Genomic DNA, 461373 nt, shown 5'->3' with positions numbered 1-461373 from the left:
TCCTTCCCCTGAGTTGAGCGAGACAGAGGCCATTCCGGTTGACCTTTGCTGCGGCAAGCCGCTGTCCTGTCGCCAACGGCGACAGGACATACTCATAGCTTAGAAGGGCTTGGCCGATACGTCTTGCTGCGTATTACTGCAGCATGCTGGTGGCGGCTTCCATGGCCGCGGAGAGGTCTTCATCGGCCTGCATGTCGACGCTCGGGTCGAGGCCGAGCTTGGCGAAGGCGGGGATCTTGCTCCAGTCCAGCTGGGTGTAGGGGTGCTCGCTGCCCAGGTAGCTCTGCAGGGTGGCGACCTGGACGATATCGACGTAATCGACCTTCGGCGAGTTGCGGGTGAAGTCCAGGTGCTGGCCCGGCACCATGGCGATCGGCTCGGGGAATTCCCAGGCACGCAGGATCCTGTCGCCGATGATCGGGTGGATCTTCTCGATCACATGGTTGAGGCTGATGGAGTCGGCCAGCAGCTCGTTGTGCTCTTCGGCGTAGGTCAGGATCGGCAGGATGCCGATCTGGTGGACCAAGCCGGCGAGGGTTGCCTGGTCAGGCATCAGGCGGGTGTAGTGTTTGCACAGAACGTGGCAGATGCCGGCGATTTCCGTGCTTTTGTTCCACACTTCGCGCATCTTGCGGTCGACCACGTCGGAGGTGGCCTGGAACATCTGCTCCATGGCCAGGCCGGTGGCCAGGTTGCAGGTGTAGTTGATGCCGAGGCGGCTGACGGCCATCTGCAGGTCGGTAATTTCCTTGCTGGTACGCAGCAGCGGGCTGTTCACCACCTTGACGATGCGCGCGGTGAGGGCCGCATCGTTGCCGATTACCTTGCTCAGGGCCGGGATGCTGATGTTCGGGTCTTCCGCTGCCTCGCGAACGCGCAGGGCCACTTCGGGCAAGGTCGGCAATACCAGCTCATCGTTTTCGATGGCCTGGATCAGTTCCTGTTGGACTTTCTCGGCAAGCTTGCTCATCTCGGCTCTCGGGTCACTCGACCGCCTCAGTGTAGTGCGGTGTCGCTTGTTGGTCAGGGTTATGCCGGTTGTAACCTGTTTGTCCCGGCGTCTGCATCAGTTTTTTGCTTAGCGCTGGATTTCTCGGTCGCTGTCCAGTTCGTAGGGCAGTTCCAGCAGGTGCAGCAAGGGGCCATCGAGGCTGTCGAGGTGGATGCGACCATCGCTGGCGGCATCCTCCTGCAGCACGGCCAGCACTTCGCTACCGCTCTCGCTCTGCGCGGCCAGCACGATTTCGCCGACGCTGGAGCCATGTACCGGCGAAAACAGCGTGGCGCCTACGGCGGGTGGGGCTGGGTCCAGGCTCAGGCGATAGAGACGGCGCTTGAGTTTGCCGAGGTACTGCATGCGCGCGACGATTTCCTGGCCGGTGTAGCAGCCTTTCTTGAAACTCACGCCGCCCAGGGCCTGCAGGTTGATCATCTGCGGGATCAGTTGTTCGCGGGTGGCAGCGAAAACCTGGCCGATGCCAGCGCGGATCTGGCCCAGTAGCCAGTCGTTCAGTGGCGCTTCGCGCAGCTGTGCGGCCAGGCGCTTGTGCAGGGTCTCGGCTTCGGCGGCCGGGGCCCAGAGTTCGGCGCGGTCATCGCTCAGGCGCACGGCCAGCAGGCCATTGTGGCGCGCTACCGTGTTCGCCGTCTGCGGCAGATCCAGGCCGAGGCTGACCAGTGCGCCGTCACCGCCGCTGAGGCCGTAGCGTACCCAGGCGGCGGATTCGTCGCTGAGGGTGGATTTGGAGAAGGCCGCATACTTCTTCAGTTCGGCGAGCTGGGCGTCGAGCAGTTCGCTGGCCATCGCCAGCAGATAGCCGTCGCCTTCGGCAAGAATGCGGAAACTCGACAGCATGCGACCCTTGGGTGTGCAGCGGGCGCCAAGGCTGCTGGTGTGCGGCTCGAGGTAGTTGAGGTTGCAGGTGACCTGGCCCTGGAGAAATTTGCTGGCGTCTATGCCGCGCACGGCGAGCAGGGCTTCATGGGTCAGGGTGCAGAAGAAAGCTGAGTCGGCCATTGGCTGTCGCAGTAAGGAAAGTCCGGGGCGTCATCATAGAGCCCGCCCGGCAGCTTGTCAGCGGGTGCCGAGTGGGTTGCCGCTCGCTATACTGCGCACCTTCTCACAGGAGCCGCTGTATGGCCGATTCTACTGAACTGAACCGACTCTTCTGGCACAGCCGTCGCGGCATGCTGGAACTGGATGTACTGCTGGTGCCCTTCGTCAGGGAGGTGTATGCGACTCTGGATGCAGAGGATCAGGCGCGCTACCGCAAGCTGCTGGAGTGCGAGGATCAGGATATGTTCGGCTGGTTCATGCAGCGCGACGAGCCGGAAGACGCCGACCTGCGGCGCATGGTTCGCATGATTCTGGATCGTGTCCAGCCCAAGTAACGGCTTCGAATGCCACTGGCAGGCCTCGCGCCTGCTGCTGGCGGCCTATGTGCTGGCGCAATGCCTGGCATGGGTGACGCTGTTACTGCTCGATGTACCGTTCTGGCTGCTTTGTCTCGGTGTTCTGGTTTGCCTGGCGCATGCGGCCTGGGTGCTGCCGCGGCAGGTGCTGCTGCGTCACCCGCAGGCGTTTACCGGTTTGCGCCGGGATGAGGATGGCTGGCAGTTGTGGAGCAAGGCGCAGGGCTGGCAGGCGGTGCAGTTGCGTCCGGATAGCCTGGCTCTGCCGCTGATGGTGGTCCTGCGCTTTCGCCTGGCGGGTGAGTGGCGGGTGCGCGGCTTGTGCATCCCGCGCGACGGGCTGGCACGCGAAGCGCATCGGCGCCTGCGGGTGCGGCTGAAGTTCAGTCGACGAAGGTGGGCGGCGCCAGAATAGTGTCGTGCGCTTCGGGCAGCTGCTGCGGGTAATCGAGGGTGTAATGCAGGCCGCGGCTCTCGTGGCGCAGCATGGCCGAGTGGATCATCAGTTCGGCGACCTGGGCCAGGTTGCGCAGTTCGATCAGGTCACGACTGACCTTGTAGTTGCTGTAGAACTCGTCGATCTCGCTGAGCAGCAGGCGCACGCGGTGCTGGGCGCGCTGCAGGCGCTTGTTGGTGCGCACGATGCCCACGTAGTCCCACATGAATCGCCGCAGCTCGTCCCAGTTGTGCGCAATGATCACGTCTTCATCCGAGTCGGTCACCTGGCTGGCGTCCCAGGTTGGCAGCTCGCCTGGCATGTTCACGCTATCCAGCTGCGCAACGATATCGGCCGCGGCCGAGCGGGCGTAGACGAAACATTCCAGCAGCGAGTTGCTGGCCAGACGGTTGGCGCCATGCAGGCCGGTGAAGCTGGTTTCACCAATCGCGTACAGGCCTGGCACATCGGTATGGCCACTGCTGTCGATCACTACGCCGCCGCAGGTGTAGTGCGCCGCCGGTACTACCGGTATCGGTTGGCGAGTGATGTCGATACCGAATTGCAGGCAGCGCTCGTAGACGGTGGGGAAGTGCGTCTTGATGAAGTCTGCCGGCTTGTGGCTGATATCCAGATAAACGCAGTCAATGCCCAGGCGCTTCATTTCATGGTCGATGGCGCGGGCGACGATATCGCGCGGCGCCAGCTCTTCGCGCGGGTCGAAGCGCGACATGAAGCGCTCGCCATTGGCCAGTTTGAGCTGGGCGCCTTCGCCGCGCAGGGCTTCGGTGATGAGGAAGTTCTTGGCCTGCGGGTGGTACAGGCAGGTCGGATGAAACTGGTTGAATTCCAGGTTGCCGACCCGGCAGCCGGCACGCCAGGCCATGGCGATGCCGTCGCCACAGGCGCCGTCGGCGTTGCTGGTGTACAGATAGACCTTGGCGGCACCGCCGGTGGCAAGGATGACAAAGCGCGCGTGGAAGGTGTCGACCTCGCCAGTGTGGCGGTTCAGGACATAGGCGCCGAGGCAGCGCTGGCCGCTGCGGCCGAGTTTGCGCTCGGTAATCAGGTCGACTGCTACGCGTTGCTCCAATAGTTCGATATTGGGGCGTTGGCGGGCCTGTTGCAGCAGGGTGTTGAAGATGGCTGCACCCGTGGCGTCGGCGGCATGGATGATGCGCCGATGGCTATGGCCACCTTCACGTGTCAGGTGGAACTCGAATCCGCCATCCTCGCGTTCGTGTTCATCGCCACGGGTGAACGGCACACCTTGTTCGATCAGCCACTGGATGGCTTCGCGGCTGTGCTCGACGGTGAAGCGCACAGCGTCTTCGCGGCACAGGCCGCCGCCGGCATTGAGGGTGTCGGCGACGTGGGATTCGATCGTGTCGGTGTCGTCCAGTACGGCGGCGACACCGCCCTGGGCCCAGTAGGTCGAACCGTTGGCCAGGTCGCCCTTGCTCAACACGGCGACGCGCAAATGCTGCGGTAGCGTCAAGGCCAGGGTCAGGCCGGCTGCGCCGCTGCCGATGATGAGGACGTCGTGCTGGTGGTGTTGGCTCATCTACTGCTGATTCCGCAAGAGGGCGTCGCCTAGTATATAGAGGGGGTGGCCGGCACAATAGCGCGCTTATGACAGACTAAGGCGCTTGGGAACTTTCTTAGACGTTCGGGTTCCATAGTCTGCCACCCGTGGGTCAAGGGACCGAGCGCTCAGCCTGGTTCTGTCGATCAGGTAGAAAATTTTCAGCAGCAGGGTCGGTGACCCTGCTGCGTTGTTTCGTGCAAGTACTTTGCGTGCTGCAGGAAGCCAGTTCGGAGGGAGAACTTTTGCGTAGCGTCCGAGTCTATCTTGGCAGAGCGACTTGCTGGCAGACGCAGAACTCCTCCGAACTCCCAGAGGAGTATTCATGCTAACCCAGGAAGACGATCAGCAACTGGTCGAGCGGGTCCAGCGCGGCGACAAGCGGGCTTTCGATCTGTTGGTGCTCAAGTACCAGCACAAGATTCTTGGTCTGGTTGTGCGTTTCGTGCACGACAGCCATGAGGCTCAGGATGTCGCCCAGGAGGCCTTTATCAAGGCGTATCGCGCGCTCGCCAATTTTCGCGGCGATAGTGCGTTCTATACCTGGCTGTACCGCATCGCCATCAACACGGCGAAGAACTATCTGGTCTCGCGCGGCCGTCGGCCGCCGGACAGTGATGTAAGTGCCGAGGATGCCGAGTTCTATGAGGGCGACCACGCACTGAAGGACAATGAGTCACCAGAGCGGTTACTGCTTCGGGATGAGATTGAAGCCACTGTGCATCGAACCATCCAGCTGCTGCCCGAGGATTTGCGTACGGCCCTGACCCTGCGCGAGTTTGACGGCTTGAGTTACGAGGACATTGCCAGCGTCATGCAGTGTCCGGTCGGCACCGTACGTTCGCGGATTTTCCGGGCGCGCGAGGCCATTGATAAAGCCCTGCAACCTTTGTTGCAGGACGCCTAAGACAGCGGCGACAGCCAAGAGAGGAACTGCCATGAATCGTGAAGCCCTGCAGGAATCGCTGTCCGCGGTAATGGATAACGAAGCGGACGAACTGGAGTTGCGTCGGGTGCTGGCAGCCAGCGAGGAGCCAGAGCTGCGTGCCACCTGGTCGCGCTACCAGATTGCGCGTGCAGTGATGCACAAAGAGTTGCTGGAGCCGCGTCTGGATATCGCTGCCGCCGTTTCCGCCGCTTTGGCTGATGAAGCGCTGCCGGAAAAAGTGGCCAATAGTCGTTGGCGTGGCCTGGGTCGCCTGGCGGTTGCCGCCTCGGTGACCGTCGCCGTGCTGGCTGGCGTGCGCTTCTATAATCAGGATGAGCTGAGCGGTGCTCAACTCGCTCAGCAAAGCTCCCAGCCAAGCTTGGTGATGCCCCAGGTGCAAGGGCCGGCAGTGTTGGCCGGTTACACCGCGAGCAGTGAGTCTATGCCGCAGGGGCCGCAACTGAGTGTGCAGCAGCCGACGTCGGGTTGGCATGAGCAGCGTCTACCCGCCTATCTGCGCCAGCATGCCCAGCAAGCTGCCGCCAGCGGAACCGATTCGGCACTGCCTTATGCGCGTGCTGCCAGTCTGGAAAACCGCTGAGGGGGATCATGCGCGCCTTTCCTCTGATTGTTTTGCTTGGCAGCTGTCTGGCCTCGTCGGTTCATGCTGCCAATGCTCAGGATTGGCTGAGTCGCTTGGCCAAGGCCGAGGGGCAAAGCTTTCACGGTTCTTTTGTTTATGAGCGCAACGGTAGTTTCTCTACCCACGGCATCTGGCATCGGGTCGATGCGGCGGGTGAGATGCGTGAGCGTCTGCTGCAGCTGGATGGTCCGGTACAGGAAGTGCTGCGGGTCGGGGGGCATCCGGCCTGTGTGAGTGAAGGCTTGGCTGATCAGTTGCATGATCTGCGCGTGTCACCCCCTGTTGTGGCGCCAGCGCGGCTCGCTGAGCGCTATGAGCTGCGTGTTGCGGGGCGCTCTCGTGTGGCGGGGCGTGAGGCAATCGTGTTGACGTTGATACCGCGGGATCAGTATCGCTATGCCGTCGAACTGCATCTGGACGAAGCCAGCGCGCTGCCGCTCAAGTCGCTACTGGTCAACGAAAAGGGCCAACTGCTGGAGCGTTTTCAGTTCATTGATCTGGATACTGAAACAGCCGTCTCGGATGAGCAGTTGCAGCCGGGCGATAGTTGTAAGCCAGTCGACGCAGTGTCGCCTGGCAGTGCATCCGTCCCTGCTTGGCGTGCTGCCTGGGTGCCGCCGGGCTTTCAGCTGCAGCAGGCCTTGCAGCGCCGCAGTCCGGCTTCGGCGGAGCAGGTCGCTTATCTGACCTATGACGATGGCCTGGCACGCTTTTCGATATTTCTCGAGCCCCTGCGGGGAGCCAAGGTGGAAGATGCGCGTAGTCAGCTTGGCCCGACTGCTGTGGTCTCCCGGCGTATGAGCACTGTTGATGGTGATGTCATGGTAACGGTAGTTGGCGAGATTCCCCTGGGCACTGCCGAGCGTGTCGCCTTGTCCATGCAGGCGCAAGCCGCCGAAAAGGTCGTGCAATGATCGAAGAGCCAGGGCGGGTCATAGCGCTGGAGGACGGAGCCGTGTGGGTCGAGACGCTGCGTAAAAGTACGTGCTCCAGCTGCTCTGCCAATGCCGGTTGTGGGCAGGGCTTGATGGACAAGCTGGGGGTCGGTCGCAATCGTGGTCTGGTGCGTGCGCTCTCGGATCTGCAACTGCAGGTTGGTGATTCTGTTGTGGTCGGGGTGCACGAGGATCTGCTGCTGCGGGGGGCGTTCCTGGTCTATCTGTGGCCGCTGCTGTGTCTGTTTGCTGCTGCTGTCTTGGCTCAATGGCTCGGGTTGTCCGAACCGTTGGTGATCTTGTTTGGCTTGGCTGGTTTGGCATTGGCCTGGTTGGTGGTGCGTTGGCGTAGTCGGCGTACTGCTGATGATCCAGCGCTACAGCCTGTGGTTGTGCGGGCTTTGCTGGTTGGAACTGTTTGAATACTCGTTGTCTTTATGGATAGGAGCTGTAGTCGATGCTTGGTCTGAAGTCCTCTTTATCCGGAGTGGTTGCCCTCCTGCTGTGTGGGCAGGTTGCTTTCGCACGTGCGGAATTACCCGAGTTTACGGCGCTGGTCGAAGAGGCTTCGCCGGCGGTGGTGAACATCAGTACCCGGCAAAATGCGCCGCAGCGTAATGTCGCCATCCAGGGGCAGATCCCAGATCTGGAAGGTTTGCCGCCTCAGTTTCGCGAGTTCTTCGAGCGTAATATTCCGCAGATGCCGCGCAACCCCGGTGGTCGTCAGCGCGAAGCACAATCGCTGGGCTCGGGCTTCATTATTTCTGCCGATGGCTATGTCCTGACCAACAATCATGTGGTGGCAGATGCCGATGAGATCATCGTGCGCCTGTCTGATCGTAGCGAGCTCGAAGCCAAACTGGTTGGAGCGGATCCGCGCACGGATGTGGCCTTGCTCAAGGTTGAGGGCAAGAACCTGCCGACAGTGCGTTTGGGGAAGTCGGATGACCTCAAAGTCGGGGCCTGGGTGCTGGCTATCGGCTCGCCTTTTGGCTTCGATCACTCGGTAACTGCCGGCATTGTCAGCGCCAAGGGGCGCAGCCTGCCGAACGAGAACTACGTGCCGTTCATTCAGACCGATGTGGCGATCAATCCGGGTAATTCGGGTGGTCCGCTGTTCAATCTGGATGGCGAGGTGGTGGGGATCAACTCGCAGATATTCACTCGCTCCGGTGGCTTCATGGGCCTGTCCTTTGCCATTCCGATCGATGTGGCCATGTCCGTGGCTGATCAGTTGAAGGCGGACGGCAAGGTCAGCCGCGGTTGGCTGGGCGTGGTGATTCAGGAGGTCAACAAGGACCTGGCCGAATCTTTCGGTCTGGAGAAGCCGGCGGGCGCGCTGGTGGCCCAGGTGCTGGAAAATGGTCCGGCGGCCAAAGGTGGCCTGCAGGTGGGGGATGTGATTCTCAGCATGAACGATCAGCCAATCATCATGTCCGCAGACCTGCCGCATCTGGTTGGTGGTCTCAAACCGGGTAGCAAGGCCGAGTTGGAAGTGGTGCGCGAAGGCGAGCGCAAGACCTTGCAGATGAGCGTAGGGGTTCTGCCTGAGGAAGGTGATGAGGTTGCCATTGATGCTGATGCGGGTGTGGAGCGCAGCAGTAATCGCCTGGGCGTTTCGGTGGTCGAGCTGACTGCCGAGCAGAAAAAGGCACTGGATGTACGCGGAGGCGTGGTGATCAAGGAGGTGCTGGGCGGTCCAGCGGCTTTGATCGGTCTGCGTCCTGGGGATGTGATTACTCATTTGAACAATCAAGCTATCGACTCTGCCAAAACCTTCACCCGGGTGGCCAAGGAGTTGCCAAGCAATCGCTCTGTTTCCATGCGTGTCTTGCGTCAGGGGCGGGCTAGTTTCATTACCTTCAAGCTTGCGGAATAGGGCGGCTTGATGAGCAGAAAGGGCAGTTTTTACTGCCCTTTTTTGTGTCTGCCTCTCAGTGCGCACGCGTGACGCCATGGTCATCGGTCAGGTAGAATGCTCGGCTATTTTCGGCGGGCAGCCTGCCTGCGGCTTTTTCGAGTGTTGATCCGTGAGTGACCTGAGTCATATCCGCAATTTCTCCATCATCGCCCACATCGACCACGGCAAGTCGACCCTGGCTGACCGCTTCATCCAGATGTGCGGTGGCCTCTCCGAGCGTGAAATGGAGGCCCAGGTGCTCGACTCCATGGACTTGGAGCGCGAGCGCGGAATTACCATCAAGGCCCACAGTGTCACGCTGCACTACAAGGCTCTCGACGGTAAAACCTATCAGCTGAACTTCATCGATACCCCAGGGCACGTCGACTTCACCTATGAAGTCAGTCGTTCGCTGGCCGCTTGCGAGGGTGCGTTGCTAGTGGTGGATGCCGGTCAGGGTGTGGAAGCCCAGTCGGTTGCCAACTGCTACACCGCCATCGAGCAGGGCCTTGAGGTCATGCCGGTACTGAACAAGATGGACCTGCCGCAGGCCGATCCGGACAAGGTCAAGGAAGAAATCGAGAAAATCATCGGTATCGACGCGACCGACGCCGTGGCCTGCAGTGCCAAGAGCGGTATGGGCGTTGACGAGGTACTTGAGCGTCTGGTGAAGACCATTCCGGCGCCTACCGGCAACATCGAAGACCCGTTGCAAGCACTGATCATCGACTCCTGGTTCGACAACTACCTGGGCGTTGTATCCCTGGTGCGTGTACGCCATGGTTGCGTGAAGAAGGGTGACAAGATTCTGGTCAAGTCCACCGGCAAAATCCACCTGGTGGATAGTGTCGGTGTGTTTACCCCCAAGCACACGCAAACCGCTGACCTGAAAGCGGGTGAAGTGGGCTTTATCATCGCCGGTATCAAGGACATCCACGGTGCTCCGGTGGGTGACACCCTGACCCTCAGCTCTACCCCTGATGTAGATGTGTTGCCAGGCTTCAAGCGCATTCAGCCGCAGGTGTATGCCGGACTGTTCCCGGTAAGCTCGGACGATTTTGAAAATTTCCGTGAAGCCCTGCAAAAGCTCACGCTGAATGACTCGTCGCTGCAATACTTGCCGGAAAGCTCGGACGCACTGGGTTTTGGTTTCCGTTGCGGGTTCCTCGGCATGCTGCACATGGAGATCATCCAGGAGCGCCTGGAGCGCGAGTACGATCTTGATCTGATTACCACTGCGCCAACGGTAATCTTCGAGTTGTTGTTGAAGACCGGTGAGACCATCTACGTCGATAACCCGTCCAAACTGCCCGATCTGTCGTCTGTTGAAGATATGCGCGAGCCGATTGTGCGCGCCAATATCCTCGTGCCTCAGGAGCACCTGGGTAACGTCATCACCCTGTGTATCGAGAAGCGCGGCGTGCAGCACGACATGCTGTTCCTCGGCACCCAGGTTCAGGTCAGCTACGATCTGCCGATGAACGAAGTGGTGCTGGACTTCTTCGATCGCCTGAAATCCACCAGCCGTGGCTACGCTTCGCTGGACTATCATTTCGACCGCTATCAGTCGGCCAATCTGGTCAAACTCGATGTTTTGATCAACGGCGACAAGGTCGATGCCTTGGCACTGATCGTGCACCGTGACAATGCGCACTACAAAGGCCGCGCATTGACCGAGAAAATGAAAGAACTGATTCCACGGCAGATGTTCGATGTGGCCATTCAGGCTGCCATCGGTGGGCAGATCGTGGCACGAACCACGGTCAAGGCGCTGCGCAAGAACGTATTGGCCAAGTGCTACGGCGGTGATGTCAGCCGTAAGAAAAAGCTGCTGGAAAAGCAGAAGGCCGGTAAAAAACGGATGAAGCAAGTGGGCAACGTGGAGATTCCACAAGAAGCCTTCCTTGCAGTGCTCAGGTTGGATAGCTAATCACTATGTCGTTCAATTTCCCTCTGATTCTGGTGATAGCCGTAGCAGTTTGCGGTGCGTTGGCGTTGCTCGATCTGCTGCTGCTGGCACCACGCCGGCGCGCGGCGATTGCCACCTACGAGGGACAGGTCAGCGAGCCTGACGAAGGCGTACTGCAGAGCCTGAACCGCGAGCCGTTGCTGGTCGAATATGGCAAGTCGTTCTTTCCGGTACTGGCCATCGTGCTGGTACTGCGCTCCTTCTTGCTGGAGCCCTTCCAGATTCCGTCCGGCTCGATGAAGCCGACCCTGGAAATTGGTGACTTTATTCTGGTCAACAAGTTTGCCTACGGCATTCGCCTGCCGGTTATTGACAGCAAGGTGGTCGAGGTCGGTAATCCGCAGCGCGGCGATGTAATGGTGTTCCGCTACCCGAGCGATCCGAACATCAATTACATCAAGCGCGTCGTTGGGTTGCCGGGCGATCGTATTAGCTACAGCATGGACAAGCGCCTGACGGTCAATGGTCAGCCCATTGTCGAGCAGTTCATCGGCGAAGAGCCCGGTAGCCTGGGCAGTGCTGCGCTATACAAGGAAAAGCTGGGTGAGGTCGAGCACCAGATTCGCAAGGAGCTGCGTCGTAACTTGCGCGTTCCTGGTGATGAGTGGGTGGTGCCGCAGGGGCACTACTTCATGATGGGTGACAACCGCGACAACTCCAACGACAGCCGCTACTGGAACGACAAGCATATTGCCAAGGAGTTTCTGGGCATGGTGCCGGACCGCAATATCGTCGGTAAGGCCTTCGCCGTATGGTTGAGCTGGCCAGATCCCAAGCTGCGTAGCTTGCCGAATTTTTCTCGAGTTGGTCTGATTCGCTAAACGTTTCAAGCGATGGTGGCTGTGCAAGCTGGCCACCTCGGCTTATATATAGTGGTGTCTGCGGCCGTGGGCATTACAACAAAACTGACAATTGGGGGTAATCATGACGTTTGCGCGCTCGCAGAAAGGCATGTCGTTTCTAAGCTGGATGGTCGTGCTGGCTGTCGTGGCATTTTTCGCCAGCATGGTATTTAAGATGCTGCCGCATTACCTTGATTACATGTCACTGGAAAAGATCATCACCTCCGTGGAAACCGATCCGAGTTTTGAAATTCGTACAGTGAGCGATTTCTACGGCCATGTGATGAAAGGGATGGAAACCAACAGTATTCGTGGTGTGAGTCCCAAAGACATCATGCAGGTCAAGATCGAGAACAATGATTTTGTCGTACATCTGAATTATGAGAAGCGCGAGCCGCTGATCCAGAATCTCGATTTGGTCGCCAAGTTCGACAAAGAATTTCGTGTGCGAGCGCCGTGAGTGTTCCCCTAGCCCGTCTTGAGCGTCAGCTCGGTCACGCCTTTCAGGACCAGGATCTTATGCTCCTGGCCCTTACCCATCGTAGTTTTGCCGGGCGCAACAACGAGCGTTTGGAGTTTCTCGGGGATGCCATTCTCAACTTCGTAGCGGGCGAGGCGCTGTTCGAGCGTTTTCCCCAGGCTCGCGAAGGCCAGTTGTCGCGTTTGCGTGCGCGCTTGGTAAAAGGCGAGACACTGGCGGTGCTGGCGCGTGGTTTCGACCTGGGTGAGTACTTGCGCCTGGGCTCCGGCGAGTTGAAGAGTGGTGGTTTCCGCCGTGAGTCGATTCTTGCCGATGCCTTGGAGGCGCTGATTGGTGCCATCTACCTGGACGCCGGTATGGATGTGGCTCGTCAGTGCGTGCTGGGCTGGCTGAGCAACGAGTTGGACAGCCTGACCCTGGTAGACACCAACAAGGATCCTAAAACTCGCCTGCAGGAGTTTCTGCAGTCACGGGCGACCGATCTGCCACGCTATGACGTGGTGGATATCCAGGGCGAACCGCATTGCCGGACGTTCTTCGTCCAGTGCGAAATAGCCTTATTGAATGACAAGACCCAGGGGCAGGGCGCCAGTCGGCGCATTGCCGAGCAGGTCGCCGCCGCTGCTGCCCTGGTGGCGCTGGGCGTGGAGAATGGCAATGACTGATGTACCTGTAACCCGCTGCGGCTATGTCGCCATTGTCGGTCGCCCGAACGTGGGCAAGTCGACCCTGCTCAACCATATCCTCGGGCAGAAGCTGGCGATTACTTCACGCAAGCCGCAGACCACTCGCCACAACATGCTCGGGATCAAGACCGAGGGCGAGGTACAGGCGATCTATGTCGATACTCCCGGCCTGCATAAAAATAGTGAGAAGGCTCTCAATCGCTACATGAACAAGACCGCCTCGGCGGCGTTGAAAGACGTCGATGTGGTGATCTTCGTGGTCGATCGTACCCGCTGGACCGACGAAGATCAGATGGTCCTCGAGCGTATCCAGTACGTGCAGGGTCCGGTGATCCTGGCGATCAACAAGACCGATCGCATCGAAGACAAGGTTGAGCTGATGCCGCATCTGGAGTGGCTGCAACAGCAACTGCCAAAGGCCGAAATCGTGCCGATTTCCGCGCAGCAGGGGCACAATCTTGATGCCCTGGAAAAGCTGGTGGCGGACTTCCTGCCGGAAAGCGAGCACTTCTTCCCGGAAGATCAGATTACCGACCGCTCCAGTCGCTTTCTGGCGGCCGAGCTGGTGCGCGAGAAGATCATGCGTCAGCTGGGTGCCGAGCTGCCTTACCAGATCACCGTGGAAATCGAAGAGTTCAAGCAGGAAGGTCGCATCCTGCATATCCATGCATTGATCCTGGTCGAGCGCGACGGCCAGAAGAAAATCATCATTGGCGACAAGGGCGAGCGCATCAAGCGCATTGGCCAGGAGGCGCGCAAGGACATGGAGGTGCTGTTCGACTCCAAGGTCATGCTCAACCTCTGGGTCAAGGTCAAAGGTGGCTGGTCCGACGATGAGCGGGCGCTGCGCTCGCTGGGCTACAACGACATCTAAGCCATGCAGGCCAGCGCGCAACCGGCCTATGTCCTGCACAGTCGTGCCTACCGCGAGAGCAGCGCGCTGGTCGATCTGCTCACCCCGCAAGGACGTTTGCGTGCCGTGCTGCGTGGCGCGCGCGGCAAGGCCGGCACCCTGGCGCGGCCGTTCGTGCCGCTGGAAGTCGAACTCCGTGGGCGCGGCGAGCTGAAGAATGTGGCCCGTCTGGAGGCCGCCGGTATCCCCAATCTGCTCAGTGGTGCCGCTTTGTTCAGTGGTATCTATTTGAATGAGCTGCTGATCCGCCTGCTGCCCGCAGAAGACCCGCACCCCGCCTTGTTCGAGCACTATGCCCTGACGCTTACGGCCCTGGCCGTAAATCCCCCGCTGGAGCCTTTGCTGCGGGCTTTCGAGTGGCGCCTGCTGGACGAGTTGGGCTATGGTTTTGCCCTCGATCACGACCTTGCCGGCTTGCCGATTACGGCTGCCGGCCTGTACCGCCTGCAACCGGATGCTGGGCTTGAGCCTGTCTCGCAACTGCAGCCTGGCCTGTTCCAGGGGGCCGATCTGCTGGCCATGGCCCAGGCCGACTGGAGCTCGCCGGGGGCGCTGGCAGCCGCCAAGCGTCTGATGCGCCAGGCTTTGGCGCCGCATCTGGGTGGCCGGCCGCTGGTCAGCCGTGAACTCTTTATGAACCTCAAGGAACCTGCTCGTGACTGAAGCCAACCGCATCCTTCTCGGCGTGAATATCGACCATGTCGCCACCCTGCGCCAGGCGCGGGGAACCCGCTACCCGGACCCGGTGAAAGCCGCCCTGGATGCGGAAGAGGCTGGGGCCGATGGCATTACCGTGCATCTACGTGAAGACCGTCGGCATATCCAGGAGCGCGATGTGCGCCTGCTCAAGGAGGTGTTGCAGACGCGCATGAACTTCGAGATGGGCGTGACTGATTTCATGCTCGACTTCGCCGAAAGCATCCGCCCCGAGCATGTCTGCCTGGTCCCGGAAACTCGCCAGGAACTGACCACCGAAGGCGGCCTGGAAGTGGCTGGGCAGGAGGCGCGCATTCGTGCAGCCGTCGAACGTCTGAGCAAGCTCGGTTGCGAGGTGTCGCTGTTCATCGATGCCGACGAGAAGCAGATCGAGGCGGCGCGGCGCGTCGGGGCGCCGGCGATCGAATTGCATACTGGCCGTTACGCCGATGCTCATACGCCCGCCGAAGCGGCGCGTGAGCTGGCCCGCATCCGTGATGGCGTGGCCTGCGGCTTGGCCCATGGTTTGATCGTCAATGCCGGCCATGGCTTGCATTACCACAACGTCGAGCCGGTGGCGGCGATTGCCGGGGTGCACGAGTTGAATATCGGTCACGCGATCGTTGCCCATGCCCTGTTTGTCGGTTTCAAGGGGGCGGTCGCGGAGATGAAGCAGTTGATTCTGGCTGCTGCCGGGCGCGGCTAAGCGTTACTTGTCTGTCGGGCTGCGGTGGTGATTCGCTGGTACTCGCCGTTCGCCATCAGCTGCTACAGGCCGCGGTTGAAATCGTCGATGAGCTGAGTGGCGTGCGGATGATTGCGCGGGACGATGAAGTGCAGGCTGTGCTTGCTGACCACAGTCTGTGAGCTTTCGAATTCGCCTGGGTCGAGTCCCGATAAGTGAATGGCCTGCTGTCCCAGCAGGCTGTCGGCGATGAAGAAGTCATCGCGCTCCAGGGCAATCAGCTTGGCGCAGGTCAGCAAATCCGGCGGCTCATGGCGCTGTAGCTGGTTTTGCTCCAGCAGTGGCGTGAGTGCGGCAGGTGGCAGCCAGCCGAGCGGGTAGCACAGACGCTTGCCGATAAAGCGCTGCAGGTTATCCGGATCGAGCATCATCCCGCGGCGCGTGAAGACTCGCTGAGTAACCTCGTAAAGCGGCTCCGAGTAGATAAACTCCGCCTCGCGCTCGGCCAATTTCAGGTAGGGGTAGGTGGCGTCTAGCTGCCTTTCAGCGTGGCGTGATAGCCGCGCTTCCAGGGTTGCCAGGCGAGACTCGGCTGGTAACCGGAGCGGCCCAGGGCTGCGAACACCACTTCGCTGAGCATTCCGCCATTGGGCAGGGCGCTGCCTGCATAAGGGGCATAGTCCTCGCCGCTGACCAGGCGCAGGGGAGAGGCCAGAACAAGGTTGCTGAACAGTACACCGGCAAGTAACAGTGCCCGCTTTAAGCTCGTGCGGCGATAGCATCCTGTTTGGTCTGTTGAGTGCTTTGGCTGTCGTGGTGCTTGGGTCGAGGGGCGAGCATCGACCCGCCCCTTCATGGCGTGTTTGTCAGATCAGTTTGCGGAACTGGTTCCAGTGATACTGCAGGGCAATCGCCCAGCCTGGTGATGCGCTGCCAGTCCCCGCCAACTCCAGGCGCGGATGGTGGGCGACTATCTGGTTGAGAAGTGGCTCCTGCGCGGGGTTCACATCGACGAAGAACAGGTGCTTGCCTTCGTGCAGCGTGTCGGCAAAACGCTGGAACGCGCTGTTGGGCTTCTGCAGGCCGAACAGACTCCCTTCCCATACGCTGAAACCAAGCAATACCACCGCCAGGAAAACAAAGGGTATCCAGCCTGCCGGGGTATCAGCCCAGCCATTGAGCCAGGCCAGCAGTACTACCAGTGCTGCCAGGGCAAGGCCTATCAGGCTGCCGATCTTTCCTGCATGAACGATGTCCTGCTTCATGACCGAGGAAACATCGTGTAGGTGGTGCTGTTCGACGTCGGCATCCTTGTCGCTGAGGACGTGGATCTGTTCGGTGCTGATGCCGCTGGCCTCCAGCTCGTTTTCGAGCGTCTCCAGTTCATCGAGATTGTCACTGATGTAGTAATGCCGATTCATGGCACACCTCCCATCTTGCGGTTAGCGAACCCCCGTCAGTTTGGCGCTAATGCGGCCTTTCCTGAGTGTAGTCTGTGCTCAGGGTGTGGGAGTGGGGCTGCCGAGCGGCGCTTCTACTGGTTCGTCGATGAAAAAACGATCACGCCCGGCGCTTTTCGCCTGGTACAGGCACTGGTCGGCACGTTGCAACCAGCTTTCCTGGCCTTCATCCGCACGCAGGATGGCGCCGCCGATGGACACTGTCACCGTTCCGCCCGGGCCCTGCAGGGCGTTGCGCACCTGCAGCAGCAGATTATTGGCCGCGGCTTGCAGGCCTTCCAGCTGGGTGTCGGGCAGCAGTAGCAGGAACTCTTCACCGCCGAAGCGGAACAGGCGATCCTCCTTGCGCGAAGAGTGCTGGATCAGCTCGACGAAATCAATCAATACCAGGTCGCCGGCCTGGTGGCCAAAGCGGTCGTTGATCTGTTTGAAATGATCCAGATCCATGGCCAGTACGCCATAGCTGGTGCCATGGCGGCGCTTGCTGGAAACGGCGATTTTCATCTCTTCATCCATGGCCCGGCGATTGCGTGCACCGGTTAGCGGGTCACGGATGGCCAGTACCTGCAACTGGTCACGCTGGCTGCGGGTGCGGTAGGCGAAGATGAAGGTCATGATTCCGGCGGTGACATTGGTGACCAGGAAAGAGACCATCTGATAGTCGCTTTCGAAGACGCTGCCGGGCACCCATAACGCATACCCGACCAGGCTGCCGAGAATGAGCAGAGTGGCGGCAATGGCTTTGCCGGGAGAAACCATGAAGAAGTTGAAGAGGATCAGCGGGTAGATCCAGAACAGTCCGTTGACACCTAGATCGATGGCGATCAGGGTCGCTCCGGTGGAGAAAATGCTGGCCAGATAGATACCAGGTTTTACCGTGTCTCCGCTACGCCAGGCGTAGACCACTGCCAGGATGGTAGACAGCACAATGATCGAGTCGGCGATGCCAACCAGATAGTTGCCATGGGTCAGGCGATAAAATGCATAGGGGGTAATGCCCAATACGCCGATCAGCCCCATCAAGGTGATGATGGATAGCTGAAAATCCTTCCTGAGTCGCTTGAACATCAGCGAGAGTCCCTGGCCTTTGGCGCTTCTTATCGTTCTTGTGATGACAAGAATGCAGAGCTTTGCCGAGGCGGGCAAGAGTGATCTTGGGCAAGATGCCAGTATTTCCGCCAAAGTGCCGAATGGCTCGGCATCAGCAGTGGCGGCTGGCGATGTGGCAGCGGGTGTTACTTCTTGCTGATGGTGATATGCCGGCTGGGGGTAAGCGATTGACCGCTGACACCTTTGGCAATCTGCTGGATTTCACCACCGGACTTGAGGAAGGCGGCGACCTGGGCTTCGATGGATTCGTGGGTTTCCACGGCCGGTTGCGGTTTGGGTTTCTGGCTGGATCCTTTGACGCGCATGGTGGCTCCCTCTTCAGGAAATCTATGGTGCACGGTGAGTGCGGGTAAAAATGGCAGGGATAAAAAAACCGGCCCGTGGGCCGGTTTTCGTGACGCGTCGAGTAATTAGATTACTTGAACGTCGTCAGCTTGCATGCCTTTCTGGCCTTTTACAGCCACGAAGGAGACCTTTTGGCCTTCCTGCAGGCTTTTGAAGCCAGCGCTCTGGATCGAGCGGTAGTGCACAAACAGATCAGCGCCGCTTTCCGGGGTGATGAAGCCGAAGCCTTTTTCATCGTTGAACCACTTGACGGTGCCAGTTTGACGTTCGGACATGGGATGTCTCCTTGAACAAAGTGAACATGACACTGGAACAGCCCAGGCCATGACTGAGTGCAAAGAGTAAAGAAACCGATGGAAGGTTGGATCGAGATCTAAACAAGTCGATTTGCGGTGACACATGCAACACAGTCCGATCACCCTACAGGGGAAAGTGCCAATCGCCAAATGATTTCTCATTTAATTCGCTAAGTGGCGCGTTTGCTTACAGGCTTTGCGCGCTTGTTTTAGCTGCCTTTTTTCGGACACAGGCGCATATCCACGGGGCCGGCATGGGGGTTGCTCCAGCCCATCACGCAGGCAAGTTGCTGGTTGCGCTGGCGCTCCCAAGTCTGCACCGGGTAATGCTTGTGCCAGGCGTTGAAGACTTGCCGCTCCTGTTTCGACAGGCGCAGGCCATAGCGTTCACTCATGTAGAAGTAGGTGCGGGCAATCATGCCGCGCACCTGGGTTCTGGGCATGGCCTTGCGCGCCTTGAAATCTACTACCATCGGGCAGCTGCCGTACTGGCTCGGTTGCTGCGGTAGCCAGGCATAGCTGTAGTTGCTGCGATCGGCATTGATCTCGCCGATGCTGGGCACCAGATTGAACAAATCCGCTTCGGCGCTCCGGTAGGCCTTGTCCTGACTGGCGCAGTGCTTTCTGCCGCCCTGCTGCCAGCAGCGGCGCTGATGCCCGATGACCCAAGCCGGGACTATGTGCTCCCACTCGATGCGCGCTGCGCGCCGGGCATTGGTGCGCGGTACATAGCCGCAGCTGTTCAAGTCGACCGACTTGCCGTTATAGCGGCAGCCGCAATAGAACTCCACGGGCTGCTGGGCATAGAGTTTCCAGGCGATTTTCTTGGCTTCGGCAAAGGTTCGGGGCGGGGCAGCGAGGCTGGCGGCCGAGCAGGCCAGTGCGAGCAGAGCAATGATGTAGCGCGAGGGCATGAATACGGCATCCCTGAAAAGCGCCGCATCATACGGGCCTGATGAACTTTGCCAAGGCTGGCAAAGGGCTGGCCACTCTGGTCAACGGCGCTGATCGGCGTAGCATCCTAGCCAGGGTCTTTGAGAGGAAGGGTGGGCCAATGCGCATCATGCAAATAGGGCTACTGGGCATTGCCATGGCGGCTTTACCGGCGCTGGCCGCCGAGACGGTTAGCCGTCAGGTACAGAGTGTACCCATCGAGTACGTCAGTCCTGGTGCCTCCGGCAGTATCAGCTCGTCCAGCAGCAGTCAGAGTCATGACGTCTATGGCGGCTATGCCGTACCCAGCGATAGTGGCAGCACGCAGAGCCATGCCTATGGCAGTTCTGGCGTGCAGCAGAACGGCGGCATTCGGCAGAGCATCAAGTACCCAGGCGGTCTTGAGGTGCAGCGTTATCCGGGGCAGAACAGTTACGAAGAACAGCGCCAGCAGTGAAACGTGGGTGTTGCCACGCTGCCGATATCGACTGCTTAACACTTCCCGGGGAAACTTCCACGCAGGGCTGACAGCCGCGGGTGGTGGCCGCATCATGCCGCTTACGTGCAGTAACGAGATGATCCACTAGCCATGTCCATTACGCTCACCGAGCAGTCCCTTGTGTTCGCGGCGCAGAGCGTTGCGGGCCAGGTGCGTGCGCATAACGAAGATGCTGTGCTGTGTTGCCCCGAGTTGGGTTTGTGGGCGGTTGCCGATGGCATGGGTGGCCATCAATCCGGTGAAGTGGCCAGCGCTTTGGCCTTGCAGACCCTGCGTGAAGTGGTCGGCGCCGGTGGCGACCTGCTGACGGCCGCGCAAACCGCCAATGCCGCCATCATCCAGGCCGGGCAGGCTGCCGGTGGGCGGCGCATGGGCACCACCCTGGTCGCGTTGCAGGTTGCTGGTGGCGAATTCGAGCTGGCCTGGGTCGGTGACAGCCGCGCCTATCGGGTCAGCGCCGCAGGCATCGAGCAGTTGAGCCGCGATCACAGCTGGGTGCAGCTGATGATCGATGCCGGCGAGATGAGTGTGGAAGAAGCCCGCCAGCATCCGCGACGCAATATCGTCATCCAGTGCCTGGGGCAGGCAGAACAGGAACTGGAAGTCGGCCTGCTGCGCGGCACCCTGGCCGCTGGTGAGTTGCTGTTGCTGTGCAGTGACGGCCTGACCGGCGAGCTCAGTGATGAACAGATCCAGCACTTATGCGTCGAGGCGGAAACCCTCGATGCGCTGGTCGAGCAGTTGATAGGGCTGGCCAACCAGCTTGGCGGCAAGGACAATATCAGCTGCATCGTACTTGGCCTCAGCGCCCCGGAATCGCCGGTGATCGCCGCCAGACCGCGTAACTTTATCAGCAGATGGCTGAACTCACGTAAGTCCTGACCACTTCGATACGACACCTCATGAGCGACAATTTGCTTGAGATACCCGGCTACCGTGTGCACGGCCAGTTGGGCAAGGGCGGTATGGCCGAGGTCTACCTGGCCACCCAGGAATCATTGCACCGCAAGGTGGCGATCAAGGTATTGCTGAGTGCCGATGACGAGGCGTTCAGTCTGCGCTTCGTCAAGGAGGCGCACATAGTCGCCTCGCTCAACCATCCCTCGATCATCACCATCTATGACATCGACCGCCTGGCCGATGGCCGCTATTACCTGGCGATGGAGTACGTCGCCGGTGGTGATCTGGCCCAGCACAAAGGTGAGGTGTTCGCCGCCGAGCGCGCCCTGGCCATCGTCCGCCAGATCGCCAGTGGCCTGGCAGTGGTCCACGACAAGGGCCTGGTGCACCGCGATGTGAAGCCGGCCAACATCCTCTTTCGCAGCGACGGCACAGCCGTGCTCACCGATTTCGGGGTGGCCAAGGATCTCGACATCGACAGCGAGCTAACCCATTTCGGCATCGCCGTCGGCAGCCCCGCCTACAGCAGCCCGGAGCAGGCCCAGTGCCAGCCGCTGGATGCACGCAGCGATATCTACAGCCTGGGGGTGATCCTGCTGGAGATGCTTACCGGCACCAACCCCTACCGTGGCGGCAACTACACCCAGACCGTGGTCAACCATGTGCAGATGGAGTTGCCAGCGCTGCCCGATGCACTGGGAGCCTTCCGCGAGTTGCTGACGCGCATGCTGGCGAAGAATCCGGCCGAGCGTTTCGCCGACTGCCGCGCCTTGCTGGCCGCGCTGGACGAGGTGGAACTGAGCGACCTGGAGCAGACCCAGTTGCGTCCGGCGCTGCCGTTGGCCGCTGAGCCTGCACTGCCGAAGAAGCGCCGTTCGGCCATGCCGCTGCTGATGGGGCTCAGCGTGCTGGTACTGATCGCTACCCTGACGTTCGCCGGCATCTACATCAAGCAACGCCAGCAGCTCGCAGCCCTGCTGGTGCAGGCCGAGCAGCGCTTCGCCAGTGGCCAGTTGGTCGAGCCGGAGCAGGACAGCGCCACCCATTATTTTCAGCAGATGTTGCTGCTCGATGCTGACAACGAAGCAGCGCTGGCTGGCCTGCAACGGATCAAGGAAAGCCGTATCAATGCATTCCTTACTCAAGGCGAGCAACGTCTGCGCGAAGGCCTGCTGATGGAGCCGGCGCAGGACAGTGCCGACTTCTACTTTCCGTCAGGCCCTGGCCCTGGATGAGCAGCACGCCGCCACGCTGGAGGCGTTGCAGCGGCTGCTCGATGCGCGGATTGCCGGGTTCCTCGAGCGGGCCGAGCAGAGCATTGCCGACAAGCGCCTGCTGCTCCCGGAAGAGGACAGCGCGGTCTACTACTACCAGCAGATTCTCGGCTGGGCGCCCGGCAACGAGCAGGCACTGGCGGGGTTGAATCGGGTCGCCATGCTCTACCGCGACCTGGCCAATGCGTCTTACCGGCGCAGCGATTTTCCCGCCGCCCTGGCCATGATCGAGCGGGGTCTGCAGGTCGAGCCGGAGAACCCCGAGCTGCTGAAAATGCGTGACGAACACCAGCAGCTGCTCAGCTCGGCCCGTGCGGCACAGAGCCGCGCCCGCGCCAACGAGGCCGCGCGCGAGGAGCGCAGCAACCCGATCAAGCGAGCCTGGAACAACCTTTTTGGTGAGTGATCGCCACTTCGACAGGATTTAGACGATGCTCAAGCTGCATTTCAAGGACAGTCGCCAGGCCCCGGTCTGGCTGGTCGAAGAGCGCTTCACCCTGGGCCAGGATCGGCGCAACAATCTGGTGCTGGGCGATGCCGGAATTGCGGCGTTCCACGCCGAAATCCGCCAGGAGAACGGCCTCTATTTCATCAGTGATTGCGACAGCGAGAGCGGCACCTTCGTCAACGAGGAGCGCATCGCCAGCCGCTACCAGTTGCGTGCCGACGATTGCCTGCGTCTTGGCGAAGTCGAGCTGCAGCTCACCGACCCGGCCAAGGCCAAGCCGCGTAACGAGGCCAGCCAGCGCTGGTTCCTGCAGGTGCTCAAGGGCGAGCACGAAGGCAAGAAGTACCACGTCAACGGCTCAATGACCTTCGGCCGCTCGGTGAAGTGCGAGCTGTGTTTCAGCGATGCCGAGCTGTCGCGCCGGCACTGCGAATTCTTCCTCAAGGACGACGTGCTCGAGGTCAAGGACCTGGCCTCGGCCAATGGCCTGTTCGTCAATGGTGCGAAGGCCAATACGGCGGTGCTGCAGCCCGGTGATCAGGTGCGCATGGGCTCGGTGCTGTTGCTGGTGATCGGGCCCAAGGTCGAGGTGCAGCAGGCCGAAGACGAAGATGCCACGCTGTTCATGCGCGCCGTCGATCTACCCAAACCGAGCGCCTCGAAGCCGGCCGCTACGGCGCCGGCAGCAAGCGCCAACCCGTTGCGCGCGGCGGCCCAGGCCGCGCCGGCTCCGGCAGCTGCCGAATCGGCTGGCCCCGCACCGCTGCGTCTTGCCCTGTTGGGTGCAGGCGTGCTGCTGGTGCTCGGTGTAGCGGCTGCGCTGCTGCTATAGCAGCAGGCGCGGGCAGAGCGTGGTGTGGCCGAATCGGTGTGCGCGGCTGTCGCTCTGTGTCCGTGTCGGCGCCAGGTGCCGGGGGTAGTCTTGCTGGCTTTCGGCCCTGCGCGTATTGGGAGTGAGAGTGAAACCGTCCGTTCTGTTGCCCTGTGTCTGGTTGCTGGTGTGTCTGCCATTGACTGCCCAGGCCTGGTCCAATCATGCCCTGGGCAGCCTGCTGGCGTTGCGCGATATGCCCGAGCTGGCCGGCGAGGTGCAAGTGGAGCCGCTGGAGGCTTTTCTCACCGAGCAGGCGCCGGCCATCGAGCGCTTGCTCGACGAGCAGGAGGCTTTTGCCCGTGCGCATTTCCCCGCCTATCCGCCGCGCCCGGAGGCCCTGCGCTGGCATGCTGCAGGGCTGCAGGAACCGCGCGCGGCCTTTCTGCAGGCTTTGCGCATCAACCCCGAGGTACGCCTGGCCAGCTTTGTCCAGCAGCTACCGGGGCAGGACGCGGGTAATCGCCGCAGCCTGAACAGCGCCGAGGTGCTGGTGTTCCACAAGGTCGGCCCGTGGAGCAACTGGCGCTACCTGGCCCTGCAGCCCGGCGAAGCGGTCAGCGCCCTGCAAGTGCTGGCCAGCTCGGCCGACGAGCCGGACTACGGCCACGACATCAACCTGTTCAGCGATAACCCGGGCGAGGCGGGCCAGCGCTACAACTTCGGCACACAGCCATTCGGCGATGCGCGCTTCGAGTATTCCTCGCAGGCGCCGTTCCATATCGGCTACTACCACGAGTCCAGCCTGATCTTCGCCGCCGCGCCTTACCTGCAGCGCACCCTGCCGCACTGGCGCATCTACCAGTACAGCGGCCTGGCGCGCCTGGCTTTCGCCAGCGGGCATCCCTACTGGGGCTACCGTTTTCTCGGCTGGGCTCTGCACTATTTGCAGGACCTGACCCAGCCCTACCATGCCAGCGTGCTGCCGGGCGTGGATGCCAGCGGCATGCTGCTGATCGCGGCCAAGGCCGAGGCGGGCTACCCGGAGGATCGCGAGGCGGCGATCAAGCGCGTGGCGGATCGGCATACGGCCATCGAGCAATACCAGTTCGATCGTATGCAGTTGCTGATGCAGGACGGCCCGGAGGACCATCCCTTGCTCACGGCTTACAGCGATACCCGTGAGGATGCCAGTTACCCGGCTTTCGGCCCGGACTATGCCGCCCAGGTGGTTGCGGCCGAATCCCAGGCGCGGGCTGGCGAGCTGGATCAGTTGATTGGCCTGTGGTTGGCCAAGCGCACGGCGGCGCAAGGATTCAGCGCCAGCAACCAGCTGGCCCGAACCGAGGCTGATCCAGCCATGGAGCAGCTGTTGGTGGAGCTGTTCCGTCACTTTGGCGCCCATAGCCGGCAGGCGCTGCGCGCCCATCTGCCTGCGCAGCCGACGGCGCAGCCCTGAGCACGGCGGGGCTCATTGCTGCGCCGTCTGGCCTGCTGGTCGGCGCACCAGGTCGCCGGGGCTGAACCACGGCTCGGGCTGCAGCAGCAGTGTGGCACCGGGTTCGCGGACATGGCGTGTCATTCAGCGCCGGCTGATTGGCTGGCAGCGACATCGGCAGGCGCTAGGCTGAGCGCATTCTCCTGTTACGAGGTCGCCCATGGCTCCGCTCAAACCGTTGTTCACCCTGAGTTCCGTCATCGCCCTGCTGGGCTGGTTGGCGCTGGTGCTACTGCCCGGTTGGGCACACACCGACGCGCTGCTGCTGTGGGGCATCGTCGTGCTGCTGGTGCTGATCTATGCCTGGTTGCTGGCGGTGGCCCTGCACCAGCGGCCTGAGCCCGGCACGGGGCGGCCGGGGTTCTTCAGTCTCGCCGGGGTGCTGTCCCTGTTGCGCCAGCCGACGGCGGCTCTGGCGGCTTGGGTGCATATCCTCGCCTTCGACCTGATGGTAGGCCTGTATATCCGCCACGAAGGCGCCCTGGCCGGCATCAGCCACTGGGCGCTGCTGCCGTGTTATGTGCTGACCCTGATGTTCGGCCCGCTGGGTCTGTTGGCCTTTCTGCTGTTACGGCTTATCTACTGAGAACCTGTTTACGATCTCCTGACTCGCGGCCATACGGCGTTAAAAGCGGCCTCGGCAAGCCGCTTGCGGCTAACGCGCTTCAGCGCGACCCGAAGGGTGAGTGAAACGAGTCATGCTCATTTACAGCTCGTAAACTGCGCTTCCTCGGCGTTTTGACCAGCCGGAGGCTGTTACTGGCGTAGCGCCTTGTCTGGCTCTAATTCAGAAGACCGTAAACAGGTTCTACGCGTTGGCGCGCAGAAACTGGCCGTAGCCACGGGCCTGGCCGAGGTCGCTGGCGAACTCGCCGTCGCGGTAGGCGATGCGCCCGTTGATCAGCACGCAGCGCACCGCATCGCCACGGTTGACCATGCGCTGCAGGCCGTTGAAGCCTTCCATCGGCGCCTCTTGGTACGTCGCCAGGCTGTCGTCCAGGCGCCGCGGGTCGAGTAGCAGCAGGTCGGCGCGGCCGCCTTCGCGCAGGGTGCCGGCGTCGATGCCGAACCACTCGCCCAGCTCGCCGGTCAGGCGCCAGATGGCTTTCTCGATCGGCATCACCGCCGCGCCGCGCTGCTCGGCGTCCTGCACCAGCTTGAGCAGGCGCGGGGCGAAATTGTAGAAGGCCATGTTGCGGATATGCGCGCCGGAGTCGGCGAAGCCGATCAGCGTGCTCGGCTCGCACACCAGTTTTTCCACCACCTCGCGGCGATGGTTGGCGATCACCGTGCGCCAGCGCAGGCGCGGGCCATGCAGCACCAGCAGGTCGAGGAACAGGTCGCCGGGGTGCAGGTCGCGCTGCCGCGCCAGCTCGCCGATGCTATGGCTGACCAGGCTGGCGTCCGGGCAGTCGACGATCCAGGCATCGTCGAAGTCGCGGTGCCAGACCCGCGCGCCGAAGCGTTTGTCGACATCCTGGCGGAACTGGCGGCGGTAGGTTGGGTCGCGGAACAGCTCGCTGCGCAGGTCCTGGCTGGCCAGATGCAGGGCGGCCTGGCCGGCGGGGAATTCCTCGAAAACGACGAATTCCATGCCATCGGCATAGGTCTCGAACGGCACCGGCAGGGTCTGCCAGCGGAAGTCGGCGTTGCTCAGGCGGTTCAGCCAGCGCGTCAGCGGGCCGAGGATCGGCGCCAGCCAGGGGTCGGCCTTCACATCCATCAGGGTGATCAGCGTGGTCTTTAGCGGCCGGCGCAGCAGGCCCATGCTTTCCCACAGGTAGGCGAACACGTTGAGCTTGCTCACCAGGTTCGGTGCGCCCTGGTGGATGCGCCCGCGGCGGCGCAGTACGCGGTTGAGCCAGGCGTACTCGCGCCAGGTGGAATACACCGAGGGCAGCGACTTGGAGCGCTCGCGCTCGCCGTCCAGCTTGTCCCAGGGGTTGGTCATGCTGGATAGGCCGAGCAGGCCGGCGTCCAGTGCTTCCTCCAATAGATCGGCCATGCGCTGCAGCTCCGCCTGGCTGGGACGTACCTTGCCATCCACCGCGCGCTGCAGGCCGAGCACGGCCACGCGCAGGTCGGAGTGGCCGAGGAAGGAGCAGATGTTCGGGCCCAGCGGATGCTGGTCGAGGAAGGCCACGTAGTCGGCCGCGCTGTTCCAGCTCTTGCGCGCCTGCAGCAGCGGCAGCACATGTTCGCGCGGCACTGACTCGACGCGGGTGAACAGGTCTGAGCAGTCCTCGGCAGCGGACAGCACCATGCTGATCGAGCAGCTGCCGATCATCACCGTGGTCACCCCGTGGCGCACCGACTCCTTGAGCGCGGGCGCGGCGACCAGTTCGGCGTCGTAGTGGGTGTGCATGTCGATGAAGCCGGGCATCAGCCACTGGCCGCTGGCGTCGATCACCTCGGCGCAGCCGGTCTCGTCTAGCGGCGTAGCGCTGATCGCTGCCACCTTGCCGGCGCGGATGCCCAGGTGGCGCAGCACGCCCGGCGCGCCGGTGCCATCGAAAAACAGGCCGTTCTTGATCAGCACATCGAACATGCTTGCCGCTCCTTATTGTTGTGTGCTCAAGCATAGGAGCCTGTGGGGGCACGAACAGGTGGCGAAAGCGATGAATGTGCCGTCGATTCGGTCAGGCCGAAGCCCTGGGCAGTACGCGCCGTTCCGCGCTGATTTCGGGCAGGTCGCTACGCCGCAGGTAGACATGCAGCGCCTCGGCGAGGTGCAGGCGGTCGTCGATATTCTGCGCCGCCAGCAGTTGCAGGCGCTCGCGGCTCAGGCGCATGACGCCGCCGGGCAGCGCCACCCAGACGAATTCGCTGATGGGGGTGATGCTCTCGCCCGGCACATCGAGGCCGAAGGAGTCCTCGCTGAAACGCACGAGGTGCTGGCCGGTCTTCGCGTTGAAGCCGACAAAGCCCTGCAGGGCGTCGGCCGCGGCGCAGATGCTGGCGGATGTGATGCTCATGGGTAAACCTCTGGCGGGCGCCGGATGGCGACGGTGGTCGGGTCTACACGCAAGGAAGGAGGGTGGGGCTCGTTGGCCGCACACGCGTTATGCCGCGCATTGTGGCGGCGGGGCCGGCGGCGCGTGTTGTCGGAGATCAATATTGCAGCACGCCTGAGAATCAGTCGCGATTATTGGCTGCGCAGGCGGATGGCCGTAGGGGCGGTTCAGCCGGCGCTTTGTCGTTCCAGCTCGCGGCGTACCATGTTGGCGAACTCGGGCGGGCTGAGCTGATACAGCTCGCTGGCGACCCAGGCCAGCCAGCGCGGGCCGAGGGCCGCACGCTGGTCGAGCAGGCGCCGCGCTTCGCTGCTGGCGCGCGCGGCGTTATCGGCATGGTATTGCTGTCGACTCAATGAATCAGCCAGCCAGGCCGACGTAGACGTTCTGCACGTCGTCGTGGTTGTCGAGGGCTTCGAGGAAGGCTTCGACTTCTTCCATCTGTGCGTCGCTCAGGCCACTGACCGGGTTCTTCGGCATGTAGCCGATCTTCGCCGAGTTGACGGTGAAACCCTGCTCCGGCAGGGCTTTGCACACGGCGTCGAGGTCTGTCAGTTCGGTGACGAACAGGGTGTTGCCTTCATCGGACGGCTCGAAGTCCTGGGCGCCGGCTTCGATGGCGGCCAGCTCCGGATCGGCGCCGCTGTCGGAGGAGGCTTCGATCATGCCGACGTGGTTGAAGTCCCAGGTTACCGAACCGGAGGCGCCCATCTGGCCCTTGCGGAACAGCACGCGGATTTCCGCCACGGTGCGGTTCACGTTGTCGGTCAGGCATTCGATGATCACCGGCACCTGGTGCGGGGCGAAGCCTTCGTAGGTGAGGCGCTCGAAGTTGACGGTCTCGCCGAGCAGGCCGGCGCCTTTCTTGATCGCGCGCTCCAGGGTGTCCTTGGGCATCGAGGCTTTCTTGGCCTGGTGCACGGCCACGCGCAGCTTGGGGTTCAGGTCCGGATCGGCGCCGTTGCGTGCGGCGACCATGATTTCCTTGACCAGGCGGCCGAAGATCTTGCCTCTGGCGTTGGCTGCGGCTTCTTTAGGTTTGGCTTTCCACTGTGCGCCCATGTTGGCTCTCTCGCTGGCTGCGGATGGGGTAAGTCGCTGTCCGGCCTGTGCCGGATAAGGCGGCAGATTCTAGCCGGTCACGCGCGCGGAGGCACCTGTGAGCTGTCGGGCTGTGGCTTGAAAGGGCGGGGAGGAGGCCGGCGCCCAAGTGGCGCCGGGTTTGTCGGGGAGCTCAAGGGGTTTCGGCGTGGCTGCCCAGCAGGGTGGTGCCATGCTTTTTCTCGCGTTTGGCCAGGCGCTTGTCGTGAAGGCTCTTGAGCGGTTTCTTCTTGCTCTCTTTGTGTGAGTCCTGACTCTTGCTCATGACGTTTACCTCGGTGATGTAGGGATGGACGCTGTGTGCTCGTTGGCCATTACCACCTCCCAGGCTGCATGAACCTGCATGGATGCAAGATTTTATCTGCAACAAGCATAGTCTGCTCCAGAGGCCAGGCAGGTTGCTGTCCCGGCCGTACGTCTGGTGTAAGACTGATTGCGAACAGCAGGTTGGCGCCGCCTCACACCACCGTACTGAGACTGAAAATCGGCAGATAAACCGCAACGATCTGCAGGGCAACCAAGAGCCAGGCCACCAGGCTCGCCAGCAGCAGACCGATATGAGCCCAGCGCTCGCGTACTGCGATCCAGAGCAGCAACCAGGCCAGTTGATGGGCCAGGCCGCTGCGCAGGATGTTCCATACCGCTTGCGGATAGTCCACGACCAGCTGGGTCAACAGGGGGAGCTCGGCACCGAAGCTGCTGAAAACGTCGGCGAAAGCCGGCAGGCTGGACCAGAAACCGTTGGCCACCAAGGCAGCCGCGAGTAGTGACAGGCTATGCAGCACCAGCTTGAGTTTGGGCAGGGCAGGACGAGTGGCAGGCGTGGTGGCGGGTGATTGCGTGTGCATGGCGGGAACTTCCTTGTGGCTTGCAGTGGTCGGGCGGCAGTTTCCATGCCGTGGCAGGTTTTGAATAGTGAATTTCTGCCAGTGTCGGGCCGCTGGAAGCGCTGCACGCAAGGATTCCGTCTGATGGCGTCGGCTTTGGCCGCCGCTCGGATGACTGGCAGGCTAAGGCTTGGCCGATTCAGTCGGTATAGCGGGCGTAGCGCGCCTGGATGCGCGCTATTTCGCCGGACGCCTGCATCAGCTGCAGGCGCCGGCGCAGGCGCTCGACCAGGTCCGGGTCGCACTCTAGCGAGCAGGCCAGGTAGAGGTCGTTGCTGACCAGGGGCGGGCTGCTGTGCAGTTCGTGCTTGCCGACCTTTTCCCAGAAGTAACGGGCTTCGGGAATCCCATTGAACCAGGCGTCCAGGCGGCCCATTTCCAGCATCAGCGCCGGGTTCTCATCGATCTTCAACACCAGCAGCTGGTCTTCGCGAAAGCCTGCGTCGAGCAGTTGCTGGTGCTGCGCGCTGCCCAGGCCGACGCCGATCTTGCGCAGCTGCAGGCGTGCTTCGGCCATCGAACGCACCGGCGTGCCGAGGCTGAAGAAGGCCCGTTGTATGTGGAAAATAGGGGTAATCCAGGTGTACAGCTTTTCCCGCGAGGGAATGCGTGACAGCGGCATGATCAGCAGGTCGCGGCCTTCCTGCACCTGTTTTTGTGCCCGTGGCCAGGGCGGCATGTGCAGCCTGTAGTCGAGCTTTTCCGCAGCCAGAGCGGCCAGCACCACTTCACCGACCAGGCCGTGCTGGCCTGGCTCGTTCGAGGTCAGGGGTGGCGCTTGCACGCTGAACAGCTGCAAGGCTTCGGCCCAGGCGGGCAACGGCAGCAGCAGGATGAGGAGGCAGAGTAGACGAGCGGAGGTTGTAGGCATGCGTGGCAATCAGGGTTGCGGTGCAGCCAGTGTAGGCGGGTGGGGCAGAGCGGCCGGATTGGGTGTGCCGCGGGATCTAGCGGAGGGAGAACCCGCCCCGGGCGCGGCCAGGGCGGGTGGAACTATCAGTCCTGGCGGCTGGTGACTTCCAGCAGGTGGTAGCCGAACTGGGTTTTCACCGGGCCCTGCACCACATTGATCGGTGCGCTGAACACCACGGTGTCGAATTCCTTGACCATCTGGCCGGGGCCGAAGGAGCCGAGGTCGCCGCCCTGGCGGCTGGACGGGCAGGTGGAGTTGTCTTTGGCGACCTGAGCGAAGTCGGCACCACCTTCGATGGCGGCTTTCAGTTCGTTGCACTTGGCTTCGCTGGCAACCAGGATGTGACGGGCAGTGGCTCGGGCCATGGGGTGTACTCCTCTGAAGAAAGTTGCTGAGCCTACCGGATTCGATGGGCGATTCAAGGCAGTTCATCGGCTGGCGGCGGTGCTACGCCGCACCGCCGCGTTTGCCGCTAATCGCTGCGGGATTCGATCAGCTGGCTGGGGTCCAGGTAGAACATCTTCTTCCAGCCCTGCGAGCTGCCATCGGCGCGCCAGAAATAGGGCAGCAGGCTGACGATGGAGTAGTGCAGGTGCGGCGGCTTGCCCCGCGCATTGCCGCTATCGCCGACCGTACCCAGCAGGCTGCCGGGCAGCACGGGTTGGCCGGGCCAGGCGCTGTGGCTATCGAGGTGGGCGAAATAGTGCAGGCGCCATTTCGGCCCGAGCACCACCAGCACCTTGCCACCCATGGCGATTTCCCCGCGCAGCAGCACCAGGCCATAGCTCGACGCCACTACAGGCGTACCGGTACGAGCGAAGATGTCGATGCCCTTGTGCACGCCGGAGCGTCCCCAGGGCTCGAACCAGAAACTCTTGGGGTGCCAGTCCTTGCTGCTGGCGCCCTGCACCGGCACCTGTGGCCACTCAGGGGCGAGCAGCCAGGCGAGGCACAGGGCGAGCAGGAGATAGCGTTTGCGGGGGCGTTTGAGCATACGGCGTCCATGCGGCGGGGGAAGGGTCAGCTTTCCTGATGCGCGCGATAGGCCCCCGGGGTCAGCCCGGTCCATTTCTTGAAAGCGCGGTGGAAGGCCGAGGGTTCGGAGAAACCGAGCTGTTCGGCCAACGCCTGGATCGACAGTTCGTCGCGGCCCAGGTGGTAGATGGCCAGGTCGCGGCGCAGGTGGTCCTTGAGTTCCTGGAAGCTGCTGCCTTCCTCGCGCAGGTGGCGGCGCAGGGTCTGCGGGCTGATATGCAGTTGCTGGGCGACCTGTTCCAGGTCGGGCCAGTTGGCACAGTCGCGGCCGAGCAGGCGGCGGATGCGGCTGGTCAGGCTGTCGCCGCCATCGGGGCGGGCCAGCAGGTCGGCCGGTGAGTGTTCGAGGAACTGCTTGAGCGTGCGCTCGTCCTGCAGCAGCGGCATGTTCAGGTAGCGGCTGTGAAACAGCAGGCTGGTGCTGGCGGCGTCGAAGCGCCGTGGGCAGGGGAACAGCAGGTCGTACTCGTCGCTGTGCGCCGGTTCCGGGTAGGCGAAGCTGGCTTCTTCCAGGCGGATGCGCTGGCCGATCAGCCAGCTGCCGAGGCGGTGCCAGATCACCAGCAGGCTCTCGGTGAGGAAGTGGTCCGGGTCCCACAGCACCGAGCTGTCGATACTCAGGCGGACCCACTCGTCTTCGCGCTGCAGCTGCACGCGGGGAGCGTCGGGGAACAGGCCATAGAACAGCATGCCGCGCACCAGGGCTTTTTCCAGGGTACGGCAATGGATGATGGCGTGGCCCATCATGGCGAAAGTGCCGCGCTTGCTCGGGCGCTGGCCGAAGCCCATGTACTCGTCGTCGAGCAGCGCCCACAGGCCTTGCAGCAGGCGGGTGAACTGCTCGGGGGCGAGGCGCGCGCGCGGTTCCTCCAGCAACGCAGGCTGGATGCCCAGCTCGCGCAGCAGGGCGCTGTAGTCCAGGCCCTGGCGCTCGGCGCCGCGCAGGGCGGCGCGGACGAAATGGCTGGCGATGGTGCGTTCGCGCATGGCAGGGCTCGGCGAAAGTGTGGGCCGGATGGTAGGGCGCTCGGCGGCGGCGGACAAGCGCGGCGCGGTGGCCGATCTTGGTTGCAGCGCCATAACGGCGTGGGGCGCAGGCATGGACTACGCCCTCTGCCGTTTACGGGAGACGACGGAGCGACGCAGAAAGCTAAAGCCGAGGGTTGGGGAGAGGGGGAGTGGGCCAACGCCCTCTCCCCCAGCCCCTCTCCCACAAGTGGGAGAGGGGAGTATTCGAGGTCCGAGTCAGCCTTCAAGCCAGCAGCGCCACCGACTTGATCTGCGCCCACAGCTGCTGGCCATCGTGCAGGCCGAGCTGGTCGCGCGAGTAGCGGGTGATGCGCGCCAGCAGCGGCGTGCCGTGCATGTCCAGGCGCACCAGCACATGGGCCGGGTTGTCCGCTGGCGCCTGGCTGTGCACGGTCACCGGCAGCAGGTTGAGGATGCTGCTGTGCTGCGGTTTATCCAGGCTCAGGCTGACATCGCGGGCCTGCACCTTGACCCGCAGCAGCTTGCCGCTGGCGACCGGGGCATGGGCGATGCGCAGGCCAATCGGGCTGTCGGGAAAGTCCAGGCTGAGCAGTTGATAGTGCGCATCGTGGCCGCTGACCCGCGCCTGCACCACCACGCCGGCATCCTCGCTGTGGGCCATGGGCAGGTCGAGGCGTGCCAGCAACTCGTCGACCGGGCCGCTGGCCTGCACCTGGCCGTGGTCCAGCAGCACCAGATGATCGGCCAGGCGTGCCACCTCATCCGGCGCGTGGCTGACGTAGAGCACCGGTATCTCCAGTTCGTCGTGCAGGCGCTCCAGATAGGGCAGGATTTCGGCCTTGCGCTGCGGGTCGAGGGCGGCCAGCGGCTCGTCCAGCAGCAGCAGGCGTGGGCTGGTCAGCAGTGCGCGGGCGATGGCGACCCGTTGCCGTTCACCACCGGACAGCTTGGCCGGCAGGCGTTCGAGCAGGTGCTCGATGCCGAGCAGTGCCAGTGCCTGCTCCAGGCTGACCCGGCGCTGCTCGGCCGGAATGCGTTTGCGCCCATATTCCAGATTGCCGCGCACCGAAAGGTGCTCGAATAGGCTGGCTTCCTGGAACACGTAACCCAGGGCGCGCTGGTGCGGGGCGAGGAAGTGGCCGTGGGCGCTGTCCTGCCAGCACTCACCGTTGACCCGCAGCTGGCCGAGCTCGGCGCGCTCCAGGCCTGCCACGCAGCGCAGCAGGCTGGTCTTGCCCGAGCCGGACGGGCCGAACAGCGCGGTGACCCCACGCCCTGGCAGGTCCAGATCGACATCCAGGCGGAACTCGCCTCGGGCCAGGCGCAAGCGGGCCTGCAGGCGCTTATCGGGCGAGGTGATGACATTGCTCATGGCTCAGACCCGTACCGGCTGCATGCGGCCCTTGAGGTGCAGGGCCAGCAGGATGAGGAAGGAGAACAGCAGCATGCCGCCGGCCAGCCAGTGGGCCTGGGCGTACTCCATGGCCTCGACGTGGTTGAAGATCTGCACCGAGACCACGCTGGTCTTGCCGGGAATATTGCCGCCAATCATCAGCACCACGCCGAACTCGCCAATGGTGTGGGCAAAGCCCAGCACCGCGGCGGTAATGAAGCCGGGTTTGGCCAGCGGCAGAACGACGGTGAAAAAGCTATCCCAGGGGCTGGCACGCAGGGTGGCGGCGACTTCCAGGGGGCGCTCGCCGATGGCGGCGAAGGCGTTCTGCAGCGGCTGCACGACGAAGGGCATGGAGTAGATGATCGAGCCCACCACCAGACCGGCGAAACTGAAGGGCAGGGTGCCCAGCCCCAGGCTCTGGGTGAGCTGGCCGATTGGCCCGTGCGGGCCCATGGTCACCAGCAGGTAGAAGCCGATCACCGTCGGCGGCAGCACCAGGGGCAGGGTGACCACGGCGCTGACCGGGCCCTTCCACCAGGAACGGGTGCGCGCTAGCCACCAGGCGATGGGCGTGCCAATCAGCAGCAAGAGCACGGTGGTCAGCGTGGCCAGCTGCAGGGTCAAACCGATGGCGGCGAAGTCGGCGCTGGTGAGGGGCATTGCTGGGTGTTCCTTCGGCTGCACAGGAGGCGCTGGTGTAGGGCGGGTGAAACCCGCGGCGTTGAGCACGCGGGTTGCACCCGCCCTACGGAGAACTCGCGGCGCACCCTACAAGAAGCTGTGCGCCGCTGGCTACAGCTGGTAACCGTAGGCGCGTATCACCGTTGCCGCGGGTTCGCTGCGCAGATAGTCGAGCAGCGCCTTGGCCGCCGGGTTGTTCTGGCCCTTTTTGAGGATCAGCGCGTCCTGGCGGATCGGTTCATGCAACTCGGCCGGCACCCGCCAGGCCGAGCCGTTGGTCAGGCGGCCGTCCTTGTACACCTGCGACAGGGCGACGAAGCCCAGTTCGGCATTGCCACTGGCGACGAACTGAATGGTCTGGGCGATGTTCTGGCCCTCGACCAGCTTGGGCGCCACGGCCTGGCTCAGGCCCAGCTTGGCCAGCACCTGGGTGGCGGCCAGGCCGTAGGGGGCGGTTTTCGGGTTGGCGATGGCCAGGTGCTGGAACTGGTTGGCCTTGAGCACCGCGCCTTGCGCGTCGACATAACCGGCCTGCGGCGACCACAGGGCGAGGGCGCCGATGGCATAGGTGAAGCGCGAGCCGATTACGCTCTCGCCTTCGCTTTCCAGCCTGGCCGGGGTGCTGTCGTCGGCGGCGAGAAAGACTTCGAAAGGCGCGCCGTTCTTGATCTGTGCGTAGAACTGCCCGGTGGCGCCGTAGGCCGCGACCAGGGTGTGCCCGGTGGCTTGCTCGAAACCCTCGGCGATGGCCGGTATGGGCGCGCTGAAGTTGGCAGCCACGGCCACCTGGACTTGTTCTGCCTGGACACTGGCAATGAGGCTCAGACTGAGGCCGAGCGTGAACAGGATGTGGCGCAGAGGGTGGAGCATGAAGGGGGTTCCTTGGCGTTGGGGCAAGGTTGGACTGTTTGAATAGTGGCGCAGGCTTGCCGCAGGGGTGATAAGCACAGCGTTATCCCCCCTGCATGGCGGCGTTGAGAGCTGTGTGGTCATCCTAATACGCTTTGCCCAGCACGGCCATTTAACGACAAAGCCCGCGACCCGCACCTTGCAAAGGGTGCTGGCCGCGGGCTCGCGGTGTGTTGCGCAGCAGTGCAATCAGGCCAGGCCGATTTCCACTGTGTCATCCTGCAGGCGTACCGGCCAGGTGCGCAGCTGCTGCTCCGGGTATTCCAGGCAGGTGCCGTCCTCCAGGCGGTAGTGCTGCTTGTACAGCGGCGCGGCGATCACCAGGTCGCCACCCAGGCTGCCGACAATACCGCGGCCGATGACGTTGGCGCCGGACTTGGGGTCGCGGTTGTCCACGGCATATAGCTGCTTGCCGCTGGCCTCGCCTGGCAGATAGAACAGCGCCACCTGGGCGCCGTCGACCCAGGCGACCACGCCGGAGTTGGCCACCAGATCGGCACGGCTGCACAGGGCGCGCCATTGCACGCGGGTTTGCTCGACTGTTGCGGTTGCGCTCGACTGGCCCATCAGACCACCTCCTCGGCTGGAATAAGTTGCAGTTCGGCGGCGCTGATCGGGCGACGCTGGCCACGCTCCTCGACGAACTGGATATCCGGGTCGCCGCCTTGCTGGTTGACGAAGGTGCGGAAGCGCTTGAGCTTCTCCGGGTCTTTCAGGGCATTGGCCCATTCGCACTCGTAGCGGTCGATCACCAGCTGCATCTGTGCTTCCAGTTCGGCGGCGAGATTCAGGCTGTCGTCGATGATCACTTCCTTCAGGTAATCCAGGCCGCCTTCCAGCGACTCGCGCCACACCGAGGTGCGTTGCAGACGGTCGGCGGTGCGCACGTAGAACATCAGGAAACGGTCGATGTAGCGGATCAGGGTGGCGTCATCCAGATCGGTGGCGAACAGCTCGGCATGGCGAGGACGCATGCCGCCGTTGCCGGCCACATAGAGGTTCCAGCCATTCTCGGTGGCGATCACGCCAACGTCCTTGCTCTGCGCCTCGGCGCATTCGCGGGTGCAGCCGGAGACGGCGAATTTGATCTTGTGCGGCGAGCGCAGGCCCTTGTAGCGGTCCTCCAGCAGCAGCGCCATGGCCACGCTGTCCTGCACGCCGTAGCGGCACCAGGTGCTGCCCACGCAGGACTTCACCGTGCGCAGCGACTTGCCGTAGGCGTGGCCGGTTTCGAAGCCGGCGGCGATCAGTTCGGCCCAGATGTCCGGCAGTTCGTGCAGCTGCGCGCCGAACAGGTCGATGCGCTGGCCGCCGGTGATCTTGGTGTAGAGGTCGTATTTCTTCGCCACCGCGCCGATGGCCAGCAGGCCGTCCGGGGTGATTTCGCCACCGGGAATACGCGGCACCACCGAGTAGGTGCCGTTCTTCTGCATGTTGGCCATAAAGGTGTCGTTGGTGTCCTGCAGCGGCACCAGCGCCGGATCGGTGATCGAGCGGTTCCAGCAGGAGGCGAGGATCGAGCCCACCGCCGGCTTGCAGATATCGCAACCGACATGGCCGCGGCCGTGCTTGGCCAGCAGCGCCTCGAAGCTCTCGATGCCTTCGACGCGGACGATGCCGTACAGCTCCTGGCGGGTGTAGGCGAAGTGCTCACAGAGGCTCTTGTCCACCACCACGCCGCGGGCGGTCAGCTCATGCTCGAACACCTGCTTGAGCAGTGCCGAGCAGCCGCCGCAGCCAGTGGCGGCCTTGGTGCAGGCCTTGAGCCCGGCCAGGTCTCCGCAGCCGGCGTCGATCGCCGAGCAGATCGCGCCCTTGCTGACGTTGTGGCAGGAACAGATGGTGGCGGTGTCCGGCAGGGCGTCGGCGCCCAGCGCCGGGGCGCCTTCGCCTTGCGGCAGGATCAGGCAGGACGGGTCGGCCGGCAGCTTGATGCCGTTCTGCACGTACTGCAGCAGGGTGTCGTAGTAGCTGTTGTCGCCGACCAGCACGGCGCCGATGGCCTGCTTGCCGTCAGCCGATACCACCAGGCGGCGGTAGCTGGCGTTGGCTTCGTCGATGAAGCGGTAGCTGCGCGAACCGGCGGTGGCGCCGTGGGCATCGCCGATGGAGCCGACGTCGACGCCGAGCAGTTTGAGCTTGGTCGACATGTCCGCGCCCATGAACGGCTCGCTGTCCTCGCCACACAGCTGGGTGGCGACGCTGCGGGCCATCTGGTAGCCCGGCGCGACCAGGCCGAAGATACCGCCGTTCCACGCCGCGCACTCGCCGATGGCGTAGATCGCCGGGTCACTGGTGCGGCACTGGCTGTCGATGGCCACACCGCCGCGCGGGCCGAGTTCCAGGCCGCACTGCTTGGCGATGGCGTCCTGCGGGCGAATGCCGGCGGAGAACACGATCAGGTCGGTTTCCAGGAATTCGTCACCGGCGAAGTTCATCCGGTAGCGGTACTCGCTGCCGGGCGTGATCGACTGGGTGCCGCGCGACAGGTGCACGCTGACGCCCAGGGCTTCGATCTGCGCCTTCAGCGCCAGGCCGCCGTGGTCGTCCAGCTGCACCGGCATCAGGCGCGGGGCGAATTCCACCACATGGGCTTCCAGGCCCAGGGACTTCAGCGCGTTGGCCGCTTCCAGGCCGAGCAGGCCACCACCGACCACTACGCCACGGCGCGCGCTCTTGGCGGCGGCCTGGATGGTGTCGAGGTCGGCCAGGGTGCGGTAGACCAGGCGCGAATCGCCCTCGGCGCCTTCAATAGGCGGCACGAAGGGGTAGGAGCCGCTGGCCAGTACCAGCTGGTCGTAGGGGAAGCTGCCTTCGGCGGTGATCACTTCGCGGCGCTCGCGATCGATCTCCAGCACCGGCACGCCCAGGTGCAGGGTCACGCCCGGCGTCTGGTACAGCTCGGCACCGCTGAGGGCCAGGGATTCGGCATCACGGCCGGTGAAATACTCGGAGAGGTGCACGCGGTCATAGGCGCGCAGCGGCTCTTCGCTGAACACATGCACGCGGTACTGCGCCAGCGCGCCGCGATCGATCAGCTGCTCGACGCAATGATGGCCGACCATGCCGTTGCCGATGATGATCAGCCGCTGCTGGTCAGTGGAGGTATCTGTGCTGTTCATGGCATTTCCCGGCCGAAGCTCATCAGGTTTTTCTGCGGCAATAAAAAAAGCGCCTGAAACCTTGCGGTTTCAGGCGCCTTTGCCTGTTCATTCGCGATGGATAACCAGGCTGCTGTGCCTCGCTCACCGCCACACCCAAGGCCGTTAGGCCGTCGATCACCGTTGATCGCTGGGTGGCCCGGCCGCTTGTGTGCGCCGGGTTTGCCTGAGCTATGCAGCGCTTGTGCCAGGTTTGCCAAAGGCCCTGTTCATGAGGCCTCAGCCCTCTGCGCACGGGCTTTGCCAGTGGCTGGGCGGAGTTCTCAGACGCGGCGTGAGCCCTGGTTATCGGTTCGCGGCGTGTGCAGAAATGGGGCGTATGCCTTGAGTTGGTGCGCGCAGGGACGCGAAGCTGTCTGTGTCCGCTGACGCAACAAGCTTGCTGCAGATCAGCTGTTGCCCTGCGTCGATTGACTATGCTCGGGCCCATCTCAACCAGCAAGGCATGGCGACGCAATGACGGAGAGCCAGGTGGATGTGGTGATAGTCGGCGGTGGCCAGGCGGCGCTGGGCGTCCGGCATGGAGTGCAGTGAGCATGGAACTCTTCGCCTGGCTCAACGCCCAGCTGCTGCGCATGGACTGGCTGGCCGCTCTGGTGCGCCTGTTGCTGGAGGAGGGCCTGGGCCTGGATACCGCCAGCCGCGTCGGCGCCAGCGTGCATTTCTTCATCTATGACGTGATCAAGATCTTCATCCTGCTCGGGGTGCTGATCTTCAGTATTTCCTGGGTGCAGAGCTACTTTCCGCCAGAGCGCACGCGGCGCATCCTCGGCGGCCTGCGCGGGGTGCGCGCCAACCTGATGGGGGCGCTGCTCGGCACTGTCACGCCGTTCTGTTCCTGTTCGTCGATCCCGCTGTTCATCGGCTTCACCAGTTCCGGGCTGCCGCTGGGAGTGACCTTCGCTTTTCTGATTTCTTCGCCGCTGGTGGACCTGGCCTCGGTGATCCTGCTGGCGAGCATCTTCAATTGGTCGATCGCCCTGGCCTATGTGCTGCTGGGCATCGTCCTGGCGGTGCTCGGTGGCAGCCTGATTGGCCGCGCACGCATGGAGCGCCATGTCGAGGCCTTCGTCATGCACAACAAGGTGCTCGATCTGCCGGCCAGCCAGCTGAGCCGCCGCGACCGCCTGCAGTTCAGCTGGGAGCAGGTGCGCGAGGTGTTCGGCCGGGTCTGGCTGTATGTGCTGATCGGCGTGGGCATCGGCGCGGCGATCCACAACTGGATTCCCCAGGACATGGTGCTGGCACTGCTCGGCGAGGACCGCTGGTGGGCGGTGCCGCTGGCCACCCTGGTGGGTGTGCCCATGTATGCCGACATCTTCGGCACCCTGCCGATTGCCGAAGCGCTGGTGGCCAAGGGCGTCGGCCTGGGCACCGCGCTGGCCTTCATGATGGCGGTTACGGCCCTGTCGTTGCCGTCGCTGATCATGCTCAAGAAGGTGGTGAAGGGCCCGCTGCTGGCGCTGTTCTTCAGCATCGTGCTGGTCGGCATCATGCTGATCGGCGTGCTGTTCAACCGCTTTGCCTACCTGCTTATCTGACCCGCAAGGAGTGTGTGCATGATCATCAAGATTCTCGGTTCCGGCTGCAAAAAGTGCATCAGCCTGACCGAAAACACCCAGCAGGCCCTGCACAACCTGGGGCTGACGGCGCAGGTGGTGAAGATCACCGACTTCGCCGAGATCGCCGCCCATGGGGTGATGTCGACCCCGGCGCTGGCCATCGACGACCAGGTGGTATCGGTGGGCAAGGTGCTCACGGCGGCCGAGGTCGCCGAGTTGCTGCGTGCCGACTGAGCCTCGGGTCGGCTCGCACGGCAGCGCTGCCGTGGCCAGCCATACTCGTTAGCAGAAGCGCAGGCTCAACGGCCTGCATTCACGCCATCGCAAGGGAGTCCGGCTCGTGGAGTTCAAGGATTACTACCAGATTCTCGGCGTCGACAAGGCCGCGGATGCCGACGCGATCAAGAAGGCCTATCGCAAGCTGGCGCGCAAGTATCACCCCGACGTGAGCAAGGAGGCCGACGCCGAAGTGCGCATGAAGGAGGTCAACGAGGCCTATGCGGTGCTCGGCGACGTGGAAAAGCGCGCCGCCTACGACCAGCTCGGCGGGCGTTACCAGGACGGCCAGGAGTTCCAGCCGCCACCGGGGTGGGACAACGGCTTCGAGTTTTCCGGAGGCGATTTCTCTGCTGCGGATCTGGGCGAATACAGCGACTTCTTCGCCAACCTGTTCGGTCAGGCCGGCCGTGGTCGCCACCACCAGGGCTGGGCGCAGTCGATGCGCGGCGAGGACCACCACGCCAAGATTGTCATCGAACTGCGCGATGCCTATGCGGGGGCGACGCGCACCATCAGCCTGCGCCAAGCGCGCGCCGATGCCCAGGGCCGGGTGAGCATGCAGGAGCACAGCCTCAACGTGCAGATTCCCAAGGGCATTCGTGAAGGCCAGCAGATTCGCCTGACCGGCCAGGGTAGCCCGGGGTTCGGCGGTGGGCCGGCCGGGGATCTGTACTTGGAGGTGCATTTCCAGACGGATCCGCATTACCGGGTGGACGGCCGCGATGTCTACGAGACCCTGCCGGTCACGCCCTGGGAAGCGGCGTTGGGCGCGAGCATCGAGGCGCCGACGCCGTCCGGCAAGGTGCAGGTGAAGATTCCCGCCCATTCGCAGACGGGGCGCAAGCTGCGCCTCAAGGGCCGTGGCATTCCTGGCGAGCCGGCGGGTGATTTGTACCTGCTGCTGGAAGTCGTCCTGCCACCTGCGGATACGGAAAAGGCCCGCCAGCTCTACGCCATGATGGCCCAGGAGCTGCCCTTTAACCCGCGCCAGACCATGGGGGTGTGAGCCATGCCATCGATCGAGATCATCACCAGCATTGTCGTGGATGAAGTCACTCTGGACCTCGACGAACTGGCCCGCGCCTGCGCCGTCGAATCGGTATGGATAGTCGAACGGGTTGAGGCCGGCCTGCTCGGCGCATTGAATCGGCAACAGCCGGCCGACTGGCGCTTCAGCAGTGCCGAGTTGGCTCGCGCCCGGCGCCTGGTAGCGCTGGAGCGCGACTTCGACGCCAACCCCGAACTGGCCGCCCTGGTCACCGACCTGATCGAGGAAGTGGCACGGCTCAAGGGGCGCCTCAAGGCTGCCGGTCTGGACTGAGCCTGTTCCACGTCTCGCTCGGGTTCGCGCCGTGCCGCCTAATGGCGGATAAGCAAAGCGTTAGTTGCCATAAGGAGTGTTGCCATGATGGTAAGCGAACTGAAGGCGTTCCTGATCTGGAGCTCCATCATCAACTACGGGGTGCTCTTCCTGTGGTTTGGTGTATTCGTGTTTGCCCATGATTGGGTGTATCGCATGCATACCCGGTGGTTCAAATTGTCCGTAGAGAGTTTTGATGCCCTGAACTATGGGGGCGTTACCGTGTACAAAATCGGGGTTGTTCTCTTCAACCTGGTGCCGTTAATCGCGCTTTCCATCATTTTTTGAAAGCGGGAATGGCACCACGTGGCGGGTGCTACGTGGCCTTAACTCGCTTGGGGTCACCCTGCGCCAGGACTCAAGTCCTCACAGAGGGGAAAACTGCGCAGCAGTTTCCGCCGATGAGCCTGGCACCGGAGACTGTGCGAGCGTCCTAGCGTGCCAGCCCCTTGGCATGCCTGGGCAGACCCAGAGAGATCAGCGCCGCCGCCAGCACGAAGGCCGAGGAAATCCATAGGCACGCTGCCAATCCATAAACCTGGTAGACCCAGCCGGAGAGCAGGGTGCCTAGCAGCCGGCCGAGGGCGTTGGACATGTAGTAGAAGCCCACGTCCAGCGACACGCCGTCTTCCTTGGCATAGCTGACGATCAGGTAGCTGTGCAGCGAGGAGTTCACCGCGAACAGCACGCCGAACAGCAGCAAGCCGCCGAGCAGCACCCAGTGCTCCGATCCGTCGGCTTGCAAGCCCAGGGCGATGGCTGCCGGCAGACCGGCCAGCAGTGCGGCCCAGATGAAGGCGGCGCGGCCGTCCGGGACCTGGCCGCTGCGCTTGCCGGTAATCGCCGGGGCGAACGACTGGATGATGCCGTAGCCGATCACCCAGCAGGCGAGGAAACCGCCGACCAGCCAGAAGTCCCAGCCGAACACGCTGGACAGGTACACCGGCAAGGCCACCACGAACCACACATCGCGGGCGCCGAACAAGAACAAGCGGGCGGCCGAGAGGATGTTGATTGCCCGGCTTTTGGACAGTAGCTCGCGGAACTTGGGTTTGGCTTTGGCCTTGCCCAGATCTTTCTGCAGCAGCCACAGGCTGGCCAGCCAGATCAGCGCCAGCGCGGCGGCCATGCCCAGCACTGCGCCAGTGAAGCCGAGCAGGGCGAGCAGGGCGCCACCGAGGAAGAAGCCGACGCCCTTGAGCGCGTTCTTCGAGCCGGTGAGAATCGCCACCCACTTGTACAGGGTGCCTTGCTGGCTATCGGGTACCAGCAGCTTGATCGAGCTCTTGGCGCTCATCTTGTTGAGGTCCTTGGCGATGCCCGACAGCGCCTGCGCGCCCATCACCCAGGGCACTGTCAGCCAGGCGGCCGGTACGGTGAGCATCAACAGCGCCGCGACCTGCAGGCCGAGACCGAGGTTCATGGTGCGATTCAGACCCAGGCGTGCGCCCAGGTAGCCACCGAGCAGATTGGTGACCACGCCGAAGATTTCGTAAAACAGGAACAGCGCGGCGATCTGCAGTGGCGAGTAGCCGAGGCTGTGGAAGTGCAGCACCACCAGCATGCGCAGGGCGCCGTCGGTGAGGGTGAAGGCCCAGTAGTTGCCGGTTACCAGCAGGTACTGGCGGATTTCTGGCGATAGCTGTGAGAGCGGGCGCATGGGTGTTTCCTGAGTGTTATACGGGGCCTGGGCCCCTCTCCCCAACCCTCGGCTTTGGCATCCTGCGCCGCCCTACCTCCTGCATCCTTGCAGTCGTCTCCCCCAAAGGGGCGAGGGGGTTGCTCGTGTGGGCTGGATGCCGCGTGGGCTTGTCTCCCCTCTCCCGTTCACGGGAGAGGGGCCGGGGGAGAGGGGTAGCCCGGATGTAATCCGGGGTGGACATTTCCCCCAACGTCCCGGATTGCATCCGGGCTACGTTTAGCCGGCTATCCCGACCATCCGCGCCAGCTCCACGGTGCGGTTGGCGTAGCCCCACTCGTTGTCGTACCAGGCATAGATCTTCACCTGGGTGCCGTTGACTACCAAGGTCGACAGCGCATCGATGATCGAGGAGCGCGGGTCGGTGCGGTAGTCGATGGACACCAGTGGGCGTTCCTCAAAACCGAGGATGCCAGCCAGCGGGCCGTCAGCCGCAGCCTTGAGCAGGGCGTTGACCTCATCGGCCGTGGTGGCGCGCTCGACCTCGAATACGCAGTCGGTCAGCGAGGCGTTGGCCAGTGGCACGCGTACGGCGTGGCCGTTCAGCTTGCCGCGCAGTTCGGGGAAGATCTCGGCAATCGCCGTGGCCGAACCGGTGGTGGTGGGGATCAGGCTCATGCCCGAGGCGCGGGCGCGACGCAGGTCCTTGTGCGGCTGGTCGAGGATGCTCTGGGTGTTGGTCAGGTCGTGGATGGTGGTGATCGAGCCGTGGCGGATGCCGAGTTTTTCGTGGATCACCTTGACCACCGGCGCCAGGCAGTTGGTGGTGCAGGAGGCGGCGGTGACGATGCGGTGCACGGCCGGGTCGAACAGCTGCTGGTTGACCCCCATCACCACGTTGAGTGCGCCGGCCTCCTTCACCGGGGCGCTGACCACCACGCGTTTCACGCCCTGATCCAGGTAGCCCTGCAGCACTGCGACGGTCTTCATCTTGCCGCTGGCCTCGATCACCAGGTCGCAGCCGCTCCAGTCGGTGTCGGCGATGGCCTTGTTGGCCGTGACCTTGATCGACTTGCCGTCGATCACCACGCAGTCGCCGGCGCTGCTCGCTTCATGCTGCCAGCGTCCATGCACCGAATCGAAATTCAGCAGGTGGGCGTGGGTGGCGGCGTCGCCGGCCGGGTCGTTGATCTGCACGAACTCCAGCTCCGGCCAGCCCCAGGCGGCGCGCAGGGCCAGGCGTCCGATGCGGCCGAAGCCGTTGATACCAACTTTGATGGTCATATGGGATTTTCCTGAGGGGATTGATGTGGGCGTTATCTAGCAGCAGGCCGTGGCACGTGCGGGGCGGCCATCCATGCAGTGCAGACGCTGGGTGACAGGGTTGAGCCAGTCGCGGTTGGCCTCCAGAGTGGTGCGCAGGATGCTCAGCACCCATTCCGGCAACTCGGGGTGCAGGCGGTAGTACACCCACTGGCCCTGGCGGCGATCGGCCAGCAGGCCGCAGGTACGCAGTTGCGCCAGGTGGCGGGAGATCTTCGGCTGGCTTTCGTCCAGGGCGCAGGTCAGTTCGCACACGCACAGCTCGCCTTCGCCGGTGACCAGCAGCAGCAGGCGCACGCGGGTGTCATCGGCCAGGCATTTGAAGACGTGGGTGGGAGTCATGGCAGGAATTCTTCATATCTGTTTTGCCAAATATATGGATATTCGAATATTTGGTAAACCCACTTGTAGAGCGTGTGGCTCATGAAACGCGCAATTGGCCCAGGTTTCTCGCTGCAAAGTGATCAGGCATTTTTTCGAAATGCCTCACAGCCCGGCCATCTCCCTCGGCACGGCAGTGGGTAATGGGCTTAGAATCGCCACCCTCAAGAACGACTCTGGAAAGGATGCCATGTCGACTTCGCTGCACTCGCCTGCGCCTTGCGCGGCCCCTCTCCTGATTTTTCAGCCATCCATTCCCTGTGGATGCGCTGCGCGCCCTCGCCTGATCGAGGTCCACGTCCTGATCTAACAGTCTTATCTGACCGACCTGGCAGCTTGCCGGGCGGCTCGGCGGTCTATCTGCTGCTGATCTGAGCCCAGGGTTCAATTCTTCAGTGCTTTAAGGCGGTGCCCCTTCCCCGGACACCGCCTTCTTTTTGCCCGATGACTTTGTCTCGGCTGGCGAATCCAGGCGCTAGGGTCTGTTCCCGTTTCGTTCGCGAACCGCGTTGCTGCGCAAAATCGCGCCAGGCTAGGAGCGGGACGCAGGCAATGGCATTCCCTTGGTAAGTCCCGCAACGACGCATGGCGCGATTTTGCGCGCAACCCGAAGGGACGGGCCTGTTTTCGCGCGTGACGTCGTTACTCGACGGCTCATTTGGACGACCAAACCTCGCGTCTCGCGCCTAGCCCCGCGCAAAAACAGGCTCCGTCGCGGCCGTGAACGAAACGGGAACAGACCCTAGGGAGTGGTTTGTGGCTTTCCCTGGCGCGCGGCTCTGGCTAAGCTCGCGTTTCCGCAAACGCAGCAGAGGCTTTCCCATGGCGCAGCAACGGCCAGCCGCAGATATCGCCCGCCTGATCCTCGACGGCTTCGACGACTATCGCGAGCATTTCCGTGAGATCACCAATGGCGCCCGCGCGCGCTTCGAGCAGGCGCTGTGGCAGGAGGCGCAGGCCGCTTCGGCTGCGCGGATCAACCTCTACGAAGAGAAAGTCAGCGAAGTGGGTGAGCGTCTGCGGGCCAGCTTCAGCGACGAATTCCTGCTGGATGTTGAACTGTGGCCCCTGGTGAAAAGCGCCTACATCACGCTGATTGACCAGCGTTTCGACGATGAGTTGGCGGAAACCTGGTTCAACTCGATCTTCTGCGGCCTGTTCAGCCATGACCAGATCAGCGATGGCTGCATGTTCATTCACACCACGCGGCCGTCCCTGCGTCCGCAGACCAGCGCCCCGCAAACGCGCAGCTACAAGCCGCAGGGCAATCTGCAGCAGGCCTTGCATGCGGTGTTCAGTGACTACCGCTTCAGCGTCGGCTTCGAGAACCTCGAACGCGATATCAACCGCCTGGAAGGGCAGCTGCGCAATAACCTGCCGGACTGGGTGTGCAAGGACCCGGAGCTGTGCATCGAGCTGTTTTCCTTCACCCTGTACCGCAACAAGGGCGCCTACCTGGTCGGGCGCATCTTCACCCGCGACGAGCAGTGGCCGCTGGTCATCCCCTTGCTGCACCGCGAGGGGCAGGGCATCCAGATCGACACCTTGATCACCGACGAGGCGGAAGTCTCGATCATCTTCTCCTTCACCCGTTCCTACTTCATGGTGCGGGTGGAGATTCCGGCGGAGTTCATCGGCTTCCTCAAACGCATCCTGCCGGGCAAGCACATCGCCGAGCTGTACACCTCAATCGGTTTCTACAAACACGGCAAGTCGGAGTTCTATCGCTCGTTGATCAATCACCTGGCCAGCACCGATGACAAGTTCATCATGGCGCCGGGCGTGCGCGGCATGGTCATGAGCGTGTTCACCCTGCCGGGCTTCAATACGGTGTTCAAGATCATCAAGGACCGCTTCTCGCCGTCGAAGAACGTCGACCGCGCCACGGTGATCGAGAAGTACCGCCTGGTGAAGAGCGTCGACCGGGTCGGGCGCATGGCCGATACCCAGGAGTTCGCCGACTTCCGTTTCCCCAAGGCCAAGTTCGATCCCGAGTGCCTGGCCGAACTGCTGGACGTGGCACCGTCCACGGTGGAGATCGAAAACGGCGATACCGTGCTGATCCGCCACTGCTGGACCGAGCGGCGCATGACCCCGCTGAACATCTACCTGGAACATGCCAACGAGGCCCAGGTGCGCGAGGCGCTGGAAGACTACGGCCTGGCCATCAAGCAGCTGGCAGCGGCGAATATTTTCCCCGGCGACATGCTGCTGAAGAACTTCGGCGTGACTCGTCATGGCCGGGTGGTGTTCTACGACTACGACGAGATCTGCTACCTGACCGAGGCCAACTTTCGGCGTATTCCGCCGCCGCGTTATCCGGAAGACGAGATGGCCTCCGAGCCCTGGTATTCGGTGGCGCCGCTGGATGTATTCCCCGAGGAATTCCCGCCGTTCCTGTTCGCCGATATCGGCCAGCGTCGGCTGTTCAGCCAGTTGCATGGCGACCTGTACGACGCGGACTACTGGAAGGGCCTGCAGGAAGCGATTCGCGCTGGCAAGGTGATCGATGTGTTCCCCTATCGGCGCAAGGAGTTCGCCGACAGCATTCAGTGAGGCGGCGCTGATCTGCGACAAGTTACCTCGTCCTGGCGCGAGCTAGCCTATGCTCAAAGGTAGTGGCTGCAGTTGCAGCCCTACCGCTTTGTTCACGGCAGGAGGACGTCGCATGAAAGCCCGATTGCACAATGCTGTTCGCCAGTTTCTCACCGTGCTGGGCCTGATCGAGCCGCCACGCATGCAGCCGATCCCGGTGCGTAGAGAGCCGCCGCGCGACCCGCGCAAATCCACGCATTGACGCTAGAACGCGAGTAGACCGGTAGGCGCAAGACCTACCTGTTCGAGGCCCGTTGCCCTCTGCCTGGCAGAGAGTAATGGCTTGCCTGTGGTGTGGGGCATGGCTCGGGTGATGTTGGGCTAATGGCACACTTTAAATGGTGTTTTTGCACGGCTGTGCTAGACCCTATTTGTGTGAGCTGGAAGTCCACCGTCAACCTTGTCCAAGGATGATCCCCATGCGTCAAAATCTCCCTGTATCCCAGCGGGAAAGAACCTTTCCTGCGGCCGAACGCCTTATTTCAACGACCGACCTGAACAGCAATATCACTTATTGCAACGACGCCTTTGTCGAGATCAGTGGGTTTTCCCGCGAAGAGCTGATCGGCCAGCCGCATAACATGGTGCGCCATCCGGACATGCCGCCCCCGGTATTTGCCCACATGTGGGAAACCATCAAGCAAGGCAAGCCCTGGATGGGCGTGGTCAAGAATCGCTCGAAGAATGGCGATTACTACTGGGTCAGCGCCTATGTCACGCCGGTCTACGAGAACGGCAAAATGTCCGGTTATGAGTCGGTTCGCTCGGTGCCCACTGAAGAGCAAAAGAGGCGCGCCGAGAATCTCTATGCGCGTTTGCGTGCCGGCAAGCCGCCTGTGCCCAACCTGGAATACCTGACCTATGACCTGTTGCGCTCCTGGCCGCTGATTCTGGCCGGCCTGGTCATTCTGGCGGGCCATTCGGTGCTGAGCGGTTTCTGGCTGCTTCTATTCATCTTCGTGGTGATGTTCGGTCTCGGCTCTTACCAGCTGTACAGCAAGCGCCAGCTGATTCGCAACACCCTGGCCGAGCACCCCAAGGCCTTCACCAGTGCCCTGGTCGCCCTGACCTATAGCGACAATCGCGGCGCCCAAGCACTGCTCGACATGGCCATGATCAGCGAGGAGGCGCGTCTGCAGACCGCCCTGACCCGCCTGGAAGATGCTGGCGAGAGCGTGCGCAAGCGCGCTGCACAATCCGCCGAGCTGTCGCGCTCCGGCGCCGAACTGCTGGATCAGCAGCGCAGCGAGACGGACCAGTCGGCGACGGCGATCAACCAGATGGCGGCCACCATTCAGGAAGTGACGCACAACGTGCAGAACACCTCGCATGCCGCCGAAGAGGCAGACCGTCTGGCGCAGCAGGGCCGTCATCTTGCCGATAGCAGCCTGCAGGCCATGCAGCATATGGCGGGTGCCGTGCAGGAAATCGGCCAGGCAGTGAATGACCTAGCCAGCTCCACCCAATCGATTGGCAGTGTGGCTGACGTCATCACCTCAATCGCGGAACAGACCAATCTGTTGGCCCTCAACGCGGCGATCGAGGCGGCGCGAGCAGGTGAGCAGGGCCGAGGCTTTGCCGTGGTGGCCGATGAGGTGCGGGCCTTGGCTGGGCGTACTCGTGAATCCACGGAACAGATCCACCAGATCATTGCTTCCCTGCGCAGTGGGGCGGAGCGGGCGGTGCAAACCGCCGGCAGGGGCGAGGCGATTTCGCGCGAGAGCGTGCAAAGCGTCGAAGAAGTGCGTGAGGCGCTGGTGGGTATCAGCACGGCGGTGACCCGCATCACCGGCATGAGCCAGCAGATGGCCGCTGCTTCGGAACAGCAGAGCCATGTTGCCGAGGACATCAGCCGGCAGATTACCCGCATTGCCCAGCTCTCCGATCACAGCGCCGGCCAGGCGCAGCAGGGGGCAACGATTGGACGGGAGCTGGAGCAGATGGCCGAGTACCTGCACAGCCTGGCGGAACGCTTTAACCGCTGAACCAGATAGGTGTCAGACGACAAGACCCGGCACCGGCCGGGTTTTGTTTTTTCAGCTGCGCAATTGTGTTGTTTGCCAATAACCCGTGGCTGAGGCGCAGGCTGAGCGTTATGGGTTCAGGCTCGCCGCTTTTGCCACGCTGAATAGATTTCGCCGCGCGGCTGGCCAACGGCCGCCGTGCTACGACTGCGTTGGCTGAAGCGGCTATGGCACACTGCGCGGCCCAAGGAGTGTCCGTATGTCCCGACCCCGCTGCGAGCGTTGTGTTCGACCGCAGAACCATTGCCTGTGTCACCTGATTCCGAGCCTGCCAAGCCGTACACGGGTGTTGATCTTGCAGCATCCGGACGAGGTGGCGCATGCCCTCAACACCGCTAGGTTGGCGGCATTGGGGCTGATGAATGCCGAACTCAAGGTGGGCGAGGTGTTTGCCGATCTGCAGCAGTGGCTGAGCAGTGAGTATCGCGCCTGCCTGTTGTTCCCCGGGGAAGAGGCGCAGGAGCTGCCGTTGGCCAGCGTGCCGAAGGATGATCGCCCGCTATTGCTGGTGGTGCCCGATGGCACCTGGCGCAAGGCACGCAAACTATTGCATCTGAATCCGCTGCTGGCTGAGCTGCCACGGGTCTGTTTGCCGGCGGGCCTGCAGTCACGCTATCGCCTGCGCAAGGCGCCGGGGGAGGGGGCGCTGGCCACGATCGAGGCAATCACTGTGGCCCTGAACCTGCAGGAAGAACCGGCCTGTTTCGATGAGCTGCTGCGACCGTTCGAGGCACTGATTGAGGGGCAGATTGCAGCGATGGGAGAGGAAACTTTTCTGCGCAATCACCAGAAGTCGTAGCCCGGATGTAGTCCGGGCGTTTTCGTGTTCAGTTCGGCAGGGTCCCGGATTGCATCCGGGCTACAGCATTGCTCACCGTTCGCGCAGCGCTTCCGAGCGGGCTTTGAGCACGGGCTTGAGCAGGTAATCCAGCACGCTCTTCTCGCCGGTGATGATGTCGACGGTGGCCACCATGCCTGGAATGATCAGCAGGGGGTGTTCCTTGGTGCCCAGGTGACTCTGGTCGGTGCGTACCTGGATCAGGTAGAAGCTGTTGCCTTCCTCGTCGGTGATGGTGTCGGCGCTGATCAGTTCCAGTTTGGCCTTCAGTCCACCATAGATGGTGTAGTCGTAGGCGGTGAACTTGACCATGGCCTTCTGGCCGGGGTGGAGGAAGGCCACATCCTGCGGGCGTACCTTGGCCTCGATCAGCAGGTTGTCTTCCAGCGGTACCACTTCGACCATGGCATCACCCGGCTGGACCACGCCGCCAATGGTGTTGACCTTGAGCAGCTTGATGATGCCGTACACGGGGGATACCACGGTGGTGCGGGTTACCCGGTCATCGATGGCCACGCTGGTAGAGGTGATCTTCTTCAGCTCGGTGCGCATCTCGTTGAGTTCCTTGAAGGCATCCGAGCGAAAGGCCAGCTCGGATTCCTCAATGCGGCTCTTGATCTCCTCGATGGCCGACTCGGCGCGCGGGATGGCCAGGTTGGTTGCATCCAGGGAGCCGCGCACCTCGACGGCGCTACGGCGCAGGCGGAGGATTTCCACCTGGGAGATCGCCCCGGTTTCCACCAGTGGCTGCGACATGTTCAGCTCCTGCTGGAGCAGCCCCAGGCTGGAACGGTATTGCTGGGACTTGGCGCGAAATTCGGCGAGTTCCTGGGTCTTTTGCTGCAGCTGTTCGCGCAGGGTGTTCTGCTCGCTGTGCAGGCGTTGCTGGCGCGCGCCATACAGCGCCATTTCGTCTTCGACCAGTTGCGGGGCTTGTTTCACCAGCTCCTCGGGCAATGCCAGTGGGCGTCCTTCGGCTTCGGCGCTGAGGCGCTCCACGCGAGCGACCAGGGCCATGCGATCGGCTTCGCTCTCGCCACGGTTGGAAAGAAAGCGGGTGTCGTCGAGACGCAGCAGGGTATCGCCCTTGTTCACCACCTGGCCTTCGCGCACGAAAATCTCGGTGACGATGCCGCCTTCCAGGTTCTGGATGACCTGTATCTTGCTGGACGGAATGGCTTTGCCTTCGCCGGTGGTGACTTCCTCCAGTACGGCGAACTTGGCCCAGATCAGCGCCACCAGCAGGCAGGCACTGACCGACCACACCGTGGCCCGGGCCAGCCAGGGCGAGTCTTCCAGAATGGCACCGTCTACTTCGGGCATGAACTCGGTGTCCTGCTTGTGTTTCTGCAGGCTGCCGAAGTAATCGCGGATCGATTGAGTCAGTTCCATGCACGACCTCCACAGGGTGGCGCGCTTTATACCGCCGCCGGGCCGACGCGACCCTTGCGCAGGGCCTCGATCACCGCTTCTTTAGGGCCATCGGCGACGACATGGCCATTGTCGAGCACCACCAGGCGATCGACCATGCTGAGCATCGAGGCGCGGTGGGTGATCAGCAGTACGGTCTTGCCCTGCGCCAGGCTGTGCAGGCGGTTGCGCAGGATGTCTTCGCTGGTGTTGTCCATGGCGCTGGTCGGCTCGTCGAACAGCAGAATGGGTGGGTCGAGCAGCAGGGCCCTGGCCAGCAATACGGCCTGGCGCTGGCCGCTGGAAAGCAGCTGGCCGCGCTCCCCCACCGGGCGATCGAAACCTTGCGGGTGTTGCCGGGCCAGTTCGGAAACCCCGGTCATTTCTGCCACTTCGAGCATGCGCGTATCACTGACATAGCGGGCGCCCAACGTCAGATTGTCGCGCAAGCTGCCCGATAACAGGGGCAGGTCGTGGGCGACATAGCCGATCTGGTGGCGCAGGTCGGCGACATCCAGCTGGCGCAGATCGAGGCCGTCGAGAAGAATCTGGCCTTCGTCCGGGCTGTAGAAGTTCATCACCAGCCGTGCCAGCGTGCTTTTGCCCGAGCCGCTACGGCCGATGATGCCGATTCGCTCGCCGGCATTCATGCGCAGGCTGACTTTGATCAGGGCCGGGGTGCTCTGGCCCGGATAGCTGAAGCTGACCTGGCGTATATCGAGTGCGCCTTTCAGATGGGTACGTTCCAGTGGGCGCTGCTTGGCCTCGCGTTCCTGCGGCAAAGCCATCAGCGCATCCGTGCTGGTCATGGTCAGGCGTGCTTGCTGGTAGCGGGTGATCAGCCCGGCGATTTGCCCTAAGGGGGCGAGTACGCGGCTGCCGAGCATGTAGCAGGCCACCAGAGCCCCCACGCTGAGGTGCCCGGCGATGATGATGTAGACCCCGGAGACTATGGTGGCCATGCCGGCGAACTGCTGGAAGAACATGGTGCCGTTGGTGGCCAGTGACGCGAGGAAGCGACTGTGGTTATCCAGGCGGGTGAGGGCGCCATGGGTTTTTTCCCAGTGATGCTGACGCTCGCTTTCGGCGCTGCAGGCCTTGAGGGTTTCCAGGCCGCTGAGGGTCTCGATCAGTAGCGCCTGGCGCTCGGCGCCCAAGGCGAGACTTTTCTGTACGGTGTCACGCAGGCGCGACTGGATCACCAGGGCGAAAATGGCAGTAATCGGGAAGGCCAGCAGGGGAATGACCACCAGCCACCCCCCCAGCAGGCCAATGACCACGATCATGAGGATGGAGAAGGGCAGGTCGATCAGGCTGGTCAGGGTGACGGCGGTAAGGAATTCGCGCAGGCCCTGGAAGTCGTGGATGCTCTGGGCAAACCCGCCGATGGTGGCTGGTCGTGCCTTCATCGACATGCCGGTGATGCGCTCGAACAGGGTGGCGGATAGCACCACGTCGGTCTTCTTGCCGGCAATATCGAGTAGATGCGCCCGCAGTACGCGCAGCAGCAGTTCGAAACCGCTGCCGATGAACAGGCCGATGACCAGCACCCACAGAGTCGACGTGGCCTGGTTGGGCACCACGCGGTCATAGGTTTGCATGACGAACAGCGGCACCATCAAGCCCAGCAGGTTGATCAGCAGGCTGGCGAGCACCGCGTCGGTATACAGCCAGCGTGACAGTTTGAGGGTGTCGCGAAACCAGGCGTCTATGCGCGGTACCAGCGGTGTGCGGACATCTTCCAGTTCATGCCGCGGCCGGGCGAAGAAAGCCTGACCGGAATACTCCAGCAGCAGGTGTTCCCGGCTGACCCATTGCTCGCCGCCTTCTGCTTCGCACGGCAGGATCAGTAGCTGGTTCTTGGGGCCGAACTTGCGTAGCACGGCACTGCGGCCGTCTTTCAGCAATAGCAGTACGGGAAGGTTGAGCGGTGAGATGGCGGTGAGGTCACGGCGCAATATGCGCCCTTGCAGGCCGGCCCGTGCTGCTGCACGTGGCAGGAGTTCAGCGCTCAGGCGTTGTTCCGGCATGGGCAGGCCGGCGGTAAGGCTGGCCCGGCTGGCGGAGCAATCATGCAGGTTGCAGAGAATCAGTAATCCATCCAGCAGCGGGTCATCGTGACTTTGCCGCTGGTCGTCGGAAGGCTTCCGTTCCATGGTGGTCAAGGTCACTACTCCTGAGAGGTTGCCTGGAAACAGCGGGTGAATCGTTTCCAGGCAATCTCTTCGCCGGGTTTACTTCATTTCCGGCAGGCGTGCCTCACTTTTGATCTCGGTGAGTGCTACAGCTTCAGCCGGGAGTACGACGTTCTGCTTCTTCAACAGATCGCCCGTGGCGGAGATCACGCGGTACATGGAGAACTCTTCGGTGTAGCGCACCTCGGTATAACGGCGGTTGGCGGTGAAGAGTTCGTTTTCACTGTCCAGCAGGTCGAGCAGGGTGCGTTGGCCGAGGCTGAACTGCTGTTGATACGCCTCGCGTACGCGTGAGGTGTAATCAGCATAGTCACGCGCCTTGGGAGTTTGCAGGCGGGCGTTTTCCATGGCGTTCCAGGCCAGGGCCAGGTTCTCGTTGAGAACGCGCAGGGCATTGTTGCGAATGTCCATCGACTGGTTGATCTGGTGCGCCGCCGATTGCAGGCGGGCCTTGTCGCGCAGGCCGTTGAACAGGTTGTAGTTCATCACCACAGCTGCGCGCCAGGTGCTGTAGTGGCCTTCATCACCCTGGGTGTTGTCATCGGCGGTGGTGGCCAATTCCAGATCGAAGCGCGGATAGAAGGGCGACTTGGCGACTTCATACTGCTTCTCTGCGGCATACACATCGGCTTGTGCTGATTTCAGGTAAGGGTTGTTGTCCATTACCGTTTGCCGGGCAACGCCGAGATCCTCGGGGACTTCACCCTTGATCGTGCCTGGTTGTTCCAGTTCGTCGGGCATGCGCCCGGTAGCGCTGAAGAAGTTGGCCTGGGCGTCGGCGAGGTTGACTTGCTCGGTGTAGAGGTTGTTCTCCGCCAGTGCCAAACGCGCTTCGGACTGATCGAGGTCGGCAGTGCTGCCCACGCCCCGTTCGCTGCGCAAGCGGATCTGGTCATGGATGCGTTGGTGGGCCTGCAGGTTGTTCTCGGCCAGGGTCACCATTTCGCGGCGCTTGAGTATGTCCAGATAGACCTCGACGGTACGCAGGGCCAGGCTTTCGGATGTACCCAGCACATAGTAGGCGCGGGAGTTCACCACGGCTTCAGTGCGCGCCACCTCGTTTGGGGTGTTGAAACCATCGAACAGCATCTGCCGCAGGCGCAGTTCGGCGTCGCGGTAGTTCAGGGTTTCCTTGTTGTGATCGCCAAGAGCACGAGTGCTTGGGCTGTCGGTTTGTTCGCGACCATAGCCGGCCAGCAGGTCGACGGTTGGCAGGTAGCCGCCCTTGGCAACCTTGACCTCTTCATCGGAGACAAGGCGGTCATTCATGCTGGCGTGCAGTTCGGGGTGGTTGTCTACCGTGCTTTGAATCGCCTCTGAGAGGGTCATTGCCTGTGCCTGGGTACAGGCAATCGCTAGCAATATGCCTTGGCAGAGCGGTGTAAGAACGCGCATGGGGTAGTTCTCCTTATTTATATGCTTAGTTCCGATCGCCAGAATAATGACGCTTTTTCCTGAAAGCGTGTTTCAGGCCTGTAACATCACAGCTAAGAACATCTTTAAGAGTAGCTAAGAAAAAATTGGCGCAAGATTTATGAGAAAAAAGTCTTATGCACTCTGTGAAAAGCAGCACATTGTTTCTCCTGTAAGCCGCGAGAAATGAGGCTTCCAGCTCATTTTGCGGTAAAGGTTGGTGGTCAAGCGCAGTTTGGAGCATAAGGGCGAAGAGGTATCTGAGGGAATAGGTCGGTGCAGTTGGGGCGACACTTTTTTGTCGCGTTGGCGAGGCAGGTTGATAGCACCGTAGCTTTCTCTGGCAATGTTCTTCGCACAATCCTCTGATTCGAAAGGCGATTGACCCTTTTGAAACGTGTCGGCAGTGGCCGACGGTGTTGTGTGGAGGAAGGAATCATGGCTACTTTGATTGGTGTCGTCAGCCAGGTTGTCGGCGAGGTCTATGCGGTAGCTGGCGATGGAACGCGTCGGCCGCTAGTTGAGGGTGATCGTGTCTATGCCGGTGAGCAGCTCGTAACTGGCGCCAGCGGTGCGATTGCCATCACCATGACCAACGGCCAGGAGCTGACCGTCGGGCGCGATAGCAGCATGGCCCTCAACGAGCAGATGCTCGCTGGTGCAGAGGGTGCGCCTCCTGCTTCACCTGAAGATGCGGCTCCTGCCGCTCCCTCCGATTCCGAACTGACTGATGTCGAGCAATTGCAGGCTGCGATCGAGGCGGGTGTCGACCCGACCCTTGAGGGCGAAGCGACTGCTGCAGGTCCCGGTGCAGGTGGCGGTGGCGCCGGCGGTGCTGGCGGCGTCGGTGGCGGCCACAGCTTTGTGCTGCTGGGCGAGACCGGCGGAGCACTCGACCCGGTCATTGGTTTCCCGACTGCTGGTCTGAATAACGGGCCGGAGTTTCCGGATGCCGAACCCATTGTCACCCCCGATCCAGAAGCACCGGATTTCACTCCGGACATCGACATCGAGTATCAGGATGAGAGCGGGACGCTGATTGCCGGGCCGGCCATCGTTGATGAAGAAGGGCTGGCCGATGGTACCAACCCCGGCAGTAATGCCGAGCAGGCCAGCGGAACCATTGTCATCAATTCTCCGGACGGCCTGTCGTCTCTGCAGGTGCTGGATGTAAACGGTAACTGGATCGACGTCACCAACGGGGGTGTGGTTCAGGGCCAGTACGGCATTCTCACGGTCAGTGCTGGCGGTGGCTGGATTTACACCCTCACCGACAACACTCTCGACCATGGCAACCCCAATGCCACGGGTGCTGCCGATCAGGTCGGCGAAAGCTTTTCGGTGCGGATGTTCGACCTCGATGGCGACGTGTCGCCGACCGTACAACTGGATGTACTGGTCAATGATGACGGCCCCATCCTCACCGAAGGCGAGGGCGCCCAGGTGGCTGCCATCGTCGACGAGGACGAGACTTCTGACGGTATCAATGATGGCGATGCGGTCACCAACGAGGCCTCTGGTGGGCCCGGAACCCTGAATGCACTGGTCAATTTCGGCGCCGACGGCATCGGCAGCTTCGGTCTGTCCGGCAGCCCGAGCGCCATTGGCAGCATGGAGGCTCAAGGCCTGAGCTCTGGCGGCACTGCCCTGACCTACAGCGTGGTTGGCAATGTGTTGACCGCTTCGGCCGGCGCCGAAACCATTTTCACCCTGGAAGTTGGCGCCGATGGCAGCTTCAACTTCATCCTGATCGGCCAGTTGGATCACCCGAACCCGGACGGCAACGATGATGAGCTCCTGGAGCTGCCGATCGACTTCTCCGGTGTGCTGGCGGCCACCGATGGCGACGGCGACTCGGTGGGCACCTTCAACGGCGGTAGCTTCGTCATCGACGTGGAAGACGATGTGCCGCAATTGGCCAGCCGCAGCGATGGCGAAGAGCAGTTCATTCCCTCGGTGTGGGATATCGTCCACGAAGACGCCCTCACCACCGGTGCCGGTGCGCCGCACGACGGCAATCCGGAAGGCGGCCAGACCACCACCGCGAGCGGCCCGGCTGGTTCTCTGTCGGCGCTGGTCAACTTCGGTGCTGATGGCCCGGGCGCATTCGGTCTGTCCAGTGATATTGGCTCGATGGATTCGCAGAATCTGATGTCGGGTGGTGTGCTGTTGACCTATGTGGTGGTCGGTAATGTGCTGACCGCCAGTGCTGGCGGTGAAACCATCTTCACCCTGACGGTGAACGGCGATGGCAGCTGGGAGTTCGTGCTGGAAGGCCCCATTGATCACCCGATCGACGATGTCACCTACGACACCGAAGATTTGCCCGGCCTGGGCGTGGACTTCTCCGGCATCCTCACCGCCACCGATGGCGACGGCGACCCGCTGGTGGGTGGATTCCCGCCAAACAGCTTTGCCATCGACATCGAGGATGATGTCCCGGTTGCCGTTCCTCTCGAATACGACGAGCGTCAGCAGCCGACCCCGCTGGTATCGGCTCAGGTAGATGAAGATGAACTGCCCGGTGGTATTAGCGATGGTGACGGAGAAGGTACCAGCGCCAACGGTGTCAGTGGCACCCTGGATGCGGTGGTCAGCTTCGGTGCCGATGGCCCTGGCAGCTTCGGCCTGAGTGACAGCTCGGCGGCCATCGATTCGCTGGAAGCTCAGGGGCTGAGTTCAGGTGGTACGCCGCTGACCTATACCGTGGTCGGTAACGTGCTCACTGCCATGGCCGGCCTGGATCCGGTCTTCACCCTCACCATCAATCCTGATGGTGGCTATACCTTCGAGCTGCAGGGGCCGCTGGATCATCCGCTGCCCGGCAGCACCGATGATGACCAGATGCTCAATCTGCCCATTGACTTCTCCGGCGTACTGACCGCCAGCGATGGCGATGGCGACACCCTGAATGGCTTCGCCCCTGGCACCTTCGTGATCGCGGTCGAAGACGATGTGCCGCAGGCGCTGGACGACAACGCCACCGCGCTGGCTGGCGAGGCGCTGAACTTCAATGTGGCCTTCGTACTGGACTTCAGCGGCAGTATCAACAACACCGAACTGAACACCATGCTGGAGGCCGTGCGCGCTGCCGGGCAGGCGCTGTTCAGCGGCGCCACGGGTGATGTGAGTATCCAGATCATCGCCTTCTCCGGTGACTCCGCCTCCTACCCGGTGGTGACCGACTTCGCGACCTTCTCGGCCCTGATCGACAGCCTCAACCCGGCCGACGGCGGTACTCGTCCGTTCAACGGACAGACCGACTTTACCGATGGCATCCAGGAAACCATGGCCGCATACAGCCCGATTCCGGGTTGGAGCAACCAGGTGTTCTTCATCAGTGACGGCAACCCCAACGAGCAGACCGGCACCGGTGGCAATTCGCTGAGCGATGCCACGGCTGCGGCATGGAATACCTTCGTCGATAGCAACGGCATCAATGTCACCACCATCGGTGTCGGCGACGGCATCAACGGCCCCCGTCTGCAGGATGTGGATCTGGATGGCAACGGTGCACCGATCCTGGTGGACAACTTCGACGAGCTGGTGGATACCCTGCTCGATGCGGTCTCTGGCGAGCTGGTAGGCGGTAACGTGCTGCTGGGCGACGACAATGCCGTCGGCGGTGTCGGCGGCGATGCCGACGACTCCTTTGGTGCCGATGGCCCCGGTCAGATCCTCTCCATCGACATCAACGGCACCCTCTACACCTGGGATGGTGTGGTCGACGGCGGCGAGCAGCTGACCGATATCGATACGGCAGAGGGCGGCAAGCTGAGCTTCAACTTCGCCACCGGCGCCTGGAGCTATCAGGCCCCGGGCAGTGTAAGCGGCGATCAGACCGAAACCTTCACCTACACCATCGTCGATAACGATGGCGACCCCTCGACTGCCAACCTCACCGTCTATGTGGAAGACACCCGCCCGGTGATCGACCAGGTCGACGAGGACGAACTGCCCGACGGCAACACCGATGGCGATGCGGTCAACACCGTGGCCACCGGCAGCCTGGCCGACCTGATCGTCGGCCCGCCGATCGCGGCGCAGTTCAGCCTGTCCAACGACACCAGTGGCCTGGCTCCGGCTACCTCGAATGGCGTGGGGCTGGTCTACAGCGTCAGCAGCAATGTGCTGACTGCCACTGCGGGTCCTGCTGGCCCGACCGTGTTCACCCTGCAGGTGGACAGCAACGGCGACTACACCTTCACCCTGCTCGGCCCGCTGGATCATCCTGCCGGCGGTAACGACGACGATGATCTGCTGGTGATGGACTTCGCCAGCATCCTGCAGGCATCCGACGGCGTGGATCCGGTCGCCCTGGCCGGCGGCTTCCTCATTCAGATCGAGGACGACCTGCCGATCATCGACACCAGCCCGGCGCCGGAGGACTCGCTGCAGGTCGATGAAACCAATTTGGCCGCCGATGCCACTACCGACTTCGGTGCCCAGTTCACCGAGCTGTTCGGCGGAGACGGCCCCGGCACCACCACCTACGCCCTGCAGATCAGCAGCAGCGGCACCAATACTGGCCTGGACGATGTAGCTACCGGCTTCAGTATCCGCCTGTATATGGATGGCAACGATGTGGTCGGCAAGGTGGGCAGCTTCTTCGGCCCGATTGCCTTCCGTGTCTCGCTCAACAGTGCCACCGGCGAGGTGACCCTGAACCAAATTCGCGCCATTGAGCACAGCCCGGACAGTGGACCGGATCAGGAGGCCAGCCTGGCAGCGGCCAACCAGATCCAGCTGGTCGGCACCATTGTTGATGATGATGGCGACAGCAACAGCGCCGCTCTCGACCTCGGCCATGCCATCAGCTTCAAAGACGACGCCCCCTCCATCAGCGGCGGCGCCGCGACGGTGGGCACCCTGCGGGTGGATGAAAGCAACCTGGGCAGCAACGATACCGATGACTTCAGCGGCTTCTTCAGCAGCAGCTTCGGTGCTGACGGCCCAGGCGATATCGACTACGACCTGAGCATCAGCGCAGTCGGTGCCGACAGCGGCCTCAAGGACACAGCCAGCGGGCAGGACATCCTGTTGTTCATGCTGGGCGGCGATGTGGTCGGCCGTGTGGGTGGTCCGGGTGGTGCCATTGCCTTCCGCGTATCGGTCGACGGCAGCGGCGACGTCACTCTGGATCAGCAACGGGCCATCGTGCATAGCCCGGAGGCAGGTCCGGATCAGACGGCCTTCCTGGCCGCAGCCAATCTGATCAAGCTGACCGCCACCATCACCGATGAAGACGGTGATAGTGACAGCTCGACTATCGATATCGGCCAGAGCCTGGCCTTCGAGGACGACGCGCCCGAGATCGACGGTCGTACCCCCAGCAACGACAGCCTGCAGGTGGACGAGACCAACCTGCTGGTCAATGACAGCACCGACTTCTCCGGCAACTTCTCTGACGACTATGGCGCGGATGGCCCCGGCACCACGGTGTACAGCCTGGATGTCAGCGCCGCCGGCGCCAATAGCGGGCTGGACGATACCGCCACCGGGCAGGACATCCTGCTGTACAACGAGGGCGGCATGATCGTCGGTCGGGTTGGCGGGCCGGGGGGCGAGGTCTCCTTCACCGTCTCGGTCAACCCGGGCAGCGGCGTGGTCACCCTGGACCAGCAGCGGGCGATCTTCCATACCCCCAATAGCGGCTCCAACCAGGAGTCCAGCCTGGCCAGCGCCAACCTGATCCAGCTGAGTGCCACCATCACTGACAAGGACGGCGACACCGACTCGGACACCATCAACCTGGGCAGTGCGATCAGTTTCCGCGACGATGGCCCGAACCTGAATGCCAGCGCCGCCACCAACGACAGCCTGCAGGTGGATGAAACCTTCCTGTTGGTCGACGACACGCATGACTTCAGCGGCAACTTCACCGGCAGCTACGGCGCCGATGGCCCTGGCACCCTGACTTACAGCCTGGGCGTCAGCTCCAGCGGGGTAAACAGCGGATTGGACGACACCGCCACTGGTTCGGACATCCGCCTGTACATGGATGGCAACGATGTGGTCGGCCGGGTCGGCAACTCCGGCGGGCCGATCGCCTTCCGCGTATCGGTCGACGCCAACGGTGTCGTGAAACTGGATCAGCTGCGCGCCATCGAGCATGGCAGTACCAATCCGGATGAGGAAGTCAGCCTGGGCGCCGCCAGCATGGTGCAGCTGACCGCCACCATCACCGACAAGGACGGTGACAGTGACTCGGAAACCATCAACCTGGGCAGTGCTATCAGCTTCAAGGACGATGGCCCCAGCGTCACCAGCAATGCGCCAATGCAACTGGACGACGATGCGCTGGCCAATGGCATCCCCGGCGGTCCCGGCGGTACCGACGATGTCGAGTCGGTTCTTGGCGGTGGCATCCTAGGCCACAACTTCGGCGCTGACGGTGCCGGTACGGTGAAATGGCTGGATTCGGGAGCGCCCGGCGGCTTCTCCTATCAGGCAAGCCCAGATGGCTCGCAGCTACTGGTCAAGCAGGGCGCTACCACGGTGCTGACGCTGACGCTGAACACTGCCTCAGGTGCTTACACCGTCACCCAGAACGCGCCGATCCAGCATGCCAATGCCGATCTGGAGAACAACCAGCCCTTCACCCTGAACTATCAGGTGACCGACAAGGATGGCGATAAGGTCGATGGCACGCTGAGCGTCAACGTCGATGACGATACGCCGGTAGCACAGGACGACGTGGCCTATGTCGCCACTGGCCAGGCCGAAGACATCAACATGGTGTTCGTCCTCGACTTCAGCGGCAGCATTAGTGACAGCGAGCTGAACCTGATGCTGGATGCTGTACGCACTGCAGGCCAGGAGTTGTTCAACAGCGCCGGTGGCGCGGTACAGGTCCAGATCGTGGCCTTCTCGGACGACTCGATCGGCTACCCGGCAGTCACCGACATCACCGCCTTCACCAACCTGGTGAACTCCCTCAATCCGGACGAGGGCGGCGTGCGGCCGCTGAACAGCACCACCGACTTCACCGATGCCATCCAGCAGACCATGGTCTCCTATGTGCCGCTGCCAGGCTGGAACAATCAGGTGGTGTTCATCAGCGACGGCAACCCGAACGAGCAGACCGGCCCCGGCGGCGCTCCTTCGTTGACCGAGCCGACGGCGACCAACTGGAATAACTTCGTCGACGGCAATGTCATCACCGTCACCACCATCGGCATAGGCGACGGTATCAACGCCCCGCGTCTGGTGGATGTGGACGTGGATGGCGGGACAAACATCCCGCTGCAGGTGGGTGACTTCGACGACTTGGTCGACACCCTCCTCGATAATGTGGTGGGCGGCCTGGTCAACGGCAACGTGCTGCATGGCAGCGATGGCGTCAACAACGGCGGTAGCGGTGACGACGACGGCTACGGTGCCGACGGCCCCGGCCGGATCATGTCCATCGAGATCGATGGCAACACCTACACCTGGGACGGTGTGCTCGATGGCGACCAGATCCTCACCGGCATTTCCACGACCCACGATGGCGAACTGGACTTCAACTTCGCCACCGGTGCCTGGACTTACCACGCGCCGGCCAGCGGTAACGGTGACCAGGTAGAGACCTTCGACTACGTCATCATCGACAAGGACGGCGACCCGTCCGAAGCGACCCTGACGGTCTATGTGGAAGACATCAGCCCGGTTATCGCCAAGGTTGACGAGGACGAACTGTCTGGCGGCATCACCGATGGCGACACGGAAACCACGATCGCTACCGGCAGTGTCAGCAACCTGGTGGTCGGCCCCTCCGTCGGCGTGCAGTTCAGCCTGTCCGGTAGCACCGGTGGACTGGATGGCGCCTCGTCTGGTGGTACCCCGCTGGTGTACAGCGTGCTGGGTGACACCCTGACTGCCAAGGCGGGTGTAGCCGGGCCGACCGTGTTCACCCTGCAGGTGGAAAGCGACGGTGACTACACCTTCACCCTGCTCAAGCCGCTGGATCATGCCGTCGGTGGTAACGATGACAATGCTCTGCTGGTGCTGGACTTTGCCAGCATCCTGCAGGCCAGCGACGGGGTCGACCCGGTGCCGTTGGCCGGGCAATTCCTGGTGCAGATCGAGGACGATATACCGACTGTCAGTGCCAATGCGCCAATGCAACTGGACGACGATGCGCTGGCCAATGGCATCCCCGGCGGGCCCGGCGGTACTGATGATGTCGAGTCGGTTCTTGGCGGTGGCATCCTAGGCCACAACTTCGGCGCTGACGGTGCCGGTACGGTGAAATGGCTGGATTCGGGAGCGCCCGGCGGCTTCTCCTACCAGGCAAGCCCAGATGGCTCGCAGTTGCTGGTCAAACAGGGCGCTACCACGGTGCTGACGCTGACGCTGAACACTGCCTCAGGTGCTTACACCGTCACCCAGAACGCGCCGATCCAGCATGCCGATGCCGATCTGGAGAACAACCAGCCCTTCACCCTGAACTATCAGGTGACCGACAAGGATGGCGACACGGCGAATGGCTCGCTGTCGGTCAACGTCGATGATGACACTCCGGTAGCCCAAGACGACGTGGCCTATGTCGCCACTGGCCAGGCCGAAGACATCAACATGGTGTTCGTCCTCGACTTCAGCGGCAGCATCAGTAACAGCGAGCTGAACCTGATGCTGGATGCTGTACGCACGGCCGGCCAGGAGTTGTTCAACAACGCCGGTGGCGCAGTGCAGATCCAGATCGTGGCCTTCTCGGACGACTCGATCGGCTACCCGACAGCAACCGACATCACCACCTTCACCAACCTGGTGAACTCCCTCAATCCGGACGAGGGCGGCGTGCGGCCGCTGAATAGCACCACGGACTTCACCGATGCCATCCAGCAGACCATGGTCTCCTATGTGCCGCTGTCAGGCTGGAACAATCAGGTGGTGTTCATCAGCGATGGCAACCCGAACGAGCAGACCGGCCCCGGCGGCGCTCCTTCGTTGACCGAGCCGACGGCGACCAACTGGAATAACTTCGTCGACGGCAATGTCATCACCGTCACCACCATCGGCATAGGCGACGGTATCAACGCCCCGCGTCTGGTGGATGTGGACGTGGATGGCGGGACAAACATCCCGCTGCAGGTGGGTGACTTCGACGACCTGGTCGACACCCTCCTCGATAATGTGGTGGGCGGCCTGGTCAACGGCAACGTGCTGCATGGCAGCGATGGCGTCAACAACGGTGGTGCCGGTGACGACGACGGCTATGGAGCCGATGGCCCCGGCCGAATCCTGTCCATCGAGATCAACGGCATTACCTATGTGTGGAATGGTGCGGGGGTGATCGATCCGAGTGGAGTCGGGCCGAATATCGCCGGCAACCAGCTGACCGATATCCCCACTGCTGAAGGTGGCAAGCTGGACTTCAACTTCGCCACCGGTGCCTGGACTTACCACGCGCCGGCCAGCGGTAACGGTGACCAGGTAGAGACCTTCGACTACGTCATCGTCGACAAGGACGGCGACCCGTCCGAAGCGACCCTGACGGTCTATGTGGAAGACATCAGCCCGGTTATCGCCAAGGTTGACGAGGACGAACTGTCTGGCGGCATCACCGATGGCGACACGGAAACCACGATCGCTACCGGCAGTGTCAGCAACCTGGTGGTCGGCCCCTCCGTCGGCGTGCAGTTCAGCCTGTCCGGTAGCACCGGTGGACTGGATGGCGCCTCGTCTGGTGGCACCCCGCTGGTGTACAGCGTGCTGGGCGATACCCTGACTGCCAAGGCGGGTGTAGCCGGGCCGACCGTGTTCACCCTGCAGGTGGAAAGCGACGGTGACTACACCTTCACCCTGCTCAAGCCGCTGGATCATGCCGTCGGTGGTAACGATGACAATGCTCTGCTGGTGCTGGACTTTGCCAGCATCCTGCAGGCCAGCGACGGGGTCGACCCGGTGCCGTTGGCCGGGCAATTCCTGGTGCAGATCGAGGACGATATACCGACTGTCAGTGCCAATGCGCCAATGCAACTGGACGACGATGCACTGGCCAATGGCATCCCCGGCGGGCCCGGCGGTACTGACGATGTCGAGTCGGTTCTTGGCGGTGGCATCCTAGGCCACAACTTCGGTGCCGATGGTGCCGGTACGGTGAAATGGCTGGATTCGGGAGCGCCCGGCGGCTTCTCCTACCAGGCAAGCCCGGATGGCTCGCAGTTACTGGTCAAGCAGGGTGCTACCACGGTGCTGACGCTGACGCTGAACACTGCCTCAGGTGCTTACACCGTCACCCAGAACGCGCCGATCCAACATGCCAATGCCGATCTGGAGAACAACCAGCCCTTCACCCTGAACTATCAGGTGACCGACAAGGATGGCGACACGGCCAACGGCACGCTGAGCGTTAACGTCGATGACGATAGTCCGATGGCGCTGGACGATAGCGCGAGTGTGATTGAGTCCACCGGCAAGGACTTCAATGTCGCCTTCGTGCTGGACTCCAGTGGCAGCATTAGCGACGGTGAATTCACCACCATGATGAATGCCGTGAAGGCGGCCGGGCAGGCGCTGTTCGCCGGCACTAATGGCGATGTGAAAGTCACCATCGTGGCCTTCTCCTCGGATTCGCAGGCCTATACGCCGGTGACCACGCTGGCGACATTCAATGCGCAGGTTGACAGTATCATCGCCAACCGGCCGTTCAGTGGGCAGACCGACTTCACCGATGCCATCCAACAGACCATGGTGTCTTACAGCCCGACTCCCGGTTGGGAAAATCAGGTGTTTTTCATCAGTGACGGTAATCCCAACCAGCAGACCGGAACCGGTGGCAACTCGCTGGATGATGATGTTGCCGATGATTGGGCCGACTTCCTGGCCAGCGGCGGCGGCATCAATGTAACCACCATCGGGATCGGTGATGGCATCGACGAGGAGCGCCTCGAAGACGTGGATCTGGATGCCAATCCCGTCAAGGATCCGCTCGTGGTCAGTGAGTTCGACGATCTGATCGATGCCCTGCTCGGGCAGATCAGTGGCGGGGATGTCAGCGGCAATGTCTTGCTGGGTAACGACAATGCCGCAGGTGGCGTCGGCGTCAATGCCGACGATGCCTTCGGTGCCGACGGCCCGGGCCGCATCCTGTCCATCGAGATCAATGGCATCACCTATGTCTGGAATGGCGCGGGCGTGATCGACCCGAGTAGCGGGCCGAATATCAACAGCAATCAACTGAGCAACATCAGCACGGCCGAAGGTGGCAAGCTGTCGTTCAACTTCCAGACCGGTGCCTGGACCTACACCGCACCAGCCTCGGTCAACGCGGATGTCAGCGAGACCTTCAACTACACCATCATCGACAAGGATGGCGACCCGTCCGACGCCGACCTGACGGTGACAGTGCTGGACGTCAACCAGGCGCCCAGCGGTACCAATGCAACGCTGAACATTCTCGAAGACGGCAGCAAGGTGTTCTCCGCCGCTGACTTCGGTTTCAGCGACGCGGATGGCGACAGCCTGATGGCGGTCAAGATCACCTCGGTTAGTGGGAGTGGCACGCTCAGCTATAACGGCGGGGCCGTGCCGGCCGAGATTGCCGTGGGCAACCTCGGGCTGCTGGTGTTCACCCCAGTGGCGAACGGCAGTGGTAACGGCTATGCCAGCATCAACTTCCAGGTGCGTGATAACGGCGGTACGACCAACGGTGGAGTGGATCTCGACCCGACGGCGAATACCCTCACCATCAATGTCACCCCGGTCAATGATGCGCCGGTACTAAATGGTGCCATTAGCCCGACTATGGCAGCGGTCGCCGAGGACGCTCCGGCCCCTTCAGGAGCCGTAGGGACTGCGGTGTCGAGTCTGGTGGACTTCAACCCGCCTGCTGGTGGTTTGAATAACGTCACCGATGTTGATAGCGGTGCGGTTACCGGTATCGCGCTGACTGGAGTCGATAGCAGCCAGGGCACCTGGTACTACTCGACCAACAGCGGCAGCTCTTGGACGGCGGTGGGTGCGGTATCCGACTCGTCGGCACTGCTCCTGTCGGCAGATGGTACGGATAGGCTGTATTTCCGGCCGAATGCCAACTTCAATGGATCGCTGCCTACCGCTATCACCTATCGCGCCTGGGATACGACTTCCGGCTCGGCGGGCATCAAAGTGAGTACCGCTACCAATGGAGGCAGCACGGCGTTCTCCAGTGTGCTCGCCATCGCCAGCCTGATGGTCTCGGCGGTCAACGATGCGCCGACCATCTCCAGCCTCAACATCACTGAAACCAGTATCGGCTTCAGCATTGCCGATGTGGACAGCAGTTCGTTCTCCTTGGTCGCACCGTTCGCGGCTGCGTTCGGTAGCCCGAGTTTGGGGCTGGGCAGCAATTCGCTGACTCCTACGGAGCAGGCAAGCCCTGTAGCCATTACCACCATGCAAGTGTGGGACGGAGCCGCAACCGCCAATGTGGTCAACCTGTATCTTGGGTCGTCTAGCGGCACTTCTTCTGGCACGGGCGGCTCCAGTACCGATGCCATGTACGGGTTTGGTGGGGGCGATACGCTCTCCGGCGGATCAGGGAACGACTTCCTGTACGGTGGGGCGGGCAATGACACCCTCAATGGCGGAGACAATAACGACCAGTTGACTGGCGGCACCGGCAACGACGAGCTCAATGGCGGCTCCGGCAACGACACCTACCTGTTCGGGCTGGTAGATGGTGTGGACACCATCAGCGATAGCGCTGATACGGACGCTATCATCATTAATTCCAGCGGTAGCTCCCTGACTGGGCTGAGTTTCCTGGACTCCGACACGGGAAGTAACGGTGATCTGGTCATCGGCATCAATGGCCAGCAAATCACGGTGGTTGATCATTTCGATGGCGATGGCGAGGCTGTGGAAAGCATTACCTTCTCTGGTGGCGCGCAATTTGGCTCCTATGCTCTGTCGGGCCTCTATAACCTCGTTGCCGATGGCAGTGGGGATCGTTCGGGAGGTGCTGGTAATGACATCCTGGCAGGCGAGTCGGATAACGAGAGCCTGTCTGGCGGTGGCGGCCACGACTTGCTGTTTGGGAATGGTGACAATGACTCACTGGTCGGTGGTGATGGCGACGATCTGCTGATAGGCGGCACAGGCAGCGACACGATGCGTGGTGGCAACACCAGCGGCGGTGGCGACAGTAACGGTCGCGATACTTTCATGTGGCAGTCGGGTAATACCGGCACCGACACAATCAATGGCTTCACCATCAACTTTGATGGCAATGCCAATGGCGACAGGTTGGATCTGTCTCAGTTGCTGACCGGCGAGGATGACAGTGCTGCCAGCCTGTCTTCCTATCTGAGCTTCACCTTTGGGGTCAACACCACCATTACGGTGGATGCCAATGCTGGCGGAGCGGGCGGAACAGGGCAGACCATCGTACTGGCGGGCATCAACCTGCAAACCGCCTATAGCGCAGCTAATGCGTCGGGAGTGATCACTGCGATGCTCGGTGACGGTACGCTGGAGGTCGACACCGTTTAACCGTCACTACTATGATCAGCCCGCTACCCTTACCGGGTAGCGGGCTTTTTCATGCCTGGAGGATGTCGCATGGTGTATGTGCTGAGGGACGAGGACGGGCGGCTGCTGCGGGTCGAGCACGAGCCTTTCGAGGGGATGACGGAGACCCTGGCGGTTGAAAGCCCGGAACTGGAAAACTGGCTGACGGCCAGAGAAGAAGTGAAGTCGCGCCTGACCAGCCTGAAAGAGTCAGACCTCGAACTGGTACGGGTACTGGAAGACGTGGTCAGTTTGCTGGTGCAGAAGGGCGTGATTCGCTACACCGACCTGCCCGAGCCGGCGCGGCGCAAACTCGATCAGCGGGCGGTGACCCGTGCCGAGATCGAAGGCCTGAGTGGCCTGCTGGGCGATGACGAGCATCAGTTGATTTGATCGACCACCTTGAGTGTTGCGGTTGGCCCGCTTTGGCCGAGCCGGTAGGGGCGGCGGGCTAATTGACTTCTTTTTACTCTCAAGGGCAACGTACTTTTGAAGCCTGTTCACGATCTCATCGGTACCGGTTGAGTCGAGTTCGTCGGTGGAGAGTGATCCGCAGTTATCCCCCTGTGCGGGCTTGTGGAACTTTATGGTTTAGGGGGTGAATGACCCGAGCCTGTTATTAGGTCGCTGCGCGAGTGCAGGTGAGTTGGATGTCTTTCGCAGACAAGTGGGCAGATGCAGCCGGAGATGCTTGGCTTGCGGGTAGGTTTGGTGCGGGGATGAGCAAATTACACTCATAGGTATCGTTAACTGGTTTCGCGTAGTCGCTTGCTGCGAATGCGCCGAGGGATGCAGCCAGGCCGGCCCAGATGGCAGCAGCCAACTGCTGTCCGTGTTTGAAAAACTCAAATGAGTCTTGCTGACCGCCACCGACGGCCCGATAGATGTAGAAGTATTCATACCAAAACCAGAGTGGCGCACCGATCAACCAAATAACTGCTAAGGCGCCAGCCACTCCCTGACAGCGCAACGATGGTATTGCAGCCATTGCGACGCATACGACGACGAACGTGAGGGCAATGCTCCCAGCCACTGTGCCGGCGATCCGAACATAACGCTGCGCAGTGGAACCTGGTGCATAGATGGGAGTTTGAGGTGAGCTTGTTGCCACTTTGAGTCCTCCTTTGACTTAACGCTTTGCTTATCTGCCAGCCTGTCCACCATCAGCGTGGTTGCGCAAAAATTGTGAAAGCTGACCGCTCCCGGATTGCATCCGGGCTACGTGTCAGCCCTGCCAGGGGGCGGGTGGGCCGATCAGGCGACCCATGGCGCCGTGGATACCCAGTTCGTTGAGCACCGCGAGTTCACCTTCGGTCTCCACCATCTCGCCAATCAGCGGCAGGTCAATGCTGTTGGTGGCGCGGAAGATGGCCTCGATGAACATGCGCTTGTCGCCTTCCTGGTCGATGGCGCGGATGTAGGTGCCATCGATCTTCAGGTAGGCCAGGCCCAGGTGGGTCAGGTTGCCGATCAGGCTGAAACGCCCGCCGAAGTGCTGCAGGCCCAGGTGGAAACCGGCTTCACGCACGGCCTGGCTGAGTTTTTCCAGTTCTGCCGGTGGCGGCAGGTAGCGCTCGTCCAGTTCCAGGGTCATGAGTGGGCCCTGTTCCGGATGCTCCCGGAGAATGGCGAGCATCTTCGCCAGGCTGGCTGGCTCACGCAGGGTTGCCGCAGACAGGCTGAGTGCCAGGGGCTGGGGGTTCTGCGTGAGGTGCGCCAGGCTGTGTTCGAGCATGGCCAGGTCGAAGCGCGCGGCCCAGCCCAGGCGCTCGATCCAGGGTAGGAAGCGGCCCGCAGCGACGGCTTCGCCCTGTGGGTCGATCAGGCGGGCGAGTACCTTCTGGTGCAGCGGCTGGTTACGATCGGCGCACTGGGTGACCGGCTGGAAGTAGAGTTGCAGCTTGCTTTGTTTGAGCGCGTCGTCGATCCAGGCACGCCAGTCGTGCAGGCCTTGACCGGGCATCGCGTTGAAGTCGTCCAGGCGTTCCCAGGGTTTGCCTGCGTTGCTTTGTGCCTGGGCCAGGGCCTGGTCCGCGCGGCTGATCACGCTGCCCGGCTCCTCGCCGGGCTTGAAGGCGGCAATGCCCAGGTGGGCGACCGGGGTGCAGTCGCTGGCCCCGGTCTGGCGCAGGCTTTCCAGACCTTCGACCAATTCCTGGGCCAGGCGGTCGGCATCGTCGCCGGCCAGGCCAGGGGCGAGCAGGGTAAATTCGCCGCCCCGGCTACGTGAGGCCAGCCAGTCCGGGGTGCCGTGCTCATCCAGCAGGCGCTTGAGCAGGTCGCCAATGGCGCTGATCAGGGCGTCGGTCTTCTGGCCGCCTATGCGTTGGTTGAGCCCGCCAAGGTCGTTGACGCGCAGGAATATCAGATAGCCTTCGGCGTTCTGTTCGGTAACGGCCAGTTGGTCGGCCAGACGGATATCGAACAGGCGGCGATTGGCCAGGCCGGTAAGGCTGTCCTGATAGGCTTCTTCGCGCAGTTTCTCGCTGCGCGCCGCTTCCTCGGCAAACAGGTTCTTCAGCTTGTCGACCATCTGGTTCATGGCCATGACCACGCGCTTCAGCTCGGGGGTGCGGGGCACCTTGGGCAGCGAGAGGAACTCGCGCCGGCTGATGGCCTGGGCTTGCTGCACCATGTTGTCGAGAGGGCGCAACTGGGTACGCAGCAGCCAGCCACCGAGGATGGCGCTGACGATGCCGCACAACAGCAGCCAGAGCAGGCTGCCAATGGCACTGTCCCATAGTTTGGCCAGGGCGAATTGCGGATGGCTGAGCACTTCGACCCGCGCGGCCTGTTCCCAGCCCCGCATGATCAGGGCGTCGCCACCCTGGGGCTCCAGATCGACGATGTCGACGAACCAGGCCGGTACATTCTCCGTGGTAGTGGTGGTACGGCGTTCGACTATGACTTTTTCATCGGGAATGCTCACTACACGGATGGTGGCGAAGTAGCCGCTGTCGAAGATCGAGCTGACCATCAGCTCGATCATCGCAGGATCATCGATATGCGGCGTCATCGACAGGCCGAGGGCGGTGGCGGCGTCCTGGGCGTGGGAGCGCAGCTGGCTGAGTAGTTGCTCGCGCGAGCTCTCCACCCCGGCAATGAAACTGCCGGTGAAGGCCACTACCAGGAATAGGCAGATGGCGAGAAACAGCTGTTTTAACAAGGACATAGAGTTCTCCTAACCCTCACCAACGGCGAAACCTTCGGCGCGCATTTTCTTCAATAGATCCTGCCAGCGCGAGAGCTTCTTGCTATCGCTTTTCTTGCTGTTGGAGCCCGGTAGATACAGCCCTTCGGCGTTGAAGGCATAGACCGGCAAGAGGTCTTTGCGCTGCGAGGCCGGACGGATTTCGCCGATCAGGTTGTCCAGCACCAGGGGCACTGCCGAGGGGCTTGAGTAATACGTGAGGACCATGTGTGCCTGGTTGTACTTCAGGGCCTTGACGTAGGTGATGCGCATCTTTTCGCTGGGGATGCCGAGGCGGCGCAGGGTGAAGTACTTGGCGATGGAGTAGTCCTCGCAGTCCCCCGCACCTTTCACCAGCGCTTCCACCGGGGTGGCCCAGTAGTCTTCCTGGCGCCAGTTGCGGATGTCGTCGGAGAAGCGGAACTGGCGGTTGAAGAAGCGATTGACCGTGGCGAGCTTTTCGCTCTCGGAGAGGTTGGCGCTGGCCTGGATCAGCTCGTCCCAGGCCTCGATACGGCCCTTGGCGACACCCAGCTTGCCGTAGCGTTTTTCGGCGTTCTGGATGACCACGCCGAAGTCCCAGTTGGCCTTGGCGGCTACACCCAGCAGCAGGCCCAGCGACAGGCCGAGCGCCAGCCAGGCAACCGGGCGGCGCTGCGCTCGTCCTTGACTGCTCGACCGAGAATGCATGGCGTGTCTCTGCGCTGAAAGTGCCAAAAGTTTAGGTGCTACATCACATTTTTGCCGCTTTTCTTTGCCGTCCCACAGGGCTCAGCGAACCGGCAGGGTCTTCTGTTTGAGGATGTAGAAGCTGACCAGCACGGCGCTGGTGAGCATGAAGGCGCGGGCCCAGGGTAGCGGCACCAGGTAGCAGGACAGGCCAATGCTCAGCCACATCAGGCCGATGGCGTAGACCTTGCCCTTGAGTGGAATGCCATTGCCTTCCAGATAGTCACGAATCCACGGCCCGAGGTGCCGGTGGTTGACCAGCCACTGGTAGAAACGCCGGGAACTGCGCACGAAGCAGGCGGCAGCCAGGAGCAGGAACGGAGTGGTGGGCAGCACCGGGACGAAGATGCCGATGACCCCCAGCACCACGCTCAGCCAGCCGACCGCCAACAATACATAACGTACGCTGCGGTGGCGGCTTTGCGGGATGTCGCGGTGCGGCATTAACGGACGGCCTTGCTTTTTAACGACGCATGATCGAGTGCAGGCACTTATCGTTTAGAAGTTAGTGGTGGCGGGGCTTGAGCAGGGCTGGCTTCTCTTCCGGCGCGTGGCAGAGCAGGAACAGGGCGGTGAGCAACTCGGGGATCTGGTCGACCATGCTGTCCACCAGGTCGCGGTCACGGGCGATTTCGGCGAACTCGGGCTGTTCGTCGAACAGACCGGAGGCGACCATGATCGGCAGCAGCAGTTCGCTGACTTCGTCTTCGGCGTCTTCGAACCACACCGCTTCACGCAGGAACACGCCTTCCATGAAGCCGATGCACCAGCCGCGCAGGTCGGAGTCGTCCGGGTCTTCACCGAGGTCGACGTCGCAGGGGAATTCCGGGTCATCATCACTGGCCAGCTGACGGCCGATATGGGCCTTGAGCTGTTGCAGGGTGGCTTCGATGTCCACGCGTTCGGCGTCGCTGCGGTAGTGCGGCGGTTCGGCGAACAGGGCGTCGATCCATTCACGCTCCGGCACCTGATCGGGGCAGATCGACAGGGCAGTCAGGTAGCCGTGGGCGGCCACGTAGTCCAGGGCCTCCTCGTGCAGTTCATCGGCATCGAGGAAGGCTTGCAGGCGGGAGAGTTGCTCGGCGAAGGACATCGTGGCACTACCTTGAGTGAGTAAACATGGGGATTCTAGCCGCCTGTGCCTGCAAAAGCACGGCCGACGGGCGATGGTCTGCCGGGCGTGGCGCTCGCGTATACTGCGCGGCTTGAAAAATGGAGACCGGCATGCTCGATCAGGCACCACATCCCACCGCGCTGGGCATCCTCAAAGACGTTTTCGGCTACGACGCCTTCCGCGGCAAGCAGGCGGCGATCATCGAGCGCGTGGCGGCGGGCGGCGACGCACTGGTGCTGATGCCTACCGGTGGCGGCAAGTCGCTGTGCTTCCAGGTGCCGGGATTGCTGCGCGAAGGCCTGGCGGTGGTGGTATCGCCGCTGATTGCGCTGATGGAAGATCAGGTCTCCACCCTCGACGAGCTAGGCGTGGCCGCCGTGGCGCTGAATTCCACCCTGAGCAACGATGAGCAGCGCGATATTGCCGAGCGCATCCGTCGCGGTGAGATCAAGTTCCTTTATGTGGCCCCCGAGCGCCTGGTTCAGCCGCGTATGCTGGCTTTTCTGCAGGGCCTGCAGATTGGCCTGTTCGCCATCGACGAGGCGCATTGCGTGTCGCAGTGGGGCCACGACTTCCGCCCGGAATACCTGCAGCTGGGCCAGCTCGCCGAGCTGTTCCCCCATGTGCCGCGCATCGCCCTGACCGCCACGGCGGACATGCGTACCCGCGAGGAGATCGTTCAGCGCCTGCATCTGGAGAACGCCGAGCGGTTCCTCTCCAGCTTCGATCGCCCGAACATCTTCTACCGCATCCTGCCCAAGGATCAGCCGCGCAAGCAGTTGCTGGCCTTTCTCACGGCGCGCAAGGGCGATGCCGGCATCGTCTATTGCCTGTCGCGCAAGAAGGTCGAGGAAGTCGCCGAGTTTCTCAGTGGCCAGGGCTACCCGGCGCTGCCGTATCACGCCGGCCTGCCCAACGAATTGCGTGCCTACAACCAGAAACGCTTCCTCAACGAGGAAGGGCTGATCATGGTGGCGACCATCGCCTTTGGCATGGGTATCGACAAACCCAACGTGCGTTTCGTGGCCCACCTCGACCTGCCCAAGTCGCTGGAGGCCTATTACCAGGAAACTGGTCGCGCCGGCCGTGACGGCCTGCCGGCCGATGCCTGGATGGCCTACGGCCTGCAGGACGTGATCTTCCTCAAGCAGATGCTCAGCAACTCCGAGGGTGACGAGCGGCACAAGCGCGTCGAGCAGCACAAGCTGGATGCCATGCTCGCCCTCTGCGAGGAAACCCGCTGCCGCCGTCAGGCGCTGCTGGCCTACTTCGACGAAGAGCTGCCGCAGCCCTGCGGGCACTGTGACAACTGCATCGACGGCGTACAGACCTGGGATGCCACCGAGCCGGCACGCCAGGCGCTGTCGGCCATCTACCGCAGCGGTCAGCGTTATGGCGTCGGTCACCTGGTCGACATCCTCCTCGGCCGCGAAAACGACAAGATTCGCGCCCCTGGTCATCAGCACCTGACGGTGTTCGGCATGGGCAAGGCGCTCAACGAAGGCGAGTGGCGCACCCTGTTCCGCCAGCTGGTGGCCCGTGGCCTGGCCGATGTCGACCTGGACGGCTACGGCGGTCTGCGCCTGTCCGATACCTGCCGTCCGTTGCTGCGCGGTGAAGTCAGCCTGCAATTGCGCCGCGATCTCAAGCCGCAACAGGCGGCCAAGGCTTCCGGCAGCAGCGCCAGCCAGCTGGTGCGTGCCGAGGAACGCGAGCAGTGGGAAGCCCTGCGCAGCCTGCGTCGCAAGCTGGCCGAAGAGCACAGCGTGCCGCCTTACGTGATTTTCCCCGATTCCACCCTGCTGGAGATGCTGCGCAGCAAACCGGCCTCGCTGAGCGACATGGCGCAGGTCAGCGGCGTCGGCGCGCGCAAGCTGGAGCGCTACGGCGAGGCTTTCCTCGAAGTACTCAATGGCGCCGCAGAAGCGCCGCAGGTGGTGGTCGACCTGCGCCACGAGCTGGTCAGCCTGGCGCGTGCCGGGATGACCCCGCTGCAGATCGCCGCCCAGCTCAAATGCACCGAGAAGAACGTCTACAGCCTGTTGGCCGAAGCCATCGGCCGCCAGCAACTGAGCCTGGAGCAGGCGCTGGATCTACCGGACGATCTGCTCGGCGCAATTCAGGATGCTTTTCTCGATGGCGAAGGCGAGCTGCCGCCGGTTGCGGCCATCGCCGAACAGTTTGCCGGACAGGTGCCGGAAGGCGTGCTGTACTGTGTGCGGGCGGCCCTGCAGGCGGAGTTCGAGGTCTAGAACGACGGGCGGTGTGGCTTTGTGCGCCAAACTGTCGGCGCTGACGGGTGACAAACTTGTGACGCATGTCGCAAGTCGCTATGGTGGCGGATTGCTATCCATTTACGAGGTTCTGGTGTCGTCCCATCTTGCTTGGCTTGACGATGTACGTCCCAATCCCTACGCCGACCAGCTTGCCAAAGGCTATCGTCGGCTGCGCTTCAGCGCGCCCCTGGAACAGGAATACCGCGCCTATGCGTTGCGTGACAGCGTCGAGCTGAAGCGTGTTTCCATAGTGTTCGCCCTGTTCGTCTGGATGGCCTTCCTGATGGTGGACGTGTGGATGATCAGTGCGCCGTTGCTCTACCTGCTGTTGGTCATCCGCCTGGGCGTGGCGGTGCTGCTGGTTTTCTGTGGCCGTCTGATCCTGCTGAACCGCCATCCGCGCCTGATGGTGCCGCTGAGCCTCGCCTCTATCGGGGCAATGGGCCTCGGTGCCGCAGCAATCATCGCCATCGGCCATGGACAGAATCCGTTTTTCCCCTACGAAGGTGTACTCCTGGTCTGCATTGCCGCTTATTTCCTGGTGGGGCTGCGGCTGGTCGAGGCGCTGGCTATTTCCTTTCTGGTGCTGCTTGCCTATGGCCTGTTCGAATGGCTGGGCGGTTTGCCGGCGGAGCGCCTGTTCAACAATCTGGTGTTCCTGCTGTTCGGCAACCTGATCGGTGCGGTGGGCTGTTACCTGCTGGAGTTCAAGTCGCGCCAGCATTTCCTGATCAGCCGTCTGATGCGCGTGCTGGCCGACCAGGACAGCCTGACCGGCCTGCACAACCGGCGCAGCTTCAATCGCCAGCTGGCCCGTTTGTGGCGTCAGGCGCAGCGCGAAGAGGTCGAGCTGGCTTTGCTGCTGTGCGACGTCGACCATTTCAAGGCGTACAACGACCACTACGGCCATCAGGCGGGTGACCGCGCATTGCAGCGGGTCGGTGCGGTGCTGTCCGAGTCGGCACGGCGACCGCTGGACATGGCGGTGCGCCTGGGCGGCGAGGAGTTTGCCGTTCTGCTGTATGGCATCGGCGCCACCGAGGCGCACCAGCGCGGCGAAGCGCTGCGTCAGGCCGTGCAGGATCAACAGCTGGCCCACGCCGGTTCGTCGACCGCGGCGGTGCTGACCATTTCCGTCGGGGTGGCCTGTCTGCGCCCGCAAGACGGGATGGCGTTCGATCTGCTGTTCGAACATGCCGACCGTGCCTTGTACGAGGCCAAGGCGTTTGGCCGCAATCAAGTAGTGACCTGAGAATCTGTCCCGGATCTCTTGATCGTCGGCCATGCTGCGTTGAGATTGGGCTCGGCAAGCCGCTTGCGGCTAACGCGCTTCAGCGCGGCCCGAAGGGCGAGTGAAACGAGTACTGCTCATTTACATTTTGTAAACTCCGCGCCCTCGCCCAATCTCGCCTTGCCTGGCTCTAGCTCAAAAGACCCGAAACAGATTCTGAGGCGTCAGTTGTCTGCTGCACTGGCGCGAATCGTCGCTTTCGTCCTGAGGTCGGGCTGTTAGGATCAGCCCTTTCCCGCCGAGCAGTGACGATGGAACGACTGATCCAGGCCAACGGCCAGCCCCATTACGGCATCTTCCCCGCCGCACCGGGCGAGGTGAATTACCGCGATTTCGATTTCCGCTCACCGATGGGCCGCCGACTCGGTGCGCTGGCCAAGTGGCGGCGCTTTCACCAGTTCCAGTACTTCGGCCTGGTCAGTCACGAGCTGATCGGCGGCTGCGCACTGGGCAACCTGAGCCTGCTCGGTATCGGCTTCGTCTATCTGTTCCATCCACCCAGCGGGCGCATGATCGAGCGCCAATTTCGCCTGCCCCTGGGCTTTGGCAGCACCTTCTCGCAGCAGCCGGATAGCGGCATTTGTGAGCTGCGCAGCGGCGGCAACCTGCTGCGTCTGGAGAACAGCGCGCAGCCCAGGGAGAAGCGTCTGCTGGTGGAGCTGGACGATGGCACGCGCATCGAGGCGCACTTCTCCGAACAGCAGCCGGCCTTCCAGCCGATGTGCATCTGTACGCCCACGGCGGTGAATGGCTGGGTCTATGCGCAGAAGGTCGCCGGCGTGCGCTGCCAGGGCACGGTGCAGAGTGCCCTGGGCGACTTCGATCTGGCGCGGATCGATGCCTTCGCCCATCACGACTGGTCGGCCGGCTACATGCGCCCGGAAACCTTCTGGAACTGGGCCTGCCTGTCTGGCGAAGTGGCGGGCACGCGGGTCGGCCTGAATCTGTCCTGTGGAGTCAACGAGACCAGTTTCAGCGAGAACTGCTACTGGCTGGATGGCGAGCTGCTGCCGGTCAGCGGGGTGCATTTTCAGTTCAACCGCGACGAGCCGCTGCAACCTTGGCGGATAGTCTCTGCCGATGGCCAGGTCGAGCTGGATTTTCGTGGTCATGGCCTGCACCGCGAGCAGCTCAATCTGGGTTTTCTGGCGAGCAACTTCAAACAGGTATTTGGCTGTTTCCAGGGCACCTTGCGCCCACCGGGCCGGGCTCCCGTGGTGATCGACAACCTCTGGGGCTTCGTCGAAGACCAGTACGTCAAATGGTGAAAACGGACTTGGCGACGGGCGCGCCTCGGGGTTATGGTTAGGCGACTAATAATTAGGTTTTTCTGCTGTCTGCGCAGTGTGGGGGCGTGCAGGCAGGGGCAAAAACCGCCATGACACGGTCCACGAATCGCTATGCACACCTTTGCGCAACACAGTTTCGGCATGCAGTTGGCTCAGCTATCCCGCGCCTGGCGCGCCGAATTGGATCGACGTCTCTCTGGCCTCGGCTTGTCCCAGGCACGCTGGCTGGTGTTGTTGCACTTGGCCCTGCTGGAGGAGCCGCCGACCCAGCGCGAACTGGCCAAGACCGTCGGCGTCGAGGGGCCGACCCTGGCCCGTCTGCTCGATGGCCTGGAGTCCCAGGGCCTGGTGCAACGCCATGCCGTGCCGGAAGACCGACGGGCGAAGAAGATCGTCCTGAGCCCGCAGGCCCGGCCCCTCATCGCACAGATCGAAAGCATCGCCTTGGGGCTGCGCAAGGAGCTGTTCGCCGGCGTCAGTGATGAAGACATGCAACTCTGCCAGCGCGTGCATGCCCAGGTACTGGCCAATTTGGAGAAGGACTGAGCCGGTTCTGCTGCGTGCAGTGGGCGCCCAGGATGCTCCTGTTTCACCCGATCACTGCCCGGTAACCCGCAGGGTTGCTGGGGCAGCCTGCTTCCCCGGCTAATTTCCCCAGACCCTAGTCAATTTGGCTGTTAGCTGCAGCCGACTTATCTCAATACAGAATGAGAGATAGTTGGCATTTTTAGGCTCCTATTTCCTATGCTGGCTCTATGCCTTGATCGTGGTGATTAACCGGTACGTTTGCTACCCGTTGGTCTGCCGAGGCATTGCGAAGCCGGGCGACAGGGACGCCCTCCCGACATAAAACAGCGTTGCGTTGCTCGCTAGCCAGGGATACTCGCTCTACCTGGGAGGCTACTGAGGGCAGCGTGCGAGCTGGAAATCCGTGGAGGGTGTATGGCTCGGGTACGTCAACTTCTATTGACCCTGGCATCGGGCTCAGCGCTCTACTCCGGCATGGTGCCGGCTCTAGGGCTCGGTGAGATCAGTCTGCACTCGGCGCTCAATCAGCCCCTGGAAGCCGAGATCGAGCTGCTGCAGATCGGTGATCTCAATGCCGATGAGATCAAGGTGCGCCTGGCCTCGGCCGAAGACTTCAGTCGCTCGGGCGTCGACCGCTTCGTGTTTCTCAATGACTTGCGCTTCACCCCCGTTCTGCGCGGCGGACAAAGCATGATTCGCGTGGTGTCGAACAAACCGGTGCGCGAGCCTTACCTCAACTTCATCGTCGAAGTGGTGCGCCCCGGGGGCAGCCTGCTGCGTGAGTACACCTTGCTGATCGACCCGCCGGGGTCTTCTGCCTACCGCCCCGTGGCCAGTACGCTGGATGAGCCGCGTTACGCCGCAGCGCCGCCGCCAGCCCGGGTAGCCTCCCCGCAGCCGGCACAAGCGCAGGCACCGCTTCCGCTGGCAGCCCAGGGGCAGCGTTATCGCGTACAGCGCGGTGACAGTCTGTGGAGTATTGCCGACCGCCTGCGTGAGGCCGGCAGCGAAGCAACGCATTCGGTATTAATGAGCGATATCCACAGATTGAACCCCGGCGCGTTCATCGCCGGTGACCGCAATCGGCTGCGCCTTGCAGCTGACCTGTTGCTGCCGGATAGCGCCGTGCCCCAGTGGATCGCACCCAGCCAGCCGCAGGCCCCGGTTGCGGTCGATCCGCCCGTTGCCGCGTCGCTGGCCCTGGCGCCCGTGGCAGAGCCGACGCCTGCGGCAGAGCCTGCTCCGGTTGCCGAGGCTGCCGCTGAGCTGCAACAGATCGAGGCGGCGCAACTGCAGGTGGATGGCGAGCTGGCCAGCCAGACGGCGGAGAATCAGCAACTGCAGACGGCTATCGGTGATCTGCAAGCCCAGTTGGTGCAGTTGCAGGCGCAGATGGCGGAGAAGGATCGGCAACTGCAGACCATTCGCGCCGAGTTGGCGCAGCAGCGCCAGCCCGCGCCGGCAGAGGCCCAGGCGCCTGTGCTGCAGAGCGCCCCGGCTGTGCCTGCCGCAACCGTACCAGCCGCTCAGGCGCAATCGGCGTCCTGGCCTCTCTGGCTGAGTGCGGGTGGCCTCTGCCTGGTGCTCATCGGCGGTATATGGCTGTTGCGGCGCAAGGTCGAACACCCCGATCCAGAGCCTTATCGCCAACCGCAGGTACAGGTACGCCCCGTCATCAAGGTGCCGATCCAACAGGTACGCCCCGCTGAACCAGTGCAGGCCAAACCAGCGGCGCCGGTACGGATGCCGAGTGTGCCGGCCGACCCGATCGAAGGCGCCAATATCTACATCGCCTATGGCCACTTTGGTGAAGCCCTGACCGTATTGCGCAAGGCTGTGGAACAGGAGCCGCAGCGTATCGACCTGCGCCTGCGCCTGTTCGAGGTACTGGGCGAGCTGGGAGACACCAGCGGTTTCTTTGCCCAGGAGCAGCAATTGCTGGATATGGGCGCCAGCCATGTGCAGGTTGATCAGATTCGCGTGCGTTATGCCCGCCTGCAACGCCCGACACAGGCAGATGAACTGGTTGCCGTGCTGCCTCTCGACGAGGTGTTGGAGCCGCTACCCGCCGCTCAGCCGGCGGCGGATGACTTCCAGCTCAACCTCGATGACCTTTCGCTGGATGCCGACTGGGATCTGGTCAGCCCGTTCCACAATGAAGCACCGCGGCGGGCCAAGGCGGCCAGCGCGGATGCCCTCGATCCCTCCTTCCGCTCGGACCTGCGCGAGCTCCCCGAAGTGTTCGAAATGACTGTCGACAAGGATGGTCTCAGTCCTTTCGGCGACATGCCGCTGCCTGAGAGCACGGGTGATGAGGTCTTGCAGGAGGAATTCGTCGATGCGTTTTCCCGTGAACCGCAAGGGCGCGCCGACAAGCCCCTCGAGTCCAATCTCGAGCATCTGGCGGGTAACCGTGAACACCTAGCCCAGCTGAACATGGCCCTGGCCTATATCGAGCAGGGCAACCTGGGTGCGGCCTGCAACATTCTCAATGCACTGATCGACGAGGGTGATGATCAGGAGAAGGCGAGGGCGCGGGAGCTGCTGGCCCGGATCGCCTGAGTTGTTTAGGGTCTGTTGCCGTTTCGTTCGCGAACCGCGTTGCTGCGCAAAATCGCGCCAGGCTAGGCGCGGGACGCAGGCAATGGTCATTCCCTTGGCAAGTCCCGCAACGACGCATGGCGCGATTTTGCGCGCAACCCATAGGGACGGGCCCGTTTTTGCGCGGGACGTCGTTACTCGACGGCTCATTTGGACGACCAAACCTCGCGTCTCGTGCCTAGCCCCGCGCAAAAACAGGCTCCGTCGCGGCCGTGAACGAAACGGCAACAGACCCTAGCCACAACGCCGCGCAGGAGACTTCGCGGCGCTGTCGTTTGGGCGGCGCTATCATGGCGCTTTCTGCGTCACGGAGCCCTCGGCATGTCCGGCAAACCCGAAGTCACCATCACCTACTGCACCCAGTGCCAGTGGCTGCTGCGCGCCGCCTGGCTGGCGCAGGAACTGCTCAGCACCTTCAGCGACGAGCTCGGCAGAGTCAGCCTTGAACCCGGCACGGGGGGCGTGTTCCGGATTGCCTGCGACGGCGTTCAGTTGTGGGAGCGCAAGGCCGATGGCGGCTTCCCCGAAGCCAAGGTGCTTAAGCAGCGCCTGCGCGATCTGATCGATCCCGCGCGCGACCTGGGCCACAACGATCGCTGATGCACGTCAGCTGAGGTCTTCCACGCTGGGGCTGTGCCGGCTAAGGCGGGCTGAAATGACCGTGGCCAGCACAATCAGGCTGCCGCCGAACAGCATGCGCAGTCCCGGTTGCTCGTGGAACAGCCACCAGGCGAAGACGATGCCGTAGACCGGCTCCAGGGCAAACACCACCGAGGCACTGCGTGCGTTGAGCGTGCGCAGGCTGGCGACGAACAAACTGTGCGCGAGGGCCGTGCAGAGCACGCCGAGCAGGCCGATCCACAGCCAGTCCAGCGCCCGCACCTCGGGCAGCAGGCTCCAGGCAAACGGCAGGCTGCACAGCAGGATGCCGATGTTCTGCCACAGCGCCGCCTGGGCCGGATTGAGGCCGCGGGTGGTGGCCCGGTTGCTTACCGACACCAGGGCAAACAACAGCCCGGACAGCACGGCCCAGCCCAGGCCCAGGGTGGCTTCGCTGGCGAAGTCGAAGTGCGGGGTCACCAGGATCAGGCCGATGCACACCAGGCCGACCACGGCCCATTCGCTGCGCCGTACCTGCTCTTTGAACAGCAGTCCTTCGAGCAGCACGGTGAAGGCCGGAAAGCTGGCGAAGCCCAGGGTCGCCACCGCCACGCCAGCCACCTTGATCGCAATGAAGAAGCTCCACCAGTGCCCGCCCAGCAGCAGGCCTGCGCCGGCCAGGGCCAGTAGGCGTTGATGGCTGGGGCGCTCATGGGTGGCGCCAGGGCGGGCGAAAGGGGCGAGGGCGAGCACCGCGAACAGCGCGCGGCCAAACACGATGACCAGCGGAGCGGCCAGGGCCAGCTTGCCGAAAATACCGGACAGGCCGAAGAGCAGTGCGCCCAGGTGCAGGGCGATGAGTGCCTTGCGCCGGTTCATGCCAGACGTGCGCCATTGGGCAGAGGATGGTCGAAGCTGGCCAGCAGCACCTTGCCGTCCGCATCGTAGACGCCGGTAACCAGCACCTCCGAGCGAATGCCGGCGATGCGCTTGGGCGCAAAGTTGCACACGCAGAGCACCTGGCGGCCAATCAGCTGTTCGGTTGAGTAATGGGCGGTGAGCTGGGCGCTGGAGGTCTTGATCCCCGATTCGCCGAGGTCGACTTCTAGAACGTAGGCGGGTTTCAGCGCTTTTTCGTTGCGCCGGGCGCTGAGCAGGGTGCCGACGCGCAGTTCCACGCGCTCAAAATCCTGCCATTCGATGCTGTGCATAAAGACTCCCTGACTATGCGCAGAGTCTAGGCAGGCGGAACGCCGTCTGTCTGTCGCGTTAGTCGCGGCTTTTGTCGCGCCACTCGCGGCGCAACTGGCGCGGCGTACTGCCCAGTTGGCGCGCCAGGGCAGCGGTGAAGGCGCTCTGCGAGGCGTAGCCGACCCGCGCGGCGATCTCACCGACGGCCAGGTTGCTGCCGAGCAGCAGTTCGCGACCCAGCTGCAGGCGGCGATTGCGCACATGCTCCATTGGCGTGTGCCCGGTTTCAGCGAGAAAGCGCGCATGGAAGCGCGCCGCCGACAGGCCGCACAGCCGCGCCAGATCCGCCACCTGCAGCGGGTGGGCGCAGTGGCGTGTGATATGCGCGTCGATGACTGCCAGCGGCAGACTGGAACTGGGTAGGGGGGCGCTGCTGCTCAGGCTGGCGAGCAGCAGGGCCGCGCCTTGCTGGGCGATGACGTCGTCGTTGATCGGACTGGCCGCCAGCCAATTGACCAGTTGGCTCTGCGCCGGGTTGAGCAGCAGGCGGCCGGGCCGATCAAGCAGGCGCCGACCAGCGTCGGCATGCCGGCCCAGGCGTTGCTGCAGCCAGCCATCGGACGGCACATCGAGCACCAGGCACTGGCTGCCTGCCGGGCTGGCGCACGCATGGTGGGCCGTTGGCGGCACCACGGCCAGGCTGTGGCTGAGCACCTGGCAACCCTGGCCGGCCACTTCAAAATCCAGGCAGCCGCTCAGGCCGAACACCAGCTGGGCGTGCTCGTGGCTGTGGGCGATCTGTTCGTGGCGGTAGTGACGCAGGGATAAGACCGGGTGCATGGCTGGCTCCTCAAACGAGCGCGCAGTCTACACCGCTGTCGCGCCCCGGCGGCTTGTCACTGCATTGCAATCACCTTGTCACAGTGCCTTCACCCATGGCGTGCACGCTCGCGCTAAACCCAGCGGAGAACGCCGATGAGCATCGCCGAGCGCAGCAAACCCAGCCGCAAGCAACGAGTCCGCACCTTGTGGATTTCCGATGTGCACCTGGGCACCCGCGACTGCCAGGCCGAACGCCTCGCAGAGTTCCTCAAGTGCTACCAGGCGGACAAGGTCTACCTGGTCGGCGACATCATCGATGGCTGGAAGCTACGCAGCGGCATCTACTGGCCGCAGGCCCATACCAATGTGATTCGCCGCCTGCTCACCATGAGCAAGCGCGGCACCGAGGTGATCTACGTCACCGGTAACCACGATGAATTCCTGCGCCGTTACTCGACGCTGATCCTCGGCAATATCCAGCTGGTCGACGAGGCCGAGCACGTCACCGCCGACGGGCGCAAATTGCTGGTGATCCACGGCGACCAGTTCGACGTGATCACCCGTTACCACCGCTGGCTGGCCTTTCTCGGCGACAGCGCCTACGAGTTCACCCTGACCCTCAACCGCTGGCTCAACCACTGGCGCGAGCGTTATGGCTACGGCTACTGGTCGCTGTCGGCCTACCTCAAGCACAAGGTCAAGACCGCGGTGAGCTTCATCAGCGACTTCGAGGAGGCCATCGCCCACGAGTGCGTCAAACGCGGCTTCGACGGCGTGGTCTGCGGACACATCCACCATGCCGAGATCCGCAAGGTGGGGGAGGTCGAGTACCTCAACTGTGGCGACTGGGTGGAGTCCTGCACGGCGCTGATCGAACACCTGGACGGCAGCATCGAGCTGTACCGCCTGGCCGAGGCGCAGGCACGCGAGGCCGAGCTGGCCATCGGGCAGGTGGCATGAGGATTCTGATCGTCAGCGATGCCTGGCTGCCGCAGGTCAATGGCGTGGTCACCAGCTTGCAGGCGCTGGTCAGTGAACTGCGCGGGCTAGGCCATCTGGTCAAGCTGCTGTCACCTGCCGATTTTCGCGCCTTGCCTTGTCCCAGTTACCCGGAGATTCCGCTGGCCTGGAATCTATGGAAGGTCGGCCCGGCGATCCGCGAGTTCCGCCCGGACTGCGTGCACCTGGCTACCGAAGGCCCGCTCGGCTGGGCTGCCCGGCGCTGGCTAGTCCAGCGTGGGCTGGCCTTCTCCAGCGCCATTCACACCCGTTTCCCCGAGTATGTGCACAGCCGCTGGCCGCAGATTCCATTGAGTTGGGGCTACGCCTACCTGCGCCGCTTCCACCGCCCGAGCCAGGCGGTGCTGGTGAGCACCGAGCGCATGCGCGAGGAGTTTATGGCCCAGGGCCTGCGCCGCTTGCAATTGTGGCGCAAGGGGGTGGACTGCAGCCTGTTCCGGCCGCAGGGCGAGGCATCGGGCGAACCGGTGTTCCTCTATGTCGGGCGCCTGGCGGCGGAGAAGAACCTGCGCGCTTTTCTCGATCTGGATCTGCCGGGGGAAAAATACGTGGTGGGTGATGGACCGCAGCGTGCCGAGTTGCAGACGGCTTATCCGCAGGCGCGCTTTCTCGGCTACCAGCAGGGCGCCGAGCTGGCGCAATCCTTCGCCACGGCCAGCGTGCTGGTGTTCCCCTCGCGCACCGATACCTATGGCCTGGTGATGCTCGAGGCCCTGGCCTGCGGTACACCGGTGGCGGCCTTTCCCGTAGCAGGGCCGCTGGATGTGCTGGAACCGGGGCTGACCGGGGTGATGAGTGAGGACCTGCGCCAGGCCTGCCTGGACGCTTTGCAACTGGATCGTGGGCTATGTGCCGAACGGGCGGCGCGCCAGTCCTGGCGCACCTCGGCTCTGGAGTTCCTGACCCACCAGCCATTGCTGGATGGCGAGCTGGTAGCGGTCGAGCAGTTTGCCGGAGCCTAGGTTGCGCTGCGGCATCACCTGATCGGGCTCGTGTGCACGGCGCACCCTACAGGTCAGCCGGCGCCTCTACATACAACCTGATTGCCAGGTACCTTTGCATCGGAGTCCGCTGCCACAAAGGCTTGTGTGCAGTGCAACAGTGAGCGGCTAAATGGCCATGAAAAAGCCGGCCTGCCTTTCGGCAGACTGGCTTTCTTTTAGCGCGGACTTTTTGCCCGGATGGGCGGATCAGTGATCCAGTTTCACAGTTGGGTCGGAGCCGGCGATCAGCGAGTTGATGATCGCGGCCGGGGTGGCACCCAGGTTCAGGCCTGGATCACTGAGGTTTACCCCCTCCAGCTGGATGCTGACGTCGGCATTGCTGCCGGTGGCATCGAGGCTGCCGGTGCTGCTCACCAGCAGGGTATCGCCGCTGGCGCTGAGCTTGATGTAGTCGCCGATATCGCTGGCATTTTCTTCGCCCTGCAGCAGGTCGCTGAGGTCGATCTTGTCCTGCCCCAGATCGAAGTCCTTGATCACATCGGCGCCGGTATCGCCGGCATGCCAGACGAAGGTATCGCTGCCACCTTCGCCCCACAGGTTGTCGTTGCCGGTGCCGCCGATAAGGATGTCGTCACCCTCACCGCCGAGCAGGTTGTCGACGCCACCTTTGCCTTCCAGATGGTCGTTGCCATCCAGGCCGCTGAGGGTGTCGGCCGTCGCGCCACCCAGCAGGACATCGGTGCTCGAACCGCCAGCCAGGGCACCATCGCCGCTGATGGGCGTGGTGGTACTGGTGCTGGCAACGATGTCGATTACCAGCTGTGCGGTGGAGCTGTCGAGATCCGGTTGGGTCAGGGTGTAGCTGAAGGTCTCGCTCTGGCCCAGGTTCGCCATATTGGCGAAGGGGGTGTAGGTGTATTGGCCGGTGTCGCTGATGGTCAGCGAACCATAGAGGCCGGTGACAGTGGTCGAGCCGCTGAAGCCGAGGCCATTGATGGCGCTGACAATCGCCCCCTCGCTGCCAAGGTCGTCCACGGCGCCCCAGGCATCGCTGCTGCCAGGGTGGTTGTTGGGGTTGCTGATGACATTGCCGCTGGCTTCGCTGGCCACTACGTTGGGCACGCTCAGGGTTGTCAGCAGCACCAGATTGCTAAGGGTGACGCTGGCGGTCTGGAAGTCTAGGTTGTTGTCGCGTACCGAAACCTGCAGGCGGTAACTGCCGGGGGCCAGGTTGTCCAGGCTCAGCGAGCCATTGCTTAGGCTACCGGTCACTCCGGGCACCACGGCCCAACCGCCACCGACGGCGACCTGCAACTGGTAACTGAAGCTTTCATTGCTGCGTCCGCTGGTGGCTACGTCGAAGCTCAGGCTGGCGGTGCCGCCGCTGACCGTGAAGCTGCCACCATTGCCGTTGCTGCTGTTACCGCTGATATCCCAGTTGTCGGACACCGTGAAGCTACTGAGGTTGGTGCTGCTGGTGGTCTGGGCGGTCAGTGTGGCTTGGGCGCTATTGTCATAGGCGCTGACCTCGCTGCGGTCTTGCAGTGTCAGATGCAGAGTGGCGCTGCTCTGGCTGCCATCACCGTCCTCAATGGTGTAACGCACCTGGTAGGTGGTGTCGTTCTGTATGTCGGAGCCGGCGGCCGGGCTGAAGGTGTAGTTGCCGGTCTGTGCATTGATCTGCAGGGTGCCGATATTGGCGCCCAGGCTCAGCGAGTAGTTGGTGCCGTCGAAGCTGGCGTTGACATCGCCGACCCCGTTGCCATCGGTGTCCAGGCTGACGGCGACGATCTTCTGCGCCGCCGTGCCGTCGGCACCGAAATCATCGGCGATGCTGCCGGAGATGCTGCCGTTGAGCAGCTCACCTTCGAACACCGGTACGGTGCCCTGTAGCACGCCGTCGAGATCCAGTGGGTCGGCCACCACGATGGTGTTGCTGTTGTGGGTGCTATTGGCCTGCACGAGATCGCCCGGGTCGTAGAGCAGGCCGTCGTTGCTGTTCCAGGTCAGGGTTGGGTTTCCGGTCGGGGACCAGGCCACCGTGTCCAGGTTGCTCTGTGCGTAGTCGCTGGTCAGATCGGCACCTACGCCCACCGCATAGGCGGCGTCGATAGCGTTGCTCTCGAGAAAGTCGACCCAATCAGCGCGTTCACTGGCGGAGACCGAGGTGGTAGCCGACACGGCGCCCAGCGGGGTCGCAGGGAAACCGTCGGAGACAAAATACACATAGGTATGGTCGACGTCAGCCGGGGTGCCGTAGTTCTGCTGCACCTGCTGCAGGGCACCGTCGAAGTCCGTGCCGTTGGCAGTGCCGAGGCCCTGGATGGTGCTGATGGCGCTGCTCGGGTCGAACCAGCCCTGGAAGGTGGCGCTGCCGTTGAAGGTCACCAGCATCACGTTCTGCAGCGAGCTGCCGTAGCTGTTGATCAGGTTTTCCAGGGCATCCTTGGCCAGCTCGAAGCGCGTGGTGGTGCCGCCGCCCGGCAGGCTGATAACCGCGCCATAGGTGGCATCGACCATGCTGGTCGAGGTGTCGAGCATGATCACCAGGTTGACCGTGCTGGCTTGGGTGCCTTCGGTCAGGCTGGCAAAGTCGTCGATGGCGGTGGGCGTGGCATCGGCGACGTTGAGGGTGACGGTGGCCGCGGCGCTGTAGCTTTCGCCATCGTAGGCCTGGAACGTGAAAGTCGGTGCCGGGCCGTCGTTCTGCGAGTCGAAGCTGTTGTTCGGTTGGTAGGTGAGCAGGCCGTCGGCAATCTGGGTGCTGGTGACGATGGCGGTTCCAGCCGCGATCGCCGCTGCGCTGATGGCCACGCCGTTGAGCAGCAGGCTGCCTTCCTCGGGCAAGGAAGTGATGCGGAACGACTCGACACTGTCGCCCGCGTCCTGGTCGCTGCCACTTAGCGCAATCACTACAGGGCTGCCGCCTTGTGTGGCGTTGAACGAGGCACTGTCCGCCGCTGGCGCGTCGTTGACCGGGGTAACGCCGACAGTGACGGTGACCGGGTTGGAGGTCTCGCCGCTGGCATCTTGGATGGTGTAGGTGAAGCTGTCGCCAGTGGTCTCGGAGCCGTTGTGCTGGTAGCTGACGGTGCCGTCGGTGTTGACGGTGACGGTGCCGTTGAGCGGGTTGGCGGTGATGACGATGCTGCCAAGATCGAGGCCGTCATCGCTGTCTGTGTCGTTGTCAGCCAGGTCGATCAGCACGTTGCCGCCCTCGGCAACCGTGGCGGTATCGGCGACGGCGACCGGGGCGTCGTTCACGGGCAGGACGATCACGGTCAGGCTCTGGGTGGTTTCGGCGGAGTCCAGATTGCTGGTTTCGGTCGAGGTGGCTTTGATCTCGAGGTTGAAGCTGCCGTTGTAGTTGCTCGGGGGGAGAATCGACAGGGTCGACAGATCCCAGTCGCTCACATCCGCCTGAGTGCTGCCAGGCGCAGCGGTAAAGGTGTGGCCTTGGTTGTCCTTCAGCGTTGCGCCAACCGGGATATTGGCGATGCTGACCGCAAGCGCTTCCGAGCTGTCGCCGTCAACCAGCTGGGCATCGATACTGGACAGGCGAATCCAGCTGTCCTCATCGCCGGTATTGCGCACATCCAGCAGCTGAATGTTATCCAGCACGCCACCCAGGCTATTGCTGTCGGTAGCCCTGAACTCGAGACGGTAGGTGCCATCTGCGTCTGCCGGCAGGTCGAAGTGGAAGTGCTGGAAGCCCACGCTCGCGGCGTTGAGGGTGGCAATCAGGTTTCCGCCCCAGAACACCTGGATTTCGGAGTTGCTAGTCTGACCTGCGCGTGGCGAGTAGTCGAAGTCGAGTGAGTAAGAGCTGCCGGCCTTGGCGGTAATGTCGGTGAACAGGTTGGCAGTGTCCCCGGTGATGCGTTCAAGCTCGATCACCTGGTTGGGGCTGCCGTCGCCGAGGTAGGTCCCCTGGGTGCCGATTTCCAGCAGGCCGCCCGGGTTGCTGGTATTCCAGGTGCTGCCCAGTCCGGTGTTCAGGCTGGAAGCGTTGATGCTGGCCGACCAGCTGGCGCCATTCAGCGGCGCACTCTGGAAATCGGTGGCGGCCGCTACGGCCGTGCCGTTCAGGATCAGGCTGGGGGCGTCGGCATCCGGGGTGATATCGAGGGTCAGGGTGCTGGCGGTGCCTTCATCCATGCCGTCGAAGGGCTTGAAGCCGATCTGTGCATAGTCGGCCTGCAGGTTGCCCAGGCCGGTGCCGGCAAAGCCGTCGTGCCCCGACTCATGCGCCGCCGGTTCAAAGTGCAGCTTGCCCGCTTCGATATCGGCTTTGCTGATGAGCTGATCCGGGGTAACGGCGACCCAGTTGCCCGGGCTTTGCTCGAAACTCAGGCTGCCGGCGGCTGGGAGCTGACTGATGATCACGCCCAGGTCGCTGTCCAGCGAATCGACATCGCTGATGCCGAAGTCAGTCCAGTTCAGGACGATGGCGGTGTCTTCTGTACCGCTAATCGTGGCCAGGCCGACGTCAACGCTAGGCGCATCGTTGCTGCCGGTAATGGTCAGAGTGACGTCCTGGGTGGCGGTTGCACCGCTGTCGTCGGTGACGGTGACGGTGAACACGGCAGTGACCACATCACCGTCGGCGAGGTAGTCCGGCGAGGCCAGGTTGAAGCTCCAGTTGCCATTGGCATCGATGCTGAAGGCATCGGTGATGGCGTCCTGCTGGGCGGCGCTGAGGGCGATGCCGGTGGCGCTGATGGTGCTGGCGGTGTGAGTGGTGGCCGGCGTGTCGCCACTGTCGATATCGCTGAACAGCACAGTGCCACTGGCGCTGAGCGGTGCATCGGTTTCGTTCAGGGCGGCGCTGGTGTCGGAGCCGGCGACGTCGATCACGGGCGCATCGTTGCTGCCGGTGACGGTCAGGGTGACGTCCTGGGTGGTGGTTGCGCCGCTGTCATCGGTGACGGTGACGGTGAACACGGCAGTGACCACATCACCGTCGGCGAGGTAGTCCGGCGAGGCCAGGTTGAAGCTCCAGTTGCCATTGGCATCGATGCTGAAGGCATCGGTGATGGCGTCCTGCTGAGCGGCGCTGAGGGCAATGCCGGTGGCGCTGATAGTGCTGGCGGTGTGGGTGGTGGCGGGCGTGTCGCCGCTGTCGAGATCGCTGAACAGCACAGTGCCACTGGCGCTGAGCGGTGCATTGGTTTCGTTCAGGTCGGCGCTGGTGTCGGAACCGGCGACGTCGATCACGGGCGCATCGTTGCTGCCGGTGACGGTCAGGGTGACGTCCTGGGTGGCGGTTGCACCGCTGTCATCGGTGACGGTGACGGTAAATACGGCGGTGACCACATCACCGTCGGCGAGGTAGTCCGGCGAGGCCAGGTTGAAGCTCCAGTTGCCATCGGCATCGACGCTGAAGGCATCGGCGATGGCGTCCTGCTGGGCGGCGCTGAGGGCAATGCCAGTGGCGCTGATGGTGCTGGCGGTGTGGGTGGTGGCGGGCGTGTCGCCGCTGTCGAGATCGCTGAACAGCACAGTGCCACTGGCGCTGAGCGGTGCATTGGTTTCGTTCAGGTCGGCGCTGGTGTCGGAACCGGCGACGTCAACCACCGGGCCGTCGTTGGTGCCCGTCACGGTAATGGTCAGGCTGTTGGCCGTGCTGGCGTTCTGGTCGTCGGTGACGGTGAACGGAACACTGATTTCCAGTTCCTGGCCGTTGGCCAGGTATTCATAGGCAGGATGGCTAGGGTCGAAACTCCAGCTGCCATCGGGGTTGAAGGTCAGACCGGCGATACTGGCTGAGGTGCTGAACTGCAGGGCTACGCCAGGCGCCTGGTCGATATCGCTCGCGACAATCTGGCCGCTGACGCTGGCACCGCCTTCGAAGACGTCCGCGCTGTCCGGGCTGGCAACTGGAGCATCATTGACTGGCGTTACGGTGATGGTTACCGAGTCGTTAGTCGTTGTCTGGCCATCGCTGGCGCTGATTTGCAGGTTGTCCAGGCCGAAATAATTGGCGTCTGGCACGTAGTTAAGCTGGGCCATGGCGTTGTTGATGGCGGCCGCACTACCGGTAATGGTCAGGGTGTCTGTGCCACTGCCTGTGTGGCTGGCGCCGAGCAGGTTGAGGCCGATATTGAGAACGCCATGCTCGACGCTGAGGGTGACGCTCAGGTTGGCCTGTTCGGTGTCGAAGACACCCAGGGCATTTTGCGTCAGCAGGGAGAAGGTCTTGCTGGTGTCTTCTGCGGTGGTCTGCGCATCCGGTACACGGATCAACGGTGCGTCGTTGGCCGGGGTAACGCCGAGGGTCACGGTGACCGGGTTGGAAACCTGGCCGCTGGCGTCCTTGATGGTGTAGGTGAAGCTGTCGCCAGTGGTTTCGGAGCCGTCGTGCTGGTAGCTGACGGTGCCATCGGCGTTGACGGTGACGGTGCCATTGGCCGGGTTGCCGGTGATGACGATGCTAGCCAGGTCGAGGCCGTCGTCGCTGTCGGTGTCGTTGCCGGCCAGATTGATCAGCACGCTGCCGCCTTCGGCAACGGTGGCGGCATCGGCGACGGCTACCGGGGCGTCATTGCTCGGGGTGACGCCGACGGTCACGGTGATCGGATTGGAAACCTGGCCGCTGGCATCCTTGATGGTGTAGGTGAAGCTGTCGCCGGCGGTCTCGGAACCGTCGTGCTGATAACTGACGGTGCCGTCGGCGTTGACGGTGACGGTGCCATTGGCCGGGTTGCCGGTGATGACGATGCTGGCGAGGTCGAGGCCGTCATCGCTGTCGCTGTCGTTGCCGGCCAGGTCGATCAGCACGCTGCCGCCTTCGGCGACGGTGGCGGCATCGGCGACGGCGATGGGGGCGTCATTGACCGGGGTGACACCGATGTTGACCACCACGGTGTTGAACCCACCACGGCCATCGCTGACCTGAACCTGGAAACTGTCGGGGCCGTTGTAGTCGGGGTTGGGGGTGTACAGCCAGCTGCCATCCGGGCTCAGGGTCAGCTGGCCGTTGTCCGGTGCGTCGAGCAGGCTGAAGGTCAGGCTGTCGCCATCCGCGTCCACGAGTTGGAAGCGGCCTTCGAACGGTGTGTCTTCGGCAGTCTCGAAGTTGAACGAATCACCTGGCGGTGGGGTGTTCTCAGCGGCTGGTGGCGTGGCATCTGTGGCGGTTGCAGCGGCAGGCGTGGGTGCTGGCGTCTCGTCTTCAATGGCAACGAAAGCGTTATCCAGACCTTCAGTGGCAAAGCCTACCGTTGGATCAAGCTGTTGCGCGGTTTCGCTGAGCAGCACGAAGCTGTGGCCGCCACCGGCTCCTCCAGCACCGCCAGCACCACCGGCACCCGGACCAGCCGCAGTAGCAGCGAGATCAGTGGTCGGGTCGACACCCGCGGCGATGGCTTGTTGCAGTCCTTCTACCTCGAGCTCGTCCTCGGAAGGTGCCTTGGTCGCCTGCGTGGGCTGTGCATCGGTTTCGGTGCTGGCGAGCCACTGGCTGTTCTGACCGATTTCGAGATCCTGACCACCCTGCAGTTGCAGACTGAGCATGCCTTGCTGTCCGGTCATGACCTGATCGCCACGGAACAGGCGATCACCCTCGACGAGAAGGCGTTGAATGCCTTCAGGTGAAAGTGCAATAACCTGACCGACAACGCCTTTGACGACCGCAACGACATTGCTCATAAGGACTCTCCTTTGTCTGACTACTACAGGCTTCCGGGCCGGCTACCACGAGGCGCCTACACCGACAGATTTGTGAGGTGCGACATAAAACAAGCGTCAAACTATTGTTTTATAGTTGTTGGCTATTGACTTTATGCCGTTTAATTGACCGAGCAAGGAACATGCTAAACAATCAATCCTGTTATGTCACTTTGCTATCTCAGCTGATTGTGGCTGTCTCCGATCAACGGTCATGGCCAGTTGCCATGTGGCGCCAGGCCGCGCCTGCCCTGGATGACTGATAGGTCATGATCCTGTCGGCAAGTGCCTGATTTTTGGAGTTTTCGTCGGGTGCAAAGGCTGTTCGGCCGAAGCCTGCGTGGCGTTGTCGGTGGAATAGCGAAAGGCGAAAAGTTGGCGCTGAGGTGTTTGTCAGGATTTTGATGTTGGTTTACCGGCACTGTTCTGACGGCTCTCATAGGTGCCTTCTAGAGGGTTAGCAGAGGGCGCGTAGCCGGATTTTTCAGATTATCTGCATCATGGAAGGTGCATGGCCCCCTACAAGGAGTCTCCGGGCTGAGTCGGCAGTGTGTTGCCTGTGCAATGCTTGCCGGATTTAAGCGATAAGAACCGAGAGTGTTCCCGCGTGACCGCAGAAACCAGCCAGACCAAGCCAGTGGGTGATCCACGGGCGCGTTACGACGATCCCTTGCTGGACAGCCTGCTGTCGCTCTGTGCCCTGCACCAGCGCCCGGCTACCCGCGCCATGCTGACGGCCGGGTTGCCCTTGCCGGCCCAGCGCCTGAGTGCCGAGTTGCTGCCACGTGCGGCCGCCCGTGCCGGTTTGCAGGGGCGCTGGTTGCGCCGTGAGTTGCAGCAGATTCCCGCCATGGCCTTGCCGGCCCTGCTGTTGTTGAAGGATGGCCGCAGCGCCGTCCTGCTGGCGTGCGAAGCCGAGCATGCCCGTCTGCTGCTCAGCGAAAGCGATGGTGGCGAGGTACGGGTCAAGCTGGACCGGCTGCTTGCCGATTACTCCGGTGAGGTGTTCTTCGCCCAGCCGCGGCACAAGCACGACCTGGATCGGGAAAGCCTGATCCCGCGCACCCGTTCCTGGTTCCGCGACACCCTCAAGCGCTCGCGCTGGCTGTATATCGATGCGGTGGCGGCCAGCGTGCTGATCAACCTGATCGGCCTGTTCGCCCCGTTGTTCGTGATGAATGTCTACGACCGAGTGGTGCCCAACCAGGCGGCGGCGACCCTGTGGGTGCTGGCCATCGGCATCTCCGGCGCCTACCTGTTCGATCTGCTGCTCAAGACCATGCGCGGCCTGTGCCTGGACCTGGCCGGCAAGAAGACCGACCTGATCATTTCCGCCACGCTGTTCGAACGCATCGTCGGCATGACCATGAAGATGCGCCCGGCGCGGATCGGCAGCTTCGCGCAGAACATCCACGAGTTTCAGGTGCTGCGCGACTTCCTCGCCTCGCTGACCCTGACCAGCCTGATCGACCTGCCGTTCACCCTCCTGGTGTTGCTGGTGATCGCCGTGCTCGGCGGCCATCTGGTGTGGATTCCCGTGCTGGCCTTCCCCCTGGCGCTGGGCATCGGCTGGCTGCTGCAGAAGCCCCTGGCCGAGACCATGGAACGCACCATGGCGCTGTCCGCCGAGCGCCAGTCGAGCCTGATCGAGACCCTCGCCGGGCTCGACGCGGTCAAGGTCAACAACGCCGAGAGCGAGCGCCAGTACCAGTGGGAGCAGACCATCGGCACCCTCAGCCGCCTGGAGCTGCGCGCGCGCATGCTGTCCAGCCTGGCGCTGAACATCACCGGGCTGATCCAGCAGCTGGCCGGCGTGGTGATGATCGTCTTGGGCGTCTACCTGATCATCGCCGGCGACCTCAGCATGGGCGGCCTGATCGCCTGCTACATGCTCAACAGTCGCGCGCTCAGTCCGCTCGGCCAGCTCTCCGGCTTGCTCACCCGCTACCAGCAGGCGCGGGTGACCATGCTCAACATCGACCAGATGATGGAGCTGCCGCAGGAGCACGAGGAGCATGAGCGGCCCCTGGCGCGTCCGCATCTGCATGGCGCCATCGAGTGCCGCGACCTGGAGTTCCACTACCCGCAGCAGCAGGGCGCGGCGCTCAAGGACATCAACCTGCAGATTCGCCCCGGCGAGAAGGTCGGCATCATCGGCCGCAGCGGCTCGGGCAAGAGCTCGCTGGCCAAGCTGCTGGTCGGCCTCTACCAGGCCGATTCCGGCAGCCTGCTGGTGGACGGCGTGGACATCCGCCAGCTGGACGTCAGCGACCTGCGCCACAACATCGGCTATGTGCCGCAGGACATCCAGCTGTTCAGTGGCAGCCTGCGCGACAACCTGGTCAGCGGCGCGCGCTACGTCGAGGACAGCCTGGTCCTGCATGCCGCCGAACTGGCCGGTGTGCACGAGTTCGCCCGGATCCATCCACAGGGTTATGAGCTGCCGGTTGGCGAGCGCGGTCAGCAGCTGTCCGGCGGCCAGCGGCAGAACGTGGCCCTGGCCCGTGCCTTGCTGCTCGATCCGCCGATCCTGCTGCTCGACGAGCCAACCAGCGCCATGGACAACTCCGGCGAGGAGCGCCTCAAGCAGCGCCTGCTGCCGGTGATCGCCGACAAGACCCTGCTGCTGGTCACCCACCGCACCTCGCTGCTCAGCCTGGTGGAGCGGCTGATCATCATCGACCGTGGGCGCATCGTCGCCGACGGGCCGAAAGCCGAGGTGATGGACGCCTTGCGTGGAGGGCGGATCAATGTCGCTTGAGTCCTTCAAGGCGCAATTGCGCAGCTATTTCAAGGGCCGCGCCTCGCTGGACGGGCAGCCCATGCCGGAAGTCCGCAAGGCCCTGGTGGAAGACGCGCCGCGCCTGGTGCGCCTGACCATCTGGAGCCTGATCGCCTTCTTCGCCTTCGGCCTGCTGTGGGCGCACTTTGCCGTGGTCGACGAAGTCACCCGCGGCGATGGCAAGGCCATTCCCTCGTCCAAGTTGCAGAAGATCCAGAACCTGGAAGGCGGCATCGTCGCCGAACTGTTCGTCCGCGAAGGCCAGGTGGTGGAGGCGGGCGCGCCGCTGCTGCGCCTGGACGACACGCGCTTCGCCTCCAACGTCGGCGAGACCGAGGCCGATCGTTTCGCCCTGCTGCTGCGCGTCGAGCGCCTCAGTGCCGAGATCGAAGGGCGGCCGTTGAGCATGCCGGCCAAAGCGGTCGAAGCCGTGCCGCATCTGGCGTCCAGCGAACAGGCGCTGTTCGAGAGTCGCCAGCAGCAGCTGCGCGACGAAGTGGCGGGGCTGGAAGAGCAACTGATCCAGCGCCAGCAGGAGCTGCGCGAGTTCGCCTCCAAGCGCGAGCAGTACAGCCGCAGTCTGGGTTTCCTGCGCCAGGAGATCGAGATGTCCGAGCCGCTGGTGGCCCAGGGCGCCATGTCCCAGGTCGAGCTGCTGCGCCTGCGCCGCACCGAGGCGGAGAACCGCGGTCAACTGGATGCTACCAGCCTGGCGATTCCGCGTGCCGAGTCGGCGATCAAGGAAGTGCAGCGCAAGATCGACGAGACTCGCGGACGGTTCCGCAGCGATGCGCTAACCGAGCTGAACGAGGCGCGTACCGAGCTGAGCAAGATCCAGGCAACCGGCAAGGCCCTGGAAGACCGGGTCAACCGCACCCTGGTCACCTCGCCGGTGCGCGGCATCGTCAAGCAGTTGCTGGTCAACACCATCGGCGGGGTGATCCAGCCAGGCAGCGACCTGGTGGAAATCGTGCCGCTGGACGACAGCCTGCTGGTCGAGGCGCGCATCCGCCCGCAGGACATCGCCTTCCTCCATCCCGGGCAGAAGGCCGTGGTCAAGTTCACCGCCTACGACTACACCATCTACGGCGGCCTGCAGGGCAAGCTGGAGCAGATCGGCGCCGACACCATCACCGATGAAGAAGGCAACAGCTTCTACCTGATCCAGCTGCGCACCGACAAAAGTCACCTGGGTACCGAGGAACGCCCGCTGCTGATCATCCCTGGCATGGTCGCCTCGGTGGACATCATCACCGGCAAGAAGAGCGTGCTCAGCTACCTGCTAAAACCGATCATCCGCGCCCAGTCCGAGGCGCTGCGCGAGCGCTGAGTGGCTCGCTTGCCCTCTCCCCCGGCGCCTCTCCCATTCTTTGTTTGTGAAGAGTGGGAGAGGGGTGACTATTGATCCACGCCGTGAAGTTTCACCTGCGGCCGTCGCAGGGCCCGCCTGCGTTTCAACCAAGACTTCAAAGGGCCCGATCAACATTGCTTCACCGTTCTCGCCGGCATGTTCGGGCAGCGAAGGCTTCAGGCATTGCAGGGACTGCCCCCTCTCCCATTAATGGGAGAGGGCTGGGGAGAGGGGCGGTGTCGAGAGCCGTAGCCCGGATGCAATCCGGGGAAATACCGCATAACCCTTCCCGGATTCCATCCGGGCTACGGTCGATGAAGGCGCTTGGCTACTCGACAAACAACTTCTGCACCGCCGAGAAATCCAGCTTGCCGTTACCCTGCTTGAGCAAAAGGCGGTACAGCTGCAGGGCCAGGGCGCCCATAGGCGTGCTGCTGGCCGTGGCCTGCGCGGCTTCCTGGGCCAGGCCCAGGTCCTTGGCCATCAGCTCGGCCATAAAACCGCCGCTGTAACCCTTGCTGGCCGGCGCGTTCTCCATCACCCCCGGCCAGGGGTTGTACTTCTCCAGGGTCCAGTTGCCACCCGAACTCTGCCGCATGATCTCGGCCAGCACGGCCGGGTCCAGGCCGCTGGCCACACCCAGGGCCATGGCTTCGGCGGTGCCGATCATCTGCACGGCGAGCAGTTGGTTGTTGCACACCTTGGCCACCTGGCCGGCACCGTCGGGGCCGGCGTGGAAGATGTTCTTGCCCATGGCGGCGAGAATCGGCCGGGCCTTTTCCAGGGCTTCGGCCTTGCCGCCGACCATAAAGGTCAGGGTGCCGGCTGCCGCACCGGCGGTGCCACCGGATACCGGCGCATCGAGCAGGCCGATACCGCGTGCCGCCGCTGCCGCGTGCACCTTGCGCGCCGAGTCCGGAGCGATGGTCGAGCACTCCAGCACCAGGCTGCCGGGGGTGATCTGGGCCAGCAGCCCCTGGTCGCCCAGGTACAGGCTTTCCACATGGCGACTGGCCGGCAGCATGCTGACCACCACCGTGGCATCGCGTACCGCATCGGCGGCGCTGCCGGCAGCCTTGGCGCCTTCGGCGGCGAGGCTGGCCACGCTGTCCTGGACCAGGTCGAAGACGCTGATGGCAAAACCGGCCTTGAGCAGGTTGCGGGCCATGGGTAGGCCCATGTGGCCGAGGCCGATAAAGGCGATCTGAGTCATTGTTATTGTTCTCCTCGTAGCGAATGCCAGGTGTCGCGTTCGTAGGAGCCAGCTTGCTGGCGATCAGGGGCGGGGCGATCGCCAGCAAGCTGGCTCCTACAGGAAATTTACAGTGCGTAGCCCGGATGCAATCCGGGGCGTTTTCGCAGAGCTCTCCCGGATTGCATCCGGGCTACAGGGCGCGTCATTACAAATCCGCCAGCGGGTGCTCGCCTTCCCACACCGCTTCGAAGTGCGCTTCGATCACTGCCGCCGGGATGGTCGCGACATCTGCCCAGTGCCAGCGCGGCGCCTGGTCTTTGTCGATCAGCCGGGCACGCACGCCTTCGGGGAATTCCGGGTGGCGGCAGCAGTTCAGGCTGATGGCGTATTCCATGCGGAACACTTCGGCCAGCGACAGGTGACGGGCGCGCTGGATCTGTTGCCAGACCAGGTGCGCGGTGAGCGGGCAGCCCTCGCTGAGGGTCTTGGCGGCGCGCGCCAGGAGCAGGTCGCTGTCGCCCTGCAGGGCAGTGAGGGCATGCCAGGCGCCGGGCAGGTCGGCCACGTCGAGCAGGGCATCGAGGCGCTCGCGGCGCGGCAGCCACTGCGCCTGCGGCAGGTCGCTGCGGGCTTCCTGCTCCAGGGCGCGGAGCAGGCTGGTGAGCTGTGCCGGGGCCTGTTCCTGCCAGTTCATCTGCGCCAGGCCCTCGATCAGCACGTCCTGCTGGTCGTCACGCAGGAAGCGGTCGGCCAGGTTCAGATCCAGGGCATCGCGGGCATTGATCTGCGCGGCGCTGAGGCCGAGGAACAGGCCCAGCTTGCCCGGCAGGCGGGCGAGGAACCAGCTGCCGCCGACATCCGGGTACAGGCCGATATTGATCTCCGGCATGGCCAGGCGGCTGCTTGGCGTGACGATGCGTATGCCGGCGCCCTGCATCAGGCCCATGCCGCCGCCCAGCACATGGCCGTGGGCCCAGCAGATCAGCGGTTTCGGGTAGGTGTGGATGCGGTGGTCGAGGCGGTATTCGTCGGCGAAGAAGCGCCGCGCCAGGGCCGGAATCTCGCCCGGATGTTCGCGGCACTGTTGCACCAGCTGCACCACATCACCGCCGGCGCAGAAAGCCTTGGGCCCGTTGCCGCGCAGCAGCACGCAGGCGATGCTCGGGTCAGCCGCCCAGGCGCTCAACTTGGCATCCAGCGCTTCAATCATCGGCAGGGTCAGGGCGTTGAGGCTCTTCTGCGCATCCAGGCTGGCGATGCCGATGCGGTAGCCGTGCTGGGCGTGGCGTTCTTCGAAAGTCACGTTCATTGGTGCGTCCATCGTAGGGTGGATGACGTTTTATCCATCCACCGTGCGGGGTTTGTGGTGGATGTAAAAGGCGACATCCACCCTACGATCACTTGTTGCGCCACTGCGGGTCGCGTTTCTCGAGGAAGGCGTTGACCCCTTCGCGGGTGTCGTCGGCATCGAACAGGTCGACGAAGCGCTCGCGCTCTTCCGGCAGCCAGGTATTCGCGCCGCGCTCACGGGCGCCCTGGATCAGCGGCTTGATGGTGCGCACCGCCACCGGGCTCTGCCGTGCGACCTTGGCCGCCAGCAGCAGGGCATGGCCACGGGCTTCGCCGCTGTCCACCACCTGTTCGACCAGACCGATACGCAGGGCGGTCTCCGCGTCGATGCGTTCGCCGCAGAGGATCATTCGCTTGGCCCAGCCTTCACCGATCAGCCAGGGCAGCGCCTGGGTGCCGCCGGCGCAGGGCAGCAGGCCGACCGTGGCTTCCGGCAGGGCCAGCTGCGCCTGGCGCTCGGCGATGCGGATGTCGCAGGCCAGGGCGCATTCCAGGCCGCCGCCCATGGCGTAGCCGTTGATCGCGGCAATCGATACGCCACGGAAGTCGCGCAGCGCCTCGAAGGCCTCGCCGAAGCGCCGGGCCATCTCGCGGGCACGGGCCTTGTCGCCATCGGCGAACAGGTTGAGGTCGGCGCCGGCGCTGAAGAACTTGCCGCCCTGGCCGGTCACCACCAGGGCGTAGATGTCGTCGTCATGGTTGAGGTGCTCGACCAGCTGCTTGAGACCGATCAGCGAGTCGCGGTCCCAGGTATTGGCCGGCGGGTGGTTGATAGTGATCAGCGCGGTGTGGCCGTGCTTTTCCACGGTCAGCTTGTGGGTCAGGTCGAAGACCCCGGGCTTGTAGGCTTCGATGGCGTTGCTCATAAAACGTCCTCGTTTCTGCAATAGGCTTAGAACCTGTTTAGGATTTTGCGAGCTAGAGCCATGCAAGGCAAAAATAGGCGAGGAAGCGGAATGTACTTTTGTACATGAGCATTCCGAGCCTGTTTTTAACGCAGCAGGGCCGACGCGCAGCAAATCCTATGCAGGTTCTTACAACAGGCGATCGAGCATGCCGCCCTGATCCAGCAGGCGGCGAGCGATGATCACCCGCATGATCTCGTTGGTGCCTTCCAGAATCTGGTGCACGCGGCTGTCGCGCACCCAGCGCTCCAGCGGGTAGTCGTTGAGGTAACCGTAGCCGCCATGCAGCTGCAGGGCCTCGTTGCACAGGGTGAAACAGTGGTCGGTGGCGAAACGCTTGGCCATCGCGCAGTACAGGCTGGCCTCGCCGTCGGCATGGTCCAGTTTGTGTGCGGCCAGGCGCACCATCTGCCGGCTGGCGGTCAGGTCGGTGAGCATGTCGGCCAGCTTGAATTGCAGGGCCTGGAATTCGCTCAGCGCCTTGCCGAACTGCTTGCGCTCCTCGACATAGCGCAGGCTCTGCTCCAGCGCCGCCTGGGCCGCGCCCAGCGAGCAGCTGGCGATATTGATGCGGCCGCCGTCCAGGCCCTTCATCGCGTAGACGAAGCCCTGGCCTTCCGGGCCGATACGGTTGCCCGCCGGGATGCGCACGCCTTCGAAGGTGATGGTGCGGGTCGGCTGGGCGCGCCAGCCCATCTTCAGTTCGTTGCGGCCGTACTTCACCCCCGGCGCATCGCCCGGCACCAGGAAGCACGACACGCCCTTGGCGCCGTCCTCGCCGGTGCGCGCCATGACGATCAGCACATCGGTGCTGCCGGCGCCGGAGATAAAGCACTTGCTGCCGTCGATCACGTAGTCGTCGCCGTCACGCTTGGCGCGGGTGCGCAGGCGGGCGGCGTCGGAGCCGGCGTCCGGTTCGGTCAGGCAGTAGGAGGCCAGCAGCTCGCCGGAGGTCAGGCGCGGCAGCCAGGCCTCCTTGAGCGCCGCATCACCGAACGAGGCGAGCATCCAGGAAGCCATGTTGTGGATGGTCAGGAAGGCCGTGGTGGCCACGCAACCAGCGGACAGCTGCTCGAAGATCAGCGAGCTGGAAAGGCGCGACAGGCCCAGGCCGCCGTCCTCTTCCTTGATATACAGGGCCAGATAGCCCTGTTCGGCAGCGCGCTTGATCACGTCGACCGGGAAGTGGTGGTCGCGATCCCAGTCGGCAGCATGCGGCGCCAGTTCGCGCGCGGCAAAGGCGCTGGCGCTGTGCACCAGCAGGCGTTGTTCGTCGCTCAGTTCAAAATCCATAGCCAATCCTCAGCGGGGAAGGGGTGTTCCCTGGCAAAGCAGCCAGGCCGGCGGGTAGCCAGCCTGGCGCGGGTTCATTTCAACTGGATGGTCATATTCGGCCCGCTCACGGGCGTGTCATCGAACCAGCGGCTGGTCACCGTCTTGGTCTCGGTATAGAAGCGTACCGCCTGTTTGCCATAGGCGTGCAGGTCGCCATAGAACGAGCCTTTCCAGCCGGTGAAGGAGAAGAACGGCAGCGGCACCGGAATGGGCACGTTGATGCCCACCTGGCCGACTTCCACCGCGTGCTGGTAGTGCCGCGCGGCGCCGCCGGAGCGGGTGAAGATCGAGGTGCCGTTGCCGTAGGGGCTGGCGTTGACCAGCTCGATAGCTTCTTCCAGGGTGTCGACCTCCATGCACACCAGCACCGGGCCGAAGATCTCCTCGCGGTACAGGCCCATCTTGGTGGTCACCCCGCGGAACAGGGTCGGGCCCAGCCAGTTGCCATTCGGGTAGCCCGGCACCGTGCACTGCGAGCCATCGACCAGGCACTCGGCTCCCTCGGCCTTGCCCTCGGCGATCAGGCGCAGCACGCGCTGTTTGGCCTGCTGGCTGATCAGCGGGCCGTAGGCGGCGCTCGGGTCGTTCCAGTAACCGGGTTTCAGTTCGGCGATCTGCGCCGCCAGCTCGTCGATCCAGGCCTTCGATTCGCCGACGAATACTGCCACGCTGATCGCCATGCAGCGCTGCCCGGCTGCACCGCAGCTGGCGCCGAGCAGGTTGCTGATGACCTGGTCCTTGGGTGCGTCGGGCATGATCACCATATGGTTCTTCGCCCCGGCAAAGGCCTGCACGCGCTTCAGATGCTGGGTACCGGTGCGGTAGATATGCTGGCCGACCGGCACCGAGCCGACGAAGGAAATGGCGCGGATATCCTCGTGCACCAGCAGGGCGTCGACCACCTCGCGGCCGCCGTGCAGCACCTGTAGCACACCCTTGGGCGCGCCGGCTTCGATAAACAGTTCGGCCAGGCGGTTGGGCGTCAGTGGGTCCTGCTCGGATGGCTTGAGGATGAAGCTGTTGCCGCAGGCGATGGCCAGCGGAAACATCCACAGCGGGATCATCGCCGGGAAGTTGAACGGGGTGATGCCGACGCACACGCCGAGCGGCTGGATATAGCTGGCGGTGTCGATCTCACGGGCGACGTTCTCCACCGTCTCGCCCATCATCAGGCTGCAGATGTTGGCCGCATGCTCGGCCACCTCGATACCGCGCCAGACATCGCCCTTGGCGTCGGCGAAGGTCTTGCCGGTCTCGCCGGCGAGGATCTCGGCCAGCTCGTCGTGGTGTTCCTTGAGCAGGTGCTGGTAACGCAGCATCAGCCGCGCGCGCTCCGGCACCGGTACTTCGCGCCAGGCTAGGAAGGCACGTTTGGCACTGGCGATGGCCGCTTCGATTTCATCCGCAGTGGCCTTCGGCGCCAGGGCCAGGACTTCCTGGGTGGCCGGGTCGGTCACTTCGATCAGTTCGCGCGAATGGCTGGTTTGCCACTCGCCATCAATCAGCTGGGGGATTACGCGGGCCATCAGGTGTCTCCTGAGCTTGTTCTTGTGTGCCCTTGTTATAGCTACTGCAGGAATACTTGTGGATTGACGATCTTGCCGATTGGATGGACGATCTTGTGATTGAGTGTTGACCCATTCACCTATCGTCCAGCGCCTCTCCACCGAGATTGTAGGACGACCAGCCCGTAGCCCGGATGCAATCCGCGACGGCTGCCCCCGGATTGCATCCGGGCTACCAAGGCACGCTATGACTGTTCATGTAGAAACCTCCAACTGGCCGCTGCCCGCCAACGGCCTGCGCTTCATCACCCCTCCGCGCCTGCGCCGGGTCCTGGCGCGCCATGCGTTGTCGGGCGGTTGCTACCCGCTGGCCCTGGGCTTCTACCCGGAAGCAGCCGGGCACCGCATGCAGCGCCCGCAGCCGGACGACCACCTGCTGATCTACTGCCGCGCCGGGCGCGGCTGGCTGGACAGCGAGGATGGACGATTAGAAGTTGGTGGTGGCGATTTGCTGTTGCTGCCCAAAGGCCAGGCGCATGCCTATGGCGCCGATGCCGAACGGCCCTGGACCCTGTATTGGGTGCACTTCGACGGCAGCGCCTGCGAGGACTTCCTGCGCCTGCTCGGCCCGACGCGCTTGCGCCGCATCGGCGTGCAGCCGCGCCTGCTGGCGGACTTCGACGCGCTGCTCGGCCTGCATCGCCAGGGTCTCAATCTGCCGCACTTCATCCATGCGGCCCATCAGCTGCAGGCGCTGCTCAGCTCACTGGCCGTGCTGCCGGCGCGGGCCAACCTCAAGTCCGGCCGGGTGCTCGACGTGGACGCGGTACAGGCGGTGATGCGCGCCCATCTGCACGGCAGCCTCAACCTCGAGGAGCTGGCGGCGCAGTTCAAGCTGTCGCGCTTCCACTTCGCCAAGACCTACCGCGCCCTGACTGGCCATGCGCCGATCCAGGACTTCATCAACCTGAAAATGGCCCACGCCTGCCGCCTGCTCGACCAAGGCACTCTGGAAGTACGCCAGGTCGGCGAGCAGCTGGGGTATGACGACCCCTACTACTTTTCGCGGCTGTTCAGGAAGGTGGTGGGCATGGCGCCGAGTCATTACCGGGCGTTGCATCAGGGCTGAGGCAGGCAACATGCAGTAGCGCACGGTTTTTGGCGCAGTGGCGTCGAGGTGGTAATTTCTACCGCCATTCAACCGCAGCCAGGACCAACTGCATGTACCCACTCACAAAGCTGTGTGCCGCGCTGCTCCTGCTGACTGGTAGCCAATGTGCGCTGGCCGATAAGTCGGCGGCGGCCCTCGATGCCCTGGTGCAGAGCGCTGCGGCAGAGGCGATGCAGCAGCACGATATCCCTGGCCTGGCCATCGCGCTCAGCGTCAATGGCCAGCCGCGTTACTACAACTACGGCGTGGCGTCCCGACAGACAGGGCAGCTGGTCAGCAGCGATACGCTGTTCGAGATCGGCTCGATCAGCAAGACCTTCACCGTTACGTTGGCCGCTTATGCCCAGGCTACTGGCCAGCTGTCGCTCAGCGACAAGGTCGGTAAGTATCTGCCAGAGCTGCAGGGCAGCCCGTTCGCCGAGGTAACGCTGATCAATCTGGCGACCCATACCGCCGGCGGCTTCCCCCTGCAGGTGCCGGACGCGGTACAGACCACGCCGCAGCTGATGGACTACCTCAAGGCCTGGCAGCCACAGTACCCCGCAGGCAGCCACCGCACCTATGCCAACCCGAGCATCGGCATGCTCGGCGTGATCGCGGCCAGAAGCCTGCACATGCCGTATGTCGAGGCGCTGGAGCAGCAGCTATTTCCCGCCCTGGCCATGCCCAACAGCTACCTGCAGGTGCCGGCGAGCAAGCAGGCGCTGTATGCCCAGGGCTACAGTAAGGAGAATGCGCCGGTCAGGCTGAATCCTGGGGTGCTGGCGGCCGAAGCCTATGGGGTGAAGACCAGTGCCAGGGACCTGCTGCATTTCGTCGAGGCCCATCTGCAACAAACTGAGCTGGAGCCGCCGCTCAAGCGCACACTCAGGGAGACCCGGGCCGGCTACTTCACAGTGGGGGCGATGACCCAGGACCTGATCTGGGAGCAGTACCGTTACCCGGTAGCGCTGGAGGCATTGCTACAGGGCAACTCCAGCCAGATGATCTATCAGAGCCATGCGGTCAGCCAGTTGCAGCCGCCGTTGCCGGCGCAGGACGAGGTGTGGGTCAACAAGACGGGCTCGACCAATGGCTTCGGCGCCTATGTGGCGTTCGTCCCGGCCAAGCAACTCGGCATCGTGTTGCTGGCCAACCGCAACTACCCCAACGAGGCCCGGGTGCGCCTGGCCTATCGGATACTTAGCGCGCTGGAGTGAGAGGGCTTGCGCTGCTGCCGTGTTGCTGATCGTCAACGACATCGATCCGCTGACCTGCCACGCCGTGCTGCTCGACTGGCCGGCGGCGCCCCGACAGCAGAAAACCACGGCTAGACCGTGGTTTTCCGTTACGGATCAATGGGGGGCGCGAAATTTTCTGTGCGCTAGACGGTTAGCCTTCCCCCTGAGAGTCAATGGCACTGCATCCATTGATTTTCGCCGCCCCCTCTTACTTCTCGCGGCTGTTCAGAAAGGTGGTGGGCGCGGCGCTCAGTTATTCACGGGCCTAGCGCTTCAAACGCTCAGCCAATCCTGTGGTTGAACTCAGCGCCTCTTTTGCATGAGCCTGCGCTGGGTTGGACGCGACTGGAAAGCCTCCCTACTCTCTAGCCGGAACGGCGAGCCTATGAGACTGTCTGTCGGCATTCCTAGGTCGATCAACCTGAGCAGGAGCAGATGAGCGTATGAAGGACTCTATGCGGTATGCCGACTACCTGCGCATACGTGGCGCGGGTCGCCGCGAGATACCCCTGCGTGAATTGGTGCCGGCGCCGGTCCGCGATGCCGATGGCCGCTGGCACGCCGCTCCCCAGCGCGCCACAAAATTATACGGGGATGAGATCGCCGCTCTTCTCAAACCCTATATCAATATCCGTCTGATGGAGCAGTTGCGTGCCGTGGTGCCGCTGGCGCTGTACTTGGTGCTGTTCCAGATCATCATCCTGCGCCAACTGGTGGAAGACTCGCTGCTTGTCGCGGGCGGCCTGTTCGCGGTGATTGTCGGGCTGATGTTGTTTATGGAAGGGCTGAAACTCGGCCTGATGCCCTTTGGCGAAATTATCGGGAGCAACTTGCCACGCAAGTCGTCCTTGCCTGTCGTGCTGTTGGTCACCCTGTTGCTCGGGATCGGCGTGACCTTTGCGGAGCCCGCGATCGGTGCGTTGCGCACCGCCGGGCAGAACGTTTCCGTGGAGCGTGCGCCTTACCTCTGGGCGATCCTCAACCAGTGGGCCAGCGAATTGGTCCTGGTGGTCGGTGCCAGCGTCGGTTTGGCTGCGGTCACGGGCACGCTGCGCTTTCTCTATGGCTGGAGCCTGAAGCCGCTGATCTACTTGTCGCTGGTGCCCGTTCTGCTGCTGACGGTGTACATGGCCAGTGACCCGGAGCTGGCCAAGGTTATCGGGCTGGCCTGGGATGCGGGTGCAGTCACCACCGGGCCGGTCACGGTGCCGCTGGTGCTGGCGCTGGGCATCGGTATTGCGGCTGCCGCCGGAAAAGGTAACTCCGGGCTGTCCGGCTTCGGCATTGTCACCCTGGCGTCGCTGTTTCCTGTCGTCGGGGTCATGCTGCTGGCCCTGTACGTGGCCGCCACTTCTTCGCCGGCGGAAATCATCGTCGCGGCGCAGGTGGCTGCCAACGCCGGGCAAGAGGCGGCGGCCTGGTACAGCGTCAGCCCCGGACTGGAGATCGTCTCCGGGGTAAGGGCCATCGTGCCGTTGGTGATCTTCCTGCTGATCGTGCTGAAACTGCTGCTGCGCCAGAGCCTGCCGCGGCGCGGCGAGATACTCCTCGGCATTGCCCTGACCGTGGTGGGGATGTGCGTGTTCAACCTCGGGTTGACCTACGGCCTATCGAAGCTGGGTGGCAGTGCCGGCTCGCTGATTCCGGCGGCTTTCATGCAGATTCCCGGCGCAGACAAGTCACCGCTCTACCTCTACCAGGTGGGGATCGTGCTGGCCCTGGCCTTCGCCTGGCTGCTCGGCTATGGGGCCACCGTCGCGGAACCTGCGCTGAATGCGCTCGGTGTTACTGCGCAGACCCTCACCAACGGTTTTATCCGCAAGCGCAGCCTGATCCGTGCGGTTTCGATCGGTGTCGCCTGCGGCATCGCAGTGGGCGTGGCCAAGCTGGTGTTCGACCTGCCACTGGTCTGGCTGGTCGTACCGCCCTACCTGCTGGCCGCAGTGCTGACGGTCTTTTCGACCGAAGAGTTTGTCAATGTGGCCTGGGACAGTGCGGGGGTCACCACCGGGCCGATAACCGTACCGCTGGTTCTGGCCATGGGTCTGGGGCTGGGCAACGCCACTCACGCCGTCGAGGGCTTCGGAATTCTATGCATGGCGTCCGTCGGCCCGATTATCAGCGTCATGCTGCTGGGGCAGTGGGCGCGTATTCAGGTGTGGAGGCAGACAAGGGCAGCTGCGGAGCAGCCTGCAAGTCAATTACTGGGAAGCGGAGAGTCGGCATGAAAGCTGAAGGCATTACCTACCTTACCGACGTAGCACTGATCACCTGCATTGTCGCCGCCGGGCGTGCCGATCAGGTAATCCAGGCGGCTCAGGGCATGGGCGCGCCAGGCGCCATCGTCTACCACGCCAATGGCCTGGGGCCTCGTGAACGCCTCGGCCTGCTTAGCATCGCCATTGATGCGGAGAAAGAGGTGGTCAGCCTGCTGGTGGCCGCCGACTACCAGGACGCAGTACTGGAAGCCATCTACCGCGCGGCCGGCCTGGACGTGCCGGGTGCCGGCATGATCTATGCGACACCGGTGGAAAAAGTGGCCACCTACATTCCCCGCGCACTCCTGGAAAAAGGAGAGGCTTCGTGAACATGGCGTCTACCGGTATCCCGGGAGGGGCGGCCAAACTCATCACCTGTGTGTTGCCCGACGACGGTACGGATCGCCGGCTGCTGCACATGCTGCGCGAGGAGTGGCAAATCACCCGCGCGGACAGCGTTTACTGCCGCGGCGTGGCGGTGCTACGGGCCGCCAAGGCGCAGCGCGACAAGGTGCCCGAGGCGACGCTTGCGCGGGTGGTCAGCGTGGTGGTGGACGAGCAGCAGGCCGACGCGGTTTTCGACTTCATCTGTGTGCAGGTGGGGTTAACCAAGCCGGGGAGTGGCTCGGTGTATATGACCGCGTTGAGTTTTGCGACGCCGCTGGTGATGCCGGCGGGCGTGCCGGAAGAGTCCGGCGTGAAGGCGGCGAGTCTTTAGCCGGCGGCGCTGAGGATCGGCTCGGAGTTCCCAGAGTGCCGTGGCGTGGGGAACGGCCTCGGGTAATCCGGCCGGGTCGTGAGTAGCCTGGATACCTGCACGGTGGAAAACGCTTCGCGGTTTTCCACGGGGTGGCCATCCACCCTACGCCCACGCCGGCTTTTGTAGGGTGGACAACGTTTTACTTGTCCACCGGCTTTTCGTCAGCCCGCTAAGTTGCGAGTAGCCAGTCAGCAACATTCGCACCTGGGCAGACGCGCGAATTCACACACGCGCAATAGTCGCCAGCCCCGTCGCCACCAGCTTTTCCTGACCCTCCTTGACTGCGAACACATCGGCGCGGCACACCGCCTGGCGCTGGCCGGCCTTGAGCACTTCGCTGCGGCAGATCAGGCGTTCGCCCAGGGCCGGGGCGAGCAGGTTGAGTTTGTATTCGCTGGTGACCACGTCGCCAACCATCGAGGCGGCGGCCCAGGCGCAGCCGCTGTCGACCATGAAGCCGACCACTGCGCCGTGTATGTAGCCATGGTGCTGGCACAGGTCGGGGCGGCTGCGGACTTGCAGGCTGACTTTGCCGGGCTCGAAGTCGAGCAGTTCGGCGCCGAGCAACTGGGCGAAGGTGGAGTGTTGCAGGGCCTGCTCCAGGCGTTCGCGGCTGATACCGGTGGCTGTGCTCATGCGGGTGGCTCCGTGGGGTGATGCCTGCAGTCTTGACCCGTCTGCAGGCACCGGCAATCTGCATACAGGGGCGTGATGGCGGCGCATCAGGTTGTCGGGTAGGGCGGGTGCAACCCGCGTTGTCCCCGCGCGCGGGTTTCACCCGCCCTACGGTCTGGCCGCCTTGACTTGCTTCGGCGCCTTCCTTAGCGTGCCGTTTCCGTTTTTTGCCGTGCAGGACTACCCATGAGCGTCGACGATCGCATCAAACTCGAACCGGGCTGGAAAGAGGCCCTTCGTGAGGAGTTCGACAAGCCCTACATGGCGCAGCTCAGCGAGTTTCTGCGGGCGGAGAAGGCGGCGGGCAAGGTGGTGTTTCCGCCGGGGCCGCTGATCTTCAATGCGCTGAATTCCACGCCGCTGGATCAGGTCAAGGTAGTGATCCTCGGCCAGGACCCGTACCACGGTCCCGGCCAGGCCCACGGTCTGTGCTTCTCGGTGCAGCCTGGGGTGCCGGCGCCGCCGTCGCTGGTGAATATCTTCAAGGAATTGCAGCGCGACCTGAATATCGACATCCCCAAGCATGGCTGCCTGCAGAGCTGGGCCGAGCAGGGCGTGCTGCTGCTCAACACTTCGCTGACGGTGGAGCAGGCCAATGCCGGCTCGCATGCCGACAAGGGTTGGCAGCCGTTCACCGACAAGGTGATCGAGGTGGTCAATGCGCGGCCGGGCAACCTGGTGTTCCTGCTCTGGGGCGCGCATGCCCAGGGCAAGCAGAAGCTGATCGATGCCACCCGCCACCTGGTGCTGAAGTCGGCCCATCCGTCACCGCTGTCGGCTTACCGCGGCTTCCTCGGCAATGGCCACTTCAGCCGCACCAACAAGTACCTGGAGCAGTGCGGCCTCACTCCGATCGATTGGCGACTGCCGGCGCTGTAGTCGGCGCCTGGCAAGCCAGGCTGTCGAGATCCTGACGCAGGGCCGCCAGGCGTTGTTGCAGGTGCTGGCGCTGGGGGTTGTCGGCGGCATTCAGCAGGTTGCTGAACAGCTCGGCGAGTAGCTGTTGCGAACGTTCGAATTGCTCGCGATAGGCTGGCGTCCAGTGCTGCGCCCGTTGCTGCAACAGGCTTTGCAGGCGCACGTCGAAATCGGCGCCGCGGCGGCTTTCCAGCGCGGCGCGTAGTTTGGCCTGCCAGTGCGCGCGGTTGTCCAGCCATAGCCGGTTCTGTTCGCCGAGCTGGCTGGCCCAGATCGCCACGTGCCCGCGCTGTGCATCGTTCAGTTGGCCAAACCAGGGCTGCAGGCGCTCCTCCATACGTTCGCGGCGACGGGTGATCTGCTCCTCCATCGCGGGTTCCAGGTACTCGGCGCGCAGCTCGGCATCCTCTTGGGCCATGGCCGCTTCCAGTTCCTGTACCTGCAACGGGTTGAGCCCGCGCAGCAGTTCGGTACCGGTCGGGGTGATCTCCACGGCAATGGCGTCCAGCGCCTGGCGGAACTCGCTGAACTGCGCCTGCAGTTGCTCGGGTTGCAGCTGTGGCTGCTCGACCAGGGCTGCGCTGCGTTGCAGCCAGGCCGAGTAGGCCGGCAGCTGGGTGCTGCAGTGCCAGTCCAGATGCTCGCGCAGGCGCGGCTTGAGCCAGTCCTTCTGGGTGCTGTTGAGTTGCAGGTAGTCGTCCAGCGACCAGCTGATCAGCCAGTCGAGGTTGCGATAGGCCAGGTCGATCCGGCTGCAGGCGCCCAGCAGCAGGGTGACGCAGAGTAGGGCAATGGCACGGCGGCGCAGGTGCATGGCGAGACCCGTCCTAGGATTCTGACCCAAGAATAGAGCAGTCGGGGGCCGTTGCGGTTCCCTGAGTTGCGCCCTGCTAATCCAGGCGCTTGCTTATCCGGGTTACCGCCAGCGCCAGCAGCAGCGCCGAGAACAGCAGCAGTACCAGCACCGGCGGCCACAGCTCTAATAAGGTCGCTTCGCGCAGCATGATGCCGCGGGCCAGGCGCAGGTAGTGGGTCAGGGGCATCAGTTCGGCGATCCACTGGGCGGCCTTGGGCATGCCGGCGAAGGGGAACATGAAGCCGGACAGCAGGATCTGCGGCAGGAAGGTGAAGAAGGCCATCTGCATGGCCTGGAACTGGGTTTGCGACAGGGTCGAGAGGTACACGCCGAGGGCCAGGCTGGCGACGATGAACAGCAGCGAGGCGGCGTACAGCTCCAGCAGCGAGCCGCGCACCGGTACGCCGAACAGCCAGTAGCCGACCACCAGGATCACCGTGATCTGCACCAGGCCGATGCCGACGAAGGGCAGCAGCTTGCCGATGGTCAGTTCCCAGGGCGATACCGGCGTGGCGATGAGCATTTCCAGGTTGCCGTGCTCGCGCTCGCGGACCAGGGCCACGGCGGTGAACAGCACCATGGTCATGGTCAGGATCACCCCGAGCAGCCCTGGCACCGTGTTCAGCGGCGCCAGGCGCTCGGGGTTGTAGAAGTTGACCACTTCGACGCCCTGGCGGCTTTCCCAGCCGGGCAGCGGGTAGGCCGCCAGCTGGCGCGCCGAGGCCTGCACGCTCTGGTCCGAGCCATCCACTATCAGCTGCAGCGGCGGGCGGTCCTGGCGTTGCAGGCGGGCGTCGAAGTCCGCCGGCACCACCAGTGCGGCGCTGATCTTGCCCTGGCGCAGCAACTGGTCGATCTGCTGTGGCGAACTCAGGCGGTAGCGCAGGTCGAGCACCTGGCTGGAGGCGATTTCCGCCACCGCTTCGCGCGAGCTGGCAGTGTTGGCCTGATCCAGCACGGCGGCCTCGATGCCGCGCACGTCCATGTTGATGGCGTAGCCGAACAGCACCAGTTGCAGCAGCGGAATGCCGGCGATCATGGCGAAGGTCAGCTTGTCGCGACGCAGCTGGCGCAGCTCCTTGACCACGATGGCACTCAGGCGGCGCAGGTTCATGGCTGGGCCTGCACGGGCTTGCGGGTGACGCTGACGAAGACGTCTTCCAGGTTGGCTTCGCCGTCCTCGATCTGCGCGCTGATACCGGCGCTGCGCAGGCGCTGCTCGATGTGCTGGCGGGCATCGGTGTTGGCCACCAGCACGCGCAGGACGTTGCCGATCTGCGCCATGGCCAGCACGTCCGGGCTACCCTGCAGGGTGCGCTGGACCTGGCGCGGCTGGGGGTGCTCGATCAGCAGCGGGTGGCCGGGCAGGGCGTCCATCAGCTCGCGCGGGCTGCCGTCGGCCACCAGGCGACCGGCGTCGAGGATGCCCAGGCGCGTGCAGCGCTCGGCCTCGTCCATGTAGTGGGTGGACACCAGCAGGGTGGTGCCGGCGTCGGCCAGTTCGAACAGCGAGTCCCAGAACTCGCGGCGCGACTGTGGGTCGACCGCGCTGGTCGGTTCGTCGAGCAACAGCAGGTCGGGTTTGTGCAAGACCGCGCCGGCCAGGGCCAGACGCTGCTTCTGCCCGCCGCTGAGGGTGCCGGCCAGCTGCTTGCGGCGGTCGGCCAGCCAGTAGCGCTCCAGCACTTCGTCGATGCGCTGGCGGCTGCTGCGACGTGGCAGGCCGTGCACGGCGGCGAGGAACTCGAGGTTCTCGCCCACCGTAAGGTCTTCGTAGAGGGAGAAACGCTGGGTCATGTAGCCGATGCGCCGCTTCAGTTCTTCGGCGTCGCGGGGGATCTGGCAGCCAAGCACCTCGATCTCGCCGGCGCTGGGCAGCAGCAGGCCGCAGAGCATGCGGATGGTGGTGGACTTGCCGCTGCCGTTGGGGCCGAGGAAGCCGAACACTTCGGCGCGGCGCACGCTGAGGTCGAGCTGGTCGACCGCGGTGAGCTCGCCGAAGCGCTTGCTCAGGCCGCGCGCCTGGATCACCAGATCACTGTTGTTCATGGTCCGCTCGCTCGGCGCGCAGCGGCAGGCCGGCTGGCAGCTGCTGCGCGCTAGCGTCCTGCAGGCGCAGCTCGGCGCGGTACACCAGGCGGCTGGCGTCGTCGCCAGTGAGGGCGTAGTAGGGGGTGAAGCTGGCTTCGCTGCGGATCACGCTGATGGTGGCGGCGAAAGGCTGCTCGATGCCCTCGACGAACACGCGCATGCCGTCGCCGACCTTGAAACCTGCACGCTGTTTGGCCGGCACGAAGACCCGCGCGTAGGGCTGCTCACCGACCAGCAGGCTGACCACCTCGGCACCTGCGGGCGGTTGGTCGCCGGGCTTGAAGGGCAGGGCGTCGACGCGTCCGGCCCGCGGCGCGCGCACGCTCAGGTGTTCACGACCGACCTGCAGCTGGGCCAGGTTGCCGCGGGCGGCGTCCAGGGCGGCGCTGGCTTGGTCGAGCTGCTCGGGGCGGGTGCCATTGGTCAGCTCGCGCAGCTGGGCATCGGCATTGCGCGTGGCGGCACTGGCCTGGTCGCGGGCGGCGCGGGCGCGGTCCAGCTCGGCGATGGCCACCTGCTTGCGCTGGTAGAGGGCGGCGATGCGCTGGAAGTTGCGCTCGCTATCGAGCTGTTCGGCGCGGCTGCGGGCCAGGCTGGCCTGCGCCGCCTCGATGCTTTCCACACGCGCGCCGTTGCGCAGTTCGCTCAAGCGGGCCTCGGCCTGGGCCACTTCGCCCTGGGCCTGGGCGATGCGAGCGTCCTGGCGGCGCGCATCGAGCTCCAGCAGCAGCTGCCCGGCGACGACGGGGTCACCTTCGGCGACATTCCAGTGCAGGATGCGTTCCGAGGCTTCGGCGGGCAGGCCGATGCGGTCCCATTCCAGGGTGCCGAGCAGCACCTCGTCGGCGGTCGGGTCGCAGCCGGCGAGCAGGGCCAGGGGCAGCAGGCAGAGCAGCAGTCTGCTCATCTCAGGTCTCCATCCCGTTGTGCAACAGGGCCAGGGTATGCGCGATCAGCGCTTCGTCGCCGATCTGCGGGTTGGCGAAGATGCCGCGCCAGAGCGGTGCGGCGGCGTAGGGCAGCATGGTCACGCCGATCAGCGAGACCACCAACAGACGCGGGTCCAGTGCCGGGTTGAGGGCGCCGCGGGCCTGGGCGGCAGCGAAGCGCTGGGCCAGCAGCAAAGGAATCAGCGGGGCGATGCGCCCGGTCAACTGCTCGCGCAACTGGCCGCCTTCACAGAGGATCTCGCGCACCCACAGCGGCGGAATCCATGGGTGGCTCGCGACCATTGCGCTCATGCCGCGGACGAAGCGCTCGACCAGCTCGTGCGGATCGTCGCCGGCGGCCTGCAGGCCCTCGGCCACACTGCGGATCAGCGGCAGGAAACGTTCCTCGACCAGGGCATCGACCAGGCGCTGCTTGCTGCCGAAGTAATAGTTGACCAGGGCCGGGGTGGCCCCGGCCTGCTGGGCGATGCTGCGCAGGCTGGAGGCCTGGATGCCGGTATGGGCGAAGGCCTGGGCGGCAGCATCGAGCAGGCGTTCGCGCTGCAGCTGGGCATCGCCGGCGGGGCGGCCCGGGGCGCGCGGTGGTTGTTTGGGCTGAGTATTCTTGGTCATGAGTTAATAATTAAACGTTCAATTAATTAATGGCAAGCGCCGTTGATCAGGTGGAGTGCATGGAGGAGGCATCCAGGCTCGCACCTGAGGGGGCCAGCCCCTCATTTCTCGCAGTTGGAGATGGTCGTAAACAGCCGGCGGGTAAGGATGCTTAGTGCCGCCAGAAGGACGGCATCAACAACACCAGCACGGTGAGGATTTCCAGGCGGCCGATCAGCATGCCCAGGGTCAGCGCCCACTTGGCCACGTCGGGCATGGCGGCATAGTTGCCGGCCGGTCCGATCATTTCGCCCATGCCCGGGCCGACCCCGGAAACCATGGCGGCGGCACCCGACAGCGAGGTGATCCAGTCCATGCCGGTCATTGCCACGATCAGCGCCAGGCTGGCGATGGTGATGGTGTAGAAGAAGGCGAAGGCGAGAATCGAACGGGCGATTTCTTCATCCAGGCGATGCCGGTTGTATTGCTGCTTGATCACCGCGCGTGGGTGCACCAGTTGCAGTAGGTTGGCCTTGAGCAGGATGTAGGCGACCTGGAAACGGAACACCTTGAGACCACCGGCCGTCGAACCCGAGCAGCCGCCGACAAAGCCCAGGTAGAAGAACATCATGCTGGCGAAGGGGCCCCACAGGTGGTAATCGCCGAGGGCGAAGCCGGTGGTGGTCATCACCGAGGTGATGTTGACCGCGACATGGCGCAAGGTATCCAGCCAGTGCATGTCGGTGCTGAACCACTTCCAACAGGCCAGGACCAGCCAGCTACCCAGCAGCAGGATGAAAAAGCCGTGTACCTGCTGGTCGCGCAGCAGCGCCCGGAGGTTGCCGCGCAGGGTGGAGACGTAGAGCACGAAGGGCAGGCTGCCGAGGATCATCACCACCACGGCGACCCAGTGCACGGCCGGTTCCTGCCATTTCGCCAGGGACGCGTCGGAAGTGGAGAAGCCGCCGGTGGCGATGGCCGACATGGCATGGTTGATCGCGTCGAACAGGTTCATCCCGGCCAGCCAGAAGGCCAGCACCGACAAGCTGCTGAGGCCGACATAGGCCAGCACCATGTACTTGGCGACCATGTGCGAACGCGGCATGACCTTGTCCGAGCGATCCGATGATTCGGTCTGGAACAGGCGCATGCCGCCGATCCGCAGCATCGGCAGGATGGCCACGGCCATGGCGATAAAGCCGATACCGCCGAGCCAGTGCAGCAGCGAGCGCCAGATCAGCACGCCCGGCGACATGCTGTCCAGGCCGGTAAAGATGGTGGCGCCGGTGGCGGTGATGCCCGACATGCTCTCGAAGTAGGCATCGGTGAAGCTGGTTCGTAGGCTGAAGACGAAGGGCAGGGCGGCGAAGATCGACACCAGCACCCAGCTCGAGACCGTCAGCATGTACATGTCGCGGGGGCGCAGTTGCGTGTTCTGTGGACGCCCCTGGGCGACCATGGTGATGCCGGCGATGAAAGTCAGCAGGCTCGACCAGAGGAAGGCGTTGATCCCCTGCGGCTGCTGGTAAACCAGCAAGGTGGCGATCGGCACGAGCATGGCGATGGCCAGGGTGACCAGGAAGATGCCGTTGATGAACGCCAGGGTGCGCAGGGTCGGCAGGGTCATGGCTGGCCTTTAGCGCAAAGGGGCAGGGTGGAAATGGGCTGGCGCATCAGTGTTTCCAGAAGGCGCGGGTGAACAGTACCAGCACGGTGAGAATTTCCAGGCGGCCGAGCAGCATGCCGATGGTCAGCAGCCACTTGGCCGCATCCGGCAGGGTGGCGAAGTTTCCGGCCGGGCCGATGGTCGGACCGAGGCCCGGGCCGACGTTGCACACCGCCGTGGCCGCGCCGGTCAGGGCGGTGACCCAGTCGAGGCCAACCAGGGTCAGGCCGAGGGCGATCACGCCGATGGTGATGGTGAAGAAGAAGGAGAAAGTGATCAGCGAGCGGACGATGTCTTCGTCCAGGTTGTGGTTGTTGTACTGCTGCTTGATCACCGCGCGTGGGTGCACCAGTTGCTGCAGGTTGGCCTTGAGCAGGACGAAGGCAACCTGGAAACGGAAGATCTTCAGGCCGCCCGAGGTCGAGCCGGAGCAGCCGCCGATAAAGGTCAGGTAGAAGAACAGCAACACCGCGAAACTGCCCCAGGTGGTGTAGTCCCCCAGGGCGAAACCGGTGGTGGTGACCACTGAGGTGACGTTGACCGCGACGATGCGGAAGGCGTCCAGCCAGGCGTGTTCGGAGTTGGCCCATAGCCAGGTACCGAACACCAGCCAGGTCAGCAGCAGAAAGCCGAGGAAGCCGCGTACCTGATGATCGCGCAGCAGCGCCCGGCGATGACCGCGCAGGCTGGCCACATAGAGGGTGAAGGGCAGGCCGCCGAGGATCATGAACAGTACGGCGACCCAGTGCACCGCCGGTTGCTGCCAGTTGGCCAGGGAGGAATCTGAAGTGGAGAAACCGCCGGTGGAGATCGACGCCATCGAGTGGTTGATCGCCTCGAAGGGCGTCATGCCGGCGGCCCAGAAGGCCAGGAAGCCGAGCAAGGTAAGCGCGAGATAGACCAGCAGAATGTACTTGGCGGCCATGTGCGAACGGGGCATGACCTTTTCGCCCCAGTCCGAGGACTCGGTCTGGAACAGGCGCATACCACCGACGCGCAGCAGCGGCAGAATCGCCACCGCCATGCCGATGAAGCCGATACCGCCGAGCCAGTGCAGCATCGAGCGCCAGATCAGGATGCCTGGTGACATGCTGTCCAGGCCGACGAAAATGGTGGAGCCGGTGGTGGTGATGCCCGACATGGTCTCGAAGACGGCGTCGGTGTAGCTGATATGGGCGATCAGCACCATTGGCAGGGCGGCGAAACCACACACCACCACCCAGCTGGCGGTGGTCAGCAGGTACATGTCCCGTGGGCGCAGGTGCATGTGCTGCGGCCGGCCGCGAATCACCAGGGCCAGGCCGGCGATAAAGGTGATCAGGCTTGACCAGAGAAATTCGGTCAGGTCATCGGTGCGGTCGAATGCCAGCAGGGTGAGCATGGGAAAAGCCATGCTCACGGCCAGGGTGATGAGGAAAATGCCGATGATGAAGCCGATGATGCGCAGCGTCGAGAAAGCCATGAAGCAGCTCGGTAGGCGAGGAAGGCGGCATTCTACCTGTAGGCGCCTTGCGCTAGAAGCACGGGTATGCGGCGCCGGCAGGCTGTCCGGTTTGGGGTTGCTTTGACCATAGCAGGGCTAGGCGCAAGGTGCCCCAAGCGGCGTCGCGGTCGCACCGAACCCTCAATAGCCCCTAAAATGCCAGCCTGACCTGCCTGGAGATGACCGATGCAAGCTCTCGATCTATTGCTCAACCGCGTTTCCGTCGGCCGTCTGTTGGAGCCGGCGCCGGATGCGGCGCAGCGTGAACTGCTGTTTCGTGCCGCGCTGCGTGCGCCGGATCATGGTCAGCTGCGGCCCTGGCGCTTCCTCACCGTCGAAGGTGCGGCCCGCGCCAAACTCGGCGAACTGTTCGCCAGCGCGCTGCTGGCGGGCAACCCGGAGGTCAAGAGCGAGGCGCTGGACAAGGCCCGCGCCATGCCCCTGCGTGCGCCCCTGCTGGTGGCGGTGATCGCCCGTCTGACGGCCCCGCACAAGGTGCCGGAGCAGGAGCAACTGCTGTCTGCCGGGTGTGCCGCCCACGGCATGTTGCTGGCCGCCCATGCGCAAGGCCTGGGCGCCATGTGGCGCACCGGTGAGCTGTGTTACAACGCCCAGGTCATGGCCGGCCTGGGCCTGGCGGCCAATGAGCGCATCGTCGGCTTCCTCTACCTCGGCAGCGTCGAAGGCGAGCGACGCACGCCGCCGGCGCTGGCACCGGCCGATTTCGTCGGCAGCTGGCAGGGCTGATGCAAACCGTAGCCCGGATGTAATCCGGAACGGAGTGGTCTGCTTCCCGGATTGCATCCGGGCTACGGTATCTACTACTCAGCGATGCGTTGTCACCCAGGCCTATCCCGGTTGTGCCATCAACGGCAACTCCAGGGTGGCGATGAAACCGCCCTGTGGATGATTGGCCAGCGTCAACTGGCCGCCATGCCGCTCCGCTGCCCGTCGTGCGATGGCCAGGCCCAGGCCGTGGCCGGCGGCGTTCTGGCCGGGCGCGCGGAAGAAGGGTTCGCCGAGCTTGTCCAGTAAATCCGCAGGAACTCCGGGGCCGTGATCGCGCACGCTGATCTGCAACTGCTGCGGCTGGCGCTGCACGCTGATTTCAATTGGCTGCCCGGCCGGATTGAAGCGCAGGGCATTGCGCAGCAGGTTGTCGAGTGCCCGTCCGAGCATGTCCGGCCAGCCCTGCAACGGTAGCGGACGGCTGTCCATGTGAATCTGCAGCTGTTGCTCGGGAGCGCTCAGGCGCGCGTCGTCCTTGAGGGCGTCGAGCAGCTTGCCCAGGTCGATCGCTTGCGCCGTACCCGGCTCGGCATCCAGACGGGCGAGGGCGAGGATTTCGCTGATCAGGTCTTCCAGGCGGTCGCACTCTTTGGCCAGGCGCGGCCAGAGTGTGTCCCGCTCGGCCGGTTCGGCCCGTTCGGCCAGGGCCAGGGCGATGCGCAGGCGCGCCAGCGGCGAGCGCAATTCGTGGGAGACGTCACGCAGCAGTTGGCGCTGGCTACCGATCAGCCCTTGCAGGCGGGCACCCATGCGGTTGAAGTCGCGCGCCAGCACGCCGAACTCGTCACGCCGGCCGGCCAGACGCGCCAGGCTGTGCTGCTGGTAGACGGTCTGGCCGAGGTCGTGCACGGCGCCGCGCAGGCGCCCGAGCGGACGGGTGATGGACAGGGTCAGCAGCAGGCTGAGCGCGGTCAGCACCACCAGGGCGATACCCAGCGCGCTGAGGGGCAAGAGCAGGCTGCCGCGGTGCCAGGCTTCCAGCTCGGGATGCGGGATGCGGTAGATGAACAGGTAGGTATTGCCGCTGCTCGGGCTGGTGTATTCGGCCGTCAGGCGCCGCCAGGGCAGGCGCCGTTCATTGTGCTGGCGGGCCTCGAACGCGGCGGCGCGGGGCGAGAAGGTGCCACGGACCAGGGGCTCGCCATTGTCGTCGAGCACCTGGACGTTGATGTGGAAGCGCTGTTTGCGTTGTTCGAGAAAGTCCTGCGCGGCTTGCCGGCCCTGCTCTTCGAAGCGCTGGCTCCAGCGCTCGGGCAGGTTGTCCAGGGCCGGGTGCTGACTGATGATCCAGCTGTCCTGATTGAGGGCCCGGCCGAGCAGGATGGAGAGCCCGGCAACCAGGGCGATGGCCAGCCAGAAGCTGGCAAAGATGCGCCAGAACATTGAAGACACAGGCTTTCCTCAAGCAAAAGGCCCGGCCTGCCGTGGGGCAGGTCGGGCGGTAGGGTTTGGCCGGTCGCTGCAGCGTGCTGCCGACCTGTCACTCGGCCTTGCTGTCTTTCTCGGCTTTCCAGGCGGCGAATTCTTCGCGCTCGGCGCGGCGCTTGTCCATTTCCGCCTTGTGCGCGTCGAAGGTCTTCTGCTGCTCCGGGGTGAGGATGGCGCGGATCGCCTTGTCGTGTTCCAGGCGCGCACTTTCCAGTTCTTTGTGCATGGCCTGCTTGTCGGCATCCGACAGCTTGTCCAGGTACTTCTGGGTGATCTCCTGCGGGCCACCCTTGCGTTCGCGCATCAGTTTGCCCATCTGCTCGCGCTGTTCGGCGCTGAGGTCGAGGTCCTTGAACATTCGCATGCCCGGGCCACGGTGTTCGCCGCGCATGTCGCTTTGGCCGCAGTGCTTGTGTTCACGGGGTTCAGCGTCGGGCATGGCCAGCGCCAGGGTCGGCAGGGCGCCTGCAAGCAGTAGGGCGATCAGGGTCTTGCGCATGGGGTGTCTCCTTGTCTCGATGCCGGTGGATTACCGGATGAGCCCAGTCTAGGGACGGCAAGGTCAAGCGCAGTCAGGCAAGGGTAAAGGCTGGGTAAAGACGGGCCGCGACAGCTGCCATTAGAACCTGTTTACGATCTTTTGGATTAGAGTCAGACAAGGCAAAAATGGCCGAGGAAGCGGAATTTACAAGCTGTAAATGAGCATTCCGAGGCCATTTTTAACGCAGGATGGCCGACAGCCAAGAGATCGTGGACAGGTTCTCAGGCGTTGTAGTAATAGCCGCGACTGCGCAGGGCAACGATGCGCGGGCGACCATCGGCATGCGGGCCGAGCTTCTTGCGCAGGTTGCTGACATGCATGTCCAGACTGCGGTCATACAGGGTCAGCTTGCGGCCCAGGGCCAGCTGCGCCAGGGTCTGCTTGTCCACCGGTTCGCCTGGCTGTTGCAGCAGGGCTTCGAGTACGCGGCTTTCCGAAAGGGTCAGGCTGATTTCCTGTTCGCCGATGCTGGCTGCACCGCGGATCGGGCTGTAGCTGAGATCGCCCAGCTCCAGGCGTGAACTGCTCGCCACCGGGGCGCTGCGGCGCAGCACGGCGCGCAGGCGGGCGGTAAGTTCGCGCGGGTCGCAGGGCTTGGCCAGGTAGTCGTCGGCACCCAGCTCCAGGCCGAGGATACGGTCCAGCGGCTCGCCGCGCGCCGAGAGCATCAGTACCGGCAGCTCCGGGTGCTCGCTGCGCAGTTGCTTGAGCAATTCCAGGCCACTGCCGTCTGGCAGCATCACATCGAGGATCACTGCGGCCGGCGTGGTCTGCGCCAGGGCCGCCCGGGCACTGTTGCCGTCATGGCTGGCGCGCACCCGGAATCCCTCCTGCTGCAGCCAGCTGGCCAGCAGTTCGCAGAGTTCCTGGTCGTCGTCGATCAGCAGCAGTTCGTTCATGGGTTGTGCTTCAGACCCACTGGCTCTGGCGTTTGTTGCGCCGTCCGCCACTCAGGCGACCGACGATGAAGGCCAGCAGGGCAGTACCGGCGCCGACCGCGAACCACATCTGCTGTTCGCTGAGCAACTGATCCGGCCGCTGAGCCTGGGCTTCCTTGAGTTTCAGCTTGAGGCGCTGGTTTTCCTGGCGCAGGCGGCTGAGCAGGGCGCTATCGCGCTCGCCATCCGTTGCTGCGGTGCTATCGCTTGCCGGGCTTTCTGCCGGGGTCGCTTGCGGCGCAGTTGCCGGGTTGTCGACGCTGCTGGTCGTGGGTGCCAGGCTGCTGGTGGCACTGGCGGGGGCTGCGGGTACTTCTTCGGCGGCCAGCAAGGGCGCGAACAGCAATGTAGTGAGAAGCAATGACAGCGGACCTGTGCGCATGAGGAACTCCAGTTTCCCGTTTGTTGTTATGGGTTATGCGTGGCGATGACTTGCGGGTGGATCAGAGCGTGTTCTCAGGGCAAGACCAGCTTGAAGGGCTTTACCAGCACGCTGGCATACACGCCGGCAGCGCGGTAGGGGTCGGCATCCGCCCAGTTCTGTGCGGCGACCAGGGATTCGAACTCGGCGACGATCAAGCTGCCGGAGAAACCAGCGGGTCCTGGGTCAACGCTGTCCACCGCCGGGTGCGGGCCGGCCAGCACCAGGCGGCCTTCGCTTTTCAGCTGCTCCAGGCGGGCCAGATGGGCAGGGCGAGCGGTCAGGCGCTGTTCCAGGGAGTTGGGTACGTCGCTGGCGATGATGGCGTAGAGCATGTCAGTCCTTGCTTTGCTGGGGGGCGTCGTCGTGCATGTGGCGCGCCAGGTAGACACCCTGGGCGACCAGGAACAGCACGGTCATGCCCAAGCTGCCGAACACTTTGAAGTCGACCCAGATGTCGTGGAAGGTGAAGGCGACGAACAGGTTGGCGCAGCCACTGAAGATGAAGAAGGCGATCCAGGCGATGTTCAGGCGGGTCCAGATCGGCTGTGGCAGGCTCACGGCGTGGCCCATCATGCGCTGAATCAGCACCTTGTTGCCGATGAAGTGGCTGGCGGCGAAACCGGCGGCGAACAGCCAGTTGACCACCGGGGCTTTCCACTTGAGGAAGGTTTCGCTGTGGAAGGCCAGGGTCATGCCGCCGAACAGCAGGCAGGCGACCAGAGTCAGCCACTGGCCCTTCTCCAGCCTGCGCTGCACCGCCAGCAGTGTGCCGTAGACCAGCACCGAACTGGCGATCAGCACCGCCGTGGCACTGAAGATACCGCCCAGCTCGAAGCTGTGACCAGCCAGGTCGATGGTGCGTGGGTCGAGTTTGTAGACGATGAAAAACAGGATAAGCGGGATGAAATCGATGAATTGTTTCACGGCGGCAGCCAGAAGCGGGATGTGGCGGCATAATAACAAACATCATTGACCCTGAAAGCGGCCCCATGAAAGTAGATCTGCACTGCCACAGCACGGCCTCGGACGGCGTTCTTGCCCCGTCCGTGGTGGTTGCGCGCGCCCATGAGCGGGGTGTGCAACTGCTGGCGCTGACCGATCACGACACCCTCGAAGGCCTCGACGAAGCGCGCCAGGCCGCGAATGAGCTGGGGTTGCAGCTGGTCAACGGCATCGAACTGTCCTGCACCTGGGGCGGCGCTACTATTCATGTATTGGGCTATGCCTTTGCCGCCGATGCCCCTGCGTTGCAGCAGGCCATCGGTGAGCTGCACCAGGGTCGCTGGCTGCGCGCTGAGGAAATCTCCCGGCGCCTGGAAGCCAAGGGCATGCCTGGTGCGCTGGAGGGCGCGCGTGCTGTGCAGCAGGCCCTGGGCGACAGCGGCAACGCACCGGCGCGGCCGCACTTTGCCGAGTTCCTGGTGCGTGCCGGACATGTGCGTGATCACGCTGAGGCGTTCCGCAAGTGGCTCGGCTCCGGCAAACTGGGCGATGTGAAGCAGCACTGGCCGACCCTGGAGCAGGCAGTCGGCACATTGCGCGAGGCGCGCGCCTGGATCAGCCTGGCGCACCCCTGGCAGTATGATTTCACCCGTAGCAAGCGGCGCCGTCTGGTCGCCGACTTCATTGCCGCCGGCGGCCATGCGCTGGAAGTGGTCAATGGCCTGCAACCGGCCGAACAGGTGGGTGGCCTGGCCATTCTGGCCCGCGAATTCGGCATGCTGGCCAGCGTCGGCAGCGATTTCCATGCACCGGGCGACTGGTCGGAGTTGGGCATGTACCGTCCGTTACCCGAGGATCTGCCACCTTTGTGGGAGCGCTTCAGAGATGTCCACAGCCCGAATATTGCTGCCCTCTGAACAGGGAGAGGTTATGAGTCAGTTTTTCCAGGTGCACCCGGAAAACCCCCAGGCGCGCCTGATCAAGCAGGCCGTGGAAATCATCCGCGGTGGTGGCGTGGTGGTCTATCCGACCGATTCGTCCTACGCGATCGGTTGTCTGATTGGCGACAAGGGCCCGGTCGAGCGTATCCGCCGCCTGCGCCAGCTGGACGACAAGCACAACTTCACCCTGGTGTGCAGCGACCTGTCGCAGATAGGTCTGTTCGCCAAGGTCGATACCGCCGCCTTCCGCGTACTCAAGGCGCATACTCCCGGGCCTTACACCTTTATCCTCAATGCCACCCGTGAAGTGCCGCGCATGCTTCTGCATCCCAAGCGCCGCACCATCGGCCTGCGCGTGCCGGGCCATCCGATCGCCCAGGCACTGGCCGAGCAGCTTGGCGAGCCGCTGATGAGTGTGAGCCTGATTCTGCCGGGCGAAGCGCTACCGATGAGCGACCCCTACGAGATGCGCCAGGTGCTCGAACACCACGTCGACCTGATCATCGACGGTGGCTACGGCGGCCTGGAGGCCTCCACTGTGGTCAATCTGGCCGATGGCGAGCCCGAAGTGTTCCGTGTCGGTTGTGGCGACCCCACGCCGTTCCAGGGGGAGGAGGCGTGAGCGAGACCGCGGACGTGCAGGCCGGCGCCCAGCAGGAGCTGCCGTTTGCACTGGTTTACGGCCAGGCGGTCACCGAGCTGCCGCTCGATTTGTATATCCCGCCGGATGCCCTGGAAGTCTTCCTCGAAGCTTTCGAAGGCCCGCTCGACCTGCTGCTCTACCTGATCCGCAAGCAGAACATCGACATCCTCGATATCCCCGTGGCCGAGATCACCAAGCAGTACATGGGCTATGTCGAACTGATGCAGTCGGTGCGCCTGGAACTGGCCGCCGAGTACCTGGTGATGGCCGCCATGCTCGCCGAGATCAAGTCGCGCATGCTGCTGCCGCGCTCCAGCGAAGTAGAAGACGAGGAAGACGATCCGCGCGCCGAACTGATCCGCCGCCTGCAGGAATACGAACGTTACAAGGCCGCCGCCGAAGGCTTGGACGAGTTACCGCGGGTCGGTCGTGATCTCACCGTGCCCAAGCTCGACGCCCCCGAGGCCAGGGCGCGCAAGCTGTTGCCGGATGTCAGCCTGGAAGAGCTGCTGCTGTCCATGGCTGAAGTGCTGCGGCGTGGCGACATGTTCGAGAGCCACCAGATCACCCGCGAGGTGCTGTCCACCCGCGAACGCATGAGCGAGGTGCTGGAGCGCCTCAAGGGCGGCGCTTTTGTGCCGTTCGTCGAGCTGTTCAGCGCTGCCGAGGGGCGCCTTGGCGTGGTGGTGACCTTTATGGCGGTGCTGGAACTGATCAAGGAATCCCTGGTGGAGCTGGTGCAGAATGAAGCCTTTGCGCCCATCCACGTGCGTGCCCGAGCCGAATAGATGAACCTGAGCGACCCCAAAGAGCTGGCCAGCCTGCTGGAAGCATTTCTCCTGGCCTCCGGCAAACCGCAATCGCTGGAACGCATCTGCGAGCTGTTCGACGAAGCAGAGCGCCCGGAGCTGGCGACCATCCGCGATGCCCTGAGCATTCTCGCCGCCTCCTGTCAGGGGCGGGCCTTCGAGTTGAAGGAAGTCGCTTCCGGCTATCGCCTGCAGGTGCGCGAGAAGTTCGCGCCCTGGGTCGGTCGCCTGTGGGAAGAACGGCCGCAGCGCTATTCGCGGGCCATGCTCGAAACCCTGGCGCTGATTGCCTACCGCCAGCCCATTACCCGTGGCGAGATCGAGGATATCCGCGGCGTGGCGGTCAACAGCCAGATCGTCAAGACCCTGCTGGAGCGTGAGTGGATCCGCGTGGTCGGCCACCGCGACGTACCCGGCAAGCCGGCGATGCTGGCCACTACCCGGCAGTTCCTCGACCACTTCAACCTGAAGAACCTCGACGAGCTACCAACCCTGGCCGAGCTGCGCGAGCTGGAGCCCGAGCCGATGCTGGCGCTGGAGGACGACTTGCCGGTACCGGCTGGTCTGCAGGCGCGCGCCGATGCCGCCGGCGAAGAAGAAGCGGCCGAGCCGCGCGATGAAACCAGCTTCCGTAGCCTGCTGGCCGAGCTGGACTCCATGGAGCAAGGTTTGAAGACCGACTTCGATGACTTGGCCCTGGACGATGAGGTTGAGCCGGAGTCCGAGACCGAGACCGAGACCGAGTCTGCCGGCGATTCGCTGGTCGATGTGGATGCCAAGGATTCCTTGCACTGACAATCCCGCTAGGCGGTCTATAGTCTGCCCGTGCGTCCGGGTAACTATCCGCGTATGATGCGCGACCCTTTTGGCGCTGGCTCGATTCGAGCGGGCGTCGTCCTCATCACCGAATACACCGGGAGGTGCCGAGCATGAGTGAACACGAAGTCGACAGCGAACAAGTCCGCCCCAGCGGCGAGAAGCTGCAGAAAGTCCTGGCCCGCATGGGTCAAGGTTCCCGTCGCGATATCGAGCAATGGATCAGCCAGGGCCGGGTCAAGGTCAATGGCGTGATTGCCACCCTCGGTGCGCGGGTCGATATGCACGACGCCATCAGCGTCGACGGCCATCTGCTGAAGCGCGAAGAAATGGCGGAAAGCGTGCGCCGCGTGCTGATCTACAACAAGCCGGAAGGCGAGATCTGCACCCGTGACGACCCGGAAGGCCGCCCCACCGTATTCGATCGCCTGCCGCGGCCGAAAGAAGGGCGCTGGATCAATATCGGTCGTCTCGACATCAATACCACCGGCCTGCTGATGTTCACCACCGACGGTGAGCTGGCCAACCGCCTGATGCACCCGTCCTACGAGATGGACCGCGAATATGCGGTGCGTGTGCGTGGCGAAGTCACCGACGAGATGATTGAGCAGCTCAAGGCCGGCGTGATGCTGGAAGACGGCCCGGCCAAGTTCACCGACATCAAGGAAGCGCCGCGCGGCGACGGTTTCAACCACTGGTACCACTGCGTGGTGATGGAAGGCCGTAACCGCGAAGTGCGCCGCCTGTGGGAGTCCCAGGGCCTGGTGGTCAGCCGCCTGAAACGCGTGCGTTTCGGCCCGGTGTTCATGACCTCCGACCTGCCCATGGGCCGCTGGCGCGAACTCACCCAGCGCGAGATCGACATCCTCAGCGAGGAAGTCGGCCTGCAATCGGTGGCGCTGCCCGTCATGAAAGAGAAGATGCGCGACAAGCTCGACCGCCTGCAGCGCAAGTCGGCACGTCCGCTGGGCAAGGGCGAGCGGCCCAAGCGCGTGCTGCGTCCGTCGCTGGATCTCAGTGCCGGCGCCGATGCACCCCGTCCGGCCCGCGCACCGCGTAGCGAAAGTGCTGAGCGTGCTCCTCGCGGCCCGCGTAAAGAAGGTGGCGAGCAGTCGCGCGCGCCACGTGCGCCACGCAAGGACTCCGGCGAGCGGCGTGAAGGTGGGCGTGGTTCGGCGGTGGCCGAGCGTCCGGCTGACGTGAACAAGAAGCGCACGCCGCGCCCGGCCAACGAGTCGAGCGAGCGTCCGGCGCGCAAGCCGCGCCCAAGTGGCGACGGGCAGCGTCCGGGTTTCGGCCGCAAGCGCTGAATCCAGGCATATAAAAAAAAGGGACTCCACGGAGTCCCTTTTTTATGCGATGTCGAAAGGCCGTAGCGAGCGCAGCTCAGGCAAGGCGAGAACAGGCGAGGGCGCGGAGTTTACGTGCTGTAAATGAGCAGCTCGAGCCTGTTATCAACGCAGCATGAGCAAGCGCAGTAGGCATTACCCTGCCATGGACAGGCGATTGCGCCCCTCGCGCTTGGATACATACAGCGCGTTGTCGGCGCGGCGTTGCAGGCTGTCGACCGACTCGCCTGGCAGCAGGGTGGCGCAGCCGATGCTGATGGTCAGGTCGATGGCGCGGTTTTCCACCAGGTATTGCAGCTCCAGGATGGCCATGCGCAGGCGTTCGCCAACCATGGCCGCGGCTTCGCGGTTGGTGTTGGAAAGCAGCACCATGAATTCCTCGCCGCCGTAGCGGAACACCATGTCGATGTTGCGCAGGCTGTTCTTCAGGGCACCAGCCACGGCTTTGAGCACTTCGTCGCCGGTGATGTGGCCATGCGTATCGTTGATCCGCTTGAAGTGGTCGATATCCAGCATCAGTACCGATAGCGGTTGCAGGTTGCGCCGTGCCAGGTCGATCTCGCGTTGCAGGGCCTGGTTCATGGCGATGCGATTGCCGGTTTCGGTCAGCGGATCACGCAAGGCGGTCTGCAGTGCGGCGCGGTAGAGCAGGGCGTTGCGCAGCGGGAACAGCAGGCTGGCCAGCAGAGACTCAAGCTGGCCCAGCTCGTCTTCGCTGAAGCGCTGGTTGCGGCGGAACACCAGTTCACCCAGGTATTCACCTTCGTGGCTCAGACGGTAGCCAGCCGAGTGGTTGGCGCGTTCGCCCAGGTCCAGGCGCAGATCGCAGGAGGCCAGCTGGTAGCTCAGTGCACCCAGTGGCACCAGGCGCTGCACTTCGCGGAAGAACAGTTCGAGGATGCGATCGACTTCCAGCGAGGTCTGCAGCTGCATGCCCAGTTGCTGGCGCAGTTGCCCCAGGCTGACCGGCTTCAGCACCTGCTGTGCGGCACGGGCATAGCCGAGGCGCTGCAGCTTGGCGGCGTCGAAATCGATGGTGTTGGACTGATTGTGCGGAGCCATGGAACTCAACCTCTGGCGCTGGGCGCTGTGATGACTGAGGTAGAGCGAATTCCATGCCAATTCAATAAAGTTGTTTTATTTCATTGGTTTAGCTGAATTTTTCGGAATCATGCGGCAAGGCATTGCCGGTTGTTTGGCGGTGATGGTGGCAATGTGATGCCGCTCACGGAAAGCGGCCGCCGGAAAACCGGCGGCTGTGGGGCAGGCTTATTGCGCGTCGAATGCCTGACCGTTGACACCCTTGCTGTCCGGGCCCATCAGGTACAGATAGGCCGGCATGATCGCTTGCGGCTCGGGGTTGTTCGCCGGGTTTTCCCCGGGGTAGGCCTGGGCGCGCATGCTGGTGCGGGTGGCGCCGGGGTTGATGCTGTTGGCGCGCACGTTGCTGATGCCGTCGATCTCGTCGGCCAGGGTCTGCATCAGGCCCTCGGTGGCGAACTTGGAGACCGCATAGGCGCCCCAGTAAGCGCGGCCCTTGCGTCCGACGCTGCTGGAGGTGAACACCACGGAGGCGTCATCCGACAGCTTGAGCAGCGGCAGCAGGGTGCTGGTGAGCATGAACATGGCGTTGACGTTGACCTGCATGACGCGCATGAAGTTGTCGCCGGACAGCTGCTCCAGCGGCGTACGTGGGCCGATGATGGCGGCGTTGTGCAGCAGGCCGTCGATCTTGCCGAACTCGCTTTCCAGCATCGCGGCCAGTTCGTCGTACTGGTGCGGCAGGGCGGTTTCTAGGTTGAACGGGATCACCGCTGGTTGCGGGTGGCCGGCGGCTTCGATCTCGTCGTACACCGCGGTCAGGTTGGCTTCGGTCTTGCCCAGCAGCAATACGGTGGCGCCATGGGCGGCGAAGGTCTTGGCAGCGGCGGCGCCGATCCCACGACCGGCGCCAGTGACCAGAATCACCCGGCCTTGCAGCAGGTCGGGGCGGGCTTGGTAGTCAAACATGCGGAAGTCTCTCTAAATAGATGTGGCTGACGGCCGTGTGGGGCGTTCAGCAGCTGCACAGGGCGCGGTCGAGTACGCCGCGCAATTCCAGGGGATGCTCCACTACCACGTCGGCGCCCCAGTGGCGGGGGTTGTCGTTCGGGTGGATGTAGCCATAGGTGACCGCGGCGGTCTTGCAGCCAGCGGCGCGGCCGGCTTCGATGTCGCGCGCGTCGTCGCCGACGAACAGCACTTCACCGGGTTGTACGCCGATCTTCTGGCAGGCCAGCAGGAGCATTTCCGGGTCCGGCTTGCTGCGGCTGACGTGGTCCGGGCAGACCAGTACCGCCGAGCGTTCGGCCAGACCCAGCTGCTGCATGATCGGTCCGGCGAAACACACGGGCTTGTTGGTGGCCACGCCCCAGATCAGCTTGGCCTGCTCGATATCGGCGAGCAGCTCGGGCATGCCGTCGAACGGCCGGCTGAGCACGGCGCAGTGCTGCTGGTAGCGCTCGAGAAACTCCAGGCGCAGGGCCTCGAAGCCCTCGGCCTGGATGTCCATGGCGAAGGTGGCGGCCACCATGGCGCGGGCGCCGCCGGAAATTTGGTCGCGGATCAGTTGGTCGTCCACGGCCGGCAGGTCGCGCGCCTTGAGCATGGCCTGGCACACGGCGATGAAGTCAGGGGCGGTGTCCAGCAGGGTTCCGTCCATGTCGAAGAGTACGGCTCGCAAGCGCATGCGCCTTACTCCTCGCGCAGGGTCTGGATCATGTAGTTGACGTCCACGTCGGCGGCCAGCTTGTAGTGCTTGGTCAGCGGGTTGTAGGTCAGGCCAATGATGTCCTTGACGGTCAGGCCGGCGGCGCGGCTCCAGGCCCCCAGTTCGGAGGGGCGGATGAATTTCTTGAAGTCATGGGTGCCGCGAGGCAACAGGCGCAGGAGGTATTCGGCGCCGACCACGGCGAACAGGTAGGCCTTGGGGTTGCGGTTGATGGTGGAGAAGAACACCTGGCCGCCGGGCTTGACCATGCGGTAGCAGGCGCGGATCACCGAGGACGGATCCGGCACGTGCTCGAGCATTTCCAGGCAGGTGATCACGTCGAACTGGCCGGGCATTTCTTCGGCCAGGGCTTCGGCGGTGATCTGCCGGTATTCGACGCTGACCCCGGACTCCAGCTGGTGCAGCTGGGCCACGGCCAGCGGCGCTTCGCCCATATCGATGCCCATGACCGTTGCTCCCCGCTGGGCCATGGATTCGCTGAGGATGCCGCCGCCGCAGCCGACGTCGAGCACCTTCTTGCCGGCCAGGCCGACGCGTTCGTCGATCCAGTTGACCCGTAGCGGGTTGATGTCATGCAGCGGCTTGAACTCGCTCTCGCGGTCCCACCAGCGGTGGGCGAGGGCTTCGAATTTGGCGATTTCGGCGTGGTCGACGTTGCTCATGGGATGTCCTTAAAAACCTTAAATCGAATGCGTGTCAGCAATGCGCGCGCCCCAGGCGCGGGCATTGGCGATGATGCGGTCTTCGTCCAGGCGGCTCAGGCGGCCCTGGTCGAGCAGTTGCTTGCCGCCAACCCAGAGGTGCTGCACACAGCTGCGGCTGCCGGCGTAGATCAGTTGCGACACCGGGTCATAGACCGGTTGCTGGGCCAGGCCGGAGAGGTCGAAGGCGACCAGGTCGGCCAGCTTGCCCAGCTCCAGTGAGCCGGTTTCCTCATCCAGGCCCAAGGCGCGCGCGCCGTTTAGCGTGGCCATGCGCAGGGCGCTGTGGGCATCCAGGGCAGTGGCGCTGCCGGCTACCGCTTTGGCCAGCAGGGCGGCGGTACGGGTTTCGCCGAGCAGGTCGAGATTGTTGTTGCTGGCCGCACCGTCGGTGCCAATGGCGACATTGACGCCGGCCTGCCAGAGCTTTTCCACCGGGCAGAAACCGCTGGCCAGCTTGAGGTTGGACTCCGGGCAATGGATCACGCTGCTGTTGCTTTCTACCAGCAGGGCGATGTCTTCGTCGCTGATCTGGGTCATGTGCACGGCCTGGAAGCGCGGGCCGAGCAGGCCAAGGTTGGCCAGCCGCTGCAGCGGGCGCACACCGTGCAGCTCCAGGCTCTGTTGCACCTCGAAGGCGGTCTCGTGCACGTGCATATGAATGCCGGCATCCAGCTCCTCGGCCAGCATGCGCACGTTCTCCAGCTTGTCGTCGCTGACCGAGTAGGGCGCGTGCGGGCCGAAGGCGATCTTGATTCGTGGGTGCAGCTTGAGCTCGTCGAACAGCTTGAGCCCCTTGCGTAGCGCCTCGTCGGCGTCGCGGGCGCCGGGGGTAGGGAAGTCCAGCACGGGAATGGTCATCTGCGCGCGGATGCCGCTCTTGTGCACCAGCTCGCTGGCCACTTCCGGAAAGAAGTACATGTCGGAGAAGCAGGTGATGCCGCCCTTGAGTTGTTCGGCGATGGCCAGCTCGGTGCCGTCGCGCACGAAATCCTCGTCGACCCACTTGGCTTCGGCTGGCCAGATATGGTCCTGCAGCCAGCTCATCAGCGGCAGGTCATCGGCCAGGCCGCGGAACAGGGTCATGGCCGCATGGCCGTGGGCGTTGATCAGGCCGGGAGTGAGCAGGTGGCCCGGCAGCTCGCGCACTTCCTTGGCCGGATGCTTGAGCGCTTCGGCGCGTGGCGCGATCAGGGCGATGCGGCCATCGCGGATGCCCAGCCCGTGCTCGCGCAACACCACCCCGGCAGGCTCGACCGGCACCAGCCAGGTTGGCAGGAGCAGCAGATCGAGCGGCGCGCGCTGGTCGGGCATGGCGAGATATCCGGGTAATAAAAAGGTGGCGGCAGTATAACTGAGAACCTATCTGCGATCTGCTGCGCGTCGGCCTTGTGTCGTCTGGCTCTAGCCCGCAAGTTCGCAGATAAGGTTCTACGCCATAGCGGCGGCCGCTCGCTATAATCCGCGGCTTTTCGTTTCTGCAGGTGGGGTGTGCCATGCGCGAGCAATTGCTGGCGGCTGAGAAGGTAAAAGCCATTGAGTGGCGAGATGGCAAGCTGCACTTGCTCGATCAGCGTCTGCTGCCGCGTGAGGAAACCTGGCTGGCGTATGACTCCGCGGCCGGGGTGGCCGAGGCCATTCGCCAGATGGTGGTGCGTGGGGCGCCAGCCATTGGTATAGCCGCGGCGTTCGGCCTGGTGCTGGGTGCGCGGGCGCGCCTGGCCGAGGGCGATGCCGACTGGCAGGTGGAGCTGGAAGGGGATTTCACCGTGCTGGCCGACTCGCGGCCGACGGCGGTCAACCTGTTCTGGGCTCTGGAGCGCATGCGTGAGCGCCTGCAGCGCCTGAAGGTTGGGGAAAATCCGCTGCTGGCGCTGGAGGCGGAAGCCCTCGGCATCCTGGAAAGCGACCGCGAAGCCAATCTGACCATGGCCCAGCTCGGCATGGAGTTGATCCGCAAGCATCAGGGCAGTCCGCAGAACATCCTCACCCACTGCAATACCGGCGCCCTGGCCACTGGTGGCTTCGGTACCGCGCTGGGGGTGATTCGCGCCGCGTACCTGGATGGTCTGGTCGAGCGCGTGTATGCCGACGAAACCCGGCCCTGGCTGCAGGGCTCGCGCCTGACCGCCTGGGAGCTGGAAGGCGAGGGCGTGCCGGTCACCCTGAATGCGGATTCGGCCGCGGCGCACTTGATGAAGACCCGTGGCATTACCTGGGTCATAGTCGGCGCCGACCGCATCACCGCCAACGGTGATGTGGCCAACAAGATCGGCACCTACCAGCTGGCCGTCTGCGCCATGCACCACGGCGTGCGCTTCATGGTGGTGGCGCCCAGTTCGACCATCGACATGGGCTTGGAAGATGGCGAGGACATTCCCATCGAGGAGCGCGATGGGCGCGAGTTGCTGGATGTCGGCGGCCAGCGCATTGCTGCCAATGTCGATGCCTACAACCCGGTGTTCGATGTCACGCCGGCCGACCTGATCGACGCCATCGTCACCGAAAAGGGCATAGTCGAGCGGCCGGATGCGGCGAAAATGGCGCAACTGATGTGCCGCAAGCGCCTGCACTGACGGCTCGTCCGCAGCATTGTCAGGCCTGCCCGCTGGGGTAGGTCTGCGGCGGCTATTGTGGTAACCTCCGGCAGTTTTCCGGACGGCCTGTAGACGGCCGTTCATTCGCGCGAATTGTTAGCTTAACTCGTTGATTTGCCGTGAGTCGCTGCTGAACAAGAGTGACAACGGCGGACTCCGGTCCCGCCCAGGATGGGTGTGACGGGGTTTCACCAGAAAAAGGAACCAGGCTTCTCATGGGCGAACTGGCCAAAGAAATCCTCCCGGTCAATATCGAAGACGAGCTGAAACAGTCCTACCTCGACTACGCGATGAGCGTAATCGTCGGTCGCGCCCTGCCGGATGCGCGTGATGGCTTGAAGCCCGTGCACCGTCGCGTGCTGTTCGCAATGAGCGAGCTGGGTAACGACTGGAACAAGGCGTACAAGAAATCTGCCCGTGTGGTCGGTGACGTCATCGGTAAGTACCACCCCCACGGTGACACGGCGGTGTACGACACCATCGTGCGCATGGCCCAGCCGTTCTCGCTGCGCTACATGCTGGTCGATGGCCAGGGCAACTTCGGTTCGGTGGACGGCGACAACGCCGCGGCCATGCGTTACACCGAAGTGCGCATGGCCAAGCTGGCCCATGAGCTGCTGGCGGACCTGGACAAGGAAACCGTCGACTGGGTGCCCAACTACGACGGCACCGAGCAGATTCCGGCGGTCATGCCGACCAAGATCCCCAACCTGCTGGTCAACGGCTCGTCGGGTATCGCCGTGGGCATGGCGACCAACATCCCGCCGCACAACCTCTCCGAAGTGATCGACGGTTGCCTGGCGCTGATGGACAACGGCGAGCTCACCGTCGACGAGCTGATGCAGTACATCCCCGGTCCGGACTTCCCCACCGCGGGCATCATCAACGGTCGCGCCGGCATCATCGAGGCCTACCGTACCGGCCGTGGCCGCATTTATATGCGTGCCCGTGCCGAGATCGAGGACATCGACAAGGTCGGTGGCCGCCAGCAGATCATCGTCACCGAGCTGCCGTACCAGCTGAACAAGGCACGGTTGATCGAGAAGATCGCCGAGCTGGTCAAAGAGAAGAAGCTCGAAGGCATCACCGAACTGCGCGACGAGTCCGACAAGGACGGCATGCGCGTGGTCATCGAGCTGCGTCGGGGTGAAGTGCCGGAGGTGATCCTCAACAACCTCTACGCCCAGACCCAGATGCAGAGCGTCTTTGGTATCAACGTGGTGGCCCTGGTCGATGGCCGGCCGCGCACGATGAACCTCAAGGACATGCTCGAAGTGTTCATCCGTCACCGCCGCGAAGTGGTGACCCGCCGGACCGTCTACGAACTGCGCAAGGCGCGCGAGCGTGGTCACATCCTTGAAGGCCAGGCGGTAGCCCTGTCCAACATCGACCCGGTGATCGAACTGATCAAGACCTCGCCGACCCCGGCCGACGCCAAGGAGCGCCTGATCGCCGCCGCCTGGGAATCCAGTGCCGTGGAGGCCATGGTCGAGCGCGCCGGTGCCGACTCCTGCCGTCCGGACGATCTCGATCCGCAATACGGTCTGCGTGAAGGCAAGTACTACCTGTCGCCCGAGCAGGCCCAGGCCATCCTCGAGCTGCGCCTGCACCGCCTGACGGGTCTGGAGCATGAGAAGCTGCTGGCCGAATACCAGGAGATCCTCACCCAGATCGGCGAGCTGATCCGCATCTTGAACAGTGCCACGCGTCTGATGGAAGTCATCCGCGAGGAGCTGGAGAAGGTCAAAGCCGAGTTCGGCGACGCCCGTCGCACCGAGATCATGGCCTCGCAGACCGACCTGACCATCGCCGACCTGATCACCGAAGAAGAGCGCGTGGTGACCATCTCCCACGGCGGCTACGCCAAGTCCCAGCCGCTGCATGCCTACCAGGCTCAGCGTCGCGGCGGCAAAGGCAAGTCGGCCACCGGGGTGAAGGACGAGGATTACATCGAACACCTGCTGGTCGCCAACAGCCACGCCACCCTGCTGCTGTTCTCCAGCAAGGGCAAGGTCTACTGGCTGCGCACCTTCGAGATCCCGGAAGCCTCGCGTACCGCGCGTGGTCGTCCGCTGGTCAACCTGCTGCCGCTGGATGAGGGCGAGCGCATCACCGCGATGCTCCAGGTCGATCTGGAAGCCGTACGCCAGCAAGCACCGGAAGGTGAAGACGGCGACGACGTGATCGAAGGCGTGCTGGTCGAGGCGGAAGAAGTCATCGAAGAAGTCGGCGACGACGAAGATGCCGATGACGACAGCGCCGACGAGCCGACCGGTACCTACGTGTTCATGGCGACCGCCAACGGTACCGTGAAGAAAACCCCGCTGGTGCAGTTCAGCAAGCCGCGCAGTTCCGGCCTGATCGCCCTGCGTCTGGAAGAGGGCGACACCCTGATCGCCGCTGCCGTGACCGACGGTGCGCGTGAAGTGATGATGTTCTCCGATGGCGGCAAGGTCATCCGCTTCAAGGAAAGCAAGGTGCGCACCATGGGCCGTACCGCCCGCGGCGTGCGTGGCATGCGCCTGCCGGAAGGCCAGCGCATCATCTCCATGCTGATCCCGGAAGCCGGCGCGCAGATCCTTACCGCCTCGGCGCGTGGTTACGGCAAGCGCACCGAGATGGCCGAGTTCCCGCGCCGCGGGCGTGGTGGTCAGGGCGTGATCGCCATGGTCATCAACGAGCGCAACGGCAACCTGATCGGTGCCATCCAGGTGCAGAACGGCGAGGAGATCATGATGATTTCCGACCAGGGCACCCTGGTGCGCACCCGCGTCGACGAACTGCGCTGCCTGGGTCGTAACACCCAGGGCGTGATCCTGATCAAGCTGGCTACCGACGAGACCCTGGTTGGTCTGGAACGCGTGCAGGAGCCATCCGGCGTGGATGACGACGAGATCGAAGGCGAAGAGCTGGACGGCGACGTGCTTGCCGAAGGCGCCGATGCCGAATCAGTGGAAGCGGCGGACGAGGGCGAGACCTCGGTAGATGCCCCAAGCGACGAAGAGTGAGAGTGACGTGAGCAAGCGAGCCCATAACTTCTGCGCCGGCCCGGCCGCGCTGCCAACCGCTGTATTGCAACGTGCCCAGGCCGAGATGCTCGACTGGAACGGTCTGGGCGTCTCCGTGATGGAGATGAGCCATCGCAGCGACGAGTATGTGGCCATTGCCGAGAAGGCCGAGCAGGACCTGCGTGACCTGCTGGCCATTCCGTCGGACTACAAGGTGCTGTTCCTCCAGGGGGGTGCCAGCCAGCAGTTCGCCGAGATCGCCCTCAACCTGCTGCCGGAAGATGGCGTCGCCGACTACATCGACACCGGTATCTGGTCGAAGAAGAGCATCGAGGAGGCCAGTCGCTACGGTAACGTCAATGTCGCCGCCAGCGCCAAGGCCTACGACTACTTCGCCATTCCCGGGCAGAACGAGTGGCAACTGTCGAAAGACGCCGCCTACCTGCACTACGCCAGCAACGAGACCATCGGTGGTCTGCAGTTCGACTGGGTGCCGGAAGTGGGCGATACCCCCCTGGTGGTGGATATGTCTTCGGACATCCTCTCCCGCGAGATCGACGTGTCCAAGTTCGGCCTGATCTACGCTGGCGCGCAGAAGAACATCGGCCCGTCCGGCCTGGTGGTGACCATCGTCCGCGAAGACCTGCTCGGCCGTGCCCGCAGCGTCTGCCCGACCATGCTCAACTACAAGGTCGCCGCCGATAACGGCTCCATGTACAACACCCCGGCCACCTATTCCTGGTACCTCTCGGGCTTGGTCTTCGAGTGGCTCAAGGAGCAGGGCGGCGTGGCGGCGATGGAGCAGCGCAACAAGGCCAAGAAGGACCTGCTGTACAAGGCCATCGACGCCAGCGACTTCTACAGCAACCCGATCGCCAAGAATGCCCGTTCCTGGATGAACGTGCCGTTCCGCCTGGCCGACGAGAAACTGGACAAGGCCTTCCTGGTCGGCGCTGACGCCCGTGGTCTGCTCAACCTGAAAGGTCACCGTTCGGTGGGCGGCATGCGTGCCTCCATCTATAACGCTACCGGCCTGGACGCCGTCGAGGCCCTGGTGGCCTACATGGCGGAGTTCGAGAAGGAGCACGCCTGATGAGTGACGTTGATCAGCTCAAGGCGCTGCGCGTGCGCATCGACAGCCTCGATGAGAAGATTCTCGAGCTGATCAGCGACCGCGCGCGCTGTGCCCAGGAAGTGGCGCGGGTGAAGATGCTCTCGCTGCCTGCCGGCGAAGCGCCGGTGTTCTACCGCCCCGAGCGTGAAGCCTGGGTGCTCAAGCACATCATGGAGCTGAACAAGGGGCCGCTGGACAACGAGGAAGTGGCGCGGCTGTTCCGCGAAATCATGTCCTCCTGCCTGGCCCTCGAGCAGCCGCTGAAGATCGCCTACCTCGGTCCGGAAGGCACTTTCTCCCAGGCCGCGGCGCTCAAGCACTTCGGTCACGCGGTGATCAGCCAGCCGATGGCGGCGATCGACGAAGTGTTCCGCGAAGTGGCTGCCGGTGCGGTCAACTTCGGCGTGGTGCCGGTGGAAAACTCCACCGAGGGTGCGGTCAACCACACCCTCGACAGCTTCCTCGAGCACGACATGGTCATCTGCGGTGAGGTGGAGTTGCGTATCCACCACCACCTGCTGGTCGGTGAAACCACTAAGACCGACAAGATTACCCGCATCTACTCCCACGCCCAGTCCCTGGCCCAGTGCCGCAAGTGGCTGGACGCGCACTACCCGAATGTCGAGCGCGTGGCGGTTTCCAGCAACGCCGAAGCGGCCAAGCGGGTGAAGAGCGAGTGGAACTCGGCGGCTATCGCCGGCGACATGGCGGCGAGCCTGTATGGCCTGAGCAAGCTGGCCGAGAAGATCGAGGATCGCCCGGACAACTCCACGCGCTTCCTCATCATTGGCAGCCAGGAAGTGCCGCCGACCGGCGACGACAAGACCTCTGTGATCGTTTCCATGCGCAACAAGCCGGGCACACTGCACGAGCTGCTGGTGCCGTTCCACAACAACGGCATCGACCTGACCCGCATCGAGACCCGCCCGTCGCGTAGTGGCAAGTGGACCTACGTGTTCTTCATCGACTTCGTCGGTCACCACCAGGACCCGCTGATCAAGGACGTGTTGGAAAAGATCAATCAGGAAGCCGTGGCGCTCAAGGTGCTGGGTTCCTACCCGAAAGCGGTACTTTAAAAAACAGCGGCAAGCCGCACGTCGTAAGCCTCAAGCAGCACCGCGCTTGGCTCGACTTGCTGCTTGAGGCTAAAAGCTTGAGGCTTTTTTATGAGTTGCGATTTCCTCGCCCGCGCCGTACCGGGCGTGCAGAAGCTTTCGCCCTACGTGCCGGGTAAACCGGTCGACGAACTGGCCCGTGAGCTGAACCTCGATCCGGCCGGCATCGTCAAGCTGGCCAGTAACGAGAACCCGCTGGGCCCGTCGCCGAAGGCGCTGGAGGCTATTCGCACCGAACTGGCCGAGCTGACCCGCTACCCCGACGGCAACGGTTTCGAGCTGAAGTCCAGGCTGGCGGCGCGCTGTGGCGTGAGTGTGGCCCAGGTGACCCTCGGTAACGGCTCCAATGACATTCTCGATCTGGTCGCTCGCGCCTGGCTGGCGCCGGGGCTGAATGCGGTGTTCAGTCAGTACGCCTTCGCCGTCTACCCGATCGCCACCCAGGCGGTCGGTGCCCAGGGCAAGGCGGTGCCGGCCCAGGCCCATGGTCACGATCTGCAAGCCATGCTGGCGGCCATCGACGGCAACACCCGCGTGGTGTTCATCGCCAATCCGAACAACCCGACCGGCACATGGTTCGGTCCGGATGCGCTGGAATCATTCCTCGGCCGCGTGCCGCAGGACGTGCTGGTGGTGCTGGACGAGGCCTACATCGAATACGCCGAGGGCGACGAACTGCCGGATGGTCTCGACTATCTGGCGCGTTACCCCAATCTGATCGTCTCGCGCACCTTCTCCAAGGCCTATGGCCTGGCCTCGCTGCGGGTCGGTTATGCGCTGTCCTCGCCGCAGGTCGCCGATGTGCTGAACCGCGTGCGCCAGCCGTTCAACGTCAACAGCCTGGCCCTCAGTGCTGCCTGCGCGGCCCTGGATGACGCCGACTACCTGGCCGAGAGTCGCCGGGGCAACGATGCCGGCATGGCTCAGCTGGAAGCGGGTTTCGCTGCGCTGGGGCTGAGCTGGATTCCCTCCAAGGGCAATTTCATCGCCGTCGACTTCGCCCGCGATGCGGCGCCCATCAATCAGGCGCTGTTGCAAGAGGGCGTGATCGTGCGTCCGGTGGGCGGCTACGGCATGCCGACCTTCCTGCGCGTGTCCATCGGTACTCAGGCGGAAAACGCCCGTTTCCTCGACGTACTGGGCCAGGTGCTCGCGCGTGGCTGATGTCATGTCGGTGTCATCTGCATCCGCCAAGCTCGGCCGCCTGGTGGTGGTCGGCCTGGGCCTGATTGGCGGCTCCTTTGCCAAGGGCATTCGCGAGAAAGGCCTGTTCACCGAGGTGGTTGGGGTCGACCTGGATGCCGAATCGCGCCGCCTGGCGGTCGAACTGGGCGTGGTCGATCGCTGCGAAACCGAGTTGGCGGCCGCCTGTCAGGGGGCTGCGGTGATCCAGCTGGCGGTGCCTATCCTGGCCATGGAGAAGCTGCTGGCGCAGCTGGCCAAGCTCGATCTGGGCGATGCAGTGCTCACCGATGTCGGCAGCGCCAAGGGCAATGTGGTGCGCGCGGCGCGCCTGGCCTTTGTTGGTGACAACCCGCGCTTTGTTCCGGGCCATCCGATTGCTGGCTCCGAGCAGAGCGGGGTGGAAGCCTCGAATGCCCAGCTGTTCCGCCGTCACAAGGTGATTTTGACGCCGCAGGAGTCGACCGATGCTGCTGCGCTGGCCCTGGTCGACGGGCTGTGGCGCGAGCTGGGCGCGGATGTCGAGCATATGGACGTGGAGCACCACGACCAGGTGCTGGCTGCTACCAGCCATCTGCCGCACCTGCTGGCCTTTACCCTGGTCGACTCGCTGGCCAAGCGCAGCGAGAACCTGGAGATTTTCCGTTACGCCGCTGGCGGATTCCGCGATTTCACGCGGATTGCCGGCAGTGATCCGGTGATGTGGCACGACATCTTCCTCGCCAATCGCGAGGCGGTGCTGCGCACGCTGGACGCATTTCGCGACGACCTCGACGCCTTGCGCGGCGCGGTCGACGCAGGGGACGGGCATCAGTTGTTGGGCGTGTTCACCCGCGCCCGCTTTGCCCGCGAGCATTTCAGCAAAATCCTGGCCCGCAGGGCCTATGTGGACGCCATGCACTCGAACGACCTGATCTACCTCGCCAATCCCGGTGGCTCTCTCTCCGGCCGCATCCGCGTACCGGGCGACAAGTCCATCTCGCACCGCTCGATCATGCTCGGCTCGCTGGCCGAAGGCACCACCGAAGTGGAAGGTTTCCTCGAAGGTGAGGACGCCCTGGCGACCCTGCAGGCATTCCGCGACATGGGCGTGGTCATCGAAGGCCCGCACCATGGCAAGGTGACCGTGCATGGCGTCGGCCTGCATGGCCTCAAGCCGCCACCCGGCCCGCTGTACCTGGGCAATTCGGGCACCTCGATGCGCCTGCTCTCCGGCCTGCTGGCCGCACAGCCCTTCGATACCGTGTTGACCGGCGACGCTTCGCTGTCCAAGCGCCCGATGAACCGCGTGGCCAAGCCGCTGCGCGAGATGGGTGCAGTGATCGAGACGGCTGCCGAAGGCCGTCCGCCGATGCACATCAAAGGCGGCCAGCGCCTGACCGGCATGAGCTACGAAATGCCGATGGCCAGCGCCCAGGTCAAGTCCTGCCTGTTGCTGGCCGGCCTGTATGCCGCTGGCGAGACCGCGGTGACCGAACCGGCGCCGACCCGCGATCACACCGAGCGCATGCTGCGCGGCTTCGGCTATCCAGTGGCGGTTGACGGCAATATCGCTACCGTCGAGTCCGGCCACAAGCTCAGCGCCACCCATATCGAAGTGCCGGCAGATATCTCCTCCGCGGCCTTCTTCCTGGTGGCGGCGAGCATCGCCGAAGGTTCCGAACTGGTGCTGGAGCACGTCGGCATCAACCCGACCCGCACCGGGGTGATCGATATCCTCAAGCTGATGGGCGCCGACCTGACCCTGGAAAACCAGCGCGAAGTGGGTGGCGAGCCGGTTGCCGATATCCGTGTGCGCGCGGCCAAGCTCAAGGGCATCGATATCCCGGAAGACCTGGTGCCGCTGGCCATCGACGAGTTCCCGGTGCTGTTCGTTGCCGCCGCCTGCGCCGAAGGGCGTACCGTGCTGCGCGGCGCCGAAGAGCTGCGGGTCAAGGAATCCGACCGTATCCAGGTCATGGCCGACGGCCTGATCGCTCTGGGCGTCAAGGCTGAGCCGACCCCGGACGGCATCATCATCGAGGGTGGTCCGATCGGTGGTGGCGAGGTGTGGAGCCATGGCGACCACCGTATCGCCATGTCCTTCAGCGTCGCCTCGCTGCGTGCCACGGCGCCGATCCGTATCCACGACTGCGCCAACGTCGCCACGTCCTTCCCCAACTTCCTCGGCCTGGCTGCCCAGACCGGTATCCGCGTCGCCGAGGAGAAGCAGGCATGACCGCTGTCGTCATCACCATCGACGGGCCGAGCGGCTCCGGCAAAGGCACCATTGCCGGCCTGCTGGCCGCCAAGCTGGGCTGGAACCTGCTGGACTCCGGCGCTCTGTATCGCCTGCTGGCCTTCGCCGCGGGCAATCACGGCATCGACCTGACCAACGAGGAGGCGCTGAAAACCCTGGCCGCCCATCTGGACGTACAGTTCATCGACAAGCGCATCATTCTCGAAGGCGACGAAGTCACCGACGATATCCGCAACGAACAGGTCGGCGCCGGTGCTTCCATGGTCGCCTCCCTGCCGGCGGTGCGCGAAGCCCTACTGCAGCGTCAGCGCGCTTTCCGTGAAGCGCCGGGCCTGGTGGCCGATGGTCGCGACATGGGTACGGTGGTGTTTCCCGAGGCGCCGTTGAAGGTCTACCTGACCGCCAGTGCCGAGGAGCGCGCCCGTCGCCGCTATCTGCAGTTGAAAGGCAAGGTTGAAGGTGTTAGCCTGCCGAGTCTCCTAGACGAGATTCGTGCGCGCGATGAGCGCGATATGCAGCGCGCAGTGGCTCCGCTGAAGCCGGCACCCGATGCCATCCAGCTGGATTCCACCGAGCTGTCCATCGAACAAGTCATGGAAAGGATTCTCAGCGAGGTCGCCAGCCGCGATCTCGCCGGGTAGTAAAAGACCGCACTTTCGCGGTCGACAAGGAGGCATGCAGGAGACCAGTCAACGTCCTGCAAGCCTCTTTTTACATCACGTACCCACATTGTCTGGAGTGTGGTTTGGGCAGATCCCCTGTCCTTGATCAACAGGAATCAACATGAGCGAAAGCTTTGCAGAACTATTTGAAGAAAGCCTAAAGACCCTCAATCTTCAGGCTGGCGCGATCATCACCGCGATCATCGTCGATATCGACTATCAAGCTGGCTGGGTAACTGTCCACGCTGGTCTGAAATCCGAAGGCCTGATCCCGCTTGAGCAGTTCTACAACGATGCTGGCGAACTGGCCATCAACGTCGGTGATGAAGTACACGTAGCGCTGGACGCGGTTGAAGATGGCTTTGGTGAAACCAAGCTGTCCCGCGAAAAAGCCAAGCGTGCCGAGTGCTGGATCGTTCTGGAAGCAGCTTTCGCCGCTGAAGAAGTGGTCAAGGGCGTTATCAACGGTAAGGTTAAAGGCGGCTTCACTGTCGACGTTAACGGCATCCGTGCGTTCCTGCCGGGCTCCCTGGTCGATGTCCGTCCGGTGCGTGATACCACCCACCTGGAAGGCAAAGAGCTCGAGTTCAAGGTCATCAAGCTGGACCAGAAGCGCAACAACGTTGTCGTTTCCCGTCGCAGCGTCCTGGAAGCGGAAAACAGTGCCGAGCGCGAAGCTCTGCTGGAATCCCTGCAGGAAGGCCAGCAGGTCAAAGGTATCGTCAAGAACCTCACCGACTACGGTGCGTTCGTTGACCTGGGCGGCGTCGATGGTCTGCTGCACATCACCGACATGGCCTGGAAGCGTATCAAGCACCCGTCTGAGATCGTCAACGTTGGCGACGAGATCGACGTCAAGATCCTCAAGTACGATCGCGAGCGCAACCGCGTCTCCCTGGGCCTGAAGCAACTGGGCGAAGACCCATGGGTTGCCATCAAGGCGCGTTACCCAGAGGGTACCCGTGTTACCGCCAAGGTCACCAACCTGACCGACTACGGCTGCTTCGCTGAGCTGGAAGAAGGCGTTGAAGGCCTGGTGCACGTGTCCGAGATGGATTGGACCAACAAGAACATCCACCCGTCCAAAGTCGTTAACGTCGGCGACGAAGTGGAAGTTCAGGTTCTCGACATCGACGAAGAGCGTCGTCGTATCTCCCTGGGCATCAAGCAGTGCAAGTCGAACCCATGGGAAGACTTCTCTGGCCAGTTCAACAAGGGCGACAAGATCTCCGGCACCATCAAGTCGATCACCGATTTCGGTATCTTCATTGGTCTGGACGGCGGCATCGACGGTCTGGTTCACCTGTCCGACATCTCCTGGAACGAAGTGGGCGAAGAAGCCGTACGCCGTTTCAAGAAGGGCGACGAGCTGGAAACTGTCATCCTCTCGGTTGATCCGGAGCGCGAGCGCATCTCCCTGGGCATCAAGCAGCTGGAAGACGATCCGTTCTCCAACTACGCCTCGATCAACGAGAAGGGCACCATCGTTCGTGGTACCGTGAAAGAAGTTGACGCCAAAGGCGCCATCATCGATCTGGGCAACGATATCGAAGCGACCCTGAAAGCCTCCGAAATCAGCCGTGACCGCGTTGAAGACGCCCGTAACGTGCTGAAAGAAGGCGACGAAGTCGAAGCCAAGATCATCAGCATCGACCGCAAGAGCCGCGTAATCAGCCTGTCCATCAAGTCCAAAGACGTCGAAGACGAAAAAGACGCGATGAAAGAGCTGCGTACCAAGCAAGAAGTGGAAAGCACCGGTCCGACCACCATTGGTGATCTGATCCGCGCGCAGATGAACCAGAACTAAGTTCAGGTTGATCAGAAAAAGGGCGACTTCGGTCGCCCTTTTTTGTGCCTGTGGTTTTATCGCTGGCTGCGCGCGGCGGTGCGCTTGGGGCCATGGCGATGGATTGCTCGTCTTGCCTGCTTATGTGGTGCGCACTGAATCCTGCCGGTGAGTCACGATTTTGCGCTAACACCTTGTTTTATAGGCTGTTCAAAAGCTGACCAGCATGCTAAAACCTTCCTATCTAGTGATCTAGCCGCTTGAAAAAGAAGGGAAAACCATGACCAAGTCGGAGTTGATCGATCGCATTGTCACCCACCAGGGGTTGCTGTCCTCCAAGGATGTCGAGCTGGCGATCAAGACCATGCTGGAGCAGATGTCGCAGGCGTTGGCCACCGGGGATCGCATTGAGATCCGTGGATTTGGCAGCTTTTCCCTGCACTATCGCGCGCCGCGTGTTGGTCGCAACCCGAAAACCGGTGAGTCGGTACGCCTGGATGGCAAGTTCGTGCCGCACTTTAAACCGGGTAAGGAACTGCGTGATCGGGTCAACGAAGATGAGTGATCTTCTCCTACGGGAAGTCTGAGCATGCTAACTGGCTTCAAGCGTTTCTTGCTGATTCTGGGATTGCTGCTGGTGGGTCTGGCGGTGCTGGTGTTTATCCTGGAGAACCGTCAGGCAAGTCACCTGGTATTCCTGGGTTGGTTGACCCCCGAGTTGCCGGTTTCGGTGCTGATGTCACTGGCTTTTATCGTGGGTGCGGTGTTTTCCCTTCTGCTTAACCTCTGGCTGCTTGGCCGCTTGCGTGCGCGTATTGCACGTCAGCAACGAGAGTTGCTCTCGTTGCGCAAGGGGCGTGAAGTCCAATCCGCTCCATAAGGGATAATCTGGGGCGGCTTTGCCTATGGCGGGCGCCTTCCTGGCCTGATTCCCGTAGCTACCGCTGCAGCCCGCGTTATGGTTTTCTCCCGACTTGTTTATTTGTTGCCTGATGGGGCTATTTGCACATGCGCATTTTGGTGACCGGAGCCACTGGTTTTGTTGGGCGTGCCCTGAGCGAGCGCCTGCAAGCTGTTCCAGGGGTGCGGGTGGTAGCGGGCTTGCGTGATGCAGGCAGCCTGCCAGCTGCGACCAATGTTGATCGGTTGATACTGGGTGATTTGGCGACGGACGCTATCGATCCGGCAGCGCTGCAGGGCATCGCCGTGGTTGTGCACTGTGCAGCCCGTGTGCATGTGATGCAGGAGCGCAGTGATGACCCGCTGGCGGATTTTCGCCGGGTCAATTTGCAAGGCACTCTCAAGTTGGCACAGGCCGCGGCTCAGGCGGGGGTGAAGCGGTTTATTTTCCTCAGCACGATCAAGGTCAATGGCGAGCAGACTGTGCCGGGTTCCAATTTCACGGCAGATGATTGCCCTGCGCCCACCGATCCTTATGCCGTTTCCAAGTTTGAAGCGGAACAGGCTCTGCTGCAGTTGGCTGCAGGGGGGGCTATGGAGGTGGTGATTATTCGTCCGCCTCTGGTGTATGGGCCGGGGGTAAAGGCCAATTTCCTCAGCATGATGCGCTGGTTAAGCAAGGGCCTGCCGCTACCGCTGGGGGCGATCCATAACCGGCGCAGCCTGGTTGGTTTGCCGAACCTGGTGGACTTGCTGGTGTGCTGCCTTGATCACCCGGCGGCGACCAACCAGGTTTTCCTGGTCAGTGATGGTGAGTCGCTTTCTACCACCGAGTTGCTGCGCAAGCTGGCGTCCGCTCTGCAGCGACCTGCGCGTCTGCTGCCGGTGCCACAAGGCTGGTTGCAGGCTGGCGCTGTATTGCTGGGGCGGCGCAGCGTGGGGCAGCGTCTGTGTGGTTCGTTGAGTGTCGATATTGGCAAGAATCGACAGCTCCTGGGTTGGTCTCCGCCGTTTTCCAGTGATCAGGTCTTGCGCCAGACTGCCGCGGATTTCCTCGGGCAGGAGGCGCGATGATGGAGTTAGGTTTCCTGCTGCTGGTGTTTCTGGCGTCTCTGCTGATGACCTGGCTGCTGCGTCGTTATGCCTTGCTGCGTAATGTCCTGGATATCCCTAATCAGCGCAGTTCGCATACCTTGCCGACTCCGCGCGGCGGTGGCTTGGCCATTGTCTTGGGCGTCAGCCTGGCTTTGCCTGGATTATTCCTGTGGGAAGGCCTGACCGCTCAGCATCTGTGGGCGCTGTGGGGCGCGGGTGGCCTGGTTGCCCTTGTCGGTTTCATCGACGACCACCGCCCGCTTGCTGCGCGTTGGCGTCTGGTTGCGCATTTTGCCGCGGCAATCTGGGGGGTTGTCTGGTTGGGCGGGGCACCGGACCTGGAGATTTTCGGGGCCAGGATCAATCTGGGTTGGCTGGGTGCTGCGCTGGCGGTGTTCTATCTGGTCTGGATGCTCAATTTGTACAATTTCATGGATGGCATAGATGGTATCGCCGGCGTTGAGGCGGTCACTGTCGGTCTGGCGGGTGCGCTGCTGTACGCCTTGTCGGGGCATCTCGATGCCATGCTTCTGCCGGCGTTGCTTGCTGCGGCGAGTGCGGGGTTCCTGTTCTGGAACTTCCCGCCCGCGCGTATTTTCATGGGTGATGCGGGGAGTGGCTATTTGGGCCTGATCCTGGGGTTGCTGTCGCTGCAGGCTGCCTGGGTCGAGCCGCGTTTGCTCTGGGCTTGGCTGATCCTGCTGGGCGTCTTCATCGTCGATGCCACGCTGACCTTGGGGCGTCGTCTTTGTCGCGGTGAAAAGGTCTACCAGGCGCACCGCAGTCATGCTTATCAGGTGGCCTCTCGTCATTACGGTCGCCACTTGCCGGTGACCGTGGCGATTGCGCTCATCAATCTATTCTGGCTGCTGCCCATTGCCAGCTGGGTGGCGCTGGGTGGTGAGGGGCTGGTTGGCATCTTGCTGGCGTATGTCCCGCTGGTTGGGCTGGCAGTGCGGTTCAAGGCGGGGATTGCAGACTAAGTCTATGCGGGCGTTGAGTAACCAGAGCTTGGAAGTGGCGCGTGTCGATTGGGCTCATGTGCGGCGGTGCACAAAATGCTGAGGTCATGATTTGACGGGGCGCTGGCAGCAACTAGCTTGAATGCGTGGCTGGATGTGCCACGCCACATGTCGACACGGAGAGTTGCCATGCTTAGAAAGAGTCTGTCTGTATTGCTGTTTTCCTGCCTTACCAGTCTGTCCGCCGGAGTATTCGCGGCAGAACCCGCCAAAAGCGAAGCTGTTCCTGTTCCTGTTACTGTCAGTCAGGCCCCGGTTTCTGCCGAAGTGCAGGTGGTCAACCTCAATACCGCTGACGCCGCCGCTCTTGAGAGTGGCCTGATCGGTATTGGCAAGGTTAAGGCCCAGGCTATTGTCGATCACCGTACGGCCAACGGGCCGTTTGCTTCGGTCGATGAGTTGCTTGAAGTGAAAGGCATAGGTGCTGCAACTCTGGAAAAGAACCGCGACAAGTTGAGCATTAACTGACGCGTCGTAGCGCGGTGAAATAAAGACCGGCCTTTGGCCGGTCTTCTTGTTTCTGGGGAGATTTTGCGAACAATAAAAAAGCCCCAGGCTTTCACCTGAGGCTTTGAATTTGGCTCCGCGACCTGGACTCGACAGCGCAGCTGAGCGCGCTTTAGCGCGACCCCGAAGGGGTGAGCGCAGCGAATAACCTGGGACGCAGTCCCTGGTGAGAGTCCGGCTAGCAACAAAAAAGCCCCAGGCTTTCACCTGAGGCTTTGAATTTGGCTCCGCGACCTGGACTCGGCAGCGCAGCTGAGCGCGCTTTAGCGCGACCCCGAAGGGGTGAGCGAAGCAAATAACCTGGGACGCAGTCCCTGGTGAGAGTCCGGCAAGCAACAAAAAAGCCCCAGGCTTTCACCTGAGGCTTTGAATTTGGCTCCGCGACCTGGACTCGAACCAGGGACCCAATGATTAACAGTCATTTGCTCTACCGACTGAGCTATCGCGGAACAGCGGTGCGTATCCTACTGATTAAAAAGGGGAAGTCAACACCCAGTGCGGACTTCCCGGCTTCCATCAGAGAACCTGGACGATGGCTTTGGTGACGGCATCCAGGTTGCTGCGGTTGAGTGCCGCGACGCAGATCCGGCCGGTGCCGACGGCGTAGATGGCGAACTCGTTCTTCAGGCGTTCCACCTGCTCGGCGGTGAGGCCGGAGTAGGAGAACATGCCGCGCTGGCGGGCGACGAAACTGAAGTCGCGCTTGGCACCCTGGGCGGCCAATTGCTCGACCATGGCCAGGCGCATGTCGCGAATGCGCTGGCGCATCTCGCCCAGTTCTTCTTCCCACAGTGCGCGCAGCTCGGAACTGTTGAGCACATTGGCGACCACGGTGGCACCGTGGGTCGGTGGGTTGGAGTAGTTGGTGCGGATCACGCGCTTGGCTTGCGACAGGACGCGGCCGGCTTCTTCCTTCGACGCGGTGATGATGGACAGTGCGCCGACGCGCTCGCCATACAGCGAGAAGGATTTGGAGAAGGAGCTGGAAACCAAGAACGGCAGGCCGGACTCGGCGAACAGGCGCACGGCGAAGGCGTCCTGCTCGATGCCCTCGCCGAAGCCCTGGTAGGCGATGTCGAGGAAGGGCACGTGCTCGCGCTCGCGCAGCACTTCCAGCACGGCTTTCCAGTCATCCAGCGACAGGTCGACACCGGTCGGATTGTGGCAGCAGGCGTGCAGCACGACCACCGAGCGCGCTGGCAGGTTCTGCAGGTCTTCCAGCAGGCCAGCGCGGTTCACGCCGTTGGTGGCGGCATCGTAGTAGCGGTAGTTCTGGACCGGGAAACCGGCGGATTCGAACAGGGCGCGGTGGTTTTCCCAGCTCGGGTCGCTGATGGCGACCACGGCATTTGGCAGCAGACGCTTGAGGAAGTCGGCGCCGGTTTTCAGCGCGCCGGTACCGCCGACGGCCTGGGTGGTGACCACACGACCTTCGGCCAGCAGGGCGGAATCCGCGCCGAACAGCAGCTTCTGCACGGCGCTGTCATAGGCAGCGATGCCTTCGATCGGCAGATAGCCGCGCGGTGCGTGGGCTTCGATGCGGGCTTTTTCGGCCTCGGCAACGGCACGCAGGAGGGGAATTCGGCCTTCCTCGGTAAAGTAGACGCCCACACCAAGGTTGACCTTGTTGCTACGGGTGTCGGCGTTGAAGGCTTCGTTCAGGCCCAGGATCGGATCGCGCGGCGCCATTTCGACGGCAGAGAACAGACTCATGATGCGGCAGCTCGGAGGGAAGGTAAGTGGGGAGTCGGCAACGCCCTGATGTAATAGAGGCTAGGGCTTGCATAAACGGGCCGCTATTATAGCCACCCAGGGTGTGCGCGGCGACAGCGTCGGCACGCTTTCACGCTAGCTATGACGCCCGCCATTGCGCCGCGTCACAGTAGTTCGTCGAGGTCTGTTCATGTCGCAGTTTCAGCTCGTCACCCGCTTCCAGCCGGCCGGCGACCAGCCGGAGGCCATTCGCCAGCTGGTCGAGGGGCTTGAGGCGGGTCTGTCGCACCAGACCCTGCTGGGCGTGACCGGTTCGGGCAAGACCTTCAGTATCGCCAACGTGATCGCCCAGCTCCAGCGGCCGACCCTGGTGCTGGCGCCGAACAAGACCCTGGCCGCGCAGCTCTACGGCGAGTTCAAGAGCTTTTTCCCGAACAACGCGGTGGAGTATTTCGTCTCCTATTACGACTACTACCAGCCCGAGGCCTACGTTCCTTCGTCCGATACCTTTATCGAGAAGGATGCCTCGATCAACGACCATATCGAGCAGATGCGCCTGTCGGCGACCAAGGCGCTGCTCGAGCGGCCCGACGCGATCATCGTCACCACCGTGTCGTGCATCTACGGCCTGGGTAGTCCCGAGAGCTACCTGAAGATGGTGTTGCACGTCGACCGGGGCGACAAACTGGACCAGCGCGCGCTGCTGCGGCGCCTGGCTGACCTGCAGTACACCCGTAACGACATGGATTTTGCCCGTGCCACCTTCCGTGTGCGCGGCGATGTCATCGATATCTTCCCGGCCGAATCCGATCTGGAGGCGATCCGCATCGAGCTGTTCGATGACGAGGTGGAAAGCATCTCGGCCTTCGATCCGCTGACCGGCGAGGTGATCCGCAAGCTGCCGCGCTTCACCTTCTACCCCAAGAGCCACTACGTCACCCCGCGGGAAACCCTGCTGGAGGCGGTGGAGCATATCAAAGTCGAGCTCAAGGAACGCCTGGACTACCTGCGCGCCAACAACAAGCTGGTCGAGGCGCAGCGCCTGGAGCAGCGCACTCGCTTCGACCTGGAGATGATCCTCGAGCTGGGCTACTGCAACGGCATCGAAAACTACTCGCGCTACCTGTCCGGGCGCGGTCCGGGCGAGCCGCCGCCGACCCTCTACGACTACCTGCCGGACCAGGCGCTGCTGGTGATCGACGAGTCCCACGTATCGGTGCCGCAGGTCGGGGCCATGTACAAGGGCGACCGTTCGCGCAAGGAAACCCTGGTCGAGTACGGCTTCCGCCTGCCGTCGGCATTGGACAACCGGCCCATGCGTTTCGAGGAGTGGGAGGCGGCCAGCCCGCAGACCATCTTCGTTTCCGCCACGCCGGGCAACTACGAAGCCGAACATGCCGGGCGGGTAGTCGAGCAGGTGGTGCGGCCGACCGGGCTGGTCGACCCGCAGATCGAGGTACGCCCGGCGCGCACCCAGGTCGACGACCTGCTCTCGGAAATCACCAAGCGCGTGGCGGTGGAGGAGCGCGTGCTGGTCACCACGCTGACCAAGCGCATGGCCGAAGACCTCACCGATTACCTCGCTGACCACGGGGTCAAGGTGCGCTACCTGCACTCGGACATCGATACGGTGGAGCGCGTGGAGATCATCCGCGACCTGCGCACCGGGGCGTTCGACGTGCTGGTGGGGATCAACCTGCTGCGCGAAGGCCTGGACATGCCCGAGGTGTCGCTGGTGGCGATTCTCGATGCGGACAAGGAAGGCTTCCTGCGCAGCGAGCGCTCGCTGATCCAGACCATCGGCCGCGCCGCGCGCAACCTCAATGGCCGGGCGATCCTCTACGCCGACCGCATGACCGGCTCGATGGAGCGCGCCATCGGCGAGACCGAGCGGCGGCGCAACAAGCAGATCGCCTTCAACGAAGCCAACGGCATCGTGCCCAAGGGTGTGAAGAAGGACATCCAGGACATCCTCGAAGGCGCCACCGTGCCCGGCTCACGCAGCAACAAGCGCAAGGGTATGGCCAAGGCGGCCGAGGAGAGTGCGCGCTACGAGGCCGAACTGCGCTCGCCGAGCGAGATCAGCAAACGCATTCGCCAGCTGGAAGAGAAGATGTACCAGTTGGCTCGCGACCTGGAGTTCGAGGCCGCCGCGCAGCTGCGCGACGAAATCCACAAGTTGCGCGAGCGTTTGTTGCAGGTGTAGCCCGGATGCAATCCGGGGCCGGGTTCCCGGATTGCATCCGGGCTACAGGGTCAGCGCCGACCAAAGATGATCAGTGACACCCCGCCCAGAGTCGCCAGGCAGGCCAGGCCGGCGGTCAGGCTGAGCTGTTCGCCGAGGATCAGGTAGCCGAGCAGCAAGGCCACCACCGGGTTGACGAAGGCGAAGGTCGACACCAGGCTCGGCCGTACTTCACGCAGCAGCCAGAAGTACGCCGGGTACACGCCCAGGCTGACCGGTAGCACCAGATAAGCCAGCCAGAGCCAACCGCTGCCGCTTAGCTGGTCTAGGTGCAGCGCCTGCCAGTCGCCGTCAAGCAGGCCCAGGCCGGCGAGGATCAGCGCGCCGATCAGCATCTGCAGGCTCAGCCCCAGCCAGCTGGAGCGGAACGGCGGGCGCTGGCGCATCCACCAGGCGCCGATAGCCCAGAGCAGGGTGGCGAGCAGCGTCAGGCCGCCGGAAAACCATTGCAGCAGACCCGTCTCGCTGCCCAGGCCATTGCCCATCAGTAGCACGATGCCGCCGCTGGCCAGAGCCAGGCCCAGCAGCACCCAGAACGGCGGGCGTTCACCGAGCAGCCACTCCAGGGCAACGCTCCACAGCGGCAGGCTGGTGTAGAGCATCGCCAGCAGGCCGGTGGGCAGGTGCTGGTTGGCGTAGATCAGTGCGCCCTGGCCGAAGGCGATCAGCAGCAGGCCGCCGATCAGGGCGCTGCCCCAGTTGCCCGGCTGCATCTGCGTTTCACCACGGCTGAGTGCCCAGAGCAGGGCCAGCACGCCGGCGCACAGGAAACGCAGGGTGCCGATGACGAAGGGCGGCAGCTCGCGCAGGAGGAAGTGGTTGGCCAGGTAAGTGGTGCCCCAGCCGATATAGATGACCAGGAAAGCGCTGATCAACAGCAGCGAGCGCGAGCGTGTGGCAGACATTACAAGAGCCTTGAACGACGACGCGCCACTTGTGGTGGCGCGTACGGGTTTTAGAACCTGTTTACGATCTTCTGAATTAGAGCCAGACAAGGCAAAAACGGCCGAGGAAGCGGAGTTTACGAGCTGTAAATGAGCATTCCGAGGCCGTTTTTAACGCGGTATGGCCGCGAGTCAGGAGATCGTCAACAGGTTCTTAGTGGGCAGCGCCGCCGGTGGTTCCCGGTGGCAGTGCGCGGGTCAGGAGTACGGCGATCATGCTGATGCCGAGCGCCAGGCCGACGAAATGGAAGGCGTCATTGTAGGCCATGATGCTGGCCTGCTGGTGGGCGATTTCGCTCAGTTTGGCCAGTGCCGCCTGTTCGCTGCCGAGCTTCTCGGTGAGCAATGCGAGGCGCTCGCTGACCTGCGGATTGCTCGGCACCAGCGACTCGCGCAGGTAGTCGAAATAGGTCTTGGCGCGGCTGTCGAGCAGGGTGGCGAGCAGAGCGATGCCGATGGCGCCACCGAGGTTGCGCAGGATGTTGAACAGGCTGGAGGCCGAGCCGGCATCCTGGGCCTGGATATAGGCGGTGGCGATCAGTGAGATGGTGACCATGATCATTGGCTGGCCGAGGGCGCGAATGATCTGGATATGGTTGAACTGTTCGCCGGCAAAGTCCGGATTGAGCACCCCGGAAGCGAAGCTGGAAAAACCGAACAGGCCGAACCCCAGGGCGCACAGCAGTTTGGGCGGAACCACCTTCATCAGCAGCGGCACCAGCGGGATGATCAGCAGCTGTGGCAGGCCCATCCACATGATCACTTCGCCAATCTGCAGGGCGCTGTAATTCTGGATCTGCGCCAGGTACAGCGGTAGCAGGTAGATCGAACCGTACAGGCCCAGACCCATACCCAGGCTGGCGACACTGGTCAGGCCGAAGTTGCGCTCGCGCAAAATGCGCAGGTTGATCAGCGGGTTGTCGCGGGAGAACTGCAGGATGACGAACAGGCACAGGCTGATCACGGCGATCGAGCCGAGGCCGACGATCAGGTTGGACTCCAGCCAGTCCTTGCGGTGACCTTCCTCGAGAAATACCTGCAGGCAGCCCAGGCCCAGACCCAGGGTGACGATGCCGCCGTAGTCGGTGCTTTTCAGCAGCTGCCAGTCCGGCGCCTTCTTCTCCAGGCCGTACATCAGTCCGGCGATCATCAACAGGCCCGGCGGGATGTTGATATAGAAGATGTATTCCCAGCCCCAGTTCTCCGTCAGCCAGCCGCCCAGAGTCGGGCCGATGGAGGGGGCGAAGGTGGCGGTGATAGCGAACAGCGCCATGCCCTTGGCGCGGTGGTGTTCCGGCAGCTTGATCAGGGTCAGGGTGAAGGCCAGCGGAATCAGCGCGCCGCCGGTGAAGCCCTGCAGGGCGCGAAACACGATCATGCTCTCCAGGTTCCAGGCCATCGAGCAGAGCAGGGACGAGGCGAGAAAACCCAGCGACACCCACACCGCCAGGCGCCGCGCCGAGAGCAGCTGCACCAGCCAGGCGGTGAGCGGGATCATGATGATTTCCGCGACCAGGTAGGAGGTGGAAATCCACGAGCCTTCCTCCAGGGTGGCCGACAGCGCGCCCTGGATGTCCTTCAGCGAGGAGTTGGTGATCTGGATATCCAGCACCGCCATGAAGGCGCCGAGCATGGCGCTCATCACTGCGATCCAGTCGCGTCGGCTGGGCTCGCCGACGGGGCGGATCAGTTCATCAGCCGCCATGGTGCTGAGCGCCGCGGATATCGACCTTGACCTCGACCGACATGCCCGGACGGATCTTGCCCTTGAGCGGGTTGTCCGCCGCAAAGGTCAGTTTCACCGGGATGCGCTGCACCACCTTGGTGAAGTTGCCGGTGGCGTTGTCTGGCGGCAGCAGGCTGAACTGCGCGCCGGAGGCGGCGAACAGGCTGTCGATATGCGCCTCGATCGGTGTGTCGGGGTAGGCGTCGAAGGTCAGCTCGGCCGTTTGCCCAGGCTGCATGCGGCCGATCTGGGTTTCCTTGAAGTTGGCCTGCACCCAGATGTCGTCGTTCGGCACGATCGACAGCAGGTAGGCGCCGGCCTGCACCACCTGGCCAGTGCGCGCTGAGCGCTGGCCGACGATGCCGCTGATGGGGGCATGGATCTGTGTGCGGGCCAGGTTCAGTTCGGCCTGGGCGATATCGGCGCGGGCGTTGGCGATCTGCGCCTCGAGACGCTTGATCTCGGCGCTCAGGGCGTCGACTTGCTGACGCTGGGCGCTCAGGTCGGCCTCGGCCTTGGCGACCTGGGAGAGGGCGACGCGGCTGTCAGCGGCCAGGGTGGTGACCCGCTCCTCGGAGACATAGCCGGGCTTGCGCAGGGTCTGCGCGCGCGACAGGTCGATCTGCGTGCGGCTGAGGGTGGCCTGGCTGGCGCCTACATCGGCGCGGCTGGCGGCAATCAGGCTGGCCTGCTGGGTCAGGCGGCTTTGCGCCTGGGCCAATTCGGCCTCGCGGGTGGCAAGGGTGGCGCGGGCGCGGTCGAGGGCCAGCTGGAAGTCGGCACTTTCCAGGGTGGCGAGTAGCTGTCCCTGTTCCACGTGCTGGTTGTCACTGACCAGCACCTGCTCGATGCGCGCACCGAGCTGGCTGGAGATGCGGGTGATCTCGCCCTGCACATAGGCGTTGTCGGTGTTCTCGTGAAAGCGTCCGATCAATAGCCAGTGACCAAACAGGGCCAGGACAATCAGGGTGAGGAGGGCAAGAAACACGGACAGGCGGCGTTGCAGTTTTGCGGACATGACAGGCGCTCAGACAGCTGGCGTAAGTGTAAGCAAATCTATCAGTGTTGCTTGCAGTGATGTAGCCGTTAGAATCTGCATGCTTTGTTGCTTATGGGGAACAATAATGGGGCTCGATGATGCCTTGATCTTCACCCGCGTGGTGGAGTGCCACAGTTTTACCCAGGCGGCGCAGATCCTGGGCATGCAGAAGTCCACGGTCAGCCGGCGCATCGCCCTGCTCGAGGAGCGCCTCGGCGTTCGCCTGCTTAACCGCACCACGCGCAAGCTGCGTCTGACTGAAGTGGGCCAGGCCTACTACGAGCGTTGCCGGCAGATCATGCTCGACTTCGCCGAGGCCGAGCAGGCGGTGATGCAGCTGCAGCAGGAACCGTCCGGGCTGCTGCGGATCACCGCGCCCATCGAGTTTGGTCAGCTGTTCCTCGGTGGTGTACTGGGGCGGTTCATGCGTCAGTACCCCCAGATCAGCGCCGAAGTGGAGCTGACTTCACGCGATGTCGACCCGGTCGAGGAGGGCGTCGATATTGCCATCCAGGTCGGTCAGCCGCATGACTCCACCCTGATTGCGCGCAAGCTGTTCGAGAGTGGTCGGCGCCTGTGCGCCAGCCCGGATTATCTGGCGCAGCACGGTACGCCACAGAGCATCGATGAGTTGAGCGGGCATCGGGCCATTCTCTTGCCGCAGGATTCGTCACGCTACTGGCCGCTGCTGGGTGAGCACATTGCCTGTCAGCGCGTGCTGTCCTGCAACAACATCACCCTGGCCCGCGAAGCCGCCGTCGCGGGTGCCGGGATTGCTGGTTTGCCGCTGATGATTTCTGAAGAGGCGGTGCAGAGTGGTCGTCTCATTGAGCTGTTGCCGGATGCCCGTCTGCCCGTTGGCGAGTTGTATGCGATCTATCCCTCGCGACGCTTCCAGGCAATGAAGGTCAAGACTTTCCTAGATTTCCTCATGGCCAGCCTGCCGCGCAGCAGTCTGCTGGAGCCGCCGGGGGCGGGCCTGTTAACATCGCGCCCCTGAGTTCTTTCCATCCGTTTCGCTTCATTGTTCCGAGACCCGCCATGACCAAAGTCCGCACCCGTATTGCGCCGTCGCCCACCGGTGATCCGCACGTCGGTACCGCCTACATCGCCCTGTTCAACCTGTGCTTCGCCCGTCAGCACGGCGGTGAGTTCATCCTGCGCATCGAGGACACCGACCAGCTGCGCTCGACCCGCGAGTCCGAACAGCAGATCTTCGACGCCCTGCGCTGGCTGGGCATCGAGTGGAACGAAGGCCCGGACGTTGGCGGCCCGCACGGCCCGTATCGGCAGAGCGAGCGTGGCGCGATCTACAAGAAGTACTCGGACGAACTGGTCAGCAAGGGCCACGCCTTCCCGTGCTTTTGCTCCGCCGAGCGCCTCGATCAGGTGCGCGCCGAGCAGATGGCGAAGAAGGAAACCCCGCGCTACGACGGCCACTGCATCCACCTCACCGCGGACGTGGCGCAGCAGCGCATCGCCGCTGGCGAATCGCACGTGGTGCGCATGAAGGTGCCGAGCGAAGGCGTCTGCGTGGTGCCGGACATGCTGCGTGGCGACGTGGAGATCCCATGGGATCGCATGGACATGCAGGTGCTGATGAAGGCCGATGGCCTGCCCACCTACTTCCTGGCCAACGTGGTCGACGACCACCTGATGGAAATCAGCCACGTCCTGCGTGGCGAGGAGTGGCTGCCGTCGGCGCCCAAGCTGATCAAGCTGTACGAGTACTTCGGCTGGGAGCAGCCCAAACTCTGCTACATGCCGCTGCTGCGCAATCCGGACAAGAGCAAGCTGTCCAAGCGCAAGAACCCGACCTGCATCACCTTCTACGAACGCATGGGCTACATGCCCGAGGCGCTGCTCAACTACCTGGGCCGCATGGGCTGGTCGATGCCGGACGAGCGCGAGAAATTCTCCCTGGCCGAGATGATCGAGCACTTCGACCTGTCGCGCGTGTCCCTCGGCGGGCCGATCTTCGACGTGGAAAAACTGTCCTGGCTCAACGGCCAGTGGCTGCGCGAGCTGCCGGTGGAAAATTTCGCCAAGCGCGTGCAGGACTGGGCGTTCAACTCCCAGTACCTGATGCAGATCGCCCCGCATGTGCAGGGGCGGGTGGAAACCTTCGGCGACATCGCGCCGCTGGCCAGCTTCTTCTTCAGTGGTGGCGTGCAGCTGGATGCCAAGCTGCTGGAGCACAAGAAGCTGTCGCCGGACCAGGTGCGCCAGGCCCTGCAGCTGCTGCTGTGGGAGCTGGAAGCCCTGCGCCAGTGGGACAAGGAGAAGATCACCGCGAGCATCCAGTTCGTCTGCGAAGGCCTTGGCCTCAAGCTGCGCGACCTGATGCCGCTGATCTTCCCGGCCATCACCGGCAAGGCCAGCTCGGTGTCGGTGCTGGACGCCATGGAGATCCTCGGCGCCGACTTGTCGCGCTTCCGCCTGCGTCAGGCCATCGAGCTGCTGGGCGGCGTCAGCAACGGTGAAAGCAAGGAGTGGAAGAAGCTGCTGGAAAGCTTTCGCTGAGCGGGATCGAGGGTAAGTGGCTGTTCTGTCGGCAAAAAAGTTTAAGGCCGAGAGAGAAATTGTGTTGACAGCCAGGGCCCTCGAACCTAATATGCGCCCCGTCGTTAAGACGGGGCTATAGCTCAGCTGGGAGAGCGCTTGCATGGCATGCAAGAGGTCAACGGTTCGATCCCGTTTAGCTCCACCAAATTGCCACCGAATGAATTCCAGCTCATTCGGCTGATTGAAGGATTTGTCCCCTTCGTCTAGTGGCCTAGGACACCGCCCTTTCACGGCGGTAACAGGGGTTCGAGTCCCCTAGGGGACGCCATTCAACGCAGTGCTTGCACTGCACGTCGAGAGACGCAAAATCCGGGGCTATAGCTCAGCTGGGAGAGCGCTTGCATGGCATGCAAGAGGTCGACGGTTCGATCCCGTCTAGCTCCACCAAACACTGACAGGCCAGCCTAAGGGCTGGCCTTGTTCTTCGAAGGTTTTGTCCCCTTCGTCTAGTGGCCTAGGACACCGCCCTTTCACGGCGGTAACAGGGGTTCGAGTCCCCTAGGGGACGCCATTTTTATTCCGCGTTTTGCGGGCTTGAAGGGTCATTCTTAGGAATGGCCCTTTTGTTTTTCTGCCTGCGGTAAATCCCTTCTTCCTTGAATCTCCTGCCGACCAATGGTCGCAATTGGCGCTTGCGCAAATTTATTATGAGCATAATATTTCAACCATAATATTTTTGGAGGCAGCCATGAGCGACAAGAAGGCCCAGACCCGCGAACGCATCCTCGCCGCCGCCACAGCCGCGCTGATCCAGCGTGGTCCGGCGGAGCCCAGTGTGGGCGAGGTAATGGGGGCGGCGGGGCTGACGGTGGGCGGTTTCTACGCGCACTTCGAGAGCAAGGATGCGCTGATGCTGGAAGCCTTCCGCCAATTGCTCGGCCGTCGTCGCAGTCTGCTCAAGCAGCTGGATAACGATCTTCCGGCGCAGGAACGCCGTGCCCTGGCGGCAGCCTTCTACCTGTCGCGCAAGCACCGCGACAGCCAGGACGATGGCTGCCCGCTGCCCAGCTCGCTGGGTGAGATAAGCCGCCTGCCGGACAGCTTTCGCGCCTGTCTGGCCGAGCACCTCGAGCTGATGGTGGCCGATCTGGCCGGCAGCCCCGATGAGGCCGACAAGGCGCTGGCCGATCTGGCGCTGATGGTCGGCGGCCTGGCGATTGCGCGGGCGCTGGGGGAAGGGGAGCTGTCTGACCGAGTTCTACGGGCCGCCAAGTCGGCGGTCATCTGACGATGCGCCCGACGTTATCGGGCTTGAGAGTGAGGAGAAGCGAAATGAGCAGCCTGAGCTGGGTTCGTGGCTTCAACGCCACTGTGGGTCGTTTGGCGCCTGAATTGGTTGCCAGCAAGATGCACCGAGCGTTCCTCACCCCGCGCGACTTGCCGCCGCGCGATTGGGAGCTGCCATTGCTGGCATCCGCCGAGCGCATCACCTTGCGCTTCGGCCTGTCTGCCCTGCGTTGGGGACAAGGGCCGGCGGTGCTGTTGATGCATGGTTGGGAAGGGCGGCCGACTCAGTTCGCCCACCTGATCCAGGTGCTGGTGCGTGCTGGTTATGGGGTGGTAGCGCTGGATGCTCCGGCCCATGGCCGCTCGCCAGGGCATGAGGCCAACGTGGTGCTGTTCGCCCGTGCTTTGCTGGAGGCCGCCAGCGAGTTGCCGCCGCTGAAGGCGGTGATTGGCCACTCCATGGGCGGTGCCAGTGCCCTGCTGGCCACTCAGTTAGGGCTGCGCACGGAAGCGCTGGTGACCATCTCGGCGCCGGCGCGGATCATCGGTGCCTTGCGCCGTTTTGCCCACTTCGTCGGGCTGCCCAAGCAGGCGCGGGCGCAGTTCGTGCACATGGTCGAGAGCAGTGCCGGCATGCCGGCGGCGCAACTGGATGCGGCGCGCTATCAGTTGGATTTCCCTGGTCTGGTGGTGCATGCCGCCGATGACCAGATGGTGCCCAGTACGGAGGCGCAGAGTATTCATGCCGCCTGGTCCGGTAGCCGCCTGCTGCACCTGCCCAGTGGCGGTCACAGCAAGTTGCTGGCCGACCCGCAGCTGGCCGAGGCGGTGCTGGAGCTGCTCGGCAGCGCCGATCTGTCCGCCGCGGCCTCGCGTCGCGCGGTCACCGGTGTGGGGCATCGGCCGGCACTGGCTTCTTGAGTGGGGTTAAACCTGACGGCGGACTCTGTCCGTCGTCAGGTCGCGCTGCTTGGGTACGTGGCTAACTTGTCGCATGATGCAGGCCTGTCCGTAGCCTTGCAGCGCAGTATGAAACCAGCCGTTTTTCTCGAATTTGCCGACCGTCAGCGTTGTGCCCGCCAGCTGGCCAGCGATCTGGCGCAGGTGCTGAATCAGACCCTCGCCCAGCAGGCGCGTGCCGGCTTGCTGTTGCCGGGTGGCAGCAGTCCGCAGGTGCTGTTGCCGCACTTGGCCGCGCAGGCGCTGGACTGGGCGCGTATCGACCTGTCGCCGACCGATGAACGCTGGGTGGCGAGCGATGATCCGCACAGCAACTACCGCCTGTTGCATGCCGCCTTGCCCCAGGCGAATTGCCTGGATCCGCGCCAGGGCGATAGCCCGCAACGGGCGGCCAGCCAATGGCAGGCGCAGTTGGCGGTCTGGCTGCCGTTTGCCGCGGTGCTGCTGGGCATGGGCGAGGATGGCCATTTCGCCTCCTTGTTTCCGGGCATGCTGGATCTGCAAGCGGCGCTTGATCCGCTGGCTGTGCCCGCGGCATTGCCGGCCCAGGCTCCGGTTGAACCCTGCCAGCGCCTGTCGCTCAACCTGAACATGCTCTGTCAGACGGGCTGGCTGGGGCTGTTGGCCTTCGGCGCAGCCAAGCGCAGCTTGATCGAGGAGGCGCTGGCCGGCAGCACGCAGCTGCCGGTGCAGGCATTGCTAGATAATGGTCACGTGCCCGTGAAGATCTACTGGGCGCCCTGAGCGTCCACTGGTCACGGGCGAAAATGCCTCTGGCTCGGGAGGCCCCGAGCGGGTGCTAAGCCGTTACACTCAGGACTTAGCCGAGTCAAAAGCGAATACCCTGATGCTCAACCCCGTTGTCGAACAGGTTACCGCCGCGCTGGAACAGCGCTCTGCCGCGCGCCGTGCACGCTACCTGGCGCGTCTGGACGAGGCCTTGCAGCGCCCGCCGCGCCAGGCTCTGAGTTGCTCCAACCTGGCCCATGCCCTGGCTGCGCAGGACAGCGATGCGCGGCTGATCATGAAGCAGGGCGGTTCGGCGCATATCGCCATCGTTTCCAGCTACAACGACCTGCTCTCCGCCCATGCGCCGCTGCGTGACTACCCCGAGCGCCTCAAGCAGGCCCTGGCCCGGCAGGGTGCCACCGCGCAGTTCGCCGCCGGGGTGCCGGCCATGTGCGATGGCATCACCCAGGGCGAGGCGGGCATGCAGCTGTCGCTGTTCTCCCGCGACCTGATCGCCCAGGCCACGGCCATCGGCCTGTGCCATGGCATCTTCGACGGCGTCCTGTATCTCGGGGTGTGCGACAAGATCGTTCCTGGGCTGCTGATCGGCGCTCTGCAGTTCGGCCATCTACCGGCCGTGTTCGTCCCGGCCGGGCCCATGCACTCCGGGCTGGCCAACAAGGACAAGGCCGCCGTGCGCCAGCGCTATGTGCGCGGCGAGGTCAGCCGCGACGAGTTGCTGACTGCCGAACTGGCCGCCTATCACGAGGCCGGCACCTGTACCTTCTATGGCACGGCCAACACCAACCAGCTGCTGATGGAGGCCATGGGCCTGCATGTGCCCGGCAGCGCCTTCGTCCACCCCTATACGCCGCTGCGCGATGCGCTCAACGACGAGGCGGCGCGCCTGGTCGCGCGCAACAGTGCCAAGGGTGAGCGCTTCCTGCCCGTAGGCCGACAGATCGATGCGCGGGCGCTGGTCAATGCGGTGATTGCCCTGCTGGCCAGTGGTGGTTCGACCAACCATGGTTTGCACCTGCCGGCCATCGCTCGCGCCGCCGGTTACGAGCTGATCTGGGAAGACTTCGCTGCGCTGTCGCCGGTGGTGCCGCTGCTGGCGCGGGTCTACCCCAATGGCGCGGCCGACGTGAACCAGTTCCAGGCCGCCGGTGGGCCGGCCTGGCTGATCCGCGAGCTGCTCGCCGCCGGGCTGCTGCACGGCGACGTGGCCACCGTGGCCGGCACTGATCTGGCCGACTACGCTCGCGAGCCCTGGCTGGATCAGGGCCGCCTGGCCTGGCGCGAATTGCCGGCGCAGAGCCCGGCACTGGATATCGTCCGTCCCGTGGCCGAACCCTTCAGTCGCGAGGGGGGCTTCAGCCTGCTCGCCGGCAATCTCGGTCGCGCCATGCTCAAGACCTCGGCGGTCGAGCCGGACCATTGGCGGGTGCGCGCACTGGCACGGGTGTTCGATAGCGAAGCCGCGGTGCAGGCCGCCTACCAGGCCGGCGAACTGACCGGCGACCTGGTGCTGGTGGTGCGCTTTCAGGGGCCGCGGGCCAACGGCATGCCCGAGTTGCACAAGCTGATGCCGCTGCTGGCCAACCTGCAGGCGGCCGGGCAGCGGGTGGCGCTGGTCACCGATGGGCGCCTGTCGGGTGCCTCGGGGCAGGTGCCGGCGGCGCTGCATGTAACCCCCGAGGCGGCGGCCGGCGGCGCCTTGGCACGCCTGCAGGACGGCGATCTGCTCGAAGTGGATGCACCGGCCGGTGTGCTGCGCGTCGAGTTGCCGCCGTCACAACTGGCAGCGCGCCCGCTGGCCGAGGTGCCGCCTGGGCTGGCGGCCGGTTTCGGTCTCGAGCTGTTCGCCAGCCAGCGCCGCCTGGTCGGCCCGGCTGATCGTGGTGCAAGTATTTTCGATGAAGGGGACTGACATGAGCCTGACGATGGACAAGGTGTTGCAGCAGGCACGCCCGGTACTGCCGGTACTGGTGATCGAGGACGTCGAGCTGGCGGTGGACCTGGCGCGTGCCCTGCACGCCGGCGGCATCAGCGTGCTGGAAGTGACCCTGCGCACCCCGCGCGCCCTGGATGCCCTGGCGGCGATCCGCCAGGCCCTGCCGGAGCTGCTGGTGGGCGCCGGTACGGTGATCCATGCCGAGCAGTTCCAGGAAGCCCGCGATGCTGGCGCGCAATTCACCGTCAGCCCCGGCTGCACCGAACGCCTGGCCGCCGCTGCCGAGGATTCCGGCCTGCCGTACCTGCCGGCCGTGATGACCCCGTCCGAAGTGCTGCTGGCGCTGGAATACGGTTATCGCTCGCTCAAGCTGTTCCCGGCCAATGGCGCGGCCAGCGTGAAGATGCTGAAAAGCTTCAAGGGGCCGTTCACCGGTATCCGTTTCTGCCCCACTGGCGGCATCACCGTGGACAACCTGCTGAGCTTCCTGCGCCTGCCCAACGTGGCCTGCGTCGGTGGCACCTGGATTGCTCCGGACAACCTGATCCGTGCCCGCGCCTGGGACCAGATCACCTTGCTGGCCAGCGAAGCCTGCGCCCTGGCCGCCAGCGTGGAGAGCAAGGCATGAGCTGGGATCTGCCGACCCCCTTCGTCATCGACCTGCAGGTAGCGGCCGAGGACATCGATGGCCTCGGCCATGCCAACAACGCGGTCTATGTCAGCTGGCTGGAACGCTGCGCCTGGCGTCACTCACAGAGCCTGGGCCTGGACCTGAGCGAGTACCGCCGGCTGGACCGCGCCATGGCCGTGCTGCGCCACGAGATCGACTACCTGGCCAGCGCCTACGAAGGCGAAGAGCTGCAGATGGCCACCTGGATCGTCGAGTCCGACCAGCGCCTGAAGATGACCCGTCACTTCCAGCTGTGGCGCCCGGCCGATGCCAGCACCCTACTGCGCGCGCAGACCACCTTCGTCTGCATCGAGCTGTCCAGCGGCAAGCCCAAGCGCATGCCGGTGGAGTTCATCGAAGGTTACGGTCAGGCCCTGCTGGAGCCTGCTGCGCTGCAAGACTGAGAGCTGTTTACCCCCGTGGAGGGCAGATGCGGATCGCTTTTTCTCCCTCTCCCTCTCCCTCTCCCTCGGTTTTGGCTTCCTGCGTCACGATCCACAGGGATGTGGTGAATGCCGCAAGCCCGCCGGGAGCGGGCGCGGCCCTACCTCCTGCATCCATGCAGTCGTCTCCCACAAGTGGGAGAGGGGAGCTTCCGCGATCCAAAGCGACTCTGAGTGTGCGCTTCAGTTCAGCTTCAGATGCCGGCTGAGCAGGGCGCGCAGGGCGGCCGGTTTGACCGGCTTGGCCAGGTAGTCGAGGCCGGCGGCGTGCACGGCGGCGATCAGTTCCGGGCGACCGTCAGCGCTGATCACCACGCCCGGCAACGGTTCACCCAGGCGGGTGCGCAGCCAGGCCATCAATTCGGTGCCGGTGTCGCCCTCATCCAGGTGGTAGTCGACCAGCGCCAGTTGCGGGCGCACGTCCTCGGCCAGCAGGTGCTCGCATTCCAGGCGGTTGCGCGCCGTCCATACCTGGCAGCCCCAGCGTGACAGCAGACTGTGCATGCCGGTGAGGATGCTGTCCTCGTTGTCGATGCACAGCACCTGGGCGCCACCGAGGGCCTGGCCATTGAGTTCCGGCAATGGTTTGCGCGGACTGCTTACGGGCAAGGCGGTCGTCGCCAGCGGCACGCTGACGCTGAATACGCTGCCCTTGCCCGGCCAGGAGCGCACCTGCAGGCGATGGCCGAGTACCCGGCAGAGGCCGTCGGCAATCGCCAGGCCCAGACCCAGGCCTTTCTCAGCGCGGGTCTGGTGACTGTCCAGGCGCTTGAACTCCTCGAAGATCACCTTGCGCTTGTCCTCGGGAATGCCGGGGCCGCGGTCCCAGACTTCCAGACGCAGGTTCTGCCCCTCGCGGCGCACGCCGAGCAGCACATGACCCTTGGCATAGCGGAAGGCGTTGGTCAGGAAGTTCTGCAGCACCCGGCGCAACAGGCGCGGGTCACTTTCGATGCGTAGCTTGCTCGGGCACAGGCGAAAATCCACGCCCTGCTCCTGGGCCAGTACCTTGAACTCGGTGCCCAGCGCATCGAACAGCTGGCTCAGCGGGAAGGCGCTGAGGTCGGGGGTGATGCGGCCGTTTTCCAGGCGCGAGATATCCAGCAGGTCGGTGATCAGGTCTTCCGCCGAGCGCAGCGAGCTGTCCAGATGGCGCACCAGTTCGCGCGCCTCGCGCGGCAGGGCGTCTTCTTGGTGGGAGAGGGCGGCGGAGAACAGCCGGGCAGCGTTCAGCGGCTGCATCAGGTCGTGGCTGACCGCGGCGAGGAAGCGGGTTTTCGACTGATTGGCGCTTTCCGCCACGCCCTTGGCCACGCCCAGCGCCTGGTTGAGTTGCGACAGTTCACGGGTGCGGGCATCGACCCGCTGCTCCAGACCTTCGTTGGCCTCCTTGAGCGCCTGCTCGGCTTCGCGGAAGGCGGTGATGTCGGTGAAGCTCATGACGAAGCCGCCGCCGGGCATGGGGTTGCCGATCAGCTCGATGACCCGGCCGTTGGGAAACAGCCGTTCCGAAGTGTGCTGCTTGCCCTGGCGCATCCAGTACAGGCGCTTGGTCACGTGTTCGTCGACTTCGCCGGGCCCGCACAGGCCGCGCTCGGCGTTGTAGCGGATGATCTCGGCAATCGGTCGGCCAATGCTGATCAGGCCTTCCGGGTAGTCGAACAGCTCCAGGTAACGACGGTTCCAGGCCACCAGGCGCAAGGACTGGTCGACCACGCTGATGCCCTGGGTGATGTTCTCGATCGCACCCTGCAGCAGGGCGCGGTTGAACTGCAGCACTTCCGAGGCTTCGTCGACGATGCGCACCACATCCTCGACCTGCATCTCCCGCCCTTCGATGGCCGCGCGCACCACGGCGCGGGTCGAGGAGGCGCCGAGCACGCCGGCGAGCAGGCGTTCGGTGTGGGCGATCCATTCGCTGTCGGCGTTCTGCGTGGGGTTGAACGGCTTGCCCTGGGTATAGGCAAAGCGCAGGAAACTCTGCCGTGCGCGTTCTTCGCCGACGAAGCGCGCGGCCAGTTCCTGCAGGTCGGCCACCTGCACCGCCAGCAGGTTACGCGAACCGGCCCTGGCATTCAGCTCCTGGCCGATGAAGCGCCCGGCCTGCCAGTGCTCGGAGACCCGGGTGCGCGAGAACCAGGAGACCCCGCCGAACAGCACCCAGTTGCCGGCCAGGGACAGCACCACACCGCGGGTCAGCGGGTCGATGTCGAAGCCCAGCGGGTAATACAGCAGCTCCGGCAGCAGCGGGAAGCTGTTCAGCGACCAGCGCAGGCCACCGGCCACCAGGGGCAGAACCAGGGTGTAGAACCACAGGGCGCAGCCGGCGGCGAGGCCGGCGAACACGCCGCGGCGGTTGGCCTGTTTCCACACCAGGGCGCCGAACATGGCCGGTATCAGCTGGCCGATGGCGGCGAATGACAGCTGGCCGATGGTGGCCAGGCTGGCGTTGGTGCCGAGCAGGCGATAGCAGACATAGGCCAGCAGCAGGATGATCAGGATGCTCAGGCGCCGCGCGCTGAGCATCCAGTGGCGGAAGGCCTCGAACGGCCGCTCGGTTTTCTGCCGGCGCAGCAGTACCGGCAGCAGCATGTCGTTGGAGATCATGGTCGACAGCGCCACCGAGGCGACGATGACCATGCCGGTGGCCGCCGAGGCGCCGCCGATAAAGGCCAGCAGCGCCAGGGCCGGATGGGCCTCGGCCAGCGGCAGGCTGATGACGAAGGAGTCCGGCTGCACGCCGGATGGCAGCAACAACTGCCCGGCCAGGGCGATGGGAATGACGAACAGCGCGGCCAGCAGCAGGTAGGCCGGGAATACCCAGCGCGCCAGGCGCAGGTCCTTGGGTTCGATGTTTTCCACCACGGTGACATGGAACTGGCGGGGCAGGCAGACGATGGCGGCCATGGCCAGGCCGGTCTGTACCAGCATCGCCGGCCAGTTCACCGTTTCCGCCCAGAACGCCTGCAGCTCGGGGGCCTGGATCGCCTGGCGGGAGAGGTCGGCGAAGCCATCGAACAGGCCCCAGGTGACGAACACACCCACGGCCATGAAGGCCAGCAGCTTGACCAGCGACTCGAAGGCGATCGCCAGCACCATGCCCCGGTGATGCTCGGTGACATCCAGGTTGCGCGTGCCGAACAGCACGGTGAACAGGGCGAGAATCAGCGACACGATCAGCGCCGTGTCCTGGCCGCGGGTCGGGCTGGGGGTGGCGCCGATCAGTAGGTTGACGCCGAGCACGATGCCTTTCAGTTGCAGGGCGATATAGGGCAGTACGCCGACCAGACAGATCAGCGCCACCACCACGGCCAGCGACTGCGACTTGCCGTAGCGTGCAGCAATGAAGTCGGCAATCGAGGTGATGTTCTCCTGCTTGCTGATCATCATCATCTTCTGCAGCACCCAGGGGGCGAACAGCAGGACGATGATCGGCCCCAGGTAGATCGGCAAAAACGACCACAACTGGCCGGCGGCCTGGCCGACCGCGCCGAAGAAGGTCCAGCTGGTGCAATAAACCGCCAGCGACAAGCTGTAGACCCAGGCCCGCACGCGCGGCGACAGTGGTGCGCGGCGGCGGTCGCCGTAGAAGGCGATGGCGAACAGGATGGCCATGTAGACCAGAGCGACCAGGGCGATCAATCCGCTGGACAACGACATGCAGACTCCACGGGGCAAGGGCGCGCAGGCGCTCCGGGTAGCCAGTAGTCTCGCATGGGTTCTGCCGTGCGTCAGGCAGACTATGGTCGCAAGCGCCTTGAGCCGCCGCCGGCGCCCTGTTAGCGTGGTCGGCCGTGGAGTTTTTCTGGAGCCTGGCGATGTTTGAGCCACTACCCACCGTTTTGCAGCAGGGAGCGCTGCGTCTGGACCCGCTGAGCGAGGCCGATCTGCCCGGCCTGCTGGCATTGGCCGAGGCCAATCGCGAGTCGCAACAGTTCATGAGTGGCACCACCCGCCCGGACTGGTACCGCAACGCCCTGGCCGAGCACAAGGCTGCGCAGGCCGTGGTGTTTGCCATCCGCCTGGCTGGCGAGCTGGTCGGCACCACGCGGTTCTTCGACTTCAATGCCAGCCTGCCGTCCTGCGAGATCGGTTACACCTGGCTGGATAGCCGTCAGCACGGCAGCGGGCTGAACAGCATGATCAAGTACCTGATGCTGCGCCATGCCTTCGATGAGTGGCGGATGGTACGGGTGCAATTGAAGACCGCGGCGAGCAACCTGCGCTCGCAGCGCGCCATCGAGAAGCTCGGCGCCGTGCGCGAGGGCCTGTTGCGCAACCAGCGTCGCCTGGCCGACGGTCGCCTCGACGACACAGTGATGTTCAGTATCACCGACAGCGAGTGGCCCCAGGTCAAGCAACAGCTGGAAGCGCGCTTCGGCGCCTGACCGCGCATGTGCTGTTGATTGGTTGCGCTACGGATGCCTTCTGGTGCGGGCGGCTTCAGCCGCGATAGCGCGGTGACCGGCTGACGCCGCTTCGGCAAACGTATTTGACCGACTGCGCAAGATTGTTCAAGACGACGCGTTGATGATCGGCTAGCCTCGCTCGCTCAAGGAGGTTCCATGTCCCGTCATCACGAATTCCTGCAGGGCGCCCGCGACATGCTGCCGATGCTGCTCGGCGCCATGCCCTTCGGCATCATCTTCGGCAGCCTGGCCGGCGCTGCCGGCCTCACGCCCTGGCAGACCATCGGCATGTCCGTGCTGGTATTCGCCGGCTCGGCGCAGTTCATTGCCCTCAGCCTGCTTGGCGGTGGAGCGACCCTGGCCGTGTTGCTGCTCACCACCCTGGTGGTCAACCTGCGCCATGCCCTGTACAGCGCCAGCCTGCAACCCTTCGTCCGTCATCTGCCCAAGCGCTGGCGCATGCCGCTGGCCTTCTGGCTGACCGACGAGGCCTTCGCCGTGGTCCAGCACCGCTATGCCGAGACGGATAGCTCGCCGCACAAGCACTGGTATTTCCTCGGTGCTGCGCTGGCGATGTACCTGAACTGGCAGCTGTGCACCCTGATCGGCCTGGTGTTCGGCCAGTCCGTGCCGAACATTGCCGCCTGGGGCCTGGATTTCGCCATGCTCGCCACCTTTATCGGCATCGTCGTGCCGGTGCTGCGCAATCGCCCGCAGGTGGCGGCGGCAGTGGTCGCCGGCGCCGTGGCCCTGGTCGGTCACGGGCTGCCCTACAAACTCGGACTGATGGCCGCGGCCGGTGCCGGGATTGTGGTCGGCGTGGTCCTCGAGCGGCGTTACCGCCTGCTGCAGGATGAGGTGTTCTGATGGAAAACTGGCTACTGATTTTCGGCATGCTGGCGATCACCTTCACCACCCGCTACAGCCTGTTTGCCTTCCCCGACTTGCGTTTCCCGGAGCTGGTGCGCCAGGGCCTGCATTACGTACCGACGGCGGTGCTCACCGCCATCGTCGTGCCCGGCATGCTACTGCCCGATGGCCAGCACCTGGCTCTGAGTCTGGACAATGCCTATCTGCTGGCCGGGCTGGTGACCATCGGCATCGCCGCGCTGACGCGTAATCTGTTGGCGACCATCGCGGGAGGCTTGCTGGTGTTCTTCCTGCTGCGCTGGTTGTTTGGGCAATTGCCGCTGTGAGTGGCGGCTTTTGTCCGGCGAACCCGCAAAAGCCGCACGCGGGTGTGGCGCCGGCAGGCTGACCTATTGTCCAATGCTCAGCGGCCCGCTCGGCCTCAGAGACAGGAACAAGGACGATGACCCAACACTCGCAATTTGCCCTGCTGGGCACCCGGCGCTTTCTGCCGTTTTTCCTCACCCAGCTGCTCGGCGCCTTCAATGACAATATCTTCAAGCAGGCGCTGATCCTCGCCATCCTGTTCAAGCTGAGCATCAGCGGCGACCGCGATCTGCTGGTCAACCTGTGCGCCATGCTGTTCATCCTGCCGTTTTTCCTGTTCTCCGCCCTGGGTGGTCAGTTCGGTGAGAAGTTCGCCAAGGACGCCCTGATTCGCGTGATCAAGCTGGCCGAGGTGCTGATCATGGCGGTCGGCGCCATCGGCTTTGTCCTCGGCAATCTGCCGCTGATGCTGCTCACCCTGTTTGCCATGGGCACCCAGTCGGCGCTGTTCGGCCCGGTGAAGTATTCGATCTTGCCGGTGGCGCTGCGCGAGCATGAGCTGGTCGGCGGCAATGCCCTGGTGGAGATGGGCACCTTCCTGGCCATCCTCGCCGGCACCATCGGCGCGGGGATGCTGATGGCCAGTTCCAGCTATGCCGTTCTGGTGGCAGGGGCGGTGGTGCTGGTGGCCTTGGCCGGTTACCTGGCCAGCCGCTCCGTGCCGCGGGCGGCGGCGGCCATGCCGGAGCTGGTGCTGGACTGGAACATCGTGCGCCAATCCTGGCGGATCATGCGCCTGGGGCTGGGCCAGCGTCCGGCGGTGTCGCGTTCGCTGGTCGGCAACTCCTGGTTCTGGTTCCTCGGTGCGGTGTACCTGACGCAGATTCCGGCCTTCGCCAAGGAGTTGTTGCACGGCGACGAGAGCGTGGTGACGCTGATCCTCGCGGTCTTTTCCATCGGCATCGGTTTGGGCTCGATGCTCTGCGAGCGCATGAGCGGGCACAAGGTGGAAATCGGTCTGGTGCCGTTCGGCTCCATGGGCCTGAGCCTGTTCGGCATTCTGCTGTGGTGGGTGTCCAGTGACTTCCCGGCCGTGGCGACCCCCTATGACTGGCTGAGCCTGCTGGGCGTGGCCCAGGCCTGGTGGATCATGGCGGCGATCTTCGCCATCGGCCTGTTCGGTGGCTTATATATCGTGCCGCTGTACGCGTTGATCCAGTCGCGTACGGTGGAGAAGGAGCGCGCGCGGGTCATCGCCGCTAACAACATCCTCAACGCCTTGTTCATGGTGGCCGCGGCGCTGGTGTCGATCCTGTTTCTCAGCGTGGCCAAGCTGTCGATCCCGCAGCTGTTCCTCGCCATCTCGCTGATGAACATCGCGGTCAACGCCTACATCTTCAAGATCGTCCCCGAATTCACCATGCGCTTCCTCATCTGGATGCTCAGCCATTCGATGTACCGCGTGCGCCATCAGGGCCTGGAGGCGATTCCGGACGAGGGCGCGGCGGTGCTGGTGTGCAACCATGTGTCCTTCGTCGATGCGCTGCTGATCGGCGGTGCGGTGCGCCGGCCGGTGCGCTTTGTCATGTACTACAAGATCTACAACTTGCCGGTGCTCAACTTCATCTTCCGCACCGCCGGTACGGTGCCGATCGCCGGGCGCAGTGAAGACGAGAAAACCTATGAACGGGCTTTCCAGCGCATCGCCCAGTACCTGGCAGAGGGGGAGGTGGTGTGCATCTTCCCCGAGGGTAAGCTGACCACCAGTGGCGAGATCGACGAGTTCAAGGCTGGGGTGGAGCGCATTCTGGCCGCTAACCCCGTGCCGGTGATCCCCATGGCGTTGCAGGGCCTGTGGGGCAGCTTCTTCAGCCGTGCGCCGCACAAAGGCCTGTTCAAGCGCTTCTGGTCGCGCATCACCCTGGTCGCCGGGCAGCCGATGCCAGCCGACACCGGGCGCCTGGTGCTGCAAGAGCAGGTGGCGCAGTTGCGGGGTGACGTGCGCTAGGTTCACCGTCATGAAAAAAGCCCGCTACTTGGCGGGCTTTTTTCTGTCTGTATCTCAATGGCTGAGCTTCAGCCCCAGCAAGCCGGCGACGATCAGCCCCACGCTGAGCAGGCGTAGCAACGCCATCGACTCGCCGAACAGGATGATCCCGGCGATCACCGTGCCCACCGCACCGACTCCGGTCCAGATGGCGTAGGCGGTACCCAGGGGCAGCTCCTTCATCGCCAGGCCGAGCAGCGCCAGGCTGACGATCATCGCGCCAACGGTAAGCAGGGTAGGGAGGGGGCGGGTGAAGCCGTCGGTGTATTTCAGGCCGACAGCCCAGCCGACTTCGAACAGGCCGGCGAGCAACAGGATGAACCAGGACATGGAGAACTCCGCATTAAAGCTAAGAATGCGGGCCGTCCCAGGTGATCACTCGTGAGGAGTAGCAAGGTCGTCCTTGCGCTGTGCGTTATTTTGCACATTGCCTTGCGCAGGGCAAGCTCACCGGGATGAGCGGGCCCTGGCAGGTGTTGCCAAAGTTGTCAGATAGGTCAGATTCCCTCCGGAACCTCTTCACCACCGAGGGCTTCGAACAGCGCTGGCAGGAAGTTGCAGAAGGTCAGCATCATCAGGGTGAAGCTGGCATCCAGCTGGCCGAGGTTGTCGTCGCCGCCATCCTGCGCGGCCTGGTCCTGCAGCAGGTCTTCGAAGCGCAGGCGCTTGACCACCAGCTTGTCGTCGAGCATGAACGACAGCTTGTCCTGCCAGGCCAGAGACAGCTGGGTGACCAGCTTGCCGGTGGACAGGTGCAGCTGGATTTCCTCGCTGGTCAGGTCCTGGCGCTTGCAGCGCACCACGCCGCCGTCTTCGGCGGTGTCGCGCAGCTCGCACTCGTCGAGGACGAAGAAGTCCGGCGCGGCCTGTTGCGACTTGACCCAGTCGGTCATGGTCGCGGTCGGCGCCATCTTCACCGACAGCGGGCGCACCGGCAGCGAACCCAGCACTTCACGCAGGGTCGACAGCAGGTCTTCGGCACGCTTGGCGCTGGCCGAGTCGACCAGAATCAGGCCGAGCTTGGGCGCGATGGCGGCGAAGGTGGCCGAGCGGCGGACGAAGGCGCGCGGCAGGAAGGACATGATGATCTCGTCCTTGAGCTGGTCGCGCTCCTTCTTGTAGACCTTGCGCATCTGTTCGGCTTCGATCTGCTCGACCTTTTCCTTCAGCGCATCGCGCACCACACTGCCCGGCAGGATGCGTTCTTCCTTGCGCGCAGCGACCAGCAGGAAGTCACCACTGACATGTACCAGCGGGGCGTCTTCACCTTTGCCGAAGGGGGCGATGAAACCGTAAGTGGTCAGCTCCTGGCTGGCACAGGAACGTGCCAGCTTGGTGGCCAGTGCAGCCTCCAGTGCCTCGGCATCGAAAGGCAGATCCTGGGTCAGGCGATAGACAAGCAGGTTGCGGAACCACATGGGGGTGACACTCCAATTGCGCAAAGCGCGCATTATTCTCTGCCAGGGCCGATTGGCCAAGCTGTCGCTAAGCCTTTGGAACGCCTGCAAAATTTTTTAAAAAAAGAGCTTGCCAAGGTTCGGGTCGCTGTCTAGAATGCGGCCCACTTCGAGAGTGAAGGGTGATTAGCTCAGCCGGGAGAGCATCTGCCTTACAAGCAGAGGGTCGGCGGTTCGATCCCGTCATCACCCACCATCTCGCTCACGAGGTTACGCGCAGCGGTAGTTCAGTCGGTTAGAATACCGGCCTGTCACGCCGGGGGTCGCGGGTTCGAGTCCCGTCCGCTGCGCCATACATAAGCCTTGGTTAGACTGAAGACCAAGACTGGAAGAAACGACCGAAAGGTCGTTTTTTTTTGCCTGCGATTTACCGCCGCAGGCATGGTAGCCACCTACTTAATGCGGTTTTTCGCACAGGCTGAACTATTCCAGGCTCTGCGGTTCCTACTGCCGTAGCCAGTAATCGGCGCAGGCTGCTAAGCTCGCGCACTCACCGATAGCCTGCTTCAGGGCGCTCCAACAAGGATCAAGCATGAAACAACATCGTTTAGCCGCGGCAGTTGCCCTGGTAGGCCTGGTACTGGCCGGTTGCGATTCGCAGACCAGCGAAGTCGAACTGAAAACTCCGGCGCAGAAGGCTTCCTACGGCATCGGCCTGAACATGGGCAAGAGCCTGGCCCAGCAAGGCATCGACGACCTGGACCAGAAAGCCATCTCCGCCGGCATCGCTGACGCCCTGGGCAAGAAAGAGCAGCAGCTGAAGGACGAAGAGCTGGTTGAAGCCTTCACTTTCCTGCAGCAGCGTGCCGAACAGCGCATGCTGGCGCTGAATGAAGAGTCGGCCAAGGCTGGCAAGAAGTTCCTCGAAGAAAATGCCAAGAAAGAAGGCGTGATCACCACCGCTTCCGGCCTGCAGTACGAAGTACTGAAGAAAGCCGATGGCGCTCAGCCGAAAGCCACCGACGTGGTGACCGTTCACTACGAAGGCAAGCTGACCGATGGCAGCGTGTTCGACAGCTCCGTCGAGCGCGGCAGCCCGATCGATCTGCCGGTCAACGGCGTGATCCCGGGTTGGGTCGAAGGCCTGCAACTGATGCACGTCGGCGAGAAGTACAAACTGTACATCCCGAGTGCCCTGGCCTATGGCGAGCAGAGCCCGACCCCGGCCATTCCGGCCAACTCGGTGCTGGTATTCGAGCTGGAGCTGCTGGCGATCAAGGATCCCGCTGCTCAGCAGTAATACCTGCTGGTACACACAACGCCCCGCCTAGTCGGGGCGTTGTCGTTTCTGTAGGTTACAGAAGAACAGTAGGCTGACTTACGGGTCTGAAAAGAGAGGACGCGAGGCGCGGGTGTTACGGTTATGCACATTCGCCGAGTTACCCGCGTGGCGCTGACTGTTACGTTTTTCCTGAGCATTGCTCGGATGCTAACTACATGATTTTTAATGACTTTATGCTCTGAACAAAAAGTGCCCGATCTGTGCGTAGGCCGCATGGCGTGGGCGTTTGCCTGGTCTATCGGATAATTGTGCACAAGGTTATCCACAGCTTTGGTGGATAACCCTGACAAGCCCAGCAGGCATGCGGGTTGTGGAGAAAGACGATGAATGTTCCCGCTCATTTGAAGCGTTACTTGCAGGCGGCACAGGCGCTTCTTGCTCGCGGCAAGCTGCCAGGCATGTTGGCTGCGGTGCTGCAAAAGAGTGCCAGCAAGGGTGGCCGCCTGGGGGCTGTGCGCGAAGACCTGCGACTTCTGGTCGGCTTGTGCATGGCCTGGTGGCGGGGCGAATACCGGGCTATCGGCACCCAGGCGTTCCTCAGTGTGGTCGCCGCCCTGCTGTATTTCCTCACCCCCCTGGATGCGCTGCCGGACTGGCTGCTGGGTATCGGTCTGTTGGACGATCTGGCAGTGCTGGCCTGGGTTCTGCGCACCTGGCGCGGCGAGCTGGATGCCTATCGCGCCTGGCGGGACTTGCAGGCGCCCGCGGAGCTGTTGCTGATCGAGCACGTGCCGGCGGTGGATCGGCTGCCGGAATGATCCTGGGCGGTTGAACAGCTTTTTGCCTGGCGTGTTGCGAAACACTTGTAACGGCGGGGCGCTATGGGTCACCCTCTGCCTATGGCCCAGTTGTTAAGATAGCGGCCTGCAAGGAGGGCGCCGGGTAAGTCGGCGCTGCAGTCCACGGAGAGTGTTGATGAGTGTGCAAGTGATCACGCGTGACGGTGAGGCTGAATATGCGGTGCTGCCCTGGGCCGAGTACCAGGCGTTGCTGCAGGCTGCCGGACGCACTGCGGCACCCGCGCCGCAAGAGCCGCAGGGGAATGCCGTAGCCCTGAGTGAGCTGGTCGCCCTGCGCGAGGCGCAAGGCCTGTCGCAGGCCGATCTGGCCCGCGCGGTGGGCATCAGCCCGCACTACCTGAATCTGTTCGAGAGCGGTGAGCGCCAGCCCGATGGGGCAATCCTCCGTGCGCTGGGGCGTGTACTCGGCGTGAGTGCCTGGGAGCAGGGTTCTTGAGCGTACGTATCCACCGCCAGCATTGGCAGGCCCTGCTGACCGAGCTTGAGGATGCCCGCCGCCAGCGGCATCTGTTGACTTACCGGGCACTGGTCGAGCGCCTGCAGCTGCCGACTCCGGCGATGCAGACCCTGACCGCCGCGCTGGAACATCTGGCGGCAATGGATGCCCGTGCCGAGCGCCCGTTGCGCAGTGCTCTGGTCATCAGCCAGGGTGCCAGCCGTTTGCCGCGCACCGGATTCTTCGAGTGCGTGAACCGCCTCGGGCGTTTCTCTGGGCCTTCCGATGGCATCGCCGCGGCATCCTGGCATGCGGCTGAAGTCGCCCGCGTCTTCGAGTTCAGTTATCCCGCCGAGGAAGCCTGAGTGCTCTGGCACCTGCGTGCCCGCCTGGGTTACCGGGTGGCGCGCGAGCTGTTCCACTGGCGCTGGCTGATGCAGCAGCCACGAGCCTGGACCTGGATGCAGGGCCAGTTCGCCCGCATGGCGGCGCAAGGCGATGTGTCGGCGCAGAGTTTCTACGGTCATCTTTTACTGTTTCGCGGCCAGGGCTTGGGTGCGCGCGAGGAAGGCCTGCGCCTGCTGCGTCTGGCGGCGACTGCCGGGGATGGCAAGGCCGCCTACCAGCTGGGCTTGATCAGCCTCAGCGGTGATAGCCGCCAGGCCCCGGATGGTGCTGAAGCGGCGCGCTGGTGGACCTTGGCGGCGCAGGCCGGCCATCCGCTGGCGGCCCATCGACTGGCCTGGTTGTACCGCGAGGGTGGGCCAGGCCTGGTGGTGGACGCCACGCTGGCACAGCAGTTTGAGCAGCGAGCCAGCGAGTTTGGTCTAGGCTGACAGGCTGTCCAGCACATGCATGCTGTAGCCGGGAATCGCCTTGGCGTGACGCTTGGCTTCCGATGCCAGGCTGGCCAACTGTCCGGCGTCCAGCTTGGCGCAGGCTGCGGACTGCAGTTGCACGACCCCCACGGACAAGGACAACAGCGGAAACTCCTCGCGCTGGCCCTGGCGGTTGTGGGCGACGAAGCAGCCAGCCTGCAGGTGTTCGTCGCGGTAGAAGCGCCGGCATTGGCCCTGGAAGTCTTCCAGCAGCAGCTGGATGCGTTTGCGCCAGTCGGCTGAGCCGAGTACCAGCATGAAGTCATCGCCACCGATATGGCCGACGAAGTCGCGGCTCGGGTCGACCCGTTCGTTCAGGCACTGCGCCAGGCACAGCAGCACCTCGTCGCCCTTGGCATAGCCGTAGAGGTCGGTCAACGGCGCGATTGGTGAAAAACCTCAGTAGAGGGTTCCGGTGTGTTCGACCTGGACATCTATTTTTTTATTAGCAAGCGATGCTGTTTATCGGGCAGGTAAATCTTTCTGTATTTAATGAACTCGTCAGGGTATTTTTTAAGACCTGTGGTTAATATTACTTGGTAGTCAATTCCATAATTATTGAGTTCGCCAATCTTAGCTAGGCAGCGCTTAAGATTTTCAATTTCCACTCCGGCTGTTTCTGGTGTGTCAATTATCAAGAATCTAGGAAAGGCTACATCGTCTTGCGATAAGGATAAGTTCATAAGAGCAAGGTAATACATTAGTCTTTTTGAAACACCAGAGCTTGCTTCTCTGTATTCTCCACTGCCAACAATGGGCAGATAATCCTCCATGCTGATACGCGCAGTCCTGCAATCTGGTAGTGACTCAGTCATTAGCTTGTTATAAATAGAGCTAAGCTTTCCTACTTTATCTTGGATATCAATTTTGGATTTGGCTTCTAACGCATTGGTAAGAATTTTTGAGTTTTCGTGATCTTCTCTTTTTCTATCATAGTCGTTTTGAAGGCGAACATTTTTGCTTTCTGCTTCAATCTGTTGACGTATTTTTTCTATGTCTTGACGAGTATCTAATATTCCATCGTCGATGTCGTTGATAGTGTCGAGGTCTAAGGGGGTGTCAAGATTATCAACGCGCTCTTCAATTTTTCGCATAAGCAATGGTATTTCAGCGTCCAACTGCTTAATGCTTAGTTGTATGCTATTTAGCTCTTGTTCGCAGTCTAAAATTGCAGTTTCAATTGTTTGAGTTGTTTTTATTTTGGCTTTGTAAATTTCTTTATATTCTTTGGATGTATAGAAAAAGCGTTGATATTGCTCTTCCTTGATTTCTGACCCGCATACGCAGTGACCTGTTGGTCGTTCGACTTTCCCTAAGCAATAAGGGCAGGTGTCAGCCGAAAATAAATTAAGCTGATCATGCGAGTGAATGATTTTTACTATTTGGGATATTTCTCTCAGAATGTTTTCTTTAACTAAATTCAGCTTCTGTTTTTCTCCAATTACAGAAATCAACCCTTGGTTGAAATTGCTTAGAGAAAGTTGTTTTTCAGTTATCAAGTTTTTAATGTCGATTAAAGCGTAGTCTATAGATGAACCTTTAGGTTCTCTGTTTTTCTTGAATTCATTTCGTGCTTTGTGGAGTCTTTCAAGCTGATTTTCTTTTTCCTGTAAAGATGCTTGAAGGAAAGATATATTTAAAGGTTCAGAGCTTCCCGAGAGTTCTTCGACAATTCGTGAATATTCTTTTAATAGCCCGGCTGCAATGTTTTTCTCTTTTTCGAGATTTTTAGTTTTGGATAGAGAGTCATAATACTCAGAGAATGTTTTTCCGACTAAAAGTTCGAAAATTGCTTTTCGTAAAAGCTCGGAGTCGTTCATGAAGTTGACTTGATTGTCCAGCTTCTTGTAAACCCCTCTAGGGTCTGGTTGCTGGTCATGATATATAAGGCGCATTAGGTCATTGAGATTTATTTTAAAATTTCTATGACCTTGGTATAGCTCTACTACTGATATCTTAAGTTTGGATAAAATCCAGTCTGAAAATATATGCCCGACTTCATGTGTGCGATGTATTTGAAATATGAGCGGGTGTGTGTCGTTATCTGAAAGTAAAATGGTTTCTTTGGTTTCAATATTGCATGCTTCTAGGATTGAAGAAACTGTTATATCTGTGTCGTCTATGTATCGAGTGAGTTTGTAATTCTCGTCGTTTATCTTTATATAAAGCTCGACTCGATTGTCTTTGTCTTCTGTAATTTCCTTGTGTTTTTCCTCCTCTCTTCGAATGAATTCGCTTACTCTGCCGCCCAGCCCAAAATATATTAGGTTGCAGAAGGTGCTTTTTCCGGTTCCGTTGTCGCCTTCAATCAGAATAAGGTTTTCGTCAAATAGAGGGGATTCATAATGGTAGTTTGCCCCTTCATAGATGACTTTTTGTATTCTTAAATTTCCCATATCTTGATGCCTCTGTCCCTATATACCTTGCTGAGGAATGTATCAAGAGTGATTGATGTGCTTCTTTGAATGGTTCTTTTAAAGCTTTCACAGTTGGCGTATTCACCGCTAAATACGTCTCTTGATAAAAAACCGTCAGGTAGTTTTTCTTTGTTGAGGGTGATGTTTACTAGTGTCTCTATGTTCCCTTGTGTAAGGCTTATGTAGCCTTTCTTTTCAAGGGTAAATAATATTTTTAATGTCTCGCTTCTTTTGGCGAGGCCGTTTGAGTAACTTTGGAAAATAAAATCCTTGTCTTTCTTGTGCAGTGGTTCTGTTTTTGATGCTTCTAAAATAATTGCGAGTTTTTTATTATTTACAATCTCGATTATGAAGGGCAGTTTTCTATAGTCCTTGAATTCTCTGCTTTTGGTGCAATTAAGGCAGTCGAGTACGATAATGATTGAGTAGGTTAATAGGTAGAAGTCGTCTGATGAAACGAACATTAAGCTTTTTTTGATTGCTTCGTTCATTCGGATTTCTCCTCGTCGAAGCATATGAAGCATGAGTCTATTAGATTAATTACGATGCTGTTAATTGTTTCTTTATTTGACAAGGTATAGGTGTAGTCTTTTTTAAGCTCTTCGATTGATTCAAATGCTTTATTTTGCAAAAGCTTCAATGTGTCGTCGAGAGAGCTTGGTTCTATTGATGAGGTGAACTTACTATTGTCGAAAAAATAGTCATCGCAAGCTGAAAAAACTCTATATTTTAGTGAGAGAAAGCTTCTGTTGCTGGCGTCTTCTTCTGTTTTTGAGCTACAGGCTTTTCTAGAAAGTGTTGCGATTTTTGACTTTGGATAGGTGGGACAAACATCAAGAATTTTTTCTTCTAGATTACGTTTGTCCGTAATTTCTTCTGAAATGGCTTTCAGTTCTTTCCAAATTGGGTCTAGCAGGAATTCGTTGACTTCAGATTCTGCCATTTTGAAAATCAACTCTACTTCGGCAGAGTTAATGAATCTTTCTGCAAAATCTTTGAAGTGTTGTTTTTCATCGATTTTGTCTAGCAGTTTTGCAAGGATTAATTGTTCTTTACCACTCATGCTGAGTTGGTAGTATTTGCTGGTTTTTATCAGCTTCTCAGTGCTTTCTTGCAGTGCAGATTCATCTTCCTGTCCAGAAAGCCAGTTGATTTTTTTGAGGAAGGATTTAAAATCTTCAATTGATATATCTTCAAGGGCTTTTAAATACCCTTTATATGGAAGGTTACTATATTGTTTTCTGTATTCGACTAGCAGTATAGATTTTACAAGGCTTGCTATGTCGTCTGTAATTTCTGAGTGATTTTGAAGTATTTCGAGTATTGGTTTGGGTGGAAGTTCTATAGCTGTACCATCGTCAAGCTCCTTCTTCCTCTCCTTCCCAAGATTTGTGGTTGTGTAGAAACTAAATGTAAAGGCAGTAGTGTGGCTTTTCTGCCATTTCCCCGTATATATATCGAAAAAACTTACGAGAGTGTTGAGGACTGCTTCTGAAAATATCGTAAAATTTTTTATGTCGTCGTAATTTTTATCTTCCTCAATCAGCTGCTCGGTGTTGAGGTTTATAGTTTTTATTATTGTTACATCTTCCTCTGCTTCAATCGCGGAGTAATAAAAATTTACGCTTGAGAGTTCGTTTGATGCTTCTAGTAGAAGCTTTGTGGCTCGAAGCTTTTGGAGCCTGAAACCTTTTGTTTTGTCGGCAGCATCCCGGTTTATTATTTGTGTCATAGGGACGTGTAATCCATTACTCAGGTGATTCGGATATTACGGTTATCCGAACCCTAACTGAAGCCGCCGGTGATGTCGATATGCCTCTATACCTCTATGCCTGAGATTTTTTGTCTCCAGCCTTCTCTGGATGTAGCCTTTGTTATTTGGGTGGATGGCATCGAAGGGTCAGTTCAACTCTGGCTCGTGCTGAGCTGTTGTCGCTTTTGGTTTGTTCCTGTTTATGCGTATCCCTACAGGTCTGGCACAACCCTATAGGGGGAAAACCGATACCCTTGATGTCGTTGAACGGCTTGAAACTGTCGATATCCACGTAACACACCGCCGCGTCGCGGCTCTGCTGTAACAGGCGGCTCAGGCATTGCTGAATCGGCACGTTGCCCGGCAGCAACGTCAGCGGGTTGGCGTAGCGGGCCTGCTGGATCTTCACCTCGGTGATCAGCTTGAGCACGTCGATCACCCGTCCCAGGCCACGATAGCGGCCCTGCTGGGTGATGATGAAATCCTCTTCGATGCGTTGCCGGGCGCGGCTGGTGAGCAGGCGGCTGACCTGTTGCAGCGACTGGCCGAGGTCGACGGCGAGAAAGTCCGTGCTCATCAGGCGGCTGATCGGCTTGCGCGCGAACAGGTCGGTGGCGAAGGGCTTGAGCAGGGCCTCGGACAAGGAGTGGCGATGGATGATGCCCACCGGTTGCTGCTGTTCGTCGAGCACGGCCAGCGAGTTGAGGTTGGCCTGGGCGCGGAAAGCTTCCAGCACCTCGGCGGTGGCCGTGCTGTGGCTGACCGCCTGCTGCTCATTGAGCAGGGCGCCAAGGTCGGTGCTTTCCTCGTGAATGCTGGTGACGCTGCTGTCCAGTTGCGGCAGCAGTTTGCGGGCATCGCGCGGCGGTTGTTCCTGCGGCCGGCCAAGCAGATAGCCCTGCAGCAGGTCCACGCCCATTTCGCTGAGCACGGCCAGTTCTTCTGCCAGTTCGATGCCTTCGGCGATCACCTGGGCGCGTGAGGCCTTGGCCATCTTCAGGATGGAACCGACGAATTCGCGCTTCACCGCATCCTTGTGGATGCCGTCGATGAAGTGGCGGTCGATCTTCACGTAGTCGGGGCGCAGCTCGGACCACAGGCGCAGGCTGGAATAGCCGGCGCCAAGATCGTCGAGGGCGATGGAGAAGCCCATGGCACGGTAGTGGTGCAGGGCGGTATCGAGCAGGCTGAAATCGTCGATCGGCGCCTGTTCGGTCAGCTCGATCACCACCCTGTCCGGGGTGATGCCGAACTCCTGCAGCAGCTTGAGGGTGCGCCCCGGCTGGTGAGTCGGCTCCAGCAGGGATTCCGGCGAGACGTTGAGGAACAGCTTGCCGTCCAGCTGCAGGTCACGGAAGCGACGACAGGCGCTGCGCCGGCTGGCCAGCTCCAGTTCGCTCAGGCGTCCGCAGTTGCGGGCCACGCTGAACAGGGCAATCGGTGAATGTAGCGGGCTGTTGGACGGGCCGCGGGTCAGGGCCTCGTAGCCGAGGATGCGCCGGTCGGCCAGGGCGATGATGGGCTGGAACAGGCTGTGTAGGTCGCCGTGAGCGAGGATCTGATCCAGTGCGCTCAACTGCTCGGTGACGGTCATGGCGGGTCTCGCAGGGCGGAAAATGATAAGGGCCGGTATCGCTACCGGCCCTTTCATTTCACGACAGAACGATGACGCTTTGATGACGTCAGAACCTGTCTCGGATCTCGCGAGCTAGAGCCAGACAAGGCAAAAATCACCGAGGGCGCGGAATTTACGTACTGTAAATGAGCAGCCCGAGGTGATTTTTAACGCCGTATGGCCGACGCGCAGCAGATCCGTGACAGGTTCTTAGTGCTTGGCCACCTGGGTATCCATGCCGAGGTAGTCGAGCAGGATGCGCCCGCTCTCACTCAGGTAGGCATCGTCTTCCGGCTTGGTCTTTTCCGGCTCGACGGGAGGGCTGTCTTCATCCTCTTCCTTGATTTCCTTGAGCAGCTCCTCGCCCTTGGCCTTGCGCTTGGTGTTTTCCAGGGCCAGCTGACGGGCCTCGATATCGGCACGCTGGCTGCGTCGGGTCTGCTCGTTGAGGCTGATGCTGGTCTGCTGCATCAGTTCCTGGGCCAGGGCCAGGCGCTCGCGGGTGAAGACGAAGTCCGGGTTTTCTGCCGTGCGCGCTTCATGGCGGGCTTTCAGCTCGGCCAGGAACGGCTTGAACGGATCGCTTTCCGGCTTGATCGCGGGGCGGATGCTGTCCCATGGCATGGCTTCGGGCAGGGCGCTCTCGCCAATTTCCTTGGTGTCGACGATGTCCGGGTAGGCAATGTCCGGCAGCACGCCCTGGTGTTGGGTGCTCTGCCCGGAAACCCGGTAGAACTTGGCCAGGGTCAGCTTCAGCTCGCCGTGGTTGAGTTCCTGAATGGTCTGCACCGTGCCTTTGCCGAAGGTCTGGCCGCCGAGAATCAGGCCGCGGTGGTAGTCCTGCATGGCGCCAGCGAAGATCTCCGAGGCGGAGGCCGAGAGGCGGTCGACCAGCACGGCCAGCGGGCCGGTGTAGAACACGCCCGGCTCCTCGTCGGCCAGCACATCGACGCGGCCGTCGCTGTTGCGCACCAGCACGGTCGGGCCCTGGTCGATAAACAGGCCGGTCAGCTCGGTGGCTTCCTGCAGCGAGCCGCCGCCGTTGTCGCGCAGATCGAGGACGACGCCGTCGACATTGTCCTTTTTCAGCTCGGTAAGCAGGCGTTTGACGTCGCGGGTGGTGCTCTTGTAGTTCGGATCACCGGCGCGGAAGGCTTTGAAGTCGAGGTAGAAGGCCGGCACCTTGATCACCCCGAGCTTGTAGTCGCGGCCGTCATGGTTGAGCTTGAGCACCGACTTCTGCGCGGCCTGTTCTTCCAGCTTGACCGCTTCGCGGATGATGCTGACGACTTTGCTGGTCTGGTCGCTCGGCGCATTGCTGGCCGGGATCACTTCCAGGCGCACCTTGGAGCCTTTCGGCCCGCGAATCAGCTTGACCACTTCGTCCAGGCGCCAGCCGATCACATCGACCATGTCCTTGTCGCCCTGCGCCACGCCAATGATCTTGTCGGCCGGAACGATCTGCTTGCTCTTCTCCGCCGGGCCGGCCGGCACCAGGCGTACCACCTTGACGTGCTCGTTGTCGGACTGCAGCACGGCGCCGATGCCTTCCAGCGACAGGCTCATGTTGATGTCGAAGTTCTCCGCGTTGTCCGGGGAGAGGTAGTTGGTGTGCGGGTCATAGGTCTGCGCGAAGGCGTTGATGTAGGTCTGGAACACGTCCTCGCCGCTGGTCTGGTCGAGGCGCTTGAGCTGTCTCTTGTAACGCTTGCTCAACAGTTCTTCGATGGCCTTGGGTTCCTTGCCGGCCAGTTTCAGGCGCAGCACTTCATCCTTCACGCGTTTGCGCCAAAGGTCATCGAGTTCAGCGCGGTCTTTGGCCCAGGGCGCGTTCTCGCGCTCCACCAGCAGGCTTTCCTCGACCTCGAAGTCGAGTTTTGAGGTGTCCTGGAGCAACTGGATGGCGTAGTCCAGGCGCTCCTGCACGCGCACCAGCTGGCGCTTGTACATGAGGAAGCCGGGCTCCAGGTCGCCGCTTTTCAGCAGGTCGTCGAATTTGTTGCGCCACTGGTCGAATTCGCCGATGTCGGCGGCGGTGAAGTAGCTGCGCGCCGGATCGAGGGTCTTCAGGTAGCCGTCGTAGATCTTCTGCGAGCGTGCATCGTCGAGCGGCGGCTTGTTGTAGTGATGGCGCTTGAGCAGCTCCACCACGTTGAGGCTGGCAATCACCTGCTCACGGTCGGGCTGCAGGTATTCCCAGTTCTCCGGGCCGGTCTTGGCGGCCGCGGACATAGCTTGCAGGCCCAGCACGAGAGCCAGGGCAGTAGAAGAGAGACGCAGCATGGTGATTCGACGCGAGGGCAATTGATAACGCATATTAGGCCGTCATGTGAGCGCCAGGTTCCATTGAGCCGGGCGGCAGAATGCAGAAAGCCCGGCACACAACGCCGGGGGGCTTGTTCACTATGGAGGCAGCATGAAGGCATTGCAAGGCGTCGAAGGGCAGGTGGAATGGTGCGAGCGGCCCGCTCCAGCCTGCGATGTAGGGCAGATTCGCGTGCGCGTGGCGGCCGCTGGGCTCAACCGTGCCGATCTGCTGCAGCGCGCCGGTCTGTACCCGTCGCCAGCGGGTAGCAGCGACGTGCTCGGCCTGGAGTGTTCCGGGGTAGTCAGCGAGGTCGGCGCCGGCAGTGCCTGGCAGGTCGGTGATCGGGTTTGCTGCCTGTTGGCCGGTGGCGGCATGGCCGAGGAAGTGGTGGTCGATGCCCGCCATGCCTTGCCGGTACCGCAAGGCCTGTCGCTGGCCGAAGCGGCGGCGCTGCCGGAGGTGTATGCCACCGCCTGGCTCAACCTGTTCCAGCTGGCCGGGCTGAAACCGGGCGAGAAGGTGTTGCTGCATGCCGGCGCTAGTGGCGTCGGCTCGGCGGCGATCCAGCTGTGCAAGGCTTTCGGCAGCCCGTGCTGGGTCAGTGTCGGCTCGACGGAGCGCCTGGCTTATTGCACCGGCCTCGGTGCCCAGGGCGGCGCGCTACGCGGCGAGAACCTGGCGAGCCTGCGTGATTTCGCCCCGTTCGACGTGATCCTCGATCCGGTTGGCGCGAACTACGCCGAACTCAATCTCGAGCTGCTGGCGCGTGACGGACGCTGGGTGAATATCGGCCTGATGGGCGGCAGCAAGGCGCAGCTGGATATGGCGCTGCTGCTCGGCAAGCGCATCCAGCTGAGCGGTTCGACCCTGCGCAATCGGGATGACGAGTTCAAGGCGGCGCTGCTCAGCGATCTGGGCCAGCATGTCTGGCCGCTGTTCGGCGAAGGGCGGCTGAAGCCGCAGCTGGAACAGAGCTTCGCGGCCAAGGATGTGCAGGCCGCCTTTGCCGCGCTAGCGAGCAATCAGGTGGCCGGCAAGGTGGTGCTGCTGATAGACGAGAGCCTGGTCTGAGAATCTGTCTACGATCTCTTGATCGTCGGCCATGCTGCGTTGCAATTGGGCTCGGGCTGCTCATTTACAGCTCGTAAACTCCGCGCCCTCGCCCAATTGCGCCTTGCCTGGCTCTAGCTCAAAAAATCGTAAACAGATTCTGAGCAGCCCTGAGTTTGTGATCAGCCATCACTTCCAGCTGAGAATTTCCCAGCCGGCCTGTTCGGCATGGGCGCGCAAGGTTGGATCCGGGTTGACCGCATGGGGGTATTCCACCAGCGAGAGCAGCGGCAGGTCGTTGCGCGAGTCGGAATAGAAGTAGGCACCGGCCAGGCTTTCGCCTTGCTCCTGCAGCCAGTCCTGCAGGCGGACAACCTTGCCTTCGCGGTAGGTCAGCACGCCGCGGGTCTTGCCGCTGTAGTGGCCGTGCTGCTGCTCCAGGTCGATGGCCAGCACTTCCGCTATGCCCAGGCGCTCGGCGATGGCGCTGACCAGGAAGTGCGCCGAGGCGGAGATCACCAGTAGGCGATCGCCGGCAGCGCGGTGCTGGGCCAGGCAGCGCATGGCGTCGCTGTAGATGATCGGCTCGATGACATCCTCGACGAAGGGGCCGACGACGAACGCGACTTCCTCCTCGGTGCGGCCCACCAGCGGCGACAGGGTGTAGGCCATGTAGTCTTCCATGGCCAGCTTGCCCTGGGAGTAAAGCGCCATGAGCTCCTGTTCACGGGTCAGGAAGCTGTCGCGGTCGACCCACTGGATGTCGGCCATGTGCTTGGCCCACAGCGAGGCGCAGTCGCCGTCGATCAGGGTTTCGTCGAGGTCGAAGATTGCCAGGGCCATCACGCCACCTCCCGGATTGCCTGTTCGTCGATGGTCAGGCCGATGCATTGGCCGTTGCCGATCAGATCGCCTTCACGGCGGTTGAGTACGTCGACCAGCAGTTGCACGCCATTGGCTTCGACGCGGTAGCGGATGACGTTGCCGAGCAGGCTATGGCCGAGAATTTCCGCGGCGATGGCGCCGCTGTGGTGCAGCTGGATGGCCTCCGGGCGGATGGCGATGCGGCTGCTGACCGGGCGCAGCAGCAAGCGACTGGCGGTTTGCGCATCGAGCAGGTTGTAGTTGCCGATGAAACCGGCCGCAAACGCATCCACGGGCGCGGTATAGAGGGTCTCGGCGTCGCCACTCTGGACGATCTTGCCGGCGTTCATCAGGAAGATGCGGTCGCTCATGGTCAGTGCCTCCTCCTGATCGTGGGTGACGAAGATGGTGGTCAGGCCGAGGTCCTGCTGGATGCTGCGGATCTGCTCGCGCAGGTGCTTGCGGATGCGCGCATCCAGCGCCGACAGCGGCTCGTCGAGCAGTAGCAGGCGCGGACGGGTGACCAGCGAACGGGCCAGGGCCACCCGTTGGCACTGGCCGCCGGACAACTGGTGCGGGTAACGGCTGGCGAAGTCGTCCAGCTCGACCATCGTCAGGGCTTCCTGCACGCGCTGGGCGCTTTCTTCCTTGCCGACCTTGTGCATGCGCAGGCCGAAGGCGACGTTCTGCGCCACGCTCATATTGGGGAACAGCGCGTAGCTCTGGAACACCATGCCGATATCGCGCTTTTGCGGCGACAGTGGCACCAGGTCCTGGCCGTTGAGCAGGATCTGCCCACCGCCGACGTCGGTCAGCCCGGCGATGCAGCGCAGCAGGGTGGATTTGCCGCAACCGGAGGGGCCGAGCAGGGTGACGAACTCGCCCTGGGCAATTTCGCAGTTGATGTCGCTGAAGATCGAGGTGGCGCCGTAGCTTTTATGCAGGCCGCGGATGCTCAGGTAACTCATGAGTTGTCCTTGTTCAGGCGAGTGGCTGCCCAGGTGAAGATCAGCACGAAGAAGAAGTAGGAAATCACCAGCGCGCTGTTGAAGTGGCCGCTGCTGTTTTTCATGTTGTTGAGGTACACCTGCAGAGTCTCGTAGCGGGTGCCGACCAGCAGGTTGGCAAAGACGAACTCGCCAAACAGGAAGCTGAAGGAGAGGAACAGCGAGACCATCAGGCCCTTGCGCAGGTTGGGCAGCACCACCAGGAAGGCGGCCTGCCAGGTGCTGGCACCGAGCAGCTGGGCGGCGTCCATCAGGTCGCGCAGATTGATTGCCTGCAGGTTGTTGGTGATCGCCCGGTACATAAACGGCAGGGCCACGGTGAAGTAGCAGCCGATCAGAATCCAGGGCGTGCCGACCATCGCCAGTGGCCCGGAGCCGTAGACCTGCAGCAGGCCGACCGAGGACACCACCGGCGGCACGGCGAACGGTAGCAAAATCAAGATGTTCATCAGCCCGTCGAGCTTGGGGAAGTGGTAATGCACCACAAACAGCAGCGGCAGGATCAGCGCCGTGGCCAGCAACAGGGAACCGAAGCACACCAGCAGTGACTGGCCGAAAGCGGCGAGGAAACGCGGATCGCTCCACAGCGCCACATACCACTTGAAGGTCAGGCCGGATGGCAGGATGGTCGCCGACCAACTGGTGGACAACGAGTAGAGCAGGGTGCCGGCCAGCGGCAGCAGGAGGATCAGGAACAGCAGCCAGACCACCGTGCGGTGATAGAGAGCGGCCGGCTTGGCATCAGCGCGCGACATGGTAGCTCCTCTTCAGCAGCCACTGGTGTGCGGCGGTGATCACCACCATCAGGCCCACCAGCACCATCGCCAGGGCGCTGGCCATGTCCGGGTTGAGGCTGATATCGCCGGCAACCATGGCGGCGATGCGGATCGGCAGCACGTTGAAGTTGCCGGTGGTCAGCGCATACACCGTGGCGTAGGCGCCCAGGGCGTTGGCCAGCAGGATGACGAAGGTGCCGAGCAGCGCCGGGGTCAGCACCGGCAGGCCGATATGCCGCCAGAAGTCCCAGGTGCCGGCGCCGAGCAGCGCCGCGGACTCGCGCCAGTCTTCACGCAGGGCGTCGAAGGCCGGGTAGAGCAGCAGCACGCCGAGGGGAATCTGGAAGTAGGTGTAGAGCACGATCAGCCCGGTCTTGGAGTACAGGTTGAAGTCTTCGATGATCCCGGCCTGCTTGAGCAGCAGGGTCAGCGCGCCGTTGAAGCCTAGGATGATGATGAAGGCGAAGGCCAGCGGCACGCCGGCGAAGTTGCTGGTCATGTTGGAAAAGGCCATGACGAAGTCGCGCAGCTTGGAGTCGACCTGGCGCAGCGAGTAGCTGCCGAGCACGGCGATGACGATGCCGAACAGGCTCGACCAGAAGGCGATCTGCAGGCTGTGCTTGATTGCCTGCAGGTAGAACTTGGAGCTGAAGATCTTCGCGAAATTGCCCAGGCCCCAGCTGTCGCCAACGCTCAGGCTGTGCACCGCGACCCACGCCAGCGGGGCGATCTGGAAGGCAATAAAGAAGATCGCGAAGGGCAGCAGGCACAGCAGGGCCAGCCATTTGCCGCGGGGTTTGCTTGCCGTCACTTGAGCAGTTCCTTGCACAACGGTTTGTCGTGGCTGGCGCCGAGCAGGGCACAGATGGTGCCGCACAGTTCGGTCTGCCGTGGCTGCGCGTTGCCATCCAGGCTGAAGGCGCTGCCGGCGACGAACAGCGGCACTTCGCGCTCTTCCGGCAGCAGGCCGTTGTGCGAGCGGTCGTTGTTCATACCGTGGTCGGCAGTGACCAGCACCTGGTAGCCGGCATCCAGCCAGCGCTGCAGGTATTCGGCCAGCAGCAGGTCGGCAGAGCGCGCGCTGTTGCGGTATTGCGGGGAGTCCAGGCCAAATTTGTGGCCGGCGTCGTCGATGTTCATCGGGTGCACCAGCAGGAAGTTCGGCTGGTGCTGCACGCGCAGGTGTTCGGCATCGGCGAACAGGTGCGAGTCCGGGTAGTGGTCGGCGTAATAAAAGTGGCCCTGCTGGATCGGCAGGGTGCTGTCACTGGTGTGGCGGTCGCGGGCGGCATCGAAGGGCGCGCGGTTATACAGCTCGCTCATCCAGTGATAGGCCGCGGCGGCGGTGGATAGGCCAGCGTCACGGGCGTAGTGGAAGATGCTGCGCTGGTTGGACAGGCGCACCACATCGTTGTGCACGATGCCGCTGTCGATCGGCGCCACGCCGGTCATCAGGCATTCGTAGAGCGGGCGGGACAGCGCGGGCAGCTCGCACTCGAGCTTGTACAGCGCGGCGCGGCCAGCGCCGCAGTAGGCCTGCAGATGGCCCAGCGCATGGCGGGCAACCTCGTAATTCAGGCCATCCAGTACCACCAGGATGACGTCGTATTTCATCGTGCGATTTCCTTGAGCAAAAACACAGCCCGGCGAGCGCCGGGCTGTGGACGAGCGCTTATTGCATTTCGATGATCACATTTTCCTGCCACAGCTGCGGCAGTGCTTTCGAGGTGGCTTCCCAGGCTGCCGGGTCCTTGATCGGTTGAACCTTGGCGTACTGCTCGTTCGGCAGCAGCTTGGCCTGCACTTCGGCCGGCAGGGTCAGGTGTTCGGCGCGGATCGGCCGGGCGTTGCCCTTGGCCAGGTTGATCTGCCCGGCGTCGCTCAATATGTACTCACGCGCCAGCTTGGCCGCGTTGGGGTGCTTGGCGTACTTGTTGATCACCGTGGTGTAGCCGGAGATCACCGAGCCGTCGGACGGAATCAGCACTTCGAAGCGGCTCGGGTCGATCTGGTCGCGGTACGACAGGCCGTTGAAGTCCCAGACGATGCCGACTTCCACTTCGCCTTTTTCCAGGGTCTGGATGGTCGGGTTGGACAGGCCCAGGCGGCCCTGTTTGGCGATCTCGGCGAAGAAGTCCAGGCCCGGCTGGATGTTCTTCTCGTCACCGCCGTTGGCGATGGCGGCGGCCAGTACGCCGTTGACGGCCTGCGCGGCGGCACTGACGTCACCGATGGCGACCTTGTACTTGCCCTGTTTCAGGTCGGCCCAGGACTTGGGTACGTCCTTGACCAGCTGCTTGTTGACGATAAAGGCGATGGAGCCGGTGTAGGCCAGCATCCAGTGACCGTCCGCATCCTTGGCCCAGGTCGGAATCTGTTCCCAGGTGCTCGGTTTGTAGGCTTGGGTAACACCCTGCTGCACGGCAATGGGGCCGAAGGCCGCACCGACGTCGCCGATATCGGCGGTGGCATTGTCCTTCTCGGCGGCGAACTTGGCGATTTCCTGGGCCGAGCTCATGTCGGTGTCCATGTGCTTGAGGCCGTAGAGTTTGTTCAGGTCGGCCCAGGTGTCCTTCCAGTTGGCCCAGCTGTCCGGCATGCCGACGCTGTTGACCTCGCCCTCTGCGCGGGCGGCTTTTTCCAGGCTCTTTACATCCTCGTTGGCCATGGCCTGGTTACCCAGAATAATGGCCGATCCCATCAGTGAAGCCAGCAGCAGGCGTTTCATGGTGAAGCTCCTTAGCAGGGTGAAAGATTGGTCTAGATCAGCAAGACCCAGGCCAATCTAGAGGCTTTCTATGACGCTTTTATGGCAGCGCATTGCCCTGCTCCCCAGGGGCGCGCTGCGCCTGAAAGCGTAGACCATGGCTAAGTAACTGATTTACCGAGAGACTGCCGGGCCAGATGGCATGCCGCATGCAGGCACAAAGGCGCGGCTTGTGACTGTCATCCCGCAGTCATCCAGCTTGCCTAGCATGGCCGCACGTTCGACCGGTTGTGCCCCTTGTTGGTGCTGGTCTATTCCAGAGTGGAGTTTTGTATGCGCGACGAAGCGCCCCGTACCGTTACCGCCATCTGCCGTGCCTTGCAGGAGCAGATCGAGCATGGCCTGCTGACGCAGGGCAGTCAGCTGCCGGCCGAGCGCAAGCTCAGCGAGCTGTTCGAGACCACCCGCATCACCCTGCGCGAGGCGCTGGGGCAGCTGGAAGCCGAAGGCCTGATCTACCGTGAGGAGCGCCGTGGCTGGTTCGTCTCGCCGCCGCGGCTGGCCTACAACCCGCTGGTGCGCAGCCACTTCCATGCGATGGTGCGCGAGCAGGGGCGGCAGTCGTCCACCGAGCTGCTCAGTGCCAGGCTGATCCCGGCGCCGGTGGATATCTGTGCGTTGCTGGAGTTGCCGGCGCTATCTGCGGTGCTGCAGATCCGCCGCGCGCGGCGCATCGACGGGCGCCTGGTGCTGTACGTCGAGCACTACCTGAATCCGGCCTATTTCCCTGGCATCCTGCAGTTCGACCTGACCTGCTCGCTGACCGAGCTGTACGCCAGCGAATACGCCATCCATTACGGGCGGGTGCGTTTCGACATCCTGCCCACCGCCTTGCCGGCCGAGGCGGCGAACAGCCTGAAAACCACCCTGGGCAGCCCGGCACTGCGCATCACCCGGGTCAACCGCGACCAGCACGGGCGGCTGATCGACTGCGACCTGGAGTTCTGGCGTCACGACGCCATTCACGTCAGCGTCGAAGTGCCGGAGTGAGGCGCTAGCCGGTGGTTTTTCAACGGCCTGTTAGAAAGCGCAAAGGGAGCTGTCGCCATGCCAAACCTCGCGGAGTTCCAGCAACGGCTCGAAACTATCATCGGCCGACCAGCCGATCAGCGGCCTTTCGTTTGCGATGGCTCGCCCCTTGATTGTCGAGTTTTCATCGTCGGGCTGAACCCGGCGTCTGCTAGTGAGAGAGACTTTTGGGAGTTCTGGGATTGCGAGGCTGGGTTCAACAAGCGTGCCTGGTTTGAGAGCTATCTCACCGAGCGAGCGAAGCGCCCGCTTAAACCTGGCAAAACCCGTAGAAACCCCATCAGCAATACTCGGCGAGTTCTTGAGTGGGTCATATCCTCAGCGGGCGATACCCGCATTCTTGAGACGAACATCTACGCTTCGGCCACGGAAGATGCGAAGGGCCTTGCTGGTAGCATGAGGTGCTCGCGAGCGTTCGATTTCTTGGTTGACGCGCTCAAGCCGAGGCTGGTTGTGGCGCACGGTAACCATGCAGTTGACCATATGCGCACCAAGTATCCAGGGTTGCAGACCATTGCTGTAAAGCACTTTTCGCGGGGATGGTCCCAGCAGGCTGCCTGGGATCTTGGGTTATCCATTACTCGTGAGGCACGCACTTTCTAACAGGTGGTTGAAACCGTTCGCTTTGCTCATTGGGACGGGCTAAAGCCCGCCCTCTAATCAAACGTTAGACGGCAACCGGCTTCTGCTTGGCGGTCGTGAACTCCAGGGTCTCGCCATCCAGCGGTACGCGCAGGCGCTCACCGATGCCTCGGCGCACGGCCTCCTGCAGCAAGCCGGCGCGGGTCACCGGGCAATGGTCGAGGGCTTCCAGGTGGTTGGCGACGATGATGCCGCTGCTGAGCTGGAGTGCCGCGAGAATGTCGGCCTGGCCCATGATGATCTCGCCGCCCAGGTCGAAGCGCGCGCCACCGGCCGGCAGTACGCTCACTGCCGGCGCCAGTTGCGTCAGGCACTGGCGCACCTCTGCGGTGAGCAGGGTGTCACCGGCGATATAGAGGCTGGGTTCATGGGGAATCTGGATGAAGTAGCCATAGCCGTGGGCCATCAGACTGCCGATAAAGCCCTCGCCGTGCAGGCAGGGGATCGCCTGGATAGTGCCATTGAAGAATACCCCGCCGGCCTGGCTGGGCAGCTCCTGCACGTTGAGTCGGCGCTTGCGCAGGTAATCCGCATCCTCCGCCATGCACAGCACGGGGATATTGCGCTCGCGCAGCCAGCGGATGGCGGTGCGGTCGAGGTGGTCGAAATGGCCTTTCTGGCAATGGGTGATCAGGCAATGGGTCACGCGTTGCAGATGCTCGCTGGCGTTGTCCGGCAGCTCGACCAGCGGGTTGCGCCGCCGCCGGGCGAGATACTTGAGCGCGGGCAGCTGGCCCTGGGCGGCCAGCATGGGGTCGACCAGCAGACGAACTTCGCCGAACTCGACGATCAGGGTGGCATTGCGCAGTTGGGTGACTTTCATGGCGACCTCCGGGATAGGAGGGCTCATTGTAAAAATCCGTCTGCGGGATAAGGATGGCAATAATTGCCATAAATAGGACATTTCATGCCTGTGCAGAAAATCGGCCTGCTGCTGTATCCCGGTTGCATGCCCGCTGGCCTGTTCGCCTTCGCCGACCTGCTGACGGCGGTCAATCGGCGCGCGGGCGAGCAGCACTTCGAGCTGTGCTGGGTTGGGCTGGACAAGGAGCCGGTCGACTGTGCCCAGGGCATGCGCTTGCAACCGCAGATCAGCCTGGCCCAGGCCGCGTGCAGCGCCGTGCTGATTCCCGGGCTCTGGGCGGATTCGGAGGCGATGATCGCCCAGGCGCTGGAGGACAATCGCGGCCTGATTCGAGCGCTGAGCCAGTTGCCGCGCAGCACCCAACTGTGGAGCTACTGCACCGGCGTGTGCCTGCTGGCGCAGAGCGGGCGTTTGCAGGGTGAGCGCGCGACGGCCACCTGGTGGCTGGCGTCCAGCCTGCAGAAGCGTTTTCCCCAGGTGGAGTGGCAGTTCGAGCAGACCCAGGTGAGCAATCGCCTGACTGCCACGGCATCCGGTGTCAGCGGTTACCTGCCGATCGCCCGTGCGCTGATCGAGGAGCAGCTGGGCGCGCTGGTCTATCGCGAGATCGCCACGCTGATGGTGCTGCCGCGGCCAGAGCCGGCGACGCCGGTGTTTCGCTCCGTCGGCCTGATGCAGCAGACGGATCCGCTGCTGCGCCGTTTGCACCTGTTGGTGGAGCGCCTGCCGGCCCAGCAGCTCAGTGTGCAGCGGCTCGCCGATGAGCTGGCCGTTTCCGCCCGTACCCTGGCGCGCAAGGTACGTGCGCTGACGGGGCTGGCGGTGGCGGATCAGGTGCGCCTGATCAAGCTCAACCAGGCCAGCGAACGGCTGATCCTGACGGCTGATTCGATCAGCCGGATCAGCGCCGCCCTGGGCTACGGCGATGAGTCGAGCTTTCGGCGCACCTTCAAGCACGTCACCGGGCTGACCCCGGCTGCCTATCGGCAGCAGTACAAAGTCTAGAACCGCTCTGCAAGTTGGCGTTTCAGTGCAAGCCCAAGCCGTTCGCTGAGTTCAAACAATGGTTTACTCAGAACCTGTTCACGATCTTTTGGACTAGAGCCAGACAAGGCAAAAACAGGCGAGGAAGCGGAGTTTACGAGCTGTAAATGAGCATTCCGAGCCTGTTTCTAACGCGGTATGGCCGACGGACAGGAGATCGTGGACAGGTTCTCAGAAGGGTGCGCGGCTCGTTCCTTGCGCCTATTAAGGCAGCGTGTTCTCGCCTGCATCTGCAGAAAGGTTAGGGCGTTCGCCTCTTTTCTGAACTTGCCGGCATAGGCACTATGGGTCGCCGCGCTGTTAGCAGGCCGTAGAAACATAGGCGAGGCAGCCGAGGCTGTTACTGGCTTACCGCCTTGTCTGGCTCTAGTCCAAAAGATCGTGAACAGGTTCTAAGCCGCAAACGGCTTACCGAGCCTGTTTTTATCGCCGTATTGGCAGCGTGGGTGGTTTTTCAGCGGCCTGTTCAATCACACTGGCCGCCAAAATAAAAAGACAGGGAGGTTGTATGCAACTCAGTTCTATTGGTCTCTCGATGGCGCGTTGGCAGGCGCGAGTGCGTCTGGCGGCACTCTTGGTGCTGGTTGGCCTGAGCGGATTAACCGCCAACGCTGTATTGGCCCAGGCCGATGCGCCCGCAGGCATGCAGCAGCCTGGCGCCGTTGCCACTCCCGTACCAACTGCCCCGGCCACCTCCGCAGCGACGCCGAGCCTGGCTGGCGCCGTTGCCGAGACGCAACCTTTCGGCGTTCGCGAGATGTTCGGGCAAGCCGACTGGGTGGTTAAGTCGGTGATGATCTTCCTGGCCTTTTGCTCGTTGCTGACCTGGGCGGTGCTGTTCGAGAAGCTGTTTGTCTTCGCCCGTGCTCGGCGCGCCAACAATCGCTTTCTTGAGGCCTTCCGCAAGGGTGAGCTGGAGCACCTGAGTCCCGTGGCCAGCAACAGCGCCATGGCACGTATGTGGCAGGTCGGCCAGGCCGAACTCAAGCACTTCGGCCGCAAGTGCAGTAAGGACGCCAGCGCCGATCAGATCAACCGCCTGTTGCAGCGTATCTCGCTGACTTCGAGCATCGTTCAGGAGCGCGATCTGGCGCGCTTGGGCAGCCTGATGGGGGTGCTGGCGACCATCGGCGCCACGGCACCCTTTATCGGCCTGTTCGGTACCGTATGGGGCATCCTCAACAGCTTCGCCAATATCGCCACGATGAAATCCTCCAGTCTGGCGATTGTCGCACCGGGTATCGCCGAGGCCTTGCTGGCCACTGCGCTGGGGCTGTTTGCGGCTATCCCCGCGGTGATGATCTTCAACAAGTTCGCCCGGGACATTAACGGCTTCGTCGGCGCCCTGGATAACTTCTCGGCGGAAATGATCGCGGCCATGTCGCGCAAGCTGGATGAGGTGCACTTAGCATGAGTATCCAGTTCAATTCCGGGCCCATGGTCAAACGCCACAACTATCAACAGAACGCCGAGATGAACATCACGCCCTTCGTCGATGTGATGCTGGTGCTGTTGATTATCTTCATGGTCGCCGCGCCGCTGGCCACCGTGGATGTGCCGGTGGATCTGCCGAGCAATGCCGCGGCGCCGACCCCGCCGCCGACCGATCCGCTGTATATCAGTGTGCAGGCCGATGGCTTGTTGTTCGTCCAGGAACAAGGCGTGGCGCTGGCCGAACTGGCTGGCGTGGTGCGCGGCGCAACCGGCAATCGGCTGGATACCCGGCTCTTTCTGCGCGGCGATCAGGCGGTGGATTATGGCACCCTGATGCGGGTAATGAACAACCTGCAGAAAGCCGGTTACAGCCAGATCAGCCTGGTGGCAGCGCAAGAGCTGACGCCCTGATGGCTGGCCCCAGGATCGAAGTTCACTGGCCGATCCGCCTGCTGGTTATTCTGGTTTCCCTGGCACTGCACGGCGCTTTGCTGGTTTGGCTGTTAAGCGCCGATCTGCGCCAGCCGCTGCCTGAGCAGCCGCAAGCGATTGCCGTGCAGATGGTTGAGCTGCCTGTGCCAGTGCCGGAACCAGAGCCGGAGCCCGAACCAGAACCGCCTGAACCAGAGCCCATTGCTGAGCCCGAACCGGAACCAGAGCCTGCGCCGCCGCCCCCGGTGAAAGCGCCCGTGGTGAAAAAAGCTGCGCCGCCACCGCGCGCGCCAACCAAGTCCGCCGGCCCACCGGTGCATGCGTTTGGTGCCAACAACGACTGGGCTGCGCCACCCACTCCACCGCCGGCGCCAAGCGCCAGCCGTGGCCGACAAGTCCCGTCGGACTATGCCGACAAGGTGAAGAATCGGGTGATCGCCAATCTCAAACGCCCAGAAGGGGCGGTTTACAAGCCGCCACCCGGCTACAAGGGCGACCCCGCCGATCTCAAGAGGAAGTGCTTTATCTCCTATGAGATCACCCTGGATAGCAGCGGCAAGATGCTCTCCTACGAGATCGACCCCTGCGGCGACCCCCTATTGGATGCCGCTGCCGAACAGGCCGTGCTCAAGGCGGGGCCATTTCCGCCACCGCCCAACCAGGGTGCTGCGCGCTACACCGTGTACGGCACGGCAATCTTCATCAAATGACCCGGAGTCAGTGATCCATGTCGGTTTCCTTGTATTCGCGAATGGCCGCGCTGGCTGCCCTGGGCGCCGCGCTTGTGGCCTGTACCACACCGGAGCCAATCGCCAAGCCCGTGGCGCAGCCGGTTCAGCCGCGGGCGGTGAGCCTGGCCAGTTTCGACTGTGTCGAGGGATTGCCCGCGCTGCATCGGCAGATCTGCGCCAGCGAGGCGTTGGCTCGCCTGGACAAACAGGTGATTGAGCAGTACCGCAGCCGCCTGCGTGGCCTGGATCTGCCTGGCGCCTTGCTGCTGGAGGCCAATCAGCGCCAATGGCTGCTGAGCAGGGCGGGGCAATGCCCGTTGACCGATGCCGCCCATGCGCAGGACTGCCTGATTGCTATGTACCGCCAGCGCGCCGATGACTTGGCCACCTGGCCCGAAGCCCGGCAGACCAATCCTCAAGGTGCCCATGGCTTATCCGCCTACGCCGAATTCAGGTTGGCGGAGAGCCGCGATGCCGGCCTGTGCGAGTCGATGAAAACGGCGCTGAATCAGGATTTGCAAGGCAACGGCTTTCCCGTGCCGGCGCGCCTGCCGGGCGCCACGGCGCTAGCCGGCAGCCATGGCCCGGCCGCCAGCGTCGAGCTTGCCGGGCAGCGGCTTAGCGTCGAGCTCTATGACGCCGGCCCCTACGCCAGTTATCAGCTGCGCGCGCGCGGGCTCAGCCGCAACGGCCAGCGGATCCTCGACGACAGCACGTTGCCGCGCTGGGTGGCGGAGCTGCCCAACTACGGCGGGCGTGCCCATGTCTCCTCGTCGCAGACCCGCGACTACGGCGCTATCGATATCTTCCGCCTGGGTGGCCGGGAGCTGGTGCTGGTCAATGAAACCTGGGGCTTCTACTCGCCGGCGGCCCGCGGCGAATCGGCTTATGCCGGGCTCTATGCCCTGGACGGTCTGGGCCTGAAACCCTTGTGCCTGTACCAGGCCTACCTGACCCCATCGCGCAGCAGTTCGGTGGACGGCTTGCCCGCGTTCGCGGCGTTGCAAGCCGAGCTGACCACCCTGGCCGGCGATCCGCCGGCCGAGGTTGCCCAGCATGAGCGCCTCGACAAAGCCCTGAGCCTGAAGGAAAGGCTATGGACGCTGCTCAATATGCCGCTGGTGGGCGTGAAGGAACTGCAGGCGTTTGGGCGCGAAGGGGCGATCCGTCAACGTCATGACGACAGCTTGAATCGGCTGTTCGACTGGTCGGAGCGCAACCTGGACAACAAGCTCTTCTACCGCCGCTTGCTGCCGATGTTACAACCGGCTCACAGCGAGCTGCAGCAGTCATTCAGAGACCAGGGCCTCGACCCGGCCCAGGCCAGCAGCGCCGCCGATCTGCTGCTGCAGGAGAGTCTGGCCAGGGCCAGCGAATACCTGGTCATGCCGGCACCAGTCCCGGATCTTCCGCTGCCGCCGCATGCCGACTATCGCCCGCGCTATGCCGTCGCGCCGACGCCGGGTGAGCTGGAGCAGGGTCGCAATTTCGCCACCCTGCACAGCGTATTGCTGAATAACGCGCCAGCCCATGTGGTGAATGACTTTATCGCCTACGAAACCGAGAACCTCGGCGAGGATCGCGGGCTCAGTGTGGATGGCAGCCCGGCGGCCATGGCGGCGGTGCAGAATCCGCAGAACCTCGAGCTGTTGTTGCGCAGCGATTTCGACGCCAATCAGAGCAATGCCTGGGGCAAAACCGCCTTGATGAGCGCAGCGCAGCTCAATCGGGAGAACAGTGTGCGCCTGTTGCTCGGCAACGGCGCCGATGTGCACAGCCAGACCCGCTCGCTTCCCGGTGCGGGTGTCGGCGGCGTGGAGCGCAGTGAAGCCATGCAGTCGCGGCAAACCGCCTTGCTGATTGCGGCCAGGCAGGCGGATGCGCAAGTGCTAGCTGCCCTGCGCGATGCCGGAGCCTTGCGTGAGGAATGGCCGGGTTATGCGCAACAAGTCTGCGCGGCCCTCGACACTAATCCGCGGCTCGATGGCAGCGCACGCGAGCAACTCAGAGCGCCGCTATGCGGGACTTACAGTTCAGCGCCCAAGCAGGCGTTGCAGCAGTCCGTACAGCTCATAGAACGTCCGGCCATGAGCCTGTTTGTCCGCCATTTCGAAATGACGCCGCAGGTCTTCGGCGTGGAGATCCGCCAGATGGCCCTCAATCTGGGCATGACGGCGGTACGGCGCGGCAAGGTCAAAATCACCGGCCCCCTGACCCTGGTGTTCCCTGACCTTGCCGCGAACGGCCCGCAGCGCTTGACGTTCGATCTGGGTTTGCCGGTGTCGGCCGGTGCGGCGGTGGTGACCAACCACAAAGTGATTCGCAGCGAGCCGAGCCTGGTGTTGAGCACCGACTTCGATCAGCAGCGTAACGATGTCGAAGGCACCTGGCGCCTGTTGGCCGACGCTGCTGCTGCCCAGGGTTTGACCCCAACCAACCAAGGCTATGTGGTCATCCACGGCAACGGCGGCGAGAGAACCGAGTATCAGTTGGTGGTGAAGCGCTAGCAGGCTGTTGAAAAACGTTGGCGAGGCAGCCAGCGCAAGGCAAAAACAGGCGAAAAAGCGCAGTTTACGAGCTGTAAATGAGCATTTTGAGCCTGTTTTTAACGCCGCGATGGCAACGCAGGCAGTTTTTCAACCGCCTGCTAGCTTCACTCCAGCCGCTGTTCCCTGCCCAGGGGCCAGCGCAGGGTGTAGAAGGTGATCATCGAGCGCTAGGCCTGGCTGTGCTGATCGAGGCTGGCGAGCTGCTGGTAGTCCATCAGGCCAATTCAGGGCTGGCGTAGAAGGCCGCCAGCACTTTCACCAGATGGGCCAGGTCGTGGCTGCCGGCCAGTTCGCGGATCGAGTGCATGGCGAAGGTTGGCAGGCCGATGTCCACGGTGCGTACGCCGAGCTGGCTGGCGGTGATCGGGCCGATGGTCGAACCGCAGCCCATGTCGCTGCGCACCACGAAGCTTTGCACCGGTACTTCCTCGGCCAGGCACAGGTGGCGGAAGAAACCGGCGGTCTCGCTGTTGGTGGCGTAGCGCTGGTTGCTGTTGACCTTGATCACCGGGCCGGCGTTGAGTTTGGGGCCGTGGTTGGCGTCGTGTTTGTCGGCGTAGTTGGGGTGCACCCCGTGGGCGTTGTCGGCCGACACCAGCAGGGATTTCTGGATGCTGCGGACGAACCCGTCGCCTTCCGGCAAGACGCGGCGCAGCACCTGCTCGAGGAACGGGCCGTCGGCGCCGCAGGCCGAGCAGGAGCCGATCTCCTCGTGGTCGGTACACACCAGCACGCAGGTCTCGTCGCCTTCGGCGGCGAGCAGGGCCTGCAGGCCGGCGTAGCAGGACAGCAGGTTGTCCAGGCGGGCGCCGGCGATGAAGTCCTGGTTGAGGCCGATCACCGCGGCGCTCTGGGTGTCGTAGAAGCTCAGCTCGTAGTCGAGCACCGCATCGGCGCTCAGACCGTGCTCGCTGGCCAGGCGGTCGGCGAGCAGGGCGCGGAAGTCGGCCGGTTCTTCGCCGGCGATCTGCGCCAGGATCGGCGGCAGTTCGTTCTGCTGGTTGATCGGCCAGCCCTGGTTGGCCTCGCGGTTGAGGTGGATGGCCAGGTTGGGAATGGTGGCGATCGGCAGCTCGAAGTCGATCAGCTGGCTCTGTACCTTGCCGCCCTCGCGGAAGGTCACCCGTCCCGCCAGGGACAGGTCGCGGTCGAACCAGGGGGCGAGCAGGGCGCCGCCGTAGACTTCCACGCCGAGCTGGAAGAAGCCCTGGCGCTGCAGTTCCGGCTGTGGCTTGACGCGCAGGCAGGGGCTGTCGGTGTGTGCGCCAACCAGGCGCAGGCCGCCTTCCAGGGCGCTGCGCTTGCCCAGCTTGAAGGCGATGATCGAGGAATCGTTGCGGGTGACGTAGTAGCGTCCGCCGGCTTCGGTATGCCAGGGCTCGCGCTCGTCCAGGGCCCGGTAGCCGGCGGCTTGCAGGCGCTGGGCCAGGCTGCGGGTGGCGTGGAAGGGGGTGGGCGAGGCCTTGAGGAAATCGATCAGGCCCTGATTCAGTTCTTCGCGCATACACAGCTCCGGACGGCAATGCCCCGAGTTTATCGGATTCCGTGGGGCGATTGGCAGGCGTGTGGCGTCCCGTGTGCCGTGTACGGCGTAGCCCGGATGCAATCCGGGAAGGGCTGTGCGGTATTGCCCCCGGATTGCATCCGGGCTACGTAGCGTAGGAGCGAGCTCTGCTCGCGAACGGGACGCCTGCAAAGGCTTCGCGAGCAGAGCTCGCTCCTACCGGGTAGGGGTCAGAACGGCGCCGGGCACTCGAAACACATGCGCTCGCCGGTCTGCGGATGGGTCAGGCTGAGCATGCTGGCGTGCAGGCACAGGCGCGGCCAGGCGGCCAGGGCTCGTTCGTGGGCATACAGGCCGTCGCCCAGCAGCGGGTGGCCGATCGATAGCATGTGTACGCGCAGCTGGTGCGAGCGGCCGGTGATCGGCGTCAGCTCGACGCGGCAGTAGTCGCCGCAGCGCTCGAGAATGCGCCAGTAGGTCAGCGCATGTTTGCCCAGCTCATGGTCGACTACGTGGCGCGGCTTGGTGGGCGGGTCGTAGCGCAGCGGCAGGTCGATGCTGCCGCTGTCCTGCTCGGGCTGGCCCCAGCACAGGGCGGTATAGGCCTTCTCGGTTTCGCGGTCGTGGAACTGGCGGGACAGCTCGCGGTGGCTGTCAGCGTCGCGGGCGAGGACGATGATGCCCGAGGTCTCCCAGTCCAGACGATGGACAATGCGCGCCTCGGGGTAGCCGTTTTCCTGCAGGCGGGTCACCAGGCAGTCGCGGTTGTCCTCGGCGCGGCCGGGCACCGAGAGCAGCAGGGTGGGCTTGTTGATCACCAGCAGGGCGGCGTCCTGGTGGAGGATTTCGACATTCGACAGCGGCATTGGGGCTTCCACGGCTTTTTGTGTAGGAGCGAGCTCTGCTCGCGAAGCTTCGCCGTGCTGGCGTTCGCGAGCAGAGCTCGCTCCTACGGTGTGGCGACAAATGAAAACGGCGGCCTGGGCCGCCGTTTTCTACCATGCTCGGATCAACGATCCGGCAGGGTGATATTGAGTTCCAGAATGGAGCAGCTGCCCTGGTTTTCCAGCGCAACCTGCACCTGATCCTGCTCGATGTTGACGTACTTGCGGATCACCTCGACCAGTTCTTTCTGCAGGGCCGGTAGGTAGTCCGGCTGGCTGCGCTGGCCGCGCTCGTGGGCGACGATGATCGACAGGCGCTCTTTCGCAATCGAGGCAGGGGTTTCCTTCTTGCGCTCGCGAAAGAATTCGAAAATGTTCATTAGCGCGCTCCAAACAGGCGTTGCATGATTCCTTTCTTCTGCACATCGAGGAAGCGATGGGGCACTTCCTTGCCCAGCAGACGGTCGACGGCATCGCCGTAGGCCTGGCCGGCATCGCTCTCTTCGTCGAGGATTACCGGTACGCCCTGGTTGGAGGCTTTCAGCACGGCCTGGGATTCCGGGATCACGCCGAGCAGGTTGATGGCGAGGATTTCCTCGACGTCTTCCACGCCGAGCATTTCGCCCTTGGTCACGCGCTCAGGGTTGTAGCGGGTCAGCAGCAGACGCTCCTTGATCGGCTCCAGGCCCTGTTCGGCGCGGCGCGACTTGCTGGCCAGCAGGCCGAGCATGCGGTCGGAGTCGCGTACCGAGGAGACTTCCGGGTTGGTCACGACGATCGCTTCGTCGGCGAAGTACATGGCCAGGTGGGCACCGGTCTCGATGCCGGCCGGCGAGTCGCAGATGACGTATTCGAAGTTCTTCGACAGCTCCTCGATGACCTTGCCCACGCCTTCTTTGGTCAGCGCGTCCTTGTCACGGGTCTGGCTGGCGGCCAGCACGTAGAGGTTTTCCAGGCGTTTGTCCTTGATCAGGGCCTGGGTCAGGGTCGCTTCGCCGTTGATCACGTTGACGAAGTCGTACACCACGCGGCGCTCGCAACCCATGATCAGGTCGAGGTTACGCAGGCCGACGTCGAAGTCGACGATCACGGTTTTGTGGCCGCGCAGGGCGAGGCCGGTACCGATGGCGGCGCTGGTGGTGGTTTTACCCACGCCACCCTTGCCGGAAGTGACTACGAGGATCTTGGCCACGGTGATTTACCCCAAATATATGAAAAATAAGGCAATCAAGAGCCGATAAAACGGGCTTCCGGATGCCTTATATAAGTCCCTGAAAAGTGGCCGCAGTATCCGTTAAAGGCGGGTGATGTTCAACACGTCACCCGACAGGCTGACCTGTACCGACTGCCCCCACAGCGGATCACGGCGCAGATCCTCGGCTGTCTTGTACTGACCGGCCACGGAGAGCATTTCCGCGCCCATCTGCTGGCAGAAAATCCGCGCCTCGGCGTTGCCCTTGACCCCAGCCAGAGCACGACCGCGCATCGGACCGTAGACATGGATATTGCCATCGGCGAGAAGTTCCGCTCCGGCGCTGACTGGTGCCAGCACCACCAGGTCACCGCCCTGGGCATAGATCTGCTGGCCGCCGCGCACCGGGGTGGTAATGATCTTGCTCGGTTTGAGCGCCGGTTCGGCAGGTTTTTCCGGCTTCTTGCGGGTTTCCACCGGCTCGACCAGCTTCTCGCGGGCGCCAGATGGCGGCAGTACCGGCAGATCCAGGGCATTGGCGGCGGCGATGTCGTCCTCGCGGTTGGCGCGAATCGCCAGGGTGCGCAGGCCGTGGGTGCGGCACAGCTCCATCAGCTTGACCAGGTCGAGGCTGCCTTCGCCCTCCGGCAGCTTGTCCAGGGCCAGCACCAACGGGATGTTCTGGAAGAAGTTGGGGGCCTGGGCGACTTTGTCGGCCAACTGGCGGTCCAGGCGTTCCAGATCGTTGTGTGCCAGTTCCAGAATGGTGATGGCGAGCATGCTGCCCTTGAGCTGGAACACGGGGTCTTGGTCGAGGAGGTCGGCTTGGCTCATGGTCTACCCATCACACTGAATGGGCACGACTTATAGCGATTAGCCCGCATGGCCGCAAGCTGCGGCGAGTCCTGTAGAATGCGCGGCCCTGTCGTTTGTCCGGAATGATTCATGGATCGCCCGCAATTTCGTGCCTATTTCCTGCATCCACGCTTCTGGCTGCTGTGGCTGGGCCTGGGCCTGCTCTGGCTGGTTGCGCTGCTGCCTTACCGGGTGCTGATGCTGCTGGGCCGTGGCCTGGGTGCCCTGATGTACCGCCTGGCTGGCTCGCGGCGCAAGATTGCCGCACGCAACCTGGAGCTGTGCTTCCCTGAACTGTCTGCCGCCGAGCGTGAACGCCTGCTGCGGGAGAACTTCGCCTCCACCGGCATGACCTTCTTCGAGATGGCGATCAGCTGGTGGTGGCCGGCGGCACGCTTGCGTCGGTTGGGCACTATCGAAGGTATCGAACACCTCCGTCAGGCCGAGATCGAGGGGCAGGGCGTGATCCTCATGGCTCTGCATTTCACCACCCTGGAAATGGGCGGCGGCCTGCTCGGCATGGCCCAGGGCATGTACGGCATGTACCGTCCGCACAAGAATCCGCTGTTCGACTTCGTCCAGCGCAGTGGCCGCGAGCAGCGCCTGCTGGGGGTCATCGGTCGTGACGATGTGCGGGGCATGCTCAAGCTGCTGCGGGCCGGCGGGGTGGTCTGGTATGCGCCGGATCAGGACTATGGCGCCCAGCGCAGTATCTTCGTACCGTTGTTTGGCGTGCCGGCTGCCACGGTGACCGCCACCAGCAAGTTTGCCCGTCTGGGCAAGGCGCGGGTGATCCCCTTTACCCAGGAGCGCCTGGCCGACGGCTCCGGCTACCGCCTGACCATCCACCCGCCGCTGGCCGATTTTCCCGGTGAGAGCGAGGAAGCAGACTGCCTGCGCGTCAATCAGTGGATCGAGAGCGCCATCCGCCAGCACCCCGAGCAGTATCTGTGGGCCCACCGGCGCTTCAAGACCCGCCCGCCGGGGGAGCCCAAGCTGTATAAGAAGCGCCGTCGATAGCGGCGCCCTATACTGGCAAAAAAGACCCACGGGAATTGTCCATGAATCAGGCCGTACATTCCGACACCCCGGTGACAGGGCTGATTCTTTCCGGTGGCGGGGCACGGGCGGCATACCAGGTGGGCGTACTCAGCGCGATTGCCGACCTGTTGCCGAATGCGGCGCACAATCCTTTCCCAGTCATCGTCGGCACTTCGGCCGGGGCGATCAACGCGGTTGGCCTGGCCTGCGGGGCGTTGCACTTCACTGAGGCGATCCGCCGGCTGACCCAGGTCTGGCAGAACTTCCACTCCGATCAGGTTTACCGTACCGATTGGCCCGGCGTGTTGCACCAGGCCAGTCGCTTTATCGGCCACAGTCTGCTGGGCATCGGCGGCGATGTGCCGGTGGCGCTGCTCGACAGCTCGCCGCTGCGCGCCATGCTCGAGCGTGAACTGGATTTCTCCGGGATTGCCGCCGCGGTGCGCATGCGTCAACTGCGTGCGGTGGCGGTGACCGCCTTTGGCTACGAGAGTGGGCAGGCGGTGACCTTCTATCAGGGCCGGGCTGCCATCGACCCCTGGTTCCGCCACCGCCGGGTGGGCGTGCCGACCCGCCTGAGCCTCGACCACCTGCTGGCCAGCGCCTCGATTCCGTTGATTTTCCCGCCGGTGAAGGTCAACCGCGAGTATTTCGGCGATGGCGCAGTGCGCCAGTCGGCGCCCATCAGCCCGGCGCTGCACCTGGGGGCCACGCGCGTACTGGTGGTCGGGGTCAGCGGCAATCCGCTGGGGCGTGGGGCCAATCAGCTGGTGCCACGACCGCAGACGGGCAAGCCGCCGACCCTGGCGCAGATCAGCGGACACATGCTCAACAGCACCTTTATCGACAGCCTGGAAGGCGATATCGAAATGCTTGAACGACTCAACCACATGAGTCGCCTGGTGCCCTCCGGCCTGCATCCGCGCGGGCTGGGCCTGAAACCGGTGGAAGTGCTGGTGATTGCGCCGAGCCAGCCGCTGGATCAGATTGCCGCCCGCCACCGGCATGAGCTGGCCAAGTCGATGCGCTTCTTCCTGCGCGGTTCCGGGGCGACCAAGGCCAGCGGTGCCGGGGTGCTCAGCTACCTGCTGTTCGAGCCCGGCTACTGCAACGAGCTGATCGAGCTGGGTTACCAGGACGCCATGGCGCAGAAGGACGCCCTGGCCAGCTTCCTCGGCCTGGCCGTGGCCGTGCCGGCAGCAAGCATGGCCGATGTGCTGCCGGTGCCGTCGCCGCGCTGAGAACCTGTCCGACAGGCATCAGGCAGTCAGCTTGTCGTCACGAAAATCACGCAGGGCCTGCTCGATCTCCTCGCGGCTGTTCATCACGAACGGCCCGTACTGCACGATCGGCTCACCCAGGGGCGTGCCGGCAATCAGCAGTACGCGAGCGCCGGACTCGCTGGCCAGCTCGATCGCACCCTGCTCGGACAGACGCACCAGGCGGCTCTTGCCGATGGCATGGCCGTTCACGCCCAACTCGCCCTCATACACATACAGCAGCACCCGCTGGCCATCGGCCAGGCGTGGGGCAATCCGCGCGCCCGCTGGTAGCTGCAGGTCGAACAGCTGCGGCAGGGTGTGTGGGCGTTGTACGGCGCCGGCCTGTTGCACCTGGCCATCGTCGAACTGTCCGGCAATCACCGTGACGGCCACGCCATCCTGGGTAATCAGGCGCGGGATTTCCTCGGGTGCATAGTCGCGGTAGCCGGCTTCGCCAAGCTTGTCCTTGGCCGGCAGGTTGAGCCATAGCTGGAAGCCGCGCATCACGCCGGCCTGCTGCTCGGGCATCTCGCTGTGGATGATGCCGCGTGCGGCGGTCATCCACTGCACACCGCCGCTTTGCAGCAGGCCGACATTGCCCAGATGGTCCTCGTGGCGCATGCGCCCTTCGAGCATGTAGGTGATGGTTTCGAAGCCGCGGTGCGGGTGCGGGGGGAAGCCGGCGATGTAGTCGTCGGGGTTGTCGGAGCCGAACTCGTCGAGCATCAGGAACGGATCGAAACGCTCGATGCCGGCACCGCCGAAGACGCGGGTCAGGCGCACGCCGGCACCGTCCGCGGTGGCTTGGCCGATATGCTGGGAGACAACTTGGCGGAACTGGGTCATGGGGCACCTCCGAAGTGGGAATGTGCCCATGCTATGCCTGTCGATTGAATTGATGGTCGCGAAATTCGCGACAATTAAATCGATTTTATCGATGCATTTTCGTTACTCGGCGATCTGCAGCTTGCGCGCCTCGCGGTAGACATAGCGGATCTTCTCGTACTCGAACGGCGTGTTGAGCTGGCCATAGCGCAGGTTGGTGGTATGGCGCATGTCGACTACCTGCAGGGCGGTGATCTCCGGATGGTCACTGCTGATTTCACTGACATTGAGGTAGTTGATCTGGCTTTCCGCCGCGAAGTCGAACACCTTGCCGCCGGTGTCACGCAGGTTGGAGGGGCCGAGCAGCGGCAGCATCACATAGGGGCCGTCGGGCACACCGTAGAAGCCCAGGGTCTGGCCGAAGTCCTCGCTCTGCTTGGGCAGGCCGACGCGGCTGGCTGGGTCCCATAGCCCGGCCACGCCGACTGTGGTGTTGAGCAGCAGGCGCCCGGTGGTCTGCAGTGAGCGCTTGCCCTTGAGTTGCAGCAGGCTGTTGAGCAGGTTGGGCACGTCCCCCAGGTTGCTGAAGAAATTGCTCACCCCGCTGCGCACCACGCGTGGGGTGACATAGCGATAGCCGTCCACCACCGGTAGGAACACCCATTCGTCGAAGCGGTAGTTGAAGTGGTAGACCCCGCGATTCCACGATTCCCAGGGGTCGTAGACGTTCAGTGCGCTGAGGGTCGAGCGTTCGAACTCACGCTGGTCGAGGCTGGGGTTGAACTGCAGCTGGTCCAGCGGGTTGGTGAAACCGTCGGCATCGGTTGCAGCCTGGGCGGCAGCACCCAGCAGCGACAGGCCGAGCAGCAGTGCAGGTTGGACGAGAGCGTGCTTAGCCACGGAAGAACTCCAGCATGGCGTCGCTGTTGACGCGGTAATTGAGGTTGCCGCAGTGCCCGCCGAGCGGGTAGAGGGTCAGGCGCTCGCCGAAGGTGCGGCGCAGGAAGCCGATATCACCGGGGCCGAGAATGACGTCGTCGGCGTTGTGCATCACGGCCACCTTGCTGCTGCTTTTCAGGTAGTCCTCAAGGGCGTACAGGCTGACCTGGTCGATCAGTTGCGGCAGGCTGCCGCCTTCGTTCTTGGTACGCCAGTGAGGGATCAACTGTTCGGCCATGTAGCAGTCGAAGTCGCACTGCAGGGCGCGTTTGAAGAAAGGCGTCAGGCTGGTGCGGTCGGTAATCGGATACTGCGGGGGCGTAATCAGGCCACGGCGATTGATCAGGTCCGAGGTGAAGGCGATATCGGCCGAGGAGAAACGGAACGAACTGCCGATCAGCATGGCCAGTTGCTCGTTGCTCAACTGTTCGTCCGACTGCAGGAAGTCCCGCAGCATGGCGTCGTTGATGTCGATACGGCCTTCTTGCTGGAAGTAGCGTGCGAGTTTTTCCAGAACCTGCTCGAAATAGGTGGTGCCGCTGTCGATGCCCTTGACACGGGTTTGTACCAGGCGATCGAGATTGCTCACCGAGGTGTACAGGTTGACGGGTGGATTGAGCAGCAGCACGCGCTTGAAGTTGAAACTGCGCATGCGCTCGTCCAGCTCGCTGACGAAGGCCGCCTGCAGCCCGCCCAGGCTGTAGCCGGTGAGATGGTAGTCGCTGACCTCGAGCTTGGGATGCTGGGCGCGCACCGCCATCATGGCCCGGTACAGATCCTCCGCATCGTCGCGGGAGATGCCCGGCGTCGCGCTACGTGATGCCGCGCTCATGAAGTCATAGCTGGTCGGCGAGGACAGCTGCACTACGTGGTAGCCGGCGCCATAGAACAGGCGCTTGAGGTCTTCGGTCTTGCCACTGGCATAGTTGGCGCCGGTGCCGGCGATGATGAAGATCAGCGGCGCGCGGCCATCCTGCTGGGCCATGCGGTAGCGCAGTTTGGTCACGGGCCAGAAGTTTTCCGGCAACTCGAACTCGCGTTCGGGGCGCAGCTGGATGTCGTAGTCGGCCTGGTCGATGTCCTCATCGCTGGGCAGCTCGGGGCGCAGGGCCGGCGGTGTGCTGGCAATGGTCGCTTCGAACGGATTGCTCAAGGGGTAGCCGTAACTGGCGGCATCAATATCGGCAGCCTGCACTGCAGCAATGGAAAACAGGTTGCCGAGGAATACGGCAAGGATGGGCAAGCGCAACATGGCCAAGTCCCTTTGTGGAAGGCGTAGGGCAGTAAATAGTAGGGGCAGTGAATAGCAGGGGTGGGACAAGTGCAAGGATAAAGAGTGCCGCGTGCCATAGGGCCTGTTCCCGTTTCGTTCGCGGCCGTGAACGAAACGGGAACAGACCCTAGTCGATGCGCGTCAGCTGCTCTACCCAGATCAGTTCACAGGCGCCGTCGCCGGTGTCCTCGCGGCTCAGCGAGCTGAGCCAGCGGAAACCATCGTCACCCACCACCTCGACCAGCTGGCCGCTGAGGGCGATACGTTGGCCGGGTTCGACTTCGGCCAGTTGCTCGGCGACTGCCGCGTTGGCCGGAATCATGTGCATGTTGGCGCTATGGGTTTCGATCTCGCGGCGCGGGATGGGGAACTCATCGACATGCCAGCGATACCAGCGGTTGCCCTGGCTGATCTCGATCCGCTCGAGGATCTGCGGGTCGGCCATCGGGCCCCAGCCCAGGGCCAGGTCGACGGGCGCGATCTTGGCCCCGCGATCGAAGCGGTAGTCCTCGCGCGCCAGCACGCGGGCCTCGAGCTGGAAGGGCTCAAGAGGGGTGATGGTGTGGCCGGGCAGGCGATAGCTGGCACCACTCGACTGGCCGAAATCCGACAGTGGCGGCGATTGCAGCCAATCGCGGACGAGCCAGAGCGCGGCAACGATGGCGAGGGCATAGACCAGGCGACGGGTATTCATGCCAAGCATTCTAGAACGCCGTTGTTGCACAAATGAGCAGGCCGATTAAGCTGGGCGCCGCTTTTCGACCACCGGAGTTCGCCCATGTCCCGCCATCTGCCCCTGTTAACGCTGCTGCTGATCCTGCCATTGTGGCTGGCAGCCAGTTATGGCGTGCGTTTCGCTCTGATGGAGGATAGCCAGTGGGTTGGCCTGTGCGTCGACGAAGCGGCGCGTTGGGAATGCCAGGCCCGTGCCGGGTTGGGCTGGCTGATCCATTTTCGGGTGATCGCCTGGTCGGCCCTGGCGGTGGCGCTGCTGGCCTTTGTCATTCCGGCCCGTACCGGTCGAGCCCTGGCAGTACTGGCCCTGCTCCTCGGCTTGCCGGCCCTGGTGCTGTACAGCGCCAGCCTGGCCGTATTCGCCGTGGTACTAGCGGGGCTGCGTCTGGTGCGCAAGACGCCGATCAGCGCCTGAGGTATTGGCGAACAATGAAAAGGGACGCCCAGGCGTCCCTTTTGGCTTTCTGCCGGCGAGAACTATGCACTCAGGTGGGTTGCCTAGGCTGCGCAAAAAGCTTCTGACACCGGCAGCGCGTTACTCGACCCGCTGTTCGCCACTGAACACCAGGGTTGCCCGGCAGCGTCGGCAGAAGTAGCGGCGGCCCTGGCGCACCAGGCTGTGGCGCTGGCCGGAGAAGGGGAACTCGCCGTTCGGGCATTGGCACAGGTAGAGGTAGCGGGTGCTCTTGCGCCGGCCCACGTCATAGGTGTGGCAGCGATCCGGTGGCAGTTCGTAGACCCCGCGCATGATCAGTTGCCATTCCTCGCCATGGGGCTGGATGCGCCCACCGAACATTTCATGGGCGATCAGGTGCGCCACTTCATGGGCCACCGTCTGCTTGAGGAAGTGCTCGCGGTTTTCTGCATACAGCTTGGGATTGAAGCGCAGCAGGTTTTCCGTCAGATGCGCAACGCCGGCTTTCTGCCCGCGCAGCTTGAAGCTGACTTCGGGGCGGGGGAAGCGGCGCTTGAAGAAGTCTTCGGCCAGCAGGTAGCAGGCTTCGACGCGGGTGTGGAGAAGTTCGGGCATATGCCGATTATGCCCGTGCGTGCGTATCCCAGAAAACACAAAGCCGCCAGAAGGCGGCTTTGTCGGCGGCAGGCCGGGGTTTCTAAACAACGACTCTAGCTGGTGTACACCGGACCCACGCCGAAGCCCCAGAGAATCACCGAGCAGGCGATCATCGCCACCAGCACCACCAGGCCGACGGCCAGGACCGAACTGGAGAACATGAAGCCTTCGTCCTCGGGGATATTCATGAAGGTCGGCAGTCCCGCGTACAGCAGGTAGACCGTGTAGCAGATGGCGCTGGTGCCGATGAACATCGCCAGCCACAGGCTTGGATAGAGCGCTGCAACGCCGCCAATGAACAGTGGGGTGGCCGTATAGGCGGCGAACACCACGCATTGGGTCAGGCTGGGATTGGAGTCATAGGTGCGTGCCATCCAGTGGATAAAGGCACCCATCACGGCGATCCCGGCAAGCATCGCCAGGTAGGACATGATGGTCATTTGCAGTGCACTGGCTTCCGTCAGTTTGACCGGTGCCCCATCGCCCACGGTCCAGCCCACCTGGGTGGTGCCGAAGTAGGCGCAGAGAGCCGGAATGGCCGCGAGAATCAGGACGTGGGTCAGGTACATGTGGCTGATGGATTCTTCCTCGCCACGGATTTCCTGCCACTCTTGGTCGGGATGGGTGAAGAGCCCCCAAACATGGTGGATCATGCAGACACCTCCTCTTGTTATTGTCGATCGCCCCCAACGCAACGCCCGCTGCGCGTATGCAGCGCCAGCGGGTGCAGGCCGAATCACTGCGACCGTATGACGCAGTATAGGCAAACGGCGGAGGCCGCGTGAGTCGTGGCTTTAGAGCGAATTGCTCTCTACAGGTCAGCCGTAATAGCGCTGCAGTATTTCCATGGCCAGGTTGATCGACTGCAGACGGCTGGTGCTGCCGCCACGATCCGGATGGTGCTGGCTCACCAGTTGCCGGTAGCGCAGCTTGATAGTGGCGAGATTGAGCGCTTGCTCGCTGTCCAGCTCGAACAGCTCGAGTGCCGCGCGCTTCTCGTCGCCGCCCTGCATGCGGGTCCAGAAGCTGGCCAGGAGCTTTTCCACATCGGCTTCGTCGGTGTCACGCAAATGCTGCAGATTGAGATAGTAGTCACGCAACGGATCGTGTTCGGCCAGCTCGCGGCTGCCTGGTTGCCAGGGTAGTAATTGCACGCACAGCGGGCTGATCTGCAGATGCGCGGCCTCTGTTTGCCACAGGCGATCACGCAGCAGGTAGAGGGCGTTGAACAGCAGGAAGTGGGTGCGGAACAGCACCAGCTTGTCGGTCAGGTCGAGGTGGGGAATATGCGTGGAATGCCGTTGCTTGAGCTGCTGGATCAGCTGGTATTCGCTGATCCCGCTCGGCGCGGCGCGCAGCAGTTCGTGCACTTGCTCGGTTAGGTCGAGGGCGGGGTTGAGTTCGCTATTCATCGTTTGAGCCTAACATGGGCTGCCGCCGCTGGCCTTTGTGCGTAAAATAGCCAGCTTTTCGCCTTCCCCGGATTCTTCAGCGCCATGTCCACCAGCCTTTCGGTCAACCAGAACAAACTGCAGAAACGCCTGCGCCGCCAGGCCGGCGAAGCCGTCACCGACTTCAACATGATCGAGGATGGCGACAAGGTGATGGTCTGCCTGTCCGGCGGCAAGGACAGCTACACCATGCTCGACATCCTGCTGTACCTGCAGAAGGTGGCGCCGATCCAGTTCGAGATCGTCGCGGTGAACATGGACCAGAAGCAGCCGGGCTTCCCCGAGCATGTGCTGCCGGCCTACCTGGAATCCATCGGTGTGCCGTACCACATCATCGAGAAGGACACCTACTCGGTGGTTAAGGACAAGATCCCGGAAGGCAAGACCACCTGCTCGCTGTGCTCGCGCCTGCGCCGCGGCACCCTCTATACCTACGCCGACGAGATTGGCGCGACCAAGATGGCCCTCGGTCACCACCGCGACGACATCCTGGAAACCTTCTTCCTCAACATGTTCTACGGCGGCACCCTCAAGGCCATGCCGCCCAAGCTGCTGTCCGACGACGGCCGCAACGTGGTGATCCGCCCGTTGGCCTACTGCAGCGAGAAGGACATCGAGGCTTACTCGGTGCTCAAGGAATTCCCGATCATCCCGTGCAACCTCTGTGGCTCGCAGGAAAACCTGCAGCGTCAGGTGGTCAAGGAGATGCTCACCGAATGGGAGCGCAAGTCGCCGGGACGTACCGAGATCATGTTCCGCGCCCTGCAGAACGTGGTGCCCTCGCAGCTGGCCGACCGCAACCTGTTCGACTTCCAGAGCCTGAAGATCGACGACAGCGCCACGCCGCGCTTTCTCGATGTGATGAGTCTCTGACCTATGGCTCCCTCTCCCACTTGTGGGAGAGGGGAGTCTAGGCCTGGCGCATGATCAGCTCGGCCACTTCGCGGCCTTCGACGAACTGCTCCTGCACCAGGCGTTGCACATCGGCTTCACTGCGTACCTGATACCAGGCGCCGGGCGGATAGACGCTGAGCGTCGGCCCCTGGTCGCAGGGGAATTGGCACTGGGTGCGGGTGATGTGCACGCCACCCGCGCACTCCAGCTTCCCGGCTGCTTTCAACTCCTCGCGCAACAGCTTCCACAAGGGCAGGGCGCCGCGCCGGGTACAGCGCGGGCCGTTGCACAGCAGCACGCGGTAGTGATGCGGCGGAATGCACGACCAGCTGTGGCTCTCCGGCAGTTGCGGAATGTCCACGCAGCCCAGGTGGCGCTCGGGCTGCTGGATCAGTTCGGCCAGCGCGGCGACATCTTCGGCATTGCCGGCGCAGACAAACAAGTGAGCGGCCTGCTCGCCGGCCAGGGTCTTGAGCTGGTCGCGCAACCAGTCCAGCTGCTGACTGCCGCCCAACGGGTCGAGATCGACCAACAGCAGCGGCAGTTCGCCGGCTTCCAGGCAGTCGCGCAGCCGTGCCCACAGCGCGTCGTAGCCAGCGCCGGTATCGCAGAGATCGTCCAGCACGGCGGCGCCAAGGTGCTCGATCAACTGGCGGCGCAGCAGCTCGGCAAAGCTGCCTTGGTTCAGGTCTGGCCCGGCGAACAGCACGCGGGCGTAGTGGGCGGTCTTCATGGCGTTTCTCGGAGCAGGGGTTGCAGGGCTTGCCATAGGAATTCGGGATCGGTGAAGGCGCGCTCCACCTCGGGCAGTTCCGGGCGCGCCAGCAGCAGCACCGGCAAGCCGCGCTCACGGGCCACCTGCAGCTTGGCCTCGGTGGCCCCGCCACCACTGTTCTTACTGATCAGCACGTCGAAGTGTTCGGCGGCGAACAATTCACGCTCGCCCTCTAGATTGAACGGGCCGCGGTTGGCGATGATCCGTGCACGCGCATGGCCCGGGTGGGCGTCGAGCAGGCGCAGGGTCCAGAACTGTTCGGCGGGGATCGCCTCGAGGTGTTCCAGCGGCTCGCGGCCGAGGGTGAAGAAGGGCCGGCGAAAGGGCGCAAGGGCGTTGCGCAGTTCGGGCCAGTCGGCTACTTCGCGCCAGTTGTCCCCGCTGCCTGCCTGCCAGCCGGGCCGGTGCAGGGCCCAGCAGGCAATGCCGGCAAGTTGCGCGGCGCGGGCGGCATTGGCGCTGATCTGCGCGGCATAGGGATGGGTGACGTCCAGCAGCAGGTCGATGCCTTCGCTGGCGATGAAGCGCGCCAGGCCCTCAGTACCGCCGAAGCCACCCACGCGCACCTGGCAGGCCAGATCGCTTGGCACCTTGCCCAGTCCGGCCAGGCTGTAGATATGCCTGGGGCCGAGGCGGCGGGCGATGGCCAGGGCGTCGCCGACCCCGCCGAGCAGGAGGATGCGTGGGCTCAAGGCTTGCGCACCTGCAGCAGGGTGATCGGCAGGGCGCTGCGCCAGGTGTCAAAGTCGCCCAGCGGTTGGGCCTGGGCCACGCTGATGCGGGTCAGCTCGCCGCCGTGCTGTTCGCGGAAGGCCACCAGCATGGCCTCGCTTTGCAGGGTCACCGCGTTGGCGATCAGCCGGCCGCCGGGCTTGAGCGCCTGCCAGCACTGCTCCAGCACGCCGGGCAGGGTGACGCCACCGCCGATAAAGATGGCTTCGGGTCGCTCCAATCCATCCAGCGCCTGCGGTGCGCTGCCGGCCACCAGTTGCAGGGCCGGCACGCCGAGGGCGTCGCGGTTGTGCTGGATCAGCTGCTGTCGGCCGCTGTCGGCCTCGATGGCGATGGCCCGGCAGCTGGGGTGTGCGCGCATCCACTCGATGCCGATCGAACCGCAACCGGCGCCCACGTCCCACAGCAGCTCGCCGGGCGTCGGCGCCAGGCGGGCCAGGGTGATGGCGCGTACGTCGCGTTTGGTCAGCTGGCCGTCGTGGCGATAGGCCTCGTCCGCCAGGCCGCAGGTCAGTGGCAGACGCACGGCGTTTGCGTCGGCCAGGCATTCCACTGCCAGCAGGTTGAGGGCGGCGACTTCGTCGATGCTCCAGCTCTCGGCCAGACCGTCGATACGCCGTTCCAGTTCGCCGCCGAGGTGCTCCAGCACCGTCAGCCGGCTGGAACCGAAGCCGCGTTCGCGCAGCAGGGCGGCGATGGCGGCCGGGCTGCAGCCGTCGTTGCAGAGGATCAGCAGGCGCTGGCCGGCATGGATCTGCGCGTTCAAGGCCGCCAGCGGCCGCGCCACCACCGACAGCAGGCTCACCTCCTGCAAGGGCCAGCCCAGGCGCGCGGCAGCCAGCGAGTAGGAGGAGGGCGCCGGCAGCACGCGCATCTCGCCTTCGCCTAATTGCCGCGCCAGGCTGGCGCCGACGCCGAACAGCATGGGGTCGCCGCTGGCCAGCACGCACACCGGCGTGCCGCGCCGCTGCAGCACCGGCGCCAGGCTGAACGGGCTCGGCCAGCTCTGCCGCGGCGCACGGATGCACGGCGGCAGCAGCTCCAGCTGGCGCGGCGCACCGACGATCTGCTCGGCCGCCAGCAGCGCGCGGCGCGCGGCTTTGCCAAGGCCGGCGTAGCCGTCTTCGCCGATTCCCACCACCGTCAGCCAGGCTGTCATGCGTGTTTCCTCGATCTGTTGCGGGCGACATGCGGGCTTGGCCTGGCGCCGGAAAAAGCGGGCATAATAGCGCCTTCGTCGGTGCCCGGCGTTTTCACGGACGTCACCAAGGGCCTAAGAGGGAACACGGATCAACCGTGGCTGCCCCCGCAACTGTAAGCAGCGAGTCTGTCGCACGAGTGCCACTGGGAAACCGGGAAGGCCGCGACCGATGCCGACCTGCCAGCCAGGAGACCTGCCGACGACGCTAGTCGCGAGTGCCAACATCGGGCGGGGTGTACCGATGCCAAGGAATCCCTGTCTGCGGATTCCGCTGGTTCGGTCGCCGCGTCGTTGTTTTTCGGTGACCGCTTGCAGCCCGATCCCTGTGTTTCCGTCGCATCCACTCCCAGGCCGTCTGCCTGTCCGGGGCTGTGGCGCATCGTGTCCGCGCTGGACGGTGGCATCTGCCGGGTCAAGCTGCCGGGTGGTAGCCTTTCCAGCGACCAGGCCCGTGCGGTGGCCGGGGCCGCGAGGCTGTGCGGCAGCGGCGTGCTGGAGCTGACCAACCGCAGCAACCTGCAGATTCGCGGCGTGGGCGACAGCGAGCACGCGGCACTGGTGCAGCACCTGCTGGCCGCCGGCCTCGGCCCGCGAGTTGCCGCCGCCGACGATGTGCGCAACCTGCTGCTCAGCCCCGCCGCCGGCCGCGATCCGCTCGCCTTGCTCGATACCCGCCCGCTGGCCGAGCAGCTGCTGGCGTTGCTGCAGGACACGCCCGCCTTCCACGGCCTTTCCGCCAAGTTCGCCCTGCAGCTGGATGGCAGCGAAGCGCTGACCATGCTCGACCACCCCCACGACCTCTGGCTCAGCGCCTTGCCCGGCGGCACCCGGCTGGCTTTCGGCCTGGCCGGATGCCCGCGTGATGCGGCCCTGGGCGTGGTCGAGGTGGGGCAGGCGCCGCAGCTGGTGCAGGCCGTGCTGGAGCTGTTTCTCCAGCTGGCCGGCGAACACAGCCGCATGCGTCAGTTGCTCGCCGAACTGCCGGTGGCGGACTTTCTCGCCCGTCTGCCAGTGCCCCTGGATCGCGACGTGCCGTTGCGCGCGCGCGCCCAAACAGCTGCCGTAGCGCTCGGTATGCACCCCCAGGCCCAGGCCAGCTTGGTCATGCTGCTGGCCGGCGCGCCGCTGGGCCGGCTGGAGGCCGTGCAGCTGTGGGCCCTGGCCGATCTGGCCGAAGCCGAGGGCAGCGGTGAGCTGCGCCTGACGCCCTGGCAGGGCGTGCTGCTGCCGGATATTCCCGTCGCCCGCCAGGCCGCCGTGACGGCCGCTCTGGAAGAGATCGGCCTGCTGCTGGATGCCGGCGAGCCGCTGAGCCAGCTGCTCGCCTGCAGCGGCTCGGCCGCCTGCGCCAAGGGCCTGGCCGACACCAAGGCCGATGCCCTGCACTTGGCCGAACTGCTGCGCGCCGGCCGCGTCCAGCCGCAGGTGCACCTCAGCGGCTGCCCGCGCTCCTGCGCCGCCGCACATACCGCTCCCTTCACCCTGCTGGCGCAGCCCGGCGGGCGTTACCAGCTCTATCAGCGCACCGCGGGCGTGGCCGGTTTCGGCCACCTGCTGGCGCCTTCCCTCAGCATCGAAGAAGCCGGCGCTTGGTTCGCCGCGCATCACGAGTCAGGAACCTCTGCATGATCGATTACATCCGCGACGGACAGGAAATCTACCGCCAGTCCTTCGCCACCATCCGCGCCGAGGCCGACCTGTCGGCCATCCCGGCCGACCTGGAAAAACTCGCCGTGCGCCTGATCCACGCCTGCGGCATGGTCGACGTGGTGCAGGATCTGCGCTTCTCGCCGGGTGCCGGTGCCGCCGGGCGTGCTGCGCTGGCCAAGGGCGCGCCGATCCTCTGCGATGCGCGCATGGTCGCCGAGGGCATCACCCGTGCGCGCCTGCCGGCGGGCAACCCGGTGCTATGCACCCTGCACGATGCCGGCGTGGTGGAGCTGGCTCGCGAGCTGGGTAACACCCGCTCGGCGGTGGCCTTGGAGCGCTGGCGCGAACACCTGGAAGGCAGCGTGGTGGTGATCGGCAACGCGCCGACCGCGCTGTTCTACCTGCTGGAAATGCTCGACGCCGGCGCGCCAAAACCGGCGCTGATCCTCGGCATGCCGGTGGGCTTTATCGGCGCGGCGGAGTCCAAGGACATGCTCGCCGCCGACAGCCGCGGCGTGCCTTACGTGATAGTGCGCGGCCGCCGTGGTGGCAGCGCCATGGCCGCCGCGGCGGTCAACGCCCTGGCCACGGAGGTGGAGTGATGACGGGCAAAGGACGTCTGCTCGGCCTCGGCGTTGGCCCCGGCGACCCGGAGCTGATCACCCTCAAGGCCCTGCGCCTGTTGCAGTCGGCGCCGGTGGTTGGCTACTTCGTGGCCAAGGCCAAGGCGAATAAAGGCCAGGGCGGCAACGCCTTCGGCATCATCGAGGCGCATCTGGCTGAGGCCCAGCAGCGCCTGCCGCTGGTCTACCCGGTGACCACCGAGAAGCTCGAACCGCCGCTGAGTTACGAGGCGGTGATCAGCGACTTCTACGACACCTGCGCGGTGCAGATCGCCCGGCACCTGGACGCCGGCCGCGACGTGGCGGTGATCTGCGAGGGCGACCCGTTCTTCTACGGCTCCTACATGTATCTGCACGACCGCCTGGGCGCGCACTACCAGGTCGAGGTGGTGCCCGGCGTGTGCTCCATGCTCGGCTGCGCCTCGGTGCTCGGCACCCCGCTGGTGTACCGCAACCAATCCTTGAGCGTGCTCTCCGGCGTGCTGCCCGAAGACGAACTCAAGCGCCGCCTGCAGGACGCCGAAGCCGCCGTGGTGATGAAGCTCGGGCGCAACTTCGACAAGGTGCGCCGGGTGCTGCGCGAGCTGGGCCTGGATCGGCGTGCGCACTACGTCGAGCGGGCGACCATGGGCAACCAGCGCATCGTGCCGCTGGATGAAGTGGAGCCGATGTCCTCGCCGTATTTCTCGATGATCCTGGTGCCAGGCGAGAAATGGCGCGGCTGAACCGCCACTCCTCGTCGTAGCCCGGATGCAATCCGGGGATAACCGCGCTCCCGGATTGCATCCGGGCTACCCGCCACGCAATGCCAGCACAATGGAACAAGCCATGCACCCATCCCCGGCCATCGTCATTCTCGGCGCCTCTGCCCTGGCCATCGCCCGCCGCCTGCAGAGCCTCTACCCGCAGGCCGCGATCCACGGCCTGCGCGAGCGGGTGGGGGGCGTCGAGCAGCCCTATGACGACTTCGGCGCCACCCTGCGCGGGCTTTACCGCGCCGGCACGCCGATCATCGCCCTGTGCGCCGCCGGCATCGTTATCCGCAGCCTGGCTCCGCTTTTGGCGGAAAAGGGTGCCGAGCCGCCGGTGCTGGCCGTGGCCGAGGACGGCAGCGCCGTGGTGCCGCTGCTCGGCGGGCTCAGCGGAGTGAATATTTTGGCCCGCGAGATCGCCGCGCTGCTGGCCGTGGCGCCGGCCATCACCACCAGCGGCGAGCTGCGCTTCGGCACCTGTGTGCTCAACCCGCCAGAAGGCTACGTGCTGGCCGACCTGGAGCAGGGCAAGCGCCTGGTCAGCGACCTGCTCGGCGGCGAGTCGCTGCACATCGATGGCCATGCGCCCTGGCTGCAGGCGGCGAACCTGCCGCTGGATGCGCAGGCCAGCCGCTGCATCCGCATCAGCCCGCAGCGGACGGAGCAGGGCGGCGTGCTGCTGATCCACCCGCGCCTGGTTCTGGCCCGTTGCAGTGCGCTGGACGGCGATCTGCCCTGCACCGTGCGCACCGCCCTGCAGCAGGCCGGCCTGGCCGAGGCGGCGCTGGCCGCGCTGCTGGTCGATGCAGCCGCCATGGCCCAGCCACAGCTGGCCGCCGCCGCCGAGCTGGGCGTGCCGCTGCGCTTTATCGATACGGCAACCAGCTTGCCCGCTGCTGTGCATGACCAAGCGGGCATCAGCCTGCATCTGGCCGCCAGCCCGGAAGCCGCCGCGCAAACCGGCCGGCCGCGCGGTCGCCTCAGCGTGATCGGCCTCGGTCCCGGTTGCGCCGAGCTGATGGCCCCGGCCGTGCGCCAGGCGCTGGACCAGGCCGAGGACGTACTCGGCTACGAGACCTACGTGACTATGGCCGGGCCGTTCCGTGCCGAGCAGCTGCTGCACGCCAGCGACAACCGCGAGGAACTGCAGCGCGCCGCCCATGCCTTCCAGCTGGCTGCCCAGGGGCGGCGCGTGGTGATGGTGTCGTCCGGCGACCCCGGCGTGTTCGCCATGGCCGCCGCCGTGCTCGAAGCGCTGGAGGTCTGCAGCGATGCGGCCTGGCAGGCGGTGGAACTGGAGGTGCTACCGGGCATCTCCGCCGCCCTGGCCACCGCGGCCAAGGCCGGCGCGCCGCTGGGCCACGACTTCTGCATGCTGTCGCTGTCGGACAACCTCAAGCCCTGGGCGATGATCGAAAAGCGCCTGGACCACGCCGCCGCCGCCGACCTGGCCATGGCCTTCTACAACCCGATCTCCCGCGCGCGCCCCTGGCAGCTCGGTCGCGCCCTCGACATCGTTCGCCAGTACCGCACGCCGCAAACCCTGGTGGTACTCGGCCGCGACATCGGCCGCCCGGCGGAGGCGCTGCGCATGCTCACTCTCGGTGAGCTGACGCCGGAGCTGGTGGACATGCGCACCTTGGTGATCATCGGCTCCAGCCAGACCCGCCGCTTCCCGCGCGCGGGTGGCGGGGAGTGGGTGTATACGCCGCGCTGGTATCCGCAAAGCTAGGCACGGGCAGCCAGTTCGAGCTTTTATCTCAACAGAAAGTGATGCTTTGCGTAATTTTCTGTTGAGATAACGGCTGGCCGGGTCTACCTTAAGTGACAGTTACCGTTACTTTCCGTTGAGCCATGCGCATGCAACCCCATCGCCCACTCACCCAGCCTATCCGCCGCTTGTACGCTGGCCTGGACGCGCTGGCATCCGCGGAGCGCTACCTGTTTACCCCCGTGGACATTCGCGCCCTGGTGCCGGATATCTCAGTCGAGGCCTATCGCGCCCTGCTCAGCCGAGCGGCCAAGGAGGGGCAGCTGGAGCGCGTCTGTCGCGGCCTTTACCTGTATCGACCGGCCAAGCCCAGCACCGGGCTGCTGCTGTTTCATGCCGCCGCGCGCCTGCGTGCGCAGGAGTTCAACTACATCAGCCTGGAAACGGCGCTCAGCGATGCCGGGGTCATTTCGCAGATCCCGCTGAACTGGATCACGCTCATGTCCTCGGGGCGCAGCAGTCGGATTGCGTGCGGCCGTTGGGGCACCATCGAGTTCGTGCATACCCGGCAGAAACCGCAGAACCTGGCCGCCCAGCTCGACTACGACCAGCGCTGTCACCTGTGGCGAGCCCAGCCGCCCCTGGCGTTGCGTGATATGAAAGTGGCGAAACGCAATCTCGAACTGATCGACTGGAGCGCCGTCCATGAGCTTGTTTGACCGGCTGGTAGACCAGGCCCTTGCCCATAATGCGGACTTGGCGAGCCTGCGCGTCGTGGTGGAAAAGGAACTCCTGCACCACGACATCCTGCTGGCGCTGGGTGAAGCTGGACTGCTGGAGAGGCTCTGCTTTATCGGCGGCACCTGCCTGCGCGCCTGCTACGGCTCCAACCGCCTGAGCGAAGATCTGGACTTTACCGGTGGTGCCGATTTCCACCGCGACGACCTGGCCCAGCTTAAGAGCACCCTGATCGACAGGTTGCAGACCAAGTACGGCCTGCAGGTGGACGTCAGCGAGCCGAGCAAGGAGTCCGGCACTGTCGACACCTGGAAGCTGAAGATCCAGACCCGCCCCGAGGCCCGGCATCTGCCAGCCCAACGCATCAATATTGATGTCTGCGCCATTCCCACTCATATGAGCACGCCGAAGACCCTGCTCAACCCCTATGGCGTGGAGATGGGCACCCAGGGCCTGATCCTCAATGCCGAGGCGCTGGAGGAGATCTATGTCGACAAGATTCTGGCCTTCGCCCTGCGCCGTGGGCGGATCAAGAACCGCGATCTCTGGGATTTGCTATGGCTCAAGCAACAGGGAGTAGAGCCCGCGCTGGAGCTGCTGCCGAGCAAGCTTGCCGATCACCGGGTAGACGCCCAGGAATTTTTACGTAAGCTCGCCGAGCGCGAGGCCTCCATTACCTCCGATCCCCAGGTGAAGCAGGATTTTCGCACGGAGATGCAGCGCTTCCTGCCGTCACGGATCGTCGCCGAGACGGTGAACAACGACAGGTTCTGGGGCTATCTGGCGAGCGAGATTCCTGCGCTGATGCGCCGAGTCGAGGTTCAACTGGGTGGAGGGGCGGCACGGACGGGTGAATTCCTGATGTAGTCGCGCCGACTACGCTCTTCGTTGTTCGTCCATCCGATCAGCGCAGGAGCCAGGCCATGTCGCACCAGCCCGCCCATGAGGTACCCAACCAGTTCGTCGAGTGCAATGGCCGCCGCCTGGCCTATCGGGTGATCGGCGAGGGGCGGCCGTTGCTGCTGTGCGTGCGCTTTCGCGGCACCATGGATTCCTGGGATCCGCTGTTCCTTGATGCGCTGGCCGAGCAGGGATTCAAGGTGCATGTGTTCGACTACAGCGGCCTGGGTCTGTCCGGCGGCGAGCGTAGCTACGACCCGGCGCGCCTGGCGCGCGATGCGCTCGACCTGATCGGCGCGCTGGGTCTGCAGCGAGTGGTGCTCGGCGGCTGGTCGCTCGGCGGCATCGCCGCCCAGTTGGTGTTCCTGCAGGCGCCGCAGCTGCTCAGCCACCTGGTGCTGTTCGGCACCACCCCGCCCGGCGAGCTGGTGCGCACTGGTGAGGCACTGTTCTACCAACTGGCGCGGCGCGATAACGACTTCGAGGACTTCGTCCACCTGTTCTTCGAGCCGCTCTCCGACGACAGCCGCGCTGCCGCCGCGCGCTCGGCCGAGCGCATCGCCTCGCGCCGCCAGGGCCAGTGCCCGCCGGTGCCCTACGAGTGGGCGGGCCAGCAACTGGGCGAGGGGCCGCGCAACCCGGCGTTGCCGGTGCCGCCGCTGCTCGATGCGCTCAAACGCACGCGGATTCCCGTACTGCATATTGGCGGCAGCCACGACATCGTCTTCCCAGTGGAGAGCTGGCATGCGCTCAGTGGTGTGCTGCCGACCCTGCACCTGCTGACGTTGCCCAGTTCCGGCCATGGCCCACACCTGCAGTATCCGCAGGTCTGTGCCAGATACCTGGCGACGTTCGTCGAGAGTGAGGGCGCGGCTTAGAACCTGTTTCGGATCGCGGAAACGCCCCTTTCCCGTGAACGGGCGAAGGGGCAAAAGCGCACCGCACCTTCCCTGCACGCCGTTATGGCGATGCCAAAAGATCCGGAACAGGTTCTTAGGCCTTGAGCGCCTCGCCGATGGCATAGAAGTGCCCGCCGGCCACATGGTGCAGGCTGCGCCAGGCCGGGTCGGCGTCTTCGAAGTGCCAGCGGCCGTTGTTGAACACCCGATCATCGGCCCAGGCACCGACCACCTCGCCGATAAACAGGTCGTAGGTGTTCTGGTTGTGCGGCTCGGCGATCAGCTCGCAGGCCAGCCAGGCCGAGCAACCGGCGACGAAGGGCATGTCGTGGCCGGCCTGCTCGAACAGCTGCACGCCGGCCTTGGCCAGCTTGTCCGGCTCATCCTTGAGGCTGTGGTTGCCGACCTGCTCGGTCAGTTGCAGCTGCGCCGCCGTCGGCACCTGGATGACGAAACGGCCGCTGTGCTCGATCAGCTCGCGGGTGCGGGTGGCCTTGTCCAGCACCACGGTCAGCTTGGGCGGAGCAAAGTCCAGCACACAGGCCCAGGCTGCCGCCATCACGTTGTCCACACCGGCGTGGCGGGCCGAGACCAGCACGGTGGGGCCGTGGTTGAGCAGGCGGTAGGCCTTGGCCAGATCGACGGTGGCGAGGTGGGGATGCATGAGGGCTCCTGATGACAGAATTGGGGGAGGCGGCAGGCAACTGCGGGTGGCTGGTCGCCGGTGCGGGTGCAGATGTCGCCGTTGCGATTTTTCTGCAGCGCACTTGGTGCTAAATAGAGTGGCTAACCCTATCGCGTAATGCCGTGCAACGAGAACCGCTATGAGCATCCATCCTGAGACCAGCCGTAAACATCCAGTCAGCCAGCCTGTGGCGGCGGTGAGCGCATGATCGAAGTCACCGAGCTGTCCATCGCCGACCTGCGCGCCGCGCTCGAAGCCGGCCGCACCAGCGCCGTCGAGCTGGTCCAGGCCTATCTGGCGCGGATTGATGCTTACGATGGCCCCGCCACATCCACCGCGCTGAATGCCGTGGTGGTGCGTAACCCCGAGGCTCTGGCCGAGGCACAAGCCTCCGACGCCCGCCGCGCGCGTGGCGAGACCCTCAGTCCGCTCGATGGCATCCCCTATACGGCCAAGGACAGCTACCTGGTCAAGGGCCTGACGGCCGCCTCCGGCAGCCCGGCGTTCAAGGATCTGGTCGCCCAGCGCGACGCCTTCACCGTCGAGCGCCTGCGCGCTGGCGGCGCCATCTGCCTGGGCAAGACCAACATGCCGCCCATGGCCAACGGCGGCATGCAGCGCGGCGTGTATGGTCGCGCGGAAAGCCCGTACAACGCCGCCTACCTCACCGCGCCCTTCGCCTCGGGCTCGTCCAACGGCGCCGGCACGGCCACCGCGGCCAGCTATGCCGCCTTCGGCCTGGCCGAGGAAACCTGGTCGAGCGGCCGTGGCCCGGCCTCGAACAATGGCCTGTGCGCCTACACACCGTCGCGCGGGGTGATCTCGGTGCGCGGCAACTGGCCGCTGACCCCCACCATGGACGTGGTGGTGCCTTACGCGCGGACCATGGCCGACCTGCTCGAAGTGCTCGACGTGGTGGTGGCGGACGACCCCGACACTCGTGGCGACCTGTGGCGCCTGCAGCCCTGGGTGCCTATCCCCAAGGCTTCGGCGGTGCGCCCGGCTTCCTACCTGGAACTCGCCGCCACGCGTGATGCCCTCAAGGGCAAGCGCTTCGGCGTGCCGCGCATGTTTATCAACCAGGATGAGCTGGCCGGCACCAGCGAAAAGCCGGGTATTGGCGGCCCGACCGGCCAGCGCATTCATACCCGCGCCACGGTGATCGAGCTGTGGCAGCGGGCGCGCCAGGCCCTCGAAGCGGCTGGCGCCGAAGTGCTAGAGGTGGATTTCCCGCTGGTCTCCAATTGCGAGGGCGATCGCCCCGGCGCGCCGACCGTGTACAACCGCGGCCTGGTGTCCAAGGAGTTCCTCCATGATGAGCTGTGGGAGCTGTCAGGCTGGGCGTTCGACGACTTCCTGCGGGCCAACGGCGATCCGAAGCTGAACAAGCTCGCCGATGTCGACGGCCCGCTGATCTTCCCCCACGACCCCGGCACGCTGCCGAATCGCGAAGACGACCTGGCCGCCGGCATGGACGAATACGTGAACATGGCCAAGCGTGGCCTGAAAAACTGGAACGAGATCGCGACGCTGCCCGACGGCCTGCGCGGCCTGGAACAGACCCGCAAGATCGATCTGGAAGACTGGATGGATGGCCTCGGACTGGACGCGGTGCTGTTCCCCACAGTGGCCGACGTCGGCCCGGCGGACGCCGACGTGAACCTGGCCTCGGCGGATATCGCCTGGAGCAACGGCGTCTGGGTGGCCAACGGCAACCTGGCCATCCGCCACCTGGGCGTGCCCACCGTCACCGTGCCGATGGGGGTGATGGCGGATATCGGCATGCCGGTGGGGCTGACCTTTGCCGGGTGTGCCTATGACGACTCGGCGTTGCTGCGTTTGGCGGCGGCGTTCGAGGCGACGGGTTCGAAGCGGTTGGTGCCGCCGCGGACTCCGCCATTGGCACGCGGCTAGCCTCTAGCTGGGTGGGTGGGCAAGCGCGCCGCGATGCCCACCCGCTGGCGCGTGCCGGCTACTCCTCGAAGCGACTGCTGGCGTCACGATCGCGCTCGTACCGTCTGGCTAGCGGAAACGGCGGCAACCAGGACTCGCGCCGGATGATCCAGCTTTCGTAGGTGGGCATCAGTTGGTCGGGAGCATCCAGGGCCCCCAGGTTCACTTCGATTTCGTCGGCGCTGCGGGCGAAAACGGACGAGCCGCAGCGCGGACAGAAAAAACGCCCGGCGTAGTCGCGTGTTTCGCCCTCGATCGTCACCGCATCCTGCGGGAATATCGCGGAAGCGTGAAAAAGGCTGCCGTGATGCTTGCGGCAGTCGAGGCAGTGACACAGGCCGACCCGATAGGGCCGTCCCGACGCGACGATGCAAACGTTGCCGCACAGGCAACCGCCCGTGAATCGCTCCATGCTGCGTCTCCTCTAACATCAAGCACTGGGAATCTTTACAACGAACCCCGGCGGGCGTCCATGCACGATTTCGATGGCTCCCACGCTCCGCGTGGGAGCCCAGCCCGTGACGCTCTGCGTCACAGAGCTGTTGGCCGGTACAAAGCAGCGAGTGGACGCAGGAGCGTCGAAGGCGGCATTCCCACGCGGAGCGTGGGAACGATCAATTGGAGTTGCCTGACAATGTGTGCAATTGGTGGACAAGCTTCGCGTTGTCCACCCTACAAAAGCTGACCTATGCGTAGGGTGGAAAACCGCGAAGCGTTTTCCACCGTGGACATCCGGGCTACCTGCTGAAGGTTTCGATGGCTCCCACGCTCCGCGTGGGAGCCAAGCCCGTGGCGCTCTGCGTCACAGAGCTGTTGGCCGGTACAAGGCAGCGGGTGGACGCAGGAGCGTCGAAGGCGGCATTCCCACGCGGAGCGTGGGAACGATCATCCGCGAAGCGGCAAGAAGAACTAACAAGCAACTCGGAGCCCGAACCCCGTCAGGAGGCCGAGTGGAGGTGTTGCGTAGGGGGACGAGCCGCATGGATGCGGCGAGAGGCTTAAAGGGCCAGGGACGGCCCTTGTAAGCCGGCCCCCGGAGCGACACCGGAGGGAGGGGAGTTTCGCGCAGCGAAACCCGGATGTCGGGCGCGCTTTCTCTTTGGTTACTTTCTCTTTGCGCGTGCAAAGAGAAAGTGACTCGCCGTAAGGGCGAAAAGCGACGTGATGGTAAGTAATGATGGGGGCGTTCTGCCCAATTTGGCCGGGACTCGTCAGCTTTCGGCTAGGGGCGGTCACTTCATCTCTCGGGAGGGAACGCTACTGTTGTGCCGTCAGCGAAGCGCAAAATACCTTTCCAGCTCAGCCCTAACACGACTGGCTGTCCCCGATTTCTCGATATGACTATCGCCCCCGGATGATACAAATGCTTCAACCCCGAAGGTGAGAATCGTTGTTTCAACTTAGGCATATTTCCTGCTTCCAGTCGGGTGGCTAACTCAGTATCAAAGGCCGCAAATAGTGGCATCCCATTGATAGAGATATAGGCTCCTCCGAGTAGCTGCCGCTCATAGTCTAGGAAAACTGGCATGGCACTAATACCTCCAGCCGGTTTATGCAGTGGATCGACTCCCTCAACACTGTATAAGCCAATACCGTCAGGTATTGGGCTATGCCCAAAAATCGCAGATACCACGTCCGGAACCGGCAGCCACTTTTTAGGCCCCATCCAACCTGCTACCGCATTGTTGATAACCGTCTTGAGCAGCCACCGTTCAAGAAGCTCCCCCTCGACATAGAGAGCTTCATTGAAACTTTCATCGTTGGCTCTTGCTTGAAATAAAGATATTTTTCCAGCAACCGCATCCAGTGGACTGAGCATGGAATTATGGTGTCGGCATAGGATATTTGCCTTCTCCGCGTTGGCAGTAGGCTCTCCATTTCGAATCCGTTCGACCCCCATAATTAACGGAGGGCACCCGCAGCCAGCCTTGAATATGGAGTTACTGAAGACATGCTCCCCCGACATGGTATTGCAGCCGCCTAAAGCGCTAGCCCAACATCGCTTCATCGAACAGCTCCCTTGGACAGAATATGTTGAGGTCAAATATATACGTCTGCCTTCCCTAGGAGCGAGCCGCCCCTCGTTTCGTTGCCAGTTGTCATTGGAATCTATGTGGCGAAAGCAACCTTGCTCGAATTGTTCAGTTATCCGCTGACTCGGCCTTCCTCAGCAGGTAGCTATCCATAATCCACCCATTCCTCTCCCGCGCCTGCGCACGAGTCGCCGCTATGCGCTCCGCCACTTCATCCAGCGGCCCGGCAATCAAAATCTCATCCGCCGTCCCCACATACGCGCCCCAATAGATATGCAGCCCCTGCCCAACAAAGCGCAGGTAGCTGTCCTTGGCGTCGAGCATCACCGCCACGCTGTCCACACCCTGCGGCCAGCCCTCGGCGAGCAGGCGGCCGGTGGTGATTTCCACGGCGCGGCCGATGCTGTTGAGCGGCACGCGGTGTCGAGCGGTGAGGGCCTGCAGGCTGGTGATGCCGGGGATCACTTCGAAGCGCAGGTCGCCGCGCGCAGCGGCGATGGCCTCGACGATGCGGATGCTGCTGTCGTACAGCGAGGGGTCGCCCCAGACCATAAAGGCGGCGACCTCGCCGTCGGCCATTTGTTCGTCGATCAGCTGCTTGAACACCGCCTGCTTGTCGCGGTTCAGCTCGTCGACGCTGGCGCGGTAGTCGGCGGCATCGCGCTCGCGTTCCGGCTGCAGGCCTTCGGCGAAGCGCGGCGTGTGGCCGTCGAGGTAGCGGGTGCAGATTTCTCGGCGCAGGGCGTTGAGCTTGTGCTTGGCCGGACCCTTGTCGAGCAGGAAGATCACGTCGGCGCGGCGCAGCGCCTTGAGCGCCTGCATGGTGATGTAGTCGGGGTCGCCGGCACCGATGCCGACCAGCAGCAGTTCTTTCATGGTGTGTTCCAGGTGTGAGGTTTGGCGCTGGGCGCCAGCGAGTCGATATGGCGGTAGTCGGCGCCCAGCTCGCTGGCCAGTAGGTGGGCGCGGCCGAGGCGCACCGGTGTGCGTTCGATATCCACCAGCAGCACCGGGCACTGGCTGGCGGGCAGGGTGGGCCAGTCGCGCAGGCGGCCGTCGGTGAGGATCAGCAGGCGCTGCTGTTCGCCCGGTTGTCGGCGCTGGCGCCGGGCCTGCCACTGCGCGGCCTGTTGCAGGGCTTCGAGCAGCGGGGTGCCGCCGCCGGCGCCGAGCTGGTCGAGCCAGTCGCGCAGGGCGCTGGAGCTTTTCTGCCCCTGCCACAGCCAGCGCGGTTGTGTGCCGGTGGCGTGCAGCAGGGCCAAGCGCGCGCGCTGGCGGTAGGCCGCATCGAACAGCTCGGCAAGCAGGCCCTTGGCCTGGCTCAGGGCGCCACCCCGGCGGGTCGAGGCGGAGGCATCGACTATCACCAGCCAGAGTTCAGTGGGTTGCGCGCTGCGCGGGCGGCGTATCAGGTCCTGACGGCTACGCGGGCGGCCCTTGATCAGGGTCGCCGGCCAGTCGATGGCGCCCAGCAGGCCGCTGCGGCTGGCGCCACTGCGCCCGCCACTCAGGCTGCCCGGTTTTTGTCTGGCATCCGCGCCGAGGGGCTGGCGCGGGCGGATGCTCAGGGCTTTTTTGCCCAGCGCGGCGGTTCGCGCCGTTCGCCCATGGCCTGGGGCTGGGCAGGCAGTTCGCCCCATTGGCCGTCGCTCTGGGCTTGTTCGCTGGTGGCCGGGATTGGCGCGGGTGGCTGCTGTTGGGGCGGCTGTTGTTGCTGTGGCGCTTGGGCCGGCGGAGCAGGGCGGCGGCGATGGCGCAGGACGAAGTCGGCCACCGTGTCGATGTCGATTTCCTCGATCTGTGCGGCGCCGCGCCAGGCCGCATGGGCGCGGGCGGCGCGCAACCAGACCAGGTCGGCGCGCAGGCCGTCGACCCCGGCGGCGAAGCAGCGCTGGGCGATTGCCTCCAGCGCGGCGTCATCCAGGGGGATCGCGGCCAGGCGCTCGCGGGCGCTCAGGCAGCGGCTGCGCAGCTCGTTCTGGGCATCGGCCCAGCTGTGCAGGAAGGCCTGCGGGTCGCTGTCGAAGGCCAGACGGCGGCGCATGATCTCGGCGCGCTGGGCCGGTTGCGGCTGGCCGTCCAGGGCCAGGTTGAGGCCGAAGCGGTCGAGCAGTTGCGGGCGCAGCTCGCCTTCCTCGCCGTTCATGGTGCCGATCAGCACGAAGCGCGCGCTGTGCCGATGGGAGATGCCGTCGCGCTCGATATGGTTGACCCCGCTGGCGGCGGCATCCAGCAGCAGGTCGACCAGGTGATCCGGCAGCAGGTTGACCTCGTCGACATACAGCACGCCGCCATCGGCCTTGCTCAGCAGGCCGGGGCAGAACTGCGCGCGGCCTTCACCGAGGGCGGCGTCCAGGTCGAGGGTGCCGACGATGCGTTCCTCGCTGGCGCCCAGCGGCAGGGTGACGAAATGGCCGCTGGGCAGCAGCTCGGCCAGGCCGCGGGCCAGGGTCGACTTGGCCATGCCGCGCGGCCCTTCGATCAGCACCCCGCCGATGGCCGGGTCGACGGCCACCAGGCACAGGGCCAGCTTGAGGTCATCGGCGCCGACTACGGCGGCGAGGGGGAAGTGGTGGTCGGTCATGGCGATTCCTGCGTGTGCGGGGTGTTTTGCTCCCTCGCCCATTTATGGGCGAGGGGAGAAAAGCTTTGTAGCCCGGATGCAATCCGGGGTTGCCCATCGCCATCTCCCCGGATTGCATCCGGGCTACGGGCCTGTGCTCCCTCTCCCGCTTGCGGGAGAGGGTTGGGGAGAGGGTGGAAGAGGCTGTCGGCCCACTCGGTTGTCCCTGTGTACGGACGGCCCTCTCCCCCGGCCCCTCTCCCATAAATGGGCGAGGGGAGAAGAGCGTGCGTCCGGGCTACGGGGATTGGCGGGGTGGTCATGATTCCTCGCTATCCAGCAGCAGGTTTTCCAGCGCCGCGCGGTATTCGCCGGGGTTCTGCCAGAGGCCGCGCTGCTGGGCTTCGAGCAGGCGTTCGAGGATGTCCTGCAGGGCGCCGGGGTTGTGCTGCTGGATAAAGTCGCGTGTATCGCGATCGAGCAGGTAGGCATTGGTGAGCAAAGCGTACTGGTGGTCGTCGACCAGCTCGCTGGTGGCGTCGAAGGCAAACAGGTAGTCGATGGTCGCCGCCAGCTCGAAGGCGCCCTTGTAGCCGTGGCGCTTCATGCCTTCGATCCACTTCGGGTTGGCCGCGCGGGCGCGTACCACGCGGGCCAGTTCCTGCTTGAGGCTGCGGATGCGCGGGGTCTCCGGCTGGCTGTTGTCGCCGTGGTAGCTGGCCACCTTGGCGCCGCGCAGGGTTTCCACCGCCGCCAGCATGCCGCCCTGGAACTGGTAGTAGTCGTTGGAATCGAGGATGTCGTGCTCGCGGTTGTCCTGGTTGTGCAGCACCGCCTGCAGCTGCACCAGGCGCTCGGCGAACTGCGCGCGCGCCGGCGTGCCCTCGGCGCCCTGGCCGTAGGCGTAGCCGCCCCAGTTCAGGTAGACCTCGGCCAGGTCCGCGCGGGTTTGCCACAGGCGTTCGTCGATGGCGTTCTGCACGCCCGCACCATAGGCCCCCGGTTTCGAGCCAAACACCCGCCAGCCGGCCTGTTTACGTGCCTGGTGTTGATCCAAGCCGCTGTCCTGCAGGGCCAGGGACTCGCGCCAGACCCGTGCCGACAACGGATTCATCTCTTCCGGCTCATCGAGATCAACCACTGCCTGTACGGCGTCATCGAACAGACGGATCAGATTGCTAAAGGCATCGCGGAAGAAGCCGGACACGCGCAGGGTCACGTCCACCCGCGGGCGGCCGAGCTGTTCCAGCGGCAGCACCTCGAAACGCTCGACACGCTGGCTGCCGGCCTGCCACACCGGGCGCACGCCCAGCAGCGCCAGGGCCTGAGCGATGTCGTCGCCGCCGGTGCGCATGGTCGCCGTGCCCCACACCGACAGGCCGAGCTGGCGCAGGTGGTCGCCTTCGTCCTGCAGGTGGCGTTCGAGCAGGCGCTCGGCGCTCTGCACGCCGATGCGCCAGGCGGTCGGCGTGGGCAGGTTGCGCACGTCCATCGAGAAGAAGTTGCGCCCGGTCGGCAGCACGTCCAGGCGTCCGCGACTCGGCGCACCGCTGGGCCCTGCGGGGACAAAGCGACCGTCCAGGGCGGCGAGCAGGCCGGCTATTTCCGCCGGACCGCAGGCATCCAGCAGCGGGGCGATGCGCTGGCGCAGCTCAATGAGGATCAGGGCGCTGGCCGGGCCGATGGCCGGGAAGTCCGGGTTGCCGATCAGCTGCAGGGCCAGCAGCTCCAGGCGCTCGCGGCTGTCGCCCAGGCTGCGCCAGGGATCGCTGCTCAGCTCCGCCAGCACGGCCGGGCGCGGGCCGGACCAGGGCTCGGCCATCTGGCAGTCGAGCGGGTCGAAGGCCAGCCGCAGGTCCTGGGCCAGGGCGCGCAGCAGGCTGGCGTTGCCGCCCTGGCCATCGCCACGGGGGATACGCAGCAGGGCCAGCAGGGTGTCGCGGCGCAATTGGCCGGCCGGCGATTCGCCGAACACGTGCAGGCCGTCGCGGATCTGCGATTCCTTGAGGTTGCACAGGTAGGCGTCCAGCTGTGGCAGCCAGCTGTCCGGGTCGTCATTCAGTTGCAGGCCCAGTTCGCGATCCAGGCTGGCCTCGCGCACTTTCTGCAGGATCTCGCCACGCAGCTCGATGGCGCGGCGCAGGTCGAGCTGGCTGGCCTCGTAGTACTCGTCGGCCAGGCGCTCCAGGTCGCGCAGCGGGCCGTAGCTTTCGGCGCGGGTCAGCGGCGGCATCAGGTGGTCGATGATCACCGCCTGGGTACGTCGTTTGGCCTGCGCGCCTTCGCCAGGGTCGTTGACGATAAAGGGATAGATATTCGGCAGCGGGCCGAGCAGGGCGCTGGGCCAGCACTGCTCGGACAGGCCGACGCTCTTGCCCGGCAGCCACTCCAGGTTGCCGTGCTTGCCGACATGGATCAGCGCGTTGGCGGCGAAGCTGTGGCGCAGCCAGAAGTAGAAGGCCAGGTAGCCGTGCGGTGGTACCAGATCGGGGTCGTGGTACACCGCCGCGGCATCCAGCTGGTAGCCGCGCGCCGGCTGGATGCCGACGAAGGTGAGGCCGAAGCGCCGGCCGGCGATCATCAGGCGGCCGCTGCGGAACATCGGGTCTTGCTGCGGCTCGCCCCAGCGCTCCCGCACCGCTTGCTGGTTGGCCTCGGGCAGGGCGGCGAAGCAGCGTCGGTAGTCGTCCAGCGCCAGACTCTGCGCGCAGGGGCGCAGGTCGAGGTTGTCTAGGTCGTTGGTCACCCCGCCGAGCAGCTGGTGGATCAGCGCGGTGCCGCTGTCCGGCAGATCGGCCACCGGGTAACCCTGCTGCTTCAGGGCGGTAAGGATATTCAGCGCCGCCGCTGGGGTATCCAGGCCGACGCCGTTGCCGATGCGGCCGTCGCGGGTCGGGTAGTTGGCCAGCACCAGGGCGATACGCTTGTCGGCGTTGGGTCGACGCGCCAGCTCGCACCAGTTACGCGCCAGCTCGGCGACGAAATCCATGCCCGGCAGGTGCGCGTGGTAGCAGACCACGTCGCTCTGGCTGCGCTCGCTGCGCCAGGCCAGGCCCTTGAAGCTGATCGGCTGGGTGATCAGGCGGCCGTCCAGTTCGGGCAGGGCGATGTGCATGGCCAGGTCGCGTGAACCGAGGCCCTGGGCGCTGGCCTGCCACTGTTCCTGGTTGGCCAGGGCGCAGATGGCCTGCAGCACCGGGATGTCGCGGCGAAACGGCCTGAGTTCCGGTGCTTCCGGGTTGCTCATGGCGAAGCCGGTGGTGTTGAGGATCACGCTGGCCTCGGCCGCGTCCAGCCAGTCCTCGACCTGGGCCAGGCAGGCGGCTTCCTTGAGGCTGGCCACGGCGATTGGCAGCGGGTTGAGGCCCTGTGCCTGCAGGCGCGCGCAGAAGGTATCGACGAAGGCGGTGTTCGCCGCCTGCACATGGGTGCGGTAGAACAGCAGCGCCGCCACCGGCCAGCCCGGCTGCCAGTCGGCGCGCCAGCGGTCCAGGCTGGCTGCGGCCTGCTGCGGGTGATAGAGGGCGACGCGGGGCAGGGCGCGCGGCTCCTGCCAGGGGTAGTCGCGCTGCAGGTAGAGGCTGGCGAGGCAGTGGAAGAACTGCTGGGCGTTATCCACCCCGCCCTGGCGCAGGTACTGCCATAGGCGCTGGCTGTCGTCGCTCGGCACGTTGCCGAGGGCGCTCAGCTCGGGGTCGGGGCTGTCGTCGCCGGGCACCAGGATCAGCCGGGCGCCGCGCCCGGCCAGCTCGACCAGGCGTTCGATGCCGTAGCGCCAGTAGCTGACCCCGCCATGCACCGAGGTCAGGATGACCTTGGCGTGTTGCAGCACCTGCTCGACGTAGAAATCCACCGAGGCGTGGTTGCCCAGCTGCGCCGGGCTGGCCAGGCGCAGGCTGGGAAAATCCTCGGGCAGGCTGCGCGCCACTTCGGCCAGCAACGACAGGTGCGAGTCGCCGGTGCAGAGGATCACCAGCTCGGCCGGGGTCTGCTGCAGGTCGGCGATGCTGTCGGCCGGCAGTTGGCTGCCGGGCTGGGTGCGCAGCAGGTGCATGTCAGGCGGCTACCGGGGAAGGGATCGCCAGCAAGCTGGCTCCTACACAAGAGCCCGAGCACGCTGCCGCCGTAGGAGCCAGCTTGCTGGCGATCAGCCGGTTCACGCCAATGCCGCCTGCAGCTCGCTACCGATGGCGGCCGGGTCCAGCGCCTGGCCGATCACCACCAGACGGGTGAGGCGCGCTTCATCGGCCTGCCAGGCGCGGTCGAAGTGCTTGTCGAAGCGCTGGCCGACGCCTTGCAGCAGCAGGCGCATGGGTTTGCCGGGGATGGCGGCGAAGCCCTTGATGCGCAGGATGCCGTGCTTGGCCACGGCCTCCTTCAGCGCCTGCAGCAGGCGTGCTTCCTCGACCTCGGGCAGCTCGACGGCGAAGGAGTCGAACTCGTCGTGGTCGTGATCCTCGCCTTCCTCGTCGTGATGGGTGCGGCGCTGGTCGATGTGCAGCTCGGTCTCGCAGTTGAGGCCCAGCAGCACGTCCAGCGGCAGCTCGCCGCCGTGGGCCTCGATGACCTTGACCGCCGGCGGCAGCTCTTCGGCCACTTCCGCACGCACCGCGGCCAGGGCGGCGGCGTCGAGCAGGTCGGCCTTGTTGAGGATCACCAGGTCGGCGCTGGCCAGCTGGTCGGCGAACAGCTCGTGCAGCGGCGATTCGTGGTCCAGGTTGGGGGCGAGCTTGCGTTGCTCATCGACCTGATCCGGGAAGGCGGCGAAGGTGCCGGCGGCCACGGCCGGGCTGTCGACCACGGTGATCACCGCGTCCACCGTGCAGGCGTTGCGGATTTCCGGCCAGTTGAAGGCCTGCACCAGCGGCTTGGGCAGGGCCAGGCCGGAAGTCTCTATCAGGATGTGGTCGAGCTCGCCGCGGCGTGCCACCAGCTCGCGCATCACCGGGAAGAATTCCTCCTGCACGGTGCAGCACAGGCAGCCGTTGGCCAGCTCGAAGATGCGGCCGTTGGCTTCTTCTTCGCTGCAGCCGATCGAGCACTGTTTGAGGATTTCGCCGTCGATGCCCAGCTCGCCGAACTCGTTGACGATCACCGCGATGCGCCGGCCATCGGCATGGCCGAGCATATGACGCAGCAGGGTGGTTTTGCCGGCGCCGAGGAAGCCGGTGACGATGGTGACGGGAAGTTTGGCGAGCGTTTGCATGGAGGGCCCCGGAGCGTCGAAAAAGAGACGGACGGGCAGGGGCAGGCCGGCGTCCGGGCGGACGCGGGCCTTGCACCACCGGATCACCCCGCCCGGACAGTTAGCGTGTTAGTCGAGGCAGGTCTCCTGGCTCACGGTGTGCGCTGGGCGCGCTCCCTTCACCTTCCCGCCGTTGGCAGTGGTGTATCGAAGGGGCTTGAACCGTTCACAGTTGCGGGGGCAGCCAGGGCGTTGACCCTGTTCCCTCTTAGCTGCACCCGCGCGGGTGCAGAACCTCGAAAGGGTGGAAGGCTACGCAGCGACCGGGTACAGGTCAACCGCGGTTGACCGGGGTGGCCGCCCGTGCTGAGCTACGCGGCCTTTTCTGGCTGCCAGCAGGAGCGCCATGTCCAGCCCCGCCATTCGCCTGATTGCCGGCCTTGGCTGCCGTAGCGGCTGTACGCCGGACGAGCTGCAAGCGCTGCTGCTGCAGTGCCTGGCTGCGCACGGCCTGGGCCTGGAAGCGCTGGCGGGCCTGGCCAGCAGTGCGCACAAGCGCGACGAACCGGGCCTGCAGGCGCTGGTCGAGCGCCTGGCGCTGCCGATGACCTGGTGCTCGGTGCAGGAACTGGCGAGCGTCGCCGGCCAGGCCGAGGCCAATCCGCTGACATTGCGCGTGACCGGCAGCGCCGCAGTGGCCGAGCCCAGCGCCCTGGTCGCCGCCGCGCGCCTGGGCGCGGCGCAGCTGCTCGGCCCGCGCCAGCGCAGTAGCAATGCCACCTGCGCCCTGGCGCGGATCGATAGAGAGCTCTCGCAATGACCGTCTACTTCATCGGCGCCGGCCCCGGCGACTCCGAACTGATCACCGTCAAAGGCCAGCGCCTGATTCGCAGCTGCCCGGTGCTGCTCTATGCCGGTTCGCTGGTGCCGCCGGCGGTGCTCGAGGGCCATCGCGCCGAGCAGGTGGTGAACACCGCCGAGCTGCACCTAGGCGAGATCGTCCGCCTGCTGGCCGAGGCCCACGCCCGTGGCCAGGACGTGGCCCGCGTGCATTCCGGCGACCCGTCGCTGTACGGCGCCATCGGTGAGCAGATCCGCGAACTGCGGGCCTTGGACATTCCCTTCGAGATCATTCCCGGCGTCACCGCCACGGCTGCCTGCGCGGCGCTGCTGGAGGCCGAACTGACTCTGCCGGACGTGGCGCAGACGGTGATTCTCACCCGCTACGGGCACAACTCGCCGATGCCGGCCGGGGAGGCGCTGGGTGCCCTGGCCAGCCACGGCACGACCATGGCCATCCACCTGGGCGTGCAGCACCTGGCGGCGATCGTGGCCGAGCTGCTGCCGCACTACGGCGCCGACTGCCCGATTGCCGTGGTCCATCGCGCCAGCTGGCCGGATCAGGACTGGGTGCGGGGCACCCTGGCGGACATCGAGGACAAGGTGCGCGCCAAGGGTTTTCGGCGCACCGCGCTGATCCTGGTCGGCCGGGTACTGGGCGCCGAGGACTTCGCCGCTTCGGCGCTGTACCACGCCGATACTCAGCACCTGTTCAGGACCTGATGCCGGCAAACAGCGGCTAGTCGAAGGGGGCGCGCACTGGTGCGGCCCTGACCCGTTTCTGCGGTTGGCAGGCTTGCCGGATGCCGCGCTGGGCGGGCACCCTGTTGCATCTGTCGGGTCCGCCCGCACCAGGCTCTGTAAGGACGATCCATGCGCGACTATCAATGGCTTCACGAATACTGCCTGAACCGCTTCGGCTCGCCCGCGGCCCTCGAGGCCATGCTGCCGCAACCGCGCAGCGCGGCGGAACTGCGCCAGATCAGCGATGACCGCTACCTGTCGCTGATCGCCCTGCGCGTATTCCGCGCCGGCCTCAAGCACAGCCTGGTGGACGCCAAGTGGCCGGCCTTCGAGGAAGTGTTCTTCGGCTTCGTCCCGGAGAAAGTGGCGCTGATGAGTGCCGAACACCTCGAGCGACTGATGCAGGATGCGCGCATCATCCGCCACCTGGGCAAGCTCAAGAGCGTGCCGCGCAACGCCCAGTTCGTGCTGGACGTGCAGAAGGAAAAAGGCAGCTTCGGCGCGCTGATCGCCGACTGGCCGGTGACCGATATCGTCGGCCTGTGGAAGTACCTGGCCAAACATGGCAGCCAACTCGGCGGGCTGTCGGCGCCGCGTCTGCTGCGCATGATCGGCAAGGACACCTTCATTCCCAGCGACGACATGGTCGCCGCGCTCAAGGCCCAGGAAATCGTCGACAAGGCGCCAACCAGCCTCAAGGAACTGGCCGCCGTGCAGGCGGCCTTCAACCAGTGGCACGCCGAAAGCGGCCGGCCGCTGTGTCAGTTGTCAGTGATGCTGGCGCATACGGTGAATCACTAAGCGGCTCTGGTAGGAGCGAGCTCTGCTCGCGAACCTGTCCTCGTATAGAACTTCGCGAGCAGAGCTCGCTCCTACGGAGATCCGGGGAGTAGGGTGGATGATGCTTTTTCATCCACCACGGAGCCGCTCGGTGGATCGATGGAGCGCGATCCACCCTACACTCGGGCCCTTGCAGGGGGTTAAGCACGGCGGCATCCACGACAGAGCTGATCGACATCGGGAGAGTGCGATGGAACAGGACATCATCCGCGTCGCCCAGGCCATCGAACGAGCCGAGCGCATTCTGATCATCACCGGCGCCGGCCTGTCTGCTGACTCGGGGTTGCCGACCTATCGCGGCCTCGGCGGCCTGTACAACGGTCTGACGCCGGAAGGCCTGCCGATCGAGGCGGCGCTGTCCGGGCCGATGCTGCAGCGCAACCCGGCGTTGTGCTGGAAGTACCTGGCCGAGCTCGGCAAGGCCTGCCTGGGCGCGCAACCCAACGCCGGCCATGCGGCGATCGCCGAGCTGCAACGGCGCAAGCCCGGTTGCTGGGTGCTGACGCAGAATATTGACGGTTATCACCGCCAGGCCGGCTCGCCAGCAGAGCGGCTGATCGAGATTCACGGCCAGTTGGCGCCGCTGTATTGCCAGTCCTGCGGCGCCGCAGATCCCGAGCTGGCCGAGCACCTGCAGCGCCCCTTGCCGCCGCGCTGTGCACAATGCGCGGGCATCCTGCGCCCACCGGTGGTGCTGTTCGAGGAAATGCTGCCGGAAGATGCCATTGGTCGGCTTTATGACCAGGTGCACAAGGGCTTCGACGTGGTGCTGGCGGTGGGCACCACGGCGAGCTTCCCCTATATCGTCGAACCGGTGGCGCAAGCCCGCAGGAATGGGGGTTTCACCGTGGAAGTGAACCCGGCGACAACCGACCTCAGCGGCTGGGTGGATGTCCGTCTGTCAGGAAGGGCGTTAGATGTTTTCCCGAAACTACTAAGTCACATTTCTCGGCATTGAATTTGCAATCTCAGTGTTCAGACGGCATAGTCGCCCCCTTATAAAAACCAGACAAACACGGTCGTGCCCATGCTAAAGCGCTTCGCACCCCTCGTGCCTCTTGCACTGATTAGTCTCCTGGCGGCTTGTGCCGGCCAGGCACCGCACCAGCCAATTGAGCAGGTAGCGGTCGAGCCAGAACCCGTCGAGTACATCAGCGACGAGCAGATGATGGCCGACATCACCGACGACAAACCCTATGCGCTGCCCCAGCTGGCAGACAGCATCCTCAGTCAGGGCCTGTCCCTGGTCGGCACCAAGTACCGTTTCGGCGGCACCTCGGTGAAAACCGGCTTCGACTGCAGCGGTTTCATCGGCTTCCTGTTCCGTGAAGAAGCCGGCATGCAACTGCCGCGCTCCACCCGTGAAATGATCAACCTGGATGCCCCGCTGGTGGCTCGCGAAGAGCTGGAGCCGGGCGACATCATCTTCTTCAACAACCGTGGCCGTGGCCGCGTCAGCCATGCCGGCATCTACCTGGGCGATGACCAGTTCATCCACTCCAGCAGCAGCCGCAGCGGTGGCGTGCGTATCGACAGCCTGGACGACAGCTACTGGAACCGCAGCTACATGGAAGCCAAGCGCGCCCTGGCGCTGGCCCCGCAGCTGCAGAGTGAGCGTTCGGTTAACCGTTAAGGCGCAAGGGCACAGGGCTTGCGCCTGTGTCCGGCACGCGGCAGAGTAGGGCGCATTCCGGCCAGGATCGCCCGCCATGCATGTAACGGCTCGCTTCGCCCTGCTAGCCCTCGCCGCGCTGCTTACCGCCTGCGCCGGCAACTCTCCCTCTCCTGATTACCCCGTCGACCCTTTTCCCATCGTTGGCAACGAAAATGCCGATGATGTGCTGATGAGTGCCATCGGCCTGGTTGGCACGCCCTATCGCTATGGCGGCAACACCCCGGACAGTGGTTTCGACTGCAGTGGCCTGATCGGCTACGTGTACCGCAACTCGGCCGGTATCCAGCTGCCGCGTTCGACCCGCGAGATGATCAACCTGCGTGCGCCGACGGTCAGCCGCAATGCCCTGCAGAGCGGTGACCTGCTGTTTTTCGCCACCAATGGCGGCGGCCAGGTCAGCCATGCCGGCATCTATGTCGGCGAAGGGCGTTTCGTCCATGCGCCGTCCAGCGGCGGCACCGTGCGCCTGGACTATCTGACCACGGCCTACTGGCAGAAGACCTACCTCAGCGCCAAGCGCGTACTGGCACCGGCGCAGTTGGCGCGCCAGCCATGACCCAGCGCACCCTCAACCTCGACGACAACCTCTACCAATACCTGCTGGATGTTTCCCAGCGCGAAACCCCGCTGCTCAAGCGCCTGCGTGACGAGACGGCGCAGCTGACCAATGCGCACTGGCAGATCGCCCCCGAGCAGGGCCAGTTCATGGCCCTGCTGGTGCAGCTGACCGGGGCCCGGCGCATCCTCGAGATCGGCACCTTCACCGGCTACAGCGCCCTGTGCATGGCCGCCGCCCTGCCGGCCGACGGCCAGCTGATCTGCTGCGACCTGCCCGGCGACTACAACGCCATCGCCCGGCGCTACTGGTACGAAGCCGGCCTGCAGGATCGTATCGACCTGCGCCTGGCGCCAGCTTTGGAAACCCTCAATGCGCTGGAGCGCGGCGGGCAGGGTGAAAGCTTCGACCTGATCTTCATCGATGCCGACAAGGCCAACTATCCGGTGTACCTGGAGCACGCCCTAGTTTTGGCGCGTCAGGGCGGGCTGATCCTGTTCGACAACGTGCTGTGGAGCGGCCGGGTGCTCGAGCAGAATCCGGACAGCGCCGACACCCGTGCGATCCAGGCGCTCAATCGCACGCTCAAGCGCGACCGGCGTGTCGATCTGTCCCTGCTGCCGCTGGGTGATGGCCTGACCCTTTGCCGCAAGCGCTGAGAACCGATTTCGAGGTGCTGAGGGTGATTCCCGCAGTCCGCGGCTAAGCTCTTCTGGGGCTACACCGCCCCGGCAATACCTCCATCTGGCAAGGGAGCTGTACGCCATGAGTGCCGACCAAGACCTCTACCGGCCAGCCACCGTCCTGGTGGTTGACGATACGCCGGACAACCTGATGCTGATGACCGACCTGCTCAAGGATCGTTACCGGGTCAAGGCCGCCAACAGTGGCGAGAAGGCCCTGCGGGTGCTGCAGGGCGACCCGCTGCCGGACCTGATTCTGCTCGACATCATGATGCCCGGGCTGTCCGGCTATGAGGTGGCGGAGCAGCTCAAGCAGGACCCGCGTACCCGCCATATCCCGATCATTTTCCTCACCGCCATGTCGGCGACCGAGGACGAAGTCCACGGTCTGGCGTTGGGCGCCGTCGACTACATCACCAAGCCGATCAGTCCGCCACTGGTGCTGGCGCGGGTGGATACCCAGCTCAAGCTCAAGGCGGCGGCAGACTTCCTGCGCGATCAGAACGACTTTCTGGAGCAGGAGGTCGCGCGGCGCACCCGCGAGGTGGTGGCCATTCAGGATGTCACCATCCAGGCCATGGCCTCGCTGGCGGAGACCCGTGACAACGAGACCGGCAACCATATCCGTCGTACCCAGCACTATATGAAAGTGCTGGCCGAGCACCTGCGCGAGCACCCGCGTTTCCGTCACTTCCTCAGCGCCGAGACGATCCAGCTGCTGTTCAAGTCGGCGCCGCTGCACGATATCGGCAAAATCGGCATCCCTGACGCGATTCTGCTCAAGCCGGGCCGCTTCACCGAGGAAGAGTTCGAGATCATGAAGACCCATACCACCCTGGGTCGCGATGCCATCCAGCATGCCGAGGATCAGTTGGGCATCAGCGTGGACTTTCTCAGCCTGGCCAAGGAAATTGCCTACGGCCATCAGGAGAAGTGGGACGGCAGCGGCTACCCCGAGGGGCTGGCCGCCGACGACATTCCCATCAGCGCCCGGCTGATGGCGGTGGCGGATGTCTACGACGCGCTGATCAGCCGGCGCGTGTACAAGGCGGGGATGCCCCACGAACAGGCCGTCGAGATCATTCGCCAGGGGCGCGGCTCGCACTTCGATCCGGATATCTGCGATGCCTTCCTGGCTTGCGTCGAGCAGTTCCGCGCCGTCGCCGAACGCTTCGCCGACAACGACCAGGACCTGGCTAAACAAAGGGCGGCGCTTGAGCGCATGGAGCAGAAGTCCTGAGCAGCGCGTTGCGGCCTTTCATTGTTGTGTCTACTGGGAATCTGCCATGAGCCGAATGCTCGCCCTGCTTGAGCGTCTGTCGCTGCTGCACAAACTGGTCCTCGGCTTCTCTGCGCTGCTGGTGCTGGTGCTGGCGCTCGGGGTGCAGAGCCTGCGCACCCAGGCATCGCTGAAGCGCGACATGCAGAAGCTGTACAACGAGGAGGTGATCGGCATCACCCATCTGCATGAGGCGCGGGTGCAATTGCCGCATCTGGTGCAGGAGTTGCAACGTGCCGTCAGTACCAGCAGCGCGGCGGTTCGCAGCAAGTCCCGACAACAGCTGCTGGATGCCCAGCAACGGCTGCATCAGGCGTTGGCCCAGGTCCGCCCGACCCTCAAGCGCAGCGATAACCAGGCCCGTCTTACCGCCTTCGAGCTGCTGCTGGAGCGAATGCGCAACGATGCCGAGCAGGCCGTGCAGCTGGCTGGCGAGGGGCGCCTGGGCGAGGCCCAGCAGCTGCTCGACAGCGATGAATTCCAGGGCCTGGACCAGCAGGCCGACGCACTGCTCAATGCCATTGCCGAAGTCAAGGAAACCTCTATCCAAAACACCGCCACGCAGATCGCCGATTACGCCGAACACAGCACCACGCTCACCTATATCCTGCTGGTCGGCGGGCTGACGCTGGCGCTGCTGCTGGCCTGGCTGGTCAGTCAGTCGATCCGCAATCCGCTCAACCGCGTGCGTTTCGCCGTCGATCAGTTGGCTGCCGGCCGTCTCGATCAGTTGATTCCGCATACCGAGCTGCGCAACGAGACCGGTGACCTGGCCCGCGCCATCGCCACCCTGCAGACCGAGTCGCAGCAGCTCGAACGGCAGCGCTGGCTCAAGGTGCAGATCGGCCAGCTGCAGGTCGAACTGCAGCAGGCGGAGACGCCCGAGGAACTGGCGCAGGTGTTCCTGCAGCATATGGCGCGCCTGCTCGGCATCTGCCAGGGGTTGCTCTACAGCCTGCACGAGGGGGCGACCAGTCTGCGCCTGATGGGCGGCTATGCCATCGACCCGGAGCGGCCGCCGGAGGCCGAACTGGCGCTCGGCGCGGGCCTACTCGGGCAGTGCGCGGCCGACCGCCAGGCACGCCAGCTGCATGGGCTGCCGGAACAGTTCTGGCGCCTGCGCTCGCAACTGGGCGAAGCCCCGGCCAGTTACCTGTTGCTGCAGCCGGTGCAGCGCGGCGAGCGCCTGCTCGGCGTGCTCGAACTGGCCGGGCTGCAACCCTTGGCGGAGCGCGAGGCCCTGCTGTTTCAGGAGGCGCTGCCGCGGCTGGCCGCGGCCATGGCCATCCTCGAGCGCAATCAGGCGGTCCAGGCCCTGCTGACGGAAACCCGTCGCCAGGCCGATGAGATGGAGGCCCAGGCGCAGCAGCTGGAACAGCAGGCCGAGGAGCTGGAGGCCCAGCAAAACGCACTGCGTGCCACCGAGGCCTGGTTCCGCGGGATCATCGAGGCGGCGCCAGACGGCATGCTGGTGCTGGGTGCCGACGGACGCATCCTGCTGACCAATCCGCAACTGGATCAGTTGTTCGGTTACGGCGCCGGTGAGCTGGGTGGCGAAACCATCGAGCGCCTGGTGCCGGCGGCAATTCGCGAGCGCCACGTGGGTTTGCGCAACGAGTTCATCGCCCACGGCAGCACCCGGCAGATGGGCGCCAACCTGGACGACCTGCAGGGCGTGCGCAAGGACGGCAGCCTGTTCTCGGTGGAAATTGGCCTGTCGCGCTTGCCGGCCCTGGAGGGGTACGGCATCTGCGTCTGCGCCTCGGTGCGCGATGTGAGTGAGCGTCGGGCGATGGAGGTCAAGCTGCGCACCGCCAGCGAGCGCCTGAACCTGGCGCAGGAGGCCGGCGACATCGGCCTGTTCGACGTGGACCTGGTCAGCGGCCATGACTATTGGACGCCGCAGCTGGAGAAGATGTTCGGCCTCGAGCCGGGTGGCTTCGGTGGCACGCTGGCACACTGGAAGGCGCTGCTGCATCCCGATGACGCGGAGCATGCCAGTCGCTCGTTCGAGGAGGCCATCGAAAGCGGTCTCGATCGCTTGGAGTTCGACTTCCGCATCGTGCGGCAAAGTGATGGGGCGGTGCGCACCTTCAAATCGCTGAGCCGCTTCACGCGCACGCCTGATGGCAAGCCGCTGCGCGCGACCGGCGTCAACATCGACGTCACGGCGCTGAGCGAGGCCCGTGCGGTGGCCGAGGAGGCGACCCGGGCCAAGAGTGATTTCCTCGCCAACATGAGCCATGAGATCCGTACGCCGATGAACGCCATCATCGGCATGAGCTACCTGGCGCTGCGCACCGAGCTGGACAACAAGCAGCGCAACTACATCGAGAAGGTGCACCGCTCGGCGGAGAACCTGCTGGGGATCATCAACGACATCCTCGACTTCTCCAAGATCGAGGCCGGCAAGATGGAGCTCGAGCGCATTCCTTTCTATCTGGAGGACGTGCTCGACAACTTCTCCAGCATGATCGGCCTGAAGGCCGAGGACAAAGGCCTGGAGCTGCTGTTCAGCGTCTCGGCCGAACTGCCGACCGCGTTGATCGGCGATCCGCTGCGCCTGGGGCAGGTACTGATCAACCTCGGCAACAACGCGGCCAAGTTCACCGAGCAGGGCGAGATCGTGGTCGGCGTGGAGCTCGAGGGTGGCGACGAGGAGCAGGTGCAGCTGCACTTCTGGGTGCACGACAGCGGTATCGGCATGAGTGCCGAGCAGTGCGGGCGGCTGTTCCAGTCCTTCAGTCAGGCCGACAGCTCGACCACCCGCAAGTACGGCGGCACCGGCCTGGGCCTGGCCATTTCCAAGCACTTGGTGGAGCTGATGGGCGGGCGTATCTGGGTGGAGAGTGAGCCCGGGCATGGCTCCACCTTCCACTTCGAGGTATGCCTCGGGGTGCAGCGCGACACCCAGCCGCGGCGCATGTTCACCGCCGATGAGCTGCTGGGCACCCGCGTGCTGGTGGTGGACGACAACGCCAGTGCGCGCGAGATTCTCTCCGGCATGGCGCGCAGCTTCGGCATTGAGGTGGACGTGGCGGACAGCGGCCACTCGGCACTGACCATGCTGGTCGAGGCCGAGCGCAAGGAGCTGCCCTACGACCTGGTGCTGATGGACTGGCGGATGCCGAACATGGACGGCGTGGAGACGGTACGGCAGATGCGTGCCGTCAGCCTGGCGCACACGCCGTCGGTGATCATGGTCACCGCCTTCGGCCGCGAGGAGGCTCAGGAGGAGGCTGGCAAGCATGGTCTGCAATTGCCGGTGGTGCTGACCAAACCGGTGACCCCGTCGACCCTGCTGGAAGCGATCGGCAGCATGCTCGGCAAGACCTCGCAGGTCGATACTCGTGCTACTGCGCGCTCCGATCAGAGCGCCAGCGCCATGGCCAGCCTGCAGGGCGCGCGGCTGCTGCTGGTGGAGGACAACGAGCTGAATCGAGAGCTGGCCCGCGAGCTGCTGGAGAGCGCCGGCGTCGAGCTGTGCCTGGCCGAGCATGGTCAGGAGGCGCTCGATCGGTTGGCCGAGGACGCCGATTTCGACGGCGTGCTGATGGACTGTCAGATGCCGGTGATGGACGGCTACACCGCCACCCGCAAGATTCGCGAGCAGCCGCAGCTGGCCGCGCTGCCGGTGATCGCCATGACCGCCAACGCCATGGCCGGCGACCGCGAGCGCACCCTGGCCTGCGGCATGAACGACCATATCTCCAAGCCGCTCAACGTCGAGCACATGTTCGCCACCCTGGCCAAGTGGATCCATCCCAAACCAGGGCGTATCGCCCAGGTGGCCCAACACTCGCCGGCCGGCGTGACGACCGCGCTGGGCCTGCCCGAGAGCCTGCCCGGTATCGACCTGGCTGCCGGCCTGGCCACCAGCATGGGCAAGCGCGAACTTTATCTGCGCCTGCTGCGCAAGTTCCGCTCCAGCCAGGGCGATTTCCGCGCCGAGTTCCTTGCCGCTCGCGCGGACAGCGATACCTCGGCGGCGGCGCGCCTGGCCCATAGCCTGCGCGGCAGCGCGGGCAATATCGGCGCAGGCAATCTGGCGCAGGCCGCCACGGCGCTGGAGCTGGCCTGCAAGGACGGCGCGGCGGAGGAGGTTCTGGAGCCCCTGGTGGCCGAGGTCGAGCGGCAGTTGCAGCCGCTGCTAGCGGGTCTGGCGGGGCTGGTCGAGGTGCAGCAGGGCGCCACAGCGGCGCCGGCACTCGCGCTTGGCGCCGAGTTGCAGGCGCAGCTGGACAAGCTCAGGCGCCTGCTGGCCGAGAGCGACACCGCGGCGCAGGATGCCCTGTACGAACTGCAGGCCCTGGCCCTCGACCCGCTGCTGGCCGAGCGCCTGCGTCAGGTGGCCCAGCAGGTCGAGAGCTTCGACTTCGACCGGGCCCTGGAGTTGTTGCAGGGCCTGTCCTAGGCGATGCGCTTTTCCCCCTCTCCCGTTTACGGGAGAGGGTCGGGGAGAGGGTGAGTAGGCTCACTCCCTTTCCCCAGTCCCATGCAATCTCCCACAAGTGGGGAGGGCGTATTCGAGATCCGCGACAGGTTTTTCGCGGCCGCGCTCGGCGTTGACGCGCCACGGCCCAGCCTCTACCCTGCCGCCAGCATCAGGTGCCCCGGTCGCGACGCGTCCACGGGGTGAAACAGGGAAGCCGGTTCATTCAGTCGAACAGTCCGGCGCTGCCCCCGCAACGGTAGGTGAGTCAACAGTCGCATCCAGCCACTGTGTCATTCGACATGGGAAGGCGCGACCGGGGAGCCAGACGCTCCGCTCACAAGCCCGGAGACCGGCCTGTAGCGATCCACGGCATTGCGGCGGGCTTTGCGGGTGGGTGGGTCTGCTCGGCCTGCCTGCGTGTTGTCCTGCTGCTGCCCCAATTCTGTTTTTCTGCACCGTGCCTGGCGAAGGTCGCGGTGCTGCTGCTTTGCCGCGCCGCAGCTGGTCGCGAGGAGTTGTAGATGAACGAGTCCGCCGCGCGCGACGAACGCCACAAGGCGCGCATGCAGCGCAAGAAAGCGCTGATCGACGAAAAGATCGCCCAGGCCCAGAACGAATACGGCCTGCTGCTGGTGCACAGCGGCAACGGCAAGGGCAAGAGCAGCTCGGCCTTCGGCATGGTCGCCCGCGCCCTCGGCCACGGCATCAAGGTCGGCGTGGTGCAGTTCATCAAGGGCGCCGCCAGCACCGGCGAAGAAAGCTTCTTCCGCCGCTTCCCCGAGGAAGTTAGCTACCACGTGATGGGCGAGGGTTTTACCTGGGAAACCCAGGACCGCCAGCGCGACATCGACAAGGCCGGCGCGGCCTGGGCGGTGGCGAGGCAACTGCTGAATGACCCGCAGATCGGCCTGGTAGTACTCGACGAGCTGAATATTGCCCTCAAGCACGGCTACCTGGAGCTGGACGCGGTGCTCGCCGACATCGAGGCGCGCCCGCTGCTGCAGCATGTGGTGGTGACCGGCCGTGGCGCCTTGCCGGGGATGCTCGAGGCGGCGGATACCGTCACCGAGATGAACCTGGTCAAGCATGCCTTCAAGGCCGGCGTGAAGGCGCAGAAGGGGATCGAGTTTTGAGCCCTGCGTACCGTAGCCCGGATGCAATCCGGGAAGCCGCCCACCCCGGATTGCATCCGGGCTACCCGATCAGCCTCCCTGCTGTCCATGAGTGGGCGAAGGGCGCGGTGCACGCGAATCTGTCCCTTAACGCCCCCTCTCCCGCTTGCGGGAGAGGGCCGGGGAGAGGGCAATGACTGCACGCAGCTGCCCGGCCCTGCTGATCGCCGCCCCGGCGTCCGGCCAGGGCAAGACCACCGTCACCGCCGCCCTGGCGCGCCTGCACACGCGGGCCGGCAAGCGTGTGCGGGTGTTCAAATGCGGGCCGGACTTTCTCGACCCGATGATCCTCGCCCGCGCCTCGGGCCAGGCGGTGTACCAGCTCGACCTGTGGATGGTCGGCGAGGACGAATGCCGGCGCCTGCTCTGGGAGGCGGCGGGGGAGGCCGACCTGATCCTGATCGAAGGGGTGATGGGCCTGTTCGACGGCAGCCCCTCGGCCGCCGACCTGGCGCGGCGCTTCCAGGTGCCGGTGCTGGGGGTGATCGATGGCAGCGCCATGGCGCAGACCTTCGGCGCCCTGGCCTATGGCCTGGCCAACTTCCAGCACAACCTGCCGTTCGCCGGGGTGCTGGCCAACCGCACCGGCAGCGCGCGGCATGGCGAGATCCTGCGCGACAGCCTGCCGCCGGCGATCCGCTGGTACGGCGCCTTGCCGCGCAGCGCCGCGCTGGAGCTGCCCAGCCGCCACCTGGGCCTGGTCCAGGCCGAGGAACTGGCCGACCTGGATAGCCGCCTGGACGCGGCAGCCGATGCGCTGCTGGCCAGCGCCGGCGATGCTCTGCCAGACCCCGTGCGTTTCGCTGCACCAGTGGACCAGGTGATCGAGCCACTGCTGGCCGGCGTGCGCATCGGCGTGGCCCGCGATACCGCGTTCGCTTTCCTCTACCAGGCCAACCTCGATCTGCTGCGTCGGCTCGGCGCCGAGCTGTGCTTCTTCTCGCCGCTGCGCGAGCGCCAGTTGCCCGAGGTGGACAGCCTCTACCTGCCCGGCGGCTACCCGGAACTGCACCTGCAGCAACTGGCGCAGAACCTGGCCATGCGCGAGGCGATCCATGTCCACCAAGCCGCCGGCAAGCCGATCCTCGCCGAGTGCGGTGGCATGCTCTACCTGCTCGAGCGCCTGACCGACAAGGCCGGCCACAGCGCCGAACTGCTCGGCCTGCTGCCCGGCCACGCGCAGATGCAGCCGCGCATGGCCGCCCTCGGCCTGCAGCAAGTGGAGCTGCCGGAAGGCCTGCTGCGTGGCCACACCTACCACCATTCGCAGCTCGACTCGCCCGTCGAGCCGCTGGCACGCGGCAGCAGCCCGAACCAGCGCCCGGCCAGCGAGGCTGTCTATCGCCTGGGCCGGCTGACCGCCTCCTATATCCACTTCTACCTGCCGTCCAACCCGCAGGCCGCCGCCGGGCTGCTGTTGCCATGAGCGAGCATGCTTTCAGTCCTGCGGAACGTGCCGCGGTGTACCGGGCGATTGCCGAGCGCCGCGACATGCGCCACTTCGCCGGTGGCACGGTGGCCCCGGAGCTGCTCGCGCGCTTGCTGGAGGCGGCGCACCAGGCCCCCAGCGTCGGCCTGATGCAGCCCTGGCGCTTTATCCGCATCACCCGCCCGGCGCTGCGCGAGGCCATCCATGCCCAGGTCGAGGCCGAGCGGGTGCGCACCGCCGAGGCGCTGGGCGAGCGCAGCGACGAGTTCATGCGGCTCAAGGTCGAAGGCATCCGCGATTGCGCCGAGCTGCTGGTGGTGGCGCTGATGGACGAACGCGAGAAACACATCTTCGGCCGCCGCACCCTGCCGGAAATGGACCTGGCCTCCCTGGCCTGCGCCATCCAGAACCTCTGGCTGGCTTCGCGCGCCGAAGGCCTGGGTCTCGGTTGGGTCTCGCTGTTCGAGCCGCAGGCGCTGGCCGAGCTGCTGCACATGCCGGTCGGCAGCAAGCCACTGGCGATTCTCTGCCTGGGCCCGGTCACCGAGTTCTACCGCGAGCCGATGCTGGTCCAGGAAGGCTGGGCCACGGCGCGACCGCTGCAGGACCTGCTGTTCACCGACAGCTGGGGGCAACACGAATGAGCCTGCTGCTGGCCACCCTGGCCGGAGTGACCCTGGACGGCCTACTCGGCGAGCCCAAGCGCTGGCACCCGCTGGTGGCCTTCGGCGGCCTGGCGCAACGCATCGAACAACGCCTCAACAGTGGTGGTCACGGTTGGCGCAGCCACGGCGTTACCGGCTGGTGCCTGGCGGTGCTGCCGCTGACCCTGCTCAGCCTGCTACTGGCGCGCCTGCCTTATCTCGGCTGGCTGGTGGAGGTGCTGGCCCTGTATGCCGCCCTCGGCCTGCGCAGCCTCGGCGAGCACGCGCTGCCGGTGGCCCAGGCCCTGCGCCTGGGCGATCTGCCCGAGGCACGCAAGCGCGTCGGCTATATGGTCAGCCGGCAGACCGCCGAGCTGGACAGCGAAGGCGTGGCCCGCGCCGGTACCGAGTCGGTGCTGGAGAACGGCTCGGACGCGGTGTTCGCCGCGCTGTTCTGGTTCCTTGTCGCTGGTGCGCCGGGGGTGGTGCTGTACCGCCTGAGCAACACCCTGGACGCCATGTGGGGCTACCGCAACCCGCGCTTCGAACGCTTCGGCTGGGCCGCGGCGAAGATCGACGATGGCCTCAACTACATCCCCGCGCGCCTGGTGGCGCTGACCTATGCGCTGCTCGGCAAGACCGCCCTGGCCCTGCGCTGCTGGCAGCAGCAGGCGCCGCAGTGGGACAGCCCCAACGCCGGCCCGGTAATGGCCTCCGGTGCCGGCGCCCTCGGCGTGAGTCTGGGCGGCGCGGCGACCTATCATGGCGAGCTGCATGTGCGCCCCGTGCTGGGTGCGGGGCCGCAGGCGCGGGCGCGCGATATCGAACGGGCGCTCAATCTGGTCAATGGCGGCGTGCTGCTGTGGCTGGCGCTGTTACTGATCGGGAGTCTTTACCTTGCTTGAACATGGTGGCCGCCTGCGTGCGGCGGCGCAGCGCTATGGCATTGCCCTGGCCGAATGGCTGGATCTGTCCACCGGCATCGCGCCCTATGGCTGGCCGCTGCCGGCGATTCCGGCGACGGCCTGGAGCCGTCTGCCCGAACCGGACGATGGCCTGGAAGCGGCGGCGCGCGATTACTACGGCGTCCCCGCCTTGCTGCCGGTGGCCGGTTCCCAGGCGGCGATCCAGGCCCTGCCGCAGTTGCGGCGGTCGGGGCGGGTAGGGATCGTTTCGCCGGCCTACTCCGAACATGCCGAGGCCTGGCGCCGCGAGGGGCATCAGGTCACCGAGCTTGGCGAAGGCGCGGTGGGCCGCGCCCTGGAGCGCCTCGATGTGCTGCTGCTGATCAACCCCAACAACCCGACCGGGCGGCTGCTCGCGCCACAGCAGTTGCTCGACTGGCACGCCCGCCTGGCCGAGCGCGGCGGCTGGCTGGTGGTGGACGAGGCGTTCATCGACTGCACGCCCGAGCACAGCCTGGCGGCCTTCAGCCAGTTGCCGGGGCTGATCGTGCTGCGCTCGTTCGGCAAGTTCTTCGGCCTGGCTGGCATCCGTCTGGGTTTCGTGTTGGCCGAACCGACCCTGCTGGAGCGCCTGGACGAGCGCCTCGGCCCCTGGACCATCAGCGGCCCGACGCGGGCGGTGGCCAGCGCCATCCTGCAGGACAGCGCCGGCCAGCAGGCCCAGCGCGAGCGCCTGCAGGCCGACGGCCTGCGCCTGGCCGTGCTGCTCAGCGCCCAGGGCCTGGCGCCGGCGGGTGGCACCGCGCTGTTCCAGCTGGTCGCTCATCAGCATGCGGTGGGCCTGCATGGCTATTTCGCCCGTCGCGGCATCCTCCTGCGTCTGTTCGCCGAGACCCGCTGCCTGCGCTTCGGACTGCCCGCCGACGAGGCCGGCTGGCAGCGGCTGGAGCAGGCCCTGCAGGAGATGCCGCGATGAGCGCCACCTTGATGGTGCAGGGCACCACCTCCGATGCCGGCAAGAGCACCCTGGTGACTGCCCTGTGCCGCTGGCTCAAGCGCCAGGGCGTCGCGGTGGTGCCGTTCAAACCACAGAACATGGCGCTCAACTCGGCGGTCACCAGCGACGGCGGCGAGATCGGCCGCGCCCAGGCGGTGCAGGCCCAGGCCGCCGGCCTGACGCCGCACACCGATATGAACCCGGTGCTGCTCAAGCCCAACAGCGACACCGGCGCCCAGGTGATCATCCATGGTCGCGCTATCGGCAACATGCACGCGGTGGCCTACCACGATTACAAGCAGACCGCGCGCGCCGCCGTGCTCGAGTCGCACCAACGCCTCAGCGCGCAGTACCCGGTGGTGATGGTCGAGGGCGCCGGCTCGCCGGCGGAGATCAACCTGCGCGCCGGCGATATCGCCAATATGGGCTTCGCCGAGGCGGTGGATTGCCCGGTGATCCTGATCGCCGATATCGACAAGGGCGGCGTGTTCGCCCATCTGGTTGGCACCCTGGCCTTGCTCTCCGAAAGCGAGCAGGCGCGGGTGCAGGGCTTCGTGATCAACCGTTTTCGCGGCGACCTCAGCTTGCTGCAGCCGGGCCTGGACTGGCTGGAGCAACGCACCGGCAAGCCGGTGCTCGGCGTGCTGCCGTACCTGATGGATTTCCACCTGGAAGCCGAGGACGCGGTCGCCACCCGCCAGGTGACCCAGGCGGGGCAACAGCTCAAGGTTGTGGTGCCGGTGCTGCCGCGCATCAGCAACCACACCGACTTCGATCCGCTGCGCCTGCACCCGCAGGTCGACCTGCAATTTATTGGCCCCGGCCAGGCCATCCCGCCGGCCGACCTGATCATCCTGCCCGGCTCGAAAAGCGTGCGCGCCGACCTGGATTTCCTGCGCGAGCAGGGCTGGCCGGCGGCCATCGAGCACCACCTGCGCTACGGCGGCAAGCTGCTCGGCATCTGCGGCGGCCTGCAGATGCTCGGCACACAGATCGACGACCCCCACGGCCTGGAAGGCGCGCCCGGCAGCAGCGCCGGCCTGGGCCTGCTGGACATCAGCACCGTGCTGGAGCCGGAGAAGCAGCTGCGCAATGTGCAGGGCCGGCTGTGCCTGGAGCAGGCGGCGGTGAGCGGCTACGAGATTCATGCCGGGGTCAGCGCGGGTGCCGGGTTGAACGGCGCGGTGCAGCTGAATGACGGTCGGTCTGACGGTGGAATGAGCGTCGATGGCCAGGTGCTCGGCACCTACCTGCACGGGCTGTTCGAGTCGAGCGAGGCCTGTGGCGCACTGCTGCGCTGGGCCGGCCTGCGAGAGGTACAGACGGTGGACTACCATGCCCTGCGCGAACGCGACATAGAACGCCTGGCCGATCTGGTCGAGGCGCATCTGGATACCGCCAGGCTGCGCGAATTGTGTGGGTTATAGGAGCCTGTTGGCGATTTTTTGCTGTGTCATAACTGTGTGTAGAACAGCTGCGAACTGCTTTGGCCCCCTCTCCCGTTTACGGGAGAGGGTTGGGGAGAGGGTGAGTGGGGCCAACACCCTCTCCCCCGGCCCCTCTCCCACAAGTGGGAGAGGGGAGTTTTCGAGAGACGAAATAGTTTCCAGCGCACCCTGGCCATCTGCCGGTGCGCACGGTGCACGAGGAAAGTGAGAGATGGTTGAATTGATCCTCGGCGGCGCCCGTTCCGGCAAGAGCCGCCTGGCCGAGAAGCTGGCGGCCGATAGCGGCCTGGCTGTGACCTATATCGCCACCAGCCAGGCGCTGGACGGCGAGATGAGCGAACGCATCACCCAGCATCGCGCGCGGCGTCCGGCCGGCTGGGCGCTGGTCGAAGAACCGCTGGAGCTGGCCCGGGTGCTGCGCGAGCAGGCGGGCGAGGGCCGTTGCCTGCTGGTTGACTGCCTGACCCTGTGGCTGACCAACCTGCTGATGCTGGACGACGAGGCGCGCCTGCAGGCCGAACGCGCGGCGCTGCTGGAGTGCCTGGCCGGGCTGCCGGGGCGGATCATCCTGGTCAGCAACGAGACCGGCCTCGGCGTGGTGCCGCTGGGCGAGCTGACCCGGCGTTATGTCGACGAGGCCGGCTGGTTGCACCAGGCCCTGGCCGAACGCAGCCAGCGGGTGGTGTTTACCGTCGCCGGCCTGCCCATGCTTCTGAAAGGAGAACGCCTGTGAGTGCATTCTGGTGGCAGGCGAGCTGCCGACCGCTCGACCAGCAGGTGGCCGCCCAGGCCCTGCAACGCCAGGCCGAGCTGACCAAGCCGGCCGGCGCCCTCGGCCAGCTGGAGCCGCTGGCGGTGCGCCTGGCCGCCCAGCAGGGGCGCGTGCGTCCCGAGCTGGAGCAGGTGTGGATCAGCATCTTCGCCGGTGACCACGGTGTGGTCGCCGAAGGTGTGTCGGCCTATCCGCAGGCGGTGACCGTGCAGATGCTCGGCAACTTCGCCGGCGGTGGCGCGGCGATCAGCGTGCTGGCCCGCCAGCTGGGCGCGACCCTGGAGGTGCACAATCTCGGCACGGTCGAGCCGGCACCGGCCATGCATGGGGTCTGCCAGCATCAACTGGCGCCCGGCACGGCCAATTTCACTCAGGCGCCGGCGATGAGCAGCGAACTGTGCCTGGCCGCGCTGCAGGTCGGTCGCGCGGTGGCCGAGCGCGCCGCGGCGGCCGGCTGCCAGCTGTTTATCGGTGGCGAGATGGGCATCGGCAACACCACGGCGGCCAGCGCCCTGGCCTGTGTGCTGCTGGACAAGCAGCTGCGCGAGCTGGTCGGCCCCGGCACCGGGCTGGACAGCGCTGGTGTGGCGCGTAAGATCCGCGCCATCGAAGCTGCCCTGGCCTTGCACGGCCAGGCGCGCGCGCCGCTGGATTGCCTGCAGCGCCTGGGCGGGCTGGAGATCGCCGCGCTGACCGGCGCCTACCTGGCCTGCGCGCAGCAGGGCGTCAGCGTGCTGGTCGACGGCTTTATCTGCAGCGTCGCGGCGCTGCTGGCGGTGCGCTTGAATCCGGGCGTGGCCAACTGGCTGCTGTTCAGCCACAGCGGCGCCGAGCCGGGCCATCGCCATGTGCTCGCGGCTCTCGAGGCTGCGCCGTTGCTGCAACTGGGCCTGCGCCTGGGCGAGGGCAGTGGGGCAGCGCTGGCGGTGCCGTTGTTGCGCCTGGCGTGCGCCCTGCACGGGCAGATGGCGACTTTTTCTGAAGCAGCAGTACAGGAGCAAGGTTGATGAGTTTGCAGCTGGATCTTTTGCGCCACGGTGAGACCACCGGCGGCAACGGTTTTCGTGGCAGCTTGGACGATGCCCTCACGGAGCGCGGCTGGCAGCAGATGCACGCGACCCTGGCTGAACAGGGCGGCTGGGACCTGATCATCAGCTCGCCGCTGCAACGCTGCGAGGCCTTCGCTCGCCAGCTGGCCGAGGTCAAGGGCTTGCCGCTACGCATCGAGGCCGATCTGCGCGAGCTGCACTTCGGCGACTGGGAAGGGCGCAACGCCGCGGAAATCCTCCTCGAGGACACCGAGGCGCTGGGCAGCTTCTGGAACGATCCGTTCAATTTCACCCCGCCGAATGCCGAGCCGGTACGCGACTTCGCCGCACGGGTGATGGCCGCCATCGAGCGCCTGCAACAGGAACTGGCCGGCCAGCGCGTGCTGCTGGTGACCCACGGCGGGGTGATGCGCCTGCTGCTGGCCCAGGCCCGCGGTCTGCCGCAGCAGCAGATGCTGCAGGTCGAGGTCGGCCATGCCGCGCTGCATCGCCTGCAGGTCGCGGCCGACCTGAGCCTGCGCGAAGCCTGAGCATGCGCCTGGCCGAGCCGCTGCTGATCGCCCTGCAGTTCCTCACCCGTTTGCCGGTGAGCCTGGCGGGCATGCCGGCACCCCAGCAGCTGGGCCGTTCGCTGCTGTGGTACCCGGTGGTCGGGCTGCTGCTCGGCGGCCTGTTGCTGCTGGCGCAGCTGCTGCTGAGCGGTGCGCCGGCCTTGCTGCAGGCGGCGTTGCTGCTGGCGCTGTGGGTCGGCCTGAGCGGCGGGTTGCACCTTGATGGCCTGGCCGACACGGCGGATGCCTGGGTCGGCGGTTATGGCGACCGCGAGCGCACCCTGGCGATCATGAAAGACCCGCGCAGTGGACCGATCGCCGTGGTGGTGCTGGTGCTGCTGCTGTTGCTCAAGTTCGCCGCTTTGGTGGCGCTGTTGCAGGCCGGGCAGTGGGCCGCGCTATTGCTGGCGCCCTGGCTGGGGCGTGGGCTGTTGCCGCTGCTGTTTCTGACTACGCCCTATGTGCGCGCCGGTGGTCTGGGCCAGGCGCTCAGCGAGCATCTGCCGCGTCAGCAACTGCCTGTGGTACTGGCCGGCAACGCCCTGCTCATGCTGCTGTTGGGCTGGGCTGGGCTGCTGGCCATCGGCGCTGCGCTGCTGGCTTTCTTTCTGCTGCGCCGCGCCTTTATCGCCCGCCTGGGCGGCACCACCGGCGATACCGCCGGGGCGCTGCTGGAGCTGGTCGAGTGCATGGTGCTGGTGGTTTTGGCGCTCGCGCTGGCTTGAGCTTCCCCGGGTGCGCCGTGCGCGCCAGCAGTCCTTGCCAGGCCACGGTGCACCCTGCGGTCTATCAGAACGCCTTGCTGACGCTGGCCACCGCGCCGGCCGAACAGAGGTCGTCGTAGCCGCTGAAGCTGGCGCACTGGGCATCTGACAGGTCGGTGTCGACATAGCTCAGGCCCCAGGTGGCGCCGAACAGATCGCGGGTCAGCTTGATCTCCCAGTTGTTGTAGTCCTGCTCGGCCTTGCTGTAGTCGGCGTTGAAGAACACGTCGTCTTTCTGGTCGACATTCTCGTAACGCAACTCCAGACCGATCTCCAGCGGTAGCAGGGTGCGGTAGCCGACATAGGTGTTGAAGTAGCTCTCCTCGGTGTCGAAGGAGTGCTTGCCACCGATGAAGAAACCGTAGGCGTCCAGGGTCAGGTAGAGATCGGAGCCGTTGAACTGGCCTTCACCTGGGTAGGTGTACTTGTTGTAGTAACCGTCCAGGCTGATGGCGTCGGTGATCTGCCAGTAGTAACCGGCGTAATAGTCGATTTCCTGGCGGGTGCCGTAGTCATCGTCGTTCTCCCAGTCGTAGCCGTACTCGACATTGCTGGTCCACACCCCGGCATACAGGCCGCTGGCATGGCTGAGCATGATGTCGAGCTGGGCGGCCGGGTCGCCGAGGGTCTGCGAGATACCGCTGGAACGGTAGTCGCTGAAAACGGCCGGAGTGACGATCAGGGAAAGCTGCTCGTTCAGTTCGATGGCGCCGGCCTGCAGACTGCAGGTCAGGGCGGCGATGGCCAGAGTGAGGGTTTTGCGTGCGTGCATGGAGGAGCCCTGTTGTGGTTTTTGTTCGGCAGCTGATGCAAGGCCGCAGCCTGCCGCTGCGCTCAGGCGCAGGGCAGGGCGGTGGGGTTGTTGTTATTGCGCTGTGGCGACGTCGGCGCTGGCGGGTGCCTGATACACCGACTTGCCGGCGAACCAGGTCTGCAGCACCTGGGTATCGAACAGTTCGGCGTCGCTGACCTTGAACACGTCGCGGTCGAGGACGATCAGGTCGGCCTGCTTGCCGGGGGCCAGCGAGCCGATCTGCTGCTCCAGGCGCAGGGCCTTGGCGGCGTTGATGGTGTAGGCCAGGAACATGGTTTCGCGGTCGATACTCTCGGCGCTGTTGAGCACGCCGAGCGGACCTGTGCGGGTGCTGGCCTGGGCGATGGCGTTCCACGGGTTGGGGCTGGACACCGGCCAGTCGCTGGCGCCGGCGATTGTGGCGCCGGCCTTGTGCAGCGAACGGGCCGGATACTGGTAGCGGTAGGTGAAGGCACTCACGTACGGCTTGACCAGTTCCTCGGTATAGCTTTCCGCGGTGGCCCACAACAGCTGCATGGAGGCGATCACGCCGAGCTCCTTGAAGCGCGCAAACTCCTTGGGGTTGACCAGCTGCAGGTGGCTGATGCTATGCGGCACCGGCGTGGGTTTGAGCGAGCGGGCATATTCGATGGCGTTCAGCGACTCACGCACGGCACGGTCGCCGACCGCATGGATATGGGTAATCCAGCCGCGCTGCTCGGTGGCGGCGATCAGCTTGCCGAAGCCCTGCGGATCGATCAGTAGCTGCCCCTGCTGATGACTGTTGTTGTAGGGATCGATCACCGCGGCGGTCTGCCCTGGGAATTCGAGCACGCCATCGGCGAATACCTTGATCCCGGGGAAGGTCAGGTTCGGCACGCCCTGGAACTGCTGCATGACATTGGCCTGCACCTTGAGGTCGTCCGGCTTGCTCTGCGGGTGGGCCAGCAGCAGGGCGGCGACGTGCACGTTCAGCTCACCCTGTTCGGCCAGTTGGCGGTACAGCGGCAGCACGCCGAGGTCATTTTCGGTGGGGCGCATCTCGAACAGCGACTGCTCGCCGCCGCCGTTGGCCGCGGCATCCATCCAGGCGGTCACGCCCACCTGCAGGTTGACCCGCACGGCTTCGCGCGCGGCCTTCAACATCAGCTCGGCAGAGGGTTTGGGCAACTGGCCGCGCACCCGATCCCAGCCGGTTTCACTGAGGAAACCGGTGGGCGTCAGATCGGCTTCGTGTTCGATGAAGCTGGCTTCCTTGGCCGCCAGGCTCTTCACCAGTTTGGCGTCGATGCCGACCCGTTGCAGCATGGCGTTGTTGGCCCAGCCGGTATGCCCGTCGATGCCGTTCAGCACCAGCGGCTGGCTGGCCCAGCGGCCCTGATTGAAGCGTTTGGCCAGCTCGCGACTGTGCTGCCAGTACGCCGAGCTGACTCCGGAGATCACGATGATGTCGCCCAGGCGCGCCGTGTCGGCCTGGTCCTGCTCGATGATCCACTGTTCCAGCTCGGCCAGTGGCTTGACCTCGTCGTAGAGGTTGGCGCGCAGGCTGTCCAGGGCGCCGATTACCGGGTGGCTGTGGGTGTCGATCATGCCCGGCATCAGCACCTTGCCGGCCAGGTCGATGCGTTGGGTGTCGGCATCGGCCAGGGCCAGGATGGCGCTGTCGGAGCCGACCTGGAGGATCTTGCCGTCTTCCACGGCAACGGCCTGGGCGCGTGGCTGGCCGGCTTCGGCGGTGAACACCTTGCCGTTGAACAGCACCAGATCGGCGGCGGCCATGGCTTCCAGTGAGGAAAAAGCAACAGCGCTGGCCAGCAAGCTCGGAACGAACCTTTTCACGATAACCCCCTTGTTTTTATTGGACTGCAGGCGAGACTAGCGATTACCGCCAGACGCTAGAACGCCTAGCTCGTGCAAAACCTTTTTGCCACATTGGAAAAACTCGGATGGACAAGCTCGGTGCCCTGAACATGTTTGTCGCCACGGCCGAGCACGGCAGTTTCAGCCGCGCGGCCGAACAGCTGGGCAAGACGCCTTCGGCGCTGACCAAGGCGGTCAGTCATCTGGAGGCCGAGCTCGGCGCGCGCCTGTTCGAGCGCAGCACCCGGCGTACGGTGCTCACCGAGGCCGGGCGGGTCTATCTGGAAACCGCGCGCCAGGTACTGCAGCGTCTGCATGAGGTGGGCGAGGAAATCGGCCAGCTGCAACACGGCCTGCACGGCAACCTGCGCATCACTGCGCCGCTGGCCTTTGGCCGGGCTTTTCTCGATCAGGTGTGCGCCAGCTTTCTCGCCCAGTACCCGCAGATCAGGCTGCAGGTGGACCTCTGCGATGCCTTCGTCGATCTGGTGGAAAGCGGCTACGACCTGGCCCTGCGCGAAGGCCGCAGCGACCTGCCGGGGCTGATCGCGCGGGTGGTCGGGCAGAACCGCATCGCCCTCTGCGCCAGCCCGGCCTATCTGGAACGTCAGCCGCAGCCACTGACGCCGGACGGTATCGACGAGCATGACTGGTTGATGTACCAGCATCCGGCGCTGGGGCGCGGTGTCTGGTGGGTGGAGCATGCGGGCCAGCGCATCGGCGTGCCGCACCCGCGCGCACCGCGCCTGGAGAGTGACAACTATGACCTGCTGCTGGCCGCTGCCCTGGCCGGTTGCGGTGTGCTGCACACGCCGCTGTGGAGCGCCGCGCCTTACCTGGCCGATGGCCGCCTGGTACGCCTGATGACCGAGTACGAGATCGACCCGGACGCCTTCGGCCCGCAGATTCTCGCGGTCTACCCGAGTCACCGCCGGGCCACGGGCAAGGTGGTGGCCTTTATCGATTACCTGCAGGAGTTTCTCGGCTCGCGCGGTATTGCTTGAGGCGCTCTGGGCGATTGGGTCAATGCCGCCGAGCGCTTGGGTCATTGAGCTGGGGCAGGGGGCTGCCTAACCTGCTGAATGTTTCGTTTGATCGTACCCGGCTCCAATAAAAACAAGAGAGTGCCCGATGTCCGAACAACTGCCGCTGCAACGTTTCCAGCACTGGGTCGCCCAGTGCCCCGATAAGGTCTGGCTGCGCCAGCCGGTCGCCGGGGTCTGGCATGACTTCACCTGGTGCCAGGTCGACGACCAGGCACGCCGTCTGGCTGCTGCTCTGCAGGCGCTGGGTTGCGCGCCGGGTGAGCGGGTGGCGATCCTGGCGAAGAACTGCGCCGAGTGGTTTATCAGCGACCTGGCGATTCAGCTGGCCGGGCTGGTCAGCGTGCCGCTGTATCCGCTGCAGTCGGCCGAGAGCATCGCCTATGTGCTGGAGCATGCGGCCTGCAAGGCGATCATCCTCGGCAAGCTGGACGAACCGGCCAAGCTGGAAAGCGGCATCGGGCCGCAGGTGCTGCGCCTGGCCATGCCCTATCCGACCCTGCGCGCCGACTACCAGTGGCACGAGCTGCAGGCCTATGCACCGTTGCCGACTGCGCCTGTGCAGCAGGCCGACGAGCTGCTGAGCATCCTCTACACCTCCGGCACTACCGGCCAGCCCAAGGGCGTGATGCTCTCGGCACAGGCCATGGCCTGCGCTGCCGCCAGCTCCTGTGCCGAGCTGCGCATCGATGAGCGCGACCAGTTCTTCTCCTTCCTGCCGCTGTCGCACGCCGCCGAGCGCTTTCTGGTGGAGATGAACAGCCTGTATAGCGGTGCTCAGGTGGCTTTCGTCGAGTCGCTGGACAGCTTCGCCAGCGACCTGCGCTATATCCGCCCGACTGTGTTCTTCTCCGTGCCGCGCTTGTGGACGCGCTTCCAGCAAGGCGTGCTGGAGCGTCTGCCACAGCGCAAGCTCGATCTGCTGCTGCGCATTCCGCTGCTCGGTGGCCTGCTGGCGCGCAAGATCAAGCGCGGCCTGGGCCTGGATCGCGCGCGCATCCTGGTCTCCGGCGCGGCGGCGATCTCGCCGGGGCTGCTCGACTGGTACCGGCGCCTGGGCCTGGTGATCTGCGAGGGCTACGGCATGACTGAGAACTTCGCCTATGGCACCTTCAACCGGCCGGGGCAGGTGCGCTTCGGCAGCGTCGGCCGGCCGATGCCGAACCTGGAACTGCGCATCGCCGACAACGGCGAAGTGCTGTTCCGTGGGCCGACCCTGATGCAGGGTTATTACCGTGAGCCCGAACTGAGTGCCAAGGCCCTGGAGGGCGGTTGGCTGCACACCGGCGACCAGGGCGAGGTGGATGGCGACGGCTACCTGCGCATCACCGGGCGGGTCAAGGACATCTTCAAAACCAGCAAGGGCAAGTACGTGGCGCCGGCGCCGATCGAGGGCGAGATCGCCAAGAACACCTGGGTCGAGCAGGTCTGCCTGATGGGCAGCAACCTCGACCAGCCGTTGGCCCTGATCGAACTGTCGCCAGCGGCGCGCAGCCAGCCGCGCGAGCAGGTCAGTGCCGCCTTGCAGGCCACCCTGGCCCAGCTCAACGCCGCCTTGCAGCCCCATGAACGGCTCAGCCATCTGGTACTGGTCAGCGAGGCCTGGACCGTGGACAACGGCTGCATGACACCGACCATGAAAATCCGCCGCAATGTGCTGGAGGCGCGCTACGCCGCGCTGGTCAGCAGCTTGCCGGGCAAACCGCCACTGTATTGGGAAAACTGCTGATGAAGGGCCCGCTGGCTGCGCTGAAGGTTCTCGATTTTTCCACCCTGCTGCCGGGGCCGTTCGCCTCGCTGTTGCTGGCCGACATGGGCGCCGAGGTGCTGCGCATCGAGTCGCCGACGCGGGTCGACCTGGTCCGTGTGCTGCCGCCGTTCGATGGCGACAGCAGCACCAGCCACGCCTACCTCAACCGCAACAAGCGCTCGCTGGCCCTCGATCTCAAGCATCCCGAGGCGCTGGCGGTGGTGCACAAGCTGGTGGCCGAGTACGACATCGTGCTGGAGCAGTTCCGCCCCGGGGTGATGGACAAGCTCGGCCTCGGCTATGAAGCGCTGAAAGCGATCAATCCGCGGCTGATCTATGTCTCCATCACCGGCTACGGGCAGACCGGGCCGTACAAGGACCGCGCCGGCCACGATCTCAACTACCTGGCCCTGAGCGGCCTGGCCAGCTACACCGGGCGCCGTGACACGGGCCCGCTGCCGCTTGGTGTGCAGCTGGCGGATGTCGCCGGCGGCTCGCTGCATGGGGTGATCGGCCTGCTCGCCGCGGTGATTGCCCGGCAGAGCACGGGGCAGGGTCAGCACGTGGACATCAGCATGACCGACTGCGCCTTCAGCCTGCATGCCATGGCCGGCGCCGGCTACCTCGGCGCCGGGGTGGAGCCGGCGATGGAGAACCAGGCACTGAATGGCGGCAGCTTCTACGACTACTACCGCACCCGCGATGGCCGCTGGCTGTCGGTGGGCAGCCTGGAGCCGCAGTTCATGCAGCAGTTCTGTGCCGTTATCGGGCGGCCGGAACTGGCTGGGCGCGGCCTGTCGCCCAAGCCGGAGGAGCAGAAGGCGCTCAAGCGCGAGATCGAGATCGAGATCGAGAAACACGACCTGGCCGAGTGGCAGCAACGCTTCGCCGCGGTGGATGCCTGCGTCGAACCGGTGCTCAACCTGTCCGAGGCGGTCGAGCACCCGCAATTGCAAGCGCGTGGCCTGGTCACCGCCGTGCCGCGCGCGGGCAAACCGGCGCAGGCGCAGCTGGCCTGCCCGATCAAGTTCTCCGCGGGGCTGGAGGCGCCGCGGCATACCGGCGTGGCGGTGGGCGCGCACAGCGCCGAGGTGCTGCGCGAGATCGGTTACAGCGAGGCGCAGATTGCCGAGCTGAAGGCGGCCAAGTTGCTCGGTTGAGTCTTGTAGCCCGGATGCAATCCGGGGGAGGCGGTAGCGGTCATTCCCGGATTGCATCCGGGCTACGGCCTGGTGCGCGCGGCGCACTCTACGAGAGCCGGGTAGCCGGTAGTGGGTGCGGGGCCTCTTGAAATTTTTCGGCCTGTCCTTATCTAGCTGAGTACGGGGTGCCGAAGTCGGGCCCCGGATTCAACCACTCGCTGAAATCCAGGAGACATACCATGAGCACTGCATTTTCCATGGCCCCGCTGTTTCGCCAATCCATCGGCTTCGACCGTTTCAATGACCTGTTCGAGTCGGCCCTGCGCAGCAACGAGGCTGGCAGTTCCTACCCGCCGTACAACGTCGAGAAGCACGGCGACGACCAGTACCGCATCGTCATCGCGGCCGCCGGTTTCCATGAGGAAGACCTCGAGCTGCAGGTCGAGCGCGGTGTGCTGACGGTGGTCGGCGGCAAGCGCGAGCGCAGCGCGGAGAACGTCACCTACCTGCACCAGGGCATCGCCCAGCGCGGCTTCAAGCTGTCGTTCCGCCTGGCCGACCATATCGAGGTCAAGGCGGCGAGCCTGATCAACGGCCTGCTGCATGTCGACCTGGTGCGTATCGTGCCGGAAGAGGCCAAGGCCAAGCGCATCCCGATCAATGGGCTGCAGCCTGCGCTGAACAGCTGAGTTCCTGCAGCAAAGAAAAAGGGCGCCTGCGGGCGCCCTTTTTCATGTTTTCTACTCAGTCATGAACGCATCTGGGGTGAGTGCTACTGCTGGTTGAGCGCCAGCAGCTGGCGGAAGTCGTCCAGCGGCAGCGGTTTGCTGAACAGATAGCCCTGGTACAGATGGCAGCCTTCCTGCAGCAGGAATTCCAGCTGCTCGGTCTGCTCGACGCCTTCGGCAATCATTTCCAGGTTCAGGCTGCGGGCCATGGCGACGATGGCGCGGATGATCTCGGCATCGTTGGGGTCGGTGGTGGCGTCGCGTACGAACGACTGGTCGATCTTCAACACATCCACCGGCAGGCGCTTGAGGTAGGTCAGTGAGCTGTAGCCGGTGCCGAAGTCATCCATGGCAAAGCTCACGCCGAGTTTCTTCAGGCGGTGCATCTTGGCGATGGTGTCGTCGAGGTTCTGGATCACGATGCCTTCGGTGATCTCCAGCTTGAGCATATGCGCCGGCAGGCCGCTTGCTTTCAGGCTGAGTTCGACCAGTTCGACCAGGTCGTTCTGGCGGAACTGCCGTGGGCTGATGTTCACGCACAGTTGGAAGCTGTCCGCATCCACCAGCCCCTCGCGCAGCTGGGTGGCGCAGGCGTGGCAGGCTTCGCTGAGGACCCAGGTGCCGGCTTCGAGGATCAGCCCGCTTTCCTCGAGGACCTGGATGAACTGCCCCGGTGATTGCGGGCCGAGCGTCGGGTGGGTCCAGCGCAGCAGGGCTTCGGCACCGATGATGCGGTTGCTGCGGGCATCCACCTGGGGCTGGAAGTGCAGCGCGAACTCGCCGCGGGCCAGGGCCAGGCGCAGGTCGTTTTCCAGGCGCAGGCGCTCGCTGGCTTCATCCTGCATGGCCTTGCGGAACATCTGCACGGTGTTGCGCCCGGAGTCCTTGGCCCGGTACAGGGCAATGTCGGCGCGTTTGAGCAGATCGGTCGGGTTGTCACCGTGATCGGGCAGCAGGGCGATGCCGATACTGGGGGTGACCTGCAGTTGGTGGCCGTCGAGCAGCATCGGCTCGGCCAGCAGCTGGCGCAGTTTCTCCGCCACCTGGCGCACCTGGCGGCTGGTCTCCGCGCGGCTGCCTTCCAGCCCGGAGAGCAGTACGACGAACTCGTCGCCACCCAGGCGGGCGACGGTGTCCTCCATGCGCACGCTGGCTTCCAGGCGGGCGGTGACCAGCTTGAGCACGGCATCACCCACCGGGTGGCCGAGCGAATCGTTGATGTGCTTGAAGTGGTCGAGATCGAGGAACAGCAGGGCGCCGCGCAGGTTGTGACGCTTGAGCAGGGCGATCTGCTGGATCAGGCGGTCCATCAGCAGGGCGCGATTGGGCAGGTTGGTCAGCGGGTCGTGGTAGGCCAGGTGCTGGATCTGCGCCTGGGCATCCTTCAGTTCGCTGACATCCCGGGCGTTGAGCAGCAGGCAGGCGATGCCGTCCAGTTCGATCGGCTCGACCGAGACCTCGACCAGACGAACACTGCCGTCGCGGTGCTGACCACGCATTTCCAGGTGGTAGACGCGGCCGTCGCGCTTGAGGGTCTCGATCATTGCCACCCGTTCGCTGGGGTCGGCCCAGACTTCCAGCTCCAGTGAGCTGCGGCCGATGACTTCCTCGGCCTTGTAGCCGGTGAGGCGGGTGAAGCCCTCGTTGACCTCGATATAGCAGCCGGTGTCACGCTCGGTGATGGTGATGGCGTCCGGGCTGGAGTGGAACGCCTTGGCGAACTTCTCCTGACTGGCCTTGAGCGCCGCTTCGGCCTTTTGCTTCTCGCTGATATCGCGGAAGGTGGTGGTGATGCACAGCTGGCGCTCGACGCGGATGAAACGGCTGGAGACCACACAGGTCAGCTCGCTGCCCGTCTTGGTGCGGAAGCGGGCGACTTCATTGCTCAGGCCCTGGTCGCGGGTGAGCTGCTTGAACAGCCGGTTGCGCTGTTCCTCATCGACCCAGAAGCCCAGTTGCGGGGCACTCTGGCCGACGATTTCGGCGGGGAGCCAGCCGAAGGTTTCGCTGAAGCTGGGGTTGATCTCGATGAACGCACCGTCGCGAATGCGCGACACGCAGATCGGTTCCGGGCTGGACTGGAACAGGGTGACGAATTTCTCTTCGGAGGCGGCCAGGCGGTGTTCGCGCTGCACCCGTTCGCTGATGTCGACGAGGATGCCGGCCATGCGCATGGGCATGCCTGCGTCATCGCGATAGAGCTTGGCGGTGCTTTCCAGGAAGTGGATGGCGCCGTTGCTGAAGCGCGTGCGGTAGGTCACCTGATAGCTGTCGCGCCGGCCCTCGACCAGCTCGTTGTAGGCCACGCGCATGCTGTGGCGATCTTCCAGCGGCACATGCTTGAAGAACTCGCGGAACTTGCCGTGGTACTGCTGGGCGGGCAGGCCGTGCAGCAGGGAGGCGCGCTCCGAGCCGAACAGGATGTCGCTGGGGATATCCCAGTCCCAGGTGCCCAGGCTGGCGGAGTCCAGGGCCAGGCTCAGGCGCTCCTGGCTGTCGCGCAGGGCCTGCTCCTGTACGCGCTCATGGCTGATGTCGCGCACCGTCAGCACCAGACAGGGCTTGCCCGCCAGTTCGATTTCGCCACCAAAGATCAGGTTTTGGCTGAGTTGGCCGTTGCGGCTGAACAATTCGACTTCCAGATCATGGCAGGTGCCATCCTGGCTCATGGCATCGAGCAAGCGCTGGCGATCGGCGACGGACTTCCAGATGCCCAGCTCCAGGGAGGTACGGCCAATGGCTTCGTCCTTGCTCCAGCCAAAGCGCTGCTCGAAGGCCGGGTTGATTTCAACGAAGGCGCCGTTGCTCTTGTCGGTGATCACCACGGCGTCGGGGGTCTGGCGGAAAGCCTTGGCGAATTTTTCCTCACTGGCGCGTAACGCGGCCTCGGCCTGCTTGCGCTCGGTGGTGTCGAGGAAGGTGCTGAACAGGCAGGGCTCGCTGTCGATCTCGATGTATTGGCTGCGCAGCACGCCATGCAACTGGCGGCCGTCGCGGGTATTGAGCTGGACTTCCTGAACAATCGGATCCTGATCCGGCTGCGCGGCGCAGCGCAGTTCGTCGCGTTGCTGCAGGTCGCTCCAGATCTGCAGCTCCAGGGTGGTCTTGCCCTGGATTTCGGCCCGCTTCCAGCCGAACAGAGTTTCGAAATGCTGATTGGCTTCGAAGATCGAACTGTCTGCCAGACGGATCAACAGGGCGGCGTCGGGGCTCATGTGGAACAGGCTGGAGAAGAGCCGCTCCGACTGGCTCAGCGCGGTGGCGCGTTCCTGCTGTTCGGTGATGTCGCGAATGACCCCGAACACCCGTTTGTGACCGTCGGTGTCGATCTGTGGACGGCCGCTGATTTCCAGCCAGTGCAGGCTGCCATCGGGCCAGCGGATGCGATGGCGCAAGGGTTCTGGGTTGGGGATGCCGCTGAGGACTTGCTGGAACAGGTGCAGGACGGCGGCGCGGTCTTCCTCGGGAATCAGCTCTATGTAGTCGACGCGCTGTTGCAGGGGGTGTTTGGGGTCAAGGCCGAACAGGGCCTGGGCGCCGCGCGACCAGTTGACCTTGCCGCTGTCGATGTCCCAGTACCACGCGCCAAGGTGGGCGCCGTTCAGCGCGGCCAGCAGGCGCGGGGCGTCGTGCCAGGTTTTCTCGAACTCGGCCGGATCGAGAACCGGGATAAACGGCAGGGGCGGCAGCGGTTTGGGTGGTTTGGACATCGCGGGCTCGTTCTGTGCACGCTAGTTCTCACCCGCAGAAGTGGGTGGGACTGAAGCATGCAGGGCCTTTCTTATCGTTATGGCGCCACGTTAGCCGTAGGAGAGGCCTCTAGGCAAGGCCCTGAGCGCTGTTCGTCGAGCAGGCTCATGAAGGCCTTGGCCGCATTCGACAGGGTGCGCTCCGTGTGCAGGATATAGCCGAGCTGGCGGCGTAACTGGATGCCGGGCAACGGCAGGCGCATCACCTGTTCGTCGAGCATGGTGCGCGGCAGTACGCTCCAGGCCAGGCCGATGGAAACCATCATCTTGATGGTCTCCAGGTAGTTGGTGCTCATGCCGATGTTCGGCGTCAGCCCTTCGGCCTCGAACAGGCGGCGCACGATGTGGTGGGTGAAGGTGTTGTCGCCGGGGAACACCGCCGGGTGCCGGGCCACATCGGCCAGGCTGATGGCGCCGCGTACCAGCGGATGCTCGGGGGCGGCGACGAAATCCAGCGGGTCGTCCCACACCGGCACGGCACGCACCGGCGAACGGGTTTCCGGGGCCAGGGTGATCACCGCCAGCTCGGCGCGGCCATGCAGGATTTCCTCGTAGGCCACTTCCGAGTCGAGGAACTGGATATCCAGGGCCACCTGCGGATGGGCGCGGGTAAAGGCGCGCAGCAGCGGCGGCAGGCGGTGCAGGCCGATATGGTGGCTGGTAGCCAGGGTCAGGCGGCCGGTGACTTCGCCATTCAGGTTGGTCAGCGCGCGGCGCGTATCATCCAGCACGTTGAGGATCTGGTAGGCCCTTGGCAGCAGGGCGCGCCCGGCCTCGGTCAGGCCGACCTCGCGGCCCAGACGGTCGAACAGGCGCACATTGAGCTGCTGTTCCAGGCCTGCGATACGTTTGCTCACCGCCGGCTGGGTCAGGTGCAGGCGCTCGGCGGCTTCGGAGAAACTGCCGGATTCGGCTATGGCGAGAAAAGCGTTGAGGTTGGCGAGATCCATTGGCATAGCTCCGGGCGGCAGCCTTATAAAGATGATGAGCATCTGCTGGCAACGTCAGAACCTGTTTAAAGTCTGCTGCGCGTCGGCCATACCGCGTTAAAAATGGCCTCGGGATGCTCATTTGCAGCTCGCAAACTCCGCTCCCTCGGCCGCTTGATTCGCTGGCGCTCACCCTTCGGGCCAGCCTGCGGCTGTTACTCCCGCTGGTCGTTGCGCCTTGTCTGGCTCTAGCTCGCGAGACTTTGAAGAGGTTCTCAGGCGTGCAGCTTAGCGCTGCTGTATTCCGCCTGGGAATGCTTTGAATAAAAAATATGAATTGGAGTTATTTGATGCCAGCCCCTAGGATCGCCACATAGGTAAAAGGGCCATAGACCCTGCGCCCCACAAACCGCTGATGAGGATTGTTCCGATGGCCGGCAAAACGCTCTACGACAAGCTCTGGGAAATGCATGAGGTGAAGCGCCGCGACGATGGTTCGTCGCTGATCTACATCGACCGGCAGATCCTCCACGAAGTGACCTCGCCGCAGGCCTTCGAAGGGCTGCGTCTGGCTGCGCGCAAGCCCTGGCGCATCGATGCCAACATCGCCACCCCGGATCACAACGTGCCGACCACCAAGGCCGAGCGCCAGGGCGGCCTGGAGTCGATCGCCGACGAAGTGTCGCGCATCCAGGTGCAGACCCTCGACGAGAACTGCGACGACTTCGGCATCCTCGAATTCAAAATGAACGACAGCCGTCAGGGCATCGTCCACGTGGTCGGCCCGGAGCAGGGCGCCACTCTGCCGGGCATGACCGTGGTCTGCGGTGACTCGCACACCTCCACCCACGGCGCCTTCGGTGCCCTGGCCCACGGCATCGGCACCTCGGAAGTCGAGCACGTGCTCGCCACCCAGTGCCTGGTCGCCAAGAAGATGAAGAACATGCAGGTGCGCGTCGAAGGCCAGTTGCCGGCCGGCGTCACTGCCAAGGACATCGTCCTCGCCGTGATCGGCAAGATCGGCACCGCCGGCGGTAATGGCCATGCTCTGGAATTCGCCGGCAGCGCGATTCGCGAGCTGTCGCTGGAAGGGCGCATGACCATCTGCAACATGTCCATCGAGGCCGGTGCCCGCGTCGGTCTGGTAGCGGTGGACGAGAAGACCATCGCCTATGTCAAGGGCCGTCCGTTTGCGCCGAAAGGCAGCGACTGGGACAAGGCCGTGGCCGCCTGGGCCGACCTGGTCTCCGATGCCGATGCGGTGTTTGACACCGTGGTCGAACTGGACGCCGCCGAGATCAAGCCGCAGGTCAGCTGGGGCACTTCGCCGGAAATGGTTCTGGCTGTCGACCAGCGCGTGCCGGACCCAGCTGCCGAGGCCGACCCGGTCAAGCGCGACTCGATCGTGCGTGCCCTCAAATACATGGGCCTGACCGCCAACCAGGCGATCACCGACATCCAGCTGGACCGCGTGTTCATCGGCTCCTGCACCAACTCGCGGATCGAAGACCTGCGTGCCGCCGCCGAAGTGGCCAAGGGGCGCAAGGTTGCCAGTACCGTCAAGCAGGCGCTGGTGGTGCCGGGCTCGGGGCTGGTCAAGGCGCAGGCCGAGGCCGAGGGGCTGGACAAGATCTTCATCGAGGCCGGTTTCGAATGGCGTGAGCCAGGCTGCTCCATGTGCCTGGCGATGAACCCGGACAAGCTCGGCAGTGGCGAGCATTGCGCGTCCACCTCCAACCGCAACTTCGAAGGCCGTCAGGGCGCCGGCGGGCGTACCCACCTGGTCAGCCCGGCGATGGCTGCTGCGGCTGCGGTGACCGGCCGTTTCATCGATGTACGCGAACTGATGCAGGCCTGAGGAGACGGACTATGAAAGCGTTCACCCAACACACCGGTCTCGTCGCGCCGCTCGACCGCGCCAACGTCGACACCGATCAGATCATTCCCAAGCAATTCTTGAAGTCGATCAAACGCAGCGGCTTCGGCCCCAACCTGTTCGACGAGTGGCGCTACCTGGATGTCGGTCAGCCGAACCAGGACAGCTCGGGTCGCCCGATCAATAATGATTTCGTGCTGAATTTCCCGCGCTACCAGGGTGCCAGCGTGCTGCTGGCCCGCGAGAACTTTGGCTGTGGCTCGAGCCGCGAGCACGCGCCCTGGGCGCTGGAAGAGTACGGTTTCCGTACCATCATCGCGCCGAGTTTCGCCGACATCTTCTTCAACAACAGCTTCAAGAACGGCCTGTTGCCGATCATCCTCAAGGATGAAGAAGTCGACGCGCTGTTCCAGCAGGCTGAGGACGTCGAGGGCTACCAGCTGACCGTCGACCTGGCGGCGCAGACCGTGACTCGTCCGGATGGCGTGCAGTACCGCTTCGAGGTCGACGCCTTCCGCAAGCACTGCCTGCTCAATGGCCTCGATGACATTGGCCTGACCCTGCAGGACGCCGAGGCGATCAAGGCGTTCGAAAGCAAACACCAGCAGAGCAGCCCCTGGCTGTTCGGCGCGATCAAGTAAGACCAAAGAGTAGGGTGGATGGCGCTTCATCCATCCACCGTGCTGGGTTTCGGTGGATGAAAAAAGCGTCATCCACCCTACGGATAGATTGAGGAATGCAATGAGCAAGCAGATTCTGGTTCTCCCTGGCGACGGTATCGGCCCGGAAATCATGGCCGAAGCGGTCAAGGTGCTGCAGCTGGCCAATGACAAGTACAGCCTGGGTTTCGAGCTGAGCTTCGATGAGCTGGGCGGCGCTGCCGTCGACAAGTACGGCGTGCCGCTGGCCGACGAGACCCTGGCGCGCGCGCGTGCCGCCGATGCCATCCTGCTCGGCGCCGTTGGCGGGCCGAAGTGGGACAAGATCGATCCGGCCATCCGCCCGGAGCGCGGCCTGCTGAAGATCCGTTCGCAGCTGGGCCTGTTCGCCAACCTGCGTCCGGCCATCCTCTATCCGCAACTGGCCGACGCCTCGTCGCTGAAGCCGGAAGTGGTGGCGGGCCTGGATATCCTCATCGTCCGTGAGCTGACCGGTGGCATCTACTTCGGCCAGCCGCGCGAAAGCAAAGTGCTGGAAAACGGCGAGCGCATGGCCTACGACACCCTGCCGTACAGCGAGAGCGAGATCCGTCGCATCGCCCAGATCGGTTTCGACATGGCCCGCGTGCGCGGCAAGAAACTGTGCTCGGTGGACAAGGCCAACGTGCTGGCGTCCAGCCAGCTGTGGCGCGCCGTGGTCGAGGAAGTGGCCAAGGGTTACCCGGACGTCGAGCTCAGCCACATGTACGTCGACAACGCGGCCATGCAGCTGGTGCGCGCACCCAAGCAGTTCGACGTGATGGTCACCGACAACATGTTTGGCGACATCCTGTCGGATGAGGCTTCCATGCTCACCGGTTCCATCGGCATGCTGCCGTCCGCCTCGCTGGATGCCAACAACAAGGGCATGTACGAGCCGTGCCATGGCTCGGCGCCGGATATCGCCGGTCAGGGCATCGCCAACCCGCTGGCGACCATCCTCTCGGTGTCGATGATGCTGCGCTACAGCTTCAACCAGGCCGCGGCCGCCGATGCCATCGAGCTGGCGGTGAGCAAGGTGCTGGACCAGGGCCTGCGTACCGGTGACATCTTCTCCGCCGGCATGACCAAGGTTGGTACGGCCGGCATGGGTGACGCAGTGGTCGAGGCCCTGCGTAATCTGTAATCTCTGCGGCCCGCTGCGCGGCAGCGGCCTGCTTCTTCTTTAGGGTGTAGTGGCTATGAAACGTGTAGGTCTGATCGGTTGGCGCGGTATGGTCGGTTCCGTGCTCATGCAGCGCATGCTGGAAGAGCGTGACTTCGACCTGATCGAGCCGGTGTTCTTCACCACCTCCAATGTCGGCGGCCAGGGCCCGGCCGTGGGCAAGGACGTCGCCCCGCTGAAGGATGCCTACAACATCGACGAACTGAAGGGTCTCGATGTAATCCTGACCTGCCAGGGTGGCGACTACACCAGCGAAGTCTTCCCCAAGCTGCGCGAAGCCGGCTGGAACGGCTACTGGATCGACGCGGCCTCCAGCCTGCGCATGGCCGATGACTCGGTGATCGTGCTGGACCCGGTCAACCGCAAGGTCATCGACCAGTCGCTGGACGGCGGCGTGAAGAACTACATCGGCGGCAACTGCACCGTCAGCCTGATGCTGATGGCCCTGGGCGGCCTCTACGAAGCCGGTCTGGTCGAGTGGATGAGCGCCATGACCTACCAGGCGGCGAGCGGTGCCGGGGCGCAGAACATGCGCGAGCTGATCAAGCAGATGGGCGCCATTCATGGTGCCGTGGCGGACGATCTGGCCAATCCGGCCAGCGCCATCCTCGACATCGACCGCAAGGTCGCCGAAACCATGCGTGGAGAAGCCTTCCCGGTGGACAACTTCGGCATGCCGCTGGCTGGCAGCCTCATTCCCTACATCGACAAGGAACTGCCGAATGGGCAGAGCCGCGAAGAGTGGAAGGGCCAGGCCGAGACCAACAAGATCCTCGGGCGCAACAAGAGCCCGATCCCGGTCGACGGTCTGTGCGTGCGCATCGGCGCCATGCGCTGCCACAGCCAGGCGCTGACCATCAAGCTGAACAAGGACGTGCCGCTGGCCGACATCGAAGGTCTGATCAGCCAGCACAACCCCTGGGTCAAGCTGGTGCCGAACCAGCGTGAAGCCAGCATCCGCGATCTGGGCCCGACGGCCGTGACCGGTACCCTGAGTGTGCCGATTGGCCGTCTGCGCAAGCTCAACATGGGCACGCAGTACCTCGGGGCTTTCACCGTCGGTGACCAGTTGCTGTGGGGCGCGGCCGAGCCGCTGCGGCGCATGTTGCGTATCCTGCTGGAGCGTTAACAAGAAAAAGGGGCTGGTCAAACCAGCCCCTTTTTCGTTGTAGCTTTGCCTGCGCCGTGAGCGGGGTTAGAGTGCCGCCCATTCGGCTCTCTTGTGCAAGGTTCCCATGTCCCAGTCCTTTGATATCGCGGTAGTCGGCGCCACCGGTACGGTCGGCGAAACCATCGTGCAACTGCTCGATGAGCGCGAATTCCCTGTTGGCACCCTGCATCTGCTGGCTGGTAGCGCGTCTGCCGGGCAATCCGTGCCGTTTCGCGGCAAGAACCTGCGTGTGCGCGAGCTGGCGGATTTCGATTTCGCCCAGGTGCGTCTGGCCTTCTTCTGTGCCGGCGAGGCGATCAGTCGGGCGTCGGCACTCAAGGCACAGGCGGCGGGATGTTCGGTAATCGATCTGAGCGCCGCGCTGTCGCTGCAGCAGGCGCCGCGCCTGGTGCCGGAAGCGAACGCAGAATTGTTGGCTACGCTCAAATCGCCTTATCTGTTGGCCAGCCCCGTGCCGGTGGTAGCCGCACTGGCGCTGGTGCTGGCACCGCTGCGTGCACAGCTCGACCTGCAGAAAGTCACGCTTACCGCCGCGCTGGCGGTCTCCAGTCAGGGTAGGGAAGGGATTGCCGAGTTGGCGAAGCAGACTACCGAGCTGCTCAACATGCGCCCGCTGGAGCCCAGGGTGTTCGATCAGCAGATCGCGTTCAATCTGCTGGCTCGGGTCGGCGCGCTGGAGGAGGGCGGCCATGCCGTCCTCGAGCGGCGTGTGGCAGAGGAATTGAAGCAGGTGCTGGCGCTGCCGGCATTGCGAGTGTCGGCAACCTGCGTGCAGGCGCCGGTTTTCTTCGGTGATAGCCTGGCGGTTGCGCTGCAGGCCGCGCAGCCGGTGGATGTTGCCGGCGCTGCCCAGGGGTTGGAGGCGCAGGCTGGTATCGAACTGGTCGAGGCAGGCGATTATCCCAGCGTGGTCGGCGATGCGGTGGGGCAGAATGAAGTCTATGTCGGACGTCTGCGTGCAGGGCTGGATGACCCGGCAGAACTCAATTTGTGGATTGCGTCTGATAATGTACGAAAAGGCTCGGCGCTAAATGCTGTGCAAATAGCCGAGTTGTTGATAAAACACTATCTGTAAAAGATACTTAGCCCCAAATTTGAAGAATCTTTCTAGCTTGGCAATACTGGTTTGGCTGATCGCTGACGGGGAGCCGCTTTAAGCGGGTGCAGGCAGTGACCTTCAAAATCCTCTCGATTATCGAGAAAAAAAGATAAAACAAGGGATTACGCTATGGTTCGGGTTCGCAAACTAGTGCTGGCAATCGCTGCTGCTTCAGCGATGACTTCCGGTGCGGCGCATGCGCTGGGGCTGGGGGAAGTTACCCTCAAGTCTTCGCTGAGCCAGCCGTTGGTGGCGGAAATCGAATTGCTCGAGGTGCGCGATCTGGGCACCACCGAAGTGATTCCGACCCTGGCGTCCCCCGAGGAGTTCAATAAGGCTGGCGTTGATCGCCAGTACTTCCTGACCGACCTCAAGTTCACGCCGGTGATCAAGCCCAATGGCAAGAGCGTAATCCGCATCACCTCCAGCAAGCCGGTGCGCGAGCCCTACCTGAACTTCCTGGTAGAAGTGCTGTGGCCCAACGGTCGCCTGCTGCGTGAGTACACCCTGCTGCTTGATCCGCCCATGTATTCGCCGCAGCCTGTGGTTGCCGCAGCACCGCGTCTGCCTGTATCTGCGCCGGTTTCCGCCCCTGCACCACGTCCGCAGAGCGTCGCACCGACGCCGCGTCCGGTCGCTCCCGCCGCTCCGGCTGCACCGCGGCCGACGCCTGCTGCCAGCACGGCCGCGCAGATCTCCGGTGATCAGTACAAGACAACCTCCAACGACACGCTTTGGGAAATTGCCCAGCGCTCGCGCCACAGCGGCTCCGTGCATCAGGCCATGCTGGCGATCCAGGAGCTCAATCCGAACGCCTTCGTCGACGGCAATATCAACCGCCTGAAAAGCGGTCAGGTGCTGCGTCTTCCCGATGAACAGCAGGTCAAGAGCCGTAGCCAGGCGCAAGCGATTGCCCAGGTTACCGAGCAGAACACTGCCTGGCGTGAAGGGCGCAGTCTGGCTGCCACTGGTACACGCCAACTGGATGCGACCAAGCGCTCCGAAGCGGGTGCCGCTCCGGCCAAGGCCGAGAGCAAGGACAGCCTGAAGCTGGTTGCTGCCGAGAGCGGCAAGTCTGCTGGCGGTAGCGAGAAGGGTGCTGGCGACAGCAAGGCACTGAATGACCAGCTGGCCGTGACCAAGGAGAGCCTGGACTCCACTCGTCGTGAGAACGAAGAGCTGAAGGATCGCATGGGTGATCTGCAGGGGCAGTTGGACAAGCTGCAGAAGCTGATCGAGTTGAAAGACAATCAGCTGGCCAAGTTGCAAGGCGATCTGGCCAATCAGAGCAAGGTCGTTCCTGCTGCCACTGCTCCAGTGGCGCCGTCGGTTCCGGTGGAAGCGAAGACTCCCGTCGAAAGCAAGCCGGTTGAGGCCAAGGCTCCGGTTACCGAGCCGAAGGTCGAGACGCCCAAGCCTGCGACACCTGATTACAACTACAGCGAAGAACCGGCGCCCAAGGTAGAGCCGGTCAAGCCGGTTGCTGTGGCCCCGGCCAAGCCGGCAGAGGTCGTCAAACCGGAGAAACCGCCGGTCAAGAAGCCCGTAGTCGTGCAGGAGCCTGCGCCGACCAGCTTCATCGATGATCTGATGGCAAACCCGATGCTCCTGGGTGCGCTAGGCGGTGGTGCTTTGCTGGCCTTGCTGGTTGGCCTGATGGTGGTTTCACGTCGCAATGCGATGAAAGAGGCCGAGCTGCAGGAAAGCCTGGCCAGCGATGATGTATCCGCTAGCCCTTTCGAAGCTGATCTGGATATGCCGGAAGACAGCTTTGCCGGCCTGGATAGCGCTTCCTCGGATACCGAAGTTCGAGAGCAGGAGCGTGTTGCTCCGCAGACCGCCGATGCCTTGGGCGAGGCGGATATCTATATTGCTTACGGCAAGTTCAGCCAGGCGGCCGAGCTGCTGCAGAACGCCATCAATGATGAGCCGCAGCGCAGCGATCTGCGTCTGAAGCTGATGGAGGTCTATGCCGAGCTGGGTGACCGTGATGGCTTTGCCCGCCAGGAGCAGGAGCTGCGCGAAATCGGCGGTGGTGCTGCCGCCGTTGATCAGCTCAAGGCCAAATACCCGGCCATGGTGGTCGGTGCTGCCGCCGGCATGGCTGCGTTGGACGATCTGGACTCTTTCAGTCTCGATGACCTGACCCTGGATGAGCCTGCTGCTCCGTCCAAGGGTGCCGACCTGGATGATGCTTTTGATCTGAGCCTGGATGACCTGGATAGCGATCTGCAGGAGGCCGCCAAGTCAAACGAGGCCGATCTGGATGAGCTGAGTCTGGATCTGCCAGTCGCTGAAAGCAGTGCGGCCGCCGATCTGGATTTCGATCTGGATCTGGGCGCCGACAACACTGCCGATGCTCTGGAGCTGGGTGATGATCTGGCCGATTTCAGTCTGGATCTGGAGGCCGACAGCAAGCCTGCCGAGCTGGCCGAAGATGATTTCATGCTCAGCCTGGAAGATGAGCCGGCGGTGTCGCTGAGTTCTGCTCCGGCGGAAGCCGAGCTGGATATGTCGGCCGATTTCGACCTGTCCCTGGCTGATGAGCCGGTTGCCAGCGCTCCGGCTGCCGACAGTTTCGCTGCTCAGCTAGATGAAGTGAGTGCCGAACTGGAACAGCTGAGTGGCGGTCTGGATGAGCCTCTGCTGGCTGACGAGCTGCCGATGGCTGCAGTCCCGGAGTCGGCTGCTACAGGATTGGATATGGACGACGACTTTGACTTCCTTTCGGGGACCGATGAAACCGCGACCAAGCTGGATCTGGCGCGCGCCTACATCGACATGGGCGACGCCGAAGGCGCTCGTGACATCCTCGACGAAGTAGTCGCTGAAGGTAACGAAGGTCAGCAGCAGGAAGCGCGCGAGCTGATCAGCAAACTGGTTTGATAAATGTCTGAAGCAATACCATCAACGGCAGCCGATTCGGCTGCCGTTGGCGTTTCCAGGATTGCCCTGGGCGTCGAATACCGGGGCTCGCGTTATCGTGGCTTCCAGCGCCAGCGGGCTGGCGTTCCGTCTATTCAGGAGAGCCTGGAAAAGGCGTTGTCCAAGGTTGCCGGTGGTGCGCCGGTCACGTTGAGCTGTGCCGGGCGTACCGACGCGCTGGTGCATGCCAGTGGCCAGGTGGTGCACTTCGATACCCATGTCGAGCGCACCATGCACTCCTGGGCGATGGGCGCCAACCTCAACCTGCCGGCCGATATCAGCGTGACCTGGGCCAAGGCCATGCCACGTGAGTTCGATGCACGCTTCAGTGCCATGGCCCGGCGCTATCGCTACGTGATCTACAACGATCAGATCCGTCCGGCGCACATGGCTGAGGAGGTCACCTGGAATCACCGGCCGCTGGATATCGAGCGTATGCGTGCGGCGGCCCGCTATCTGGTGGGTACCCATGACTTCAGCGCCTTCCGCGCGCGCCAGTGTCAGGCCAAGTCGCCGATCAAGACCGTGCACCATCTGGAGCTGCTCGAGCACGGGCGTTTCATCGTGCTGGATATTCGTGCTAATGCCTTCCTGCATCACATGGTGCGTAACTTCGCCGGGGTGCTGATGACCATCGGCGCCGGCGAGCGGCCGGTGGAGTGGGTGGGGGAGGTGCTGGAAAGCCGGGTGCGGCGTACCGGTGGGGTCACTGCGCATCCCTATGGCTTGTACCTGGTGCAGGTGGAATACCCGGCAGAGTTCGACTTGCCGCAGCGTTACCTGGGGCCGCATTTCCTCTCCGGGCTGCCGGATGTGATGGCGGGGCGCTAGGCTACCGGCGGCGAAAAGACGCCGGCAGTTTTGTTATCATCGTTTTTTGCCTACAAGGTGCCAGTACTTGTCAGCCGTTCGCAGCAAGATTTGCGGTATTACCCGTGTTGAGGATGCGCTTGCCGCCGCCGCCGCGGGTGCCGATGCCATAGGCCTGGTGTTCTACGCCAGGAGTCCGCGCGCGGTCAGCGTGGCGCAGGCGCAACAGATCATTGCGGCGTTGCCGCCGTTCGTGACCACGGTTGGCTTGTTCGTGGACATGCCGCGGGCCGAGCTGCAGCAGATCCTGGCTCAGGTGCCACTGGATCTCTTGCAGTTCCATGGCGATGAATCGGTTGAGCAGTGCGAGGGCTACGGTCGTCCCTATATCAAGGCGCTGCGGGTCAAGGCTGGTGATGATATTGCCGCGCAGATGGCGCAATACCCCAGTGCTTCTGGCGTTCTGCTGGACACCTTCGTCGAGGGTGTCCCCGGTGGTACCGGTTTGGCCTTCGACTGGTCACTGGTGCCGGCTGAACTTCCCAAGCCGGTGATCCTGGCCGGCGGGCTGACCCCGGATAACGTCGCGGCGGCCATTGCTCGGGTACGCCCTTATGCGGTGGATATTAGTGGTGGCGTGGAGTCGGCGAAGGGCATCAAGGATGCCGACAAGGTTCGGGCTTTTATTCGTGCGGCACGTGGCGCTTGATGTGACGGGCTTGCAGCGCCTGCCGTCCATAAGCAGTCTTTGAGTCGTCCAGGCAGGCCAGTTTGGCTGGGCTGCATGGGCCGTGAGTATGAGTTTACCGGCGCGTAGCGTCGCACCGGGTCAGCTACGGAGAGTGAGCATGAGCAACTGGTTGAGAGAAAAGCTGATCCCTTCGATCATGCGTTCCGAGGTCAAGAAGAGCTCGGTGCCGGAAGGGTTGTGGCACAAGTGCCCGTCCTGCGACGCCGTCCTGTATCGCCCCGAGCTGGAAAAGACCGAAGATGTCTGCCCCAAGTGCAACCACCACATGCGCATCGATGCGCGCAGCCGCCTGGACATCTTCCTCGACCCGGAAGGGCGCGAGGAAATCGGCGCCGAGCTGGAGCCGGTGGATCGCCTGAAATTCCGTGACAGCAAGAAGTACAAGGACCGCCTGGCTGCTGCGCAGAAGGATACCGGTGAGAAGGATGCACTGATCTCCATGAGCGGCACTTTGCTGGGCATGCCGATCGTCACTTGCGCCTTCGAGTTCAGCTTTATGGGTGGCTCCATGGGGGCCATTGTCGGTGAGCGCTTCGTGCGTGCCGCCAACGTGGCCCTGGAAAAACGCTGCCCGCTGGTGTGCTTCGCCGCTTCCGGCGGGGCGCGCATGCAGGAGGCGCTGATCTCCCTGATGCAGATGGCCAAGACTTCCGCCGTACTGGCGCGCCTGCGCGAAGAGGGCATTCCCTTCATTTCCGTCCTGACTGACCCGGTTTACGGCGGCGTTTCCGCCAGCCTGGCCATGCTCGGTGACGTGATCGTCGCCGAGCCGCGCGCATTGATCGGCTTCGCCGGCCCGCGGGTGATCGAGCAGACCGTGCGCGAGAAGCTGCCGGAAGGCTTCCAGCGCAGCGAGTTCCTGCTTGAGCATGGCGCCATCGACATGATCATCCATCGTCAGGAACTGCGTCCGCGCCTGGCCCGCCTGCTGGCGCAGCTGCAGCATCTGCCAGCACCTGCCCTTGCTCAGGTTCCGGCCACGGCATGAGTGAACGTACCCTTGCCGACTGGCTCGCCTATCTGGAGCAGTTGCACCCCAGTGCCATCGACATGGGCCTGGAGCGCAGCCGTCAGGTCGCCGAGCGGCTCGGCCTGGGTAAGCCCGCGCCGCGGGTGATCACGGTCACCGGCACCAATGGCAAGGGTTCCACCTGCGCCTTCCTGGCTGCCCTGCTACGCGGGCAGGGGCTCAAGGTCGGGGTCTACAGCTCGCCCCACCTGCTGCGCTACAACGAGCGCGTGCTGATCGATGATGTGCAGGCCGACGATGCGTCCTTGTGCATGGCTTTTGCCGCAGTAGAAGCGGCGCGTGGCGAAGTTTCCCTGACCTACTTCGAGATGGGCACCCTGGCAGCCTTCTGGCTGTTCGAGCGCGCCGGTCTCGATGCCGTGGTGCTGGAAGTCGGCCTGGGCGGGCGCCTGGATGCGGTCAATCTGATCGATGCGGATATCGCGCTGGTGACCAGTATTGGTATCGACCATGCCGACTGGCTGGGCGACACTCGCGAGTCGGTGGCCTTCGAGAAGGCGGGCATCTTCCGTCAGGGCCATCCGGCGCTGTGTGGTGATCTCGATCCGCCACAGCCGCTGCTGGATCAGGTAGCCAGGCTCGATTGCCCGTTCTTCCTGCGCGGTCGCGACTATGACCTCGCCGTTACCGAGCAGAACTGGCACTGGTGGGGGCTGAATGCCGCCGGTAGCGTGCTGGAACTGCACGACCTGCCATTGCTCGATCTGCCCCTGGAAAATGCTGCCCTGGCTCTGCAGGCCTACGCCTTGCTGGATCTGCCTTGGCAGTCGCGTGCGATGCAGGCGGCTCTGCTGGCTACGCGAGTGACCGGGCGCCTGGATCGCCGCCAGCTGCAGTGGCAAGGCAAGACCCTGCAACTGCTGCTGGATGTCGGGCATAACCCGCATGCAGCCGATTACCTGGCTACCCGCCTGGCGGCGCGGCCGCCGGTGGGGCGGCGTCTGGCGGTTTTCGGTCTGCTGCAGGACAAGGATCTGACTGGTGTGCTGACGCCCCTGCTGGGCGAAGTACAGGGCTGGGCGGTGGCGTCTTTGCTGAGTCCGCGCAGCCGTCCTGTCGGTGAGTTGCAGGCGGCTTTGCGCAATCTCGGTGCCAACGTGCTTGCCTGTGACAGCATTGCCGAGGCATTGTTGACACAATGTCGACAGGCGACCGCCGAGGATGAAATCCTCGTGTTCGGTTCTTTCTATTGTGTGGCCGAGGCCCTGGAATGGCTGGGGCAACAGGCGGAGGCGGGGAATGGCAGTGCTGGATAAAGGGTTGAAGCAGCGGATTGTCGGCGCCTTGGTGTTGGTTGCGCTGGCGGTGATCTTTCTGCCGATGCTGTTTTCCCGTGAGGATGAGCTGCGCCAGGTGGTAGTTGATGCGCCTGCCATGCCGCAGGCGCCTGCCATGCCCGAGGTTGCCCTGGACCCGGTCGAGGTTCCCCAGCCGATCGCCCCCGAGCAGGTGCCGCCGGTTGAGCCACTGGAGGTTCCGGAAGTTGCCGAAGCGCCGACTGAGCCTGCGGTGGCTACTCCAGCGGCAGTCGAACCGAGCAAGCCCGAGCGTCTGGATGCCAGCAGCCTGCCGGTCAGTTGGTCGGTGCAGTTGGCCAGTCTGTCCAGTCGCAGTGGCGCCGAAGAGCTGCAGAAAAAGCTGCGCAGCCAGGGCTACAACGCCTATGTGCGCACCTTCGAAGGCATGAATCGGGTGTTCGTGGGTCCCCTGGTCGAGCGCGCCGAAGCCGATCGCCTGCGCGACCAGTTGAACCGCCAGCAGAAGCTCAATGGCTTCGTGGTGCGCTTCCAGCCGGAAAACGGCTGATCTTAGGGTCTGTTGCCGTTTCGTTCACGGCAGTGGCGAGAAGGGGCAAATCCCTATCGCGACCATATAGCAGCCCCGGCTTACCCGGCGGGGCTGGCTCTGTTAAAATCCGCCGCCTTTCCCGTCTGTAGGCAGCATCGTGGCATTCTCTTGGGTCGATTGGGCGATTATCGCCGTCATCGCCATTTCCAGTCTGATCAGCCTGAAACGCGGCTTCTTCAAGGAAGCGCTGTCGCTGCTGACCTGGATCATCGCAGGCGTAGTGGCCTGGATGTTCGGCGGCGCCCTGTCACAGCACCTCACTGAATTCATCGAAACCCCGTCGATGCGGGTCATCGCCGCCTGCGCCATTTTGTTCATCGCCACCCTGCTGGTCGGTGCGCTGGTCAATTTTCTTATTGGTGAACTGATCCGGGTCACCGGCCTGTCGGGCACCGATCGTTTTCTCGGCATGGTCTTCGGCGCTGCGCGCGGTGCCTTGCTGGTGGTGGTGCTGGTCGGGCTGGTCAGCCTGGCGCCGGTGCAACAGGACAAATGGTGGCAGCAGTCGAGTCTGCTGCCACATTTTCTGATGGTGGCAGACTGGTCGAAAAACCTGATTCTCGGTCTGTCCAGTCAGTGGTTGGCGAGCGGTATCAGCGCGCCGGCCGATCTGCCGTTCAAAGAGGCTTTCTCGCAGCCTAAACTGCCTGAAAGCCTGTAGATCTAGCCTGATTCACAACGTAGGGGTTGCGTCACATGTGTGGCATTGTCGGTATTGTCGGTAAGTCCAACGTCAACCAGTCGCTGTATGACGCGCTGACCGTCCTCCAGCATCGCGGCCAGGACGCTGCCGGTATCGTGACCAGCCATGGCGGCCGGTTATTTCTGCGCAAGGACAACGGCCTGGTACGGGACGTGTTCCAGCAGCGCCACATGCAGCGCCTGGTCGGCCAGGTCGGCATCGGCCATGTGCGCTACCCGACTGCGGGCAGCTCCAGTTCGGCCGAGGCGCAGCCGTTCTACGTCAACTCGCCCTACGGCATCACCCTGGCGCACAACGGCAACCTGACCAACGTCGAGCAGCTGTCGCGCGAGATCTACGAATCCGACCTGCGCCACGTCAACACCAACTCCGACTCGGAAGTGCTGCTCAACGTGTTCGCCCATGAGCTGGCGGTGCGCGGCAAGCTGCAGCCGACCGAGGAAGACGTGTTTGCCGCCGTTGCCGGCGTGCATGCGCGGTGCAAGGGTGGTTATGCGGTGGTGGCGATGATCACCGGCTACGGTGTCGTCGGCTTCCGTGACCCCTATGCGATCCGTCCGATCGTCTTCGGTCATCGCCACACCGACGAAGGCGTGGAGTACATGATCGCTTCCGAGAGCGTCGCTCTCGACGTGCTCGGCTTCACCCTGATCCGCGACCTGGCGCCGGGCGAAGCGGTGTACATCACCGAAGACGGCAACCTGCACACCCGCCAGTGCGCGGCCAACCCGCAGCTGTCGCCGTGCATCTTCGAACACGTCTACCTGGCCCGCCCGGACTCGCTGATGGATGGCGTGTCGGTGTACAAGGCGCGCCTGCGCATGGGCGAGAAGCTGGCCGAGAAGATCCAGCGCGAGCGCCCGGATCACGACATCGACGTGGTCATCCCGATTCCGGACACCAGCCGCACCTCGGCGCTGGAGCTGGCCAACCACCTGGGCGTTAAATTTCGCGAAGGCTTCGTCAAGAACCGCTATATCGGCCGCACGTTCATCATGCCCGGCCAGGCCGCGCGGAAGAAATCGGTACGCCAGAAGCTCAACGCCATCGAGCTGGAGTTCCGCGGCAAGAACGTGATGCTGGTGGACGACTCCATCGTGCGCGGCACCACCTGCAAGCAGATCATCCAGATGGCCCGCGAAGCCGGGGCGAAGAATGTGTATTTCTGCTCCGCCGCACCGGCCGTGCGTTACCCGAACGTCTACGGCATCGACATGCCCAGCCCGCACGAGCTGATCGCCCACGGCCGCAGTACCGAAGAGGTGGCCGAGCTGATCGGTGCCGACTGGCTGATTTACCAGGACCTGCCGGACCTGATCGACGCGGTCGGCGGTGGCAAGGTCAAGATCGAGCACTTCGACTGCGCGGTGTTCGATGGCCAGTACGTCACCGGTGACGTCAATGAGGTCTACCTGAACAAGATCGAGCAGGCGCGCAATGACGCCAGCAAGTCAACCGCGGAAGCGGTCAGTGCCATTATCGATTTGCACAACGACTGATAGCGAGGAGCCGCCGATGAGCCAGGATTGGGATGCAGGACGGCTGGACAGCGACCTCGAAGGCGTTGGCTTCGACACCCTGGCCGTGCGCGCCGGGCAGCACCGCACGCCGGAAGGCGAGCATGGCGAGGCCATGTTCCTCACCTCCAGCTACGTGTTCCGCAGCGCTGCCGATGCGGCTGCGCGTTTTGCCGGTGAAGTGCCGGGCAATGTCTATTCGCGCTACACCAACCCGACCGTGCGCGCCTTCGAGGAACGCATCGCCGCTCTGGAAGGCGCCGAACAGGCGGTGGCCACCTCGTCGGGCATGTCGGCGATCCTGGCCATTGTTATGAGCCTGTGCAGCGCCGGTGACCATGTGCTGGTGTCGCGCAGCGTATTCGGCTCGACCATCAGCCTGTTCGAGAAGTACCTCAAGCGCTTCGGCATCCAGGTGGACTATCCGCCGCTGGCCGATCTGGCTGGCTGGGAAGCGGCGTTCAAGGCCAACACCAAGCTGCTGTTTGTCGAGTCGCCATCCAACCCGCTGGCCGAACTGGTGGATATTTCAGCCCTGGCGGAAATCGCCCATGCCCGTGGTGCGCTGCTGGTGGTCGACAACTGCTTCTGCACCCCGGCCCTGCAGCAACCGCTGAAGCTGGGTGCGGACATCGTCATGCATTCGGCGACCAAGTACATCGACGGCCAGGGTCGTGCCCTCGGCGGTGTGGTGGCCGGGCGCAAGGCGCAGATGGAAGGCGTGGTCGGTTTCCTGCGCACCGCCGGGCCGACCCTCAGCCCGTTCAATGCCTGGCTGTTCCTCAAGGGCCTGGAAACCCTGCGCGTGCGCATGCAGGCGCACTGTGCCAGCGCCCAGCACCTGGCCGAATGGCTGGAGCAGCAGCCGGGCATCGAGCACGTCTACTACTCCGGCCTGCCCAGCCATCCGCAACACGAGCTGGCCAAACGGCAGCAGAGTGGTTTCGGGGCGGTGGTCAGTTTCGAGGTGAAGGGTGGCAAGGAGGCGGCCTGGCGTTTCATCGACGCCACGCGGGTAATCTCCATCACCACCAACCTCGGCGACACCAAGACCACCATCGCCCACCCGGCGACCACCTCCCACGGCCGCCTGTCGCCGCAGGAACGGGCCAACGCCGGGATTCGCGATAACCTGGTCCGGGTCGCAGTGGGCCTGGAAGATCTTGCCGATCTCAAAGCTGATCTGGCTCGCGGCCTCGCCGCCCTCTGAGATCCTAAACAGGTTCTGAGAACCTTAGTTCCCGGCGGGCAAGCCGCCGGGAATGCCTCCTGCCTGTCGTGGTCTAGTCTTGGGATGAGCAACCCCGACTAGGAGCACCCATGAGTCTCATACTTTTTCTGTTGATCGGCGCCATTGCCGGCTGGATCGCTGGCAAGTTGTTGCGCGGCGGTGGCTTTGGCCTGATCGGCAACCTGGTGGTCGGTATCGTCGGCGCGGTGATCGGCGGCCACCTGTTCAGCTATCTGGGCGTCTCGGCGGGCGGCGGCCTGATCGGTTCGCTGGTGACGGCGGTGATCGGCGCTCTGGTATTGCTGTTTATCGTGGGCCTGATCAAGAAGGTCTGAGCAGCCTTGCTCTGCCCAGGTAATGGGCAGCGCAAGGATGTGCCGTGTTACGGCGCCCGGGGCGCTTACTGTTCGGGGCGCAGGTCGATGGCCGACTCGTAGCTGTCCTGGCGATCGAACAGGCGCTGCGGGTCGGTTGGCAGCAGGCTCTGCTCGTCGCCGATAGGCTGGCTGAGCACGCGGATATCGCTGTACTTCTTGCTGCTCAGACTGGCCAGGCCGTTGGCATCACGGACTACCGCAGGGCGCAGGAAGACCATCAGGTTGCGTTTGACGTGGGTGTCTTCGGTGGAGCGGAACAGGCGTCCCAGCAGCGGAATGTCGCCCAGAATTGGCACTTTGGAGTCGCTGCGGGTGACGTCGTCCTGGATCAGCCCGCCGAGCACGATGACCTGGCCGTCGCTGGCGAGGATGGTGCTCTTGATCGAGCGCTTGTTGGTGATCACATCGGACACGTTGACGTTGGCCGGGGCTGGCACCAGCGAGGAGATTTCCTGTTCGATCTCCAGGCGCAGGGTGGCGCCTTCGTTGATGTGCGGGGTGACCTTGAGCGTCACGCCGATGTCCTGACGCTCGATGGTGGTGAAGGGGTTGCTCGCGCCGTCGGTCGAGGTGGTGTAGGAGCCGGTCTGGAACGGCACGTTCTGGCCCACCAGAATCTCCGCTTCCTGGTTATCCAGAGTCAGCAGCGTCGGGGTGGACAGCAGGTTGCTCTTACTGTTGGACGACAGTGCGGTAATCAGCGCGCCGAAGTCGCTGTTACCGATGCCGATGATCGCGCCACTGGGCAGCGGCGAGGGGATCTTCTGGTCTTGCAGGGCGCCAATAAAGGTGCCGATCGAAAAGCCGGTGTTGTTGAAATTCACCCCGCCGATGGCATCGCCGCCCTTGGCGGCCCACTGCACGCCCAGGGCATCGCGAATATCCCCGGAAATCTCGACGATGGCGGCCTCGACCAGTACCTGGGCGCGCGGCACGTCCAGCTGGCGGACGATGTCTTCGAGCATGGTGACGGTATCCGGGTCGGCGAGGATCACCAGGGCGTTGAGGCTCTCGTCGGCGCGGATCAGCATCTGCTTGGGCTTGCCGGCGCCGGCTTCGCCGCCAGCTTCGCTTGACTTGAGGCTTTCACCGATCTCGCCGAGGGTTTCCGCCATGCTCTTGGCGTCGTTGTGGCGCAGGCGGATCACGCGGGTATTGGCCGAGCGCGAGGAGGGTGTGTCGATGGACTTGGCCAAGGCCAGCATCTTCGCCCGGGCATCCGGTGGGCCGAGCAGGATCAGGCGATTGGTGCGGCTGTCGGCGACTACCTGGGTGGCGCCGCCGGTGCCTTTGGCCTGGCCGCGGTTGAGGGTGCTGTTGAGCACCTCGGCAGCATCCATCACCCAGGCGTGGCGCATGTCATAGACCGTGTAATCCTGCTGATTGGCCTGGTCCAGCTGGCGGATCACCTGCTCGATGCGGGTGATGTTGGCCGGCCGGTCACTGATGATCAGCGCATTGGCCGAGGCCACTGCAGCCAGATGGCCATACTGCGGTACCAGCGGGCGAATCAGCGGGATCAGTTCGTTCACTGAGTTCTGCTGCACCTGGATCACCCGGGTTTCCAGGGTGTTCGCGGCGCTGACCGCCGTCAGGGAACCATCGGCGCGGGCTTCGGTATTCGGCACGATACGCGCCTGATCGCCCTGGGAGACCACCGAGAAACCATGGGTGCTCATCACCGAAAGGAACAGCTGATAGACCTCGCTGAGGCCCAGCGGGGCCTGCGATACCACGGTCACCTGGCCCTTGACGCGAGGGTCGACGACGAAGGTCTGGCCACTGATGCTGGACACCTGTTCGATGAAGTCGCGGATGTCCGCATCCTTCATGTTGATCGTCCAGGTTTCACCCTGTTCGCTGGTGATGCCGGCGGGCTGGTTGGCCAGGGCGGCAGGCAGCGGATTGCCCAGGCAGCTCATGGCCAGGAGCAGGGCGAGAGGCAGGTGTTTCGGCGAGGCGGATCTGAAGTGGGTCATTGGCTGATTTCGGCTTCTGGCGCTTCGGTCGGCGGCGTGGTGCCATCGCCTTCCATTTGTTGACGGAGAACTTCCATGCGCTCTTGCAACTGCTGAACGTCTTCGCTCTGCAGGTGCTCAAGCTGTTCGGCGGTCGGTTCCGCAGAGTCGTACTGCGGATCGTACTGTTCGCTGTAGGTGGGTGCTGTAGTTGTCGCCGTGCGCAGGCGAGGGAAGTGCAGGCTTTCCTCGCGGCCGTTGCGGCTTAGCACCACATGGTCCTGGTGCACGGCCTGCAGGCGCACGCCGCTATTGATTTCATCGCCGACGGTCAGGCGCCGGGGTTTGCCGCCGGCCACCAGGATAATTGCCGTTGAGCGTTTGCTGTCCGGGTTGACGAAGCTGCCCAGCAGGGTCAGCTGCAGGTTGGTAGGTGGCGCCGGTTGATCGCCATTCTGCTGTACCGGCGTACCGAACAGGCCCCGCAGGGGTTCTACCGCAAGCGGTTGGCTCTGGTTGGCAGCGGGTTGGCTGTCGGCCGCTGGCGCAGGGCTATGCAGCAGACGCCGCAGGTCGACGATCTGCCAGGAGAGGCTCAGGCTCATGCCGGCCACCATAAGCAGGCAAAGGCCGCTCACACCATGGCGTTGCAGCCAGCCAGCAAGGCGGGTGCCTGTTGCGCTCAATGCATCATCCCCCAATGATTTTCTTATTCTTTGCAGCCAGGCGGCGCATTCGCGCTGCGCCTGCCTACTCCGTCATGCGCGGAGCAGCGCCAACCATACCGCAACTGTTCGGGCTGTGCGCGCTCTGTCATGCACTCAGGGATTCAGTCAGAAATCCCTGACAGTGCTGTGAAAAAGGTCGGCGCCGGGCATTTTCTGCGATCCGCGCGGGCGGAAACGATAAATGGTACTGCTGCGTCAATCGGCGACCAGGTAGTTTTGCTGCCGGAAGCGTGATCTGCTTCGGATTTTCCCGACACCCGGCCGTTATCATCGGCCGCCAAGCGCTTTCCGTTCAACAATAAAAATAAGCCTGACGGGACACTGCCATGGAAGACCGCAAGCCTTCCTCCGCCATTCCTCCTGGATTTGCCCGGGAGGAACTGCTGGAGCTGCTCAGCCACTGCGAGCATTTCCCCCTGACGCTGCTACTGGCCCCTGCGGGTTCGGGCAAATCGACCCTGCTGGCCCACTGGCAGGCCGGGGATACCCGGCGCACGGTGGTCTACTACCCGCTGCAGGCGCGCGACAATGATCCCGTGCGTTTCTTCCGCCGCCTGGCGGAGACCATCCGCGGCCAAGTTGAAGACTTCGACATCTCCTGGTTCAACCCCTTCGCCGCCGAGATGCACCAGGCGCCCGAGGTGGTCGGTGAATACCTGGCCGATGCCCTGGAGCGGATTGCCGGCGGCTTGTACATCGTCCTCGACGACTTCCAGCACATCAGCCAGCCGACCATTCTCGACGTGCTTTCGGCGATGCTCGAACGGCTCTCCGGCGATACCCGGGTGATCCTCTCCAGTCGCAACCATCCGGGGTTTTCCCTCAGCCGGCTGAAGCTGGAAAACAAGCTGCTGTGCATCGATCAGCACGACCTGCGCATGACGGCGGCGCAAATCCAGCAACTCAATGCCCACCTCGGCGGGCCCAGCCTCAGCCAGACCTACGTCGACAGCCTGATGGCCATGACCGAGGGCTGGGTCGCCGGGGTCAAGGTGGCGCTGCTGGCCTATGCCCGCTTCGGCACCATCGCCCTCGAGCGCTTCAACGGCAGCCAGCCGGAGATCGTCGACTATTTCGGCCATGTGGTGCTCAAGCGCCTGTCGCCGCACCTGCGCGACTTCTTCCTGTGCAGCGCGATCTTCGAGCGCTTCGATGGCGACCTGTGTGATCACGTGCTGGAGCGCAGTGGCTCGGCGCTGTTGCTGGAAGATATCGCCGTGCGCGAGCTGTTCATGCTGCCGGTGGACAATCAGCCGGGCTGGTATCGCTACCATGCCTTGCTGCATGACTTCCTGGCCGCGCGCCTGGCGGTCGAGCAGCCGCACCGCATCGGTGCGCTTAACTGCCGTGCCGCGCACTGCTTCCAGCAGCGTGGCGACTTCGAACAGGCCCTGCAGCATGCCCAGCGTAGCAATGATGCGGAACTGTTCCGCTGCATGCTGGAGGAGGCCTGCGAACAGTGGGTGCGCTCCGGGCATTTTGCCGAGGTGCTCAAGTGGCTGGAGCCGCTCAGCGAAAGCGAACTGTTCGCCAGCCCGCGCCTGCTGGTGCCGATGGTCTACGCGCTGACCCTGTCGCGGCGCTTCCACCAGGCGCGCTACTGCTTGGACGAGCTGGGTGCGCGCGCCAGTCGCGAGCCGACGGTGGATGTGCTGACCCGCCAGCTGCTGGCGCTCAATCTGGAACTGTTCCAGTTCGATCTCGGTTTCACCCCCGGCGAACGCTGGTCCGACCTGCTGGCTGCGGGCGTGCCGCCGGATATCCGTGCGCTGGCGCTGACCATCCTGTCCTATCACCACCTGCTCAACGCTAGGCTGCAGCAGGCCATCAGCATGGCGCTGGAGGCCAAGGCGCTGCTGGAACAGACCGGGCAGAGCTTTCTGGAAAGCTATGCCGACCTGATCATCGCCCTGTGCAACCGCAACGCCTGCCGCGCCACCAGTGCGCGCAAGGACGTCTACCACGACTACCAGCGCACCGAACGCTCCTCGCCGGCCTGGGTCAACCGGGCCACGGCCATGGTGGTGGCACTGTATGAGCAGAACCAGCTGGCCGCGGCCCAGCAGCTGTGCGAGGACCTGATGGCCGTGGTCAGCTCGTCTTCGGCCACCGAGACCATCGCCACCGTGCACATCACCCTGTCGCGCCTGCTCTATCGGCGCCAGTCCGACGGCCGCGCCGGGCGCCTGCTGGAGCAGCTGTCGCGCATCCTGCAGCTGGGCAACTACGCCCGTTTCGCCAGCCAGGTGGCGCAGGAGAGCATGCGCCAGGCCTTCCTCGGCGGTCGTCCGGCGGCCCTGGATGCCCTGGCCCAGCGGCTGGGCATCGAAGAGCGGCTGGCGGCGGGGGAGTGGGAGCGGGCGCAGCCCTACGATGAATGCTGGGAACGCTATGGCCTGGCCGCCGTGTACTGGCTGGTGCAGCGTGGCGCCCAGCCGCGCGCCTGTCGCATTCTCAAAGTGCTGGCCGAGTCATTGCGGCGCAGCGAGATGAAGGCGCGCACCCTGGTGGTCGAAGCCAACCTGCTGGTGCTCAGTGCGCCGCAACTGAGCAAGGACGAGCAGCTGCGCGCATTGCTGCAACTGGTGCAGCACTACGGCATCGTCAACATCAACCGCTCGGTGTTCGACGAGGCGCCTGGCTTCGCCGAAGCGGTACTCGGCCTGCTGCAGTCGGGGCAGCTGGACGTGCCGGAAAAGTACCGCGAGACCTATGCCGAATTCCTCCTGGCCGAGAGCACCGCACCCGCGCCCACGCCGGATCTGGCCAGCCTGCTGACCGGCAAGGAGGTGGAGATCTTCGACTGCCTGCTCAGTGGCCTGTCCAACACGGAAATCAGCGCGCGCATGGGCATCGCCCTGTCCACCACCAAGTGGCACCTGAAGAACATCTACTCGAAGCTGAACCTCTCCAGCCGTACCGAAGCCATTCTCAGCCAGCACCCGCGCAGCTGAGAACCTGTTTACGATCTCCTGGCCGTCAGCCATACCGCGTTAAAAGCAGCCTCAGAAAGCCGCTTGCGGCTAACGCGCTTCAGCGCGACCCGAAGGGCGAGTGCAACGAGTCATGCTCATTTACAGCTCGTAAACTCCGCTTGACTCGCTTCGCTCGCCCTACGGGCCAGCCGTTGGCCGTTACTTCGCTGCGCTCGTCTCTCGGCTGTTTGATTCGCTGGCGCTCACCCTTCGGGCCAGCCGGTGGCTGTTACTCCCGTTGGTCGTAGTGCCTTGTCTGGCTCTAGTCCAAAAGATCGTAAACAGGTTCTGATCACCGCGACCAACGGCAAGCGAATCGCCGCTTTCCCCTCCCACGGAGGGGGGGAGGGGGCGGCGCAAATCCCTACTCTCCCGGCAGCCGGAAAAACCGGCCCCCCAACCGTAGCTAATACAATAAAAATCGGGAGATATAGCCATGTCTGTTTGGGTCACATGGCCGAGTCTGGTCAAGCTCGGCACCCTGGGCATTTATGCCGGCCTGATCACGCTCGCGCTCGAGCGCGATGTGCTGTTCAAGAACAACCTGTTCGACGTCGACAACCTGCCGGCGGCCAACGCCAACCTCACCTGCGATGCGCGCAGTCAGGGCGCACGCACCGAGGATGGCACCTGTAACATCCTCGCCAACCCGGCCGAAGGCTCGGTCTACCGGCGTTTCGGGCGTAACGTCGACCCGACGGTCACCCATGGTGAAACCGAAGCAGACACCCTGCTCAGCCCCAACCCGCGTGAAGTCAGTAACCTGCTGATGGCCCGTGGCGAGTTCAAGCCGGCGCCTAGCCTCAACTTCATCGCCGCCTCGTGGATTCAGTTCATGGTCCATGACTGGGTCGACCACGGCCCTAACGCCGAAGACAACCCGATCCAGATTCCGCTGCCGGCCGGCGACTCCTTCGGCAGTGGCGCGCTGTCGGTACGCCGCACCCAGCTTGATCCGACCCGCACCGCCGCCGAAGCCGGCAAGCCGCAGACCTACCGCAACCACAACACCCATTGGTGGGACGGCTCGCAGCTGTACGGCAGCAGCAAGGAAACCAACGACAAGGTGCGTTCCTTCGTCGATGGCAAGCTAAAGATCAACGCCGATGGCACCCTGCCCAGCGAGTTTCTCAGCGGCAAGCCGATCACCGGCGTCAACGAGAACTGGTGGGTCGGTCTGAGCATGCTGCACCAGCTGTTCACCAAGGAACACAACGCCATCGCCAGCATGCTCAAGCAGAAGTATCCGAGCCAGAGCGACCAGTGGCTGTATGACCGCGCGCGCCTGGTCAACTCGGCGCTGATGGCCAAGATCCACACCGTGGAATGGACCCCGGCGGTAATCGCCAACCCGGTCACCGAACGCGCCATGTACGCCAACTGGTGGGGCCTGCTGGGTTCCGGGCCGAACCGCGACAAGTACCAGGACGAGGCGCGCATGCTGCAGGAGGACCTGGCCAGCTCCAACTCCTTCGTCTTGCGCATCCTCGGCATCGACCCGGAGAATGTCGGCAGTGCCACCATCTCCCATGCCCTGGCGGGCATCGTCGGCTCGACCAATCCGAACAACTACGGCGTGCCGTACACCCTCACCGAAGAGTTCGTCGCCGTGTACCGCATGCACCCGCTGATGCGCGACAAGGTGGATGTCTACGACATCGGCTCGAACGTGATCGCCAACTCGATCCCGCTGCCCAACACCCGCGACGGTGACGCCGAGGATCTGCTGTCCAGCGAAAGCCCGGAGCGCCTGTGGTACTCCTTCGGGATCACCAATCCGGGTTCGCTGACCCTCAACAACTACCCGAACTTCCTGCGCAACCTGTCGATTCCGCTGGTCGGCAACATCGACCTGGCGACCGTCGACGTGCTGCGTGATCGTGAGCGTGGCGTACCGCGCTACAACGAGTTCCGCCGCGAGATCGGCCTCAACCCGATCACCAAGTTCGAGGACCTGACCACCGAGCCGGTAGCCCTGGCCAACCTCAAACGGGTCTATGGTAACGACATCGAGAAGATCGACACCCTGGTCGGCATGCTCGCCGAAACCGTGCGTCCGGACGGCTTCGCCTTCGGTGAAACGGCCTTCCAGATCTTCATCATGAACGCCTCGCGCCGCCTGATGACCGACCGCTTCTACACCAAGGACTACCGTCCCGAGGTGTACACCGCCGAAGGTCTGGCCTGGGTGGAAAACACCACCATGGTCGACGTGCTCAAGCGCCACAACCCGCAGTTGGACAGCAGCCTGCTGGGCGTGGAAAACGCCTTCAAACCCTGGGGCCTGAACATCCCGGCCGACTACGAAAGCTGGCCGGCCCAGGCCAAGCAGGACAACCTGTGGGTTAACGGTGCGCTGCGCACCCAGTACGCCGAAGGCCAGTTGCCGGTGATCCCGCCGGTGGACGTTGGTGGGCTGATCGGCTCGGTGCTGTGGAAGAAGGTGCAGACGCGCACCGACGTCGCCCCGGTGGGCCATGAAAAGGCCATGCACCCCAATGGCGTGATGGCCAAGGTCAAGTTCATTGCGGTTCCGGGTAACCCCTACACCGGTCTGTTCCAGGGTGCCGACAGCGGCCTGCTGCGCCTGTCGGTAGCCGGCGATCCGGCCAGGAACGGCTTCCAGCCGGGGCTGGCGTGGAAGGCCTTCGTCAACGGCAAGCCGTCGCAGAACGTCTCCGCGCTCTACAGCCTCAGCGGCCAGGGCAGCAACTACAACTTCTTCGCCAACGAGCTCTCGCAGTACGTGGTGCCGGAAGTCAACGACACCCTGGGCACCACCATCCTGTTCTCGGCGGTGAGCCTGAAGCCGACCCTGCTGCGCGTTGACGACTTCGCCAAGGTCGCGCAGAACGGTCAGGCCGTGAGCACGCCCAAGGCGCCGACGCAGATCTACTTCGTGCCGAAAAGCGAGCTGCGCAGCCGTTTCTCCACTGCCGCTCACGACTTCCGCAACGATCTGGTGACCCTGACCGCCGGTACCAAGCTGTATGACGTGTACGCCACCTCGATGGAGATCAAGACCTCCATCATCCCGTCCACCAGCCGCAACTACGCCCAGCAACGCCGCAGCAGTGCGGTGAAAGTGGGTGAGCTGGAGCTGACCTCGCCGCTGGTCGCCTCGGCGTTCGGTGACAGCGGGGTGTTCTTCAAGCATCAGCGCCACGAAGACAAGTAAAACGGCGGCGCAAACCGCCCCGTAACACCAGGCCCCGGCTCATGCCGGGGCCTTTTTTATCCAGCGCTGTTCTGTGATTGCCCGCACTGTCGCGACAAAGCGCAATCACGAGCCTTTATTTTTCCACTGAATCCGTTAACTTGGCCGCTCCATTGCGCCATATAACAATAAGAACCTGTCTCGGATCTCTTGATCGTCGGCCATGCTGCGTTGAAATTGGCCTCGGACTGCTCATTTACACCTCGTAAATTCCGCGTCCTCGCCCAATTTCGCCTTGCCTGGCTCTAGCTCAAAAGATCCCAAACAGGTTCTAAGAACCGATGCAATCCGCCATTCAGGAACGGGCCCGCGCATGTCCAGCGATATTCACGCCGCGCTAGCGGCTCCGGCAGTCGTGCCCCTGCGCCCGCTGCCCTTCGCCTTTGCCAAACGTCACGGCGTGCTGCTACGCGAAGACGCCGGCCAGGTCAGCCTGTGCCTGCGCGAAGGCGCGACCCTGGCCGCTCTGCAGGAAGCCCAGCGCTTTGCCCGCCAGGTGCTGCCGCTGCACTGGCTGGCCCCCGCCGAATTCGAACAGGCCCTGACCACCGCCTACCAGCGCGACTCCTCGGAAGTACGCCTGATGGCTGAAGGCCTGGGCGCCGAGCTGGACCTGGCCAGCCTGGCGGAAATGACCCCGGAATCCGGCGACCTGCTGGAGCAGGAAGATGACGCACCGATCATCCGCCTGATCAACGCCATCCTCGGCGAGGCGATCAAGGCCGGCGCCTCCGATATCCACCTGGAAACCTTCGAAAAACGTTTAGTGGTGCGCTTTCGCGTCGACGGCATCCTCCGTGAAGTGATCGAACCGCGCCGCGAGCTGGCGGCATTGCTGGTCTCGCGGGTCAAGGTCATGGCCCGGTTGGACATCGCCGAGAAGCGCGTGCCGCAGGACGGGCGTATCTCGCTCAAGGTCGGCGGCCGTGAAGTCGATATCCGCGTCTCCACCTTGCCCTCGGCCAACGGCGAGCGCGTGGTGCTGCGCCTGCTCGACAAACAGGCCGGGCGCTTGTCGCTCACCCACCTGGGCATGAGCGAGCGCGACCGCCGCCTGCTCGACGAAAACCTGCGCAAGCCCCACGGCATCCTGCTGGTCACCGGCCCCACCGGCTCGGGCAAGACCACGACGCTGTACGCCGGCCTGGTCACCCTGAATGACCGCTCACGCAACATCCTCACCGTCGAAGACCCGATTGAGTACTACCTCGAAGGCATCGGCCAGACCCAGGTCAACCCGCGCGTCGACATGACCTTTGCCCGTGGCCTGCGCGCCATCCTGCGCCAGGACCCGGACGTGGTGATGGTCGGCGAAATCCGCGACCAGGAAACCGCCGACATCGCCGTGCAGGCCTCGCTCACCGGCCACCTGGTGTTGTCCACCTTGCACACCAACAGCGCGGTCGGCGCGGTCACTCGCCTGGTCGACATGGGTGTCGAGCCGTTCCTGCTGTCTTCCTCCCTGCTCGGCGTGCTGGCCCAGCGCCTGGTGCGCGTGCTCTGCCCGCACTGCCGCGATGCGCGCCCGGCCGACGAGGCCGAATGCCGGCTGCTCGGCCTCGACCCGCACGCCGCGCCGACCATCTACCACGCCCAGGGCTGCAGCGAATGCCACCAGCAGGGCTACCGCGGGCGGACCGGCATCTACGAACTGGTGATCTTCGACGAGCAGATGCGCACCCTGGTGCACAACGGCGCCGGCGAACAGGAACTGACCCGCCACGCCCGCAGCCTCGGCCCCGGCATCCGCGAAGACGGCCGGCGCAAGGTGCTGGAAGGGGTGACCACCCTGGAAGAAGTGCTGCGCGTCACCCGAGAAGACTGATGGCTAGGAAAGACTGATGGCTGCCTTCGAATACATCGCCCTCGACGCCAAGGGCCGCCAGCAGAAAGGCGTCCTGGAAGCCGACAGCGCCCGCCAGGTGCGCCAGCTGCTGCGCGAGAAGCAACTGGCGCCTTTGCAGGTGGAGGCCATGCGCAGCCGCGAGGCGCCGCAGGGCAGCGGTTTCAGCCTGCGCCGTGGGCTGGCCGCGCGCGACCTGGCCCTGGTCACCCGCCAGCTGGCGACCCTGATCAGCGCCGCGCTGCCGATTGAGGAAGCCTTGCGCGCCGCCGCCGCGCAGTCGCGCCAGCCGCGCATCCAGTCGATGCTGCTGGCCGTGCGCGCCCGCGTGCTCGAAGGTCACGGCCTGGCTGCCAGCCTGGCGGCGTTTCCGGCGGCGTTTCCCGAGCTGTACCGCGCCACCGTGGCCGCCGGCGAGCATGCCGGCCACCTCGGCCCGGTGCTGGAACAACTGGCCGACTACACCGAGCAACGCCAGCAGTCGCGGCAGAAGGTGCAGCTGGCGCTGCTCTATCCACTGATCCTGATGATCACCTCGCTGATCATCGTCGGCTTCCTGCTCGGCTACGTGGTGCCGGACGTGGTGCGGGTGTTTATCGATTCCGGGCAGACCCTGCCGGCGCTGACCCGTGGCCTGATTTTGGTCAGCGAACTGGTCAAGGGCTGGGGCTGGCTGGCGCTGATCCTTATCGTGCTCGGCGTGCTGGGCTTTCGCCGGGCGATACGCGAGGAGGGCATGCGCCAGCGCTGGCACGGTTTCGTCCTGCGCGTGCCGTTGGTCGGTGGGCTGATCCGCGCCACCGAGACCGCGCGCTTCGCCTCGACCCTGGCGATCCTGGTGCGCAGCGGCGTGCCGTTGGTCGAGGCGTTGGCGATTGGCAGCGAAGTTGTGGTCAACCGGGTGATCCGCAGCGATGTGATCCAGGCCACCCAGCGCGTGCGCGAGGGCGGCAGCCTGTCGCGGGCACTGGAGGCCAGCCGACAGTTCCCGCCGATGATGCTGCACATGATCGCCAGCGGCGAACGCTCCGGCGAGCTGGACCAGATGCTGGCGCGCACCGCGCGCAATCAGGAAAACGACCTGGCGGCCACCATCGGCCTGCTGGTGGGGCTGTTCGAGCCGTTCATGCTGGTCTTCATGGGGGCGGTGGTGCTGGTGATCGTGCTGGCCATCCTCCTGCCGATTCTGTCTTTGAACCAACTGGTGGGTTGAAACGATGAGTAAGCTGGGTAAACAAGGTGGCTTCACCCTGATCGAGATCATGGTGGTGGTGGTGATCCTCGGCATCCTCGCCGCACTCGTGGTGCCGCAGGTGATGGGCCGGCCGGATCAGGCCAAGGTCACAGTCGCACAGAACGACATCCGTGCCATCGGTGCGGCCCTGGACATGTACAAGCTGGATAACCAGAACTACCCGAGCACCCAGCAGGGCCTCGAGGCGCTGGTGAAGAAACCCACCGGCAACCCGCCGGCGAAGAACTGGAACGCCGAGGGCTACCTGAAGAAGCTGCCGGTCGATCCGTGGGGTAACACCTACCTGTACCTGGCGCCGGGCACCCACGGCAAGATCGACCTCTACTCCCTGGGCGCCGACGGCCAGGAAGGCGGCGAGGGCGGCGACGCCGATATTGGCAACTGGGAACTCTGATTCTCGATGAGAGCCGCGCGCGGCTTCACCTTGGTCGAGTTGCTGGTGGTGCTGGTGATACTCGGCGCCCTGACCGGCATGGCCGTGCTCGGCAGCGGCATGGCCGCCAGCCCGGCGCGCCAACTACACGACGAAGCCGAGCGTCTGGCTGGCCTGCTGCGCGTGCTGCTCGACGAAGCCGTGCTGGATAACCGCGAATACGGTGTGCGCTTCGAGCGTCAGTCCTACCAGGTGCTGCGTTACGAGCCGCAGCGTGGTCAGTGGCAGGCGCTGGAAGACGACGCCAGGGTGCACGGCCTGCCCGACTGGGTGGAGCTGAGCATCGAGCTGGACGAACAGGCCCTGACCCTGCCCAGCCCTACCGGCAAGGGCGCGGCGAAGATGCCAGTACCGCAGCTGCTGATCCTCTCCAGCGGCGAGCTCAGCCCGTTCCGCCTGCGCCTGTCCGGGCGCGAGCGCGGTGGCCCGGCGCTGCTGATTTCCAGCGACGGCTTCAGCGAGCCGCTGATCGAGGCGGAAAAGTCGCCGGGTAAGGCGCCATGAATCGCGCGCGCGGTTTTACCCTGCTGGAAGTGCTGGTGGCCCTGGGCATCTTCGCCCTGGTCGCCGCCAGCGTGCTGACCGCCACCGCGCGTTCACTGCAGACCGCCGCGCGCCTGGAAGACAAAACCTTCGCCCTGTGGCTGGCGGACAACCGCATGCAGGAGCTGCAACTGGCCGAGACGCCGCCGGACGACGGCAGCGAGAAGGGCGAAGAAACCTACGCCGGGCGGCGCTGGCTGTGGCAGAGCCAGGTGCAGGCGACCAGCGATCCGGGCATGCGCCGCGTCACCATCTGGGTGGCCTTGCGCCCCGAGAGTGGCTTGCGCGGCAAGGTCGAGGAGCAGGCGCTGGTGACCCTCAGCGGCTTCCTCGGGAGCGAGCCATGAGGCGCAACCGTGGCTTCACCCTGCTCGAACTGCTGATCGCCATTGCCATCTTCGCGCTGCTCGGCCTGGCCACCTACCGCATGTTCGACAGCGTGATGCAGGCCGACCGCAGCCAGCGTGCCCAGGAGCAGCGCCTGCGCGAGCTGACCCGCGCCATGGCAGCCTTCGAGCGCGATCTGCTGCAGGTGTGGCGGCGACCGGTGCGCGATCCGCTGGGGGACGTGCAGCCGAGCATGCTCGGTGACAGCGGTACGGCCAGCAACCTGGAGTTCACCCGCAATGGCTGGCGCAATCCACTCGGCCTGAATCGCGCCACCTTGCAGCGGGTGCGCTGGCAGTTGCAGGGCGAGCAATGGCAGCGCAGTTACTGGGCGGTGCTGGATCAGGCGCAGGACAGCCAGCCGCGCGTGCAGCAGGCGCTTGGCGGGGTGCAGCGTTTCGAACTGCGCTTTCTCGATGATGAGGGGCGCTGGTTGCAGAGCTGGCCGCCGGCCAATAGCAGTACAGAGGATTCGCTGACCTTGTTGCCCAAGGCCGTCGAGCTGGTTATCGAACAGCGTCATTACGGTGAGTTGCGGCGCCTCTGGCGTCTGCCGGAAACCGCCGAACAGGTCCAGCCGGGCGTGCCTGGTGGCGACGGCGGCGAGTTGCTGCCTGAAGAGCCCGTGCCGGAGCCGTCAGCATGAGTCGCCAGCGTGGGGTGGCGCTGATCACCGTGCTGCTGGTGGTGGCCCTGGTCAGCGTGGTCTGCACCGGTTTGGTACTGCGCCAGCAGCTGGCCATCCGCAGCACTGGCAACCAGTTGCTGGTGCGCCAGGCGCAGTACTACGCCGAGGGCGGCGAGCTGCTGGCCAAGGCGATCCTGCAGCGTGACCTGCGCGAGGGCGATCCGCGCCAGCCGCTGGATCATCTGGGCGAGCCCTGGGCCAACCCGAAACTGAGTTTTCCCCTGGATGAAGGCGGCGAGCTGCGCCTGCGCATCGTCGATTTGTCCGGGCGCTTCAACCTCAATAGCCTGGCCAACGGCAGTGCAATTGCCCTGGAGCGTTTGCGCCTGCTGCTGCAGCAGCTGCAGATTCCTGTCGAATATGCCGAGCGCCTGCAGGACTGGCTGGATCAGGACCAGGAAAACCTCGGCGGCAATGGCGCCGAGGATGCCCAGTACCTGCTGCTGCAGCCGCCCTATCGCACCGGGCCCGGGCTGATTCGCGAGGTGTCCGAGCTGCGCCTGCTGCTGGGCATGAAAGAGGCCGAGTATCGGCGTTTGCTGCCGTTCGTCTGCGCCTTGCCGGTCGAGGCCAGGCTGAATGTGAACACCGCCAGCGCCCAGGTGTTGGCCAGCCTGAACGCGAATGCTTCAGCGTCGGCGCTGGATGGGGTGGTGGCCATGCAGCAACGCGGTGGTTATCGTGACCTTGCGGGTTTTGCCCAGCAGCTCGGCATGCAGGACACAGCGGGTCTGGATATCGGCAGTCAGTATTTTCAGGTGATCAGCGAGGCGAGCCTGGGCGAGCGCCGCCAGGTGCTGGTCAGTTATCTGCAACGTGGCAATGATGGGCGCGTCCGTGTGCTGGCGCGTGATCTGGGGCAGAGCGGCATTGCGCCGCCTGAGCCCTCCAAGGAGTCCAAGCAATGAGTGCGCTTTGTGTGTTTCTGCCGCCGGCAGCCTGTTCTGTCGTCGATCCCGAGCTGCCGGTGCGGCGCGTGCAGAGTGGGGCGGTCGAGCCGTTGCCGTTTGCCACGGCCGTGCCGGCGGCAGATCAGGCCTGGCGGCTGATTTTGCCGGTGGAGGCGGTGACCGTGTGTGTCGTGCAGTTGCCGACCACCAAGGCGCGCTGGTTGCAGAAAGCGCTGCCGTTCGCCGTGGAAGAGCTGCTGGCCGAGGATGTCGAGCTGTTCCATTTGTGCGTCGGCGAGACCCTGGCCGATGGTCGTCAGCGCGTGTATGCCGTGCGTCGCGACTGGCTGGGCGCCTGGCTGGCGCTCTGTGGTGCCTGTCTGCCGCAGCGAATAGAGGTGGATGCCGACCTGCTCGGCGGTGAAGGCAGCCAGTTGCTTTGCCTCGGCGAGCGCTGGTTGCTCGGCGGCAGCGGTGAGGCGCGCCTGGCCCTGCAGGCGCCGGATTGGCCGCAGCTGCAGGCGCTCTGTCCGGCGCCACGGGTGGCGCATGTGGCGGTCGGTCAGGCCGTGCCGGCGCAGGTCGACGAGTGCCACGAACTGGCCCAGCCCTATGTCTGGCTGGCCCAGCAGAAAGCGGGCGGCAACCTGGCCCAGGGTGCCTTCGCCCGTCGCGAAACAAGCCATGATCTGGGGCGCTGGCGTCCGCTGCTGGCGCTGCTCGGTCTGTGGCTGGTGCTGCAGTGGGGCTTCAACCTGGTGCAGGGCTGGCAGTTGCAGCGCGAGGCCGAGGGCTACGCCAGCGCCAGCGAGGCGCTGTACCGCGAGCTGTTCCCGGATGACAACAAGCTGATCAACCTGCGTGCACAGTTCGATCAGCACCTGGCCGAGGCCGAAGGCAGCGGGCAGAACCTCTTGCTCGGTCTGCTCGATCAGGCGGCGCAGGCGATCAACGCCGAGGGCGCGCAGGTGCGCGTCGAACAGCTGGATTTCAATTCCCAGCGCGGCGACCTGGCGTTGAACCTGCAGGCCCAGGATTTCGCCGCCCTGGAGCGCTTGCGTACGCGCCTGCAGCAGGCAGGGCTGGTGGTCGAGATGGGCTCGGCCAGTCGCGAGGACAATGGCGTCAGTGCGCGCCTGGTGATCGGGGGTAATGGATGAGCCGTTTCAATCGACTGACTGAGCCACTGCAGGCGCGCCTGGAGCAGCTTGGCCTGCTGCCGTACTGGCGCGGCCTGCCGTCGCGTGATCGTCTGGCCCTGGGCCTGCTCGGTCTGTTCCTGTTGCTGGCGCTGCTCTACCTGGCGCTCTGGCGCCCGGCGGCGCAGCAGGTGGTGCAGGCGCGTGACTACCTGCAGCAGCAGCGTGTCTTGCACCAGTACTTGCAGGAGCATGCGCCGCAGCTGCGTGAGCAGAGCGGCAAGCCGCAGGTCAGCGTCGATCCGGCGCAGTTGCAGGGTCTGGTGACTGCCAGCGCCAGCAGCCATGGACTGAATGTCGAGCGCCTGGACAGCCAGGGCGACGGTGCCGTGCAGGTCAGCCTGCAGCCTGCCGAATTCAGTCGCTTGCTGCGCTGGCTGGTGAGCCTGGAAGAGCAGGGCGTGCGGGTCGACGAGGCCGGCCTGGAGCGGGCCGACAAGGAGCTGGTGAGCAGTCGGCTGTTGCTGCGCAGTGGCGCTTGAAAATCACCGTCAGGAGGCATTACGGCTCGTCTTTGCACTAAAAATGTGCGGGCTTATAGCGCCCGTCTGCAGCGACTGCGTGCCTGATGACGGGGCGGGGAAATACTCGCTAAAACCACCTCAAAGAAAAAAACTTCAAGCAGGGTGTTGACTTAGGTGAGCCAGCTGCGTAAATTTCGCCACCTCGCAAGGCTACTCGGGTGATTAGCTCAGCCGGGAGAGCATCTGCCTTACAAGCAGAGGGTCGGCGGTTCGATCCCGTCATCACCCACCAGTCTCTTGCGAGAACCGACGCGCAGCGGTAGTTCAGTCGGTTAGAATACCGGCCTGTCACGCCGGGGGTCGCGGGTTCGAGTCCCGTCCGCTGCGCCATATTAGAGAAGCCCTCAGCTCGCAAGAGCTGGGGGTTTTTCGCATCTGGCGGAAAAATTTTTACTGTCATCGCCTTGTCATCGGGAATCTTCAGGCTGTTGGCATGGTCTTTGTTTAGGTCATGCCGTCACAACAGGAGAAAGCCCAATGGATGATTACGTAGAAGAACTGCTTGACTGTCACGCCGATGAGCGCGATCCGGCGGAACCCGCCGAAGACGCCACCGAGCTGTGAATGCTCTCAGGGCTGTAGGCGCTGGTGGCGGCGGAACTCCCCCGGAGTCTGCCCGCTCCAGCGCTTGAAGGCCCGCTGAAAGGCCTCTGCCGAGGCAAAGCCGAGCAGATAGGCAATTTCGCCGAACGCCAGTTCGGTATCGCGGATATAGGCCATCGCCAGATCGCGCCGGGTATCGTTGAGAATCGCCCGGTATTGCGTCCCTTCTTCCGCCAGCTTGCGCCGCAGTGTCCACACCGGCAGTTGCAGGCGTGCCGCCACTTCCTCCAGATCCGGTTCCCGGCCATGCAGCAATGGCCCTAGCAGGCGCGTGATGCGCTCGCGCAGGCTGCGGGTGCGGGTCAGTTGTTCCAGTTCGCGTTCGCACAGGGCTAGCAATTGCTGCCAGGTACTCGGGCAGTGCGCCGGGTTGCGCAGCGCCAGGCTGGCCTGGTTCAGGCGTAGCTGGTTGGCGCCGGCGGAGAACTCCACCGGGCAACCGAAAGCGGCGCCATAGCGCTCGGCATAGCTGGGGGCGGCGAACTCGATCTCGACCTTTTCCACTTTCAATGGCATGTCGGCCAGTTGGCCCAGGTGGCTGTGCCAGCCGGCCAGTACCGAATCGACCACGAAACGGTTGTAGGCGTTGTACGGGCTGATCGAATAGAAGCGCAGCCAGGCACCCTGGCTGTCTTCGTGGAAACTCGACTGGCCGCGGTAGTTGTGCGCATACAGCGGCTCGAAACGCGTGAGGGTGCGGGCCGCTTCACGCAGGTTGGGCGCCTGCGCGGCAGTGATGCCGGCCAGCCCCAACTGGCTGAGGTGGCTGAGGCGGCCCATGCACAGGCCCAGGGCCGGCTCGCTGCATTGCTGCATGGCCGCGTGGCCCAGGCGCATGTAGCGTGGAATGGACAGGCGCCCCTGCGGCTCTGCCAGGCGCGCGGCGTCCAGGCCGAACTGGGCGAGCAGGGGGGCAGGATCCTGTCCGGCTTCGCGCACGGCGGCGATCAGGCCGTGGATGAAACCCACGGACAAGTCGCCCAGGCGCACACGTGAGCTTTTCAGGGCGCGACCCAGAAATTCAGCAACTGGCTGTGGCTGTCAGACGTCGCTGCCGTGAGCCGCAGGTGGATCTGATCGGTTTGCAGCGGCCAGAGCCGGCCACGCAGGAATGTCACGCTGCTGGCGATGCTCTGGTTGCGCCGCAAGGTGACGATTTCGAGCGGTGGGCCATTGCCACCATTGCCCTGGGTGCTGAGCAGATCCTCGCCCAGCGTCTGCTCGATGGGCTGGGGTGCGACGCTGCTGGCCAGCAGGCTCTGGCTGCGTGGCGGGCCGAGGATGCTGCCATCGCTGGCGAAGGTCAGGCCGAACGCCTGCAGCTCGCCATAACCGGTGACGATGCGGCCATCGAGCAGTTGCGGTGAGGGCAGGGTGATGCTGCCGGCGTGCAGGGTCACGGCGTGCTTGCGCGCCAGATGGGTGAAGACCTTGAGGTAATCGTCCGCCGCTTGTTGCGCCTTCATGCGCAGCAGCAGTTCGTTCCAGGAGGCGTCATCGGTGAATAGCCAGGTGCGCAGCAGGCTGAGCGGATTGTTCAGTGCCAGCTGCAGTTTCACCTCGTCGAGGCTGCGGGCGCTATAGACCTGCGGTTTTTCGTGGCTGAGCAACAGCCAGGTGCCGATTTGGGCGGGCAGGATCACCACCGTCTCCGGCGTCAGCAGGGCGTTGTCGCGTGCCTGTAGCAGGATGCTGTCGAGCTTGCGGCTGAGCTGTTGCGGGCTGCTGTAGTCGCTGGGATACAGGGCGGGGTTGAGGGTCAGCAGGTTGCCGTGCCAGTCCGCAGGTCCGCCCAGCTCTGCGATATCGGTGCGCAGATCGGTGAGGTAGTGGCCGGGTGGTGCGTCGCGCAGCCAGAACAGGTAGCTGCCGGCGAGGCCGAGCAGGAGGGTGGCGAGTAGCAGGGAGAGCAGAATACGCATGGCGGTGCTGTTGAGGGATTCGTCGATGAGGGTAGGGGAGTGAGCCGACAAAGCCAAGTCGAGCTGCTATTTTTGATCAATAAGTTGTTAGTTTTGATCATTGAGCGCCCGGCGGCGGCTCTTTATCTTCTGCTGCATAACCGATCGCGGTCCTGTTGAGACTGCGGCATCCCGTGAATTGCTCAAGCCTGCTCTGGAGAACTCCATGACCGCTCGTTACCCGCACCTGCTGGCTCCCCTCGACCTCGGCTTCACCACCCTGAAGAACCGCACCCTGATGGGCTCCATGCACACCGGCCTGGAAGAAAAGGCCAATGGCTTCGAGCGCATGGCGGCCTACTTCGCCGAGCGCGCCCGCGGCGGTGTCGGCCTGATGGTCACCGGCGGTATTGGCCCGAACGATGAGGGCGGCGTGTATTCCGGCGCAGCCAAGCTGACCACCCCGGAAGAAGCGGAAAAGCACAAGATCGTTACCCGTGCGGTGCACGAGGCGGACGGCAAGATCTGCATGCAGATCCTGCATGCCGGCCGTTATGCCTACAGCCCGAAATCGGTAGCGCCGAGCGCGATCCAGGCGCCGATCAACCCGTTCAAGCCGAAAGAGCTGGACGAGGAAGGCATCGAGAAGCAGATCCAGGACTTCATCAACTGCTCCGTGCTGGCCCAGCAGGCCGAGTACGACGGCGTCGAGATCATGGGTTCGGAAGGCTACTTCATCAATCAGTTCCTGGTGGCCCACACCAACCACCGCACCGACCGCTGGGGCGGCAGCTACGAAAATCGTATGCGTCTGCCGCTGGAGATCGTCCGCCGCGTGCGTGAGGCCGTCGGCCCGAACTTCATCATCATCTACCGCCTGTCGATGCTCGACCTGGTCGAAGGCGGCAGCACCTGGGACGAGATCGTCCTGCTGGCCAAGGCCATCGAGAAGGCCGGCGCGACCATCATCAACACCGGTATCGGCTGGCACGAAGCGCGCATCCCGACCATCGCCACCAAGGTACCGCGTGCCGCGTTCACCAAGGTCACCGCCAAGCTGCGCGGCGAGGTGAGCATTCCGCTGATCACCACCAACCGCATCAACACCCCGGAAGTGGCCGAGCAAGTGCTGGCCGAAGGTGACGCCGACATGGTCTCCATGGCGCGCCCCTTCCTCGCCGACCCGGATTTCGTCAACAAGGCCGCCGCCGGCCGCGCCGACGAAATCAACACCTGCATCGGCTGCAACCAGGCCTGCCTGGACCACACCTTCGGCGGCAAGCTGACCAGCTGCCTGGTCAACCCGCGTGCCTGCCACGAGACCGAGCTGAACTACATCCCGACCACCACGGTGAAGAAGATCGCCGTGGTCGGTGCCGGTCCGGCGGGCCTGTCCGCTGCCACCGTGGCCGCCGAGCGTGGCCACAGCGTGACCCTGTTCGATTCCTCCAGCGAAATCGGCGGCCAGTTCAACGTGGCCAAGCGCGTGCCGGGCAAGGAAGAGTTCTTTGAAACCCTGCGCTACTTCAAGCGCAAGCTGGAAACCACCGGTGTCGATCTGCGCCTGAATACCCGCGTCAGTGCCGATGATTTGGCCAAGGGCGGCTTCGACGAGGTCATCCTCGCCACCGGTATCGCCCCGCGCACTCCGGCCATTCCGGGCATCGAGCACGCCAAGGTGATCAGCTACCTGGACGCCATCCTGCAGCGCAAGCCGGTCGGCCAGAAGGTCGCGGTGATTGGCGCCGGCGGTATCGGCTTCGACGTGTCCGAGTTCATCACTCACCAAGGCGAGGCGACCAGTCTCAACCGCGAGGAGTTCTGGAAAGAGTGGGGCATTGACGGCGCGCTGGAAGCCCGTGGCGGCGTGGCGGGTATTCAGGCCCACCCGCACCCGGCGGCGCGTGAAGTGTTCCTGTTGCAGCGCAAGAAATCCAAAGTCGGCGACGGCCTGGGCAAGACCACCGGCTGGATCCACCGCACCGGCCTGAAGAACAAGAATGTGCAGATGCTCAACTCGGTCGAGTACCTCAAGGTCGACGATGCCGGCCTGCACATCCGTATCGGCGAAGGCGAGCCGCAGGTGCTGCCGGTGGATACGGTGATCGTCTGCGCCGGCCAGGATCCGCTGCGCGAGCTGCAGGATGGCCTGGTTGCCGCCGGGCAGAACGTGCATCTGATCGGCGGCGCCGATGTCGCCAGCGAGCTGGACGCCAAGCGCGCGATCAACCAGGGCTCGCGCCTCGCCGCCGAACTCTGACCGATAAACGCCCCGCACGAAGCGGGGCGTTTTGCATCTGGCTCATAACAATAAGGAGAAGCCCGTGTCCGCTAACCTTCAACTGCAACCGGCAGCTGCCGCCACCCTCGCGCAGTGGCATGGCCTGATGCAGAACAATGATCTGCGTCCGTTGCCTGAATTGCTGCACCCGCAAGCGGTGTTCCGTTCGCCCATGGCGCACAAGCCCTATGCTGGCGCGCCCATGGTCTCGCTGATTCTCAATACCGTGAGCAAGGTGTTCGTCGACTTCGTCTATCACCGCGAACTGGCCAGCGCCGATGGCCTCAACGTGGTGCTGGAATTCAGCGCCAAGGTCGGTGAGCGTGAGCTCAAGGGCATCGACATGATCCGCTTCGACGAGGCCGGCAAGATCGTCGAGTTCGAGGTCATGATTCGGCCGATGAGCGGCCTGCAGGCCCTCGGTGAGGAGATGGGCAGGCGTCTGGCCCCCTTTCTGGCAGCCAAGCCGGCCTGATTGCGCAAAACCCCATCACAGTTTGATCCTGCCGCCGGCGCATCTGCGGCTGGCGGCAGGTGACTGCCAACCCAGTCACATTGCCCGCTTTGCATTTTCCCCTAGACTTGCCTGAGGCAGGGAGTGATGCCTGTTTTACCGGTTTCGCGTGCCCAGGAAGATGGCTCGCAAGACAGCACGTGTCAGCCAGGTGTCGCGAGGAAAGTCATGAGCATGCAGAACAAACCGCAGATGGTCGAAGCCGTGATGTTCTTCAGTGAACAGCGCGGTATCTGCAAGGAAATGTTCTTTCCCGAGTTCGAGGCATTGCTCGACGGTGTGGTCAACATGCCGGAGTTCGCCGACGAGCAGGTGCGCATGGCCTACCTGCTGGTCAACCCGCGCCTGTTGATCCGCTCCGTGGTGTTCTTCTACCTGGATTTCGACGAAAAAGGCGCTGCCGATACGGGCTGGAACCTGCCGCTGCGTCATTTGGCCGACAACGCCGGGCGCGGCCCCGATCTGGGTGCCGGTCCTATCCGCCTGGCCTGTCGCAGTCAGTGCCCGGTGTCCTGGCACCAGATGCACCTGTGGGACCCGAGCCTGGCGCCGGGCAAGAATGATCTGGTGCTGCTGCGCGATGCGGTCAAGCGTAACGCCCTGGGCCTGCTGGTGGAGGATGATTCCGCCGCGATGGTATCGCCCGAGCGCCTGCAGATGGTGGCCGAGGACAAGTGGCAGGCGCCTGACGCCGTGCGTGAGGCGGCGCAACAACAGGTCGAACAGAAGGATCAGGAACATCGCCTGAAGACCGCTCAGCTGATCAAGCAGCAGCGGTTGCGCATCACCACCCTGGGCAAACAGTACGAAGAAGAAGTAGCCCGCCTCAAGCTGGCCGGCGAAGAGCGCCTGCGCAGCCTGCAGACCGAAGTGCACAACCTGCACCAGGCCCTGCGTCAGCAGGAAGAACTGAACGCCAGCCTGAAAGAGCAGTTGGGCGGGCAGGGTGCGACCCTGCAGAAAAGCCGCGAGGAAATGACCCAGCAGCTGCGTGCTCTGGAGCGTCACGGGCGAACCGAGGTGGATATCCTGCGCTCACAGTTCGAGAGCGAGTTGCAGGCCAAGGTGGCGGCTGCGGTGGCCGAATATAAAGAGCAGGTGGCCATTCGTGATGTCGAACTGGCCTATCGCACCGAGCAGGACACCCAGCTGCAGCAGGATCTGGAGCGCCTCAAGCGCGAGCGCGACGAATTCGCCAGCCAGGGCGGCGGGCAGATTCTCGAACGTCTTTCCAAGCTCGGTGTGGTGTTCGTGGTCTATCACCCGGGCGCCGGGCACCTGACCATCCCGCTGCAGGATATTGCCCGTTACCAGGACAACCCGATGAGCTATGCCGCGGCCAAGTGCTTCGTCTCCGAGGCGCAGTATCGTCAGTGGCTGAGTCATTACCAGCAGCCCACCTGCGAGGCGAGCTTGCCATCCGGTGATCGCTGCGCGATGCCGATCGACCGGGTGGAAACCCCCAGCCGCTTCGTTATCGGCGATTCCAACTGCTGCGCCCGGCACAAGGCAGGTAGCCGCTTGCGTACCGTCAGCTAGTGACGCTGCGCGTTCCGCACTGGACGCCGCGTGCGCCTCTGCAGCGGTTGTCTCTGGGCTGGCTGGCGACTGCGGGTGTCGAGGTGGCGGTGCTGCGTCTCGATCTGCTCGATCCGCTGATTTGCGGCAACAAGTGGTTCAAGTTGCTCCCGCATCTGGCCGCTGCCGAAGCCGCCGGGGCCGACGGGCTGATCAGCCTGGGCGGCGCTCATTCCAATCATCTGCATGCGCTGGCTGCAGCCGGGCAGCGCTTCGCTTTCCCGACGGTGGGCTTGCTGCGTGGCGAGCCCCAGGACACCCCGACCACTGACGACCTGCAGGCCATGGGCATGCACCTGCACTGGCTGGGTTACGGCGGTTATCGCGCGCGCCATCAGGCAGGCTTCTGGCTGCCCTGGCAGGACCGCTATTCACATTTGCATCCAGTGGCCGAAGGTGGCGCCGGGTTGCCGGCGGCACAGGCCTGCGCGGCTATAGTTGAAATGGCGCAGGGGCAACTGGCGCCACTGGGCTGGGCCGATTATCAGGGTTGGTGGTTGGCGGCGGGTACCGGTACCACCCTGGCCGGGTTGGTACTGGCCGAGGCGGGGCGCCACCCGGTACATGGGGCGCTGGCCGTACCGCCGGGGCAGGGGGTGGAAAGTACCGTGATCAACTTGCTGGCTGAGGCCGGGCAGGCAACTGGCGGTTATCGTCTGCTGGATGCCAGTCGCGGTGGTTTCGCCCGGCTAGACGCAGATTTGGCGGCGTTCATCGACGAGGCGCAAGCCGAGTCCGGCCTGCCTCTGGAACCTGTCTATACGGCCAAGGCGCTGCTGGCATTGCGCCGCGAGGTTGAGGCCGGTTACTTTGCGCGGGGCACGCGCCTGTTGTTTCTGCATACTGGTGGTTTGCAGGGGCGCAGGGCTCACGCGGGTCGCATGCAGGAGTTGGCTGTGCCATGAGTAGTGATGCCGACAAGAACAATCAAAGGATAGGTTCTGATGAGTGAGCCCCTGAATCCCGAACAGTTGCGCAGTTTCACCCCGCTCAATGTGCTGTCCGAACAGCAATGGCGGGAGTTGCGCAGCCAGTTGGTGCCGCAGCACCTGCTGGCCGGGCAGTTGCTGTTTCGCCAGGGCGACCAGGCACGTACCACCTACTATCTGCTGTCCGGCGAGCTGCTGTTGTGTGGCGTCGATGGCCAGGAAGAGCGCCTGCAGGCCGGCACTGCAGTCAGCTGCCACCCGCTTTCACCGAGCCTGCCGCGCCTGCATGAGGCACGTGCGCTCAGCGATGCCAGCGTGCTGGCACTGGACAGCGCGACCCTCGGACGCTTGCTGACCTGGCGTCTGGCTTACCAGGACCTGCTGCTGGAGCTGGCGGGTAACGGTGAAGACACCGAATGGCTGGAGCGGCTGCTGGAAAACCCGCTGTTCACCAAGGTCCCGCCGGCCAACGTGCGCGCCATGCTCGAACGCCTGCACCCGATCGATCTGCCGGCCGACAGCCGCGTGCTGGTCGAGGGGGAGAGCGGTGACTGCTGCTATTTCCTCAAGAGTGGCCGCGCCGAGGTGATTCGCGGTGCCGACAGTGCGCGCCAGGTGCTGGCCGAGCTGGAGATTGGCGCGTGTTTTGGTGAGGAGGCGCTGCTTTCCGATCAGCCACGCAATGCCAGTGTCACCATGATCGAGGCCGGTGTGGTGCTGCGCCTGGATCGCCAGGATTTCTTCTCCCTGCTCAAGGCGCCAGTGGTCGACGAAGTCTCCTTCGGCGAGGCGGCGCGCCTGCTGGGCAATGGCGCGCAGTGGCTGGATGTGCGCCTGCAGGACGAGTACGAACGCTCCCATGCCCAGCACTCCCTGAACATGCCGTTGCAGCTGCTACGCCTGAAGACCCGTCTGCTGGACAAGGGCAAGACCTACCTGTGTTACTGCGACAGTGGCAAACGCAGCGCCAGCGCGGTATTCCTCCTCTCCCAGCTGGGTTTCAGCGCCTACGCCCTGCGCGATGGCCTGGATGCGCTGCCGCCGATTCAGCGTGATGCCCTGCTCTGCGAAAGCGGCCCGGGCTATCTGGCTCGTTCCGGCGGGCGTACCGAACGCAGTCACTGAAGTGTGCCCGCAGTGCGGGCGCTTATCGGGCTGATGCGCTTTCCCGTAGGAGCGAGCTCTGCTCGCGAATCAAGCCAACTCGTGCCCCTTCGCGAGCAGAGCTCTCTCCTACAGGGATGCCGCGTTCGGCCAGTCGTCGCTGACCAGGAAGACCCGCTCGGCCTCCCGCCAGTCGCCATCTGCACCCGCCTGCAGACGTACCAGCAGCTGTGCGGGGGCCGTTGGCGCCAGGCTCTCCAGCCAATCGCGCTGTTGCTCGGCTGAGCAGAGCTGATCGGTGGCCAAGCGTGCCGGCGCCAACCAGGCCTGGCGCGGCAGAACCTGCCAGTGCGCCTCTTTATCCTGCGCGGTGAAGTCTGCCCACTCGCGCCGATGCAGCCAGTGCCCGCGCAGGTGCTGCAGATTGGCGCCGGTTGGCGTATCGCAGGGGGTTGCCCAGGGATAGAACAGGTAGCCGCTCAGCCACATGCCCGGCTGCGCGGGTTCCGCGCTAATGCCGGCCAATGCGCTGCGCCCCTGCGGCGTGGCCGATAGCGGCAGCTGGTGCGCGGCCATGTGCTGCAGTTTGAGCCCCAGGCGATCGTCACTGGCCGGGCCCAGCCAGTGCCCGGCTTCTGTGCCGGGATCTCGACGTGGGCCGAGGTAGAGCTTGATTGCCAGCTCCAGATGATGAACGCCGTCCGCATCGCGCAGCAGCAGGTCCAGTTCGCCGAGGGTGCGGCCCTGGGCGCGGATTGGCAGGTTAGCGGCCAGCACGTGCACATCCGGCGCTGCCTGCAGGGCGAATTGCCAGAGACGCTCGTAATAACGGCCAAGGCGACTGGAGCCGGTGGCGAGAAACTGCTGCAGGACATGGCTGTCTCGTTCCAGGCCCAGCAGCCAGTCGCCTAGTCGATGCGGCTCGCGCAGCCAACTGCTGGCCGTCAGCGGATGGCGCAGCGGCAAGCCGGCGCTGTCCTGCAGCAAAGGCGGGGCGAGCAGGGCCCAGGCCAGGTCGCGTACCTGGGGTTGGCGCAGCTGTTCGAGCAGCTCGTCGAGGCGGGGTAGGGTGTGCATTTGCCGAGCATAGCCGAGGCCGGTTTGCCGCTGTGCCGGCCTTTCGCCCATAATCCGGGCAATTCCTCCCGTTGCAGAGCGCCCCATGGAGCAATTCCGCAATATCGGCATCATCGGTCGTCTGGGTAGCGCGCAGGTGCTGGATACCATTCGCCGCCTGAAAAAATTCCTCATCGGCCGCCACCTGCATGTGATCCTCGAAGACACCATCGCCGAAGTGTTGCCGGGCCACGGCCTGCAGACCTGCTCGCGCAAGATCCTCGGTGAGGTCTGCGACCTGGTCATCGTGGTCGGTGGCGATGGCAGCATGCTCGGCGCCGCCCGTGCCCTGGCTCGGCACAAGATTCCGGTGCTCGGCATCAACCGTGGCAGCCTGGGCTTTCTCACCGATATCCGCCCGGATGAGCTGGAAGTGAAGGTCGCCGAGGTGCTCGAAGGCAATTTCCTCGAAGAGAGCCGCTTCCTCCTGGAAGCCGAGGTGCGCCGCCACGGCGAAGCCATCGGCCAGGGCGATGCGCTCAACGACGTGGTGCTGCACCCGGGCAAGTCGACCAAGATGATCGAGTTCGAGCTGTATATCGACGGCCAGTTCGTCTGCAGCCAGAAGGCCGACGGCCTGATCATCGCCACCCCGACCGGCTCCACCGCCTATTCGCTGTCCGCCGGCGGGCCGATCATGCACCCCAAGCTGGATGCCATGGTCATCGTGCCGATGTACCCGCACACCCTATCCAGCCGGCCGATCGTGGTCGATGGCAACAGCGAGTTGAAGGTCGTGGTGGCGGATGACCTGCCGATCTACCCGCTGGTTTCCTGCGACGGCCAGAACCACTTCACCTGCGCGCCCGGCGACACCATCACGGTGGCCAAGAAGCCGCACAAGCTGCGCCTGATCCACCCGCTCGGACACAACTACTACGAGGCTTGCCGCACCAAGCTGGGCTGGGGCAGCCGGCTAGGGGGCAACGACTAGATGCTGGATGCGGCGCGCGGCTATGACCTGATTGGCGATGTGCACGGTTGTGCCCATAGCCTGGCGCGCCTGCTCGAACAGCTGGGCTACCTGCGGCATGCCGGCGTCTGGCGTCATCCGCAACGCATGGCGCTGTTCCTCGGTGACCTGATCGACCGTGGCCCGCGTATCCGCGAGACCCTGCACCTGGTCCACGACATGGTCGCCGCGGGCCAGGCGCTGTGCATCATGGGCAACCACGAATACAACGCCCTGGGCTGGTGTACGCCGGCGCTGGAAGGCAGCGGCAAGCAGTTCGTGCGTGAACACACGCCGCGTCACGAGCGCCTGCTGGAGCAGACCCTGCTGCAGTTCGAGGGCCACCCGGCCGACTGGCAGGATTTCCTCGGCTGGTTCTACCAACTGCCGCTGTTTCTCGATGCCGGACGTTTCCGTATGGTGCACGCCTGCTGGGATGCCGGGCTGATTGCCGCCCTGCGCGCCGAACATAGCGATGGCCGCATCGACGAGGCTTTCGTCAAGGCCTCGGGCGTGCCTGGCAGCTTCGCCAACCGGGTGTTCGAACGCCTGCTGCGCGGTACCGACATGCGTTTGCCGCAGGGCCTGACCCTGACCAGCGAAGAAGGCTTCACCCGCGCCTTCTTCCGTACCAAATTCTGGGAAGACAACCCGCAAACCTACGGCGACGTGGTGTTCCAGCCCGATGCCTTGCCCGATGAAGTGGCCCGCACGCCACTGTCGCCGGACGACCGCAACCGCCTGCTGCAATACGGCCTGGATCAGCCGATGTTGTTCGTCGGCCACTACTGGCGGCGTGGCCTGCCGGCGCCGATCCGGCCCAACCTGGCCTGCCTGGACTACAGCGCGGTGATGGCCGGCAAGCTGGTGGCCTATCGCCTGGACCAGGAAACCCGCATCGACCCGGACAAGTTTGTCTGGGTCGAAGTCGAGCCACCGGAGGCGCCACGATGAGCATCGTGGCGGCGCTGCGCCGGCCGCTGGGCGAGGACTTGAGCGGTTTCGTGCGCATGCTGCGCCAGCTCGACGTACCGCACCGGGTCAGTGAGGAGGCGGGCGAGCAGGTGCTGTGGGTGCCGGACGAGCAACTGGCCGAAGATGTGCGCGGGCTGTTCCAGCGCTACCCGCAAGGTGGCGAAGCGCAGACTCAGACAGATCCCGGCCGGCCGCCAGCGTGGCGTGGGGTTGCCCAGCAGCTGCGCGACAGCCCGTTGACCGCACTGGTGCTGCTGTTGGCCCTGCTGGTCGCCGGTTTTACCAGCCTGGGTGAAAACCACGCGATCCTGCACTGGCTGACCTTCCAGGCGTATCGGGTAGCGGGCGATTACGCCTACTTCACGCCCTGGCTGGAGAGCTTGCAGGCCGGGCAGTGGTGGCGCCTGGTCACCCCGATGCTGATCCACTTCGGCTGGCTGCACCTGGCCATGAATGGCATGTGGTACTGGGAGCTGGGCCGGCGCATCGAGGCCCGTCAGGGCAGCTCGATGCTGCTGGGGCTGACGCTGCTGCTCGGCCTGCTGTCCAACCTGGCGCAGTTCTGGTTTGGCGGCGACGGTCTGTTTGGTGGTTTGTCCGGCGTGCTCTACGGCCTGCTGGGCCACTGCTGGATCTTCCAGCTGCTGGCACCAAGTGCCGCCTATCAATTGCCGCGCGGTGTGCTGGTGATGATGCTGATCTGGCTGCTGGTGTGCCTGAGCGGCGCCGTCGATCTGCTGGGTTTTGGCGCCATTGCCAACGCCGCGCATGTCGGCGGCCTGCTCGCCGGCTGTGCCACCGGCCTGCTGGGCGGTGCACTGGCGCGCGCGCGCCGGTAAACTGCCTGCCTGTTCTAGCCTCCTGCTGTTGGAGTTTGCGATGTCCTCGTTTGCCGAAATGATTGAAAACATCACCCCCGATATCTACCAGAGCCTGAAACTGGCGGTGGAAATCGGCAAATGGCCGGACGGCCGCAAGCTGACCCAGGAACAGAAGGAGCTGTCGCTGCAGGCGATGATCGCCTGGGAAGTGCAGAACCTGCCCGAAGAGCAGCGTACCGGCTACATGGGCCCGCAGGAATGCCAGTCCCACGCCGCGCCGATCCCCAATATCCTGTTCAAATCCAACGACACCCTGCACTGAGAGACTGTCCAATGCCTACTGCGCTTGCGCATGCTGCGTTGAAAACAGGTTCGGAATGCTCATTTACCGCTCGTAAACTGCGCTTCCTCACCTGTTTTCGCCTTGCCTGCGTTGCGCTCGCTACGGCCTTGAACAGTCTCTGGAGAATTTGATGAACGAGCTAGGCCGCGGCGCACTGAGCAAGATGACCATACGCTTGGGCGAGACGGCGCAATACGCGTTCCGCCTGGACGAGCAGGAAGTGCCGGTCAACCCGTTGCTGGGCAAGCGCATCCGCCTGGAGTTCCTCGGCGCGATCCACTGCAGCCACTGCGGGCGCAAGACCAAGAAGAGCTTTGCCCAGGGCTACTGCTATCCCTGTTTCACCAAGCTGGCGCAGTGCGACAGCTGCATCATGAGCCCCGAGCGCTGCCACTACGACGCCGGCACCTGCCGCGAGCCGAGCTGGGGCGAGCAGTTCTGCATGACCGACCATGTGGTCTACCTGGCCAACTCCTCGGGGATCAAGGTCGGCATCACCCGTGCCAGTCAGCTGCCCACGCGCTGGCTGGACCAGGGCGCCAGCCAGGCGCTGCCGATCTTCCGCGTGGCCACCCGCCAGCAGTCCGGTTTCGTCGAAGACCTGCTGCGCACCCAGGTGGCGGACAAGACCAACTGGCGCGCCTTGCTCAAGGGCGATGCGGTGCCGGTCGACCTCGCCGGCGTGCGCGAGCAGCTCATGAGTAGTTGTGCCGAAGGTATCGCTGCCCTGCAGCAGCGCTTCGGCCTGCAGGCGATTCAGCCGGTCAGCGATGTCGAGGTGCTGGAAATTCGCTACCCGGTCGATGCCTATCCGAGCAAAGTCGCCAGCCATGATCTGGAAAAGACCCCGGTGGTGGAGGGTATCCTCAAGGGCATCAAGGGCCAGTACCTGATTCTCGACACGGGCGTGATCAACCTGCGCAAATACACGGCCTACCAGGTCGCCGTACTCACCGAATAAGAGGCCACAAGCCGATGCGTACCGAACAGCCGAAAATGATCTACCTAGAGGACTATCAGGCCCCCGACTACCTGATCGACGAGACCCACCTGACTTTCGAGCTGTACGAGGATCACACCCTGGTGCATGCCCAACTGGTGATGCGCCGCAACCCGGCTTGCGCGGCTGATTCCACGGGGGGGCTGCCGCCGCTGGTGCTGGATGGTCAGCAGCTGGAACTGCTGAACCTGGCCCTGGACGACCGCGAGCTGACGGTCGCCGACTACCAGCTGGACGACAGCCACCTGACCCTGCAGCCGACCCAGGAACGCTTCGTCATCGACAGCAGCGTGCGCATCCACCCGGAAAGCAACACCGCGCTGGAAGGCCTCTACAAGTCCAGTGGCATGTTTTGCACCCAGTGTGAGGCCGAGGGCTTTCGCAAGATCACCTATTACCTCGACCGCCCGGACGTGATGAGCAAGTTCACCACGACCGTCAGTGCCGAGCAGCACAGCTACCCAGTGCTGCTCTCCAACGGCAACCCGATTGCCACCGGCAGCGAAGGCGACGGCCGCCATTGGGCGACCTGGGAAGACCCGTTCATGAAACCGGCCTACCTGTTCGCCCTGGTTGCCGGCGACCTCTGGTGCGTGGAAGACCGCTTCACCACCATGAGTGCCCGCGAAGTGACCCTGCGCATCTATGTCGAGCCGGAGAACATCGACAAGGTGCAGCACGCCATGGACAGCCTGAAGAAGTCGATGACGTGGGACGAGCAGGTGTACGGGCGCGAATACGACCTGGACATCTTCATGATCGTCGCGGTCAACGACTTCAACATGGGCGCCATGGAGAACAAGGGCCTCAACATCTTCAATTCCAGCTGCGTACTGGCCCGCGCCGAGACCGCGACCGATGCCGCCCACCAGCGCGTCGAGGCCGTGGTGGCCCACGAATACTTCCACAACTGGTCGGGCAATCGGGTGACCTGCCGCGACTGGTTCCAGCTGTCGCTCAAGGAAGGCTTCACCGTGTTCCGCGACAGCGAGTTCAGCGCCGACATGAACTCGCGCACGGTCAAACGCATCGAGGACGTGGCTTACCTGCGCACCCACCAGTTCGCCGAGGACGCTGGCCCCATGGCCCACCCGGTGCGCCCGGATGCGTACATGGAAATCTCCAACTTCTACACCCTGACCATCTACGAGAAGGGTTCCGAAGTGCTGCGCATGATCCACACCCTGCTGGGCGCGGAGACCTTCCGCAAGGGTTCGGACCTGTACTTCGAGCGTCACGACGGCCAGGCGGTGACCTGCGATGATTTCGTCCAGGCCATGGAAGACGCCAGCGGCGTCGACCTGAGCCAGTTCAAGCGCTGGTACACCCAGGCCGGCACGCCGCGCCTGGAGGTCAGCGAAAGCTACGATGCGGCGGCCAACACTTACCGCCTGCAATTCCGCCAGAGCTGCCCGGCCACGCCGGGGCAAGCCGAGAAGCTGCCGTTCGTGATTCCGGTCGAGCTGGCGCTGCTGGATGCCGAGGGCCGCGAGCTGCCGTTGCAGCTGGTCGGTGAAGACAAGCCGGTCGGCCGTTCCCGCGTGCTGCAGGTGACCCAAGCCGAGCAAGCCTTCACCTTCCTCAATCTCGAAGCGAAGCCGTTGCCATCGCTGCTGCGCGGCTTCAGCGCGCCGGTCAAACTGAGCTTCCCCTACAGCCGCGACCAGCTGATGTTCCTCATGCAGCACGACAGCGACGGTTTCAATCGCTGGGAAGCCGGCCAGCAGCTGTCCGTGCAGGTGCTGCAGGAGCTGATCGGCCAGCATCAGCGTGGCGAGGCGCTGGTGCTCGATCAGCGCCTGGTCAGTGCGCTGCGCAGCGTGCTGGAGAACGCCAGCCTGGATCAGGCCATGGTCGCCGAAATGCTCTCGCTGCCGGGTGAGGGCTACCTCACCGAAATCAGCGAAGTGGCCGATGTCGACGCCATCCACGCCGCCCGCGAGTTTGCTCGCAGCGCGCTGGCCACTGCACTGTTCGAGCCGCTGTGGGCGCGCTACCAGGTCAACCGCGAGCTGTCGCGCAGCACGGCCTATGTCGCCGAGTCGAGCCATTTCGCCCGCCGCAGCCTGCAGAACATTGCCCTGTCCTACCTGATGCTGACCGGTAAGGCCGAAGTGCTGGCGGCCTGCCTGGAGCAGTTCGAAGTCTGCGACAACATGACCGAGCGCCTTGCTGCCCTGGCCGTGCTGGTCAACTCGCCATTCACCAGTGAGCGCGACGCGGCGCTGCAGAGCTTCGCCGAGCACTTCAAGGACAACGCCCTGGTCATGGACCAGTGGTTCAGCGTGCAGGCCGCCAGTACCTTGCCGGGTGGCCTGGTGCGGGTGCAGGCGCTGATGCAGCACCCGGCCTTCACCATGAAGAACCCGAACAAGGTGCGTGCGCTGATCGGTGCCTTCGCCGGGCAGAACCTGATCAACTTCCATGCGGCCGACGGCAGCGGTTATCGCTTCCTCGCCGACCAGGTGATCAGCCTGAACGCCTCGAACCCGCAGATCGCTTCGCGTCAGCTGGGTCCGCTGACGCGCTGGCGCAAGTACGACGCCTCGCGCCAGGCGCTGATGAAGGCTGAACTGGAGCGCATCCTGGTTTCTGGCGAGCTGTCCAGTGATGTCTTCGAGGTGGTCAGCAAGAGCCTCGCCTGATGCTTTTTGCGCCCCTTTCCTGCCAGCAGGGAAGGGGCGCAAAGAGTGTTACCTAGCGCTTGCTTGGTAGCGTTATTTGTTACCGCTTGGCGCCACTCTGTTTCCTTTCCGCCTGATCAGTTTTATCCCCTCTGAAGCCCGGTTTTACTGGCTTTCCTTCGCCTTAAAAAGCCCTCGATTACTCAAGGTTCGATTGCGCCAAACGCACGGGCGAATCGGGACAAAGGCGTCTGATTTTTTCGTTGTGATCATTTTTTGATCGGCTTTTTCGGGGTTTCTGCAGCCTTCGCCATGGCCGGAAAAAACACCGAGGGTCTCGGCGCTTCTGGTATCGATCTTGTATTGGCTATGCCGCTTGTCTGCACGCACAGCGCTTATCGCGCGCCAGCTGCAGGCGTCATCTGCCCATAACAAGAACAACACACCATTGGAGCCGAAGATGGATATGCCTTTGCGCAAATCTTCACTGAGCCTGGCGCCCGCCAGTGCGGGTTTTGCCCTGGCGGGACTCTTACCCTTGCTGTTGGCAGTGCCGGCGCAGGCCGTCGAATTCAGTGTTGCCGACGACCAAGTCACCGGTTCGCTGGACACCACGCTGTCCTATGGTCAGCTGTACCGGGTGCAAGGCCAGGACAAGAGCAACGACGACACCAACGGCAACGACGGTAACCGCAACTTCGATACCGGCCTGGTTTCCGAGGTGTTCAAGATCACCTCCGAGCTGGAAGCCAACTACCAGAACTACGGTCTGTTTGTGCGTGGCACGGCGTTCTATGACACGCAGATCATGGACAAGCGCAACGACAACGACGACTACCGGCCCAGCCAGGGTTACCCGAACAACAACCACTTCACCGACGAGACCCGGCACAAGGCCGGGCGCGATGCGCAGATTCTCGATGCCTATGTGTATGGCAACTGGGATGTGGGTGATATGCCACTGACCGTCAAGGTCGGCAGCCAGGTGTTCAACTGGGGCGAGGGCATCTTCTATCGCGGCGGGATCAACACCACCAACCCGGTGGATGCGGCCAAGTTCCGCCTGCCGGGGGCGGAGCTGAAAGAAGTGCTGGTGCCGGTCGAGGCCTTCAACTTCAACATCGGCCTGACCGACAACCTGTCCCTGGAATCCTTCTACCAGTGGAACTGGAAGGAGAGTGCGATCGACCCGGTCGGCACCTACTTCTCCGAGACCGATCTGTTCGCCGCGGGCGGCAACACCGCCTACACCGTGTATGAGAACCCGCTGGTCGGTACGGTGATGTCCGCTTACCAGGCAGAGACCGCTTCCGGCCTGGTGGGCAACGGACCATTCGGGCCGAATGCCTATCTGGATCCAAATACCAGTACGTTCAAAGTGGCTAATGTCGGCGGCGACATCAACGCCAAGAATGACGGCCAGTACGGTTTCGCCCTGCGCTATGTGGCCGAGGAGCTGAACCTCACCGAGTTCGGTCTGTACTACATCAATTACCACTCCAAGGAGCCGCAGATCGCGGTGGACATGGGCCGCTATCAGGGCGTCGACATGGCTGCCCTGGGTTCCGCACAGGGACCTTTCGCCCCGGCGGTCGCCACCCTCGACGCGGCCAGCAATGCCATCGCCCGCCGCGAATACGTGGAAGATATCCGCGTCTACGGCTTCAGCTTCAATACCACCATCGGCGAAGCGTCGGTGTTTGGTGAGCTGGCTTATCGACCCAACCTGCCGGTCGGCATCAGTGCCACCAACGACCTGCTGGGTGATCTGCTGGTGCAGGGGTTTGGCATCACCCCGGTTGCAACCGATATCTATGATGCCAGCGTGCCGGATGACCAGGCCTGTGCCGCCATCTCCGGCAAGCAGCTGTGCCGCAGCCCGGTCTTCCATAACTACGAGCGGGTCGAGGCCTACAACGCTTCGCTGGGCACCATCTACAACTTCGGCGCGGGGCTCAGCTTCGACTCGCTGTTCGGCGTGGCCGAGCTGGCCTCCGAGCATGTCCGTGCCAGCAGCCTGAGCTACACCGCCTATGACGGCTCCCAGCGCGGTTTCGCCGGGCGGCCCAATGGTGCCTACGTGTCCGGTTACGCCGACGGCGATCAGATCAGCCGAGATGCCTATGGCTACACCATGGCCCTGTACGGCACCTGGAACGACGTCTATGCCGGGGTCAACCTGTCACCCTTCGCCGTGTTCAAGCACAACTTCCAGGGCAACTCGCACCAGACCGGCAACTTCGTCGAAGGGGCCATGGCCTACACGGTCGGCGTGAGCGCCAGTTACCTCAACAGCCTGGAAGCGGAACTGCAGTACACCGAGTTCTACGGCGGCGGGCAGAACAACAGTGGGCGTGACCGCGACAACGTCGGGATCAACGTCAAGTATTCCTTCTAACCCCTTTGCGGCGGTCAGGCTCTACCGGCCTGGCCGCTGGCACGCTAACGGAGAATTGAAATGTTGAAGACACGCTCGCTGATCGGCGCGGCGGTGGCCCTGGCCCTGTATGCAGGCGGGGCGCTGGCTGCAGTCGCGCCGCAGGATATTGCCAAGCTGGGTTCCAGCCTGACGCCCTTCGGGGCAGAGAAGGCCGGCAACGCCGCCGGCACCATTCCCGAATGGACCGGTGGCATAACCCAGGCCCCGGCTGGCTATGCGGGCAAGGGCAAGCACCATGTCGATCCGTTCCCGGATGATCAGCCGCTGTTCACCATCACCAAGGCCAATCTGGAGCAGTACAAGGATCAGCTGACGGCAGGGCAGATCGCCCTGTTCAACAGCTATCCGGACAGCTTCCAGATGCCGATCTATCCGACCCGGCGTTCCGGCTCGGCGCCGCAGTGGGTGTACGACAACAGCATCAAGAATGCCGCCACGGCCAAGCTGCTGGATGGCGGCAACGGTTTTGCCGATGCCTACGGTGGCATTCCCTTCCCGATTCCGCAGAGCGGCGTCGAGGCGCTGTGGAACCATATCGTGCGCTATCGCGGCAGCTATATCGTGCGCCGCTCGGCGGAAGTGGCGGTGCAGCGCAATGGCGCCTATTCGCCGGTGGTTTCGGAACAGGAGGCGCTGTTCCGCTACTACGACCCGAAAAGTTCCTACGCCGACCTGAACAACATCCTGTTCTACTACCTGTCCTTCACCAAGAGCCCGGCGCGCCTGGCCGGTGGTGCGGCGCTGGTCCACGAGACCCTCGATCAGGTCAAGGAACAGCGCCAGGCCTGGGCCTACAGCGCCGGTCAGCGCCGTGTGCGGCGTGCGCCGAACCTGGCCTACGACACGCCGATCGCCGCCTCCGAGGGGCTGCGTACCGCCGATGACACCGACATGTTCAACGGTGCGCCGGATCGCTATGACTGGAAGTTGCTGGGCAAGAAGGAAATCTACATTCCCTACAACAACTACAAGATCTCCAGCCCGGAGGTGAAATACAGCGACGTGCTGCAGGTCGGTCACGTCAATCCGGCGCTGACGCGCAACGAGCTGCACCGGGTCTGGGTGGTCGAGGGCACGCTGAAGTCCGGTGCGCGGCACATCTACTCGAAACGCACCCTGTACCTCGACGAGGACAGCTGGCAGGCCGCGGTGGTCGACCAGTACGACGGGCGCAATGAGCTGTGGCGGGTGTCGATCGCCTACCTGAAGAACTACTACGACCTGCCCACTACCTGGTCGGCGATGGAGGCCTACCACGACCTGCAGGGGCGCCGTTACCACGTGCAGAACCTCGACAGCGAGGAGCCGGGCACCGTCGATTTCTTCCAGAAAGTCCCCGAGGACAGTCAGTTCACGCCTTCCGCCCTGCGTCGTCGCGGTACCCGCTGAGTTTTTCCTGCACCCCGGCGCAGGCCTAGCCTGCGCCGCGCACCAGTGCTACTCCGGCCGCTCGCTCGAGCGGCCATTTGCGACACGGTCTGCGACCGTGTCGACTTTTTTCCGTCTGACCTTTCGGCCTGTTTCCGACTTTCTAGTCGCTGTCTTCACGCGTGCGCTGCTCGGCGCTTTTGCCGCTGCCAATCTGCTTAACTGCGCCGCGGTCGAGCTGGCAGGTTGCTAGGGTCTGTTGCCGTTTCGTTCACGGCCGCGACGGAGCCCGTTTTTGCGCGGAGCTAGGCGCGAGACGCGAGGTTTGGTCGTCCAAATGAGCCGTCGAGTAACGACGTTCCGCGCAAAAACGGGCCCGTCCCTGCGGGTTGCGCGCAAAATCGCGCCATGCGTCGTTGCGGGACTTGCTAAGGGAATGACCATTGCCTGCGTCCCACGCCTAGCCTGGCGCGATTTTGCGCAGCAACGCGGCTCGCGAACGAAACGGCAACAGACCCTAATTCGCCACTGAGTAATCACCGGCAATGCCCTGTACCATGCGCGCGCCCGGTAGCGCGGCAGGTTTTCCGGAGCGTATGGGGTTTTCCGCCGCAGCCTGGGGTGATGTGTAGATGCGGCTGGCTTAGCTGGCCTGAACGAAGGGAGCAACGGAATGTTGAAAGGAATTTTCGCGGCAGGCTTGCTGGTGTGCCTGTCGAATGCCATGGCGGCCGTATCGCCGCAGGAAGCGGGCAAGCTGGGGGTCAGTTTGACGCCGCTGGGTGGCGAGAAGGCGGCGAATGCCGCAGGAACCATCCCCGCCTGGAGTGGTGGCATTACGCAGCCGCCGGCCGGTTACGCCGGGGCCGGGCAGCACCATGTCGATCCGTTTGCGGACGATAAACCGCTGTTCACCATCACCCAGGCCAATCTGGAGCAGTACAAGGGCAACCTGACCGCGGGCCAGATCGCCCTGTTCAAGGCCTATCCGGACAGCTTCCAGATTCCGGTCTACCCGAGCCGCCGCACGGCCTCGGCACCGCAGTGGGTGTATGACAACACGCGCAAGAACGCCAGCGAAGCCACCCTGCTGAAAGACGGCAACGGCTTCTCCGGCGCGTACGGCGGCATTCCCTTCCCGATTGCCCAGAGTGGCGTCGAAGCGCTGTGGAATCATATCGCGCGTTATCGCGGCACCTATGCGGTGCGCCAGTCCTCGGATGCCAGCGTGCAGCGCAACGGCAGCTATGGCCTGGTTACCGTGCGCCAGGAAGCGCTGTTCAACTACTACCAACCAGGTGGTTCGGCGGCCGATCTGGACAATCTGCTGTTCTACTACATGGCGGAGACCAAGAGTCCGGCGCGTCTGGCCGGCGGTGCGCTGCTGGTGCACGAAACCCTTGATCAGGTCACCCAGGCGCGTCAGGCCTGGGCCTATGCCGCTGGCCAGCGGCGCGTGCGGCGGGCGCCTAACGTGGCGTATGACACCCCGCTGGGCACCGCGGACAACCTGATGACCGCAGACGACAAGGATATGTTCAACGGCTCGCCGGATCGCTACGACTGGCAGTTGCTGGGCAAGCGCGAGATCTACATTCCTTACAACAACTACCTGCTGTCCAGCCCGCAGGTGAAGTACGAGCAGCTGATCAAGCCGGGTCATCTCAATCCGCAGTACACCCGTTATGAGCTGCACCGGGTTTGGGTGGTCGAGGGCAAACTGAAGGCGGGCGCCCGCCATGTGTATGGCAAACGCACCCTGTACCTCGACGAGGACAGCTGGCAGGCCGCCGCCGTCGACCAGTACGACAGCCGCGGCGAGCTGTGGCGCGTCTCGCTGGCCTATCTGAAGAACTACTACGAGCTGCCGACCACCTGGTCGGCGCTGGATGTGTTCCATGATCTGCAATCCGGGCGCTATTACGTGCAGAACCTGGATAACGAAGAGCGCGGCACCAGTGACTTCAGTCAGCCCACGCCGCAAGCCAGTCACTTCTCGGTAGCAACGCTGCGGCGTCTCGGTACACGTTAAAAGTCCAGTTGCAGGCAAAAGGCCGCTACAGTTGTAGCGGCCTTTGTCATATAAGCTGCAGAACTGCGCAGAGGCGCGGGGCAGGCCGCTTAACAAAACATAACGTCACGCCGATTGTCAGATTTTTCCAAAGCCGTATAGCATGCGGGGTCTGCCAATAAGGCATGCACCCACCTATAAGAATAAAGGGGGAAGTTTTATGCGTGAGCCCGCTCTGCGGCCCACCCGCTCCGGCAACCTGCACTCCGTTCAGGTTTCCAACCGTCTTCTATCTCCGCTGGCAAAGGCTTTGTCTTTGCTCGGTGTCGTCTCTGCCCTGGCGCTGACTGCACCCATGCAAGCCGTCGCAGCGGAAGCTTCGGCGGTATTCGCCATCGAATCCTCCAAGGCTGTCAGCAGCCTGCTGCTGGACATTGCCCATGCCGGCAAGCGTCTGGTGGCGGTAGGTGATCGTGGCCATATCCTGTTTTCCGACGACTCCGGACGCAACTGGGTGCAGGCCCGTGTGCCGTCGCGGCAGATGCTCACCGGCGTGTTCTTTGTCGATGACAAGAAAGGCTGGGCCGTCGGTCACGATGCGCAGATCCTCGCCACCACTGACGGTGGTGCCAACTGGACCCTGCAGCACGAAGACCTCGAACGTGAAGCCCCGTTGCTGGATATCTGGTTCCAGGATGAGAACCGTGGCTATGCCGTGGGTGCCTATGGCGCGTTGCTGGAAACCAGCGATGCCGGCAAGACCTGGAACGATGTCAGCGATCGCCTGGACAACGAAGACGGCTATCACCTGAACGGCATTGCCGCCGTCAAGGATGCCGGCCTGTTCGTGGTGGGCGAGCAGGGCAGCATGTTCCGCTCTGCCGACTGGGGGCAGACCTGGGAGCGCGTGACGGGCCCGTATGAAGGTTCGCTGTTTGGCGCGCAAGGCACGACCAGCTCGAACACCCTGCTGGTCTATGGCCTGCGTGGCAATCTGTTCCGCTCGGTCGACTTCGGTAACACCTGGCAAGCCCTGCAGCTGCGCTCCGATTCCGGCGTGCTGGAATTCGGTCTGGCTGGCAGCAGCCTGCTCAAGGATGGCTCCGTGGTCATCGTCGGGCATGGTGGCAGCGTGCTGAAGAGCACGGACTCCGGGCGCAGCTTCTCCGTGGTCAATCGTTCCGACCGTGCCTCGCTGGCCGGCGTGACGGATGATGCGGCAGGCAACTTGGTCCTCGTCGGTCAAGGTGGCGCGCTGCTCGCGACAGAGAATGGCGCCACTGCGGGCCAACAACAATAAGCCGGGCTTTTTAGGGTATGAGTACGATGAGTAACCATCACCAGGACAAGGCAACCTTTCTGGAACGCCTGATTTTCAACAACCGGCCGATAGTGATCACCCTCTGTCTGCTGGTGACCGCGCTTCTGCTCTGGCAGGCCTCGATGATTCGTCCCTCGACCAGTTTCGAGAAGATGATTCCGCTGGATCACCCCTTCATCCAGAAGATGATGGAACACCGCAACGACCTGGCCAACCTCGGTAATACCGTGCGTATTTCCGTGGAAGCCAAGGACGGTGACATCTTCAGCAAGGAATACATGGAGACGCTCAAGCAGATCCATGACGAGGTGTTCTACATCTCGGGCGTCGATCGTTCCGGCTTGAAGTCGCTGTGGAGTCCCAGCGTGCGCTGGACCGAAGTGACCGAAGAGGGCTTCGATGGCGGTGAAGTGATCCCGCAGACCTACGACGGCTCGCCGCAGAGCCTGGAAGAGCTGCGTGGCAACGTGCTCAAGTCCGGTCAGGTCGGTCGCCTGGTGGCGAACAACTTCAAGTCCAGCATCGTCGATGTGCCGCTGCTAGAGTCCTACCCGAACCCGGAAAACCAGAGCGAGCTGCTCAAGCTCGACTATCGCCAGTTCTCCCACGAGCTGGAAGACAAGATCCGCACCAAGTTCCAGGCGCAGAACCCCAATGTGCAGATCCACATTGTCGGCTTTGCCAAGAAGGTCGGTGACCTGATCGATGGTCTGATCATGGTGGTGGCGTTCTTCGGTATCGCCCTGGTCATCACCCTGGTGCTGCTGTACTGGTTCAGCTGGTGTATCCGTTCCACTATCTCGGTGGTCTCGACCACGCTGATCGCGGTGATCTGGCAGCTGGGCCTGATGCATCTGGTCGGCTTCGGTCTCGACCCCTACTCGATGCTGGTGCCGTTCCTGATCTTCGCCATCGGTATTTCCCACGGCGTGCAGAAGATCAACGGTATCGCCCTGCAGTCGAGTGATGCCGATAACGCCCTGACCGCCGCACGCCGCACTTTCCGTCAGCTGTTCCTGCCGGGGATGATTGCCATCCTGGTGGACGCCGTCGGCTTCATCACCCTGCTGGTGATCGATATCGGGGTGATCCGCGAGCTGGCCATTGGCGCTTCCATCGGTGTCGGCGTGATCGTCTTCACCAACCTGATCCTGCTGCCGGTAGCGATTTCCTACATCGGTATCAGCAAGAAGGCGGTCGAGCGCAGCAAGAAGGACGCCTGCCGCGAGCATCCGTTCTGGCGCCTGCTGTCCAACTTCGCCCATCCGGTGGTGGCGCCGATCTCGGTCGTCATCGCGCTGACGGCGGGCATTGGTGGCTTCTGGTACCAGAAGGCCAACCTGCAGATCGGTGACCTCGATCAGGGTGCGCCGGAACTGCGTCCGGACTCGCGCTACAACCAGGACAACAACTTCATCATCAGCAACTATTCGACCAGTTCCGACGTACTGGTGGTGATGGTCAAGACGCCGAACGAAGGCTGCTCGACCCACGACACCCTGGCGCCGATGGATGAGCTGATGTGGCGTATGGAGAACACCGAGGGCGTGCAGTCGGCCATCTCCATGGTCAGCGTGTCCAAGCAGGTGATCAAGGGCATGAACGAGGGCAACCTGAAATGGGAAACCCTGTCGCGCAACCCGGACGTCCTGAACAACTCCATCGCCCGTGCCGATGGCCTGTACAACGCCGATTGCTCGCTGGCGCCGGTGCTGGTGTTCCTCAACGACCACAAGGCGGAAACCCTCAAGCGCGCCGTGGGCGTGGCCCAGGAGTTCGCCAAGGAGCACAACAAGGACGGCCTGGAATTCCTCCTGGCTGCAGGTAACGCCGGCATCGAGGCCGCGACCAACGAGGTCATCGCCAAGTCCGAGCTGATCATTCTGGTGCTGGTGTACATCTGCGTGGCGGTGATGTGTCTGATCACCTTCCGCTCGTTTGGCGCCATGCTGTGCATCATCCTGCCGCTGATCCTCACCTCCATCCTGGGTAACGCCCTGATGGCCTGGCTGGGTATCGGCGTGAAGGTGGCGACCCTGCCGGTGATCGCGCTGGGTGTGGGTATTGGTGTCGACTACGGCATCTACATCTACAGCCGTCTGGAGAGTTTCCTGCGTGCCGGCATGACCCTGCAGGAAGCCTACTACCAGACCCTGAAGTCTACTGGTAAGGCCGTGCTGTTCACCGGTCTGTGCCTGGCCATCGGTGTGGTGACCTGGATCTTCTCGGCGATCAAGTTCCAGGCCGACATGGGTCTGATGCTGACCTTCATGCTGCTGTGGAACATGTTCGGTGCCCTGTGGCTGCTGCCAGCCCTGGCGCGCTTCCTGATCAAGCCGGAGAAACTGGCCGGCAAGGTCGGTGGTTCGCTGTTCGCCCACTGATAGTTGACGCGTAATGACAAAGGGCTCCTTCGGGGGCCCTTTTTCTTTGCTTGACTGAATGGCCTGTCGATTGGCCGGGCAGGCAACCGACTAGTTGGTGGTTGCAGCCATTTTCGGTTGCGGCGCAGCGCAATCAGGAGGCAGGTCATGGCGCATATTCAGCGGATCACCCCTTGTCTGTGGTTCGACAGCCAGGCCGAGGAGGCCGCGGCTTTCTATACCGGGATATTTCCTGACTCGAGAATTACCCAGGTCAGTCGCTATGGTGAGGCGGGCTTCGAGTTTCATGGTCGGCCGGCGGGCAGTGCCATGACGGTGGCCTTCGAGCTCGCGGGGCAGGGTTTTACCGCGCTCAATGGTGGTCCGGCATTCACCTTCAGCGAAGCTATCTCGCTGCAGGTCATGTGCGACAGCCAGGCGGAGGTCGATCACTACTGGGAGCGGCTTGGAGCGGGTGGGGCCAAGCAAGCGCAGCAGTGTGGCTGGCTGCGCGATAGCTATGGGTTGGCCTGGCAAGTCGTGCCGCGGATATTGCCGCAGATGCTCTGTGCGGCGGATGCAGCCGCCGCGCAGCGCGCCATGCAGACCATGCTGCAGATGCAGAAGCTGGATATCGCGGAGCTGCAGCGGGCCTTTGCCGGTTGAACGTGCAAGATCTGCGGGCATAAAAAAGCCGCCTTGCGGCGGCTCTTTCATTACGGCTCGAATTACATGTTGGGGTAGTTCGGGCCGCCAGTGCCTTCCGGAGCCACCCAATTGATGTTCTGGGCCGGGTCCTTGATGTCACAGGTCTTGCAGTGCACGCAGTTCTGCGCGTTGATCTGGAACTTCTTCTCGCCGTCTTCCTGAGTGACGATTTCGTACACGCCAGCCGGGCAGTAGCGCTGCGCCGGTTCGTCGTACAGCGGCAGGTTCTTGCTCAGCGGAATGCTGGCGTCGGTCAGTTTCAGGTGGCAAGGCTGCTCTTCCTCGTGGTTGGTGTTGGAGAGGAACACCGAGGACAGTTTGTCGAAGCTCAGCTTGCCGTCCGGCTTCGGATAGTCGATACGCTTCGATTCTGCAGCGGGCTTCAGGCAGGCGTAGTCCGGCTTGGTGTCGTGCAGGGTGAAGGGGATCTTGCCACCGAAGATGTTCTGGTCCAGCCAGTTGATGCCACCACCGATCAGCGGGCCGAACTTGTGCAGTGCCGGGCCAAAGTTACGGCTGCGGAACAGCTCGTCGTACAGCCAGCTGGCTTTGAAGCCATCGACGTAACCATTGAGCAGGTCGCCGCCCTGACCGTCGGCCAGCAGCACGTCGGCTACCGCCTCGGCAGCCAGCATGCCGGACTTCATGGCAGTGTGGCTGCCTTTGATCTTGGCGAAGTTCAGGGTGCCGAGATCGCAACCGATCAGGGCGCCGCCCGGGAAGATCATCTTCGGCAGCGAGTTCAGGCCGCCTTTGCAGATGGCGCGCGCGCCGTAGGCCACGCGCTTGCCGCCTTCCAGGTACTGCTTGATCACCGGGTGGTGCTTGTAGCGCTGGAACTCGTCGAACGGCGAGAGGAACGGGTTGCCGTAGGACAGGTCGACGATCAGACCGACCACCACCTGGTTGTTTTCCAGGTGATAGAGGAAGGAGCCACCGGTGTTCTCGGTGCCGACCACGTCCAGCGGCCAACCGGCGGTGTGCACCACCAGGCCCTGCTCGTGCTTGGCCGGGTCGATGTCCCAGATTTCCTTGATGCCGATGCCGTAGTGCTGGGCGTCGGCTTCGCTGTCCAGGTTGAATTTCTTGATCAGCTGCTTGCCGATATGGCCGCGGCAGCCTTCGGCGAACAGGGTGTACTTGCCACGCAGTTCCATGCCGGGGGTGTAGTAGCCTTCCTTCGGATGGCCTTCGCGGTCGACACCCAGGTCACCGGTGACGATGCCGCGCACCACGCCATTCTCGTCGATCAGCGCTTCCTGGGCGGCGAAGCCCGGGTAGATCTCGACGCCCAGGGCTTCGGCCTGCTGGGCCAGCCAGCGACACAGGTTGCCCAGGGAGATGATGTAGTTGCCCTCGTTGTGCATGGTTTTCGGCACGAACAGATCGGGGACTTTGATCGCGCCTTCGGCGCTTTTCAGCATGTAGATGTCGTCGCGCTTGACCGGCGTGTTCAGCGGGGCGCCGAGCTCCTGCCAGTTGGGGAACAGCTCGTTCAGCGCGCGCGGCTCGAACACCGCGCCCGAGAGGATGTGAGCGCCGACTTCGGAACCCTTCTCGACCACGCAGACGCTGATCTCTTTGCCGGCGTCGGCGGCCTTCTGCTTCAGTCGGCAGGCGGCGGACAGACCGGACGGGCCGGCACCGACGATGACGACGTCGAATTCCATAAATTCGCGTTCCACAGAAATCTCCTACTCAAGGCTCTTCGGTGTTATTGATTTTGCTTTGGGGCTAGGCTTTCTCTGGCCTGCGCGTGGGCATTATATCTACAGCCTCGGACACGTCCAATACAAACGTTTGTTTGAATTTTGTTAAACCCCGGCCGGACAAGGCTTGGCGGCGGATGGAAGGGCGGTTTTTCGTGTTGACCGAAAAAGGCGTTGCGGTCAAGATACGGGCGGTTTTGCGTTCGCCGTATGGGCTGATCGTCGGTTCCGGCCGACCTGCATCACCGGCCAGGCTCGACTTGGCGACATTCTTATTCACCGGAGAGTAACGAGGAATCCATGAAGGTTCTTGTAGCTGTCAAACGAGTGGTCGACTACAACGTAAAAGTTCGCGTCAAAGCGGACAACTCCGGCGTCGACCTCGCCAACGTCAAGATGTCGATGAACCCCTTCTGCGAAATCGCAGTGGAAGAAGCCGTGCGCCTGAAAGAAAAGGGTGTTGCGAGCGAAATCGTCGTCGTCACCATCGGCCCGAACACCGCTCAGGAGCAGCTGCGTACCGCTCTGGCTCTGGGTGCTGACCGTGCCATTCTGGTCGAGTCCAACGACGAGCTGAACTCTCTGGCCGTGGCCAAACTGCTGAAAGCCGTGGTTGATAAAGAGCAGCCGCAGCTGGTCATCATGGGCAAGCAGGCCATCGACAGCGACAACAACCAGACCGGCCAGATGCTGGGCGCCCTGACCGGTTACGGCCAAGGCACCTTCGCTTCGAAAGTCGAGGTTGCTGGTGACAAGGTCAATGTGACTCGCGAAATCGACGGCGGTCTGCAGACCGTTGCGCTGAATCTGCCGGCAATCGTCACTACTGACCTGCGCCTGAACGAACCGCGCTACGCGTCGCTGCCGAACATCATGAAAGCCAAGAAGAAGCCGCTGGACGTGGTTACCCCGGACGCCCTGGGTGTTTCCACCGCTTCCACCGTCAAGACCCTGAAAGTCGAAGCGCCTGCTGCCCGCAGCGCTGGCATCAAGGTCAAGTCCGTGGCTGAACTGGTCGAGAAACTGAAGAACGAGGCGAAGGTAATCTAAATGACTATCCTGGTTATCGCTGAACACACCAATGCTGCCCTGGCACCTGCCACGCTGAACACCGTTGCCGCTGCCGCGAAAATCGGTGGCGACATCCACGTTCTGGTTGCTGGCGCTGCTTGCGGCGCTGCTGCTGAAGCTGCCGCCAAGATCGCTGGCGTAGCCAAGGTTCTGGTTGCCGACAACGCTGCCTACGCGCATCAGCTGCCGGAAAACGTTGCGCCGCTGGTTGCCGAACTGGGCAAGGGCTACAGCCACATCCTGGCTGCTGCCACCAGCAACGGCAAGAACGTGCTGCCGCGCGTTGCTGCCCAGCTGGACGTCGATCAGATCTCCGAGATCATCGCCGTTGAAAGCGCTGACACCTTCAAGCGTCCGATCTATGCCGGTAACGCCATCGCTACCGTGCAGTCCTCGGCTGCCGTGAAAGTGATCACCGTGCGTTCCACCGGTTTCGACCCGGTTGCCGCCGAAGACGGTTCCGCTGCTGTTGAAGCAGTGAGCGGTGCGGCTGACGCTGGCAAATCTGCCTTCGTTGGCGAAGAACTGGCCAAGTCCGATCGTCCGGAACTGACCGCTGCCAAGATCGTCGTTTCCGGCGGCCGTGGCATGCAGAACGGTGACAACTTCAAGCACCTGTACGCCCTGGCCGACAAGCTGGGCGCTGCTGTGGGTGCCTCGCGCGCTGCGGTCGACGCCGGTTTCGTACCGAACGACATGCAGGTTGGTCAGACCGGCAAGATCGTCGCACCGCAGCTGTACATCGCGGTCGGCATCTCCGGTGCCATCCAGCACCTGGCGGGCATGAAGGACTCCAAAGTGATCGTCGCGATCAACAAGGACGAAGAAGCCCCGATCTTCCAGGTGGCTGACTACGGCCTGGTCGCTGACCTGTTCGAAGCCGTACCGGAACTGGAAAAACTGGTGTAAGCCAGCTTCCCGCTCCCACAAAAAACCCGCTCAATGAGCGGGTTTTTTGTTGCCTGCGCTTAGAACCTGTCCACGATCTCCTGACTGTCGGCCATCCTGCGTTAAAAATGGCCTCGGAATGCTCATTTACAGATCGTAAACTCCGCTTCCTCGGCCATTTTTGCCTTGTCTGACTCTAATCCAGAAGATCGTGAACAGGCTCTTAGTAGCGCTTGCTCTCGAGGAAGGCCTGATAGTGCCCAGCCGTTTCTTCGGGGCGTTCGATCATTGGCGCATGGCCGCAATCCTTCATGATCACCACGCTGGGTTGACGCAGCAGGGGCTTCATCACCTCGATGCTGGACACGTCCAGTACACGATCCTGCTCACCCCAGAGCAGCAGGGTTGGGGCTGAGATCTTCGGTAGTTCCGGCTCCAGCGGGACATAGCGCTCACGCAGTTGCGCGAAGATTCGGTCGTAGTGCTCCTGATTGGCCATGGACTGCTCGGCGAAGTGGCGCTTCAGCGAGTCGGGCAGAGGCGGTGGACTGACGAAGACGAAATTCATCAGCGTCTCGAAATCCTCGGCCTTGCGTACCACCAGCGGGTTGGGTTCGCCGCGCTCGATGCGTTCGAACATCTCGCTTTGCTTCGGCGAGGTCACGCCGGCGTTGTCCAGCAGCGCCAGGGTCACAACCTGTTTAGGGTGGCGCGCAGCGTAGAGCGCAGCAATATGCCCGCCCATGGAGTTGCCGATCAGGTGGGCTTGCTCGATATGCAGGGCCTTGAGAAAGGCCTGCAGGCGCTCGGCCTGAGAGCCGACGTCATAGTTGGCATCCTGCTTGCTGCTTTCACCGAAGCCGGGCAGGTCGAGGGCGATAACGTGATAGCGGTCGGTGAAGTGACGGGCGAAGCGCAGCCAGTTGTCGCGGTTGGCGCCGAAACCATGGATCATCACGATGGTCTCACCATCTGCCGGGCCACCCTCGTAGTAGGTGATCTGCCCGTTATCAACCTGGACTTGTTTGGACGAGAGACCGGCCAGCCCGCGTTCGACCAGCTGCACGCTGCCAATCAGTGCGCTGGGTGATAGGTAAAGCGCCCCGGCGCCAGCGGCCAGCAGTAAAATGAGACCGAATAGGAGTTTTTTCATGGCGAATCCTTATCGCTAATAATTATTTAGGCTGGCTTTACGCTAGCATTAATACGCTTCCGGGCTGTCAGATATGACGCATGCCTCTTTGAACATCAAGCCGGGACATTGCCCATGCGCGCTCCGTCGTTTGTTACGTCTTCGCTGCTTCTGCTGAGTCTGCTGGCCCCGATGCTGGGCGTGGCAGCAGGCAAGTGCGAGCGCCTGGTAGCGACAGGTAATCCGGAGTACCCGCCTTACCTCTGGCGTGACCCGCAGAACCCCCAGAAGCTGATCGGCGCCAATGCCGATCTGTTACAGCAGATCGGCGAGCAGATCGGCGTCGAGATCGAGGTCATGCACACCGGTCCCTGGTCCCGCGCCCAGGATGAAGTGCGCACCGGTCGCGTCGATCTGTTGGCCGGCGCTTTCCTCACCTTGCCACGCCTGGAAAGCATGGATTACGTGCATCCGGCTTTCTATATCACGCCGAGCATGATCTGGGTGCGCAAGGGGCACGAGTTTCCTTACAGCGGCTGGGAGGACCTGCGCGGTCGCGTTGGCGGGACCCTGGTCAACAACAGTTTTGGCCAGCAGTTCGATGCCTTCGCCAAGGCCAACCTGACCCTGGAGAGCGTGCCCAGCCTGACCCAGGCCTTCCAGAAACTGCTGCTCGGGCGCACCGAATACGTGCTCTACGAGCGCTACCCCGGAGTGGCGTTGGCCAATACCCTCGGCCTGATGGAAGACCTACAGGCGCTGGAACCCCCAATTTCCAGTGAGGGCCTGTTCCTTACCCTGTCGCACAACTCCGCCTGCAACGATCCCTGGCTGCGCGGACAGTTGGCGAAAAAAATGACAGAATTGACCGCCACCGGGCTGCCGGAAACCTTGTTGCAACGCAATCTTGAGCGTTGGAAAAGCCAGCAGCTGCAGCCCGCCAGTGTCCCGCCGAGTGAGTAGGAAACGTTCAGTGAACAAGCAAATTGCAAGCGCCGCCCTGGCCTCGCTGCTTCTGGTCGGTTGTGCCAACGACCCTGCACCGACCACCCAGATGGGGCTCACCGTCAAGGCTGTGGAACAGGCCCGGGCGGTAGGTGCCGATGAGCAGATAGTCGAAATGCAGCTGGCCGAGAAGAAACTCGCCCGAGCGGAAAAGAACATGGGCGAGGAAGATTTCAAGCGCGCCCGGGTGTTCGCCGAACAGGCCGAACTGGATGCGCGCCTGGCCGAGGCCAAGGTGCTGACGCAGAAGAGTCAGGCGCAGCTGGATGAGTTGAATACCCGCATCACGCGTCTGCGCAAGCAACTGGGAGATCAGCAGTGACTCGTAATCATGGCCTGGCCAGCGTGTTGCTGTCCCTGACCCTGCTCGGTGGCTGTGCCAGCCAGGAAAGCGTCGAAGCGTTGACTGCCGCCGAAGCGAGCTTCCAGAAGGTCAAGGAAAACCCGGACGTCCTGCGCAGCGCGCCGAAGGATGTGATCCGCGCCGGCGAATCCCTGGCGCGGGCGCAGCGCCTGTCCAGCTACTGGGGCAGCAACGATGACGTGCTGCACTACGCCTATCTCAGCCAGCGCTATAGCGCTATCGCCAGCCAGCACAGCGAGCTGAGCCTGAACCAGGAGCGTGCAGTCAAGCTGGAGCTGGAGCGTCAGCGCCTGCAGCTGGCCCTGCGCGAAGCCAAGCTGCTCAGCCTGCAGCAACACGGGCAGTGGTTCGATGAGCAGATGGCCAACAATCTGGCGGCCACCGAGACCGATCGTGGTCTGGTGATGACCCTGGGCGATGTCCTGTTCGATGCCGGGCGTGCTGAGCTCAAGGCGTCGGCCAACCGTACGGTGCTCAAGCTGGTGCAGTTCCTCCAGCTCAACCCGCGGCGCATTGTGCGCATCGAGGGTTACACCGACGGGCGTGGCGATGCCAAGGAGAACCTTGAATTGTCCCGTGCCCGCGCGCAGGCCGTAGCCGATGTCCTGGTTGACCTGGGCATCGACAGCCAGCGCATCAGCGTGAAGGGTTTTGGCGAGGCTTATCCGGTCGCGGATAACGCCTCCAGTCGCGGTCGTGCGCAGAATCGTCGGGTAGAAATCGTCTTTTCCGATGAGACCGGGCAGCTGCAACCCGGTCGCTGAGCCAAGCAAGACTCGAAACAACCCCGGTAGCCGCGAGGCACCGGGGTTTTTTCTGTCTGCGAGATGCCTATGGTTGTACTGGCGGGAGTAGGGTAGCGGCACAGTTGGCCGGGCAAAACAGGCTGATCTGTGCTGTACGGTCGAGAAAACCGACAACTGTACCCATCGATATTGCTCATGTTCGGCTACTGTTCTGGTGCAGGGGCTCAGTGAGTGTTCGCCATGACCAGTTTGTTGCTTTACCAACGCATCGCCCAACAGCTCGCCGAGGATATCCGCCGCGGCGTCTACCAGCCCGGCGAGCGGGTGCCATCGGTACGCAAGATGAGCTCGCAGCTCAGCGTCAGCCACGCCACCGTGTTGCAGGCCTACGCCAATCTGGAAGACCAGGGGCTGATCCGTGCCCGTCCGCAATCCGGCTTCTACGTGCACCAGAGTGCCGCGCTGACGGCCTCGACGCCGGATATCGCGCGGGTCGAGCTGCCGAGTCTGGTCACCCGCAGCAGCATCATCAGCCAGGTGCTCACCGACTCGCGCCAGGACGGCGTGTTCCCCCTGGGTGCCGCCGTGCCGCATGTCGATTACCTGCCGGCACGGGCGCTGCACCAGCAACTGGCCAAGGTCACCCGTTTCCACAGTCCGCGTGCCTTCAGCTACATGTTCAGCCCCGGTTTTGAGCCGCTGCGGCGCCAGGTGGCGATCCGCATGCGCGATGCCGGGGTGGTGGTCGATCCGTCGGAAGTGGTGATCACCCATGGTTGCGTGGATGCCATCCACATGGCCCTGCGCGTGCTGACCAAGCCCGGCGACCTGATTGCCGCCGAGTCACCGACCTACTACGGCCTGCTGCAACTGGCCGAGTTGCTCGGTCTCAAGGTCATCGAGATTCCCTGCGACCCGACTACCGGGATGAGCCTGGAAGCCCTGCAGCTGGCGGCCAACCAGTGGCCGATCAAGGCCCTGGTGCTGACTTCGCGACTGAGCAACCCCATGGGCGGCAGCATGCCCGAGGAGCGCCAGAAGCAGCTGCTCAAGTTCACCGGCGACTACGGCATCCAGGTGGTCGAGGACGATATCTACGGCGAGCTGCTGTTCGAGCCCGGCCGGATCAAGGCGCTCAAGGCCTACGATCGCGAGGATCAGGTGGTGTACTGCTCGAGCTTCTCCAAGACCATCTCGCCGGGCGTGCGCATCGGCTGGATCATCGCCGGGCGTCACCAGGACGAGATCGCGCGCCTGCAGACCTTCAGCACCCACTCGGCCTGCAGCGTCACCCAGATGGGCGTGGCCGCCTACCTGGAGAATGGCGGCTATGACCGTCACCTGCGCCATATCCGCCAGGAGTACCGCAAGAACATGACCGCCTACCAGTTGGCGGTGCAGCAGTACTTCCCGGAAGGCACGCAGATGACCCGTCCGCATGGTGGCTTCATCCTCTGGGTCAGCCTGCCCGGGCGGGTCAGCGCCAAGGAACTGCATGTGCGGGCCTTGCAGCAGGGTATCAGCGTGGCGCCGGGGCTGATCTTCAGCAACACCGAGCAGTTCAACAACTGCCTGCGCCTGACCTGCGGCGTGCCGTGGAATCGCGAGGCCGAGCGGGCCATGATGACCCTTGGCATGCTGGCCGGGCAGCTGTGCCAGGAGGCCGGGGTGCTGCACTGAGAGATTGATTGTTCACCCGGCTTAACCCGAATGATTGGATGGCGTCGTCTACCTGAGCGAGTGAACCTTTCGCCCCAGGAGACCGCCATCATGTCCGACCTCACCACCCTGATCCGCCAACCCCTGCTCGCCGGTTTCAGCGCCGGCCTTGCCCTGGCGCTGGCCGCCTGCAGTGCCGCCAATAACGACGCCCCTAGCGACGCCGAGAAAAAAGCCGCGGCCAAGCCGGTCGAGCCGGTCGTGCAGCAGCACGTGCTGCATGAGGAAGTCGATGCCAATGCGGCCTATCGCGCGCCGGCCAAGATCAAGGCCGAAGCGGCCAGCGTCACCGGCGCCATGGAGGCGCGCAAGATGATGCCGCAGAGCATGCCGATGATCGCGCCGGCGCCGCTGGCTGACAGTGCCCAGTTCGGCTATCAGGACGTGTACCGCGAGCAGTACCAGAAAGTTGCCGACAACCCGGTGCATGCCGTGGCCGAGCAACCGGTGTCGACCTTCAGCATCGACGTCGACACCGGCAGCTACGCCAACGTGCGGCGCTTCCTCAACGACGGCAGCCTGCCGCCCAAGGACGCGGTGCGCCTGGAGGAGCTGGTCAACTACTTCCCCTATGCCTACCCGCAACCCAAGGGCGACACCCCATTCGGCGTCGGCACCGAGCTGGCCACCTCACCGTGGAACCCGCAGACCCGCCTGCTACGGGTGGCGATCAAGGCTTCTGATGTGAGCGCCGCCGAGCTGCCGCCGGCCAACTTGGTGTTCCTGGTCGACGTGTCCGGCTCCATGGATCGCCGCGAAGGCCTGCCGATGGTGCAGAGCACCCTGAAACTGCTGGTCGACCAGTTGCGCCCGCAGGACCGCGTGGCCCTGGTCACCTATGCCGGCAATGCCAGCGTGGTGCTGGAATCCACCGCAGGCAGCGAGAAGGCCAAGATCCGCGCGGCCATCGACCAGCTCAGCGCCGGTGGCTCCACTGCTGGCGAATCGGGTATCCAGCTGGCTTACCAGGAGGCGCAGAAGGGCCTGCTCAAGGACGGTATCAACCGCATCCTGCTGGCCACCGACGGTGACTTCAACGTCGGCATCAGCGACTTTGAGACTCTCAAGCAGCTGGCCGCCGACAAGCGAAAGACGGGCGTGTCGCTGACCACCCTGGGCTTCGGCACCGACAACTACAACGAGCAGTTGATGGAGCAGCTGGCCGACGCCGGCGATGGCAATTACGCCTACATCGACAACCTGCGCGAGGCGCGCAAGGTGCTGGTGGATCAGCTCAGCTCGACCCTGGCCGTGGTGGCCAAGGACGTGAAGATCCAGGTCGAGTTCAACCCGGCCGAGGTCAGCGAGTACCGCCTGCTGGGTTACGAGAACCGCGCGCTGAAGCGCGAGGACTTCAGCAACGACAAGATCGACGCCGGCGAGATCGGTGCCGGGCACACGGTCACCGCGCTGTATGAAATCGTCCCGGTCGGCGCCGAGGGCTGGCTGGAGCCGCTGCGCTACGCCGAGGCTGGCAAGGGCGCGGGCAAACCCGGCGAGATCGCCTGGCTGCGCCTGCGCTACAAGGCGCCAGAGGGTGGCAGCAGCAAACTGGTCGAGGTGCCGATCGACAAGGGCGAGCGTGTCACCCCGATCGCCCAGGCCAGCGAGGACCTGCGCTTCGCCGCCGCCGTGGCTGCTTTCGCTCAGCAGCTCAAGGAGGGCAAATACACCGGCGAGTTCGGCCTGGCGGATAGCGCCAAGCTGGCCCGTGGCGCCAAGGGCGAGGACCGCTACGGCCTGCGTGCCGAGTTCGTGCAACTGGTGGAGCTTGCGCAAAGCCTGCAAACTCCGCAAAACGTTCAAGTCAGGATCGACTAATTGAACCAACCCCTCAGAGACGATGACGCCGCCTTGTTGCGGCGTTATCGCCAAGGTGATGCCGGGGCCTTTGCGCAGCTGTACGAGCGCCATCGCCTCGGCCTGTTTCGTTTCCTGCTGGGCCTGTGTGGCGACCATGCCCTGGCCGAGGAGGTGTTCCAGGACACCTGGATGAGCCTGATCCGCAGCGCCAGCGAGCAACGCGAGGCGGTGCTGTTCAAGACCTGGCTGTACCAGATCGCGCGTAACCGCCTGATCGACCACTGGCGCAAGTCCGGTCGCCACCAGGGAAAGCTCGATGAGTACGACGAGCAGCAGCACGCCAGCGCCGATCCGGGCCCCGGACCCGAGCAGCAACTGCTGCTCAGTCGTGACCAGGAGCGCCTGCAGGCGGCCCTGGCCGATTTGCCCGAGGAGCAGCGCGAGGTGTTCCTGCTGCGCGCCCATGGTGATCTGGAACTGCACGAGATTGCCGACCTCACCCAGACCCCGGCGGAAACCGTGAAGAGTCGTCTGCGTTACGCGTTGAACAAGTTGCGTCGGCTGCTGGCCGATCCGGCTTCGGCCGAGGAGGTATCCGCATGAGCCCCCAAGACAAAGATCTGCAGCAGGAACAGCAACTGCTGCAGCACTACCGCCAGCACAGCCAGGGCGAGCCCTCTGCCGCCGTGGATGCGCTGATCCTTGCCGCCGCCCGCCAGGCCGTCGCCCCAGCCACGCCCAGCGCTGCCCAGCGCCTGCATGGCTGGCTGTTCGGCCGTGGCAGCCGTACCCGCTGGTCGGTGGCATTTGCCGGCCTGGCCACCCTGGGCATCAGCCTGAGCCTGACCTGGCGCACCCAGGAACAGGCGCCCACTGCCTACGATATGCCTGCGCCGGTCGCTGCCGAGGCGCCGGCAGCACCCATGCTGGGTGAAATGGCGCCGAAGGTGGCCCGCGAGGCTCACCAACCGTTTGCCGAGGTGGAGAAGAAAAAAGCCCAGGCGGCGAGCAAGAAGGCCGAGGCGGCCGAGTCCATTGGTGGAGCGGTCGACCGCAACGCGTCCTATGGGGCCGCTGCGTCGGCCAACGTCCTGCAGCGTCAGGCGGCACCGGCCAAACCCGCCGCAGCGCCGCCGGCCGAGGCACTGAGCGATGTAGCTGCCGCTGAAGACCTGGCCGGGCCGGCAGCTCCGCTGACCGAGGCAGAGGCCCGCGCCCGTGCGGCGGCCAAGGCCAAGGCGATGGCAGTGGCCCAGGCCAAAGCCCGGGCTCAGGAGGCTCAGGCGCAGGCGCGTGCGCAGACGGTGACTCCGGGTCAGGCCTCGGTGCTGGCCGAGGAAGTGTCCGCACTGGAGCCGCGTCTGCGCGATGTCCTGCGCCTGCGCGCGGAAGGCCGGCAGGACGAGGCCGATAAATTGCTGCAGACCTTGCGCCCGGAGTATCCGCAGCTGGACCTGGATGCCGAGCTGAAGCGCCTGGAGGCCGAGTCGGAAAAGCCGGCCAGTTCCCGCTAGTGGCGCTGGCGTACGGCTAAAATGCGGCTCCCGCGAAGCGCAAGGAGCCGCGCCGTGTCGTACCAAGAAACCTCGGAAGAGGCCAAGGCATCGCTGAGCAAGATCGTTCTGATGTTGCTCTGGGAACTGGCCAAACTGATCGTGCCGATTGCCGCCGTGGCCCTGCTGCATCCTCTGGCGGCGCTGGCTGTGGTGCTGTCGTTCGGCCTGCTGACCGGCCTGTGCGCCTGGCTCAAGTGGCCGAAAACCGCCAAGGCGCTGAGCTGGTTGCTGACTGCCGCGGTCATCGGCTTGAGCTTTGCCGTGTTCAGCTGGATGTCCAGTTGGTGGGGTATTCCGGTCTGCGTCATTCTCCTGCTGATCGGCATGGCCTGTGTGAGCAGCTACGAGCGCTACCTGGGGCTGGCCAAGGCCAAGCCGCAGCCGATCGAGGCGCCCGCGCAGCGCGGGGGCAGCGCCTGGCACGGCGATGACCTGCTGACGCCGGAGGGCGAGCCGGTGCGTTGTCTGTCCATGGGCGAGATCGCCATGGGTGGCCCAACCTACGGCACCTACCTGTTTCCCGATGGTGTGCTGCTCGACGGCCTCGGCTCTTCTGTGCGCTTTTCCAGCAGCGGCCGCTACTTCGCCGCGCCCTTGCCGAGCCGCGAGGGCTGGGGTCTGCTGATCCTCGATCGCCAGGAAAAGCGCGTGTACCGCAACGCCGAGATCGGCGAGTTCTGGGAAATCGACGAGTTCACCGACCAGGCCATCAGCGGTCGGCACAGCCCGCTGGTGGGCAACCAGGGCTATCGCATGCCACTGGCCGACCTGCTGGCGCAAAGCACGGGCGTCGACCTGGTGGCGGTGCGCGACCTGTGGCTGGAGCCGGGCTGGCACCAAGCGTCGGCGGACAAGGCGTTCCCCGCACCGGCAGGCGAGCATCGCCTGCGTGGCATCAGCCACCTGCCGGACAACCTGCGCGAGCTGGACGACCCCACCGAACTGCTGCGTTACCCGGCGCTGCGCCTGGAGATCGATGGCGCGCTGAGCGAACTGCTGATCGATGCCAACGAGCAGCCGCTGTGGCGTGCCGATGGCCAGGCTCTGGTCTGCCACGCCATCACCCTGGCTGCCATCCGGCGCTGGCCGCGCGAGCTGTGGCTGTGGCAGGCCGACCAGGGTTGGCGGCAACTGCCAGCCGGCTGGGTTCAGGCCGCAGACGAGCCGGATCTGTCCTGGGATGCGCTTGTACGTCTGGACCAGGATCAGCTGCAATTGGCCGGCACCTTCAACGCGCCCTATCTCGATCACCTGCATTTTGGCTACTGGCTGCACAGCACCTGCAGCGACATCGAGATCGGCGTGGGCCACGATGCCGAAGGCCGCATTCTGCTCGGCGAGTACCGCCGTAGCCGCCTGACCTTGCTGCAGGCGCTGGCCGGGCAGGGTGTGCGCGGTGAAGCGGGGTTGTTGAGCCAGCCGCTGCTCGGCGACGTGGCCGCGCGCTTCGACTGGCGCCGCGACAGCCAGGATGGTCGCCTGGGCGCCTATGCCTGCCGCATCGGCGACTGGCAGCTGGAAGGCGAGTGGCTGCTCGATCACCGGGTTTCCGATTGCGGTCGTTACCTGGCCCTGCTGGCCTTTGCCGAGGCGCCGGCGGTGCCGCATCGGGTCTATGTGGCCGATCTGCAGCAGCGCCGCCTGCTGGCTTACGCCGGGCAGCCGCTGGTGGCGCGCCTGCTGGATTTCCGCGGCGGTGTGCTACGCCTGGCCGAGGTGCTCGGGCGCCTGGGCCGGGATGAGCGCGATACGCCGCTGCGCCGTTTCGACCAGGCCGCCCCGGCCGCCGAGCGCGCCGCGCGCTTTGTCGAAGGGGACGACAGCACGCGGCCCTACTACCAGCCACTCGCTCTGCGCGTTGCTGAACAGGATCTGCAGGCGCTGCCGAACTGGCGCCTGGTCGAGCGAGCGCAGGTGGCCAATGGCGATGGCGACTTCGTTCTGCCGGCGCCAGGCGGCGGTGATGCGGCCTGGTTGTTCGGCGCACAGAGCGAGTTTTGCGACCACTACCTGCGCGAGCGCCATCCGCGCGGTGGCGGCTGTTTACTGACTGCTTCCGGCCTAGGCCTGGCCAATCTGGGGCCGTCGCTGATCTGGTCGGAGGATGGCCGCTACCTGGCCCTGACCCGCTATATCCGGCGCATGGAGGCCAGCGAGCAGGTCGACACCGATCAATGGCACCTGCTGTTGCTCGATGTACAGCAGCGCACCCTGCGCGATACGGCCAGCCATATCGGCTGCATGCCGCAGTTCCTGCGCTTCGACGCCAGCGGCATCGAGCTGCGGGTGCTGCCCAGCGACTGGGAACACGAAGACTCGGCTGGCGAATGGCAGGCGCGGCATATCGACCTGAGCCAGCTGCTGGCGTTGTCCACGGTCCAGTTCGAAGCGCGTGGCGCGTTGTGGCTGCCCCCCGAGGAATTGGTGCGGGCCGGCCAGTGGCAGCGCCTGGATGGCAGCCATCTGCAAGCCTGGCGCTGAGAGCCTGTCTCGGATCTGCTGCGCGTCGGAAAAACTGCGTTGATAGTGGCTTCGGAGGACGCCTGCGGCCAACGCCCTTCAGGGCGGCCCCGAAGGGGTGAGCGGAGCAAGTCATGCTCATTTACAACTTGTAAACTCCGCTTCCTCAGCCACCATCGCCTTGTTTTTCTCTAGCTCGCTAGATCTGAAACAGACTCTCGGCTGAAACATCAGGGCAAGGCGCTCTGCTTGCCATAACGCCGGGCAGGGGGGAGCATAAGGCGTCCTGTTTCGATCCTGCCTGCCATGACAGCTTTTCGTATCACTGCTCTGGTGCTGGCGCTGGGCCTGCTCGCGGCCTGCGACGAACCACCCAAGCCCCCCGCGCCGCTGCCGACCCCGCCGCGCACCGAGGCAGCGCCCGTTCCGGCGAGCGAGCCGCCGGCCCGTGTGCCGGCAGAGCCAGTCGTCACTCCAGTCGTCACTGAGGCGGCTGCCAGCAAGCCGGCCGTCAGCGCCAAACCTGCTGCAACGTCCAGCCAGCCGCAAAAGAATCAGCCCGTTCGCGCCAAGGTGCCGCCGCCAGCGGTCGCCAAAGCGCGGCCGGTCAAACCCCAGCCATTGCCACCGGCCAAACTCGATCTGCGTCTGCCCGCCGAACTGGTCGAGCAGATGGAGCTGGGCGAGCCGCTCCAGGAGTTGCCGGAGCAGCCTTTGCTGCCGCCGCTGTTCGGGGAAAAACCGACCGAGCCGGGACCGTTCCAGCTCAATGGCCGTTTGATCACCAACGACCAAAGCGAGGACTACTGGGATTCGGTGGAAGGCGCCGAGCTGCAGTTCGAGTTTCGTAACTAGTCAGGGCTGGGCGTTCTGGCGCCAAAGCTGCGCCCAGTTTTCAGCCCAGCAGCAGCGATGGTCATAACCCGCCAGCATCCGGACCTGAGCACGATGGCCGGGCGGATAGCCAGCGACGAAGGCCTCGACCAGCCGTGGTGGAATCACCCGATCCTGCTCGCCCAGCAGATGAATTTGTTCAACACCTGCCAGGTGTGGACGCAGCGTCGCCGGGTTGAGTGAGTCCTGCAGCGGCGTGACCCGGTGATGACGAGTCCAGGCGAGATGATCGAGATTGCCGGCGACCGTGACCACGCGCGCCACATCCTCGCGCCGCGCTGCCAGCAGCAGGGCCAGGGCGCCGCCGCCGGAATAGCCGACCAGTACCAGGCGCTGCGCGCCGGCCCGTACCTTCAACTGGTCGGCAGCCTGGTCGAGGCTGTGCACCACTTCTTCGGCGAAGCGTGCTTGCGTCCAGTAGCGTTTCTGACAGGGCGGGCGTTCGCCATCCAGATATTGGCAGGGCCGGCCCAGGTAGGCGGCATGGCCGTCTGGCTGCGCCAGGGCCAGGCGCAGGGCCAGGGGATCGAGCGGGGTCGGGTCGGGGGAGGGCTGGCGGGCGTTGAGCCAGGCGAAGCCATCGCCTTCCAGATAGATCGTCAGCTCCTCGCTGGCGCTTGCGGCCCGTGGCACATAGGCCTGCAGCCGAAAGGCCCCGGCCTGCAGCTCAAGACTCTGCCAGTGCTGTCCTTGCGCCAGGGCGGCGGCCTGCTGGCGGCGCTCGTCGGGGCTGGGGAAAGAAGCGCAGGCTGCCAGCAGTGCTAGGCCGAACAGCGGCAGGAGATGGCTTAGTCGCATGTGCGGATGAACTCCTCAAACTTGCCGCCCGGACCATGGGGAAGGGTATCGACGAAGTAGCGGAAGTCGAGCCTGAACAGCTAATCCAGCGACTCTTGGATAATACGCGCCAGCATCAGGCGTACCTCGGTGGTGTCGGGAGCATGCTGCACCACTTGGTACAGCTGCACCAGTGCCACGCCGCAGTAACGGTCGACTAGGTCCATAGCCGTGCGCGGGCCGTTTCGCGCGCCCCCACAGAGGATTTCTCCGATGCTACGGTTCTGCCACCGCGCGGGCAGCCCCCATCATGCTGGCGGAGGAGATGCAGCAGGTTATGCGGAAGAATGGGGTAGATCAGCCGCTAGTGTGGATCGGTCACCGCCCGCTTGCGGCCAGGGTGGCGGTGTCCAGGCCCTAGGCATGTATGCCTGGGGCTGGTGCAGCGATTAGCGAGCACGCACACGCTTGTCTGTTCCACAGGTACTATCGTGGGTGTCTGGCGCAGATCAGTGCCGAGTTGCATGGCGAAGAGGTATGGGTGGCGCCGGGGCTAGCTGTTTCCGCCTGAGCCGGTGTTTGTTGTGCTCACAAGCCGAGAACGAGTCGCTATCTGTTGCGCAGCCGGCGCGTTGATTGGGGAGAAATCAAAGATGATGCTGCGCATTCCGCAGGTCCTGAGCGAGCAGCAACTCGGCGAGTTTCGCCAGGTGTTGCTGCAGGCGCGTTGGATGGATGGTCGGACAACGGCCGGGCACCAGGCCATCCGGGTCAAGGACAACCTGCAGCTGCCGGTCGATGCGCCTGAGGCCAAGGCCCTGGGTCAGGTCATTTTGCAGGCGCTGGAGCGCAATCCGCTGTTCGTCTCGGCAGCGTTGCCGAAAAAAATTCTCACACCGCGCTTCAACTGCTACCAGGGCGGCCAGTCCTATGGTGCGCACGTCGACAATGCCGTGTCTGGCGAGCAGGGAGAGCGCATGCGCACCGATCTGTCTGCCACCCTGTTCCTCAGTGCGCCAGGGGAGTACGACGGCGGTGAACTACTGGTGGACGACACCTACGGCAGCCACAGCGTCAAGCTGGCGGCAGGCGACCTGATTCTCTATCCGGCAAGCAGCCTGCACCGTGTTACGCCGGTGACGCGTGGGGCGCGGATCGCGGCTTTTTTCTGGATTCAGAGCATGGTGCGCGACGATGCCGAGCGCAGTCTGCTGTTTCAGCTGGACAACAGCGTGCAGCAGCTCAACCGCGAACTGGGTGGCGGTCATGCCAGCTGCGTGCAGCTGGCTGGGGTCTACCACAATTTGCTGCGGCGCTGGGCCGAGGTCTGATAGGGGCAGCTGACCGCGCAAAGCAAAAGGCCACGACATGAGTCGTGGCCTTTTGCATTCACATGGCGCTGTTTAGAAGGCCCAGCGCGCCTTCAGGGATGCACCTTGGTTGGTGAAGTCGCTGCGCGCTTCGGCGTCGTAGCGCAGGCTGACTTCGGTACCGCCCGCAAGGGTGTGGTTCAGGCCCAGGCCGGCGCGGGCCACCCAGGGTTCCATGTCCATGCCCGGAGTCTTGAAGGCGGCGCTGGATGCGCCGGCGTAGGTGGAGGTGATGGAGCTGTCCTCGTCGATCACATCGTAACCGGCGCCGAGGTTGGCACTGAGCACGGTGGCCTCGGAGAGGGCGTAGTCGAGCTTGCCATCGACACTCAGCAGCAGCTCCTCGGCGTCGTTGCTGTCGACATCGAGGTTCAGCGCACCGGCGCCTTTCTCGTGGTAGGACTCGGTGCCGATCCAAGTGTAGTCGGCGCGGGCCGAGGGCACGAAGGTCAGCTGTTCGTTCAGGCGCAGGTTGTGGCCGATGCCGACGCCAGCGTGGAAGTTGTAGCCGTCGTAGTCAGCCTTGGCGGTGGCATCGGCGAACGGCATGTGGCGCTTGCCCTCGGTACGGTTCTGGCCGCCGTCGAGCTGGAAGTTCAGCTCGGTGTCGGCAGACAGGGCATAGCTGCCGTAGCCGATCAGCTGGAAGGTGTCGATATCGGCGCTTTGCGGGGCAATGTTCGAGTCGTTGTCCAGATTGGTCTGGGCGTAGGCAAAAGCCAGGCCGAGGCGGGTGGTTTCAGATACCGCCGCATCGGTACCGATGGCCAGGCCCTGAGTATCGGCATCGAAGCCGGAGATACCGTCGCGCTCGTCCTGGTCAGCCCAGGAACCGAAGGTTTTGATCCACAGGTTTTTTTCGGAGAGTGGCGCATCGCCGGAGGACAGACCGCTGTTATCACCCTGACGGGCTTGGATCACGCGGTTGATGCCGCTCAGCGTGTTGCCGATGGCATTGCTGGTATTGCCGGCGACGGTGGGCAGGGTCTGGGTGACAGCGTCGGAGACTTCCTGCTCGCTGCTCAGGCCAACGAAGTGGCTGGCCAGCTCGCCATTCGGGTCATTGGCGATGACCTGATCCAGCACTTGGGCGGCGCCGATGGCCGGATTGTTGCCCAGGCTGGTAACGATGTCTTCCACCAGACCGCTGCTCGGTTCGTGCGGTTGCGTGGCGGCGGCCAGGGTCAGATCGACAGTATTGCCATCCTTGATCGCACCGAAGTCGAACAGGATTGAGTTGTCGCTGACCCGGAAGGCACCGTCGCTGCTCAGGGTGGTGGCGCTGAGCACATCCTGCAGGGTGGTGGCGCTGAAGCTGTAGTTGGGGTTGGCCACATTCACCGCGATCTGGGTACCACTGCCAAACGTGGCCGTGCCGTTGACCACCAGCTTGCCGTAGGAGCTGTCGTCGGCGACGTCGATCTGCAGCACGCCACTGGTGGCTTGTGCGAAGTTGCCGTTGATCCTGCCGGTGGTGCCGGCAGCCATACTCAGGGTGCCAGCGTTGTTGAAGCCGCCGAAAACGGTAATGCCATCGGCATCGATATAGTTGGTGATGGAGCTGGTGCGGGTGCCGGCGCCCATCTGCAGGGTGGCGCCTTGCTCAATATTGAACATCTGCACGGCAATGGCGTTTTCATTGGTGAAGACAGCGCCGGACTTGAGGGTGAGCACACTGTGCTCGGCATAAACGTCACCAACCAGGCGTGCCTCGGTGCCCGTGATGTTGATGGCGAAAAAGTTACCAAAGCTGCCAGGCTCATCGACGAGGGAGAAGAGGTCGCCAGAGATTACGCCACTGTTATTGAGCTCATCGATGATGCTGGCACCAATACTGCTGATACCCACCTGGCTACCTGTGATGATGCCACTGTTGTTGAGCACGTTGATATCGGCACCGCCCGCCAGAGCAATGCCACCGCCACCGTTGTTGCTGATACCGCTGATGGTACCGCTGTTAGTGAGGGTGCCGAGATCCACATCACCCTCCGCGTAGATGCCGATTTGGCCAGTGATGGTGCCGGCATTGCTGATGCTGTCGACGGCCAGGGAATAGACGTGGCCGTCCAGCGTAATGCCGGCGTACGAGCCCTCGATGATGCCGGTAGCGAGGTTGCTGACGCTGGTGCCGCTTTCCGCGAGTTCACCGGCAAACAGCAGAATGGCGGAGCCGTCGGTTTCATCGCTGCCGCCGATATTGATGATGCTGCCGGCGTTGCTGATGGTGCCGAAGCTCTGGAAGGCGTAGACGGCAGGGGCGCCTGATTCGGTGATGCTACCGGTACTGGTGACCGTCACGCTGCTGCCATCAGGCAGGTCGCACTGAGAGGTCTCGGCGCTGCTGATGGTTGTACTGGCCCCGAAGCAAGTGCCGACGGCCTGTGCGCCACTGGCCAGCAGGCTCAGGCCCAGCCCTGCGAGAATCTGTGCACCGCCACTGCGTTTGCCGCGTGCGCTGGTGTGTTCGTCGACCACGACGAAGGCGTTACGGACGTGACTCCAGACGATGCGAAAGGCTTTGTTCATGGTTTCCCCAGAAAGACCGGGCGAGAGCCGGACGATAATGCAGCGGACATGGTTTATTGTTTTCGACACAGCCTGCTAGCGATTGTCGCCAGCCAGTCGAGTACTGGCATTGTGCCTGAGTTGGATCGCAGCTGTGACTAGGGGTTTTTACCGATGATCGGCGCGCCAGCACAGTGCTGGCGCCCGGTAATGCTGGAGCTCAGTCGACAAACAGATCGGTCATCAGCTTGCCGGCCGGGTCGTAGCGGTAGTGCTCGAAGTCGCTCTGGCCCTGCTCGCGCAGAATTTCCTCGTCAATCAGCAGGCGGCCGCTGATGGTGCGCTCGCTGCTCGACAAGATGGCGCAGGCGGCGTCGGCCATGATTGCTGGCAGGCGCGCGGCCTTCATCACCGCCGGGCCGCCGGCTTCGAATTCGATGGCGGCGGTGGCGATCACGGTTTTCGGCCATAGCGAGTTGACGCTGATGCCGTACTTGCGGAATTCCTCGTGCATGCCCAAGGTCAGCATGCTCATGCCGTACTTGGTGGTGGTGTAGGGGCCGTAGTTGGCGAACCACTTGGGGTCGAGGTTGATCGGCGGACTGAGGCTGAGGATGTGGCCCTTGCTCTGTTTAAGGTAGGGCAGGGCGGCCTGGCTGCAGACCATCACCGCGCGGCTGTTGATCTGGTACATCAGGTCGAAGCGCTTGGGCTGCAGGTGTTCGACACCCACCAGTTTGATCGCCCCGGCGTTGTTGATCAGCGCGTCGATGCCGCCGAAGTGGGCGGCGGCCTGGGCCATGGCGGCTTTCACTGCCTCCTCGTCGCGTACGTCCAGTTGCAGGGCCAGGGCCTTGCCGCCGGCGGCCTCGACCTCGGCGGCCACCGAATGGATGGTGCCCGGCAGCTTGGCGTGGGCTTCGGCGCTCTTGGCGGCGATGACGATATTGGCGCCCTGGGCGGCGGCCTTGAGGGCGATCTCGCGGCCGATGCCACGGCTGGCGCCAGTGATGAACAGGGTTTTGCCTTGCAGGGACATGCTCGTGCTCCGTGGCTGGTTGTTCTTGTAGGGTGGATGGCGCTCTGTTCATCCACCAAGGTGGCGTTGTGGTGGATGGATGAAGCGCCATCCACCCTACGTCAGGCTTCTGCGGCTTCGACTTCCACCAGCAGCTGGCGGTTCTTCACCTGGTCGCCCTGGCTGACCTGCACGCGGCGGATTACTCCGTCGATGCCGGCCTTGAGCGGGTGTTCCATCTTCATCGCTTCCAGCACCACCAGCAGTTGGCCCTTGCTGACCTGCTGGCCTTCGCTGACCAGCACCTCGACGATCGCGCCATCCATCGGCGCCTTGACCGTGCCGGAGCTGGCGGCGTTCTGCCCGCCGGCCGGTTCGTGGGTGACGTCGGTGAGTTCCAAATTGCCGCTGTGGCCATACAGCCAGAGTCGCTCGCCGGCCAGGTGATAAGCGCGGCGCTGGCGGATACCGTCGAGCTCAAACGTGGCCCAGCGGCCGTCGCTGGCCAGCAGGCGCAGTTCGACCTGGGTTTCGCCGATCTGGGCGCGCAGCAGCGGCTGGGCGCCGGACTCCAGCACTTCGAGCTCGACTGCATGTTTCTGCTCGCCCTGCTTGAGCACGAAGCTCCAGGGCGCGCCGCCGGCGTTGCGCCAGCCGGCCAGGCCGCCCTGGTGCGCACGACTATTGGCCGAGGCTTGGTAGAGCAGGGCGGCAGCACTGGCCAGCTCGGCGGCAGCCGGTGCTTGCGGGGTCAGGCTCGGGTCGTCGGCGAAGTGTTCGCCGATAAAGGCGGTGGTGGCGTTGCCGGCGGCGAACTCGGGGTGCTTGAGCAGGTTGGCGAGGAAGCGCTGGTTGCCGTTGACGCCGAGCAGCACGCAGTCCTCGACCGCGCGCGCCAGCTTGCGCCGGGCCTCGTCGCGGGTGGCGCCATAGGCGATGACCTTGGCCAGCATCGGGTCGTAGAACGGGGTGACGGCCTGGCCTTCGACCAGGCCGTGGTCGATGCGGATGCCGTCCAGCAGCGCCGGCTCCCAGCGCAGCACTTCGCCGGTCTGCGGCAGGAAGTTGTGCGCCGAATCCTCGGCGTACAGGCGCACTTCCATGGCGTGGCCGGTGAGGCGAATCTCGTCCTGCTTGAGCGGCAGCGGCTGACCTTCGGCGGCGCGGATCTGCCAGGCAACCAGGTCCTGGCCGGTGATCAATTCGGTGACCGGGTGCTCGACCTGCAGGCGGGTGTTCATTTCCAGGAAGAAGAATTCGCCGCTCTGATCGAGGAGGAATTCCACTGTGCCGGCGCCGACGTAGTTGACCGAGGCCGCAGCCTTCACCGCCGCTTCGCCCATGGATTTACGCAGCTCGGGCGTCATCACCGGGCAGGGTGCTTCCTCGACCACTTTCTGGTGGCGGCGCTGCACGGAGCAGTCGCGCTCGCCCAGATAAACGATGCTGCCGTGCTGGTCGCCGAATACCTGGATTTCCACATGGCGTGGACGGATCACCGCGCGTTCGAGAATCAGCTCGCCGGAGCCGAAGGCGTTTTGCGCCTCGGAGCGGGCGGTGCGGATCTGCGCCAGCAGTTCGCCGGATTCGTGGACCAGGCGCATGCCGCGGCCGCCGCCACCGGCGCTGGCCTTGATCATCAGCGGGTAGCCAATGCGCTCGGCCTCGCGGCTCAGGGTGTCGTCGTCCTGTGCCGCGCCTTCGTAGCCGGGAATGCACGGCACGCCGGCTTCGAGCATGGCGATCTTCGACAGGCGCTTGCTACCCATCAGGTGAATCGCTTCTACGGTCGGGCCGATAAAGACGATGCCGGCCGCCTCGCAGGCGCGGGCGAAGTCGGCGTTCTCGGAGAGAAAGCCGTAGCCGGGGTGGATCGCGTCGGCGCCGGTTTTCTGTGCGGCGGCGATGATGTTGTCGATCACCAGGTACGACTGGTTGACCTGCGCCGGGCCGATGCACACGGCCTCGTCGGCCAGCTGGACATGGCGCGCGCCGGCGTCGGCCGCGGAGTACACCGCCACCGTGCGATAGCCCAGGGCCTGCGCGGTGCGCATCACCCGGCAGGCGATCTCGCCACGGTTGGCGATGAGGATCTTTTTGAAGGCGGGCATCGTCGTGCTCCTGCTAGTCGTAGCCCGGATGCAATCCGGGGTGGTCGGTTCCCGGATTGCATCCGGGCTACGTCAATCGGTTCCCTCTCCCCTCGGGGGAGAGGGGAGTCAATCCTCAGCCCACTTGGGCTTGCGCTTCTGCATGAAAGCCATGGTGCCTTCCACGCCTTCGCTGCCCAGCACCGCTTCGGCGAACTGGCCGGCGGCGTGGTCGAGCAGGCTGCCGAGGTTTTCCGTTTCGGTGGCCAGCAGCAGCGCCTTGGTCGCCGCGTTGGCGCCGGGGGCGCACTGGCGTACCTGGGCCAGGCACTGGGCGAGGCGGTCGACCACGGCCTGGTCGTCGGCTTCGCTGAAGTGCACCAGGCCCAGGCGCAGCGCTTCGGCACCGTCGAAACGGGCGGCGGTCAGCGCCAGGCGGCGGGTTTGGGTCAGGCCGATGCGCTTGACCACGAACGGCGCGATCTGTGCCGGCAGAATCCCCAGGCTGGTTTCCGGCAGGCCGAACTTGGCGCCCTGGTGGGCGATGGCGATGTCGGACACGCAGGCCAGGCCAAAACCGCCGCCGAGCACCGCGCCTTCCAGCACGGCGACCAGCACCTGTGGCGCGTACTGGGCCTCCTCCAGCAGGCTGCCGAAGGCGCGGTTCAGCTCGCGGTAGGCGTCGCCGCCCTTGGCTCGCGCACCAGCCATGTCCTTGATATCGCCACCGGCGCAGAAGTGGCCGTCGGCGCCGCGCAGCACCAGGGCGCGCACGCTCTGGTCATGGCGCACCGTGCGCAGCACGGCACGCAGTTCCTCGACCATCGCCAGGCTCATGGCGTTGCGACTGTCCGGGCGGTTGAGGGTGACGTAGAGCACGCCCTCGACCCGCTCCAGCAACAGGGTTTGCGTATTCGGTAGAGACATCTTCATCGCTCCGTTGAAATAGGGCAGGTCTGTAGGGTGGATCACGCTTCACCGATCCACCGTGCGGCGCCTCGGTGGATGTAAAAAGCGACATCCACCCTACGCACTACGATCAGCCCTTCTTTTTACCCGGCAGAATGCCCATCAGTTTGCAGATGATGCCGAGCATGATTTCGTCGGCGCCGCCGCCGATGGAGACCAGGCGCACGTCGCGGTAAGCGCGCGACACGGGGTTGTCCCACATGAAGCCCATGCCGCCCCAGTACTGCAGGCAGGCGTCGGACACTTCACGGCCGAGGCGGCCAGCCTTGAGCTTTGCCATGGACGCCAGGTTGGTCACGTCACGACCACGGACGTATTGCTCGGTGGCCTGGTAGACCAGCGCGCGCAGGCACTCGATTTCAGTCTGCAGCTCGGCCATGCGGAAGTGGATGACCTGGTTGTCGATCAGCGGCTGGCCAAAGGTCTGGCGCTCTTTGCAGTACGCGATGGTGGCGTCGACGCAGTGCTCCAGGCCCTTGATCATGTTGGCTGCGCCGAACAGGCGTTCTTCCTGGAACTGCAGCATCTGCATCATGAAGCCGGCGCCTTCGTGGCCGATGCGGTTGCGCTGCGGTACGCGCACGTTGTCGAGGAACACCTGGGCGGTTTCCGAGCTGCGCATGCCGAGCTTGTCCAGGTGCGGGCTGACGCTGATGCCCGGAGTGTTCATCGGCACCACGATCAGCGACTTGTTGACGTGCGGCTTGTCGTCGCTGGTGTTGGCCAGCAGGCACATGAAATCGGCGCTAGGGGAGTTGGTGATCCACATCTTGCTACCGTTGATCACGTAGTCGCCGCCGTCCTTGCGCGCGGTGGTCTTCAATCCCGCAACGTCGGAACCGGCGCCGACTTCGGAGACGCCGATGCAGCCGACCATGTCGCCGCTGATGGCCGGCTTGAGGAATTCCTCGCGCAGCTCATCGGAGCCGAAGCGGGCCAGGGCCGGGGTGCACATATCGGTCTGCACGCCGATGGACATCGGGATGCCGCCGCAGCGGATGGTGCCGAACTCTTCGGCGGCGACGATCGAGTAGCTGTAGTCCAGGCCCATGCCGCCGAATTTCTCCGGCTTGGAGATGCCGAGCAGGCCGAGGTCACCGGCCATCTTGAAGATTTCGTGGATGGGGAATTTGCCGGCCTTTTCCCACTCGTCAACGTGCGGGTTGATTTCCTTGTCGACGAAGTTGCGTACGGTGCGGCGGAGTTCTTCGTGTTCCTGGGTGAAGATCATTTTTGTTGTGCTCCGAAGGGTTACAGGCGGGCAACGCCGAACGAGTTGGATTTGAGGGGGCGTACTGCGGCTTCGGCGCAGATATCCAGCAGGAAGCCGAGCAGTTTGCGCGTATCACGCGGGTCGATCAGGCCGTCGTCCCACAGGCTGGCGGTGCCGTACAGCGCGGTGGACTGGCTGTCGAGCTTCTGCGCGGTGGCCATTTCCAGCATGTCGAGCATCTTCGGGTCGGCCTCCTTGCCTTCCTTGCGATGCTTGTCCTCGGTGACGATGCGCAGCACCTTGCCGGCCTGGGCGCCGCCCATCACGGCGGTCTTGCTGTTGGGCCAGGCGAAGATGAAGCGCGGGTCGAGGCCACGACCGCACATGGCGTAGTTGCCGGCGCCGTAGGAGCCGCCGACCACTATGGTGAGCTTCGGCACGCGAGCATTGGCCACCGCCTGGATCAGCTTGGAACCGTGCTTGATCACGCCGTTCTGCTCGGACTCGGTGCCGACCATGAAGCCGGTGGTGTTGTGGAAGAACAGGATCGGCGTGTTGCTCTGGTCGCACAGCTGGATAAATTGCGCCGCCTTGGCCGCGCCGCGCGGGGTGATCGGCCCGTTGTTGCCGATAAAGCCGCAGGGCTGGCCTTCGATGGCCAGGTGGCCGCACACGGTCTGGCTGTCGAACTCGTTCTTGAAGTCGAGGAACTGCGAGCCGTCGGCGATGCGGGCGATGATCTCGCGCACGTCGTAGGGTTTCTTGGCGTCGGCCGGGACGATGCCGAGCAGTTCTTCGGCCGGGTACAGCGGCTCGTTCCAGGTCTTGGCCGGGCGTGCCGGCAGCTGGGCATTCCACGGCAGCAGGCCGGCGATCTCACGGGCGATACGCACGCCGTCGGCGTCGTTCTCGGCCAGGTATTCGGCGGTGCCGGCGACCTGGGCGTGCATCTCGGCGCCGCCCAGTTCCTCGTCGGTGGCCACTTCGCCGGTGGCGGCTTTCAGCAGGGGCGGGCCGGCGAGGAACAGCTTGGCCTTGCCGCGCACCACCACCACGTAATCGGACAGGCCCGGCTGGTAAGCCCCGCCGGCGGTGCTGGAACCGTGCACCACGGTGATCTGCGGCAGGCCCATGGCCGACATGCGCGCCTGGTTGGCGAAGCCGCGCGCACCTTCGACGAAGATGTCGGCGGCGTAGTTGAGGTTGGCGCCGCCGCTCTCGGCCAGGGTGATCACCGGCAGTTTGTTTTCCACGGCGATCTGCTGCAGGCGCAGGGACTTCTTCAGGCCGGTGGGCGAGATGGTGCCGCCCTTGATCGCGCTGTTGTTGGCGATCACCAGGCAGCGCACGCCGGCCACGTAGCCGATGCCGGCGATGATGCCGCCGCCGGCCTGGGTGCCGTCCTTGTCGTCGTGCAGCTTGTAGCCGGCCAGCGAGGCCAGTTCGAGGAACGGCGCGCCGGAGTCGAGCAGCAGGTTGATGCGCTCGCGCGGCAGCAGCTGGCCGCGCTTGATGAACTTGGGCTTGGCTTCAAAGGCCTTGTCCAGCACCTTCTGTTCGACGTCGCGGAAGCTGGCGATGGTCGCCAGCATGGCCTCGCGGTTCTGCGCGAAGCTGTCGCCGTGGACGTCGAGTTCGGACTGAATCACCGGCATCGCATCACTCTCCCTGGTCTTTCAGTACATCGGGCACGTAGGCCCGGTGGAAGCCGTTGTAGGACTCGCTGTTTTTCGCCTTGCCCAGGGTCCAGGCACGGGTGCCCTGGCTGGCGGCGCCGTCGATGCGAATGGTGTTGCCGCTGATGAAGTTGGCGCCGGGGGAGAGCAGGAAGACGATGGCCGCCGCCACTTCCGACTCGGTGCCGATGCGCTGCAGCGGTACGTGATCCTTGAGGTTGCGGATCATGTTCTTCATCGACTCGGGGTAGGTGTCCATGCCGCTGGAGGCGATCCAGCCCGGCGCCACGGCATTGACCCGCACGCCGGCGTGGCCCCACTCGTAGGCGGCGGTCTTGGTGAAGTTCTCCATGCCGGCGCGGGCGGCGCCGGAGTGGCCCATGCCGGGCATGCCGCCCCACATGTCGGCGAGCATGTTGACGATGCTGCCGCCGGTCTTGCTCATGCTCTGGCTGAACACTTCGCGGGCGATCAGAAAGCCGCCGACCAGGTTGGTGCGCACCACGGTCTCGAAGCCTTTCTGGTTGATCGATACCAGCGGCGCGGGGAACTGGCCGCCGGCGTTGTTGACCAGGTGGTGGATCGGCCCGCGCTCGGCGATCACCGCCTTGACCATGGCCTTGACCGCTTCTTCCTCGCGGATGTCGCACACGGCAAAGCTGGCGCTGCCACCGTCCTCGGCGATCTCGCCGGCGGTTTTTTCCAGCTTCTCCAGCTTGCGTCCGACGAGCACCACATGGGCGCCGAGGTGGGCCAGTTCGTGGGCCACGCAGCGGCCGATGCCGCTGCCGCCGCCGGTGACCAGAATGGTCTGGCCGCTGAACAGGCCGGGTTTGAAGACTGAGTCGTATGCCATTGTTATTGTCCTTGTTACAGGCTGTCAGCCAGTGCGCGCGGCACCGGAATCGGGAACTCCAGCAACTGCTGGGCGAAGGCCTTGCCCTGCGGGTCGATGCGCAGGCTGGCCACGCCGCCGCCGCCCAGGGCGTTCTCCAGCAGGAAGTTGAGGCTGTGGCTGCCCGGCAGGTACCAGCGGCTGACCTTGCCGGTCTGGCCGTCGAGTACGTGCTGCATCCATTCGGCCACGGCGCCTTCGGAGAGCGCAGCCGCGATCCAGGCCAGATACTCGGGCTTTCTGGCCATCACGCCGATATTGCTGTGGTTGCCCTTGTCGCCGGAGCGGGCCACGGCCAGCTGGATCAGCGGCACCGTGGCGTCGGCCTGGCCGCTGGTAGCCGGCACACTGACGTCGGCGGCAATCTGCGCCGGGCTGAAGGAGTCCAGCTGGGGCAGGGCGAGCGGGCTGCGCTCAGCGTTGAGTTCGACCTCCAGGCTGCAGGCGCTCTTGTCGACCAGGAAGCTGAACAGGCGGATCACCGGGTACACCGTAGGGCGCCCGCCGACTATGCCGGTCAGGCCCGGCGCCATGCCGGTAGCGGCCTGGGCGATTTCGCGGGAGAACAGCACCAGCGCTTCCTTCTTGGCGTGGCGCACGCCGATCTTGACCACTACTTCGCGGGTGTCGCGGCGCTGGCCGCGCGGGCCATAGGTGGCTTCCGAGCCGAGCAATTCGATGCAGACTTCCTTGTACGGGCCCCAGCCGCGTGCGGCGAACATCTCCTCGGTCTTGGCGATGATCGCCTGGCTGACCCGCTCGGCCTTGGCTACCGCATCGATGCCGGCTAGCAGGCAGCTGGCGGTGCAGCGGAAACCGTCCGGATGGGTGGCGCTGACCTTGTACTGCGCGGTCGGCGCCAGGCCGCGGGCGCCTTTCAGTTCAACGCGGTTGGCGCCGACCTGCTGCAGCTGCACCTGGGTGAAGTCGCAGACCACATCGGGCAGGTAGTAGGCACGCGGGTCGCCGATCTCGTAGAGCATCTGCTCACCGACCGACAGGGTGGAAATCAGGCCGCCAGTACCCTCCGGCTTGCCGACCACGAAACTGCCGTCGGCGGCGACTTCCACTACCGGGAAGCCGATATGTTCGTAGTCCGGCACGTCGCGCCAGTCGGTGAAGTTGCCGCCGGTGCATTGTGCGCCGCATTCGATGATATGGCCGGCCAGGGCGGCCTGGGCCAGCTTGTCGTAGTCGTTCCAGGCCCAGTTGAATTCGTGCACCAGGGCCGCGCTGACCACCGCGCTGTCGACCACGCGGCCGGTGATGACGATGTCGGCACCGAGCTTCAGCGCTTCGACAATGCCCGGCGCGCCGAGGTAGGCGTTGACCGATACGCACATCGGCGGCAGCGCGGCGCCCGTGAACATCTCCACGGTGCCGGCCTTGACCAGTTCGCCTAGCTTGGGTTGCAGGTTATCGCCATGCAGCACGGCGATCTTCAACTCGACACCGGCCTTGGCGCAGGCAGCGGACAGGGCCGCGGCGCAGGCGCTGGGGTTGACCCCGCCGGCGTTGCTGATGACGCGGATGTTCTTCGCGGCGATGTCCTGCAGCAGCGGGGCGAGCACTTCGACGAAGTCGGTGGCGTAGCCTTCGTCCGGCTTCTTCATCCGCGCGCCAGCCATGATCGACATGGTCACTTCGGCCAGGTAGTCGAACACCAGGTAATCCAGCTCGGTGCCGTGCACCAGCTGGGCGGCAGCGGTGGAGGTGTCGCCCCAGAAGGCGGAGGCGCAGCCAATGCGGATGGTCTTGCTCATTTATAGGTATTTCCATCGACGCCAGAAGATGGGAAGACATTACCAAGCAAGCGCTTGGTTGAAAAGCATTGCGAGCAACTTTTCAGCCAAGCGCTTGCTTGGGTGGCCGGGGAGCCGTAAATTTCGTCCATAAAGCCCTTATCCCTGGCAGGTCTTCACAAACCTGCCTTCCTGTTTTAGCCGGAGAAACACGTTTGGACGATCACAAGGCCCGCGCCGTGATGCAGCAACTGGTGGCCAGCGGTCAGGTGACCGACCCGGAAAGCGCCCGTGGCAAGCTGTTGCAGACCGCCGCCCACCTGTTCCGCAGCAAGGGCTACGAGCGCACCACGGTGCGTGACCTGGCGGGCGCGGTCGGCATCCAGTCCGGCAGCATCTTTCACCACTTCAAGAGCAAGGATGAAATCCTCCGCTCGGTGATGGAGGAAACGGTGCGCTACAACACCGCGTTGATGCACGCCGCCCTGGCCGATGCCAGTGGCCTGCGCGAGCGCGTGCTGGCGCTGATCCGCTGCGAGCTGCAGTCGATCATGGGCGGTACCGGCGAGGCAATGGGCGTGCTGGTGTATGAATGGCGTTCGCTGTCGGAGGAGGGCCGTGCGCATATTCTTGCCCTGCGTGACACCTATGAGCAGATCTGGCTGGACGTGCTCGGCGAGGCGCGCGCGGCCGGCTACGTCAAGGGTGATCCGTTTATCCTGCGGCGTTTTCTCACCGGTGCGCTGAGCTGGACCACCACCTGGTTCCGCCAGGACGGCAAGATGAGCCTCGATCAACTGGCTGAAGAAGCCTTGGCGCTGGTGATCAAGGAAACCTGACCGGGATAGGCTAAGCTGCAGCTACTGGTCAACGACCGACTACTGGATCAGGGATGTCCGGACCATGTGACGTGATCATTCCTGCTTCCATCTTGGTCGAGGTGCCTTGCCTTGCATTCGATTGTCAGGCTGTTGTTGATCTCGCTGGGCCTCTGCCTGCAACCCCTGGCCATGGCCGCCGAGGTGGTAAGGGTGGGTGCCTACCATTTCCCTCCTTATGTGAACAAACCGGAGAGCGCGGAGCCGGGCGGGGTGTTGCCCGAGCTGCTGGCGCAACTCAATGCTGCGCAGCAGGATTACCGCTTCACGCTGGTACCTACTTCGGTCACGCGACGCTATCGGGACTTCACTCAGGCTCGTTACGACCTGATTCTCTTCGAATCGCCGGAGTGGGGTTGGCAGGACATCAAGCTGGCCAAGCTCGACCTGCATGTCAGCGATGCCGAAGTCTATGTCGCCCGCGCCGAGCCCGGCCGTGGCCAGGACTACTTCGCTAGCCTCAAGGGCAAGCGGATGGCTCTCTACAACGGCTATCACTATGGTTTTGCCGGTTTCAATGCCGACCAGGACTACCTCACCCAAACCTTCAAAGCCGTGCTGACCTATTCCCATGACAGCAACCTGCTCATGCTGCTGCACGGGCGCGTCGAACTCAGCGTGGTGCCACGCTCCTACCTGCGCCTCTACCAGCAGAGCGAGCCCGAGCAAAGCCAGCAGTTGCTGGTGTCTGAACGAGCCGATCAGGTCTATCACCATCAGGCTTTGCTGCGCCCTGGCGGCCCGCTCAAGGCTGAAGCCCTGGCGCGCTTGCTTGAAGAGTTGCAGAGCAGTGGCAAACTGCCGGCGCTGCTGGCGCGGTACCATTTGCGCCCTACTACGGGGGAAGAGCAGGAACAGGCCAACCCTATGCAGCTGTGATGCTCTGGGCTAGTCTCGGCAATAGTTAAGTTGTCGGTGGGGTCAACATGGATTTTGTACGACAGGGATTCTGCTTTGTCGGGCTTGTGGTCTGCCTGCTACTGGGCAGTAATGTCGTTATCGCTGCACAAAAAGTACAGGTCGCCGCCGTCCACTTCCCCCCCTATGTGATCAAGCCCGAAACCGGCGTGCCGCAAGGATTGCTGGTCGAATTGGTCGCTGCGCTCAATCAGGTTCAGGGCGATTATCAGTTCGTCCTGCGACCGACCTCGCTCAACCGTCGTTTCAATGACCTCCAGCAGGGTCGTATCGACCTGGCCATCTTCGAGAATCCCGACTGGCAATGGCAGGGTATCGCCGGTACGCGCATCGACATGGGCCTGGAAGATGCCGAAATTTTCGTGGCCCGCGCCCTGCCAGGCCGTAGCCAAGCCTATTTCGAAAACCTGATGGGCAAGCGCATGGCCTTGTTCAACGGCTATCACTATGGTTTTGCCGGCTTCAACAACGACCCGGTGTGGCTGGCCAAGAATTTTCAGGCGCAGCTGACCTACTCCCACGAAAGCAACCTGAACATGGTCTTGCGCGGGCGTGTCGATGTGGCGCCCATTACCCGTTCCTGGATCGGTGCCTACCTGCGTGACAACCCCGAGTTGCGCTCACAGCTGCTGATTTCGGAGTGGGTCGATCAGGTCTACCGCCACTACGTGATTCTGCGGCCACAAGCGCCGATCAGCGGCGAGCGGTTCCGCGAGTTGATGCAGCAGTTGCGCGAGAATGGTCAGCTGGAGCAGATATTCGCGCCGTACGGAATCGCAGTCAGACCTCGCGTAGCGGGTAGCTCAACAGCAACAAGTGCAACAGATTGACCGCGCCGTGCAGGGCGATGGCGCCCGCTGTAGTGGACTGCAGGTCATAGCCCAAGCCCTGCGGCGGTTTCGCCTGCGCCAGGGTGAGGGCAATAACCGCTAGCAGCAGCTCAGGTGCAGCGGCATGCGCCATCCTTGTGACGTAGCCCGGATGGAATCCGGGGCAGGGGCTCAGCGGCTCGCGGCGTCCTTGGCATCCTGCTCGACATTGCGCTCACGAATGCGCTTGAGCTGTTCTTCGCTCAGCGGCAGCTTGCGGGCGCTGTCGCGCAGCAGCATCAGGCTGCCGAGGATCGAGCCAAGAGCGAGGATCATGATTAACCAGGCGTACCAGGGCATTAGGCTTCTCCTTCCGTTACAGCTCCACCATAACCCCCTACGCCAGAGCTGTCAGTTGCCCAGCACACTGAGCAGGCTGCTGTCGTCCTTCAGCTCGACTCCGGACAGTTGCAGGCGCAGGGCCTGGCGGGCGAGGAAGTCCAGCTTATGTGCGGCCAGGGCATAGGGCAGGCCCTCGGGGCGTACGTTGGAGATGCAGTTGCGCTGGCTGTCCATCTTGCCCACGGCGGGCTGATAGGTGAGGTAGATGCCCAGGCTGTCCGGCGAGCTGAGTCCCGGCCGTTCGCCGATCAGCACGATGGCCAGGCGTGCGCGCAGGGCCTCGCCGATGCCGTCGCCAATCGCCACGCGGCCCTGTTCGGCCAATACCACCGGGGTATTGGCCCAGTCGGTGTCGAAACGTTCACGAAACAGCTCCAGCAGCGGCAGGGCATGGCGCTGGATGGCCACCGAGGACAGGCCATCGGCGAGGACGATGGCCAGCTCCGGTGCGGCCAGCTCATGCAGCAGGCGCACGCGGCATTCCTCGCTGAGGTGGCGGCCGTAGTCCGGGCGCAGCAGGTAGGTCTGCCGGTCGGCGGCGCTGCTGTGCACCTGCAGGGTACGGAAGCCGGCGTGGCGCAGCTGTTGTTTGAGTTCGGCGAAATCCAGCGGGCGGTGCACGGCGTCGCGGGCCTGGGCGTGGGCCAGGCCGAACTTGAGCACTTCGCGGGTCGGCATGCTGCAGCCGACCCGGCCCAGGGCGATGCGCGCCGAGGTGTGTGCGCGCAGTTCGTCCCAGGGGTTGTGTTGCGTCAGGTCCTTGTCGCTCATCAGGCGGCTCCTGAAACGAAGGGCAGTTGTTTGAGCAGGTGGTGGCCACGGCCGATCTCGCGCAGCGCGCCGGATGGCTCGGTGATCGCCATGCGCGTCAGCCAGGCATCGAATTCCGGGGCGCGCTTGAGGCCCAGCACCGAGCGCAGGTACAGCGCGTCGTGGAACGAGGTGCTCTGGTAGTTGAGCATGATGTCGTCGGCGCCGGGGATGCCCATGATGAAGCTGAGGCCGGCCGCGCCGAGCAGGGTCAGCAGGCTGTCCATGTCGTCCTGGTCTGCTTCGGCATGGTTGGTGTAGCAGACGTCGCAGCCCATCGGCAGGCCGAGCAGCTTGGCGCAGAAGTGGTCTTCCAGGCCGGCGCGGATGATCTGCTTGCCGTCGTACAGGTACTCCGGGCCGATGAAGCCGACCACGGTATTCACCAGCAGCGGCTTGAACTCGCGGGCCACCGCATAGGCGCGGGTCTCGCAGGTCTGCTGGTCGACGCCATGGTGGCCGCCGGCCGACAGCGCGCTGCCCTGGCCGGTCTCGAAGTACATCAGGTTGTCGCCAATTGTGCCGCGCTTGAGGCTCAGCGCCGCCTCATGGGCTTCCTTGAGGATGGCCAGCGACACGCCGAAGCTGGCGTTGGTCTTCTCGCTGCCGGCGATAGACTGGAACACCAGGTCGATCGGCGCGCCAGCCTCGATGGCCTGGATCTGCGTGGTGACGTGGGTGAGCACGCAGCTCTGCATGGGGATGTCGAAGTGCTGGCGCACCTCGTCCATCATCTGCCACAGGCGCATCAGGGTCGGCAGCGAGTCGCTGGCCGGGTTGATGCCGACGGTGGCGTCGCCGGAGCCATACAGCAGGCCGTCGAGCAGGCTGGCAGCGATGCCGCGTACATCGTCGGTGGGATGGTTGGGCTGCAGGCGCACCGAGAGGTGGCCGGGCAGGCCGATGGTGTTGCGAAAGCGGGTGATCACCCGGCACTTCTTGGCCACCAGGATCAGGTCCTGGTTGCGCATCAGCTTGCTCACCGCGGCCACCATCTCCGGGGTCAGACCCATGGCCACGGCGCTGAGGGTGGCGCTGTCGGTGGAGTCGAGCAGCAGCCAGTCGCGCAGGTCGCCGACGGTGAGGTGGCTGATCGGGGCGAAGGCGACCAGATCATGGCGATCGATGATCAGGCGGGTGACTTCGTCCTGCTCGTAGGGAATCAGCGCCTCGTTGAGGAAGGCCTTGAGCGGCACGTCGGCCAGGGCCAGTTTGGCCGCCATGCGTTCTTCGTAGGTGGCGGCAGCGAGGCCGGCCAGGTAGTCGCCGGAGCGCGCCGGGCTGGCCTTGGCCAGCAGGGTCTTGAGGTCGCCGAAGCGATAGACCTGGCTGCCGACGGTGGTCTGGTAGGGCATGGGTGCTTTCCGGTGACGAATGACTGCTAGGTGCGCCTGCAGTGCGCATGCCAGTTTGCCGGTTCGGCGCCGGCCTGGCGTAGCGCTGGGCCCGGCTAGCATAACGCTGCCGCGCCGAGGCCGGGTGATGATGCATCCTGGTGCAGCAGCGGGCGCGGGCAGTGCGTTTGTTGTGCCTGCGCGAGGGGCTGCAGCGGGGCTGCGAGAATGGCCAGCAGTGACGGCTGTCACACGCCAGCAACCTGCTACTGCTTCAATGCCGGCCATTCGTACTGTTCGGGATTAGTTTCATGGATGTTGTTCCCGCCCTGACGCACTTGCTGCGGCCGATTTCGCCCTTGCTCGCCACGATCAGCATCAGCGATGTGGCCGACCAGTTGCTGATGCCCGAGCACAAGGCCTTCCTCTCCCTGCCGGTGGTGGATGAGCAGGGGCGACCGCTGGGCCTGGTCAGTCGCTCGACCCTGCAGGACATCTTCATGCAGCGCTTCGGCCGCGATCTGTGGGGCCGCAAGCCGGTGCGCGAAGTGATGAATCCGGAGCCGTTGGTGGTCAGCCTGCACACCAGCCTGGAGGAGGCGGCCCGGCAGATCACCGCGCAGCTGCAGTCGCCGATCCGCGACGACTTCATCCTGATCGACGAACACGGCCGGTATCGCGGCCTAGGCACCGTGCTCGACCTGCTCAAGGCCATGGAAAGCCAGGTGGCGCAGCGCAACCGGGTGCTGCGCAAGGCGCTGATCGACCTCAAGGAGTCCCAGGCGCAGCTGGTGCAGTCGGAAAAGATGGCGTCGCTGGGGCAGATGGTCGCCGGCGTGGCCCACGAGCTGAACACCCCGCTGGGCTATGTGAAGAACAATGTGCAGTTGCTGCGCGAGCTGACCAGCCCGCTGCTGGCACTGGCCGCCGCCCAGGCCCGACTCGGCGATTGCCTGAGCGATCCGGGCTGTGACGAGGCGCAGCTGGCGGCGGCCTTCGCCGATGCCGCCCATGCCCGCGAGCTGGCCGCCCCGGAACTGCTGGCCGACGACCTTGCGCAGCTGTTCGACGACACCGGCTATGGCCTGCAGCAGATCGGCGAACTGGTGGTCGGCCTCAAGGACTTCGCCCGCCTGGACCGTGCCATGAGCGAGGAGGTCGACCTCAACGACTGCATCCGCAGCGCCCTGCTGATCGCCCGCAACAACATCAAGGACAAGGTCGAGGTGCAGCAGCAGCTCGGCGAGTTGCCGCGCATCGCCTGCGCGCCGTCGCAGATCAACCAGGTGCTGCTCAACCTGCTGAACAACGCGGCCCAGGCCATGGACGGTTTCGGCCGCATCCAGGTGAAGAGCTGGACCCAGGCGCAACAGGTGCTGATCTCCGTGCAGGACAACGGCCGCGGCATGCCGCCCGAGGTGCTCAAGCGCATCTTCGACCCGTTCTTCACCACCAAGCCGGTCGGCCAGGGCACCGGCCTGGGCCTGTCGATCAGCTTCAAGATCATCCAGGACCACGGTGGCAGCATCCGCGTGGTCTCGGAACCGGGGCGCGGCACGCGCTTCCTTATCAGCCTGCCGTGCAGCCAGGCGGCTGCCCTGCAACGGAGTGCCTGACCCATGAACCAACCGATCCGCATCCTCTTCGTCGACGACGAGGAGCGCATCCTGCGCAGCCTGGCCCTGCAGTTTCGCCGTGACTACGAGGTGCTCACCGAGAGCGACCCGCGCCGCGCCCTGGAACGCCTGCGCCATGAGCAGGTGCAGGTGATCGTCAGCGACCAGCGCATGCCGCAGATGAGTGGCGCCGAGCTGCTGGCCCAGGCCCGCGAGCTGCAGCCGGACGCCATGCGCATCCTGCTGACCGGCTATTCCGACCTGGAGGCGGCGATGGAGGCGCTCAATAGCGGCGGCATCTTCCGTTACCTGACCAAGCCCTGGGACCCGCAGGAGATGGCCTTCACCCTGCGCCAGGCGGCACAGTTGGCGCAACACCGGCAAGCCCTGCCACCACTGCCGCTGCAAGCGGCGCCAGCGATCAGTCTTAACCTGCTGTTACTCGACGAGGCCGAAGAAACTTTCGACTGCGTGGGCGCCTTCTGCATGACCGGCGGCCATCGTCTGCTGCGCGCCGCCAGCCTGAGCGAGGCGTTGCAGGTGCTTAACAACGAGCGGGTCGATCTGCTGGTCAGCGACCTGCGCTTGGCCGGCGAAGACACCGCACCGCTGCTCAAGAGCCTGGCCCAGGCCCATCCGAAGTTGCTCAGCCTGGTGGTGACGCCGTTCTGCGATACCCAGGCGCTGCTCAAGCTGATCAACGAAGCGCAGATCTTCCGCTACCTGCCCAAACCGATCCGCCGCGGCCTGTTCGATAAGGGCCTGCGCGCCGCAGCCGAGCAGGCGCTGATCTACCGCGCGCAGCCGCAGCAGGTGGTCACGCGCCTGGCCGAGGTGCCACGCGAACAGCCCGAGCGGGAGCGGGTTGGCAGTCTGCTGGGCATGCTCGGCCGTCTGCGTGAGCGGCTCAGCGCGTGAGCTTTAAAGGTGCATTGCAGAGCGCTGCGTGCCTGTTTTTTGTTCATTACCTGGGTGCATAGGCTTAGAACAAATCAGGCTTTGAACTATCACCTTGGCGGCCTAATCTCGCATTGCCGTCATCTTCACTGAGGGGGATTCACCAATGGATATCAGCATGAGCGAAGTCGCCGAGCGCGGCTGGGTCGTCCAGCTTGGTTTGTGTGTGGTGCCTTTTGCTTCGCATCAGGAGGCCGGCCAATTCGTCGAGCGCCTGCAGCAGCGACTCAGCGCGCCGCATCCGTTGCCACTTGAGGGGGCCACGCCGTCCAGCGCTGGTCATGAGGCTGTCACACAGAGGGCGGAACATGCCTCGTAGTTAAGTAGTTGCTGTGCTTGTTTCTCGGCCGCGTTTCGCGGCTTTTTTTTGCCTGCGATTTGGCCTCGCGGGCTGGGCATGTTGCCGCGTGGATTGTGCTGGAGTTGCTAGAGCAGTTGCTCTAGATTCGCCCAGAGCCGCCCAACAGTATTCAGGAGAAGGCGACATGGTCGATGCCCTGCAGTTTTCCAACAGCCAGTTCACCTGCCCGGTCACCTGTTATCCGGCGCGGCAGGCCCAGCGCACGGTGATCGTCCTGCCGGCCCTTGGGGTCACGGCGCGCAAATACGCGATGCTGGCCCAGGTGCTGGTGGGCGCCGGCTACAACGTGCTGACCACCGACTGGCCAGGGCAGGGGGAAAGCCTGCCGCGGCCTGGCTGGCGCTTCAATTATGGCTATCGGCAACTGGTCGAGGAGTTCCTGCCCAAGTTGCTGCTGGTGGCCCAGCGGCATTTTCCCGATACCCAGCCGGTGCTGCTGGGGCATAGCCTCGGTGGGCATATCGCCACCCTGTATGCCGCGGCCAATCCCGCCAGTCGGGTGCCGGTGGTGGGCGTGGCCTGCGGCAATATCCACTACCGCCACTGGACGGGCCTGGGGCGTTTGCTCACACCCAGCGTGGCACTCCTGTGCAACCTGCTGGCCAGCACGTTCGGCCATCTGCCGGGCAAGCGCATCGGCTTCGGCGGCCATGAGCCGCGGCGGCTGATGCGCGACTGGGGACGGGTGGCGTTCAGTGGCAATTATCGCCACCTCGGCCTGTCACTGGCGCCACCCAGCCACAGTCGGGTGAACTCGCTGTATATCCAGATCGCCGACGACAACTTCGCCCCGCTGGCCTCGACCCGTGGCCTGGCCGAGCTGATTCAGGCTGAACCCCGTATCGAGCAGCTGGCGTCACCGCGCCCGCCCCATGAGAACCCACACAGCGCCTGGTTGAAGGCGCCGCAGGGCGTGGTGGCGTGCGTCAAGGGTTGGCTGGTGGAACTGCCGACGTGAGGCCGGCAGGCTGATACAGCTGCGCCTGCAACAACTGCAGCGCGCCTTGCACGAAGGGCCGGCGTTCGTCGCTGGCCACGGCGGCTTGCCAGCGGAAGGCCATGCCGCTGGCGCCCACCGGCCGGACCAGCAAGCCACTTTCGTCACCCTGTAACTGGCGCCGGGGCAGCAGGCTGATGCCCAGGCCGGCGCGCACCAGGGCGATGATCGTGGCGATGTCCTGGATATGCTGCAGCGAGCCCAGCTCGATGCGCTGCGGGTGCAGGTAGCGGCGATAGAGCAAGGACTGCTCCAGCTTGAAGTGGTAGAGCAGGTCGGCTCCGGCCAGGTCGCTGGCCTCCAGCCAGGGTTTGGTACCTAGGGCATGGTTCGGCGGCAGGATGGCGACTATCTCGTCACGATTCAGTGCCAGCCAGTTGACCCCGCTGGCCGCGCTGGTTTCGCCGAGGATGGCGATATCGCAGTCGTGGGCTAGCAGGCTGTCGAGCAGGTTGGGCACCTGTTTGACCTGCACCTCGATCTGCGGGAAGCGTCGGCGGAATTCTTGCAGGAAGTCCGCCAGCCAGTCGCTCAGGTGCATGCGGTCGATGGCCAGGCGCAGGCGTCCGGAGTCGCCGCGAGCAAAACGCTCCAGATGCTCCTCCAGCACCGCCACGTCGCCGAGAATGCGCTGGGCGTGGTCATCGAAGGCCAGGCCGGCCTCGGTCGGCAGCATGGCCTTCTGCGTACGCTGGAACAGGGCCAGGCCCAGGCGTTCTTCCAGTTCGGCCAGTTGCTTGCTCAATGCCGGTTGCGAGATGAACAGCGCCTCGGCGGCGCGAGTCAGGTTGCCGGTCTGGCTGATGCTGCGCACCAGGCGCAGGTGTTTCATTTCCAGGCGCACGTCGGTGGCTCCATTTCCCTGGCAGGACTGCCGGCGCCATCTTCTCTATTGCGGCGGCAGTGGGCAAGCCAGGGGCGGATCAGTCGAGCAGGCGCGCCGGGATCAGGTCGCTGCGCGGGTCATCGATCCGGCGGATGGCCACCTGGCAGGCGCCGCGCACCTTTGGGTCGGCGCGCGATTGCAGCACCACCAGCTGCCCGCCGATTTTCTTCAGTAGGGCACGGTCGTACTCCATCAGGCGCTGGCAGGCGGCCACGTCGCCGCTGCCTTCCAGCGCGCAGGGAAAGCGGATCTCGCAGTAGGCGGTATCGTCCTCCAGGCGCTCGATGTGCCAGAACTGCGGCAGGCCGAACAGCCGGCGCCACTCCTCGGCGATGGCCAGGGTACCGTGCTGAGGTCGGCCACGGTTCTTGCGCCAGATCAGCTGCGCCAGCAGGCGTGCCAGCCAGCGCGTGCGCCAGTGCCAGGCGCTGCGCGCTAGCGGCCCAGTGAAACCGTTGACCCGGCGGTAGAGGGCGATCTTCTGTTCGTCGCTGCTCATTACGGCAGCAGCAGGAGCACGCTGACGGCCAGTTGTACCAGCACGGTCAGGCCATGGCTGGCCTGGCGCAGCAGGAGCAGACGGGCGAACAGGCCGGCGCAGTAGAGCAGGCGCAGCATGATGAAGGCGAAGCCGAGGGCTGCGGTCAGCGCCGGGCTGATCTGTCCACTGGTTTCCCCCAGGTAGAGCAGGACGATGAACAGCACCGACTGTTCCAGGCTGTTGCCATGGGCACGCACGGCCTTGAGCAGGTCGCTCTTGCCACCGTCGCCGAAGGCGATCTGATGACGCATGCGCAGACGGGTGATGTTGAGTGACAGGGCGATCAGCAGCAGAGACAGGATCGCGGCGATATAGACGCTGTAGGGCATGGCTATTTCTCGTTTGTTTTTGTTAGAGGCGAGGGTAGGGGCAGGCGCCGGCGATGTAAAAGCGCCAGTGCTTATGGCAGTGATTCCCTGGGGTTATGGCGGGCAAAAGAAAGCCCGACACGAGGTCGGGCTTTCGAGGGGGCCGGCAGGCCGGAAAACTAGGCAGCAGGGCGCTGCTGGCGCTGGTAGAGGAACTCCAGCACCGCCGCGCGGTATTCGTGGTAGCGCGGATCATGGGCCAGCGCCATGCGTTCGCGGGGGCGCTCCAGTTCGACGTGGAGGATATCGCCGATGGTCGCCGCCGGGCCGTTGCTCATCATCACGATGCGGTCGGACAGCAGCACTGCCTCGTCGACATCGTGGGTGATCATGATCACCGTGTTGCCCAGTTCGGCATGGATCTCCATCAGCGAGTCCTGCAGGTGGGCGCGGGTCAACGCGTCGAGGGCGCCGAACGGCTCGTCCATCAGCAGTACCTTGGGTTCCATGGCCAGGGCGCGGGCGATGCCGATGCGCTGTTTCATGCCGCCGGAAATCTCGCTGGGGCGTTTGTCGCGGGCGTGGGTCATGTGCACCAACTCGAGGTTGTGCTCGATCCAGTCGCGCATCTCGCTGCGCGATTTCTTGCCCTGGAACACCTGGCGCACGGCCAGTTCGATGTTCTGGTAGCTGCTCAGCCAGGGCAGCAGGCTGTGGTTCTGGAAGACCACCGCGCGTTCCGGGCCGGGCGAGTTGACCTCGCGGCCGTCGAGGATCACCCCGCCGGTAGTGGCCTGGTAGAGGCCGGCGACGATGTTCAGTACGGTCGACTTGCCGCAGCCGGAGTGGCCGATCAGCGAGACGAACTCGCCTTTGCTGATCTTCAGGTTGACGTTCTGCAGGGCGCAGAACAGGCCCTTGTCGGTGGGAAAGCTGATGCCGACGCCGGTCAGTTCGAGGTGTGCATTGTTCATGGCGGACTCCTAAATTGGCGGTCGTTAGCGCAGGTCGGCGTTCTTGTCCCAACTGGCATGACGCTGGAGCATGAGCATGAGGCGGTCGAGGACGAAGCCGATCAGGCCGATGACGATCACCGCCACCATGATCCGACCGAGCGAGTTGGAGCTGCCGTTCTGGAATTCGTCCCAGATGAATTTGCCCAGGCCGGGGTTCTGCGCCAGCATTTCTGCGGCGATCAGCACCATCCAGCCGGTGGCCAGGGACAGGCGCAGGCCGGTGAAGATCATCGGCATGGCAGCCGGCAGGACGATTCGGCGCACATGCGACAGGGGCGACAGGCTGAGCACGCGGCTGACGTTCTGCAGGTCCTTGTCCAGATTGGCTACGCCGACGGTGGTGTTGATCACGGTGGGCCACAAACAGCACAGGGCCACGGTGATCGCCGAGGTGATGAAGGACTTGGCGAACAACGGATCGTTGCTGGTGTACACGGCGCTGACCACCATGGTCACCAGGGGCAGCCAGGCCAGCGGTGAGACTGGCTTGAACACCTGGATCAGCGGATTGACTGCGTTGTAGATGGGTTTGCTCAGGCCGCAGACGATGCCTAGCGGAATCGCTACCAGGGAGGCGATGACGAAACCGGTCATCACCGTGTAGAGGCTGGTGAATATCTGTTTGAAGAAGGTCGGCTTGCCGGTGTAGGGACGAATGCTGACCTGGGCTTCGGGATCCTTGGCCAGTTTCTCGGCGTTGCGCTTTTCCTGGCGCTCATAGAACGCATCGGCCTTGTCCGCTTCACGCAGGTGCTCTCCGACCAGGCTGCTGAATTGGCTGGCCACCTGGGTGGGGCCGGGGAACTTGCCGAGGCTGGTATCGATGCTGCCGGCAGCCAACTGCCAGAACAGCAGGAAAGCGAGGATACCGATCAGCGGCATCAGTACAGTGGGCAGCCACTTTTTGAGAGCAGCGCTGCGGGCGGATTTAAGGGTGTCTTGGATAGGCTGGGCGACGGCGGGGTTGCTCATCGTCTTGTCCTCGAAGCAAAGGGGAGCCGGAATGCCCGGCTTCCTGGGGCAGTGGTGATGCTTAGAACCTGTTCACGCTCTGCTGCGCGTCGGCCCTACGGCGTTAAAAACAGGCTCGGAATGCTCATTTACAGCTCGTAAACTCCGCTTCCTCGCCTGTTTTTGCCTTGTATGGCTCTAGCTCGCGAGATCGTGAACCGGCTCTTACAGAACGGAGTCGGGTTTCAGGCCAATCTTGAATTGGTTGATGTACTCGTTCGGTTTGCGCCCGTCGTAGGTCAGGCCATCGATGAACTCGTTGCTCGGCGCACGGAAGCCTTCTTCACTGCTGGCCGGGAAGTCTTCGGCCTTGGCCTTGCCTTCGGCGACCAGTTCGCTGGCGGCACTCTGGTAAACCGCCGGCAGGTAGACCTGCTTGGCGATATCGAGGTACCAGCTGTCCGGCTTGGCTTCGCCGATCTGGCCCCAGCGGCGCATCTGGGTCAGGTACCAGATGGCGTCCGAGTAGTAGGGGTAGGTGGCGTTGTAGCGGAAGAACACGTTGAAGTCCGGTACTTCGCGCTTGTCACCCTTCTCGTACTCGAAGGTGCCGGTCATCGAGTTGGCGATCACCTTGGCGTCGGCGCCGACGTATTCCGGCCGCGAGAGGATTTCCACGGCTTCCTTGCGGTTGGCGTTGCCGTTTGCATCCAGCCACATGCCGGCGCGGATCAGCGCCTTGACCAGGCGTTTGTGGGTTTCCGGGTTGGCGTCTGCCCAGGCCTTGGACACCCCGAGAACTTTCTCCGGGTTGTTCTTCCAGATTTCGTAATCGGTGATCACCGGCACGCCGATGCCCTTGAATACGGCGGCCTGGTTCCACGGTTCGCCCACGCTGTAGCCGCTGATGGTGCCGGCTTCGAGGGTGGCCGGCATTTGCGGCGGCGGGGTGACCGAGAGCAGGGCATCGGCGTTGAGGGTGCCGGTGATGTCGCCCTTGGCCGGGGCGTAGTAACCGGGATTGATGCCGCCGGCGGCCAGCCAGTAGCGCAGCTCATAGTTATGGGTAGAGACCGGGAAGACCATGCCCAGGTTGAAGGGCTTGCCCTTGGCCTTGTACTGCTCGATCACTGGTTTCAGTGCATCGGCCTTGATCGGGTGCACCGGCTTGCCGTCTGCCATCGGCACGTGCTTCTTCATTTCTTCCCAGACGGCGTTGGACATGGTGATGCCGTTGCCGTTGAGATCCATGGAGAAGGCGGTGACCACTTCGGCCTTGGTGCCGAACCCAATGGTGGCCCCCAGGGGTTGGCCGGCCAGCATGTGGGCGCCGTCCAGTTCGCCGGTGATTACCCGATCCAGTAGGACTTTCCAGTTGGCCTGGGCTTCCAGGGTGACGTAGAGACCTTCGTCTTCGAAAAAGCCTTTCTCGTAGGCAATCGCCAGCGGTGCCATGTCGGTCAGCTTGATGAAGCCGAGCTTGAGTTCTTCCTTCTCGGGATCGGCGGCGTGGGCGATCTGCAGGCTCAGTGGCGACAGCAGCAGGGCGCAGCCGAGGCCGGCCAGGGTCTTTTTCAGCAGGGAGCGACGGACGGTGGAATGGTGCATGGTGGATCCTCTGGTATCAGAAACGAAAAAAGACGTCGCAGACAAACCTCCCCCTATGGGCAGGATGCCTTTGACGTCTTTGTCTATTCGTCCCGATCACCGCCGTTGGCGATCCGAAGACGGGTGTTAGGTCTTGGATGGGTATAAGCAAGGGGCTTGCCAGGTTTGCGGGCAGGAGTGCCTGGCAAAGGCAAAGGTCGCCGCCACGGCGCCATTCCAGGCTCTGGTATGCGAGGTATTAAGGCTTATAAATCAGTCTGTTAGCAGGTTGTGCGGATTCGAGATAGCGGGTGTGTGGGCGAGTGACCGAGGACAAAAATGAGGATGGCAGGCGCGCGCCCTGCACTTTGTTGAGCCATTGGCGTGCATGGCTTGAGCGAACTGGCCCCTTTTGGTTCGATTTCCGTCCAGCAGGTTCGGGCAGGCGCACAGGTACCCAGTTGCCCGTTCAGGGCATTGGCAATACTCCCAAGGCGGCAGCCTCAGGAAGCGGGTTGCATCTGCGCTTCCTCGACAAAGTCCTTCAGCCAGCGCAGTACTTCCACCGCTTCCCAGCGCGCCGGGTCGAACAGGGCATAGGCCTGGCCCTGGTAGCCGACCACGTCCAGTTGGCGGTGATAGCCGGCGCGTTGCAGCAGGGCCTCGATCTCGGCAAAGCAGGTGTTGAAGTGCACGCGCGTGAACGGCGTCTTGCTGCCGGTCACCAGGCCCTCCAGGTGCAGTTCCTCGACCATGGCGCGGACGCTCTCCAGTGGCATCTGGTTCACTTTGTTCTTCAGCAGCAGTACGTCCTGCATGGTGGCGATCCTCTGCTATGCACCTGGGCGCGGTGCTGGTTGGGCGGTGGAGACAGGGTAATAGAAAGTACTGTACAAATAAACAGTATTCGATAATAGTGGGCTCACGCACTACCGATCAGCCCCGCAGGGGATCAACCGAGAGAGGAGCCGCTTATATGCACCACAAGCTGATGACACTTCTGCTATTGGCCCTGCTGGCCGGCTGCGCGCAGCCACAACTGGAACAGCCCAAGGCCAATGGCGCCTATCTGGTGATCGAGGACGGCGCCGCCTGGGCGGTGCTGGTTTCCGATGGCAAGCGGGTCGCGGAAGCGGGGCGGGTACTGGATGTGGTCAAGCTGCCCGGCCAGCATTCCAGTATTGCTGCCAGCTATGTGATCGAGACGGCCAACTGCGGCAAGTTGCAGTGGCTCACCGAGCGCGACGAGTTCGGCGAGATCACCCGCCTGGCGCCGAGCGGCAATGAGCAACTGGCACGCCCGGACTGCGTGATCGGCAACGGCCTCAGCCGCGCCTGGACCGCGCTGGATTACTCCAGTTAAACGACAAGACCCCGGCAGATTGCTCTGTCGGGGCCTCGTTGCTCACGCTTGCTCGGGTGCGTGCAGCACACACACCGGCATTACCGGTTGCTAACTCAGCTATCAGCCTTGCTGCGCGATTTGCTGGCGGGTGCCTGCACCAGGCCATCGGCGCGGAACATCGCCTTGATCCCGCGGATGGCCTGGCGGGTGCGGTCCTGGTTCTCGATCAGGGCGAAGCGCACATGGTCGTCGCCGTAGTCGCCGAAGCCGATACCCGGTGAGACGCAGACCTTGGCTTCCAGCAGCAGCTTCTTGGCGAACTCCAGCGAGCCGAGGTGCGCATAGGGCTCGGGAATCTTGGCCCAGATGTACATCGAGGCCTTGGGATTCTCCACCATCCAGCCGGCTTCATGCAGGCCCTTGACCAGCATGTTGCGGCGTTGGCGGTACTGCTCGGCGATATCGCGCACGCACTGCTGGTCGCCTTCCAGGGCCGCGATGGCCGCCACCTGCAGCGGGGTGAAGGTGCCGTAGTCGTGGTAGCTCTTGATCCGCGCCAGGGCGCTGACCAGTTCCGGGTTGCCGACCATGAAGCCGATGCGCCAGCCGGCCATGTTGTAGCTCTTGGACAGGGTGAAGAACTCTACGGCGATGTCCTTGGCACCTTCCACCTGCATGATCGACGGGGCCTTCCAGCCGTCGTAGACGATGTCGGCGTAGGCCAGGTCGTGGATCACCAGCACGTCGTACTGCTTGGCCAGGGCCACCACGCGCTCGAAGAAATCCAGCTCCACGCACTGCGCGGTGGGGTTGGAGGGGAAGCCGAGGATCATCATCTTCGGCTTGGGGATCGACTCGCGAATTGCCCGCTCTAGCTCGGCGAAGAAGTCCACGCCGGGCACCAGCGGTACCGAACGCACCTGGGCGCCGGCGATCACCGCGCCATAGATGTGGATCGGGTAGCTGGGGTTGGGCACCAGCACGGTGTCGCCATGGTCCAGGGTGGCCAGCATCAGGTGCGCCAGGCCTTCCTTGGAGCCGATGGTGACGATGGCTTCGCTTTCCGGGTCGATCTCGACGTCGTAGCGATCCTTGTACCAGCGCGAAATGGCCCGGCGCAGGCGTGGAATGCCGCGCGAGGTGGAGTAACCGTGGGTGTCGTCGCGCTGGGCGACCTGCACCAGTTTCTCGACGATATGCGGTGGCGTGGCGCCATCGGGGTTGCCCATGCTGAAGTCGATGATGTCCTCGCCACGGCGGCGGGCGGCCATCTTCAGTTCGGCAGTGATGTTGAAAACGTAGGGGGGGAGACGATCGATGCGCGCAAAACGGCGCTTAGCTTGTTCAGCCATGCTTTCCTCGAAGACGTAAGCGCCCGGAACCGTCCGAGCGACGTTGGCCAGTGCGCTGGCCAGGCGGCGAAGATAAGCGCTGCGGCGGGACTTTGTCGAGCCCCCTGGCAGCGCGGGTGTTCACACTGGAATCTGCCGCTTCAGGCGCAGCAGCAGGTCGGCCAGCAGCTCGATATCGGCATCCGTGGTGCGCCACGACGAGACGCTGAGGCGAAAGGCCGGACGGCCCTGCCAAATCGTCGGGCCGAACCAGACCTCACCGCTGGCCTGCGCCGCCTCGCGGATGGCCACGGTCTGTGCGTCGTTATCGCCGCGCACCAACACCTGGTTGAGCACCACGCGATTGAGCACGGGGTAACCGCCATCGCGCAGGCGCTCGGCCAGCTGGCCGGCTTGGCGAATATGCCGGTCGATCAGTTCGCGCAGGCCGTCGCGGCCGAGGCTGGCCAGGGCCGCCCAGATCGCCACGCCGCGGGCGCGGCGAGAGAACTCCAGGGTCAGGTTCTTCTGCGCGTCCTTGCTCGCGCTGGCATAGGCGGCGTCGCTGTTCATCGCCGTGGCCAGGGCATCCGCGTCACGGCAGATGGCCATGGCGCCGTCGTAGGGGGTGTTCAGCCACTTGTGGCCGTCGCAGGTCCAGCTGTCGGCCAGCTCCACGCCAGTGGCCAGATGCGCAGAAGAGGAGGCACGGGCCCATAGGCCGAAGGCGCCGTCCACATGCACCCAGGCGCCGGCGGCTTTGGCTCTGGGGATCAGCTCGGCGAAGGGGTCGAATTCGCCGGTGTTCACCTCGCCGGCCTGCAGGCAGAGGATGCTCAGGTCATCCAGGGTCGGCAGCTGCGCCGGGTCGATGCGGCCCTGGGCATCGGTGGGGGCGATGATCAGCCGGTTCATGCCGAAGCCGAGGATGCGCAGAGCCTTCTTCACCGTGATATGACAAGTGGCGGAGACCACCACGCGCACTTCCGGCGCACCGCTCAGGCCATCGCCATCGAAGTCCCAGCCCTTGCGTGCCAGCAGCGCGCGGCGGGCGGCTGACAGGCTGGCCAGGGTGCAAGCGGTGGCGCTGGTGCCGAAACCGACGGCGCTGCTGCGGGGCAGATCGAGGGCCTCCAGCACCCAGCGTCCGGCCGTGCGCTCCAGCACATCGGCGACCGGCGCATTGTCGAAGGAGGAGGCGCACTGGTCCCAGGCCAACACCATGCGTTCCGCGGCGGCAGCGGGCAGGGTGGCGCCGATGACGAAGCCGAAGTAGCGCGGGCCGTTGCTGGCCACGGTGGCCGGTGAGCCGATTTCATCCAGCTGGCGCAGCACCTCTTGGTCGGCCAGGCCCTGTTCGGGCAGCGGCTGCTCGAAGGCCTGCAAGGCAGCGATGGCGGAAGGCGGGGGGAAGACCGGACGGCTGTCGATGCCATCGTAATAGCCGAGGGCGCGGCGATCCGCTTCGGCCAGTAACTGGCGTTCTTCGTGGCTGGTGGGCATGGCGTTCTCGGCGGTGGGCGATGAGGCCTTCACCTTAGCCAGTCGGGGCTTGCCCGCGCAGATACACAGTTAGGGGGAGTGAGCCGTACAGTTGACGGCTGCTGCGGTACGGATGGGGTAACAGTGCAAGGTTGACCGGTACAGTTATGGCGCCCGTGGGCCGGGCGCCGCTGCTTGTGTCAGTTACCGAGCATGTCATGCATGGCGATGATCTGTTCGGCCACCTGGATCAGCTTCTGCTGACGGCTCATGGCCTGGCGGCGCATCAGGGTGTAGGCATCTTCCTCGTTGCAGCTCTTCATCTTCATCAACAGGCCCTTGGCCAGTTCGATGCGCTTGCGTTCGGCCAGTTGCTCGTCGCGTGCCACCAGTTGCGCGCGCAGGGCCTGGTCGCTCTCGAAGCGGGCCATGGCCACGTCGAGGATCGGCTGCAGGCGCTCGGCATGGATTCCCTCGACGATGTAAGCGCTGACGCCGGACTGGATGGCCTGGCGCATCACGCTGGGGTCGTGCTCGTCGGTGAACATGACGATCGGGCGCGGCTGATCGCGGGTCACCAGCACCACCTGTTCCATCACGTCGCGGCCGGGGGACTCGGTATCGATCAGCACCACGTCGGGGCGCACGGCCTCGACGCGCTCGGGCAGGTCGATGGTCAGCCCCGACTCGTCGATGACCTCGAAGCCCGCCTCGATCAGGGCGCTCTTCAGGCGTCCGACCTTCTTCGGGGTGTCGTTGATCAGCAGAATTCGTAGCATGTTGGCGTTCGTCTCGCAGTGTTACAGGGCGATGGGCGCGGCAAGGCCGCTGCGCGCGTGAATGGTAAAACTGCCGGCGTAGGCGGCCGGATCGCTGCCATCCCAGACTTTGCCATCGAGCAGGGTGGAACTGCGCATCGGGTTGCTGGGCACCGCGATACCCAGCGCGCCGGCGGCCTGGCGGTAGAGGTCGAGCTGGTGGATCTGCCGGGCGACGCCCAGATAGTCCGGGTCGTCCTTGAGCAGGCCCCAGCGGCGGAACTGGGTCATGAACCACATGCCATCGGACAGCCAGGGCATGGTCACCTCGCCGTCGGCGAAGAAGCGCAGCGGATGGGCGTCCAGCCAGGCATGACCGAGACCGTCTTGATACTGGCCAAGGAAGCGCGGCTCGATGGCCGACAGCGGCGCGTCGACGTACTCGCTGCTGCTGATCAGTTGCGCGGTGCTGCGTTTGTTCTCTTCATTCTCATCGATGAAACGGCTGGCTTCCAGGACCGCCATGGTCAGGGCGCGGGCGGTGTTGGGGTACTGCTCGACGAACTCACGGGTGACGCCCAGCACTTTTTCCGGGTGATCGGCCCAGATCATCTGGCTGGTGGCCAGGGTGAAGCCCTGGTCTTCGTCCACGGCCAGGGCGCCCCAGGGGCCGCCGGCACAGAACCCATCAATACGCGACGCCTTGAGGTGGGTGACCATTTGCGAAGGCGGCACCACCACGCTGTTGACGTCTTCCAGGGGGTGGATGCCCTGGCTGGCGAGCCAGTAGTTCAGCCACATGGCATGGGTGCCGGTGGGGAAGGTCTGGGCGAAGGTCAGCTTTGCACCGCTTTGACGCACGCGTGTGGCCAGCGCCTCGGCACTGGTCACGCCGGCCTGCTTGAGCGGCTCGGAGAGGTTGATCGCCTGGCCGTTCTGGCACAGGCCCATGAGGATGGCCATGTCGGTGGCCGGACCGCTGAGGCCCAGGTGAATGCCGTAGACCTGGCCGTACAGCGCCTGAGCGGCGTCCAGTTCGCCGGACAGCAGCTTGTCACGCAGGGTGGCCCAGGAGGCCTGGCGCTGCAGGTTGAGGGTCAGGCCATAGGGTTGGGCGAAGCCCTGGGTGGCTGCGACGATCAGCGAAGCGGAGTCAGTCAGGGCCATGAAGCCCAGGTCCAGCACGCTCTTTTCCGGTGCATCGGAGCCTGCGACCCAGGCCAGGCTGTCGTTACGGGTGCTTTCGATTTCGCTCATGTACGTTGTTCCGCCGTTGAACAAAAAAGGCGTCGCCCCAGCTACCACGGGGTGGTAACCAGAAACGACGCCATTGTCTATGAACTGACTCCGCCGTTGGAGAAAGTTCTGCTGGTTTCGTTCTAGCAAGCGATATGCCAGCAGTAGTGCGGCAGAAAAACAAAACCCCGCCGGAGCGGGGTTTGCTGGAGCAGATAGGGTTTAGAACCTGTTTAGGATCTTTTGAGCTAGAGCCAGGCAAGGCGCAACGACCAGCGGGAGTAACAGCCGTAGGCTGGCCCGAAGGGTAAGCGCCAGCGAATCAAGTGGGCGAGGGCGCGGAGTTTACGAGCTGTAAATGAGCAGCCCGAGCCCGACTTCAACGCAGCATGGCCGACGATCAAGAGGTCGTAGACGGGTTCTTAGCGTTCCATCATCTGCTTTACATGATCCTGCGGAATCTGCTGCTTGCGGCCTTCGCTGTCTTCGAATTCGAGCATGCCGGTGTCGCGGTCCAGTTCTGGCTTGCCGTCGCTGGTGAGCATTTGTCCGTCGGTAGTGGTGATGATGTATTCGCTGGCACAACCGGCCAGGCCGACAGCGCAGAGCAGGATCAGAAAGCAGTGTTTCATAGAGGGAACTCCCGGATGTTCAGTGTATGAGCCGCAAACCAGCGACTCCAAGCTGCACGCTACGGGTTGAGCTGGGTGGCGTGCAAGTTGAACCCACAAAAAAGGATGCCGCAGCATCCTTTTTTTGACCGCGAGCAAGGGCTCAGGCGGCGACGAAGCTGGCGGGGTAGGCGAGGCCGGCTTGGCTGCTCTGCACTTCACTCAGGGTCTCGCGTACCACCTGCTTGGCCAGGCAGGCACATTTGCCGCATTGGCTGGCAACGCCCAGCGTTTCGCGAACATCGCGGTAGCTGCAGCAGCCTTCATAGATGGCATCGCGGATTTGACCGTCAGTAACACCTTGGCAGAGGCAAACGTACATGGACAGGCTCGGATGAGAATGGGTTGCTGTTGGCAGGGGATACTAATGTTAATGAGAATGCTTGTCAAAACTTTGCGTTAGCTTTTCCTGTCTGCTCAATGCTGGCCCGGGTTGGAGTGCTGCGAACCTTTAATCCAGCTTTGCAATAGGCACAAAAAACCCGGCCTGGGCCGGGTTTTCCTTTTGCGGCTGCACGGGCTTAGTGGTCGAACTCGTCCCAGCCGCCCATTTCCTTCCAGCGATTGACGATGCCGCAGAACAGCTCGGCGGTCTTCTCGGTGTCGTAGCGCGCGGAGTGCGCTTCCTTGCCGTCGAAGGCGATGCCGGCGGTCTGGCAGGCCTTGGCCAGTACGGTCTGGCCGTAGGCGAGGCCAGCCAGGGTGGCGGTGTCGAAGCTGGAGAAGGGGTGGAAGGGGTTGCGCTTGATGTCGCAGCGGGCCACGGCGGCGTTCAGGAAGCCGAGGTCGAAGCTGCTGTTGTGGCCGACCAGGATGGCGCGTTTGCAGCCGTTGGCCTTGATCGACTTGCGCAGGCCTTTGAAGATTTCCCCAAGCGCGTGCTCTTCGCTGACCGCCATGCGCAGCGGGTGGTCCAGCTTGATCCCGGTGAACTCCAGGGCCGCCTGCTCGATATTGGCGCCGGCGAACGGCTCGATGCGGAAGAAGTGGGTGTGGTCCGGGTAGACGAAACCACTTTCATCCATGGCGATGGTGGTCGCGGCGATCTCCAGCAGGGCGTCGGTGGCGCAGTTGAAGCCGCCCGTCTCGACATCCACCACCACCGGCAGGTAGCCGCGGAAACGCGCAGCCATCGGGTGGCGCGGGCCTGAGGGCAGGCTGCCGTCGAGTTCGTCGTCGAAATGTTCTTCGCTCACGCGGGGTTCTCCAGCAGGCGCCAGCGCAGGTTCTCACCGGCGCGCAGGGGGATTACGGTCTGTTCGCCCAGCGGTAGGCTGGCCGGGGCGGTCCACTCTTCACGCACCAGGGTGATGCGGTCGGTGTTGCGCGGCAGGTTGTAGAAGTCGGGGCCGAAGTGGCTGGCAAAACCTTCCAGCTTGTCCAGCGCGTTGCGCTGCTCGAAGGCCTCGGCATACAGCTCGATGGCGGCATAGGCGGTGTAGCAGCCGGCACAGCCGCAGGCGGCTTCCTTGGCGTGCTTGGCGTGCGGAGCCGAATCGGTGCCGAGGAAGAACTTGGCGCTGCCACTGGTGGCGGCATCCAGCAGGGCTTCCTGATGGGTGTTGCGTTTGAGGATCGGCAGGCAATAGAAGTGCGGACGAATACCGCCGACCAGCATGTGGTTGCGGTTGTACAGCAGGTGGTGGGCGGTGATGGTCGCGCCCACCTTGCTCGATGCGGCGTTGACGAACTGCACCGCGTCACTGGTGGTGATGTGCTCGAACACCACGTTCAGGCTGGGGAAGCGCTCGACCACGCGGACCAGATGCTCATCAATGAAGCGCTTCTCGCGGTCGAACACGTCGACCTCGGCGCGGGTCACTTCACCGTGCACCAGCAGCGGCAGGCCGACTTCGGCCATGGCTTCCAGCGCCGGGAAGATCTTGTCGATACTGGTTACCCCGGAATCGGAGTTGGTGGTGGCGCCGGCCGGGTAGAGCTTGGCGGCATGCACGAAGCCACTGGCCTTGGCGCTACGCACATCTTCGGCCGAGGTGTTGTCGGTGAGGTACAGCACCATCAAGGGCTGGAACTGGCTGCCGGCGGGACGGGCGGCGAGGATGCGCTGGCGGTAGCCATCGGCCTCGGCGGTGTTGCGTACCGGTGGTACCAGGTTGGGCATGATGATGGCGCGGGCAAAGGTGCGCGCAACGTCGGCAACGGTGTGTGGCAGTACAGCGCCGTCGCGCAGGTGAATATGCCAATCGTCGGGGCGCAGCAGGGTAATGCGGTCGGACATGGAGGATTCCAGGCGGGTAAAACGTGCTCGCATGCTACCGGAAATGGTCTTCGCCGGCACGGCTATCAAGTTTTCCCGAGGCTGACCGATACTTCAGGGGAATGCCGTTTCTCCGTGTGGAGCCTGTCGTGCGCCAACCCTATCTGACCCTGCTGAGCGTGCTGACCTGCCTATCCCTGGGCCAGCCTGCTGCGGCCATCACTTTCCAGACGCGCATGGAAAAGGTGGAGTGGAAAGTCGAGGGCGACAAGTTCGAGTGCCGGCTGTCGCAGCCAATCGCGGATTTTGGCAGCGGCGAGTTCGTCCGCCGCGCGGGCGAGCAGGCGACATTCCGTCTGAAGACCCGCGAGCGCTGGCTGGGAGCAGGCTCGGCGACCTTGCTGGCGGCGGCTGCGCCCTGGCAACCGGGGCGTGGTGATATCAACCTCGGCCCGGTCAGCGTGGTGGCGGGTGAGGTGCCGTTCAACAGCTCCCAGGAACAGGCCGGGCGCCTGCTCACCGGTCTGATGGAAGGGCGCAGCCCGCTGGTCAAACACCGCACCACCGCGGGTGGTGACAGCCTCGATGTGCGCCTGCTGCCGGTCAAGTTCAACCAGGCCTACAGCGACTACCTCAAGTGCACCGCCGGCCTGCTGCCGGTCAACTTCGACCAGATTCGCAAGGCACAGATCGGCTTTCCCGGTGGCGGTTCAGCGCTCGATGATCTGGGGCAGGCCAAGCTGGAGATCATCCTCGGTTATCTCAAGGCCGACCCCAGCGTCAATCGCATCGAGCTGGATGGCCACTCCGACAACAGTGGCAACCGCCTGACCAACCGCGATACCTCGCGACGGCGGGCGATTGCCGTGGAGGAGTACCTCAAGGCCAGTGGCGTGCCCGCCGAGCAGATCGTCGTGCGCTTCCACGGCGAACGTTACCCGCTGGTGCCGAACAGCAGCGAAAGCAACCGGGCGAAGAACCGCCGGGTGACCATGACCCTGTCCCGAGAACCGGTCGCCGAACCGGCAGAGGAGGCGGCTCCAGCCCCGGCGGAACCTACCCCGCCAGCCGAGCCTGCGGCCACTTCCTGAGTTCGCCAGGCTGCGTCGCGGCCGCTGCGAAACAGGAGCAGACCCTAAATAAATCTGTCGCTTTGTCGCCAGTGCCTGTCGCGCCCCTGTAAATCGCCGGGCGCGGCCGGTAGAATCGCGGGTTTTCCGTACAACCCCGTGGAGTTGATTGGCATGGCGGACGTTAAGAAGGTAGTTCTGGCCTATTCCGGTGGTCTGGATACCTCGGTAATCCTCAAGTGGCTGCAGGACACCTATGAATGCGAAGTGGTGACCTTCACCGCTGACCTCGGCCAGGGCGAAGAAGTCGAGCCGGCTCGCGCCAAGGCCCAGGCCATGGGCGTCAAGGAAATCTACATCGACGACCTGCGCGAAGAATTCGTCCGCGATTTCGTCTACCCGATGTTCCGCGCCAACACCGTCTACGAAGGCGAGTACCTGCTGGGTACTTCCATCGCCCGTCCGCTGATCGCCAAGCGCCTGATCGAAATCGCCAACGAGACCGGCGCCGACGCCATCTCCCACGGCGCCACCGGCAAGGGCAACGACCAGGTGCGTTTCGAACTGGGCGCCTATGCACTCAAGCCGGGCGTGAAAGTCATCGCCCCGTGGCGCGAGTGGGACCTGCTGTCCCGCGAGAAGCTGATGGACTACGCCGAGAAGCACGCCATCCCGATCGAGCGCCACGGCAAGAAGAAGTCGCCGTACTCCATGGATGCCAACCTGCTGCACATCTCCTATGAAGGCGGCGTGCTGGAAGACACCTGGACCGAGCACGAAGAAGACATGTGGCGCTGGACCAAGTCCCCGGAAGCCGCACCGAACGTGCCGACCTACATCGAGCTGACCTACCGTGCCGGTGACATCGTCGCCATCGACGGCAAGGAAATGAGCCCGGCCACCGTGCTGGCCGAACTGAACCGCATCGGCGGCGAAAACGGCATCGGTCGCCTCGACATCGTCGAGAACCGCTATGTCGGCATGAAGTCGCGCGGCTGCTACGAGACCCCCGGCGGCACCATCATGCTGCGCGCCCACCGCGCCATCGAGTCGATCACCCTGGACCGCGAAGTGGCCCACCTGAAAGACGAACTGATGCCCAAGTACGCCAGTCTGATCTACACCGGCTACTGGTGGAGCCCGGAGCGTCTGATGCTGCAGCAGATGATCGACGCCTCGCAGGCTCACGTGAATGGTGTGGTGCGCCTGAAGCTGTACAAGGGCAACGTCATCGTCACCGGCCGCAAGTCCGACGACTCGCTGTTCGACGCCAACATCGCCACCTTCGAAGAAGACGGCGGTGCGTACAACCAGGCCGACGCGGCGGGCTTTATCAAGCTCAACGCCCTGCGCATGCGTATTGCTGCGAACAAGGGCCGCAAGCTGTTCTGATAAGCTGCCAGGCAAGCCACAGGACCCCGGCCACGAGCCGGGGTTTTGCATTCAAGGGCCCGAGAAACGGGCCGCGAAGAGGAGATATTCAATGAGACTGCTGCATACCATGCTGCGCGTTGGCGACATGGACAAGTCCATCGCCTTCTACACCGAAGTGCTGGGCATGACCCTGCTGCGCCGTAAGGACTACCCGGACGGGCAGTTCACCCTGGCCTTCGTCGGCTACGGCAACGAGGCTGAAAATAGCGTGATCGAGCTGACCTACAACTGGGGCGTGGACAGCTACGAGCTGGGCACCGGCTATGGCCATATCGCCCTGGAAGTGGCCGATGTGTACAAGGCGTGTGAGGACATTCGTTCGCGTGGCGGCAAGATCACCCGCGAACCGGGGCCGATGAAACACGGCACGAGCATTCTGGCCTTTGTCGCGGATCCGGACGGCTACAAGATCGAGCTGCTGTCGCCCAAGCGCAACGATTGATAGCTGCTATGCTTTTGTAAGCAATTGCTTACAAGGAAGGTAGTCATTCCAGTAGATTTAACGAGGTGTTCCATGGCCGCTGACAAGCATGCGCTGCATCTGATCCGGGTGGTGCAGGAGTTGTCGATGGCGAGGGATGTGGACAGCGTGGCGGAAATTGTCCGGCATGCTGCCCGCGAGCTGAGTGGTGCCGATGGCGCTACATTCGTGTTGCGCGATGGGGATCGCTGTTTCTATCGTGACGAAGATGCCATCTCGCCGCTGTGGAAGGGGCAGCGCTTTCCCATGAGCGCGTGCATCAGCGGTTGGGTCATGCTCAATCGCCAGGCCACCGTAATTCCTGATATCTACCAGGACGAGCGCATACCCCACGCGGCCTATCGGCCGACCTTCGTTAAAAGCCTGGTGATGGTGCCAATCCGTACCCTCGAGCCGATTGGTGCCATTGGTGCCTATTGGGCCAGTGGCTACCGGGCAACTGCTGAGCAGGTCGAGTTGCTGCAGGCCTTGGCTGATTCCATATCGATAGCCATGGAAAATGTGCAGGTCTATGCCGAGCTGGAACAGCGTGTGGAAGAGCGCACGGCGCAGCTGGCTGAAGCCAACAGGCGCCTGCATGCCGAAGTGCGCGAGCGCGAGCGGATGGCCGCGGAGGTGCGCCAGCTGTCGTTGACCGATGAACTGACGGGGCTACATAACCGTCGTGGCTTCCTCCTGCTGGCCGAGCGTGAGCTGGAAGCTGCCCAGCGTCGGCGGAGTCGTTGCTTGCTGCTGTACGCTGATCTGGATTACCTCAAGCAGACCAACGATCGCCATGGGCATGCCGCTGGCGATGTCATGTTGATCGATGCTGCGCAGGTGTTGCGCTCGGTGTTTCGCAGCACCGATGTATTGGCGCGACTGGGGGGCGACGAGTTCGTGGTGTTGACCAGTGACTATGTCAGCAGTGAGGAAGTCCTGCAGCGACTGGCTGCGGCGATCAAGGCCTTCCAGCGGCAAACGGGGCGGCAACTGTCTATCAGTCTCGGCGTTGCCGAGTCCTCGTTGAGTGCCGGCGCTGGGCTGGATAGCCTGCTGACCCAGGCGGACGCAGCCATGTATGCCAACAAGTGTGCGCGGCGGAGCTTGCAGGTCGCCAGCTGAGATTTCTCGGCCACATGAAAAAGCCCCGCACTTGCGGGGCTTTTTCATGTTTGACCTTCAGAGGTCGAAGTCGTAGTCGCCGAGCTGTTTCTGCAGGCGTCGCTCTTCCAGGTAGTTGTCGATGACCCGGCGTTTGGCCAGGTTGGTCTTGGCGACTTCCACCACCGGACGTTCGGTGGTTTCTTCGGCCTCTTCGGCGACAAAGTCATCGTCGAGTACGAGTTCTTCTTTGTCAGTGCTCATCAGGTTCACTCCAACTCAGGGGGCGATGTTGGCGACCTTATAGCGGCAAAGCGGGACAGGGTAAAAAAGATTTTTTCAATCGACGTATTGGCTTAATCAATAGGCGCTCAATCGTCGGAGGTTTTTGCCTTGTATTCGCACAGGTCTTCGATGCGACAGCTGCCACAACGCGGCTTGCGCGCCTGGCAGACATAGCGGCCATGCAGGATCAGCCAGTGGTGCGAATCGAGGAGGAAGTCCTTGGGCACGAACTTGAGCAGTTTCTTTTCCACTTCCAGCACGTTCTTGCCCGGAGCGATGCCGGTGCGGTTGCTGACGCGGAAGATATGCGTGTCCACGGCCATGGCCAACTGGCGGAAGGCGGTGTTGAGCACCACGTTGGCGGTCTTGCGGCCGACGCCGGGCAGAGCTTCGAGGTCTTCGCGGTTGTCCGGCACCTGGCTGTTGTGTTTTTCCACCAGGATGCGGCAGGTCTCTATGACGTTCTTCGCCTTGCTCGGGTACAGGCCGATGGTCTTGATGTACTCGCACAGGCCGTCATAGCCCAGGGCGTAGATCGCTTCCGGGGTGTTGGCCACCGGATAGAGCCTGGCCGTGGCCTTGTTCACCCCGACGTCGGTGGCCTGGGCAGAGAGAATCACTGCAATCAGCAGCTCGAAGGGCGTGCTGTAGGCCAGCTCGGTCTTCGGCTCGGGGTTGTCCTCGTGCAGCCGGCGGAAGATCTCGTAGCGTTTGGCCGCGTTCACTCGATTACCCCGGTGACCCGTACGCGGCGGCTGGCGGCGGGTGCAGCTTCCGGCTGGTCAGCCTTGGCACGCTCGGCGACCACGGCGTCGATGCGGTTCTTCAGGGCGATCAGCAGGCCGAGCACAAGGAACGCACCTGGCGGCAGGATGGCCAGCAGGAAGCCCTGGTAGTCGGCGAACAGCACCAGCTGCCAGTTGGCGGCAATCGGGCCGAACAGCAGGTGCATGTTGGCCAGCAGTGCGCCGGTGCCGAGCAGCTCACGCACCGCGCCAATGGCCAGCAGCACCAGGCCGAAGCCGGTGCCCATCATCAGGCCGTCGAAGCTGGCGTGGGCCACGCTGTTCTTCGCCGCGAAGGCTTCGGCGCGGCCGAGGATGATGCAGTTGGTGGTGATCAGCGGAATGAAGATGCCGAGGATCTGATACAGCTCGTAGGTGAAGGCCTGCATCAGCAGCTCGATGCAGGTGGTCAGCGCGGCGATGATCATGACGAAGGCGGGCAGGCGCACGGCATCGGTGACCTGGCGGCGGATCAGGGCCACGGCCGCGTTCGAGCAGGCCAGCACCAGGGCGGTGGCGATGGCCATGCCGAGGGCGTTGACCACCGAGTTACTGACCCCCAGCAGCGGGCACAGGCCGAGCAGCTGGACCAGGCCCGGGTTGTTTTTCCACAGGCCGTTGATGGCGATTTCGCGGTAGCTAGCCATGGCTGTTGTCGCCCTCGTTGCTGGAGACCGGCGCGAGCAGCTCGGCCTGGTGTGCGTCGAAATACTGCAGCGCCTTGTGCACCGCCTTGACCACCGCGCGCGGGGTGATGGTGGCGCCGGCGAACTGGTCGAACTGGCCGCCGTCTTTTTTCACCGCCCAGCCGGCGGTATCCGGTGATTGCAGCGACTGGCCGACGAAACTGTTGATCCACGGGCTCTTGGCCAGCTCGATCTTGTCGCCCAGGCCGGGGGTTTCCTTGTGCCCGACCACGCGCACGCCAGCCAGGCGGCCATCGGCATGGATGCCCACCAGCAGGAAGATGTTGCCGCTGTAGCCGTCCGGCGCGGTGGCCTGGAGGATCACTGCCGTGGGCTCGCCCTTGAGGGTGGCCAGGTAGGCGGGACTGGACGTCTTGTTGCCGAGTAGTGGGTCGAACACCTGGCGCGGGTGATCCAGCAGGTGGTTGTCATAGCTGCCAGCGGGGAGGATCTGCGCCAGCGCCTGGGCCTTGGCTTCGCGCTCGGCGGCGGCAATGCGCGTGGCGGTGCCTTGCTGGGTGATTGCCACCACGCCGACGGTGACCACGGCGAACAGGCCGAGTACCAGGCTGTTCTTCAGCATCGAACGGGAAATTTCCGGCAGGGCCATGTCATTCCCCCAGTTTGAAGCCGCGCCCCGGCTTGCGATGGCCGTAGGTGCGCGGGCGGGTGTAGTAGTCGATGGTCGGGGCGCAGAGGTTCATCAGTAGCACGGCGAAGGCAACGCCATCCGGGTAGCCGCCCCAGGTGCGAATGATATAGACCAGCACACCGACCCCGGCGCCGAAGAGGATTCGTCCCAGGTTGCTGGTGGCGCCGGACACCGGGTCGGTAACAATGAAGAAGGCGCCGAGCATGGTCGCGCCGGTCAGCAGGTGGAACAGCGGCGAGCCGTTGGAGTCCGAGCCGGAGCCGTTCCAGCACAGCAGGCTGATGACGAACAGCGCGCCGAGCATGCCCAGGGGCGCGTGCCAGCTGATCACTTTCTTGTAGATCAGAAACAGGCCACCGAGCAGGAAGGCCAGGTTGACCCATTCCACCGCCTTGCCACCGAACTCGCCGAAGGCCGGGTTCTGCGCCCACAGCTCGTCCATGGTCAGGCTTTTGTTGATTTTCAGGCTGTCCAAGGCGGTGGCCTGGCTCCAGCCATCGGGCAGGGCGGCGAGGCCGAAGATCTGCTGGATGCCGTCCCAGGCGCCCATCGTGTGCGGCTTGGGCCAGCTGGTCATCTCGATGGGGAAGGAAATCAGCACCACCACGTAGCCGATCATTGCCGGGTTGAACGGATTCTGCCCGAGGCCGCCATACAGCTGCTTGCCGAAGACGATGGCGAAGCCGACCGCGACCAGGGTCAGCCACCAGGGCGCGTAGGGCGGCAGGGCCAGAGCCAGCAGCACGGCGGTGACCAGGGCGCTGCCATCCTTGAGGAAGAAGGCGATCGGGCGCTGGCGTGCAGCGAGGATGGCTGCTTCCACGGCCAGGGCGACGACGCTGGCCCAGACCAGGTTGACCAGGGTGCCAATGCCGAACAGCCAGGTCAGGGCCAGGGCGCCAGGCGCGCAGGCGGCAGCCACCAGCAGCATGACGCGCTGGGTGCGATTGCTGCCCTTGGCGTGGGGCGAGGTGATGCGGGGCAGGGCCATTGATGCTCCGTGTCTGGTTGCACAGCCATTGGGCGGCGCAGCGCTGTTCTGTAGCCCGGATGCAATCCGGGGGGGCGATCCGCAGATCGTTCGGTTAATCCCGTCCCTCTGCGAATTACGCGAGAGGGGCGTTGTCTTGTTTTCGGGCCTTGCAGGTCATTGATGGCATTGCGTGGCCTGCCCCGGATTGCATCCGGGCTACGGTTCCTGCTGCTCCGCCAGTTTCTGTTCGGCCGCGGCCAGGCGCGCGCGGGCGGCATCGAGTGCCTCGCTGGCGGCCTGCTCATCGCGCTCCAGCTTGCGCAGGTCGGCGCGGGCGAAGGCGAGTTCGGTCTTCAGGGCGCGCAAGGCTTCATCAATCGGAGCCTTGTCGGTACGCACCAGCTCGGGAGCTGGCTTGTTCGAGACAGCCTCGGCGGCATGCAAGGCCTGTTCGGCGGCGGTCAGGGCCGCACGCAGGGTCGCCAGCTCGGCTTCCCCGGCGGCGGCCTTTTCTGCCTTTTTCAGTTCGGCGCGTTTCATCGCCAGTTCGATCTTGGCTTTTTTCAGAGCGTCGTCGTCGCCGGCCGGCTTGGCCGCTGGAGCCGGCGCTGCGCTCTGCAGGCTTTCCAGGGCTTGCTCGGCGGCGGCCAGTTGCTGGCGAGCCTGTTCCAGTTCGCTCTGCTGTTCGGCCGTGGGGCTTTCCAGCTTCTCCAGCTTGCGCAGCTGAGCCTTGAGCATGGCGGCTTCGATCTTGGCTTTCTTCAGCGCCTCGTCGCCAGCCGGTTTGGCCGCTGGAGCCGGTACTGCGCTTTGCAGACTTTCCACGGCTTGCTCGGCGGCGGCCAGTTGCTGGCGGGTCTGTTCCAGCTCGGTCTGCTGTTCGGCAGTCGGGCTTTCCAGTTTCTCCAGCTTGCGCAGCTGGGCTTTGAGCATGGCGGCTTCGATCTTGGCCTTCTTCAGCGCTTCGTCAGCCGGCGGCGCGGCGGTCACTGGCGGGGCACTGGCCTGGACGGCTTCCAGGGCTTTCTGCGCGGCTTCGGCCGCGGCGCGCAGACTGCTGACCTGGGCCTGCAGCTCTGGGGTGTCGTGGCTGGCCAGCTGTTTCTCGGCTTTTTTCAGGGCGACCTGGGCCATGCTGGCTTCGATCTTCAGGCGCTTGAGCTGGTCGTCGGCGGCAGGCGCGGCGGCAACCGGAGTTGCGCTGGCGGCTTCGGCCTGGGCCGCCTTGGCCTTGGCGGCACGCTCGGCGCGGGCGAGGCGCTCGGCTTCCTTGCGTTCTTCCTCGCGGCGCAGGCGCTCCTGGCGCAGCTCGAAGCGTTGCTTGGAGTGCTCGGCTTTCTGCTGCTTCTGCTCCAGGTCGCGGATGTCGGCCTTGGCGGCGCGGTAGTACTGCACCAGCGGGATGCTCGACGGGCAGACATAGGCGCAGGCGCCGCACTCGATGCAGTCGAACAGGTTGTGCGCCTTGAGTTGTTCGTGTTGCTGGCCGAGGGCGAAAAAGTGCAGTTGTTGCGGCAGCAGGCTGGCCGGGCAGGCCTCGGCACATTCGCCACAGCGGATGCACGGCATGGCCGGTGGTGGCGCGGGCAACTCGGCGCGGGTCGAAGCCAGCAGGCAGTTGCTGGTCTTGATCAGCGGCACGCCGAGGTCGGGCAGGCTGAAGCCCATCATCGGCCCGCCCATCACCAGGCGATTGAGCTTGGCTTTGTCTAGCCCGGCGAAGTCGAGCAGCTCGCCCACGGGGGTGCCGATCAAGGCCTCGACGTTGCCAGGACGGCTCAGGGCTTCGCCGGTGAGGGTGGTGATGCGCGAGATCAGCGGCTTGCCCAGCACGATGGCGTCATGGATGGCCACGCAGGTACCGACGTTCTGGCAGAGCATGCCGATATCGGCCGGCAGCCCGCCACTGGGAACTTCCACGCCAGTGAGGATCTGGATCAGCTGCTTCTCGCCACCGGACGGGTACTTGGTGGGGAACACCTTGAGGGTGTAGCTGCGCTCGACCAGGGCGGCGCGCACGGCGGCGATGGCCTCGGGCTTGTTGTCCTCGATGCCGATCAGCACCTGGTCGGGCTGAATCAGCTGCACCAGGATGTCGATGCCGGAGATCAGCTCGGCAGCGCGTTCGCGCATCAGCAGGTCGTCGGCGGTGATGTACGGCTCGCACTCGGTGCCGTTGATGATCAGCGTGTGGGTCTTCTGGGTCGGCCGCGCGGTGAGCTTGACCGCTGCCGGGAAGCCGGCACCGCCCAGGCCGTTGATGCCGGCCTGGCGGATCTTTTCCAGCAGCTCGGCGGCTTCCATGTGCCGGTAGTCCGGGCAGGGCTGCAGGTCGGTCCACTGCTCCAGGCCGTCGCTGTCGATGACGATGGCTGCTGCCGGCATGCCGGACACATGTGGGTAGGGCTGCGCGCCGATAAAACTGACGGTGCCGGAGGTCGGCGCATGCACGGCGGCGCTGACGAAGCCGTTGGCCTCGGCGATCTTCTGGCCCTTGAGCACGTACTCGCCCACCGCCACGCAGGGCTCGGCGGCGGCACCGATATGTTGGCCCAGCGGCAGGATCAGGCGCCTGGGCAGTGGCGCCGGCTGGATCGGCGTGCGGTTGGAGAGGGTTTTTTGCTCCGGCGGGTGGATGCCGCCGGGGATGTCCCAGATCTGCTGGGCGTGGTCGATCAGCGCGGTCATGCGGCGTGCTCCCGGTCGCTGGCGATCAATTGGCCGGGGGCCAGCGGCAGCTGCCATTTCCAGCTCTGCACAGTGCTGCCGAGCGGGATCATATCGATGCAGTCAACCGGGCAGGGCTCGACGCACAGGTCGCAGCCGGTGCATTCGCTGACGATCACCGTGTGCATCTGCTTGGCGGCGCCGACGATGGCATCTACCGGGCAGGCCTGGATGCACTTGGTGCAACCGATGCACTCGGCTTCGCGGATAAAGGCGACCATCTGCGGCTTCTCGCCTTCGACGGCGTCCAGCGGCTCGGGCTCGACATCCAGCAAGTCGGCCAGGGCCTGGATCGTCGCCTCGCCGCCAGGCGGGCACTTGTTGATCTTGTCGCCACCGGCAATCGCCTCGGCGTACGGCTTGCAGCCGGGGTAGCCGCACTGGCCGCACTGGGTCTGTGGCAGCAGGGAGTTGATCTGCTCGGCGATCGGATCACCTTCGACGCGGAAACGTACCGCCGCGTAACCGAGGATGGCGCCGGCCAGCAGGCACAGGGCCAGGATGGCAAGCACGGCAATCAGAATCAGGCTCATAGCTTGATCAGCCCGGCAAAGCCCATGAACGCCAGCGACATCAGCCCGGCGGTGATCATGCCGATGGCCGCGCCCTGGAAGGACTGCGGCACATCGGCGATGGCGATGCGTTCACGCATGGCGGCGAACAGCACCAGCACCAGGGAGAAACCGAGGCCGGCGGCAAAACCGTTGGCGGTCGCGGTAATAAAGGTGAACTCGGCCTTGTTGGCGTTGACCAGGGCCACGCCGAGGACGATGCAGTTGGTGGTGATCAGCGGCAGAAAGATGCCGAGCACGCGGTAGAGCAGGGGACTGGTCTTGTTCACCACCATCTCGGTGAACTGCACCACCACGGCGATCACCAGGATGAAGCTGATGGTGCGCAAAAACTCCAGGCCCAGCGGCTCCAGCACGTATTCCTGCACCAGGTAGCTGCACATGGCAGCCAGGGTGAGGACGAAGGTGGTGGCCAGCGACAGGCCGATGGCGGTCTCGATCTTCTTCGATACGCCCATGAACGGGCACAGGCCGAGGAACTGCACCAGCACGAAGTTGTTGACCAGGATGGCACTGACCATGATCAAGGCGAGTTCGGTCATCGGATTACCGTTGCGGGCAGGAAGGCCGGATTAAAAGGGGGCCTATTATCGGAAAGGGCACGGGCACTAACAAGCCGGCAAAAGCCGGCTGATTAGCAGCTTATAAGGCTAGTCGAGGGCATGCGGCGCTGCGCCGCAGCCCGTTAACTGGTTCTTACTTGACCCGTTGCCCCGGCTTGGCGCCGCTGTCCGGGCTGAGCAGGTAGATCTCTTCACCACCAGGGCCGGCGGCCAGGACCATGCCTTCGGAGACGCCGAACTTCATCTTGCGCGCGGCAAGGTTGGCCACGTACAGGGTCAGGCGGCCTTCCAGCTTGCTCGGGTCCGGGTAGGCGCTCTTGATGCCGCTGAACACGTTGCGCTTCTCGTCGCCGATATCCAGGGTCAGGCGCAGCAGCTTGTCGGCGCCCTCGACGAACTCGCACTTCTCGATCAGGGCGATGCGCAGGTCGACGGCGGCGAAGGCGTCGAAGGCGATCTCGGCGGCCAGCGGGTCTTTCGCCAGTTCACCGTTGCCGGAGGGTGCGGCCGGGGCTTCGGTAGAGGCGAGGTCTTCCTTGGAGGCGGCGGTCATGGCTTCGATCTTCGCCGGCTCGATGCGGGTCAGCAGCGGGTTGAATGGGTTGAGCTGGTGGTTGGCCAGCGGTGTGCCCAGATCGCTCCAGCTCAGCGGGGCGACGTTGAGGAAGGCCTCGGCGTCGGCGGCCAGCTTCGGCAGTACCGGCTTGAGCAGGATCACCAACTGGCGGAACAGGTTGACGCCCAGGGCGCAGATTTCCTGTACTTCGGCCTGCTTGCCTTCGACCTTGTTCAGCGCCCACGGCGCCTTGTCGGCGATCCAGGCGTTGGCGCGGTCGGCCAGGGCCATGATCTCGCGCATGGCGCGGGAGAAATCGCGGGCTTCATAGGCATCGCTGATGCTCGGCGCGGCGGCCTGGAAGGCAGCCCACAGCTCCGGCTCGGGGTTGGCGTCGACCAGCACGCCATTGTTGCCCTTGTGGATAAAGCCGGCACAGCGGCTGGCGATGTTGACCACCTTGCCGACCAGGTCCGAGTTGACCTTCTGCACGAAGTCTTCGAGGTTCAGGTCAAGGTCGTCGACGCCGCGGCCCAGCTTGCTGGCGTAGTAGTAGCGCAGGTATTCCGGATTCAGGTGATCCAGGTAGGTGCGCGCCTTGATGAAGGTGCCGCGCGACTTGGACATCTTCTGCCCGTTCACCGTCAGGTAACCGTGCACGTTGACTGCGGTCGGCTTGCGGTAGCCGGCGCCTTCGAGCATGGCCGGCCAGAACAGGGCGTGGAAGTTGACGATGTCCTTGCCGATGAAGTGATACAGCTCGGCCGTCGAGTCCTTGTTCCAGAACGCGTCGAAGTCCAGCTCCGGGCGTTTGCTGCAGAGGTTCTTGAAGCTGGCCATGTAGCCGATCGGCGCGTCCAGCCAGACGTAGAAGTACTTGCCCGGCTCGTCGGGGATCTCGAAGCCGAAGTAGGGCGCATCACGGCTGATGTCCCACTCCTGCAGGCCGCCATCCAGCCATTCGGCGATCTTGTTGGCGACGGCGTCCTGCAGTGTGCCGCTGCGGGTCCAGGTCTTCAGCATGGCCTCGAAGTCGGGCAGCTTGAAGAAGAAGTGCTTGGAGTCGCGCAGCACCGGCACGGCGCCAGAGATGGCCGAGCGCGGGTTCTTCAGCTCGGTGGGCTCGTAGGTGGCGCCACATTTCTCGCAGTTGTCGCCGTACTGGTCCTCGGCCGCGCATTTCGGGCAGGTGCCCTTGATGAAGCGGTCGGCGAGGAACATGCCCTTCTCGGGGTCGAAGTACTGGGTCACCGAACGGGTGGCGATATGCCCGGCATCACGCAGCTTGAGGTAGATGCTGGTGGCCAGCTCGCGGTTTTCCTCGGCGTGGGTCGAGTGGAAGTTGTCGAAGTCGACCAGGAAATCGGCGAAGTCGGCGCTGTGCTCGGCCTGTACGTTGGCGATCAGCTGTTCCGGGGTGATGCCTTCCTTTTCCGCGCGCAGCATGATCGCCGAGCCGTGGGCGTCGTCGGCGCAGACATAGATGCACTGGTTGCCACGCAGCTTCTGGAAGCGCACCCACATGTCGGTCTGGATGTATTCGAGCATGTGGCCAAGGTGAATCGAGCCGTTGGCGTAGGGCAGGGCGCTGGTAACGAGAATCTTGCGGGCTTCGGACATGATGATCGGCTGCACTGGTGTTACGAGGGAGCCGGCAACTATATAGGCGCGGCGGTTTTTTTTTCACCCGTGGCAGGGCGGATGGCTGTCGTGGATCGCGCTGCACCGATCCACCGAGCGGGGCCTTGGTGGATGAAAAAGGCGTCATCCACCCTACGGTCGGGGCGAGGGTTTTCATCCGTGGCGGGGTGGATGTCTGATGTAGGGTGGATCACGCTTCACCGATCCGCCGAGCTGGGTCCTGGTGGATGAAAAGGGCGTCATCCACCCTACGGATCAAGCGCCTGCGGTAAGATGCCCGCCTGTTTTGCTCAGCCTTTCGGAGTTGCCCCATGAGCGCCGTTACCCGCCAAGCGGTCGAAGCGACCCTGCGCCAGTTCACCGACCCCAACCTCAATCAGGACCCCGTGTCCGCCGGCTGCCTGCGTGAAGTCGATATCGACGGCGGCAAGGTCCGCGTACGCCTGCAGCTGGGTTACGCCGCCGGGCTGTTCAAGAGCGGCTGGGCGCAGATGCTGCAGATGGCCCTGGAAGGGGTCGAAGGCATCGACAGCGCCAAGGTCGAGGTCGACTGCGTGATCGAGGCGCACAAGGCCCAGGCCCAGGTGCCGGCGCTGGCCAACGTGAAGAACATCATCGCCGTGGCTTCCGGCAAGGGCGGCGTCGGCAAGTCGACCACCGCGGCTAACCTGGCCCTGGCCCTGGCCCGCGAAGGCGCGCGGGTGGGCATTCTTGATGCGGATATCTACGGCCCGAGCCAGGGCATCATGTTCGGCATCGCCGAAGGCACCCGGCCGAAAGTGCGTGACGAGAAGTTCTTCGTGCCGCTGGAGGCGCACGGCGTGCAGGTCATGTCGATGGCCTTCCTCACCGACGAGAACACCCCGGTGGTCTGGCGCGGGCCGATGGTCTCCGGCGCGCTGCTGCAACTGATCACCCAAACCGCCTGGGACAACCTCGACTATCTGGTCGTCGATATGCCGCCGGGTACCGGCGACATCCAGCTGACCCTGGCGCAGAAGGTGCCGGTGGCTGGCGCGGTGATCGTCACCACCCCGCAGGACCTGGCCCTGCTCGATGCGCGCAAGGGCGTGGAGATGTTCCGCAAGGTCAATATCCCGGTGCTCGGCGTGGTGGAGAACATGGCGGTGCACATCTGCTCCAACTGCGGCCATGCCGAGCACCTGTTCGGCGAAGGTGGCGGCGAGAAACTGGCCAGCCAGTACGGCGTCGACCTGCTGGCCTCCTTGCCGCTGTCGATGGCCATCCGCATGCAGTCGGATGGCGGCAAGCCGACCACCATCGCCGACCCGGAAAGCCAGATCGCCATGATCTACCAGGAAATGGCCCGTTGCGTGGGTGCGCGCATCGCCCAGAGCGGCTTGGGCGCCAGTGCCATGCCGAATATCGAAATCAGCGACGATTAATGCCGCTCTTGTAGGAGCCAGCTTGCTGGCGATCCGTTTGCTTGCTGGGCGTTGATCGCCAGCAAGCTGGCTCCTACAGACGAGGGGCCTTTGAAGCGCGCCTTGCCTCCCGGTAAGATGCGCGCTCAGTTTTTCACCACACCTTGAGTCAGGACGCCCGCCATGAGCATCAAATCGGACAAGTGGATTCGCCGCATGGCCCAGGAACACGGGATGATCGAGCCCTTCGTCGAGCGCCAGGTGCGCACCGAAGGCGCCGAGCGCCTGATTTCCTACGGGGTCTCCAGCTACGGCTACGACGTACGCTGCGCCGACGAATTCAAGGTCTTCACCAACATCCACTCGGCCACCGTCGACCCGAAGAACTTCGATGAGAAGAGCTTTGTCGATATCAAAGGCCCGGTGTGCATCATCCCGCCGAACTCCTTCGCCCTGGCCCGCACCGTCGAGTACTTCCGCATCCCGCGCGACGTGCTGACCATCTGCCTGGGCAAGAGCACCTACGCGCGCTGCGGCATCATCGTCAACGTCACCCCGCTGGAACCCGAGTGGGAAGGCCATGTGACCCTGGAATTCTCCAACACCACCACCTTGCCGGCGAAGATCTACGCCAACGAGGGCGTGGCGCAGATGCTGTTCCTGCAGTCCGACGAAGAGTGCGAAGTGTCCTATGCCGACCGTGGCGGCAAGTACCAGGGCCAGACCGGCGTGACGCTGCCGAGAACCTGATCGGTTCCAGAATGAAAAGCCGGGTCATGCCCGGCTTTTTTGTGTCTGCTTAAACACTACAGTCAAAGGAGATGGCGATGAACATGCTGAAACTGGTGGCGATTCTGCTGCTATTGGGTGGTTCCGGGTGGGTACATGCCGAACTGCAGGTGCATGTCGGCAAGGCCGTGTTCGGTCTGTCGCCCAGCGCCCCCAAGGCCGCTTTCATCGAACGGCTGGGGCCGCCTACGGCCGAACTGCCGCTGCGTCAGGGGCGGCGTGGCCTGCTCTATGGCAACTCGCTGCTGCTGGCGTTCGAGGGTGAGAGGCTGCGCGAGGTGCGCTGCTGGAAGCTGGAACAGTTCACCGAGGATCTGTTCCTGGGCTGGTTACAGCAGGTCGAGCCGAAGGCCGACATGCAGGGCTTCGTGGTCGATGACCGACTGCGCCTGGGCATGCCGCGCGAGCAGGTGAGCGCCTTGCTTGTCGGGCTGGAAGGTGATGGCGACGAGCGTTCCGATGTGCGGATCAAGAACGGTCAGCAGCTCTGGCTGGGCTACGGCCCGGCGCCGGACTACCACCTGGGTGACGACCCCGGGCAGCAGGTGCTGGTGTCCATCAGCCTGGGCTTCGCTGCCGACTGAGGCGCCCGGCCTCAAGCCTGCTCAGGGTCTCTGGATTTCTCGGTGTAGTGCTTGATCACGTCATGCAGGGCTGCGGTGAGCACTGCGGTGGACACGCCGAACATCAGGATGCCGTTGGCTGCCTCCAGCGCGCTCAGCAGTTGCCGGGGCTTGGACAGCACCACGTCGCCGTAACCCAGGGTGGAAAAGGTCACGCCGGAAAAATACAGGGCCCGGGAAAAACTCTCGAACTCGCCGAGCATGACGAACAACTGGGCCCAGATGGCCATCTGCAGAAAGTTGCCGAACAGCATCAGCAGCATCACCAGGCCCAGGATCAGAATGGTGCTGCTCGGCGAGGGGTCGTGCAGATTGCGGCGGAACTCGACATAGCGGCGCAGGCTGAGGGCGACCATCACAGCCTGCAACAGCAGGCACAGCAGGGTCACCGGCAGGCCGATCAACAGATTCATGAGCATGGGATTTCCTCGCTTGAGTCTTTGCTGCGCAGGTCAATCAGGTAGACCGCGGCGCAGGCGTACAGGGTGACCAGGATGAACAGGCCCATGCGGATGGCGAAGGCCGTGTAGACGTCCTTGCCGGCGGCGCTGTCCTGTACCGACTGGCCGAGCAGGATGATCAGGGTGGCACAGGTGTTGAGCCAGAAACCCGGACTTAGCCGGTTGGCCACCAGCTGGTAGAGCCGCCGCGCCAGCAGCAGGACGAACAGCAGCATCAGCAGAAAGAACATCCACAGGTGCGGCAGGATGCTCAGCAGCATCCAGATGGCGATCGCCAGTGCGCCGCCGAGCAGGGTCGAACCGAGCAGCTCGCGGCCGGCGTCGCGGGCGTTGGTGCTGCAGACCTGCTGGCCGAGGTTGACCGATTTCATTACCAGCGGCATATAGCTGGCGGGGTCGATCAGGGCCAGTAGCCAGGCCGGCATTACCACCAGCATGGCGCGCAGGGCAATCCAGGTGGAGCGTGCGTTGGCCATGGGCGCGGGCTTGGCGGCTGCGGCCTGGCCGGGCGGTTCGGCAAACAGTACGTGGCTGAAGGCCACGCACAGGGTGGTCAGCAGCACCGCCTTGACCAGCGCCTCGACCACCGTCTGGCCTAGGGCCAGGGAAGTCGTGCCGGCGGCGGAGATCATGGTCAGGCCGACCACCTGCAGGGTCGAGAGCAGGCCGTTGCCGCCGCGCAGGCTGAAGCGAAAGATCAGGAACAGGCCGAGCGCCACCAGCAGCACGCCGCTGACCGGCGAGTGGCGCAGTAGCGGGCTGAGTAGCAGGCCACTGCCGCAGGTCAGGGCGACCACCAGGGCCAGGCTCAGGCCGGCCTTGGCGCTCAACGGCTGGTTGCTCGATGCCAGCAGCACCAGGACCAGCATCGGCGTGAGGAAGGGCAACGGCAGCGCCAGGCCGAAACCCAGTGCCGTGCCCAGGGCTACGCCGAAGGCCAGGCGCAGGGCGCGCTGGGGACGGGGATCGGCCACGGGCATGTCCATCAGTAGGCGAACGACAACCAGCTCATCACGCGCAGAAAGGCGCGGCCGAGCAGGTTCAGCGGGTTGCCCTCGGTGGGGAAGGCCATCACCTCGGCCTGACCGCCGACACGCAGGCCGCGGTAGTCGCCCAGCTCGTTGGCCTCGAGCTCAACTATCACCGGGAAGCGTTGTGCCGCACGCAGCCAGTCGCGGCTGTTCTCTACGGTCGGCAGGGTGCCGGGAGGCGGTGCCTGGCCGACGCTGATGCCATAGCCGATGCTGCGTATGCGTCCGCGGTAGACATGTCCGGGGCGGGCGTCGAGGACGATGGATACCGGTGTGCCCGGCTGCAGGTGGCCGAGGTTGTTTTCGCTCATCTCGGCGCTGATCCACAGGTCGTTGAGGGCGATCAGGGTCATCTGCGGGCTGCCAGCCCCAGCGTACTGGCCCACTTCGATGCGCAGATCGGTGATCAGCCCGGTGGAGGCGGCCTTTACCCGAGTCTTGCTCAGGTCCAGTTCGGCCTGCTCTACCGCCGCAGTGGCGCTAAGCAGGCGGGCGTTGTCCTCACCGCTGCCGCCTTCGGTTTCGCGAGCCCGCTGCACTTCGGCCTGGGCCGCGGCCACCTGGCTGCTGGCCTTGGCCAGATTGGCTCGGGAAATTTCCAGGCGGCGCAGGGAAATGGTGCCGGGGTCATCGCGATACAGCCGTTCGAGGCGCTCGCGGTCCTGCCTGGACTCGAGTTCGCCGGCCTCGGCGACGCGCAGCGAGGCCAGGGCGGAGTCGATGCCGGCGGTGCTGGCGCCGACCTGGCCGCGCATGTTCTGCAGCTCGGCACGGGCCTTGGCCACGGCGATCTCGTAAGGCTCGGGGTTGATCTCGAACAGCACCTGGCCGGCCTTGACCATCTGGTTGTTTTCGACCAGCACCCGACTCACGCGGCCGGCCACCTCCGGCGCCACCGGCACCACATAGGCCTGCACCCGCGCCTGCTGGGTGTAAGGGGTGAAGCGGTCGGCCAGCAGGTACCAGATCAGGGTCAGGCCGATCACCGCCAGGGTGATCTGCACGCCGCGACGGCTGGGGTCCTGGCTCTTGGCCGGGGCCGGTGGACGGTGCTCGGGTTTGTCGGTCATGGCGTATCTGCCTGGGCGGCTGGTGCCGGGGTATTCACGGGTTTGTCGAGGTTGCCGGGCATGGCGTTTTCGACTGGGCGGGCGGGTTGCTCGTCGAGCAGGTCGCCCCAGTCGGTTCGTTGACTCATCTGTGCGTGGGTAGCCGGGTCGAGCAGCGGCTGGCTGCTGTACCAGCCACCTCCGAGGGCGCGATAGAGGTTGATCAGGTTGCTCAGCGCGGCGCTGCGTGCCAGCAGGTAGCCGTCCTGCTGGGCGAACAGGGCGCGCTGGGCGTCCAGTACGCGCTGGAAGTCGGAATAGCCTTCGCGGTATTGGGCGTTGGCCAGGGTCAGCGAGCGCTTGGCCGAGAATGAGGCCTCGCGCAGGATGCGTTCGCGCTCCAGGGCCTTGCTCAGGCCGGTGGCGGCATCGTCGGCCTCGCGCGCCGCCTGGCGCACGCGGTCTTGATAGGCTTCGATCAGTTGCTGCAGGCGGGCGTCCTGTACGCGCACGTTGTTGCGCAGGCGGCCATGGTCGAACAGGTTCCAGGTCAGGCTGGGGCCACCGCCGAGGCTGACCGTCTGCGGGCTGCCGTCCAGGCTGCTGGCGGACCAGCCGATGCTGCCAAGCAGGCTGATCGAGGGGTAGAGGTCGGCTTCGGCCACGCCGATCAGCGCGGACTGGGCGGCCACCAGCAATTCGGCAGCGCGTACATCCGGGCGGCGCAGCAGCAGGTTGGCGGGTACGTCATCGAGCAGGGCCTGATCGACCAGCGGCACCAGGGCGGTCTCGGCGCTCAGCTCGGGTAGGCTGCCCGGCGGCTGGCCAACCAGAACGGCCAGGGCATTGCGGGTCTGGGCGACCTGGGTCTCCAGCTCGGGGATGCTGCTCAAGGTTGCCAGGTACTGGGTCTTGGCCTGTTGCAGGTCGAGTTCGTCGCTGTTGCCGCTGTTGAACAGGCGCTCGGTGATGTCCAGGCTGCGCTTCTGCAGCTTGGCATTGTCGCGGGCGATGCCCAGGCGGGCTTCGGCGGTGCGCAAGGCGTAGTAAGTCTGTGCCACCTGGGCGCGCAGCAGCACCAGGACATCCTCGTAATTGGCCTGGGCGGCGAAGTAGTTGGCGTCGGCCGACTCGATGGCGCGGCTGTAGCGGCCCCAGAAGTCCAGCTCCCAGCCGGCCGCGAAACCGGTGCTGTACTGCCAGGCGTTGCTGTCCAGCTCAGGGGCGCCGTCGTACTGGTTGCGGTCGAGGTAGAGGCTGTCGGCGCTGCCCTGCTGCACCTGCGGGTAGCGCCCGCTGCTGGCAATACCGAGCTGGGCGCGGGCCTCGAGGATGCGCAGGGCGGCGATACGCAGGCTGGAGTTGTTCGTATCGGCGGCACTGATCAGGCGATCGAGCAACGGGTCTTCGAACTGCGCCCACCATTGCCGTCGATCCGGCTGTGGTTGCTGCTGGCTGGCTGCGTCGAGTGCCTGGCTGTCCCAGTGGTCGATCCAGTCCTGGCGCGGCGACTGGAAGTCCGGACCCAGACGTACGCAGCCACCCAGGGTGGCTGCGGCCAACAAGGTCCAGGCGCGCAGATGCTTATTTGCCATCCTGCGGTCCGGCCGCTTCGATGGCAGGGGTCTCGACCCATTGCCAGAACAGCTTGTAGCCCACGGCCAGCAACACCGGGCCGATAAACAAACCGATGATGCCGCCGCTGACCATGCCACCGAGCGCGCCGATCAGCACCACTGGCATGGGTACATCCACGCCACGTCCCAACAGCATCGGTTTGAGCACGTTGTCGGCGAGGCCGGCGACGAAGGTGTAGATGGCGAAGATGATGGTGAGCAGGCTGACGCCTTCACTGAAGAACACGAAGGCGATCACCGGCAGGGTGATCAGGGTGGCCGGCAACTGCATGATCCCCAGCAGCAAGACGGCCAGAGCCAGCAGGCCGGCGCCGGGAACGCCCATCAGGACGAAGGCGACGGCGATCAACATCATCTGGATGAAGGCGATGCCGATCACCCCCTGGGCCACGGCGCGGATGGTGGCGGTGCACAGATCGACCAGCATGTCGCTGCGGCTGGGGTCGACGATGCGCGAGGAGATGCGCTGCGCACTGCGGTGGCCGCTTTCGCCATAGGCCATGATGATGCCGGCGATGACCAGCGAACCGATGAACGCCAGCAGGCCGAGACCGGCTCCGGCCAACTTGCCTAGCAGCCCCAGCGCGGTGTCTTTGACATGCGGGGCGATCTGCTGCAGCACGCTGCTCATGTCAGCAGCCGCTTGGGCCCAGACGGCATGCAGGGGCTTGCCGATCAGTGGCCACTGGGCCACGGTGTCGGGTGGCGCCGGAATGTGCAGGTTACCCTCCTTGACCACGGCGATGGCGCTCTGTACGGACTCGGTCAGCGAGGCACCGAGCAGGTAGGCCGGTACCAGCAGAATGGCGATGGCGATCAGCACCAGCAGGGTCGCAGAACGGCCCTCACCGCCGCCGAGCCGGCGTTTGAGCATGCCATGCAGCGGATAGAGGGTGACGGCGAGGATCAGCGCCCAGACCATCAGGCTGAGGAAGGGGCTGAAGACTTGGTAGCAGGCGACCACCAGGGCGGCAATCAGGCCCGCGCGAATCAGGGTGTCGAGCAGGGTGCGGGTGAGCAGTTGATCTGGCGTGGCATTGGTCGACATGAGGCTTTCCTTCCTTAAGTAGCCGGGCTCGCGGGGCCGAGACTCTGGAAGCGTAGTCTGCCGCGGGCATTCCAGCCCGCGGCGTCGACAAACTTAAGGCACCAGGGGCAGCTCGCGCTTGTGCCGGGTGTTGTCGTAGGTGCGCACGATGGTGGCGTAGGCGTGCTCGCTGACTGCCTGGCCATGCAGGAATGCGTCGATCTCGGCGTAGCTGACGCCATGCGCTTCCTCGTCCGGCTTGCCGGGGCGCAGTTCTTCGAGGTCGGCAGTGGGCACCTTGAACACCAGGTTTTCCGGGGCGCCGAGGTGTTTGGCGATGGCCCGCACCTGACCCTTGACCAGGCCGGACAGCGGGGCAAGGTCGCAGGCGCCGTCGCCGAATTTGGTGAAAAAGCCCATCACCGCTTCGGCAGCGTGGTCGGTGCCGATCACCAGGCCGTTGTTGGCGTTGGCGATGGCGAACTGGGCGACCATGCGAATACGCGCCTTGATATTGCCGGTGACGAAGTCACGGCGGGCGTCGGCCAGCTGCTGCAGGTGGCTGACCTGCTCGCCGAGACCGCGCACGCTGTCCTCGATGTTGACGGTGTCTTCCTCGTCGGCGCGGATGAATTGCAGCGAATCCTGGGCGTCTTGTTCGTCGTGCTGAGTGCCGTGGGGCAGGCGCACGGCGATAAAGCGATAGGCCGTATCGCCCGTTTCGGTACGCAGCTCCTCGACCGTCAGTTGCGCCAGGCGGCCGGCGGTCAGCGAGTCGACCCCGCCGCTGATGCCCAGCACCAGCACTTTCAGGCCGGAGTTGCGCAGGCACTGTTTGATGAAGGCCTTGCGCTTGTCGATCTGCGCCACCAGCGCGGCGGTATCGGCGAAAGGTGGCACCACATCGAGGGCGGCGGCGATTTCGGCTTGGCGATTGCTCATTTCAAAGTCCTCACTGGGCGTCGCGGACGCGAAAAACAGGATTCGGCAGGCTGGCCGTCGTAGTGGCGCGGCAGCGTTCAGGTTGCGCAGAGGGCGAAGCTTACGTCGATCCGCGTAAAAAGTGCACGGCAGAGCTGTAGCTGGCCTCTTGAAGCGTCGGTTTTGGTTAGCAATCAAGGGCATTTGCCGCATCACTGTGCGTGCTCTTGGCCGATGGCTCGGCTAATCTGCTGGAAACCATCGCTCAAGGTTGCCAGGAAGGCGGGTATTCACCTTGCATCCCCGGCATTGCCGGGTACTGGACTGTCGTATGACCAATCTTTCCAACCTGGCTCTGGGCATTGCCCTGAGCTGCTTTTTCAGCAGTGTTGCCAGTGCTGCTGGCGTTGTCGCCGAGCTGGTGGATGGCCAGGGCCAGCCGCTGGCCAATGCCGTGCTCACGCTGCGCGGCGCGCCGGGTGCGGCGCCGGGCGAGGGCATCATGGATCAGCGCGACAAGCAGTTTGCCCCCAGCGTGTTGGCCGTGCGCAGTGGCACCTCGGTGAAGTTCCCCAATAGCGACAACATCCGCCACCAGGTCTATTCCTTTTCGCCGGCCAAGCGTTTCGAGTTGCGCCTGTACCAGGGCACGCCCAGCGAGCCGGTGCTGTTCGACAAGCCGGGAGTGGTGGTGCTCGGCTGCAACATCCATGACTGGATGCTCGGCTACGTGTATGTCACCGACGATCCCTGGTTCGCCGTCAGTGACGAGCAGGGGCGGCTGAAGATCGACGGTCTGCCGCCCGGCAGCTACCAGGCCACCCTGTGGCATCCGCAGAGCCCGAACATGCTGCCGGTTGCTGCGGGTGAGCTGAAGGTTGTCGAGCCAAGCCTGCATCAGCGTTTTACCCTGCAGCTCTCCGCTCCCGTGCAGGCAGTGCCTGCGGCGCCGGCGCCGAGTTCCTTTGGTGATGCATTCAAGAAGGCCACGCGTGAAGTTCAGCCATAGCTTCCAGGCGCGCATCGCCAGCGTCCTGATCCTGCTGTTGCTGGTGGTGATCGGCGCCCTGTATTTCTCGGTCAAGGCCGCCACCGGCGTGGCCGTGCAGAACCAGTTGCGCGAGGAGCTGGGCGTCGGTGGCCGGGTGTTCGAGCAACTGCTTGAGGTGCGCGGCCGCCAGTTGCACGATGCGGTGCGCGTGCTGGCGGCGGATTTCGGCTTCAAGGATGCAGTGGCCAGTGGCGACGCCGACACCATCCGCTCGGCGCTGGCCAACCATGGCGCGCGCATCAATGCCGGGGTGGTGATGCTGCTCGGGCTGGATGGCAGCCTGCAGGTCAGCACTGCCGAGCAGATCGGCAGCGACTCGGTGAGTCGCCTGGCCGGGCAGATGCAGGACCCGGCCGGCAGCGGCCCGCAGGTCTTCCTGCTGCCCATCGATGGTGAAGTATTCCTGCTGGTCGAGGCCATGGTCAGTGCGCCATTGCCGATTGCCCGGGTGGTGATGGGTTTTCATGTCGACGAGGCCTTCGCCAACGAATTGCGCGAGCTGACCCACCTGGAGCTGACCCTGGTGTCGATCGAACAGGGCAAGCCGGCGGGCTGGGTCAGCACCTTGCCGGCCGCCCTGCACGGCGGTCTGCGCGCGGAAATCATGCAGCAGAACCTCGACAGCGGCAGCCGTTTGCTGGAGCAGGGTGGTCAGCGCTATCTCGGCGAGTGGCGGACCCTGGCCAGCGGCTCGAACTACAAGGTCCTGGCGCTGCTGCACAAGTCGCTGGACCAGGCCGAGGCGGCCTTTGCGCCACTCGATCGGGACATCCTGCTGATCGCCCTGGCGGCCCTGTTCGCCTCGCTGCTGGGCGCTCTGCTGCTGGCGCGCAACCTGTCGCAGCCGGTACGCCAGCTGGCTCTGGTGGCCGAGCGCATCGGCCAGGGCGACTACCAGACGCCCATCACCCTGCAGCGCAGTGATGAGCTAGGCAGCCTGGCGCAGACCTTCAAAAGCATGCAGGAGGGGATTGCCGAGCGTGAGCGGCAACTGGCGCACAACGCCCTGCACGATGCCCTGACCGGGCTGCCCAACCGCACCCTGGCCATCGAGCGCCTGGGCAGCGCGATTACCGCGGGGCGACCGACCGCCTTGCTCTACCTGAGCGTGAGCAACTTCCGCAGCATTCTGGAAAGCAGCGGTGCGGACGGCATCGATCTGGCCTTGCAGCAGCTTGCTCGGCGCCTGCAGGCGACCCTGCGTCCTGGCGACAGCCTGGCGCGCCTGGTGGCGGATGAAATGCTGCTGTTGTTGGAGCACTGCGACAGCGACAGTGCCATCGCCGCCGCCGACAAGTTGCAGCAGCTGCTGGTCAAGCCCATGCACATTGGCAACCTGGTCATCAGCCTGGATTGCTGCATCGGCATCGCCGTCTACCCGGTCGATGGCGCGACCCCGGATGAGCTGCTGCGCCGCGCCGCCATTGCCATGCAGGATGCCGCGCACCTGCCGGGCCACCTGCAGGTTTACCAGCAGGGCCGCGATGATGCCCATCAACGGCAGATCAGCCTGATCCGCGACCTGCGCCATGCGGCGGGCAATGCGGAATTGCTGCTGTATTACCAGCCCAAACTGGATATCCGCGCCGGCCGGGTGCACGAGGCCGAGGCCCTGCTGCGCTGGAACCATCCGCAGTTCGGCATGGTTTCACCGGGCGAATTCATCCCCCTGGCCGAGCGCACCGGCAGCATCCAGATTCTCACCGCCTGGGTGATCGAAGAAGTGGTGCGCCAGCTGCATGAATGGAACAGCCGTGGCCTGCATATGCAGGTGTCGCTGAACATCTCCGCCGAGGATCTGATCAGCCAGGAACTGGCCGAGCGCGTAGCGGCGCTGCTGGCCCGCCAGGCGGTGGCGGCCGAGCAACTGGTGTTCGAGATCACCGAGAGCGCGGTGATGCAGGACCCGGAGCGGGCCTTGGAGGTGCTGCACAGCCTGCGCAACTGCGGCATTCACCTGTCGGTGGATGACTTCGGTACCGGCTATTCCTCGCTGGCCCAGCTCAAGCGCATGCCGGTGCAGGAGCTGAAGATCGACCAGTCGTTCATCCGCGAGCTGGATGAGCAGAGTGATGACGCGGTGATCGTCCGTTCGACCATCGACATGAGCCACAGCCTCGGCCTCAAGGTGGTGGCCGAGGGAGTCGAATTCCAGCACAACCTCGATCTGCTGCGCCTGTGGAACTGCGACACCGCCCAGGGCTATCTGATCAGCCGGCCGTTGCCGGCCCAGGCGTTCGAGCAGTGGATGCAGCAGTGGCAACCATCGGTTCTGGCCGGAGCACATTGACCATGGGCAAGACCCTCGCGCTGATCTTCCTCGGGCTGCTCTGCCCTGGCCTGGTGCTGGCCGAGCAGGGGCGCCTGTTGGCCACCGGCGGTGCGAGTAGCATCGAAGGCGCTGCCGGTGGCGGTATCACGCCCTGGGCGGTACTGTCCGGCTATGGCGAGCAGGGCGAGTGGGGCGCCAGCGCCTTTGCCACCCGCGTCGAGACTGGCGACTACCGCCTGGATGTGGCGGGTATGGCGGCGTCCTATGGCAACCGCGTGGAGCTGTCCTACGCGCGCCAGCGTTTCGACCTCGGCACCCTGGCCCGTGACCTCAGCCTGCCGGACAACAGCCTCAGTCAGGACATTCTCGGCCTCAAGGTGCGCCTGTTCGGCGACCTGATCTACGACCAGCTGCCGCAGGTGTCCCTGGGCATCCAGCACAAGCGGCAGAAGGACTTTCTGGTGCCGAGCCTGATCGGCGCCCAGCGTGACGAAGACACCGAAGGCTACATCGCTGCCAGCCGCCTGCTGCTCGGTGGCGCGTTCGGCTACAACCTGCTGCTCAACGGCAACCTGCGCTACAGCCGGGCCAACGAGCTGGGCCTGCTGGGCTTCGGTGGCGATCGCCGCGACGAGCATTCTGTACTCAAGGAAGGCTCCGTGGCCGTGCTGTTCAACCCGCGCTGGGCTCTGGGGGTGGAGTACCGCGAGAAGCCGGACAACCTATCCTTCGCCGGGGAAAACGACTGGTCCGATGTGTTCATCGGTTATTTCCCCAACAAACACCTGGCCGTGGTGCTGGCTTATGCGCGGCTGGGTGAAATCGCCGGGCTGGATCACCAGGACGGCGCCTACCTGTCCATCCAGGGGAGCTTCTGAGCATGCGCGTTCTTCTCGCTGTGCTGTGCCTGACCCTGGCTGCCTGCACCAGCCAGCCGCCCAGGGATGACAGCCTCTATCGCAGCCTCGGCGAGCAAGCCGGGATCACCCGTATCGTCGAAGGCATGCTGCTCAACTCGGCGCGCAACCCGCGCATAGCCCACTACTTCCGCGAGATCGACATCGAGCGCCTGCGCGACAAACTGGTCGAACAGGTCTGCGTCGAGGCCGGCGGCCCCTGCGAATACACCGGTGACAGCATGGAAGAGAGCCACAAGGGGCTGAATATCGACCGGGGCGACTTCAATGCCCTGGTCGAAGACCTGATCGACGCGATGGACGCCGAAGGCATCCCGGTCGCCGCGCAAAACCGCCTACTGGCACGTTTGGCACCGCTGCGTGGGCAGATCATCGAGCGTTAGCGCCACTCTCGCGCTAGCCGCTAGCGATTCGGCTGCGGCAGGCCATGGCGCCACGCCTGGTCGCCAACTCCTTCACATCCAGGCATTGCGCGGGCGCGATGGGAAGCGGCTTGGCGTATTCTGCGCGGCTGCGATCGGCATGCTGCCGGTTGCCTGAGCAAAACCTATGAATTCAGGGAGTGAAAAATGAAGTACAAAAGCCTGCTGGTAGGTCTTTTCAGTGCTGCCATCCTGGCCGGTTGTGGCGAGAGTGAGCAGAGTCTCTCGGAGAAAGCCGGCAAAGCGGTGGGTGAGGGTGTCACCGGTTTTCTCTCCGGTGTGGGCAGTGGTATCGACCAGAGCATGGTGGTCGAGACCGAGCTTGGCGCAGGCGCGAGCAAAGCCGGTCTGGTCAAAACCACTGCCAAGTCCAACGGTATGGCCGACGCGCAAAAGAGCTTCAGCGTCTATCTGGTGGCCAACGAGCCATTTAAAGGCACTCTGCTGGCCAAGGCGTATGACAAGGATGGCCAGGAAATCGGGCGCGCCAAGAGCGAGGTCGACCTGCAGAAGGACGACGCCGACTACATCATCTTCGCCTTCAGCGAGCGCATGGATAGCCAGCTGGTACACAAGTACCTGGTAGACACCGTGCAGTAAGCCTTGCTGTATCTCCACGCGCCGGCATCTTTGCCGGCGCGCTGGTTTCAAACGGCTGTATGGATAAAGTTCCCCGCCTCGGAGTTTTTCGCAAAAACTCCAGAGTTTTCTGCAAGAAGCTGTCACCCCCCTGTCACTAGAGTCCTGCATCCCAGCAAACCGCTGGCGCAACCCGGTTGTGCGCGGCGTGTTGGCTCTCCCGGCCGGGTTGCACTCTGTTTTCGCCGGCGCGAGCTAAAGTTGAGTAGAGACGTAGGTTGATTGGCTCTCATCCGGATGACCGAGAGCAGCATGGCAGCGCGGATGGCGCCACCCCATTCATGACCCGTTCCTGCAGCAGGAGCGGGTTCTAAGAGCCTGTTCAAAGTCTCGCGAGCTAGAGCCAGGCAAGGCGAAATCGGGCGAAGAAGCGGAGTTTACGAGCTGTAAATGAGCATTCTGAGCCCGATTTCAACGCAGCATGGCCGACGCGCAGCAGACATTGAACAGGTTCTAAGCGGCCCGCCACAAGCGGGCGTATTTGCCAACCAGGCTGCGGATCATCCACCGCAGCGCCATAACAACAAACGAGAGGGCATCCTCCCATGACCGCTAGCACCCCCATGCTGATTACCTTCGTGGTGTACATCGCCTCGATGGTACTGATCGGCCTCGTCGCCTACCTGCGTACCAAGAACCTCTCCGACTACATCCTCGGTGGCCGCAGCATCGGCAGCTTCGTCACTGCCCTGTCCGCTGGCGCCTCCGACATGAGCGGCTGGCTGCTGATGGGCTTGCCGGGTGCGGTGTACATGTCCGGCCTGTCCGAAGGCTGGATCGCCATCGGCCTGATCGTCGGTGCCTACCTGAACTGGCTGCTGGTCGCCGGCCGTCTGCGCGTGCAGACCGAGCACAACGGCAACGCCCTGACCCTGCCGGACTACTTCACCAACCGCTTTGAAGACAACAGCCGCATCCTGCGCATCTTCTCTGCCCTGGTGATCCTGGTGTTCTTCACCATCTACTGCGCCTCGGGCGTGGTGGCCGGTGCCCGTCTGTTTGAAAGCACCTTCGGCATGAGCTACGAAACCGCCCTGTGGGCCGGTGCTGCAGCGACCATCGCCTACACCTTCATCGGTGGCTTCCTCGCGGTGAGCTGGACGGACACCGTACAGGCCACCCTGATGATCTTCGCCCTGATCCTGACGCCGGTCATCGTCATGCTGGCCACCGGCGGCGCCGATGCCACCTTCGCGGCGATCGAACTGAAAGACGCCACCAACTTCGACATGCTCAAGGGCGCGACCTTCGTCGGCGTGATCTCGCTGATGGCCTGGGGTCTGGGCTATTTTGGCCAGCCGCACATCCTGGCGCGCTTCATGGCGGCCGACTCGGTCAAATCCATCCCGGCTGCCCGTCGCATCTCCATGACCTGGATGATCCTCTGCCTCGGTGGTGCCGTAGCGGTAGGCTTCTTCGGTATCGCCTACTTCTCCGCTAACCCGGACCTGGCTGGCCCGGTTACCGAAAACCCGGAGCGTGTGTTCATCGAGCTGTCCAAGCTGCTGTTCAACCCGTGGATTGCCGGCATCCTGCTGTCCGCCATCCTCGCCGCCGTGATGTCCACCCTGAGCTGCCAACTGCTGGTGTGCTCCAGCGCCCTGACCGAAGACTTCTACAAGGCCTTCCTGCGTAAAGGCGCCAGCCAGAGCGAACTGGTCTGGGTCGGCCGCGGCATGGTGTTGCTGGTCGCGGTGGTCGCCATTCTGCTGGCGTCCAACCCGGAAAACCGTGTGCTGGGCCTGGTGTCCTACGCCTGGGCCGGCTTCGGTGCCGCCTTCGGTCCGGTGGTGATCCTCTCCGTGATGTGGAAAGGCATGACCCGCAACGGCGCCCTGGCCGGCATGATCGTCGGTGCCGTGACCGTGGTGGTGTGGAAGAACTTGATCGGTCTGGGCGTGTACGAAATCATCCCGGGCTTCATCCTCGCCACCCTGGCCATTCTGGTCTTCAGCCGCATCGGCAACGGCCCTTCGAAAACCATGCAACAGCGTTTCGACGTGGCCGAGAAGGAATACCAGGACGCCCAAGCCTGACCCCCAGGCGCGGCTGGCCGGTCGTCCAGTCGCGTCTTCGCTTCGCCTCAGGTCCAGTACCTGACGGCGGGGCACCACGCACGACCCGATAGTGCTTTGCGGCCCACGTCTCCCGGCGTTGGGCCGTTTTTTTGCCTGCGATAAAGTCTCCCGCTTCCCGTAAGCGGCTTCAGCCCTGATGCCTTCGGGCAGCTCCGATCCTCCCATCCCAGCAAAGTCGTTCCCGGAGCAGGGTGGCCTAAGTCTCGGCAATCTGCCTTGTCGCGCCTGCCTCCGATTGGGGCGTGACCTGTTTTGGGGCTTGGATTAACGCGCCGACATGGTGCGTGACTGTTTGGTCTGATATTCAACTCATTGAAATAAAACAATAAATTCCTATGGCACGGCCCTTGCGATGCTTGTTACGACCAGGTGGCAAGGAGTACGGCATGGTCCGCACCTTTTTTGATGAAATGTATGAAGCGAGCACCATCGTTCGCCCGCACTACCGGGAGTTTGCTCGCTGGTTGGCCGCTACGCCGGAAGAACTGCTGGCCCAGCGCCGCCGTGAAGCCGACCTGTTGTTCCACCGCGCCGGTATCACTTTCACCCTCTACGGGGACGAGCAGGGCACCGAGCGCCTGATCCCCTTCGACATCATCCCGCGCAGCATCCCCGCCAGCGAATGGCGCATCGTCGAGGCCGGCTGCATCCAGCGCGTGCAGGCGCTGAACATGTTCCTCGCCGACCTCTACCACGACCAGCGCATCATCAAGGCCGGCATCATCCCCGCCGAGCAGGTGCTGGCCAACGAGGGCTACCAGCTGGCCATGCAGGGCCTCGACCTGCATCGAGACATCTACGCGCATATCGCCGGGGTCGACCTGGTGCGCGATGGCGACGGCACCTACTACGTACTGGAAGACAACCTGCGCACCCCCAGCGGCGTCAGCTACATGCTCGAAGACCGCAAGATGATGATGCGCCTGTTCCCCGAGCTGTTCGCCATGCAGCGCGTGGCGCCGATCGACCACTACCCGAGCCTGCTGCTGGAAACCCTGAAAAGCTCCAGTCCGCTGGACAACCCCAATGTGGTGGTACTGACCCCGGGCCGCTTCAACAGCGCCTATTTCGAGCACGCCTTCCTTGCTCGCGAGATGGGCGTGGAGCTGGTGGAAGGCGCCGACCTGTTCGTGCGTGACGACAAGGTGTTCATGCGCACCACCGCCGGCCCACAGCCGGTGGATGTGATCTACCGCCGCCTGGACGACGCCTTCCTCGACCCGCTGGCCTTCAACCCGGATTCCATGCTCGGCGTGCCGGGGCTGCTCTCGTCCTATCGCAGCGGCAACGTGGTGCTGGCCAACGCCGTGGGCACCGGGGTGGCGGACGACAAGTCGATCTACCCCTATGTCACCGACATGATCCGCTTCTACCTGGACGAAGAACCGATCCTGAAGAATGTGCCGACCTGGCAGTGCCGCAAGCCCGAGGACCTGTCCCACGTGCTGGCCCACCTGCCCGAGCTGGTGGTCAAGGAAACCCAGGGCTCCGGCGGCTACGGCATGCTGGTCGGCCCGGCCGCGAGCAAGGCCGAGATCGAGGCGTTTCGCGCCCGTCTCAAGGCCAACCCGGCGGCCTACATCGCCCAGCCCACGCTGTGCCTGTCGACCTGCCCGACCTTCGTCGAAAGCGGCATCGCGCCGCGCCATATCGATCTGCGCCCGTTCGTCCTGTCCGGCCGCGAAACCCGCCTGGTGCCCGGCGGCCTGACCCGCGTGGCACTGCGCGATGGCTCGCTGGTGGTCAACTCGTCGCAAGGCGGCGGAACCAAGGACACCTGGGTGGTCGAGGATTAAGGAAAACGCATCATGTTGAGTAGAACTGCCTCCGATCTGTACTGGATGTCGCGCTACCTGGAGCGCGCCGAGAACCTCGCGCGCATGCTCGACGTCAGCTATTCGCTGTCGCTGATGCCGCAGGACGGCCGTGGCGATGGCCTCGACGAACTGGCCATGCCACTGCTGATCACCGGCACCCTGGACGACTACCTGGAACAACACGGCGAAATGCACGCCGAGCGCATGCTGCATTTCTTCGCCCTCGACGCGGACAACCCGGCGAGCATCTACTGCTGCCTGCAGGCCGCGCGCACCAACGCCCACGCCGTGCGCGGGCGCATCACCGCCGACATGTGGGAAAACATCAACGCCACCTGGCTGGAAATGCGCGGCATCGCCGCCCAGGGCCTGGGGCGCTACGGCATCAGCCGCTTCTGTGAGTGGGTCAAGGAACGCTCGCACCTGTTCCGTGGCGCCACCTTCGGCACCATCATGCGCGGCGAGGCATACCGCTTCATCCGCCTGGGCACCTTCCTCGAACGCGCCGACAACACCCTGCGCCTGCTCGATGCTCGCTACGAGATGCTCGGCGAGGAAGCCGATGCGGTCAGCGACACCTCGGCACGCGGCTACTACCAGTGGAGCGCGCTGCTGCGTGCACTGTCTTCCTACGAGGCCTTCACCGAGATCTACCGTGGTTCGCCACGCACCCGCAAGATCGCCGAACTGCTGCTGCTGCGCCCGGACGTACCGCGCTCACTGCGCTCCTGTATCGAAGAACTCAACCTGATGCTCTCCGGCCTGCCCGGCGAGAACGGTCGCCCGGCCCAGCGCATGGCCGCCGAAATCGACGCCCGCCTGCGCTACACCAGCATCGACGAGGTCCTCGACGAGGGCCTGCATGTCTGGCTCACCGATTTCATCCTGCTCGTCCGGCAGTTGGGCAGCTCCATCCACACGTCCTATCTGGAGGTCGTATGAGACTCTCGATCCGTCACGACACTACCTACAACTACGAGGATCAGGTGCGTTCCAGCATCCAGTACCTGCGCCTGACCCCGCAGGAGAGCGTGCGCCAGCATGTGCTCAGCTGGCAGCTCGACCTGCCACGCGCGGTGCGTGCCCAGCGCGACCCGCACGGCAACATCCTGCATGTGCTGACCCTCGATGAACCCCACGAAGCACTGGTGATCGGTGCCCGCGGCCAAGTCGAGATCGACGAACACTGCGAATCCGAAGGTGACACCCATTCGGCCCTGCCGTACCTGCGCTTCACCAGCCTGACCCAGCCGGATGACGCCCTGTACGACTTCGCCCAGGCCAGCAGTGGTGGTCGCCGCGATCGCGACAGCCTGATCAGCCTGATGCATGGCCTGCACGAGCAGATGCCCTATACCCCCGGCGCCACCAAGGTCGAAAGCACCGCCGCCGAGGCTTTCGCCGGCCGCGCCGGGGTCTGCCAGGACCACACCCACGCGTTCCTCGCCTGCGCGCGCAGCCTGGGGGTGCCGGCGCGATACGTGTCGGGTTACCTGTTCACCGAAGACAGTGGCCACCTGGCCAGCCACGCCTGGGCCGAAGCCTGGCTGGATGACGGCTGGTACAGCTTCGACGTGACCAACCAGTTGGCCCGCCCGGAGCGCCACCTCAAGCTGGCCGTCGGCCTGGACTACCTCGACGCCTGCCCGGTACGCGGCATGCGCCGTGGCGGTGGCGGCGAACAGATGCATGCGCGGGTCAAGGTCTCGCCGTTGCTGCAGGTGCAGCAGCAATAGGGGGTGCACTGCTCCTGGCTCTTATGGGGGCGCCGGCCGCGCTGACTGCCGCGTAAGGCGCTTTATTCCGAGTTCCAGTTGCGTGTGGCTGCTCCTTAGCCGTAACCCCAAAGCGTCGGGATATTCACCGAAGGGAGGTGCAGCGGCTCTATGTACTCGCAAGGGCGGAAGTCTTCATGCTGGGTATCGCGACTGAAAGAACCCAGGTAAGGGTTGCCCTTGGCACTGGTGACCGCGCGCACTTTTGGCGCGAGGCTGTCGGCGGCGCGGCGGGTGACAATCGCGGTTTCGCTGTTGTTCAGGCGAATGAAGCAGCCAGGTGGGTAGGGCGTTAGTAGCTGGCGCAGCTCTTTGAGCAGTTTCGCTTCGGTGGTGCCCTCATGGCTTTCTTCTTCTAGCAGGTGCATGGCTTGCGCGGGGCTGAAGCGATTGCGGTAGGCCCGTTTGGTGATCATGGCGGTATAGCGTTCTGCCAGTGACAGAATGAGTGCCTCGATACGGATCTGCCCTTCCTGAAGGCCCAGTGGATAACCCTCGCCCGAGCCGCGTTCATGGTGCTGCTCGATAATCTGTAGCCATACCGGGCTACTAACGCCGGCCGCGCTAACGGCCTGGGCACTGAGCGTCGGGTGCTTGTTGACGATACTGCGTTGCGCCGGGCTGAGATCGCCACACATGCCGTTGAGTTTGTCCTGATGGCGCAGCAAGGCAATATTGGCCGTCAGGGCGGCTCCCATCAGTGCCACGATTTGCGAGGCTTCCAACTGCAGATGGCGGGCGAGCAGGTTGCACAGGATGGCGTGGAACAGCGTCTGCTCGTGGGCGGTGGGCTCGACCGAATAGATATGCACCAGGGCCAGGCAGGCATCGGCATCGGCCTGGCAGATCTGGTCGATGCGCTTGCCGAGGGTCAGCACGCGCCGCTCCGCCTCGGGTTGCTGGTTGAGCAAGCGATCCAGGGTGGTTTCAAGGTGTTCGAGCAACTCCCCGTACTCGGCAAAGGGGTTGACCCGGTATGTCGCGTCCGCCACGGCATGGGCCAGCTGGGTACGCGTGCTCTTGGCCTGGAACAGGCCGCGTTCGAGCAGGCGCTCGAGCTGGCCGGGCGAGGAAATGACGAAACCCTGATTCAGCAGCAGGCCGCCTCTGGCGTCGTAGACGGGCCAGGGCAGGGGTTTTCCCAGCTGAATCTGCCCGGCAGTCAGGGCGATGTAGTTGACCTGCGGCTCGTCGGCTGGCGATCCGTTCATTTTTCCCGCCTAGTTATTGTTATGGGCGTGTCGGGTTTGTTACACGATGCGTGATATCAAAATGATGTCACGATTGCTCGCTGTCAACCCTGGACACGCCTATCGGAAAATTGCTCGACGTTCGGTACGTGATCTAGGCCAACTCGCTTCAATCCTGGCGCAGCTCTATCACCGGGCTTCGCCGCCGGGCTCGCTGCTTGGCTGTGAGCAGGGCGGTGGGTGCTTGCCCGGTCGCTTCCGAGGGCTGCGTAGGGCTTGGCCGGTAGCGCGCGCGCACCCCTCGCCCGTTTACGGGAGAGGGGAAGGGGGAGAGGGGCTTCTGCTAGATACTCCGAGCTGGTGGTCGGCTCCAAACCCGTAGGGTGGATAACCGCGAAGCGTTATCCGCCATTCTTTGGTGTTTGTGCCGCTGCCTGTTCTCGCGCTGGTTGAAACATTGGCTTCGCCCTGCTGGGCGGGTCACTTTTTCCAGTCGCGTGTCGCGGAAAAAGTAACCCAAAACGCTTGCCCCCAGCATCCGGCCCCGCCTGCGGCGGGATTCCCTCACTCCATCATCGCTCCAGGGGCCGGCTTAAAGGGCCATCCCTGGCCCTTTAAGCCTCTCGCCGCATCCATGCGGCTCGCTCCCTTCCGTAATGATTCCGCTCGGCCTTCTGAAGGGGGCGGGAGAGTTGCCTGAAGGTTTCGTGTTTCGATGGCTCCCACGCTCCGCGTGGGAGCCAAGCTCGTGACGCTCTGCGTCACAGAGCTGTTGGTCGGTACAAGGCAGCGGGTGGACGCAGGAGCGTCGAAGGCGGCATTCCCACGCAGAGCGTGGGAACGATCAAACACCCAGTCGGGCTTGAGCGCCAAAGGCGGCATTGCCGCACGGAGCGTGGGAACGATCACATCCGAGCCCGCCAAGCGCTGCTTGCCCGTTCATATCTTCAGGCCTTGCCCGAGGCCTCCTTGAACAGTGCCTTGCTACTGATATAGGTCACCGCGGCGAAGACGATAAACCCGATGCCGAGCATAAAGGGCAGATCGGTGAAGCCGCCCGAGCGGTAGCCATAAAAAGCAAAAGCGCCGCCCATGAACAGATAGAAAGCCGGGGCGATGACAATGTTCTTCGGCGCCGCCGAATAGATTTCCGAGTTCTTGTCGATGATGAACTGATAGGTTTCGACCATCGCCTCATGCTTGTCCTTGCAGGCCAGACCGTGATCCATATCGGTGGTGCATTCAGCGCACAGGCCTTTGCAGCACGCTTTGCAGCTGCCGATGGCGGGAGTGTTCGGATGGTTGAAGCAATGCATGGATGTCCTCCTTGGACAAGAGTGGTTAAGGATCTACTGGCTTGGGCGGCTGGGAAAAACCGCGCACAACCAGATAAAGCAAAGGCCCTACCGAAACGAACACGGCGGTCAGCACCATATACGGCAATACGGCCCGCAGCGGCCGCTTGCGCGACTGGTTGTCCCGGTACATCCACACGCAGGCCAGTGCGGCGAGAATATAAAGATCGATCACCACCTGCGCCGTATCCAGGCGAGACATCAACTGCAACCCGAACTGGATAAGTGATTGTTCGGCATGCGCCATGACGAACAGCGTGTAGGCCGAGAAGGCGATCAGCGTGAGCAGGGGCAGTGCGATTTTTTTCATGATCCGTCCTTGGGTTGGCCGCTATTGGCTAATCCGGTCATTGGAATTGATCTAGCACCTGGCTAGCAAGGTTTTGTTGCCGATGATCGGTTAACTGAAGTGCGTCATGCCCGCACAGTATTCAAAGCTTGCTTCGTAGATCAGCGTGACAAATGTGCCAGAGATATTCAGGTTCATGGCGTGGCTGTGCGGCTGTGCGCTCACTTTACAAACTTACACAGCATTGTCGTGAAAGAAGACTGGTGCGGTGGGTGGGGGAGGGCAAAGAAGGTGTGGGTTGGATGCCAGGCAGTCGCGTAATGCGCCGGAAGTGGCTTTGCTACTGTGTCGGGCTGACACAACTTCCGTGCTTGCACCGTAATTAAAAGAGACTGACGCTTAATGTTTGGTTAAGGGCTGTGTTGTCGATGCTCCAAAGTCTGCGAAGCAAGCGATTTGAGTCACATTTTATACGGTACTTTTCAAGCGCTTCAGTTCGTCAGCTTCTAGGATCTTGGGGGTTGCCCGAGGTAAGCCTGAAGAATTGAAAAGAGGGGATTCTTTATATCGCCCGTTGATGCGGTTCGTGACAAGGATCCATATAAAGCGAGCTATAACCCCCAACAGTCCGTGCTGCTTCGGCTTCGGTTGACCCAGCGCGGTGTCAGTGTTTAAAACTGCCACACTGGCTCCAAAGTCGCTATCCATTTTCTGGCGATCTAGGCAGGTGTGAATAAGGCCTATGAATGACACTTTGCGGCTAGCCATCGTATTACCAATAGGCGTTCCGCAACATGTCGCATACCAGCGGAGCATGCCTTTTTCGCTGAGGCATACTGTCGAAAGAAGATCTTCGCCTTGGTAGAAGCTTAGGCATCGTTGCGCTACTTGGATGATCTCGGTTCCGCCTTGTTCATCTAGCACATAAGGAGTTTTATCAAGAAAGTGCGCGAACGCTCGGCAGTCTGTGCAATAGCAGATAAGGCGATTGCTGGTTCCAATATTTTTGAGTTCACCTCTAATGGCGCCACATTTACATTGAATTGGATGCATAGATGTCACCACTCCTTGGATTGATCACGGTCTGACTAGCGCTGTGCAACGATTAAGCTAAGGGGCCGCGGAACGCGCTCCCAGCGAGCGAAGTGAGTGCTCTAATGGACTCTCTCCACGCCACAGTCTGTGACTCCGAGTGGCGAGGTTTTGTTCAGAGGGTCTATGAAGCACATCGCAGTTGATTTGGCCAAGTCCGTTTACCAGGTTGCCGAAAGTGTCCGTGCCGGCGTGGTGGGTCAACGCAAGGAGCTGAACCGAGAGGTATTTGGCCGATATGTACAGGAGCAAGCGGAGCCTGTCGAGTGGGTGAGGGATGCGTGTGGCACGGCGCATTACTGGGGGGCGAGAGCGCAGGCTGGGCCATCGGGTGATGCTGTTACATCCGCGTTACGTGTGACCGTATCGTCGGCGTAACAAGACGGATCGCAATGACGGCGATGCCATTCTGGAAGCGGTGGGTTGTGCCGGTATTCACCCCGTGCCGGTGAAAAGCCACGAGCAACAGCAAGTGCAGCCGCTGCTAAGTCAGTTGCCGGGCTTGCCGTAGGGCTTTTACCTGACGGTTGATGCTGACAGGAGCCTTGCGCTCACTTCAGCAAGCCATCGTTGGCGATCTGCTGAATGTGCTCGTTGAACGTGCTGCTCAGGCTGCGGTAGGCAAGCCCCAGCTCGCGCTGGCTACGGCTGTTGTTGAAGGCCAGCGGGTAGCCGACGTTGCGGGTAATGTAGTTGCGGCGCAGACCGAGCAGCGGCGCAATCAGCCAGAGCAGGCTTTTCGGCGCTTCAGCGGTGGGCAGTCGGTCACTGATGCCCACCGCCGCGACGTCCATCAGGGCCGCCATATCGAGCAAGCGGGCGCTTTCGGCAACCACAATGTAACGGCCGCTGGCGCTGTCCAGTAGGGCGGCAGTGACATGCGCCTGTGCCGCATCGCGCACATCCACCAGGCCCATCCAGAGCCGCGGCACACCCCGACGGAACGAGCCATTGAGAAACTGGGTGAGCATGCCGACGCTGGTGGCGTCGGCGCGCGAGGACAGCGACGGGCCAAAAATAGCGCCGGGGTGAATGGTCACCAGGTCCCAGCGGGTCTGCGCGCGTTGCATCTCCCAGGCCGCGCGCTCGGCCATGGTTTTGGAATAGGCATAGGGGTTATGCCGCAGGTCGGTATTGGGGTTGACGTCGCTTTCCTGAACCGTCTGCGCGGGCTGCGTGGCGAGGTCCTGGGCGTCGTTGAACAGGGCCAGCACGCTGCTGGTGAGCACCACCCGCCGCACCGACGGACAACGATTGACCGAATTGAGGACATTGCGGGTGCCCTGCACGGCGGGCCGCAGCAATTGCGCTTCGGGATCCGCGCAGTCCTCCAAGAAATACGGTGAGGCGCAATGAATCACGGCATCACAGTCCTGCATGGCCTGATCAAAGCTGCCCTCCACCAGCAAGTCGGCTTCAAACAAGCGCAGCGTGCCGGGCAGCGTGCTCGCCAACTGCTGCAGATGACTGATTTTCTGTTGGTCATCCAGGCTGCGCACACTGCCGTGCACCTGGTGACCCTGGCGCAGCAGGTGTTCGACGACCCACGACGCCAGGTACCCGGAAGCACCGGTGACGAGAATGCTTTGTTGGCTGCTGTTCATGGGACTCACCTCAGGATTTATTCAGCACGCCGGTCGGCACGCCGCAGTGGTAGGAAAAACCGCGAAACCTCAGGGGCGCTAGAGACAGTCGCGCCCGGCTGGCGTGCGTCATGGGCGCAGCAAGGGTTTCTGTAAACGCTGAATGGCGGGGGACATGCGGTTCAACAAGACCTGGGCGGGGTCTTCTTTGCGCAGCGCCATGTTGAAGGCGATAAAGGGCACGCCCAGGTAGTCATGCACCTGGATTTCGGCCAAGGCCTTGCGCACAGCCGGCAGGTGGTGCCAGGGGATCAAGGGGAACAAGTGATGTTCGGCATGCAAGGTGAAGTGGTAGCACAGCACCGCTGACAGCCAGGTGGGCATATAGGCCGAACGGCTTACCCTTTGCTGTTCGTACAGTGCCAGGGGCTCGGGGTGTTGCTTGGAGTCGAGTTCATACAGGCCGGAATGGTGAATCAGGTTGATCAGTTCGTACCAGTACAACCAGGCCAGCAGGATGGGGCCGAAGTAGGTCAGGTAGGTCGACCAGCCCACCACAGCCACTGCCAGCGCATGCGGTGCCACTGCCACCAGGCTCGACCCCAGCACCTGGGCCGCTCGCTTGTACCGACCTTGCCGGGTTAGACGAAACGGGCACAGCCACAGGCTATTGATGATGAAGGTGAGGGCGGGCACCGGCAGGCGCAGCACCCAGATCAGGCGCAGCAGGGTCACATACAGGCGCGAGTGTTGTTTCTTCTGTTCGAAGCTGACTAGGCCCGTGGCGGAAGGGTCCTTGTCGCGAATGCCGACCCAGCGGTGATGCGGGTAGTGGTTCTCCCGCCAGCCCTCCAGCGGGACGAGACCGGGCATGCTGGTCAATAGACCGAACAGGGTGTTGAGCCAGCGGGTACGGAACAGGCTGTGGTGGCCGCAGTCATGCATCAGGACAAACAGGCGAAAGACCGAGGTGCCCAGCAGTATCTGCAGGGCAATAAAGCCGATCGACCAGGGCTGCAGAAAACTCAGCCCATACAGGCCACCCAGAAACAGGCTGGCTTCGCCCACCACCATGGCCAGCCCCGTCCCATTGTGGGCTTTGAACAGGCCATCCTTGACCAGCTTCTGGCGCAGCTCACGGTATTGTTCGGGTGTCATATACGTTCCTTGTCCATGCTCTCAGTGAAGTGCCATCTCAAAGCCCGGTCGCAGGGTGCTCAAGGACCGGCCATGCCAGGATGAGCGCGGATTGCTGAAGGCGAGCAACTCCATGGCGATGCGTTGCAGGCGAAAGCGCTTCAAGCCGGCTTCCAGCGGGCTGCCCATGGGCACCATCAGACTCATGAAGTGCCAGGGCTGATCGCGCAGCGCGTTGTAAATGCCACACAGCAAGGCATCCAGCAGGGCGGGCTGATCGTTGCTGACTTCCAGATGGGTCAGGTAGGCAAAGTGGAAGCAGTCGCCCGGCGCAGGTAATTTGGCAAAGCCCCTTAAGCGCGCTTCGGCGTTGTAAGCCAGGCGCAGCCATTGCATCTTGCCCTGATACTTGATGACCCGAGACCGGCGCAGATGCCCCGCGGTATCCCAGGGGGCCGCACAGGCCAGGACGCGCCCATCGCCGTTCTTGAGGAGAAAGAAATCCTCCAGGCGCATGCCTGGCCACTGCTCGAGCCGGGCCTGAAACCAGGCGTCGTCGACGACATAGCCGAACAGGCGTTGTTTCTGTTGTGCGGCGAGAAACTCGACCAGGGCCGCTCGATCCGCCTCCTCGGCGCGCTGGACCCGTGGGTCGCTGGGCATGCGCGCGCCGACAAACTGGATCGAGGTCATGTGGTAGGGCGTCATGACCTGACCCACGGGTTGGCCGGCGCGTTTGCCGTGCTGGTTGAGCAGCGCGTTTCGACCACGCTGATTGCTGCTCAAGACGGCGCTGTACATCAGGTCAATGCCTTCATGTTCCTGCATAAAGGACATGAATTTATCGATCACGGTCGGGAACACGCGGGCGCCCCGAAAGCCGTGTTCAATGCGCAAATCGCAGGCATAGCCCACTCGGCGAATCTCTGCGCCATACCAGGCATCGCGAGCCAGGATGCTGGCACAACCAAAAGCCGGGCGACCCGCTTGAGTCGAGTCCTCCAGTATCACGCTGTAAGCCTGCGGGCTTTGCGCGCGATGCAGGGCAAAAAAGTCCGGGTCACGTTCCTCCGCCAGGCACAGGTCCGCGGACATATCCACTTCCCGGAACAAGTCGCAGAGGCGCGCATTGTCCGCCGGGCGGGCCAAGCGCATGCGCCAGCCATCTTCCTCGTGGAGGATGTCGGGAGTGCTCAGCGGATCGCTCATATCCAGAAGGTTACGGAGCGAGTCATGGCCGGCGGCGCAGGCAGCGGCTGGCCCTGAGCGTCTTTGCCCTCGGTTTGGGAGTGCTCACGCAAGGACTCGATAAACAGATGCAGGGTGTCTGCCGGCGTGCTTTTGAAGTCGGGGCCTTGTTCTTGCAGGCTCTTGCCCTGGTTTTCCATGATTTCAACGTCTTGCTGAATCACCTGGCGGGTATACCAGGGCATGAAAAACCGGAACAGGGGATTGGCCCAGCCGAACTTGTAGCAAATAAAGGTGAACACGGTGCTTTGGAAGTCATTGATCGGCGTGCAGGTGCTGCTGATGACGAAGCCGCGTTCGTTGTCGCCGTAGATGTAGTCCACACGCGTGTTGTTCGGCATGTAGAAATTGTCCGTGTGCTGCATCGGCAGCCTTTTCGGGTTCAGCACCCGCTCGGTAAAACCTATCGAATCCTGGCCATGGTAGGTCACCAGCACACTGTCGGCCGTGCGCTCGACGCTGGACTCGACCCGCAGCTTCTTGCGATCGCGGAACCAGCCTTTGTGGACAAACACGGTGTGTGGCACATCCATGAAATTTTCCACCAACGAGGTGACGCCGTTGTTGAAATGGGTCTTCATGTAGTAGGTGGTCCAGCCCTCTTCCTGGTAATGCGGCATCGGGAATGGAGGGCGGCTGGCGTCGGGCTCGCCGTAGCCCATCCAGACCCAAACCAGGCCGTAAGCCTCTTGGGTAGGGAAACTCTGCACCTTGCGATTGGGGTAGCTTTTGCCGTTTTCGCCTTCAGACGGCACATTCACGCACACGCCTTGATCATCGAAGGTCCAGCCGTGATACGGGCACTTGATGCCCAACTCGGTGATGTCGCCCGGACTCAGGAATGTATTGCGGTGCAAGCAACGGTCACGCAGGGCGACGGCTTGTTGCTGCGCATTGCGCCACAACACTATGCGCGTTTCCATGATGATCACGCTCAGCGGTTTCTTGGCCGAAACCTCGATGGACTGGGCGGCCGCGTACCAATAGTTTCGCAAGTCGCCGCTGCGCTCGCGCATGCTGGCGTCGCCGCTCTGGGCGCTCGATGCCTGGTCGCAGGGGGTGACGGGAATCAGGGTGATGGTTGATTGACTGGTCATATCAAGCCCCGAGGTTTCTTAATTGGCGACGAACCCACTTGCGTGCCAGCTTGCCGACATAGGAAACGCCCGTTTTGGCATTGATGGCCCCCAGGCAGCACAGCTCATCGCCTTGGGCGTGGCCGGGGTTGCGTTCAACGAAGTAGCGGATGTCTGGATAAGCCAGGGCGGCGTCATCGACGGGAGCAACACCTTCCTTGAGCCTGCCGGCGGGCGTGGCGAACTGCAGCAGGCCCAGTTCGGGCTTCCAGTCATCGGCAAATTTTTCTCGGGACAGCTGATCGATGATGCCCAGCACGTGATCGGGGGTGGGGCGGTCATAGCGGGGCCAATGGTCGGCACAGCCGCGGCTGAACAGCAGATAGGTCTTGTAGCCCTTGGAAATCAGGAACCAGTAGAGCGGGGTCAGCGGATGCCTGGCTTTCAAGCCCATCAGGAACCGATAGAAACCGGCCTGTAAGGCACTCTGCCCCCAGTAGGCTTCATTGATGATGGTGTCGCCTGAATAGACGGCGAGGTAAGGCTTGCCCGCGAAGTGCCGTTGCAGCACCTGAATGGTGGTAAAGCCCTGCACGCTGCGATCGCCGCTGTCGAGCAGCAGAAGCACAAACTGTTTTTCATGCAAGTCCGCGAGGAACCTGTCGCGACTGATGTCGGCGTAGTAGCCACAAAACACCGACCACATCTGCGCGATGGTGTCGCTGTCCAGTTCGCTGACGGCTATGCGCCGCGACGCGAGCTTGCCACTGGCGGCCCGAAGGTCAGCGGCCTCGAGTGACACGCTATCCGCGGCACACGCGCTGGCTTTGCCTTGACCTTGCTTCAATCCCTGCATGGCAGTGCTCCCAATCCCTAGAGTCAAGGTGCCGCATGTTCGTTAACGAACATAGGGCGGCGATCGCTGCGCATGATGCCACTAGCTCCGGCCATTATGTAACCATTAAATGCGCGATTACGAAAAAAATGTATTGAATATTCCCAAATTTCTTTCGAATACTTACACTGCAGGCCTGTAAGCGGTCATGGCGTTACCAATTTCCACGTTCATCATTAAGGTGGGGTGGAATTTTTTGGATTTTCACTTTCGCAGGAGCGCGTAATGTCAGCATCTCTAGCCCTACCTCCGCACCAGGATCAGCACCTGGTCGACGATCTGGAAACGGCGTTACTGGCAGCAGGGTCGCAGCGCCAGAACCTTGACCGCAAGAATGTCCCGAGCGAGTTGCTGGGTCGCGCGAACAACACTCGACTGGTGTGGTTCACGCTGGTTGACTGGGCTTGGATAGCCGCTTTCTGGGTCGGGATGACTTATGCACCGACCTGGACCTACCCCTTGTGGGTGGTCTTGATTGCCGGGCGCATCCACTCTTTTGGGGTGATCCTGCATGATGCGGCGCACCAGTCCATCAAGCGCAAAAGCTGGCAAATTCGTATCGTCGAAATCTTCGCCGGCTACCCCATGGCCTCGACCCTCAACGCCATGCGCTATCACCACATTCGCCATCACCGCGACAGCGGCATGGCCGCTGACCCGTACTTCAAGCCCAAAGTAGCGGGCCGCCCTTTGATATTTTTCCTGATCTGGCTACGGCACATCTTGCTGGTGCCTTTATGGATGATCCGCGGCCCCTATGGCTTGTTGGCCTACCTGATCCCAGGCATGCGTAACAGCTACGCGCGCGTGTTCCTGCAAGACAAATCAGGTGAAGACCTGACCCATTTGCGCGAGCTGATCGACTGCTGCAAAGCCGAGCTGGGCCAGGTTGTCGTGCATGCTGGCTTGTTCACCTTCGCCTACTTCCGGCCAGAGGAGGCGCTGTTCTATTACTTCATCCCCGCTATTGTGGCCGCCTTGTTTGCCGGGCACCGGGTCTTGGTCGAGCACAACTACACCCCCGTTACAGACCGCCGCATGGAAACCATCATGCGGACTACGGTGGACCACAACATGAACTGGCTGGGTCGTATATTCCTGGCCCCACGCAACATTGGTTTTCACATTGCCCATCACCTGCACCCGCAAGTGGCGCTCGAAAACCTGCCCAAGTTGCGTCAGTGGTATCTGCACAACCACCCGGAGGTCTATCCCAACCAACGCACCGGGAACGGTCTGTGAGCGGCAAAACGCGTCCAGCAAAGTTTGCGATACCCAACCGGCTCAATGTGACCATCACCTTGATCCAAGTTGGCGTGAGTCTGGCGTTGCTGGCTGGAGCATCGTTGGCCTGGACAGCTGGTCAGGGCCTGTGGCTGGGCCTGGCCGCACTGCTGTTCTCCTTTGTCATGCAGACCGGCTTTTCGTTGCTGCATGAAGCCGAGCACCGCAAGCTGCACTCGAACCGGCGCATCAACGACGGCCTGGGATTCATCTGCGCGACCCTGTTCCCTGGCAGCTATCAGTTGATGACGGTGGCCCACTTGAATCACCACAAGGCCAATCGTTCGGATGCCGAGTTGGTGGACTACATCAAGCCGGGCGAAAGCGCGTGGTTAAAATCGGCTCAGTACTATGGGTTCATCACGGGATTGATCTGGCTGGCCGCCCCCTTGATGACCCTGTTCATCAGCCTGACGCCCAGCAACTGGCTCGCGCGTGCTTTTGCCCAGGGCAAAAACCAAGGGCTGGCTCGCTACCTGGCGTTTATCCAGACCTGTGGCGCCGGGAAGGTTCGTCAAGAAACCTGCCTCGGCCTGCTGCTCTGGATTGGCACCTGGCTGACCCTGGATTTGACCTGGCAAGCCGTGGCCATCTGTTACGCCGCTTTTGCTTTTTCATGGTCAAGCCAGCAGTACGTCTATCACGTGCGTACACCTCGCCATTTGATCGAGGGCGCCTACGATCTCAAGCTCTGGTGGCCGCTGCAGTGGCTGTACCTGCACTTCAACTTGCACCTGAGCCATCACCGCGCAACCAATGTGCCTTGGTTGCACATGCCCAAGCTGGTGCAGACCGAGCCGACTCAAGGCTATTTGGCGACCTACCTGAAGCTTTGGGCTCCGCCGCAACCGGTCGAGTGCGCCTGGCCTGTGGAGCATCAGGTTCGTGGCCCGTTAGTCCCCAAGCAGGTAGCTTGATATGGAGGCGAACTCGGCGGCGCAGTACCTGGGCAACCTGTTGATCTTCACCATGATGCTCGGCATGGGCATGTCCATGGTGTGGGAGGACGTCAGGCGCGTGGTGGTTTACCCACGGGCGGTCATGCTCGGCACCTTCTGCCAGATGGTGATGTTGCCGGCCGTGGGTTGGCTGCTGCTGAAAGTCTATCCGCAAGACCCCGCCATCGCCTGTGGCCTGATGATCCTGACCTTTTGCCCTGGCGGTGTCGGCTCCAACATGTTCTCGTTGCTGGCCAAGGGGGACGCCGCCTTGTCCGTTACTCTGACCTTCGTCAGCAGCTGCCTGATCGTGCTGACCTTGCCACCCCTGGTCAACGCTACCTTGACCCACTTTATGGGTGCGCAACTGAGCCAGACTCTGCCCATGTGGGACACCGTCCAGCGTTTGCTGGCCCTGACGATGATGCCCATCGCCATGGGCATGCTAGTCAAGCGCCTATGGCCCGCGTTCACGGCAAAAATCCTGCCCTATATCAAACTGGGTGGCTTTGTCTTGATTACGCTGCTGATCACCGGTCTGGTCATCAAAGACTTCACCAAGATGCTCGGCTATGCCCAGCGCGCCGGTCTCATCACCCTGATATTAGGTGCCAGCACCATGCTGCTGGGCTTTGTCATCGGCAGATTCAGCCGCCTGAACAAGGCGCAAAGCCTGACCATTGCCATCGAAGTGGGCATGCACAACAGCGCCCTGGGTATTGTGATTGCCCAGATGATTGGCAACCCTGATATGACCATTGTGCCCATCATCTACACCCTGGTGGCTGCCCTGATTTGTTTCGGCCTGGTGCTGTCGGCACAGTGGCCTGCTCTCAGGCTCCAGCTGCAGCAACGCAAGGAGGCGGCATGAGCTTTGCCTTATGGGCCTTGCAAAGCGGCCATACGCTGAGCTTGCGCGGGCAAGCCCGGCAACTGCAGCAAAGCCTGCAAGACCCGCAGCAGGCGCAGCTGGCCCGCTGGAGTCGTTTGCTGCAAGCCAATCAGGACAGTGCCTATGGCAAAGCCCATGGCTTTGCTGCCATCCACTCGATCAAGGATTACCAGAGCCGTGTTCCGCTGGTTGACTACGATGCCTTGAGCCCCTGGATCGATCGCATCGCCGCGGGTGAGCAGGGCGTCCTGACGCACGCGCCGGTGCGCATGCTCGAACCCTCCGGCGGGTCCACCTCCACCAACAAGTTCATTCCCTATACGGATGACTTGCTGGCTGACTTCGCCAGGGCGACCAATCCCTGGTTGTACGACGTGTTCAGCCATACCCGTGGCCTCAAGGGCACGCAAAGCTATTGGTCGATTTCCTTGGCCAAGCAGGGTGCGCGCTGCACAGAGGGTGGCGTGCCGATTGGCTTTGATGACGACACGCAGTACTTCAGCCCGTTGATGCGCTGGGCGCTCAACAAGATGATGGCGGTGCCCAATGCCGTGGCCAATGCGCCCGACATGGACAGCTGGCGCCAACAAACCGCGCGGCACCTGCTGAAGGCCGAAAGCCTGGGCTTGATCTCGGTCTGGAGCCCAACGTTCATCTCCTTGCTGATGAGCTATATCAGCCAGAATCTGGATGCCTTGCTGGCCGACCTGCCGGCCGCACGCGCCAAGCGCATCCGCCAAGGTCTCGACCGCGAGGGCCGACTCTGTGGCGAGGCCATCTGGCCGCAGCTCAAGCTGATCTCTTGCTGGACAGACAGCATTGCCAGCCAATTTTTGCCTGAATTGCAGCAGTGGTTTGTGCGCACGCCCTTGCAAGGCAAAGGCCTGCTGGCCACCGAAGGCGTGGTGTCCGCGCCCTTGCTGCCCGAAGATGGCTCTGGCTGTCCCTTGGCGATCACCAGTCATTTTCTTGAATTCATCGATCTCGACCATCCCGACCGCGTGCCTTGTCTGGCCCATGAGTTGCGGGTCGGTGGGGCGTACAGCCCCATCCTCAGCACGGGCGGTGGCTTGTTCCGCTATCACCTCAAGGATGTGGTGCAGTGCGTCGGCATGGCCGGGCGCACACCCCGAATCCGTTTCGCCGGCAAGCTCGACCGCGTCAGCGATTTGTGCGGCGAGAAGATCCACGCCAATCAGGTCGAACAAGCCTTGGCATTGGTCCGCGAAAAACTCGCTGTCGAGATCCGCTTTGCCCTGCTGGCACCGGTGCATGGCGCGCCGCCACACTACCGCTTGTTTCTGGAAAGTAACGCCGGGTCGTCACAGTGCGAGCAAATCGTCCACTTGGTCGAAGACTACCTGGCCACCGGACACCATTACCGGACCTGTCGGCGCCTGGGGCAACTTGGGGCCATTCAAGTCCAGCCGGTCACGCACGCCTGGCAAACCTTCCAGCGCACCTTGACTGCGGCAGGACAAAGGGCCGGGGATATCAAACCCACCGCCCTGGATGCCCGCCACGATTGGCTCAAGGCTTTTGCCTGTAAGTCGAGCGCCTGAACACAAAACGTAGCGCCGCGAATGCGCCGTTTGAGGTGCTTCGGTAGGCAGTGGGGTCAATAGCTAGGCTTGTCGGAGCAGAGTTGCAGCGGGTGGCCACTGTCGCTGCGCCGCCGTTTAAGGCGTTGCTGCGGCCTGTTTGCGGCTCGCCATATGCTGCAAATAACCCAGTAACTGGGCCAGCTCTGCTTCGCTCAGCACCGCTTCGGTAAACCCAGGCATCTTGCCCAGGGGCCAGCGCCGCAGGCTTTGCGGGTTGCGGATGTAGGCGGCCAGATAACCTTCAGCGAAGTACTCGGTCGGGTTGTGCGGGAGGTTGAGGTCCGGGCCGAACTGGGAGTCGCCGGCGTTGTTGAGGCGGTGGCAGGCCAGGCAGTTTTTCTGGAACTGGGCGAAGCCGGCCTGCACATCGGCATTGGCGTTCGCTGCGGGGAGCAGGGCAGGGAAACGTTTGGCGACTGCTTCCAGCAGGCGGATGCGGGAAACCTGGAACGGCCACTGTTCCGGCCCGATCTGGGCCGCCTCGGGGTTCTGCCAGACCAGGTAGAACGGGCCCGCGCTGGGTTTGCCTTGGGCCAGTGCAGGCCAGGGTTGTTGTGGGTCTTCGATGGCCAGCCAGGCGCGCGCGCCTTGGGTCGCCAGCAATGGCGCGGCTGGCAGTTCGGCAGCAAAGCCGTCCAGAGCGACTGCTTGCAAGTGGTCGCCTGGGGTTACGCCTTCTAGTAGCGCTGCCAGGGGGATGGCGCGGTACTGCATGTCGCGCTTGTAGGCCACGTCGGCGCTGATGCTGATGGTTTCGGTCTGGGGGTGGCTGAGCAGGCTGCTGCTATCCCAGGTACGCGTTCCGCTAGACAGTTCTATGTGCAGTTCGGCTGCATGCGCGGTTGCAGCGTGCAGGGTGGCCAGTAATGCCAGGCTGGAGAGTGCGTTCAGCAGTCGACGCATGCCGCTTCCTTATCCCGTGGAGTGGTGGCCAGTTTGAGTTGTTCATAACCGCCGGCATTCATCACTTGTGTGTAACCCAGTGCACGCAGCTCGTCCTGGGCCTGCGATGAGCGTCGGCCGCTTCGGCAATACAGCACGACGGGGGTGTTCTTGTCTGGCACGACCGCCGCGATGCGGGCGCCAATCTGGTCGTGGGGGATCAGCTGGGCACCGGGCAGGGCGCCGCTGGCGAACTCATCGGCACTGCGCACATCGATCAGTACGGTGTCCGACAGGACAAGGGTGCGCAAGGCGGCGCTCTGGTCGATTTCTCCCGCCTGGGCAATGGGCAGGATCAGGGCAAGGCTCAGCAGTAGGGCGCGCATGGGGTTCACCTCGCAGGTGCAATGAAGTGCCACGCTAGCACAGCTGCTGGCACGGGTTGAGGGGGGAAGTAGTTCCGTGGCCTGAGCAGCTACGGCATCAGGCCACGGCAGGGAAGAATGATCAACTGACCAGACGAGTCACGTTGGGCAGGATCAGGATAACGGCGGTGGCCAGGACGATCAGCGTCGCCTGCCGGTACTTGGCTTGTTTGAACATGCTGCTACTGCCTTTCTTCTTGTTGGTGTATTGGCTTTTGTCAGCAACCAGTGGCTGGTAGACACGGGCACAACACCTTGGCTCAGACCTTAAACCACCCCGGCAAAACCCGGCGGCGGCACCTTGCCTTGATAACTCTAGGGCCCGCGTCACGTGGAGCTTAGACGACTTGGCTCCTAACAAGGCATAGGCAAAACCCTGTAGTTATTGCATCGGATAAACAATCGATGCGCAGGCCAGGCGCCAGAGCGCTTGCTGCAGCGCGGGTGGAATGCCTGACAATTTCTACCGCCCGTCTGAGCCGAACGGTCAATGGCCCTGAGCGCATCGGTCATTGAGTCCGGCACGCGTGGGGCTAAGGTTAGGCAACCCGGCTTTTGCCGCTGCCAGTTACCGAGGACGTCATGACTGAAGCACTGATTTTCGACGCCGTGCGCACCCCGCGCGGCAAGGGCAAGAAGGACGGCGCGCTGTACAGCGTCAAGCCGGTCAGCCTGGTGGCGGGCCTGCTGCGCGCGCTGCAGGAGCGCAACGGTCTGGACACCCGCCAGGTCGATGATGTGGTGCTGGGCTGCGTGACCCCGGTGGGCGACCAGGGCGCCGATATTGCCAAGACCGCCGCGATGGTCGCCGACTGGGACGTCAGCGTCTCCGGCGTGCAGCTCAACCGCTTCTGCGCCTCGGGCCTGGAAGCGGTGAACATGGGCGCGATGAAGGTGCGCTCGGGCTTCGAGGACCTGGTGGTGGTCGGCGGCGTGGAGTCCATGTCGCGCGTGCCGATGGGCTCCGACGGCGGCGCCTGGGTGATGGACCCGGAAACCAACATGCAGACCCACTTCACTCCGCAGGGCATTGGTGCCGACCTGATCGCCACCCTGGAAGGCTTCAGCCGCAGCGACGTCGACAGCTACGCCCTGCGCTCGCAGCAGAAGGCCGCGCGCGCCAGCAAGGACGGCTCGTTCGTCAAGTCGCTGATTCCGGTGACTGACCAGAACGGCATCGTCATCCTCGACCACGACGAATTCATTCGCGGCGACAGCACGCTGGAAGGCCTGGGCAAGCTCAAGCCGAGCTTCGAGATGATGGGCCAGATGGGCTTCGACGCCACCGCGCTGCGCGTCTACAGCCATGTCGAGCAGATCACCCACGTGCATACGCCCGGCAACAGCTCAGGGATAGTCGACGGCGCCGCGCTGATGCTGATCGGCTCCGAAGCCAAGGGCCGCGAGCTGGGCCTCAAGCCGCGGGCGCGCATCGTCGCCACCGCGGTGACCAGTACCGACCCGACCATCATGCTCACCGGCCCGGCGCCGGCCACGCGCAAGGCGCTGGCCAAGGCCGGGCTGTCGGTGGAAGACATCGACCTGTTCGAGGTCAACGAGGCGTTTGCCTCGGTGGTCATGAAATTCATGAAGGACATGGGCGTCTCCGAGGACAAGGTCAACGTCAACGGCGGCTCCATCGCCATGGGCCACCCGCTGGGCGCCACCGGCTGCGCCATCCTCGGCACCCTGCTCGATGAGCTGGAAAAGCGCGAGCTGCGCTACGGCCTGGCCACGCTGTGCGTCGGCGGCGGCATGGGCATCGCGACGATCATCGAGCGCATTTAAGGACTTTGTAGGGTGGATGACGCGAAGCTCATCCACCGAGTAGCTGCCTGGTGGAAAACCGCTCTGCGGGTTTTCCACCCTACGCGGCACCTATCGACAGGACATACACATGACTGACGCCATCCGTTACGAAAAGGGCCAGGACAATATCGTCGTCCTGACCATCGACATGCCCGGCCAGAGCGCCAACACCATGAACGCGCAGTACCGCGAGGCCATGGGCCAGACCGTCGCGCGCCTGGAGGCCGAGAAGGACTCCATCGCCGGGGTGATCGTCACCTCGGCGAAGAAGACCTTCTTCGCTGGCGGCGACCTGGGCGAGCTGATCAAGGTCACCAAGGCCGACGCCAAGCCGTTCTACGACATGGTCCTGGGCATCAAAGGCCAGCTGCGCCGTCTGGAGACCCTGGGCAAGCCTGTAGTGGCCGCGATCAATGGCGCCGCGCTAGGCGGCGGTTGGGAAATCTGCCTGGCCTGCCACCACCGTATCGCCCTGGACAGCGCCAGCGTGCAGCTCGGTCTGCCGGAAGTGACCCTCGGCCTGCTGCCGGGCGGTGGCGGCGTGGTGCGCATGGTGCGCATCCTCGGCCTGGAAAAAGCCCTGCCGTACCTGGCCGAAGGCAAGAAGGTACGCCCGGACGCCGCACTCAAGGCCGGCCTGATTCATGACACTGCAACCAGCGTCGAGGAGATGCTGAGCAAGGCGCGCGCCTGGATTGCCGCTAATCCGAGCGCCGTGCAGCCGTGGGACGTCAAGGGCTACAAGATCCCCGGTGGAACGCCGAGCACCCCAGCCGTGGCGCAGATGCTGGCCATCGCGCCGAGCGTGCTGCGTGACAAGACCAAGGGTTGCTTCCCCGCGCCGGAGAAGATCATGTGTGCCGCCGTCGAGGGCGCCCAGGTCGACTTCGACACTGCGGAGATCATCGAGGCGCGCTACTTCACCGAGCTGACCACCGGCCAGGTGGCGAAGAACATGATTGGCACCTTCTGGTTCCAGCTCAACGAGATCAACGCCGGCAGCTCGCGCCCGCAGGGCATTCCGCAATACGTGACGAAGAAAGTCGGCGTGCTCGGCGCCGGCATGATGGGCGCCGGCATCGCCTATGTGTCGGCTGCCGCCGGCATCGACGTGGTGCTGAAAGACGTGTCCATCGAGGCGGCGGAGAAGGGCAAGGCCTACTCGGCCAAGCTGCTGGACAAGAAAGTCAGCCGCGGCCAGGTGACGGCCGAGAAGCGCGACGCCTTCCTCGCCCGCATCAAGCCAACCGTCAGCGATGCCGATTTCGACGGCTGCGACCTGATCATCGAGGCGGTGTTCGAGGATCGCGGCCTCAAGGCCAAGGTCACCGCCGCCGCCGAAAGCGCGGCGCTGAGCGACGCGGTGATCGCGTCCAACACCTCGACCCTGCCGATCACCGGCCTGGCCACGGCCGTGCAGAAGCAGGACAAGTTCATCGGCCTGCACTTCTTCAGCCCGGTCGACAAGATGCCGCTGGTGGAGATCATCCGTGGTGCCAAGACCAGCGACGAGACCCTGGCTCGTGGCTTCGACTACGTGCTGCAGATCAAGAAGACCCCGATCGTGGTCGAGGACAGCCGCGGCTTCTTCACCTCGCGGGTGTTCGGCACCTTCACCAACGAAGGCATTGCCATGCTCGGCGAGGGCGTGAGCGCGGCGATGATCGAGAACGAGGCGCGCAAGGCCGGCATGCCGGTGGGCCCGCTGGCGATCAGCGACGAGGTGTCGATGAGCCTGATGGAACACATCCGCCAGCAGACCGTTGCCGACCTGGCTGCCGAGGGCAAGCAGATTCCTCAGCACCCGGCGTTCAACGTGATCGAGCTGATGCTCAAGGAGTACAAGCGTCCGGGCAAGGCCGCCGGTGGTGGTTTCTACGACTATCCGGAAGGCGGCAAGAAGCACCTGTGGCCGCAGCTCAAGGCGCGCTTCGAGAAGGCCGATGCGCAGATCTCCCAGGAAGATGTGCGTGATCGCATCCTGTTTATCCAGGCGATTGAAACGGTGAGATGCGTGGAGGAGGGCGTGCTGAAGTCGGTGGCTGACGCCAACATCGGTTCGATCTTCGGCATCGGTTTCGCCGCCTGGACCGGCGGCGCGCTGCAGTTCATCAACCAGTATGGGGTGAAGGACTTCGTCGCCCGCGCCCAGTACCTGGCCGAGCAGTACGGCGAGCGCTTCCTACCGCCGGCGCTGCTGCTGGAGAAGGCGGCCAAGGGCGAACAGTTCTGAGTTTGCCCGGTAAGCAGGCGATGCCCTGAGAAACCGGCCCCTGTGGGTAATGCTGTTCACTTAAGGAAACGCCGCCTTCCTCCTTCTGGAAAGCGGCGTTTTTTTTTGCGGAAAATGCAGCGGCCAGGCAACGGGATAATGACCTGCTGGCAACCCGGGCAGTCCCCTCTCCCACTTGTGGAAGAGGGGTAGGGGGCGGAGTGGCCTGCCCAACCCAAGCTGCGGGAAGCCTTCGCGGCTGCCACCACGAGGCTATTTGCTTATGCCGCTTGCCTAAGGCTGCGCCCGCTCCGGCTTTCCCTGTAGGCTGGGCGACATATGCATTGAGCCGGCTTGCGAGCTGTGGGGGTAGGTATGGAACACGCCATAAAGCGCTGTTGCAGGCAGGCAGGGATGCTGGGCGTGGCCTGGCTGACCGGGTTGGCGTTTTCGGCCGCCCATGCCGAGGGCAAGATCAACGACCAGAACGACCCGCAGAGCGGTGCCCGGGTGGTGAGCTTCGTCCAGGAGGCTGTCTCGCAGCGCGTTACCTTGAACTTCTTCGGCATGAGCGATCCACAAAGCCGCGAAGTGCAGCTGACCCTGGTGCTGATGCGTGGCGACGATAAGCCGCGTTACCTGGGTTGTGAGCAGATCGATGTGCGCGTCGGCGGCATGCGCATTGGCCACCAGGAGAAGATCGAGCGCAGCACCCTCAAGGTCGGCGTCGTCGAGTACATCTATGTGCCCTTGCGCTCGCGCGATCTGCAGCCACTGTCGCTGGCCCAGCGTCTGGACTACAGCGTCTGCGGTGACAGCGGCAATGCGACGGCGGAAGAAATGACCGGCGTGCGTGAGGTGCTCAAGCGCCTGAAATTGCTCTGAGCCGCGAGTGGAGCGGCCAGGCGCTTCAGGCGGCCTGGCACCAGCCGTTCTGCATGCACACCACTTCGTGGATATCCAGCTTCTCGTCCTGGCGGGTGGGCATGCGCAGGGTCATCAGGCTGCCGTCTTCCAGGTGCACGGTGGCTTCCGATTCGAAGCGCAGGCCGGACTCGTCGAGGCTGGCATAGGTGACGCCGTAGGTGCGGGTGCTGGAGAAGGCTTCGTTGATGGTCATCGTCACGTCCTCGTTAGCCGGGGCCGGGTAGCGGCCCCTCTGGCTTACTTGCGGTTGGCGGCCTGTTGGGCCTGGTGGTTTTGCGCGGCGGCGGGGCTGTGGAAGGCGGAAGCCGCGATCAGGCTGGCGATGGCTGCGAAACTGCTCATGGGGTATCTCCTGTACGGGTGATGGGTTGAATCCGACGCCTGCATCATTGACGAGACGCCCCATCGACAGAAGTGAATGGCGAGCATGGTAACTATCAAGGCCGGTGATGGTTGCCGGATGTCGGCTGATGCGCCTGGCAGTCCCGTGGATATTGCGTTGCAGAGCACTTCGATGCAGGCTTAGCGCCTTCTTCCAACCCTCCGTCGAGTCAGGTAATCCGCTTAATGTCACTGCGCATCTGCATTCTGGAAACCGATGTCCTTCGCCCCGAATTGGTCGAGCAATACCAGGGCTACGGCCGTATGTTCGAGCGCCTGTTTGAGCGTCAGCCGATACCTGCGCAGTTCAGCGTGTACAACGTCATGCAGGGCGCTTACCCGAGCGATGCCGAGCAATACGATGCGTACCTGATTACCGGCAGCAAGGCCGATTCTTTTGGTAGTGATCCCTGGATCCAGACGCTCAAGGTTTACCTGCAGGAGCGCTACCAGCGCGGCGACAAGCTGCTCGGCGTGTGTTTCGGCCACCAGTTGCTGGCCCTGATGTTCGGCGGCCATACCGAGCGCGCGCAGCAGGGGTGGGGCGTGGGTATCCATCGTTACGAGGTCAAGCAGCAAGCGGCCTGGATGAGCCCGGCACTCGAGCAGCTGACCTTGCTGATCAGCCACCAGGACCAGGTTACCGCGCTGCCGGAGAAGGCCACGCTGCTGGCTTCCAGCCCGTTCTGCCCGATTGCCGCCTACTGCATCGATGATCAGGTGCTGTGCTTCCAGGGCCATCCGGAGTTCATCCACGACTACTCGCGGGCGCTGCTGGATATTCGCCAGAAGTGCATTGGCGAGCCGACCTACCAGCAGGCAGTCGCCAGCCTGGAGCAGGATCATCAGGGGCATCTGGTCGCCGAATGGATGATGCGTTTCGTCGCCCACGGCAAGGGCGCGCAGACCGCCTGAGATACCAAGTCGCCAGCGCTGTAGCCCGGATGTAATCCGGGGCGGCTGCTGGCTATCGCTCAGGTGTGTGCATTGCCCCGGATTGCATCCGGGCTACGTTTACAGCCAGTTCATGCGCTTGAAGTTGGCGAACAGGCCGACGCAGCCAACGGTGATGATGCCGAGCACGCCGAAGTAGCCGTACTGCCAGGTCAGCTCCGGCATGTTCTGGAAGTTCATCCCGTAGATACCCGCCACCGCCGTGGGGAACGCCAGGATCGCCGCCCAGGCGGCGAACTTGCGCTGGGTTACGCTCTGCCGTGAAGACTCCAGCAGCAGGCCGATCTCGATCGCATGGTCGGCCATTTCCCGCAGCCCGGTCAGGTCCTCCAGCAGGCGCGTGACATGGATCGCGATGTCGCGGAAGTACGGGCGCATGTGCTTGTCGATGAAGGGAAAGTCGAGCTGTTGCAGCTCCTGACAGATCTCCACCATCGGCGCGATCTGTCGGCGCAGGCGCAGCAGGTCGCGGCGCAGGCCGTGGATGCGCTCCACGTCGGCCTGGCTCAGCGGGCGGCCAAGCACGGTCTGTTCGATGTCTTCCAGCTCGCCGTGGATGCAGTCCATCAGCGGCCGGTAGTTCTCCATGACGAAGCTGAGCAGGGCGTAGAGCACGAAGTCTTCGCCGTGCTCGAGCAGCAGCGGGCGTGCTTCACAGCGCTGACGCACTGAGGAGTAGGGCGCCGAGTTACCGTAGCGGGCGCTGATTACATAGCCCTTGCCGGCGAATAGCTGGGTTTCCACGAATTGCAGGCGCCCCTCTTCGCGGATCGGCGAATAGAGCACCATGAACAGCGCATCGCCGAAGGTTTCCAGCTTGGGCCGGGTGTGCTGGGCGATGGCATCTTCCATGGCCAGCTCGTGCAGGTTGAACTGCTGCTGCAGGCAGTGCAGCTCCTCACTGCCGGGGTCGCGCAGACCGATCCAGACGAAATGCTCGGGCCGGGTGGCCCACTGTTTGCCTTCATCGAGAGTGAAGTCGGCGACTTTCCGGCCTTTGCTGTAGGCGACGGCGGCAACGACCTGGGCCATGGGTTTTCCTCTGCGGGGCGATGGCGCAGCTTAACCGATGGCCGGGGCGTGTGCAGCGTGGCTGTGGGGCTTCAGCCGCGAAGCCCCTGGTAGAAAAACCGGGGCTATGCTCGGGCGTTGTTGGCCTCAGGCCTTGGCGAGCTGCTGGTCGAGCTGCTCGATGCACTCGCGCATCAGCGTCTGGCAGCGCTCCATCAACTGCGGCAGGTCGTCCAGGGTTAGGCCCAGGGTGGGAATGGCCGGCAGCGAGCGGATCATGATGCGGCCGCTGTCCCAGCTGTTGAGCTTGATGCGCTTGGCGTAGCTGCTGACGCACACCGGAATGATCGGTACACCGGCGGCAATGGCCATCTGGAACGCGCCTTTCTTGAAGGGCAGCAAGCCGTTGCCGAGGTTGCGGGTGCCTTCCGGGAACACCCAGATCGAGGTGTCGCGATGCTGCAGGGTCTCGGTGGTGGTGAGCATGGCTTCCTTGGCCTTGCGCGCATTGCCGCGGTCGATCAGCACATTGCCAGCCAGCCAGTAGAGTTGGCCGAAGAACGGCACCCACTTCAGGCTCTTCTTGCCGATGCTCACCGTGCGCGGCGGCACCACGCGGCCGAGCACGTAGAGGTCGTAGTTGGACTGGTGGTTGGCAATGATCACGCAGGATTGCTCCTGGCCGTACAGGCTCTGCACCTCGGTCTTCACCCGCAGGCGCAGCATGCACAGGGCCGGCAGCGAATACAGGCGCGCGCACAGGCGGCTGTTGTCCGGGTTGAACGGACGACACAGGCCGAGCAGCAGGCCGAGAATTCCGGCAATGATGAAGTGCAGACCCATCAGCAGCATGCGGGGGAGGAAAAGCATCGTGTAGGCCTGTAGGCAGACAAAAAGGCGGGCAGTGTACGGGCGTGCACTGCTTTCGGCAATTGACCCCGATCAGAGGTTATTACCGGGCATTTCCGCTCCGATAGCCGCCGGTACGTGGCTTGTTCGGCCCTGAAAGCAAAAACCCGGCACTAGGCCATAGCACTTTACTCCCCTCTCCCGTTCACGGGAGAGGGGGCGGGGGAGAGGGTGGGCAGGCCACGTGTAGTGGTCAAGTGCGCCCCTCTCCCTAACCCTCTTGTATGTTCGAAACTTGAAGGGGTGGTGGGACCGACAAGCCAAATCTGACTCTAGCCAGTACAGACCGTGGGAGACCTCGCCCCACCTCTTCAACCAAAGAGCGCCGATAAAGAATGCATCGGGAAAACCGACGATAGAGGCAAGCCAGCGCGCTTTGGTAAAAGCCCCAACAAGCCCTGAAAACCTAGCGTGGAGGATTGTTCATGACAACCATCACTTCGCAAACGGTCGCAGGTGTCGATGTGGCCAAGACTGAACTGGTCGTCTATCGCGCAGACCTGCAAGAAACCCTTATCGTCATCAACGAGCTTGGTCCGATCAAGAAGTGGCTGAGATCGTTGCCCAAAGGCAGTTTGATCGCCCTGGAAGCCACGAGCTCTTATCACATACAAACGGTGGAGTTGGCTCATGCGATGGGCCATACGCTTTACGTGATCGACGGCTACCGCCTTAGCAACTACCGCAAAGGTACCGGCGGAAGGTCCAAAACCGACTTCTCTGATGCTCGCCTTTTAGCTCGTTACCTAACCAACGAACTTGAAGACCTGCGTCCGTGGAGCCCGCCACCTAAGGGCTTTAGCAAGCTTCAGGGGCTGATGCGTAAAAGAAGCCAACTGGTACAAATCAAGGTTGCCCTGAATCAGAGCTGGGCAGACGAGCCGATGCTCAAACGCCAGCTTAAAGAGCTACTGGCGGTAATAGCGAAGGTGGATACCCAGATTCAAAAAATGCTTCACACGCTAATTGAGGAAGCAGGATTAACGTCCCAAGTACGAAGGTGTGAGGGGATCGAGGGCGTAGGACCACTTACCGCCGCAGCCTTGGCAACCTCGTTTTCACGGGGTGATTTTAAAAGCAGCGATGCGTTTATCGCCTTCTTGGGGCTGGACTTGCGGGTAAGCGACTCTGGCCAGAAAACAGGGCGCCGACGCCTATCCAAACGAGGCGACTCTGAGCCGCGGCGGTTGCTGCACAACGCGTCCATGGCCGCGTCCCGCAGTGACATCTGGAAGCCTGTTTACGAGCGCTATTTGGCACGTGGCCTAAAGGCCACGCAGGTCTACGTGATCATGGCCAGAAAGATCGCACGGGTGGCATTCGCCTTGATGAAAAACCAAAGCGAATATCAGCCGGCAGGGATGGAAGGTGTTGCGTAGCAACATAGAATCTCCCACAAGTGGGAGAGGGGACTGTTCGTGTTGCCAGAAGTCATTATCCCGTTGCATGGCCGCTGCATTTGCTGCAAGAAAAAACGCCGCTTTCCAGGAGGAGGCGGCGTTTTTCTTAAGTGAACAGCATCAGGCGTTAGCCCGGGCTTTGCGGGTAGCGCAACGATCAGCCGAGGTGCTGCTGATCCAGCTCGATGGCCTTGTCCAGGGTTTCCAGGAAGGCCTTGCGCACTTTCAGCTTGGTGTTCTTGTGCGCGGTCATGTTGATCTTCTTCAACTGCTGGGCGACAGCGACGGCAGTGGCCATCAGTTGCTCGACCGGCACCACCTTGTCGAGGAAGCCGGCATCCACGGCGCCTTCCGGGTTGAAGATCTCGCCATTGATCACCGAGCGGTGGAAGGCCGACTTGCGCAGGCGGTCACGGGCCAGCTCGATGCCGGCGTGGTGCATGGTCATGCCGATCTGCACTTCGTTCAGGCCGATGTTGAACGGGCCTTCCACGCCGATGCGGTAGTCCGCCGAGAGCAGGATGAAAGCACCCTTGGCAATGGCATGGCCTGGGCAGGCGACGATGATCGGGAAGGGGTGCGACAGCATCCGGCGCGCCAGGGTGGAGCCGGCGGTGACCAGGGCCACGGCGTTCTGCGGGCCGGAAGTCATCACCTTGAGGTCGTAACCGCCGGAAAGGATGCCCGGCTGGCCGGTGATGATCACCACGGCACGATCCTGCACGGCCTGATCCAGGGCGGCATTGAAGGCGGCAATCACGTCCGGGGAGATAGCGTTCACCTTGCCGTTGTTCAGGGTCAGGGTGGCAATGCCGTCTTCGAGTTGGTAGCTGATCAGGTCGCTCATGGCGGGGTTCCTAGTCCTGGGGTGGGCTGAAGTGGCGCTGACGTTACCCAGCGGGGCGCCGCGGGTAAAGCGCTTTGGCTGACCGCCTGGTCATTGCCACTGGTCTGCTGTCATCTATCGAGGTCGTCGGCTCAGCCAATTGGCTGCTATACCCCATGACGTCTTAGGTTAGCCAGCAACCTGAGGAGTGCCGAACATGTATCGAATGATCCCCCTGATTTTGCGGGTCAGCGCAGCCCTTCTGCTGTTGGGCCTGATCCTGTGGGCCGGCAGCAGCCACAGTCATACGCCTTCAGGCGTGGTGCAGGTGTTTGCCCTGAGCCTGTTCTTTTCCCTGGGTTTCCTTCTATTCGGTGGCCAGCGCTTCACCGAGGTCAGGCAGGAACGCCGCCAGCGCGTCCGGCATTCTGCATAAGCGCATGAATCGACTGAAAAAAACTTTTGCCTTAAACAGGCCGTTCGGCTACATTAGCGCGCCTCGACGGACTGACCAGTTCGACGAGACCCGGTGAAGTGTCCGAGCGGTTGAAGGAGCACGCCTGGAAAGTGTGTATACGGGAAACCGTATCGTGGGTTCGAATCCCACCTTCACCGCCAGACAAATCAAACCCCTGAAAGAGCAGTCTTTCAGGGGTTTTTTGTTTCTGGCGCTCGCCAATCCTCGGCAAGTACAGCTCGACCAGGTTTTTCGGGGGCTGCGCCGATGGCTCGGATGCGCCGTCCCACTGTCCCGGAGCAGGATTACTGCCAAGCCCAGGGTGCTGGACTACTGTTATAGGAAGTCGATACCCCCTCCAGCCTTGATCCAGCCCCGAGCTGGCGCGGATGTGCGATGAGCGAAGCTGACCCTGAAAGCGGCCTGACCTTAGGGCTCGTCCAGGCACTGCATGGTTTGGATGGCGAACGCTGGTTCCGCCAGATGGCGGATGGCTTGCCCCTGATCGTCTGGACGGCCCGTGCGGATGGCGCCGTCGACTATTTCAACTGGCGCTGGTGGGATTTTATCGGCGCCAGGCCGGGCATCCCGGACGAGAGAGGCTGGCAGGACGTTCTTCACCCAGATGATCTGCCCCCTACGCTTGCTCGCTGGCAGCAGGCGCTGGCCACTGGCGAGTCCTATGCAATGGAGTATCGCTTTCGGCGGGCCGCCGACCAGACTTATCGCTGGCATCTGGGGCGCGCGGAGCCACTGCGCCAGGCCGACGGGCAGATTCTCAAGTGGTTGGGCACCTGTACCGATATCGATGACCAGAAACGCGCTGCCGAGTCGCTGGCTGGGGTTCAGCAACGCCTGCAGGAACAGGTGCTCGAGCGCACGATGCTGATCGAGCGGGTCAATACCCACCTGCTGGCCGAAGTGCAGAAGGGCGAGTATTTGCTGCGTCAGTTGCAGTCGCATACCGATAACCTGGCGCGGATTATCGCGACCCAGACTCGCCTGGCCGAGGCCGAGCTGGATCTCGACCTGTTCCTCAACCTGGTGGTGCAGCAGATGCAGGAGCTGACGCCGGCCTCGGGGGCGGCGGTCGAGCTGGTTGAGGGGGAGGAAATGGTCTATCGCGCCGCCTCTGGCAGCGTGGCGCCATTCGTGGGCGTGCGCCTGGCCATTGGCAGCAGCCTCTCCGGGCTCTGCGTGCGTTCGGCCGCAGTGCTGATGTCGGCCGATACCGAGCAGGATCCACGGGTCGATCTGGCAGCGTGCCGCAAGATCGGCGTGGCCTCGATGGTGGTGGCGCCCTTATTGCTGGCGGGCAAGGCTGTCGGTGTACTGAAGATCATGGCGTCGCAAGCGAACGCCTTTAGCGCCACGGATGTACAGACGTTACAGCTGATGGCCGGCCTGCTGGGCTCGGAGCTGGGTCATCAGGTCGATTTCGAGAACAACCAGCGCCTGCTCGCAGAGCGTACCGAGGAAGTGGCCAAACGCATGGCGTCCGAGGCGGTGCTGCGCGCCAACGTCGAGCGTACCCAGCGCATTATCGAGAGTTCCCATGAGGCTTTCGTCTGCGTCAACGAGCAGAGCGAAATTACCGACTGGAACTCCGAGGCCAGCCGCATATTTGGCTGGGAGCGTGGCGAAGTGATCGGCCGCCCGCTGACCTCGGTGATCATCCCGGAGCGCCTCGGCAACGCGCATCATGAAGGCATGGCGCGTTTCATCAGAACCGGCCAGGGGCCGGTGATCAATCGCCGGGTCGAATTGCCGGCTCTGCGCAAGGATGGCAGTGAGCTGATCGTGGAGATCACCATCAGCACCAGTGGCAGCGGTGCGGAGCGGGAGTTCAGTGCCTTCATGCGGGATGTCACCGAGCGCAAGCGGACTGAGCAGGAGGTGCTGCTCAATCAGCAGTTGCTGCGTTCGGTCACCGATGCCATTCCCGCCGTGGTGGCCTTTATCGACATGCGCGAAGTGCTGCGGTACTGCAACAAACCGTTCTTGCAGACGTTCGGCAAGATCGAGGCGCAGTGCCTTGGCCACTCGTTGCTTGAGTTGCTCGGCGCCGATGAGTACGCCTTCATCCAGCCCCATGTGGCGCAGGCCTTGGCGGGGCAGCAGACTTCTTTCGAGCGGGCGCTCAAGGTGCAGGGCAACGAGCGCTATCTGGAGGTGCGCTATGTGCCTGAACGGGATATTGGCGGTGAGGTGCGCGGTTTCTATCTGATTCTCTGGGACATTACCGAGCGCTGGGCGCTGGAGCAGCAGTTCCGCTTGCGCGCCCTGCGCGACAGCCTCACCGGCCTGCTCAATCGTGCTGCGATCATGGAGACGCTGGAGCGTGCGATCGCCGAACACGGGCCCGGCAGTTGCGATCTGGCTTTGCTCTACCTGGACGTCGACCACTTCAAGGAGATCAACGACAACCTCGGTCATGCCGTGGGCGACGAGGTGTTGAAGATCTTTGCCGCACGCCTGCAGCGCAGCGTGCGCACCAGCGATGTGGTGGCGCGTCTGGGGGGCGATGAGTTCGTCATTCTGTTGCAGCACCTGTCGTCGGCAGAACTTGCCTGTGAAGTGGCAGCCAAGGTCATTGAGGCCATGGTCGAGCCGTTACAGATTCGTCAGCACAGCCTGGCGGTCTCCACCAGCATTGGCGTGGCGATGCTCGATGCGCAGACGCCCTGCCCGGAAACCTTGCTGGAAAAAGCCGATCAGGCGCTCTACCAGGCCAAGCAGGCGGGAAGGAATCGCTTTTCCCTGTCGTCCTGAACGGCTAGTACGGGCCGCCCTAACCGACTCCCGCCAGTGGTAGAGGGGCTGTCCGTGTTGTCAGTCGTAGCCCGGATGCAATCCGGGAGCAGCGCTGTCTGTTTCCCGGATTGCATCCGGGCTACGGACTGAGCGGTTTATCGCGCGACGGGGTCAACCGACCCTGGGACTTTCTCTCTTTCTGACAAGCGCTTAAGGTGCGTCGATTCTTTGCAGGGGAGCGGCCTATGCGCGCCCGTTGGGACATTTTCTGCGCGGTGGTGGATAACTACGGCGATATCGGTGTGACCTGGCGCCTGGCCCGGCAGCTGGTGGCCGAGCACGCCGTGGCCGTGCGTTTGTGGGTGGACGAGCTGGCGGCGCTGCAGCGCCTGTGCCCGCAAGCCGACACGCAGGCTGCCTGCCAATGGCTGGATGGAGTAGAGGTCTGTCATTGGTCTGCCGACTGGCAGGGCGCGCAGCCGGGCGAGGTGGTGATCGAGGCGTTTGCCTGCCATCTGCCGGCGGCGTTCGTCGGCGCGATGGCCGCCCAGGTGCGTAAACCGCTGTGGCTGAACCTGGAATACCTGAGTGCCGAGGATTGGGTCGGTGGTTGCCATGGGTTGCCATCGCCGCAGCCTGGTGGCCTGCAGAAATTCTTCTTCTTTCCCGGTTTTACCGGGCAGACCGGCGGCCTGCTGCGCGAAGGCGATTTGCTCGCGCGGCGCCGGGCGTTTCAGGCCGAGCCGGCGGCGCGCGTGGCGTTTCTCGCCGGGTTGGGCGTGCCGCTGCTCGATGGCGCGCGGTTGATTTCCCTGTTCGCCTACGAGAATCCGAGGCTGTCCAGCTGGCTGGAGGCATTGGCCGCGGATGCCCGGCCGACCCAGCTGCTGGTGCCGCCAGGGCGCATCCTCGGCGATTTGCAGGCCTGGCTGGGCGAGGCCGAGTTGTCGCCGGGTGGTAGTTGGCGACGCGGTAACCTGCAGGTTCACCTGTTGCCATTCGTCCGTCAGGAGGATTACGACCTGCTGCTGTGGAGCTGCGATTTCAACGCGGTGCGCGGCGAGGACTCCTTCGTGCGCGCGCAGTGGGCGGGGCGGCCGTTGCTCTGGCATATCTACGTGCAGCAAGAGCAGGCGCACCTGGACAAGCTCGAAGCGTTCCTGCAGCTGTACCTGCAGGAGCTTTCGGCCGAGGCTGCGACGGCGCTGGGCGACTTGTGGCGGGCGTGGAATAGCGGACAAGGCATGGACGAAAGCTGGGCAGCGTTGCAGAAAGTCTGGCCCGAGGTGAGCGAACACGCCGAGCGCTGGTGTCTGCAACAGGCCTCTCGTCCTGATCTTGCTGCGGCGCTGGCAGAGTTTTACCGAAATTGGCTATCATGCGCGGCTTAGAAATTCGTACCTCCATCAAAATCCGGATATTCGTATGAAAACCGCACAAGAAATGAAGCCCAACAGTGTGGCCCTGATCGACGGTCAACCTTGGCTGATCCAGAAAGCCGAGTTCACCAAGTCCGGTCGTAACAGCGCCATCGTCAAAATGAAGCTGAAGAACCTGATCAACGGCTCGAAGACCGAGACCGTTTACAAGGCCGACGACAAGATGGAGCCGGTTATCCTTGAGCGTAAGGAAGTGACCCTGTCGTACATCAGCGGCACCGACTACGTGTTCATGGATCCGGAGTTCAACTCCTACGAACTGCGCGAAGAAGACCTGGAAAGCGTTCTGCCGTTCATCGAAGAAGGCATGACCGACATCTGCGAAGCTGTGTTCTTCGAAGGCAAAGTGATCTCCGTTGACCTGCCGACTACCATCGTTCGCCAGATCACCTACACCGAAGGTTCCGCCCGTGGCGACACTTCCGGCAAGGTCATGAAGCCGGCCAAGCTGAGCAACGGTACTGAAGTCAAGGTTGCAGACTTCTGCAACATTGACGACTGGATCGAGATCGACACCCGCGACGGTTCCTACAAGGGCCGTACCCAGGCGCCGCAGGCTTAAGCCTTCCGTCTGTACCGCGAGTGACAAGAAGCCCGGTCATGTGCCGGGCTTTTTTATGGGCGGGATATTGCCCGGATAGTCGAGCACGAGGCAGGATTGCAGCCTCTCACTGGAACAAGGAATGTTTGTATGGAACAGAGTCAGAACCCCTATCAGGCTCCTCAGGCTGATTTGCAGGCACAAGCCCCGGATCAGTTCCTTCTGGCTTCACGCGGGGCCAGGCTGGGCGCCGTGTTGATCGATACCTTGCTGCTGGCCATGGTCAGCGTGCCGGTCGCTTTTCTCAGCGGAGCCTTCGATGCCGTCAAGCAGGGGCTCGAGCCGAGCCTGATGCAGCAGCTGACGGGCCTGCTGGTCGGCATGCTGGCCTTCGTGCTGATCCATGGCTACCTGCTGAAGAATTACGGGCAGACGGTTGGCAAGTACCTGCTCCGTATTGCCATCGTCGACCTGCAGGGCAATGTGCCGGACTTTCTGCCCATGGTCGCCAAGCGCTACCTATTGCTCTGGGTCGTTACCGCCATTCCGTTGCTGGGCGGGGTGATTGGTCTGGCCGATTGCCTGAGCATCTTCCGTGGTGATCGTCGCTGCCTGCATGATCTGGTGGCCAGCACACGCGTCGTGCAGGCTCCTGCCAGGTTCTGAATTCAACGCAGTTGCAGGGCCGGGAGCGCCCTAGTTCAAGTGCCTGATAGTCGAGGCGCGGCGTTTCTCAGAGACGAAAGCCCTCGACGATATGCTCGGCCAGAGTTTCGCTGACCTGGGATTGGCTGTGCTGGTTGCGCAGCAGCACGATACTGGTCTGCGGCAGCGTCGGCAGCCCCTCGGCCTCGCCGATGATGCGCATGTCCGGGGTGATCAGGCTCTGCAACTGGGCGGTGACCGCCAGGCCGGCGCTGACCACGGCGAAGATCGCCGACAGGCTGGGGCTGGTGTAGGCGATGCGGTACTCGCGCTCCATGGCGTCCAGCGCGTTGCAGGCCCAGGCGCGGCAGAAACAGTCGGCATTGAACATGGCCAGCGGCATGGGCGTCTGTTCGTGGGGGCTGAAGCCGATGGCCTCGGCCCAGACGAAGCGCTCCTGACGCAGTAGCTGGCCGATCTCCTTGCCCGGCTCGCGGGTGACGATGGTCAGATCGAGGTCCTGGCGCTGCAGCAGCTGGAAGGACGGCTCGCAGTGCAGCTCCACCTGCACCAGCGGGTAGGCCTGGGCGAAGCGCGCGAGGATGCCGGGCATGAAGCGCATCACGTAGTCGTCCGGCGTGCCGATGCGTACCGAGCCGACCATATGCGGTTCGCGCAGGGTGTTGAACACCTCGCCATGCAGCTTGAGGATGCGCCGTGCGTAGCCGAGCAGCACCTGGCCTTCGGCGGTGAGGCGCACCTGGCGGCCGTCGCGCTGGAACAGCGAGCGTTGCAGCACATCCTCCTCCAGGCGCTTCATCTGCATGCTGATGGCCGACTGGGTGCGGTTGACCGCCTCGGCCGCGCGGGTGAAACCACCCAGGTCGGCGATGGCGACGAAGCTGCGCAGCAGCTCGGTGTCTATGCTTGGGTAATGGGCCATTGATCAATCTCCAAGATGTCTCGCATAAGAAACATTCGTTGGATTGATCTTAATCCCGGCGCGAGACTGACGCCAACCCCACAAGGAGGGCGTCGAGATGAAAGGTCAAAAAGGTTATGCCGTAGCACAGTCGATCAGTATCGGACGGGTGCGTCCCCTGTATCTGCTCAAGGCCGCCTGGCGTCAAGTCGTACGCTGGTGGGAGCTGGCTGAGCAGCGTCGCCGGCTGGCCATGCTGGATGGCCATGCGCTGAAGGACTTGGGCCTGAGCCGGGCCGATGTGTTGCAGGAAAGCGAGCGGCCGTTCTGGGACGACCCGCTCAAGCGTTGAGCAGTTATGTCTCGAGGCATGGAGAGGCGCTGCTGGAGCCAGGCGGGCCGGCCAGCAGGCCTGAGGCGCAAGCGGCTGCTGGCAGCACGCCGGTTGGCTGAATGAGAGACAGGGTATTGGAGCAAGGAGTCAGTATGTCTCGTTACCACCTCGCGCAACTGAATATCGCCAGCATGAAGGAACCCCTGGAGTCACCGGGTATGGCCGACTTCGTCGCCAATCTGGAGCGCATCAATGCCCTGGCCGAGAGTTCGCCAGGCTATGTCTGGCGTCTGCAGGACGAGGCGGGCGATGCCACTGCGATCCGTCCGTTCGGCGCGCAGATGCTGGTCAATCTGTCGCTTTGGCAGGATGTCGAATCGCTCAGCGACTACGTCTACAAATCCGCCCATACCGAGATGCTCAAGCGTCGCAAGGAATGGTTCAGCCGCCTGGGCGAGGCGCACATGGTGCTGTGGTGGGTGCCGGCCGGGCATCTGCCGGATGTCCACGAGGCCGCCGAGCGTCTGCAGCTGTTGCGTGAGCTGGGGTCGACTGGCGAGGCGTTCAGCTTTCGCGAACGCTATGCCGCTCCTGCCAGCTTGTCCGCCAGTTGAGTGAGGTGAGGGCTGGCGCTGTCGGCGAATGCGGCTAGCATAGGTCGCCATGAGCCTTTCCCTCTCCTTGTCGCAAGCCCGCCGCCTGGCCCTGGCCGCCCAGGGCTTCGGCCGCCCGCCGCGCGGAGCCATTGGCCATCGCCAGTTGCGGGCGCAGATCGAGCGCCTCGGCGTACTGCAGATCGACTCGGTCAATGCCCTGGTGCGCTCGCACTACCTGCCAGGTTTTTCGCGTCTCGGCCACTACCCACCCGAGCTGCTCGACGAACTGGCCTGGGGCCAACCACGGCGCCGTGCGCTGTTCGAGTACTGGGGGCATGAAGCGTCCCTGCTGCCGCTGGAGCTGTATCCGTTGCTGCGTTGGCGCATGCGCCGGGCGGCCGATGGCCAGGGCATCTATCGGCAACTGGCCGAGTTCGGTCGGCAGCAGCGCGAGGTCATCGCCCGCGTATTGCGCAGCGTGCGCGAGCAGGGCGCCCTGGGTGCCGGCAGCCTGACCACCCGTACCGAGCGGGCCGGACCCTGGTGGGACTGGAGCGCAGAGAAGCATGCGCTGGAATGGTTGTTCGCTGCTGGCGAGGTGACGGTGGCCGGGCGGCGTGGCTTCGAGCGCCTCTACGACCTGCCGGAGCGGGTGATCCCGCCGGCGCAGTTCGAGCATCCAGAACTGCATGAAGACGAGGCGCAGCGCCAGTTGCTGCTGCGCTCGGCAGATGCCTTGGGGGTAGCGACGGCAAAGGATCTGCGCGATTACTACCGACTGGACGCTGCCGAAACCAAGGTGCGGATTGCCGAGCTGGTCGAGGCCGGTGAACTGCAGCACGTCGCGGTCGAGGGCTGGACGCAGCCGGCCTATTGTCGTGGCGAGCCAAAGCTGCCGCGGCGGATCAAGGCCAGCGCCCTGTTGTCTCCCTTCGACTCGCTGATCTGGGCGCGCGAACGCACCGAGCGGCTGTTCGACTTCCACTACCGTCTGGAAATCTACACGCCGCAACACAAGCGCGTGTATGGCTACTACGTGCTGCCGTTTCTGCATGACGAGCGATTGCTGGCGCGGCTCGATCTGCGTAGCGAGCGGGCACAGGGGCGCCTGGCGGTGCATGCCGTACATGGGGAGGAGAGTGGCTTGAATGAGGACGCACTGCAGGCTCTGGCGACTCAGCTGCAAGCGCTGGCGAGCTGGCTGGGACTGCAGCGGGTGGTGCTGAATTGCCGGTCGTCTGAGGCCACACGCTTGCGGCCGCTATTGGCGAGTGACCTGTAGCAGCCAGCTTGCTGGCGATCCGCTGGGCCACTGATCGCCAGCAAGCTGGCTCCTACAAAAAACGGGGCCGCAGCCCCGAGATGGCAACTTACTTATTGGCGGCGATACGTGCGCGGATATGCGCGGCGCGTTCGGCGGAAGCCGGGTGGGAGTCGAACATGCTGCTCTCGCCACTACCCAGCTTGGCCAGCTTCTCGAAGGCGGTGACCAGGCCTTCGCGGTTGACGCCGCGCTGGGTCAGCAGGTCGAAGGAGAAGTCGTCGGCATCGGATTCCTGGGACTGCGAGAACTGTGCGTTGACCAGGGCCTCGCCCAGTTCGCCGATTTGCGAGCTGGACAGCGCCGCTGCGGCGCCATTGCCCGAGGACGCGGCGGCATTGCGCGCGGCCGAGGTGGCGTAGGCGGCCTGCATGGCCTTCTTGGTGTGGCCGAGGGCGACGTGGCCCATCTCGTGGCCGAGTACACCTTCCACTTCGTTGTCGGTCATCAGGTCCATCAGACCGCTGTACACGCGCACGCAACCGTTGGCCATGGCCCAGGCGTTGACCTCGTCGGTCAGGTAGACCTTGTAGTTCACCGGGGTGCCATGAATCTGGCTGCCGAGGTTGGCGGCGATCTTGTCCAGGCGCTGGCTGTATTTGCTGTCAGCCGGTGCGATGGGCGCTTCGGCGTCCATCTGCACACAGGCCTGATCGGCCTGGCTCTTCACTTCGGCATCGCTGAGGGTGGCGGCCTGCACGGCCATCATGCCGGTTTGCAGCATGGCGTCCGGGCTCATGTTCTGGCAGCCGCTGAGCAGGGTGGCGAAGGCGAGGGCGGAAAGGGGGAATTGCAGTTTCATCGGTCATCTTCCTTGGTGGGGTATAAGCCGCGAGTCATTCCCGGCTGGGCGGTGCTTGCAGAGCGCTGGATCACGTTCCGGACTCAAGACACCGGAGCCCGCAGACTGCGCGAATTGTTGCACAGGTGATCGGTTCGGGCGCTGAAACAGGTCTCACTCTGGCCCGGAGGTTGCCGTGCGGCGCCCTCCGGGTCTGGCTCCTTAGCGGCGTACCTGTTTTAGCGTCTCGGCAATCATGAAGGCCAGTTCCAGGGACTGGTCGGCGTTCATCCGTGGGTCGCAGTGGGTGTGGTAGCGGTCCGACAGGCCGGCTTCGGTGATCGGTCGCGCGCCGCCGATGCATTCGGTGACGTTCTGCCCGGTCATCTCGATATGGATGCCGCCGGCATAGGTGCCCTCGGCCTGGTGCACGGCGAAGAACTGCTTCACCTCGGAGAGGATCTGCGCGAAGTCGCGGGTCTTGTAGCCGCTGCTGGCCTTGATGGTGTTGCCGTGCATGGGGTCGGAGCTCCACAGCACCTGCTTGCCTTCGCTTTGCACCTTGCGCAGCAGACGCGGGAAGTGCGCTTCGACCTTGTCGGCGCCCATGCGCACGATCAGGTTGAGGCGGCCGGGGTCGTTGTCCGGATTGAGGATGTCGATCAGGCGGATCAGCTCGTCCGGGTCCATGCTCGGGCCGACCTTGACCCCGATCGGGTTGCCGACGCCGCGCAGGAACTCGACATGGGCGCCGTCCAGTTGGCGGGTGCGGTCGCCGATCCACAGCATGTGCGCGGAGCAGTCGTACCAGCCGCCGGTGAGGCTGTCCTTGCGCACGAAGGCCTGCTCGTAGCCGAGCAGCAGGGCCTCGTGGGCGGTGAAGAAGTTGGTTTCGCGCACCTGGGCGGCGCCGTCCATGCCGCAGGCGCGCATGAAGGCCAGGGTCTCGTCGATGCGGTCGGCCAGCTGGCTGTACTTCTCGCCCAGCGCTGAGTTGGCGATGAAGTCGAGGTTCCACTGGTGCACCTGGTGCAGGTCGGCGAAGCCGCCCTGGGCGAAGGCGCGCAGCAGGTTGAGGCTGGCGGTGGCCTGGTGGTAGGCCTGCAGCAGGCGCTCCGGGTCCGGTACACGGCTTTTCTCGTCGAAGTCGATGCCATTGACGATGTCGCCGCGGTAGGCCGGCAGGGTCACGCCATTGATGGTTTCGTCATTGGCCGAGCGCGGCTTGGCGAACTGCCCGGCCATGCGCCCGACTTTCACCACTGGGCAGCCGGCAGCGAAGGTCATGACGATGGCCATCTGCAGCAACACCTTGAAGGTGTCGCGGATCTTCAGGGTGGAGAATTCGGCGAAGCTTTCCGCGCAGTCGCCACCCTGCAGGAGAAAAGCCCGACCCTGGGTGACCTCGGCAAACTGGCGGCGCAGCTCGCGCGCCTCGCCGGCAAACACCAGCGGCGGATAACCGGCCAGGGTCTGCTCGACCCGTTGCAGGTGGGCGAGGTCAGGGTAGACGGGTTGTTGCTGGATCGGCTTGCTTCTCCAGCTTTCGGGGCTCCAGGCGTGCGACATCGGACTTCTCGGTTAGCGGCTATTCAGGCGGACTGGCATGGTAACCGATCAGCCATGGCCGGCAAGCCGATAGGCGCGATAGACGCGCTGCATAAGGCCGGGTAGCGGCAGCGATGCGCTAGAACTTGACCTGTAACAGCCCGCTCAGGCCGTTTTCCTGCGTGTCGCTGCCGAACTGGCCGTTGTAGGCCAGGCTCAGGCTGGCAGTCGGGGTCAGGGCCGCTTCCAGTCCCAGGCTGACGAGTGTGGTGTCCTCGGCCAGTGCTACGCCGGGTATCGCGAAGGTACCAGTGGGGGCGAATGCCATGCGGTTGGACGGTTCGAGGTCGCCGAAGGTGTGGCGCCAGCCCAGCCCGCCCTTGACCTTCATCGGCATGTCGCGGATGGCGAAGGTGTAGCTGGGGCGTATGCCCAGGGTGCTGAATGTGGTGTCCTGGTCATTGTCGTCCACGCGCAGGGCCGCTGGGCCACCGTGCTCGGTAAACCCCTCGCTACTGACCTTGACCCAGGCAAGGTCGGCATAGGGTTCCACCACCGTAGCGCCCAGGCTGATCTTGTAGGCGACGCCGGCGAAGACCTGGCCGGTGCTGGCCGAATAGTCTGCGCTGGGGGCGTCACTGAAACTGCCGAAGCGCACGGTCCGCTGGCTGTCGATCTCGCTGACCGTGTAGCTGGTGCCGGCCTTGAGCGACCAAGGTCCGAGCAGGGTGCCAACGTATGTGCCGAGGGTGTAGTTATCGCTGGTGGACGAACCGTGCGAAGCGTCCACGTCCGAGCGCGTATAGCCGCCGAGGAGGCCCAGGGTCGTGTTGTCCGTGAGGCGCGAGTCGATGCCGAAGAAGGTGCCGGCGGTGTCATCCACCAAGTCACCCTGCTTCCTGCGCGCGCCGGTACCTTGCAGCCAGGCGCTCGGGTGCGGGTCAAGCTGCACCCAGGCGGTCAGGCGGGGGGCCAGTTGCAGCGTGCCGAGCGAGGTCAGCAGGGGCGTGAGCGGCTCATCCTGTTGTGCAGCGAGACGCTCGTTGACCGCGTCCCGTGCGAAGTGACTGCTCTCCAGCAAAAGGGTCTGCTGCGATGGGTAGATCTGCCCGGACAGTTGGTCGAGAGCGTCGCGGATTTCGCCCACCGTGGGCAACAAAACAATCGCGCCGAGAATCGGGTTGTCCGCTGGCAACTCATCCACACCACCACCTACTGATTCTTGTGGCGGGGTGATCGCGATGGGCTGTTCAGGTATGCCGCCGACTGGGGGCTCTGGCGTACCGCCAATCGGTATCTCGTTACGGGCGACGACGAAGTAGACATTGTTTGCGTCGTAGGTGAGGTCGATGTCCGATAGCGGCAGATGCTGGGCCGCGTAGGTGAAGCTGCCGTTGACGCCGCCGTCGGCGCTGAGAATCGCGTAGCGCTGGTTCACCACCGGAATGAAACCATTGAGCGAGGTGGTGGCGTCGGCACCGTTCAGTGTGGCGCTCCCGCTGGCGTGGATCAGGTCGTGTGCGCCGCCGGAGTTGAAATCGACGCGATAATTTGCCGAGGGGGCGGTGCTCAGGTTGCCGGCGATGCTCAGGGTGCCAGTGCTGCCGTGGGCCGCTCCCGGCGAGACGCTGCCGAATACGCTGGTTTGCCCCAGTGTACCGGTGCCGCCGAGGAATGTACCTTGGGCGCTGGTCAGCTGGCTGGAGCTGGCGATCGAGCCATTGACGAACAGGAATCCTCTGTCGAGATTGGTGGCCCCGGTGTAGCTGTTGCTGGCGTTGAGGGTAACGAGACCGCCGGCGGAGCCGTCACCGATCAGGTTCAGGCTGCCGGAGCCGCCAATCACGCCGTTCAGGGTGAAACCGGTGCCGAGCGCTTGAGCAAGCGAGGCGTTGCCGTTCAGGGTGACCGTGCGGCTGGTGGCGAAGGTGGTCTTGGTGTTCAGCGTGCCGTTGCCGATGGTCAGGGGGCCGCTCAGGGCGCCGAGGTTGGCATCCACGTCGACCGAGAGAGTGCCGGCGTTGAGGGTGGTGCCGCCGGTGTAGGTGTTCATTCCCGAGAGGACCAACGTCCCGCCAGCGCCGTTCTGAGTGACGCCGCCGCTGCCGCCAAGGTTGTTGCTGATGGCGATCAGTTCGGGGGAGTTGCTGATCAGGCCGGCGCCGGCGAAAACCACCGGCGCGCCGACTATGACGTAGTCCTGGCCGTTGTTGCCGCTGTCTTCGAACACCCAGGACGATGGGTTGACCGAGGTTCCCACCAACACAGTGGTGGTGCCAGTGTTGCCGAATAGCGCATTCTCGCCCGGACTGTTGGGCACCTCTGCCGGCGTCCAGGACCCCGTGCAGTTGTAGCAGTCGGCCCCCGTCCACTCGAAAGTCACGGCGAGTGCTGGCGAAGCCTGCGTCAGGCCGATCACGAGGAGCAGGGGCGGGAGATTTCGCGTCACGTTCCACTCCCCTGGAACAGGGCGGTCGACTGCAGCATGCACGTCGCAGTCAGTTGCCTGTCAGTCGAATCGCCCTCTACGCGGGGCTGCAGGGAGAAGGGTAGTCAAAGTCTCCCAGGCGCGACGGGCTTTCTCGCCTGCTAGGGCTTGTGCAAGGCTGGCAGCTGGCCCGCCAGGAAGCGACCGAAGCCCAGCTGCCTGCCCAGTTCTGCGGGGAACTCGGCGCCACGCCGGTAGGCGATGCGGCCGTTGATCAGGGTGGCGTCCACCGCCGCGTCGTTGCGCTTGACCACCCGCTCCAAGCCGAGCACTTCCATGGGCGCTTCATGCATCTCATCCAGCTCGTCGGTCAGCCCGGCCGGGTTGACGATCACCACATCGGCGCGGTCGCCGACGCGGATAGTGCCGGCCTCCACTCCGATGAAGTCGGCCAGCTCGCCGCTCAGGCGGTGCACGGCGCGGCCCATGTCCATGAACGGCGTGCCGGCCAGTTCGGCGTCACGCACGTACTTGAGGAAGCGCAGCGGAAAGTTGTACTGGGCAATCGAGCGCAGGTGCGCACCGGAGTCGGCGAAGCCCGGCTGGGTCCAGGGGCTGGCCAGCAGCTTGTGCATCACCGGCAGGCGCTGGTTGCCGTAGCAGGTGCTCCACTTCAGCGCCTCGCGGTACTGGCAGGCCAGCTCGAAGTAGGCGTCCACCGGGTCCAGGCCGCGGGCGGCGCCGAGTTGCTTGAAGTTCTTGCCGACCAGGCTGGCGTCCGGGCACTCGGTCACCCAGCAGTCGGAGAAGTCGCGGTGCCACAGGCCCTTGGTCAGCACGGCCTTGACCTGCTTCTTGAACAGGGCGCGGAACTCCGGCTCCAGGACCTTGGCGTACAGCTCGTCCGGGTCCTTGATGTTGCGCAGGATCTCGCCGGCGCCGAACTCCTCGAAGGCGTTCACGTTGAGCCCTTCCAGGCGCAGGGTGAAGGGCGCCGGCAGGGTCTGCCAGCGGAAGTGACCGCGCAGCACGCGGTTGGCCAGCCAGCCGGAGAGGCGGGTGAAGCGGTGCAGCAGCGGCTGCGACTTGAGGTCCAGGGCGGTGAGCATCGAGCACTTCAGCGGTTTGCGGAACCAGCCGTGGGCCTGGTACAGGAAGGCGAACACGTTGACCTTGGTCACCGCGTCTGGCGCGCCCTGCAGCACCGCGCCGCGACGGCGCAGTACGGCGAACAGGCGCGAGAACTCGGTCCAGCTGGCGAAGGTCGACGGTAGCGGGCTGGACCAGGCGCGGTCGCCGTCCATCTTGTCGAGTTTGGTGGTCATCACCGATAGGCCGATGCAGCCGGCATCCAGCGCTTCTTCCAGCAACTGCTCCATGCGCTGCAGCTCGGCTTCGGTTGGCTTGATCTTGCGGGTGGCGCGCTCCAGGCCGAGCACCGCCACGCGCAACTCGGAATGGCCGAGGAAGGAGCTGACGTTCGGCCCCAGCGGGTGCTGGTCGTAGAAGGCGCGGTAGCCGGCGGCGTCGCGCCAGGTCTTCTTCTGTTGCAGGATCGGCAGCACGTACTCGCGCGGCACCGCCTCGACGCGGGTGAACAGGTCGGAGCAGTCCTCGGCATCGGCCAGCACCATGCTGATCGAGCAGGAACCGATGGTCACGCTGGTCACGCCGTGGCGCACCGACTCCTTCAGCGCGGGGGCGGCGATCACTTCGGCATCGTAGTGCGAGTGGATTTCCAGGAAGCCCGGGGTCACCCAGCGCCCGGCGGCATCCAGCACCTCGGGGCAGCCGTTCTCAATCAGCGGGCTGAGGCTGACCGCGTCGATGCGCCCGGCCTTGATGCCGATATGCCGCAGTGCGCCGGGTGCGCCGCTGCCGTCGAAGTACAGGCCGTTCTTGATGATGATGTCGTAGCTCATAGCATGCTCCAGGGCGACAGCAGCAGGGTGCCGGTGACCAGCAACAGGATGTAGATGGCGATGCGGAAGTGACGCTCGTCGAAGCGCCGGTGCAGGCGTTCGCCGGCCCACAGGCCGACCAGCAGCAGCGGGGCATAGACCAGCACTTGCGGCAGCGCCGGCAGCAGGCGGCCATCGACGAGGAAGGCCAGGGTCAGCAGGCTGTTGAGGGTGAACCAGACGCTGACCAGGGTGGCGCGAAAGCGCGCCTTGTCCAGGCTGGTGCCGGCCAGGCCGAACACCAGTAGCGGCCCGCCGGAGGCAAACAGGCCGTGGCTGAGGCCGGCGCCGAGTGTCAGCAGGCGAGTCAGCCACTGCGGCCGTACCGGCAGCGCGGCGGCATGGCGCAGGCGCCACAGTTCACGCCCGGCGAACCAGAGGATCAGCGCGCCGAAGCAGCGCTTGAGCAGCGCCTCGTCCAGGTACGGCAGCAGCAGGTAGCCGAGCAGGGTGCCGAGCAGCATGCCGGGCAGGATGGTGCCGAGCAGCAGCGGGCGGTCGATCTGTGCGCGGTGGCGCCAGACCAGGTAGCCGGTCATGCCGATATTCAGCGGCACCAGTACCGGCAGCAGCTGGTCGATCGGCAGTAGCAGGGCGCCAAGCGACAGGGCGATAACGATGCTGCCGAAACCGGTGACGGCTTCCAGGGTGTAGGCCAGCAGGATGAAGGCGCCGAGGGCGTAGGGAGCGAAGGCCATCAGTCCAGCTCCCCGGCAAAGCGCTGGCTCATCTGCCGGTAGTACAGCGCCGGCGCCACGCGCCAGAGCAGGCTGGCCAGCCAGCTGCCGCGATCGGGGAACAGGCGTTGCTGGCCGGCAGTCAGGCCCTTGAGGATTTCTCCGGCCATCCAGTCGGCGCCGCGCACCTTGCCGACGGTCGAGCGGGCATGGCCGGCCGGCTTGCCGTCGGCGCCGAGGGCGTTGCGGTCGATGGGTGTGTCGAGAAAGCTCGGGTAGACCATCAGCATCTGGATGCCGTCACGGGCGATTTCCGCACGCAGCACCTCGAAGGCCTGGCTCAGCGCGCTTTTCGCCGCGCAGTAACCGGCGCGGCCGAGTACCGGCATCCAGCCGGCCATGGAGCCGATGGCGACGACCTGGCCACGGCTTTCGCGCAGC

Annotated in this window: 404 protein-coding genes, 10 tRNA genes, 2 pseudogenes and 3 riboswitches (1 of these 419 cut by a window edge); of the genes and pseudogenes, 234 read left to right on the top strand and 182 right to left on the bottom strand. The window is 63.8% G+C overall.

Annotated elements, in window-relative coordinates; genetic code table 11:
* Positions 1-133 precede the first annotated feature (133 nt).
* Positions 134-970: an HDOD domain-containing protein gene (locus HNE05_RS13930; protein ID WP_173208440.1), complete on the bottom strand. Its 837-nt coding sequence runs from the start codon at positions 968-970 to the stop codon at positions 134-136.
* Between the two features lie 108 nt (positions 971-1078).
* Positions 1079-2017 carry a CAF17-like 4Fe-4S cluster assembly/insertion protein YgfZ gene (ygfZ, locus tag HNE05_RS13925; RefSeq protein ID WP_173208438.1) on the bottom strand — a complete coding sequence of 313 codons (939 nt, stop codon included), beginning with the start codon at positions 2015-2017 and terminating at the stop codon, positions 1079-1081.
* Between the two features lie 119 nt (positions 2018-2136).
* Between ygfZ and HNE05_RS13920 the strand changes: the two genes are divergently transcribed.
* Positions 2137-2391, top strand: a complete 255-nt coding sequence (locus HNE05_RS13920) for an FAD assembly factor SdhE (RefSeq protein WP_173208435.1) — start codon at positions 2137-2139, stop codon at positions 2389-2391.
* Complete coding sequence (locus HNE05_RS13915; RefSeq protein WP_173208433.1) at positions 2375-2827, top strand: protein YgfX; 453 nt, start codon at positions 2375-2377, stop codon at positions 2825-2827. Before HNE05_RS13920 ends, HNE05_RS13915 begins: the two co-directional genes overlap by 17 nt.
* Here the strand turns inward: HNE05_RS13915 and nadB are convergent.
* Positions 2796-4412 (bottom strand): L-aspartate oxidase, encoded by a 1617-nt coding sequence (gene nadB / locus HNE05_RS13910; protein ID WP_173208431.1) that lies wholly within the window; start codon positions 4410-4412, stop codon positions 2796-2798. The two genes, HNE05_RS13915 and nadB, sit on opposite strands and share 32 nt — an antisense overlap.
* Positions 4413-4758: 346 nt before the next feature.
* Between nadB and rpoE the strand changes: the two genes are divergently transcribed.
* The 12 genes from rpoE to pdxJ all read left to right on the top strand — a co-directional run bounded on the left by rpoE (position 4759) and on the right by pdxJ (position 15132).
* Positions 4759-5340, top strand: coding sequence for an RNA polymerase sigma factor RpoE/AlgU (gene rpoE / locus HNE05_RS13905; RefSeq protein WP_173208429.1), 582 nt, complete (start codon positions 4759-4761; stop codon positions 5338-5340).
* Between the two features lie 31 nt (positions 5341-5371).
* Positions 5372-5962 carry a sigma-E factor negative regulatory protein gene (locus tag HNE05_RS13900; protein WP_173208426.1) on the top strand — a complete coding sequence of 197 codons (591 nt, stop codon included), beginning with the start codon at positions 5372-5374 and terminating at the stop codon, positions 5960-5962.
* Between the two features lie 8 nt (positions 5963-5970).
* Entirely contained in the window at positions 5971-6918 is a 948-nt protein-coding gene (locus HNE05_RS13895) for a MucB/RseB C-terminal domain-containing protein (protein ID WP_173208423.1), read from the top strand.
* Positions 6915-7361, top strand: coding sequence for a SoxR reducing system RseC family protein (locus HNE05_RS13890; RefSeq protein ID WP_173208420.1), 447 nt, complete (start codon positions 6915-6917; stop codon positions 7359-7361). Before HNE05_RS13895 ends, HNE05_RS13890 begins: the two co-directional genes overlap by 4 nt.
* Before the next feature lie 35 nt (positions 7362-7396).
* Positions 7397-8818: a DegQ family serine endoprotease gene (locus HNE05_RS13885; protein ID WP_173208417.1), complete on the top strand. Its 1422-nt coding sequence runs from the start codon at positions 7397-7399 to the stop codon at positions 8816-8818.
* A gap of 151 nt (positions 8819-8969) precedes the next feature.
* Positions 8970-10769: a translation elongation factor 4 gene (gene lepA, locus HNE05_RS13880; RefSeq protein ID WP_173208413.1), complete on the top strand. Its 1800-nt coding sequence runs from the start codon at positions 8970-8972 to the stop codon at positions 10767-10769.
* Positions 10770-10774: 5 nt separating this feature from the next.
* A complete protein-coding gene (gene lepB, locus HNE05_RS13875; RefSeq protein WP_173208410.1) occupies positions 10775-11629 on the top strand; it encodes a signal peptidase I in 855 nt (284 codons plus the stop codon).
* Positions 11630-11732: 103 nt separating this feature from the next.
* Positions 11733-12110 (top strand): DUF4845 domain-containing protein, encoded by a 378-nt coding sequence (locus HNE05_RS13870; protein ID WP_173208408.1) that lies wholly within the window; start codon positions 11733-11735, stop codon positions 12108-12110.
* The gene (gene rnc, locus HNE05_RS13865; protein WP_173208406.1) at positions 12107-12796 is read left to right on the top strand and encodes a ribonuclease III; all 690 of its coding nucleotides are present in this window, start codon (positions 12107-12109) and stop codon (positions 12794-12796) included. Before HNE05_RS13870 ends, rnc begins: the two co-directional genes overlap by 4 nt.
* Entirely contained in the window at positions 12789-13691 is a 903-nt protein-coding gene (gene era, locus HNE05_RS13860; protein WP_173208404.1) for a GTPase Era, read from the top strand. Before rnc ends, era begins: the two co-directional genes overlap by 8 nt.
* 3 nt (positions 13692-13694) lie before the next feature.
* Positions 13695-14393 carry a DNA repair protein RecO gene (recO, locus tag HNE05_RS13855; protein WP_173208402.1) on the top strand — a complete coding sequence of 233 codons (699 nt, stop codon included), beginning with the start codon at positions 13695-13697 and terminating at the stop codon, positions 14391-14393.
* Positions 14386-15132: a pyridoxine 5'-phosphate synthase gene (pdxJ, locus tag HNE05_RS13850; protein WP_173208400.1), complete on the top strand. Its 747-nt coding sequence runs from the start codon at positions 14386-14388 to the stop codon at positions 15130-15132. The genes recO and pdxJ overlap by 8 nt, the downstream gene beginning before the upstream one ends.
* Positions 15133-15194: 62 nt before the next feature.
* Here the strand turns inward: pdxJ and HNE05_RS13845 are convergent, their stop codons facing one another.
* From HNE05_RS13845 to HNE05_RS13820, 6 genes are all read right to left on the bottom strand, one after another.
* The gene (locus HNE05_RS13845; protein ID WP_173208397.1) at positions 15195-15542 is read right to left on the bottom strand and encodes a hypothetical protein; all 348 of its coding nucleotides are present in this window, start codon (positions 15540-15542) and stop codon (positions 15195-15197) included.
* A 435-nt stretch (positions 15543-15977) separates the two neighbouring features.
* Positions 15978-16532 carry a magnesium transporter gene (locus HNE05_RS13840; RefSeq protein WP_173208394.1) on the bottom strand — a complete coding sequence of 185 codons (555 nt, stop codon included), beginning with the start codon at positions 16530-16532 and terminating at the stop codon, positions 15978-15980.
* Positions 16533-16610: 78 nt separating this feature from the next.
* Positions 16611-17639: a GGDEF domain-containing protein gene (locus HNE05_RS13835; RefSeq protein WP_173208391.1), complete on the bottom strand. Its 1029-nt coding sequence runs from the start codon at positions 17637-17639 to the stop codon at positions 16611-16613.
* A gap of 167 nt (positions 17640-17806) precedes the next feature.
* Complete coding sequence (locus HNE05_RS13830) at positions 17807-17986, bottom strand: hypothetical protein (RefSeq protein WP_173208388.1); 180 nt, start codon at positions 17984-17986, stop codon at positions 17807-17809.
* A gap of 105 nt (positions 17987-18091) precedes the next feature.
* Positions 18092-18301, bottom strand: a complete 210-nt coding sequence (locus tag HNE05_RS13825) for a cold-shock protein (RefSeq protein ID WP_160490324.1) — start codon at positions 18299-18301, stop codon at positions 18092-18094.
* Between the two features lie 230 nt (positions 18302-18531).
* Positions 18532-19236 carry an endonuclease gene (locus HNE05_RS13820; RefSeq protein WP_173208385.1) on the bottom strand — a complete coding sequence of 235 codons (705 nt, stop codon included), beginning with the start codon at positions 19234-19236 and terminating at the stop codon, positions 18532-18534.
* A 140-nt stretch (positions 19237-19376) separates the two neighbouring features.
* On the opposite strand from HNE05_RS13820, the gene HNE05_RS13815 reads away from it, so the two are divergent.
* The 7 genes from HNE05_RS13815 (at position 19377) to HNE05_RS13785 (ending at position 25271) form a co-directional block, all read left to right on the top strand.
* Positions 19377-19712: a hypothetical protein gene (locus HNE05_RS13815; RefSeq protein ID WP_173208382.1), complete on the top strand. Its 336-nt coding sequence runs from the start codon at positions 19377-19379 to the stop codon at positions 19710-19712.
* A gap of 132 nt (positions 19713-19844) precedes the next feature.
* Positions 19845-20636, top strand: coding sequence for a PP2C family protein-serine/threonine phosphatase (locus HNE05_RS13810; RefSeq protein WP_173208379.1), 792 nt, complete (start codon positions 19845-19847; stop codon positions 20634-20636).
* Between the two features lie 20 nt (positions 20637-20656).
* Positions 20657-21889: a serine/threonine-protein kinase gene (locus HNE05_RS13805; protein WP_180889163.1), complete on the top strand. Its 1233-nt coding sequence runs from the start codon at positions 20657-20659 to the stop codon at positions 21887-21889.
* A complete protein-coding gene (locus HNE05_RS13800; protein ID WP_180889162.1) occupies positions 21849-22334 on the top strand; it encodes a hypothetical protein in 486 nt (161 codons plus the stop codon). The genes HNE05_RS13805 and HNE05_RS13800 overlap by 41 nt, the downstream gene beginning before the upstream one ends.
* Before the next feature lie 25 nt (positions 22335-22359).
* Positions 22360-23208 carry an FHA domain-containing protein gene (locus HNE05_RS13795; RefSeq protein ID WP_173208375.1) on the top strand — a complete coding sequence of 283 codons (849 nt, stop codon included), beginning with the start codon at positions 22360-22362 and terminating at the stop codon, positions 23206-23208.
* A gap of 127 nt (positions 23209-23335) precedes the next feature.
* A complete protein-coding gene (locus HNE05_RS13790) occupies positions 23336-24646 on the top strand; it encodes a phospholipase C/P1 nuclease family protein (RefSeq protein ID WP_420826969.1) in 1311 nt (436 codons plus the stop codon).
* A 199-nt stretch (positions 24647-24845) separates the two neighbouring features.
* Positions 24846-25271 (top strand): abscisic acid-deficient protein Aba4 family protein, encoded by a 426-nt coding sequence (locus HNE05_RS13785; protein ID WP_173208373.1) that lies wholly within the window; start codon positions 24846-24848, stop codon positions 25269-25271.
* Positions 25272-25493: 222 nt separating this feature from the next.
* Here the strand turns inward: HNE05_RS13785 and HNE05_RS13780 are convergent, their stop codons facing one another.
* The 15 genes from HNE05_RS13780 to nirB all read right to left on the bottom strand — a co-directional run bounded on the left by HNE05_RS13780 (position 25494) and on the right by nirB (position 38733).
* Positions 25494-27233, bottom strand: coding sequence for an N-acyl-D-amino-acid deacylase family protein (locus HNE05_RS13780; protein ID WP_173208371.1), 1740 nt, complete (start codon positions 27231-27233; stop codon positions 25494-25496).
* A 91-nt stretch (positions 27234-27324) separates the two neighbouring features.
* A complete protein-coding gene (locus HNE05_RS13775) occupies positions 27325-27660 on the bottom strand; it encodes a DUF2025 family protein (protein ID WP_173208369.1) in 336 nt (111 codons plus the stop codon).
* 206 nt (positions 27661-27866) lie between these two features.
* On the bottom strand, positions 27867-28055 hold the full coding sequence (locus tag HNE05_RS13770) for a hypothetical protein (protein WP_173208367.1): 189 nt from the start codon (positions 28053-28055) through the stop codon (positions 27867-27869).
* 4 nt (positions 28056-28059) lie between these two features.
* A complete protein-coding gene (locus tag HNE05_RS13765) occupies positions 28060-28761 on the bottom strand; it encodes a YebC/PmpR family DNA-binding transcriptional regulator (RefSeq protein WP_173208365.1) in 702 nt (233 codons plus the stop codon).
* A 172-nt stretch (positions 28762-28933) separates the two neighbouring features.
* Positions 28934-29065 carry a hypothetical protein gene (locus tag HNE05_RS20585; RefSeq protein WP_260493287.1) on the bottom strand — a complete coding sequence of 44 codons (132 nt, stop codon included), beginning with the start codon at positions 29063-29065 and terminating at the stop codon, positions 28934-28936.
* Between the two features lie 193 nt (positions 29066-29258).
* On the bottom strand, positions 29259-29648 hold the full coding sequence (locus HNE05_RS13760) for a hypothetical protein (protein WP_173208363.1): 390 nt from the start codon (positions 29646-29648) through the stop codon (positions 29259-29261).
* 178 nt (positions 29649-29826) lie between these two features.
* Positions 29827-30558, bottom strand: coding sequence for a substrate-binding periplasmic protein (locus HNE05_RS13755; protein ID WP_173208360.1), 732 nt, complete (start codon positions 30556-30558; stop codon positions 29827-29829).
* A 125-nt stretch (positions 30559-30683) separates the two neighbouring features.
* Positions 30684-30965, bottom strand: coding sequence for a peptidylprolyl isomerase (locus tag HNE05_RS13750; protein WP_090231782.1), 282 nt, complete (start codon positions 30963-30965; stop codon positions 30684-30686).
* A gap of 107 nt (positions 30966-31072) precedes the next feature.
* A complete protein-coding gene (locus HNE05_RS13745; RefSeq protein WP_173208356.1) occupies positions 31073-31594 on the bottom strand; it encodes a M23 family metallopeptidase in 522 nt (173 codons plus the stop codon).
* A 26-nt stretch (positions 31595-31620) separates the two neighbouring features.
* Entirely contained in the window at positions 31621-32622 is a 1002-nt protein-coding gene (locus tag HNE05_RS13740) for an AraC family transcriptional regulator (protein ID WP_173208353.1), read from the bottom strand.
* 265 nt (positions 32623-32887) lie between these two features.
* Positions 32888-33985, bottom strand: a complete 1098-nt coding sequence (gene modC, locus HNE05_RS13735) for a molybdenum ABC transporter ATP-binding protein (protein ID WP_420827009.1) — start codon at positions 33983-33985, stop codon at positions 32888-32890.
* Positions 33986-34000: 15 nt separating this feature from the next.
* The gene (gene modB, locus HNE05_RS13730; RefSeq protein ID WP_173208347.1) at positions 34001-34681 is read right to left on the bottom strand and encodes a molybdate ABC transporter permease subunit; all 681 of its coding nucleotides are present in this window, start codon (positions 34679-34681) and stop codon (positions 34001-34003) included.
* A gap of 132 nt (positions 34682-34813) precedes the next feature.
* Positions 34814-35572, bottom strand: coding sequence for a molybdate ABC transporter substrate-binding protein (modA, locus tag HNE05_RS13725; RefSeq protein WP_173208344.1), 759 nt, complete (start codon positions 35570-35572; stop codon positions 34814-34816).
* 228 nt (positions 35573-35800) lie between these two features.
* The gene (gene nirD, locus HNE05_RS13720; protein ID WP_173208341.1) at positions 35801-36178 is read right to left on the bottom strand and encodes a nitrite reductase small subunit NirD; all 378 of its coding nucleotides are present in this window, start codon (positions 36176-36178) and stop codon (positions 35801-35803) included.
* On the bottom strand, positions 36178-38733 hold the full coding sequence (gene nirB, locus HNE05_RS13715; RefSeq protein ID WP_173208338.1) for a nitrite reductase large subunit NirB: 2556 nt from the start codon (positions 38731-38733) through the stop codon (positions 36178-36180). The genes nirD and nirB overlap by 1 nt, the downstream gene beginning before the upstream one ends.
* A gap of 575 nt (positions 38734-39308) precedes the next feature.
* Between nirB and HNE05_RS13710 the strand changes: the two genes are divergently transcribed.
* From HNE05_RS13710 to HNE05_RS13690, 5 genes are all read left to right on the top strand, one after another.
* Positions 39309-40313, top strand: coding sequence for a permease (locus tag HNE05_RS13710; RefSeq protein WP_173208335.1), 1005 nt, complete (start codon positions 39309-39311; stop codon positions 40311-40313).
* 18 nt (positions 40314-40331) lie between these two features.
* A complete protein-coding gene (locus tag HNE05_RS13705; RefSeq protein WP_173208332.1) occupies positions 40332-40568 on the top strand; it encodes a thioredoxin family protein in 237 nt (78 codons plus the stop codon).
* A 106-nt stretch (positions 40569-40674) separates the two neighbouring features.
* Complete coding sequence (locus HNE05_RS13700; RefSeq protein ID WP_173208329.1) at positions 40675-41619, top strand: DnaJ C-terminal domain-containing protein; 945 nt, start codon at positions 40675-40677, stop codon at positions 41617-41619.
* A 3-nt stretch (positions 41620-41622) separates the two neighbouring features.
* On the top strand, positions 41623-41934 hold the full coding sequence (locus tag HNE05_RS13695) for a chaperone modulator CbpM (protein ID WP_173208326.1): 312 nt from the start codon (positions 41623-41625) through the stop codon (positions 41932-41934).
* An 84-nt stretch (positions 41935-42018) separates the two neighbouring features.
* Positions 42019-42261 carry a DUF6868 family protein gene (locus tag HNE05_RS13690; RefSeq protein ID WP_173208323.1) on the top strand — a complete coding sequence of 81 codons (243 nt, stop codon included), beginning with the start codon at positions 42019-42021 and terminating at the stop codon, positions 42259-42261.
* A gap of 145 nt (positions 42262-42406) precedes the next feature.
* Here the strand turns inward: HNE05_RS13690 and arsJ are convergent, their stop codons facing one another.
* From arsJ to HNE05_RS13675, 3 genes are all read right to left on the bottom strand, one after another.
* Positions 42407-43633 carry an organoarsenical effux MFS transporter ArsJ gene (arsJ, locus tag HNE05_RS13685; RefSeq protein WP_173208320.1) on the bottom strand — a complete coding sequence of 409 codons (1227 nt, stop codon included), beginning with the start codon at positions 43631-43633 and terminating at the stop codon, positions 42407-42409.
* Positions 43634-43891: 258 nt separating this feature from the next.
* Complete coding sequence (locus tag HNE05_RS13680; RefSeq protein WP_173208317.1) at positions 43892-44896, bottom strand: ArsJ-associated glyceraldehyde-3-phosphate dehydrogenase; 1005 nt, start codon at positions 44894-44896, stop codon at positions 43892-43894.
* A gap of 36 nt (positions 44897-44932) precedes the next feature.
* Positions 44933-45277 carry a metalloregulator ArsR/SmtB family transcription factor gene (locus tag HNE05_RS13675; protein WP_173208315.1) on the bottom strand — a complete coding sequence of 115 codons (345 nt, stop codon included), beginning with the start codon at positions 45275-45277 and terminating at the stop codon, positions 44933-44935.
* A gap of 861 nt (positions 45278-46138) precedes the next feature.
* Between HNE05_RS13675 and aceK the strand changes: the two genes are divergently transcribed.
* The 4 genes from aceK (at position 46139) to HNE05_RS13660 (ending at position 50734) form a co-directional block, all read left to right on the top strand.
* Positions 46139-47872 carry a bifunctional isocitrate dehydrogenase kinase/phosphatase gene (gene aceK, locus HNE05_RS13670; protein ID WP_173208312.1) on the top strand — a complete coding sequence of 578 codons (1734 nt, stop codon included), beginning with the start codon at positions 46139-46141 and terminating at the stop codon, positions 47870-47872.
* Positions 47873-47984: 112 nt separating this feature from the next.
* Positions 47985-48113, top strand: coding sequence for a PA1414 family protein (locus tag HNE05_RS20580; protein WP_275678588.1), 129 nt, complete (start codon positions 47985-47987; stop codon positions 48111-48113).
* 217 nt (positions 48114-48330) lie between these two features.
* A complete protein-coding gene (locus HNE05_RS13665; RefSeq protein ID WP_173208309.1) occupies positions 48331-49896 on the top strand; it encodes a methyl-accepting chemotaxis protein in 1566 nt (521 codons plus the stop codon).
* A gap of 238 nt (positions 49897-50134) precedes the next feature.
* Positions 50135-50734 carry a tRNA-uridine aminocarboxypropyltransferase gene (locus HNE05_RS13660; RefSeq protein ID WP_173208306.1) on the top strand — a complete coding sequence of 200 codons (600 nt, stop codon included), beginning with the start codon at positions 50135-50137 and terminating at the stop codon, positions 50732-50734.
* A gap of 72 nt (positions 50735-50806) precedes the next feature.
* Here HNE05_RS13660 and HNE05_RS13655 read toward each other — a convergent pair whose 3' ends face one another.
* From HNE05_RS13655 to HNE05_RS13645, 3 genes are all read right to left on the bottom strand, one after another.
* The gene (locus tag HNE05_RS13655; protein ID WP_173208303.1) at positions 50807-52165 is read right to left on the bottom strand and encodes an HlyD family type I secretion periplasmic adaptor subunit; all 1359 of its coding nucleotides are present in this window, start codon (positions 52163-52165) and stop codon (positions 50807-50809) included.
* A gap of 26 nt (positions 52166-52191) precedes the next feature.
* Entirely contained in the window at positions 52192-54339 is a 2148-nt protein-coding gene (locus HNE05_RS13650; RefSeq protein ID WP_420827008.1) for a type I secretion system permease/ATPase, read from the bottom strand.
* A 78-nt stretch (positions 54340-54417) separates the two neighbouring features.
* Entirely contained in the window at positions 54418-55773 is a 1356-nt protein-coding gene (locus tag HNE05_RS13645) for a TolC family outer membrane protein (RefSeq protein ID WP_173208296.1), read from the bottom strand.
* A 456-nt stretch (positions 55774-56229) separates the two neighbouring features.
* Here HNE05_RS13645 and HNE05_RS13640 point away from each other — a divergent pair, with 456 nt between their 5' ends.
* Positions 56230-69249, top strand: coding sequence for a retention module-containing protein (locus HNE05_RS13640; RefSeq protein WP_173208292.1), 13020 nt, complete (start codon positions 56230-56232; stop codon positions 69247-69249).
* Positions 69250-69318: 69 nt separating this feature from the next.
* Positions 69319-69660, top strand: a complete 342-nt coding sequence (locus HNE05_RS13635; RefSeq protein WP_173208288.1) for a tryptophan synthase subunit beta — start codon at positions 69319-69321, stop codon at positions 69658-69660.
* 832 nt (positions 69661-70492) lie between these two features.
* Here the strand turns inward: HNE05_RS13635 and lapD are convergent.
* From lapD to HNE05_RS13615, 4 genes are all read right to left on the bottom strand, one after another.
* Positions 70493-72439 carry a cyclic di-GMP receptor LapD gene (gene lapD / locus HNE05_RS13630; RefSeq protein ID WP_173208285.1) on the bottom strand — a complete coding sequence of 649 codons (1947 nt, stop codon included), beginning with the start codon at positions 72437-72439 and terminating at the stop codon, positions 70493-70495.
* 9 nt (positions 72440-72448) lie between these two features.
* Positions 72449-73147, bottom strand: a complete 699-nt coding sequence (gene lapG, locus HNE05_RS13625) for a cysteine protease LapG (RefSeq protein ID WP_173208282.1) — start codon at positions 73145-73147, stop codon at positions 72449-72451.
* 81 nt (positions 73148-73228) lie between these two features.
* Positions 73229-73630: a YbaN family protein gene (locus tag HNE05_RS13620; protein WP_173208279.1), complete on the bottom strand. Its 402-nt coding sequence runs from the start codon at positions 73628-73630 to the stop codon at positions 73229-73231.
* 61 nt (positions 73631-73691) lie between these two features.
* Positions 73692-74279 (bottom strand): UPF0149 family protein, encoded by a 588-nt coding sequence (locus tag HNE05_RS13615; RefSeq protein WP_173208276.1) that lies wholly within the window; start codon positions 74277-74279, stop codon positions 73692-73694.
* Positions 74280-74410: 131 nt separating this feature from the next.
* Between HNE05_RS13615 and recQ the strand changes: the two genes are divergently transcribed.
* From recQ to HNE05_RS13585, 6 genes are all read left to right on the top strand, one after another.
* Complete coding sequence (recQ, locus tag HNE05_RS13610) at positions 74411-76552, top strand: DNA helicase RecQ (RefSeq protein ID WP_173208273.1); 2142 nt, start codon at positions 74411-74413, stop codon at positions 76550-76552.
* 115 nt (positions 76553-76667) lie between these two features.
* Positions 76668-77828 (top strand): GGDEF domain-containing protein, encoded by a 1161-nt coding sequence (locus tag HNE05_RS13605; RefSeq protein WP_240008760.1) that lies wholly within the window; start codon positions 76668-76670, stop codon positions 77826-77828.
* 290 nt (positions 77829-78118) lie between these two features.
* Positions 78119-79135, top strand: a complete 1017-nt coding sequence (locus HNE05_RS13600; RefSeq protein ID WP_173208267.1) for a DUF2804 domain-containing protein — start codon at positions 78119-78121, stop codon at positions 79133-79135.
* Positions 79136-79267: 132 nt separating this feature from the next.
* Positions 79268-79702: a MarR family transcriptional regulator gene (locus HNE05_RS13595; RefSeq protein WP_173208264.1), complete on the top strand. Its 435-nt coding sequence runs from the start codon at positions 79268-79270 to the stop codon at positions 79700-79702.
* A gap of 396 nt (positions 79703-80098) precedes the next feature.
* Positions 80099-82246, top strand: coding sequence for a FimV/HubP-related protein (locus tag HNE05_RS13590; protein ID WP_240008759.1), 2148 nt, complete (start codon positions 80099-80101; stop codon positions 82244-82246).
* A gap of 360 nt (positions 82247-82606) precedes the next feature.
* Positions 82607-82885, top strand: a complete 279-nt coding sequence (locus HNE05_RS13585; protein ID WP_173208261.1) for an Rdx family protein — start codon at positions 82607-82609, stop codon at positions 82883-82885.
* A 6-nt stretch (positions 82886-82891) separates the two neighbouring features.
* Here HNE05_RS13585 and HNE05_RS13580 read toward each other — a convergent pair whose 3' ends face one another.
* Genes HNE05_RS13580 through HNE05_RS13570 form a run of 3 tightly spaced genes read right to left on the bottom strand, consistent with a single transcriptional unit; the run spans position 82892 to position 84916 of the window.
* A complete protein-coding gene (locus HNE05_RS13580; protein WP_173208257.1) occupies positions 82892-83764 on the bottom strand; it encodes a DMT family transporter in 873 nt (290 codons plus the stop codon).
* Positions 83761-84096: a tRNA-binding protein gene (locus tag HNE05_RS13575; protein WP_173208254.1), complete on the bottom strand. Its 336-nt coding sequence runs from the start codon at positions 84094-84096 to the stop codon at positions 83761-83763. The genes HNE05_RS13580 and HNE05_RS13575 overlap by 4 nt, the downstream gene beginning before the upstream one ends.
* A gap of 58 nt (positions 84097-84154) precedes the next feature.
* On the bottom strand, positions 84155-84916 hold the full coding sequence (locus HNE05_RS13570; RefSeq protein WP_173208251.1) for an AraC family transcriptional regulator: 762 nt from the start codon (positions 84914-84916) through the stop codon (positions 84155-84157).
* Positions 84917-85051: 135 nt separating this feature from the next.
* Here HNE05_RS13570 and HNE05_RS13565 point away from each other — a divergent pair, with 135 nt between their 5' ends.
* Together HNE05_RS13565 and HNE05_RS13560 are read left to right on the top strand one after the other, a co-directional pair.
* On the top strand, positions 85052-85858 hold the full coding sequence (locus HNE05_RS13565) for a UDP-2,3-diacylglucosamine diphosphatase (protein WP_173208247.1): 807 nt from the start codon (positions 85052-85054) through the stop codon (positions 85856-85858).
* Entirely contained in the window at positions 85855-86880 is a 1026-nt protein-coding gene (locus tag HNE05_RS13560) for a glycosyltransferase family 4 protein (protein ID WP_173208244.1), read from the top strand. The genes HNE05_RS13565 and HNE05_RS13560 overlap by 4 nt, the downstream gene beginning before the upstream one ends.
* Before the next feature lie 228 nt (positions 86881-87108).
* Here the strand turns inward: HNE05_RS13560 and HNE05_RS13555 are convergent, their stop codons facing one another.
* Entirely contained in the window at positions 87109-94512 is a 7404-nt protein-coding gene (locus HNE05_RS13555) for a retention module-containing protein (protein ID WP_173208240.1), read from the bottom strand.
* 625 nt (positions 94513-95137) lie between these two features.
* Between HNE05_RS13555 and HNE05_RS13550 the strand changes: the two genes are divergently transcribed.
* A complete protein-coding gene (locus HNE05_RS13550; RefSeq protein ID WP_173208237.1) occupies positions 95138-97291 on the top strand; it encodes a type I secretion system permease/ATPase in 2154 nt (717 codons plus the stop codon).
* Positions 97281-98642, top strand: a complete 1362-nt coding sequence (locus HNE05_RS13545; RefSeq protein ID WP_173208234.1) for an HlyD family type I secretion periplasmic adaptor subunit — start codon at positions 97281-97283, stop codon at positions 98640-98642. Before HNE05_RS13550 ends, HNE05_RS13545 begins: the two co-directional genes overlap by 11 nt.
* Positions 98643-98991: 349 nt before the next feature.
* On the opposite strand, the gene mmsB is transcribed toward HNE05_RS13545, so the two are convergent.
* From mmsB to HNE05_RS13520, 5 genes are all read right to left on the bottom strand, one after another.
* On the bottom strand, positions 98992-99876 hold the full coding sequence (gene mmsB, locus HNE05_RS13540; RefSeq protein ID WP_173208231.1) for a 3-hydroxyisobutyrate dehydrogenase: 885 nt from the start codon (positions 99874-99876) through the stop codon (positions 98992-98994).
* Positions 99877-100063: 187 nt separating this feature from the next.
* Positions 100064-101167 (bottom strand): enoyl-CoA hydratase/isomerase family protein, encoded by a 1104-nt coding sequence (locus tag HNE05_RS13535; RefSeq protein ID WP_173208228.1) that lies wholly within the window; start codon positions 101165-101167, stop codon positions 100064-100066.
* A gap of 88 nt (positions 101168-101255) precedes the next feature.
* Positions 101256-102074, bottom strand: coding sequence for an enoyl-CoA hydratase (locus HNE05_RS13530; RefSeq protein ID WP_173208225.1), 819 nt, complete (start codon positions 102072-102074; stop codon positions 101256-101258).
* 168 nt (positions 102075-102242) lie between these two features.
* Positions 102243-103406, bottom strand: a complete 1164-nt coding sequence (locus HNE05_RS13525) for an acyl-CoA dehydrogenase family protein (RefSeq protein WP_173208222.1) — start codon at positions 103404-103406, stop codon at positions 102243-102245.
* 74 nt (positions 103407-103480) lie between these two features.
* Positions 103481-104974, bottom strand: a complete 1494-nt coding sequence (locus HNE05_RS13520) for a CoA-acylating methylmalonate-semialdehyde dehydrogenase (protein ID WP_173208219.1) — start codon at positions 104972-104974, stop codon at positions 103481-103483.
* A gap of 226 nt (positions 104975-105200) precedes the next feature.
* On the opposite strand from HNE05_RS13520, the gene HNE05_RS13515 reads away from it, so the two are divergent.
* From HNE05_RS13515 to HNE05_RS13495, 5 genes are all read left to right on the top strand, one after another.
* Positions 105201-106082, top strand: coding sequence for an AraC family transcriptional regulator (locus HNE05_RS13515; RefSeq protein ID WP_173208216.1), 882 nt, complete (start codon positions 105201-105203; stop codon positions 106080-106082).
* Positions 106083-106174: 92 nt separating this feature from the next.
* On the top strand, positions 106175-107323 hold the full coding sequence (ampC, locus tag HNE05_RS13510; RefSeq protein ID WP_173208213.1) for a class C beta-lactamase: 1149 nt from the start codon (positions 106175-106177) through the stop codon (positions 107321-107323).
* Positions 107324-107787: 464 nt separating this feature from the next.
* Entirely contained in the window at positions 107788-109572 is a 1785-nt protein-coding gene (locus HNE05_RS13505) for a DUF1538 domain-containing protein (RefSeq protein ID WP_173208210.1), read from the top strand.
* On the top strand, positions 109569-109931 hold the full coding sequence (locus HNE05_RS13500) for a P-II family nitrogen regulator (RefSeq protein ID WP_173208207.1): 363 nt from the start codon (positions 109569-109571) through the stop codon (positions 109929-109931). Before HNE05_RS13505 ends, HNE05_RS13500 begins: the two co-directional genes overlap by 4 nt.
* Positions 109928-110320: a hypothetical protein gene (locus HNE05_RS13495; RefSeq protein ID WP_219637194.1), complete on the top strand. Its 393-nt coding sequence runs from the start codon at positions 109928-109930 to the stop codon at positions 110318-110320. The genes HNE05_RS13500 and HNE05_RS13495 overlap by 4 nt, the downstream gene beginning before the upstream one ends.
* A gap of 264 nt (positions 110321-110584) precedes the next feature.
* Here the strand turns inward: HNE05_RS13495 and HNE05_RS13490 are convergent, their stop codons facing one another.
* Complete coding sequence (locus tag HNE05_RS13490) at positions 110585-110998, bottom strand: PaaI family thioesterase (RefSeq protein WP_173208204.1); 414 nt, start codon at positions 110996-110998, stop codon at positions 110585-110587.
* 225 nt (positions 110999-111223) lie between these two features.
* Between HNE05_RS13490 and ung the strand changes: the two genes are divergently transcribed.
* Positions 111224-111916: a uracil-DNA glycosylase gene (gene ung / locus HNE05_RS13485; protein ID WP_173208201.1), complete on the top strand. Its 693-nt coding sequence runs from the start codon at positions 111224-111226 to the stop codon at positions 111914-111916.
* On the opposite strand, the gene HNE05_RS13480 is transcribed toward ung, so the two are convergent.
* From HNE05_RS13480 to HNE05_RS13450, 7 genes are all read right to left on the bottom strand, one after another.
* Positions 111882-112769 carry a DUF6279 family lipoprotein gene (locus HNE05_RS13480; protein WP_240008758.1) on the bottom strand — a complete coding sequence of 296 codons (888 nt, stop codon included), beginning with the start codon at positions 112767-112769 and terminating at the stop codon, positions 111882-111884. The genes ung and HNE05_RS13480 overlap by 35 nt on opposite strands.
* 76 nt (positions 112770-112845) lie before the next feature.
* On the bottom strand, positions 112846-113925 hold the full coding sequence (locus HNE05_RS13475; RefSeq protein WP_173208197.1) for an ABC transporter permease: 1080 nt from the start codon (positions 113923-113925) through the stop codon (positions 112846-112848).
* Positions 113922-114860 carry an ABC transporter ATP-binding protein gene (locus HNE05_RS13470; RefSeq protein ID WP_173208174.1) on the bottom strand — a complete coding sequence of 313 codons (939 nt, stop codon included), beginning with the start codon at positions 114858-114860 and terminating at the stop codon, positions 113922-113924. The genes HNE05_RS13475 and HNE05_RS13470 overlap by 4 nt, the downstream gene beginning before the upstream one ends.
* Positions 114847-115809: an HlyD family secretion protein gene (locus tag HNE05_RS13465; protein ID WP_173208172.1), complete on the bottom strand. Its 963-nt coding sequence runs from the start codon at positions 115807-115809 to the stop codon at positions 114847-114849. Before HNE05_RS13465 ends, HNE05_RS13470 begins: the two co-directional genes overlap by 14 nt.
* A gap of 1 nt (position 115810) precedes the next feature.
* Positions 115811-116464: a TetR/AcrR family transcriptional regulator gene (locus HNE05_RS13460; RefSeq protein WP_173208170.1), complete on the bottom strand. Its 654-nt coding sequence runs from the start codon at positions 116462-116464 to the stop codon at positions 115811-115813.
* Between the two features lie 151 nt (positions 116465-116615).
* Positions 116616-118070, bottom strand: coding sequence for a TrkH family potassium uptake protein (locus tag HNE05_RS13455; protein WP_173208168.1), 1455 nt, complete (start codon positions 118068-118070; stop codon positions 116616-116618).
* Between the two features lie 46 nt (positions 118071-118116).
* Entirely contained in the window at positions 118117-119571 is a 1455-nt protein-coding gene (locus HNE05_RS13450; protein ID WP_173208166.1) for a TrkH family potassium uptake protein, read from the bottom strand.
* A gap of 207 nt (positions 119572-119778) precedes the next feature.
* On the opposite strand from HNE05_RS13450, the gene HNE05_RS13445 reads away from it, so the two are divergent.
* Positions 119779-120339, top strand: coding sequence for a nitroreductase family protein (locus HNE05_RS13445; protein WP_173208164.1), 561 nt, complete (start codon positions 119779-119781; stop codon positions 120337-120339).
* Between the two features lie 102 nt (positions 120340-120441).
* On the opposite strand, the gene HNE05_RS13440 is transcribed toward HNE05_RS13445, so the two are convergent.
* The 6 genes from HNE05_RS13440 to HNE05_RS13415 all read right to left on the bottom strand — a co-directional run bounded on the left by HNE05_RS13440 (position 120442) and on the right by HNE05_RS13415 (position 124636).
* Positions 120442-121773 (bottom strand): sensor histidine kinase, encoded by a 1332-nt coding sequence (locus HNE05_RS13440; protein ID WP_173208162.1) that lies wholly within the window; start codon positions 121771-121773, stop codon positions 120442-120444.
* 88 nt (positions 121774-121861) lie between these two features.
* Complete coding sequence (locus HNE05_RS13435) at positions 121862-122308, bottom strand: Spy/CpxP family protein refolding chaperone (RefSeq protein ID WP_173208160.1); 447 nt, start codon at positions 122306-122308, stop codon at positions 121862-121864.
* 263 nt (positions 122309-122571) lie between these two features.
* The gene (locus HNE05_RS13430) at positions 122572-123249 is read right to left on the bottom strand and encodes a response regulator transcription factor (RefSeq protein WP_173208158.1); all 678 of its coding nucleotides are present in this window, start codon (positions 123247-123249) and stop codon (positions 122572-122574) included.
* Positions 123250-123259: 10 nt separating this feature from the next.
* Positions 123260-123670, bottom strand: coding sequence for an SH3 domain-containing protein (locus tag HNE05_RS13425; RefSeq protein WP_173208155.1), 411 nt, complete (start codon positions 123668-123670; stop codon positions 123260-123262).
* A 74-nt stretch (positions 123671-123744) separates the two neighbouring features.
* Positions 123745-124044, bottom strand: a complete 300-nt coding sequence (locus HNE05_RS13420) for a YciI family protein (protein ID WP_173208153.1) — start codon at positions 124042-124044, stop codon at positions 123745-123747.
* A 1-nt stretch (position 124045) separates the two neighbouring features.
* Positions 124046-124636, bottom strand: coding sequence for a septation protein A (locus HNE05_RS13415; protein WP_173208151.1), 591 nt, complete (start codon positions 124634-124636; stop codon positions 124046-124048).
* A gap of 65 nt (positions 124637-124701) precedes the next feature.
* On the opposite strand from HNE05_RS13415, the gene HNE05_RS13410 reads away from it, so the two are divergent.
* The 5 genes from HNE05_RS13410 (at position 124702) to rluB (ending at position 129173) form a co-directional block, all read left to right on the top strand.
* Positions 124702-125571 (top strand): PHP domain-containing protein, encoded by an 870-nt coding sequence (locus tag HNE05_RS13410; protein WP_173208149.1) that lies wholly within the window; start codon positions 124702-124704, stop codon positions 125569-125571.
* A 13-nt stretch (positions 125572-125584) separates the two neighbouring features.
* Entirely contained in the window at positions 125585-126217 is a 633-nt protein-coding gene (locus HNE05_RS13405) for an L-threonylcarbamoyladenylate synthase (RefSeq protein WP_173208148.1), read from the top strand.
* Positions 126214-127026 carry a segregation and condensation protein A gene (locus tag HNE05_RS13400; protein ID WP_420826968.1) on the top strand — a complete coding sequence of 271 codons (813 nt, stop codon included), beginning with the start codon at positions 126214-126216 and terminating at the stop codon, positions 127024-127026. The genes HNE05_RS13405 and HNE05_RS13400 overlap by 4 nt, the downstream gene beginning before the upstream one ends.
* Entirely contained in the window at positions 127027-127842 is an 816-nt protein-coding gene (scpB, locus tag HNE05_RS13395; RefSeq protein WP_173208146.1) for an SMC-Scp complex subunit ScpB, read from the top strand.
* Positions 127843-127976: 134 nt separating this feature from the next.
* Positions 127977-129173: a 23S rRNA pseudouridine(2605) synthase RluB gene (rluB, locus tag HNE05_RS13390; protein WP_173208144.1), complete on the top strand. Its 1197-nt coding sequence runs from the start codon at positions 127977-127979 to the stop codon at positions 129171-129173.
* Positions 129174-129347: 174 nt separating this feature from the next.
* On the opposite strand, the gene HNE05_RS13385 is transcribed toward rluB, so the two are convergent.
* The 5 genes from HNE05_RS13385 to HNE05_RS13365 form a co-directional block, all read right to left on the bottom strand.
* Positions 129348-130274 carry a GGDEF domain-containing protein gene (locus HNE05_RS13385; RefSeq protein WP_173208142.1) on the bottom strand — a complete coding sequence of 309 codons (927 nt, stop codon included), beginning with the start codon at positions 130272-130274 and terminating at the stop codon, positions 129348-129350.
* Between the two features lie 207 nt (positions 130275-130481).
* Complete coding sequence (locus tag HNE05_RS13380; RefSeq protein WP_173208139.1) at positions 130482-131222, bottom strand: YciK family oxidoreductase; 741 nt, start codon at positions 131220-131222, stop codon at positions 130482-130484.
* 46 nt (positions 131223-131268) lie between these two features.
* Positions 131269-131940 (bottom strand): N-acetylmuramic acid 6-phosphate phosphatase MupP, encoded by a 672-nt coding sequence (mupP, locus tag HNE05_RS13375; protein ID WP_173208136.1) that lies wholly within the window; start codon positions 131938-131940, stop codon positions 131269-131271.
* Positions 131941-131945: 5 nt separating this feature from the next.
* Entirely contained in the window at positions 131946-132644 is a 699-nt protein-coding gene (ubiG, locus tag HNE05_RS13370) for a bifunctional 2-polyprenyl-6-hydroxyphenol methylase/3-demethylubiquinol 3-O-methyltransferase UbiG (RefSeq protein WP_173208133.1), read from the bottom strand.
* An 18-nt stretch (positions 132645-132662) separates the two neighbouring features.
* Positions 132663-133997 carry a TRZ/ATZ family hydrolase gene (locus HNE05_RS13365; protein WP_173208130.1) on the bottom strand — a complete coding sequence of 445 codons (1335 nt, stop codon included), beginning with the start codon at positions 133995-133997 and terminating at the stop codon, positions 132663-132665.
* A gap of 182 nt (positions 133998-134179) precedes the next feature.
* Here HNE05_RS13365 and mtnA point away from each other — a divergent pair, with 182 nt between their 5' ends.
* The 13 genes from mtnA to HNE05_RS13300 all read left to right on the top strand — a co-directional run bounded on the left by mtnA (position 134180) and on the right by HNE05_RS13300 (position 149871).
* Positions 134180-135259 (top strand): S-methyl-5-thioribose-1-phosphate isomerase, encoded by a 1080-nt coding sequence (gene mtnA / locus HNE05_RS13360; protein ID WP_173208127.1) that lies wholly within the window; start codon positions 134180-134182, stop codon positions 135257-135259.
* A 236-nt stretch (positions 135260-135495) separates the two neighbouring features.
* Entirely contained in the window at positions 135496-138288 is a 2793-nt protein-coding gene (gene gyrA / locus HNE05_RS13355) for a DNA gyrase subunit A (RefSeq protein WP_173208124.1), read from the top strand.
* Between the two features lie 7 nt (positions 138289-138295).
* Positions 138296-139381: a 3-phosphoserine/phosphohydroxythreonine transaminase gene (gene serC, locus HNE05_RS13350; protein ID WP_173208121.1), complete on the top strand. Its 1086-nt coding sequence runs from the start codon at positions 138296-138298 to the stop codon at positions 139379-139381.
* Positions 139381-140478, top strand: coding sequence for a prephenate dehydratase (pheA, locus tag HNE05_RS13345; protein ID WP_173208117.1), 1098 nt, complete (start codon positions 139381-139383; stop codon positions 140476-140478). Before serC ends, pheA begins: the two co-directional genes overlap by 1 nt.
* Before the next feature lie 90 nt (positions 140479-140568).
* On the top strand, positions 140569-141681 hold the full coding sequence (gene hisC / locus HNE05_RS13340; RefSeq protein ID WP_173208114.1) for a histidinol-phosphate transaminase: 1113 nt from the start codon (positions 140569-140571) through the stop codon (positions 141679-141681).
* A gap of 4 nt (positions 141682-141685) precedes the next feature.
* Entirely contained in the window at positions 141686-143917 is a 2232-nt protein-coding gene (locus HNE05_RS13335; protein WP_173211674.1) for a bifunctional prephenate dehydrogenase/3-phosphoshikimate 1-carboxyvinyltransferase, read from the top strand.
* Positions 143914-144579, top strand: a complete 666-nt coding sequence (cmk, locus tag HNE05_RS13330) for a (d)CMP kinase (protein WP_173208110.1) — start codon at positions 143914-143916, stop codon at positions 144577-144579. Before HNE05_RS13335 ends, cmk begins: the two co-directional genes overlap by 4 nt.
* Before the next feature lie 142 nt (positions 144580-144721).
* Positions 144722-146407 carry a 30S ribosomal protein S1 gene (gene rpsA, locus HNE05_RS13325; protein ID WP_173208106.1) on the top strand — a complete coding sequence of 562 codons (1686 nt, stop codon included), beginning with the start codon at positions 144722-144724 and terminating at the stop codon, positions 146405-146407.
* A gap of 259 nt (positions 146408-146666) precedes the next feature.
* Positions 146667-146951 carry an integration host factor subunit beta gene (gene ihfB / locus HNE05_RS13320; protein WP_173208103.1) on the top strand — a complete coding sequence of 95 codons (285 nt, stop codon included), beginning with the start codon at positions 146667-146669 and terminating at the stop codon, positions 146949-146951.
* A gap of 24 nt (positions 146952-146975) precedes the next feature.
* Positions 146976-147266, top strand: a complete 291-nt coding sequence (locus HNE05_RS13315) for a lipopolysaccharide assembly protein LapA domain-containing protein (protein WP_173208100.1) — start codon at positions 146976-146978, stop codon at positions 147264-147266.
* Positions 147267-147394: 128 nt separating this feature from the next.
* The gene (locus HNE05_RS13310; protein ID WP_173208097.1) at positions 147395-148360 is read left to right on the top strand and encodes a UDP-glucose 4-epimerase family protein; all 966 of its coding nucleotides are present in this window, start codon (positions 147395-147397) and stop codon (positions 148358-148360) included.
* On the top strand, positions 148357-149364 hold the full coding sequence (locus HNE05_RS13305; RefSeq protein WP_173208094.1) for an MraY family glycosyltransferase: 1008 nt from the start codon (positions 148357-148359) through the stop codon (positions 149362-149364). The genes HNE05_RS13310 and HNE05_RS13305 overlap by 4 nt, the downstream gene beginning before the upstream one ends.
* A 168-nt stretch (positions 149365-149532) precedes the next feature.
* The gene (locus HNE05_RS13300) at positions 149533-149871 is read left to right on the top strand and encodes a ComEA family DNA-binding protein (RefSeq protein ID WP_173208091.1); all 339 of its coding nucleotides are present in this window, start codon (positions 149533-149535) and stop codon (positions 149869-149871) included.
* Positions 149872-150283: 412 nt separating this feature from the next.
* Here HNE05_RS13300 and HNE05_RS13295 read toward each other — a convergent pair.
* Both HNE05_RS13295 and HNE05_RS13290 read right to left on the bottom strand, forming a co-directional pair.
* Positions 150284-150359: transfer RNA gene (locus tag HNE05_RS13295), tRNA-Asn, on the bottom strand.
* 67 nt (positions 150360-150426) lie between these two features.
* A complete protein-coding gene (locus tag HNE05_RS13290) occupies positions 150427-151623 on the bottom strand; it encodes an amino acid aminotransferase (protein ID WP_173208088.1) in 1197 nt (398 codons plus the stop codon).
* 190 nt (positions 151624-151813) lie between these two features.
* Between HNE05_RS13290 and uvrB the strand changes: the two genes are divergently transcribed.
* The gene (gene uvrB / locus HNE05_RS13285; RefSeq protein WP_173208085.1) at positions 151814-153829 is read left to right on the top strand and encodes an excinuclease ABC subunit UvrB; all 2016 of its coding nucleotides are present in this window, start codon (positions 151814-151816) and stop codon (positions 153827-153829) included.
* Positions 153830-153879: 50 nt separating this feature from the next.
* On the opposite strand, the gene HNE05_RS13280 is transcribed toward uvrB, so the two are convergent.
* From HNE05_RS13280 to HNE05_RS13270, 3 genes are all read right to left on the bottom strand, one after another.
* Positions 153880-154773 carry an EamA family transporter gene (locus HNE05_RS13280; protein ID WP_173208081.1) on the bottom strand — a complete coding sequence of 298 codons (894 nt, stop codon included), beginning with the start codon at positions 154771-154773 and terminating at the stop codon, positions 153880-153882.
* A gap of 193 nt (positions 154774-154966) precedes the next feature.
* Entirely contained in the window at positions 154967-156517 is a 1551-nt protein-coding gene (locus HNE05_RS13275; protein ID WP_420826967.1) for an MDR family MFS transporter, read from the bottom strand.
* Complete coding sequence (locus HNE05_RS13270; protein ID WP_173208078.1) at positions 156507-157556, bottom strand: HlyD family secretion protein; 1050 nt, start codon at positions 157554-157556, stop codon at positions 156507-156509. The genes HNE05_RS13275 and HNE05_RS13270 overlap by 11 nt, the downstream gene beginning before the upstream one ends.
* 106 nt (positions 157557-157662) lie before the next feature.
* Here HNE05_RS13270 and HNE05_RS13265 point away from each other — a divergent pair, with 106 nt between their 5' ends.
* The 12 genes from HNE05_RS13265 (at position 157663) to HNE05_RS13210 (ending at position 166089) form a co-directional block, all read left to right on the top strand.
* Positions 157663-158577 carry a LysR family transcriptional regulator gene (locus HNE05_RS13265; RefSeq protein ID WP_173208075.1) on the top strand — a complete coding sequence of 305 codons (915 nt, stop codon included), beginning with the start codon at positions 157663-157665 and terminating at the stop codon, positions 158575-158577.
* Between the two features lie 41 nt (positions 158578-158618).
* Complete coding sequence (gene gltX / locus HNE05_RS13260) at positions 158619-160100, top strand: glutamate--tRNA ligase (RefSeq protein WP_173208072.1); 1482 nt, start codon at positions 158619-158621, stop codon at positions 160098-160100.
* A 111-nt stretch (positions 160101-160211) separates the two neighbouring features.
* Positions 160212-160287, top strand: a tRNA-Ala gene (locus HNE05_RS13255).
* Positions 160288-160334: 47 nt separating this feature from the next.
* Positions 160335-160410 (top strand) — tRNA-Glu (locus HNE05_RS13250).
* A 43-nt stretch (positions 160411-160453) separates the two neighbouring features.
* A tRNA-Ala gene (locus tag HNE05_RS13245) sits at positions 160454-160529 on the top strand.
* A gap of 48 nt (positions 160530-160577) precedes the next feature.
* Positions 160578-160653, top strand: a tRNA-Glu gene (locus tag HNE05_RS13240).
* Between the two features lie 177 nt (positions 160654-160830).
* The gene (locus HNE05_RS13235) at positions 160831-161370 is read left to right on the top strand and encodes a TetR/AcrR family transcriptional regulator (RefSeq protein WP_173208069.1); all 540 of its coding nucleotides are present in this window, start codon (positions 160831-160833) and stop codon (positions 161368-161370) included.
* A 44-nt stretch (positions 161371-161414) separates the two neighbouring features.
* Positions 161415-162290, top strand: a complete 876-nt coding sequence (locus tag HNE05_RS13230; protein WP_173208066.1) for an alpha/beta fold hydrolase — start codon at positions 161415-161417, stop codon at positions 162288-162290.
* A gap of 108 nt (positions 162291-162398) precedes the next feature.
* Positions 162399-163073, top strand: a complete 675-nt coding sequence (gene pgl / locus HNE05_RS13225; protein ID WP_173208063.1) for a 6-phosphogluconolactonase — start codon at positions 162399-162401, stop codon at positions 163071-163073.
* 103 nt (positions 163074-163176) lie between these two features.
* Entirely contained in the window at positions 163177-164991 is a 1815-nt protein-coding gene (gene edd, locus HNE05_RS13220; RefSeq protein ID WP_173208060.1) for a phosphogluconate dehydratase, read from the top strand.
* A gap of 1 nt (position 164992) precedes the next feature.
* On the top strand, positions 164993-165643 hold the full coding sequence (locus tag HNE05_RS13215; RefSeq protein ID WP_173208057.1) for a bifunctional 4-hydroxy-2-oxoglutarate aldolase/2-dehydro-3-deoxy-phosphogluconate aldolase: 651 nt from the start codon (positions 164993-164995) through the stop codon (positions 165641-165643).
* On the top strand, positions 165640-166089 hold the full coding sequence (locus HNE05_RS13210) for an acyl-CoA thioesterase (protein ID WP_173208054.1): 450 nt from the start codon (positions 165640-165642) through the stop codon (positions 166087-166089). The genes HNE05_RS13215 and HNE05_RS13210 overlap by 4 nt, the downstream gene beginning before the upstream one ends.
* Positions 166090-166311: 222 nt before the next feature.
* Here HNE05_RS13210 and HNE05_RS13205 read toward each other — a convergent pair whose 3' ends face one another.
* Positions 166312-169788 carry a hybrid sensor histidine kinase/response regulator gene (locus HNE05_RS13205; protein WP_173208052.1) on the bottom strand — a complete coding sequence of 1159 codons (3477 nt, stop codon included), beginning with the start codon at positions 169786-169788 and terminating at the stop codon, positions 166312-166314.
* A gap of 158 nt (positions 169789-169946) precedes the next feature.
* On the opposite strand from HNE05_RS13205, the gene HNE05_RS13200 reads away from it, so the two are divergent.
* The 4 genes from HNE05_RS13200 (at position 169947) to HNE05_RS13185 (ending at position 173721) form a co-directional block, all read left to right on the top strand.
* A complete protein-coding gene (locus HNE05_RS13200) occupies positions 169947-170516 on the top strand; it encodes a GNAT family N-acetyltransferase (protein ID WP_173208050.1) in 570 nt (189 codons plus the stop codon).
* A gap of 177 nt (positions 170517-170693) precedes the next feature.
* Complete coding sequence (locus HNE05_RS13195) at positions 170694-171404, top strand: AzlC family ABC transporter permease (protein WP_173208047.1); 711 nt, start codon at positions 170694-170696, stop codon at positions 171402-171404.
* Positions 171404-171733: an AzlD domain-containing protein gene (locus tag HNE05_RS13190; protein ID WP_173208044.1), complete on the top strand. Its 330-nt coding sequence runs from the start codon at positions 171404-171406 to the stop codon at positions 171731-171733. Before HNE05_RS13195 ends, HNE05_RS13190 begins: the two co-directional genes overlap by 1 nt.
* 116 nt (positions 171734-171849) lie before the next feature.
* On the top strand, positions 171850-173721 hold the full coding sequence (locus HNE05_RS13185) for a 1-acyl-sn-glycerol-3-phosphate acyltransferase (protein WP_173208041.1): 1872 nt from the start codon (positions 171850-171852) through the stop codon (positions 173719-173721).
* 54 nt (positions 173722-173775) lie between these two features.
* Here HNE05_RS13185 and sugE read toward each other — a convergent pair whose 3' ends face one another.
* Both sugE and rdgC read right to left on the bottom strand, forming a co-directional pair.
* Positions 173776-174090, bottom strand: coding sequence for a quaternary ammonium compound efflux SMR transporter SugE (gene sugE, locus HNE05_RS13180; RefSeq protein WP_173208037.1), 315 nt, complete (start codon positions 174088-174090; stop codon positions 173776-173778).
* 167 nt (positions 174091-174257) lie between these two features.
* The gene (rdgC, locus tag HNE05_RS13175; RefSeq protein WP_173211672.1) at positions 174258-175178 is read right to left on the bottom strand and encodes a recombination-associated protein RdgC; all 921 of its coding nucleotides are present in this window, start codon (positions 175176-175178) and stop codon (positions 174258-174260) included.
* A 159-nt stretch (positions 175179-175337) separates the two neighbouring features.
* Between rdgC and HNE05_RS13170 the strand changes: the two genes are divergently transcribed.
* The 7 genes from HNE05_RS13170 to HNE05_RS13140 all read left to right on the top strand — a co-directional run bounded on the left by HNE05_RS13170 (position 175338) and on the right by HNE05_RS13140 (position 178571).
* Positions 175338-175413: transfer RNA gene (locus HNE05_RS13170), tRNA-Val, on the top strand.
* A gap of 20 nt (positions 175414-175433) precedes the next feature.
* A tRNA-Asp gene (locus HNE05_RS13165) sits at positions 175434-175510 on the top strand.
* A 239-nt stretch (positions 175511-175749) separates the two neighbouring features.
* On the top strand, positions 175750-176457 hold the full coding sequence (locus tag HNE05_RS13160) for a BamJ family beta-barrel-assembly machinery protein (RefSeq protein ID WP_173208034.1): 708 nt from the start codon (positions 175750-175752) through the stop codon (positions 176455-176457).
* A gap of 365 nt (positions 176458-176822) precedes the next feature.
* Positions 176823-177257, top strand: a complete 435-nt coding sequence (locus HNE05_RS13155) for a YkvA family protein (protein WP_173208031.1) — start codon at positions 176823-176825, stop codon at positions 177255-177257.
* A gap of 157 nt (positions 177258-177414) precedes the next feature.
* The gene (locus HNE05_RS13150) at positions 177415-177735 is read left to right on the top strand and encodes a helix-turn-helix domain-containing protein (RefSeq protein ID WP_173208028.1); all 321 of its coding nucleotides are present in this window, start codon (positions 177415-177417) and stop codon (positions 177733-177735) included.
* Positions 177732-178100: a hypothetical protein gene (locus HNE05_RS13145; RefSeq protein WP_173208024.1), complete on the top strand. Its 369-nt coding sequence runs from the start codon at positions 177732-177734 to the stop codon at positions 178098-178100. Before HNE05_RS13150 ends, HNE05_RS13145 begins: the two co-directional genes overlap by 4 nt.
* Positions 178101-178571, top strand: a complete 471-nt coding sequence (locus HNE05_RS13140; protein WP_219637193.1) for a tetratricopeptide repeat protein — start codon at positions 178101-178103, stop codon at positions 178569-178571.
* Here HNE05_RS13140 and HNE05_RS13135 read toward each other — a convergent pair.
* From HNE05_RS13135 to HNE05_RS13110, 6 genes and pseudogenes are all read right to left on the bottom strand, one after another.
* Positions 178563-178994 (bottom strand): annotated as a pseudogene (locus tag HNE05_RS13135) (diguanylate cyclase domain-containing protein); the annotation flags it as partial. The gene HNE05_RS13140 and the pseudogene HNE05_RS13135 sit on opposite strands and share 9 nt — an antisense overlap.
* Before the next feature lie 53 nt (positions 178995-179047).
* Positions 179048-181009 (bottom strand): AAA family ATPase, encoded by a 1962-nt coding sequence (locus HNE05_RS13130; protein WP_173208021.1) that lies wholly within the window; start codon positions 181007-181009, stop codon positions 179048-179050.
* Positions 180997-181521, bottom strand: a complete 525-nt coding sequence (locus HNE05_RS13125; protein WP_173208018.1) for a hypothetical protein — start codon at positions 181519-181521, stop codon at positions 180997-180999. The genes HNE05_RS13130 and HNE05_RS13125 overlap by 13 nt, the downstream gene beginning before the upstream one ends.
* Positions 181518-182762 carry a hypothetical protein gene (locus tag HNE05_RS13120; protein WP_173208016.1) on the bottom strand — a complete coding sequence of 415 codons (1245 nt, stop codon included), beginning with the start codon at positions 182760-182762 and terminating at the stop codon, positions 181518-181520. Before HNE05_RS13120 ends, HNE05_RS13125 begins: the two co-directional genes overlap by 4 nt.
* 142 nt (positions 182763-182904) lie before the next feature.
* Positions 182905-184377 (bottom strand): GGDEF domain-containing protein, encoded by a 1473-nt coding sequence (locus tag HNE05_RS13115; protein ID WP_173208014.1) that lies wholly within the window; start codon positions 184375-184377, stop codon positions 182905-182907.
* A gap of 231 nt (positions 184378-184608) precedes the next feature.
* Entirely contained in the window at positions 184609-186681 is a 2073-nt protein-coding gene (locus HNE05_RS13110) for a carboxy terminal-processing peptidase (protein ID WP_173208011.1), read from the bottom strand.
* Positions 186682-186814: 133 nt separating this feature from the next.
* On the opposite strand from HNE05_RS13110, the gene HNE05_RS13105 reads away from it, so the two are divergent.
* Positions 186815-187777 (top strand): NAD(P)H-quinone oxidoreductase, encoded by a 963-nt coding sequence (locus HNE05_RS13105; RefSeq protein ID WP_173208009.1) that lies wholly within the window; start codon positions 186815-186817, stop codon positions 187775-187777.
* Positions 187778-187945: 168 nt separating this feature from the next.
* Here HNE05_RS13105 and HNE05_RS13100 read toward each other — a convergent pair whose 3' ends face one another.
* Genes HNE05_RS13100 through HNE05_RS13075 form a run of 6 tightly spaced genes read right to left on the bottom strand, consistent with a single transcriptional unit; the run spans position 187946 to position 193131 of the window.
* Positions 187946-188599 (bottom strand): HAD family hydrolase, encoded by a 654-nt coding sequence (locus HNE05_RS13100; RefSeq protein WP_173208007.1) that lies wholly within the window; start codon positions 188597-188599, stop codon positions 187946-187948.
* Positions 188599-189588 (bottom strand): ABC transporter ATP-binding protein, encoded by a 990-nt coding sequence (locus HNE05_RS13095; protein ID WP_173208005.1) that lies wholly within the window; start codon positions 189586-189588, stop codon positions 188599-188601. The genes HNE05_RS13100 and HNE05_RS13095 overlap by 1 nt, the downstream gene beginning before the upstream one ends.
* Positions 189585-190382 (bottom strand): ABC transporter permease, encoded by a 798-nt coding sequence (locus HNE05_RS13090; RefSeq protein ID WP_173208003.1) that lies wholly within the window; start codon positions 190380-190382, stop codon positions 189585-189587. Before HNE05_RS13090 ends, HNE05_RS13095 begins: the two co-directional genes overlap by 4 nt.
* Positions 190369-191214 (bottom strand): ABC transporter permease, encoded by an 846-nt coding sequence (locus HNE05_RS13085; RefSeq protein WP_173208002.1) that lies wholly within the window; start codon positions 191212-191214, stop codon positions 190369-190371. Before HNE05_RS13085 ends, HNE05_RS13090 begins: the two co-directional genes overlap by 14 nt.
* Entirely contained in the window at positions 191211-192017 is an 807-nt protein-coding gene (locus tag HNE05_RS13080) for an alkaline phosphatase family protein (protein WP_173208001.1), read from the bottom strand. Before HNE05_RS13080 ends, HNE05_RS13085 begins: the two co-directional genes overlap by 4 nt.
* Positions 192018-192075: 58 nt before the next feature.
* The gene (locus tag HNE05_RS13075; RefSeq protein ID WP_173208000.1) at positions 192076-193131 is read right to left on the bottom strand and encodes an ABC transporter substrate-binding protein; all 1056 of its coding nucleotides are present in this window, start codon (positions 193129-193131) and stop codon (positions 192076-192078) included.
* Between the two features lie 312 nt (positions 193132-193443).
* Here HNE05_RS13075 and HNE05_RS13070 point away from each other — a divergent pair, with 312 nt between their 5' ends.
* Entirely contained in the window at positions 193444-194160 is a 717-nt protein-coding gene (locus HNE05_RS13070; RefSeq protein ID WP_173207999.1) for a UTRA domain-containing protein, read from the top strand.
* A 57-nt stretch (positions 194161-194217) separates the two neighbouring features.
* A complete protein-coding gene (locus HNE05_RS13065) occupies positions 194218-194802 on the top strand; it encodes a hypothetical protein (RefSeq protein WP_173207998.1) in 585 nt (194 codons plus the stop codon).
* Positions 194803-194866: 64 nt separating this feature from the next.
* Here the strand turns inward: HNE05_RS13065 and HNE05_RS13060 are convergent, their stop codons facing one another.
* On the bottom strand, positions 194867-195664 hold the full coding sequence (locus tag HNE05_RS13060; protein WP_173207997.1) for an MBL fold metallo-hydrolase: 798 nt from the start codon (positions 195662-195664) through the stop codon (positions 194867-194869).
* An 84-nt stretch (positions 195665-195748) separates the two neighbouring features.
* On the opposite strand from HNE05_RS13060, the gene HNE05_RS13055 reads away from it, so the two are divergent.
* From HNE05_RS13055 to HNE05_RS13035, 5 genes are all read left to right on the top strand, one after another.
* Positions 195749-196711, top strand: a complete 963-nt coding sequence (locus HNE05_RS13055) for a GlxA family transcriptional regulator (protein WP_240008757.1) — start codon at positions 195749-195751, stop codon at positions 196709-196711.
* Positions 196712-197258: 547 nt separating this feature from the next.
* Positions 197259-198164 (top strand): MotA/TolQ/ExbB proton channel family protein, encoded by a 906-nt coding sequence (locus HNE05_RS13050; protein WP_173207994.1) that lies wholly within the window; start codon positions 197259-197261, stop codon positions 198162-198164.
* A complete protein-coding gene (gene exbD, locus HNE05_RS13045; protein WP_173207991.1) occupies positions 198161-198595 on the top strand; it encodes a TonB system transport protein ExbD in 435 nt (144 codons plus the stop codon). The genes HNE05_RS13050 and exbD overlap by 4 nt, the downstream gene beginning before the upstream one ends.
* Positions 198596-198876: 281 nt before the next feature.
* Positions 198877-199326, top strand: a complete 450-nt coding sequence (locus HNE05_RS13040; protein WP_180889161.1) for a TonB family protein — start codon at positions 198877-198879, stop codon at positions 199324-199326.
* 17 nt (positions 199327-199343) lie between these two features.
* On the top strand, positions 199344-201854 hold the full coding sequence (locus tag HNE05_RS13035; protein WP_173207985.1) for an ankyrin repeat domain-containing protein: 2511 nt from the start codon (positions 199344-199346) through the stop codon (positions 201852-201854).
* A gap of 256 nt (positions 201855-202110) precedes the next feature.
* On the opposite strand, the gene HNE05_RS13030 is transcribed toward HNE05_RS13035, so the two are convergent.
* The 5 genes from HNE05_RS13030 to minC all read right to left on the bottom strand — a co-directional run bounded on the left by HNE05_RS13030 (position 202111) and on the right by minC (position 206310).
* Positions 202111-203400: a M18 family aminopeptidase gene (locus tag HNE05_RS13030; protein ID WP_173207982.1), complete on the bottom strand. Its 1290-nt coding sequence runs from the start codon at positions 203398-203400 to the stop codon at positions 202111-202113.
* A gap of 230 nt (positions 203401-203630) precedes the next feature.
* Positions 203631-204266 carry an RluA family pseudouridine synthase gene (locus HNE05_RS13025; RefSeq protein WP_173207979.1) on the bottom strand — a complete coding sequence of 212 codons (636 nt, stop codon included), beginning with the start codon at positions 204264-204266 and terminating at the stop codon, positions 203631-203633.
* A gap of 143 nt (positions 204267-204409) precedes the next feature.
* Positions 204410-204664, bottom strand: a complete 255-nt coding sequence (minE, locus tag HNE05_RS13020; RefSeq protein ID WP_173207976.1) for a cell division topological specificity factor MinE — start codon at positions 204662-204664, stop codon at positions 204410-204412.
* Positions 204664-205476 (bottom strand): septum site-determining protein MinD, encoded by an 813-nt coding sequence (minD, locus tag HNE05_RS13015; protein ID WP_173207973.1) that lies wholly within the window; start codon positions 205474-205476, stop codon positions 204664-204666. Before minD ends, minE begins: the two co-directional genes overlap by 1 nt.
* A gap of 102 nt (positions 205477-205578) precedes the next feature.
* Positions 205579-206310, bottom strand: coding sequence for a septum site-determining protein MinC (minC, locus tag HNE05_RS13010; protein ID WP_173207970.1), 732 nt, complete (start codon positions 206308-206310; stop codon positions 205579-205581).
* Between the two features lie 111 nt (positions 206311-206421).
* Here minC and HNE05_RS13005 point away from each other — a divergent pair, with 111 nt between their 5' ends.
* A complete protein-coding gene (locus HNE05_RS13005; RefSeq protein ID WP_173207967.1) occupies positions 206422-207351 on the top strand; it encodes a lipid A biosynthesis lauroyl acyltransferase in 930 nt (309 codons plus the stop codon).
* Positions 207352-207392: 41 nt separating this feature from the next.
* Entirely contained in the window at positions 207393-208613 is a 1221-nt protein-coding gene (locus tag HNE05_RS13000) for a patatin-like phospholipase family protein (protein WP_173207964.1), read from the top strand.
* Positions 208614-208631: 18 nt separating this feature from the next.
* Here HNE05_RS13000 and HNE05_RS12995 read toward each other — a convergent pair whose 3' ends face one another.
* The 4 genes from HNE05_RS12995 to HNE05_RS12980 form a co-directional block, all read right to left on the bottom strand.
* The gene (locus HNE05_RS12995; RefSeq protein WP_173207961.1) at positions 208632-209480 is read right to left on the bottom strand and encodes a pirin family protein; all 849 of its coding nucleotides are present in this window, start codon (positions 209478-209480) and stop codon (positions 208632-208634) included.
* A gap of 102 nt (positions 209481-209582) precedes the next feature.
* Positions 209583-210359 (bottom strand): MlaA family lipoprotein, encoded by a 777-nt coding sequence (locus HNE05_RS12990; RefSeq protein WP_173207958.1) that lies wholly within the window; start codon positions 210357-210359, stop codon positions 209583-209585.
* Positions 210352-211650, bottom strand: coding sequence for an alpha/beta fold hydrolase (locus HNE05_RS12985; protein ID WP_173207955.1), 1299 nt, complete (start codon positions 211648-211650; stop codon positions 210352-210354). The genes HNE05_RS12990 and HNE05_RS12985 overlap by 8 nt, the downstream gene beginning before the upstream one ends.
* A gap of 148 nt (positions 211651-211798) precedes the next feature.
* A complete protein-coding gene (locus HNE05_RS12980; RefSeq protein ID WP_173207952.1) occupies positions 211799-212365 on the bottom strand; it encodes a hypothetical protein in 567 nt (188 codons plus the stop codon).
* An 84-nt stretch (positions 212366-212449) separates the two neighbouring features.
* On the opposite strand from HNE05_RS12980, the gene HNE05_RS12975 reads away from it, so the two are divergent.
* Complete coding sequence (locus HNE05_RS12975) at positions 212450-212821, top strand: hypothetical protein (protein WP_173207949.1); 372 nt, start codon at positions 212450-212452, stop codon at positions 212819-212821.
* Between the two features lie 120 nt (positions 212822-212941).
* On the opposite strand, the gene HNE05_RS12970 is transcribed toward HNE05_RS12975, so the two are convergent.
* The 3 genes from HNE05_RS12970 to HNE05_RS12960 form a co-directional block, all read right to left on the bottom strand.
* Entirely contained in the window at positions 212942-213436 is a 495-nt protein-coding gene (locus HNE05_RS12970; RefSeq protein WP_173207946.1) for a SprT family zinc-dependent metalloprotease, read from the bottom strand.
* A 95-nt stretch (positions 213437-213531) separates the two neighbouring features.
* On the bottom strand, positions 213532-214131 hold the full coding sequence (locus HNE05_RS12965; protein ID WP_173207943.1) for a Yip1 family protein: 600 nt from the start codon (positions 214129-214131) through the stop codon (positions 213532-213534).
* 165 nt (positions 214132-214296) lie between these two features.
* Positions 214297-214890 (bottom strand): DNA-J related domain-containing protein, encoded by a 594-nt coding sequence (locus HNE05_RS12960; RefSeq protein ID WP_173207940.1) that lies wholly within the window; start codon positions 214888-214890, stop codon positions 214297-214299.
* A gap of 84 nt (positions 214891-214974) precedes the next feature.
* Between HNE05_RS12960 and ttcA the strand changes: the two genes are divergently transcribed.
* Entirely contained in the window at positions 214975-215802 is an 828-nt protein-coding gene (gene ttcA, locus HNE05_RS12955; protein WP_173207937.1) for a tRNA 2-thiocytidine(32) synthetase TtcA, read from the top strand.
* A gap of 37 nt (positions 215803-215839) precedes the next feature.
* On the opposite strand, the gene HNE05_RS12950 is transcribed toward ttcA, so the two are convergent.
* Genes HNE05_RS12950 through cbiE form a run of 3 tightly spaced genes read right to left on the bottom strand, consistent with a single transcriptional unit; the run spans position 215840 to position 218489 of the window.
* Entirely contained in the window at positions 215840-216556 is a 717-nt protein-coding gene (locus tag HNE05_RS12950) for a (2Fe-2S) ferredoxin domain-containing protein (RefSeq protein WP_173207934.1), read from the bottom strand.
* Entirely contained in the window at positions 216553-217290 is a 738-nt protein-coding gene (locus HNE05_RS12945) for a cobalt-precorrin-6A reductase (RefSeq protein ID WP_173207931.1), read from the bottom strand. Before HNE05_RS12945 ends, HNE05_RS12950 begins: the two co-directional genes overlap by 4 nt.
* On the bottom strand, positions 217287-218489 hold the full coding sequence (cbiE, locus tag HNE05_RS12940; RefSeq protein WP_173207928.1) for a precorrin-6y C5,15-methyltransferase (decarboxylating) subunit CbiE: 1203 nt from the start codon (positions 218487-218489) through the stop codon (positions 217287-217289). The genes HNE05_RS12945 and cbiE overlap by 4 nt, the downstream gene beginning before the upstream one ends.
* Before the next feature lie 62 nt (positions 218490-218551).
* A riboswitch (cobalamin riboswitch) is annotated at positions 218552-218746 on the top strand.
* Positions 218747-218786: 40 nt separating this feature from the next.
* Between cbiE and cobG the strand changes: the two genes are divergently transcribed.
* The 7 genes from cobG to HNE05_RS12905 all read left to right on the top strand — a co-directional run bounded on the left by cobG (position 218787) and on the right by HNE05_RS12905 (position 225783).
* Entirely contained in the window at positions 218787-220160 is a 1374-nt protein-coding gene (cobG, locus tag HNE05_RS12935) for a precorrin-3B synthase (RefSeq protein WP_420827007.1), read from the top strand.
* Positions 220157-220783 (top strand): precorrin-8X methylmutase, encoded by a 627-nt coding sequence (locus HNE05_RS12930; protein WP_173207922.1) that lies wholly within the window; start codon positions 220157-220159, stop codon positions 220781-220783. Before cobG ends, HNE05_RS12930 begins: the two co-directional genes overlap by 4 nt.
* Positions 220783-221529 carry a precorrin-2 C(20)-methyltransferase gene (locus HNE05_RS12925; protein WP_173207919.1) on the top strand — a complete coding sequence of 249 codons (747 nt, stop codon included), beginning with the start codon at positions 220783-220785 and terminating at the stop codon, positions 221527-221529. The genes HNE05_RS12930 and HNE05_RS12925 overlap by 1 nt, the downstream gene beginning before the upstream one ends.
* Positions 221530-221632: 103 nt before the next feature.
* Entirely contained in the window at positions 221633-223288 is a 1656-nt protein-coding gene (gene cobJ / locus HNE05_RS12920) for a precorrin-3B C(17)-methyltransferase (RefSeq protein ID WP_173207916.1), read from the top strand.
* Positions 223289-223416: 128 nt separating this feature from the next.
* Positions 223417-223986, top strand: coding sequence for a type IV toxin-antitoxin system AbiEi family antitoxin (gene abiEi / locus HNE05_RS12915; protein WP_173207913.1), 570 nt, complete (start codon positions 223417-223419; stop codon positions 223984-223986).
* Positions 223973-224872: a nucleotidyl transferase AbiEii/AbiGii toxin family protein gene (locus HNE05_RS12910; protein ID WP_173207910.1), complete on the top strand. Its 900-nt coding sequence runs from the start codon at positions 223973-223975 to the stop codon at positions 224870-224872. The genes abiEi and HNE05_RS12910 overlap by 14 nt, the downstream gene beginning before the upstream one ends.
* Before the next feature lie 56 nt (positions 224873-224928).
* Positions 224929-225783 (top strand): alpha/beta fold hydrolase, encoded by an 855-nt coding sequence (locus HNE05_RS12905; RefSeq protein ID WP_173207907.1) that lies wholly within the window; start codon positions 224929-224931, stop codon positions 225781-225783.
* A 115-nt stretch (positions 225784-225898) separates the two neighbouring features.
* Here the strand turns inward: HNE05_RS12905 and HNE05_RS12900 are convergent, their stop codons facing one another.
* Positions 225899-226468, bottom strand: coding sequence for a flavin reductase family protein (locus HNE05_RS12900; RefSeq protein WP_173207904.1), 570 nt, complete (start codon positions 226466-226468; stop codon positions 225899-225901).
* A gap of 225 nt (positions 226469-226693) precedes the next feature.
* Here HNE05_RS12900 and HNE05_RS12895 point away from each other — a divergent pair, with 225 nt between their 5' ends.
* Positions 226694-228403, top strand: a complete 1710-nt coding sequence (locus HNE05_RS12895) for an amidase (RefSeq protein WP_173207901.1) — start codon at positions 226694-226696, stop codon at positions 228401-228403.
* Positions 228404-228461: 58 nt separating this feature from the next.
* On the opposite strand, the gene HNE05_RS12890 is transcribed toward HNE05_RS12895, so the two are convergent.
* The 7 genes from HNE05_RS12890 to cobW all read right to left on the bottom strand — a co-directional run bounded on the left by HNE05_RS12890 (position 228462) and on the right by cobW (position 238244).
* Positions 228462-228854 (bottom strand): GFA family protein, encoded by a 393-nt coding sequence (locus HNE05_RS12890; protein WP_173207898.1) that lies wholly within the window; start codon positions 228852-228854, stop codon positions 228462-228464.
* 825 nt (positions 228855-229679) lie between these two features.
* Complete coding sequence (locus tag HNE05_RS12885; protein ID WP_173207895.1) at positions 229680-230261, bottom strand: hypothetical protein; 582 nt, start codon at positions 230259-230261, stop codon at positions 229680-229682.
* Between the two features lie 322 nt (positions 230262-230583).
* Positions 230584-231351: a precorrin-6A synthase (deacetylating) gene (cobF, locus tag HNE05_RS12880; RefSeq protein WP_173207892.1), complete on the bottom strand. Its 768-nt coding sequence runs from the start codon at positions 231349-231351 to the stop codon at positions 230584-230586.
* Positions 231348-232115 carry a vWA domain-containing protein gene (locus tag HNE05_RS12875; RefSeq protein WP_173207889.1) on the bottom strand — a complete coding sequence of 256 codons (768 nt, stop codon included), beginning with the start codon at positions 232113-232115 and terminating at the stop codon, positions 231348-231350. Before HNE05_RS12875 ends, cobF begins: the two co-directional genes overlap by 4 nt.
* Positions 232040-233059 carry a magnesium chelatase ATPase subunit I gene (locus tag HNE05_RS12870; RefSeq protein WP_173207885.1) on the bottom strand — a complete coding sequence of 340 codons (1020 nt, stop codon included), beginning with the start codon at positions 233057-233059 and terminating at the stop codon, positions 232040-232042. Before HNE05_RS12870 ends, HNE05_RS12875 begins: the two co-directional genes overlap by 76 nt.
* Before the next feature lie 298 nt (positions 233060-233357).
* Entirely contained in the window at positions 233358-237092 is a 3735-nt protein-coding gene (gene cobN, locus HNE05_RS12865; protein WP_173207882.1) for a cobaltochelatase subunit CobN, read from the bottom strand.
* 102 nt (positions 237093-237194) lie between these two features.
* Positions 237195-238244 (bottom strand): cobalamin biosynthesis protein CobW, encoded by a 1050-nt coding sequence (gene cobW / locus HNE05_RS12860; protein ID WP_173207879.1) that lies wholly within the window; start codon positions 238242-238244, stop codon positions 237195-237197.
* 99 nt (positions 238245-238343) lie between these two features.
* Positions 238344-238537: riboswitch (cobalamin riboswitch) on the bottom strand.
* Positions 238538-238629: 92 nt separating this feature from the next.
* Here cobW and HNE05_RS12855 point away from each other — a divergent pair.
* The 19 genes from HNE05_RS12855 to HNE05_RS12765 all read left to right on the top strand — a co-directional run bounded on the left by HNE05_RS12855 (position 238630) and on the right by HNE05_RS12765 (position 258967).
* Positions 238630-239043, top strand: coding sequence for a cobalamin biosynthesis protein (locus tag HNE05_RS12855; RefSeq protein WP_173207876.1), 414 nt, complete (start codon positions 238630-238632; stop codon positions 239041-239043).
* On the top strand, positions 239040-239786 hold the full coding sequence (gene cobM / locus HNE05_RS12850) for a precorrin-4 C(11)-methyltransferase (protein ID WP_173207874.1): 747 nt from the start codon (positions 239040-239042) through the stop codon (positions 239784-239786). Before HNE05_RS12855 ends, cobM begins: the two co-directional genes overlap by 4 nt.
* A 150-nt stretch (positions 239787-239936) precedes the next feature.
* Positions 239937-240608 carry a DNA-3-methyladenine glycosylase I gene (locus HNE05_RS12845; protein ID WP_173207871.1) on the top strand — a complete coding sequence of 224 codons (672 nt, stop codon included), beginning with the start codon at positions 239937-239939 and terminating at the stop codon, positions 240606-240608.
* A 229-nt stretch (positions 240609-240837) separates the two neighbouring features.
* On the top strand, positions 240838-241605 hold the full coding sequence (locus tag HNE05_RS12840; RefSeq protein ID WP_173207868.1) for an NAD-dependent deacylase: 768 nt from the start codon (positions 240838-240840) through the stop codon (positions 241603-241605).
* Between the two features lie 69 nt (positions 241606-241674).
* Positions 241675-242280: a C40 family peptidase gene (locus tag HNE05_RS12835; RefSeq protein ID WP_173207865.1), complete on the top strand. Its 606-nt coding sequence runs from the start codon at positions 241675-241677 to the stop codon at positions 242278-242280.
* A 76-nt stretch (positions 242281-242356) separates the two neighbouring features.
* Positions 242357-242878 (top strand): C40 family peptidase, encoded by a 522-nt coding sequence (locus tag HNE05_RS12830; protein ID WP_173207861.1) that lies wholly within the window; start codon positions 242357-242359, stop codon positions 242876-242878.
* On the top strand, positions 242875-243537 hold the full coding sequence (locus tag HNE05_RS12825) for an O-methyltransferase (protein ID WP_173207858.1): 663 nt from the start codon (positions 242875-242877) through the stop codon (positions 243535-243537). Before HNE05_RS12830 ends, HNE05_RS12825 begins: the two co-directional genes overlap by 4 nt.
* Positions 243538-243643: 106 nt before the next feature.
* Entirely contained in the window at positions 243644-244801 is a 1158-nt protein-coding gene (locus HNE05_RS12820) for a response regulator (protein ID WP_173207855.1), read from the top strand.
* A gap of 46 nt (positions 244802-244847) precedes the next feature.
* Positions 244848-249254 (top strand): response regulator, encoded by a 4407-nt coding sequence (locus HNE05_RS12815; protein WP_173207852.1) that lies wholly within the window; start codon positions 244848-244850, stop codon positions 249252-249254.
* Positions 249255-249429: 175 nt separating this feature from the next.
* Positions 249430-249647: riboswitch (cobalamin riboswitch) on the top strand.
* 149 nt (positions 249648-249796) lie between these two features.
* Complete coding sequence (gene cobO, locus HNE05_RS12810) at positions 249797-250408, top strand: cob(I)yrinic acid a,c-diamide adenosyltransferase (protein WP_173207849.1); 612 nt, start codon at positions 249797-249799, stop codon at positions 250406-250408.
* A gap of 172 nt (positions 250409-250580) precedes the next feature.
* Positions 250581-251873: a cobyrinic acid a,c-diamide synthase CobB gene (locus HNE05_RS12805; RefSeq protein ID WP_173207846.1), complete on the top strand. Its 1293-nt coding sequence runs from the start codon at positions 250581-250583 to the stop codon at positions 251871-251873.
* Positions 251870-252520 (top strand): 5,6-dimethylbenzimidazole synthase, encoded by a 651-nt coding sequence (bluB, locus tag HNE05_RS12800; protein WP_173207843.1) that lies wholly within the window; start codon positions 251870-251872, stop codon positions 252518-252520. Before HNE05_RS12805 ends, bluB begins: the two co-directional genes overlap by 4 nt.
* The gene (cbiB, locus tag HNE05_RS12795) at positions 252517-253425 is read left to right on the top strand and encodes an adenosylcobinamide-phosphate synthase CbiB (protein WP_173207838.1); all 909 of its coding nucleotides are present in this window, start codon (positions 252517-252519) and stop codon (positions 253423-253425) included. The genes bluB and cbiB overlap by 4 nt, the downstream gene beginning before the upstream one ends.
* The gene (gene cobD, locus HNE05_RS12790) at positions 253418-254401 is read left to right on the top strand and encodes a threonine-phosphate decarboxylase CobD (protein ID WP_173207835.1); all 984 of its coding nucleotides are present in this window, start codon (positions 253418-253420) and stop codon (positions 254399-254401) included. Before cbiB ends, cobD begins: the two co-directional genes overlap by 8 nt.
* Complete coding sequence (locus HNE05_RS12785) at positions 254398-255849, top strand: cobyric acid synthase (RefSeq protein WP_173207832.1); 1452 nt, start codon at positions 254398-254400, stop codon at positions 255847-255849. Before cobD ends, HNE05_RS12785 begins: the two co-directional genes overlap by 4 nt.
* 232 nt (positions 255850-256081) lie before the next feature.
* Positions 256082-256603, top strand: a complete 522-nt coding sequence (cobU, locus tag HNE05_RS12780) for a bifunctional adenosylcobinamide kinase/adenosylcobinamide-phosphate guanylyltransferase (protein ID WP_173207829.1) — start codon at positions 256082-256084, stop codon at positions 256601-256603.
* Positions 256600-257649, top strand: coding sequence for a nicotinate-nucleotide--dimethylbenzimidazole phosphoribosyltransferase (gene cobT / locus HNE05_RS12775; RefSeq protein WP_173207826.1), 1050 nt, complete (start codon positions 256600-256602; stop codon positions 257647-257649). Before cobU ends, cobT begins: the two co-directional genes overlap by 4 nt.
* Positions 257649-258221, top strand: coding sequence for an alpha-ribazole phosphatase family protein (cobC, locus tag HNE05_RS12770; RefSeq protein ID WP_173207823.1), 573 nt, complete (start codon positions 257649-257651; stop codon positions 258219-258221). Before cobT ends, cobC begins: the two co-directional genes overlap by 1 nt.
* Positions 258222-258223: 2 nt before the next feature.
* Positions 258224-258967 (top strand): adenosylcobinamide-GDP ribazoletransferase, encoded by a 744-nt coding sequence (locus tag HNE05_RS12765; RefSeq protein WP_173207820.1) that lies wholly within the window; start codon positions 258224-258226, stop codon positions 258965-258967.
* Positions 258968-259031: 64 nt separating this feature from the next.
* On the opposite strand, the gene HNE05_RS12760 is transcribed toward HNE05_RS12765, so the two are convergent.
* Both HNE05_RS12760 and HNE05_RS12755 read right to left on the bottom strand, forming a co-directional pair.
* Entirely contained in the window at positions 259032-259778 is a 747-nt protein-coding gene (locus tag HNE05_RS12760) for a TorF family putative porin (RefSeq protein WP_173207817.1), read from the bottom strand.
* Positions 259779-259871: 93 nt separating this feature from the next.
* Positions 259872-261638: an amidohydrolase gene (locus HNE05_RS12755; protein WP_173207814.1), complete on the bottom strand. Its 1767-nt coding sequence runs from the start codon at positions 261636-261638 to the stop codon at positions 259872-259874.
* Between the two features lie 107 nt (positions 261639-261745).
* Here HNE05_RS12755 and HNE05_RS12750 point away from each other — a divergent pair, with 107 nt between their 5' ends.
* The 4 genes from HNE05_RS12750 (at position 261746) to HNE05_RS12735 (ending at position 266283) form a co-directional block, all read left to right on the top strand.
* Positions 261746-262663 (top strand): LysR family transcriptional regulator, encoded by a 918-nt coding sequence (locus HNE05_RS12750; RefSeq protein WP_173207811.1) that lies wholly within the window; start codon positions 261746-261748, stop codon positions 262661-262663.
* A gap of 127 nt (positions 262664-262790) precedes the next feature.
* Positions 262791-264431 carry an AMP-binding protein gene (locus tag HNE05_RS12745; protein ID WP_173207808.1) on the top strand — a complete coding sequence of 547 codons (1641 nt, stop codon included), beginning with the start codon at positions 262791-262793 and terminating at the stop codon, positions 264429-264431.
* Positions 264431-265612, top strand: coding sequence for a CaiB/BaiF CoA transferase family protein (locus tag HNE05_RS12740; RefSeq protein ID WP_173207805.1), 1182 nt, complete (start codon positions 264431-264433; stop codon positions 265610-265612). Before HNE05_RS12745 ends, HNE05_RS12740 begins: the two co-directional genes overlap by 1 nt.
* A gap of 221 nt (positions 265613-265833) precedes the next feature.
* Positions 265834-266283, top strand: a complete 450-nt coding sequence (locus HNE05_RS12735) for an Hsp20 family protein (RefSeq protein ID WP_173207802.1) — start codon at positions 265834-265836, stop codon at positions 266281-266283.
* A gap of 83 nt (positions 266284-266366) precedes the next feature.
* Here HNE05_RS12735 and HNE05_RS12730 read toward each other — a convergent pair whose 3' ends face one another.
* Positions 266367-270032, bottom strand: coding sequence for a sensor domain-containing protein (locus tag HNE05_RS12730; protein ID WP_173207800.1), 3666 nt, complete (start codon positions 270030-270032; stop codon positions 266367-266369).
* 77 nt (positions 270033-270109) lie between these two features.
* On the bottom strand, positions 270110-271021 hold the full coding sequence (locus HNE05_RS12725) for a LysR family transcriptional regulator (RefSeq protein ID WP_173207797.1): 912 nt from the start codon (positions 271019-271021) through the stop codon (positions 270110-270112).
* A 409-nt stretch (positions 271022-271430) separates the two neighbouring features.
* Here HNE05_RS12725 and leuC point away from each other — a divergent pair, with 409 nt between their 5' ends.
* The 15 genes from leuC (at position 271431) to HNE05_RS12650 (ending at position 288159) form a co-directional block, all read left to right on the top strand.
* Positions 271431-272858 carry a 3-isopropylmalate dehydratase large subunit gene (gene leuC / locus HNE05_RS12720; RefSeq protein ID WP_173207794.1) on the top strand — a complete coding sequence of 476 codons (1428 nt, stop codon included), beginning with the start codon at positions 271431-271433 and terminating at the stop codon, positions 272856-272858.
* Positions 272859-272869: 11 nt separating this feature from the next.
* On the top strand, positions 272870-273517 hold the full coding sequence (leuD, locus tag HNE05_RS12715; RefSeq protein WP_173207791.1) for a 3-isopropylmalate dehydratase small subunit: 648 nt from the start codon (positions 272870-272872) through the stop codon (positions 273515-273517).
* A gap of 100 nt (positions 273518-273617) precedes the next feature.
* Entirely contained in the window at positions 273618-274700 is a 1083-nt protein-coding gene (gene leuB / locus HNE05_RS12710) for a 3-isopropylmalate dehydrogenase (RefSeq protein WP_173207788.1), read from the top strand.
* A 55-nt stretch (positions 274701-274755) separates the two neighbouring features.
* Positions 274756-275868 carry an aspartate-semialdehyde dehydrogenase gene (gene asd, locus HNE05_RS12705; protein WP_173207785.1) on the top strand — a complete coding sequence of 371 codons (1113 nt, stop codon included), beginning with the start codon at positions 274756-274758 and terminating at the stop codon, positions 275866-275868.
* A 106-nt stretch (positions 275869-275974) separates the two neighbouring features.
* On the top strand, positions 275975-276985 hold the full coding sequence (locus tag HNE05_RS12700; RefSeq protein WP_173207782.1) for an aspartate-semialdehyde dehydrogenase: 1011 nt from the start codon (positions 275975-275977) through the stop codon (positions 276983-276985).
* Between the two features lie 153 nt (positions 276986-277138).
* Positions 277139-279895, top strand: coding sequence for a motility hub landmark protein FimV (locus HNE05_RS12695; protein ID WP_173207779.1), 2757 nt, complete (start codon positions 277139-277141; stop codon positions 279893-279895).
* A gap of 3 nt (positions 279896-279898) precedes the next feature.
* On the top strand, positions 279899-280765 hold the full coding sequence (gene truA / locus HNE05_RS12690; RefSeq protein WP_173207776.1) for a tRNA pseudouridine(38-40) synthase TruA: 867 nt from the start codon (positions 279899-279901) through the stop codon (positions 280763-280765).
* Between the two features lie 67 nt (positions 280766-280832).
* Positions 280833-281453 carry a phosphoribosylanthranilate isomerase gene (locus HNE05_RS12685; protein ID WP_173207772.1) on the top strand — a complete coding sequence of 207 codons (621 nt, stop codon included), beginning with the start codon at positions 280833-280835 and terminating at the stop codon, positions 281451-281453.
* 139 nt (positions 281454-281592) lie between these two features.
* Positions 281593-282483, top strand: a complete 891-nt coding sequence (gene accD, locus HNE05_RS12680) for an acetyl-CoA carboxylase, carboxyltransferase subunit beta (protein ID WP_173207769.1) — start codon at positions 281593-281595, stop codon at positions 282481-282483.
* Positions 282480-283781, top strand: coding sequence for a bifunctional tetrahydrofolate synthase/dihydrofolate synthase (gene folC / locus HNE05_RS12675; RefSeq protein WP_173207766.1), 1302 nt, complete (start codon positions 282480-282482; stop codon positions 283779-283781). The genes accD and folC overlap by 4 nt, the downstream gene beginning before the upstream one ends.
* Complete coding sequence (locus HNE05_RS12670; RefSeq protein ID WP_173207763.1) at positions 283765-284331, top strand: SPOR domain-containing protein; 567 nt, start codon at positions 283765-283767, stop codon at positions 284329-284331. Before folC ends, HNE05_RS12670 begins: the two co-directional genes overlap by 17 nt.
* A gap of 139 nt (positions 284332-284470) precedes the next feature.
* A complete protein-coding gene (locus HNE05_RS12665) occupies positions 284471-285034 on the top strand; it encodes a CvpA family protein (RefSeq protein ID WP_173207760.1) in 564 nt (187 codons plus the stop codon).
* Positions 285035-285069: 35 nt separating this feature from the next.
* Complete coding sequence (gene purF, locus HNE05_RS12660) at positions 285070-286575, top strand: amidophosphoribosyltransferase (RefSeq protein ID WP_173207757.1); 1506 nt, start codon at positions 285070-285072, stop codon at positions 286573-286575.
* A gap of 16 nt (positions 286576-286591) precedes the next feature.
* Positions 286592-287803: an O-succinylhomoserine sulfhydrylase gene (locus tag HNE05_RS12655; RefSeq protein WP_173207754.1), complete on the top strand. Its 1212-nt coding sequence runs from the start codon at positions 286592-286594 to the stop codon at positions 287801-287803.
* 110 nt (positions 287804-287913) lie between these two features.
* The gene (locus HNE05_RS12650; protein WP_173207751.1) at positions 287914-288159 is read left to right on the top strand and encodes a GlsB/YeaQ/YmgE family stress response membrane protein; all 246 of its coding nucleotides are present in this window, start codon (positions 287914-287916) and stop codon (positions 288157-288159) included.
* A 65-nt stretch (positions 288160-288224) separates the two neighbouring features.
* Here HNE05_RS12650 and gspD read toward each other — a convergent pair whose 3' ends face one another.
* Both gspD and HNE05_RS12640 read right to left on the bottom strand, forming a co-directional pair.
* Positions 288225-290180, bottom strand: coding sequence for a type II secretion system secretin GspD (gspD, locus tag HNE05_RS12645; RefSeq protein WP_173207748.1), 1956 nt, complete (start codon positions 290178-290180; stop codon positions 288225-288227).
* On the bottom strand, positions 290177-290764 hold the full coding sequence (locus tag HNE05_RS12640; RefSeq protein ID WP_173207745.1) for a type II secretion system protein N: 588 nt from the start codon (positions 290762-290764) through the stop codon (positions 290177-290179). The genes gspD and HNE05_RS12640 overlap by 4 nt, the downstream gene beginning before the upstream one ends.
* A 449-nt stretch (positions 290765-291213) precedes the next feature.
* Here HNE05_RS12640 and HNE05_RS12635 point away from each other — a divergent pair, with 449 nt between their 5' ends.
* The 13 genes from HNE05_RS12635 (at position 291214) to HNE05_RS12575 (ending at position 305171) form a co-directional block, all read left to right on the top strand.
* On the top strand, positions 291214-293841 hold the full coding sequence (locus HNE05_RS12635) for a winged helix-turn-helix domain-containing protein (protein ID WP_173207742.1): 2628 nt from the start codon (positions 291214-291216) through the stop codon (positions 293839-293841).
* 457 nt (positions 293842-294298) lie between these two features.
* The gene (locus HNE05_RS12630) at positions 294299-297040 is read left to right on the top strand and encodes a peroxidase family protein (RefSeq protein ID WP_173207739.1); all 2742 of its coding nucleotides are present in this window, start codon (positions 294299-294301) and stop codon (positions 297038-297040) included.
* Between the two features lie 352 nt (positions 297041-297392).
* The gene (gene gspE, locus HNE05_RS12625; RefSeq protein ID WP_173207737.1) at positions 297393-298904 is read left to right on the top strand and encodes a type II secretion system ATPase GspE; all 1512 of its coding nucleotides are present in this window, start codon (positions 297393-297395) and stop codon (positions 298902-298904) included.
* A gap of 16 nt (positions 298905-298920) precedes the next feature.
* Positions 298921-300135, top strand: coding sequence for a GspF family T2SS innner membrane protein variant XcpS (xcpS, locus tag HNE05_RS12620; protein WP_173207735.1), 1215 nt, complete (start codon positions 298921-298923; stop codon positions 300133-300135).
* 4 nt (positions 300136-300139) lie between these two features.
* On the top strand, positions 300140-300571 hold the full coding sequence (gene gspG / locus HNE05_RS12615; protein ID WP_173207733.1) for a type II secretion system major pseudopilin GspG: 432 nt from the start codon (positions 300140-300142) through the stop codon (positions 300569-300571).
* 6 nt (positions 300572-300577) lie between these two features.
* Positions 300578-301114 (top strand): type II secretion system minor pseudopilin GspH, encoded by a 537-nt coding sequence (gene gspH / locus HNE05_RS12610; RefSeq protein ID WP_173207731.1) that lies wholly within the window; start codon positions 300578-300580, stop codon positions 301112-301114.
* Positions 301111-301500: a type II secretion system minor pseudopilin GspI gene (gspI, locus tag HNE05_RS12605; RefSeq protein WP_173207729.1), complete on the top strand. Its 390-nt coding sequence runs from the start codon at positions 301111-301113 to the stop codon at positions 301498-301500. Before gspH ends, gspI begins: the two co-directional genes overlap by 4 nt.
* On the top strand, positions 301497-302186 hold the full coding sequence (gene gspJ / locus HNE05_RS12600; RefSeq protein ID WP_173207726.1) for a type II secretion system minor pseudopilin GspJ: 690 nt from the start codon (positions 301497-301499) through the stop codon (positions 302184-302186). Before gspI ends, gspJ begins: the two co-directional genes overlap by 4 nt.
* The gene (gspK, locus tag HNE05_RS12595) at positions 302183-303136 is read left to right on the top strand and encodes a type II secretion system minor pseudopilin GspK (RefSeq protein WP_173207723.1); all 954 of its coding nucleotides are present in this window, start codon (positions 302183-302185) and stop codon (positions 303134-303136) included. Before gspJ ends, gspK begins: the two co-directional genes overlap by 4 nt.
* Positions 303133-304278 carry a type II secretion system protein GspL gene (gene gspL, locus HNE05_RS12590; RefSeq protein ID WP_173207720.1) on the top strand — a complete coding sequence of 382 codons (1146 nt, stop codon included), beginning with the start codon at positions 303133-303135 and terminating at the stop codon, positions 304276-304278. The genes gspK and gspL overlap by 4 nt, the downstream gene beginning before the upstream one ends.
* Entirely contained in the window at positions 304275-304799 is a 525-nt protein-coding gene (locus HNE05_RS12585) for a type II secretion system protein M (protein WP_173207716.1), read from the top strand. The genes gspL and HNE05_RS12585 overlap by 4 nt, the downstream gene beginning before the upstream one ends.
* Positions 304800-304997: 198 nt before the next feature.
* A tRNA-Val gene (locus HNE05_RS12580) sits at positions 304998-305073 on the top strand.
* Between the two features lie 21 nt (positions 305074-305094).
* A tRNA-Asp gene (locus HNE05_RS12575) sits at positions 305095-305171 on the top strand.
* A 240-nt stretch (positions 305172-305411) separates the two neighbouring features.
* On the opposite strand, the gene HNE05_RS12570 is transcribed toward HNE05_RS12575, so the two are convergent.
* Together HNE05_RS12570 and HNE05_RS12565 are read right to left on the bottom strand one after the other, a co-directional pair.
* Positions 305412-306449: an AraC family transcriptional regulator gene (locus HNE05_RS12570; protein WP_173211669.1), complete on the bottom strand. Its 1038-nt coding sequence runs from the start codon at positions 306447-306449 to the stop codon at positions 305412-305414.
* Positions 306446-307366, bottom strand: coding sequence for a hydrolase (locus tag HNE05_RS12565; RefSeq protein WP_173207713.1), 921 nt, complete (start codon positions 307364-307366; stop codon positions 306446-306448). The genes HNE05_RS12570 and HNE05_RS12565 overlap by 4 nt, the downstream gene beginning before the upstream one ends.
* Positions 307367-307571: 205 nt before the next feature.
* Between HNE05_RS12565 and HNE05_RS12560 the strand changes: the two genes are divergently transcribed.
* From HNE05_RS12560 to HNE05_RS12540, 5 genes are all read left to right on the top strand, one after another.
* The gene (locus tag HNE05_RS12560; protein WP_173207710.1) at positions 307572-309605 is read left to right on the top strand and encodes an NADPH-dependent 2,4-dienoyl-CoA reductase; all 2034 of its coding nucleotides are present in this window, start codon (positions 307572-307574) and stop codon (positions 309603-309605) included.
* A gap of 127 nt (positions 309606-309732) precedes the next feature.
* Entirely contained in the window at positions 309733-310101 is a 369-nt protein-coding gene (locus tag HNE05_RS12555) for a nuclear transport factor 2-like protein (RefSeq protein ID WP_173211668.1), read from the top strand.
* Positions 310102-310308: 207 nt separating this feature from the next.
* Positions 310309-311679 (top strand): chromosome partitioning protein ParA, encoded by a 1371-nt coding sequence (locus HNE05_RS12550; protein WP_173207707.1) that lies wholly within the window; start codon positions 310309-310311, stop codon positions 311677-311679.
* The gene (locus HNE05_RS12545; protein ID WP_173207704.1) at positions 311679-312623 is read left to right on the top strand and encodes a 1-aminocyclopropane-1-carboxylate deaminase/D-cysteine desulfhydrase; all 945 of its coding nucleotides are present in this window, start codon (positions 311679-311681) and stop codon (positions 312621-312623) included. Before HNE05_RS12550 ends, HNE05_RS12545 begins: the two co-directional genes overlap by 1 nt.
* A gap of 39 nt (positions 312624-312662) precedes the next feature.
* Positions 312663-313772: a cyclic nucleotide-binding domain-containing protein gene (locus tag HNE05_RS12540; RefSeq protein WP_173207701.1), complete on the top strand. Its 1110-nt coding sequence runs from the start codon at positions 312663-312665 to the stop codon at positions 313770-313772.
* A gap of 108 nt (positions 313773-313880) precedes the next feature.
* Here the strand turns inward: HNE05_RS12540 and HNE05_RS12535 are convergent, their stop codons facing one another.
* Positions 313881-314828, bottom strand: a complete 948-nt coding sequence (locus HNE05_RS12535; RefSeq protein ID WP_173207698.1) for a DUF1853 family protein — start codon at positions 314826-314828, stop codon at positions 313881-313883.
* Between the two features lie 85 nt (positions 314829-314913).
* Between HNE05_RS12535 and HNE05_RS12530 the strand changes: the two genes are divergently transcribed.
* From HNE05_RS12530 to HNE05_RS12475, 12 genes are all read left to right on the top strand, one after another.
* Entirely contained in the window at positions 314914-315801 is an 888-nt protein-coding gene (locus tag HNE05_RS12530) for an NAD(+) kinase (protein WP_173207695.1), read from the top strand.
* Entirely contained in the window at positions 315802-316773 is a 972-nt protein-coding gene (locus HNE05_RS12525; RefSeq protein WP_173207692.1) for a metallophosphoesterase, read from the top strand. It begins immediately after the preceding gene.
* The gene (locus tag HNE05_RS12520; RefSeq protein ID WP_173207689.1) at positions 316770-317633 is read left to right on the top strand and encodes a rhomboid family intramembrane serine protease; all 864 of its coding nucleotides are present in this window, start codon (positions 316770-316772) and stop codon (positions 317631-317633) included. The genes HNE05_RS12525 and HNE05_RS12520 overlap by 4 nt, the downstream gene beginning before the upstream one ends.
* A 40-nt stretch (positions 317634-317673) precedes the next feature.
* A complete protein-coding gene (locus HNE05_RS12515; protein WP_173207686.1) occupies positions 317674-317937 on the top strand; it encodes a YeaC family protein in 264 nt (87 codons plus the stop codon).
* A 151-nt stretch (positions 317938-318088) separates the two neighbouring features.
* A complete protein-coding gene (locus HNE05_RS12510; RefSeq protein WP_173207683.1) occupies positions 318089-318919 on the top strand; it encodes a DUF2797 domain-containing protein in 831 nt (276 codons plus the stop codon).
* Between the two features lie 14 nt (positions 318920-318933).
* Complete coding sequence (gene pepN, locus HNE05_RS12505) at positions 318934-321603, top strand: aminopeptidase N (RefSeq protein ID WP_173207680.1); 2670 nt, start codon at positions 318934-318936, stop codon at positions 321601-321603.
* 439 nt (positions 321604-322042) lie between these two features.
* Positions 322043-323980, top strand: a complete 1938-nt coding sequence (locus HNE05_RS12500) for a DUF1302 domain-containing protein (protein WP_173207677.1) — start codon at positions 322043-322045, stop codon at positions 323978-323980.
* 60 nt (positions 323981-324040) lie between these two features.
* The gene (locus HNE05_RS12495) at positions 324041-325411 is read left to right on the top strand and encodes a DUF1329 domain-containing protein (RefSeq protein ID WP_173207673.1); all 1371 of its coding nucleotides are present in this window, start codon (positions 324041-324043) and stop codon (positions 325409-325411) included.
* A gap of 652 nt (positions 325412-326063) precedes the next feature.
* Positions 326064-327422, top strand: coding sequence for a DUF1329 domain-containing protein (locus HNE05_RS12490; protein WP_173207670.1), 1359 nt, complete (start codon positions 326064-326066; stop codon positions 327420-327422).
* A gap of 199 nt (positions 327423-327621) precedes the next feature.
* On the top strand, positions 327622-328701 hold the full coding sequence (locus HNE05_RS12485) for a WD40/YVTN/BNR-like repeat-containing protein (protein WP_173207668.1): 1080 nt from the start codon (positions 327622-327624) through the stop codon (positions 328699-328701).
* Between the two features lie 26 nt (positions 328702-328727).
* A complete protein-coding gene (locus HNE05_RS12480) occupies positions 328728-331106 on the top strand; it encodes an efflux RND transporter permease subunit (protein WP_420826965.1) in 2379 nt (792 codons plus the stop codon).
* A gap of 147 nt (positions 331107-331253) precedes the next feature.
* Positions 331254-331751, top strand: coding sequence for a VOC family protein (locus tag HNE05_RS12475; RefSeq protein ID WP_173207662.1), 498 nt, complete (start codon positions 331254-331256; stop codon positions 331749-331751).
* 62 nt (positions 331752-331813) lie between these two features.
* Here HNE05_RS12475 and HNE05_RS12470 read toward each other — a convergent pair whose 3' ends face one another.
* Positions 331814-333478, bottom strand: a complete 1665-nt coding sequence (locus HNE05_RS12470; RefSeq protein WP_173207659.1) for an electron transfer flavoprotein-ubiquinone oxidoreductase — start codon at positions 333476-333478, stop codon at positions 331814-331816.
* Positions 333479-333802: 324 nt separating this feature from the next.
* Between HNE05_RS12470 and HNE05_RS12465 the strand changes: the two genes are divergently transcribed.
* Together HNE05_RS12465 and HNE05_RS12460 are read left to right on the top strand one after the other, a co-directional pair.
* Positions 333803-334552: an electron transfer flavoprotein subunit beta/FixA family protein gene (locus tag HNE05_RS12465; protein WP_173207656.1), complete on the top strand. Its 750-nt coding sequence runs from the start codon at positions 333803-333805 to the stop codon at positions 334550-334552.
* A complete protein-coding gene (locus HNE05_RS12460; protein WP_173207653.1) occupies positions 334553-335482 on the top strand; it encodes an electron transfer flavoprotein subunit alpha/FixB family protein in 930 nt (309 codons plus the stop codon). It begins immediately after the preceding gene.
* Positions 335483-335684: 202 nt separating this feature from the next.
* On the opposite strand, the gene HNE05_RS12455 is transcribed toward HNE05_RS12460, so the two are convergent.
* On the bottom strand, positions 335685-336614 hold the full coding sequence (locus tag HNE05_RS12455) for an alpha/beta fold hydrolase (RefSeq protein WP_173207650.1): 930 nt from the start codon (positions 336612-336614) through the stop codon (positions 335685-335687).
* A gap of 114 nt (positions 336615-336728) precedes the next feature.
* Between HNE05_RS12455 and HNE05_RS12450 the strand changes: the two genes are divergently transcribed.
* The 9 genes from HNE05_RS12450 (at position 336729) to HNE05_RS12410 (ending at position 347101) form a co-directional block, all read left to right on the top strand.
* Positions 336729-337556: a substrate-binding periplasmic protein gene (locus HNE05_RS12450; protein WP_173207646.1), complete on the top strand. Its 828-nt coding sequence runs from the start codon at positions 336729-336731 to the stop codon at positions 337554-337556.
* Between the two features lie 91 nt (positions 337557-337647).
* Positions 337648-337920 carry a DUF4398 domain-containing protein gene (locus HNE05_RS12445; protein WP_173211667.1) on the top strand — a complete coding sequence of 91 codons (273 nt, stop codon included), beginning with the start codon at positions 337648-337650 and terminating at the stop codon, positions 337918-337920.
* The gene (locus HNE05_RS12440) at positions 337917-338726 is read left to right on the top strand and encodes an OmpA family protein (protein WP_173207643.1); all 810 of its coding nucleotides are present in this window, start codon (positions 337917-337919) and stop codon (positions 338724-338726) included. The genes HNE05_RS12445 and HNE05_RS12440 overlap by 4 nt, the downstream gene beginning before the upstream one ends.
* Positions 338727-338948: 222 nt before the next feature.
* Positions 338949-340388: an aminotransferase-like domain-containing protein gene (locus HNE05_RS12435; protein WP_173207640.1), complete on the top strand. Its 1440-nt coding sequence runs from the start codon at positions 338949-338951 to the stop codon at positions 340386-340388.
* 90 nt (positions 340389-340478) lie between these two features.
* Positions 340479-342248 (top strand): vWA domain-containing protein, encoded by a 1770-nt coding sequence (locus HNE05_RS12430; RefSeq protein WP_173207637.1) that lies wholly within the window; start codon positions 340479-340481, stop codon positions 342246-342248.
* Complete coding sequence (locus HNE05_RS12425; RefSeq protein ID WP_173207634.1) at positions 342249-342833, top strand: RNA polymerase sigma factor; 585 nt, start codon at positions 342249-342251, stop codon at positions 342831-342833.
* A complete protein-coding gene (locus tag HNE05_RS12420; protein WP_173207631.1) occupies positions 342830-343744 on the top strand; it encodes a hypothetical protein in 915 nt (304 codons plus the stop codon). Before HNE05_RS12425 ends, HNE05_RS12420 begins: the two co-directional genes overlap by 4 nt.
* A gap of 54 nt (positions 343745-343798) precedes the next feature.
* On the top strand, positions 343799-346267 hold the full coding sequence (locus HNE05_RS12415) for a hypothetical protein (protein ID WP_173207628.1): 2469 nt from the start codon (positions 343799-343801) through the stop codon (positions 346265-346267).
* Between the two features lie 285 nt (positions 346268-346552).
* Entirely contained in the window at positions 346553-347101 is a 549-nt protein-coding gene (locus tag HNE05_RS12410) for a hypothetical protein (RefSeq protein ID WP_240008755.1), read from the top strand.
* Here the strand turns inward: HNE05_RS12410 and HNE05_RS12405 are convergent, their stop codons facing one another.
* Both HNE05_RS12405 and HNE05_RS20575 read right to left on the bottom strand, forming a co-directional pair.
* Positions 347102-347938, bottom strand: a complete 837-nt coding sequence (locus HNE05_RS12405; protein ID WP_173207625.1) for a dienelactone hydrolase family protein — start codon at positions 347936-347938, stop codon at positions 347102-347104.
* Positions 347939-348018: 80 nt separating this feature from the next.
* Positions 348019-348144: a hypothetical protein gene (locus HNE05_RS20575; protein WP_275678491.1), complete on the bottom strand. Its 126-nt coding sequence runs from the start codon at positions 348142-348144 to the stop codon at positions 348019-348021.
* 426 nt (positions 348145-348570) lie between these two features.
* Between HNE05_RS20575 and HNE05_RS12400 the strand changes: the two genes are divergently transcribed.
* Complete coding sequence (locus HNE05_RS12400; protein ID WP_173207622.1) at positions 348571-349248, top strand: Fe2+-dependent dioxygenase; 678 nt, start codon at positions 348571-348573, stop codon at positions 349246-349248.
* A gap of 72 nt (positions 349249-349320) precedes the next feature.
* On the opposite strand, the gene HNE05_RS12395 is transcribed toward HNE05_RS12400, so the two are convergent.
* The 8 genes from HNE05_RS12395 to HNE05_RS12360 all read right to left on the bottom strand — a co-directional run bounded on the left by HNE05_RS12395 (position 349321) and on the right by HNE05_RS12360 (position 361416).
* Positions 349321-351813, bottom strand: a complete 2493-nt coding sequence (locus HNE05_RS12395; protein ID WP_173207619.1) for an autotransporter domain-containing protein — start codon at positions 351811-351813, stop codon at positions 349321-349323.
* 199 nt (positions 351814-352012) lie between these two features.
* Positions 352013-352831, bottom strand: a complete 819-nt coding sequence (locus HNE05_RS12390; protein ID WP_173207616.1) for an SDR family oxidoreductase — start codon at positions 352829-352831, stop codon at positions 352013-352015.
* 101 nt (positions 352832-352932) lie between these two features.
* Positions 352933-354921, bottom strand: coding sequence for a geranyl-CoA carboxylase subunit apha (atuF, locus tag HNE05_RS12385; protein ID WP_173207613.1), 1989 nt, complete (start codon positions 354919-354921; stop codon positions 352933-352935).
* 108 nt (positions 354922-355029) lie between these two features.
* The gene (locus tag HNE05_RS12380; RefSeq protein ID WP_173207610.1) at positions 355030-355827 is read right to left on the bottom strand and encodes an enoyl-CoA hydratase/isomerase family protein; all 798 of its coding nucleotides are present in this window, start codon (positions 355825-355827) and stop codon (positions 355030-355032) included.
* Positions 355828-355939: 112 nt separating this feature from the next.
* Positions 355940-357100 (bottom strand): citronellyl-CoA dehydrogenase, encoded by a 1161-nt coding sequence (atuD, locus tag HNE05_RS12375; RefSeq protein WP_173207607.1) that lies wholly within the window; start codon positions 357098-357100, stop codon positions 355940-355942.
* 20 nt (positions 357101-357120) lie between these two features.
* On the bottom strand, positions 357121-358737 hold the full coding sequence (gene atuC, locus HNE05_RS12370; RefSeq protein WP_173207603.1) for a geranyl-CoA carboxylase subunit beta: 1617 nt from the start codon (positions 358735-358737) through the stop codon (positions 357121-357123).
* 4 nt (positions 358738-358741) lie between these two features.
* On the bottom strand, positions 358742-359614 hold the full coding sequence (locus HNE05_RS12365) for an SDR family oxidoreductase (RefSeq protein WP_173207600.1): 873 nt from the start codon (positions 359612-359614) through the stop codon (positions 358742-358744).
* A 14-nt stretch (positions 359615-359628) separates the two neighbouring features.
* Positions 359629-361416 carry an acyclic terpene utilization AtuA family protein gene (locus tag HNE05_RS12360; protein ID WP_173207597.1) on the bottom strand — a complete coding sequence of 596 codons (1788 nt, stop codon included), beginning with the start codon at positions 361414-361416 and terminating at the stop codon, positions 359629-359631.
* Positions 361417-361610: 194 nt separating this feature from the next.
* On the opposite strand from HNE05_RS12360, the gene HNE05_RS12355 reads away from it, so the two are divergent.
* The 3 genes from HNE05_RS12355 (at position 361611) to HNE05_RS12345 (ending at position 364021) form a co-directional block, all read left to right on the top strand.
* Entirely contained in the window at positions 361611-362234 is a 624-nt protein-coding gene (locus tag HNE05_RS12355) for a TetR/AcrR family transcriptional regulator (RefSeq protein ID WP_180889160.1), read from the top strand.
* Positions 362235-362345: 111 nt separating this feature from the next.
* Complete coding sequence (locus tag HNE05_RS12350; RefSeq protein WP_420826964.1) at positions 362346-363152, top strand: substrate-binding periplasmic protein; 807 nt, start codon at positions 362346-362348, stop codon at positions 363150-363152.
* Positions 363153-363199: 47 nt separating this feature from the next.
* Positions 363200-364021 carry a substrate-binding periplasmic protein gene (locus HNE05_RS12345; RefSeq protein WP_173207594.1) on the top strand — a complete coding sequence of 274 codons (822 nt, stop codon included), beginning with the start codon at positions 363200-363202 and terminating at the stop codon, positions 364019-364021.
* Positions 364022-364192: 171 nt separating this feature from the next.
* On the opposite strand, the gene HNE05_RS12340 is transcribed toward HNE05_RS12345, so the two are convergent.
* The 3 genes from HNE05_RS12340 to HNE05_RS12330 are packed head-to-tail and all read right to left on the bottom strand — an operon-like array spanning position 364193 to position 366567.
* On the bottom strand, positions 364193-364360 hold the full coding sequence (locus HNE05_RS12340) for a DUF2897 family protein (protein WP_173207591.1): 168 nt from the start codon (positions 364358-364360) through the stop codon (positions 364193-364195).
* A 51-nt stretch (positions 364361-364411) separates the two neighbouring features.
* The gene (eutC, locus tag HNE05_RS12335) at positions 364412-365173 is read right to left on the bottom strand and encodes an ethanolamine ammonia-lyase subunit EutC (RefSeq protein ID WP_173207588.1); all 762 of its coding nucleotides are present in this window, start codon (positions 365171-365173) and stop codon (positions 364412-364414) included.
* Entirely contained in the window at positions 365173-366567 is a 1395-nt protein-coding gene (locus tag HNE05_RS12330; RefSeq protein ID WP_173207585.1) for an ethanolamine ammonia-lyase subunit EutB, read from the bottom strand. Before HNE05_RS12330 ends, eutC begins: the two co-directional genes overlap by 1 nt.
* A gap of 290 nt (positions 366568-366857) precedes the next feature.
* Here HNE05_RS12330 and HNE05_RS12325 point away from each other — a divergent pair, with 290 nt between their 5' ends.
* The 4 genes from HNE05_RS12325 (at position 366858) to HNE05_RS12310 (ending at position 370438) form a co-directional block, all read left to right on the top strand.
* Entirely contained in the window at positions 366858-368162 is a 1305-nt protein-coding gene (locus tag HNE05_RS12325; RefSeq protein WP_173207582.1) for a sensor histidine kinase, read from the top strand.
* 3 nt (positions 368163-368165) lie between these two features.
* Positions 368166-369080: a response regulator gene (locus tag HNE05_RS12320; protein ID WP_173207578.1), complete on the top strand. Its 915-nt coding sequence runs from the start codon at positions 368166-368168 to the stop codon at positions 369078-369080.
* 157 nt (positions 369081-369237) lie between these two features.
* On the top strand, positions 369238-369438 hold the full coding sequence (locus HNE05_RS12315; protein ID WP_173207575.1) for a hypothetical protein: 201 nt from the start codon (positions 369238-369240) through the stop codon (positions 369436-369438).
* A 166-nt stretch (positions 369439-369604) separates the two neighbouring features.
* Complete coding sequence (locus HNE05_RS12310; protein WP_173207572.1) at positions 369605-370438, top strand: alpha/beta fold hydrolase; 834 nt, start codon at positions 369605-369607, stop codon at positions 370436-370438.
* Here HNE05_RS12310 and HNE05_RS12305 read toward each other — a convergent pair.
* The 7 genes from HNE05_RS12305 to HNE05_RS12275 form a co-directional block, all read right to left on the bottom strand.
* Complete coding sequence (locus tag HNE05_RS12305; protein WP_173207568.1) at positions 370407-371321, bottom strand: LysR family transcriptional regulator; 915 nt, start codon at positions 371319-371321, stop codon at positions 370407-370409. The genes HNE05_RS12310 and HNE05_RS12305 overlap by 32 nt on opposite strands.
* A gap of 79 nt (positions 371322-371400) precedes the next feature.
* Positions 371401-371862 carry a hypothetical protein gene (locus HNE05_RS12300; RefSeq protein WP_173207565.1) on the bottom strand — a complete coding sequence of 154 codons (462 nt, stop codon included), beginning with the start codon at positions 371860-371862 and terminating at the stop codon, positions 371401-371403.
* Entirely contained in the window at positions 371862-372233 is a 372-nt protein-coding gene (locus HNE05_RS12295; protein WP_173207562.1) for an MAPEG family protein, read from the bottom strand. The genes HNE05_RS12300 and HNE05_RS12295 overlap by 1 nt, the downstream gene beginning before the upstream one ends.
* Before the next feature lie 158 nt (positions 372234-372391).
* Positions 372392-373186: an ABC transporter ATP-binding protein gene (locus tag HNE05_RS12290; protein WP_173207559.1), complete on the bottom strand. Its 795-nt coding sequence runs from the start codon at positions 373184-373186 to the stop codon at positions 372392-372394.
* Positions 373187-373210: 24 nt separating this feature from the next.
* Complete coding sequence (locus HNE05_RS12285; protein ID WP_173207556.1) at positions 373211-374200, bottom strand: ABC transporter permease; 990 nt, start codon at positions 374198-374200, stop codon at positions 373211-373213.
* A 204-nt stretch (positions 374201-374404) separates the two neighbouring features.
* Positions 374405-375787 (bottom strand): CmpA/NrtA family ABC transporter substrate-binding protein, encoded by a 1383-nt coding sequence (locus tag HNE05_RS12280; RefSeq protein ID WP_173207552.1) that lies wholly within the window; start codon positions 375785-375787, stop codon positions 374405-374407.
* 482 nt (positions 375788-376269) lie between these two features.
* Positions 376270-376584 carry a transcriptional regulator gene (locus tag HNE05_RS12275; RefSeq protein WP_173207548.1) on the bottom strand — a complete coding sequence of 105 codons (315 nt, stop codon included), beginning with the start codon at positions 376582-376584 and terminating at the stop codon, positions 376270-376272.
* A gap of 158 nt (positions 376585-376742) precedes the next feature.
* On the opposite strand from HNE05_RS12275, the gene HNE05_RS12270 reads away from it, so the two are divergent.
* Entirely contained in the window at positions 376743-377129 is a 387-nt protein-coding gene (locus HNE05_RS12270; RefSeq protein WP_173207545.1) for a hypothetical protein, read from the top strand.
* A 95-nt stretch (positions 377130-377224) separates the two neighbouring features.
* Here the strand turns inward: HNE05_RS12270 and alaC are convergent, their stop codons facing one another.
* The 8 genes from alaC to pyrC all read right to left on the bottom strand — a co-directional run bounded on the left by alaC (position 377225) and on the right by pyrC (position 384828).
* Positions 377225-378463, bottom strand: a complete 1239-nt coding sequence (alaC, locus tag HNE05_RS12265) for an alanine transaminase (RefSeq protein WP_173207542.1) — start codon at positions 378461-378463, stop codon at positions 377225-377227.
* Positions 378464-378583: 120 nt separating this feature from the next.
* Positions 378584-379945: a pyridoxal phosphate-dependent decarboxylase family protein gene (locus HNE05_RS12260; RefSeq protein WP_173207539.1), complete on the bottom strand. Its 1362-nt coding sequence runs from the start codon at positions 379943-379945 to the stop codon at positions 378584-378586.
* Between the two features lie 179 nt (positions 379946-380124).
* Positions 380125-380703 carry an ANTAR domain-containing response regulator gene (locus HNE05_RS12255; RefSeq protein ID WP_173207535.1) on the bottom strand — a complete coding sequence of 193 codons (579 nt, stop codon included), beginning with the start codon at positions 380701-380703 and terminating at the stop codon, positions 380125-380127.
* Between the two features lie 21 nt (positions 380704-380724).
* Positions 380725-381939, bottom strand: coding sequence for a CmpA/NrtA family ABC transporter substrate-binding protein (locus HNE05_RS12250; RefSeq protein ID WP_173207532.1), 1215 nt, complete (start codon positions 381937-381939; stop codon positions 380725-380727).
* 401 nt (positions 381940-382340) lie between these two features.
* Positions 382341-382550, bottom strand: coding sequence for a YgdI/YgdR family lipoprotein (locus tag HNE05_RS12245; RefSeq protein WP_173207529.1), 210 nt, complete (start codon positions 382548-382550; stop codon positions 382341-382343).
* 142 nt (positions 382551-382692) lie between these two features.
* On the bottom strand, positions 382693-382911 hold the full coding sequence (locus HNE05_RS12240; protein WP_173207526.1) for a bacterioferritin-associated ferredoxin: 219 nt from the start codon (positions 382909-382911) through the stop codon (positions 382693-382695).
* Between the two features lie 199 nt (positions 382912-383110).
* Positions 383111-383785, bottom strand: coding sequence for a ribonuclease T (gene rnt, locus HNE05_RS12235; RefSeq protein ID WP_173207523.1), 675 nt, complete (start codon positions 383783-383785; stop codon positions 383111-383113).
* The gene (gene pyrC, locus HNE05_RS12230) at positions 383782-384828 is read right to left on the bottom strand and encodes a dihydroorotase (RefSeq protein WP_173207519.1); all 1047 of its coding nucleotides are present in this window, start codon (positions 384826-384828) and stop codon (positions 383782-383784) included. The genes rnt and pyrC overlap by 4 nt, the downstream gene beginning before the upstream one ends.
* Before the next feature lie 128 nt (positions 384829-384956).
* On the opposite strand from pyrC, the gene HNE05_RS12225 reads away from it, so the two are divergent.
* The 4 genes from HNE05_RS12225 to HNE05_RS12210 all read left to right on the top strand — a co-directional run bounded on the left by HNE05_RS12225 (position 384957) and on the right by HNE05_RS12210 (position 388896).
* Entirely contained in the window at positions 384957-385898 is a 942-nt protein-coding gene (locus tag HNE05_RS12225) for a flagellar protein MotY (protein WP_420826963.1), read from the top strand.
* 153 nt (positions 385899-386051) lie between these two features.
* Positions 386052-387269 (top strand): argininosuccinate synthase, encoded by a 1218-nt coding sequence (locus tag HNE05_RS12220; RefSeq protein ID WP_173207513.1) that lies wholly within the window; start codon positions 386052-386054, stop codon positions 387267-387269.
* Positions 387270-387360: 91 nt separating this feature from the next.
* Positions 387361-387753: a lactoylglutathione lyase gene (gloA, locus tag HNE05_RS12215; RefSeq protein ID WP_173207510.1), complete on the top strand. Its 393-nt coding sequence runs from the start codon at positions 387361-387363 to the stop codon at positions 387751-387753.
* 72 nt (positions 387754-387825) lie between these two features.
* Positions 387826-388896 (top strand): GGDEF domain-containing protein, encoded by a 1071-nt coding sequence (locus HNE05_RS12210; RefSeq protein WP_180889159.1) that lies wholly within the window; start codon positions 387826-387828, stop codon positions 388894-388896.
* A 57-nt stretch (positions 388897-388953) separates the two neighbouring features.
* Here the strand turns inward: HNE05_RS12210 and HNE05_RS12205 are convergent, their stop codons facing one another.
* The 9 genes from HNE05_RS12205 to metG form a co-directional block, all read right to left on the bottom strand.
* Positions 388954-389139: a PA3496 family putative envelope integrity protein gene (locus HNE05_RS12205; RefSeq protein WP_160493299.1), complete on the bottom strand. Its 186-nt coding sequence runs from the start codon at positions 389137-389139 to the stop codon at positions 388954-388956.
* Positions 389140-389246: 107 nt separating this feature from the next.
* Positions 389247-389885: an endonuclease III gene (nth, locus tag HNE05_RS12200; RefSeq protein WP_173207507.1), complete on the bottom strand. Its 639-nt coding sequence runs from the start codon at positions 389883-389885 to the stop codon at positions 389247-389249.
* A complete protein-coding gene (locus HNE05_RS12195; RefSeq protein WP_173207506.1) occupies positions 389882-390592 on the bottom strand; it encodes an electron transport complex subunit E in 711 nt (236 codons plus the stop codon). The genes nth and HNE05_RS12195 overlap by 4 nt, the downstream gene beginning before the upstream one ends.
* Positions 390585-391241 carry an electron transport complex subunit RsxG gene (gene rsxG, locus HNE05_RS12190; RefSeq protein ID WP_173207504.1) on the bottom strand — a complete coding sequence of 219 codons (657 nt, stop codon included), beginning with the start codon at positions 391239-391241 and terminating at the stop codon, positions 390585-390587. The genes HNE05_RS12195 and rsxG overlap by 8 nt, the downstream gene beginning before the upstream one ends.
* A 1-nt stretch (position 391242) precedes the next feature.
* Positions 391243-392274, bottom strand: a complete 1032-nt coding sequence (rsxD, locus tag HNE05_RS12185; protein ID WP_173207502.1) for an electron transport complex subunit RsxD — start codon at positions 392272-392274, stop codon at positions 391243-391245.
* A gap of 198 nt (positions 392275-392472) precedes the next feature.
* Positions 392473-394944, bottom strand: a complete 2472-nt coding sequence (rsxC, locus tag HNE05_RS12180; RefSeq protein ID WP_173207499.1) for an electron transport complex subunit RsxC — start codon at positions 394942-394944, stop codon at positions 392473-392475.
* A complete protein-coding gene (gene rsxB / locus HNE05_RS12175) occupies positions 394941-395516 on the bottom strand; it encodes an electron transport complex subunit RsxB (protein WP_173207497.1) in 576 nt (191 codons plus the stop codon). Before rsxB ends, rsxC begins: the two co-directional genes overlap by 4 nt.
* Positions 395513-396097: an electron transport complex subunit RsxA gene (gene rsxA / locus HNE05_RS12170; RefSeq protein WP_173207495.1), complete on the bottom strand. Its 585-nt coding sequence runs from the start codon at positions 396095-396097 to the stop codon at positions 395513-395515. Before rsxA ends, rsxB begins: the two co-directional genes overlap by 4 nt.
* 154 nt (positions 396098-396251) lie before the next feature.
* Positions 396252-398294 (bottom strand): methionine--tRNA ligase, encoded by a 2043-nt coding sequence (metG, locus tag HNE05_RS12165; RefSeq protein ID WP_173207493.1) that lies wholly within the window; start codon positions 398292-398294, stop codon positions 396252-396254.
* 332 nt (positions 398295-398626) lie between these two features.
* Here metG and apbC point away from each other — a divergent pair, with 332 nt between their 5' ends.
* From apbC to HNE05_RS12150, 3 genes are all read left to right on the top strand, one after another.
* Positions 398627-399721, top strand: coding sequence for an iron-sulfur cluster carrier protein ApbC (gene apbC, locus HNE05_RS12160; RefSeq protein ID WP_173207490.1), 1095 nt, complete (start codon positions 398627-398629; stop codon positions 399719-399721).
* Between the two features lie 162 nt (positions 399722-399883).
* A complete protein-coding gene (gene dcd / locus HNE05_RS12155; protein WP_173207487.1) occupies positions 399884-400450 on the top strand; it encodes a dCTP deaminase in 567 nt (188 codons plus the stop codon).
* Between the two features lie 77 nt (positions 400451-400527).
* A complete protein-coding gene (locus tag HNE05_RS12150; RefSeq protein WP_240008754.1) occupies positions 400528-401073 on the top strand; it encodes a hypothetical protein in 546 nt (181 codons plus the stop codon).
* Between the two features lie 11 nt (positions 401074-401084).
* Here HNE05_RS12150 and HNE05_RS12145 read toward each other — a convergent pair whose 3' ends face one another.
* The 6 genes from HNE05_RS12145 to nadE all read right to left on the bottom strand — a co-directional run bounded on the left by HNE05_RS12145 (position 401085) and on the right by nadE (position 407259).
* On the bottom strand, positions 401085-401531 hold the full coding sequence (locus HNE05_RS12145; RefSeq protein ID WP_173207484.1) for a potassium channel family protein: 447 nt from the start codon (positions 401529-401531) through the stop codon (positions 401085-401087).
* Complete coding sequence (locus HNE05_RS12140) at positions 401522-402547, bottom strand: DUF2955 domain-containing protein (RefSeq protein WP_420826962.1); 1026 nt, start codon at positions 402545-402547, stop codon at positions 401522-401524. Before HNE05_RS12140 ends, HNE05_RS12145 begins: the two co-directional genes overlap by 10 nt.
* 11 nt (positions 402548-402558) lie before the next feature.
* The gene (locus HNE05_RS12135; RefSeq protein WP_173207481.1) at positions 402559-403674 is read right to left on the bottom strand and encodes an HlyD family secretion protein; all 1116 of its coding nucleotides are present in this window, start codon (positions 403672-403674) and stop codon (positions 402559-402561) included.
* A complete protein-coding gene (locus HNE05_RS12130; protein WP_173207478.1) occupies positions 403671-405248 on the bottom strand; it encodes a TolC family protein in 1578 nt (525 codons plus the stop codon). Before HNE05_RS12130 ends, HNE05_RS12135 begins: the two co-directional genes overlap by 4 nt.
* Positions 405238-406338, bottom strand: coding sequence for an AI-2E family transporter (locus tag HNE05_RS12125; RefSeq protein WP_173207475.1), 1101 nt, complete (start codon positions 406336-406338; stop codon positions 405238-405240). Before HNE05_RS12125 ends, HNE05_RS12130 begins: the two co-directional genes overlap by 11 nt.
* A gap of 93 nt (positions 406339-406431) precedes the next feature.
* Complete coding sequence (gene nadE, locus HNE05_RS12120) at positions 406432-407259, bottom strand: ammonia-dependent NAD(+) synthetase (protein ID WP_173207472.1); 828 nt, start codon at positions 407257-407259, stop codon at positions 406432-406434.
* A gap of 310 nt (positions 407260-407569) precedes the next feature.
* On the opposite strand from nadE, the gene HNE05_RS12115 reads away from it, so the two are divergent.
* The 9 genes from HNE05_RS12115 (at position 407570) to HNE05_RS12075 (ending at position 418170) form a co-directional block, all read left to right on the top strand.
* Positions 407570-408247, top strand: a complete 678-nt coding sequence (locus HNE05_RS12115) for a methylamine utilization protein (protein ID WP_173207469.1) — start codon at positions 407570-407572, stop codon at positions 408245-408247.
* On the top strand, positions 408231-410579 hold the full coding sequence (locus HNE05_RS12110; protein WP_173207466.1) for a putative bifunctional diguanylate cyclase/phosphodiesterase: 2349 nt from the start codon (positions 408231-408233) through the stop codon (positions 410577-410579). The genes HNE05_RS12115 and HNE05_RS12110 overlap by 17 nt, the downstream gene beginning before the upstream one ends.
* Before the next feature lie 2 nt (positions 410580-410581).
* Positions 410582-411439, top strand: coding sequence for a DUF3034 family protein (locus HNE05_RS12105; protein ID WP_173207463.1), 858 nt, complete (start codon positions 410582-410584; stop codon positions 411437-411439).
* A 2-nt stretch (positions 411440-411441) separates the two neighbouring features.
* Positions 411442-411861, top strand: coding sequence for a group I truncated hemoglobin (locus HNE05_RS12100; protein WP_173207460.1), 420 nt, complete (start codon positions 411442-411444; stop codon positions 411859-411861).
* A 186-nt stretch (positions 411862-412047) separates the two neighbouring features.
* The gene (locus tag HNE05_RS12095; RefSeq protein ID WP_173207457.1) at positions 412048-412500 is read left to right on the top strand and encodes a hypothetical protein; all 453 of its coding nucleotides are present in this window, start codon (positions 412048-412050) and stop codon (positions 412498-412500) included.
* Positions 412501-413084: 584 nt separating this feature from the next.
* A complete protein-coding gene (gene putP, locus HNE05_RS12090) occupies positions 413085-414575 on the top strand; it encodes a sodium/proline symporter PutP (RefSeq protein ID WP_173207454.1) in 1491 nt (496 codons plus the stop codon).
* Between the two features lie 428 nt (positions 414576-415003).
* A complete protein-coding gene (locus HNE05_RS12085; protein WP_173207450.1) occupies positions 415004-416413 on the top strand; it encodes a circularly permuted type 2 ATP-grasp protein in 1410 nt (469 codons plus the stop codon).
* 12 nt (positions 416414-416425) lie between these two features.
* Positions 416426-417376, top strand: a complete 951-nt coding sequence (locus HNE05_RS12080; protein ID WP_173207447.1) for an alpha-E domain-containing protein — start codon at positions 416426-416428, stop codon at positions 417374-417376.
* Positions 417373-418170 (top strand): transglutaminase family protein, encoded by a 798-nt coding sequence (locus tag HNE05_RS12075; RefSeq protein ID WP_173207444.1) that lies wholly within the window; start codon positions 417373-417375, stop codon positions 418168-418170. The genes HNE05_RS12080 and HNE05_RS12075 overlap by 4 nt, the downstream gene beginning before the upstream one ends.
* Positions 418171-418265: 95 nt before the next feature.
* Here the strand turns inward: HNE05_RS12075 and HNE05_RS12070 are convergent, their stop codons facing one another.
* From HNE05_RS12070 to HNE05_RS20680, 4 genes are all read right to left on the bottom strand, one after another.
* Positions 418266-419420 carry an HD-GYP domain-containing protein gene (locus HNE05_RS12070; RefSeq protein WP_173207441.1) on the bottom strand — a complete coding sequence of 385 codons (1155 nt, stop codon included), beginning with the start codon at positions 419418-419420 and terminating at the stop codon, positions 418266-418268.
* Between the two features lie 926 nt (positions 419421-420346).
* On the bottom strand, positions 420347-420715 hold the full coding sequence (locus HNE05_RS12065) for a hypothetical protein (protein ID WP_173207439.1): 369 nt from the start codon (positions 420713-420715) through the stop codon (positions 420347-420349).
* Positions 420716-420740: 25 nt separating this feature from the next.
* Positions 420741-421064 (bottom strand): DUF2834 domain-containing protein, encoded by a 324-nt coding sequence (locus HNE05_RS12060; RefSeq protein ID WP_173207436.1) that lies wholly within the window; start codon positions 421062-421064, stop codon positions 420741-420743.
* Positions 421065-421511: 447 nt separating this feature from the next.
* Positions 421512-422096 (bottom strand): DUF6151 family protein, encoded by a 585-nt coding sequence (locus HNE05_RS20680; protein WP_219637192.1) that lies wholly within the window; start codon positions 422094-422096, stop codon positions 421512-421514.
* Between the two features lie 165 nt (positions 422097-422261).
* On the opposite strand from HNE05_RS20680, the pseudogene HNE05_RS12055 reads away from it, so the two are divergent.
* A pseudogene (locus HNE05_RS12055) lies at positions 422262-422619 on the top strand (IS110 family transposase); the annotation flags it as partial.
* A 67-nt stretch (positions 422620-422686) separates the two neighbouring features.
* On the opposite strand, the gene HNE05_RS12050 reads toward HNE05_RS12055, so the two are convergent.
* The 5 genes from HNE05_RS12050 to HNE05_RS12030 form a co-directional block, all read right to left on the bottom strand.
* Positions 422687-423739, bottom strand: coding sequence for an NAD-dependent epimerase/dehydratase family protein (locus HNE05_RS12050; protein ID WP_173207430.1), 1053 nt, complete (start codon positions 423737-423739; stop codon positions 422687-422689).
* Positions 423740-423847: 108 nt separating this feature from the next.
* Positions 423848-424876, bottom strand: coding sequence for a fatty acid desaturase family protein (locus tag HNE05_RS12045; protein WP_173207426.1), 1029 nt, complete (start codon positions 424874-424876; stop codon positions 423848-423850).
* A 21-nt stretch (positions 424877-424897) separates the two neighbouring features.
* Positions 424898-426064, bottom strand: a complete 1167-nt coding sequence (locus HNE05_RS12040) for a hypothetical protein (RefSeq protein ID WP_173207423.1) — start codon at positions 426062-426064, stop codon at positions 424898-424900.
* On the bottom strand, positions 426061-427200 hold the full coding sequence (locus tag HNE05_RS12035) for an aromatic ring-hydroxylating dioxygenase subunit alpha (RefSeq protein WP_173207420.1): 1140 nt from the start codon (positions 427198-427200) through the stop codon (positions 426061-426063). Before HNE05_RS12035 ends, HNE05_RS12040 begins: the two co-directional genes overlap by 4 nt.
* A gap of 1 nt (position 427201) precedes the next feature.
* Complete coding sequence (locus HNE05_RS12030; RefSeq protein WP_173207417.1) at positions 427202-428035, bottom strand: hypothetical protein; 834 nt, start codon at positions 428033-428035, stop codon at positions 427202-427204.
* A 264-nt stretch (positions 428036-428299) separates the two neighbouring features.
* Between HNE05_RS12030 and HNE05_RS12025 the strand changes: the two genes are divergently transcribed.
* The 4 genes from HNE05_RS12025 to HNE05_RS12010 are packed head-to-tail and all read left to right on the top strand — an operon-like array spanning position 428300 to position 432750.
* The gene (locus tag HNE05_RS12025) at positions 428300-429316 is read left to right on the top strand and encodes a fatty acid desaturase family protein (protein ID WP_173207412.1); all 1017 of its coding nucleotides are present in this window, start codon (positions 428300-428302) and stop codon (positions 429314-429316) included.
* Complete coding sequence (locus HNE05_RS12020; RefSeq protein ID WP_173207409.1) at positions 429313-430275, top strand: fatty acid desaturase; 963 nt, start codon at positions 429313-429315, stop codon at positions 430273-430275. Before HNE05_RS12025 ends, HNE05_RS12020 begins: the two co-directional genes overlap by 4 nt.
* 52 nt (positions 430276-430327) lie before the next feature.
* Positions 430328-431167 carry a bile acid:sodium symporter family protein gene (locus HNE05_RS12015; RefSeq protein WP_180889158.1) on the top strand — a complete coding sequence of 280 codons (840 nt, stop codon included), beginning with the start codon at positions 430328-430330 and terminating at the stop codon, positions 431165-431167.
* Positions 431164-432750 (top strand): GH3 auxin-responsive promoter family protein, encoded by a 1587-nt coding sequence (locus HNE05_RS12010; protein WP_173207402.1) that lies wholly within the window; start codon positions 431164-431166, stop codon positions 432748-432750. The genes HNE05_RS12015 and HNE05_RS12010 overlap by 4 nt, the downstream gene beginning before the upstream one ends.
* Positions 432751-432867: 117 nt before the next feature.
* Here HNE05_RS12010 and HNE05_RS12005 read toward each other — a convergent pair whose 3' ends face one another.
* Both HNE05_RS12005 and HNE05_RS12000 read right to left on the bottom strand, forming a co-directional pair.
* On the bottom strand, positions 432868-433695 hold the full coding sequence (locus HNE05_RS12005; RefSeq protein ID WP_173207399.1) for a cytochrome c: 828 nt from the start codon (positions 433693-433695) through the stop codon (positions 432868-432870).
* Positions 433680-434060, bottom strand: a complete 381-nt coding sequence (locus HNE05_RS12000) for a rhodanese-like domain-containing protein (protein WP_173207396.1) — start codon at positions 434058-434060, stop codon at positions 433680-433682. Before HNE05_RS12000 ends, HNE05_RS12005 begins: the two co-directional genes overlap by 16 nt.
* Positions 434061-434681: 621 nt before the next feature.
* Here HNE05_RS12000 and HNE05_RS11995 point away from each other — a divergent pair.
* The 3 genes from HNE05_RS11995 (at position 434682) to HNE05_RS11985 (ending at position 439005) form a co-directional block, all read left to right on the top strand.
* Positions 434682-435887 (top strand): acetyl-CoA C-acetyltransferase, encoded by a 1206-nt coding sequence (locus HNE05_RS11995; RefSeq protein ID WP_173207393.1) that lies wholly within the window; start codon positions 434682-434684, stop codon positions 435885-435887.
* A 109-nt stretch (positions 435888-435996) separates the two neighbouring features.
* Entirely contained in the window at positions 435997-438141 is a 2145-nt protein-coding gene (locus HNE05_RS11990) for a 3-hydroxyacyl-CoA dehydrogenase NAD-binding domain-containing protein (protein WP_173207390.1), read from the top strand.
* 402 nt (positions 438142-438543) lie between these two features.
* The gene (locus HNE05_RS11985; RefSeq protein ID WP_173207387.1) at positions 438544-439005 is read left to right on the top strand and encodes a hypothetical protein; all 462 of its coding nucleotides are present in this window, start codon (positions 438544-438546) and stop codon (positions 439003-439005) included.
* A gap of 25 nt (positions 439006-439030) precedes the next feature.
* Here HNE05_RS11985 and ptrC read toward each other — a convergent pair whose 3' ends face one another.
* On the bottom strand, positions 439031-439240 hold the full coding sequence (gene ptrC / locus HNE05_RS11980; RefSeq protein ID WP_173207384.1) for a type III secretion system co-regulatory protein PtrC: 210 nt from the start codon (positions 439238-439240) through the stop codon (positions 439031-439033).
* Between the two features lie 374 nt (positions 439241-439614).
* Here ptrC and HNE05_RS11975 point away from each other — a divergent pair, with 374 nt between their 5' ends.
* Entirely contained in the window at positions 439615-440343 is a 729-nt protein-coding gene (locus HNE05_RS11975) for an amidotransferase (RefSeq protein ID WP_173207380.1), read from the top strand.
* Between the two features lie 99 nt (positions 440344-440442).
* On the opposite strand, the gene HNE05_RS11970 is transcribed toward HNE05_RS11975, so the two are convergent.
* Positions 440443-441414, bottom strand: a complete 972-nt coding sequence (locus HNE05_RS11970) for a magnesium and cobalt transport protein CorA (protein WP_173207377.1) — start codon at positions 441412-441414, stop codon at positions 440443-440445.
* A gap of 126 nt (positions 441415-441540) precedes the next feature.
* Complete coding sequence (locus tag HNE05_RS11965; protein WP_173207374.1) at positions 441541-442263, bottom strand: 1-acylglycerol-3-phosphate O-acyltransferase; 723 nt, start codon at positions 442261-442263, stop codon at positions 441541-441543.
* A gap of 464 nt (positions 442264-442727) precedes the next feature.
* Here HNE05_RS11965 and HNE05_RS11960 point away from each other — a divergent pair, with 464 nt between their 5' ends.
* A complete protein-coding gene (locus tag HNE05_RS11960; protein WP_173207237.1) occupies positions 442728-443681 on the top strand; it encodes a transposase in 954 nt (317 codons plus the stop codon).
* A 178-nt stretch (positions 443682-443859) separates the two neighbouring features.
* Here the strand turns inward: HNE05_RS11960 and HNE05_RS11955 are convergent, their stop codons facing one another.
* Positions 443860-444549, bottom strand: coding sequence for a crotonase/enoyl-CoA hydratase family protein (locus HNE05_RS11955; protein WP_173207372.1), 690 nt, complete (start codon positions 444547-444549; stop codon positions 443860-443862).
* Between the two features lie 196 nt (positions 444550-444745).
* Here HNE05_RS11955 and HNE05_RS11950 point away from each other — a divergent pair, with 196 nt between their 5' ends.
* From HNE05_RS11950 to HNE05_RS11925, 6 genes are all read left to right on the top strand, one after another.
* A complete protein-coding gene (locus HNE05_RS11950; protein WP_173207370.1) occupies positions 444746-444964 on the top strand; it encodes a hypothetical protein in 219 nt (72 codons plus the stop codon).
* 92 nt (positions 444965-445056) lie between these two features.
* Positions 445057-445146: transfer RNA gene (locus HNE05_RS11945), tRNA-Ser, on the top strand.
* A 235-nt stretch (positions 445147-445381) separates the two neighbouring features.
* Entirely contained in the window at positions 445382-447757 is a 2376-nt protein-coding gene (locus tag HNE05_RS11940; protein ID WP_173207368.1) for a diguanylate cyclase domain-containing protein, read from the top strand.
* A 227-nt stretch (positions 447758-447984) separates the two neighbouring features.
* Positions 447985-449130, top strand: coding sequence for an elongation factor P maturation arginine rhamnosyltransferase EarP (gene earP, locus HNE05_RS11935; protein WP_173207366.1), 1146 nt, complete (start codon positions 447985-447987; stop codon positions 449128-449130).
* 34 nt (positions 449131-449164) lie between these two features.
* A complete protein-coding gene (gene efp, locus HNE05_RS11930; RefSeq protein WP_173207365.1) occupies positions 449165-449740 on the top strand; it encodes an elongation factor P in 576 nt (191 codons plus the stop codon).
* Between the two features lie 129 nt (positions 449741-449869).
* Entirely contained in the window at positions 449870-450385 is a 516-nt protein-coding gene (locus HNE05_RS11925) for an RDD family protein (protein ID WP_173207363.1), read from the top strand.
* A gap of 67 nt (positions 450386-450452) precedes the next feature.
* Here HNE05_RS11925 and HNE05_RS11920 read toward each other — a convergent pair whose 3' ends face one another.
* Complete coding sequence (locus tag HNE05_RS11920) at positions 450453-451307, bottom strand: LysR substrate-binding domain-containing protein (RefSeq protein WP_173207360.1); 855 nt, start codon at positions 451305-451307, stop codon at positions 450453-450455.
* A 97-nt stretch (positions 451308-451404) separates the two neighbouring features.
* Here HNE05_RS11920 and HNE05_RS11915 point away from each other — a divergent pair, with 97 nt between their 5' ends.
* The 3 genes from HNE05_RS11915 to HNE05_RS11905 all read left to right on the top strand — a co-directional run bounded on the left by HNE05_RS11915 (position 451405) and on the right by HNE05_RS11905 (position 453498).
* A complete protein-coding gene (locus HNE05_RS11915; RefSeq protein ID WP_173207357.1) occupies positions 451405-451638 on the top strand; it encodes a DUF1127 domain-containing protein in 234 nt (77 codons plus the stop codon).
* A 134-nt stretch (positions 451639-451772) separates the two neighbouring features.
* Positions 451773-452234 (top strand): DUF3291 domain-containing protein, encoded by a 462-nt coding sequence (locus tag HNE05_RS11910; RefSeq protein WP_173207354.1) that lies wholly within the window; start codon positions 451773-451775, stop codon positions 452232-452234.
* A gap of 49 nt (positions 452235-452283) precedes the next feature.
* A complete protein-coding gene (locus tag HNE05_RS11905) occupies positions 452284-453498 on the top strand; it encodes a winged helix-turn-helix domain-containing protein (protein ID WP_173207351.1) in 1215 nt (404 codons plus the stop codon).
* An 88-nt stretch (positions 453499-453586) separates the two neighbouring features.
* Here the strand turns inward: HNE05_RS11905 and loiP are convergent, their stop codons facing one another.
* The 6 genes from loiP to HNE05_RS11875 all read right to left on the bottom strand — a co-directional run.
* Positions 453587-454339 carry a metalloprotease LoiP gene (loiP, locus tag HNE05_RS11900; protein ID WP_173207347.1) on the bottom strand — a complete coding sequence of 251 codons (753 nt, stop codon included), beginning with the start codon at positions 454337-454339 and terminating at the stop codon, positions 453587-453589.
* Between the two features lie 201 nt (positions 454340-454540).
* Positions 454541-455887 (bottom strand): class II 3-deoxy-7-phosphoheptulonate synthase, encoded by a 1347-nt coding sequence (locus HNE05_RS11895; RefSeq protein WP_173207344.1) that lies wholly within the window; start codon positions 455885-455887, stop codon positions 454541-454543.
* A 118-nt stretch (positions 455888-456005) separates the two neighbouring features.
* Positions 456006-458315 carry an autotransporter family protein gene (locus HNE05_RS11890; protein WP_173207340.1) on the bottom strand — a complete coding sequence of 770 codons (2310 nt, stop codon included), beginning with the start codon at positions 458313-458315 and terminating at the stop codon, positions 456006-456008.
* 140 nt (positions 458316-458455) lie between these two features.
* The gene (locus HNE05_RS11885) at positions 458456-460216 is read right to left on the bottom strand and encodes an N-acyl-D-amino-acid deacylase family protein (protein ID WP_173207337.1); all 1761 of its coding nucleotides are present in this window, start codon (positions 460214-460216) and stop codon (positions 458456-458458) included.
* Positions 460213-460953: a sulfite exporter TauE/SafE family protein gene (locus tag HNE05_RS11880; protein WP_173207334.1), complete on the bottom strand. Its 741-nt coding sequence runs from the start codon at positions 460951-460953 to the stop codon at positions 460213-460215. Before HNE05_RS11880 ends, HNE05_RS11885 begins: the two co-directional genes overlap by 4 nt.
* Positions 460953-461373: the 3' portion of an SDR family NAD(P)-dependent oxidoreductase gene (locus tag HNE05_RS11875; RefSeq protein WP_173207331.1), read on the bottom strand. The gene runs 362 nt beyond the window's last position; the window shows 421 of its 783 coding nt (coding positions 363-783); its start codon lies off the right edge, out of view; its stop codon occupies positions 460953-460955. Before HNE05_RS11875 ends, HNE05_RS11880 begins: the two co-directional genes overlap by 1 nt.

It is taken from the genome of Pseudomonas campi (assembly GCF_013200955.2).
Taxonomy (GTDB): Bacteria; Pseudomonadota; Gammaproteobacteria; order Pseudomonadales; family Pseudomonadaceae; genus Aquipseudomonas; species Aquipseudomonas campi.
The sequence above is the reverse complement of the archived record's forward strand: the minus strand, read 5'-3'. Positions and strand labels throughout refer to the sequence as shown.

Coding starts and splice junctions, on each gene's coding strand:
- HNE05_RS13930 (WP_173208440.1), bottom strand. CDS start 970: ATGAGCAAGCTTGCCGAGAAAGTCCAACAGGAACTGATCCAGGCCATC.
- ygfZ (WP_173208438.1), bottom strand. CDS start 2,017: ATGGCCGACTCAGCTTTCTTCTGCACCCTGACCCATGAAGCCCTGCTC.
- HNE05_RS13920 (WP_173208435.1), top strand. CDS start 2,137: ATGGCCGATTCTACTGAACTGAACCGACTCTTCTGGCACAGCCGTCGC.
- nadB (WP_173208431.1), bottom strand. CDS start 4,412: ATGAGCCAACACCACCAGCACGACGTCCTCATCATCGGCAGCGGCGCA.
- rpoE (WP_173208429.1), top strand. CDS start 4,759: ATGCTAACCCAGGAAGACGATCAGCAACTGGTCGAGCGGGTCCAGCGC.
- HNE05_RS13900 (WP_173208426.1), top strand. CDS start 5,372: ATGAATCGTGAAGCCCTGCAGGAATCGCTGTCCGCGGTAATGGATAAC.
- HNE05_RS13895 (WP_173208423.1), top strand. CDS start 5,971: ATGCGCGCCTTTCCTCTGATTGTTTTGCTTGGCAGCTGTCTGGCCTCG.
- HNE05_RS13890 (WP_173208420.1), top strand. CDS start 6,915: ATGATCGAAGAGCCAGGGCGGGTCATAGCGCTGGAGGACGGAGCCGTG.
- HNE05_RS13885 (WP_173208417.1), top strand. CDS start 7,397: ATGCTTGGTCTGAAGTCCTCTTTATCCGGAGTGGTTGCCCTCCTGCTG.
- lepB (WP_173208410.1), top strand. CDS start 10,775: ATGTCGTTCAATTTCCCTCTGATTCTGGTGATAGCCGTAGCAGTTTGC.
- HNE05_RS13870 (WP_173208408.1), top strand. CDS start 11,733: ATGACGTTTGCGCGCTCGCAGAAAGGCATGTCGTTTCTAAGCTGGATG.
- era (WP_173208404.1), top strand. CDS start 12,789: ATGACTGATGTACCTGTAACCCGCTGCGGCTATGTCGCCATTGTCGGT.
- recO (WP_173208402.1), top strand. CDS start 13,695: ATGCAGGCCAGCGCGCAACCGGCCTATGTCCTGCACAGTCGTGCCTAC.
- HNE05_RS13845 (WP_173208397.1), bottom strand. CDS start 15,542: ATGATGCTCGATCCGGATAACCTGCAGCGCTTTATCGGCAAGCGTCTG.
- HNE05_RS13840 (WP_173208394.1), bottom strand. CDS start 16,532: ATGAATCGGCATTACTACATCAGTGACAATCTCGATGAACTGGAGACG.
- HNE05_RS13835 (WP_173208391.1), bottom strand. CDS start 17,639: ATGTTCAAGCGACTCAGGAAGGATTTTCAGCTATCCATCATCACCTTG.
- HNE05_RS13830 (WP_173208388.1), bottom strand. CDS start 17,986: ATGCGCGTCAAAGGATCCAGCCAGAAACCCAAACCGCAACCGGCCGTG.
- HNE05_RS13825 (WP_160490324.1), bottom strand. CDS start 18,301: ATGTCCGAACGTCAAACTGGCACCGTCAAGTGGTTCAACGATGAAAAA.
- HNE05_RS13820 (WP_173208385.1), bottom strand. CDS start 19,236: ATGCCCTCGCGCTACATCATTGCTCTGCTCGCACTGGCCTGCTCGGCC.
- HNE05_RS13815 (WP_173208382.1), top strand. CDS start 19,377: ATGCGCATCATGCAAATAGGGCTACTGGGCATTGCCATGGCGGCTTTA.
- HNE05_RS13810 (WP_173208379.1), top strand. CDS start 19,845: ATGTCCATTACGCTCACCGAGCAGTCCCTTGTGTTCGCGGCGCAGAGC.
- HNE05_RS13805 (WP_180889163.1), top strand. CDS start 20,657: ATGAGCGACAATTTGCTTGAGATACCCGGCTACCGTGTGCACGGCCAG.
- HNE05_RS13795 (WP_173208375.1), top strand. CDS start 22,360: ATGCTCAAGCTGCATTTCAAGGACAGTCGCCAGGCCCCGGTCTGGCTG.
- HNE05_RS13785 (WP_173208373.1), top strand. CDS start 24,846: ATGGCTCCGCTCAAACCGTTGTTCACCCTGAGTTCCGTCATCGCCCTG.
- HNE05_RS13780 (WP_173208371.1), bottom strand. CDS start 27,233: ATGTTCGATGTGCTGATCAAGAACGGCCTGTTTTTCGATGGCACCGGC.
- HNE05_RS13775 (WP_173208369.1), bottom strand. CDS start 27,660: ATGAGCATCACATCCGCCAGCATCTGCGCCGCGGCCGACGCCCTGCAG.
- HNE05_RS13765 (WP_173208365.1), bottom strand. CDS start 28,761: ATGGGCGCACAGTGGAAAGCCAAACCTAAAGAAGCCGCAGCCAACGCC.
- HNE05_RS20585 (WP_260493287.1), bottom strand. CDS start 29,065: ATGAGCAAGAGTCAGGACTCACACAAAGAGAGCAAGAAGAAACCGCTC.
- HNE05_RS13760 (WP_173208363.1), bottom strand. CDS start 29,648: ATGCACACGCAATCACCCGCCACCACGCCTGCCACTCGTCCTGCCCTG.
- HNE05_RS13755 (WP_173208360.1), bottom strand. CDS start 30,558: ATGCCTACAACCTCCGCTCGTCTACTCTGCCTCCTCATCCTGCTGCTG.
- HNE05_RS13750 (WP_090231782.1), bottom strand. CDS start 30,965: ATGGCCCGAGCCACTGCCCGTCACATCCTGGTTGCCAGCGAAGCCAAG.
- HNE05_RS13745 (WP_173208356.1), bottom strand. CDS start 31,594: ATGCTCAAACGCCCCCGCAAACGCTATCTCCTGCTCGCCCTGTGCCTC.
- HNE05_RS13740 (WP_173208353.1), bottom strand. CDS start 32,622: ATGCGCGAACGCACCATCGCCAGCCATTTCGTCCGCGCCGCCCTGCGC.
- modB (WP_173208347.1), bottom strand. CDS start 34,681: ATGCCCCTCACCAGCGCCGACTTCGCCGCCATCGGTTTGACCCTGCAG.
- modA (WP_173208344.1), bottom strand. CDS start 35,572: ATGCTCCACCCTCTGCGCCACATCCTGTTCACGCTCGGCCTCAGTCTG.
- nirD (WP_173208341.1), bottom strand. CDS start 36,178: ATGGGCCAGTCGAGCGCAACCGCAACAGTCGAGCAAACCCGCGTGCAA.
- nirB (WP_173208338.1), bottom strand. CDS start 38,733: ATGAACAGCACAGATACCTCCACTGACCAGCAGCGGCTGATCATCATC.
- HNE05_RS13710 (WP_173208335.1), top strand. CDS start 39,309: ATGGAACTCTTCGCCTGGCTCAACGCCCAGCTGCTGCGCATGGACTGG.
- HNE05_RS13705 (WP_173208332.1), top strand. CDS start 40,332: ATGATCATCAAGATTCTCGGTTCCGGCTGCAAAAAGTGCATCAGCCTG.
- HNE05_RS13695 (WP_173208326.1), top strand. CDS start 41,623: ATGCCATCGATCGAGATCATCACCAGCATTGTCGTGGATGAAGTCACT.
- HNE05_RS13690 (WP_173208323.1), top strand. CDS start 42,019: ATGATGGTAAGCGAACTGAAGGCGTTCCTGATCTGGAGCTCCATCATC.
- arsJ (WP_173208320.1), bottom strand. CDS start 43,633: ATGCGCCCGCTCTCACAGCTATCGCCAGAAATCCGCCAGTACCTGCTG.
- HNE05_RS13680 (WP_173208317.1), bottom strand. CDS start 44,896: ATGACCATCAAAGTTGGTATCAACGGCTTCGGCCGCATCGGACGCCTG.
- HNE05_RS13675 (WP_173208315.1), bottom strand. CDS start 45,277: ATGACTCCCACCCACGTCTTCAAATGCCTGGCCGATGACACCCGCGTG.
- aceK (WP_173208312.1), top strand. CDS start 46,139: ATGGCGCAGCAACGGCCAGCCGCAGATATCGCCCGCCTGATCCTCGAC.
- HNE05_RS20580 (WP_275678588.1), top strand. CDS start 47,985: ATGAAAGCCCGATTGCACAATGCTGTTCGCCAGTTTCTCACCGTGCTG.
- HNE05_RS13665 (WP_173208309.1), top strand. CDS start 48,331: ATGCGTCAAAATCTCCCTGTATCCCAGCGGGAAAGAACCTTTCCTGCG.
- HNE05_RS13660 (WP_173208306.1), top strand. CDS start 50,135: ATGTCCCGACCCCGCTGCGAGCGTTGTGTTCGACCGCAGAACCATTGC.
- HNE05_RS13655 (WP_173208303.1), bottom strand. CDS start 52,165: ATGGAACTGACTCAATCGATCCGCGATTACTTCGGCAGCCTGCAGAAA.
- HNE05_RS13650 (WP_420827008.1), bottom strand. CDS start 54,339: ATGGAACGGAAGCCTTCCGACGACCAGCGGCAAAGTCACGATGACCCG.
- HNE05_RS13645 (WP_173208296.1), bottom strand. CDS start 55,773: ATGCGCGTTCTTACACCGCTCTGCCAAGGCATATTGCTAGCGATTGCC.
- HNE05_RS13640 (WP_173208292.1), top strand. CDS start 56,230: ATGGCTACTTTGATTGGTGTCGTCAGCCAGGTTGTCGGCGAGGTCTAT.
- HNE05_RS13635 (WP_173208288.1), top strand. CDS start 69,319: ATGGTGTATGTGCTGAGGGACGAGGACGGGCGGCTGCTGCGGGTCGAG.
- lapD (WP_173208285.1), bottom strand. CDS start 72,439: ATGTCCTTGTTAAAACAGCTGTTTCTCGCCATCTGCCTATTCCTGGTA.
- lapG (WP_173208282.1), bottom strand. CDS start 73,147: ATGCATTCTCGGTCGAGCAGTCAAGGACGAGCGCAGCGCCGCCCGGTT.
- HNE05_RS13620 (WP_173208279.1), bottom strand. CDS start 73,630: ATGCCGCACCGCGACATCCCGCAAAGCCGCCACCGCAGCGTACGTTAT.
- HNE05_RS13615 (WP_173208276.1), bottom strand. CDS start 74,279: ATGTCCTTCGCCGAGCAACTCTCCCGCCTGCAAGCCTTCCTCGATGCC.
- recQ (WP_173208273.1), top strand. CDS start 74,411: ATGCTCGATCAGGCACCACATCCCACCGCGCTGGGCATCCTCAAAGAC.
- HNE05_RS13600 (WP_173208267.1), top strand. CDS start 78,119: ATGGAACGACTGATCCAGGCCAACGGCCAGCCCCATTACGGCATCTTC.
- HNE05_RS13595 (WP_173208264.1), top strand. CDS start 79,268: ATGCACACCTTTGCGCAACACAGTTTCGGCATGCAGTTGGCTCAGCTA.
- HNE05_RS13590 (WP_240008759.1), top strand. CDS start 80,099: ATGGCTCGGGTACGTCAACTTCTATTGACCCTGGCATCGGGCTCAGCG.
- HNE05_RS13585 (WP_173208261.1), top strand. CDS start 82,607: ATGTCCGGCAAACCCGAAGTCACCATCACCTACTGCACCCAGTGCCAG.
- HNE05_RS13580 (WP_173208257.1), bottom strand. CDS start 83,764: ATGAACCGGCGCAAGGCACTCATCGCCCTGCACCTGGGCGCACTGCTC.
- HNE05_RS13575 (WP_173208254.1), bottom strand. CDS start 84,096: ATGCACAGCATCGAATGGCAGGATTTTGAGCGCGTGGAACTGCGCGTC.
- HNE05_RS13570 (WP_173208251.1), bottom strand. CDS start 84,916: ATGCACCCGGTCTTATCCCTGCGTCACTACCGCCACGAACAGATCGCC.
- HNE05_RS13565 (WP_173208247.1), top strand. CDS start 85,052: ATGAGCATCGCCGAGCGCAGCAAACCCAGCCGCAAGCAACGAGTCCGC.
- HNE05_RS13560 (WP_173208244.1), top strand. CDS start 85,855: ATGAGGATTCTGATCGTCAGCGATGCCTGGCTGCCGCAGGTCAATGGC.
- HNE05_RS13555 (WP_173208240.1), bottom strand. CDS start 94,512: ATGAGCAATGTCGTTGCGGTCGTCAAAGGCGTTGTCGGTCAGGTTATT.
- HNE05_RS13545 (WP_173208234.1), top strand. CDS start 97,281: ATGTCGCTTGAGTCCTTCAAGGCGCAATTGCGCAGCTATTTCAAGGGC.
- mmsB (WP_173208231.1), bottom strand. CDS start 99,876: ATGACTCAGATCGCCTTTATCGGCCTCGGCCACATGGGCCTACCCATG.
- HNE05_RS13535 (WP_173208228.1), bottom strand. CDS start 101,167: ATGAACGTGACTTTCGAAGAACGCCACGCCCAGCACGGCTACCGCATC.
- HNE05_RS13530 (WP_173208225.1), bottom strand. CDS start 102,074: ATGAGCAACGCCATCGAAGCCTACAAGCCCGGGGTCTTCGACCTGACC.
- HNE05_RS13525 (WP_173208222.1), bottom strand. CDS start 103,406: ATGGATTTTGAACTGAGCGACGAACAACGCCTGCTGGTGCACAGCGCC.
- HNE05_RS13520 (WP_173208219.1), bottom strand. CDS start 104,974: ATGGCCCGCGTAATCCCCCAGCTGATTGATGGCGAGTGGCAAACCAGC.
- HNE05_RS13515 (WP_173208216.1), top strand. CDS start 105,201: ATGACTGTTCATGTAGAAACCTCCAACTGGCCGCTGCCCGCCAACGGC.
- ampC (WP_173208213.1), top strand. CDS start 106,175: ATGTACCCACTCACAAAGCTGTGTGCCGCGCTGCTCCTGCTGACTGGT.
- HNE05_RS13505 (WP_173208210.1), top strand. CDS start 107,788: ATGAAGGACTCTATGCGGTATGCCGACTACCTGCGCATACGTGGCGCG.
- HNE05_RS13500 (WP_173208207.1), top strand. CDS start 109,569: ATGAAAGCTGAAGGCATTACCTACCTTACCGACGTAGCACTGATCACC.
- HNE05_RS13490 (WP_173208204.1), bottom strand. CDS start 110,998: ATGAGCACAGCCACCGGTATCAGCCGCGAACGCCTGGAGCAGGCCCTG.
- ung (WP_173208201.1), top strand. CDS start 111,224: ATGAGCGTCGACGATCGCATCAAACTCGAACCGGGCTGGAAAGAGGCC.
- HNE05_RS13480 (WP_240008758.1), bottom strand. CDS start 112,769: ATGCACCTGCGCCGCCGTGCCATTGCCCTACTCTGCGTCACCCTGCTG.
- HNE05_RS13475 (WP_173208197.1), bottom strand. CDS start 113,925: ATGAACCTGCGCCGCCTGAGTGCCATCGTGGTCAAGGAGCTGCGCCAG.
- HNE05_RS13470 (WP_173208174.1), bottom strand. CDS start 114,860: ATGAACAACAGTGATCTGGTGATCCAGGCGCGCGGCCTGAGCAAGCGC.
- HNE05_RS13465 (WP_173208172.1), bottom strand. CDS start 115,809: ATGAGCAGACTGCTGCTCTGCCTGCTGCCCCTGGCCCTGCTCGCCGGC.
- HNE05_RS13460 (WP_173208170.1), bottom strand. CDS start 116,464: ATGACCAAGAATACTCAGCCCAAACAACCACCGCGCGCCCCGGGCCGC.
- HNE05_RS13455 (WP_173208168.1), bottom strand. CDS start 118,070: ATGACCCTGCCGACCCTGCGCACCCTGGCGTTCATCAACGGCATCTTC.
- HNE05_RS13450 (WP_173208166.1), bottom strand. CDS start 119,571: ATGGCTTTCTCGACGCTGCGCATCATCGGCTTCATCATCGGCATTTTC.
- HNE05_RS13445 (WP_173208164.1), top strand. CDS start 119,779: ATGCAAGCTCTCGATCTATTGCTCAACCGCGTTTCCGTCGGCCGTCTG.
- HNE05_RS13435 (WP_173208160.1), bottom strand. CDS start 122,308: ATGCGCAAGACCCTGATCGCCCTACTGCTTGCAGGCGCCCTGCCGACC.
- HNE05_RS13430 (WP_173208158.1), bottom strand. CDS start 123,249: ATGAACGAACTGCTGCTGATCGACGACGACCAGGAACTCTGCGAACTG.
- HNE05_RS13425 (WP_173208155.1), bottom strand. CDS start 123,670: ATGCGCACAGGTCCGCTGTCATTGCTTCTCACTACATTGCTGTTCGCG.
- HNE05_RS13420 (WP_173208153.1), bottom strand. CDS start 124,044: ATGCTCTACGCCATCATCGCCAGCGACGTACCCAACTCCCTGGAACAG.
- HNE05_RS13410 (WP_173208149.1), top strand. CDS start 124,702: ATGAAAGTAGATCTGCACTGCCACAGCACGGCCTCGGACGGCGTTCTT.
- HNE05_RS13405 (WP_173208148.1), top strand. CDS start 125,585: ATGAGTCAGTTTTTCCAGGTGCACCCGGAAAACCCCCAGGCGCGCCTG.
- scpB (WP_173208146.1), top strand. CDS start 127,027: ATGAACCTGAGCGACCCCAAAGAGCTGGCCAGCCTGCTGGAAGCATTT.
- rluB (WP_173208144.1), top strand. CDS start 127,977: ATGAGTGAACACGAAGTCGACAGCGAACAAGTCCGCCCCAGCGGCGAG.
- HNE05_RS13385 (WP_173208142.1), bottom strand. CDS start 130,274: ATGGCTCCGCACAATCAGTCCAACACCATCGATTTCGACGCCGCCAAG.
- HNE05_RS13380 (WP_173208139.1), bottom strand. CDS start 131,222: ATGTTTGACTACCAAGCCCGCCCCGACCTGCTGCAAGGCCGGGTGATT.
- mupP (WP_173208136.1), bottom strand. CDS start 131,940: ATGCGCTTGCGAGCCGTACTCTTCGACATGGACGGAACCCTGCTGGAC.
- ubiG (WP_173208133.1), bottom strand. CDS start 132,644: ATGAGCAACGTCGACCACGCCGAAATCGCCAAATTCGAAGCCCTCGCC.
- HNE05_RS13365 (WP_173208130.1), bottom strand. CDS start 133,997: ATGCCCGACCAGCGCGCGCCGCTCGATCTGCTGCTCCTGCCAACCTGG.
- mtnA (WP_173208127.1), top strand. CDS start 134,180: ATGCGCGAGCAATTGCTGGCGGCTGAGAAGGTAAAAGCCATTGAGTGG.
- gyrA (WP_173208124.1), top strand. CDS start 135,496: ATGGGCGAACTGGCCAAAGAAATCCTCCCGGTCAATATCGAAGACGAG.
- pheA (WP_173208117.1), top strand. CDS start 139,381: ATGAGTGACGTTGATCAGCTCAAGGCGCTGCGCGTGCGCATCGACAGC.
- hisC (WP_173208114.1), top strand. CDS start 140,569: ATGAGTTGCGATTTCCTCGCCCGCGCCGTACCGGGCGTGCAGAAGCTT.
- HNE05_RS13335 (WP_173211674.1), top strand. CDS start 141,686: ATGTCGGTGTCATCTGCATCCGCCAAGCTCGGCCGCCTGGTGGTGGTC.
- cmk (WP_173208110.1), top strand. CDS start 143,914: ATGACCGCTGTCGTCATCACCATCGACGGGCCGAGCGGCTCCGGCAAA.
- rpsA (WP_173208106.1), top strand. CDS start 144,722: ATGAGCGAAAGCTTTGCAGAACTATTTGAAGAAAGCCTAAAGACCCTC.
- ihfB (WP_173208103.1), top strand. CDS start 146,667: ATGACCAAGTCGGAGTTGATCGATCGCATTGTCACCCACCAGGGGTTG.
- HNE05_RS13315 (WP_173208100.1), top strand. CDS start 146,976: ATGCTAACTGGCTTCAAGCGTTTCTTGCTGATTCTGGGATTGCTGCTG.
- HNE05_RS13310 (WP_173208097.1), top strand. CDS start 147,395: ATGCGCATTTTGGTGACCGGAGCCACTGGTTTTGTTGGGCGTGCCCTG.
- HNE05_RS13305 (WP_173208094.1), top strand. CDS start 148,357: ATGATGGAGTTAGGTTTCCTGCTGCTGGTGTTTCTGGCGTCTCTGCTG.
- HNE05_RS13300 (WP_173208091.1), top strand. CDS start 149,533: ATGCTTAGAAAGAGTCTGTCTGTATTGCTGTTTTCCTGCCTTACCAGT.
- HNE05_RS13290 (WP_173208088.1), bottom strand. CDS start 151,623: ATGAGTCTGTTCTCTGCCGTCGAAATGGCGCCGCGCGATCCGATCCTG.
- uvrB (WP_173208085.1), top strand. CDS start 151,814: ATGTCGCAGTTTCAGCTCGTCACCCGCTTCCAGCCGGCCGGCGACCAG.
- HNE05_RS13280 (WP_173208081.1), bottom strand. CDS start 154,773: ATGTCTGCCACACGCTCGCGCTCGCTGCTGTTGATCAGCGCTTTCCTG.
- HNE05_RS13275 (WP_420826967.1), bottom strand. CDS start 156,517: ATGGCGGCTGATGAACTGATCCGCCCCGTCGGCGAGCCCAGCCGACGC.
- HNE05_RS13270 (WP_173208078.1), bottom strand. CDS start 157,556: ATGTCCGCAAAACTGCAACGCCGCCTGTCCGTGTTTCTTGCCCTCCTC.
- HNE05_RS13265 (WP_173208075.1), top strand. CDS start 157,663: ATGGGGCTCGATGATGCCTTGATCTTCACCCGCGTGGTGGAGTGCCAC.
- gltX (WP_173208072.1), top strand. CDS start 158,619: ATGACCAAAGTCCGCACCCGTATTGCGCCGTCGCCCACCGGTGATCCG.
- HNE05_RS13235 (WP_173208069.1), top strand. CDS start 160,831: ATGAGCGACAAGAAGGCCCAGACCCGCGAACGCATCCTCGCCGCCGCC.
- HNE05_RS13230 (WP_173208066.1), top strand. CDS start 161,415: ATGAGCAGCCTGAGCTGGGTTCGTGGCTTCAACGCCACTGTGGGTCGT.
- pgl (WP_173208063.1), top strand. CDS start 162,399: ATGAAACCAGCCGTTTTTCTCGAATTTGCCGACCGTCAGCGTTGTGCC.
- edd (WP_173208060.1), top strand. CDS start 163,177: ATGCTCAACCCCGTTGTCGAACAGGTTACCGCCGCGCTGGAACAGCGC.
- HNE05_RS13215 (WP_173208057.1), top strand. CDS start 164,993: ATGAGCCTGACGATGGACAAGGTGTTGCAGCAGGCACGCCCGGTACTG.
- HNE05_RS13210 (WP_173208054.1), top strand. CDS start 165,640: ATGAGCTGGGATCTGCCGACCCCCTTCGTCATCGACCTGCAGGTAGCG.
- HNE05_RS13205 (WP_173208052.1), bottom strand. CDS start 169,788: ATGTCGTTGTCCAGCGGATTGATCGCCCTGGTCGCTCTGGTCTACATG.
- HNE05_RS13200 (WP_173208050.1), top strand. CDS start 169,947: ATGTTTGAGCCACTACCCACCGTTTTGCAGCAGGGAGCGCTGCGTCTG.
- HNE05_RS13195 (WP_173208047.1), top strand. CDS start 170,694: ATGTCCCGTCATCACGAATTCCTGCAGGGCGCCCGCGACATGCTGCCG.
- HNE05_RS13190 (WP_173208044.1), top strand. CDS start 171,404: ATGGAAAACTGGCTACTGATTTTCGGCATGCTGGCGATCACCTTCACC.
- HNE05_RS13185 (WP_173208041.1), top strand. CDS start 171,850: ATGACCCAACACTCGCAATTTGCCCTGCTGGGCACCCGGCGCTTTCTG.
- sugE (WP_173208037.1), bottom strand. CDS start 174,090: ATGTCCTGGTTCATCCTGTTGCTCGCCGGCCTGTTCGAAGTCGGCTGG.
- rdgC (WP_173211672.1), bottom strand. CDS start 175,178: ATGTGGTTCCGCAACCTGCTTGTCTATCGCCTGACCCAGGATCTGCCT.
- HNE05_RS13160 (WP_173208034.1), top strand. CDS start 175,750: ATGAAACAACATCGTTTAGCCGCGGCAGTTGCCCTGGTAGGCCTGGTA.
- HNE05_RS13155 (WP_173208031.1), top strand. CDS start 176,823: ATGAATGTTCCCGCTCATTTGAAGCGTTACTTGCAGGCGGCACAGGCG.
- HNE05_RS13150 (WP_173208028.1), top strand. CDS start 177,415: ATGAGTGTGCAAGTGATCACGCGTGACGGTGAGGCTGAATATGCGGTG.
- HNE05_RS13130 (WP_173208021.1), bottom strand. CDS start 181,009: ATGGGAAATTTAAGAATACAAAAAGTCATCTATGAAGGGGCAAACTAC.
- HNE05_RS13125 (WP_173208018.1), bottom strand. CDS start 181,521: ATGAACGAAGCAATCAAAAAAAGCTTAATGTTCGTTTCATCAGACGAC.
- HNE05_RS13120 (WP_173208016.1), bottom strand. CDS start 182,762: ATGACACAAATAATAAACCGGGATGCTGCCGACAAAACAAAAGGTTTC.
- HNE05_RS13115 (WP_173208014.1), bottom strand. CDS start 184,377: ATGACCGTCACCGAGCAGTTGAGCGCACTGGATCAGATCCTCGCTCAC.
- HNE05_RS13110 (WP_173208011.1), bottom strand. CDS start 186,681: ATGCTGCGTCTCTCTTCTACTGCCCTGGCTCTCGTGCTGGGCCTGCAA.
- HNE05_RS13105 (WP_173208009.1), top strand. CDS start 186,815: ATGAAGGCATTGCAAGGCGTCGAAGGGCAGGTGGAATGGTGCGAGCGG.
- HNE05_RS13100 (WP_173208007.1), bottom strand. CDS start 188,599: ATGGCCCTGGCAATCTTCGACCTCGACGAAACCCTGATCGACGGCGAC.
- HNE05_RS13095 (WP_173208005.1), bottom strand. CDS start 189,588: ATGAGTTACCTGAGCATCCGCGGCCTGCATAAAAGCTACGGCGCCACC.
- HNE05_RS13090 (WP_173208003.1), bottom strand. CDS start 190,382: ATGTCGCGCGCTGATGCCAAGCCGGCCGCTCTCTATCACCGCACGGTG.
- HNE05_RS13080 (WP_173208001.1), bottom strand. CDS start 192,017: ATGAAATACGACGTCATCCTGGTGGTACTGGATGGCCTGAATTACGAG.
- HNE05_RS13075 (WP_173208000.1), bottom strand. CDS start 193,131: ATGAAACGCCTGCTGCTGGCTTCACTGATGGGATCGGCCATTATTCTG.
- HNE05_RS13070 (WP_173207999.1), top strand. CDS start 193,444: ATGCGCGACGAAGCGCCCCGTACCGTTACCGCCATCTGCCGTGCCTTG.
- HNE05_RS13065 (WP_173207998.1), top strand. CDS start 194,218: ATGCCAAACCTCGCGGAGTTCCAGCAACGGCTCGAAACTATCATCGGC.
- HNE05_RS13060 (WP_173207997.1), bottom strand. CDS start 195,664: ATGAAAGTCACCCAACTGCGCAATGCCACCCTGATCGTCGAGTTCGGC.
- HNE05_RS13055 (WP_240008757.1), top strand. CDS start 195,749: ATGCCTGTGCAGAAAATCGGCCTGCTGCTGTATCCCGGTTGCATGCCC.
- HNE05_RS13050 (WP_173207994.1), top strand. CDS start 197,259: ATGCAACTCAGTTCTATTGGTCTCTCGATGGCGCGTTGGCAGGCGCGA.
- exbD (WP_173207991.1), top strand. CDS start 198,161: ATGAGTATCCAGTTCAATTCCGGGCCCATGGTCAAACGCCACAACTAT.
- HNE05_RS13035 (WP_173207985.1), top strand. CDS start 199,344: ATGTCGGTTTCCTTGTATTCGCGAATGGCCGCGCTGGCTGCCCTGGGC.
- HNE05_RS13030 (WP_173207982.1), bottom strand. CDS start 203,400: ATGCGCGAAGAACTGAATCAGGGCCTGATCGATTTCCTCAAGGCCTCG.
- HNE05_RS13025 (WP_173207979.1), bottom strand. CDS start 204,266: ATGCCGCTGTCGAATGTCGAAATCCTCCACCAGGACGCCGCCCTGCTG.
- minE (WP_173207976.1), bottom strand. CDS start 204,664: ATGAACATTTTCGAATTCTTTCGCGAGCGCAAGAAGGAAACCCCTGCC.
- minC (WP_173207970.1), bottom strand. CDS start 206,310: ATGAGCCAAGCCGACCTCCTCGACCAAGACCCCGTGTTCCAGCTCAAG.
- HNE05_RS13005 (WP_173207967.1), top strand. CDS start 206,422: ATGGATCGCCCGCAATTTCGTGCCTATTTCCTGCATCCACGCTTCTGG.
- HNE05_RS13000 (WP_173207964.1), top strand. CDS start 207,393: ATGAATCAGGCCGTACATTCCGACACCCCGGTGACAGGGCTGATTCTT.
- HNE05_RS12995 (WP_173207961.1), bottom strand. CDS start 209,480: ATGACCCAGTTCCGCCAAGTTGTCTCCCAGCATATCGGCCAAGCCACC.
- HNE05_RS12985 (WP_173207955.1), bottom strand. CDS start 211,650: ATGTTGCGCTTGCCCATCCTTGCCGTATTCCTCGGCAACCTGTTTTCC.
- HNE05_RS12980 (WP_173207952.1), bottom strand. CDS start 212,365: ATGAATACCCGTCGCCTGGTCTATGCCCTCGCCATCGTTGCCGCGCTC.
- HNE05_RS12975 (WP_173207949.1), top strand. CDS start 212,450: ATGTCCCGCCATCTGCCCCTGTTAACGCTGCTGCTGATCCTGCCATTG.
- HNE05_RS12970 (WP_173207946.1), bottom strand. CDS start 213,436: ATGCCCGAACTTCTCCACACCCGCGTCGAAGCCTGCTACCTGCTGGCC.
- HNE05_RS12965 (WP_173207943.1), bottom strand. CDS start 214,131: ATGATCCACCATGTTTGGGGGCTCTTCACCCATCCCGACCAAGAGTGG.
- HNE05_RS12960 (WP_173207940.1), bottom strand. CDS start 214,890: ATGAATAGCGAACTCAACCCCGCCCTCGACCTAACCGAGCAAGTGCAC.
- ttcA (WP_173207937.1), top strand. CDS start 214,975: ATGTCCACCAGCCTTTCGGTCAACCAGAACAAACTGCAGAAACGCCTG.
- HNE05_RS12950 (WP_173207934.1), bottom strand. CDS start 216,556: ATGAAGACCGCCCACTACGCCCGCGTGCTGTTCGCCGGGCCAGACCTG.
- cbiE (WP_173207928.1), bottom strand. CDS start 218,489: ATGACAGCCTGGCTGACGGTGGTGGGAATCGGCGAAGACGGCTACGCC.
- HNE05_RS12930 (WP_173207922.1), top strand. CDS start 220,157: ATGATCGATTACATCCGCGACGGACAGGAAATCTACCGCCAGTCCTTC.
- HNE05_RS12925 (WP_173207919.1), top strand. CDS start 220,783: ATGACGGGCAAAGGACGTCTGCTCGGCCTCGGCGTTGGCCCCGGCGAC.
- cobJ (WP_173207916.1), top strand. CDS start 221,633: ATGCACCCATCCCCGGCCATCGTCATTCTCGGCGCCTCTGCCCTGGCC.
- abiEi (WP_173207913.1), top strand. CDS start 223,417: ATGCAACCCCATCGCCCACTCACCCAGCCTATCCGCCGCTTGTACGCT.
- HNE05_RS12910 (WP_173207910.1), top strand. CDS start 223,973: ATGAGCTTGTTTGACCGGCTGGTAGACCAGGCCCTTGCCCATAATGCG.
- HNE05_RS12905 (WP_173207907.1), top strand. CDS start 224,929: ATGTCGCACCAGCCCGCCCATGAGGTACCCAACCAGTTCGTCGAGTGC.
- HNE05_RS12900 (WP_173207904.1), bottom strand. CDS start 226,468: ATGCATCCCCACCTCGCCACCGTCGATCTGGCCAAGGCCTACCGCCTG.
- HNE05_RS12895 (WP_173207901.1), top strand. CDS start 226,694: ATGATCGAAGTCACCGAGCTGTCCATCGCCGACCTGCGCGCCGCGCTC.
- HNE05_RS12890 (WP_173207898.1), bottom strand. CDS start 228,854: ATGGAGCGATTCACGGGCGGTTGCCTGTGCGGCAACGTTTGCATCGTC.
- HNE05_RS12885 (WP_173207895.1), bottom strand. CDS start 230,261: ATGCTCAGTCCACTGGATGCGGTTGCTGGAAAAATATCTTTATTTCAA.
- cobF (WP_173207892.1), bottom strand. CDS start 231,351: ATGAAAGAACTGCTGCTGGTCGGCATCGGTGCCGGCGACCCCGACTAC.
- HNE05_RS12875 (WP_173207889.1), bottom strand. CDS start 232,115: ATGGGGCGAACTGCCTGCCCAGCCCCAGGCCATGGGCGAACGGCGCGA.
- HNE05_RS12870 (WP_173207885.1), bottom strand. CDS start 233,059: ATGACCGACCACCACTTCCCCCTCGCCGCCGTAGTCGGCGCCGATGAC.
- cobN (WP_173207882.1), bottom strand. CDS start 237,092: ATGCACCTGCTGCGCACCCAGCCCGGCAGCCAACTGCCGGCCGACAGC.
- cobW (WP_173207879.1), bottom strand. CDS start 238,244: ATGCAAACGCTCGCCAAACTTCCCGTCACCATCGTCACCGGCTTCCTC.
- HNE05_RS12855 (WP_173207876.1), top strand. CDS start 238,630: ATGTCCAGCCCCGCCATTCGCCTGATTGCCGGCCTTGGCTGCCGTAGC.
- cobM (WP_173207874.1), top strand. CDS start 239,040: ATGACCGTCTACTTCATCGGCGCCGGCCCCGGCGACTCCGAACTGATC.
- HNE05_RS12845 (WP_173207871.1), top strand. CDS start 239,937: ATGCGCGACTATCAATGGCTTCACGAATACTGCCTGAACCGCTTCGGC.
- HNE05_RS12840 (WP_173207868.1), top strand. CDS start 240,838: ATGGAACAGGACATCATCCGCGTCGCCCAGGCCATCGAACGAGCCGAG.
- HNE05_RS12835 (WP_173207865.1), top strand. CDS start 241,675: ATGCTAAAGCGCTTCGCACCCCTCGTGCCTCTTGCACTGATTAGTCTC.
- HNE05_RS12830 (WP_173207861.1), top strand. CDS start 242,357: ATGCATGTAACGGCTCGCTTCGCCCTGCTAGCCCTCGCCGCGCTGCTT.
- HNE05_RS12825 (WP_173207858.1), top strand. CDS start 242,875: ATGACCCAGCGCACCCTCAACCTCGACGACAACCTCTACCAATACCTG.
- HNE05_RS12820 (WP_173207855.1), top strand. CDS start 243,644: ATGAGTGCCGACCAAGACCTCTACCGGCCAGCCACCGTCCTGGTGGTT.
- HNE05_RS12815 (WP_173207852.1), top strand. CDS start 244,848: ATGAGCCGAATGCTCGCCCTGCTTGAGCGTCTGTCGCTGCTGCACAAA.
- cobO (WP_173207849.1), top strand. CDS start 249,797: ATGAACGAGTCCGCCGCGCGCGACGAACGCCACAAGGCGCGCATGCAG.
- HNE05_RS12805 (WP_173207846.1), top strand. CDS start 250,581: ATGACTGCACGCAGCTGCCCGGCCCTGCTGATCGCCGCCCCGGCGTCC.
- bluB (WP_173207843.1), top strand. CDS start 251,870: ATGAGCGAGCATGCTTTCAGTCCTGCGGAACGTGCCGCGGTGTACCGG.
- cbiB (WP_173207838.1), top strand. CDS start 252,517: ATGAGCCTGCTGCTGGCCACCCTGGCCGGAGTGACCCTGGACGGCCTA.
- HNE05_RS12785 (WP_173207832.1), top strand. CDS start 254,398: ATGAGCGCCACCTTGATGGTGCAGGGCACCACCTCCGATGCCGGCAAG.
- cobU (WP_173207829.1), top strand. CDS start 256,082: ATGGTTGAATTGATCCTCGGCGGCGCCCGTTCCGGCAAGAGCCGCCTG.
- cobC (WP_173207823.1), top strand. CDS start 257,649: ATGAGTTTGCAGCTGGATCTTTTGCGCCACGGTGAGACCACCGGCGGC.
- HNE05_RS12765 (WP_173207820.1), top strand. CDS start 258,224: ATGCGCCTGGCCGAGCCGCTGCTGATCGCCCTGCAGTTCCTCACCCGT.
- HNE05_RS12760 (WP_173207817.1), bottom strand. CDS start 259,778: ATGCACGCACGCAAAACCCTCACTCTGGCCATCGCCGCCCTGACCTGC.
- HNE05_RS12750 (WP_173207811.1), top strand. CDS start 261,746: ATGGACAAGCTCGGTGCCCTGAACATGTTTGTCGCCACGGCCGAGCAC.
- HNE05_RS12745 (WP_173207808.1), top strand. CDS start 262,791: ATGTCCGAACAACTGCCGCTGCAACGTTTCCAGCACTGGGTCGCCCAG.
- HNE05_RS12740 (WP_173207805.1), top strand. CDS start 264,431: ATGAAGGGCCCGCTGGCTGCGCTGAAGGTTCTCGATTTTTCCACCCTG.
- HNE05_RS12735 (WP_173207802.1), top strand. CDS start 265,834: ATGAGCACTGCATTTTCCATGGCCCCGCTGTTTCGCCAATCCATCGGC.
- HNE05_RS12730 (WP_173207800.1), bottom strand. CDS start 270,032: ATGTCCAAACCACCCAAACCGCTGCCGCCCCTGCCGTTTATCCCGGTT.
- HNE05_RS12725 (WP_173207797.1), bottom strand. CDS start 271,021: ATGGATCTCGCCAACCTCAACGCTTTTCTCGCCATAGCCGAATCCGGC.
- leuC (WP_173207794.1), top strand. CDS start 271,431: ATGGCCGGCAAAACGCTCTACGACAAGCTCTGGGAAATGCATGAGGTG.
- leuD (WP_173207791.1), top strand. CDS start 272,870: ATGAAAGCGTTCACCCAACACACCGGTCTCGTCGCGCCGCTCGACCGC.
- leuB (WP_173207788.1), top strand. CDS start 273,618: ATGAGCAAGCAGATTCTGGTTCTCCCTGGCGACGGTATCGGCCCGGAA.
- asd (WP_173207785.1), top strand. CDS start 274,756: ATGAAACGTGTAGGTCTGATCGGTTGGCGCGGTATGGTCGGTTCCGTG.
- HNE05_RS12700 (WP_173207782.1), top strand. CDS start 275,975: ATGTCCCAGTCCTTTGATATCGCGGTAGTCGGCGCCACCGGTACGGTC.
- HNE05_RS12695 (WP_173207779.1), top strand. CDS start 277,139: ATGGTTCGGGTTCGCAAACTAGTGCTGGCAATCGCTGCTGCTTCAGCG.
- truA (WP_173207776.1), top strand. CDS start 279,899: ATGTCTGAAGCAATACCATCAACGGCAGCCGATTCGGCTGCCGTTGGC.
- accD (WP_173207769.1), top strand. CDS start 281,593: ATGAGCAACTGGTTGAGAGAAAAGCTGATCCCTTCGATCATGCGTTCC.
- folC (WP_173207766.1), top strand. CDS start 282,480: ATGAGTGAACGTACCCTTGCCGACTGGCTCGCCTATCTGGAGCAGTTG.
- HNE05_RS12670 (WP_173207763.1), top strand. CDS start 283,765: ATGGCAGTGCTGGATAAAGGGTTGAAGCAGCGGATTGTCGGCGCCTTG.
- purF (WP_173207757.1), top strand. CDS start 285,070: ATGTGTGGCATTGTCGGTATTGTCGGTAAGTCCAACGTCAACCAGTCG.
- HNE05_RS12655 (WP_173207754.1), top strand. CDS start 286,592: ATGAGCCAGGATTGGGATGCAGGACGGCTGGACAGCGACCTCGAAGGC.
- HNE05_RS12650 (WP_173207751.1), top strand. CDS start 287,914: ATGAGTCTCATACTTTTTCTGTTGATCGGCGCCATTGCCGGCTGGATC.
- gspD (WP_173207748.1), bottom strand. CDS start 290,180: ATGACCCACTTCAGATCCGCCTCGCCGAAACACCTGCCTCTCGCCCTG.
- HNE05_RS12640 (WP_173207745.1), bottom strand. CDS start 290,764: ATGAGCCTGAGCCTCTCCTGGCAGATCGTCGACCTGCGGCGTCTGCTG.
- HNE05_RS12635 (WP_173207742.1), top strand. CDS start 291,214: ATGGAAGACCGCAAGCCTTCCTCCGCCATTCCTCCTGGATTTGCCCGG.
- HNE05_RS12630 (WP_173207739.1), top strand. CDS start 294,299: ATGTCTGTTTGGGTCACATGGCCGAGTCTGGTCAAGCTCGGCACCCTG.
- gspE (WP_173207737.1), top strand. CDS start 297,393: ATGTCCAGCGATATTCACGCCGCGCTAGCGGCTCCGGCAGTCGTGCCC.
- xcpS (WP_173207735.1), top strand. CDS start 298,921: ATGGCTGCCTTCGAATACATCGCCCTCGACGCCAAGGGCCGCCAGCAG.
- gspG (WP_173207733.1), top strand. CDS start 300,140: ATGAGTAAGCTGGGTAAACAAGGTGGCTTCACCCTGATCGAGATCATG.
- gspH (WP_173207731.1), top strand. CDS start 300,578: ATGAGAGCCGCGCGCGGCTTCACCTTGGTCGAGTTGCTGGTGGTGCTG.
- gspI (WP_173207729.1), top strand. CDS start 301,111: ATGAATCGCGCGCGCGGTTTTACCCTGCTGGAAGTGCTGGTGGCCCTG.
- gspJ (WP_173207726.1), top strand. CDS start 301,497: ATGAGGCGCAACCGTGGCTTCACCCTGCTCGAACTGCTGATCGCCATT.
- gspK (WP_173207723.1), top strand. CDS start 302,183: ATGAGTCGCCAGCGTGGGGTGGCGCTGATCACCGTGCTGCTGGTGGTG.
- gspL (WP_173207720.1), top strand. CDS start 303,133: ATGAGTGCGCTTTGTGTGTTTCTGCCGCCGGCAGCCTGTTCTGTCGTC.
- HNE05_RS12585 (WP_173207716.1), top strand. CDS start 304,275: ATGAGCCGTTTCAATCGACTGACTGAGCCACTGCAGGCGCGCCTGGAG.
- HNE05_RS12565 (WP_173207713.1), bottom strand. CDS start 307,366: ATGCGTATTCTGCTCTCCCTGCTACTCGCCACCCTCCTGCTCGGCCTC.
- HNE05_RS12560 (WP_173207710.1), top strand. CDS start 307,572: ATGACCGCTCGTTACCCGCACCTGCTGGCTCCCCTCGACCTCGGCTTC.
- HNE05_RS12555 (WP_173211668.1), top strand. CDS start 309,733: ATGCAGAACAATGATCTGCGTCCGTTGCCTGAATTGCTGCACCCGCAA.
- HNE05_RS12550 (WP_173207707.1), top strand. CDS start 310,309: ATGAGCATGCAGAACAAACCGCAGATGGTCGAAGCCGTGATGTTCTTC.
- HNE05_RS12540 (WP_173207701.1), top strand. CDS start 312,663: ATGAGTGAGCCCCTGAATCCCGAACAGTTGCGCAGTTTCACCCCGCTC.
- HNE05_RS12535 (WP_173207698.1), bottom strand. CDS start 314,828: ATGCACACCCTACCCCGCCTCGACGAGCTGCTCGAACAGCTGCGCCAA.
- HNE05_RS12530 (WP_173207695.1), top strand. CDS start 314,914: ATGGAGCAATTCCGCAATATCGGCATCATCGGTCGTCTGGGTAGCGCG.
- HNE05_RS12525 (WP_173207692.1), top strand. CDS start 315,802: ATGCTGGATGCGGCGCGCGGCTATGACCTGATTGGCGATGTGCACGGT.
- HNE05_RS12520 (WP_173207689.1), top strand. CDS start 316,770: ATGAGCATCGTGGCGGCGCTGCGCCGGCCGCTGGGCGAGGACTTGAGC.
- HNE05_RS12515 (WP_173207686.1), top strand. CDS start 317,674: ATGTCCTCGTTTGCCGAAATGATTGAAAACATCACCCCCGATATCTAC.
- HNE05_RS12510 (WP_173207683.1), top strand. CDS start 318,089: ATGAACGAGCTAGGCCGCGGCGCACTGAGCAAGATGACCATACGCTTG.
- pepN (WP_173207680.1), top strand. CDS start 318,934: ATGCGTACCGAACAGCCGAAAATGATCTACCTAGAGGACTATCAGGCC.
- HNE05_RS12500 (WP_173207677.1), top strand. CDS start 322,043: ATGGATATGCCTTTGCGCAAATCTTCACTGAGCCTGGCGCCCGCCAGT.
- HNE05_RS12495 (WP_173207673.1), top strand. CDS start 324,041: ATGTTGAAGACACGCTCGCTGATCGGCGCGGCGGTGGCCCTGGCCCTG.
- HNE05_RS12490 (WP_173207670.1), top strand. CDS start 326,064: ATGTTGAAAGGAATTTTCGCGGCAGGCTTGCTGGTGTGCCTGTCGAAT.
- HNE05_RS12485 (WP_173207668.1), top strand. CDS start 327,622: ATGCGTGAGCCCGCTCTGCGGCCCACCCGCTCCGGCAACCTGCACTCC.
- HNE05_RS12480 (WP_420826965.1), top strand. CDS start 328,728: ATGAGTAACCATCACCAGGACAAGGCAACCTTTCTGGAACGCCTGATT.
- HNE05_RS12475 (WP_173207662.1), top strand. CDS start 331,254: ATGGCGCATATTCAGCGGATCACCCCTTGTCTGTGGTTCGACAGCCAG.
- HNE05_RS12465 (WP_173207656.1), top strand. CDS start 333,803: ATGAAGGTTCTTGTAGCTGTCAAACGAGTGGTCGACTACAACGTAAAA.
- HNE05_RS12460 (WP_173207653.1), top strand. CDS start 334,553: ATGACTATCCTGGTTATCGCTGAACACACCAATGCTGCCCTGGCACCT.
- HNE05_RS12455 (WP_173207650.1), bottom strand. CDS start 336,614: ATGAAAAAACTCCTATTCGGTCTCATTTTACTGCTGGCCGCTGGCGCC.
- HNE05_RS12450 (WP_173207646.1), top strand. CDS start 336,729: ATGCGCGCTCCGTCGTTTGTTACGTCTTCGCTGCTTCTGCTGAGTCTG.
- HNE05_RS12445 (WP_173211667.1), top strand. CDS start 337,648: ATGGGGCTCACCGTCAAGGCTGTGGAACAGGCCCGGGCGGTAGGTGCC.
- HNE05_RS12435 (WP_173207640.1), top strand. CDS start 338,949: ATGACCAGTTTGTTGCTTTACCAACGCATCGCCCAACAGCTCGCCGAG.
- HNE05_RS12430 (WP_173207637.1), top strand. CDS start 340,479: ATGTCCGACCTCACCACCCTGATCCGCCAACCCCTGCTCGCCGGTTTC.
- HNE05_RS12420 (WP_173207631.1), top strand. CDS start 342,830: ATGAGCCCCCAAGACAAAGATCTGCAGCAGGAACAGCAACTGCTGCAG.
- HNE05_RS12410 (WP_240008755.1), top strand. CDS start 346,553: ATGACAGCTTTTCGTATCACTGCTCTGGTGCTGGCGCTGGGCCTGCTC.
- HNE05_RS12405 (WP_173207625.1), bottom strand. CDS start 347,938: ATGCGACTAAGCCATCTCCTGCCGCTGTTCGGCCTAGCACTGCTGGCA.
- HNE05_RS20575 (WP_275678491.1), bottom strand. CDS start 348,144: ATGGACCTAGTCGACCGTTACTGCGGCGTGGCACTGGTGCAGCTGTAC.
- HNE05_RS12400 (WP_173207622.1), top strand. CDS start 348,571: ATGATGCTGCGCATTCCGCAGGTCCTGAGCGAGCAGCAACTCGGCGAG.
- HNE05_RS12395 (WP_173207619.1), bottom strand. CDS start 351,813: ATGAACAAAGCCTTTCGCATCGTCTGGAGTCACGTCCGTAACGCCTTC.
- HNE05_RS12390 (WP_173207616.1), bottom strand. CDS start 352,831: ATGTCCCTGCAAGGCAAAACCCTGTTCATCACTGGCGCCAGCCGTGGC.
- atuF (WP_173207613.1), bottom strand. CDS start 354,921: ATGCCCGCCTTCAAAAAGATCCTCATCGCCAACCGTGGCGAGATCGCC.
- HNE05_RS12380 (WP_173207610.1), bottom strand. CDS start 355,827: ATGTCTCTACCGAATACGCAAACCCTGTTGCTGGAGCGGGTCGAGGGC.
- atuD (WP_173207607.1), bottom strand. CDS start 357,100: ATGATCTTCACCCAGGAACACGAAGAACTCCGCCGCACCGTACGCAAC.
- atuC (WP_173207603.1), bottom strand. CDS start 358,737: ATGCCGGTGATTCAGTCCGAACTCGACGTCCACGGCGACAGCTTCGCG.
- HNE05_RS12365 (WP_173207600.1), bottom strand. CDS start 359,614: ATGGCATACGACTCAGTCTTCAAACCCGGCCTGTTCAGCGGCCAGACC.
- HNE05_RS12360 (WP_173207597.1), bottom strand. CDS start 361,416: ATGAGCAAGACCATCCGCATTGGCTGCGCCTCCGCCTTCTGGGGCGAC.
- HNE05_RS12345 (WP_173207594.1), top strand. CDS start 363,200: ATGGATTTTGTACGACAGGGATTCTGCTTTGTCGGGCTTGTGGTCTGC.
- HNE05_RS12340 (WP_173207591.1), bottom strand. CDS start 364,360: ATGCCCTGGTACGCCTGGTTAATCATGATCCTCGCTCTTGGCTCGATC.
- eutC (WP_173207588.1), bottom strand. CDS start 365,173: ATGAGCGACAAGGACCTGACGCAACACAACCCCTGGGACGAACTGCGC.
- HNE05_RS12330 (WP_173207585.1), bottom strand. CDS start 366,567: ATGCCCTACCAGACCACCGTCGGCAGCCAGGTCTATCGCTTCGGCGAC.
- HNE05_RS12325 (WP_173207582.1), top strand. CDS start 366,858: ATGGATGTTGTTCCCGCCCTGACGCACTTGCTGCGGCCGATTTCGCCC.
- HNE05_RS12320 (WP_173207578.1), top strand. CDS start 368,166: ATGAACCAACCGATCCGCATCCTCTTCGTCGACGACGAGGAGCGCATC.
- HNE05_RS12315 (WP_173207575.1), top strand. CDS start 369,238: ATGAGCGAAGTCGCCGAGCGCGGCTGGGTCGTCCAGCTTGGTTTGTGT.
- HNE05_RS12310 (WP_173207572.1), top strand. CDS start 369,605: ATGGTCGATGCCCTGCAGTTTTCCAACAGCCAGTTCACCTGCCCGGTC.
- HNE05_RS12300 (WP_173207565.1), bottom strand. CDS start 371,862: ATGAGCAGCGACGAACAGAAGATCGCCCTCTACCGCCGGGTCAACGGT.
- HNE05_RS12295 (WP_173207562.1), bottom strand. CDS start 372,233: ATGCCCTACAGCGTCTATATCGCCGCGATCCTGTCTCTGCTGCTGATC.
- HNE05_RS12290 (WP_173207559.1), bottom strand. CDS start 373,186: ATGAACAATGCACACCTCGAACTGACCGGCGTCGGCATCAGCTTTCCC.
- HNE05_RS12285 (WP_173207556.1), bottom strand. CDS start 374,200: ATGAGCAACCCCGCCGTCGCCCAGCCTATCCAAGACACCCTTAAATCC.
- HNE05_RS12280 (WP_173207552.1), bottom strand. CDS start 375,787: ATGCACCATTCCACCGTCCGTCGCTCCCTGCTGAAAAAGACCCTGGCC.
- HNE05_RS12275 (WP_173207548.1), bottom strand. CDS start 376,584: ATGCAGGACGTACTGCTGCTGAAGAACAAAGTGAACCAGATGCCACTG.
- HNE05_RS12270 (WP_173207545.1), top strand. CDS start 376,743: ATGCACCACAAGCTGATGACACTTCTGCTATTGGCCCTGCTGGCCGGC.
- alaC (WP_173207542.1), bottom strand. CDS start 378,463: ATGGCTGAACAAGCTAAGCGCCGTTTTGCGCGCATCGATCGTCTCCCC.
- HNE05_RS12260 (WP_173207539.1), bottom strand. CDS start 379,945: ATGCCCACCAGCCACGAAGAACGCCAGTTACTGGCCGAAGCGGATCGC.
- HNE05_RS12255 (WP_173207535.1), bottom strand. CDS start 380,703: ATGCTACGAATTCTGCTGATCAACGACACCCCGAAGAAGGTCGGACGC.
- HNE05_RS12250 (WP_173207532.1), bottom strand. CDS start 381,939: ATGAGCGAAATCGAAAGCACCCGTAACGACAGCCTGGCCTGGGTCGCA.
- HNE05_RS12245 (WP_173207529.1), bottom strand. CDS start 382,550: ATGAAACACTGCTTTCTGATCCTGCTCTGCGCTGTCGGCCTGGCCGGT.
- HNE05_RS12240 (WP_173207526.1), bottom strand. CDS start 382,911: ATGTACGTTTGCCTCTGCCAAGGTGTTACTGACGGTCAAATCCGCGAT.
- pyrC (WP_173207519.1), bottom strand. CDS start 384,828: ATGTCCGACCGCATTACCCTGCTGCGCCCCGACGATTGGCATATTCAC.
- HNE05_RS12220 (WP_173207513.1), top strand. CDS start 386,052: ATGGCGGACGTTAAGAAGGTAGTTCTGGCCTATTCCGGTGGTCTGGAT.
- gloA (WP_173207510.1), top strand. CDS start 387,361: ATGAGACTGCTGCATACCATGCTGCGCGTTGGCGACATGGACAAGTCC.
- HNE05_RS12210 (WP_180889159.1), top strand. CDS start 387,826: ATGGCCGCTGACAAGCATGCGCTGCATCTGATCCGGGTGGTGCAGGAG.
- HNE05_RS12205 (WP_160493299.1), bottom strand. CDS start 389,139: ATGAGCACTGACAAAGAAGAACTCGTACTCGACGATGACTTTGTCGCC.
- HNE05_RS12195 (WP_173207506.1), bottom strand. CDS start 390,592: ATGGCTAGCTACCGCGAAATCGCCATCAACGGCCTGTGGAAAAACAAC.
- rsxG (WP_173207504.1), bottom strand. CDS start 391,241: ATGGCCCTGCCGGAAATTTCCCGTTCGATGCTGAAGAACAGCCTGGTA.
- rsxD (WP_173207502.1), bottom strand. CDS start 392,274: ATGGCCCTGCCCCGCATCACCTCGCCCCACGCCAAGGGCAGCAATCGC.
- rsxC (WP_173207499.1), bottom strand. CDS start 394,944: ATGACCGCGCTGATCGACCACGCCCAGCAGATCTGGGACATCCCCGGC.
- rsxB (WP_173207497.1), bottom strand. CDS start 395,516: ATGAGCCTGATTCTGATTGCCGTGCTTGCCATCCTGGCCCTGTGCCTG.
- rsxA (WP_173207495.1), bottom strand. CDS start 396,097: ATGACCGAACTCGCCTTGATCATGGTCAGTGCCATCCTGGTCAACAAC.
- metG (WP_173207493.1), bottom strand. CDS start 398,294: ATGTCCGAAGCCCGCAAGATTCTCGTTACCAGCGCCCTGCCCTACGCC.
- apbC (WP_173207490.1), top strand. CDS start 398,627: ATGAGCGCCGTTACCCGCCAAGCGGTCGAAGCGACCCTGCGCCAGTTC.
- dcd (WP_173207487.1), top strand. CDS start 399,884: ATGAGCATCAAATCGGACAAGTGGATTCGCCGCATGGCCCAGGAACAC.
- HNE05_RS12150 (WP_240008754.1), top strand. CDS start 400,528: ATGAACATGCTGAAACTGGTGGCGATTCTGCTGCTATTGGGTGGTTCC.
- HNE05_RS12145 (WP_173207484.1), bottom strand. CDS start 401,531: ATGCTCATGAATCTGTTGATCGGCCTGCCGGTGACCCTGCTGTGCCTG.
- HNE05_RS12135 (WP_173207481.1), bottom strand. CDS start 403,674: ATGACCGACAAACCCGAGCACCGTCCACCGGCCCCGGCCAAGAGCCAG.
- HNE05_RS12130 (WP_173207478.1), bottom strand. CDS start 405,248: ATGGCAAATAAGCATCTGCGCGCCTGGACCTTGTTGGCCGCAGCCACC.
- HNE05_RS12125 (WP_173207475.1), bottom strand. CDS start 406,338: ATGTCGACCAATGCCACGCCAGATCAACTGCTCACCCGCACCCTGCTC.
- nadE (WP_173207472.1), bottom strand. CDS start 407,259: ATGAGCAATCGCCAAGCCGAAATCGCCGCCGCCCTCGATGTGGTGCCA.
- HNE05_RS12115 (WP_173207469.1), top strand. CDS start 407,570: ATGACCAATCTTTCCAACCTGGCTCTGGGCATTGCCCTGAGCTGCTTT.
- HNE05_RS12105 (WP_173207463.1), top strand. CDS start 410,582: ATGGGCAAGACCCTCGCGCTGATCTTCCTCGGGCTGCTCTGCCCTGGC.
- HNE05_RS12100 (WP_173207460.1), top strand. CDS start 411,442: ATGCGCGTTCTTCTCGCTGTGCTGTGCCTGACCCTGGCTGCCTGCACC.
- HNE05_RS12095 (WP_173207457.1), top strand. CDS start 412,048: ATGAAGTACAAAAGCCTGCTGGTAGGTCTTTTCAGTGCTGCCATCCTG.
- putP (WP_173207454.1), top strand. CDS start 413,085: ATGACCGCTAGCACCCCCATGCTGATTACCTTCGTGGTGTACATCGCC.
- HNE05_RS12085 (WP_173207450.1), top strand. CDS start 415,004: ATGGTCCGCACCTTTTTTGATGAAATGTATGAAGCGAGCACCATCGTT.
- HNE05_RS12080 (WP_173207447.1), top strand. CDS start 416,426: ATGTTGAGTAGAACTGCCTCCGATCTGTACTGGATGTCGCGCTACCTG.
- HNE05_RS12075 (WP_173207444.1), top strand. CDS start 417,373: ATGAGACTCTCGATCCGTCACGACACTACCTACAACTACGAGGATCAG.
- HNE05_RS12070 (WP_173207441.1), bottom strand. CDS start 419,420: ATGAACGGATCGCCAGCCGACGAGCCGCAGGTCAACTACATCGCCCTG.
- HNE05_RS12065 (WP_173207439.1), bottom strand. CDS start 420,715: ATGCATTGCTTCAACCATCCGAACACTCCCGCCATCGGCAGCTGCAAA.
- HNE05_RS12060 (WP_173207436.1), bottom strand. CDS start 421,064: ATGAAAAAAATCGCACTGCCCCTGCTCACGCTGATCGCCTTCTCGGCC.
- HNE05_RS20680 (WP_219637192.1), bottom strand. CDS start 422,096: ATGCATCCAATTCAATGTAAATGTGGCGCCATTAGAGGTGAACTCAAA.
- HNE05_RS12050 (WP_173207430.1), bottom strand. CDS start 423,739: ATGAACAGCAGCCAACAAAGCATTCTCGTCACCGGTGCTTCCGGGTAC.
- HNE05_RS12045 (WP_173207426.1), bottom strand. CDS start 424,876: ATGACACCCGAACAATACCGTGAGCTGCGCCAGAAGCTGGTCAAGGAT.
- HNE05_RS12040 (WP_173207423.1), bottom strand. CDS start 426,064: ATGAGCGATCCGCTGAGCACTCCCGACATCCTCCACGAGGAAGATGGC.
- HNE05_RS12035 (WP_173207420.1), bottom strand. CDS start 427,200: ATGACCAGTCAATCAACCATCACCCTGATTCCCGTCACCCCCTGCGAC.
- HNE05_RS12030 (WP_173207417.1), bottom strand. CDS start 428,035: ATGCAGGGATTGAAGCAAGGTCAAGGCAAAGCCAGCGCGTGTGCCGCG.
- HNE05_RS12025 (WP_173207412.1), top strand. CDS start 428,300: ATGTCAGCATCTCTAGCCCTACCTCCGCACCAGGATCAGCACCTGGTC.
- HNE05_RS12015 (WP_180889158.1), top strand. CDS start 430,328: ATGATGCTCGGCATGGGCATGTCCATGGTGTGGGAGGACGTCAGGCGC.
- HNE05_RS12010 (WP_173207402.1), top strand. CDS start 431,164: ATGAGCTTTGCCTTATGGGCCTTGCAAAGCGGCCATACGCTGAGCTTG.
- HNE05_RS12005 (WP_173207399.1), bottom strand. CDS start 433,695: ATGCGTCGACTGCTGAACGCACTCTCCAGCCTGGCATTACTGGCCACC.
- HNE05_RS12000 (WP_173207396.1), bottom strand. CDS start 434,060: ATGCGCGCCCTACTGCTGAGCCTTGCCCTGATCCTGCCCATTGCCCAG.
- HNE05_RS11995 (WP_173207393.1), top strand. CDS start 434,682: ATGACTGAAGCACTGATTTTCGACGCCGTGCGCACCCCGCGCGGCAAG.
- HNE05_RS11990 (WP_173207390.1), top strand. CDS start 435,997: ATGACTGACGCCATCCGTTACGAAAAGGGCCAGGACAATATCGTCGTC.
- ptrC (WP_173207384.1), bottom strand. CDS start 439,240: ATGACCATCAACGAAGCCTTCTCCAGCACCCGCACCTACGGCGTCACC.
- HNE05_RS11975 (WP_173207380.1), top strand. CDS start 439,615: ATGTCACTGCGCATCTGCATTCTGGAAACCGATGTCCTTCGCCCCGAA.
- HNE05_RS11970 (WP_173207377.1), bottom strand. CDS start 441,414: ATGGCCCAGGTCGTTGCCGCCGTCGCCTACAGCAAAGGCCGGAAAGTC.
- HNE05_RS11965 (WP_173207374.1), bottom strand. CDS start 442,263: ATGCTTTTCCTCCCCCGCATGCTGCTGATGGGTCTGCACTTCATCATT.
- HNE05_RS11960 (WP_173207237.1), top strand. CDS start 442,728: ATGACAACCATCACTTCGCAAACGGTCGCAGGTGTCGATGTGGCCAAG.
- HNE05_RS11955 (WP_173207372.1), bottom strand. CDS start 444,549: ATGAGCGACCTGATCAGCTACCAACTCGAAGACGGCATTGCCACCCTG.
- HNE05_RS11950 (WP_173207370.1), top strand. CDS start 444,746: ATGTATCGAATGATCCCCCTGATTTTGCGGGTCAGCGCAGCCCTTCTG.
- HNE05_RS11940 (WP_173207368.1), top strand. CDS start 445,382: ATGAGCGAAGCTGACCCTGAAAGCGGCCTGACCTTAGGGCTCGTCCAG.
- earP (WP_173207366.1), top strand. CDS start 447,985: ATGCGCGCCCGTTGGGACATTTTCTGCGCGGTGGTGGATAACTACGGC.
- efp (WP_173207365.1), top strand. CDS start 449,165: ATGAAAACCGCACAAGAAATGAAGCCCAACAGTGTGGCCCTGATCGAC.
- HNE05_RS11925 (WP_173207363.1), top strand. CDS start 449,870: ATGGAACAGAGTCAGAACCCCTATCAGGCTCCTCAGGCTGATTTGCAG.
- HNE05_RS11920 (WP_173207360.1), bottom strand. CDS start 451,307: ATGGCCCATTACCCAAGCATAGACACCGAGCTGCTGCGCAGCTTCGTC.
- HNE05_RS11915 (WP_173207357.1), top strand. CDS start 451,405: ATGAAAGGTCAAAAAGGTTATGCCGTAGCACAGTCGATCAGTATCGGA.
- HNE05_RS11910 (WP_173207354.1), top strand. CDS start 451,773: ATGTCTCGTTACCACCTCGCGCAACTGAATATCGCCAGCATGAAGGAA.
- HNE05_RS11905 (WP_173207351.1), top strand. CDS start 452,284: ATGAGCCTTTCCCTCTCCTTGTCGCAAGCCCGCCGCCTGGCCCTGGCC.
- loiP (WP_173207347.1), bottom strand. CDS start 454,339: ATGAAACTGCAATTCCCCCTTTCCGCCCTCGCCTTCGCCACCCTGCTC.
- HNE05_RS11895 (WP_173207344.1), bottom strand. CDS start 455,887: ATGTCGCACGCCTGGAGCCCCGAAAGCTGGAGAAGCAAGCCGATCCAG.
- HNE05_RS11885 (WP_173207337.1), bottom strand. CDS start 460,216: ATGAGCTACGACATCATCATCAAGAACGGCCTGTACTTCGACGGCAGC.
- HNE05_RS11880 (WP_173207334.1), bottom strand. CDS start 460,953: ATGGCCTTCGCTCCCTACGCCCTCGGCGCCTTCATCCTGCTGGCCTAC.